The following is a 323882-nucleotide window of genomic DNA, read 5'->3' as shown; positions in this document are numbered from 1 at the left end:
TAGAAACTGTAAACGATGAACTCAAGAACATCTGTCAAGTCGAACATTCCAGACATAGGTCTTTCGAAAACTTCATCACCAACCTTATTTCAGGATTGATTGCCTACTCCTTCTTCCCCAAAAAGCCTGCAATCAAATATCAACCCGTCAAAACAAGCCAATTAGCCGCTTTTTAAAATCGAACTCAGGTTACTAGTGAAAAACCGGCTTCATCTGATGAAGCCGGTTTTCTTTTTATTAAATATCGCTGAACTATGACCTATTAACCAGAACAATAGTTATTTCCAGCTATTTGTCGGGAAATTATATCATTCAATAAATGGCTCTTAGATTTTGTTGGCTGGGAATTTGTCTGCTGATCGCCGCTACCGTTTCTGCTCAGAATAGTCAGTCGATAGCCCAACTTAAGCAAGCAGACAAAGTTCAGAATTCGAGAGAGAGGATAACCTTTCTATTGTCCGCAGAAGGTCTGCAAACCATTTCCAATGACTCTATCAAAGTAGCTTACCTTCAAAAACTGGGAAACGCCTACGCTCAGGCGTATTCAAACGATACTGCACTTTATCATTTGAATGAGGCACTACAGTTGGTTGACTCCAAGCCGTATAAGTTGCTCAAAGGAGAGATTTATAATAGCCTGGGTAATACGTCCCTCACCCTGAGTGCCACCGACGATGCGATGAAGTACTACAATGCAGGTTTAGAAGAAGTGGGTGATTTGCCCACAGTGGACGGCGCTTCTCTTAAATCACGGCTTCTAGGGAATATAGGAGGAATATACAACGAACTGGAGCAGTATTCGAAATCGCTTGAATATGCACAGGCAAGCTTTCAGGTCATTCAAGAATATAATTTAACAGACCGGTATTTTATGGGGCACCTTGTGCTTGCTTTTGCCCATAGTGCGCTGGGAAATCTTGACCAGTCGATGGATCATAATTTAAAAGTACTGGAAATAATTCTGGAGAATGGGGATTCTTCGTACCTGGCATACGCTTATAAAAATATTGCATCGATTTACCACCAGCAGAAGGATTGGGAGCTGGCAAAGAAGTATTATCTGAGTGCCAGGGATGTTGCCTGGGCAGTTCAGGAGTACGAGGTGTACGTGAGTTGTTTTTCCAATCTGGCGGAAGTTTCAGAGCAGCAGGGGCAGCTCAAAACAGGTATTAGGTATGCCGAGCAGGGCATTGAGGCAGCTAAAACGTATGGGTTGTTACCCAAACATATCGAAGCAATTAAATTTTACTATTCCCTTTTGAAGAAGTCAAACGAGACAGCATTGGCATTGTCGGTGCATGAAGAATACTTGTCGTTGAAAGATTCTTTGTTTAAGCTGGAAACGGTGGCTCAAATTGAGGAAATAGAATCGAAATATGAGAAAGCAGAGCAGCAAAAGGAGATAGCGCTGCTAACGGCACAGCAAGAATTGACAGAAAGTGAATTGTCACGTAAGCAGCAAGTGCAGGCTTTTTTAGTTGGCGCTTCTGTGCTGTCAATAATAATTCTTGTGTTGGTGATCTATAGCCAACGCCAGAAGGCACAATTAAGACATGAGATTCTGGAAGGGCAACTCAATGAATACCGGATACGGCTCAATGAAATGCTGGGGAAATACGAAGGAGATTTTAGTTTGTCGCTCGAAGAACTCAACGGGCGAGTGTCCAACCCAATTTCTGAGCGGGAATATGAAGTGCTGAAGATGATTTTCACCCAAAAGACCAATCAGGAGATTGCCGATGAGCTTTATTTGTCGATCAACACGGTGAAGAGCCATCTTAAAAACCTGTATGATAAGCTGGGTGTGAACAACCGGGCGGAAGTGGTGAAGTTTATTGCTTCGAGGAAATAGGCATTTTTACCAATAATTCCTTAGTTTCAATGGCGAAACAACCTTTCAAACACTATGATTCGTGCAACGCTTGTGGCAGGGTTGCTTCTTGTTGTTTCTGCAGTTTCAGGCTCGCCCTACGATAGCCTCCTCTCGGTGGTGGGTGTTGCCGGGCAGGTAGATAGAGAAGCCCTCACCCAACTCAGCGCCGCAATTCATGACAGCCATTTCCAGGAGGCTGAAGAAAAATACGATGAGGTAATGGCCTTGCTGGAAGCAGGAGGCGATGATGGCGCACTTGCTTTCTGGCTCTCCGATTACGGAGTGCTGCTATGGAGGAAAGGGCGGTTTGCTGGGGCTGAAAGACTTCAGAGCCGCTCCCTTGACCTCTATGCCTCACTGGCCGACTCGCTTGGCATGGCCAACTGCTTCAACCGGATCGGCCTTATTCACGAATCGAGAGGCGATTATCAGATAGCATTGGAGACGTATTTAAAAGCGGAGGAGATTGTGGGTGACGACCCCAGCTTCCTGATCAAGCTTTACAACAATATGGCCATCGTCTACGACCATCAAAACCTGCCAGCTGAAGGCATCAGGCATTATCAAAAAGTGATACAACTTGCTGAAGATGTCGGCCAGCCCGTCGGGGCTATGTTTGCCCTGGGCAACATCGGAGGCAGTTATGTGGAACTGAAAATGTACGACTCTGCTGAGTACTATTTGTCAAGGGCTCAGCATATCGCCCGTCAGGAAGGCGACAGGGGCATGGAGGCCAATATCATGCAAGCCAGGGGCACGATGAACCTCGACCAGGGTAAGCTACAGGCAGCCTACGATTATTATACCTCGGCAAAAAGCCTGAATGAAGAGCTTGGCGATCTCTATGAGCTTAGCTACAACTATCAGGGGCTGGCTGCCTACTACGACAGGCTTGGGCAACAGACCGGAAATACCGCCGATTTTTATAAGAGCCTGGAGTATGCTAAGAGCCTCGTGGAGCTTGCCCGCCAAATCGATTCTGACGAGCGCCTGCTATATGGCTACGAACGCCTGGCGGATATCTATGCTATGCTCGATGATTTTGAAAATGCATTGTACATCACGCAGAAACACAGCCAGGTGAAGGATAGCCTTTTTAATGAACGCCAGTCGGAGCAGATACTTGACATGAAGGAAAAATATGAGACTGAGCAAAAGGAGCAACAGATCAGACAGCTGCGGCTGGAGCAGGAGGTGGCGTCACTCACCCGCAACGGCTTGGTCGCTTTTTCGGTACTGGCTGTTGCCATCGGTGGTCTGGTCATCAGCCGACAGCGGCTCAGCATGCAAGCTAGAAAAAAGGAGAAGGAGTTGGCTGAGCTACAGCTGGCGAAAGCCCAAAGCGAAGTGTATCTCAAGGAGCAGGAGCTTCTTACCTATGCCATCACTATAGCGCAAAAGAATAACTTGCTGCATGAAGTGAAAGAGCTTTCGAGGCCTGTAAAGAACCTTGACGAGGCGAATAGCAAGCTAAAAAAAATCAGCCTGGATATTGAGAATGGTCGGGATCTCGCAAAACAGTGGGATGAATTCAGACTGCGGTTTGAAAAAATTCATCACCACTTTTTTGAAAAGCTGGCAGAAATGGCGCCTTCCCTCACCAATACCGATATGCGTATTTGCGCCTATCTGAAACTGGGCCTTACGTCCAAAGAAATCGCCGGGCTGCAAAATGTGGGCGTGGCTTCGGTGGAAGTGCAGAGGTCGAGAATACGAAAAAAACTCGGCCTTGAGCAAGATGAAAACCTGAGTAGCTTCCTAATGGGCGTATCGTAATCTATTGAAAATCATGTAATTAACTATTTTGTTAAGGTTTTGTAAAGGTGCTTTTTTTTACTATTTGATGTGAATGGCGGGTATTTGTCTGAAAAAAACCAGACATGAAAACATCAGCCATTTTATTCTTGCGTCCACTGTTGGCCAAATACTGGCTAGCCCTTTTTCTTTTTACTTTGTTCAACAATAGCTGCTACGCTTTCTATCAGGATACTGTTAAGCCGATTGGGACGCTTAGTACGTCCGAGCCGGTTCCTACTACCAATCAAACTTTTGAAGTAACTGCCTTCTTTTCCGAAGAGGTATATTTCGGCCTTTCTGGTCTCGACCTCACCAATTGCACGGCTAGCAACCTGCAGACCTCAGACAACCAGACATTCACCTTTGATGTTACTGCATTGACGCAGGGATTAGTCAGCATCACCATTCCGTTTTTTAGTGCAAGCGACTTTGCCGGGAATCAACTCAAGGCCAATGTCCTGTTCAACACAGAGTACAACGCTCCGCCAGTGCCATATTTGTTTTCCACCATTTTGGATACGAATGATAACCCTTTTTCTCTTGAAATGGATTTCAGTGAACCTCTCAGCGAACTTTTAACCACAGATTTCACGGTAACAAACGGTACAGTAGCCGACGTCACTTTAACTGCAGTGGCTACCGAGTCCGTTCTGGGAAGGGTTCCCACCCATGTGTCTGCTGTCACCGATATCCATTTTGATCGGGCTAATAAACGCATACTCATTGCCGAGGCATCCGGACATCGGGTCTGGGTATTCAACCGGGCTGGTCAGGCATTGTTTAATTTTGGAAGCCAGGGAAGCGGCGATGGACAATTTCAGCAGCCCTTTGGGGTTTCAACTGATTCAGATGGCAATATTTATGTGGCCGACAAGTATAATTCACGGATCCAGGTATTTGACGATGGAGGTACTTTTATCAGAAAATTTGGTAGCAATGGATCTGGTGATGGAAAGCTAAGTGCTCCCTGGGATCTAGCCCTTGACAGCGATGGCAATATCTACGTCAATGATCTCGGTAACTATCGGATTCAGGTATTCGACAATGCAGGAAATTTCATTCGGAAATTTGGTAGCAAAGGTACTGGCGATGGTCAGCTGTCGTCAGTTCGGCATATGGCTTTGGATAGCGACAACAACTTGTACCTGGCCGATTTAGCTACTCACAAGGTTCACGTATTCGACGATGACGGCAACTTTGTTCGCAAGTTTGGCACCTACGGGTCGGGGCAGGGGCAGTTGTTTAGTCCAAAAACGATCGCCATTAACGACGCTGGTGAAGTGTTGGTGGGAGATAGTTACAGTCGTGTGCAGGTTTTCGACAAAGAGGGAAACTACCGCCGGGTAATTGCAACCAATATGTTTAGTGGAGCGCAGGGGCTTACCATTGACCACAAAGGAAGGGTGTTGACCGGGCTAAATGGTTGGGTGTATTTTTACGACCTGCAGGAAGTGGATTACACAGTAAGCATCACTCCTGAGAATGAAGGAGCGGTCACACTAACCTTGCCGGCAGGTGCAGTGGAAGACAGGGATGGCACATCCAACGTAGTAATGGTTTCCACGACCGCCTACTACGACAGCACGCCACCTGAGGTCACCTTCAGCAACAACAACATTGTCACAAACGATGCTGATTTTTCTTTTAATATTATATTTTCGGAGCCTGTATCACTTTTTGGTATCAATGATCTGCTTGTTACCAATGGTCAGGTCATCGCCTTCTCAGTTGTTGACGAAAGAAGTTATAACCTGGAACTCAAAGCCATAGAGGAAGGCGAGCTGACAGTCACGGTTCCGGAAAATGGAGGGACAGATGACGCAGGCAATGGGAATTTGGAAGCGATTTGGAAGTCTACCTATGATGCCACTCCCCCATCGGCGGAGTTCTCTTCAGCTAATACCATATCGGGAGCCGAGCATGAGTTGGTTGATGTCGTTTTCTCTGAAGACGTGACCGGTTTTGATGTTTCTGACCTTGCGGTTTCCAATGGATTCGCAAGCGATTTGCAGGCACTTTCCGAGAGCGCTTACCGGTTTCTGCTGACTCCAGATAATGAAGGTGAGGTATCTGTATCCATTCCTGCGGGAGTTGCCAGCGACCAGGCCGGCAATGAAAATGATTCACAGAGTTACAGCATCAACTTTGACTTTACAGGCCCCGAATTATCGGCCGAGGCCCCCGTTATGGTAAATGGAGACTTTGAGCTCACAATCGAGTTTAGTGAGGAGGTAGTTGACTTTGAACTCACAGATGTCGTTGCTGTGAATGCCGAAATTACGGCGATCGCCAGTGCCGACAATCAGATATTCACGGTAACGGCAAGGCCACAAGATGCAGGCGAGGTAACTTTTTCTGTATCGTCAGCTATAGCAACAGATCGTGCGGGAAACGAAAATGCGCCTTTGGCTGAGGTAGTCACTGTGGTTTATGATAACGTGGCACCCACTCTCATGCTGAAAGAGGCAAGTCTTGTGCTGGATGAAGGCTCGGCCATACTTACAGTGCTGGATGTTGACGACGGATCGTCGGATAACATGGGGGCTGTTACGATCGTGCTTGGCAAAACTGAGTTTACATGTGCCGATGTGGGTGAAAATGAAGTGGACGTAACGGTCACAGATGAAGCAGGAAATGAGTCTGTTGGTTCGGTCGCCGTCAGTGTCACAGAGTCGAATCCTCCGGTTGCAGTCGCCCGGGATATTGAGCTTGTCTTTGGTGACGAAGTGGAACTGGTGGTGACAGTGGCCGACCTGGATGCTGGTTCTTCGGACGATTGCGGTATATCCTCAATAGGCGTTGACAAAACAAGATTTACAGTCGCTGATCTCGGGAAAAATAGTGTAGTCTTTACGGTTACCGATAAATCAGGGAATTCAGCCTCGACTGAAGTTACAATAGCTATAAAGAAAAGACTGAAAGCCAGCATAGAGCCGGTTTCGATTCGCTACGGAGATATGGTGCCTCCGATCGACATTCATTACGAGGGGTTTGTTGGTGAAGACACCGAAGCAGTACTGGATGAAGCTCCTTCAGTTTATACGGAGGCGGCGCAGGGGTCTGTGCCGAACACCTACCAAATTGAGCTTGAGGGCGGTAGTGACGATGAATACCTAATTGAGCTGAGCTCAGCTGATTTGACTGTGGAGAAGGCGCCGTTGACAATTCAGGCAAATGATGAGGAAAGAGTATACGGAGAGGAGAATCCTGTTTTTTTGTTGCATTACGATGGATTCGTCTTAAGCGAAGATGAGTCCGTTGTGGAGCCACCAACTGCATCTACCGAAGCCACCCCAGATAGTGACACTGGTATTTACTCAATAACATTAAGTGGAGGCAAAGCAGAAAACTACGAGATAACGCTCAAAGACGGTAGCCTGACAGTGAATAAGGCCAGGGCCGCCATCTTAATCACAGGTCTTGAGCAGGAGACCGACAATAAGCCGAAAGAAGTGACAGTTACAACAGATCCTGCCAACCTGCCATATGAAATTACCTACAATGGTGACGTGGACGTTCCGGTGCAAGCCGGTTCCTATCAGGTAATGGTGGTTGTCACAAGTACAAATTACGAAGGGGAAGCCGAAGCCGTCCTGATCCTCAATGATCCAGTTATGGCTGTGGCAGAAACTCTCCTCGCCGACGGAGTTAAAATATACCCGAATCCTGTGGCGGACTACGTAACAGTTGACCTGGGGAACACCGGATTGAACGCAGGAATGATAAGGCTTTTTGATTTGAAGGGGTATGAGATACTGAGGGATCGGTTCTATGGGCAACAGCATTTACTCAATCTACAACGACAAGTAAGCGGCCTCTACCTTCTCGTCGTGACAGACGAGGAGGGGAGACTGCTGAAAAGAGTCAAGGTGAGGAAAGAGTAGGTGAGAATCAGAGAGATTGCTACCACGGGAGATTTGCGAGCGACATTTCTCGGAAAACAATCCCAAGACCACTTTTGTCTTCTGCTAAGAAGAGGCAGTTGCCATATTGGTAACCATCAATTCCATGGAAAGCAGCCTCCTGATCATTAGCCTGTTCTCCCAAACTGGTGTGCCAACAATGCTGGTGTGACCTAATTTGGGTAGGAAAGCTTTCACTACAGATGCAGCTTCAACCACTGCCATTTGGCTTCCCAGGCAATGATGCATACCATAGCCAAATGAAAGGTGATCGTTTACCTTTCTGTCGATAATTAGCTGGTCTGGGTTTTCAAAATGACCGGGGTCACGATTGGCAGACCCAAGGCAAAGAGTGATGGTGCTATTAGCGGGAATTTCAACCCCAGATAGGACTATAGGCTCGGGGTTTGACCTGCCTGTTATCTGCACAGGTGAGTATAACCTTAATATCTCCCGGACAAAGTGCTCAATGCTGGCGTCGTCATCAAGTTTGGGTAGTAGTTCTTTGTCTTCAATTAATGTTTGCAGGCAAATGCTTATCAGGCTGGAGGTTGTTTCAAAGGCAGCAATGAAAAGAAAAATAATGAGCGATACGGGATCAGCATTAAATTCAGGGTTGTCTTCTGCAGCTTTTTTGACAGCAGCTGCCAATCCGGTCGACTCCTTATCAAGGCTGCTGTAGTAAAGATCAAAAGATGCCCGAAGGTTTGTTGAGGCTAACTGGATATTTTTTAAATCTTTAAAAGTCAAATAGGGATCAAGGAGTTGAACCAGCTTGAAGCCATCAGACTGAAGTTCTTCTCCTAAATTTCGCGGCATGCCCAGGACATCGCAAACCATCCATACCGGTAGCTTCTTGGCAATAAAAGAGACCAGGTCAAATGATGGTGGCATATCTGCCAGGATTTGATCACAAATCTCGGAAGACTTTGTCGAAAGAAAAGATTTTGAGGGCCAGTTTTTAGCCAAAACGGATCGAATAAGACTATGTATTGGCGGGTTTTGTTGTATAGGCATTCCTTCCACTGCCTGCCGAATCGAGCCAAAGTCTATGTTTCTGCCCGTGGCATATTGAGTCATTTTATAAATCCATTCCGCTCTGGCTCCTGTCCGAAAATTTTTAGCAAAAAGCACATGCTTCACGCCATCATAGCTCATTACTACGAAGTCCCCAGTGGGTGATTGGAATACAGGGGCATGCGCCAATATTTTGGAATATACTGGAAAGGGGTTAGTAATAAACCCCGGATTCGATGGTTGCCAAAGCTTAGTTACGTCCATTTATCAATTTGTAAACGTGCTCGGTAAAGGAAGAAACAGTTGGGTTGTTGTAGAGACTCAAAGGGTCAATGTCGATTTTATAATGCTCCTCAACATCTCCCAGTAAGAAAATTGAATTCACCGAATCCAGCCCCAGATCATTAAATGCCACAGCATCATCAATCGTGGTGACTTCTTTTCCAATTTCCTTCGCAATTAGTTTTTTGATGAAATCAGCTATTTCAGATTGGCTCGTCATACTAGGAAGTCATGAATAGGTGTAAGGTCAATAGTAAAAATTGTAACTGAGGAATTATTGAGCGTTTCATGACGCAAGTCGTCATAGAATATTTCAATTTATAAGTATTTATGGAGATTCAATAAAAGCGAAACTAAAATCCTGTTAATTTACCCCTCAAGCGTAGAAATATTTGCCAAAACTTGCTTTTCGCAAAGGGGAAAATTTAAGTTACTGTTGTTGATGTTACTTGTATTGAATGCTTTTTAATAGTAGCGGCTACGGGGTCTTTCTGATTCTGTTACTTGTGTTTTATTACTTTACTCCAAAATCCTGGAGGTGGATACTGCTTTTAGCCTCAAGCGTATACTTTTACACGACCTGGAATTCATTCTTTCTTATTGTAGTCGGCCTATCAATTCTAGTAGACTACATCTGTGGGCTTGCGATCTACAACTCAAAGCTACAGTGGCAAAGAAAAGCCTTATTTTGGTCAAGCATAGTTTCCAACATTGGCCTCCTTTTCTTTTTCAAATACCACAATTTCTTTGCTGAGAATATAAATACTGTATTCAGTGCATTGAACATAGCAATTTTGATTCCCAAAAATTCACTTCCTTTTCCCATAGGTATAAGCTTTTATACCTTTCAAACCCTCAGCCACACAATTGATGTTTACAAAGGCTTCAGAAAGCCGGAGCGAAATTTAGGAGTGTTTTCTCTCTACGTATTGTTTTTCCCACAGATTTTAGCGGGCCCAATCGAAAGATCTAAGAATCTTTTGCCACAATTGAATAACCTAAGTCTTTTAAGCTCTGAGAACGTCACCGCTGGCGCACGGCTTATCCTTTGGGGGCTATTTAAAAAAATGGTAGTTGGAGACCGGATCGGGGGGCTGGTGGATTTGGTTTATGGGAGCCCTGAAACGTACAAAGGGTTGCCGCTTATGATCGGCTCCTGTCTTTTTACCGTTCAGATTTTTTGCGACTTCTCTGGATATAGCGACATGGCAATTGGCTCGGCCAGGCTTTTTGGAGTTAAGCTTTCGAAGAACTTTGACAATCGAGTGTATTTCGCCAACTCTAAAGCAAATTTTTGGAAGGGGTGGCATATTACGCTTAGTGACTGGTTTCGGGATTACCTTTTCTTTGCCGTTTTGGGAAAGGGAAGAACGCAGGTTCGCTTTTACCTAAGTCTGCTATTCGTATTTTTTATCACCGGGTTGTGGCACGGAGCAAATTGGGGCTTCGTAATTTGGGGAACGCTGAACGGCGTATGGATAGCAACTGAACGCCTCACCTACAAATGGCGATTTAAACAATTTGATAAATTTGGATTGCTGCGGTTTCCTAGAGTATTCAACTTCTTCTGTATAGCTTTTATTTTTCTGACTACTTCCTTTACGGCAATGTGGTTTAAATCCGAATCGTGGGAGGCTGGTGCTATAATATTGGGACATAGTTTGGACTGGGGTAGTTTCGGAAAAAATCCTCTCACGCTAAAAGAGGTTCAGGAAATTGGCTTTTGTGTGATAGTATTTGTTTTAATGGACATTATTAATGTGACCATGAAGCTGAATGATTTTAGTGAATGGATTGCCAAAAAGTCTTTTCTACTTCGATGGACGATATATATTGTGCTTGTTGAGGCAATACTGAATTTTGGGATTGCCAGCAACGAATTTTACTATTTTAAATTTTAGAGTGAAAAAGGTCTTTCTAAAAGCACTTCTGTTTGTGCTACTTCTGGTTGTGATACGGCTAGTCATAAGTACCTTGTTCCCTTTGGAGGACCGGCAATCGGCACTCAATGGAAAAAGGACATTACTGAGTACAAACGAGAGCTTTAACACCGTCATTCTGGGCTCAAGCAGAGTTGAGAGAGGTGTTGACCCTTCTATAGTCGACTCCATGACAGCCCGCCATCATTTGAAATCTTTAAACCTTGGATTTCAAAGCCTTACTTTTCCTTATATCAATGTTATTTCAAATCAGATTGTGACAGAGAGAGGAGTCGATTATTTGCTGGTGGAGCTGACGGGCCCAGGCCCGGACTTTGGAAATATGGGCCCTTGGTTTGAGTTTATGAGCTCGAATACCGCGGAAAATTCATTTTCTGATATTGTATTCTTATCTCAGCAGATGGCAACAAGCTTGAAAGGGATGCTGAGTACTCGCCTGAATATAGTCAATTTTGCAGGCAGATATCATTCACATAAAGGTCTACGACAAAACGGATACTTACCATACCCCGATAACCTGAGGGACGAGGAGAAACTGCCAAATCTTATAAACTCCAGGTTGACATTAGATGTGCATTCGGGGAATTATCCGCAGCGGAAGTTGCAAAGTAAATACCATTTGGAAGAAACAATCGACAAGGCAAATGCCAACGGAATTAGAATTATTTATATTCTACCGCCATTAATCAAAGATGAAGACGAGGCGACTTTTATATATGAGACTTTCTATGAGCTTCCTGAGGAGTATAGATTGAATGTTTATTCAGCAGAGTTTGCCGAATTGGTAATGGACAGTACTAAAAGGAAAAACTATTTTCACCTTAACAATGAGGGAGCTGTTATTTTCTCTCAAATCCTGGGAGAAAAGCTGAATGAGCACCTCTCTAAATGGCCGGATACTAAAAAGCGGGACAATTAGCCAATACCCGTTAAGGTTAAAATTGGGACAGCTTGGCTGCCTTGGTTTCTTCTCTTCCAACCGCCTCACAAAAAACCCCCTTGAGATTCCAACTAATTAAAATAACTTATACCTGATTCCGTGCGGATGGGTAAGGAGGGTGTAAATTAAACCAGACTTAATGTACTCAATGTTTTATGAGAGCCTACCTACTACTATTCCTTTGTTTTCTTTTTGTCTCGTCCTGTCGGGAAAATAAAAAAGAAGAGCCTTACGATCCCGACTCCTTCATTGACCCAGAGCTTTTTAAGGACCACATTCGGGTGACTGATTTCCAAACCGCTGAGGAAGAAATGAAGGGCTTTCACCTGCCTCCCGGGTTTGAAATCAATCTCTATGCTTCTGAACCCGATATCACCAAACCTATCAACATGGAGTTTGACGACAGGGGCAGGCTGTGGGTTACGCATTCCATCGAATATCCTAATGAGGCTTCTACAGGTTCTGGGCAGGATAAGATCACTATTCTTGAAGATACCAACGGCGATGGGAAGGCAGATAAATTCACTGATTTCGCCAGTGATCTCAATATTCCTATTGGCATTATGCCGGTAAAAGGCGGCGCTATTGCTTATAGTATTCCTAATATCTACTATTTCGAAGACAAAGACGGAGATGATAAGTATGACGAGAAGAGAGTACTTGTAGGCCCATTTGATCATGTCGATACCCATGGCATGATCAATAATTTCCTTCGTGCACATGACGGCTGGATCCACTCCTCGCATGGTTTTCGAAATGCTTCAAAAGTATCTGGCGCTGACCACGATTCAATAAGCATGACGTCTGGCAATACTTTCCGCTTTCGTATCGATGGCAGCCGGGTGGAGCAGACTACTTTCGGCCGGGTCAACCCTTTTGGGTTTGCTGTGGACGATCTTGGCTACGTCTACTCTGCCGACTGCCACACCATGCCCATTTTCCAGATCATCAGCCAGGGTGATTATCCACACTTTGGGAAAAAGCCACCGGGCCTCGGCTTTGGACCGCAGATGATGAATTACCAGATTGGTTCCACTGCCCTTTCCGGACTAGACTACTACAACGGAGAGGCTTTTCCCGAAGAATACAGAAACAGCTTTTACTCCGGCGATGTGGTGGCCTGCAGGGTGAGTCGCAATACGATTACTTATATTGGGTCGACGCCAGTAGCAACGCTTCAAAAAGATTTTTTGGTGAGCGAAGACCCTTGGTTCCGCCCGGTGGATGTGAAAATTGGCCCTGATGGTGCTCTTTATATCGCAGACTTCTATAACCGCATCATTGGGCACTACGAGGTACCGTTAGATCACCCTGGTCGGGACAGGAAGAGCGGTCGTATCTGGAGAATTACTTACAAAGGGGAGACAACCGATCGGGTGGATTGGTCAAATGCAAGCCTCGACGAGCTGATCAAAGGTCTTGGCCAGAGTACTTTTTCGCAACGGATGATGGCGTCGAACCGACTGGTAGACTACAAGGCTGATGAGGCGGCGCAGCCGCTAAAAGCACTTTTGGCGGATGGTAAAGCTTCTTCCAAGCAGAAAGTGCATGCCATGTGGGCGCTAAAGACGCTTGAAGCTCTGTCGGACACAGAGTTAAAAAGTGCTGCTACAGAAAGCGATCAGGAGGTCAGGGTGCACGCCTATCGTCTCCTGACAGAATATGAATCGTTGAATGATGAGACGAGATCTCTGGCGCTGGATGGGTTAAAACATAGCGATCCTCACACGCAGAGAGCGGCGGCTGGTGTTTTCGTGAGGCATCATGATGCTGCCAGCATCAAACCACTTGTGACAGCGGCATTGGCGGTGCCGACGCAAGACACCCACCTTCGATACACTTTGATGATAGCTCTCCGTGATCATCTCAAAAATGCCGATATCCTTGCTGGTGCCGTAGGCCAAACCTGGAACGAAGCGGAAACAAAAGTCCTGATGGACGCCATGACCGACGTGCCTTCTGCCATCGCCTCTGGTTTCATCTACGACAACATAAAGAAGTACAATGCCCCACACGACCGCATGGTGGTGTACTTACAGCACGTAGGACGTTTCGTTCCGGAAGCACAGCTTACTTCGGCGATTGATTTTATCAAAGAGAAATTCAATGGCAATGCGGCCGGTCAATATACGCTGTACAACACGATCCAAACTGGTATCGGTCAGCGAGGAGGTTCTGCCAATGCCAAACAAATGACCAATTGGGCTACAAGCTTTGCTGGTGACTTCCTGAAAAATCTGGAGACAAAACCTCAGCTGGTGGCTGACCAGCCGTCAGCACATGCTGATGAGGAGTATGAGTACTTTGAGGAGATTTCTCAGCGTCAGGAATTTGCGGCGAACATTGCCAGCCAAAATAAACTGACAAGCTATGAACAAGGTCTCCGTGACCTGCTGAATGCTTCGTGGGCCAAAAGCAAACCCAGGGCGGCTGCAGCCAAAGCATTGCTGGACATTAACGGCAAAGGCAATATTAATATGGTAGAAGCCAAATTAATTAGCGCTGAGGAAGAGCCTGCCTTCCGGGAAGAGCTGGCCAGAACAATTGGCACATCATCTTATGCCGGTGTAACGCCGTTGCTGAATAAATCGCTGAAAGATGCGCCCAGCGGATTGCAGGTAGCCATCGCTTCGGTGTTTGTGAACTCAGCCGAAGGCCTAGCCAGCTTACTGAAAGCAGCGAAGGATGGCTTCATCCCGCCCCGGATACTCATGGACAGAAGAGTGAACGAGCAGCTACTATCAAAGCTGACTTCTACGCAGAAAAAAGAATATGATGCACTAACAACAGGTTTGGAGTCTGTGCTGGAGGAAAGGCAAAAACTGATTGATGCCAGATTGGCCAGGTTTGATCCTAAGCCTGACGTGGAGCTGGGTAAGGCTGTGTTTATGAATAACTGCAATGTTTGCCATCAAATCAACAACGATGGCGGCGTGATCGGGCCGCAGCTCGATGGCATTGGAAACTGGGGCAGGAGAGCATTGGCAGAAAAGATTCTGGATCCGAACAGGAACATTTCGCAGGCATTCAAAACGTACACAGTTACCTTGAATGACGGCAAAGTGGTGAGCGGCTTGTTCAGACGGGATGAAGGCGAGCTGGAAGTGTATGCTAATGCCGCCGGCCAGGAATTTACGCTAAGCAAAACCGATATCAAGGAGAAAAAAGCGTCCCAATACACCCTGATGCCCGACGCCTTCGGTGAGTCCATCAGCGAAACTGATTTTGATGCTTTGCTGGGCTATTTGCTTACACAGAAGTAAGACAATTGTGTCGAGGCCTGTCAGGGGACAGACCTCGGTTAAGTCACGAGATAGATCAACTATTGTGTAAAGAATTTTCAATTGTAGATGCGCCCATTCAGGAGGGTGGCCGAAGAATTGGCGGGCTGTTGAGGGCAAAGGCTTGAGCGTTTAATTCTTCAAAGACTTTTGCCTACTTTTTGTCCCGGCGGGGAACCGCTTTTAAAAAGTAGGAGCCTGCCCGGCTTGAGGGCGATGGTTATTTAGATGAAAATTGTTCACAGTATGAAGAAAATTGCCACTTCTGTAGTCATCGTATTCTTTTCAATACAATGCTACGCCCAACTCATGAAAAACCATATCGTCGCCGATGACATCCCCTTCAAAAAAACCATCCTCTTCGATAAGTTCGTCTCCGAAGGAGTAGCCGTCGGCGACGTCAACAACGACGGCCTCACCGACGTCATGGCAGGCCCCTTCTGGTTCGAAGCTCCTAACTGGACAAGACATGAAATCTACGAACCCAAACTCTACGTAGCTGAAAAAGAATGGAGCAACTCCATGCTCAATTTCTCCCTCGACGTGAACCAGGACGGATGGATTGATTTCATTCGGGTCGATTTCCCGGGCAAGGCGGTGTACTGGCATGAGAACCCTCAGGGTAAGGAAGGCTACTGGAAAGAATACATGATCCACGAAACTGTGGGCAACGAATCACCCGGGTTTTATGATGTGGATGGCGACGGCCGAAAGGACATCCTGTGCGGCGATGTGACCAACAAGCAAATGATCTGGCTGAAATCGCCCAGCAAAAAAGGTGATGTCACCTGGAAGAAACACACTATTAGTTTGCCCGGCACTCCCGGTTCTGAAAACTTCTCCCATGGTCTTGGCCATGCCGACGTGAACGGCGACGGTCGCAAAGACGTGGTGATCAGAGAGGGTTGGTGGGAAGCGCCGAGTGATGTGACACAGCCTGCCTGGTTCTGGCATCCATCCAACCTTGGCGAGCCATGCTCCCACATGTATACTTACGACTTTACGCAAGACGGACATCTGGATGTTTTCTCTGCTTCGGCCCACGAGAGAGGCATCTGGTGGTATGAAAACGAAGGAGACGGTAGTAACCAGAAGTTCACCCGCCACCTCATCACCGACGAAATGTCAGAAACCCATGCCGTGGCCTTTACCGACATCAACGGCGATGGCAAAAAAGATTTTGTCACTGGCAAGCGCTACTACGCCCACATGCGCCAGGGCACGGGTGCTTTGGAGCCTGCCTACCTCTACTGGTTTGAATACGTGCAAGGCAAAGAACCCAAGTGGATCGCTCACGAAATCGATAATGACTCAGGCGTAGGCCTCAATGTAGTAGCGGAAGACATCAATAAAGACGGCCTGACTGATGTGGTGATTGCCAACAAGAAAGGGATTTTTGTATTTGAGCAGGGGAGGTGATTCGGCGGAATCAGTTATGAAAGTCAAGGCTATAGCAGTATCGTGTCTTTTGATGGTGTTCGCAAGTTGCAATATGCTCTATCAAAATGAATTTCAGGAGGCGATCGATGTCGGCGAAGTGGGAGATAAAAAGGTTATTTGTTTACTGTATAAAACAGGGATTGATAATTATCGTTATGAGTTCAAGTTGGTTGAAAAAGCGGACACGATGGATATTTCAGAGTTGTTTCTTAACGATGCCACTTCACAGAACTCCGATTTTGAGTTGCAAGTAATTGATGACACAGTCAATATTTGTTTGAATAAGCCAGTTGGACAAGAGTTCCGTGAGCTCGGAAATCACAAGTTTCTTTTGAAAGGGTGCCTCAATTAATCTCTCATATAGTTACAGCTTCAATTACTTCAGAGCCTGTTTCTGAAGGCTTATCCCCTAAAGCCTTCTCACCCTCACCCTTGGTTTGTAATGAGCAGAACTTCACACAATTGAGAGAGTAGTTTGAAAATTGCAAGGAACCCAAAAGGGCCTAAATTCTACTTCCTCCAATCCCCTTGGCCTGTCCCCTGACAGACCATCTCTCAGCAAGTCCGACTCTTAAGCTAAAGCCTCTTCACCCTAATATTCTTATAATACACCCTTTGTCCATGATGCTGGAACATGATATGGCCTTCTTTGTCAGAATGATAATCTGGGTTGCTTGAGAATTTGCTGTCAGCTAGCAGCTTTGTCATTTCAAGGCTCCCGATTTCAAACTCCAACACTTTGACACCGTTGAGCCAATGCTCCACATGGCCGTTGTTGTGGATGAGTTTAGCTTGATTGAAATCACCGATTGGCTTAAGTTTTTTATTTGTGGGCTTGATCAGGTCGTAAAGCGACCCAGCCGATCTTACCGCTGCGGTATCGTTGAAATAGATGTCGTCCAATACCTGAATTTCAAAGTTGTCCAGCCAGTTGGGGCTATTGCCATTGCCAGCTTCCATGGTTAGGTTCTCCTGCATATGAAAAAATACGCCTGAATTGGCTGCAGTGTCCACCGCCCATTCGTATTCAAGCTCAAAGTTTCTGTAACGGCCCTTGGTCAGCAAATCCCTGTTGGCAGTGTCTGGATTGGTGACCAACATGCCGTTTTCAACCAGCCAGACACCCTCTGGAAATACATCTATTCCATATCCTCTCAACGAATCAGTAGATGTTCCATCAAACAGTACTACCCAGTCATTTTCTGAGACTTCTTTTTGTTCTGCTTTTTTGGTTTCAGAGCACGCTACCATTAGAATAGTGGCAAAAAGAAGAGGGAATAATCTGTTCATTGAATTTGAATTTTTATCAAGGTATCAATAGTGAGCGAGTTTTTTGCGACTTTTTCTGCAAAAAGCACCTGTTTGAAGTTTTTACTGGCTTTGGTGGTTACAATCTTCATAATCTCCTCAATGTCAATACTCCATCAGCTATGATTACAGGGTAATGTGCTGCTTGCAAAGACGTGAACGTTTGACGAACTTTAATGAATGGTTAGAAAGGTGTATATCGACACTTCAGTTGTTGGGGGGTATTTTGATGAAGAATTCGAGTTCTGGACAAAAATTTTCTTTGATGCGGTGAAGAAAGGGGAATTCAAAATTGTTATATCTGAGCTGCTGACAAAAGAGCTTAAATTTGCACCTGCCAAGATTGGCTCGTTTTTGGATGGGGTCTCTGAAGAGCATAAGCTTTATGTTGAGTTAGATCAAAAGACGGAGGAATTGGCGAGGAGTTACGTAAATAATGGAATCGTCGGCATAAAAAGCCTGGCGGACTGCCGCCATATTGCAACAGCCACGGTAAACCAAATTGAGATTCTGACGAGCTGGAATTTCAAACACATAGTTAACCTTAATAAGATTCATTTATATAATGGGATTAACCTTCAGAATGGTTACCGAACAATTGAAATCAGAACACCGAGAGAGATCGTGAATTATGAAAACTAAGGAAGTAACTGAAAAAAAATTCGACGCCGTCACAATGATGCGTGAGATTCGAGATAAAATTGACAAAGAAACGGAGGGCATGAACTTTGACCAACTGAAAAAGTACTATATGCAAAGTGCAGATGAAAATAAGAAGCGCTCTGCTAAGTGACGCCAATTCTGTGACAATCTTGGTATGGTATTGACAAGTCATTGACTCGACCCCATGGCCTGTCCCCCGACAGACCTTCAACTTACAGCCTCCTCAACGTCAACCCACCATCTGCCACAATCACTTGACCGGTAGCGTAAGGAATACCACCTGTGGCCAAGGACGCCACAATCTTCCCGATGTCTTCCGGCTGGCCCAGCCTCTTTTCCACAGTAAGGCCATTGGCTATCAGGTCTTCGTACTTGCCTTTCACTTTACTGATCATGTCGGTTTCGATCACGCCAGGGCGTACTTCATACACAGGAATGCCAGCTTCCCCTAGTCTGGTCGCTAGCAGTTTGGTCATCATGCCCAGCCCCGCCTTGGCCATACAGTATTCTCCACGGTTAATGGACGCCACTTCTGCCGAAATGGAGGAGATGGTAATGATGCTTCCTTCAAACTCGGGCACTGATGCTTTCTCTTTCAGCATTTGGTTAGCTACCAGCTGAGAAAGAAAAAAAGTGCCTTTGAGGTTGATGTCGAGCATGTAGTCGTAGTCGTCCTCATCAATCTCCAGCACATCTTTGCGAACCCTGGGAGCCACTCCAGCATTGTTCACCAGCAAATTCAGCCTTTTAAAATGAGCCAGGGTCTGAAATACCATTTTTTCCCTGTCTTCCTTCACGCCCAGGTTGCCTTGCACATAAGCCACTTTCGCTCCCAGCTTTTCCAGCACACCAATCACTTCTTTGATGTCCTCTGCCGGCCGCATGCCGTTCAGGGCCAGGTCATAGCCCGCCGTTGCAAGGGACTTCGCAATACCGAAGCCAATTCCTCGTGTTCCTCCGGTAATCAGCGCTACTTTTCTATCCGACATATCAGAGCTCTTTCTTGATTTCTTTGATCAGCTTGGCTTCTTCCATCTGCTTATAGTAAGGGTCAAGCGGGAAGCATCCTGAGATCATGCCGTTGCGTGGGCCTGTGGTGCAGTCGGAGAAAGTACGGCAAATTTTCGCCCTTTTCATCCCTTCGCCTGACAATATATCTGCCGGCATTTCTGGGTAGGAGATCACCATCCGGCCAATGCCCACAAAATCCACGTCACCATTCTTCAGTACGGCTTGCCCTACGTTGGGTAGCCACTCCTGCAGGTAGGAATACCCTGACCCAACAATAGCGAGATTAGGAAAATCCTTTTTGAGTGCCGCCACTACTTCCAGGTGACGGGCAACACCTACAAGTGGATCCTCTGGTGGCAGGTAGCCGTCGGAAGGAGGGAAAAGAGCAGGCCTGGTTACGTGCGGATTGTAATAAGGGCTGCCAGCAGTGATGCAAAGCAGTTCGATGTCGAGCTCCTCCAGCAAATGCAGAAACTTTTTTGTTTCGGTCAGGTCGTAGCTAAGGCCCGTTTTTTCACCACCGAAAGCATAGTTATAGTGGCCTGTTACTTCGTAAGGCTCACCTACTTTGTCTTCGGCTTGTGTAAACGGCAACAAATCAATTGCGCTCAATCTCACGCCAATTTCTAACCCGGGAGCTTCCTTTCTAATACCTTCTACGATCGAGGTAAGAAAGCGGGTCCTGTTTTCGAAGGAACCGCCGTATTTACCTCCCCTGTCAATGGCACTCAGAAACTCATGACCTAAATAGCCATGACAATGTTTAATGTCTACGAAATGGAAGCCCGCCTTTTGTGCCAGCACAGCCGCCCGGATAAAATCTTCAATGAGGCTATCGATGTCCTCGTCGCTCATTACCGGATAGTCGTCGCCAAGTCCAAATTTCTTGTTCAGGACAGGGTGGGCGTAGAGTATCTTTGGCTGTAGTTTTTTCTTGTCGAACGGTTTGCAAAACCTGCCAGAGTGGGTCAGCTGGAGGCCGATAACCAGATCGTCGGCGCTGCTAAATTGCTCCTGATGATCTTTGACCAACGACTCGTAAAGGCTGACGAATTCTGGAAAGGTATCCTCGTTGATCATCAGCTGATTGGGATTGGCCCTGCCTTCTGGGTGCACAGCCACCGCCTCACAGCCCCATAGCAGTTTAGCTCCACTGATGGCGAAATGATGCCAGCGTCTTTTGGTATGCTCCGAAGGCCTTCCGTCCGTGGTTCCATCCCAGCCTTCCATGGGCAGGATGCAAAAGCGGTTGCCGACGGTTCTGCCCGAATTCAGCGAATAGGGTTGACCGTATGGAGAATTGGTAGTGGCCAATTCAGCATCAAATGGAATGTCTGCCCCAATTTCTCCCAGGTAGCTGGTAAGGTCTTCCGCAGTTTTGAGCTGCGCTACTCTTTTAAATACCGGTCTGCTTTTCGTAGCCATTGATCTTAAGCCATTAATCCATTAAAAAACGTATAATATTCTTCACCTTTCAGCTGTTTGGTCAGGTACAGGGCCAATTCCCTGGCATGATAATCCCCCCACATGCTCGACTCGCCACAAGGTACCTTTTGTCCCGCAGGCACATGATCCCAATCATTAGGGCGGTGGTAAACAGAATGTAGAGTCAACCCTTGGTGTGCTGGGTCAGTCGAAAGATAAGGCTCACTGAAAAGCGCCTTTGCGGCCGTTAGCCCCGCTTGCGTATATTTTGGTTCGTTCAGGTACTTGCCAAGCCTCAGAAGCCCTTGTGCGCCAATGGCGGCTGCAGAGCTGTCTACCGGCTCGTGGGCATTAAAAGGATCGGAAGGTTGTGATAAATAGTCGCCCATGTGTACCAGGCCAGGAGCTCCTGTATCCCAGTAAGGGATGCCATCTGTACATGAATTTTCAATATAGAAATCGCAGGTAGCCTTGGCCGCCTTCAGCATCAAAGCCATCAAATCCTTTTTAGATATAACTCCTTCCAGTGCCGACTCAGGTACTTTTTCGAAGAACTCAAGCTCCTCTGGAAAACCGCACATAGCCCAGGCCAGTCCTCGAGTCCAGGTGCTCATGCCGGTGTAGCCTTGCTGTGTGCTCACGCTGCGAAAGTTACCGTCGTTGGTATTGAAAATGCTTTCATGGGCCGTGCGTCCCCAAAGATCATACAGGTCACGGCCTTCTCCGTAAAACACCGAATAGTTGGCGGTCGAGATCAGGTGCCGCACAGTCCTCTTTAGCAGGCTGATTTTCTCGTCGTTTTCACCCATCAGTGAGTGCCCCATTACATGGCTCATCATCAGGATGCGGCAGGAACGAACGGTGTCGACAAACAAGGAATGTGGGCCGTTGAAAGAATAAATATAGCCGCCATTTTTTGTAGTTGTCCAACGCATAGCTTGCACGGCACCACTTACCTTGATGGCCAGCTCATAGAAATTCTTTTCCCACTCGTTGTGTTCAGTTTTGCCTTCATGCATCAGTCTTAGCAAATTGCCGTAGGTGCTGATATTGTTAAAGCCATGGTCGTGAACCCCTTTGTGGGTGAGGTGGGGTGCCATTTTTTCGACCGTATTTTTTCTGCCTATTTGCAGAAATTCCTTTTCTCCGGTAGCATCATATTGCAACAGTGCCGACCCAAACTGGAAGCCCTGCGTCCATTCTGTCCACCCACGGGTAGTGTATTTGCCTTCTACGGTAAAGACAGGCGTTCCGGCTTGGCCATCGTATTGTTTTTCAATCGCCAGGATTTTCTGACCTGACAAATCCCAAAATTGGTTAAGGCTTTTTTCTAAGTGTTCAACCTTCAGTTGGTTGTCTATTTTCATTTCGTTCCTATATGTTTAAAAAGCAAGAGGATTACCTCTTCTCTCAAAGATCAGTAAAGTGGCTACGTCAAGCCATGTGAGCTTTCTTGCCTTACCCTGCCTATTTTTTGTGTAATACCATTATCAAGACGCTCAAACCGCCATGCACCATGTACAGCACGATGTCAAAATTAAATCCGCCGATTTGTGCAGGTATCACCGAAGCGATCGACAAGATGACACTGAGTAATGCCAGCCCGCAAGTGATCATCAGTACTTTGGGTGGGTTTTCAAAGATAACCGCAGCGAGCACTAGCGGTGCCATGACCGAGGTGCCTGTAAAGCTCAACCTGGCCAGCAACACCAGTTGGTCGCTCATGTAAATGGAAAAAATGAGCACTACTAATGAGAATACCAGTAGCGAGATTTTCGTATACCGCATCACTGTTTTGTCCTCGCCTGAAAGCAACGACCGGAGTTCGGAGCCAAGGGCAAAAATCTGCGCATTAGTGGTAGAAAGGCAGGCTGCGAAAAGACCGACAACGGCCAGTGCAGCTACCGGATTGGCCTGGTCAAATAGTAGCGCTGAGGATAGAAACTCTGACGTAGACACATCTGGATATTTCAGCGCACCATACAAGCCGATGAACGCAGTGGGGAGAATCACTAGTATTGCGAAGAGCCCCACGGCGTAGGTCATTTTATGCACCGAACTCAGGTCCTTCATCACGATTAGCCGGGTAGTGAGTTGCGGCTGTGTCACCGGAATCATCACAATAGCGATGGCGGATCCGATCAGGAATTGTGTGCTGAACAAGCCTTTTGGGCCAGGTAGCGTGAGTAGGTCTGGGTTTTGTGTGCCAATATTCGCCATCAACTGACCAAGTCCGCCCGACATTTCGAGGCAGGCAAGTCCAATGATCCAAATAACGACCAGCAGCAAAATGCCCTGGATGGCGTCGCTGTATACAATGGCTTTGAGGCCGCCAATTTCTGCATAAATCAACATAATCACCACCGTGCCTGCCGACCAGCCCCATGAGGGAATGGCATCAGGAAAAGCTGCGTTGAGGAAGATGGAGATGCCCCTGATCTGTATGGCGACATAAGGAATAAGAAACAAGAAGGCGGTTAAGAAGAATAGGTAGCCTGCCCAGGGAGAATGGTAGCACTTAACTAGCAAACCCGCTATCCCTTGAAAACCCTTGGCTTTGGCCAGCTTACGAAGCTTGTAGCCAAACCAGATGATAAAGAATACCATCAGTGCATCCGAAAAGGCCAGGAAGATCCAGGCACCTACCCCGTGGTTACGGAAGAAGTCGGGCATGCCCATGAATGTGAAGGCGCTGAACAATGCGGCAGCAAAGGTCATGAAGCCCAGGAAGGCACCTATGGCAGACCCGGCCAGCATGAATTCGTCCGAAGTTCTATTTTTTTGATAGGATTTAACAGAGGCCAGCACCAGCAGGCCAATGAAGATGATGAAGAAAATAATCAGCCAGGTGGTCATATCAATCTTCTTTATGCGGGAAAACCCGGGTTCCTATAAAAGTGAGTGCCACCAGCAGCGCAGTGATGAGGATGCTACTCCAGAATACGTAAGGCAGGGAAAGAAAAAGCGGCTCGGCATTGCCGGGTTTGAAGATTACGCCAAAGCTCAGAAGAACGAGCAAAATGGCTGCGGCGACAACGATTCGCCATGCAGTAAATGATTTCATCTTATAAGTAGGTTTAAAGCGGATTGAAGATTGGCAAATAAGAGGGCTTTTGCAATTTGTACCGGGACAAAATTTAATTAGCATTTCTTTTACAATTAATATAGAAATGCTTTTATTTGTTTTACAATCTATATACTAATGAGCAAATCATACATAGGTGAATTTGAAGAGCTGGTGCTGACCATTGTGGCCATCCTTCAGGAAGAGGCATACGGCAATGCCATCGTTGGTGAAATAAAAGCTAAGGTCGGCAGGGAGGTGAACCTCAGTGCTGTGCACGTGACCTTGTACCGACTAGAAGACAAAGGGTATGTAAAATCGGGCATGGGTGGAGCCACCAATGAAAGAGGTGGTCGCCGTAAACGAATTTTTACCATTACCAATGCCGGCCTGGCTATTCTCAAAGACATGAAAGAGTCACGAATGGATCTTTGGAAGCTAATTCCTCAGTTGAATTTTGGATAAAAGAATGCCAAACAAGCACTTACATAAAGGTTTAGCAACTCGGTGGCTTCGCTTCCTCCGCTGGTTTTGTCCTCCGAATCTCTACGAAGGGATAGAAGGCGATTTGCTGGAGCAGTTTGAGGTTGATGTAGAAACGCTTGGTGATATCAAAGCTCGTCGGAGATTCAAATGGAATGTGCTCCGGTTTTTCCGGCCGGGAATTTTGATGAGAAACAGTTTTAACCGCCATTTAATGAATACGGGGATGTTTGGAAATCACCTGAAGGTTTCTTATCGGCAGCTAACTAAGAATAGGGCATTTACCATTGTTAATGTTTTGGGGCTATCCCTCGGCATGTCGGCTGCTTTTCTGATTTATCAGTATGTCGGTTATGAGAAAAGCTACGAAAGCCTGCATGCTAATAAGGGCCAGATTTACCGGGTAACGACGGTTTGGAACAGGCAGACAGTTGCAGATGATGCACGGGCTACAACAGTGCCATGGTCGGGCCCTTCAGTAAAGGACGCCTTTCCGGAAGTGCTGGAATATACCCGCTTTGCTCCTCTCAGTGTATTTACCGGTGAGTATTGGGCTGTTTATAACGAGGTAAGCCTGGCTGACTTGGAAGTGTTTTTCGCTGACCCTGGCTTTCTGAAAATATTTTCTTTCAAGCTTCTTCAGGGAGACGCTGATCTGGCACTAAGTGACCCATTTTCGCTGGTCATTACTGCTTCCAGTGCTGCAAAGTTTTTTGGGAGCCAAAACCCTATGGGTAAACTCATAACGATTGACTCACATGGAAACCTGGGCCCGGCCACCTTTGGAGAAAGCAATTTTAAGGTGACAGGCGTCATTCAGGATCCTCCCGGTAACTCTCACATGAATTTCGACTTCCTGATTTCGTACAGCACAATTTTTCCCGGGCTGAGCAACGGGAGCACTTACTGGCACTGGGACTACACTTACACCTATCTGCTGATTAAGGAGGGAAGTAATATTGCTGAACTAGAAAACAGAATATCGAAGCTTAGGGTGGCTCAGCATGGAGACGAAATGACCTATTTCAGCGATGCTATTGACTTCAGGTTGCAGCCCATCAGTGACATCCATTTGCATTCTGCTTTGAAAAATGAGCTCAAAGTCAATGGTGACGGCAATGGGGTTTTTCTCCTGCAGCTGGTGATGATAGGCATCCTGCTAAGCGCTTATATCAACTATATTAACTTATCTACGGTAAAGGCTATCGAAAGGAGCCGTGAGATTGGCGTGAGGAAAATCATTGGTTCAACTCGTCGTCAATTGGTGGGCCAGCTGTTGGTAGAATCTGCGTTGCTGAAATTACTTTCTGTCATTGTGGCTTTTCTCATTTCCGCAAGCAGCATCCTTTTTATAGAAAATGCTTTTGAGCTGAAGTGGCCTGCCTGGCAGAATGGCATCGTTACAACTTCAATGATTGCGTCTGCAATAGCCATCGTAGTAGCAGGCATCTTGCTCTCGGTGGTATATCCTGTTTTGATCATTACCCGGATCAAGGTGATAGAAGCCCTGAAAGGGGGCAGACAAGGAGCGGCAGGGTTTGGGAGAAAAATTGAGTTGAGAAAAGTGCTTATTGTGGTGCAGTTTGTCTTCTGTGTCGCCTTTACTACTGGTACCTGGTCGCTTTACCAACAGCTTCGTTTCATGAAAGACTATGACCTGGGCATGAACATGGATCAGGTCATTGTAGTGAAAGGGTATGGCTCTCAGTCGCCTAAGGTTTATGAGAGCTTCAAATCCAAACTGAATGGGGTAAGCTTTGTGGAGTCGGTGGGCTTTTCGTCGGCTGCCCCTGGCGACGAGGTTAACTTGCTGGGCCTGAAAGCCAATGTAACTGTTGGCGATCAGACAGAGCCAAAGGAGCTAAAAATCGTCAGTATTGATGAGGATTTTTTTAACACCCTGGAGATTGCACTGCTGGCCGGCCGCTCATTTGATCCTGCGAATATTGCAGACCAAAAATCGGCCATTGTCAACGAATCAGCGGCCCGTTTACTGGGTTTTGAAGACCCGTTCGAAATCGTAGACGAGCCTATGCACAATCTGCAGGAAGTAGACAGCAGAATTGTGGGGGTGATCAAAAATTACAACCAGCTTTCTCTAAAAAACTCCTATGAGCCCATAGTGTATGTCCCCTATAAGGAATGGGACAGAAGCTGGAACAGCAGGTTTTTCTTTGTGAAAGTGACTGGTGGCACAACAGGCAATCGCTACCAGGAAGCTCTGGCCGAAATTGAAGCCGCATGGAAAGAAGCCGCACCAGAGCAACCCTTTCAATACTTCTTTCTCGACAGTCATTTTGAGAATAAGTACCAGGCCGAAACTGTATTCACCTCGCTGTTTCTTTTCTTCTCACTCTTTGCAATCATCATCGCATGCCTGGGGCTATTTGGTCTGGTGGCTTACAGCACTATCCAACGAACAAAAGAGATCGGGATCAGAAAGGTACTTGGAGCGACGGTGGAGAATATTCTTGCTCTGCTTTCCAAAGATTTCTTCCGGCTAATTTTGGTTGCTTCGTTATTGGCGGTTCCTATTGTTTGGCTGGCGCTTGAATCATGGCTCAATACCTATGCCTTTCGAATTGATGTTGACTTATGGCTTTTCATTGTTCCATTGCTGAGCGTTTTTGGGCTGGCCTTAGCGACAGTCATCCTTCGGTCGTGGAGAGTGGCAGTTAGCAATCCGGTAAACAGTCTGCGCTATGAATAAACCGTCTCCCACCTGGCTCCGCTTCCTCCGCTGGTTTTGCCCTTCCGGGCTTTATGAAGGCATTGAAGGCGACTTGCTGGAGCAGTTTGATGAGGATGTTGAAGCTTTTGGTGAAAGAAAGGCGGGACGGAAATTTAAATGGAATGTGCTCAGGTTTTTCAGGCCGGGGATATTGATGAGGGATACTTTTGAAAACAGACTAACAAATACTGGTATGCTAAGAAATTACGTGACTATCGCCTGGAGAAATATCATTCGGCACCCAGGCCACACAGTACTGAACGTCCTGGGCCTGGCCCTCGGACTGGCGAGCTGTTTTTTGATCGGTTTGTATGTTCGGTATGAGCTAAGCTTTGACGACTTTCACACAAAGGGGGAGCATATCTACAGGTATATACCGCAGTTTGCCAAAGATGGGCAAATGACACTTCAGGTACAGACAGCTGCAGGCATAGCTCCTCATCTGAAAGCCACCGTTCCCGAGGTTGAGCAAGCAGTTAGGTATACGGAATGGGAAGAACAACCTTTCTTGAAATGGAAGGGAAAAGAACTCCCCGCAGCAACTCTATCTCTTGCAGACAGCAACTTCTTCAACATGTTTTCATTCCGGCTGCAAGAGGGGAACTCAGCGGATGTGTTGACTCGTCCTCTCACCGTAGTTATCTCCAAAACTATTGCTGAAGCTGTTTTTGGAGACGAAACCCCCATAGGCCAGGTGATTACCTATGATAGTAACCTCGAATTGGAAGTTACGGGCGTTTTCGAAGATGTTCCTGCCAATAGCCATCTTCAGTTTTCTTATCTGGTATCTGTGGCATCACTGCCAAAATTTTATGGAGCTGACCAGACTGTGCTTACCAGCATGAACAATTGGAATTTCTCCACCTACTTGTATGCGCCGGATGTCGTAGATATGACTGATTTTCATCAAAAAGTGACGCAAGCTATGGTGGCCAAAATGAAGCAGTTAGGCACTTTTGGTGATGGTGAGGAGGCGGCCGCACATTGGCTTCAACCGCTTTCCGACATTCACTTCACTCAGGGAATTCGAGGAGACGGCCCTACATCAAATATCAGCCATGTCTATATTTTCTTAGCAGTAGCCATTTTCATCATTCTCATTGCGTGTTTCAACTTCATGAACCTTTCCACTGCCAGGGCGGTAGGCCGGGCTAAAGAAGTAGGAGTGAGAAAAGTGATGGGCGCTGTGAGGAGGCAGCTTATATTTCAGTTTTTGAGTGAGGCTTTTTTCATCGTCTTAATAGCAGGTGTCCTGAGCCTGCTTCTTTTCTGGCTGGCAGTTCCCTGGTTCAATGACGCCCTGGGCTTGCGACTTACTTTTGATATAGACAATGACTGGCAATTCGTTACTCAACTGTTGGGTATCATCATTGCGACAGCGTTCGTAGCAGGCAGCTATCCTGCTTTTTACTTATCGTCGTTCACTCCTTCTTCAACTCTTAGAGGAGGAAATGCAAAAGGTGGTAAGGTGGGCTTTCGAAATATATTGACTGTCATCCAATTCAGTATATCGGTATTTCTGCTCATCGGAACATTGGTCATCAGCAGCCAGCTTTCTTACATGAAAGAAGCTAAAATGGGTTACGAAAAAGACCTGGTAGTTCATTTTCAACTGACGAATGATTTGGAGGGAGAGAAATTTGAAAGCTTTAAAAACGCACTATTAAATCATCATGGAATTGCGGCCGTTAGCAGGGGAAGCGATGTGCCCGGAAATATCACCGGCCACAATATTTTTGAAGTTCAGGTGGGTGAAGAAAAACGGATCAAAGCATTTACCTACATCACCGCCGACTATGGTTACCTCGATGCGCTTGGAATCGAGTTAGCTGAAGGCAGGCAATTTTCCAGGGAGTTTCCGACAGATGAAACACAGGGCTATTTGGTCAACGAGACCCTGGTTGAGTTTTTAGGCCTCGACAAACAGCCTGGCCGAGTTGTTGGCACACCCATGCGCTGGTTGTATTCCGACTCCCAGGAGGCAATATAATCGGGGTCGTCAAAGACTTTCATGCCAGGTCACTCCAAAACAAGATTGAGCCCATGGTGATTTGGTTTAGCAATGAGGAGACTGTCGGGATAGTAAAGCTCAATGGCAACGATGTTTCAGGCGCTTTGACTACTTTGGAACGGGAGTGGAGCAGGTCGGCTTCGGGCTATCCGCTGAATTATACTTTTCTTGATGAATCGCTTGGCAGGATGTATTTGGCTGAAGAGAAATCCATGACACTTGCAGGGTCTTTCTCGATTTTGGCCATCTTTATTTCCTGCATGGGCCTTATTGGGTTAGTGTCGTATGTAGCCGAACAGCGGAAGAAAGAAATTGGCATCAGGAAGGTGCTTGGTGCATCAATGGCCGGCATTGTGACCCTTTTTTCGTGGCGGTTTATTCGACTTGTTGTGGTGGCGGCGGCTGTCACGGTGCCGCTGTCAGTACTGGCTGTGGACGAGTGGCTGGCCAATTTTGCTTATGCTGCACCGCTTCAGTGGTGGGTGTATGGTATTCCGGTGGTGATCGTGTTGCTTACCACTGTTGCCGTGGCCTCAGGTTTCACGATGAAGGCTGCCAAGGCTAATCCGGTTGATTGCCTGAGAAATGAGTAGTCGTTACTCCTGGAGTAGGCAATGGTGAGCCCCGTCCAAGTTGGTTTCGGAAAATTATATATTGATCAAGGTTGTTTGTGCTCGTTGGATTTTAATAAACGGCTATCGAAAGAAATGTTTAGTAAATTCAGGTGAAAATGAATGAGCAATGAAGATGCATCTGGTCGGAGGTTTTCTGGGAAGCGGTAAAACGACCGCAATTGCAGTCGCTTGTCAACAACTTACGCAGCAAGGCCTAAAAGTTGGCGTGATCACCAACGACCAGGGGCAATACCTTGTTGACAGCGAGTTCCTCAGTGCGGAAGGGATTTCGTCTGCACAGGTAGCCGGAGGTTGCTTTTGCTGCAACTACGACCAGCTCGATGAGCAGATTCAACGAATGACGGCTGGCATCTCACCTGATGTTATTTTCGCTGAGTCGGTGGGGTCATGCACCGACCTTGTCGCTACGGTGCTCAAGCCCCTTCGGAAGTTTCGTCAAGAAAAAATGGAAGCCGTGACCCTTTCCTGTTTCGTCGATGCCAGAATGCTGATGATGCATACGAACGATAGACGGCTGCCCTTTAGTGCCGACACCACCTACATTTGGGAGAAGCAAATCGAAGAAGCCAGATTAATTGTCGTCAACAAAATTGACCTTATTAGCCCTGCCGATCTTCCGGCTTTCAAGCAAGCACTGACCGCTAAATACCCTGGCAAAAAATTTCTTTTCCAAAACTCGCTTGACGAGGGCTCGGTTCGTGGATGGCTGAATGAGCTAGAGGCGAACGGGGATTCCAATAAGCTCACGCCACTTGATATCGACTATGCCAAATATGGCAAAGGCGAAGCGGAGCTTGCTTGGTTGGATGAGCAGATTACGATCAAAACATCCCACGGCACGGCAACAAAAGTAGCCATTGATTTCATCGAAGGGCTGACTAGTAGCATCAAACGTCAGCAGCTTACCATCGGGCACCTTAAGTTGATGATCACATCGAATGGTAGACAAAGAAAAATTAGCTTCACCACTGTGTCATCCCCCGCAGCCGAAACTAATGAACTCAGGACTTTTTTTGGGCAATCGAATGAAGTCCAACTTACAGTGAATGCCCGGGTTCAAACAGCTCCCGAAGTCCTTAGAGGTCTGTTGGAGGTTGAACTTGGCTTGCTGAGAACAGTCGATACCATTATCTCTGAGGAGAATATTGTTTTTTTTCAGCCAGGCTTTCCAACGCCTACTCATCGGATATTGAGCTGATAAGCTGATCGATTAACGGATGATCTGCAAGGTTTTGCCAATGCCTGCTTGTAGCACTTTTTCCACGCCAACCTGCTCAGCGTATTTACCCCAATGACTGACTACTTCTGCAATCTCCTGAATGATGCTTGCAGCTTTCTTCACATTCATTTGATTGGCCACAGCCAGTAAATCGTTTTTGGTAATAGCTGTTCTTTTGCCGTTTATACTCAGGGCGTGCTGGCTTACCCAGTCGCTGTCGGGCCTATAAGCATGGCAAACATCGAACGCCGGCGACAATGCCCATTGCCCGGTTTTGTCCATCATGAAAGCGAAGTTTTTGGTGTGATCATCACAGTTCCTCCCCATCACATTAAAAACCATTCTTCTGTACAGCTGCTCAGCTTGTGGGTAAGGCAATCCCAGGAACCTCATGGTTTCAAACAACTGCTCATAGCTGTACATCGTCACCTCATTAAAGTCGAAATGCCGCATCGCACAAAAGCTTTGCACATGCACTTTGCCCTGATCGGGAACCCGGTCAAACCGTTTGGTCATGAAATGAGCCCTGCCGTTTTCTTCCAGTAGTTTGCTGTCAGTCATTGTTATGCCAGCCTCCTTGGCCATGAGGTAGTAGGCCATTTCTACCCGGCCGTACCCACTGGATGAACCAAATTGAGTATCGGTCACACCGTCAAACTTGATGATCCAGTGCGTGAACCCTTTGGGAGCATTAGTTTGACCGCTCTTGATGTCGCCCGTCGATTTGTTGTAGGTGATCAGGGCTTTTGCCCTGGCTCCACCGGCTGATGAGCCAATTTTCAGTATGTCGATCAAAGCCTTTTCTTCGTCGCTGGCCACATTGGCGGCAAAGTCCTTCCTCCCGGAGAGAATTTGCTCGGCCACTTGTATCAGGCTTTCTATTTCTATTTCTGTGGCCTTGTCGTCTGCCTTCGGAAAAGCTGGTTCCACTTCCAAAGCGCCCATGCCACGGGAGCCAATAAAACAAAGGGTTTCTACAGGGTTCAGGCTATTGGTGGGGCGTCCCTGTCGGGTAAGCCAGGTGTTGATTAGCGCATTGCCATACTTGTCGGGCAAAATATCGGCTAACAGGCCAGGCAACCCTTTGAATGTGCTGGTAGTACGCAATTCAGGAAACGAAAAGACCCGGCCTCTTGCTTCTTGTTGTGGCATCTGGACGGGGGCCAGGTCCCAGTTGTTGGAGAGGAAGCCGGGCTCGTATTCAAACGCTCCTATCTCGTTGGTTGGATCCCAGGCGATGGCACCCACTCTTTCTCCCCAGATATTGATAAACGCCGTTGTTACCATTACCAGTCGGATGAGGTGCGCTCAGGAGCTTTCCTTTTTGATGCTCGCTGCCGTTGACTTTGCTCCAGCTTTGCCAGCTGAAGTGGGCTCAACTTTTTCTCTACCTTGAATGACTCCAGTACCTGCAACTGACTCAACGCTCTAAGCAATTGGATAAGCGTGAGGGTATTGGATCGCTTGCCTTGCTCAAATTCGACCAGTGTTGTGCGATTGATGCCCGCCTCTTCTGCAAGCTGACTTTGAGTCTTGTTCTGCTCCAGTCGATGATGCCTGACAAACTCTCCAATGGTGGACAGCAAAGCTGCGTCGCTCGTGAATTTTATTTTAATGTTGTTTTTATCCATCATTTTTGATTTAAATACCATATAATATCGGTTATATACAACAAATATGCTTATTATTAATCAAAATAACAACATGTCTTATGTTGTCTTTATCCATCATTAATGTTAAAAACTAAGTTAATGTTTATTATAACCAACAAAATGACTTTCGATATATGAACACGGAAAGCAGTCGTCGGGTTCTTTGCGACCTAAGATTTACCGCACAGAAGACTGCCAAGGCTTTGCGACAGCCTTTATTTTTACTCCACTAATTTCTCCTTTTCAACGCCGCCTCCTTTTCCTATCTTCAGCCCAAAATTTAGCTCCATGGATTTATCATATATCATCAACGAACTAGGCGAGGACAGAGAGAACTACTACCGCTCCGTGTCGCCTCCCATCATGATGTCGTCCAACTTTTGTTTCGACAACATCAAAGACATGCAGGAAAGCCTGGAGTTTGAACACGAAATTCCATTCTACACCCGTGGGGTAAATCCGACTACGGCTATTTTACAAAAGAAAATAGCGGCTTTAGAAAAGACGGAAGATGCACTCATCTTTGCCAGCGGAAGCGCTGCCATTGGAGCTGCTGTGATGGCTAACTTGAGTCAGGGCGACCATGTGGTGTGTGTCGAAAAGCCTTACAGTTGGACGAACAAACTGCTGAACCAGTTGCTTCCCAGATTTGGGGTGACGGCTACCATGGTAGACGGCACTGATCCCAAAAATTACGAGAGGGCTATCAGACCCTCCACGAAAATTCTTTATCTCGAAAGCCCCAACTCCTGGACATTCGAACTGCAAGACATTGAGGCGGTGGTGAAGATCGCCAAAAAGCATGGGTTGTTGACCATTATCGACAATAGCTATGCTTCTCCCATCAACATGAATCCCGCAGAGATGGGCGTTGATATTGTTACCCACTCAGCTTCCAAATACCTCAATGGCCACAGCGACCTGGTGGCTGGCGTGCTTTGTGCTACCAAGGAAATGACGACCAAGATATTCAAGTCAGAATTCATGACACTTGGAGGGATCATTTCGCCAATGAATGCATGGCTGATGCTGCGTGGGCTGCGCACTTTGCCGATACGTATGGAGAGGGCAGAAAAATCAACAGCGACCATCATCGACTTTCTTGCCAATCACGAAAAGGTAGGCAAAATCTACTATCCGTTCCACCCTAGCCACCCACAGTATGAGCTGGCTAAAAGGCAAATGAAGCAGGGGACTGGCCAATTTACTATTCAACTAAAAACTGAAAAGCCTGATGAGATCATTCGTTTTTGCGACTCTTTGAAGACTTTCTACCTTGCGTGTTCATGGGGAGGGCACGAATCATTGATCTTTCCGGCCGTTGCCATGGTCGAGTCAATGAATTACAAGAATGCCACAACACCGTTGAACATGATTCGTTTCTATGTCGGCCTGGAAGAAACTGATTATCTTATAGCTGACCTAAAACAAGCATTTGACAAAATTTAACGTTCTGGCGTTCCTAATTGCAGGAATCAATCTTCTGATTGGAGGGGCATCGTATGCCCAAAGCATCAAGGGAATTGTGATCGACGAGAAAGGTGAGCCACTGCCTTTTACTACCATTTATGTGGGAGGCACTTCTACAGGTGTTTCTACCAATCAGGACGGAGACTACGAGCTTTCTCTGGATCCTGGCCCCTACGATATCGTTTTTCAGTATGTTGGCTACAAGCGCCAGGTGCAGGAGGTCGTTGTCATTCCTGGTAAGACCTACATGTTGAATGTGCAGCTTCTTCCTGAAGCCTATCAACTGCGGGAGGTGGTGGTTAATTCTAAAGACAAGGATCCTGCTTATGCAGTGATAAGGGAGGCTATCAGAAAACGCAAGTACCATCTTACTGAAGTCAACGCATTTTCGTGCAGGGTCTATATCAAAGGCAATCAGCATCTTGATAATATCCCCAACAGTGTATTGGGTTACACCATCCCTCTCGACACAGGCATCGTGTATCTTTCTGAATCGGTGTCAGACTTGTCGTATATCTATCCCGACAAATACAGTGAGCGGATGATCTCTTCCCGGGTCAGTGGACAAAGCAAGGCCTTCAGCTTCAATATGGCCTCCGAGATGTATGTCAACTTCTACAACAACCTGCTTGGAATGGAGGGGCTTACCGAAAGGGGCTTTGTCTCTCCTATTGCCAACAATGCTTTTTTCTTTTATGACTATAAACTGAGAGGTGCCTTTCAGGAGGGAGATTATTTAATCAATAAGATTGAAGTGATCCCTAAAAGAGAGAATGACCCGGTTTTCAGCGGGTTTATTTATATCGTAGAAGACAGTTGGAGCATTCATAGCATTGATCTTGTGCTGCCGCAGAAGAAACAGATCGAATTTGTAGATAGCCTTCGCATCCGTCAGCAGTATGCACCTTTGGATCAGGGCATCTGGATGATGCTGTCTCAAAGATTTGACTTTAGAATTGGGGCATTCGGTTTTCATGGCAACGGATATTTTGTTGGTGTATACTCCAACTATAAGATAGAGCCAAGGTACAAGCTGGACGCAGTAAATAAATTGACCGGCCCAACAGTCGAACAGGTTGATACGCTTCCGAAAAATGATGTAAAGCTGTTCCCTAAGCCAAAAAAGAGTTTCGGCAAGGAGGTGCTCGTAATCGAAGAAGATGCTAACAAGAGAGAGGACGTGTATTGGGAGAAAATTCGGCCGATACCACTCAACGATTACGAAATACGTGACTATAAAATCAAAGATAGTCTGCTAGTGATAAAAGAGTCAAAGCCATTTAAAGACTCTATGGATGACAAAAGAAATAACTTCAACCTTGTGAAGCTTTTTGTTTCAGGTTACAGATACAATAGAAGCTACAAGAGAGATTTTCTTTCGTTTGATCCGTTAATCAAAGCTATTCAGTACAACACTGTGGAAGGGGTGGTGGCCAACCTGGATGTGAACTATACCCGACACTATGAGAACAACAAGTTTTACAGAATCACTCCCGCCCTTAGGTACGGATTTAGCTCAGGAAAGCTGTACGGAAGATTAAGAGCGACCTACTATTATGATCCCAAAAAGTTTTCCAGCGCACAAGTAGATTTCGGACAGTTTGTCTATCAATTTAATCAGGCCGATCCGATAGTTTCTTATGTAAATACCGCCGAGACATTGGTAGGTGGCCGGAATCTGATAAAGCTATTTGAAAAGACTTATGTAAGCACGAGATACCGTACAGAGTTGTGGAATGGCGTTTTGTTTACTGGCCGGTTTAGTTGGGAAAAGAGGGTGCAGTTGTACAACACCTCGTTCCTTTCCATTTTGAAAGAGGAGAACCGTATTTTTACCCCGAATGCTCCTAAAAATTTGGAACTGGCCGATACAAGTTTCCCTACGCATGAGGCAGCCATTGTCGATTTGTCCATCATTTATCACCCGGGTCAGCGATATATTTCACGACCCGACCAAAAAGTATTGCTGGTCAACAAATGGCCATCTTTTACTTTCAACTATGTGAAGGGTTTGAATGGATTACTGGGATCGGAAGTCGACTACGACAGGGTGTCAGCCAAAATCAGCGATGAGATTTCACAGGGCTTGTTTGGCATGGGGAGATTGACACTCGAATGGGGCTTTTTCCCCGGTAAAAAAGTAGCCTACTTCATGGACTACAGGCAATTCAACGGCAACGCAACACTCTATGCCAGGTTTGAACCCGGCAACTTCCAACTACTTGATTACTATCTCTACAGCTCGCTGAAGCCGTACTTTATGGGGCAGTATGAGCACCACTTTGATGGCTTCATTGTGAATAAATTACCTCTTCTTCGTAAAACGAAACTACAAGCCGTAGGTTCGGTCAATTACCTGCGTGCCGGCACTGTCGACAACTACACAGAAATCGGCATCGGGCTTGAGCATATTCTTAAAATTCTTAGGGTAGACTTCTACACTTCTTTTATTGGAAGGCAACACCAGGCCATCGGGTTCAAAGGGGGGATTGGTTTCTGATCAGCGTTCGATAGATAGCACACCATTGAAGGATCGCTGCGAATACTTGATCATGTAATAGTAGACGCCGCTGGGCAACTTGTCGCCGTTCCAGACAAAATCCCTTTGCCTGGTCATATACACGTTGATTCCTTCTCTGGTCATCACTTTAAAAAATTGAAACTGGTCATCGCAGTTGTCAACCGGTAAATCGGGGATAGAGTAGGTGTCGTTAATACCATCACCATTTGGGGTGAAGATATTGGCTGGGAGAAATTCGCTCGGACTTTCACGGTCAATCAGGTTTATAAAAATCGACAAAGTGTCAAATTTTGGGTTGGGGCACCGGGTATCCCAGGAGAGGAAGGAAACCTTGTAGGAAACCTCCCTGGCGTCATCAAAGAGAAAGCACTCCGGTGCCCAGCGGAGGAAGCCTTTAGCCTGACCCTGCCCTTCCACACGGTTGAATTCGAAAGTTTCTGAAGGTGGCAAAGGCACACCATCGAGTAGATAGAGGGAAAGAAAGTCATTGTCGGGGTCTGTGGAGGTCACCTCCAGTTCAATAGACTCCAGGCTGTTGATGGTGACTCTATCGTTTTCGACACCAGCGACTGTAATCACTGGCGATTCGTTGGTTGCCTGAAATACATTGATCTTGAGGCTAATGACATCAGTTTCAGTTTGCAGGCAAAAATCATTGTCGGCAGCAACAAAGTTTACTTCAAAGTAGTCCTGCACTTCCGTGTCGATCAGGTCGCAGCCCAGGTTCCAACTGAAGGTAGTATTCACCTCGCCTGGCCCGGACACCGGGGTGAAGTTGATCAGGTAGTCCTCGAAGCTGAAGTTCACAGGTACCGCTATCAGGTCGATCACATCCCCATCTGCGTCGGTGGCGGTCACTGGAAAGGATAAGTTGGTGCCAACAGGAACCTGTAAGTCGTAAGAGCCAAGCGTAGTTGAAAGCTCCGGAGGATTGTTGACAGGTAAATTAACAGTGAGTGACATGCGGATTTCATCCCGGGAGTTGTCCATGCAGAAGTCATTGTCCGACAGCCGAAGTGTGAAATCAAACTGATTTTGCACCCCGAAAGGAAAGCTTCCGCAGCCAGTTTCCCATGTAAATACAGCCTCAATCGACCCTGCTTCATCTTTACCAATAGCGACTTGCATGCCCCACTCTTCGGGGTCAAAATCACTTGCCAAAATGTCAAGCACCATCGTTTCGTCATCCAGGTCAATCCCCTCCACTGGCAGGCTGTAGCTAATGCCCTCATCAAGTGTCAGGTTGATGATTTTGCTGGTCTGGTTGACGTAGCGGGGTGCCTGGTTGGGCGGTGGCTCCACAATTACAGCCAGTCTCACGGTGTCCATTTGCGGCAGCGGACAGGCATCGTCGGCAGCAATCAGATCAATCAAGTATGGGCCGTCACTCACATAAGGACACTTTGAAAGGCATACTTGAAGATTGAGAATATCCTCGGAAGTAGCGAGGTAGCCTTCTTTAATGGTGAATATGCCCTCTACTTCGCCGTCAAAATTCACTCCTACGGCTCTCATTTTTATATTTTTATCTCCAACAGGGTCGGTCACCTGTATGTCAAAGCATTTGTTGTCGCCCGCCTGGAATAACAGCGTATCTCTAATCACGGAATTAAAACTCAAGGACCCAGGCACACGGACTTTAAGGTTTGGTGGGGGTTCTGGATTGCAGCCATCCACCACCAGCATCTGAAAATCCCTTCTTACCTCACCTATTTTCTCCCCTTTTCTAAACTCCTGACACAAGACGGAGAATACGTACAAGCCAATTTTCTCTGGCTTCACAGTGATGAATCCCTTGTTGGTAATTCTCAGCGATGGGCTGCCAGGTATCACATGCTCAATATCTATGTTCTGTGCCCATATGACCTCAGGGTGAGGCGTCGGTTGGGGGATCGGCAAAGCCTGTAAAGCAGAACTGTTCAACGGAGTCACAAGGGTGTAGGCCAATGAGTCCCCGTCCAGATCAACGCCGGCAAAATCCGTGTAATACAATTGGTTAACGCAAGCGTAATCGCTCAATGGCGGAAACAAAGATGGCGATGAATTGATAAAGGGGCGGCCATTTTTCACCACAGGTGGGAACTCGAGGTAGTAAGTTTGCCCAGCCCCAATGGAGTTGACGATGTTGACAATTCCGGCATTTCTGCAACACCTTTCCCACACAACATAATACCCTTCAGGATCGCTGAAGTTTTCCGGCAACAGCTCTATTTCTCTCGTGTAAAACGCACGAAGCGTTTTCAGTTCATCCAGCGAACACTCAATATTGGTGTAGGGCACAGTGGCTCGGTCAGTGAGGAAGAGTGTGTCTCTTCTCATGAAAGCGTTGTCCGACTTTCTATAAATATAAGCCAGTAGGCCCGGCTCGGGCCCTGGATTAGCACTTTGTGCCTGATCAAAGTACTGGATCAGATTGAGGTTGTACCTGAAGCCCTGCACGTGAACCAACTCCAACTCGCCGCCTACGATGTGGTTCGCTAAAGACGATCCGCCACATAGCCCCCAAAGAAGCATAAAAAGAACTGTTGCGAGTTTTACTGTGCGGTAACGTTTAATCATTAGTTGCTAAACAATCTACTCTTCGAATCCCCTGTACCTAAAATTAGATGAAAGACCACAAATAATGACCAATAGTTGAAGAAAGCTTTTTGCTCGCTCTGTGATGAGCAGTCACTATCGATCCTGAGCGTTCTCTTCCATTGCCTTCTTTTTGCTAAACAACCGCTTTCTGTTTTTGATACCAATAACGATTACTGCTAGCAAGGGGAAGACGAGAAAGTACTCATTTCTCCAGTTTCCGGACGAATACAGGTATGTGCCTGCACTGATGATGATTGTCCATTTGAGAACGACGTAGCCCACCATGAGAAGTACGGTGTTACGGGAAAGATTCTTCATTGCCTTCATTTTGTTTGCGTTATTTAAAGTATTTACGAGCTGGACATTATTTTGTTTAGTTATAGCTAATATTTAATTTAGATATACCTAAATTAAAATAATTGAATGCTATTGTTACATTATCGGCATTTGCTGTTGGTCGAATATTTATACTTTTGGAGCCATAAAATCGAATTGCCATGAAGAAGTTAGTTGGTGCACTTTTCCAGTCAATGCTCCTGATTATTGGGTTTGCTGCGAAAGCACAGGACGCTAAGACGCTCAGTCTAGAAAGGATATTTAGTTCTAATGAATTCAGAGGCGAGTGGTTTGGGCAGCTTGCGTGGTTTGAGGAAGGAAACGCTTATACCACATTGGAGCAGTCGGAAGCGGTTGCTGGGGGCTACGAGATCGTTCGAAACAATACGGCGACAGGCGAAAGGTCTGTACTCGTAAAGGCCTCCGACCTGGTGCCTACGGGAAGCCAGCAGGCGCTCGAAGTGGAGGACTACACCTGGTCTGACGACAAAAGCAAACTGCTTATTTATACCAACTCTGCCAGGGTATGGAGACTCAACACCAAAGGCGATTACTGGGTGCTTGACCTTGCTACCAAAAAATTGACGCAGTTGGGAGGAAACAATGCAAAGCCATCTACCCTGATGTTTGCCAAATTCTCTCCCGATGGCAGCAAAGTGGGCTATGTGAGAGAGCACAATGTGTATGTGGAATCGCTGGCGGATGGCAAAATTACGGCTCTTACTACCGATGGCACTGACCGCATCATCAATGGAACGTTTGACTGGGTGTACGAAGAGGAGTTTGGCTGCCGTGATGGCTTTCAGTGGAGCCCCGACGGAAGCAAAATAGCTTACTGGCGTATTGATGCCCGGTCTATTCGCAATTTCCTGATGATCAACAACACCGATTCGATTTATTCCTACACAATTCCTGTAGAATACCCGAAAGCAGGTGAGAAACCTTCGGAAGCAAAGATTGGTGTAGTGAGTGCAGCGGGCGGGCCAACCCAATGGATGAATATTGCCGGTGACCCCACCAATAACTATGTGCCTCGCATGATTTGGAACGCAGACTCAAAATCATTGCTGGTGCAGCAGCTAAACCGTCAGCAAAACCACAACCAGGTGCTTAAGTGCTTCGTGGCCGATGGCAGGGTAGAAAAAGTGTATGAGGAAAAAGACCCAGCCTGGCTCGATGCCGTTGATGACTTTCAATTAATGAACAACGGGAAGTCGTTTACCTGGGTAAGTGAAAAGAGCGGATGGCGTTCCGCTTATCTGATAACAGGGTCTGAGGAGAAGCTTATTTCTCCGGCAGGGTTTGACATGATCAATATAGAGCAAATTGACGAAAAAGGTGGCTGGCTCTATTTCATGGCTTCGCCCGACAATGCGACTCAAAATTATCTTTACAGAATAAGGCTCAATGGAAAGGGTAAGGCCGAAAGGTTGTCACCGGCAGACCAACCAGGCACTCATAGTTATGAGGTTGCTCCCAATGGCAAGTATGCCCAGCATTCGTATTCAAGGGAAGGTGTGCCGCCGACCATGGATTTGGTGTCGTTGCCCGATCATAAGGTCATCAAAACATTCGTGACCAATAAAGTACTGTCAGCCAAAGTGGAGGCGCTGAGCAAAAACAAAACTGAGTTCTTCCAGGTAACCGGCGACAATGGGGTTACCATGGATGCCTACATGATCAAGCCGGTGGGTTTTGATCCTTCTAAAAAGTACCCGGTGCTTTTTCATGTGTACGGTGAACCTGCTGGTCAAACCGTGCGTGACGCATGGGGTGGCAGTGGCTACTTGTGGCATTTGATGTTGGCCCAGCAGGGCTACATCATCATGAGTGTCGATAACAGGGGTACACCAGGGCCGAAGGGTAGGGAATGGCGCAAGTGCGTTTATGGACAGATAGGGGTGCTCTCTTCTGAAGACCAGGCGGCAGCGCTTCGCAAAATCAAGGAGGCATATTCGTTTGTAGATGGAGACAGAATAGGCATTTGGGGTTGGAGCGGCGGAGGCTCCATGACACTCAATATGATGTTCCGCTACCCAGACCTTTACCATACTGGCATGTCGGTGGCTCCGGTGGCAGATCAGCACTTATACGACAATATTTATCAGGAGCGTTACTCGGGCGTGCCGCAGTTGATGCCGGAGAGCTACGAGAAAGGTTCGCCGGTTAATTTTGCCAAAAACCTGAAAGGCAACCTGCTGGTGATGCATGGCACCGGCGATGACAACGTGCATTATCAAAACACCGAGGTGCTGGTGAATGAGCTGATCAAGTACAACAAGATTTTTTCTATGATGAGCTACCCCAACCGGTCACACGGGATTTACGAAGGGAGAAATACCAGCAGGCATGTCAGAGAAATCCTGACTAACTACCTGAAGAACAATCTTCCCGCCGGACCTCGGTGAAGCTGTCAATTTTTGTTACATCCTTAGTTTTCCTTTTGGGCAAAGCGTAATTTTGCGGCCCTATGGGCAGAGGCAAGAACATAATACTGGAAAACATCACGATTGAGGCAGTAGCTTCAGAAGGCAAATGCATTGCCAGGCATGAAGGGCAGGTAATATTTGTGGAGCAGGTAGTGCCCGGCGACATTGTCGATTTGCTCGTTTTCCGTAAGAAAAAGGGCTTTATGGAAGCCAGGACTATTAAGTTCCATAGGCTTTCTCCTAAAAGAGTTGAGCCTTTCTGCTCCCACTTTGGCACGTGCGGAGGCTGCAAATGGCAGAGCCTGCCCTATGACGAACAGCTCAAATTCAAATGGCAGCAGGTAAAGGACAATCTGGAAAGAATAGCCAAAGTACCTTTGCCCGAAATCAATCCTATTCTTGGCTCTCCCGACACGCAGTATTATCGCAACAAGCTGGAGTTTACCTTCTCCAACCACCGCTGGTTGACGGATGAAGAAATTCAATCAGGTGCCGATTTGGAGAAAAACGCCCTGGGCTTCCACGTGCCCAAGCGCTTCGATAGAATTGTGGATGTTGAAACGTGCTACCTGCAGGGAGATCCCAGCAACGCCATCAGGACATTTGTGAAGGAAGAAACCATGAAGGCGGGCTATCCTTTCTACGATATCCTTACCCACGAAGGCTGGCTGCGCAACCTGATCATTCGTACGGCCAGCACCGGGCAGCTAATGGTCATTCTGCAAGTGGCCTACAAGAACGAAGACCTGGATAACCTGCTCGGTAAGATCAAGGAGGCATTTCCGCAGATCACCTCCCTCATGTACGTGATCAATAGCAAGGGTAATGATACTTTCCAGGACCTGAAGGTGGAGCTTTTTCATGGGCAAGATCATATCATGGAAGAAATGGATGGCCTGCATTTTAAGGTGGGGCCAAAGTCATTTTATCAGACCAATAGCAAGCAGGCCGAACGGCTTTATAAAGTGGCTATTGATATGGCCAACATTAAGGAGCACGAGTTGGTGTATGATCTCTACACAGGTACAGGTACACTGGCGCAATTTGCCGCAAGAAGTGCCGCCAAAGTAGTAGGGCTGGAGTACGTGGAGCCTGCCATTGAGGATGCCTGGATCAATGCGAAATTGAATAACCTGGAGAACGTGCATTTTCAGGCTGGCGACATCAAAGACTTGCTGACCGAAGAATTTATGGAAAGACAGGGTCGCCCGCAGGTGATCATCACTGACCCACCAAGGGCTGGTATGCACACCGACGTCACTGATGCGTTGTACCACTCAGGAGCCGAAAGGATTGTGTATGTAAGCTGTAATCCTGCCACTCAGGCACGAGACATCCAGTTATTAGCCGAAAGGTATAAAGTTGTTGAAGTGCAGCCTGTAGACATGTTTCCGCATACGCATCATGTGGAGAATGTGGTACTGTTAGAGAAAATATAATTCCCTTTTTGGGAACTATTCCTTTTGTTTTATCTTTGATTCATGCGGATAATATCAGTCGCTGCGTTGCGTGAATTTTGGAGTAGAGAAGGGCGGCAAGATGCAGAGCAGCCGCTGCGGGCGTGGGTTCAGGCTATTAAAAAAACCGAATGGGCAAGCGCCAACCACTTAAAGGACAAATTTGGATCTGCCAGCATTATAGGGGACGGCAGGGTGGTCTTTAATATTGGAGGGAACAAATATCGGCTAATAGTAAAGTTCAAATTTGACTTTCAGATAGGTTATATCCGATTTGTAGGAACGCACGAAGAGTATGATAAGGTAGATGCAAAATCAATTTAGCATGGAAATTAACGCCATTAAAACGGATGCGGATTATAAGAGCTCTCTTAAAAGAGTAGATGAGCTGTGGGAAGCGTCGCCCAATACCAAAGAAGGTGATGAGCTTGAAGTATTGGTGACTTTGATCGAGGCTTATGAGGAAAAGCACCACCCAATTTATCCACCCGATCCGGTCGAGGCTATCAAATTTTACATGGATCAAATGGGGCTTAGAAAAGTAGACATTGCCAAATACCTGGGCGGAAAAAACAGGGTCACTGAAGTGTTGCAAAGAAAAAGGAAGCTATCCTTAAAAATGATCAAGGCGTTGCACAACGATCTTGGTATTCCCGCTGAATCATTACTTTCTTAACTATGCAAAACGATCCCGAACTAAGCGGCAAATACCTCGGCACTATCACCAAAGACTTTGTGGTGGTAGCTGATAGCATTAAAGAAGCCTCTTACCAGATACGCAAACAAGGGTTTTCAGAATTTCCCATTTTCCCCATTGCCAAAGTGGAAATCCCGATTGGTCAATTGCTCATCCCCAGAGAAGATTTAAACTTGTCATGGAATTATTATGCCACCTATATTGATGAGTTTGTCAATAGGAAGCTGATCGAGGATGTTGATCAATTCAAAGGTGCTTTTAAAGACCCTGATGAATTCTGCTGCTTATTTGTGGTGGACGAAAAGCTGACCAGCTTCGTTTTTGTACCTTATCCGGAAGACTAACTTTCTTCTTCCAGAAGCAACCTCATCAGTACCTCGGCGGCCACAGTGCCTTTCAACTTCAGAAACTCACGACTGGTGTTGTCGCCAAATTCGAAGACCAATCCATCTGTATTGAAGGTTCTGTAGAAGAAGTTCCTCGAGACGACGCCATTGTCCACTTTTGACGGGCGGTGATTGACGTAATAGCCTGGAATAGACGCCTCAATACCGGCCAACCAATTCGTAGTGAGACCTGGCGTGTTGGTAGGCATGCCGGGGTCGATGGTGTAATAGATATCATCCCAGGTGCTATGGAAGTCCATAAAAAATACCATGGTGCCCTTCCTTTTCTTCATGTACGTCTTGAAGTAGTCCGCCACCAGTTTAACTTCGGGTTGATTTTGAGCTTCCCAGTCCCGGTTCAAATCCACTCCGCCAGCATTGTGTCGCCAGTGGCCTTCATCCACGCCATCGGGGTTCATCAGCGGCACGTTAAGTACATCATAGCGCTTCCTAAAGGCGTTTGAGAGCGAGTCATCCTTGAGTATTCTTTCGATAAAGGCCTTCATAGCAAAGAAGCCCGTGACCTCCGGTGGATGCTGGCGACTTATCACAGCCACCACTTTTTTGTCTTTGCCCTTCGACACCCGCATCATCTTCAGGTCCCGGCCGAGCGTGGTTTTTCCTATTGTCTTTGGTTTTAGCTTGTATACTTCTCCCACGGAATCCATCCAGGCATATACCTCTTTTGAAGTCCACATTTCCTGCCCAGCCACCCACACGGTGTCGCCAGCAGTCAGGTCAAGCACCATGCTGGCTTCTTTCGGCAGCAGTCGATAATTATAAAAGGCGATGGTGGTGTCCGACTTGGCAATAAAACGAGCAGAGTCCAGATTGGCCCAGCTTTTACCGTCCATGCTTACCACAGGAAAATAGCGGTGTCTGCCTTGCGGGTAGTTGAACGACAGCGTGACTTGTTTGTCGGTGCTGCTCCATACTTTGAAGGCGTACCAGGGGCTCGGATTCACTGGGTAGTTTTCTGCCTCAATGGTCAGTTGGAAAGTTGAACCGTTAGTGGGCACTGCGTTATTCAGCCTTGCCCCTCTGAAGTCATTGCTGAAGCCAATCCCTTCCTCTTCAAATAGCCAGACTTTTCTTTCCTGAAGCTGGATAGCTTTGGAGGAAGTTTCGACGATTTGTGTTGGCCCCTGACCTTGAAAACGAAATTGTTTTTCTTGCGGGTAGGCAATCAGCGGAAGAGCCAGAAAGATGAGAAGGAGACGTATGTGCATGAGCCTTGCTTTGAATTTGCTAGGCTACGAAATAGAAGGGAGAAATAAAATCGAAATTATTTACTGGTGCACCAGGCGAACACCAGATTTTGGAATAACCTGCTGCGAAACTACCCAATCCAGGGCCTTGTTCACAGTGTTAAAGTACCGCACCCTTTCTGGCAAATGCCTTTCCATGCTGCCCTTAATGGCCTGAATGGTGTATTGTGCAAAGGGATCTTCCGGCAGAATGGTGGCTGAGTAGTGGATGCCTGCCCGTATCATTTTAACTGTAAACTCTCCTGCTATGTAGTTCCTTGATCTGTCGTCAAGCACTTCCATATCCCTGGTGTCGTACAGCACTTTTGTGGCATGCTCCATTTGAACTGCTGAAAGTGTTCTTTGACCTACCTCCAGAATCTCCTCGAAAGTCGCAAAGCCTTTCCAGTCATGAATGATTAAATTGAGTTGTGGATGCCACGCCACCTTGATGTAGGGTTTGTCAAGGTAGGTTTTAGATTCTTTAATGAGAGAAGCAATTGAAAGCATTCAAACGATAGTTAAGTAGGTGGTTACTAGTAAATTTGAATTAAATTTTAGTTGCAAGCAAACATTGAATCCCGGAAACGACGAAATGCTATTTTGAGCGGACGAATTAGTCAATAAAAATAAAAACTAAGTTATTAGTTGTTAAACTAAACTATTCGTTTTACATTTGAATATACGTATAGAACATTATGAAAGAACTGACCAAAGCCGAAGAACAAATCATGCAAATCCTATGGAAGCTTGACAAGGGGTTTGTGAACGAAGTGCTTGAAGAAATGCCCGAACCTAAACCTGCCTACAACACGGTGTCTACCATTATCAGGATACTGGTAAAGAAGGGTTTTGTTGGCTACAAAGCATTTGGCAAAACGCACCAGTATTTCCCCAAAGTGGGTAAGGATGAATACAAGAGCTTCTTCCTTCAAAACTTTATGGGCAATTATTTCAACGGATCGTTTCAGAAGCTTGTCTCCTTCTTTGCCAGCGAAAACAAGCTGGATGTAAAAGACATGGAGGAGCTAATGAAGTATGTAGAAAAAGACATTAAAGAAAAGGACGATGAATAACCTACTCATATTCTTATTCCAATCGGTAGCGTGCAGCATAGTTTTCTATGCCATTTACTACCTCGTGCTCCGCAATGAATCATGCTATGCATTCAATAGGTATTACCTGCTGCTGTCAGTCGCATTTTCAACCATTTTTCCTTTGATCAGAATCGATTCTCCATGGGCACTGAGTGAAGAAGTGACGTCCGTGATTACGCTGCCGGGACTGGTAGTAGATCCTTACGCCAACTACTACACGGACATTTCCTGGCTGGAAGTTGTCTATGCGCTAGGAATCATTTTTTTCACCGGAAAGCTCCTCATGAAGGTGTTGTCTATCGCTAAGATTGTAAGGAACGGAGAAAAGGAGCTTCGCCAGGACTATGTTCTGGTGCGTACCAATGGCAAGCTTCCGACCTTCAGCTTTCTGAATTATCTCTTTTGGGACAACTCACAGCAACTGAATGCAAAAGAGGAGAACCAGATACTCAACCACGAGCTGGCTCACATTCGCAGAAGGCATTCCAGAGATATTCTTTTTATCGAAATTGCCCATGCTGTCATGTGGTTCAACCCGCTGATGTATGCAATTAAAAGCTCCCTGGTGATGACTCATGAATTTGAAGCCGACGACAAGGCTACCGAGGGCAGAGACATAGAGGCTTATCAAAAACTTTTGGCTCAGCAGGTGCTCAATCAGTACGGATTGGCGCTTGGCAGCCATTTCAATCAATCGCAAACACTAAAACGATTACGTATGCTTACAAACAAAAACAACAATGTGTACTGGGGTAAATTTGCTTTCCCGGTACTGGCTATGGCCATGGTCTTCGGAGTGATCAGCTGCGAACTACCGGGTGCAGGAGAAGATGAACTTAATATCCAGGCCGCCGCTGTGTCCGAAACGGAAGGAGAAGAAGTTTTCACTGAAGTGGAAGAAATGCCAACACCTCCTGGCGGAATGTCGGCTTTCTATACTTATGTGGCAAGGACATTGAAATACCCTGTTCAAGCAAGAAGACTAGGGGTGGAGGGGAAGGTTTTTATCGAATTTGCCGTGGATAAAGATGGTTCCATAACTGACGTAAAGGCACTAAAAGGAATTGGTGCTGGCTGTGACATGGAAGCAATGAACGTAATTGCGCAGTCGCCTAAATGGCAAGCTGGTAGACAAAGAGGGAGAGCTGTTAAAACTAAAATAATCCTCCCCATTACTTTCAAGCTTGGCGATCCGGAAGGAGAAGATAGAGTGATCAATAATGTAAAGCTGACGATAGATCAAATTGAGACTCCTGCAGACGAAGTCTTTTAACCGAAGAGATAAAGATTTGTAGTAAATCCTCTTTAGAGAACCTGCTTTTTTAAAGCGGGTTTTCCGTGTTTGTAAGCATGAAAATCCTCTGCCAGTAATGACAGAGGATTTTTGTTACCGGGTAGCTCGTTACTAATTGTGCACTGGTTCAGGTAAATTGAAATACTCACCTTTTGTTTTGTCAAGAGTGGCTGAGATAAGGTTGAAGTTTTCAACTGATGCTTCAAAGCTGACAAACTTGGCCACTATTATTCGTTGCCTGTAAACTATGAATGTGTTGGTCACTTCGGGGTTTATTCGGTTGAGATTTACCTCACTCGTCTTGTCCGTCAGGGATGGAACGAATGTGACAGCGATATTCTTCAAATCAAGTTCTCTTCCAATATCCTCCAATTCCTTTTGCCTGGCTTCTTTGCTGTAGGCTGTTTCGTTGCCATAAACGAAATAGACCTTCAGGTACTTGCCTCTTTCTACGCTTTCTTGCTCCAGAAAGACCAGCCACTTCTTTATATCATCCCAATCTGGTTTGTTGCCCACAAAGTACAGAATGCCATGATAACGCCCATATTTACAAACAGGGCACGTCTTCGTTCCCTTGTCGGGCCCCCAGACGTGGAAAGGTGTAAAGGAGGGGCTGTCCTCACCAATCTCCAGTCCTGATATTTCGGCTGGCTGCCCATTGGTCGGGTAATTGGGAATATTGCGGCCAAGAATAATATTATGTTCAGCAACCTGCAGGTCTTTGTCCAGCAACACTCGGAGCACGCCGCTCCCGCCCCTGTTTTCCATTTCCTTTCTTTTTGCTCCAGTTAGTAATGGATCATCGTCGAAAACAAATGCGTCGATATAATATTCGTCGTCGACAGCAGGCTCTTTGATCGAGGTGTGGATGTGGGCTGGCTCGTCTCTCTCCGGATAGGGGGCAGGCCGTACTGTGTAGATCGAATACCTGCCCGCCTCGTCTGTCTTCACCCAGCCCCGGATATGCCCATGTCTCCTTGCTTCTGCGGGCATGCCCTCAACCGGAGCGTAAAAACCTTGATTGTCCGTTTGCCAATAGTAGATAACAACCCCGCTGGCAGGAGTAGTGCCATCCACTTTAAAGACTGTGCCAGTGACGAGCAGCTTTTGGCCTACTTCGAACCAGCCAGCGCTTGTGTCAGTTGCGTTAATGGATGCTGGCATGCCGACGAACATAAGCTCGCACCCGTCGCACCCACCGCCTACAATGACTTTCTTTGCAGTTTGTTTCTGCCCGCTAACGTTGGGCTGACCCTGGCAGCTGAACAACCCCATTGTGAGTGCCGTCGCTATGAGTACCTGGCAAAATGTTTTGTTTTTCATAGCCACAATTTCATGTGCCTTTTCCGGTAAACAAACCTGAATACGTTAACCTGATGACTTTTTGATCCAACCCGTGGACTATTTGAACTGGTTCTTGAACGATGTCGAATAATTTCGACTCATTCGCACAACTTCACCATTTTTCAGCGTGATGTCGTAGTCACCGTTCAGGCGTGATTGATAAGACTCAACTTCTTTTATATTGACAATGGTAGATTTATGAATTCGCACAAATTGCTGCCGGTTGAGCTGCTCACCAAGCGCTTTCAGGGTTTCAGAATGAAGAAACTTTCGTGTGGCTGTATGTAGGGCTATATAGGGGCTTGCGCTGCTGACATAAAATATATCATTCACACTTACCGCTGTTGTTTTTGCTCCACTGCCCACCATCACGGCGGTTAAGTAGTGTTGTTCCGATGATGTTTTTAGCTTCTCTGCATCCAGGCGACTGAACACCAGCGCTGAAATGCCATAGATGAGAAGGCACAGGTAGGTATCCTCAGAAAATGAATATCTGAGCAGGTTGATAAACGAATAAGAATGATTCAGGAAAATGGAGTATGCTGTTGATATGATGAATGCAAAAGACAAAAGATGCACCAGGGTGGCCAGGACGGTTAGCACGGTGAGGAAGGCAAATTTCATCTTTCCGGAAAATGTATTTGAAAATTTTCCGATTGCATAGCCCTGCAGAATGGAGACGGGAAAGAAAACAAACCAAAAGCCTTTATGAATAATGGACTCAGAGAAGTAAAAGTGGTAATCATTTATATAAGCATGAAGATAATCCTGTATGAGCCTGAGGAGCACCGCAAATACCATCAGCAGGCCTGCGACCTTTACTATTTTCCAGCGCTGTGAAGCCCAAAAATCACCCTCTGATGATGCCATATCAAAAATCACCGTTTTCAACATTCGGAGTAAGGTAAAAATAAAATGGCAGACGGTCGCCTAAATTGGAGAACTCAAGTGCCTCAGAGTGACCTTTCCTGTTCAAAAAAATGCTTTCGCTCTGCTGGCACTTTTATTTAGTAAGAAAGCGATCTATCTTATGTTTCAACACCTTTGGCAATGAACACCTACAAACTACTTCCAACCGTCCTTTCGGTCATTTTCTTTTCCTGCGTTGATACCAGAAAGGCCGAAGAACCTTATCATCCGCTCAAATTTGAAACACGTTTTGATGGACAGCTTTATCTGCCCGAAGGCTGGGAATCCACCTTGTGGGCAGAGTCCCCTCAATTGTATAACCCAACCAATATGGATGTGGACGTCAGAGGCCGGATATGGGTGACTGAGGCTGTCAATTACCGCAATTTCAACAACGACCCGGGAACACACCTGAATTTCGAGGAAGGAGACAGGGTAGTCATCCTGGAAGACACCGACGACGACGGGAAGGCTGATAAAACAAAGGTTTTTGTGCAGGACAAAGACCTGGTGGCGCCGCTGGGAATAGCTGTTATTGGCAACAAAGTGATTGTTTCCTGCGCACCAAACATCATTGTGTATACCGACGAGGATGGCGACGACCAACCCGATAAAAAAGAGATCTTTCTGACGGGCTTTGGCGGATTGGATCACGACCATAGCTTACATTCCGTTGTGGCAGGCCCGGATGGCAATTGGTATTTCAACACCGGAAATGCAGGGCCTCACCATGTGATAGATAAATCCGGTTGGGAGCTTCGGTCGGGCAGTATCTACACCGGAGGCACACCCTACAACAAAGAAAATAAGCCTGCCCAGGTAAGTGATGATGGCAAGGTGTGGGTCGGAGGTTTGGCGCTACGGATTGGCCCCGATGGTAAAGGACTGGAGGTGCTGGCTCACAACTTCAGAAACTCCTATGAGTTGGCGGTGGACTCCTATGGCAATATGTGGCAGAACGACAACGATGATGAGGTAGTGGCCTGTAGGGTAAGCTGGGTCATGGAGGGCAGCAATGCCGGCTACTTCAGCGCCGACGGCAGCCGCACCTGGAAGGCCGACCGCAGACCAGACCAGGAGATTTTCACTGCCCACTGGCATCAGGAAGATCCTGGTGTGCTGCCAGTGGGCGACCGCACCGGGGCAGGGGCTCCAACTGGCGTGGTGATGTACGAGGGCGATGCATTTGGCGATGCATTCCGCGGCATGTTTTTAAGCGCTGATGCCGGAAGAAACGAAGTTTTTACCTATCAGCCCAGGCCAAATGGTGCAGGCTACGCTTTCGATAGAAAAGATTTGATCTCTTCGATCGGCACATCTACCGAAGATTACGTGTGGAATGATGTGGGGCCTGATGAAGCAAAGCTATTCCGGCCCAGCGATGTGGCAGTAGGCACCGACGGAGCCATTTATGTGGCTGACTGGTACGATCGCATTGTAGGAGGTCATCAGATGACAGACCAAAAAGGCTATGGTAGAATTTACCGGATCACTCCCAAAGGAAAAAAACTGGAAAAGCCAACGTATGATCTCACCACCACAACTGGTCAAATTGAAGTATTGAAAAGCCCTGCCATTAATGTACGAAATCAGGGCTTTGTCAGGCTAGCGGTGCAAGGCGAATCGGTTTTGCCTGAAGTAAAGAAACTCCTGAACGATAGCAACCCATTTATTCGTGCAAGGGCGGTTTGGTTGATGGCTCAACTAGGGGAAGCGGGCCTGGACGAGGTCGAAGACGTTTTGGCTTCTCATCCGTCCCCATCGCTTCGTGTAGCAGCCTACCGGGCACTCAAAAAAGACGAAAGCAATGTCATAGCCTACGCAAAGGCTACTCTTGATGACCCTTCTGTCGCCGTTTTGAGAGAAGTGGCTATTTCTATGAGAGACATGCCCTGGGGAAAATCTCAGGAAGTGTTGGTGCCACTTGCAAGCCGGTATGACGGCGTTGATGCCTATTATTTGGAGGCATTGGGCATTGGAGCACTTGGCAAAGAAGCAGACCTGTACATGGCCCTGCTTGAGAAGCAAAACCCCGACGCTGTCAAATGGACGTCGGCCTTTACCAACATAGCCTGGAGGCTACATCCTGATGTGGCCGCAACTTCCTTTGCAGAAAGGGCGTTGGCACCTGGCCTGGCGGATAACGAAAGATCAAAGGCCCTGGTGGCTTTGAGTTACATCAACGATATTGAAGCTGTCAAGCTCATGGCTGATCTAGCCGGATCGGCAACGAAGGAAGTGGCTAACGAGGCAGCATGGCTGCTTAATTTCCGAAAGTCCAATAGCTGGTTTTTACTAGTGAATTGGGACGAGCTTGAGAAGGAAATGCTGCCTGCACAAAGCCAGGTAATGCTCGAACAGAAGGCGATAATTCTCAGTGAAGAAAAGACCGTGGATGAAAAAAAGGACGCTGTCCGCTTGCTTGCCCAAGATGCTGAAGGCGGCAAAATTCTCATTGCTCTTGCATCGTCGGGCCTGCTCGCTGCACCTTTGATGACGGAGGCTGGAAAAACCATCTTCAGCAATCCTGACCAGTCTGTGAGAACGATGGCAGCAGAGTATTTCAAAGAGTTAGCTCCTCCTGGAGTTTCATATGAGGGGATAATCGAATTAAAAGGAGTTGCTTCAAAAGGGAGAGAACTCTTTGTGCAAAAATGTAAAGCCTGCCACAAAGTAGGAAGTACTGGCATGGAGGTAGGCCCCGACTTGAGCAAGATAGGGTCAAAATTTGATCAAAGCGGCTTGCTCAATGCTATTTTGGAACCCAGCGCAGCCCTTGCTTTCGGCTATACGATGGTGGAAGTGAAAACCAAAGATGACAACTCGTACTTCGGGTTTTTGGTGTCAGAGGGGGAAACGACTGTACTGAGAGACGTGTCAGGCAGGCAAACAGTGATTGACTCGAAAGAAGTCGTCTCAAAAAAGCCCATGGCGACGAGTATTATGCCGGGTGGTTTGGCTTTGGGATTGAACGAACAAGATTTGGCTAACTTGACCAGCTATTTATTAACATTGAAGTGAAGTTTAGGCAGCCTTTGAGATTTGAGTGTTTGGTATTCTATCTCTCATCCTTTCTCTATTTTCACAATCTCTTCGATTTTTTTCTCCAGGTCAGGTACCAAATTTTCAACTACAGCCCAAACCGCCCTTAGATCTACTCCAATATAATCATGAATTAATTTATCCCGCATTCCGGCAATTTTCTTCCATTCAATATCAGGGTATTTCGCCCTTATGCCCAAATCAATTTGCTTGGTGGCCTCACCAATTACTTCAAAATTTCTGATCACGGCATCCTGGACCAAAGGGTTCTCTAAAAACAATCCTTCATTTAGATCCGTCGTATACGATTTAACCTTTGCAAGGGCATCTAAGATATGCTCAAGATAAACAAGTGTATTCTTGGCCATCACAGGATTCTTATCAAATCTTGTTGAATATATGGCTTTAGTTTCTCATTGAGAGATTTATAAGTAATGAGGTCGACTTTTACTCCGAGAACTTCAGACAATTCTTGCTCTAACCCAATTAACTGAAGCAAATCGACCGTTTTATCAAAGTCGATGAGGATATCTATATCGCTTTTAGGAATTTGTTCATTTCGTGCGTAAGAGCCGAAAATACCAAGCAGGGTAGGATTATACTTACCCGTTATTTCTTTAATAATTCGTTTTTGGTCGGCAGTTATCACTCCCCAATTTAAATAATTTTCTATCTCTATCAACGGATTACTTGGTATGCCGAATTTGTTTTGATGCTGACATTAATACTCAAACCAACTTTGTCACCCTTTTTTTACAGGATGCATGATTCTGATCTATTGTTTTTTCTATCATCCTTCACAACCGCCCTTCTTTGTTTGATTTCTTCTCTGCCATCAATAACTTCGACACGCTAAAGCTACAACTTCCTAAAACACCCTTTACCATGAGTACGCTATCCAAATTTACTTTATCGCTATTGAGCTTTATGCTTTTCGTAGTAACTGATGCTACCTACGCCCAGGAAGTCAATCCGCTTGAAGGAAGATGGAACTTGAAGATCACCAGGGATGGGTCGGAGCTTCCTTCCTGGTTGGAGATCCAGCATTCGGGCTATCACACGCTGGTGGGCAGGTTTTGTTATGCTTCCGGGAGTGCTCGACCGATTGCTGAGGTGAAGGCAAAGGATGGGAAGTTCAGCTTTGCTATTCCCGTGCAATGGGAGCCGGGAGAAGGAGACTTGGCCTTTGAGGGGCAATTGACAGGTGACCAATTGACCGGCACCATGCGGTTTACCGATGGGAAGAAGTATAGCTGGGTCGGGACAAGAGCGCCAAAACTGGCTTACGTGGACAATCCAGAGTGGGGTGAGCCCATTACTTTGTTCAATGGTCGTGATCTGAGTGGATGGCATGCCATGGGTGAAAATCAGTGGAAAGTGGATGCAGGTGTATTAATTAGCGAAAAATCGGGGGCCAATCTGGTGTCTGATCAAAAGTTCAACGACTTTAAACTGCATATTGAGTTTCGTTACCCAAAAGGAAGCAACAGCGGCGTTTATCTACGTGGCCGCTACGAGGTTCAGATAGTTGACAGCAAAGGAATGGAGCCGTCGAGTGGCTTATTGGGAGGCATCTACGGGCTTATCACTCCCAATGAAATGGTGGCAAAGGACGCAGGCGTGTGGCAGTCGTACGATATCACGTTAATAGGCAGGAGGGTGACAGTAGTGCTCAATGGCAAAACAATTATCAGCGACCAAACAATTGCCGGCATGACCGGTGGCGCTCTTGATAACAACGAGGCCGAGCCAGGCCCGCTAATGTTTCAGGGAGATCATGGCGCCATTGAATTCAGAAACATCATCATTACTCCCAGGGTGGAAGGAAAAAAATCAGAGTAAAATCTTAAAACTTAACGGGTAAAAAGGGCCGTTTCTCAGATCAGGGAAACGGCCTTTTAATTCTTGCTTCAGAATAAATCCTTCAGGTTAAAATTCAACTCCTTGAGTACAGATGAAGTAACTGTACCTTCCCCTGCCAGGTAAAGCGTAGGCTTTACCCAGTCTGTGGAATAATAAATTTCCAGTGTTTGGTTGGCTGGATCCAGAATCCAATATTCTGGTATGCCGAATTTTTGATAGGCATTTTTCTTCTCGTACCTGTCTGTGTAACCGTTAGATGGAGAGATAATTTCCACAACAAGTTCAGGGGGGCCTTCTATCCCTCTCTTAGTCAACAAGTGCCTTTTTTCCTTTGAAAGGAAGATTAAATCTGGCTGAAAGACATTTCTATTATCTATGTAGAGGTCAACAGGGGCATATAGTACTAGTGCCCCCACTTTTTTTGCCTCCAATTTCAAAATATCATTCAGGATGCTCGATATAATTTGATGTTGTGGGTTGGGTGCCGGGCCCATGATCAGTTCTCCATTGATTAATTGGCATGGAGTATTTGTCTCTCCTAAAAGGAGATAATCATCAACAGTCCAATCTTTCGTTTTATCGATCTTTAAAGTTTCCATATTTAAGAGTAACTAAGATACAAAACGATGCCAACATCTAAAAGTGCTTCCAGCCCTGCGCTTTTAGCTCAACTGCATTGCTGTTTTTGGTGATCAAATGCCTGCCCTCTTTGGCGTCGGTCATGTAGCCTATAAAGTGGATGTCCATATGATTTTTCAACTTTTCAAAATCCTCCTGGCCAATGGTGAACAAAAGCTCATAATCCTCGCCGCCATTGAGCGCACAGGTGATAGGGTCTAGCTGAAACTCAACAGCGGTGTTGTAGGTCAGGGTGTCGATGGGCAGCTTGTCTTCATAAATCTTCACACCAAGGCCAGATTGCTTGCAGAGATGAAAAAGCTCCGATGCCAGCCCATCTGAAATGTCGATCATGGAGGTAGGCACAATGTTTAACTCCCTCAGCTCATGGATAATGTCCATACGTGCTTCGGGCTTCAGCTGTCGCTTGACAATGTAATCGTAAGGCCCGAGGTTAGGCTGCATGTCCGGATTGGCCTTGAAAACCTGCTTCTCACGCTCCAGCACCTGCAAGCCAATATAAGCACCTGCCAGGTCGCCTGTGGCGCACACGATATCACCCTTTTTGGCACCGCTTCTGAGACTTACCTTTTCCGGGTCAGCTTCTCCAATAGCCGTAACGGAAATCACCAATCCCGATGCTGATGATGTGGTGTCGCCACCTACCAGGTCTACTTTGTAATTCTCGCACGCCATTCTGACGCCTTCGTAAAGTGCGTCTATGGCCTCAAGCGAAAACCGGTTGCTCAGCCCTATGTTGACGGTGATCTGCGTGGGAATACCATTCATAGCCGCAATGTCCGACACATTTACCGCCACTGCCTTATAGCCAAGGTGCTGCAAAGGCATGTAAGAAAGGTCAAAGTGGATGCCTTCCATCAGCATGTCAGTAGACACAAGCATCACTTTGTCGCCCGTTTTGATGATGGCGGCATCGTCGCCAATCCCCTTCAAGGTTGACGCATTATTATTTTTGAACCGATCGCTGATCCTGTCGATAAGGCCAAATTCGCCTAGCTCCCCTAGTTCTGTTCTTTTGGGTTGTTCACTCATGATTGTCTTATTTCCTGGCAAAGCTCCACCAACACACCGTTTGTTCCTTTTGGGTGTACAAAGCACACCAACTTGTTGTCAGCCCCTTTTTTTGGTTCTTCATTCAATAGCACAAATCCTTCTTTTCGAAGGCGCTCCATCTCGGTTTTTATGTCATTCACTTCAAAAGCTACATGGTGAATGCCTTCTCCTCGTTTTTCTATGAACTTTGAAATAGGGCTCAGGTCGTTAGTGCCTTCAAGCAGTTCTATTTTGGTGCTCCCTACCTTGAAGAACGAGGTCATTACACCTTCGGAGGCCACTTCTTCGCTCTTATACGGAGCAACACCCAAAAGCTTTTCGTAAACAGCATTCCCCTCACTGAGGTTTTTTACAGCAATTCCAATATGTTCTACGTTGGTCATTCAGGTGGAGGGTTGTTTGAAACCGATGGCCGATTGATTACTTTTGCAAAGTTGAAGAAACTTTTCTTCTTACGGAAAAGTTTCTAGTAATGCTGATTTATAGATCACTTGCTATAAAAATGCGTTAGGAGCTAGTATCAAACATTGTTGTTTGGATGGAAATAAGAACCGATGTGCATGCCGATGCTGCCAGGGTACAAAATGAAATAAAGACCTACCTTGGCCTCAAAAGCAGCGAGTTGATTTTTGAGTACACTACGTTGGAGGGAGGTAAGGCCAAACTGGATCTTATTACCGTCAACCCCCGACACAATCAGTCGTTTCTGTTTCGCACAGAGATTGGACTCGACAAAGTAGAGGCACTCATCAAAATGCTCGACTACGTGAAGAGCTATCGGGAAAAGGAGTACAGCTACACCATTCAGTGGGTTTCCAAGGAAATGCGGGAACTCCAAACTTCTTACTTCCGGGCCAAAAACATGTACGATGCGCTCGATAAATTGTATTACGGACGAGATGTGAACACGATGACAGTTTACAGTTGCGTTTTGAACCCAATGACTTAAAATTATGAACATAGGTATCACTGACATAGCCAAAAATAAGATCGTTGAATTCCGTGAAAAGGAAGGACACACCAACGACCACAACATCCGTGTGGCAGTGCAGGGTGGCGGCTGCTCTGGTTTGATGTACAACCTGGAGTTTGACTCAGAGTTGAAACCAACTGATGAAATCTTCGAGGACAAGGGAGTTAAGATTCTTGTCGACAAGCGCAGCCTGCTTTATTTGATAGGTACCACGCTTGACTTCAGCGACGGTTTAAATGGCAAGGGATTCCACTTTGTGAACCCCAATGCGACCCGCACCTGTGGTTGCGGGGAGAGTTTCGCTGTTTAGCCCCTTGATCATCGAATGTGAAAATATAAGGCCGTCAATTGACGGCTTTTTTATTCCTCCAGGTGCTCCTCTGCTAGCTTTATTTCTTTTTCCATTCTATTGAAAAACTTACTTCGCTCTTTCTCGGCACTACTGCTGATCAACGAGGACTTATTGATCAAATTGGCCAGGTGATCTTCAGTAGACCGACAGAAAGAAGGGTTGGATGTGGAGAGGATGTTGAAAGTGTTGTATGTCAGGAAAGCTACACGCTTGTCGCTCATTTTGAAAAATATAGAATTGTCGGCGATCAGAATTTCATTTTTGTAGAGGCTGAAGGCACCTCCCTGTTCGCCAGGCTTAGTCGATTTTGTTCCTGTCTCAGCAAAATGCCTGATGTTGCCTATCATATCATTGAGCTGGCCAAGAATGACTTTGTAAGACTTGTTGTCCTCGAACAGTCCGCACTCAAGATAGAACTGAAGCTGCTTGATCACCACAATGATAGTTTCATCGCTCCATATTTCGGTGCTGGGTATCCTGGAGTATAGCGACCAGATTTTATCACCTATTCCCTTGAGGACACCCGAAACATAGGAAGAAGAAAACTTCTTGTTTTCGAGCTCGGGGTAGCGAAGCACTGTTTTCATCCAGAAAAACATCTTAAATGCAGCCAGCTCAGGATAGGGGAAATAATAGAAGATGGGAATGTCTTTGGCGCAATACACTAACTCCTTGTCAGGGAAACTGTTGATCATTTCCAGGTTGCCCTTTATGCTTTCCAGATATTTTTCAAATGTGAAGCCCGTGGTTGATACCTGCCTTACGTGGAACATGACAGTTTCTGACGTCTGAGCCAGTAGGGCGTCCAGCGAAATGCCGAACTTATTGGAAAGCAGAGTGACTTCTTCAATGCTGAGCAGAGTCTCTCCCCGAATTCTCCTGTAAGCGCTGTCCCTGCTGATATTTAGCAAATCGGCCAGTTCTTCAGCAAAGGCGATATTGGCCGGGAGCTTCAGTCGGATTTGTCCAAGGAAAGACGCCTGTATGTTGGGTGTTTCACTCAAGGTTCGAAGGCTGATAAGTATTGAAATTGTCGTTTTCGACTCTCTAATATCTCCATTTGGATATGGATTTGCAAAAAATGCAAATCCTATCTCCTGCTGACTCCTGCTGTTGGATTTTTTGCAAATCATTCTTTTCCTGTCAGCGCACAACCGGATGACATTCATTTCGCTATTCCCTTACTTTGATATCATCAAACAAAAAAGGAAGCCGGTGGAGTGGTTATTTTTTAAACCCACACTTATTTTTTAAAACCGCCATCTAAGGTTATCAGCTATTCCGCCGGCACCTTTTGTTTCGGGCTACTAAACAAAAATATTATGGAAGCTAATTATGATATTTCGGTAGTGACGATCTTTTACTTCTTGGCTGCAATGGCTATGTTGCTTGTAGTTAAATTTCATTTTCCCCAGGGATTTTTTCTTCACCAGCTATCCAGATTGTTCAAAATTCACCGGCTGTTTTTCTAACAAGTATTGACCGGAGGACAAAGCTCTAATCCGCATAAATTCATTTATTATTGTATACGGGTTATTTTAACACCATCTGAATGGGAAAGAAACTGCTATGCGCCCTGTCTTTGCTTTTTTGTGTGACGTTTGCTGAAGCGCAGATTACACAAACTGTAACTGGGACAGTGATTGAGAAAGAAACCAAACTACCACTTCCTGGTGTCAATGTTTTGCTGGCGGATACGCTTGGAGCTGTAGGCGCCGTGACGGATCTGAATGGGGTGTTTATTTTGAGGAGTGTGCCGCTTGGCAGGCGTTCTTTCAGGTTTTCGTTTATCGGGTATAAAGAGACATCACTCAACAACATCCTGGTTACTTCCGGTAAAGAGCTTTCGCTTGCTGTTGAAATGGAGGAGTCGGTGGAAGCACTACAGGAAATTGTGATTCAGGCATCGGCAAGCAACGAGCCGATGAACGACATGGCGGTTGTCAGCGTCCGGGCTTTTACGGTAGAAGAAACCGACAGGTACGCCGGTAGCCGGGGCGACCCTGCCCGAATGGCGTCCAATTTTGCCGGCGTTCAGGGTGCCGACGACTCACGGAATGATATCGTTATCAGAGGCAATTCCCCGCAAGGTGTGCTCTGGCAGCTTGAGGGTATCAATATCCCGAACCCCAACCACTTTTCCATTCCGGGTACTGCCGGTGGGCCGGTGAGCATCATTAACAATAAGATCCTGGCCAACTCTGATTTCTACACCGGGGCTTTTCCGGCCGAATATGGTAATAGCATTGCGGGCGTTTTTGATCTGCGAATGAGGAATGGAAACAACCGGAGGCACGAGTTCAGCGGGCAGCTGGGCTTTTTGGGTACGGAGGTTTTCGGGGAAGGACCACTTTCGAAGAAGCATACTTCTTCTTACCTTTTTAATTACAGGTATTCCACCTTGTCGCTGTTCAGCAGCCTGGGAATTGATATAGGCACTTCTGCCGTTCCCAAATACCAGGACATGGCCTTTCGCCTTAACTTTCCCCTGGCTGGAGGCGGGAGTATTTCGGCTTTTGGTATTGGTGGGGACAGCGACATTGATATCCTGATCAGCGAGCAGAAAAAGCCTGAGCGCAATTTGTATGGCGAAAACGACCGGGATCAGTATTTCAGCACCAACATGGGGGTAACGGGACTCAGCTACACAAAGCCACTTGGCAGCAACACTTTAATGAAGGCAACGCTGGCCGCCTCTGCTGGTAGTCAGGATGCCCAGCATTATTATATCTACAGGCATGTGGATGCCGAAGGATTTTATGCTGTCGATTCCCTGCCTCAGATTCTTGGCTATCAGTTCAACCAGGCAAAATATTCAGCCATTCTCACCTTTTATCAAAAGCTGAACGCTAAAAACTCCCTTGTTTACGGCTTCAACAACGACCTGTACAGTTTCAACTTTCTTGACAGCGCAAGGGTGCTTCAGGACGATGGAGTTGACTTCAGTGAGTTTACGACAAGGTGGAACTCGCAGGAGCAGTCTCTCCTTCTTCAGCCCTATGTGCAGTGGAAGCACAAGTTCAACGACAGACTAAGTTTGGTGTCGGGGCTGCACAGCCAATACTTTAGCCTCAGCAAAAGCTTTTCACCCATTGAGCCAAGAGCAGGGTTGGCCTGGCAAATGGGCCGAGGCCAAAGCCTCAATGCAGGAGTGGGGCTTCACAGCCAGATTCAACCCACCTACCTCTACTTTTACTCCAAGCCAGGGGCTTCAGGTCTTTACAATCAGGAAATGGACTTTACGAAGAGTGTTCATTATGTGGCTTCGTATGCTAAGATGGTCACTGCCAATATCCGGTTCAAAACAGAAGTATATTACCAGTACTTGTATAATATTCCTGTTGAGAGAAACAGCTCCTCTTTTTCTCTGGTCAACACGGGGGCAGGCTTTTCCCGATTCTTCCCCGACTCCCTGGTAAACACAGGAAGGAGCAGAAATTATGGCATAGAATTTACGCTCGACAGGGCTTTCACAGGCGGTTATTTTTTCATGCTCACCACGTCCCTGTTTGAATCAAAATACAAAGGCAGTGATGGTGTGCTGAGAGACACTGACTTTAATGGGAATTATGCAGTCAACGCACTTTTTACCAAAGAGTGGACGACCAGAAAAGACAATCTGATTGGCCTGGGAACCAAAATCACCGCTGCTGGCGGCAGAAGGTATGGCCCGGCAGACCCTGTTGCTTCGGAGAGAGAAAAAGAGGTGATTTATGTTGACGAAACAAGGAATTCACTTCAATTTCCGCCTTATTTCCGAGCCGATATTCGCATCAACTACCGCATTAACAGACCAAAGCTAAGCCATGAGATTGCAGTGGATCTTGTCAATGTGTTGGGCATCAAAAATGTGCTGAAGCTGAGCTGGGCCCCCGATCAAACCGACCCTTCTGCTGACCCCATTCGCAGGGAATATCAACTCGGGTTTTTACCGCTGTTTTACTATCGGGTAGATTTTTCGCTATAACCGAAGCGACCGTGCTCGGCGGCTGATGGGTTTTGTCTAAGGCTGGCAAGAAATTGTTGAGTTGGTATAAACGGAAAAAATAGCTTTTGAACTGTAATATCCTTTATTTAAAGGCTACTAATTCAATATACTGAACCATTAATCAAACTAATTATGAAACGTTTATCCTATTTGGTCATCATTTTGGCCCTCACTTGCACCGGAATTTCAACCGCTCAGGCCCAGAAAGTCGACGATATACTGACCAGCTATTTCGAAATCACAGGTGGACTTAGCAACTGGAAAAACCTGAAGAGCATGAAAATGACGGGTAAAATGCTCCAGGGGGGGCTCGAATTCCCCGCTACCATGTCGCAGAAGTACCCCAACAAGTTTAGAATGGATATTGATATTCAGGGAAAGAAGATCATTCAGGCTTACGACGGAAAAGAAGGATGGATGATCAATCCGCTGGCCCAAATTACTGAACCCAAAGTGCTTACTGCGGAAGAGGTGAAAGAAATGGAAGACAACCAGATGGAAGATGAATTCATTGACTACAAAAGCAAAGGACACGCTGTAGCACTGGATGGAGAGGAGAACATTGAAGGAACTGATTGCTTTAAAGTGAAGCTCACGAAGAAAAGCGGTGATATTGAATATCATTTTTTCGACAAGGACAATAATGTGCCAATTATGGTCAGAACCTTTGCCAAAACAGGCCCAACAGAGGGGCAGCCTGTGGAAACTTTCATGAGTGACTACGATGCTGTTGGCGATTTTATGCTTCCGTTTTCGATGACGACTAAGTTTCAGGGTCAAACTGTGATGCAGATAGTTGTAGACAGCTACGACCTGAATGCCACATTGGACGATTCGGTGTTTGCACTTCCTAAATAATATCGGGAGGCCTGCGTTCCAGCAGGCCTCTTTATTTTTCGCACTTAGTTAACCCCATTTTTATGAAAAAACTTATATCTGTGTGGTTGCCTATTCTGGCGGCCATTGTCATATCTCCGTTTTCTCTATTCGCCCAGTCTTCCATAAAAACAAGTGACCTTTTTGGAGACATCAGGGCACGCCACATTGGCCCGGCGCTGATGAGTGGAAGAATTTCTGACATCGACGTTGTCAATAGCAAGCCCGAAGTAATTTACGTCGGAGCAGCCGGAGGGGGCGTATGGAAGTCGCAGAGTGCCGGGGCTTTGTTTACACCGGTTTTTGACGAACATACCCAATCAATAGGTAAAGTGACCATTGACCAAAATCACCCCGACACTGTGTGGGTTGGAACGGGTGAAACCTGGGTAAGAAATAGCGTGTCGGTGGGAGATGGCATCTACAAAACCACAGACGGAGGTTCTTCATGGAAAAACATGGGGCTGAAAGACTCCGAAAGGATCAGCGATATTATTGTTGACCCCACCAACTCAAATACTGTGTATGTGGGCGTGCTGGGCCACCTATGGAATGACCACGAAGAGCGTGGGGTTTATAAAACAACCGACGGCGGGGAAACATGGGAAAAGCTGCTTTATGTCAATCCTCAAACTGGCTGCGCTGACCTGACGATGGACCCGGAAGACCCGAATACACTGTATGCAGCCATGTGGGACTTCCGCCGTACGCCTTACTCATTCAGGTCGGGAGGATCGGGAAGTGGATTACATAAAACCACCGATGGCGGAAAGACATGGACCAAAGTAACCCAGGGTCTGCCTAAAGGCACACTTGGCAGGCTGGCAGTGGAAATTGCGCCGTCTAATCGCAATATAATCTACTTATCGGTGGAGGCAGACAAGGAAGAGGAAAAGGGGCTCTACCGGTCTGACAATGCGGGTGAATCATTTGCCCTTGTCAATGGCGATTTTAACAATAAAGTGAGGCCTTTCTACTTTGCGAGGCTCACAGTTTCTCCCTCCAACGAAAAAATTGTTTATAAGTGTGGTCTACAGTTGATCATGTCGGAAGACAGCGGTGCTACCTTTAAAATCATCGACAGCGGCATGCACTCTGACATCCATGCTGTGTGGATTCATCCCACCGATTCAAAGTTCAATTTGGCAGGAACTGATGGCGGGCTTTACAGAACGCTCGACAATGGGAATACATACACGATGTTCATGAACCTGCCGCTGGCACAATACTACCATGTCAGTGTTGATATGGAAGAGCCTTTCAATATTTATGGTGGGCTTCAGGACAATGGTTCATGGAGAGGGCCATCCAAAAGTCAGGGAGGTATAGCCAGCAAAGACTGGCAGTTTGTGCTTGGTGGGGATGGTTTTGCAGCCTATGTAGATTCGGAAGACAAAAATGTAGTGTATGCCGAAGCTCAGGGTGGTGAAATAAGCAGGGTGAACCTGCTCTCTGCTGACAGCAAGGATATCAAACCTTACCCAAGGGTTGGCGAAGCGGAGTTTCGTTTCAACTGGAATGCGCCGATTCACAAAAGCCCGTCAAATCCGAAACGACTTTACTTTGGCAGCCAGTTCTTGTTTATGTCGGAAGACAAAGGAGAATCATGGAAGCGGCTTTCTCCAGACCTGACCACTAACGACCCAGCCCGCCAACAACAAAAGCAGTCTGGCGGCCTTTCTACCGATAACTCAGCTGCTGAAAACAACACAACGATTTATGCCATTGCCGAATCGCCGCTCGATGAAAAACTGATTTGGGTAGGTACCGACGACGGCAATCTGCAGGTAACAACCGATGGAGGAACTACATGGACAAATGTTTCTCCCAACATCTCAGGATTGCCTGCTAAAAGCTGGTGTACGAGCGTGGAGCCCGGTCATTTTGATAAAAACACTATCTACGTCACCTTCGATCATCACCGGATGAGCGATATACAACCTTACTTGTTTAAGAGTACTGATCTTGGCAAAACATGGGTTTCACTTGCAACACCCGATATCTCTGGCTACGCCTTGTCGGTGCGGGAAGATTTAGTGAATGAGAATCTGGTATTTCTTGGGACTGAATTCGGGCTCTACATTTCAGTGGATGGCGGATCAAATTGGGGTAGGTTCTCCAACAACGTGCCGAAAGTTGGCGTCAGAGACATGGTTATTCACCCAAGGGACAATGCCTTAGTATTGGCAACCCATGGCCGGGGTGTTATCATTATCGATGATTTACCAGCGCTGAGGGCACTGACTCCTGAGGTCATGGACAAACCTTTTACTTTTTTTGATAGTCCTCAAGCCTATACTTCAGGCTTTGATTTCGGTGGTGGTTGGTTCGGTGGAGCAGGCGAATTTGTAGGGCAGAACCCCAATGAAGCTCCTCGCATCATCTACTTTCAGCAGAAGCGGCATGTGTTCGGTAAAATGTTCATTCAGGTGTTTGATGAGGCGGGTAATATGATAAAGGAACTTCCGGCTGGCAAGTCGGCCGGTGTCAATATTGTGGATATGCCCACCAGAATGGAAAAGCCAAAGGCAGCTCCTACCAACAACCGGATGTCGTTGATTGGTAATGTCTTTGGACCTGACCTGCCTGGCGGCACCTATAGGGCAGTGGTGACGAAGGGCAAGGAAACGTTTGAGACTACTTACACTGTTGGCTACGACCCCAAGTCGCCGCACTCTGTGGAAGACCGAAAGCTACAGGAGCAAACTGTGCGGAAACTTTATGACATGACAGAGCAGATGGCCTGGGTATACGATCTGTCTTCGAAGTTGCAGCAGCAAGCTGAAGATTTGGCCATGAGCCAGCCTAAGCTGGCAAAGAAGGCAACAGCCTACGCCAGGTCGGTTCAGGCATTTAAAGACAATCTGGTGTTCCTCGGAGGGGATTTCTATGTCAATGAGGACGAACGACTCAGTGAGAAGATAAGTCAAATTTATGGTACAATCACCCGCTATCCCGGCAGGCCTTCACAGTCTCACCTGGATAGAATAGCCACGCTGGAAGCTGATTTTAAAGTCGAACAGCTGAAGTTTGCTGCCTTGACTGGCGAAGAGCTGCAGAAATTAAATTCGGCTATTGAAAAAGCAGGAGCAGAGGCACTGAAAGTGCAGAGCTTTGAGGCATTCAAAGCGAGTGAATAAATGAAAAAACTGCCCTGTTTGCTCCAAAAGTGAAAACAGGGCAGTTTTTTATCACTTTTATGCTTTTCTCACTTTAAACTCAGCTCACTGGAGTATTTCCGCCACCAGTTCTTATCGGTTGGGTTGTCGAATAAATGCACCCATTCACCAGGAGCCGGGGTCACGGTTTTTATTTTGTGCGTGTCGGCCAATTCGTTTAGCCATTTAATTGGCTCATACCAGCTGTGCAAGGCCAGGTCAAAAGTGCCCCAATGGGTGGGGTAGAACTGCCCGCCCTGAAGCTGAAGAAATGCTTCAATTGCCTCTTCAGGGTTAAGGTGGATGTCGTGCCAGGCAGTGTCATAGGCGCCAATTGGCATAAGTGACATATCGAAGGGCCCGTATTTTTGCCCGATTTCAGCATAGCCGTCAAAATAGCCCGAGTCTCCGGCAAAGTAGATATTGCTTTCTCCGAACTTCAGCACCCATGAGCACCAAAGGGTATTGTCCCTGGTGAATAACCTTCCCGAAAAATGCCGGGCTGGTGCGGCAGTAAAGGTGTAGCCATCACCTTCGTAGCTTTCCCACCAGTCTTTTTCGATAATATTTTCTTTGGGCACGCCCCAATGCCCCAGGTGCGACGACACGCCAACTGGCACAATGAACTTTTTCACCTTGTTTTTCAGCGCTAGTATAGTGGGGTAGTCCAGATGATCATAGTGGTCGTGCGACAACACTACTGCCTCTATTGCAGGCAACTTTTTTGGGTCGATGGGCGATGGGGCATAGCGCTTCGGCCCCATCCATTGGAAGGGTGAAGCTCTTTCGCCCAGCATAGGGTCAAGCAGAAAGTATTTACCTCCGGCGTGAATGAGCACTGCGGCGTGGCCCAGCCAGTTGAGGTAAACGCCCGTCTTGTCCAGCACATTGATTATGTCACGATTAGCCTCTTGAAACTTGTAGGCACTAGAGGGCGCTTTCTCCGTTTTTCGCCTCATATACCGCCCCATCACCTGAGGCATGTCTTTGAGAGACGCTGCGGTGGTGCTTATCGGGTTTTGAAATCGTCCCTTTTGGTATTGATCTGATCGATTGATGACCTCTTTTTCGGGAGCCTTGCCGAAGCTTTTTATCATGCTAACAATGTTTTACTTATGAAGACGATCAAGGTTCGGTTTTACTTTATTTTCCTTTTATGATCACAGACTATTCTTCTCTTTGTATCACAGCTGAATCACAAATATAGGTAGGGATAATGCCTGTGGTTTTGATTCTCACATCTGCTTGCTCGGGCAATGTGTTGCCCGTGAGAACGAGCACGGTATCGAGCCCAAACTTATTGCCCCCAATAATATCGGTGATAAGCGTGTCCCCCACCATGAGTATGCTCTCTTTTCCAGGCTTCACACCATTGTTAAGGGAATGCTCATAGGCAAAATTGAACATTTGAGCATCGGGTTTCCCAAAGCGGATAAATTGTTTTCCCACAATGGTTTCTACCATGTCGGCCAGGCTTCCCACGGCAATCGCTACTTCGTGCTTTGCCACAGGGTAGGCATAGTCTGTATTAGCCACAATAGCTGGAATATTCTTCATTCTCAGCAAGTTCACCACCTTGTTGATATCGTGGTTCCAATCGAATCCTTCGTCATCCAGAAACACCAGTGCATTGATATCGTCGGTATTGTCTATGTCAAGCTTGGAAATTGGAACCGTTTTCAAATCATTGGTTTCGATGTAGTGAGCCGACTCTTCCGTGCCCAGAAAGGCAACAGCTCCCTTTTTAACTTTCAGGGTTAGGTACTCTTTGGCCAACATTCCTGACGACACTATTCTGTCTTCTGTAATATTGGGTATGCCAAGCTTTTGGTACTTTTCAGCCAGTTGCAGCGGGCTTCGGGAGGCATCGTTGGTAAGGATGAAATAATTAATACCCTGTTCTTCCAGATAGGTGAAGGTGTTTTCTATACCAGGGATGAGTCCTTTATAATTTTTCAACACCCCAAATGCATCGAAAAAGACCGTTTTGTATTTTGAAACGACTGACTTGAAACTTCTAATGCGCATGAACTACAGGTTTAAAGCCCGACAGATCTTATCAGAATCAAAGGTCTTGTCGAGGCTGGGAAAATAGATTTCGAAAGCTTCCTGTCGCAGGCGACTGGAATAAAGCTCATGAAAGAAATAGCGCCCGTCTTTTACCACATAATTGAGGATAAAAAAGCGGTAGGCTTCCTTCATGAATAAAACTTCATCTTTGGTTAATGGGTAAACTGCATGATAGGCCTTAAGGAAAATCAGGAAGCGATCTTCCATCAACGGATCAATCAGATAGCTAAAGATAGTACGATCTCCGATATCTGACGTCACCCGACTGAAAAAGTAGAAGTCCATGACCCTGCTACTCATCCTGAACCAGTCATAGTCCCACCGGGAATAGAACTTAAAATCTTTTGTCACAGAAAAATTTCCAATGTTCCAATCGATAAAGACGGGAATCGTGTCAAAGTTTTGTGCTTTTAGTTTGTCACTGTTTTCGTACAGCAATTCACACTGCTGAAGGATGGTGTCACGGTGACCACGGTACTCAAAGCGGCCCGGTGCAGTGTCCAGTATTTCTACTAGCTGATCAAGGTCGTCCTTCGCTTGCTTAAAATTGCGAGGAAGTGTATTCCTTACTTTTTTGCAAGCTTTGTGAAATTTGGCAAGTTCCTCACCCAAAATACCAATTTGAGTTTCATTCAACCTCTTGGGTGGTTTTCTGTCAATTTTGATAGGGTTGTAAAATACAACCCAGGCATCCAGAAGGCTATTTTGATACCGGTAGGTAAATAGCTGCCCGTGCTTGGTAAGCGACTTCGCTACAAAGTTTTCGAACGGATCGGGCAGGTTGTTGGCCAGGGCGTTGATAATAGTGTGATCCTCTACAAAGTATTGGTACCGGCCAAAATAGGAAAGCTTAGCGACTACCAGACTGTCGTCTTCAAGTTTTACACGGTAGACGTAATTGGTTGAAACCTTGGCGCTGATGTCCGTTATAGATTTGATGCACTGGCTGGGGTCGTATTCGTGCCAGGCCTCTCTTATTATTGTTGTGAAGTCGAAAAGTTTTTGCAATTGAATTAGGGGTTATGTGTTCTTATTATGGTATTCGATTGTCTAAAGGCCGTTGTAGGCCCTGCGTTTCATAAAGTAATAACGTTATTACGTCAGATAGTTTCGGCGAAGTCTATTTAATCAGCCACATTCCCAAAAGCACTGCCAATGCACCCAGAACAACACTACCAAGAAAATAAAAAGTAGCCATCAGATAGTGCCCGGTGGTGATAAAGTTGATGTTTTCAGCAGAAAAGGTTGAAAAGGTAGTGAAACCGCCACAAAATCCAGTGGCGAGCAGGAGAAACATATCCTTTGTCATCCACTCCGTCTTCATGCCTGCTCCCATGAGTAGGCCAATGATAAAGCAGCCCAGCACGTTGGCCGTGAACGTTCCCAAAGGAAACTCCATAGGAAGCCATTTGGTGCCCGCCAGGGCCAAAAGGTAGCGCCCTATGCTCCCGGCAAAACCACCTGCACCCACAAGCAATACCTCCTTCATGCCTTTACTTTGCTGAATTTTTGATGCATATATTTTAGTAGCTGTGCGTAGTCGGTATGCTCCTGCTGACTCACACTTATTTTTCTACCGTCATCAAAGATAAGCGTTACTTCCTTGTAAACCCCTCCGGCAGTTTTGATGGTTTCCTCTTTCCATTTCTGCAGGTTTTTGCCTGTGTAGGTCAATTTTTTTCGCCTGATGGGAAAAAACACCTCAAAACGTTCTTTGGCCACCTTTACATTTTTGAGCGACCAAATAACTTTGATAAGGATAGCCAGCATAATGCCAATAAGAATGGGAAGTAGCAAGCGACCCAGCCACTTCCACTGACCCATGTTAGGTAGTTGGTAGTAAATAAGCCCGAGGAGGCCGCCGGCGACTACTTCAAAAACAGCTATACTGAAATAGGTGTTGATTTTCGGTTTGCAAACAATCATGGGGTAAAGTTACAAGGAAAACCTGTTTTTGAGCTCTTCAAGGAATTGATTAGATGAGTGGATGAGATCAGGGAAAAAGATGTTAAATTCTTTTTCGAAAGCGGCGTAGTGCGCTTCGAGTGCTTTGTGGGCAAGCTCCATGTGCGAATTGAACGAGGTTCTTCTCGACATGCCGGTAAGTGTCCATTTAATTCCTTCAACGAATTGGTAGTTGTACAACCAATTATCGGCGCTCATGTAACTCAGCATTTTTGACGCTCTTGGCGGCAAGTCAGCCCCTCTCGATTTGGCCAACTTGTAAAAATCTTCAGTAAATGCCTTCAAATCTTGTGAGTGATGCTTTTGCCAGTCTCTTGCCAGAAAGTGGTCGTAGAAAACATCAACAATTACAGGAGCATAGTGCCCGAAGCCCTCCCTTAGTTTTAGCTTACTTTCTCTCACCACCTCGTGGGTATCTGTATAGGTGTCGATGTGCCGGTGAAGCATGATGCCAGCCTGAATGCGGTCAGGGAACTCTGTGAGTTGGTTGCCTTTCACAAAGTCACCAATAAAGTTACCCAGTTGAATGTCCCTTTCGGGGCCGGAAAGATATATATGGGCCAGAAAATTCATTTCATTGACAGATTTTACTCACTCCCCTGTTAGGTTTTTGTACTTAATGAATAAAGAAAAGCATTTTTAAAACAACTACGTGCTCCTGTTCGCTGATATCCTTTTAATTTCACATTATTTGTTATTTTTACTGGTTCACGACTCGGAAGCGAGTTAATTCGACCTAAGCAGTATTAGTCAATCCGCCATGGGAACCGTTACAAGTCAGTATATGTCCCGTTCACAGCTCCAGATTTTGGTGCAGCTAGCCAAAATAGATGGAGTCGTGTCGCAGGATGAAATCGACCTGATAAGGCAAGTTGGAAAAGCCAATGGACTTACTGAGGAAGATATTGCTACAGCCTTCGACGAGACCCATGAAGTAGGTAATCTGGCAGACCTCTCCGATGACGAAAAGTATGAATACATGTACCGTGTGGTACAGCTTATGAAGATCGACGGCCGACTTTACAAGGAAGAGATTACCTATTGTGCCAAGATGGCGTCAAAAATGGGCTACAACGAAGATGTGTTGTACCATCTCATCACCAAAATCTATTCCGACCCCCACGTATCGGCCGACAAAGATGCATTGAAAAAGAAAGTGCAGAAATACCTCATCAAAGACTAGTACTCCGTTTCACCTTTCTGGCGATACTCATAAAATAGCTGCAAGGCACTATTCTTCCCAGTCGTCGTCCTCCAGGGAGAATATATTGTCAACTTTCTCATTGAACACGTGGGCAATCTTGAGTGAAAGGAGCGTAGAAGGGATGAATTTCCCGGTCTCAATGGAGTTAATAGTTTGCCGTGAAACTCCCACCTTGTCAGCCAGATCAGCTTGAGTGAAATTGTTCCTGGCCCGCTCTACTTTTATTGAGTTTGTCATATAACTATTCCTTTACCCTTAAATATTGAAACCACCCAATAGCAATTATGAGAGTGATAGACAGATATTCAAAGGCCGAAATTGAATGCCAACTATCGGTTTCAATGGAATAACCCTCGTAGTTTTGAACATAATTAATCAGCATTGCTACCAGGGCGCCTAAAGGCACTGCTGCAGCCAATGACCTGAATTTGAGATAAGCTATCCTTTCATCATATACCTTCTCCCGTGAGAAAAAAATCATAATAAGGCCCATAGCAACAGGAAAGCTGAGTCCGGCAAAGTCCATTATTTGATACTCGGCAAGTCTGTGAAAAAAGACGATGAGCCCAAAAAGGATGGTGACCCCACCGAGGGCTTTTGTCCAATGCGGATATAGAAAACTTGGAACAATCGATTTTTGCATGATTCGCATGTTTAGTCGTTAAAAGAAGACTAAAAGTAAAGTTTACTTTACATAAAGACAAATGAATTTGATTTTTGTTTGTAACAAGCACGGGCGACCGCTGAAAGAGCGGGGTAGAGACTGTATGTCCGTTGTTTTTAATTTCTCCGGTTAAATGGCTAACTTAATGCATACTAAAAGTCAGACTATGGCATCTCTTACCCTTCGCATCAACAACAAAGACTACCCCATGGAGGTCGACCCACAAATGCCTCTTTTGTGGGCTATTCGGGACTTCGCTCTGTTGACCGGAACAAAATTCGGTTGCGGTATTTCACAATGCGGCGCTTGCACTGTCCATATCGATGGGGAGTCGGTTCGTTCATGCGTTACTCCAGTCTCCGGTGCTGTCGGGAAGTCTATCACGACTATTGAGGGCTTGTCGGCCGACAACGATCATCCCGTTCAGCAAGCGTGGCAGGAGGAGCAGGTGCCGCAGTGCGGCTACTGCCAGTCGGGTCAAATGATGACAGCTGCAGCGCTGTTGGAAAAGCACCCTCAGCCCAGCGAAGAGCAGGTCAATGCTTATATGTCTCCTATCATTTGTCGTTGCGGCACATACGTTCGAATTAAAAAGGCCATTGACAAGGCAGTTGAAATCAACCAGAAAGCTTGAACCTTATGAAAACGATAACTACTAAAAGTGCATCACTGGGGGGTAACCTTCCCAGAAGAGAGTTTCTTAGGTTGACAGCTGTTTCAGGGGCTTTTTTAGCGATCGGCTGCTCGCCTGGTATGGGAGGAGAAGGTAAGGTAACCACTATTGACCCTGCCGGGGGCACCGACATACCCCTCAACCAGTTTGTTGTTATCAACACAAACGGGCGGGTGCTGCTTTACAACCATCGGCCAGAGATGGGACAGGGTACGTTTCAGGCCATTCCCATGATACTGGCTGAGGAGCTGGAAGTCGATGTGGAGAAAATCGAAATTTTACCGTCGGCGGCAGATGATAAAAGATATGGTAGCCAAATGGTCGTGGGTAGCAGGAGCATTCAGACAGAATACGCCAACCTCCAGAACATGGGAGCTACTGCTCGTGAAATGCTGAAGGCAGCAGCTGCCAAAAGGTGGGAGATTGACATCAGTCAATGCAAGGCCAGCGGCGGAGAAATTATTCACCCCTCAGGCAAAAAGCTCACCTACGGGGAGCTCGTGGAAGAAGCCTCAAAGCTTACTCCGCCGGAAAACCCACCGCTGAAAGCACCCGGCGACTTCAAAGTCATTGGGCAGCCGATAGCCAGAAGGGACGTTCCGGCAAAGACCAACGGAGCTGCAATTTACGGACTGGATATCCAGGTGCCAGGGATGTTTTATGCCTCTGTGGAGAGGTCTCCCGTGTTTTTGGGTAAGGTAGTCAGCTTCAATGATGAAAAGGCTAAAGCGGTGCCGGGTGTAAAGGCAGTGGTAAAAACGCAAAGGAATGTGTGGGGCCACACGAGAGAGGGTGTAGCCGTGGTGGCCGACAACTATTGGGCGGCGAACCAGGGCAGGAAGGCGCTCGAAATCAAATGGGACACTGGTGGTCTTGAAAAAAACTCATCAGCTACTATCCTCAAGAAGTATAAAGCCGATGCTACTAAAGAAGGAGTTTCGTTGGCGGAAGCTGGAAATGTGAGCACTGTTGGTGGTGAAGGAAAAGTGGTGGAAGCGGCCTATGAAACCCCCTATCAGAGCCATGTTTGCATGGAGCCAATGAATGCCACGGTGAGTGTTAAAGACGGCAAAGCAGAGTTCTGGGGCTCAACACAAAACCCGAACGGCATACGCTCACAACTGGCAAGGCAACTCAACATCGACCCTGAAAATGTAGCCATTAACTACACCTTTATGGGCGGTGGATTTGGGCGCAGGTCGATGACCGATGTGGCTGAGGAGGCCGCTGATATTTCGCTGCAAGTAGGAGCGCCTGTTAAAGTGGTTTGGACAAGGGAGGATGACTTGACCCAGGGGCCTTTTAGAGCCGCATCGCTCAATGTTTGTCGTGGCTCTATAGCCGACGGAAAGGTGGAGACTCTTGAGCATAAAGTGGTGGCCCAGGAAATACAAAACCAGACGGGCGACAAAATGGAAGCCGGTCGGCAGCTCATGGGGGGCATCAATACGGAGTACGAGATCCCCAACTTCCGGATAAGTGGCGTGCTTCAGAAACATTATGTGCCGATTACCTATTGGAGGGCGGTGTATCACACCACCAACTGTTTTGCGCATGAATCGTTCATCGATGAGCTGGCAATAGCCGCTGGAAAGGATCCACTGGATTTCAGACTTGACATGCTTAAAAACCACACCCGATACACGAAGGTGTTGCAAACCCTGGCTGAAAAGGCCAACTGGTACGGGCCAAGGGAAGAAGGGATTGGTCGTGGCGTGTCTATTCTTGAGCGTTCGGGAGCATTTACCGGGATGGTCATTGAAGTGAAAAAAGAAAATGGAAAGGTGAAACCGGTGAAAATCACCACTGTGGTGGATGTTGGCATCTGCATCAATCCCGATACGGTGCGGGCCCAAACCGAGGGCTCCATTGTGATGGGGCTAACAGCCACCTACAAAAGCGGCATTAGGCTGGAGAACGGGGCCGTGGCGCAATCTAATTTCCACGATTACAACATGCTGACTTTCGAGGAATGCCCACCTTGTGAAACCTACATCATTCAAAATGAAGAAAAGCCCGAAGGCGCCGGCGAGTCCGGCCTGGCCAATGTGGCGCCTTCGCTGTGTAATGCGATTTTTGATCTGACAGGGGTGAGGGTGAGGAAATTGCCGTTGGATTTGGGGGCGATAGGGTAAAACTAATTCCTGGTTAGTTAAATTGATTTGGAGGTCATCTATTCCGTGAGGTGTGGGCAATTGCCCGACAAAAATTGTTGAAAAAGCCTGGCAGGGGAAACATTTCACTACTTTTGCCCCGTCAATACGCTTTCAATGACCGATACCAAATCTTACTTCACCCACCTCACTTCTCTCCTTAGAAAAGAATGGCAGGAGGACTTACAGCAGTACAAAGACAAAATCCTTTATACCGCTATTCCTGAGAAGAAGAAGTCCGGTGTCTGCTGGTACCCTGTGGTGGTGAATTCCCACCACATAGGCACAGGAGAGAAGATCGTGCTGGAGCTGGAGAAAACGACAGACCTTGATCAAGCCCATATGTTCCAGGGTGGTGGCACGGTGAGTTTTTATGCGAACACTGGCGAAAAGGACAAGGGCAGTAACGCCATCACGGGAGTGATTAAGTATGTGCGCAAAAGTAAGATGGGTATTGTGCTGAACGACGATGACCTGCCTGATTGGATCAATGACGGCAAGCTGGGCATTGACCTGATGTTCGATGAAGCCTCCTACAGGGAAATGGAACGAACGCTCAAAGTGCTGGGTAAACAAGAAGCCGGGAGATTATTTGAACTTACAGAGATTTTATTGGGTAAAAAGACCCCACAGCGGGAGCCAGCCTTTGCGCCAGTGCTGCCTTCATTAAACGCCGTTCAGAATAAGGCCCTTGAGGTAATAATAGAGGCCAGGGATTTGGCCATCGTTCACGGCCCTCCTGGAACAGGTAAAACCACCACGCTCATTCAGTCGGTGAAAGAAGTCGTGAAGTTGGAAAAGCAAGTGCTTGTGACGGCACCAAGCAATGCAGCGGTGGACGTGATGGTAGAAAAGCTGGCGGAGGAAGGCATCAATGTACTTCGACTTGGCCACCCAGCCAGGGTAACCAACAGAGTGATAGAAAATAGCCTTGATGCCCGCATAGCGGCGCACGATAGCTTCAAGGAATTGCGGACTGTCCGCAAGAAATACGAGGAGTACCGAAATGTGGCTTTTAAATACAAACGAAACTTTGGCCATGCGGAGCGTCAGCAAAGAAAGCTTTTGCTACAGGAAGCCGGCCGCTTCAGGGATGAGGCCGACATGCTTGAAAACTACATCACTAGCACTTTGCTCGACAATGCCCAGGTAATCGCCTGCACATTGGTAGGTAGCAATCATTACCTCCTTAAAGATCGGGTGTTTAAAACTGTCTTCATTGACGAAGCCGGCCAGGCGCTGGAACCCGCTTGCTGGATTCCTATTCTGAAAGCTAACAGGGTCATTATGACTGGTGACCACCAGCAACTGCCGCCTACGGTAAAGTCGTTTGAGGCTGCCAAGGAAGGACTGGAGAACACCCTTTTTCAAAAGAACGTAGGCTACCATTCGACTGATGTGATGCTGGAAGAACAGTATCGGATGAAGCCAGAGATCATGGCTTTTCCCAGTAAGTTCTTCTACAACGATAAGCTGCAAGCTGCACCTTCTGCCATTGAAAGAGAGGCTCTGCCCAATGTAGCCATCATAAAGTTTATCGATACCGCTGGTTGTGGCTACCAGGAGAAGGTAAATCCCGAATCGAGAAGTACCTATAATGAGGAGGAAGGCCGGCTGCTGATCGATCAGTTGCTTGCCAATATTGAAACCATAGGCGAAGAGCATGTGCTTTCAAACCAAATTACATTTGGCGTGATTGCACCTTACAAAGCCCAGATTGAACTACTGAGAGAGGTTTTGCTGGAGAAGGGGCTAAGTAAAGAGCTGATGGACTTGATTGATGTGAACACCGTTGACTCTTTCCAAGGGCAGGAAAGGGACAGTATTTTCATTGGCTTCACCCGCTCCAATGAAGATGGTGAAATGGGCTTTCTGAAAGATATTCGCCGTACTAACGTAGCTATGACCAGGGCCCGACGACAGCTTATAATGATCGGAGACTCTGCCACCCTTGGCTCTAACAATTTCTACAACCAGTTGGTGGAGCATTGTACGGCCACCGATGCGTACCAGAGTGCTTTTGAGTTGATTTACTCTTAAGCAACCTATCCCTTGATGTTTTTCAGCGCCGCCACCGTTTCTCTCACCGCATCTTCATTGCTGGTGGGCGTATAGTTAAAGAACTTTTCAAACTTGGCGCTGTCGAAGAAGTAGTCCGATGCAAACTGGTAGCTCATTTCATGAAGCTCTCTCATGATGGGCATGAAAATGCCCAACGCTTTTATGCCCCAGCCGGGAAGCACCTGATACTTGTCGGAAGTGCCCATGATAGTCGCAAATAGCTTCGCCCACTCTTCCCCCGTCAAAGCATTTTTGTCAGTGGGGAGGTTCCATATTTGATTAAACGCTGTTGGCGTGTTACCCAGCATAGCAGTACCTATCGCAGCATCGGGGCAGTAGGTCATTGAGTGTTTTGCTTTTGCGTTGCAAAACCACTGCGCTTTTTTGCCCTTAATCAGGTTGTCATACACCATGATCATCAGCATGCTGGTGCCTCGCATGGTGCTGAAGAAATCGCCGCTGCGAGCAATGATAGAGGGCACTTTTCCTTTGTCCATGGCATCGAGCACCAGCCTGTCAACCTCGGCCCTTACTTCTCCTTTTTTGCTACAGGGGCTTATGGGACAGTCCTCGGTGATGTGGTGGATATGTTCTTTCCCAATGGCGTATATATTATCGAAGAAAACCAGCTTGCTGCCATACTCTTCGCAGGCATCCAACACATTCTTCATCAGCGGCGGCCAAACTGCTTTCCACACTTTAATGTCGTAGTTGAAGCCGACGGTGAGGTACACTACTTCACTGTCTTTCACTGCTTTAAAAACATCGTCTCTTTTTGTCAGGTCAGCGGAATGGAGGATATCCTTTTCGTTGACCTTCTTTGGGTTACGGCTAACAAGCCTAATGTCTTTGGTATATGAAGTGAGACTTTTGGCGAGCTCCGTGCCTATGGCTCCGTTGGCTCCGAGTATGGTTTGCATGGGGAAATCGATTAGTGTCAAAAGCTAGTGCTTCGCTTTTTAGAAACCAAATGATCGTTTTGTTAACAGTCGTTATGCCGCTGAAACTTGATTAGCGCTAAATGGTCAAATGATGTTATTCATTGACGGTGCACTTTGTAGCTTTGAGAACCTAACATCATACGAAATGAAAAATTCTTTCCTTTTTCTGCTGGCAGTTGTTGCACTTGGGGCGTGCCAACCGACGGGGCCGGGTGTGTCCGACACGGCCATATTGATTCTCAATGCCAATGTGATTGATGCCACTTCAGGCAATGTACACAAGGAGAAAGCCATTTTGATCGACAGTGGAAGAATTGTAAGTATTGGAGATGGCAGTGAGTTGTCGGCTTTGGTAGGAAAGGAAGATGTTTTTGATGCCGGGGGCAGGTATGTCATCCCCGGCCTTTGGGATATGCATGTGCACATTGAAGGCGAAGACCTTGTGGAGGATAACAGAGCGTTATTGCCGTTGTATGTTGCTTATGGAATTACAACTGTGCGGGATTGCGCCAGCGACCTGGGAGAGCTGGTGCTTGCCTGGAGGGATTCCATCAACAATGATCAGCTTTTTGGGCCTCAGATCTTCACGGCCGGAAGCAAGCTGGAAGGGATCAATTCGATCTGGAAAGGCGACCTCGAAATAGCCAATGAAGAGGAGTTGGAGCAAATGCTCGACAAGCTTGATGAATACAACGTCGACTTTGTGAAAATAACTGAAAACACTCTGCCCGGTGATCTGTTTTTGACAAGTGTAAAGGAAGCCAGAAAGCGTGGCTACAAAGTCACGGGACATGTCCCTTATGACCTGTCAGTAGAGGAACTTGCGGCAGCCGGATTTTCTGCCATAGAGCACGCCAGCTACATGCTGAGGCTTGGTAGCGATGATAGTGCCATTGTGGACAGCATCAGGTCAGGGAAGCTGGCGAGGAGTGAGGCTGGGCAGGTGTACAATAGCTCTTTTGATCAGGATAGCGCCTTTGTCCGGTACAAAATGCTGGCCGAACGGGGTGTGGCAGTTACTCCGACACTTATTGGAGGAAAGCAACTTGCCTATCTTGATGAAAATAACCATCAAAGCGATGCCTATCTGAAGTATCTGACGGACAGGTTTACCTCGAAATATCAATGGAGAATCGACAGAATGGCTGACGAAACTCCTGAGCAGAAACAGGGAAGAAAAGACCGCTACCAGCTCATTTTGGAGCAATTGCCTTACCTGCACAAAGCTGGAGTCACTTTACTAGCAGGCAGCGATGCCGCCGCACTCAACACTTTCGTGTACCCGGCCCAGGCACTTCACGAAGAGTTGGTATTGTTTCAGGAAGCTGGACTTGACCCACTCACGATTTTGCAAACTGCCACCGTTAATGGAGCAAAGTTTTTCAGCGTCCAAGACAAACTGGCTGGCATTGTTCCTGGCATGGAGGCTGACCTGGTAATCCTTAACAGCAATCCCCTGGATGATATCAGTGCCACACAGGATATTTTTGCTGTGGTGAATGATGGTGAATACCTGAGCAGACAGAAGCTGGACGAACTGCTTCAGCGGGTGCAGGTAATCAAAGAGGAGCTCGACAAAGGGAGAAAAACAGAATAGACTTTGACTGTTTTAGCTATTTGCTCAATTTCCCTTTCGCTTCGTCCACCGAACCGACGAAGCTGATCCGTCCCTGCCTGTTGCTTTCAAGAATAAAGGCTTTCAACGCCTTGCTTTCGTATTTAGAGAAGTCACCCACAATGGCTAGCCTTGCCCTGTAGTTGGAAAATTTTTGCAGCACCTCACCGGCCATGCCTGTTTTCAGGTCAAAAAAGTCAGAAGCGATATTTTTCTCATGCCAAATAATACTGTCGGCTCCCTGGTAAGAACAGTTAGCCATTACGTCAAGAGCGTCTTGTGCATCCTTTATGGTCAGTTCATCGGAAATCACTTCCGCTATGTCGACCCCGTTGTGTTGGCTAATTACAATATCCATTCCTTCATTAAATATGAAGTTGCAATATAGCAATGTCCCTTATTTCCTCAGGCGCCCAATGCTTTCAGCGCTTCGTACACCAAAAAGCCGGGCCACACCATCGCTTTCAGAAATCCGACTACTCCCATCCAGAAGCCTGTAGCGTTGGAGATGTAGTAAATGACTGCACCGATAAATCCGAGACCGTAGACAGCTCCGTTGGGCGCATTTCGTTGCATTGATTCTTTCATAGTTTTTGTGTTTAACAGTAGCCAATTTCGGGAGATTAATTTCACCGCTCAATGATGAAAGTCAGTGAGTTAGGCCTGGAAGAGATGATTAAATGCATTAGTAAGCCAGTAATCTTCTGAGCGTTTTTGAGGAACACAAGAGTAATTAGTTAAACAAATATTAATTATATTCGTATTCGTTACTTAAACAAATATTAATCTAATGAACTTACAGCTCGGTGTGCTTGAAGAAATGATCCTTATTCTGCTCCTGATGAAGCAGGAAACTTACGGGGTCGACATTGCTCAGGAGTATGAAAAGCAATTGGGTCAATCTATCTCGCTTCCGGCTATTCATGTGGTGCTGAAGCGGCTGGAGAGCAAAGGGCTGGTGTCGTCGTATATGGGTGAGGCAACTGCGGAAAGGGGTGGCCGGAGCAAGCGAATGTACAAAGCGTCAAGCAGGGGCTTTCAGGTAGCCAAGTCGCTGCAGGACAACCGCACCCGCATGTGGGGGCTTGTTCCTAAACTTAACTTTTCGCCATTGTGAGAAAGCAGTTGTCACATCCACCACGCTGGGCTGAACGACTGCTGCAATGGGCCTGTCGGCCCGACTACGTTGATGAGGTGCTGGGCGACCTGAATGAGGCCTACTATTGGCGCATGGAGGAGAAGGGTCGTCGCAAGGCGGCTTTCAAGTTTGTCTTTGAAGCGCTGCTTTCCTTGCGCTTCACTCACCTCAAACCTTTTTATCACTTTAACTTCAATACCATGATGCTCGGTAGCTATCTCAAAATCGCCTTCAGAAACCTATACAAGCGAAAGGCTTATTCCGTCATTAATATCCTCGGCCTGTCCGTCGGTGTGGCAGCATCCCTCATGATTTTTATGTACGCATGGCAGGTTCTCACTTTTGACGATTTCCATACCAACGAGGACCGTATTTTTATGCTTTACAAAGAGCGCATTACTCCCAATGGAATTCAGCCAACCTACGACACCTGGGTACCTATGAAGTCGATGATCAAAGGGGAGTACCCTCAGGTGGTGGCCAGCACGAGAAGGTATGGAATGACTGGAAAAGTGAAAAAAGACGAGGCGTATATCGAGGAAGAAGTCACTTTTGCTGACCCTGAGTTTCTGCAAATGTTCTCGTTTGAAGTGGCGAGAGGAAATTCAACCAACCCTTTTTCGAGCCCCAATGCCCTTGTTATTTCCAATCAATATGCCGAAAAATACTTTGGCAGTCAGCAGGCAGTGGGGCGGGAGCTGAGTGTTTACTACCCAGGAGAAGACAGCACCATTCGCTACGAAGTAACGGCTGTTTTGAAGGACTGGCCCGATAACTCTTCGCTCGAACCTGATATGATTGTTGCGTTTGAAAGCCTTCCGTTTTACGAAGATGTAAAAAACTTATGGGGAGGAAGCTTTATCGATAACTATGTGATGCTGGACGACCCTGCCTCTCAATATGCGCTACTGGATGCCTTTCCAGCTTTCGTTGAAAAAATCTGGGACAAAGAAATTGCTGGCAGGACAAATTTCAAGCTCCTGCCTTTCAATGAGTATTATAACACGTTTTTGGGAAGCCAGCAGGATGCGAAAATACTTGTCTTCATTGCTCTTGGCATCCTGTTGATGGCAGCCATCAACTTCATGAATCTTTCTACAGCGCATTCGGTGCACCGGGCGAAGGAAATAGGATTAAGAAAGGTGCTGGGAGCTTTCAGTGGACAGCTGAGGGGGCAGTTTCTAGTGGAAGCTCTCGTTTTGAGCTTTTTTGCCACACTAGCGGGGATTGGTATTGTTGCCTTGTGCATGCCATTGATCAACGACTTTTTTGATATCGAAATCGCCTTTTCACAAATTGGGCCGCCAGTGTTGAGTGTTGGGTTTGTAGCGGCATTTATCCTTTTGCTGGGATTGATGAGTGGAAGTTACCCTGCCTTTTTTCTATCGAAAATCAATATCCTGGAGGTAATCAGGGGTGTTTTCAAGACGAAAGGCGGCAGACAGGTGAGAAACGGGCTGGTTGTTGTGCAATTTTCGCTGGCCGTATTTATGGTAACGGGCGCCCTTATTGTTCGCAACCAGCTGGTCTATATGCAGTCGGCCAAGATGGGATTTGAGAAGGACGCTGTGGTGATTATTAATGCCTCTCGCAGGGACTTCACCGATAGAGAAGAAGCCAGCCGACGCCTGAAGACGTTCAGAGATGAGGTGAAGGCGCAATCCTTTGTGAAATCCGCCAGTTTGTCCTATTCCATCCCCTCTAACTGGGTGGCTGGCTTCACCTTTGTGAGGCCCGAGGGATGGGAAGGAGACCCGCTGCGGATGGGGATGTCCTATGTGGATGCCAACTATCTTGAAACAATGGGCATAAAGCTCAAGAACGGCCGCAATTTCCTTCCAGACTCGGAAGGTGACCAGCGGGGATCCGTGATCCTCAATGAGGCAGCAGCAAAGGCTTTCGGCTTCGATAAGGCAGAGGGAAATGTTATCTTGATTGGTGAGAACCGACTGAATGTGGTAGGTGTTGTGGAGGACTTTCATTACGAATCGATGCGGGAAGAGATCAAACCGACGCTTATTTTTCACCGTACTGCTGAAAATCCGGTGCACCGATATATTGTCTGCAAAATGGAGATGGCAGACATCTCGAACCACTTGTCAGTGCTGGAAGAGCAATGGGGCACACTCGGCGCCACGAATTCATTTACCTATAATTTTCTCGACGACAGCATGGCTGAGCTCTATACTTCAGAACAGCGGTTTCTCAGGCTCGTCGGATTGTTCACCATTATCTCCATACTTATTGCCGTGCTTGGGCTTTACGGCCTGACCATTTTTGTGATAGAACGAAAACGTCGGGAGATCAGCATCCGCAAAGTAATTGGTGCAGAAATGTCCAATATCGTGCTGTTGATCGTACGGGATTTTTCTGCCTGGATTGCTGGCGGCCTTATGATCGGCTTGCCTTTGGCTTATATTTTCCTTCGTGACTGGCTCGATCTATTCCATTATAGAATTGATATTTCGTGGACTGTGTTTTTGCTTACAGCAGGGGTGATAACAACTTTGGTTTTACTGACGGTGAGTTACCAGGCCATCAGGGCTGCATCAGCTAATCCGGTTAAATATTTAAAGGAAGACTAGGGACAATTCTACATCTTACTTGTGGCTTGGCTGGATAAAAAGTGGCAGCAATACTCTATTCATAATCGCAAATGGAAACTTGTCCTCTTCTGAATTGTAGGCACCGCCAGTAAATACGGCAACCAAATTTGCTTCGGGGAACAACATGAGGTATTGCCCGCCATTTCCAGTTGCGACGGTTTCTTTTTTCAGCTCGTCGCCTATTTGGAACGGAATGCTCCACCACAGAAAACCGTAGTCTAAACCGGCAAGGTTGGTTTGCCTTTCTGTCGCTTGTTGTATCCAGTCGGCCGATACTATTTGCTCATTGCCCCAGGTACCATGGTTCATGACCAGCTGCCCGATTTTGGCAAAATCACGGGAAGTCATGTACAGCCGCTTGCCAGATGGAATAATATCCCGACCAGTGGTCGTGTGGCCCCACTGCACGTTTTCGATGCCCATAGGAGCAAACAAATACTTTTCAGCGAATGCGTCGATAGACATGCCCGAGGCCTGACTCACTACCTCCGCCGCCAATACAACACCCATGCTACAATAGAGAGCCGAATCACCGGGATCTCGCACCATAGGCAAATCAAGGGTGTATTGTAACCAGTCCTTTTGTTTGTACACCCTATCCTCCTGCCCTTTCGAGGCTTTGTCCCAATCGTTGCAGTCGAGACCAGTGCTCATGGTGAGGAGGTGGCGGATGGTAATTTGTTCTTTTCTGGGATCAATGTTTTTTCGTGGCTCCAGACTTTTCAGGTACTTGAAAATAGGATCGTCAACACTTTCGATGAAGCCTTTGTCGATGGCAATACCAACCAAAAGTGAGCGAATGCTTTTTGTAGCTGAGCGCAGGTCGTGCCTTTGATCTCTGCTATATTCTCCAAAGTATTCTTCCAGGGCCAGCTTTCCATCTTTCACCAGTAGTATGCTGTGCACCTGATGATCCTCGTTGATCATCTTATTAAAGAAACTGAACAGAAGTGTAGTGTCGCCAACCTCTGCCAATAGGTTTTTGGTTTCCCACCCGTCCGCCGACCCGGGCGGGACTGAATACTGATACACCTTTTGTCCAACCGCAAAATGAGCGATGAGCAGTAATCCGACGGAAATAAGCAGGTTTTTTCTCATTGGATAATAGTTAGTTGGCGAGGACAGGACTCCTTTCGAAGGCCTATCGTTATAAACTACTCTATGTCAATATTGTATTTACCGAGCAGGCCAGGTAAACCCGATACGGAAAATTTCGCCTTCTTGATCTTGTTAACTTCAGGATCCAAAGAAAAATTGAAAGCAGTCCTGAAGTCTGCTTTCTCAAGCATTGTGTTGCCAAATACAGCCCCAAGCAGGTCGCAGTTGTCGAACACGGCCAGTGACAGATCTGCACCGCTAAAATCAACTTCTTTCATGCCGCAATTGGCAAACCTTGTTTTCTTTAAATTCAGGTTAAAGAACGAAGAAAGGTTAAGCTGACAATCAGTAAAACTCAGCGCTAACAGAAAAGGATTCACGTCTTCGAAATGAAGGCCCAGAAGTTTACAGCCTTTGAATGTGGCATCTTTGAATGATGTATTACCTAGCTTTGCCATGCTCAGGTCGCAATTCTCAAATACGCATTCCATAAAATTGATGTGCGAGAGATTGACGCCAGCAAAAAGGCAGTTGGAAAAGCGGCAGCCCTCGTAGTCGCTACCTGTTAGCGGCTCTTCCGAAAAGTTGACTCCTTTGAAATGCTGGTCTTCGACAAACCCGTTCGACATAATTCTTTGCGCTTAAATCACCCGTAGCTTGCCCCATGTTGTGCTGGCTACTTTCACCCCACGAACTTAAAAAGGGCCGCCAGACTTTGCTCGAAAAAAAATCAATTTTTTGGCCCCTGCTGGGTCATTTTTTTTGAATACAGCGAAAGCTGCTCGCCATTCACCTCAATTTCATCGTCGAACACAAAGCCCAGCTTTTGGATGAGTTGAATTGATGGCCGATTGTGCTTCAAGATAATAGCATGAATTTTTTTGTCAGGTGAAGCGCTGATGAAGTCCTTCAGAAAGAGAGAGGCTGCCTCAAACGCATAGCCTTGCTTTTCGAACGCAGGAAGCAAGGCAAACCCAATGTCAGGAGATTTTAAGTAGTCACGCCGTATAAGCGTAACGACGCCGACAGGCTCTTTGGAAGCTTTCAGTTGAATAACCCAGTAGTCAACAGCAGGGTTGCTTTCAATCTTGCGGATGTAGGCGTATGCCTCTTCAAGGCTCCTGACGTTTCTCTCGCCAATAAATTCCAGCCAGCCGGGCGAGTTAACCAGTTCAATAACGAATGGTGCATGGGTTGCGTCTAAGGGAGAAAGTTGAATTCGTGGCATATCTTCCTGATTCAACTCTAAAGTTGTTTTCTGATCGAGCATTGCTTTGACTTTAGTGAATGGGTTCAGCATAGAGCAACTTCGCTCGTTGAAGGTCGACCTCGCCTCGCTCTGGGATATGAAGAAAAAACTTCAGTTGCCAGTCCTGCGTTTTCATTGCCTCCTTGCTCTCTGCCACTTCCCATGGAGGATAGACACGCATGCCGAGTTTTCCCCTTACCGAAGGCTGAGAGATAATCCGATGCTTTATTAGTGCTGCTTTCGGAAATACAAATTGCCCAAAGTGATCTCCTTTTCTTGAGTTGATCACAAAAAAGTCAAAGGGATCGGTCGCAGCAAATGGCTGCGTAGGGCCGCTGTCGACTCTCTTCCAAATGGTAACAAACTGGCCAGATTTTTTTGGTGTTTGCTTGCCATCTCTACCAATCACCAGAAAGGAATTGACTCTGAATGTGCAAGCGCCATACTCCCTGCTTTCTTCTCCCATTTGCAGGCTTGAAAAGTGCAGGGCACATTCGTCGTACACTCGCTTTTTGACGTATAAAAAAGAATTGGTGTCGTTCACTTGTCTGCGGTAATAGAGTAGTTTTTGTTTAATGGCCTAAGCGCTTTGATTGCTAATCACCAGCTTTCCCCTGACTTTGCCGTCACCAAGCCTTTGAAACGCTTCCGGAGCTTTCTCCAAAGGGTACACCTTGTCGATGACCGGTTTGACTTTCCCTTCCTCAAATAATGTGATGAAAGCACCCAGGGGCTTATTTGGTTGTTGTATAAGAAGACTTAATCGTTTTTCTTTTGTTGACACAAGGCCTCCCAGTAAGCCCACTTGCAAAATGCTGCCCAAGTGGCCTCCAATCATAGTATATACCCCGCCTGGTTTTAGTGCTCTTTTGTAATCCGATATTGACCGGGTAGCTATTACGTCGATGATCAAATCATATTGCTTTCCTTGTTTGGTGAAGTCTTCTTTGGTGTGATCGATCACTTGGCTTGCGCCCAGCGACTGCAGCATGGCGTGTTTTTCTGACAAATCAACTGCTGTGATGTTTGCACCCAGGCTTGCAGCAATTTGGATGGCAAAGGTGCCCACTCCACCACCGGCGCCATTGATGAGGACACTATCGCCAGCGTTTATTTTTCTTTTTTCCGTCAGGGCCTGGAGCGCCATGCCGCCGGCTTGAGGAATGGCAGCGGCTTCTTCAAATGTCATGGAAGTCGGCTTGATCGTCAGTTCTGTTTCTTTTGCGCAGATGTACTCAGCAAAGCCTCCCCATTTACCGGCCGACAAGTCGCCAAAGACCTCATCGCCAGGCTTGAACTTTGTGGCTTTGACCCCAGTTTCCACTACCACGCCCGCCGCATCAGCACCAAGGATGGGGAGTGTTGGCTTGCCCATGCCGCTTAGCAACCGGTAGATGCGTGGCTTGCCTGTGAGCCTGTCCCAGTCCCATGAATTGAGAGATGCCGCATGCACTTTTACGAGCACCTCGTCATCGGCAGGAACTGGCCGTTTTACCTCTGCCAGCCTGAGGACATCCGGAGAACCGTATTGGGTATAAATGATGGCTTTCATGCTGAGGGAAGTAAAATAACATTGCCTGTTTTCTGGCCAGTTTCCACGTATGCAAAAGCTTCAATTAGCTGTTCCAGTTTGTATTGTCTGTCAATGACAGGTTTCAATTTCCCTTCCTCCATCATTTGCCTGATAAATAGCAGACTCTTCTTTTTATCTAAAGGAATGGGAAACTTCACTTTCTTTTTGCCAAAGAGCGACGTGAGAATCGAATAGAAAATATTTTCACCGTTGCGGCCAAGTTCCGAAGACATATAGACGCCACCGGGTTTCAACAGGCGCTTGCATTTTCCAAAAGAGCTCTTGCCTACGGCGTCAAAAATGTAGTCAAACTGCTGATCGATTTTTGTAAAATCTACTCTGGTGTAGTCGATCAGCTCGTCAGCGCCAAGGTTCCTGACCAGGTCAAAGTCTTTGCCCTGGCAAACTGCCGTGACCACGGCTCCGTGGTATTTGCACAACTGCACCGTCGCCGACCCTATGGCTCCGGTGGCCCCATTCACCAGCACCTTCTGGCCGGCCTGCAAATTGACTTTGTCAAGAAAATAATAGGCATAATGGGCGCCTTCAATGCATGCTGCGGCATCTGCGAAGCTAAAGTTGTCAGGAATGGTGCAAATAGCCTTGTCTGCCGGAAAAGTTGTGTATTCGGCATGTGAGTTGAGCCCCATGTCTTCAAAGGCAAACACCCTGTCGCCTGGCTGGAATGATTCTACTGCCTTACCTACCGCTACCACTTCGCCCGCCAAATCGGTGCCCGTGCTCGGCTTGCCCGGCTTAAGTAAACCTGTGACAAACCTCATAATGAATGGCTTGGCCCTGAGCATGGCGCAGTCGGTTCGGTTAACCGTTGCTGCCATCACTTTTATCAGCACTTCGTTGTCTTTGGCAGTGGGCTTGTCACGTTCCGTCAACTTTAGTAGTTCAGGTGGGCCATAGTTGGTCCAGGCGACTGCTTTCATGTGGCTGTGGTTCAGTTGGTATAGTTATTTGAAATAGACTGCTACAAATTTGGCGAGCGGTGCCATTCTGGCTTTGTTTAACAGCAATGTATCGTTTCTAATCGAGTAATTATCCGCCTCCTCGAACACCGATAGAAAAGCATTTTCATTGTTGTCATTACGACAAGCCATTCTGGTGGCTGCCAAGGGAGAAAAGTTGATTCGTTCAATTTCCGAAAGGGTGTAGGAGCCGTTGAAGCTGTTGCATCCGCCATAGCCTGAAATCCTATCGTCGGCTGTATGTAAAACAAAGTGCTGTTCCTTTGGCTGATCCTTACTCATCGTTACCTTTTGTCCTCGCAGCTCGATGAGTTTCCAATACTTTTCTGCTATCTGCTGATCAAAATCGGATTTTTTTAAAATGTACCTGCTGGCCAGGTCTCCCTGGATCCATTTCCCATCTTTGTCAAGTTTGAATAATTGGTTCTCGCCTACCTGATATTTGCTCACCGTCGATTTGCCGCCTTGACTTGTCAATGTAACAGCGCTGCCGGTGTTGTTCCAGGCAAAGGATCCTTTCTCTGTAAAGACTTCTTCAGACTTGCCCTCATACATAGTCGATAGTTCGTAGCTCCCGCTTTCGTTTAGCGTCAGTGCGGTCTTGATTCCTTCACAATCTCCACAGGGGAGAATGCCCCGGTAGGTGCCCGGCCAGTCAAGTGATGTTTGACTATTGTCGGAGCTAGTCGGTAAAACGGTCTGGGTTGTTTTTTGTGCCTTCTGTTCTGTGACACACCCTGCAAGAGCCACACTCAGCATAATGCCGATCATACTTCTCTTAGTCATACGGCAATTGTTTGGTTGTTTCCTGTCATCAGTTCGCTCGAATGAATGATGCGAACCTCCGTGGCCGATTCACTCATTAGACGCTGATGCATGATAAATTTATTAAACCCACTACTGTTAGCCAACATTATGCCACAAACGAGATCACAACTCCGATACCGCAATGTACAGTTAATCAGTACTTTTCAATTGCTGATAATTACACCCTGAGCCGTTGAACGTATCTTTAAATAGAATAACTTAAAAATAAGTTGACAAACTTAATATTAAGTTGTAAGCTTGTCTTGCTGATTAACAAAACTCAAAGCAATGGTCACTTTAACTAAGGCAGAAGAGAAGATCATGATGATCCTCTGGGATATTGAAAAAGGTTTTATCAAGGATATCCTTGATCAGTATCCCGACCCTAAGCCTCCTTACAATTCGGTTTCTACGATTGTGAGAGTGCTGGTGCAAAAGGAGATTGTAGGCTTTACGGCTTACGGTAATTCGCACCAGTACCACCCTCTGATTTCTAAAGACATTTATAGTAAGGGGCAGCTGTCGAGGCTGGTGAAGGATTATTACGACAATTCCCTGAGCCAGGTGGTCAACTTTTTCTCCGAAAGCAAAAAGCTGGACGAAAAGGAGCTGGATGAAGCAATGAAAATGCTGAAAGACTTAAAAAAGAAGAAAAATGGCTAAGCTCATCATGTATCTATTGGAGTCGAGTGCTTTGTTGGCATTCTTCTACCTGCTGTATGTTTTGGTGTTGAGCAAAGAGACTTTTTTCAGTCTCAATCGCTTCTTTCTGTTAGGGATTTTAGCGTTTTCTCTGCTTTTCCCATTGGTGAGTTTTGATATCAGCCCGACGGAAGTGGCGGCACTTGAGCGGCCCATTGCTGAAATCAGCAAGGCCAGGATGTCGTACTACGAGACCATGGCAGCCTGGGAGTTTGAAGCAGGCAGCGCTGTGGGCTCAACGCAAACTGCAGCCGAGCCTGGCGTGGTGGCAGGCGCTGGCGTAGACTGGCTTCGCCTGGCGATTGGCGGAATCCTGCTCTTGTATGCCATAGGGGTGGTGGTCTGTTTGTCGAGAACGTTCTGGTCGCTTCGCTGGATCTGGAAAGTGATCGCACACCATCCACACGAGAACCTGGGTGGGATGAAGGTCGTCAAGCTTCCGCAGCCTATTTCGCCATTTTCGTTTCTCAATTATGTGTTTGTGCCCGACTCGCGGGTGGACTCATCGGAGTTTCATCAGATCCTGGCGCATGAAAAAACGCATATTGACCAACGGCATTCGGTCGACTTACTTATTGTTCAACTTTTGGCAGCCTTTCTCTGGTTCAATCCGGTGATTTGGCAGCTGATTAAATCCCTAAAAACTACACATGAATACATAGCAGATAAGAAAATAATTACTTCGGGTTATTCCTTGGTTGAGTACCAGACTTTGCTTCTGAAGCAGTTGATCAGCAACAACTCATTCGGGTTGGTACACAATTTCAACTTATCATTTATCAAAAAAAGAATAACCATGATGACAAATCAAAAATCTGGATGGTCAGGCAAGGTAAGAGTAGCCATGGCCTTGGTGGGCGCAGTAGTTTTCAGCGCCATAGTAGTGCAGTGCAATTCAAAAATGGATGAATCAGTGGCCGAGTCTGGCCTTTCAGCAGAAACTTCCGCAGACTTTACAGCGGGAATAAATTTACCGGTGCTGTTTGATAATGGATATACCTTCGATGGCAATAGGTCCGATGTGCTTAATTTCACCATTGCAGACAACAAACTGAGCATTGATGGTAAGGCTTCTACAGTGAGCGACATTGCGTCGGTCATCTCTGGAGCAAAGCTATCCGATCATGGGGCGATCATTATGAGGGTAGATAAGGATCAGCCCATGGGTTTCGTGAGAGACGTTCAAATGGAACTGAGAAAGGCCGATCGCAGGAAGATTGTTCACATGGGCCAAACAGTTTCCGGCAAGAGCTTCGAGATGCCACTTTTGCTGCCACCTGTAGAAGGGAGGCCAATGGCTGACGGGAAATACCCTCCAACCATCGACGAACAATACGCTGCTGAGCATGACATAGACATTCTAAAAATACAATTGGGTGACAATGCAGGGGCAGCCAATCAGCAACTGGTTTATGATTTCGTTATGGATCAAATGCGGAGGGGCAAGTCCAACTATGTTGTCAGTGCAAAGTGCAATGATGACGATACTTACAGCGACTACATGGTGAACCTGGCGTATATCCAGGGAGGATTCGATCAAATCTATCAGGAGAGGTCACACCAAATGTTTGGTAAAGATTTTTATGATCTTGAATACGGCAAAAACGAATACAAATCCGTTCGCCAAGGCATCCCAAAAGCGATTTCAGTAGCTGAACGTTAACTTCAAGGTTGGGTGATTTAGGTGAAGAAAAAGGGCTCTCAAAGGGCTCTTTTTTTAAATATAGACGGTTTGCAAAAAATCCTCCCGGATCGGTGAGAAGCCATCCACCAGCGTCACCTTTTCGGTCAGGGTTTGAATGCAGTGATTGAGATTCGAGGCCACTTTGAACACGTCGCCCTCATTCAGTAGGTATTCCCTGTCCTCAATGAATAGCTTCAAAGAGCCCGCAGCCACATACGAGATTTGCTCATGTGGGTGCTTGTGTGGCGGGTCGGGCACAGCCATGGGCCCGTTGGTGAATTCGATGACGGTCACCATCAGTTGGTCGAGATGAACCACCTTTCTATGTAACGAGGTATTTGATCCGACTTGCTCGAATCCTGTATTGTGTTTTACTACTTCCATTACGTTTTTTTGATGATAAAAACTGATACCGCAAGGTATGACCTGGTTTTACCTACTTCCACTGAAACGCAAAATATTCGCAGCTTCCGTCGGTCAGGTTCTTGAGTGCGTGAGGAACGTTTGAGCCTAGATAAACAAGAGAGCCCTGGGGTGCGTCGACCAACTGCCCGTCAATGTGCATTTGCGTATCGCCCTTCATGATCACAATGATCTCTTCCACAAAGTGGGTGTGTGGGGCATGGCTGTCCTCTCCTTTGTTCAGCGAGGTCACGTGCATCTCGAAATTCTCGGTAGCGCTCGTAGGTCGGTCGAAATAGTTACGGCGGGTTCCTTTTCCTGTAGGTTTGGCTTCGGTGTCGCTGTAGCTGATCAGCATTGTTCCGCCGTTGGTTTCCCCCCGGGCGATGTCGTGTGCCTCTTTGTCGTGATAGCGCATGATGTAGTAGGTGGCAGGCGTGGTGCCAGCGTTGGCCATGCCATGCTCTTCTCCGGCCTGTATCAGGGCGATGCTGCCCGGGCCCATCACTTTGCTCTGGCTGCCCACAGTCACATTTACCTGGCCTTCCTTAATGATCACCAGCTCCTCGTCGTCGTGAGTATGAGGAGCGTGAAAAGCCATGCCAGCACCCACCGACGTGGTGTGAAGCTCCAGGTACTTTAGGTGGTCAGTCGATCCTTCGGCAATTTGTCGACGTTCACCGTTTTTGCTGGTTTCTACTGGCAGCTCGTCCCAGGTGTAAACTTTGGAGACGAGTTTGATTTCTTGTGAGAAGGCAGGCGTAGTCAGGCTGGCAATGAAAACGCCTGCCGCTGCTGAATAGATTAGTGTTTTTATCAGGGGTTTCATCCTAAAAAGGTACGGATAAGAATTGAGAAATAAGCGTTTTGGATACTGTAGGCCTTCAATAAACCATCCTCGGTGTCTTTTTGTAAACGGTGAGGCTTAGGTTCAAGTAGAAGATATCTCCGCTCCGCTGTGATATGGCAGAGATTCCGTGCTCAGCGACGGATCTTTTCTTCTCTTCTTTCTATTTGGCTCCAGTGAGCGCACCGCCGTCAATAGGAATCACCGTTCCGGTCATCCATGAAGAAGCATCGGACGCAAGAAACAAAGCCAGGCTGGCGATGTCGCTGGGTTGACCTAGTCGCTGTAAAAGGGTTGCCTTGCCTGCATTTTCAACTGCGGAGGCCGGGTCGGGAAATGCTTTTGCTGAGTCGTGGATCAGAGGTGTGTCCACCGGGCCAGGGCACATGATATTTACTCGTACGTTGGGACTGTAGTCGACAGCCACCTGCCGGGCCAGTGCCACTAGCCCAGCTTTTGAAGCACAATAAGCGGGATGATTGGGGAAGAACTTAAATGCTGCAATGGAAGCATTCACTACCACGGAAGCGCCCGGCTGCTTCATCATTTCAGGAAGCGCATATTTCAGCAGGTAAAAGACTGAACTCAGGTTCACATCCAGCGTTCGCTGCCATGACTCGATGGGCAGCTCCGTCACCCTGCCGAGCCCCAGGTCGCCGGCGTTGGTGCAGATTATATCTAGTTGTCCAAATTCCGACAGGGTACTTTTTACCAGCACCTCATTGACTGCCAGGTCGGCCACGTCTCCTTTTACGAAAATCGCTTTGCCCGCATGGCCGTTAATTTCATCTACCAGCGCCCGGCCAGCCGTTTCGTTTCTGCCACTGGCTACCACATTTGCCCCTTCTTTTGCATAAGCTAGTGCTATGGCCCGGCCCATGCCGCTGGTGGCTCCCGTGACGATGGCTGTTTTTCCTTTGAGTTGCATAAGACCAAAAATAGGGAATAAATGAAAGCGGTACTTGTACCCTGCATCAGTCAAAGAAAACGAAAATATTTATGGCCATCGCTTGAAAATAATCGTTAACTAATTATCAATTTTGCTGTTGTCATTTGACAGTATGTACAGAAGCGTTGCAGCCTTGTTTTTGCTCATTGTCATGGCCTTTTCTCAAGGGGCCAGTGCCAACGTTTATGAGTCGAGCATAGCGTCGGGGCACGCACTTCTTGCCAGTGGCCACGCCGACTACCTTCAGCCTTATGTTTCAGTTTTCGAGTCAGGCACAGGTGTTGGTTTCGTAAAGCTCCCCATTTCAAAGTTCCCGGGTCTACAGGCAGGCCTGGCTGCCGACGAGGCAACAGTGCTCGGACTCCGGCTTGTAAGTTTTTCTCAAACCTCTGATCATAACAAAAGGTGGATCACCGAAGTGGCCGCTCTTTTGTACCCCGCCCACGAGTTTTCATAAAAGAACATTTAGTTGCCCACGGGCAATCATTCGAGAGCAATGCTTTCGAGACACTATTGTTCTACCCTTTATTAAAAAAAAATCATGGAAACTCAAGAAATAATCATGTATGCAGTCATCATCATTGCGTGCGTTGCACCAGTGGTGTGGTTTGCAAGAACAGCCTCAAGTAAAAGCAGGCTCATTTTAAAAAGCATTAAAGCAGTTACTGGAAAGCTTCCCGCTCAGTATGATGTATGGACAGACAGAGGGATGGCTTTTGATGCAGCCACCCATCGCCTGGTGTTTGTCAACAACAGTCAGCCTGAGGTAATTACTCAGGTCATTCAGGCCGACGAGATTATTGATGCACATGTGCTGGTTAATGGAAAAAAGGCAGCGGACAGCAAAAAGACGATTGATCCAGCGAATGTGAACACTATCGTGCTCCAGCTTATTTGCTCTTCCAAAGACAACGGGGAGATATTGCTCTCCTTTTTTGATGTAAACTCGGACGGACCTTTTCACGCCAACATTCACTATCAGCTGGCTCGCAAATGGAAGAAAACCATTTTAGAACGCCCTGTACTAAACCATGCTTAGTGCAGAGTAAATCAAGGTGTTGAAAGCCAATATACCACATGATGACCAGGAAATTTGCGCCTTGGTTGTCATGTGGTTTTTCTTTTAAGCGTTGTCTTCGCAGCACCGGGCATCCAAAATATGCCACCCACCCAAAGGTATTCCCACTGGCTACTTTTTAGCAGGCAATTCTTCTTCAATCGAGTACTTTTCCAGTCGAACTTAATTTCACTGATATGTTGAAGAGGATACTACTATTGACCATAGCGGCAGCCTTTGGGCTCCAGGTACAGGCGCAAAAAATACTGATCCAATGCGGCTCACTCATAGATGGCGTGAGTGATACCCCCAGGTCGCAGGTGACTGTTACCATAGAGAATGATATGATCGTCGCTGTGGAGAACGGTTACAAGACAGGCGGAAAAAATGACAAGGTGATTGACCTGAAAGGCTACACGGTATTGCCGGGCTTTATCGATATGCATGTGCACATGGAAAGCGAGGCCAGCCGGGCCGGTTATGTCAAACGATTCACTCAGAATGAGGCCGACAAAGCTTTTGAAAGCACTGTTTATGCTAAAAAGACATTGATGGCGGGTTTTACCACCGTGCGTGACTGCGGCGGCTCGGGTGTCAATATTTCCCTTCGCAATGCCATCAATGCGGGCACTGTAGACGGCCCCAGAATCTACACAGCTGGTAAAACCATTTCTATTACCGGTGGCCATGGTGATCCAACCAACGGGCTTCCCTTTGATAAAATGGGTGATCCGGGACCAAAGGAAGGTGTGGCGAACAGCCCCGAAGACGGCCGCAAAGCAGTGCGTCAGCGCTATAAGGACGGGTCCGATTTTATCAAAATAACCGCTACAGGTGGTGTGCTTTCTGTGGCTAAGGACGGCTCGGGTCCATCCTTTACGTTGGAGGAAATAACTACCATTGTAGAAACTGCCAACGACATGCAAATGCACGTGGCGGCGCATGCCCATGGCGTAGAAGGCATGCAGAGAGCCATCAAAGGCGGTGTGACCACCATTGAGCATGGCACCTACATGGACAAAGAGACGATGGATTTGATGAGGCAATATGGCACATGGTACATCCCGACCATCATTGCGGGTGTTTCTGCCGCTGAAAATGCGGAGATTCCGGGCTTCTATCCAGCCATTGTTGCCGAAAAAGCCAGAACTATTGGCCCACTGATTCAGGGCACTTTTGCTGAAGCTTACAAATCGGGCGTGAAGATTGGCTTTGGCACCGATGCAGGAGTTTTCCCTCACGGTAAAAATGCCCGTGAGTTTGAACTTATGGTAGGTGGTGGCATGAAGCCCATGGAAGCGATTAAGGCCGCTACTTCGACCAATGCAGGCATTCTTCAGAACGAAAAGCTGGGTGCTGTGCAAACAGGCGGCTATGCCGACATTGTCGCTGTGAAAGGCGATCCTTTGAAAGATATCAAAGTACTACAGGATGTAAAATTTGTGATGAAGGCTGGTGCTGTTTACAAAAGCGAGTAAATTTTAGCTTCAAAGGAAATCAAATGATGGGGAAAAGCGTTTATTGGATGTTATATTTGATAAACGCTTGCCCCTTACCGTTATGAAAAAGCATCACATTTTAGTTTTGGCCATTGGAATGCTTGCAATGGTTTCTTGTAAAGACGAGGAAGCTGACCCAGCGGCACTCACAGGTAAAAGTGTTACTTACTCGCTTTTTACAGGCTCGAATGATTGGGGCTACCAGGGTGAGGTGACATTCTCTGAGCGAAACGATGGCCTGGCGGTAATAGGCATCAAACTCGATGGCCCCACAGGCACATCAAAGTTTCCCGCACACCTTCACTTTGGGCAATACAGCATTGAAGCAGACATGGCGGCTATGCTAAATCCGGTGGATGCAGCAACTGGTGAAGGCAAAACACTACTCACTCAGTTGACCAATGGCGACGAGATTTCATACGCAGAGCTTATCAATTTTGATGGGCACATCAAAGTGCATTTGGGTGACGGCGACAACAAAAGCCTGATCCTGGTCTATGGAAACGTAGGCAGCAACCCTACCACTGCCAATGCGGCTAACGTAGCCAATTGTGCCAGCTGGTAAGCCTGGTAGTTATTTTCCACCTTGGTAATTAAAGAGGTCACCCTGTGCGTCAGCACAGAGTAACCTCTTTAATTTAAGATCTGCTTTTCACATTGTCGGACAGGATTTCGGCGGCCAGGTACCAGTATCCTTGCGGGTTTCGCCTCCAAATCCTTACGAAATAACCTTTTTCTTTCATCAGCGCATCTATTTCATAACTGCCGTAGCTGTAGCCAAGGTCTTGCGAAACTGCCGTCCCGGAGTCGATGGTGGAAAAAATAGCAGAGCCTTTCATGTAGGGCGATGCTTCTGAAGATATCCAGGATAAAAATGAGCGTTTGTTGTAGAAGGGGTGAAACCCATTGATGGTTGACAGGAGATTAGTGGAAGCCATTTTTTGGTAGGCCGCTTTGATGCCTTTGGTGGCCATCACATTGAACAGGTAGTCTGCTTCTTCCAGGCTCTCTGCTTTGCTTTTGCCGTTGTCGGCCTCTCGTTTTCTTACATCATATTCAGCGCCGAACACATGCTCAGGGCCCGCTGCAGGTGCCGTAGCGCCCAGATCAAGCAGTACTTTCCACTCTCCTGAAGGCTGCTTTTTCCACACGGAGAAGAAATAGCCGTATTGTGGAGGCTGCCCATTTGAAGTGTTTGATGTAATTCTCCACGGGCCAGTGTTGAAGCCGAGGTCTCCGCCAATGGACGTGGCGCCATGGTAGGGCTCCCAGTAAAGTGTGCTGGCGGTGGGTTTGGGAGAAGGGATTTTTGCCGAGTTGACTTCCTGAGCGTTTTTTGGGTGCGGTTGAAACACCAGGCCATCAGGTGCAAAAAACTTGACCCATGCCTCGGGCAGGCCATTGTCGCCACAAAAAGCTGCAAAGTCCCTTTCCACTTGAATGAGCCCCTCGACGGAATCTTGCGCTGCTGTTTTTTCGGGCAACACAAGCAAGGCAACAAAAAATATCAGGCTCGATACTGACGTTACTTTTACGTGCATATAGTTGAGTTTGAAACCAATAAACATCTATCCGCCAATTACCCTTAACCCTATTTATCGCAAACTGCTATTTTCCGCATTTTATCAGGCACACCATCTATTTGATTCGTCGGGGTTACATGTTGCCCCTGATCGCTTCATGTATGAATATAGCTAATTTTTCGTTGAGAGGTAGCTTTAAAACCCAAAATGAAACTAAGTTGACGAGCGGCAAAGAACCTAATCGCATGCCGTAACGTTATGGCTGAACGGTTACTTTTTTGGCCGGAAGTTTATAAATTGGCAAAGTAATTCACTTGGATATGAGTTTTAGGATAAAGACATCTGTAGTTCTTTTGGCTCTTTTTGCAGCATTTACCTCATTTAACGTGCCCGAAAAAAAGGCAGAGGAGGGTGGTATTAAATGGATGACCTTCGAAGAAGCCGTTGCTGCCAACAAAGTGGCACCTAAAAAGATATTCATTGATTTATACACTGACTGGTGTGGGTGGTGCAAGGTAATGGATAAGAAAACCTTTTCTGTTGAGGCTATTTCGTCCTATGTCAACGCCAACTATTACGCAGTGAAATTCAATGCAGAGCAAAAGGAAGATGTGATTTTTGATGGCCACACCTTTAAGTTTGTCGCCAGCGGTCGCAATGGCTATCACGAGCTCGCCGCCACACTTACTCAAGGCAAGCTGAGTTATCCAATGGGCGTTTTTATGGATGAGGAAATGAGAATACTCACCCTGTTGCCAGGCTTTCAGGAGGCCAAATTTTTCGACACGGTCATTAAGTATTTTGGTGAAAACGGCCATAAAAAAGTTTCCTGGGAAGAGTGGCAAAAGTCTTACCAGTCCAATTTGTAGGAACTTTCGGATCTTTCAACCTTTTTGTACCTGAACGGCTTGGTTCATCAATCGTTCGTCACCATGAAATACCCGGGTAGCCTTCCTTACGCCCCAACCCACGCTAAATTCACATCAGCGGTTCCCCGAGTTTATGGTATTGATTAATCCTATATCTGATGCGCATTGTGGTCAAATTCCGGATCAAGCAACATTTCCGGGGGATTGATTTTCTTGACAAGGGTATTTTGTCTTTACATAAAGAAGCAAAACTGGTTCAATGCGTCCCACCCGGCCGGGTTAGGTTTGGACCTTTTGCTTCTTTATGATCTCCAATCGCTGAATAGGATAGCTCTATTTTTGAGTTTTACTCCCCAGGTTTATTGCTTGATCCCAAATTCCCCTAGTTTTATGACTTACTAAGGGAGCGAGAAGATGATTGTAGCGGGCTATGTTGCGGCTGTTTTTATTGGACTTGTACTGGGCTTGATAGGGGCAGGAGGTGCTGTGCTTGCTGTGCCGGTGTTGGTGTACCTTTTCGGCATCGACCCAATGCTGGCGACAGCCTACTCGTTGTTTATCGTCGGTGTCACATCCTCTATAGGGGCGGCCATCCGGTACAAACTTATTATTATGCATTTGCGGATTGCCATGCTGTTTGCCGTGCCCTCGCTCACCACCATCTTCCTCACCCGCATGTATGTAATTCCGGCCATCCCTCCCGTGATTGTTGAAATTGGTGGATTTCAACTTACCAAGGGAGCATTGTTGCTGTCTATTTTTGCCATCGTGATGTTTTTCAGTGCGTTTTCCATGATAAGGAATGAGCAACCAGAGGAGGAAGCTGCGCCAACCGTGATCACCAATTACTTTATACTTGTTTTAAGGAATGCATCGATAGGTGTGCTCTTTGGTTTGGTAGGTGCTGGCGGAGGTTTTCTCATCGTGCCCGCATTAGTGATTGTCATGAAACTGCCGATGAAGCATGCCATTGGTACTTCACTTTTCATCGTCAGTATCAATACGCTGCTCGGCTTTCTTGGCGATGTGGCCAATCAAGTGATTGATTGGCAGTTTCTTGCCGGTTTTTGCGGTATTTCAATTGCCGGGATGCTATTTGGAAGCTTCCTCGGTAAGAAAATAGACGGCAAACATTTGAAAAAGGGTTTTGGCTGGTTCGTACTTACCATGGCTGTTCTCATCTTCGCAAAGGAACTCTTTCTCTTCTGATGCTATTTTAAACTAAAGATGTACCTACATGAACTATTTTGAAGTAGAACCGTTATTTTCGAATCTGCGAGAAGAATGGAATTCCCGACAATAACACCTTCTTGCAGCAACTTCAACACCTGAAAGAGTAACTTATGATGGAATGGTTAAAGTCGCCATGGCCGTGGTACGTGGCTGGCCCGCTGATTGGGCTCATTACCCCTGCTTTCCTTTTGCTAGGGAACAAGACTTTTGGTATATCGTCGTCCCTGAGGGATATCTGTGCCGCATGCTTCCCATCAGGGATTGAGCTGTTCAAATACAACTGGAGGGAACGCACCTGGAACCTCGTTTTTGTTGCTGGAATTGTCATTGGTGCATTTCTATCCAGTCAAATCCTTTCTGACGGATCACCTGTTGCTATTTCTGATTCTACAAAGAGTGAGTTGATGGCCCTAGGCATTTCCGATTTCCATGGCCTGGCACCTGTAGAGCTTTTCTCCTGGCCCAACTTATTGACAGCCAAGGGATTTATTTTTATTATCCTCGGTGGTTTTCTCGTGGGCTTTGGCACCAGGTATGCAGGGGGCTGCACCTCAGGCCACACCATGTTTGGCCTTTCTTATTTTCAGATGGCTTCCCTTGTGGCTTCTATTAGCTTCTTTGTTGGGGGGCTGATTATGACTCATTTCCTGTTTGACTTTCTTTTTTAAAACCACGCCATGAAAAATATCAGGTATTTGTTTTTAGGAATTGTGTTTGGTGTTATTCTGACGAAAGCTGAGGTTATTTCGTGGTTCAGGATTCAGGAGATGTTTCGGTTTCAGTCCATACATATGTATGGGATTATTGGCTCAGCAGTAGTGGTGGGCGCTGTACTCGTATTTATTATCCGGAGACTTTCCCTGAAAACAATTGATGGAGAAACCGTTACCCTTCCGGCCAAGCGGATGGACAAAGGAGTAGTGATTGGCGGCACAATTTTCGGCCTCGGCTGGGCATTGACCGGCGCTTGCCCTGGCCCGCTGTACGCCCTGGTTGGAAGTGGAACCACCGTTATGATAGTAGGGCTTGCCAGCGCCCTGCTAGGCACATGGACGTATGGAGCCCTCCAAAAGAAACTCCCCCATTAAAAGAATTGTATTGACATAGAACCTCACCTTTAGCCGAGCCCAAAGTGTTCTTTGGCTATAGTTCTAAGATTAGACTCAGACAATGGTTTAATGATGAATCCGGTTACTGATTTATACGACAGTGCTTTCTCTTTGTCCTTTACATCTACTGAGGAAGAAAGGATAAAAACCTTGCAGTTTTTAATGAAACTGGATCCTGCTTTTTCTATGCCCTCAATTATTTCCCATCCATCAAGCAAAGGCATGTTGATATCAACCATTAACATGGTTGGGTAACTTTCTTCAGTCAGTTGTTTGGTGAGGTAGTCAAGCCCTTTCTGGCTGTTCGTGAACTTTTTAATCTCTTTAGTGAGTCCGATGTTTTCCAATGCTTTGCTACAGAGAAACTGGAAAATTTCATCATCATCTATAATTACTACTCGCTTCATAGAGAACCAGAGAATGTGTATTCAATTAGTTTGTACTATTGATTTTAAAAGGAGTGATGGCCTGCAAATTGATACTTACTTATAACAACAGTTGTTTAACGACTGTTCTCTAATCTAGTTGAAAGACTGAATTATTTGTATGTATCTACTTTAAATTTTATCGAATGCTTTTAGAGAGTAGATTTTGACAGGGAAGAAGATTTTCACCTGCTTTTTTTTACTGATAGCGAGCCGAATAGGTCGAGCTTAAATGTATATTATCGACAAAATTATTGGTGATAATAACATTAAATATACCAATTTGTTCAGACAAAAACCAGATGGTGACCGCCGTTTGTTTCAGACAAGTTTAGATGTACCCGGCCACTTTGTAGCTAATGATTCCTACCCACTCTCTAATTAGAACTTCCCAAATGCGAAGGCTGTTGCTGGACGGAATTATTAAATCCAAAGGGCTCCATTCCCATGGGCCTGAGTAAAGATCAGTGCTGAAAGCATCAGGTTGGAGCTCAACCTTTCTAAAGCATGCCAGGGATCGCCGCATGTGAAAAGCGGAGGTGATTAACAGAAACGGTTTTCCGGGCCAGTTTTTTTTAATAAGCTCAGCACTGTAAAGGGCATTCTCTCTGGTGTTGCGGGAATCACCCTCAACGAAGAGGTGGCCGGGAGAAACGCCAGCCATTAGAGCGGTTTGTTTCAGTCCCTCAGATTCTGACACCTCCTGATGAAGCAGGGAACCGGAACCACCTGTAATCAAAATGTTGTCAATTTTGCCTTCATGGTAGAGCTGAATAGCGTGAATGATTCTATCGGCACCCTTGTTGAAGTGTACCCTGTCTTTTGGCTCTTGCATAGGGTTGGTTACACCTGTAAGAACAACTCCTACGGCAGCGTGGTCAGGAAGACTGCTGATCAAAACGGGGTTCACTTCCCATAGCTTCATGGCCAAATTAGAAATAGCAGGATTGGTGAAAAAGACCAGCAGAGAAAGTCCAGTAAGCCTCAGCCTTTTTTTCCATCCTTTTCTTTTAATGAAATAAGGCAGCAACATGCAGAGCATTATCCAACTGACGGGTGTAAGCAACCAGCTAAGAATTTTGGAGAGGATGAAAAACATAGTTTTACTTGTTGTCTTCGCTTAGTTCAAGACCATAATTGATGCCTTTTTCAACCGCTGGAACGCCCTCAGTCATCCATAGTGGGGCAGGGGCATCCATCAGGTAATAATCGAAATACTGTTGCATACGTATCGTCCAGTCTTTTCTGTTAGGATACCTCAACGGCCAGTGTGGCTGGTCGTTGTAGGAGATCATCCAGGTGGGCTTTCCAAGCCTTTTGAGAGCTGAGAATAGTTCTATACCCTGATACCAGGGAACATGGCCGTCGGCGTCGTTGTGCATGATCAGCAGCGGTGTATTGACCTTGTCGAGCCAGAACAGCGGAGAGTTCTCCAGAAACCTTAGTGGGTATTCCCAAAGAGATCCACCGATACGGCTTTGTGTATGTTCGTATTGGAACATTCTGCTTAGCCCTGTTTGCCAGCGAATGCCGCCATAGGCACTTGTCATGTTTGGCACAGGGGCACCTGCTTCGGCTGCTTTGAATAGCTGGGTTTTGGTAACCATATAGGCTATCTGATATCCACCCCAACTATGGCCCTGTACGCCTATTCTGTCCTTGTCGATAAAGCCCTGCGATATGAGCGATGTAACGCCGGGCATGACGCAATTGATGGCGCTTTCACCAGGGTAGCCAATTTTGTAAACGATGTCCGGCACAAACACCACATAACCCCTCGATGTGTAGAAGGTGAAGTTGATGATTGACCTCCCAAATTCAGGAGTGATATGATTGTGAAAGTTATCAGCATTTTGCTCGTAGAAATAGACCATCATAGGGTACTTTTTCTTTGGGTCAAAGTTGTCTGGTTTAAAGAGCATCCCTTCCAGCGGTATGCCGTCGAGTGACACCCAGTTGAACAATTCTTCCGTTCCCCAAAGGAAATTCTGCTGCTGCGGATTTACGTCGCTTATTTGTTCTACGTTCGAGAATTTGCTGTTGGTGAGCTGCAGGTTGGGGAACTCACGGTAGGTTTCCCGGGTAACGAGCCACGTGTCAGCATTTAAAGCTTTCTTTTCAAATTGAAGCTGGGCGTCTTCCATTATCAACTGTGAAGGAGGGGCGCTTCCTTTGAGCTTAAGCGCAAAAAAGCCGTGCTGCTTTTTCTCATTCTGGAAACCCTTCAGCACTATCTCGGCGTTGGCTTTAATCGATGTTTCTTCAGGATCCGTTTTTACGTAGCGATAAGTAATGGAAGTTTCCCGGCCGTTGCGGGTAATCCGCTCTTTGGTGGCAGGGTTCAAGGGGTCAATTTTCCATATATCAAACCGGTCGTAAACGAGGATGTGGCTGTCGTTCTCCAGCCAGCCAGCGATGCCATATGGAGAAGGGAAATTGGGAGAGTCGTTTTCCTCATCGGAAAAGAAGACTTTTGAGTTGTCAGTTAGCTTGCGAATGGTGCCGGATGCCATTTCCAGACTATGCCAGGCGCTATCGGCCACATCGTACCAGTAGCCGAACTTGCCGGCGGGTGAAATATTCTCCATCACCCGGGCCTTTCTTTTTGCCAGCTTAGCTGCGCCAGTGTTGATATTGATAATGTAAATGTCCTGATTGATGGGCGATCCTTCCCACTGAGAAACTACCCTGTACTCGGCTGATTCATAGCCGCCAAGGGCAAAGTTACCGACACCTTCCTTTGTGATTTTCACCTCCTGCAGCTGAAGGTTTCCCAGCTGTACGGGTTTGTTGCTGTCAAAATGGTATACGGCCAGATAGCCTCTTTTGAGTTGCTCGTCCGAGAGCACTTTCTGCCTTGGCTGCAGATAATCATCTTTGTAATGCCATACATCCACTTTGGCTTTTTCTTCATCCAGCAGCGTAGTGTCTCCCACAAGAGGCTTGGGTTGGGTGCCAAAAAAAAGCCGCTTATTGTCATCGCTGAACTTCAAGTCCTGAGGGGCCATTTGCCAGTCCTTCATCAGAAAGGCGTCGTCGGCTTGCACGATCACCCTGCCGCTGTCCTGACCAGGCGTCCATTCAAAAAGGCCATACGTTTGAAAGGGCTTTTTCAATGTGTCGCTATCAAAAAGAAAGGCCAGTCTGCTGCCATCGTTTGCCAGCCTGAGGCCATCGTATTTGCCCTTGCTGCGAAACACAGGCTTCATGACCAGGTCGTTCTTACTCACTGTATAAATGCCTGGCGAAAAGCCTTTGTCGTCACCAGTTGACTGAAATGCCAGCCTGCTGCCGTTTTCGCTGAACTCGTAGCTGGTTACGAATGGGTAAGTCTGGTGGGAGCCATCGGCCAGCTTGAGCACATGCAGTGTGTAGCCATTGTCGTCGCTTATTTTTTTAACTTTTTTTGACGTAGAATCTTTCTTATCTGGTTTTGCTGCTGACAAATAGGCCAGCCACTCTCCGTTCTTTTCTGGAAGTTTAAAGGATTTTACTTCTGCTATTTTTTCAAGGGAACCGTCGGCGAGTGTAAAAATAGCCAGGGAGTCTTTTGGTAGCTCGTCTTTCTTTTTCTTGAGCCGCTTCAGGGCTCTAACCGAGTCCAGCTGTGGCTCCACCAGGGCGATCAGGTGCTTTGCGTCGAAAGTGAACTTTGGCTTGCTGCCCCGGGGAATGATAAAGTCGGTTTTGGTTCTAAGGTTTTTAATAACGAGGGTGTTGTCACCTTCATCAGGGCCGAAAATGTATTCGGCCCATTTGCCATCGGACGAAAGGTCTTCGGTTTTAATTTTGTTCCAACCGGCCACGTCGTCGTGTGTCAGCACTCTTTTTTGAGCCAATAGATCAGAAGTGACAAAGGCTACTACCAGGCACAAGCAAATTTTGAAACTACGGTACATCATTTTTTTGGTTTTCGCATAGAGGGGACTCCGCTGAATCCCTTCATTACTTTTTTGGGTATATCAAAATAAAGAGTGGTGATAAGGATGATACTCATCACCCAGATAATGGCGGCGTTGAAGTACAGGGTGGGGTAGTACGTGCCGAGAAAGTGCTTTTCCGGCACAAAGAACCCAGTTCTGAAGTCGAGTGGGTGCAAAGGATGAGGCCTGCTATAAATAGGGTATATTTTTTGAATAAGGTGACCTCTTTTTTCGATGATTCTTTCCTGCACGGCAGTGTTTTTCACCATCTGCCCAATGCTTTCATTTTCATACTCATTTTTCAATGCAATGTACTCCTGCCTCTCCTCATCGGTTTTTGTAAGTGACTGAACGGTTTCGTCTTTTTCTTTGAAAGCCTTATTGTATCGATTATTGTAGAACTTTCTCATGGCTTTCATAAAGTCCATGCTTGCCTCAAAAGTGGCTTCATCAAAGTCCTTTATGTTCAGCCTTTCGTAGGAAGGTAGCTTGTCGTAGCCGATCACATCTAGTTCTTTGCCCAACTCGTTACGGAGTAGTGTAAATCTCTCTTCGAGCGAAGCGGCATATTTCTCCTTTTCAGTTACGTTATGGCAATACTCCAGTGCTGCTTCCAGCTTGGGAGCCCAATACACCGTTTTGTACTCCGACTGGGCCATGTCTTTATCAAACTGATAAAACTGGCTGGTGAAGGGGTTGTCCTTGTACTGGGTGACAGCCAGGGCCTCGAAGGCCCACCGTGAGGCCATTATTTCACCAATGATTGGCACTTTGGTGTTATTGGCAAACGTTGGGTTGAGCTTGTCGAAGTTTACCACCACGCCGCTTAAAATTAGCTGAGGAATGAGCAGGATGGGAATGATGATGTAGATCGTAATGGCAGAATTGAAAGCAGATGAAATATTTAGCCCCAGCACGTTGGCGAAGCAAGAAACTGAAAACAGCACTAACCAGTAAGACCACGTCATACCGTCAATCTCGAGAATCCAGTCGCCTATGAGCACATAGAACAGGGTTTGGATGGCAGAGAATGAAAAAAGAATCAGCAGCTTGGAAACCAGGTAGCTCATTCTGCTCAGATGAAGAAATGCCTCCCTTTTCAGGATTTTACTGTCTTTAATGATCTCTTCGGCGCTTACTGTTAGGCCCATGAACAATGCTACAATCACACTCATGAAGAAAAAGGCCACTATGTTGAGGTTCTCATAGAAGCTGTATGATTTGGCGGGGTCGTAGTACCTCACGATGTAGGCCAGGAGGGCTGCCAGCAGAGGCGCCTCCAGCAAGTTAATAGCCAGGTACTGCTGGTTGGAAAACTTGGACAAGAGGTCTCTTGTAGCGAAGATTCTTATCTGCTTAAGCTTGTTGGGTATGCTGAGCGTTTTTTCGGGCAGCGATGGTTCTGGCTCTACTTTAGGCAGGGTAATGTGCTTTTTGAAAAAACTGTACCAGTCGAGGGGTTGGAACTTTCGTTTGTCGGTGACGTGCCCGTACTCATTCACCACCTTGGTTTCGATGATGTTGAAGATTTGCTCCGGATTAACATTGCCGCATTCTACACATTCGCCTCGTTCCGCATCTACCAGGTTCACAATGTTTTTGAAGTAGATCACCGCATCCACAGGGTTGCCATAGTAGATCTGGTAGCCGCCCACGTCGAGGATTACCAGCTTGTCAAACATTTTGAAAATCTCCGACGATGGCTGGTGGATGACAACGAATACCATTTTCCCCTTAAGAGAGAGCTCCTTTAGCAGGTCCATGATGTTCTCAGAGTCTCTTGAAGATAGTCCACTGGTTGGTTCATCCACAAAGAGGACAGAAGGCTCCCGGAGTAGCTCCAGGCCAATATTCAGCCGCTTACGTTGTCCGCCGCTGATGGTTTTTTGAAGAGGAGAACCCACTTTCAAATCCCTGGTTTCGATAAGGCCCAGCGATTGGAGCGTTTTCATGACTAACTCGTCAATTTGCTCGTCGGTTTTGTCGGTAAAGCAAAGCTTGCCTGCATAAAAGAGGTTTTGATAAACTGACAACTCTTCTATCAGCAGATCATCCTGTGGCACGTAGCCAATAACGCCTTCTATCTTTTTTCCATCCTTGTGTACATCGATGCCATTGATCAGCACTGATCCCTCAGAAGGTTTTTCGGTACTGTTTAGCACGTTTAGCAGCGTGGATTTGCCAGCGCCGCTGCCGCCCATTAAGCCAATGAGTTTTCCACCATCTTCTGCTATATTGATATTTTGCAGGCCCAGCTTACCATTCCTGAACTTAAAGGACACGTTGTCTGCCTGAAAGCTGATTTTGGTCGAAGCCGTTTCGTTTCTGAATTTTGACACCACATCGCTGTAGTAAAGCGATTTCGATATCCTGCTCCGCACACTGCTTCCTGAAGAAAACGCTTGTATCCTGTTGCTCTTCAGGTGGATGCCGTTGAGATGCAGAGATGCCTTTCCTACATATTTGATGAAGTAGTTTTCAATGACAGGAATACGGAGGATGGCGATAAAGCCGGGGAGGCCGTCCAGTGTAATGTGATGAGATTTAGCAGGGCTAATCTCCATGCCATCATCTGCCACTAATATGTTGGTGTTGTCAAGCTTGGAGCGATCCGTATACATGACAAACTTTTTCATCAGATCAATAGCGGGGTCTTTAATATTGAACCGATCCCCAATGAAATAAACCAACTCCTTCTCCCGCTCACTGATTTCTCCGTCGGCAACAATTACCTCCAGGAGGTCAATCATTACTACTATTTTCTGCGACTGGGTAAGCTCTTTGTTGATGCCCTCGGTAAGCGATATGATTTCGGCCTTGTCGTCGAAATTTTCTTTCTGAAGCATTTCGGCTGTGAGGCTATCGAAAAAGTTCATGTACTTGTCCTGATCCTGCCTGCTTATGTTTTCCTCAAGAAACTGCAGGATGGATAGCCGTTCGTCGTCCGTCACGTCGTCTTCCTTGGCTACAATTGCCAGCAGGTGTATAATCGCTTTAAGTAGTTGTTCGCTCATGGCAAAATTGTCGGTTGTGGTCGGGGCGCCTCTAAATATAAAAAAAGCATTGAATGGAATGTTCAATGCTTTGATGAAGGGTCAAAACTTTAATATTTTTTTTCAATTAACCGGTAATGTCTTTTCTCACCCTTTCTATTTCAGTGGCAAGTTTTTGAAGGTCATGCTGATGCAGAACCACGCCTCCTTTGTTATTGTTTATTTTTTGCTCCAGTTCGGCCAACTCTTCATACTGAAACCTCAAGATATTCATTTCGGAGATCACGTTGGCAATGGTTTCGTCTTGCTCTACGTGCTTGAGAACGGAAATAAGATCTAGCAGCGCTATTTTTTGATTCAGCACTATCCTCATCAGCGGCTCAAGGATCAAGTCCCGGTTGCTCTCACTTAGCTGGTCGGCTGGGTACTGTTCAATTACCTGAGTAGAAATATACAGGCCTTCCACAAAGGAGCCCGCTAAAACAAGGGCTGCCATGGTAAGCCTGTCGCCGGCTTCCAGCTTCTCTTCAGCCACCTTAATGGCCTCATTGATAATGAGAGCCAGTGAGTCATTGTTTCCAATGCTCTTTTCAAACCGGGCAAGGAGCGACATATCAAACGCTGAAGCAATGCCGATTTTGTCGGCCATTTTTTGGCAGCCTTCCATGTAGTCCAGCGCCTCCTGGGCCTGGTTGTATGAGGAAAGATAGCCTATATCGGCGGCGTAGATGCCGAGGTTAAGGGCAGACTTGTCGTTGGAGGTAAGGTAGCTCTCTATTTTGCTCAGGTCGTTAACAAATTCTGCTCTGAAATCGGCACCAGTAGCCTCCAGAAGAAAGGGTACTTCTGACGGAGAAGGCAGGTCGTGTATGACTTTGTCGATTTCATTTTCGAGTTCCTGCTCTGCTGCATCAAACTCTGCGGCAGCCAGGTCTTCAGCATTGTCTTTCGATTTGTCGGAAGAACCACATGATGTTGAAAAAAGAAAAAATGAGACTATAATTGATAGAGCCCCTAGTTTGGTAAGGTTAGTTTTCATGGCTTGCATAGTGAACGGTTCGCTCGATAGGTAACATTGGTTATTCAATTTTAACACATTTTGACCTCTTATTAAAATATCACATTACTTTATGTATACCTGCGTTTGGCTAAATCTAATCGCAGTCCTAATCTTGTAATTTCTTACAAAACTTTTTTTCTTCTTCTATGGGCATTGCGTTCAACAGCTTAAGGGTAGGTAAAAAATACAGACTGGTGAATTATCGGGAGGTTTTTGACTTTGAACTAATGGAGATAGTGGACAGGCACGAGTTCAGGTTAAAAGATATCCACACCCTGGAAGAATATTTTATGTCGGATCTTCTGCGGTTCGGACGGGGTAACGACTTTTCCATCGTCGAAAGGTAGTGGCTGCCATTTTTTCCTGATTAGTATCGCTTGATACCTGTGATATGGCCTTTCTGGCAGCTTTATACCAAATGGATATTCTTTTGTGATAGCTGAACCAAACGAAAGGATATTTGAATGGACAATTTCTCGAAGCTCATATACAACGCCGTAAACAAGGCGAAAAATGCTGTAATAAAAATTGATGTCCAGAAAACGAAGGATGGGAAGCTACAGCCCGGCGGCTCAGGTTCCGGGTTCATCTTCTCATCCGATGGCCTGTTTCTTACCAACAGCCATGTGATCCATGGCGCCGATAAACTCACCGTGACATTACTGGACGGGACAAGGGAAGAAGGCTTTGTGGTCGGTGAAGATCCGGACGCTGACCTGGCGGTGGGGAAGATTTACGGAGGCAACTTTACGCCAGCCACACTCGGCGACTCTTCAAAGCTCAATATTGGGCAGTGGGTAATTGCTATTGGCAACCCACTGGGCTATCAGCATTCTGTAACAGCAGGGGTAGTGAGCGCTTTAGGTAGGTCGCTGCGGACTCAAAGCGGACGGCTGATCGACAGTGTGATACAAAGCGATGCAGCCCTCAACCCCGGCAACTCTGGCGGACCTATGATTGATACCAGTGGCGAAGTGGTGGGGGTAAATACTGCCATCATTGCGAGGGCGCAGGGGCTAAGCTTTTCGATTGATATTAACCTGGCCAAAGACATTGCCGGCCAGCTCATCCGGCATGGCAAGGTGGAAAAGGCTTTTCTGGGGGTGTTGATTCAGGAAATTGATTTACACCCACGATTGATCAATTTCTACAAACTGGAATCCACCAGGGGCTTGATGGTGACTAAAATTGAAAAGGATTCACCTGCTTTCCGTGCCGACCTGCTGGAAGGCGACATTATTCTTCAGCTCGATGGCGAAGACATCACCTCATCGACAGATCTTTTTAGGAAGCTTTCGCATGAGAAGGTAGACAAGCAAGTGAAGCTCACTATTGTGAGGAACTACCGGACTTTGAAGGAGGTGGCAGTAGTGCCTTTGAAGCGATAGCCTATAAATCCACCAAGCGAATGGTCTTGACTTCTATTTTGTCCCACACTTTTCCGGTGGTGTAGGGGTCGGAAGCGATATAGGCATCTGCCTCTTCTCTGTTATCGAACCGGAGGTAGAGTGTGGAGCCTATCATTTTGCCTGAAGCATCCAGCATAGCGCCGCCTGCTATCAGGTGGCCGGCTGCCTTCATCTTTTTGGCGTTGTCCAGATGTGCCTGGCGTACGGCCATGCGCCTGCTGATGGCGGCTGCATCAGTGAAATCGAAAGCGTTGATTTGAAAGTCCATTTCGAAAGGTAAGCCCGAAGCGTGCAATTGAGCAACTGGTTGTGCGTTTTCTTATCAAGTGGCTTGAAAAATGTTAACTTTAAAACCTGCAAGGCCGTCAAATTCCAGCTCATGGTTGTTTTCTCATTCCTCATAGCATTTTTCACTAACTGGATTTCCTATCCACCGGTTTATGATATCAGCACCATCGACGGAGAACGAATCCTGTTTATTCAGGAACTGGAATACATTGAGGACAGCACAAGGTCGCTGACCTTTGAAGAGGTAAGGGAGCAGCGCTTTCATACCAACGCCTCCTTCCAGCCCAGAGATTACAATCCCTCATCGGCCTACTGGGTCAAGGTGCGGCTCTACATCCCAAAAGACAATCAGGAGCAATGGCTCATTGAGTTTTATGATCAAACCATTGATAATCTGAGGGCTTACGTTCCCACGGTGCAAGGTGATTATCGCCTGCTACAGTTTGGAGACCAGTTTCCTTTTGAGCAGAAAACATTTGAGCACAAAAATTTTGAAGTCCTCATTAATGACCGGCTTGAAGGAGTGCAAACCTTTTACTTCAGAATTGAGTCGCACGCCTACGTTGATATACGCATCGTGCTTCGCACTATCAACCAGTTTGTGCACTATGCCCTCAACGAGTACTTCCTGTATGGCATTTTTTATGGAATGATCCTGATGATCATTTTGTACAACATCCTCATTTACATAGCCATTCGTGAAATCAAGAACCTCTACTACACCTTCTACATCCTGAGTGTGGGGGTGTTCGCCATGTGTGTGGATGGCATTGCTTACCAGTACCTGTGGCCCAACTGGCCCGAATGGAACCAGGTGGCCCATGGGGTGGCTCTTTTCTCAGTTATTTTCTGGTCTATTCTATTTTCAAGGAAGTTTCTCAACGTCACGGCCAGAGCTCCCAAGCTGACCAAAATTATTGACGCCGTACTCATCCTGAGAGCCTTGTGGTTTGTGTTTGCGCTGGTGTTTGATCATGAGCTTTTTCAGCTTCGAAATATTGAAATCATACCGCTTTCCATCATTTTCTATGCAAGCATATATGTTTGGGCAAGGGGCTACAAGCCGGCCAGGTTCTTCGTGGTGGCTTACGGGTTTTTGTTCTTAGGCTTCCTGGTCAAGGCCATGGTGATGCTGTCTGTTATCCCGATCAGCATTCCGTCGTACTACAGCCTGCATGTTTCTTTTGTCGTAGAAATGCTTTTTTTGTCTTTTGCACTCAGCGACCGGGTGAGGATTTTGAAAAGCATGAGGGACAGGGCGTTGTTCAGGATTATTAAGCAGCATGAGGAAAATATGAGCCTGAAAGACAAGGTCAACAAGGAGTTGGAGCAGCGGATAAGGTTGAGAACCATTGAGATGGAAGACAAAAACAACCTGTTGAGGGAGGTGAATGAGAAGCTGACTGCTCAAACCAAGGAGATTTCGCAAATCAACTCCATTCTCGATCTTGACAACTGGAAACTGAAAAACAACATCAAGGAGATATTGCAGAACAGGCTGGTGAACAAAAACCTTACACTGGACGAGTTTAATGGCATATTTCCTGACAAATTGAGCTGCTACAGGTTCCTGGAGAGGATCAAGTGGGAGGAGTCGTTCAAGTGCAACAAGTGTAACAATGACAAGTACATCACTGGCAAGGATCATTTTTCCCGACGCTGCAGCAGATGCGGCTATATTGAGTCTGTCACCAGCAATACCATTTTTCATGGCATCCGTTTTCCTATCGAAAAGGCGTTCTACATTTTGTACGTAACCAACAACCAAAGTGAGCGATTCACCCTGGACCAGCTTTCTGAAATGTTGGACCTGCGGCGCAATACCATATGGAGTTTTAAGAAGAAAATTGAGGAACTACTTAGTACTGTCGACAAGCCTGAGAAAGACTATCTGAGAAACTTTTTTATGGTGCATTCCAATTAAAACAAGCGAATTGATGAAGTTTGTTACCGAAACGTGATACGGAATCGTTTTCGGTGTCAGTAAATGCACTATACGTCATTTTTTAATGATATTGAAGCGATATAAATAAGGTGATAATACCTTATTGTAGCGTGCTCTTACAACTTCTTTTCATGTCAGAAATTAACAAGTGATTGCGGATGCTAGTATCTTTTCATCATCGTTCAAAAGCAACATTAAATATCTACTTATAAACTGCAAATGAAACACACCTTACGATTAGCATCTGTAGTGCTTTTCATCGTTATGTCGATGGGTAGCCAGGCAACTGCTGTGGCCCAGGCCAGCGTGGTCAAAGGCAAAGTTACCTCACAGGATGATGGGGAGGGGCTGCCAGGAGTGAGCATACAGGTGGAAGGAACCAGCCGGGGGACTGTAACAGATTTTGAGGGTACCTATTCGCTAGAGCTTCAAAGCGGAGACAACAAACTGATCTATTCTTTCATCGGATACAAAACCGTGACGGTGGACGTTGGCAGCCGGTCGGTGATCGACCTGGTGATGGAGCCCGACATAGAGCAGCTGGAAGAGATTGTGGTGGTGGGCTATGGTGTGCAGCGCAAAAGCGATGTTACCGGAGCCGTGGCCTCAGTTCGTGGTGCCGACCTCACCAAGATTCCGGCGGCTAACCCCATGCAAGCGCTTCAGGGCAAAGTGGCCGGTGTGCAGGTAAGCAGCGGCTCAGGCCAGCCTGGTGCGGCACCGGTTGTTCGAATAAGGGGCGTGGGCACGTTCAACGATTCCTCGCCTATATATGTAGTGGATGGTGTCATTCTCAGCGACATTTCATTCCTCAACTCTTCTGATATTCAATCAATGGAAGTGCTGAAGGATGCTTCGGCAACTGCCATTTATGGCTCCAGAGGTGCCAACGGTGTTGTGATTATCACGACTAAGCAAGGCAAGATAGGCGACGAGAAGACTACGTTTAGTGTCAATACTGAATACAGTGTACAAAAGCTATCCAAAAAAATCGACTTGCTGAATGGCAAAGAATTTGCCACAGTGGTGAATGACATCAGCCCTGGCTCCTATAACAACGTGGACGCTGTGCCCAACACCGATTGGCAGGACCTTATTTTTGATGTGGCGCCTATACAGAACCATCAGGTGTCGGCTACCGGAGCCACAAAGAAGACGCAATACTACGTGGGCCTCGGCTACTTCAACCAGCAGGGCATTATCGACAAGTCAAAGTATGAGCGACTTACGTTGAAGCTGAACAATACCTATAAGTTTTCCGACAATGTGCGGCTGGGCAACAATATTACCGTGGCTCCCTACTCTCAGCAGGTAGCGCCAGGCGTTGTGTACCAGGTGTACCGGGCGCAGCCTGTCGCCGTTCCACGATATGACGACGGCAGCTTTGGCGTGGTTCCCAATGTGGGCAATCCGCTTGCTGACCTGGAGAACTCCAACAACTTCAACAAGGGCCTGCGAACTGTGGGCAATGTGTTTACCGACATCAAGCTGTTCAAGGATTTCACCTTCCGGTCGAGCTTTGGGGTGGACATGGCCTACAACAAAAATAAGAGCTTTACGCCCGCCTACACAGTTTACAATGCTGACGGCACTGCCTCGCAACAGCAGAATTTGTACAGCGACCTGAGCAAAGAGAATAGAGAGAACTTTACCTGGTTGTGGGAAAATACCCTGACCTACAACAAAGAATTTGGCAAACACCGGGTAGAGGGCCTTGCTGGTTTCACCAGCCAGAAAACTACTTCCGAGTATCTGAGCATCAGGGGTGAAAACATCCTCAGAGACGGACAGGATTTCTGGTATCTCAGGCCCAGCTATATCGTGGACGAAAGCAATAACATCAATACGCTGAACAGCATTGCCAATGGCGTGGACGCCGGGCAGTACTACTCCATGGCCTCCGTTCTTTTCCGTGTCAACTACACGTACGACGAGCGCTTCCTGTTTACGGGAACGTTCCGGCGAGATGGCTCTTCAAAGTTTACTGACAGCAACAAGTATGCAAGCTTCCCGTCGCTGGCACTAGGCTGGAACGTGATAAATGAAAGCTTCATGCAAAACATCACCGCTTTAACCAACCTGAAGGTGAGAGCCAGCTGGGGAGCGATAGGCAACGAGAAAATACGGTATAACCGCCAGTTTTCATTGGTGCAGAATGAGCTGAATCCAGTGTTTGGAGTGGAAGAGGCCCTGAACCCTGGTGCAAGCTACGGCGTAACCGGCAACCCCGACCTGAAATGGGAAACTACGTACCAAACTGACCTGGGCCTTGAATTTGGCCTGCTCAACCAGCGGTTAACGGGTGAACTTGACTACTACCGTCGGGAGACACAGGATATTTTGGTAGACCTGCTCACTCCCGGGCACCTGGGCAACGGGCAGGGGCAAAGAGTTACCTATAATGCTGGTTCCGTTTTGAACAGTGGCTTTGAGTTTAACCTGGGCTGGTCCGACGAAATTCAGGGAGTAAAGTACCGCATTGGTGCCCTGGGGTCTACGGTGCACAACGAGGTGCTAAGTGTAGGTGGCAATAGCGGCGTCGACTCTACACTTGTGGGTGGTTACCTTGGCGACGGCCGTCCGGTGACATTGAGCAGAGAAGGGCTGCCTATCGGCGCTTTCTATGGCTATCAGATAGTCGGTGTTTTCCAAAACCAGGCTGAGTTAGATGCCTATCCGCACGATTCTCAGGCCCGGCCGGGTGACCTCATCATAAGAGATGTGAACGGAGACGGTAAAATTAGCCTCGCCGACCGCACCTATATGGGCTCACCCATCCCCACATTCATTTATGGGTTTAACCTGGAGGCTTCCTACAAGGGATTCGATATCAATGTCGATTTTCAGGGGCAGATGGGCAACAAAATCTTCAATGGTAAGGAGGTGGTGCGGCCCGATCCCTACAATTTCGAAAGGCATGTGATTAACCGCTGGACAGGAGAAGGCACGAGCACTACCGAGCCCCGAGCGAGCTTTGGAGGAATCAACTTCGCACCGTCTACCAGGTTTATCCAGGACGGCTCCTTCCTTCGCTTCCGTAACATGACCATTGGCTACACTATCCCTGACGCAGCGCTTGAGCGGATCAACATGAACCAGGTAAGGGTGTATGTGAGAGGTACCAACTTATTCACTGCTACCAAATTCACAGGCTATTCGCCCGAGTTTGGCAGTGAAGATGTGTTGAGCAGCAATATCGACAGAGGGGCTTATCCTGTGTCGGCCATTTATTCAGCCGGTTTAAACATTTCCTTTTAATGAGTTACAAAATGAATTTTGCACAACATATACGCCAAATAGTAAAAAAGGGGGCACTGGTGCTGCTTGTTCTGGTTCCTTTTGCTTGTCAGGACTTTCTTGATATTAGTCCCCAGGGCGATCTCACGCAGGCGTCTTTTCCACAGTCGGCCGCTGATGCACTGCTGGCTACCAATGCTGCCTACAGCACCCTTCGCAACTGGTCCTACCATTCAGGGGGCTATCCGATACTGGATATCATGTCGGACGATGCCCGCAAAGGCAGCAATCCCAACGATCAGCTCCCAACGCTCGGCCCCTTCGATACCTTTACTTTTAACACCACAGCCGATGGCCTGGATCGCTGGTGGGCTGCGCTTTACGAAGGAATAAAAAGAGCCAACGTGGTCATTGAAAAAGTACCTGAAATAGCGATGGATCAGGCTAAAATTGATTTATATGTGGCTGAAGCCCGCTTCCTGCGTGGGCTGTTCTACTTCGACCTTGTGCGTGCCTGGGGTGGTGTGCCTCTCATCACATCGGTAACCCCTCCGTTAAGAGCGCAAAGGGCGAATAAGGCGGATGTTTATTCGCTGATAGAAGGAGACCTTTCTTTTGCTGCGGGTATATTGCCTGAGAAAAGTGAAGTAGCCACCGAAGACCTCGGGAGGGCTACCAAAGGTGCCGCTAAAGCCCTGCTGGCAAGGGTTTACTTGTTTCAGGGTGATTTTGTCAAGGCTGAATCCTATGCACTTGAGGTAATCAACTCTGGCCAATATGACCTGGAACCTGATTTTAACGATGCCTTTGGCGAAGCGGGAGAACATGGCGTGGAATCAGTCTTCGAAATTGGTGCCCGTCGCAATGAGGGTACAAATAACGGCGGCAATCAGTACTCCAACGTGCAGGGCATCAGAGGGTCTCCCAATAGAGGCTGGGGCTTTAATCGCCCATCTATAGACCTGATGAATTCTTTCGAAAACAACGACCCACGCATGGATGCTACCATCATTTTTTTGGGTGATGTGCTCGGTGGCGTTGTAACGATTGGCGATGGCACCACACCCGACGAAACCCGTGATGCCAATGGAAACCTCATCGAAATGGAGACCTACAACCAAAAGGTGTGGACGGAGGGCAGCAACACCATCACCTCATGGGGGCACAACCGACGCATTGTGCGGTATGCCGATGTGCTGCTCATGGCTGCTGAAGCGCTGAACGAAAACAACAAGTCGGCACAAGCATTAACCTATCTGAACATGGTAAGAGCCCGGGCCAGGGGAGGCAATGCCTCTATTTTACCCGACATTACCGTTACAGACAAGAATCAACTCAGGGAGCTCATTATCGAAGAAAGAAGACATGAGCTGGCCATGGAAGGGCATCGGTTTTGGGACCTGGTAAGAACGGGCAAGGCACCTGAAGTGCTTGGTCCCCTGGGTTTTGTGGCTGGAAAACACGAGCTGCTCCCTATTCCTCAAACCGAAGTAGACCTGTCGGAAGGAACACTGGGGCAGAACCCTGAATACTAAAGAATTTAAATTTTAAACCTCAATAATTATTAACTACATCATTATGAAGAAGGCAAAATTAATTTTCAACTCGCTGTGGGCACTGGCTATGGTGGCTACGGTTTCTTTTCTGATAAGCTGCGGAGGCGATGAAGAAGCGGCTGTTGAGCTCACAATAGTGAGTCTGAACGCTGGAGATGATGACCTGAATGGTGCCACGAGCCCGGATGGCGTTTCGACTTCGGCAGTTATCACTGGTATTTTCTCAACAGACATTGATCCGGCAACGGCCTCTTCCAACGTGACATTGGTGAGTGATTTTGATGACGCAGAAGTAGCGGTAACAGTAGAGGCAAGTGGCAGGTCACTGAAAATCACCCCTAATGAAGAGCTGTTCGGAGGCTCTCTCTACATTTTGACCATTAAGGCGGGCCTGACCTCGACAAAAGGAAAAACACTCGGAACAGATCTCACCAGAAACTTTACGACCGTTGGTACTTTCACTCCTCAAAATGTTGTGGCACACTGGACGTTTGAGGGCAATGCAGAGGACCAGGTGGGTGACTTTGATGCCGATGCTGAAATTTCCATAACTTACACTGACTCAAGAAATGCAGCAGCTGGTAAAGCGGCCACATTTGATGGCGACGTGAGTATCATAGAAGTGCCTAATGGTGATAAGCTGATGGATGGCGCAGAATTTACTCTTGCGTATTGGGTTAAGACAAACTCCGAGGGGCATGTGAATGCTGATGGAAACCCAACTGGTCATTTTGTGATGGGACTTGGTGCTTTCAACGGTTTTCAAACTGAAATTGGCGGCGACTACAAGTTTATAAAAATGCCCGCAATGATGGAGTATGGAGACGGAACGCTTGGAACCGGTGGAGACCTCTTTTGGAATGGTGATGGAAAAACTAAGGACAATGAAGGATGGCAGGGCACAACTTTCAACAAGACGAATTCTGATTTGGCATCTACATTAAAGGATACCTGGATGCATTACACCTACATTTTTAGTGCTAGTGGCAAGTATAGAGAAATGTATATCAATGGCGCTTTGGTAGTCCGTCAGGAATTCGCATTGTGGCCAGCTGATTCAAAAGAGCCTACTGTAGTCGGTTTGAAATTCAATAGTGATGCGGCTGATGTGGAAAACGTGCTGGCATTCGGTTTTGTTCAATCAAGGGGCGGCACTTTGTGGCAAAACGAGCCATGGGGCGGCTACAACTTCCCAACGGCAAATCACTTCAAAGGCAAACTGGATGACGTAAGAATATTCTCCGCAGCCATCACAGCTGAAGAGGTTAAGCTTATGTACGATTCAGAGAAATAATAATTCGTAGTTAAGTAGATTGAATTGGTTTAGTAAATGAGGGTTCCTGTTTAGGAACCCTCTCATTTTCCCTAAAACTTTGATGCGCAATAAACTTACTCCCTTCTTTTTAGTACTCAGTTTACTCCTGACTTCCTGCGGAGGCGAGGACGATGGCGGAACAACTCCCGACCTCGTGCTACAGTTGTCTAAAGGTAATATAGGCATCTACTCGCTCAACCTGAATAATCCGGACGAAAACATCGATGCCCCAATTGATAAGCCCCTGGTTTTTACATTTACCTCTCCGCTTGACCAGACCACGGTGGCTTCGTCAGTGGAGCTCAAAGACAGTGAGGGTGTAGTTGTCACTCTCGATTTTTCCTTTCTTGATGAAGACAAAACTTTTTCTGCCTCTGCTGAAAATGGCCTTCAAGGCAATGAGAGTTATACCCTGGAGATAAGGAATACCCTGAGAGGCACCAGCAATGAAAAATTTGCCGGCTTGACTGTTTCTTTCCAAACCGTTCCCAAAGAAATTAACGTCACCCAGCTACTCATCGATGGGGTGGACTACTTCACGACAGAGCGGATTGTTGATATTAGCTTAACGCCCTCTTTTGAAATTACCTTCTCTTCTCCGGTAGATCCATCCACTATTACGGATGCCAATGTCCGCATTTTTTCCTCCAGCGGATTATTGCCGTCCACCATCACGCTTTCTGAAGATAAAACTACCTTAACCATTGTTCCCTCCACTGCATTGAAGGGCCTTCAGAAAACTCAGGTTTGGCTGTATGAAGCCATTAAAGGCGAGGAGGGGGAAATATTCAATTTCTATAAAAAAGACTTTTACACTACCTACGAACCCACACCGGTGTTTCCGGAAATAAGCGACGAAGCGCTGCTTACCCTTATCCAGCAGAAGACGTTCCGGTATTTCTACGACGATGCCCACCCGGCAAGTGGCATGGCCCGGGAAAGAAATTCGTCCGGCAGCACAGTAACGACTGGCGGCACTGGGTTTGGCCTGATGGCCATCATTGCAGGCATAGAGCGTGGCTTTATTACCAGGCAGCAAGGCATCGATCATTTTGCCAAGGTCATTGGCTTTCTTGAAACTGCCGACCGCTTCCATGGCGTTTGGCCCCACTGGCTCAACGGCGATACCGGTGCTGTGCAGCCTTTCAGCACCAAAGACAACGGTGGCGATCTGGTGGAAACCTCCTTTCTGGTGCAGGGTCTGCTCACGGTTCGCCAATACCTCAACGTCGACAATGCTGCCGAAGCTGACCTGGTTAGCAGAATCAACACTATGTGGGAGGAAGTAGAGTGGGACTGGCACACCAAGGGCGGAGAGAAGGTGCTGTACTGGCACTGGTCGCCCAACTTCGGATGGGAAATGAACCACCAGATCCGTGGCTACAACGAGGCGCTCATTACCTATTTCCTTGCTGCCGCCTCACCAACGCATGCCGTAAGTGCCGACGTTTATCATAACGGCTGGGCAGGCAATGGCTCAATCAAAAATGGTCGAAAGTTCTACGATATTGAGCTGCCTTTGGGCTTTGATTATGGCGGCCCGCTTTTCTTTGCGCACTATTCCTTCTTAGGGTTAGACCCTAATGGACTGAGCGACACTTATGGTGACTATTGGGAGCAGAATGTTGCACACAGCCGTATCAACCAGGCCTACTGCGTAGCCAATCCCAAAGCCTTTGTAGGCTATAGCGACCTTTGCTGGGGCCTGACTGCCAGCGACAACCACAATGGCTACTCGGCGCATTCTCCTACAAACGACCTGGGCGTGATCACACCCACTGCGGCCCTGTCGTCATTCCCTTACACCCCCGTGGAATCGATGAAGGCGCTTAAGTTCTTTTACTACACCCTGGGCGACAAGCTGCTGGGCGAAAATGGCTTCTACGACGCTTTCAATATCACTCAGGGCTGGACAGCCAACTCCTACCTGGCCATCGACCAGGGGCCAATTGTAGTGATGATAGAAAACCACAGAACTGGGCTGCTGTGGGATCTTTTCATGAGCGCCCCGGAAGTGCAGCCCGGGCTTGACAAACTTGGATTTACCTCCCAAAGATAAACGACTATGAAAAACAACCTTTCTATTCTTGTGGTGCTGGCAGCCTTAGGGTTAAGCGCCTGCTCCCCAAACAAACCTGCTGCAGATGCCGCTTCAGATCAGACCACCATCAGCGACGATTCCCTCATGACACTGGTTGAATACCGCACTTTCCAGTACTTCTGGGACGGCGCCGAGCCCAACTCGGGCATGGCCAGGGAACGATTCCATACCGATGGCAACTACCCTGACAACGACAAGCACATCGTTACCTCCGGCGGCAGCGGCTTTGGGGTGATGGCTATTCTGGTGGGGATCAAAAGGGGCTTCATCACCCGGGAGCAGGGCCTGGAGCGCATGACCAGAATTGTGGGTTTCCTGGAAACTGCCGACCGCTTTCACGGTGCCTGGTCGCACTGGATCAACGGTGAAACGGGCAAGGTAAAGCCCTTTGGTGAGAACGATAACGGGGGCGATCTTGTGGAAACGGCCTACCTGGTGCAGGGGCTTTTGGCAGTGCGTCAATTCTTCAACGAAGGCACCGACGAGGAGCGGGCCCTGGCCAACCGCATCGATACGCTTTGGAAGGAAGTGGAATGGGACTGGTACCGCAATGGTGACCAGGACGTGCTGTACTGGCACTGGTCGCCCGATAAGGGATGGAAAATGAACTTCCCAGTTGAAGGGTGGAACGAATGCCTGATCATGTATGTGCTGGCGGCATCGTCACCCACGCATGGTATCCCGGCGGAAGTTTATCATAATGGATGGGCCCGAAGTGGTGCCATTCTCAACGATTCTACCCATTCGCAATACGGTTACCACCTGAATCTGAAGCATAATTTTGCCCAGCAATATGGTGGCCCACTTTTCTGGGCTCATTATTCATTTGTCGGGTTAGATCCCCGCAATCTCAAAGACAGGTATGCTGACTATTGGCAGGAAAACAGGAACCATACGCTGATCAACCGGCAGTGGTGCGTCGAAAACCCGAAGGGGTATAAAGGGTACGGCGAAAACTGCTGGGGCCTTACCGCCAGCTATTCTACAGGATTTTATGCGGCTCACCGGCCTATGGATGAAGACCTCGGGGTTATTACTCCCACGGCGGCGCTTTCGTCATTCCCTTACACGCCCGAAGAAAGCATGAAGGTAATGAAGCACCTGTACTTCGACCTGGGCGACAAGGTGTGGGGGGAGTATGGTTTCTATGATGCTTTCAGCGAACAAAAGGACTGGTATGTGAAGTGGTACCTGGCCATCGATCAGGGCCCCGAAGTGGTAATGATCGAAAATCACAGATCGGGCCTTCTGTGGGACCTGTTTATGTCAGCGCCTGAAGTGCAGAATGGTTTGGATAAACTAGGATTCATTTATTAGTCTGTAACAAAACAGAAAGTCTCTTGCATTAAAACTAATTAATTAGTTTATTGACTAATAAATTAGTTTACTATGCGTCATCATCTTTTATTCTCGCTCCGCAGCCTTTGGAGGTTTCGCTCCACTGCGTTTCTGCAAATTCTTGGCTTTGTAGTTGGCCTGGGTGCCCTCATACCCGTGCTGATGGTATTGTACTACCACATGAGCTTTGACAAGTTTCACGACAAAGCCGACAGGATTGTCAGAGTAAGCACCAGGGTGAGCCTGCCAGAATCGACCTCGATCTATGCTGCCACTTCGAAGTCATTGGCGCCGCTGTTGAAAGAGCAATTGGCCAATGTTGAGGAGGTAGTCAGGTACCGGTACATGCCGGCATCCGTTACCCTTGGCGACCAAAACCTGGGGCAGAGTTATCCGCTTTTTGCTGATCCCGGCTTTTTCAACATGTTTTCTGCACAAGTTGTCGCCGGCAATATTGAAACTGCACTGCAAACGCCTGATGGTTTGGTGATCAACCAAACAACGGCCATAAGATTTTTTGGAGAGGACGACCCTATAGGGCAGACGGTATCTCTTGAAACACCGGCTGGTAGCTTTTCGGCACAGGTAAAAGCTGTTATCAGGGATTATCCTGAAAATGTTTCGTTTGCTTTTGACATGGCCACAAGCTATTCGCATGTAGAAAATGCGATGAGCGACAACCCGGGTGCTCTGGTACCAGGCAATTTCACCTACCTGCTGATGAACGCCACGGCTGATGAGGCCCAGCTTGCCGGAGAATTTGCTACCATTACAGAAGAACACTTTCCAGAAGGCCTGAGAGATGTATTGAGCTTACTTCCTGTGGCCTTTACTGGGGTTCATTATACCAGTGGCCATCAGTTTGACTCGGGGAGAAAAGGAAGCAAGCTCAACGACTTGGCTTTGGGAGTGCTGACCGCCTTTCTGTTGCTGGTGAGCATTGCCAACTATGTGAACCTGGCCACCGCCTTGCTGATGAGGCGGTCCAAAGAACTGGCCATTCGCAAAATCATGGGAGAGCCTGTTGGTCAGCAGTATGGTCAACTGCTTGTAGAATCTGTTTGCATGCTGTCGCTGGTCATTCTTTTGATCAATGTCCTTACGTTCTTTCTGGTGCCAGAAATTGAAGCCATGCTCAACATCACTCTGAGAACTGGGCTCTTCACAGGCGTCACGTATTACCTGTTTACTTTCTTTTTTGGCCTCGCCGTTTCTGGTATTTCGAGCATTGTTCCTTTTTGGTTAGTGTCCCGAACTATTTCTGTGACCAACCTGAAGGGTGTAGCTGCTGGCCATTCCAGATTGAGCCTTCGCTATGGTCTCCTGGGCCTTCAGTTGATTGTGTCCGTACTTTTTGCAGTGATCGCACTGGGTATGGATGAGCAGTTGCGTTTCATCAAAAACAAAGACCTTGGCTTTGGCAAAGAACATGTGGTAACGATGAGCATCACCGACCCTCAGGTAAATGCCAAGGCCGATGCCATCAAGCAGGCGTTTCTACAGCAGTCATTTGTAAAAGCAACCTCCATATCGCTCACCCCCATTACGGGCGACCATGTCCGTGCGCAGTTCCGGCTTGGAGCAGACAGCACCGGCACCACGCCGATGATGAATGCCAACTACGTTGATGCGGATTTTGATGAGGTGTATGAGGTGAAGCTCGTAGCCGGACGGTTTTTCTCGAAAGAGTTTTCATCTGACATAGGCCGGGCATTTGTGCTCAATAAAAAGGCGGTTGAGTTGTTCGGCTTCGATTCTCCCGAGGCTGCCATTGGTGAAACGTTCTCCAAGGTGGTTGCCGATTCGCTGAACACAGGCACCATCATAGGAGTAATGGAAGACTACCACTTTCAGTCGCTGTACCAGGAGTTGGAGCCCATGATTTGGCAAATTGTGCCCGCATCTTCCCGCAATCTGCTTGCCGTGAAACTGGAAGATGGCGACATGGAGGAGCAAAAGAAAAAGCTGGGTGCCTTGTTGAACAACCTTGGTGTTACGCAGGAGGTTGAATTTACCTCGCTCACTGATGCCCTCGACATGGCCTACAGAGAAGACGACCGACTCTCTTTTTTCATCCGGGTCTCTGCCGGTGTCATTGTGCTTATTTCTCTGCTGGGGGTTTTTGGGCTTGCAGCGTTTATTTTGGAAACGAGAAGAAAAGAGATGGGCATACGCAAACTGCTGGGGGCGGATTTGTGGCACATCATGACCCAAATGGGGCGTCCGTTTGCTGCGGTACTGGCTGTGGGCCTTGTGGTGGGTGGCCCGCTTTCTTACTACTTTCTGGGCAACTGGCTCAATTCGTTCGCTTTTCATGTAAGCGCCTCCTGGTGGTATATACCTGCAGCAGCGATATTAATCGGTATACTTATGGCAACGTCGGTATACCGGCAGGTCAACAAAGCCGCAGCTACCAATCCAGCTGAGGTGCTGCGGGAAGAATGAAAACCCTTAGTCGTCGTTGAACTGCTCTTTGATGGAATTCAATGCTTTGGTGAGTGAGTCTACCTGCTGAGGAAATTCGTTCCAGGCAAAGGAGATGGAATTTTCAATACCACCCGATTTGATCTCGAGCCAGTAGTCGCAGCCGTCCCAGCAACGGGCGCAGGATTCCAGATCCAGCTCGCTGAACTCCTGCAGAGGCACGAGCCCGATGAGGTTTTCCCAGCCCTTTTGGGTAAAGGCTTGTTCTATGATTTCTGTTTTTGGATCGCCCTCTTCCCAGGTGGTTCTCTTGTAAATGAGCTTGTTGGGCGTTACCGCCAGGGAGTCCAGACAAACGCCAGCGCAATAGCCACAAGAAATGCCGGTTTTAATGTACTCACTTTCTGACTTTAGCTTTACCGAAAGAAGTTCTTCGTCCTCACTACCGCAGGCTCCCAGAATAATAGCAGCTGTAACAAAAAGTAGAATGGCTCTCATAAGTTTGACTGTTTGGATAGAAGACCCCCGAACACCAGAGAAAGTTGCAACTCAGTGGTTGGGCTTTTTGCCGGAAACCAAATACATCAGCGCTCCACCCGCAGAATGGAAGTCGTTGTTTTTGAGGGCCTCGAAGATCCTTTCTGAATGGTCCTCGTATTTTTGATGGTACTCGTCGTAAAAGGAAAGGTATTTTTCCCCAAAGGCTTCAAAGTAAAAAAGATCGGAATTATTCATGGCATCGCCGGCGTTGCCTTTTTTCCAATGCTTCGCTGTGGCCATTTGCTCCTGTGTATCGTAAGGCGGCACCATCACAATGGCCTTGTCGGACAGGCGAACATCTATTTGCTCGAAACCCTGCTTCGACAGCATGCCGGGCAGCAGGTCGCCAAGGGAGTTGTCGCCAAAGCCCAGTCTTTTCTTTCCCTGCTCCACAATCAGGGCGTACTTCACATGGTCAATCATTTCGTCGATGGAGGTATTTTCCGACTCGGAGGTTCTCAGCAGGCTTTGGATTCGGTTATTAGGCTCCACGCAGAGAATAGTGCCTCCGGGCTTCAGTACCCGCTTCATTTCCTCTATCGCTTTGGTGGGGTTGCCAACGTGGATCAGCACCGTTTGACAGGTGACAATATCGAAAGATGCATCTTCAAACGGGAGGTTCATGGCATCGCCCTGATAGAGTTCGAACCAGGCGGCCTGGTCTTTAAAAAACCGCTTGAGCTCCGCCGATCCATTTGCCCAGGTGGGGTCTTTGTCCACACCCACCACATAGGCAGGCTTGCCGAGGTAAGGGGTAAGAATCTTGCTCCAGTGGCACTGCCCGCAGCCCACATCAAGCAAGGAGGTGTGCTTGCTTAGCTTGATCCTTTTGGCCATCAAATCGATAAAGCCCTTGTTCCACCAGAAATTCCGGTAGTCGGCGAATTGGTTTTCTGAATGAGGGGTTTTTATAGAGGACTCAGGCATTGTCAACGATAATCTTTAAAGACTGATAACCAGCAAGCAAGAAGGCGTGCCTAATTCGACAGCCACTCTTAACAACAGCCAATAAAAAAAGTGGTTCATTGTCTGAACCACTTTGTTAATTTCTTTTAGCGATTGAAAGCTCTCAGTAATCAGAGTCACGATTGCCACGGCCGTATCCACCGCCGCCACCGCCACGGTTGAAGCCTCCGCCACCACCGCCACCACGGTTGTAGCCTCCGCCACCACCGCCACCTCCACGATTGAATCCGCCGCCACCGCCGCTTCTTCTTTCGCCTTCTGGTTTCGGCTCTGACTTATTCACCACTATAGCTCTTCCTTTTACTTCGGCGCCATTTAATTCTTTGATCGCTTTCTGAGCAGCCTCGTCATCCGGCATCTCAACAAAACCAAACCCTTTGCTTCTACCCGTGAATTTGTCTGTGATGATCTTTACAGAAGAAACCTCACCGTAGTCTTCGAAATAACCTTTTAATTCAGCCTCTTCAATACTGTAAGGGAGACTGCCAACGAAAATATTCATGCCTTATTAGTTAAATAAATTTTTATAAATGTAGCGGATTTAAAACGAAATACTAGTTTTTTGAAAACTTAATCTAAGCGCCTGTATTTTAAAAAAATTCCCTTAAAGGAAAATAGGCAACAAAATTAACAATATGTTACGCTCCTGTTGCCGCCAACATGTGTTGATTCACCTTAGCTTTAAGGTCTCCCAAAAACCGGAAATCAGGGGTTTTTCAGGCTTCCTTTAGTTTTTTTAAAGCAACGGCATTCATGCAATACCTCAGGCCTGAAGGTGCGGGGCCGTCAGGAAACACATGGCCCAGGTGGGCGTCGCAGGTGTTGCAAACAGTTTCGATGCGGTACATCCCGTGACTCTTATCGGCGATATAGGCGATGCTGTTTTCTTTCACAGGCTGAGTAAAAGACGGCCAGCCAGTGCCTGACTCAAACTTCTCAGAGGCATCGAACAGCAACGTGCCACAGCAAACGCAGCCATATTGCCCGGGCTCAAAAAGGCTGCACATTTCCGAGCTGAAAGCCCGTTCTGTTCCTTTCAGCCTTGTTACTTGGTATTCTTCAGGGGTAAGCTTTGCCTTCCATTCGGCTTCCGTAAGCGTTACTTTTCTGTCGGGTGCGGGGTTGCCATTTTTGGCGAAGCTTGTTATATCAGTCCACTTAAGCATATGAGGGTTCTTTAGATGGCAAATTAACAGCAAATCAGAAGGAATAGTTTTAAAATTAAGGAATGGGATATGCCGCTTATTAGCCGAGTAGAGTAAATTGAACTCCTTATGTACAGAATCCTTCATCTTTTTTTACTCTTTCTTGTGTCATGCACGACACAACAATATTCTACTCGAAAGACTGCTGGCACTAAAAGTGTTGTTGCCGCCCCTTTTGTTGCTTTGAGTTGTGAGTCTTGCAGAAGGGCAGATGACTTTAAGTTGTCAAGTGGGGATATTCTGAGATGGAACGATTCTCTGATTATCGACTCGGGATACGCATTGCTCGCTCACTACTCAGGAGCACTTCTGGAAATGGAGGGTGATACAGTCGTTACGATAGCAGCACTGAGCAAGGCATCGAATCCTGCGGACGAAGCTACTTATGTTGATATGCGCTATCTGATCGATTCAACCAACAAGATCAAACGCCTGCTAAGCTTCAAATATTCAATGGGCGATCCAGCCTATATTCAATACACTTTCCCTTTCGACCATCGACCAGTGCTAGTTGCAGATGAACCAGTCTGTTTGCGATGGAAAAGCCAAAATCCTGATATGAAATCAATTTCTTACAGACTGAGGATTGAAGATATCTTTGACTCATTGATTTTGGAAAAGATTATTGTGGGAAATGAGGCTCAACTTTCTGAATTGGTTCCTGGTAAAAGGCAGTTTTCGAAACTACTGCTTATTGAATTGTCGGAACTCGAAGACGAACAAAAGACGTCAGTCCAAATAGGTATAGAATTTCGGGATCATGGCGGACTCCGTAGCCCCTGCTCAGCTGTGGCGGCGATTGATCACCTCCGCCTCGCTGTGGGTTATGAGCAACACAACCTGATGAAAGAGGCCAGCGAACATTATCAGTTGGCTTCACAGCCAGGTGCCAGAAAAGTGTATTTCGATATTCTGGAGACTTTTTTGGTGAGAAGTAAATCTCAACTATAAATGAACTCTTCTCCATGGGCTGTCCCCCGACAGCCCTTCTCAGATCGCTTCAGACCTGTTAGAGTATAGGCGGGGAGAAGGGAATAGTTTTTGAACGAATTTGATTTAAATTTATGAAGGATCAAGGTTTGAAATGAAGGAAGTGAGATGCTTGATATTTTTTTCTAGTTTTTTGTGGGCATGCTCACCCACGCTTACGTCGGTAGAAAGCCAGAAAATCGCTTCTTGCGTCTGTCCTTCTCTGACTACACAAGATTTTCAAATTGAAAGAGAATACTGGGAGTCTGTTGCTTCTCAAAGTTATCCACAGAAGTGGGAAATGTACTTCAACCAAATTGAGAAACAATGGAATTACTTGAATGTTGATCCAATTGATAGCGCCCCGGTGGACGGGTATCGACTAACAACCCACCCACCGTTTACTCCAGGCTGGTCGGAAAGCCTTTATGCAAAAGGCGACTCAGTGGCAGGAAGACTTCATTTCCCAGACAAAGAAGTCGTTGTAGTGGGAGACTTTACTATTTCGAGGCTTAGTTGGCCGGATTTGGAGAAAGCTATGGACTCACTGTTTTGGAATCAACCATTTGAGTCACTAAATCCACAGCCCGTAAGCGATGGAACGGCCTATTATATTGAAGGCTTCCGAAATGGGGAGTACAAAATGATTGGGCGTGGCAGCATAAACATGAGAGAAGAGCACGCAGCATTGTTTTCTTACTTCACGAACATTGGTGGATTTCCTGGTGAAAAGTGCTCACCTAAAAAAATGAGATGCCAATGAGCCCTAAAGCTCTTCTCCCTGGGCTGTCCCCTGACAGCCCTTCTCCGGTCGCTTTCAGGGGACAAGCCTGGGCTGCTAAATCAAGAATCTTACCCTTCTTCCCTTTTTTGCTGGCAAAGCATATCTCCAATCTTGTATCTTTACTTTTGAACCGTTGTCTGAAACGCTAAACAAAAATTTTCCCTGGTTATGAAAAAGACCCTTGCCTTTATAGTAACAGTTGCACTTTCAGCCACCTGCGCCCTGGCGCAAAGCTGGCAAAAAGTGACACCCGCCAATGAATGCACCAACCGCCACGAGAACTCACTGACCGCCATTGGCAATAAGCTGGTGCTGGTAGGGGGCAGGGGTGTGAAGGCTGTGGAATCTTTTGATATAAAAACCAACACGTGGACAAAGCATGTGGAGACGCCCCTGGAGATGAGCCATTTTCAGGCCATTAACTACAAAGGCGAGATGTGGGTCATCGGCGCTTTCACAGGAGGCTATCCTCATGAGGTGCCCATTCCTGATGTGTATATCTTCAATTTGGAAAAGAACGAGTGGCGCAAGGGCCCGTCGATCCCCGAAGATCGTCGGAGGGGTGCAGCAGGGGCTTTCGTGTACAAAAACAAGATTTACATCATTTGCGGAGAAACAGATGGCCACTGGGATGGCACCAACGCCTGGTTTGATGAGTATGACCCAAAGACCGACAGATGGAGGAGGCTGGCCGATGCGCCTCATATTCGTGACCACGTGGGCGCTTCCGTTGTAGGCGACAAACTGTATCTGGCAGGCGGCCGTCGCTCCACCGCCAAAATCCAGCAGGTGCTCAACCTGACAGAACCAGCAGTAGATGTGTATGACTTCAAAACAGGCCAGTGGTCGACGTTGGCCGAGGCGCAGAACTTGCCAACGAAAAGGGCAGGGGCTTCTTCGGTGGTGTTGGGCAAAAAGGTATTGATCATGGGCGGAGAAAGCGATGCCCAGGAAGAGTCGCATGCCAACGTGGAGGCCTTCAACACGCAAACCATGCAGTGGGAGATCCTGCCGATGCTCAACAAAGGCCGCCATGGCACTGGCGCCGTGAACGTAAAAGGCAAGATCTACACCGTGGCAGGCTCAGGCAACCGTGGTGGTGGCCCCGAGCTGAATAGTATCGAGGTATTCAATTAAAGAGGTTACTCTAGCCGCAAAGCAAGTGTAACCTCTTTAATCTTCAGGAAACAATTCATCCCATTCGTCCCGACTAAAGAGGTTACATCGGCAGGGACGCATAGAGTAGCCTCTTTAGTTCGAGCCGTTACCATTAAAGAGGTTACTCTGCCCCGCAGCAAGTTGTAACCTCTTTAATCTTCGAAGACGATTCACCCTGACTAAAGAGGTTACATCGGCAGGGACGTAGAGAGTAACCTCTTTAGTTCAAGGCGTTACCATTAAAGCCGTTACTCTGCCCTGTAGCAAGTCGTAACCTGCTTTCACTGAACGAGATGAGTACACTTTGAAAGCCTAAATGAGTTGATTTGTTGACCACAATCTTCGATACTAGAAAACAACCATTCCTGAAATACTAAGGCTTGAACTGCGGTCAGTCAATGTGAAAAGCTGATCATTGATGGCGTAGAAGGCAATTTCATTGTTGTTTTCGATTTCTATATGACCGGCAGTGATGACGTCGCCATTGATAACAGCAATGTCGGATAAATGGAAAGAGGAGGATCCGTCTGAGAGAACGTACTCTTTATCGTTGATCCAAACCTTGGCTACCTTATTAAGCTGGTTGTTATTCTCATAACCGGCCACCAATACGCTGCCATTATCAACAACAAACCCCCTGGGAACAGCCTGATGAGACCCATCGGTAAGCGGATGTTCAATACCATTTTTCCAGTATGAAATTGCGGGTTTACTGCCAGTAAGTCTTTGCCCCAGCAAGTAAACATCGCTACCCTCTACTTCCATCTGATTCAGGGAAACACCGTCAAAATCGCCCTCAAACTCCAATTTACTTCCGTTTTTCCAAAGCGTTCCTAAGGAAATTCCCTGGGAACTACCTGTCCCCGCCACGTATACATCCCCATCGCTCATTTTCACATCATACGCATAACTGTAGCCAGTACCTCTCGGTACCAGGTTAATACTCACTCCGTTTTTCCAGTAAGTAGCCACCTGCAAATTTCCAATTTGCTCAGAACCGGCTACATAAACATCGTCTCCGTAGACGGACAACCCGCCAACTGTTCCGTGCTTACCGCCGGTCAGAGGAAACGCCTGACCATTCTTCCAATAGGTTGGTAGGTTAATTCCAGTACCAACCGTTATTCCTGAAACATAGACGTCACTTCCTGACAAAGCGATGGCGGCTGCCCAACACGAAACGTTTTCATCAGATACACCTTCCGCTACACCATTTCTCCATAAAGTAATCACATCTTGTTTTGTGGTTTTTGAGCGTGCAGTGCCAAGGATATATATCTGATAGTATCTGAAATCAGGACCCGTTGCCGTTCCTCCTTTTGTTGACACCTCAATGGCTCCGGTTTCTCCTCCTTCTGGCACCACCACTACCAGCTCATCGGTGGACGCTTCTTTGACACTCGCCACCAACCCGTTGAATGTTACAGTATTACCCAGGGTGTCGGCGACGAAATTGCTGCCAGATATAGTTACCTCCATGCCGGCAACACCACCGGTAGGCAGTATTTCTATTACTTCTGGCACAGGAAGCGGCACCGACTCCTCTTTGTCACAGGAAGAAACGGATACTATAGAAATCAAAAGGAAGGCTAAAACTTGGGCCTTTTGTATTATTTTCATGGAGATCAAACTATTTATCTCGCACAATGAACGAGTATTGTGCCATTCAATCAAAAAGAAAGTAGAAAAAAGTTAAGATCACATTGCTCGCAATAAGTTTTCTCCGCACTTCGATGTGAAGTACCCGAGGAAGGAGAAGGTGGTGTTGGAGTGAGGGGGTAATTAAAGAGGTTACTCTAGCCCCAGAGAAAGTGCAACCTCTTTAATCTTCGAAGTCGATACGTTTCAGACTAAAGAGGTTACATTGGCAGGGGAGGAGAGAGTAACCTCTTTAGTTCAAGCCGTTACAATTAAAGAGGTTACTTTGCCCGGCAGAAAGTCGTAACCTCTTTAATCTTAGAAGACGATTTGTTGCTGAGTAAAGAGGTTACATCAGCAGGGACGCATAGAGTAACCTCTTTAGTCCAAGGGGTTACATCGGCGGGGAGGTAGAGAGTAACCTCTTTAGTTGTTTACCAAAAAGCTCTTAAACACAATCTTCTGGCGTTTCCAGGTGTAGGTAACAGCCACGGTGTCGCCGTACTGGATGATGGCGGGGTAGGAGAACTCCTCTTCTTCCGTGCCTTTGTCGATATCTACAATGGTGGGCCAGGTGAGGCCGTTGTCGGTGGAAACACCAAGAGAGAGCGGCGACCGTGAACCCCAGTTGCCCGAGGTGTTGTTGAAGGCTAGGGCCAAAGTGCCGCCTGGCAGCTTCACCACGTCGATGCCGCTGTTGGGGTTGGGGAGCTCAGTTTTGTACACCGCCGACCAGGTCACACCACCGTCTTCAGAGTCGCTGCGACAGATAGCACCGGCCGAGCTCCTTAATAGCATGTGCACCTTGCCCGGTGCAGACTCCCACAGCGTAGGCTGGATAATGCCTTCCCCTCCAATGGCTGTTCTGTCGAGGGGCAGGAAGTCAGATTTTGTCCATGTTTGTCCATTGTCGGTGCTGCGATCCACAAAGGCATCCCACACTTTGTTGGTTTCCTTAGACGAGCCCGAAAGCAGTGTGCCGTCCGCTAATGTGACGGGCTTGTTTCTTACCGGCCCCCGGCCGCCCTTGTCGCCTGCTACCAGCTCAGCAGGGGCTGACCAGGTTTCGCCGTTGTCGGTGGTGCGGATCCACCAGGTTTCCCAGTTGTCGATGGTTTTGCCTACTTTGAAATAGAGGATGATATCTCCGGAGGCTTCTTTGAACAGCACCGGGTTCCAATGGGCGTCTTCACGGATTTTGGCTACTTCTGTGGGTCTTGAGAAGTTGCCGGCGTTGCCCTTGGTGAGCCATATGCCTACGTCGTCGTGCTTTTCGTGGGTGCCGCCAAACCAGGCTACTAGGAAGTTACCGTCGTTGGTGCGGACGAGGGTGGAGGCGTGGGCCTGGGCGAAGTCACGGTCGTCGCCGAAAACGAAGTCGGAGGCGAGGGGAGTGACGGTGGGGGCTGCTGCTGCTTCCACTGTTTCTTTTTTCACCTCTTTACAGGAAGTGTTAAATAAGAGGCCCAGGACTACTATTGATTTTGCTGAGGTGTTGATAAGACCGGATGTTTGCATGCCTGTTTTTTTTTGACATCGATTGTGCTACAAACCGAGATGCCTGCTGATGCAGGCATGACGCTCCGTAGTGGTATTTGTGTTCAGTTACATCGGCTTTGAGCTCACCACTTTGTAGGCTTTGCCGTTCGATTTGGTGAAAATGTAGAGCTCACCGGCTGCATCGGTGCCTAGTCGTAAGTCTACTTTTTGTCCATCGTTCATTTCTTTGAAGCTGACTGGCTGGCCGTTCATGCTTACCTGTAACTTTTTGATGGTGGCTACCTGCCCCAGCTTCAAATCGCTGACGTTGACATAGGCCAGCCATCCGTGCACGATGTCGCCAAACACATACTTTCCCTTTAGCTCAGGTACATCCGATCCGGTGTATTCGTACCCGCCCAGGATAGCGTTGCCTTCATCGTGGTCATATTCTGCCACCGGGTAAGTGATGGGGTCGTTGGGATCCATTTGTCTGGCATACACCTTATTCATGTCGTCGTACGGATTGATGATGAAGGAGCCCTCCCGATACGGCCAGCCGTAGTTGTGTCCGGGTAAAATGATGTACAGCGCTTCGATCATATGGTGACCAATATTGGACGCCAGCATTTCACCCGACTGCAGCCAGGTGAGCCTGTGTGGGTTTCTAAAACCCTTGGCATAAATTTCTTTTACTGTATTGGGATCGCTTTCGTTCACGAAAGGATTGGAAGCAGGAATGCCGTACTGCCCGTTTTTGCTGTTGTTCCCTGCCGGGTCGATCCGGAAGATGGAGCCCCAGGCGGTTTCCAGGTTGTCGATCAGGAAAGGATAGCCATTTTCTGATGCCCCTCCGTCACCGAGGCCGATATAGAGGAGGCCATAATCGGCATCGCCTCTTTTAACGGTTGGGTTGAATCTGATGTCCTGCATGCCATGGATTTGGGTGACCATGTTGATCCGAAACAGTTCCTTGCTTTTACTGGCTTTAAAAGGAGCCTTTGCGGCGGGGTCGGTCGTCCATTCGGTTAATACCCACTGCAGCTTGACCCGTATTGAATCAGCATAGGCAAAATCTGCCGGTGCACTTCCTGCAGGTTCGGTGTGGGTGGTGTAGAGTAAGCCGTTGCTGGTAAATTCAGGGTGAAAAGCGAAGCTGCCAAACCCTGTGCCATGGCCCGGCGTGTTGATAAATTTAGGTTGCAGCGCTTCCATGTCCATGTACACCCTGGGTTCGCCGTTGACCAGTTCATAGAGTTTCCCCCGCAGGTCTACCACAAAAGACCTATCGGTGCCGGGGATTTGATCCATTTTAGTCTCCCTGTTAATGAGTGGTGCTTTTCCAGAAGGTGGAAGGCTGGTGATCTCCTTTATTTCCACAGTTATGTCGGACGTCTGGATTGTGTCGGGAATAGGGTTTTGCAAAGCCTCGCCTGCGTTGGTGCCGCTGAAGGCAGGTCCGTCTTTGGTATTGATATAGGCAATGACCTGGTCTATTTGTTCATCCGACAAATAGGAGAATGCAGGCATATAGGAATTATACTGTTTGAAAAGAGTGACAGCCCGCTCGTCACCGGCGTCGATCATTCCCTGCGGGTTCTTGATGAATTTTTTGATCCAGTCTGCGGACACTTCTTTGGTGAGTCCTCCCAGCTGAGGCCCAATGCCAGCCTGCATAAAGTTGTGGCAGGTGCCGCATGTTTGCTCGAAAGTGGCTTGACCGGCCGCTATTGCCGCTTCATCGGTGGAAATACCGTTGTTATCTTTTTTTGTTTCGCCGCCGCAGGAAGAGACTATCAGCAAGATTAAAAGCAGGTAGCTGAGGCTTAGAAGGGAGGTTGTTTTCATTCTCAAATTAGTTTGTGGCAAGTTTGTGCAGTGTCAAATAAATAACGAGGGTCTATATTAATCAAAGATCAGCAAAGGGGAAAAGGAATAATTGGCAATAGGAGATATGATTTCCTTACTACTAGGACGAAATTTTCTTCTCTGCCACCTACCAATTCGTAACTTTGTGTCAATATATCTCGAGCGACACCCCATGAGCAACAAAGGATCAAAATTTTATGCCATCACCAAAATGAAATGTCCCCGGTGCCATGAAGGTGATTTGTTTCCCGGGAGCAATCATTTCAGTTTTTCGAAGTTCACTCATATGTATAAGGTGTGCTCCATATGCAACCAGTCGTTTGAGCCGGAACCTGGCTACTACTACGGAGCGATGTTCGTTAGCTATGGCATCAACTCGGTTATTTTTGTGGCTGTTTGGGTGATCCTTGCTTTGATTGTTGACGAGGTGACACTCACCATGATGATGGTGGCCATAGTGACGATAGTTGTGGGACTGTTGCCGTTCAATTACCGCTTTTCCAGAAGCATCTGGATCAACATGATGATAAAGTACAAGGGGATAGCGGCGAAAAAAGAATAGGCAATCAGCCTTTTTTGAAAAGGTCGAACTTCAGGAGACCTGACCCGTTGTCCGACTCAGCTTTTTCCTCTCTGCGCTTCTGCCGTTCCTTTTTCCGCTTTCTCTTTTCCCTGGCTTTTTGCCTTTTCTTTTTGGTGTCTTTGGCAATGATGTAATGAGCGGAAAGGCCTGTCGAAAAAGTGAACCAGTCGGAGTGATTGACTTCAAAGGCTGGCTTGACGTCGGCCGAAATCACAATGGGTAGCCCGGGTAGCTTCATTTCAGCGCCGAGTATGGCGTCGTAGCCATAATAGTTTCCCTGTTCTTTTTGCTCTCCCAAATGCACGCCGGCTCCGGTGTATATATTGAAGCCTTTGCCAATCAAAGGAAAATGTTGTTCAATAAGGAGCGTACTGCTGTACTGGCTGGGGTAAGCTGCAAAAATGCCTTCGAGCGTCGTTCTGGAAAACAGCTTCTGCTTTGCCGTGATGCCATAGTGCTCATTGCCAAACCGGACGCCGAGGGCTGTGGAATATTTCTGTGCCTGGACTGAAACAGCCAGGAAAAGCAATGGGATAAATAGTTTGGACATGGCTAGCTAATACTTTTAACTGAACGAAGTATTGGTTCAGTTATTCTCTCACCGCCTGTCTGTGCTAATATCTTGCCAATTAGCGCAGTTGCCCGATTATTTCTCCTGAAAGCTGCTGTATTTCTTTTTGTGAAGCTTCGATTGTTTTGATAGTCTCCCCACTGGATCCACCCACTTCCATGTCTTTCACACTACCGAGGGCCTTCATGTACCAGTCGGTCCAGGCGCTGATGATTTGGGTTTGTTCTGAGGCAGGAGAACCCTGCTTAATGGCGTTCTTGCTCAGCTCGGCTTCGGCATTCAGCCTGTCGGTGGCTGCCTTTTTTATTTCGCCGATAATCCCCATAGCGGTTTGGTGGTCGGCGTTAACAAGTGTGAAAGCCGATGCCAGCGCAGCGGTGGCAACATTTCGCTCTGTCTCTTTCGATACTTTGTCGAGCCGGTCGTTGTCGGTGTGATAAAACTGGTCGGTGAAATGCCAAAGCAGCAAACCCGGAATGTTGGCTTCCAAAAAAGGCACATGGTCGCTGCCTCCTTCGAATGGGTTGTAGCTCACTGCCCAGTTGGCAGCTACTCCCTGTTCCAAAAAGCGGTTTAGTATAAAGTCGTTGAAGTAGTGAGGTTTCATGTCGGCCAGGGTTACATCGCCAGCTCCCCACTCGGTATGTTTGTCGTTGCCTCGTGTCCAGATAGCGCTGGGGTCCGGCATTTTTTCAATAAGGAAAGAACCGCCTGTTACCGCCGTGTTTTCGCCTACCATGTCGAGACTGATGCCCCATTTGATGTTCGAAGCCCTTAGTGAGTCTTCTTCAATGTAGCGCCTGGTCGAAACGATTTCGTCGCCCCACAGAAACGTAATGGTTCTTTTCGGGTCGAATTTGTTCTCGTTCACCAGTTTCGCCGTTACAGCTGCCATTTCTACCTGCGTGCCCGTACCTGAGGCGTTGTCGTTGGCGCCGGGCTCCTGCACATGGGCGCTAAATACCAGCCTTTCATCGGGCACTTGCGAACCTCTCACATTGGCCACCACTGTAAGCTCTTCGGAAGGATAAATCTTTGTTTCAATCTTCACGTTCAGCTCCACCTTTCCCTTAGCCATAGCATTCTTCAGCTTCTCTCTTGCTTCCCACGACAAAGCCACGCACCAGGCATCTTTGCCTTCCTGATAAGGAATACTTCGGAACTGAATGGACGTCACGTTTTTCTCAGGCTGGAGGTAATCCGGGTTGTTGTACGTAAGCAAAGCCAAGGCCCCACCTTTTTGAACGGCCTGCTCAAATGCCTGCCGGGGATTGGCATCTGCCAAGGCAATTTTTCCTTTTAAGCTTCCGCCTGCTATTCCCTCAATATCTTCAACAAAAACCACCTCACCGCTAATGCCAGCCTCAGTTGTGCTGGTGGAGTAGATAGGTAGCATGTTTCTGTTGGTGGCGAAGCTAAGCAGTGGGCTGTCGGCTCCTTTGATGGACACTTCCCCGTTCACTGGCTCCCAGGTGGGTTTGGCCAGTGCCCTTTTCTCGACACGGTAAACAAGCCTGTCCTCCTTTCTGGCATCTTCTTCCAACACATAGCCTGCTTTCTCCAATTCAGACACAACTCTATAGATACTGGAATCGAAGCCTGCATTGCCAGCCAGTCGCCAGAATTGTTCGACGTAGGCAGTAGTTTCGTAGGCCAGGTCGCCCGTTACTTCCGGCCTTACCATATCAAAATAGGTGCTAGAAGGGTTTGGGGTTTCAGTAGTCGGCTGAGCGCAGCTTAGTAAAACGAATGTGAGCGGGAGCAGGGCTATGTTTTTCATGATCAAAGGTAAAAAATGGGAGTAGATATTAAACAAATGTTAGTTGCCATTCCAGGCTCCGTCGAAATTTCAATCAATTTCATTAAATTTGATTTATGGAAATGAAAGTAAAAATACCCTTTCAGCAGCTTCTCAGAGCAGTGCGGACATTGACCCCGGCAGAAAAATCCAAGTTGAGGGATGAGCTCAAGGAGGATATGGTGGAAAAAGATGACAAGTCATCATTTGTCGAGATGTTAATTGATGGGCCTGTCTTTTCAAAAGAAGAAATCAAAGTGATTGAATCCAACAGAAAAAGCATTGCAGCATGGCGGACAAAAGGCTAATGCTGGATTCTACAATCCTGATAGACTATTTTCGCAAGACGAACAAGAGCAATTCTCGTCTTGTCAATCATTTCAAATTATACGATCGGCTTTACATCTCCAGTGTAACCGAGTTTGAAGTAATTAATGGCGCTTCACCGGATCATACAGCATTCTGGGATCGCATGCTAGAGCGAATCACGATCCTTGAATTTGACAGCAAAGCGGCCCGAATGGCGGCCGAAATCGTAAAACAACTGAAGCACCTGCGCAAAAGCATTGACAAGCCCGACCTGTTTATTGCAGCCACTGCAATTGTTCATCAACTCACTTTGGACACGTCAAACAAGAAGCATTTTGTTCACATCCCGAACCTTGACTTACTTTCAGATTGATTTTGGGCGTGTGGAATCGGACTTGAAAAACCGAAACACCACACCCGTATCAAAGCAAAGAGATTTGAAGAATTAGTCGCTTAGAAGTAACTCCTTCCACCACCAACCCGAGTCTTTCACTGTGCGTTGTTGCGTTTCGTAGTCGACATGCACAAGCCCGAAGCGGGGCTCGTATCCTTCACTCCATTCAAAATTGTCGGTGAGGGTCCACACAAAATAGCCGTCTACGTCAACGCCTTCTTTTTTGGCACGGAGCACTTGCAGCAGGTATTCCTCAAAGAATTTAATGCGGCGGTGGTCGTTCACTTTCCCATTGTTGACCTGGTCGGGCAGGCAAACACCATTTTCCGTCACCACTAGTTTTTTGATACCCTCGTAGCTACCAAAGCGCTTGAGCATGTGGTAAATGCCTTCCGGGAAAATTTCGAAATTCATCGAGTTCATTTCTACATTCCGCTTCGTGGCAGGCACTTCTTTGGCAAAGAGGCCAAGCGAAAACAGGGAGTATTTTGAAACGATACGGAAGTAATTCTGAATGCCGATAAAGTCGAATTCGAACGGGAGCTTTTCCTCATCACCGGCCTTCATGAATTTTTCTATCCGTTTGAGGATAGGAACAGCCTTTGTTGGGTAACCAAGTCCCAACCCTGGTTCCACATACAGTCTGTTGAACACGGCGTCCATCCGGTTGGCGGCTTCCACATTCCAGGGCAGTTTGTCTATGGAGTCAACGTGGGAGCATGAATACGTGGTGCCTATGTTGGCATGAGGTACATTGTAGCGAACGATTCGCCCGCCCTCAGCCTGGCACATCGTTGTGTGATGCGCCGCACTAAGGAACGAATCCAGCCCTTTTACACCAGGGGCATGATAGCCAGCCATGTATCCCAGCCCGGTGAAAGCCATGGGCTCGTTGAGTACCATCCAGTTGTGTACTTTATCGCCGTATTCCCGGGTAACGAGGTCGGTGTACTCTGTGAACCATCCAATAATATCCCGGTTGGTCCACCCACCCTTGTCTTGCAACACTTGTGGCAGGTCCCAGTGATAGAGGGTGATCCAGGGTGTGATGCCATTTTCGAGGCAGTAGTCAATCACCCGGTGGTAGAAGTCGATGCCTTTCCTATTGATGTGGCCAGTGCCGCTGGGAAGCAACCTTGGCCAGGCAATTGAAAACCTGAAGGAGTCGAACCCCATCAGTTTCACCAGGTCAATGTCTTGTTCGTAGCGATGGTAGAAGTCGGTGGCGACGTTGGCATGGTCGCCGGTTTTGATTTTGCCTTTGGTGTGGGTGAACCGATCCCATACCGACTCGCCTTTGCCATCCAGGTTCCAGGCACCTTCAGTTTGAAAAGCTGCCGTGGCCACCCCCCATGTGAAGTCATTGCCAAAATCTGCTTTGCTAAACAGGCGAATGTCTTCCAGAAGCTCATGATTACCAGAGGCCGATGGCCTGCCGGTTTGGTAAAATGTGTGATTGTGACTTGTTTTTGTTGTGCCCTTATTTAGCATGCTTGTGGATCGACTTGGCTATGCCTGATATTGTTCGTTTTTTCTGTAGCAAACGGCAAAGATAAGGAGGATTATGAAGCCCAAAAATATAGAGGTGGTAAACCTGTTGACCCAGCTAGAATAATCGACAACAGCAAGCGCCAAGAGAATGGCCGGGAGGAAAAGAATGAGTGAGAGCACTTTCGAAAGAGGGCCCTTTTGGATAAGAAGGGTGCCGAGCCATGCAAAGACGGCGGCCAGCAGCCCCCACTTTGCCCAGGTGAATAGAGGCAGGAAATTGGTGTAGGGGCTAAAGCTCATTCCACCATCCAGGTACCCGGAGGTGATGTTGAGCATCATGATGTTTTCTAACAGGTCGCTGGTGAATATCAGAAGGCCTGCCCAGGCCATGCTCTTTACCAGAGGCTGGTTAGAGATAGCGCCGAGTTTATAAATAAAAAGCGACAAGAAAGAACAGTAAACGGCCATGAAAACGAAGTCGAAATAATTTACTCTGTCCAGTCCCAGAATCTCTTCTCTGTCCAGCACCTCCAAAGTGTTAACCACATCAACAGCCGAATGGACAAATTCCAGGGCTATAATAAGGCTGTTGTAGGGCGGTATCGCCTTTTCGTTGGGCAGCGAAACACTCCTCATGAGTCCGAGGCAAACGACCAACGGTAAAATAAAAAGCCCAAGACTGCGAAGAGGATAGTTGGGATTATTGATCATTGAATTAATTTAGCGCACTTAAGATTTGAGGAACTTAAAGCTGATCTACAATATAAGCCATCTGTGGTTTAGTAGATGTAATTCAAACTAAACATTTAGATTTGTTCAAATAATCCGATAAATTCAAGCCTTCTAGATAAGACCAAAAACTAATAACTATGAAAAACCTGAAATCACTTCTTTTGCTTGCAGTAATTCCGTTCGTTGTTTCCTGTAGCTCAGGCGACAAAAAGGCTGCATCTGCTGAAGAAGCCACTAAGGAAACCGCCGTTGACAAAGTTGAAAAAGAATTTAACTACCCAATTCCTACCTCTTTCGAAGTGACAAAAATGCTTCAGGATGCGCAGGCAGGATTTGTGTTGGGAATAACCAATGATGCTGAAAATGCTGATCAGTATGTTACTGCATATAGCAAGGCAGTGAATCTGGGCGTTTATGGTGCCGATTTGAGCTACGCCAGTACTTACAACCGTCAGCAAGAGACAATGGACTTTCTTAATGCTTCCAGAAAACTGATCCAAAGCCTCAATATCTCCTCTGGCTTTAGCATGGACATGGCTCGTCGTGTGGAGAACAATCTTCAGAACAAGGACTCACTGATCAACATTATCACTGAGGCTTTCTACGACACCTACACTTTCCTTAACCGCAGCTCACAAGAAAGAACTTCTCTGCTCGTGCTTGCTGGTAGTGTGGTGGAGGGATTGTACATCTCATCAAACCTGGTTATCAGCAGCGGCTATGACCAAAAGCTATTGGACGTTATTGGCGGCCAAAAGTCACAAGTATCAAAGCTGGTTGACCTACTTGGCGAATTTTCTGACGACGAGAATGTGCAAAAGGTGCTTCCAGCTCTTCAGGGAATCAAAGAAGCGTATAGCAAGGTAGGCGATAAGCTCACAGCTGAGCAATTTGATGACCTGCAGGTAGCCATCGAATCAATCCGCACGCAGATAGTTACACCATAATTTAATTGCTTGAGTTAGTTCCTATTCCCCGGCTATGACCGAGTCGATTGTAAATGCTTTAATGCATCTGTTCGCCATCATTGAGAGTGTCAAAGAGGACGATCAGTTTGACTCGGTTCAATTAGTGATTAAGCCTTATCTTAACAGGAGCCTGAACAACGAGGAGCTAACTCAAGCATATCTTGACCTCTACAATAATTACCTCTCTTTTCACAGAAGCCAACCCCGAACAGGCGACGAGGAAGCACTTCTGGCCACTGACGTAGAGAGTATTTTGCAGGTTACCAAAATCTGCAATCAGCTCAATCAGGAGCTTCTTCAGCATGAACGTATCATCGTATTTCTCCAGCTTCTGGAGCTCATTTTTGCCGACGGCAAAGTAACCGACCGGGAGGAGCAGTTTGTTATGCTGGTGGGTATGAACTTCAGCATACCCAGCAAAGAAGTAAATGACATCAAGGCTTTTGTGCTTAACAAAGATGGCAAGGGCATGGACACCCAGCGGGGGCTGGTGATTGACAACCGTGCCACCGAATGGTCGGATGACATAGCCTGGATGATGAAAAAGAAGAAAGTGGCCGGGGCCACTGAGTTTCATCACATGCGGGTGGAAAACATGTTTGGTAAGATACTTGTCCTTCACATTGCGAGTATCCACACCTTCTTCTTTCGGTACGACGGACCCCTCAATCTTTATGTAGAGAGCAACAAAATTGTCAAAAGTAAGTCGTATCAGCTTAAGCCAGGGTCTATTATCAAAGGCAAGACGATCAAGCCGATTTACGAAACTGAAATCACCAAAAAGTTCCTTGAAGACCATAAGCGGGGACACATTGTCCTGACCGGGAGGAACCTTACCTTCCAATTTAAAAACAGCGACAATGGTATCCATCCCTTCAACTTTTCGGAGGAGTCGGGTACGCTGGTGGGCGTAATGGGTGGCAGTGGGGTAGGAAAGTCGACACTGCTGAACCTGCTGAATGGCAAAATTGAGCCGACTGAGGGGAGAGTGACTCTGAACGGCTTCAGCATGGAAAATGCCGCCCGTTATGGAATGATAGGCTTTGTGCCACAGGACGACCTGCTATTTGAGGAGCTCACGGTGTACCAAAACCTTTTCTTCAATGCGCAGATGTGCTTCAGCGAGTTTAGCAAAGAGCAACTTGAGGAAACCGTTGACAAAGTGCTTCACGAGCTCGACTTGTATGAGATCAGAGGCCTTCGGGTTGGTGATCCTTTGAACAAATCTATTTCAGGTGGGCAACGAAAGAGACTGAACATTGCCCTTGAGCTGCTGCGTGAGCCAGCGTTATTATATGTGGATGAGCCAACCTCCGGGCTTTCCTCTATGGACTCTGAAAAGGTGATGTGGCTGCTTAAAGACCTGACCCGCAAGGGAAAGCTCGTTATCGTGATTATTCACCAGCCTTCGTCGGATATTTACAAGCTTTTTGATAAGCTGTGGATGCTGGACAGGGGTGGTTTCCCCATCTACAATGGCAACCCCATTGATGCCGTCGTCTATTTCAAAAGTGAGAGCACTCAGGTAAACGCCACCGAAAGCGAGTGCCCGCATTGTGGCAATGTAATTCCCGAGCAGATTCTTCAGATCGTTGAAACTAAAACCATTGATGACGACGGTCGACCTACATCAGAAAGGAAAATCAAACCCAGCGATTGGTTTCATAAGTACAAAGAGAAGATTGAGCCGTTCGTTCCTCAGCTGCGTCACGACACGTCCATTCCCAAATCGAATTTCAGGCTGCCCAGCTCGCTCAAGCAGTTTTTGATTTACAGCAAGCGTAATGTCCTGTCGAAGGTTGCAAACAGGCAGTATATCCTTATCAACTTGCTGGAGGCTCCGGTGCTGGCGTTTATCCTCGGATATTTTTCTAAGTATTCAAGCGGACTTGAGTATAACCTGGCGGAGAACAAGAACCTGCCGGTGTATCTCTTTATGGCGGTGGTGGTTTCCTTGTTTATTGGGATGTCGGTGAGTGCAGAGGAGATTTTCAAAGACCGAAAGATTATTGAGCGGGAGTCGTTTCTGAACCTTAGTCGGTTCAGTTATATCAATTCAAAGGTGAGCTTTCTATTCACATTGTCGGCTTTTCAAATGCTGACATTTGTGGTCATAGGCAATTTTATCCTCGAAATCCATGGTCTTTCTCTTTACTACTGGCTGTTGCTTTTCTCTACCGCTTGCTTTGCCAACCTGGTGGGGCTTACTATTTCGTCCGCATTCAACTCGGTCATTACTATTTATATTTTGATTCCTTTCATCCTGGTGCCGCAGCTGCTGCTTGGCGGTGCCATGATCAAGTTCGACGACCTGCATAAGTCGCTGACAAACAGGGTGCACGTTCCGTTTATTGGAGATGTGATGGCGTCAAGGTGGGCGTATGAGGCCATTGCGGTAGCCCAGTTCAAGGAGAATGCTTATGAGAAGCATTTCTTTGAAGCGGAGAAAAAGATCAGTGCTGCTTCATTCAATATCTCATTTAAAATTCCGGAACTGGAAGTCATCACCAACTCTCTGATGCAGGATGAGAACAAGGAATCGGAAAGCTTTGAGGCCAGACTCGATATCCTCCGAAACGAACTGGACAGGCTGGGGAAAAAGGCAGAGATGCAGCCTTTTACGTTTGCTAATAACCTGACATCGAAGAGTTTTACGCAAAATATCGGGAAAAACGTATTGAGCTACCTCGAATCGCTGACGAGGGCATTCACCGTTAAAATGGAGGATGCCGCCAATGAGCAAGAGGGTATTTACAATGGATTGTCCCGCAAGATCGGAAAGGATGAAATTTTGGTTCTTAAAAAATCATCCTTCAACGAGGCACTGTCTGACATTTTATTGAACAGGAATGAAATTAAGGTGCTCTATTATGGGGCTGACCAGCTGATTCAAAAGAAGGATCCTGTGTTAATGGAGCCCGAGTCCAACCTGGGAAGAGCACATTTTTATGCTCCAGTAAAAATATTTTTGGGCTACCGCATCGACACCTTCTGGTTCAACCTGATGGTGCTCTGGTGCATGACCGGGCTGCTTTACGTGCTCCTGGTTAAAGATTTCTTTGGCAGGGCGATGAAGGGCGTTTGGCGCACAAGGCTGAGGAAGGAATAGCTAGCTGAGTTCTTCAATGAGGTGCGTTTGCCCCATAAAGGTGACCTTGTCTCCTTTCTTTTTTCCAAAAAATGCCTGACCCAGTGGTGAGCCTGGTGAAATCACAAAGTAGTCTTTTCCACCGAGTGATACTTTGCCCAGGCTGGCAGCAAAGTAGTAGTGCCCAAGCGATGTTTTAACCATGCTTCCCAACTGGACAGTGACAGGGATTTTGGATGGGTCAATAGATTTTAGCACCTGCAATAGCTTTTGGGCTTCACCTGCTTGTGTGGCATTTTTTTCTATTTCCTGCTGCATCATGGCTCGGCCGGTTTCGTATTTGTCACCGGCGCTGCTTTTCGTTTCCGAATTGGCAGCCTCCCTGGCCTCGGCAATAGCACTATTGGCCGTATCAATCCTTGACTTCACATGGTCAATGCACGTTTGCAAAAGCTGTTGTTTGACTTCCATAGGGTGAAGGAAAAGTATTGATTTCAGATATTTCTTAAGGGAGAACTCAAATGTAAATAGAATTAAACGTTTTTAAACTTTGGATTGCTCATTACCTTTGGTTTGGCATTTAGTATCAGACTATGAGTAAAATCCTTATAAGATTCACATTCACCGCTCTTATTTTTTTAGGGCTAAGCATAAAAACGTTTGGTCAGGGGTATGATATTAAAATAACTGTGGAAGGTATGCAGGACAGCGTGGCCTATCTGGGCTATGTGTTCGGCGATCAGCGGTTTCTGACTGACACTACCTGGGCAACTGCTCCAGGCGTGTATCGTTTTACCGGAGCGAAGGAACTGCCTACAGGCATCTACTTTCTTTACTCCCCCAATTATTTTCTGGAGCTGATAGTAAAGGAGCAGAAGTTCAGCCTGAAGACTACCAAAGAAGGTGCCTTCCGAACCATGGAGGTAACATCGTCGCCGGAGAACCTGGTGTTCAAAGAATTTCAATTAGGAATGGTGGAACTCCAAACCCAGAAGCAGGCCATAAGAAAGAAGCTGGAGCAGGCTTCAACAGCAGCTGACTCTACGGCTATTTTTGAAGAGGACAAGGAGGTGAGTGAAAAGCTCAATGATTTCAGACAGGGGCTGATTGCCAAATACCCCGATTCGTTTGTTGCCAAATTTGTGCGGCTAATGGCGCTCCCCGACGTGCCTGGCATACCTGAGTATACCGACGTGACCGACGATGTGGAAAGGGGCAGGTTGAAATACGAGTACTACAAAAGGAAGTATTTTGAAAGCATCGATTTTGATGATTCGGGACTCCTCAGGACGCCCGTGTTGAAGTCGCCGGTTATTCATTTCCTGGACAAGGTGGTGATCCAGCATCCAGACACTATCAATATATATGTTGACAAAATAATGACCAGGGTGCTAGATCAGCCCGATGCGTTCAGGTTTTGGCTGGTGACGCTGTTCAAAAAATACCAGGAGTCCAAAATCATGGGCATGGACGGTGTGATGGTGAACCTGGCAGAAAAGTATTACCTGACCGATAAGGCAGACTGGCTGAGCAATGAAGACAAAGAAAAGCTAGCTGAGGAAGTAGAGTTTGTGAGCCCCAACCTTGTTGGAAAGCAAGCCCCAACCCTTCAATTGTTGGATACCTTGCTATCACCCATCAACCTGAGTCAGGTAAAGGCCGAGTTTACTATTCTCTTTTTTTATGACCCCAACTGTGGGCACTGCAAGAAGTCGACGCCAGTGCTTTTGGAAGAATACCATCGCCTGAAAGACAGTGGAGTGGAAGTGATGGGGATTTGCATATCTACTGATATTGAGGAGTGGCGCCGGTTTGTGTATGAGTATGAGCTCGATTGGATCAATGCCGCTGACCCTTACTACAGAAGCAATATGCGCCGGGACTACAATGTAAGAACCACGCCGCAGGTTTACATCCTCGATAAAAATAAAAAGATCATTGCCAAGAAGCTGGAGGTAGAACAGCTGGCAGGGTTTATTGAGCAATACCGGGCTGTGCAGCGGCCTGCCGGGGAGGATTAAATAGTATTAGTTGTGCTTAGGTTTTTTTTGAGCTAAATTTTTGGCTGAAACCTACTGACAATGACAACTCCCCGTTCCTTTGTAAACTGTTTTGCTTCATTTATTCTTATTTCCTTTCTTTTTTCATCGTGTGAAAAAGCTTCCGGCGACTACAGTGGCTGGCCCGCCTACGCCGGATCCAAAATGGGTGAAAGGTATTCTTCGAATGATCAAATCAACAAGCAAAATGTAAGTAAGTTGCAAGAGGCCTGGCGCTACAGCACCGGTGATAAAGACCCTAAAAACCGGTCGCAAATCCAATGCAATCCAATCGTTGTGGGCGGGGTGCTGTATGGTACTTCAGCAGAGTCAAAGTTATTTGCCCTGGACGCCGCTACAGGTGCAGAAAAGTGGGTTTTTGATCCTTTCAAGGAGACCAGGGAGCAGCTAACCGAGGACAGGTTTTGGTTTGCGGTGAACCGGGGAGTGATGTACTGGGCGGATGAAGCTGGTAAGGGAAGGATATACTACAGCATTGCCGAGAACTTGTATGCGGTCGATGCAGAGACGGGCCAGTTGGTGGAAAGCTTTGGGCAAGGCGGGCATATTGACCTTAGAGAGCAGCTGGATACCGACCTGGATATTAGTAAGACATATGCCTCAGGCACCACACCCGGGATTATTTTCAACGACCTGATCATTATGGGCATGCGGTTGTCGGAAGGGCCTGATGCCCTACCCGGGCATATCAGGGCTTTTGATGTGCGGACCGGGGAGCGGAAATGGATCTTTCATACGATTCCTCACCCTGGCGAAAAAGGCTACGACACCTGGGAAGACCCCGACGCCTGGAAAAAAATAGGCGGAGCGAACGATTGGTCGGGGATGTCGCTCGACGCAGAGCGGGGTATCGTTTTCGTTTCGACTGGCACTGCCAACCCTGATTTTTACGGAGGCTTTCGCAAGGGCGAGAACCTGTTCGCCAACTGTGTTATAGCGCTGGAAGCCGGCACGGGAAAATATATCTGGCACTATCAGGTGGTGCATCACGACCTGTGGGACAGGGATTTGGCTACCAATCCTATCCTTACCACTGTCAATCACGATGGGAAGATGATTGACGCTGTGGCTCAAATCACAAAGCATGGCTATGTGTTTTTATTAGACAGAGAGACTGGGGAGCCAGTTTTCCCTATCGAGGAAGTTCCGGTTCCAACTTTTGCGCTTGATGGCGAAGCACCGTGGCCAACGCAGCCTGTTCCCACATTGCCGGAGCCATTTGCCAGACAATCGTTCACTGAAGCAGATGTGTATGGCACCACTCCGGAGGCTTATGCGTATCTGCTGGAGAAATTTAAGACAGTCAAATACAGTGAGGCGTTTACGCCTCCGAGCAAAGAGGGCTCCTGGATTTTCCCTGGCTATGATGGCGGCGGAGAATGGGGTGGTGCGTCTGTGGATCCCGAGTCAGGCATCCTGTATGTGAATTCCAGCGAAATGCCCTGGGCTTTACACATGGTGGAGGCCCCTGCCAACAACACCGGCGGCTCTTCTTTGAAGGGCATTGGTCAGGGTGTTTACAACAAGTATTGCATGTCGTGTCACGGGCCCGAGAGAAAGGGCAACGGTGCTGCCTATCCGTCGCTGGTTGATTTGAACCAACGATACAATAAGGCGCAGCTATCAACACTCATTGCCACCGGCAAGAATATGATGCCTGCCTTCAAACAAATTCCTGATGGGGAGCAGGAAGCCTTGATGGCGTTTGTGCTCGACTTGGAGGACAAGGAGGCGGTACCGGAAGTGGATGGCAATGAAATTCAGGCCCGGACACCCGAGATCCCCTTCAGGATGACTGGGTACAATCGCTTTATAGACGAAAACGGATATCCCGGCATTAAACCACCCTGGGGAACGCTGAACGCTGTTGACCTCAACACGGGCAAGCTGCTTTGGAAGAAGACGCTGGGAGAGTTGAAAGAATTGACTGAAAAGGGTATTCCGGCGACTGGCACTGAAAACTATGGAGGGCCCGTTTCCACCAAAGGCGGCCTAGTGTTTATTGCAGCCACCAAGGATGAAAAGATAAGGGCGTTCGACAAAGTAAGTGGCGAGGTGCTCTGGGAAGCTGACCTGCCAGCTTCAGGCTTTGCTACTCCGGCTGTATATATGGTGGATGGCAAGCAATACGTTGTGATCGCCTGTGGCGGCGGCAAAATAGGTGCAAAGTCTGGTGATGAGTATGTGGCGTTTGCGTTGCCGGAGTAAGACAGCAGAGTTTTTATTTTTCCATATTTTAATTATTAGTCCGTTGTAGGATAATCCTTAGCAATTTTTGTTGCTATTAGTTATTTGGGTACTATTTTTATCACAAGTATCCAATCTACGATGGAAATAATATGAAAAATAGATTAGCAATTGCCGCATTTTTGGTGAACCTTGCCTTTACGGCGTTTTCCCAGCCTGTTATTAAACCTGATCAAATATTGACCATTGACGAAAACTCCGCAGAAGGAGTTGAGGTTGGGTCAGTGAAGATAACCCACAGTTATATCAATCAAATCACTAGCACCAACCAAACCACTCATCTCCTGAAGACAGACGGATCCCTTTGGTCATGGGGTTACAATTTTGATGGAGTCTCTGGGATTGGGACGAATGTCGAAACACTGATGCCTACAAAAGTTGGTACTGAAAATAACTGGCAATCGGTGGACCAGGGCGTAGGTTTTGCGGTCGGGACAAAAACAAACGGAGAAGTATTTGCATGGGGAGTTGAGTATTATGGAGATGAAAACACAGAAACCGATTACGATCTGAATACATTCTTTACTGCAGTTAAAGTGACCGGTACCAGCGATTGGGACATGGTTGCTGCTGGATATATTTGTCAACTAGGAATTAAGCAGGATGGAACCATTTGGTTTTGGGGCGGATCCAACAGAGGAGAGTCGGGAATGGGATCGTCGAATTTTTCTAGCAAAACACCAGTCCAGATTGGCGCAGACACTGACTGGAAATTCGTAGACTCTGAAATTTGGGTGAATTATGCGTTGAAGTCCAACGGTACCCTTTGGTCTTGGGGTGCGGTTTATGGGTCGAACCTGGGGCTGGGAATCACAGATACTAACATTGATGTGACTGCGCCAACCCAAGTTGGTTCTGACGCTGACTGGAAAATTGTAGCAGGGGATGAATATACGGCCTATGGGATCAAAGATGACGGGACACTTTACAAATGGGGCAGCACTGTCAACCAGTTTGGTTCCGATGCCGATTGGGCTGATGTTGAGTACTACGGAGCGGGAAATGGCAATAGAGCCATTGGTCTAAAAACCAATGGAACTCTCTGGGCCTGGGGGAAAAACGACAAGGGGCAGGTAGGGGATGGCACCACTACTGACAGGGACTTGCCTGTGCAGATAGGAACTGACACCGACTGGGTTAAAATCGGAGAAAGTTTTGCCATCAAGGAAGATGGATCACTTTGGGCCTGGGGAATCAATGCCCATGGGCAGTTGGGAACAGAAACGACTACTAATCTGACGACTCCGACTTACATCCCGCCGGTAGGCATGCAGTTTGAAATTACGGCAGGGAATGAAAGTGGTGCATTTTCGATTACCGACCGTGGGGTGATAAAAGTGGCAGATGCTTCCAAATTGGACTTCGAAACCAGTGCTTCCTATGAGCTTACAATTACAGCCACCGACGACAATCAAACCAGTGCTGAAGAATCCGTCACCATTAATGTGAACAATATAAATGACGGGCCGGTGATTGATGCAGACCAGAGTGTGTCGTTAGACGAAAATACTGAGAATGGAACTGAAGTAATTGCAGTTGTGGCATCGGATCAGGATGGCGACACTGTATTTGAAAATTGGACGATCACCAGTGGCAACGACTCAGAAGCATTTGCAATTGATGCAGAAACAGGCATCATTACTGTCGCTGATCAGGCAAAGCTCAACTTTGAAGAAGTTTCGTCCTTCCTTATTGGGGTAACCGTGAGCGATGGGACGACGGTTGGTTCCGAGGGTTCTCTAAACATAACAATTGTAGATAAAAATGAGGCGCCTGTCGTGGCAGCCGAACAGACAGGCACTGTGGATGAGAACAGCCTGGCCGGGACTGAAGTTGCCTTGATAACTGCGACAGATGAAGACGCTGGAGCTGCCCTGAGCAACTGGCAGATCTCCAGTGGCAACGAAAATGGAGCGTTTTCTATAGACGCTGCAACCGGACAAATTTCTGTCGCTGATGGTAATCAGCTTGACTTTGAAACCACTCCGACAATGGAAATTGGAGTGACTGTTACCGATGGCACGCTAACAAGCGGCGAGGCAACAGTAGTTATCACTATCCTGGACGTGAATGATCCGCCCATCATCACTGTAGATCAGGAGGGTATTATTCCCGAAAACAGTGCCAATGGCACTGAAGTGATGCAGCTACAAGCTGCCGGGGGAAACGCAAATACCATATTAAAAAGCTGGACTATAAGCCAGGGTAATATTGATGGAGCGTTTGCTGTTGACCCTGAAAGCGGTTTGTTAACTGTGGCCGATGGCACAAAGCTCAACTACGAAGTACGGCCAACTTATGCGCTGGAGCTAACGGTTTCCGATGGAGTCAATGTGAGCGAACCAAGGCTGGTGGCCATCTCGTTGAGCAATGTCAATGAAGCTCCGACAGGTGTATCGTTGTCGACGTCGGCCATTGATGAAAACCTCCCCGTTGGTAGCCTTGTGGCCACGCTTGCTACTGCGGACGTTGATGCCAGCGACACGTTTGTGTATGCATTTGTTGAAGATGGCAACGCCAACGACAATGCTTCTTTTGTAATTGCATCAAATCAGTTATTGGCGAAAGAGAAATTTGATTATGAAGCCAAAAGCAATTACACAGTCCGTATCAAGTCGACCGATGCTGGTGGCTTGAGTACAGAAGCGCAACTTGCCATTGGGGTCAATAATATAAATGATGTGACATTGACAACAGCACTTTCGGGGCCACTTTGCGAAGAGAACAGTGACGGAGAGATTGATTTGGTGATTTCTGATGCGGCACCGCCATTGCAAATTATATGGTCTACTGGAAGTACTGACGAGGACCTGGTCGGACTTTCTGCCGGAAATTATGATGTAACCGTCACTGACTCAAATGGGCACTCAGCTTCAGCAACGATCGAGCTGGGTACCAAAGCGGTTTATCAACCAACCATTGGACTTGTAACTTCGGATGGGACTGGAATCATGAACAAAGTTGTTTGGGATGCCTCCGAATCCTACAATGTGAATAAGTTCTTGATTTACAGAGAGACAAGCACCGCAGGAGAGTATGAGCAAATTGGGTTTGTTGAAAGTGGGAGTGCGACAGAGTTTATTGACATTGAATCCGATGCAAGAACGCAGTCCTATAAGTATAAAGTAGGAGTTCTGGACAACTGCGGAACGGAGGGCGAGCTTGGTGACTTTCACAAAACGCTGCACCTCACAAGTAGTGTGGGGCTTGACAATAGCGTCAACCTTTTATGGAACCAGTACATCGGAGTTGACTATTCTACTATCAACCTTTATAAAGGAGAGGGAAGTGCTGAAAAAACGCTTTTGACTTCACTGTCTTCTTCAAATAATTCCTTTACTGATTTGGAGGTTGAGCCTGACAAAGTCTATCAGTACGTCCTGGAAATCGTGCTAAACATGCCTATTTCCAATAGAGCAATAGAGCAGGCTAATAGCTCAAGGAACAATACCACCTACACTTCTATAAGATCCAATAACCTGGTAATAAGAGGAGTAGCACTTGGTGTGCGTGATGAAACCCGCAGTCATTTATATCCAAACCCATCAACAGGCGTGATAAACGTTAATACTAACAGAGGTGGTAAAAAGAATCTGGTGATAAGGGACTTAAGCGGCAATACACTACGTACGATCTCTTCAATGGATCAAATGACAGAGCTCGACGTCTCGTTTCTTAAAGAGGGTCTTTATCTTATGCAAATTGATGGCGAGCAGTCTGAGTTTATCAGATTTTTCAAGAAGGATGAATAGGGCTTAATAGTACGTCATTAGTGATGAGTACGTGGCGTTTGCCCTGCCTGAGTAAGGCTAGCCGGGCATCAGGGCTTTGAGCGTTGCTTCTTTGTAGCTGGCGCCAATAGGAATGCCCTTTTTCTCAACCATCACCATATTACCCTCGATTACACGCACCCGGTTAATAGGCACAATGTATGACTTGTGCACCCGCATAAACATGTTGGGGGGGAGTATTTCTTCCAGTTTTTTTAGCGACTCCAGCGCTATGATTCTTTTGCCATCCGAAGTAAAGTACGATACATACTCTCTCAACCCTTCAATGTAAAGGATGTCGGCCAGTAGCAGCCTGTATATCTTGTGGTCAGCGTGTACTACAATAAAATCCGGTTGATTGGTTGTGCCTGAATTATCCGTTTTATTGTGGAGGATCTTTGTGGCTTTGTTCACGCCGTGCAGGAATCGTTCAATGCTTACAGGCTTCACCAGGTAGTCGACCACGTCGAGCTCATAGCCCTCAAGCGCATATTCCGGATAGGCGGTAGTAAATATCACTACCGGCTTTTTCTCAAGCGACTTGAGGAACTGAATGCCGGTAAGTTCTGGCATTTGAATATCCAGAAACATGAGATCAATCTGCTCAGCTCGTAGTACTCCCAAGGCTTCAAGCGGGTTTTTGTAAGTGCCTACTAGTTCCAGTGACGGGATTTTGGACACATATTCTTTGATGAGAGCCCTGGCCAGTTCTTCATCGTCCACTATGATACATCGGATTTTTGGCACAGTGCTCATGAAATCAGAATTTTCATGTCTACAACAAACTCACCATCTGTCTCCTGAGTTTTCAACTCGTGCCGACCTGGATAAATTAGCGCCAATCGCCGCTTTACATTGGTGATTCCTATTCCGCCTTCTTTGTCTTTAGATTTTTTATTCTGCGACAGGCTGTTTCTGCATTTAAAGGTGAGCAGCCCCGCTTGAACCTCGAGGTCTATTGAAATTCTCCCGTTGGCCGTATCTTCTATATTGCTGTGTTTAAAAGCATTTTCTACGAAGGGAAAAAGTAGCATGGGAGCTATGCTTACATCTTCTGGTGTTTCGTACTCAAAGCTGATGTTTTCTTTGATAGTGTTGTCTTTGAGTACATAAATGGCAATGTAGTTATTGATATACGCAATCTCCTTTGAAATGGGAACCCTGTCTTTGTTCTCACTTTCGTAGATATTGTACTTAAGCATATCAGAAAGCTTCATTACCACCTCGGGCGTCTTTTCCGATTTCAGTAGTGACAGTGTGTAGATATTGTTCATAGCGTTGAAAAGGAAGTGCGGATTGATCTGCGATTTGAGGAACTTTAGCTCAGAGTCAAGCTTCTCACTTCTCAGCATCAGGGTTTCTCTTTGCCTTTCGCTGGCAATTTGGGTCACTTTGTAAATGGTGGTTAGCAGGATGATGGTGCCTGTTTGGATGAACATCGGAAACCACATGATACGACGACTAAATCCAGGTTCCGCTCTATTTCGAAACGACCATTCACTTCCTTCTGATGGAGCCGGCATCCGCATATTTTCGTTGGGCATTCTATTGTTGAATGACTGCATTCTGTCAGAGAAGCCGTCCGGCCTGTAGGCTTCCAGCAAGTTGATCTCATGGAAAAGTGTAAGTATGGAGGCACCGACCATAATGATGAGGACAATCAAGGAAGCAGAGGTGACTTTTGACTGACTGCTTACATACCGGGGCGTGAGCACGATCATATTAAAATAAGCGAGCGGTATGATAATGCTCAGGTTGATAACACTTTGGATAAGTGCCTTTTCAAATGTGAAAGGGCCGTTGAGGACAAAAACGTAAAAGGCCAGGAATCCGAGCCAGAAAGCCAAATGAGAGAGATATGTTTTTACTGTGGCAGATTTTGGCATTTGCTTGTTTTGAATTTCATCGAAAGATACCGAGCCTTGTTTTGATTCTCAAACCTATTCAACCAATGCCACTTTTTCCTCAACCAGTTGGCAGTGAACCTCTTTGACGCTGCCGTGCCCTTCTACCAAAGTCGTTGAAAAAATGCCGGGGTTCGTTGAATAAATTATAGTCCCCCTCTGCAGTTTATTTTATTGCGGCCATTAATTCCCGACCCGCAGCAACATGGATGTTGTTGAGGCTGGCGGTCGGGGAGCCCAACAATCAACAAGAAATACATGGCCCTCTTCAAAAGAATAGTATGCTTTGCCATTGCGGTGCTTATACCGGCACTGGCCGTTGCGCAGGGTTTAGAGATATCAGGCAAAGTGGTAGACAAGAAGCTCGGCGCACCCATTTTCGGAGCCAATGTGGTTTTGAAGAGTTCGAAAAACGGAGGCAGATCAATCGCAGCAGTGACGAGTGATGAGGGCATATTCAGGTTCGACGGGGTAAGGCCGGGGAGCTATTCAGTGCAAATCTCATTTGTTAGTTATAAGCCAGTCACCTTATCTGTCGATCAACTGGAAAAGAGCTATGAATTTGGGACGATCGAGATGGAGGAAGACCTCAAAGTTTTGGAAGAGGTAAGGGTGATGGGGAAAGTTGAGAGGCTGGAAGTGAAAGGTGACACAGTAGAATACAACTCTGAGGCTTATAAAACGATGTCTGACGCATCGGTGGAGGATCTTGTGCAGAAGATGCCGGGAGTTTCGATGAACAATGGAAAGCTTGAGGCCCAGGGTGAGGAGGTGAAGCAAGTACTGGTTGACGGAAAGCGCTTTTTTGGTAACGATGTCAATCTTGCCATGCGCAATCTGCCATCGGAGGTCGTTGACAAAATTCAGGTGTTCGACCAATTGAGTGAGCAGGCACAGCTCACGGGATTTGACGACGGCGAGAGACAAAAAACTATCAATATCATTACCAAACCTGGTGCGAGAAATAGCCTGTTTGGGAAAGCTAGCGCAGGCGTGGGCAACGATAGCAGGTATATGGGAAGTGGTGTGCTGAATGCAATGAACGGAGACCAGAGGCTGTCCGTATTGGCTCAATCAAACAATATCAACATACAAAACTTTTCGTCCGAAGATTTACTTGGCGTTACCAGCACTGGCGGAGCGAGGGCCAGACCTGGAGGAGGAGGAAGGCGCCCTGATGGAGGGGGAGGTCCAGGAGGAGGAGGCTCATCATCGACGGATAACTTTCTAGTGGGTACCCAAAGTGGTATTTCATCGACAGATGCCATTGGCTTGAACTATCAGGATAGCTTTGGAGAAAAACTGGAGGTTACAGGCAGTTATTTCTACAATAAAACGGACAATAGCCAAAACCAGTCTACGAATCAAGTGTATAATGCCGAAGGCTCACCAACTTATTCTGAGCAACAGTTGAACACCACCGAAAACGGAAATCATCGGCTCAACCTGCGTTTGACTTACGATATCAATCAAAATAACTCACTCCTCTTTCTGCCATCGATAAGCACCCAGGCAAACAAGTCGGTTTCAGATATTCAGGGAATTTTGACAGATGGCACGCAAGCAGTGAGTGGTTCCAGTTCGGCGCAGACATCCGACATAGAAGGCTACTCAGGAAACGGCAACCTGATTTGGCGACACAAGTTTGACAAGCGGGGACGGACTTTTTCGTGGAATGTGGGCCTGAGCGCCAACAATAGAACCGGCAATACATCGCTTCTTGGTGTGACGAGTAATTATAGGCTCACCGATGAAACTGATAGCCTCGACCAGCGTGCCGATATTTCTTCGCCAGGTCACGAAGTCTCCTCAAGGCTCATTTACACAGAACCGGTAAGCGAAAACGGCATGGTGTCGCTTGAGTACAATATCAGCCGAAAAGTGACTGACTCCGAGAAATACACCTACAATGTTGTTGATGCCGGTTACGCCGCACTTGATACTGCACTCAGTAGCCTTTTGAGCAGCCAGTACTCGGCTCAAAGGTTTGGGGGTGGCTACCGTTATCGCAATGGCTCCATTTCTGTTCTTGGCAATGTGACTTACCAGTATGCCCAACTGAATAATCAGACCACCTTCCCTTATGAGTATTTTCTGAAGAGCGACTACAGGAATGTGCTTGGAATGTTCCATTTTAACTATCGCTCGGCCGGCAAGAACCTGATGGTGGTTTACAGAACCAGTACTTCTATTCCTTCTGTCAGCCAACTGCAAAATGTGGTGGACAACTCAAATCCTTTGCAATTAAGTGCGGGCAATGAACAGTTGAGTCAGCAATACCAACACAATTTCACCGCCCGATTTACTACTGGCATAAGGGAGAATACGGGGACTTTGATGGCATTTTTGGGAGGAACAATTGCCGACAATTACATCACTAACTCAACTTACATTGCTGATCGTGATACGTTAATTGGCGACGTGCTACTCGTTGCTGGCGGCCAGTTTATAAAGCCGGTCAACCTCGATGGTTATAAAAACATTCGCTCACTGATCACCTATGGAATTCCAGTATCATTTCTGAAAAGCAACCTTAATTTTAATATATCAGGCAGTGTAACCAAAACTCCGGGGCTGGTTAATAGTGCACTAAATATGGTCACCAGCAATGCACTGGGACTGGGCCTGGTTTTAAGCAGCAACATAAGCCGATCACTCGACTTTACCGTATCATCTACTTCCACATTCACCGGCGTGGAGAATCGGCTGCAGGTAGGGCAAAGCCAGGACTACTTTTTTCAATCGACACGACTGAACTTCAACTGGCTTTTGCCAGCTGATATCATTTTCCGGACGGACGTTACACATCAGCTCTACAGCGGCCTGTCCGAAGGGTACGATCAAAATTTTGCTCTTTGGAACCTGAGTATTGGTAAAAAGCTCTTTAAAGACAAAAGGGGTGAATTAAGCCTATTTGCCTACGACCTGCTAAAGCAGAATAACAGCATTAGCAGGAACGTGACCGACGCTTATGTGGAAGATGTGCAAACCGAGGTTTTGCAGCGATATTTCATGGCGAAGTTCACCTATAATTTTTGGAAGAAGCCTGGAGTTGGGAGCTGAAATGAAAGCGTTGATAGTCACCTTTTCTCTCCTGATTATCTTTCCGGTATTTCTTGCTTCGGCTCAAAATGATTTTCAGGCTGCCGAGCAGACAAAGAAGATGAAGAATAAGCTTCATTTGACCCCGTCACAGGAAATCGTGGTTGGGATAGCGAACGACAGGTATGCTGAGGGTCTGGAAGCTTTGGTACATAGAAATTTGTCCGATTCTGCGGCGATTGCGGCGAGGAGACGGTTGAAGAAAAAATGGGAGCAGTCCCTTGAAACTGTGTTATCGGAAAGTCAGTACGAAAGCTGGATGCGTTTTGTCTACCAAGCTCAACGGAAGAAGAGCTAAAGCTGATGTTGACCAGTAGAAGGGAGAGGAAATGACTTTTGGCTGCCTTCCAACCTTGGAAGCGGTGATTCGGCTAACCAACCAAAAGTATTTTTCCCGGGTCATTGAGCTACAATCAAACCCTGGCGACAGCACCTTCAACGCCAGATTATACCAAGTTAGAAAGTCCAGAAACCAACGACTGGAGGAACTGCTCACAGCATCGCAATATGAAAAGTGGGTGAGGTATTCGGACAGCGAACAGTAACGGAGCGGATTCTAAAATGGGTTAGCTGATACTGGTCGTTGAGATTTTCGGATGGTTGGTTGAAAAAATTTCGGCGCCCGGGCTTTCAGCATCAATTTTACGCAAGATTCAATTTTCCATTTACAGTAAGAGTAAGGAACGGGTATGGGTTTCAAGAAAATAGCTAGCAAGTTAAAAGTTGTGGTTCTGCTGCTCGGTATTGCTGTGGCAATCGCCAGTTGCGTAGAGAATGACCTTCTGCCTGTGTCGGTAGATTTGATCGATGATATTACCCCGGACTTTATAATTATTGATACGCTCACACTTGATGTGTCCACCGTTCGTCTCGATTCTTTTGTAACATCCGACACCGAACGCTTACTGGTGGGCCGCCATCAGGATGAATACATTGGGGAAATTACGTCGACCTCCTTTTTCGAAGTAGCCTACCAGGACTACTCGTTTTACCCGCCTGCTGCTTCCCGGTTCGATAGCCTGACACTGGTGCTCTATTACGACTACAACTATTTTGATACCCTTCAAACGCAAACCATCGATGTTTACAGGTTAGCTGAAAGTATGGAGTACAATACCTATGGGACTATTTACAATACGGCAGGCTTTGGTCTCGAAAAAACGCCACTTAGGTCATACTCCTTCAAACCAAGACCAAATGCGACTGATTCTTTAGAAATAAGGCTGCCCGATGCTTTGGGCAAGGAGCTGCTTGAGATGGGACTGACAAGTAACAGCGCCTTATTTAATCTTGCGCTATTCACCGACTTTCTGAAAGGATTTGCGTTGGTTCCGGGTGCTGACAGTGAGGGCTTTTTGGGATTTACGAAAGCTAATTCGAGCCTCAAACTCTATTATTCTGATTACACAGATATACCACCCACGCAATTGACCAATAAGTTCCCTGTAAGCCAGGGTACGGTTTGCTTCAATAAGACTACGTTCAATCCAAAATCGACAGCATTGAGTGGCCTGGAGAGCCAGTTGGATGAGCTGAGCTCGGAGTTAACTGATCACTATTCGTTTATTCAGGCTGGTGCCTACATAATGACAAAGGTGGAAATCCCATACATTCAGGAGCTTCTTATCCTGCCTGGTAGTGTGTACATACCCCATGCTGACCTGGTGATAAGACCGGTAGCAGGAACCTACCGAAGCGGGACCAATACCAATCTGCCAACTTCTATTGCGGGATATTATGGAAGTATCGACAATTATCCGCTCGGTGTATTTGATACCAGTAGTGAGTTTGTGCTTGACGACGAATTTGGGAAAGATACTTTCTACCGCCTTGAAGTGACCGATCTGGTGAACAACCTGCTCGACACTGATCAGTCAAACGACTATTCGATTCTATTGGGTCTTAGTGAGGATATTATGCTTTACGGCGCCGGCAGGGTGTACCTGAAGGACGGCTACTGGGCCAACGGAATGAAGCTCCAGCTATACTATATACCGCTAGATACAGATGATAATTAAACACACATAGACTAATAAGATGGAATAGCCATAAGGAAAGTCCATAACCAGCGGAATGAATAAAGTCGGAGAATAGTCGACTATCGCTTCCAAAAGGTTTTTGGCTATTCCATCTGGCCGCTAAAAAAATAAACTTTAAACAGATGAAATAGCCATAAGGAATACCATACCCAACGGAAATGAATAAGTGGATCGAAAAGCTAAATATTCATTCTCATTGGTAAAAGCTATTCCATGTGGCCGCTGAGAAATAAATTATATAAACATGAAAGGGATGAACTTAAAAATGAAATGGCTTCTTTTCCTGGGCCTGGGTGTTATATCCACGGGATGTCTCGATGATAGTGATGACGACGACTCACAGGGAAACTGGACCAAGGTGTCTGACTTTGAAGGAGTAACAAGAAGTGGTGCTGTTTCTTTCAGCATAGGAGAGAAGGCATATGTGGCTACCGGCTACACCGGCACAGAATACCTCAGCGATTTGTGGGAGTATGATCCGTCTTTGAACTTTTGGTTGAGAAAGGCAGATTTTCCTGGAGTGAAAAGAAGTGCCGCCGTCGCCTTTAGTGTAAACGGAAAAGGTTATGTGGGTACCGGCTACGATGGATTGAATAATTTAGGCGATTTCTGGGAGTACGACCCTGCTACGGACGCTTGGAGGCAAGTCGCTGACTTTGGCGGATCGGCGAGGTATGGCGCTGTTGCCTTTAATTCGAGCACCAATGGATACGTTGGCACTGGCTACGATGGCAATGACCTGAAGGACTTTTGGACCTACGACCCGGCTGCCAATGAGTGGACGCAGGTGATCAGCATAGGTGGATCCAAGCGGGTGGATGCAGTGGCATTCACTATCGACAACAAGGCATACGTAGGCACTGGCAGAAACAACGGTGTTTATCAGTACGACTTTTGGGCCTACGACATGTCGGCAGGTACATGGCAGCAGATGCTGGACCTCGACGACGATGACGACTACCTGGTGGTTAGGCACAATGCTGTTGCTTTTAGCAGAGATGGCAAGGGGTATATCACGACGGGCAACTTTAGCGGCTTGCTGGTAAGCACCTGGGAATATGACCCTATCACCGACCTTTGGTCAGAATATACAGGTATAGAAGGCCCAGCAAGGGAGGATGCAGTCGCATTTGTAGCAGGCAGCAGAATTTTTGTAACCACTGGCCGAAGCTCCACAGTAAGGTTGGATGACATTTGGGAGTTCAAACCTGAAGAAGTCTACGACGAAGATCTTTGATGATGAAAGGCGTCATCCTAACATTTGTCTTACTTCTTAGCACCCTGGCTGCCGTTACGGGGCAGGATATTTATGGCTCGCCCTATAGTTACTATGGCATTGGCCAGCTGGTAACACAGGGCTCAGGCATGAATACAGCCAAAGGAGGAATGGGTATTGGCAGCCGGCCGTGGTACGACTTAAATACCGCCAACCCGGCTGCCTATACAAGCCCGATTGTTCCATCAAACTATATTTTCCTGGCCGATTATGCTTTTTCATTTCATGACTTTACTTACAGCAGCAGCCATTATAATTCTGTAGAAAGCTCCATTACCAACCTAACGATGTGGTTCAAGCCAATGAACAATCTGGGACTGGTGGTGGGCATGTCGCCCTACTCAAAAATGGGCTACAATATCAACGAGGTAAAAAACCTGGCTGGCTATGGCAATTACGATGTGTTGAACAAAGGCACAGGAGGGGTGAATCGCTATTATGTTGGGGCTGGTTACACGATTTGGAAGCGACTTTCTTTCGGCTTCAATGCCAACTACCTTTTTGGATCGCTACAGCGGGAAACGAAGGTGCAGCTGGACGAGCTGGACGAAACTTATGCCAGAGACAGGCTGTCTCTTGCCAACTTTGCTTTTGACTTTGGCATGCAGTATCAGCAGAAATTCGGGAAGAATAGTTATATCAACGCTGGAGGCATATGGAAAAAAGGCACTCAGCTGAAAACTGTTCAAACCAACCAGCTGATCAACGCCGAAACGTCAAGTCTGCTCATCGGCTGGGATTCTTATCCTGATGATTATATAACCCCGGATGAATACGGGGTGGGACTGGAGGTATCTCTATTCGACAAGGTGGCTGTCAGTGGCGATTTCCTCTATAAGGATTATTCAAAGGCTTTTCTCGGTAACGAGGTGACAATGCTTGATACCCGGAGGTTCTCCGGAGGCGTCGACTGGATGCCCAATCCGGCAAGTCAATCCTATTTTGGCAGAGCAGTTGTACGGGCTGGCTTCTTCTATGAAACAAAACCCTGGAAGTTAACCGAGCAGCAGCTGGCTGGGTATGGAGTAACCGGCGGACTAAGCCTCCCTCTGAGCAATTATATGTCAAGAATTAATCTGGGCTTTGGCTGGGAACAAATGGGGACAAGTGCCACTGGAAGAGAGTCAGTTTACACAGTAAGTGTTGGCCTGAGCCTGCATGACAAATGGTTTCAGAAGCGGGCTTACGACTAGAAAATTTTGAGTTTGTAGACAGCGAGTAAAGAATTATTCAAACCCTTACTCAATTGCAAAGACCACTGTGACATGACGGTGGTTTTTCTTTTTTAAGCCTTTGCAATGTGGACGGCTTTCTTCGTCAAATCATTCCATAACCTGCTCAACCAACTCCAGTCGCTTCACGACTTCGTTTTTATCAAGTACAGTGCCGGGTGACAACACTGCATTGGCCCCTACCTTGCAATTGTCGCCTACCAGAGCACCGAATTTTGTACTGCCGGTTTCAACAACCCCGCCCTGATGCAGGACTCTTATTTGTTTGTCCTGTCTTTCATTATAATGATTGGCGATGACAGCGCCTGCTTCAAAGTTTACATTGCTTCCAACGATGCTATCGCCAACGAAATTGAAATGAGCCAGGCTGCTGTGATCGAAAACGATGCTCGATTTTACTTCACAGCCTGGTCCGATAGTCACTCCTTGCCCGAGGACGACGCCTCCACGCAGGTAGGCATGTGCCCCAATAAAGCATTTCGGCCCAATAATGGCCGGTGCTTTGATGATGGCCCCTTTTCAATTGTTACTGTTTTATGCAGTGCGATGCCCTCGTGTATAGAAAAATCACTATCGCAGGACTCAAGCAGCTCTGTTAGTACCTCCGTTAGCCTTGAGGTAATTTGCCAGGGCGAGAGATGGCTATACTTTTCAAAATGATTCTCAAAGGCTGTTATATAGTCGGATACTTTCATTTTTATCAAAAAAGGCAAGGAAACGTTCTATTGACTTAGATGAAGATATTAAATATCGCTATGACGCTGATGACTATCCAAATGATATTGAGAACTGTATTCGGATAGGCCTTCTTGATATAGGTGTAAATGGCCAACAAGCCACTTCCAAGCAGGTTCAACAACTGAAACTCGAAGGATACCCCCTCCAAAACACCGTAGCTAGTTAGCGCAAACCCGGCCAACAGCAGAACAGCACCTACCCAGCCCAGTCCTTCAATGAGTATATTTTTCACGAGTCTAAATTAAAAAGTAACCTTCTTTTCTTTTCGCCTGTAGGCGATTTCCTGCCCTTGTGGCGCCTGGAATTTTTCCGGAATATGCTTTTTGATCTCCTCCATAAATGCCGTTATCATTCTCTTTTTCACAAAGTCACGTCTTGTCATCAGACTAATGACCCTAAACGGCGCTGGGGCGGCAAAACGTTTGAGCTTTTTTGAATCACTGTCTCTCAACTGCAAAGTGCTCAATTCTGGAAGGATGGTGATGCCAAGGTTTTTGTCCGCCAGGTTTCTTAACGTTTCGAGGCTGCCTGAAGTGAATTCAAGCATGTTTTCTTTCTTATCTCTAAGCTCACAGAATTGAATGATTTGTGAACGGAAGCAGTGGCTCTCTTCAAGCAACAGCAACTCGTTGGGGTCAATATCCTCTGCCAGCAAGAGTTCCTTGTCAAAGGTTCTTGCCGAGTACACCACAAACGGCTCGTAGTAGAGTGGAAAGACGTTGAACAGCTTAGTGTCGTCGGGACTTACCAGTATGCCAGCGTCTAGCTTGCCTTCGTCCAGCTTTTCCAGTATTTCGTCCGTGACATGCTCTGAGATCTTCAGTTTTATGTTTGGGTACCTGACATTAAACTCATAGATAAAGAGCGGCAGCAGGTAGGGGGCGATTGTTGGAATGATGCCAATTTGTAAATCGCCGGCAATCGTGTTCTTTTTTTCCTGCACCAGTTCTTGAATTTTGTGCACTTCCTGCAAAATGAGCCTGGCCTGGCTAATCAAAATCTTACCAGTTTCAGTAGGTACCACAGGGTATTTGCTACGGTCAAAAATTTTTATGTCATATTCTGACTCCAGCTTTTGGATCATCATGCTCAACGTAGGCTGAGTGACGTGGCACTGATCTGACGCTTTTGAAAAGCTTCTCTCGTTATCGAGCGCTACTATGTACTCAAGTTGCTGTAGATTCATTAAATCATGCTTTCTGCAATATAGATTATATCTATTTAATTATAAAAAAAATCAGTTTGAATTATAACTGTATCAGCCGTACATTTGTGCTGTAGAAACATAGATGATATTAGTTACCCAGCTAATAAAGTAGGTGTTTGTAAGGAGCAATCAATCGATTGCTCCTTTTTTACTAAAATGATAAAAGGAATGGATTTTTTTCAGTCGATACGACAAGGTGATCTTGCTGGTGTGAAGGCGATGGCAACAGCCGAAAGTTCGCTGCTGACAAAGCCAGATGCCCGTGGATTTACGCCCCTTGTATTAGCGACCTATAGCGACCAGATCGAAATCGCAAGGTTTCTGCTTTCAAGTGGTGTCGATGTAAATGCTATTGACGCTGCTGGTAACACTGCATTGATGGGCGTTTGCTTTAAGGGCAATGTAGAAATAGTGGAGTTGCTTCTTGAGCATGGCGCTGATGTAAACATTCAGAACAAGCAAGGAGCCTCTGCCCTCATTTATGCCACCACCTTTGGTCAGATTGAAATTGCAAAGCTCCTGCTGGATGCCGGGGCAGACAAGCATTTGAAGGACAACAAAGGGAACACAGCCCTGATCCACGCACAGGCACACGGAGCGGAAGCGCTTGTGAAACTGCTCGCATAAAAAAAGCTCCCAGATTAACTCTGGAAGCCTTTATTTCCTTCATTCTGTTCTCCAGCCGCCTAGGGTCTTTCTTCTTGTAATGAAATGATCCAGTTGGCTATTTTCATCGCATCTTCGTCCGATACTTGTGGCATTGGAGGCATTTCCGTAGAGTAGCCTGGCCAATTTTCTGCCTTCGGATTGCGGATAAGATCAACGATTTGCTTCGCCGTATACCTTCTGGCCGCAATGTCTTTATAAGCTGGCCCAACTTGCCTTTTGTCCACCTGATGGCATGCAAGGCAAGTGTTTTTGGCCAGAATTGGTTTGATCTCCTCAGTCGTCAGCATAGCATTGGCTGAAGCCTTAGGGGCCGCTGGTTTTGCTGCGACTTTTTTAGGTGCCACCTTTTTAGAAGCCGATGACCGTTTGGTGCTCACCTCTGACATGTTCAATTTCGTGCCTGCAGGAATATTATTCAAGGTGTAGTAACCAGTTCCGTGGAGCACCGATGATCCATTTGTAGACTTTATTCCGGGCAGATTGATCTCATGCACATAGTATTGGCGCAGGTTGTCAACCACAAGTCTTACACTCATGCCATCATCAGCAACCTTCACTCCTTTAATGCCCAGTTTTTCTGTATTAATAGGAGGGCTTCCATAAACAGAGTGGTACTTGTAGATGAACGATTGACCAGCGTAAGAGTCGAGGTCTTCGGCTGAAGCTTTGTCGACAGGTTGAGTGAAACGAATCTCAAAGCCGTCGGGCATGGCCTTCACAGTTTGCATTTCGAAAGGAGTCTCGCCCGTCCACACCACACGTTCAAGACCAGATGTAGTGCTTCCTGCCGAACCCCAGCCTCTGTTGGTTTCCCCAACGAAGAGTGAGCCATCGTGGCCCCAGCTCATGCGAAGCACACCCGATTGGAAATCTTTAATAAAGTCGAAGGCCACACCCTGGTAGTCACCGTTTACTTTTTCAAGGCTTACCCTCATGATTTTGCTTTGACCCTGGTCGCCAATCAAAAGCTGATTTTTGAACGGGCCAAAGCTGGCGTCGTCACCTATCTCAAGAATTTCTGAATTCGAAATGCCCAGGATACCATGTGGCAACCATACCGCTGGCAGCGTAATCTCAGGTACCGCTTCTTTTGCATGATACAGCATCTCCGGATTTTTCTCATCGGCGTTGTTCTCGGGCTTGAGGTACCTGCCATCTACTTGTTCTCTTTCCTCATGTACTTTTGAAAAGAATTCTTTAGCGGAAACAGTTACGGGAGATTCCGCTCTGTCGGCCCATTTCAAACCTGCCGGATGCCCGGTGAAGCTTCCTTTTTTGATGTGCCATATACCTCCAGAGCCAATCCAGTCGCCCTGGTTGTCGGCATAGAATAGTTCTCCGTTGATCATTCCTAGTCCAGCGGGTGATCGCATGCCAGTAGCCCATGGCTCCATATCGCCTTCCGGTGAAATACGCATGATCCAGCCTCTCCACGGCACTCTGCTTTCACCTCTCCACCACTCCTGGTCGCCAAAGGCCACATTGCCTGATACGAACATGCTTCCGTCAGGGGCTATTTTGGGGCCATAAGAGTATTCATGGTAGTGACCTGATACGGGCCAGGCATAGATGGTTTCATACACATCGGCCCGCCCGTCGCCGTTGGTGTCCTGCAGCTTTGTGAGCTCACCTCGCTGTGCTGTCAATAGGGCATTCTCTTTGAAAGTCAGTCCTAGTGGTTCGTGAAGGCCGCTGGCGAAAAGGGTAAAGGAAGGCAAGTTGCTGTTCCTCATGTACGGATCTTCAACGATCCAAACATCACCTCTTCTGGTAGCGAGAGCCACTCTTCCGTCAGGAAGCGTTGTGATGCCACCTACTTCGAGGAGCATGGTCTCCGGTGTGGGGATGGTAATGATCTTGTAGAAGTTGCTTTCTTCAGCTTCCTGCGAGAAAGCGTTGAACCCAACAAGCAGGGCTATTAGTAAAATATATTTTTTCATGATTTCTTTCAGATTTTGTTACCAAACAATTTGATAAACAACCGAACCAGTTGTCGGCACCAGGAGCTCTTTGGTAGCTCCCTTATCAGCAATAGTGGCCTCTTGGGCTGATTTCAGCTCTATGTAGTAGTCAAAGCCGTCGATAGCATAGGCTCCATTGTCCAGTTTTCTAATCTGGCTGCCTTCAGCTATTCTGACCTGGCTGCCTGCTGGTGCATTTTCAACAGATACTTCTCTCTGAAACACTTTTCCTTCTTCCACCAGCTTGCTCTTATCTTTCACGCTCGCTCCGCTGTAAGTATAGAGAAAGGTTGGAAGACCATCGCCATCAAGGGTGTACCCACTGCTTCTGAAATCAGGGATGTTGTTGAGCTCAAAGTTGGCACTGCTTTGTCCCGGCAGTACCAGTGTTGGTTTGCTTGTCAGGTACTCTACTACCCCAATCGGCCTGAATGACCCATCGCCTCTGTCGTGCCACATCGGTGTTGCGTCAATGAAACCGCCTCTCCAAAGGCATACTACGCTGCCACTTTTCATGTCGTAGATGTAGTTAAGGCCGGCAGGATCACCCACGGCAATGGTATGAGTAAGCCTTTGGCTTCTGTCTCTCTTGAAATCAAGAAATGCTCTCAGCAGCCTTGGGCTATTCCCTGTTTCGACAATAATCGGTGAGGCTACGTTGCTGGCAGGAGGGAAAGAGCTAAAGGCGTGCAATGCCTGAGGGTAGCTGTTGGAGCTTTCCACCCACAGTCCCATGTTTGGACTCACCCAGCTCACATATTTAAAGTAGGTAATTTCAACCGAATGGGTACCTTTTGTAAGCTTTACGGGCTTTCCACCTCGCTCATAGTAGTTGGAAATCGTTTGCCCATCAATGACCAGCTTCATTGCATTGCCAGTATTGGCGCTGAACTTGTAAGTGTCGTCGGCTGGTATTTCCAGTGCGCCGTAATATCTTACAGCAAACTCATTGTCTTTCTTCGCTACTTCCCAGGTGAGTTGTTCTGTTGACCCTATCAAAGTTGGCTTAAGGTCTTTAAAATCCTTTTCACTTTCAAAATGCCCGTCAAAAACTTCGTAGTTGATACCAGATAGCGAAACATTGGCTGGCTTCAGCAACCTGTAACGGATGTTCCTGAACGCCACCGGACCATGGTCACCCTGGATCATGAGAGGGCCCTCGGCCACTTCCTTGTCATTAATCGGGCCGCCCGTAAGGCGTGGTACTTCAAGGTTGTCGTGAATGCGCACACCATTTAGCTCCACAAATACAAACCGGGCATTTTCTACCTTTTCGCCTGCGGTATTGAACCTTGGGGCCTGGAAGGAAATTTTAATTGTTTGCCAGAGACCGGGTGCTTTTGCAGCATTTGTCCTCGGAGCCTTCCCGGCATAAGCCTTTGCTGGTTCATTTTCCCAGTTGCGATAAATGCCGCCAATGTCACCGAAGCCTGGGTTTTTCACCCCCCAGCTATCGAGCAATTGCACCTCGTAGTTACCTTGAAGGTAAATGCCGGAGTTCGATCCTTTGGGAATCATCACCTCCAGCTCCAGCTCAATGTCGCCATGAGTCCAGTTTGTGACCAGGTTGTCTTTTTTCTGGTCGTCGTTGAAATTGAGGAGGATGCCCTGCCCGGAAGTATACTTTACTGGATGCTCCGGTTCTGGTGTGGCCTTACTCTTTTTCTTCTTTTTGCCTGTTTCAACAGGCGGTGCCTCATGGTGAATGGATAGGTTTCTGTCCATCGTTACATCGCCAACTATCATCCAGTTGCCGGCCTGAGCCTTGAACGATGACAGGTCATTTAGCGGGAGAGTTTTGTATCCTTCCTGAGCCCAGCCAGCATATGCAGCCAGCCAGAGAGTCAGTGAGAATGTGAGTCGTTTCATCATATGTATCAGTAGTTATAATTTCTGAGCAGTGCACGTGGGCTTCGCTAAGCCCAGAAAAAAGCAACCTCATTGACTATTCAATAGGCGGGGCTGAAATTAGGCTGAAATATGAATTTTGGCAAAGAATGGAGGGAAATGGTGGCTGAAATATCTAAAATTCATCTGGGCAGCGTGCCAAGGTGGCTGTGGTGTGAGGGTAAGTATTTGGAGGATTGCCTGCTAAGTTTCACGTGTTCACTCACCAGAATTTTATTCGAAATAAATAACCAACTGGCGAACGCTGAGGAAATAAAATCTCTCAAGTTTATGGTGATTCGCAGTGTTGACTTATTTTTATAAAGGGATAAGTGCCAGTTGCCTATGCTTATAAGCATCAAAAATATGGTTTGTAATCGGTGCATCTTGATGATCGGGCAGGAGCTTGAGAAGCAAGAACTGCAGGTACGAAGCATTGTGTTGGGCGAAGTCGAATTGGAAAATGAGACACTTTCAAAAGAGCAATTCGACAGGCTCGACGCTTCATTGAGTCTCATGGGGTTTGAGCGCATTGATGACAGGAAGGCGAAGCTTATTGAGTCTATGAAGTCATTGATTATTCAATTCATCCACAATAAGGAATCATCTGAAAGGAAATACAATTGGTCAACAGTGCTCTCTGAGAGCCTGCATTTTGATTACAATTACCTAAGCAACTTGTTTTCGTCTGTTGAGGGAGTCACATTGGAGCAATACATCATCAAGCAAAAAATTGAAAGAGTGAAGGAGTTGTTGTTTTATGATGAGCTCACCCTCAGCGAGATTGCGGACAAACTTGGCTATAGCAGTGTGGCTCACCTGTCGGCACAGTTTAAAAAGATGACTGGTTTCACCCCTTCCGCCCTAAAGAAATCCAGGGAGATTGATATGGAACGGAAATCCCTTGATCATATATCTGAGTAGGAGCTTCGATCCTGAAGAAAGGAATTCTACAACACATTCCGGTATTTGTGTAAAGACGCCCAGCATGCATAGCATGTACTTTGTTCCAAAAGCGTTTCGGTATGGAGCAAAAGTACCAAATTCAAATAAAGGGCATGGTCTGCGATCGTTGCATCCTCTTTGTGAAAACGAAACTTGAGCAAATGGGTTTTATAGTGCAGAAAATCAGCCTTGGGAGTGTAAGAATAAATAAAAGCCTTACGCCTGCTGAGCAGTCGCAGCTTGAGGAAATACTCTCTGAAGCAGACCTTCAGGTTATTTCCAGCAGACAACATAAGCTAATATCACAAGTCAAGTCTGTGATTCATCAAGCTTTGGAGTCAAATTATCATTACGGCGCACCAATGAAATTCTCAAAGCAAATTTCCGAGTCGCTGGGGCTAAATTACAGCTCCATCAGTAAGCTATTTTCTGAACACGAAGGCATAACCCTTGAGCAATATTTTATCTCGATAAGGATAGAAAAGGTAAAGAACCTGCTGACTTCTTCCACCTTGTCGGCAACGGAAATAGCTTACATGACGGGGTATAGCAGCGTGAATCATATGTCCCATCAATTTAAAGAGCACCAGGGCCATGCGCCTACTTTTTTCCGCAAGGCAATACCCGAAATGCTCAACGCCACCTGCTCCTGAAAGGCGAGTGATTTCCTGCACTCACATCAGGCAAGTCCAATCGCCGGTTGCTGACCGCCATGGAATTATATAAATCGAACCCATTTAAATGTAGAAGAAGGTCAGGCATTTCGAGAAACTTTGTCCCTGTATAAACAACTCAAAATATGTCTGATACAACAACAATCAAAACAAGTGAGCTCAAAGTCAATCGGTGGGCCGCTTTGGCTATTTTGTGCACAGCACAATTTATGGTAATAATGGATACGTCCATTATTGGTGTGGCATTACCGGCCATTCAGGAAGCATTGAATTACACGCCCTCTGAATTGTCGTGGATATTCAATGCCTACGTAATAATCTTTGGTGGTGTGCTTCTTTTGGGCGGAAAGCTTTCTGACCTTTATGGCCCCAAAAAAGTATTTCTTTGGGGGTTTGCTGTGCTTACTGCTGCCTCGCTTCTTACCGGGCTGGCCTGGTCCGAAACCTCGATGAATATTGGGAGAGCCCTGCAAGGTCTTGGAGCAGCTTTGATAGCACCTTCTGCTCTTTCTCTCCTAATGACCATTTTTACGGACCCGAAAGAACTGGCCAAAGCATTTGGGTTCTGGGGTGCATCGGCTGCTGCTGGCGGCTCGGCGGGTGTATTTTTGGGAGGAGTGCTCACCGACTACGCCTCGTGGAGATGGACCTTCTATATTAATATACCCATGGGCATTTTCGTCATGATTGCCGGAGCAATGCTTCTGGTGAGCGGAAATAGACGAAAGGGGAAAATAGATTATTTGGGGGCAGTATTGGTGACGCTGGCCACTATGGTACTGGTTTACTCGTTAGTTATGGTCGACAAGAATGGATTACTGACCACGCACACCATTGGCCTTTTTGCAACGTCATTAGCTTTGTTTATTGCTTTTGTGTTTGTACAAAAAAGGGTGCAGGCTCCATTGTTGCCACTTTCAATATTCAAAGCGCCAAATCTTTCAAGCGGCAATTTAATTATGGCCTTAATGGCTGGCGCATGGATACCTCTGTGGTTTTACCTTAATCTTTATTTACAGCAGTCGCTGGGCTACACTGCATTTTTTTCCGGTTTGGCTTTACTCCCAATGACTATAGTAATCATGGTGCTTATGGTGGGTGTCACTGGTAAGCTCATAGCAAAATTTGGCTTTAAAAAGCCATTGATTGCAGGGCTCGTGGCACTTACTTGGTCACTGCTGTGGTTTTCGCAAGTTCCAGTAAACGGGAATTTCCTCTCCGATGTGCTTGGGGCCTCCTTGCTGGGAGCCCTTGGTATGTCACTGGCCTATATTCCAGGCACCATCGCATCAATGTCGGGCGCAAAACCAGAGGAGTCGGGCCTGGCATCTGGCTTGGTTAACACTACTTATCAGGTGGGGTCAGCCATTGGGTTGGCGATAGCCGCTGCCATCGCCATCGGTACTACCAACAACTTCTCCGCCGAAGCGGGGGTGACTACAGCAGCGCTGAATGTTGGTTTTCAGGCTGCATTTAAAGCAGCAGCATGCATCAGTGGACTTAGCATTTTGATCGCTGTGTTTGGTATAAAGCAGCAACGGCCACAGTAAGGCACTTTCTAATTTTCTTATTTTTTAATGCAAAAAGTCTGGCCGAACGCCAGACTTTTTGCTTTCAGTAAACTATATAAATAGCTCCGGTTTAAATGCAAATCAGGGTGTGTTGGATTCCCGTTTTTTACATCCATAATCAAACTTCAAACAAATGAAAACAAATGAATTTTTTAGCTATTTGAGTTTCCTGATCATCGGTGCGATTGTTGTCGCCTGCACCTCAGGTACAGCCAATGACTCAAATCAAGGCAGTGCGCCTATTAGCCGACTGCCAGTGGATGTCAAGGTTGTGAAATCAACCGCTGTCACCCAGGAAGAAGTCGTTGCTGGCTCTGTCGTCGCTAGTCGTGAGGTAACGATCGCCAGCGAAGTATCCAGGAAAGTTGTTGCCGTATCTTTTACTGAAGGCAGCGTAGTACACAAAGGCCAGCTGCTGTACAAGCTGGAGGACGGCGAAATTGTTGCCAAACTGAAGCAAAATCAGGCCGAACTTGGCCTGGCAAAATTGAGCGAAGGTCGCTTGGCTGAGCTGCTGAAAAGTGAAGCGGTACGGCAGGAAGAATACGACGTTGCGCAATCGAGACTTGCGTTGCTCCAGGCAACGGAGGACTTACTGAAGAATGAGCTGGACAAGACCTCCATTCATGCCCCCTTCTCCGGGAAAATTGGAATCAGTAAAGTGGAAGTTGGTTCTTGGGTTTCACCAGGAATGCCTTTGGTTGCCCTGCAGGAACAAGGAAGCGTTAAAATTCAATTTTCAGTTCCTGAAAAATACATTGCATTTGTGACAAGTGGAAAGACAATACAATTCCAGGCACCCACCGGTGGTTCCAGCATAGCGGCTCGCATAATTGCGACGGAATCAGGAATAGACGCTTCCAGCAGAAGTATAACAGTGCAGGCGGTGGCCGACAATCGTGACAATCAGCTAGTGCCAGGGATGTCGGCAAGGGTTTACTTTTCTGTCGCTGACGAAAACACGAAGGGTCTTACTCTGCCCACTCAAGCCCTCATTCCCGGAGCCAATGGTTTTGGTGTTTTTGTGGTAAGGCATGGTGTGGCCAGGTTCAGCCCGGTGACCGTTTTCTCCAGAAATGAGTCCGATGCGCTGATTACGGCAGGTCTCGCCGATGGCGATTCAGTCTTGGTTTCCAACATTCTTCGCACCGGCGATGGTACGCCTGTACAAGTTGTCACTACTAAATAACTGGAGCCATGAGTCTACCATCATTAAGTATAAAAAAACCTGTTTTGTCAGGTGTGTTTTCCGCACTCATAGTGATTGCGGGAATGGTTGGGTGGCGATATCTTGGGATACGTGAGTTCCCTTTAACCGAGCCACCAGTTATTGCGGTTGTTACTTTTTACCCTGGGGCCAGCCCCGATGTAATAGCTTCTAAAATCACGAAGCCTTTAGAAGAATCTATTGCTGAAGCGAATGGAATTCGCACTATTTCGTCGGAGTCCAGAGAGCAGGTTAGCATCATTTCAATAGAATTCAACAGAGAGTTAGACCTTGAAGATGCCCTCAACGATGTGCGTGACAAAGTGGCGAAATCAAAAAGCCAGCTGCCCTCAGACGTCGACCCTCCAATTGTTGAAAAAGCGAGTTCCCCCGATAATTTGGTGGCATTCCTCGAAGTGGAGAGCGATTCAAGAGACATAAAGGAAGTAAGCCATTTGGCTTCAACAGTTATAAAGGAAAGAATGCAGTCTATCCCCGGCATACAAAGTGTAAGTATAGTTGGTGAGCATAAGTACGCCATGAGACTGAGGTTCGACCCGATCAAGCTGACAGCCTATAATTTAACTCCAGAGGACATTCGCCAGGCCTTGCACCGAGAGAATATAGACCTCCCCTCGGGAAGGATCGAGGGAGAGAAAAATGAGTTGAGTGTCCGAACCCTGGGACGTCTTACTACTTCCGACGAATTCAATGACATGATTATTAAGCAAACTGCTAATTCAGTCATAAAGTTGAAGGACGTTGGCTATGCAGAACTTGGGGAAGTGAATGAGCGCAATGCAATCATTAACGGCACCAACAAAGCAGACAGAGTGGGCGTTGGCGTGGCCATCCAAATTCAAAGAGGAGCCAATGCCATCGAAGTTGTGGATGAATTTTACCTGCGCCTCGATGAATTGCGCAAAGAGATACCCGCTGACTACAAATTGATTGTGGGGTTCGATTTCACCAAACCAGTTCGTGAGTCAATTACAGAAGTGGTGGAGACGCTCTTCATCGCTTTTGGTTTGGTTGTCATCATTATCTTTCTTTTTCTGCGTGATTGGCGATCTACCATCATTCCCGTGCTGGCCATTCCCGTGTCAATATTCTCGGCATTCTTCATCATGTACCTGGCAGGCTTTTCTATCAATGTCCTGACGCTTTTGGGCTTGGTGCTGGCTATAGGATTGGTTGTCGACGATGCCATTGTAGTACTTGAAAACATCTACAAAAAGATTGAAGATGGAGCCAATCCTATTCAGGCAGCATTCGCAGGATCCAGGGAAATATACTTTGCTATCATTTCTACCACGATCACCCTGGCGGCAGTTTTCTTGCCCATAGTATTTATGGGGGGCATAAGTGGCCAGCTTTTTAAGGAATTTGCGATCGTGGTATCGGGATCGGTGATCGTGTCGGCATTTGTGGCACTCACCCTGTCTCCTATGCTTAGCGCCTACCTGCTGAAGCAGCATGTGAAGCCTAACTGGCTCCATAGAGTTACCGAGCCATTTTTCCTCAGCCTTAATGGAGGTTATGCGTCGCTCTTGAAAGCTTTTATGAAGTTCAGGTGGCTGGCGTGGATTTTCCTGATCGCAGGTGGAGTAGTAATATATGTGCTGGGGCAGAGGCTGCCATCAGAATTGGCGCCTTTGGAAGACCGGTCTAATATGATGCTCATTGCCATTGCACCTGAAGGAGTTTCGTACGACTTCATGAAGGAGAATATGGAGGAAGTAGGTCATTATGTCAACGACAATACTGAAGGCCTCTATCAGACCTACTCTATGGTGGCTATCTCATTTATTCCCGCTCCGGCACCTATCAACGTGGCCGTGCAGAGTATTTATCTGAAAGATCCCAAGGAAAGAAGTGTTACTGCCCAGGAACTGTATTATCAGTATGGGGCGGCTTCAGGGCAATTTAGAAACATCCTTCTTTTCCCCTATATGCCGCCTACCATCGGTACCAGATACGGCGGAGGTCAGCCCGTGCAATATGTGCTGCAAACATCTAATTTGGACAGCGTCGCCAGTGTACTTCCTAAGTTTCTGGCAGCGGCAAGACAAAGCAGTAAGCTGATGTTCGTTGACAGCGACCTTAAGATAAATAAGCCTGAGCTCAAAATTAATATTGATCGACAGAAGGCCGCTATGATGGGTGTGTCTATCGAGGAGGTGGCAAGGGCCATGCAGCTTTCGTTTTCCGGTCAGCGCTACGGGTACTTTATGAAAAATGACCGACAGTACGAAGTAATTGGTCAGGTTGAGCGCATCAACCGCAACGACATAAGTGACCTTCGTGCAATCCACGTGAGGTCTGCTCATGGGCAAATGATCTCGCTGGACAACCTGGTGACTATTGAGGATGGAATAAGCCCCGCTACCATTTACCGGTACGATCAATACACCTCAGCCACCATTTCGGCTGGCCTGGCACCTGGCGTAAGTCTGGATGAAGGAATACAGGAAATGGAGCGGATTAAGTCCGAGGTTTTGGGCGATAATTTCAGAACGACGCTAGCCGGGCAATCTCGTGATTACGTGGAAAGTAAGGGAAGCCTCTCGTACACATTGATATTGGCCCTGGTGCTGATATACATGATACTGGCAGCGCAATTTGAAAGTCTTCGTGATCCCCTGATCATCATGCTGACAGTGCCAATGGCAATTACCGGGGCGCTTTTGAGCTTGGACTGGTTTAGCCAAAGCCTCAATGTATTTAGCCAAATCGGCATCATTACGCTTATTGGTCTCATAACAAAGAATGGCATATTGATAGTAGAGTTTGCCAATCACCTAAAGGACACTGGCCTGTCAAAGTTTGACGCTGCCATTCAGGCCGCAGAGCAGCGATTCAGGCCCATTCTGATGACTTCACTCGCAATGATTTTTGGTGCATTGCCCATTGCGATGACCCATAATAGCCGTCAATCGCTGGGGATTGTAGTAGTAGGCGGGCTGATATTCGCTGGCATACTCACCTTGTTTATCATCCCGGCGGTCTATTCTTATCTCGCCTCAGGTAAAAGGAGAAAGGAAGTAGTGGATGAGACGGAGGCAAATATGGTGATCTCAAAAAGTTGATTTTATGAAAAAGTATAATAGATCATTGATAGCGGCCATTGCGATGCTAGGCATCGTGCTGCCCGCTAAAGCTCAGGAGCTACAGCTCTCACTGAGTGAGGCACTTGTGCTCGCAAAGACGAATAACAAGGCCATGCAAGTTCAGTTGCTGGAGGAAAAGGTCTCCAAAATGGAAACGTCGGAATCCAGGGGCGAATTGTTGCCCACCCTGTCGGCACAGGGGAGTTACACACATTATTTCGACAGGCAGGTGATTTTTATGCCTGGGGCTCTCGTTGGCAAAGAGAACGAGCCAGTAGTAGATGTAGCGGTTGGAGGAAAAAACGCAGTGAATACCTACCTGGCTTTTCAGCAGCCTTTATTGTTGGAATCTGCCCGCAGGCAGGTGAGGACGGCAAAGCTTAGCGAAGCTTTTCAGGAGCAGGAAACCAGAGCCTTTAAGACCAGACTGGTTGCGGACGTAACGGCCAGCTACCTGCGGGCTTTGCTGATCAGCGAGTCGCTTAAGCTAAGTCATCAAAGCCTGGAGCGTAACATACTCTCATTGGAAGACAGTCGATCACTTTTCAGGCAAGGCAAGGGCTTGAAGGTAGATACCTTGCGAAGCTTTATTGCAGTCGAAAATTTGAAGTCCTCCATTTCTTACCTTCAAAGCCAGTATGAGACAACACTTCTACATCTGGCCAGAGTAGTTGGACTGGAGGTGGGACAGACCATCGTGCTGACCGACAAACTTGGGCTGGATGACGCTATCAGGTACCTTGACACAGCACCCCTTAGCGAAGCGGAAATGACGGCCAGCCGACCTGACCTGCTGCAGGCAAAGCTGAGTGTCGAAATAAGCAGAAGTTTAGTGAGTCAAACGAAGGCTCAAAAACTACCGACAGTTACGGTGATGGGTGCCTATCAACTACAGGCTCAGTCTTTTGACCTCAGCTTCAGCCGATGGCCGGGCACATCTTTTTTAGGTATTCAGGCCTATGTGCCCATTTTTTCCGGGAACAGAATAAATTCCAGATTGGGTAAATCAAATATCAGGCTCCAACAAGGCGAGCTAGCGCTGAAAGATTTATCGGAAAAAGCAGCGATTGAAGTGGCCACCCACGAAAATAGCTTGAAGGAGGGCTTGAGACGGTTGGAAATTCATGCGAAAACAGTTGAGGCCGCCAAAATTAACTTTGCAATGGTAAATGAACGCTTTCAATCCGGCCTCAGTTCAAGGCTGGAGTTGACTGATGCTGAGTTGGCCTTGACAGAATCGAGAATGAACCAGCTACAGGCATTTTACAAAGTGAGAATCGCTAAGCTTGAATACGATCAAGCACTGGGATTGCTGTCAGAATAATTGATGCCCAAACTGAAATATAGAAAGAGGCTGTCTCGTTTTCGGCAACTGAGACAGCCTTTAGCTATTTCTTAAGCAGCTTGAATCTTTGCGTTTGGTTTTTCGATTCGAGTACTAAAACGTAAATGCCTGCACTGAGATTTCCCGGCAGAAGTATAGCGCTGAAAAAGTCGCCACGTCTGTCGGCTAACCCTTCGCCTCGCAAGATCAAAGCTCCATTGAGGTCGGTCATATAATAGAGTACCGGCGAGTTTTTCTCAAGACCCCTGGCAGCGATATTGATATCAGACTGGATTGGGTTGGGGTATGCATTGATGGAAGGAGCTTCTTTCTGAATCCTGATAGAGGCAACCTTGCTGTAATCATACTGGCCATCAAAGTCAATTTGCCTGATTCTATAGTAGGACGTTCCCCAGAATGGCTGAAAGTCAGTGAACGCATAGTCCTGCCTGTCGGTCGTGGTACCAGCGCCGTTTACTTCGCCAATTTTTTGATAGACCATGCCATCCTCAGAGCGCTCGATTTCGAACAAATCGTTGTTGGTTTCTGAGCCTGTGGCCCAGTCAAGTATCGCAACACCATTTAGCTCAGTAGCGCTAAAGTTTAAAAATTCGACAGGAAGCGGCGTTGCGTCTTCATCGGTTGTTCCGAATGTTACAAACTTTGTGCTGTAGCTGAGTGGCCCGGCTGTCATAGAGCCAGTTGCCGGCGTGCCGCTAGGAGCGCTTGTGGTCGTTATCATGTCCCAAAGGGTTCCCGACCAAAACGCCATTCGAAGATTGCTAATGGTGCTTTGCACGTCTGACCCGCTGTTCCAGCTCAGCTTTACACTTGAGCTGGCCGGCGAAGGCACGCTAATCATCCAGTATTCATTCTCGCTCACTTTCACAATACCGTCGGCAGGGTCTACTGCTGTGACAGGCCCTATGGCGGAAGCACCTCCGCTGTAGTATTCGACTATCCAGTCTTTTGTGCCCACGTAGCCTGTCGGCGCTTTGATTTCCATTTGGCCACTTCTCGATCCCTTGCCAACCGGAAAGGTGTAAGACGAAACATTTGGTGGCAGCACTCTTACAAACGGTCCGTTCACATACCTGGCTGAGCTAAACCCAGACAAGGTTCCATTAAGTGTTAATCTCAGCGTATTGTCAGCATTGGTAGTAATGAGTCCATTTGTGAAGATAAGCTGCCCATCAACATCAACATCTGCATTGGCACTAATTCCCCTGGCGGCGTCTGTGTTGTTTACAATAGTGACTCCATTTGCGTTATTTATTTCGAGGTTGTTGAATGCGTTGGTTCCAGTGAAATTGCCTGACACACTTTGGGCAGCAGGGCCTCTCATAACTACTTTGCTTGCTCCACCACCATTGTCGAAGCTTGAGGCGTCGGACTTGTATATGTTTCCATATACTGATGTCGAATTATTGCCATCGGGGACTACTACATTCACTGTTCCTAAAATCTCCAGGTCTTCGCAGACTTTCAGCGTATTATTGTTAGGTACAGTTCTGTCACCGGCGCCAGAGAAAATCAGTCTTCTGACGTTTGGTATATCATTGAGTACGGCATAAGAACCGTTGCCAGCAAACTCAAGGCCACCACCACCGCTGCAGTTGGCATCTGGGAAGAATACTTCGTAGTCGCCGGTTGGGAACGCCACGGAGGTTCCGTCGGAGGTGAGCTTTAGGTTACCAGCTCCGGTCACGAAGCCAAGGTTGTGGTTGGAAAACCCGGAGGCGATTTCCAGTGTTGCTCCTGCTTCAATGGTCGTTTTCCTTATTCTGATATTATTGGAATTCAAAACCAGCGTGTAGCCAGACTTGACGACAATATCAGAAGAAGAACCAGGGGCTGGAGATGTTCCTTCCTGATAAGAGGCGTCGCTATAATAGGTGCCGGATGAAGCCAGTTCGTAAGTTGTAAAAGTCGGAACCATATCAGGTATAGCAGCTCCGCACAGCAGTGAGGAACCATTGTTCTGCAAGGTCACACCAGCCGTATATATCCCTTCAAGGGTGCCATCAGTGTTTGAATTGAGCGGATAGGCGATTCTTAAATTGTTTTCATCAAATTCAGACTCGGTAAATACTTTGTCCCAGAATGATCCCAGATTGTAAAGCCTCGCAGGCCCATAGTTAGCAACGGTGTAGGGAGCTGTTACTGCAAAGTCGGCTGCATCGTAGTACATTTCCAGCGTGCCATTTAGGCCTGTTACGCCGCTTGATTTGATGATCCAATAGTATTGCAGCACATTGTTGGAGTCGACTATTTCAGGGTCTGTGCACGCTCCTGCTGTTTCTGCGTCCTCGGCAATTGGTGGCAAATCTGCTACTGGCCTTAGCGTGATGTAGCTTGAGGAAATATCGTTTACATTTATCACCGCTGGCGTATATGATGTCAAACCTACAGGGAAGGTGAAAGTGGAGCTGCCACCAACGATCGTTGGAAAAATCTTCCTCAACCCAAAGTCTTTAATGGAGCTGTTGGTTTGAATCATCCTGTTCACATTGAAGTCTGTATAGGTTGTTCCACCGGTTCCGTTTTCAATGGTTGACGTTTCAGGAATGATAAGAAGGTTGCCCCCAATATCAAGTACCCCTGTTGTAAGGACAAGCTTTTGATCTACCTGAAAGTTTTCGTCTGTGTCCGTAATAATAAGCCCTGCTGAATTGTTAAGGTTCACAACTCCAAAATAGCTTAGTCCTGAGGAAGACCTGCCAAGGTTTTGCTTTTCAGTACCATTGAAAATGATCCCCGGACCAGCGGCTGCACTTGTGTGTGTAGCGTCATGCTGCAAGTCTTTTTTGATGTTGAAGGCATAGGTGGCGGTGTTCAGTGTGCCGGCCAAAATTGAGGCGTTATTGGCAACAGTCACTGACTTTGCAAGTATAAGCGAGCCAGATCCCGACTTTTCAAGGTTCCAAAAGGTGGTAGTTCCGGAGCCCGATATCGTTCCAGTGGAAGAGGTTGTGAAGAAGGTCGTTTGGTTGTTGGCAATCGTACCAGCCGAAACAAATGTACCATCGTTAACAACACTCTCGTTTACAGTTAAATCAAGACCATTGGCACTGAAACTGCTTCCAGTGGTAATCGACAAGTTGTCAACCGTAAGTGGCGCCGTGTATATTTTAGCAGTCACATTGGCGGATCCAATTCGCAATGTTTCCAGGGTGATGCTAGAATAGATGCCAAAGTTCGTTTGAGAGGCTGGCGTATCTGCATTTCCGAGGGTAATTGTTGATCCATCGGTTATACTACTTGAAGCCGGAGAAAGTCGAACAGTTGGTACTGATGTTGAGTTGAGGTGGCGAACGACGGTAAATGACTCGCCGGCACCTCCATCGATATCAAGATGGAATTCACTTCCGGGGTTGATCACTTCAAATACCCCTCTGATAGTTGTGGGTACAGCATTTTTGCCAAATACGGCAATGCCTCCTGTTTGCGTGTATTTGAGAATGCCTGAAGTTGAAGCGGTACTTCTTCGTACCTGAGAACCCACAGTCAGAGTGCCTGCAGAAAGCTCAATGGAAGCATTTCCAGAAGCCGAATACTCTATAAAGTTGTTGACCCCAACACCGCCATCCATGTTTAGCGAGCCACCACTGATCACGAGTGGCCCGTCAAGGATTATTCCGGTGTTGGCACCACTGACCCTGGCAACACCTTGCTGGATTGCTAAGCCACCAGACCCGGAGGTTGCCTCAGTATTGAGCGAATTTGGCAGAAGGAAGTTGCCACCACCGCTTGAAAGTGTTATGTCGATTGACGGATCGTTAAGTACCAAAGTGCCATTGACGATTTCGATGGCCTTGTCGGCGGTATTAGTTAGGCCAGTAAGTGTGAAACCGTCGTTGAATGTAAATTCTGCTGCGTTGTTCAGCTTTTTATTTAGCGTAATTCTGTACAGTTGTGGTACATCGCCACTAACTGTGTTGAATGTGCCAGAAAGACTCCCATTTAGCGTGAGCTTAATATTTGACTCAGCGTTTCCTCCAAAAATCAACCCATTGCCATTGGGTGCAATTGTTGTATTGCTGCCGGTAGTATTTATGACAATATCGCCGCCCACAAACAAGTTGTGATTAACCGAGCCTCCGCTTGCAACTCTGATCACGTTGCCGCCACTTGCCGCAGTCCCTGTGGGATTTCCAACGTAAACATCACCAATTACTGTAACGTTCCAGGGGATTCCCGTATTGGGCAGCCGAAGTTCTCCTCCGCCAGTGCCGTCAACCAATGGTCGTAAATATAGATTTGCATTGACCGTCGCATTTCCTCCGGAGGCACTACTTAATGCCAGATTGGAGTTGCCACTGATTTCCAGGTTTTGATTAGTTGTGAAGTTTTTAGCAATAGTTACAGTACGATTGTTTGCTCCCCATCCGTCGTTGGTGATAAAAAGGGTAGGTACTTCATCTGGAATATTGTTGATGGTGTAGTCGTTAAATGCCTCATACAACAGCGTAGACGAATCTTGAGCTGTGAAAAGGCCTAAATCAACCGCTGCAAAGCTGGGATCCCTTTGATTCTGATTGGTGCTGCCACCTCTGACACGGATGGTTCCTTCACCTTCGACCACATTGACAAGAATATTACCTGTAGAATTCCAGGTGAGCGTTGGTCTAAACTGAAAATCGTTAGGCCCACCAAGCTGAGATAATGGTTTTCTGACGACAGGTGCGTTGCCCAAATTATCGGTCATTTGGATAAATATCAGTCGGGCTGCAACCACGTCGCCCCCGTCGACCCTTGCAGAATGCGGGTAGCCTCGGTAGGTGGTTTTAGGGTCATCATACGGAAAGAAGCCAATCACAGCAATATCTCCTGCACCAGGTGTATCAGGCGAATCCGGATTTGTACTCAAGTGAGGATTGGCGGTGTTGAAGCCTGGCTGGTCATTTCTTGTCCACGTATTGGCAGTTGTCCAGAGGGGTTGGTTCCCTGTCAGGTCACGACCCTTCGTGTAATAGATCAATGGAGCATTGACAAACCTTGCTGCCTGGCCTGTTGTAAAATTGGCGTTCACCAGAGGGAATCCTACGAAACCAGCTTGAGAAAACTCTCCTCCAGTGCTTGTTCCATTAAAAGTGATGTACCGGGTAGCATTGTTTTGGTTTGTGTTTTGGTAGGCGGATGTAACGATGTCTGTCAGGTCACTTACAGGGTTAGACTCGTAGGCCCGTGTAAACGGAGTTTCATCAAGAACATACCCAGGCACATAGTTTTCCTCCAGACCTGCCGGTTCTAAGCTAGGCCTGTCGACACCAGCAATTACGCTGTTTGATGCCCTGTAATAAAAACGAAATGCTACGTTTGGCACCGTTGTAAAATCAGAGTGCCTCACTCGCCAGTAGTGCTGAAGCATTTGTCCGCCAGCAAGGTCTGTTAATTGCAGTTCGCCTGAGACTACGTTAATCTGGACATAGCCATCGTCGGAAAAGTCTTTCACCTTCATTTGAGCTGGTCTCGAGTAGAAAGTAGTGCCACCATCAAGCGTAAATCCAACCGGAAAAGTGATGGGGGCCGTGTTGTTGAGTCTCGACGTCACATCCTCCGTTACTGTGTTGCCTCTTACCTTGAGTTTGAGCCCTCCGTCGCTGGGGTTTCCGTCGGTAAATACGAGGATATTTCCTGTGATGCCTTCGTTGTTAACTCTAATGACGCTTGTGTTGGCTACGTCACTATTGAAAAAGTTTCCGCCACCATTATTGATGTTCCAGATCTCATCAATGGTCAGGGTGTGGTTTTTTACATAGATCCTGCCGTTGAGGTATTCTACTCTTTCCAGGAGAACATCACTATTCAATTCAATAGTAGTAGCCGCCCCTACGTTGAGTCTAATGTTTCCGAAGACCGCATCATCCGTCGTAGTCATGGTAACTGGGGGGTCTTCTCTGAAACGAATCTGTGCGACGTCTGGAGTACCTGTAGCAGTTGGGTACGGGCCTGCACTGAAATAAGTCCCCAGGCGGTCATTGTTTGTAATGCTACCCCAAATCCTCAGCGTATAGGCATTTTGATCCATCGTTCCGGATAGTACAGAAATGTCTCCGTTAACGTCTAGTCTGATTCCACCTGTGTTTCCGTTTCTGGCAACTAGTCTAAGCTCATTGCCGCCGGTTCTGTTGAGCACCACGCTACCTGCTTCAAGTTGCCCGATTCCGCTGGTGACTCCATAGTAGACAGTGTCGATGGCGGAAGTGCCAATGGTTTGATTGAAAAAAGTAGTGTTAAAATTTGTTGGAAGGTCTGCAATGCCATCATAAGGAGCAACGCCCCCAAATACGGCCTGGTAAGTAGAGTTTCTTCCAACATAGAAGGAGCCACCAACATATACGTCGTTATTATTGATGGCAGATGTGATAGGCGCAAATACAACCGGATAGTTTCCCAGCGGGTTGTTGTGATAGGTGTCGTTGTATCCATGGATAACAAGGTCGTTAAGCGCCACCAGAGGCTGCGCAGCGACGGATGGTTCATCTAAGCCTCCTCCGGTACCTGATGTAGTGCCGGTAAGTACAATATTGCCTACTGAAGCTGCTGTAGCTCTCATTTTTACATTGAAGAAAGGAGCTCTTGACGTGACCCTGTATTCGGTTGCCGTGCTTGATTGGAAAGTGACCGTGCCGCCAGTCACCACTTGATTACCGGGATCACAATTGATGAATATATTCCCTCTAAGGCTGGATGTGCCTAAATTGTTTCTGCCATTAACAATCAAATCGCCACCGGTCATTACAAATACGTTCCCCGTGTAGGTAAGGGAGAACAAGGCGTAGTCGGCATTGACTGAACCGCCTCCATTGATGGTGACGGTGCCGCCATTTTGCTCGTAGGTTCCCTGAGCAGAAAGACCATTTACCGATGTTCTGAACGCTGCCATATAAACCGTACCACCATCGACTTTTAACTTTCCGGCGTCTCTCAGAGTTAAGCCGCTTCCAACAGAAGCTATTAGCTTTCCTGATATGACTTCAACCGTACCATACGGCACTATGGCAGTTCCACCCGTTTTGGCGACAAAACCTCCATCAATCTGAAGCTTCGTAGTACTCGGGATCGAATAATTTCCGGTAGTGTTAATTACAGGCACTGCCACGTTAACTCCCAATTTTACGGTTCCTTTGATAAGAGCTAAGGCGTTCAGGTTGGACGTTGCCGCAGTTATATCCGAGTTGACATCGTAGTTGGCTCTTCCCAGCAATCGGAAATAGGCACTGTCTGGTGCTTGAATGGAAAGTGTGAAGGTTTCGTCTGTTCCTTTGTCGATAACAATTCTTGAGAAATAGGTAAGGTTGTTGCAGTCGACGGTCTGATCGTTGGTGGCGCTATTAAAAAAGGTGTTGACCCTGCCTGTTACATCGTCCGTAGTGTAGTAAGCCGTCGATGGGCTGTATCTGGCTGCCACGGAAGCAAAGTCCGTCCTGTTGGTGAAATATGCCTGACCACCGTTGGTGAAGTTACCTGAAATGGTGAAGGAGTGCACAGCGTTGGCATTGGCTGTAACTATGCTTCCTATCCTGGTGCTGCCGTTGTCTTCCACAATTACATCGCCGCCAACGGTGAGACTTCTGACTGTGGTAGTTCCGTCGCCAAACTGAAACTTTCCGTTTCTAATGGTGAGGGTTCCGTAGAGGCTGTAGTTGGAAGCGAGAATGACCTTGTCAGCGGCTGCTGTTTTGTCGATCCGCAGGTTCTTGAAGGTTCTGGAAACAGTCAGGGCCATATCTCCTGCGCCAGCCATGATCAAAGTTCCTCCGTTGTCGGGGTCAGAAAAGCCGATATTTCCTGTTGTGATACCTGCTGGAAAGTTGGCGGTGCCGCCGTTTCCCTGAAGTCTGATCTGACCGTTGCCGTTTATTGTCTTGAAGTTGTGACCAGTAGAAGTTGTAAGATACAGGTTGCCACGCACCTCCATAGAATTGACTGTTATGTTGTTCGTGGCCGGTTGAACAGTCACCGTTCTGCCCGATCTGATAATTACATCGTCTTCAGCTCCGGGTATGTCGTTGCCAGGGTTTTTAACGATAGGTGCAGTTGAAGCGTCTAATGTCCAGGTAGCTGAATTCGACCAGTCGCCGTCCTGAAACACATACCATGTTTTAGATGTGAGCTGAGTTCCTTTCCCTAGTGTATAATACCCCGATTTAAACCTTGAGGCTGGAATAGAAACCACCACTTTATCGCCACTTTCAAGAGAATATTTGTCCACATATATGCTCGTGAAATTAGCGGAGACGTCACTTCTGTAAAGCAGAACATATTCGTTGAGGTTGCCTGAATAGGTGAGTCCGGCATCGCTAAAGTCGAAGAGTAACTCTGCATTAATGCCGCCTCCGTTGACCACACCAGACTGGCTTACTTCTGTGTACCAGCTTCTTGCCCAGCGTGAAGTAACACCAGCTCCGATTTGAGTGGCAAGCCCATCGGCATGTGCTGTGCCATCGTGAGCAAAGGCAACAAACTCTCCGGCATCCAGCGAGCTGTTTACTTCTCTTATCTGCAATGCGTCGGAAGTAGCCGAAGTAACCTTGACCGTGCCGTCTACTGTTCCCAGTCCTCTGTATTGGGTGAAGTAAGAAGTATTGTAGGTGCCCAGATTGCCAAAAATATCGTTTGTGGTCAGGTTGATCCCATATTTGTGACCAAGCATGTTTTCAATGATGACCCTTTGCGGGGCGCTTACAGCCCCATTGTAGATGATGACTTCTGCAATGTCGCCTGGAAAGCTTCGGTTGTCGCTAAGGTTGAAGTTTCCAATATATAACGGCGACGCATTGTCTGGCAAAGGGGTGGTTACATTGGTACCACTGCTTGTTACAGAGTTTCTGTTGAGGAAGAATTTATTTCCTGAAAGCGTATGGTCGTAAGTGGTTGAGATAACATAATTGGTGTTATCAGTGACACTTACATTGGCAGTGCCGCCGTCGCTGATATCGGCACTGATGCTGCCGGAGTTTCTAAATAGCCGGTAAGACTGATTGGCTCCAACGCCAGTTCTTTTGTTTAAAATTCCCTGGACGCCGCTGCTTTCAGTTCTTATTACTAAAAAGAAGCTCATAGCCGACGACCAATCCAGCAGTGAATTGTCATTTACCGCCAAATTATAGTTGGTGGTGCCCGTTGGCCCGAAGTTAATGGAAGGCTTGTTATTCAGGTTGGCATTGCTTGCAGTATAGGTTGGTTGCCATGTGCCATTCGCCTGGGCAGCATTGAGGCCGTTGCCAGACTGATCAGCCCATGCGCTTACTTTACCGCTCGACTCGGTAACGCCTGCGTCTGCTTTTAACCATAACACATTTCGGGGAGAAATAGAACCATCGCCAGTACCAATGCCCGCAGGGCCGGTTTGGGCGTAACTATCGAAAAATGCACCAAAGAATGAAAGGAAGGTGGCAGCAACAAAAACATTTCTCATACAGGCTAGAATGACTTACTTAAATAGGAAAAGGAATCAAAAATGGATTAAGAGAGTAAGTTGATAATAGTACATTCAAAATTAGATAATTCTAATATAGTACAGGAGTGTTTGGTAGAATAATAGGCGGTATTCGTCGAATTTTATTCAAAAAAGTACATGGCAATGAGTTTTGATTGGCGAAAAAGTATGTCTTGATTTTTGGCGACGATAAGACTTTGAGCTTCGGCGAGATGCGCTAAGATTGTTATATTTTGAACACAAATACTGAATTTGGAAACGCTGAGCTGATTCTGAGCTCACCAAATTCGCCAATGGTTCCAGTAACACACTCATTTTTTTATAAAAACGGTAGAAATATTACATCAGCTAGGTGATGGTTTGTCATTGGTACGGAAATGGGACTATTTCCACCTGTTTTAGGGGAGGTTTATGCCAGTATCGCTGAGTTATTTTCGCAGGAGAATTTGAATCTGAGAAAAGACCTTGATTAGATTAATTACAGGCGAACTTGGCGAATTAACGATGTGTATGATTTTTGCAGGCCGGAAAGGTCTAAATTGTGAGAATCCGTGTGGGAGGTGGCGGAAGGTTGGCAAGCCTTCACAAAGTGGGGGTCTGACATACACCTTGGAATAATTTTGGAAACTGCAATTAGGTGCTCAGACGACCCAAAATTCCCCAATTGTTAGCACATTGTTAGCGACAATAAAAAAGCACTTACGATTTTCATCTGTAAGTGCTTGATTATCAGTGGTGGGCCCACCTGGGCTCGAACCAGGGACCACCTGATTATGAGTCAGGTGCTCTAACCAACTGAGCTATAGGCCCGCATTTTTTGAGGTATTCATCAATTATTAAAATTAACAATTAACTTCCCCTCAAAAAAGGACTGCAATATTAGATATTTGATTTTAATAACACAAACAGGAATCCAGTGAATCTTTCAGGAATTAAGCATCTCGTTTTTGATCTTGGTGGTGTCATTATCGACCTCGACATCCCGGCCACATTCAAAGCTTTTGAAGAACTTTCCGGCACGCCAATGAGTGAATGGGCGAAGGGGGTACATGAAAGCCGACTCTTTCTTGATTACGAGCAGGGCCTTCTTAATGACGTGGAGTTCCGAGACGGATTGCGGGAGCTCTGTGGAGTGGATGTAGCCGACAAGGTGCTTGACAATGCCTGGAATGCCATGCTGGGCGACATTCCGATGCACAGAATCAATAAGGTTGTGGAGCTTGCTGGCACGTACCAGACCTTTGTGCTAAGTAACACCAATGGCATTCACGAACGGGCTTTTAACCAAATTCTAAAAGATTCGTCCGGCAAGCCAACACTCGACCATTTTTTCAACAAAGTTTACTTTTCGCACGTGATGAAAATGCGAAAGCCGGAAACGGAAATCTACCAGAAGGTGTTAGAAGAAAATAATTTGAACCCCAGCGAGGTGCTCTTTCTGGATGACAAGCCAGAGAACCTTAGAGGCGCCGAGAAGCTTAAAATACAAACGTTTCTAGTACCTTCGCCGGATAGCTGGTTAGAACTGTTTTAGTGCATGGAAGAAATAGAGGGAGGCAGCCCGGAGCGGTCGCTTCAGGAGCAAATTAGAGAGCTGGAAATAGCAGAGAAAAAGAAGGAGCAGAAACGGCTTTTTATTCATATCGGTCTTTTTATTGCCACGTTTATTTGCACCACCCTGGCTGGTGCTGAGTGGAGTAGAAACAAGTTCCTGCTATTCAGCGAAGGATACACCTGGGCTGATTTCGTGGCTGGCATGGAGTTTTCCATTCCTTTTCTCACCATTCTTACCTTTCACGAATTCGGGCATTATCTCACCGCCAAATACTATAAAATCAAAGTTACCCTGCCTTATTACCTGCCGCTTTGGCTGGGGTTTCTGGAATCGCCCAGCATTGGCACCATGGGCGCTTTCATCAACATCAAAGGTAAAATTAAAACAAGGCAGCAATACTTCGATATTGGCATCGCAGGGCCGCTGGCAGGTTTCGTTGTGGCGCTATTTGTGCTTTGGTATGGGTTCACGCATTTGCCGCCACAAGAGGACATTTTTCAGATTCACCCTGAGTACGCCCAGTATGGCCTGGATTATCCTAATCATGTCTATAGCGACTCTACCGCATCTATTGGCCTGGGTAACACCATCTTGTTCGATTTCTTTAAGGAGCATGTGACCACCCAGCCCGAGCTGTTGCCTCACCCTAACGAGATCATTCACTATCCATGGATACTGGCTGGCTACCTGGCGCTGTTTTTCACAGCACTCAACCTGCTGCCCATTGGCCAGCTCGACGGAGGGCACATTGTTTACGGATTGCTTGGACTCAAAAATTCACGGCTGGTGTCAGCCGGCCTCTACATCGCCTTCATCTTCTATGCGGGACTGGGGATAGTTACGCCTTTTATGGATTGGACTGCAACAACCACTTTTTTCATGATGCCGGTTCCCAACCTCTTCGCCATTCCTGTGTATATCTATTTTCTGAAGTGGATCATGCAAAGCCTGACAGAAAATGATCTGAATCGGTGGATGGTGGCAGTAGGGATCTTTACGGCTCAGTTTGTAGTTTCACTCATCTTCCCAACAGTGGAGGGCTACAGTGGCTGGCTGCTTTACGGAATTATTCTGGGCCGGTTTATTGGCATCTATCACCCGCCGGTAGCCCAAGACCAGCCGCTCGACTTCAACCGCAAGGTACTCGGCTGGATTGCCCTTATTATTTTTGTGATTTGCTGGAGCCCCAACCCTTTTACGACCTAGTTGAGAACAGCCTTTGGGAAGGTTTCAATAAATGCCTGAACTCCTCCCTCAAGGTTTTTCACAACCAAAAACCCATGCTTCAACAGGTACTTTGTACCTGTTCGACCTCTGGTGCCTGCTTTGCAATGGATCACAATCATTTTGCTTTTCCATGACGCAATTTCCTGTAGCCTGAAAGGGAGGCTGTTCAGCGGGATATTGAGGCCGCCTATGTGATATTCTTCGTACTCCCATTCTTCTCTTACGTCCAACAGCAGAAAGTCGGCTTTGGAGTCAATTAAGGTCTTTAGCTCCTGAGGGAGGATTGTCATTGGTTGGGTCAGTTGGTCAGTATCAGTTTAAATGTACTATTCCTGTTTTGGAAAATGTACTGCACAAAATAAAGACCTTTTGGCAAGTGAGTCAAATCGATTGACCACGGACGCTGGGTGTCCGATAATTGTACTGGAATAGCTTTTCCTGAAACATCCGATATGAAAACAGCTTCCGGCTTTTCTGAGAAGTGGACAATGCCCTCACTCGGGTTGGGGTAAATGGTTAGCTCTTCGATGGGATTTTCATCAAGGCCAGTCACTGACCTGAAAGGCACATTTTCGAATACCGGCCTGATCATCAGGCTTCCATCTGTTCGGTCGTTTTGCACCCAGCCGTTGCCTACGTTGAAGTAAATTCTGTCGCCGGTATTGTTGTTTTTATCCAGCCCAACGCCCACAAAGTTGTCGGTGTACTGCCGGTAGCCAATATAGAAGGTGTCACTCACCGCCACAGGTATTTCAAACTTGTAGCGCACAAACTGGTCAAGCTCCTCTCTGAACTCTACGCTCACCCGCTGCAATGCCAGTAGGGTGGGGTTGATATTGGTGAGCGTCTTCCAGGCAATGATGTCCAGTGGCTGGCCATCGGCAAACGGTGCTATTCTGGGGAAGTGGATGTCAATCGCTGTGAGGGTGTCTTGCGCTAAGGCTACCACTTTGTACGCCAATTGCCCCCTGCTCTGGTTGATGCCGGCGGCATATTCTGCAGTGCCATCGTCCCAGGCGGTATAGTCTGAAAAAGAAAGACTAATACTTGTGGTGTCGTTGTTTCTATAGTTGATGTTTTCAAAGTAGGTGGTGTCGGCTGTAAGGGGATCAACCCTGCTTATAAGGTATTTGTCTCCTGTTTTGAGAAACAAATCCATATTTAGAACGACTGAGTCCTTGTCTTGCAAAAATGCTTTGATTGCTTCGGTGTCGACGGGCGAACTTGTTATTGTTCGCCTTTCAAGGCCCTGAGGTATTGGATCTACTACCTGGTTTTTATCAACTGAAGAAATCAATTGCCCGGTGCTGGCCTCCACAATCTGAATATTGTACTCCACAGGTTGCAGCAAAGCATCGAGGTTGAAAAACTCAAATGAGCTTGTGCCTGATAGCATGTCGGCAGCTGACTGAAATTGGCTTAGAGGTAAGGCGTAAATGCCCTTCAGTGGTGATAATGGGGCAGCAGAGAGGGCCCTGTCGAAGTAGGTGTTATTGGAAGGGCTTCGGTTCTGGTTGAGGTAAATGTAGTCGAGGTGCCAATGATCAAAAGGGCCTGTTTGCTTGTTAAAACTCTGGAACCTGAAACGAAAGCCCTCGTGGTAAAACTCAGGTTGCAAAATAGGTACAAACTGCTGCGTAAAGTCTTCCTTCAAATTTTCCTCACCACCTTTGAGTACCCATTTTGTTACCCAAACGCTGTCTCTGCTTAAAAACTGGAGGCGCAGTGAGTCTTCAGTGTTAGGGATTTCGCCCAGGCCCTTTATTTGCCAGAAGAAGCTGAGGTAAACTGTACTACGCAAATTGGCAGGAATAACCGAGAGGTCGATGGCTTTGGAGGTGAGGCTATCTGCAGGCCCCACAAAGTTAGAAGTAGGATTGTGGGGGATGCCATTACTGTTGAGCCCGTCAAATGTGGCTACGCCAAGGGTGGGCGGGTGCAGGCCAAGCGTTGCATTTACCCATACATCGTTGCTGCTCACCCACCACTCGCTACTCGGCTGACCGGTGTAGCTCGAAAAGTCGTCCCAAAAGGGGAGCTGAATGGTGTCGTTGGCGTCAAGCGTTCTTCCTGAAGCTGAATACTTGCTATTGGTGGGGAAGGCAATTGGTTTTTGGATGAGCTGGGCAATAGCACTCTGGCTTCCAGCCACAAATGCTGCCAGGAAGAGAATGCCTTGTAGCCATCGCCCTTTTTTTGTCATTAATTGAATCTTTCTGGCTCCGTGCCCACTATCCAGAGGTCTATGTAGTCGCCTATTTTGATCTTTTTGTCAGCCGAAGGAGATTGTTTAAAAACGGTGCCCAGCGGCATTGACTGTTTCTGGTAGGTAACTGTGCCGTCAGCACTTTTTACTTCTATCGTCGCTTTGCCATCTTCTTCGTAGTGAACGTCGCCTACCTTAAGGCCCTGTCCAATAACGGAAAATTCAGCATCTTCATATGTAAGGCCAATTAAAGTTGGGGCATTAAACACCTGGTTGCCGAGCCCGTCGCCTACAATTAGGTCAATTTTGGCTCCTTTTGGCACTGAGGCTCCTTCGCTGATAGGCTTGCCCTGATAGAGCTGCTTAAGCACCGCATTTAAGGCCATGTCTGATGCGTAGGTGATTTCTCCCAGCAGAAGGTCATAGCTTTTAAGTACTACCTGTGCATTTTTTACCGAGCCATCTACCAGCTGAGGCATCCTTACCTTGGGTGGCTCCTTGGCATTCAATGAAATATATATTTTTCTATTTTCCTTTACCTTCGAGTTAGGCAGTGGAAACTGCTTGAGTACGGCCAACGGCGGGTATTGCGACGAAAAGCCAGAGTCTTTATTGATCTCAAAACGCAAATTCCGGTCAGTCAGGAATTCATCCAGCTCATCCAAAGGAATCCCTTCCAGGTCAGGCACTGTGATGGTTTCGCCATGGTTGGTGGTGTTGGGCAGATAGACGTAAAAGAACCCGAGCAGGAACACGACGGCTATGGCCACCATCAGGGCTAGCTGGATCAGCACATCTTTCCATGAGTTGAATTGAAAAAGTGTCATTTGCTACTGTTTAGGTCAGGCTATAAGTTTTTGTCGCTGCATACCGTATGTCAAGATCGCATCAATGAACTCGTAGGGTTTGTAGCCATTGATGGCCGATTGGTGGAAAATACAGGTAGCGGGTGTCATTCCAGGTAATGAATTAATTTCAATAATAATAGTTTCTATCTTGCCATCCTCATAAATACGTACAAAGGCGTCGATTCTTGCGTAGCCCTCAATGTTTAAAATCTCTGCTACTTTTTGCAGGTCTTTTCTTACCTTTTCACTTACCCGCTTATTTTCATCAGGTGTTTTACCAAACCTCGCCGGGGTGATGTTCTGCCCCTCTCCGGCCAGAAACTTTTCTTCGAGTGAAAGCACGTCGCCAGTGGCCAGGGTTTCCGAAGGCTCGAACACTTCATATACTCTGTCGCCATTATCGTTGATGCTGGTGAGCATGCCGCCGGTGACTTCTAAAAAGTGTGTGGCACCATTCCTGTCTATCAAATCTTCAAGCAAAAAGTAGCTCTTCTGAGGAAACTCCTCATTGTCCTTCAGCTTGAGCACTTTCTGCTGAGCAGGCAAAAACTCCGGCGTGTCTCTAAACATCATTTCAGCAAAAGCGCAAAGCTCCTGCTGGTTTCTGATTTTCTTCACAGCAGAACTACACCCATCGTCAGCCGGCTTGGCAATCAGCGGATAGGTGAAGCTCTTCTCCAACTCAGCAATTGTTTTGGCAGGATGCGCCAGGTATTCCTCCTTGTAAACGAGTGTGTGATTGGCCACTGAAATGCCATGTTTCATCAGTAGCTCATTGGTCTCATATTTGTTGATGGTAATGCGGCTGCTGTCTACACCCGATCCGTTGTAAGGAATGCCCAGCTTCTCCAGCTCCACCTGCACGGCACCGTCTTCGCCAGGCCTGCCATGCAAGGCGATAAACACTGCATCCACCAAGCCTGATAAGTCCTCGTACTTGATTCGCTTGTACTTCAAAATAGTGCCCGGAGCATAGGTGCTGGTAATTGTGCCAGCTTCAGATTTTATTTGCCCAATTACCGGGTGCTCATTTTTGGAGGCTGCCGCATGAAGCTTTTCTCTGATATCATCAGCGTTGTCTTTGAGCATAATATTAACCGGAAGCAGGTAGAGCTCATGGTTTTCTTCGCTGCCAGTGAGAAAAATCGGCACAGGGTGATATTTTGTGGAGGAGGCTAACTTTTCAAAAATATTCCTTCCACTTTCCACGCTAATATGCCTCTCAGAAGAGAAGCCACCCATGATCACCCCTACATTGATTTTTTTGACTTCCGAAACTGCCAACAGCTGAATGTCGGTATCCAGCTTTTTGAGCAGTCCCTTCATCTGGTGGATCATTTTGCCGGTTTTTATCCTGGCTGCCAGTGAGGTACGAATGATGTAAGTAAGAAACTGCGACGGGTTGAGCCCTATTTCAGCAGCCTGGTGAAAGAAGAACGACGATGGAAGCATGCCCGACGTCGTATTCGGGTCGTTGAGGAAAATGCCCCCATCCTCGGTGTAGAACCCATCTATCCGGGCGTATACCTGGCAATGCAGGGCGGTGAAGAGTCTTTCACACTGTTCACGAATTCTCTGAATGTCGCCATCGGGTAATTCAATCGGCGTTATTTTCCGGCTAATGCCTGGCAAGTACTTCGATCGGTAATCGAAAAGGTCTTTGATTTTTCTGATCTCAGTAGGGGGCAATGCCATCGGCGCACCGTTTTCATTTTCAATAACGATGCATGAAAACTCCCGGCCTTTGATGAACGCTTCCACCAGCACTGTTTCCTCAGCGTGCTGACTGGTAAGCTGAATAGTATCTTTTCTTGTGGAAGCCAGCTGGTCGAGTGTCACCCAGAGTTTTTCAGGGTAGGCTATCCATTCACCTTCCATCATCACCGGAAGGCCAATGCCCTCTCTGATGTCTGTCAGTTTTATCAGCTCTTTTCTCTTTTCTTCATTGGGCAGTGTCGCCCACCAGCTCAAATCAATCTCTTCAATGAAAAAGGCCCTGTTCATGCCATCCACAAAGTCTTCCACGGAGTCTTTGTCGATAATGGCCACACCAATGGTCGATCCCTGATTGGGCGCTTTGATCACCAGCGGAAGCTTCAGTTTTGATTTCAGTAAATCAAAAACCGTTTTTTTATTGGCTTCCTTCAGCCAGGCATCTCTATTGAGTAGTTCGTAAGCAGGCGTAGAGAAGTCGTTCTTTTCTAAAAGGTCTTTTTGGACAACCTTATTTACCCCAATGGCCGAAGGCAAAATGCCGGAGCCGGAGTAAGGAATATTGTACCACTCTAAAAGCCCCTGGATGTTACCATCTTCTCCAAAAGGGCCATGAAGTGCCAGAAAGGCAAAGTCGATAAGTGTTGGCAATTCTTCGGGGCTAACTTTGCGGCCAACGTGCGAGGCAGCGCTCAGTGCAAGGTTATGGTCCTCGGCAGCCAGCGACTCGATATATACCTGAAAATGATGAGGGCTTGGCGGCAGCAGCGACACAGGAGGATAGAAATCCCGAATGGTGCCTTTGTACACGTATTGCCAATCGAGCTCTATGATTTGTCCGAGGCTGTCAACAAAGAAGAGCACTGGTTCAAACAATGATTTATTGAGGTTGTCGTAAACTGTACGTCCTCCTGCAAAGGATATTTCTCTTTCCCTGGATTGCCCTCCAAAGAATATTCCTACTCTCATCTTTTAAATTTAATAATTACAGCGGTCACCGGCTACTTGTAACAAAATTACTCAACCGAAACGATTTTCAATGCCTGACAATGACTCTTTGGGCGGTTACCTTGTCCTTTGTTATCGCTTGTATCAGGTACATGCCATTGGCTTCGTTTACGGTGGTTAGCTGATAAATCTGATTCAATGTGTTGGGGTATTCTTTTTCAAAGTATACCCGGCCTCTTACATCCTGCATGCGTAGCGTCACGGTTTGCCTCTCAGCCAGGCTAAAGGCCACGTTAATTACTTCTTTCGCCGGGTTAGGAAAGAGCCTGATCAAATCCTCGACAGGAAAAACGGGCGTAGGCTCACCCGACCGATAAAACTCTATGTCGTCCAAATACATATTGTTGCCATTGCCGTTGGTGCCTACAATGGCCACCACAACACTGCTGTTTCCAGCATAGGCTGACAAGTCGATTGTTTCTCTTTTCCAGTCCTCGGAAGTTGAGGGAGCCCAAAATTCTTCAGATTCGGTAATAGCCAGATCACTTCCCCGCTTGTCATATACGACATCCCTGAAATTGATGCCACAGTCCACGGATACCATCACTCTCAACCGCTCCGAACGGTTTTCCCTTTTGGCATAAGAAAGCTTGAAAGACATTGATGCTTCATCCACCTCGTCAAGATCCAGCACTTTCGTGGCCAGCCAGAACTCATCACCGAGCACAGTCAGGTCGTAGGAAGTCATACGGGCTACTTTGTTTCCCTGGCTGAGACTTTCATCACTTTGAATTTGCCAGGTGCGTCCGTCGGTGTTTGTAATTCTGTGCAAAAGATTTTCTTCCATGCCCCTGTTCGAAGCAAATGTTTCTCTGAAAGGGATAACGTCGGTGGTTGTTTTTACATGAAATAGTTGGGAGAAGTTGTTGTCGGAGATTCGCTGGTCAGTGTTGCCATTTGGTTGGTCGAGGGCCAATTCAAGCTTATATGTGCCATCTTCCAGGGCGTCAATCTCCAATGGTACGTTGATCGTTTGGCCGGTATTAATGAAGATATTGTTAACCTGTAATTCCTTTGAGCTGTTGTTAACCGTGTAGGAAAGCGAGAAGCTGGTGATGGGTTCCTTGCCAAAATTCTTGACCTCGACCGTTGGCACAGGCTGGCTGATACACGAAATGAAAGCAAGATCAGTTACTTCACTAATGCCGATATCATAGTCGGCCAGGTTATTACTCGATATTTTTATGTCGTCAAGAAACAGGTTGTTGCCCAGCCCGTTTTGCCCGATGAAGGCGAGTTGTATCCTGTCGGCCCCTTTGAAGTTGTTGAGTGCGATAAACGCCTTTTTCCATTCGGCTGGGCCGGAAGGAATAAATGCTTGTCCGGGTTCGATATAGGTGGTGGCAAGGTCTTCGCCAAATCTTTGAAACACAATGTCGTCGTACTCGAAAGTGGCACCGCAGTCAATCGACACCGCCACCAGCAGACCGTCCGAATTATTAATGCCGTCGTGCCCATAGGCGTAGTCGAAATCGATGGTAAGCGAAGGGTATTTTGTCAAATCAATGATGGGCGACAAAAGCATTTCCCAGTCGCCAAATTGTGTCGAGTCAGCACTGAAGTAGTCAAACTCCATGGCCAGGTTGGTGGCTAAAGCCTTCGGTGCCAGCGTGATGGCTGCAAAGGGCTGATCGGGATTGTCGGCCTTCATGACCAATTGAGAACCGTTCTCTTCAAAGGTTTCCAGCATGGGTAGCGAAATTAGTCGCTGGTAGCTGGCGTCTATTGAAATTTCGTTATTATTGAGATTGTTGTCTATTGTCTGGTTGACGCTGACGACTTCAAAGGAAGTGGTATATAAACCACCCTCTTCGAGTAGCACTTCATCGAACGTGACGGTGTAGGCAGCCAGCGGGGGCAGGGAAGTAGTGATTGCTCGTGAATCCCATTCCAAGCCATTGATCACGGCTTTGACTTCAAACTGCGTGATGGCGCTGGTGCCATAATTTCTTACTACTATTTCGGGCATAAACCTGGCGGAGCAGATGCCGCCTGCCGGACTAACGATTGTTTTTATGCCCAAATCATTGGCGACAAGCGTTGGTGCCACTAATGCTTCCGATCCTATAAGGCTCCTTCTTCTGGGGCTAAACTCCAGCACGGTTCTCATCCTCTCCTTTTGATCCTTTGTGAAAATATTCATGCACTTATCGGGGCTGTAGTCCATGTAATTTTCAATCATGTCGGTAGACCCACAGCTCGCCTTTGACAACTCGCAGCTGCCTGACGAACTGGCTCTGCCTGCCGCTGGAGTATCGGAACAGTAATCGTCTGATCCACAGCCGCCGTCACCCCAAATATGTCGCAGCCCAAGGTAATGCCCTATTTCGTGGGTTGCTGTTCGTCCAGTAGAAAACTCCTTTGCATTGAAGCCCTGGCCAAAGTACTCAAAGTCAATGGTTACGCCATCCGGCAGGAATTTATTAGCAATGTTGGGCTTAAGGCCGATTAGATCTGATACCGGGAATTGCGCAAATCCTAACAGGCCCGACTTAAGGTTGGTTACCCATATATTGAGGTATTTATCGGGCGGCCAATAGCTAACCTTCTGAAGCAAGTCTTCTTCTCCAATGGCGTAGGAGTCTTTGCCGGCACGAGCCCTTACAATGCCGCTTGTGGGCAGGCCCTCAGGGTCTCTTTTGGCTAACGCAAATTCAATAAGTGCGTCAGCTGCCACAGGCTTAAATATCTCTCGTGTGTCTGTCGTGTCTGAGTTTAATCTACGGAAGTCCTGGTTGAGCAAATCAATTTGAGACAGTACCTGCTCCAGCGGAATATTCGATTTTTCGCCATAAGCCTCTCCCTGATGCAATATATGTATCACCACTGGTATGGTGTAAACGGCTTCAGCAGTTCTTCCATTACTCAGCCGAAGCTTACGCTCTGCTTTTTTTGTTTGAACCCACGATTCAAACTCTTTGACAGATTCTCCAATGATTGGTCTGTATTTTTCTTCCAGCTGGACGGTGCCACACTTTTCCTGTGAAAAGGCTTGGTGGCTAACGCATAAAAAAATGCAAACAGCAAAGTCTAAAAAAAGGTATAACCTCCTGCTCATTGAGTATGTTAAAAAACGTGGATGAGAGGTAACGAGGTAATGCTAAAAATTATTTCGTCAAACCACAGCCACATTCACGGCTTCCACTTTGCTTATTTCCGGAACAGCTCTTTTAATAGCCTCTTCTACGCCGGCTTTCAGCGTCATGGCCGACATGGGGCACGATCCGCAGTTGCCGAGTAACTCAAGCTTTGCTACATTTCCTTCGTCAATGCTTAGTAGTTTGACATTTCCACCATCAGCCTCCAGATAAGGTCTGATTGAATCAAGCGCACTTTCTATGCGCCCCATCAAAGCTATATATTCAGGTGTGTCAGCAATCATTTCTTAAACATTAACTTCAACTACTTTCGTTTTTTCTTTGGCGGCATTTCTCATTGCCACCTGCTGAGCCACGGCCTGTGCAATTGCATTAAAAGCATCAGCCGTTACTCCGTCTTTCATTACTGCTGGGTATCCACTGTCGCCAGACTCTCTGATCGACTGCACCAGTGGCACCTCGCCAAGGAAAGGTGCATTATTTTTCTCGGCGAAAAGCTTGCCCCCGTTCTGGCCGAACAGATAGTATTTATTGTTCGGAAGTTCCTCAGGAGTAAAGTACGACATATTTTCAATGATTCCCAGCACAGGTACATTGATCTGAGGCTGCTTGAACATGGAATATGCCTTTTGAGCATCAGCCAGGGCTACTTTCTGAGGAGTGGTGACCACTACCGCACCAGTAACGGGCACCGTTTGCACAAGTGTCAGGTGTATATCACTTGTTCCCGGAGGAAGGTCAATTAGAAGGTAGTCAAGCTCTCCCCATTCCGTGTCGCCAATAAACTGCTTTAACGCTGAGCTGGCCATGGGTCCCCGCCACACCACGGCGTTGTCGGGAGGGGTAAGAAAACCTATCGATATCAGCTTGACGCCATACTGTTCTATTGGTAAAATTACGTTCTTTCCATTTTTCTCGATGATGCCGGGCTGCTCATGTTCGCAGTTAAACATAGTAGGGATGCTAGGCCCGAAAATGTCCGCATCAATAATGCCTACGCTGGCACCGCTTCTTGCAAGTGCTACGGCCAGATTGGACGTAACAGTGGATTTACCTACTCCACCTTTTCCCGATGAAATAGCAATGACGTTTTTTACACCTGGTAACAGGGGCGCATTGTCTCTGATTGAAGTAACATTGGAGGTCATCAAAATAGAAAGCTCCACAGCCTCTCCGAAATCAGCATAAATCACGTCCTCACACTGACTCCTGATGAGCTCCTTCAATGGACAGGCCGGCGTGGTAAGCTCCACGGCAAAACTGATCCTGGAGTCACCTACTTCCAGGTTTTTGATCATTCCAAGGGTCACCAGGTCTTTCTTCAAATCTGGGTCGTCCACCTTGCTCAACGACTTTAATACTTGTTCTTTACTGATTTGGGACATGTAGAAAATGGCTCTTCTGATGCAAAACTGTTGCAAATTAATGCTTATACCAGCATGTAACAATGAGAAGAAGGATAAAGTTGGGAAAGCTCAAAGTTTATTGAACGCATGAGGCTTTCAGAGGCCTTTCAACTAGCCTGAGGCGATTTCAAATCAAATTTCTGAAGGGCCACCAGAAAAAAACTCATGCCGGCAAGCATAATAAGATGAGCGAGATCGTCCCTGTTAAACCATGGGTGTATATTGATGTCGAACCCGTGAACAAAAGCGGCGGAGCTAAGAACAAGTATGCCAACAGGAAAATATACCAATTCTTTATATTTCCGGCTAAGTAAATAACCCCCTAGGCCCACAATAAGGGTAAGACCAATAATTGAGTTGTTTTTAGTCCAAGAAAAGTCAAAGGAGACGAAGGCCATGCCGGCCAGCATGATGATCATTTTCAAAAGGGAAAACAGCTGTAGTCTCTTTTTCCAAACCTCTTTTTCGGCGGGGATAAAGGCGTAAATGCCTCTTTCGGCAAAGTAGACTGACAAGATGCCGGTTGTCCAGGGAAGTATTTTTCCGGTGAGTCCCCAGTAGTGGAAAAGCCCGTGCCCAAGTCCTCCGAAAAATCCTGAAATGCCAAGGATGAGGAAGAACAAACTCCAGTTTTTGTATGGGGGAGAGGTGTTTTTACGCAGCTTAAAATACGCCATCACACCAAAAATGGTAATCAGCCAGTTCCACACAATCGCCATAGGCTCCATAATGATCAGGCCGCCCCATTCTACAGTAATCTTCTCCATCCGGGCAAAAGTAGTATCTTTTTCAAAATAGGTTTTCACCCTCTTTGATAAACGGAGCAATGCCTTTTACCTGAAAGTATCGCCAGACACGGATTGATCATCAACTTTGGGCCCGTCGGCTTTATCGGAGTCGGATTTACTTCGTAACTTCGAACCCCCATGCGCATCAGCGACCACATCATAACAGAAATACAATCCCGGATGGACATCCAGGAGGTGGTGTCCGACTATGTTTCGCTAAAGAAAAAGGGCCAGAACTTTTGGGCCTGCTGCCCCTTTCATGATGAGAAGTCGCCCAGCTTTTCAGTAGCTCCCAACAAGGGCATTTACAAGTGCTTTGGGTGCGGAAAAGGTGGCGACGCCATTTCTTTCATTATGGATATTGAGGGCCTCGGATATGTGGAGGCACTTAAGCACCTGGCCAACAAATATGGCATTGAGGTAGAAGAAGAGGAGGCCACACCCGACCAGATCAAGGAGTTCAATGAAAAGGAAAGCCTGCTGATCTTACTAGATCATGCCAAAGGGTATTATAAGCAGCTTTTGTGGGAAGATGATGAAGGGCAGGCCATTGGACTGAGCTATTTTAAAGAAAGGGGTTTCTCGGACGAAACCATCAAGGCCTTTGATCTGGGCTATAGCCACGACAAGTGGGACGGCTTCATGAAGTATGCCTCCAAGAATGGCTTCACTGAAGAGATGATGGAAAAGGCGGGCTTGGTTCTCGCCAAAGAAGACGGAAAAAAATATGACCGCTTCCGGGGAAGGGTCATGTTTCCAATTCATAACCCGTCGGGCAAGGTCATCGGATTTGGCGCCAGGATACTGAAAAAGGCAGAGAACCAGCCTAAATATATTAACTCCCCTGAGTCACCTGTTTACCATAAAAGCAATGTCCTTTTTGGGATGTTCCAGGCCAAGCAGGCTATTCGGAACGAGGACAATTGCTACCTGGTGGAAGGCTACACCGACGTTATTTCGATGCACCAGGCCGGTGTTAAGAATGTTGTGGCTTCTTCGGGTACCTCGCTCACACGTGAGCATATCAAACTCATCAGCCGCTTTACTCAGAATGTCACTACACTTTTTGACGGTGACGTTGCGGGAATCAAAGCGAGTATGCGAGGAATTGATATGCTGCTCGAAGAAGGGCTCAATGTGAGAGCGGTCGTTTTTCCGGAGGGAGAGGACCCCGACAGCTACTCTCAACAGCTGGGTGCTTCTGCGTTCAAAGCTTTCCTGGAAAAGAACAGCGAAGATTTTATTGCCTTCAAAACACATCTGTACCTTAAGGATGCCGGCAGCGACCCCATAAAAAAGGCGGGTACCATCAGGGAGATTGTGGGTAGCATTGCGAAGATACCTGACGCCATTAAGCGGCTTGTTTTTGCCAGGGAGTGCAGCCAGCTAATGGACATGGATGAGGCTGTGATTGTTGCTGAGATGAACAAAATGCTCATTGAGCAGGGGCAACAGCAGCAAAAGGAGAGGGAACGGCAGCAAACCAGGCAGCGGCTCGACCTCGACAGCTCCGGTTCAGCACCTGAGAGTTCACCTGATGCGGCTATTTCAACGCTCGCAAAGCCGGAGGTTGACCCAAAAATGATTCAGGAAAGGGAAAGCCTGAGGCTTTTGCTCAACTATGGTCAATTCGTGATAAAGGGAACCGAGGAAGTAGATCAGCTGCTCGCCGATTACTTTCTGCATGAAACAGACGAGGTGCATTTCAGTCACCCTGTGTATGCGCAAATCCTCGATATGTTTAAGAACAAGCTGGTAGATGGAGACGTGATAGATGCGGACTATGTGTTGAAGCATGGCACCGAACCAATGAAGAAAGAAGTGATCGATTTGATTACTGAGCGGCATGAGGTGAGCCATCATTGGACTGAGAAGTTCGACATCAAAGTAAACAGTGAAAGAAACGACCTGAAAGGTGCTACCTATGCCAATATCGTCAGGCTTAAGCTTCGGACAGTCAGGGCAGTGATCAAAGAGAATCTTGACAAATTGAAAACTGCGGAAACTGAGGCCGAGCAGGTGGAGATAATGGAGCACCATGAGGCACTCAAGAAGATAGAAATGGGTTTAGCTGGAATCCTTGGTGTTGTCACCGTCGGTTAAGGCCCGGCAGAGCTTCTGATTTGCCAGTATGCATATTAAAATGAACCTTTGCGGAATACTTTTGATTTTAAGAGTGTTAAAAAATTAGCAGACACCCCGAAGGGTGCAATTAGCCCGATGCAAGAAAATATAGAACTCGATAAAATAGAGGACGCCATTGAGGCGATAAAAAGAGGAGAGATCATCATCGTAGTTGACGACGAGGACAGAGAAAACGAAGGCGATTTTATATGTGCTGCGGAAACTGTCACTCCTGAAATCATCAATTTCATGGCTACCCACGGCAGAGGTCTTATTTGCGTGCCATTGGTGGAAGAGCGATGCGAAGAGCTGGGGCTGGAACTGATGGTTGGCAAAAACACAGCGCTTCACGAAACGCCATTTACTGTGTCGGTAGACCTGAGAGGCAGGGGAGTAACCACAGGCATTTCCGCCAAAGACAGGTCGGTGACTATTCAGGCGCTTGTTGACCCAAAGGCTCAGCCGGAAGAGTTTGGGAAGCCCGGTCACATTTTCCCCCTAAAAGCTAAGAAAGGTGGCGTTCTGCGGCGTTCAGGTCACACAGAAGCAGCGATTGATTTTGCCAGAATGGCGGGGCTTTACCCTGCTGGAGTGCTGGTTGAGATTATGAATGAGGATGGCTCTATGGCCCGCCTGCCAGACCTTAAAAAAGTAGCCGAAAGGTTCAATCTCAAACTTGTCTCTATCAAAGACCTGATCACTTATCGTCTTGAGAAGGAGTCTCTGATAGAAAAACTGGTGGATGTGAAGATGCCCACAGAATATGGTACCTTTCAGCTTCATGCGTATAAGCAGAAAAACACAGGCGAGCAGCATCTGGCACTCGTAAAGGGAGCCTGGGAGCCAGGTGAGCCAGTCCTGGTAAGGGTACACTCTTCCTGTGTTACGGGCGATATATTTGGCTCTCACAGGTGTGATTGCGGCGAACAGCTTCATAATGCCATGACAATGGTGGAAAAGGAAGGTAAAGGTGTCGTGTTATATATGAACCAGGAGGGCCGTGGTATAGGACTGGAGGCGAAACTGAGAGCCTACAAGCTACAGGAGGAGGGAATGGATACCGTGGAAGCTAACCTTCATTTGGGGTATAAAATGGATGAAAGAGATTATGGCGTTGGTGCACAGATACTACGAGATCTTGGCATCAGTAAATTACGTTTGATCACGAACAACCCCAAGAAAAGAGCAGGTTTGCTGGGATATGGCTTGGAAATTGTAGACAACCTGGCAATTGAGGTGGCTCCTAATGAGTTTAATGAAAAGTACCTCACAACCAAACGTGATAAAATGGGTCATTTGATTTTGAAAGAGAAATAGTGGTTCGTTTTGCTTTGGAAATGTAATATTGTAGTATGAGGAGGATGGGAAAGTACTCGTTTTTTTTATTTTTTTTATTTTCTCTTTTGATCAGTAGTTCAGCCTATGCTCAGTATTTTCCTTCAGAGTATTGGCACGACGGCTGGATAGTGAATGATGATGCTGACACCCTGAGAGGGGAGATCAAATACGACCTGCCGAACGACTTGGTGCAAGTAAGAAACCGGGATCGGATCAACACTTTCTCAAGCCGCAAAATTGTCTTCATAGAATTTTACGACAAGACAACCGAAAACTACAGGCAGTTTTATTCGCTGCCTTATGCAGTGAACTACGACTACAAGGTGCCGATGCTTTTCGAACTGTTGTACGAGGGCGAGCTGTCCTTGCTGACCAGAGAGGCAATAATTCAGGAAACTGTGCCGTCTGTTCAAAGCTATTCTTTTAGTGGCTACAACCAAACGAGGCAAAGGCTTGACTATAGTTTCTACTTTCTTGACAAAAAAGGCAATATAAGACTGTATAACGGGAAGAAGCCCGAGCTTCAGGATGCTATGCGTGACCGATGGTCGGAAGTAAAGCCTTTCATGAAAAAAAATCGTTTATCGCCAGATAAGATCAGAGACCTTGTGCGTATCGTGGCCTTTTACAACTCAGTGAAATAATTGACAATGGCAAAAAAGAAACCCCTCATCCTCGTTTCCAACGACGATGGAATAACCAGTCGTGGCATTAGGAAACTGGTGGAGCTGATGAAAACACTTGGTGAGGTAGTTGTGGTAGCACCCGACAGTCCGCAATCAGGCATGGGACATGCCATCACCATTGGCGACACCTTGAGGTTGGACACGGACGATATTTTTGGCGATGTAAAGGCTTATAAATGCAGCGGAACACCAGCCGACTGCGTGAAAATTGGTAAGCACTATATATTGAAAGACATCCGGCCCGACCTGGTCGTTAGTGGCATCAATCATGGAAGTAATACGTCGATCAGCGTATTATACTCAGGTACCATGTCGGCGGCCATAGAAGCCGCCATGGAGGGTTTGCCAGCTATCGGGTTCTCGCTATGTGATTATTCACAGGAAGCAGATTTCTCCCATGTGGACGAATTCATTCTGAAAATAGCAAAGCAGGCATTGGAAAAGGGTATCCCGAAGGGGGTAGCGCTCAATGTGAATATTCCACCAAAGAGGAACGAGGCCATCAAAGGCATTAAAATGTGCCGCCAGGCGAATGCCAAATGGCAAGAGGAATTCGATTTGCGCCACGACCCCTACGGTCGTCAGTATTTCTGGATGGCGGGAAACTTTGTGAACTTCGACAAGGGCGAGGACAACGACGAATGGGCCATTGCCAATAACTATATCTCCATCGTACCTTGCCAGTACGACCTGACTGCTCACCATGCATTGCCTATCCTTAACGACGAATGGGACTTCTAGTCTTCTGATTCAGGCACCACTACCACAGGAGGGTGGAAGAAGTTAAGCTTGTACTTCAAAAATAGATTAACAGCGGGTACTCCGCTGCCAACCGTTTTCCCATAGCCTGGAACAATAAGCACATCCGGATCGCCTGGGTTATCAATATTGATCAAATGGCGGTAAGACGCCCTGAATCCCAGCCAGAAATTGCCTCTGAAGTTTCCTTCTGACTGAATAGAAATCTCCAGCCAGCTTGCCTTAAGGCCACCTCGGGCGTAGGCCCTTTCGTAGGGTTCGAATAGACCCGAGCCACTTTCTATGGTGGTTACCCCGGAGTCTTCAAAAGACGCCATGCCGTACTGTGCACCAAGCAGTAATTTATTTTTAGGGTTAATGGCTAATTGGTAGAACATACCGGGCTTTATATACGTGCCGGTGGCGTTGTAGTCGGAGTTTTTGTAGGCTCCCGTTGGGTTGATGCTGCCGTAGCCATAACTGATGCTGCCGACATACCTATTTTCAAACACAGCCTGGATACCTCCCTCCGCCTTGCTTTCGAAAGGGGTGGGCAATGTAAGCAGCTTTCCATAGTCGAGAAGGAGGTGCAGCTCCGTCAGAAACGGATAGTCGGTGGTATCCTTTACCTTCGCAGGTTTCATTTCCGCCTCCTCATCGTTTTCTTCCTCAATGGCGGGAAGCTCCGGTTTGGCGGTCTTGGTTGTATCAGCCAGGCCATCTGGATTCACCCGTGTTCTTGGTGGTTTTGGCCTGCCAATATCCTGGCCGTAAGCCGACAGGCTGACCAGCGCAAATAACAACAATATGGCAGCCTTAGAAATAGACATTGATGGTAGTTTTTGTGCTCAGGCAAGGGTCAGGTAATGCTTTGCAGTATACTTTCACACTGTCAAATGAAAACTTGTCGTCGGTTCTTTCAATGTTGGTGCCAATAAGCCTGGTGTAGCTCTTGGCCGTAAGGTCTTCAATAAACGAATAAGTAAGCTCCATGCTATCCACCTTACCATTGATTTCGAAATAGTACACCTGACTAGTTGCATTCATGTTCAAAGGCAGACTGAAAGTGTTGGCGCTGTCTGAATACGAAACTTTATTGCCATTGGCGGTGATGCTACTGATCAAAACTGTGCCTTTGTTAATAGCTGCCGCTGTTTTGGTGAGCGGTGTCTTTGCTGCTGCAAGGGCGGCTTGTTCTGTGGTAATCTCCGTTTGCCTGGCCATGACTTCTGTGATCGCTGCCTGCACTGAATCTCTTTCGGGGATCAGATCATTGTTGCCTTCAGTAATTTGCTTGTTGAGGGAAGTTAGTGAGGTGTTGAGTGCCGAAAGCTGAGTAGTACGAGCTGTTTTTTCCGTAGTTAAATGTTTGACAGCAGTGTCGATCGCTGCAATGGCCGAATTAATTTTTTGCAGACTGTCAATGTTGAAAAACCTGACTTTTACCGCTGGCTCTTTTTCGTAAGGTTCTACCTCGCCAAGACAAGACCACAGCAAGGTGCCTGCCAATAGGAAAAGAAGAATTTGCAAATAGTTTATGTTTTTGCCCAGCTTCATAGTTACTGCGGATCGACATCAAAAATAACGGATGTCTGGCGGAATATTTTATCCTGTTGCAATTCTTCCACCTTTTGAGTCAGGAATTCTTTGGCCTTGGGGATAGAAATGCCACCTTTTTCCAACTTGATGGTAATTTCCTGATGGTATTGATTTCGTATTCTTGCTATTAACGGTTCCTGGGGGCCAAGTATTCTGTGGCCTCCCAGCGAACTTTGAATACTTTTCAAATAGTGGTTGGCGGTTTCCCAAACCAGTTGTTTATCCTGGTTTCGGAAAAGCACCCGGATCATTCGCACAAATGGCGGGTAGTGAAAGCTTTCCCGCTCCAAAATCTCCATCTGGTAGAATCGCTTGTAGTCGTTGGTTCGTACTAAATGAAAGACAGGCTGCTCGGGGTTGTTGGTCTGAATGATCACTTTGCCATTATTTGATCGCCGGCCAGCCCGGCCACTTACCTGTGTCATCATTTGAAAGGCCCGCTCATGCGAACGAAAGTCGGGGAAATGAATGATGCGGTCGATGTCCAAAATGCCCACCAGCTCTACATGGTCAAAATCGAGACCTTTGGTGATCATTTGTGTGCCTACCAGCACATCGATTTCACCATTTTCAAAGTTTTCGATGAGCTGTTCGTAAGTACTTCTCGTACGGGTCGTATCGTAGTCCATTCGGCTGATGCGGCCGGCGAGAAGCAACACCTTTAAATCATCTTCCAGCTTTTCCGTACCGAAACCAATCGTTTTTATTTTGGCTGAACCGCACGCCTCACAATGCGACGGAAGGGGTTCACGGAAACCACAGTAGTGGCAGAGCAGCTCCTGCCGGTACATGTGATACGTTAAGCTCACCGAGCAGTTGGCGCACTTGGGTATGTGGGCACAGTCTTCGCAGTGAAGATAGGGTGCATAGCCTCTCCTGTTCTGAAAAAGGATGACTTGTTTATTTTCTTCCAGGGTTTGCTCAATGGCTTGCAACAAGCCCGGCGACAGGTCGCCGTGCATTCGTTTTTTCTTTCGCTCATCTTTCAGGTCAATGAGGGCAGTTTCCGGCATTTGCACTTCACCAAACCGGGTTTCCAGTGTTACCAGTCCGTACTTTTCATACACGGCGTTGTAGTAGCTCTCAACAGACGGCGTAGCGGAACCTAACAATATTTTGGCATGGTGAATCTGCCCCAGCATAATGGCCGTGTCACGGGCGTGGTAGCGGGGCGCCGGGTCATATTGCTTGTACGACGACTCGTGCTCCTCATCGATAATGATAAGAGAAAGGTTGTTGAAGGGCAGGAAAACTGATGACCGCACACCTACGACTATTGGGAATCGGCCGGAAAGCACGCCGTTCCAAACTTCGACCCGCTCATTGTCGGAGTACTTGGAATGATAAATGCCGATTTTGTCGCCGAAGACTTTTTTCAGGCGGCGAAGAATCTGGGCTGTGAGTGCAATTTCCGGAAGCAAATAAAGCGCCTGAGCTCCTTCGTCCAGCACTTGCTGGAGCAGGCGAATGTAGATCTCCGTTTTACCGCTGCCGGTAACACCGTGCAGTAGCACCGTCGATTTTTTCTCGAAGAGGCCATGGATTTCGGATAGTTTCTCTTCCTGCAATGAGGTTAGCTCAGGGATAACCGCTTCCTTCTTTTTTGGCTCGCCAAATCTTGAAATTACCTTATCAAATTCTTCGAACACCCCATTTTTTACTAAAGTGCCAAGCGACGAAGTCGAAAGGCCCGATGCAAGGAATTCCCCTTTGGGAACTCCCAGCTGGTTTCTGTCTTTCAGCTCATTCACAGGCACTTCTCTAAGGTATTTCATTACCAGCTCAAGTTGTTTTTCTTTCTTTTCGAGCTTTTGAAAGAGCGCTTCCAGCGCCAGTAGATCATTCTCCAGGGATGCTTGCAGCCGCACCCGCCTTTCTTTTTTCGGCTTGTACTTTTCAATGAGCTGCTCAAAAATCAGGATCGCTCCTTTGGCTGATAGCGATTTGATAAGGTGGTAGATGTTTTTAACGCCGGTGATCTGCGAAATCTCGTCATAGCTCAGGTGTTCTTTTTCTTCCAGCGCTTCTACTACCTTCCACTCTGAGTCGGAATAGGTGTGGGCACCATCATCGGGGTCGAAGTCCGGGTGTTTCTGCACCATCGATTTGCTGCTGAGTTTTAGTCCGGACGGAAGGGCGGCGTTGAGTACTTCACCAGGCGTGCACATGTAGTAGCTGGCCATCCACTGAATAAGTTGGAGCTGCTGGTCAACAATTACCGGCTGGTCGTCCAGCACATCCAGAATTTCACGGGCTTCATAGTTCTCGGGTTTGGTGCTATGAAGTTGAACGATAACACCGGTTAGTACTTTCTTTTGCCCAAAAGGCACAATCACTCTTCTGCCAGATTCAGCTTTGTCGACATGCTCCGCCGGCACCTCGTAGGTAAACAACCTCGGGATAGGCACAGGAAGGAGGATGTCGGCGAAAGAAGTCATTAAATGCTTACGAATGGATTTACAATCGTGACTGTTTCCTCAATGACCTGACCGCTCTGTAAATCTTCTGAGTAAAGAATTTTACAATCAGATTCAATTGCTGAGGCAATAATAAGGCTGTCAAAGAAGGAGAATTTATATCTGAATGCTAGCTGGCAACTCTTTAAAATTATGGCGTCTGTGTTCGTAAATACTCTGTTGTTTTGACAACATTCAATGATGGCTTTTTGAGTGTCATCGAAGGTGAAATGAAATTTTCTTGTGATAATATTGGTAAGTTCCTGAAGGACTTGAGTGCTTATATATGAGTTAAACTTTGTAATTAGATTCCTTGAAACGGCTTGTTTCTCTATTTCATTTTTAGAGTAAGCATAGATGAGGATATTACTGTCGAAAAATATCTTATCGTTCATTGGCTTCATCACGGTCAAATCGGAAACCGGAAGTGTCAATAGAAATTGAAGAGAACGAGACTTTCTTGGGTATTGTCTTTTCTCTCTCTACTCCTTCATTTTTCCTGAAGGCAATTACTTCTATTTCTGTGCCAACATAATCGGCAGGTACTTCGATTGAAATCTGTTGTTTTTTAGGGATCAAGCTGGCTCTTATCATAGTTTTAGTTCATTTGCCTGCTTATCAAAGATAGCCAAAATACTCCATATAGTGAGTTGCTGACCTTATCTTCCGATTAAACAATCAACGACAAAGCTTCTTTAACAGTCCCCACCGGTCGCTGGCAGGCTCTGTCGTAACAAACATAAATTGTGGCCTTTTCATTCACCGTCTTTTTGCCGGTTAGTATCGGAAGGGCATCGGTCTCGGTTTCAGAAATGGCCACCACCTTGTTGGGTAAGTAGGTCTGTTGAAGCTCACTGGCAAGCTTGCCCGCACCGGACCCTACTATGGCTATTTCCGCCGTTGGCTTGGCCAGCTGTCCTGCCATCATTGCCCAGTTGGTGAGGTAGTCGGGCTCCGTCAGTATCAACGCCTTGAGCCTGGCAGTCATTTCCTCAGCGAGAGTAAGGTAGTGGTTGTTTTCAAAGTAAAGCCCCAGCTTGAGCAGGTTGTGTGCCATCATCGAATTGGTGGAAGGGATGACGTTGTCAAATACTTCCTTCTTTCGGGTGATCAATTTTTCTCCCTTGCCCGAGGTGTAGTAGAAAAGCCGCTCTTCCTTATCGAAGAACTCATTCATTACTTGTTCGGACAACAAATAGGCAAACTGTAGCCATTCCCGATCAAAGTTGGCTTCGTAGAGCTTCACAAATCCGTCAATGACAGCAGCATAGTCTTCCAGATAGCCATAAAGTTTGGCCTGACCATTTTTGTAGGTACGATGCAGTACGCCGTTGTTCCACGCCTTGCTTTTGATAAACGAAGCGCAGTTGGCAGCGAGCTTGCCAAATTTATCTTCTTTGAAAACAATTGCTGTATCCGCCAGGCCTTTGATCAAAAGCCCGTTCCATCCGGTGAGGATCTTGTCGTCAAGTCCAGGTCTTATTCTAGAAGCCCTTACTTGCATAGCCCGCTCGTTGAAGGCAGCCACAGCCTGCTTAGCCTGTGCCATTGGTAATTGATTTCGCTTGGCTACTACTTCGATGGGGTCGGTAACAAACAGGATATTCCTGCCGTGTTCCCAGTTGCCATTGTCAGAGATATTGTAGTAGTCTTTGATGAATTCCTTTTGGTCGCCTGCTATTGCCTCAAACTCCGGTTTGGTCCAGGTGTAAAACTTGCCTTCTACACCTTCGCTGTCGGCATCAAGGGCAGCGAAAAAGCCACCTTCTTCGTGCAGCATTTCCCGCTCCAACCATTCCACCGTTTGATACACTACCGTTTTGAACAGCGGATTCTCTGTTACCTGATATGCCTCCGAATACAAGCTGAGGAGCTGGGCGTTGTCGTACAGCATCTTTTCAAAGTGAGGAGCAAACCATTCGCCATCCACCGAATAGCGGGCGAAGCCACCGCCAGCCTGATCGTAGATGCCACCCTGTGCCATTTTGATTAGTGTGAAGTGCACATGATCAATCAATTGCTGGCTGTTGGTGGAATGTCCATGACGAAGCAGGAATAGCCAAATGCTGGGCATAGGGAACTTAGGAGCTTTTTGCAGCCCTCCCCAAACTGTGTCGAACTTTGGGATCAGTCTGCCAGCCGCAGAGCTGATTTCCGCCAATGAAAAGCTGCTTTTCGGCGAAGAAAGGCTGAACTGTTCCAGCACACTACCACCAAGGTGGTCAGCGAACTTCTCAGCTGAGTCTTCGAGTTCTTGCCTCTGTTTACTAAATGCCTCAGCTACATTCTCGAGCAGGCCAGCCCATTTTTTGGCAGGGAAGTAAGTGCCTCCATAGAAGGGTTTTTGCTCCGGCGTAAGAAACACATTGAGGGGCCAGCCGCCGCTCAGTCCCATCGCTTGCACGGCATCCATGTACACCTGATCCACATCGGGCCGTTCCTCCCGGTCGACTTTGATGCACACATAGTGGTCGTTCATGAGCTGGGCGATGGCTTCGTTTTCAAACGACTCATGTTCCATCACGTGACACCAATGGCAGGCAGAGTAACCGATACTGAGAATAATAGGCTTGTCTTCTTTCAGTGCCTTGTTCAGCGCTTCTTCTCCCCATGGATGCCAGTCGACGGGGTTGTAGGCGTGTTGTAGCAGGTAGGGGCTTGTTTCACTGATCAGCTTGTTGGGCTGCGGGCCTTTGGTCATAGAATTTCCTTTTTCAGGGCTTGTATCTCTTGTTCTAAATTCAATTGGCTACTCAATTGTTCCATTTCTTCCAGTGTCTTTTTCAAAAAAGCCTGATGGTGTGCCGAAGCCGGGTGAAAAGGCTTGTGTTCAAGGTTTTTTTTCAACTTCTGCCACTTAAGAATCAGCTGCCTGGTGGACTCCTCGAAGTAAGCCCCGGAGAACTTTTCCCAGATATAGTCGTGCGCTGTTTCGTTGGGGTGGATCATGTCCTTCTCGTAGAAGCGATAGTCCCGCAGGTCGTCCATCATGATCTCGTAGGAGGGAAAGTAGCTAACCTCAGGGAATGCGGTCATTTCAGCCACCGCCACCCGCAGGATGGACTTACTTTGGCTGTTGACGACCAGTGTGTCTTTGACATGCCGTACGGGGCTAACAGTGACTATCATTTGGATGCCGGAATTGACCTGAAAAAGCTGGTTCCGCACATTTTCGTAGGCTCTGATCACCTCTTTAACCGACAATATCCTTTTTGAAAATTGACTGGCAGGCACTTTGTGGCAATTCGCTACTATTTCTCCTGAGCGTTCGTATACTACGGCCGTGCCTAAAGTAATGATGAGCCATTTTGCATCAGCGAGCGCTTTGGTGTTTTTTTGCTCAAGCTGTTGCACCTCTGCCTGGAGTTCTTCTTTGGTTCTCTTCCCAAACTTTGAATGCAGGTCGAAGTGCTGGTAAATGCCCTGACTTTCAACGATTCCTTCTTTTGGAAAACTGGTGTTGCTTGCAGCTTGTGAAAGCAGCTTGAAAATGGAGACAGGGTTGTAAACGGTGCCAAATGGATTGATGTCGACTGAAAACTTGCTTTCAGCCATGCGATTGCCCATGACATCAGCAAAGCAGGAGCCTATGGTCAGGATCGAATCCTGATGGGTGATTAAATGCTGATGTGGCGTTATGCTAATTTCGGTGCGAAACATGTCGCAAAATAAGTAAATAACGTATGGAGAAGCATCGTTATTTAAGATGCATGAATTTTTGTAGATTTAATCTGTTAATACTTTAGTTATGACTGACTACAAACAAATTATTACAATTGAACCAGGGAAGAGAGGAGGCAAGCCGTGTATCCGTGGAATGCGTATTACTGTTAGTGATATTCTTGGTTGGTTGGCTTCAGGGATGACGGTTCAGGAAATATTGGCTGACTTCGACGAACTGACCGAAACGGATATATATGCAGCCTTAAGTTACGCAGCTGATAGGGAGAATAGGATTTATCAGGTGTCCCAATGAAAATCTTGTTCGATCAGAATATCTCTCATAGAATTCTGAAATACCTTCCGATCGAATTTTCCAACGCTACACATGTTAAAAAGGAAGGCCTGATCAATGTTCGGGACAATGCTATTTGGGAATTTGCTAAGGTTAATGGCTATACCATAGTAACACAAGACTCCGATTTCAATGATCTTAATTTACTTTATGGGTTTCCTCCAAAAATAATCTGGATACGCACTGGCAACCTCAAAACACAGATGATAGTAGAGATTTTAACAGAATATCAGCATGAGATTTATCAATTTCTTCAAGATGATAGTTTCGGGTGTTTTGAGATAGTAAGTTTCAGATCAAATAACTAACTAAGTTAACCTAATGCTGAGTGAAAGAGTTACTCAGTTATGAAGGTTTACGCACAAAAAAAGGCGCCTTGAGAGCGCCTTTTCTTTATGATCTTGTATTCGGATTACTCACCGACAACATTCACAGTGATCTCGTGCTTCACATTCTTGTGAAGATCAAGCAGTACCGTGTGTTCACCAACGTTCTTCACAGCCTCTTTGAAAGTGATTCTCTTACGATCTACTTCAAATCCTTTGTCTTTCAGAGCGTCAGAAATTTGAAGAGCTGTAACAGCACCAAATATTTTGCCGCTTTCGCCAGCTTTGGTGTTGATAGTTACAACCAACTCGCCGATAGATGCAGCAAGCGCCTGAGCGTCCTGAATGATCTTCTCTGCTTTGTGAGCAGCCTGGCGGATGTTTTCTTCAACTTGCTTCTTATTGGAGTTATTGGCGATAATAGCCAATCCCTGAGGAATCAGGTAGTTACGTCCAAACCCTGGCTTTACAGAAACTGTATCGTTTTTGTAGCCAACGCCTTTTACGTCTTCTTTTAGTATAATTTCCATGATCCTCGGTGGTTTACTTCAATGAATCAGTTACGTACGGTAGAATAGCAATGTGTCTTGCTCTTTTTACCGCCTGGGCTACTTTCTTCTGGAACTTAAGGCTGGTGCCTGTTAGTCTTCTTGGAAGAATTTTGCCTTGTTCGTTTACAAATTTCAACAGGAAGTTAGCATCCTTGTAGTCGATGTATTTGATTCCGTTTTTCTTGAAACGGCAATACTTCTTAATTTTCTGGATGTCCCTGTTGATGGGTTCGTTCATCAGTGTCATGCTGCGACCTCCTTTTCTTTTTTGTTGAATTCGCCTTTCCTACGCTTGTTGTTGTACTCGACTGCGTCTTTGTTCAACGCAACGGTAAGGAAACGCATAACTTTTTCGTCACGGCGGAACTCGGTTTCGAGTGCTGCCACAACCCCAGGAGCTGCTTTAAATTCAAAGTACTGATAGAAACCTGTGGTTTTGTGCTGGATCGGATACGCCAGCTTTTTCAAGCCCCAATTTTCCTCATTTACCATGTCTGCGCCATTGTCGACGGCCACGGTTTTGAATTTTTCAACAGCATCCTTCATCTGAACATCAGACAAAACGGGAGTTAAAATGAATACTGTCTCGTAATTGTTAAGCATTGTATAACTTATTAATTAAATGGGCTGCAAAGGTATGTAATCGAATCGTAATTGACAAGGAGCATTCAGGAGATGTTTGTTTTTAAATGACTGACTAGTATAGTACTTGGGTCGGATATAAATTTTTCTACAAAAATATGAACAAAGGAGAGTCTAGTGATCAGAATGATAAAGATTATGCCACGATGTACCAATCAAGCACACCAACTTTGGCAGCAAGAGGTAGGTCAACCTAATTCTCCATATTAATGGAGATTCATCTCAGAAATCGAAAATTGACAATCTGGCACTGGTAAATTGCTGAATTAGTAGCCAACACAGGCTACAACATAGCCCTCAAAAAACTAAACTGATGGTCGGGGGGAGAAAAATTATTATATTTTTATGTCAAGCAAGTCCCTTACAAGACTCGCAAGGAGTTATTTCATCAACAAGCCTATTTATCATGAGTAAAAAAAAGGAAAGGACTATTGTTTGGACAACCTTGGTTGTTTCTATAGTCGCTTGTATTCTTCTTGGAAACTTTATGGGGTGGGACTTAGTTTGGTGGCACATTCTTATAGTTGCCTTCGCTTCTCAGTTATTAGGGAAATTCATTTATGTCTTTTCTTTTGGGGTAAATGTAAATAGCGTTGATTTTCTTACTCTTCGAGGTGCAATGCAGCCATTTGTGTTGAGGTTCCAGCTTGGTGTGGCACAAAAAGTTCTTATGGGGGAGTTTGACAACTATTTGGGCATAACAGAAACTGATTTAAGGCACCTGATTTATAATCAAACTACAAAATCTATGTTAAGCGATCTTACATTAAGCGATAGGAGTACCAGAATAACATATCAACACCCAAATGGAAATTTGGAGGTTACTTTTTTTATGTCCATGTAAATCAAATAGGGGCTAATTTCACTAACTTATTAAAACTACAATGCTACTCCGACCCCTTCATAAAACCATAAAAGAATGTTAAGTGCTGCTGTGAATGGCTTTAAGCAGGGTTCCATTATTTTACCGTAAACGAGCCTGCGCCCATCAAATAGCCGTCTGTATACACTTCTACTTTGTGAATGCCCACTGCGTATTCGCTGCCCTTGTCGTACAGGAATGATAATTTTTGGCGGGTGTTATCGAACAAAATTTCCTGCTTGGCAGTGTAGTACATCTCCCGGTTGTCAAACAAAAAAGTGCCTGAACCTCTCGTAACGTCAAACAGCACATTGCCGTCAGGAGCCACAATGCGTACCAACACATCTTTGCCGTCTACGGGTGCCACTTTGTTTTCAGCTATGTTGAAAGTGACTTTGATCGATTCAACCTGGCGGTTTTTAAACTCGCCGATAGTTTCTTTCCCCCTGCTATTGACAGCGGCTATTACCATGTTTTCCACCTTCAGTTGAGAGGCAAGGGCCACTTTTTCTTCAAGCTTGTTTTTGGATTGATTGAGGTCTCTTATGGAAGCTGTCAGCTCATTTTTCTCTTCTTTCAGGCCTGTGTTCTCCGTTAAAAGCTTCTCATTGATGGCTCTTAGCTTGGTAATCTCTTCGTCCTGTGCCACCAGCAGCTCACGGTAACCTTCCACCCGGGCTTTTAGCTGCCCAATTTCTCTGTTGCTTCGGGTTCTTATGGCCTCTTTTTCTTTCTCCAGCTGCTCTTTCACTTTCAAAAGCGTGTCTATCTCACCACCCAGTTCGGTAATGGTTTGGATGCGTTTATCGAGCTCAGATGATACCGAATCAAGACTGAAATATGTTTCGGTCAGCTCCTCCTGCTTCGCCATATTGTCTGCCGTGAGCGATTTATTGGTGCTGTAGTCGATACCTATCTTCACTAAAGCCAGCAACAAAAGGATAGCCAGGGCTATGACGATTGATTGCTGCTTTTTATTATTACTTCCTCCTTCACTCATGGTATTGGTCTATTACTTGTGCAGAATGTCAAAACAGCCGCAAAATTAGGGAACTAATGTCTTAAAACAATGTTAATTGCCGTCATTACAGCTAGTTTATGAATTTGGACGCCAATTTTTGGACAAAAAGATACGGGGATGGGTCAACTGGTTGGGATGCCGGTGCCATTACCACACCCCTCAAGGCCTATTTTGATCAGCTCACCGACAAACAAACCAGAATTCTGATCCCTGGAGCTGGAAATGGCTACGAAGCCGAATACCTTTTCAAAAAGGGCTTCCAAAACGTTTTTGTCATCGATTTGAGTCGTGAACCGCTCAACAACCTTCGTCAAAGAGTACCTGATTTGACGCAAGAGCAGCTGATAGAAGGGGATTTTTTTGACCATAACGGCCAATATGATCTCATCGTCGAGCAGACTTTCTTTTGCGCAATCGATCCGTCGCTAAGGCAAAGCTATGCGGAGAAAATGCATGAATTGTTGAGCCCGGGAGGTAAGCTGGTGGGAGTATTGTTTAATGACCCACTCAACAATGACGGACCTCCTTTTGGAGGCAATGCAGCGGAGTACAAGACGTATTTCGAGCCACTGTTTGATTTTAAGGTATTTGAGACCTGTTACAATTCAATTCCACCCAGGGCCGGCCGGGAGCTATTTATCCATTTGACAAAAAAGGAAACCATTTCTTAGACGTCAGTTTAGCACCATAGTACCTCTGTCCCTTTCCTCAAATCAGGGTTGAAGAAAAGTATGCCAGCATGAAAAATATCAACCGACAGTGTCACCGATTCATGCTGGATTAGCTGCCGCCATGCCCGTTCCATTCCCGCCGACCAGTGAATGTCTCCGACTACGACGATGCTTTGCTGGTGCAGGCTCCCCCGCAAACTCTCAAAGAATGAAAGTGTGGCTTCTTCGCTGTGATGAGCATCTATGAAGACCAGATCCAGTTTTGGTGTGGTTTGAATAAAAGGCATGAGCGCTTCCTGTGCCCTTCCTTCTATAAGCTTTATGTTTTGGCAGGCCAGCCGATCAAAAGTCTCTCTAGCTATGGCGGCAATGGCAGGACTTCCTTCGATGGTTGTCAACGAACCAGAAGAAACTTTGTCCAGGTATGCAGCCGAAATGCCCAGAGAAGTGCCAATTTCCAGGCTGCGTTCGGGTTGCTGAAATCTTGTCAGTCGGTATAAAAAGGAACAAAAGACTGGCGACGACAGGCTGTGTTTCGCTATGCTGCCTACTGTTCGTTGTTGCGAGCGACTGACGAGTGAGCCCGCTCCTGGGTCTTGCAAGTCGATGAGCCTTTTGTCTCTTAATAAAGCCCTTCGGTGCTTTTCAATAGGCTCGAAAGCCGCAGATGGGCTTTTGGGTTTTAATACCTCATTATAAAACTTGAAAAGAAAGGGACTATGCAAAGACTGTTCGTCAACAGCATTGAGCCAGTAGGAAAAATATGCTTTTGCAGGATAAAGCCTTCTGGAAAGCGACAAGAATCAATTGAGTTTATAAGGCACCACCATGGTGAACTCGGGAATCTTCACCTGGAATTTCTTACCGTCGAGTACTTTTTCCATGAGGTAGGAGCCCAGCATTTTGCCAACGCCTGATCGGAGGTTGCATCCGCTTACGTACTGATGTGTTTCGCCGGGTTCCAGAATTGGCTGCTGGCCCACTACGCCTTCGCCTTCTACTTCCCTCACTTGCGTGTTGAGGTCGTGGATGTACCAGTGGCGGCGCAAAAGTTGTATGGTATTGTCTCCGCAGTTCTCTATGGTAATCTTGTAAGTAAACACAAAGTGCATCTGCTTCGGATTGGAGTATTCCGGCTGATATTCTGTGATGACGCTCACTTTTACCCCTTCTGTAATTTCAGTTACCATGAAATTGTAAGACTTAAATGCGGATGCCTATATTAGGGTTGGTTGTTGCCAGGAGGCTATTAAGATACAAAGAAAATCAAAAAAATGATTCATGGATGTAAAAATTGAAGAAAGCTGGAAGAAGAAATTGTTACCTGAATTTGACAAAAGCTATTTCGTCGACCTTACTTCTTTCGTAAAAGATGAATACTCAAAGCATATTGTTTACCCTCCAGGCAAAGAAATTTTCAATGCATTCGCCCATTGTCCCTTTGATCAGGTAAAGGTGGTGATCATTGGCCAGGATCCATATCACGGAGCAAATCAGGCCAATGGCTTGTGTTTTTCAGTAAAAGACGGTATTAAAATGCCGCCGTCGCTGGTCAATATTTTTAAAGAACTGGCCAACGATCTTGGAAAGGATATTCCTCCTTCAGGCAATCTGGAGCGCTGGGCCGATCAGGGAGTATTGTTGCTCAATGCTACTTTAACGGTAAGAGCCAGCCGCCCGGGATCGCATCAGAACCGGGGGTGGGAAACTTTTACTGACGAAGTGATAAAGACGGTTTCGGTTGAAAAGGAAAATTTGGTTTTTATTTTATGGGGAGCTTATGCGCAGCGCAAGGGGGCTGTTATTGACAAGTCGAAACATTATGTGATAGAATCACCGCATCCGTCACCCTTTTCTGCGCATAGTGGCTTTTTTGGTAGTAAGCCGTTTAGTAAAACGAATGCATACTTGAAAGCGAATGACCTTGGTGAGATCGACTGGTGAGAACTAGTTTATCACTGGTTTTGTATTCGCTATTATTCGTATATTGAGTAAAAGGAATAAAAATGATAACGAAAGATCAAGTAATTATAAGCCTTAAGGATATGCCAGATCAATTTTCTATTGACGAACTCATGGATAAATTGATCTTGCTACAAAAGATTGAAGCCGGTTTGGCCCAGTCCAAGAAGGGGGAAGTGCATTCTTCGAAAGAGGCGAAAGAAATGCTTAAGCAATGGTCAAAGTAAACTGGACCAGAGAAGCGATTGAAAATATCCATGAATTGAGGGAGCATTTTGAACCCAGGTCACTTAGATATGCGGAACAACTGACAGATCAAATATTTGAGAAGGCAGAAATTTTAATACAGTTTCCTCAGATTGGGAGAGTAGTTCCTGAGATAGACAACCCGGCAATCAGAGAGCTAATTTATAAATCCTATCGGATCATTTATACCATCCTCACAGAGGAGAAAATTGACATTCTTGCTGTTCATAATGGATTGAGGCCTTTGTCTGACATCTCTATTTTTGATTAGCTTTTTCGGAGTTCTGGCCCGCAAACCCAAGTTGATTGGTGACAATTTGAAAAAGAAAATTTTATAAATTGACTTCACCAGCCTAATACCTACAGAATGAAACTACATACCAAACTCAATCAGTTAGTCCTGCTCGGCGCAGTTGTTTGCTTTAGCGCTTGTGATCAAAAAACCACTTCCAATTCCTCCGAAACCGAAGCTGAAACGGATACAGACAGTCTTGGTGCCATTTCGCAGCCACTGGTGACCGACCTCTACACGGCCGATCCGTCGGCACATGTTTTCAATGGAAAGGTTTACATTTATCCCTCGCACGACTTTGATGCGGGCATTCCTGCTAATGACAACGGCGACCACTTTGGCATGGTGGACTATCATGTTTATTCGATGGACAAAATCGGAGGGCCAGTAACAGATCACGGTATAGCGCTCCATATCGACAATGTGCCGTGGGCAGGCCGGCAAATGTGGGCGTCGGATGCTGCTCTCAAGGATGGGAAGTACTTTTTTTACTTTCCTGCCAAAGACAAAGAAGACGTGTTTAGGATAGGAGTGGCAGTTGCCGCTAAACCCGAAGGGCCATTCACACCAATGGATCAGCCTATCGAGGGTAGCTACAGCATCGATCCGGCTGTTTTTACTGATACGGACGGTAGCTCCTATATGTATTTCGGGGGCATTTGGGGTGGCCAATTGCAACGATGGGAAACAGGGGAGTACGTACCGTCCGATTCCTACCCTGCCGAGGGCGAGCCTGCCATAAAACCACGTATTGCCAAAATGAGTGATGACATGCTGGGCTTCGCCGAAGAGGTGAGACAAGTGGATATTCTGGATGAAAATGGTGTTCCATTGCTTGCATCGGACAACGATCGCAGGTTTTTTGAAGCTGCCTGGGTGCATAAGTACAACGGCAAATACTACTTCTCATATTCCACTGGCGACACGCATTTTATTTGCTATGCCACAGGCGATAATCCTTATGGGCCTTTTACCTATCAGGGTGTTGTGCTTAATCCTGTCATTGGCTGGACCAACCACCATTCGATTGTAGAGATTGATGGTAAATGGTATCTGTTTTACCATGACAGCACCCTTTCTGGCGGGCAAACCCATTTAAGAAATATAAAAGTTACTGAGCTTACTCATCGGCCCGATGGAAGCATTATTACTATTGATCCCTACACCAAAAAATAGAAAGGAGCGAGCTCATAGGTGTAAGAGGAGCAACGGTATGAACCCATCAGGGTCCTCTGCGAGAGACCCCAATGGGTTGAATGGGAAGATGAGAAATCAACGTGGTGTCCACTTGATCACTTTCGGCTGAAGCCTGTGCCATTGCTTTTTTACCTCAAAAACTCGCCTGTGCCCGACAAAGAAACCCAGAAGTTTTCCAGAGAAATGCTGCCGGAGATCTATACGACAATGGCCGTGGTGTCGAATCCCGGTCTGTCGAGGTTCATTATGAACCTGCTGTTCAGCATGAGCAAACCGCCCATTTCGATGAAAAGCTTTACGGATGCGGAAAAGGCGAAAAAGTGGATGAGGAAGGTGAAAAACTGATTTTTCGTATACATCATTTCCGGAATGAATCTGGTTTCCAGGGAATCTGTAATCATTCATTTACCAAGGCTGTAACTTTTTTCAATCCCCGACTTTTACCCCACACTTATTTTTCTTTTGAGTTGAGAGTTTATTGATGTGCGCTGGCGCTTCTTAACTAAAGTCAATGAAATACATCATTGGGGTGACTTGTTTTGCCTCATCAAACTCAAAACAATAAGAACTATGAAAACAATCTTTACCGGAGCACTATGTCTCCTGCTAGCCCTGACCGCCTTTGGTCAGGCAAAGCAATTCACGATCAGTGGATACCTCAAAGATGAAAGCAATGGGGAGGCCCTTATCGGCGCCAATGTTTTTGTCAGAGAGATATCGGGCGGCACCACAGCCAACGTTTATGGCTTTTATTCCATTACACTGGCGGAGGGTAGTTACAACCTGGATGTCAGCTATGTTGGTTATGGCGACACACACAAGGCAATTGACCTGACCCAGGATATCAGACTGGATTTGGAACTGCGGTCGGCTGATGCAGAGCTGGAAACCGTGGTGATTACCAGCGAGGCCATTGATGAAAATGTGGCCAGTATTGAAATGAGTACGATTGAGCTGGAAATGAAGGCCATTGAAAAGCTGCCGGCATTTGCCGGGGAGGTGGACGTGCTCAAAAGTATACAGTTGCTGCCTGGTGTCAGTTCTGTAGGCGAAGGCACTGCTGGGTTCAATGTGCGTGGAGGAAGCGTCGGGCAAAACCTCGTATTGCTTGACGAGGCTCCGGTGTACCAGTCGTCACACCTGTTTGGCTTCTTTTCGGTGTTCAATCCCGACGCCGTGAAAGATGTGAAGCTGTACAAAGGCGGCATCCCCACCCGCTACGGTGGTCGCTTGTCCTCCATTCTCGATATCCGCATGAAAGAAGGCAACAACAAAGACTATGATGTAGCCGGAGGTGTGGGTACCGTGTTTAGCAGGCTGGCAGTGGAGGGGCCAATTAAGAAGGATAAGTCTTCCTTCATTATTGCGGGTCGCCGGTCGTATGCCGATGTGCTGGTGCGGCCTTTTACCAATATGCTGTCTGACGGCGCAGGCATGTATTTCTACGACCTCACTGCCAAAACCAATTTCAACATCAATGATAAAAACCGTGTGTACGTTTCCGGCTACCTGGGGCGTGACGTTTTTTCATTTGACGAATCGCAGGGTTTCGACTGGGGCAATCGCACCGCCACGGTACGCTGGAATCACCTGTATGGCAATAAGCTGTTTTCCAACGTCTCAGCTTTTTACAGCAACTACGACTATGGTTTCAGCTTTGGCACCAACAAACTGGATAAGTTCGACTGGGCCGCCGAAGTAAGCACGTGGAATTTCAAGCCGGAGTTCAACTGGTTTCTGAATGTGAACAATGAGCTAACCTTTGGAGGGGAAGCTATTTTGTACGGCTTCGAACCAGCCAATGCCTCGACAGTGAACAATGGCATCAGAACAGATATCAGCCTCGACCGGCGCAAAGCCCTGGAAACCGCTGTTTACCTGAGCAATGACCAGAAGCTGAGTGACAAACTGTTTGCTCAATACGGAGTGCGGTTCAGCTACTTCAACAACCTCGGTGGTAGCTTGATGACTTATGGCGACACCCTGGCAGGTGTGGAGAAACCGTTGCTATCAGTTACAGAGAAAGGCGACTGGGAGTCGATCGCTTCATATCAAAACGTTGAGCCGAGGGCTTCGCTGAGGTATCAGCTTTCGGAGTCGAGCTCCATAAAAGCCAGCTACAACCGCATGAGCCAGTATATCCACCAGATATCTAACACTACGGCCTCTACGCCAATTGATATCTGGCAGCCTTCGGACAACAACATTGCCCCGCAAATGGGTAATCAGGTGGCCATGGGCTACTTCAGGAACATTGGCGGAAAGCGTTTCGAGACCTCTGCCGAAGTATATTACAAGTGGAACAAGAACCAGGTCGACTACATCGACGGAGCTGAACTGTTCATCAACGAATTCATTGCTTCTCAGCTGCTTTCAGGCGTTGGCAGGGCTTATGGTCTGGAGCTTTATGTGAAGAAAAACGCCGGGAGACTGACCGGCTGGGTGAGCTACACACTGGGCAAGTCGGAGCTGAAAGTGGACGGGATCAATTTTGGAAACGACCGCAAGAACCATGAAGGCAACTGGTACGCTACCCGTTTCGATCAGCGCCACAACCTCAAGGTGGCTGGCTTCTACGACCTGACTAAGAGGGTTTCCCTTTCTGCCAACTTTAGCTTCATGTCAGGCACACCCACCACGTTTCCAACGGATCGTTACATGTCGGCAGGTTACGTCATTCCCTACGTGAGCGGAAGTGAGAGAAACAACTTCCGACTTCCAAACTACCACAGGCTGGATGCGTCACTTACAATTAACAATGTGTGGCGGGGCAAGAAGAACCGGTCAGGCAATGACCACATCGTTTTCTCCGTGTACAACCTGTACGCCAGAAAGAACCCTTTCAGCATCTACTTTTCTCAGGGCAGGGACAGACAAATGACAGATGCCCCTCAGCAAACGGCTGCCAAGCAGCTTTCTCTGATAGGCACACTGATTCCCGCCGTTACTTACAACTTCAAATTTTAACACTCAACAACAATGAAAAAGATCATATATATCGCATTAATAGTTTTTGGTTTTGGCTGCGAAACCGCCATTCAGCCGGAGCTCAAAGAAGCTGAGGAAATACTGGTGATAGATGCCTGGCTTACTCAGACAATGGAACGACAGAAGGTCATGGTGTCACGATCGCAACCATATTTTGATAACTCCTACCCAAGCCTGACACCTGGAGCGCAGGTAACGGTGGAAGACCTTAACACAGGAGTGGTTTACAACTTTCAGGAAGGTGCCGATGCCTACTACTGGGATCCTGCCGATGCGCCGCTGGGCGAAGTAGGCCATACATACAAACTGGCGGTTACCTATGCCGGTGAAACATTTGAGGCGCTGTCAACGCTCGGGCGTGTGCCTGAAGTGGATACCATATTGTACAAGTACAATTCCAAAGACTTCAATATACTGGAATCGTACTACTCAGCGGAGTTTGTGGCAACCGATCCGGTGGGGCCCGGCGATGCGTACTGGATCAAGGCGTGGAAAAATGGTAACTACCTGGGCAAAGCGTCAGAGATCAATATTGCTTTCGATGCGGGCTTGTCGCCAAGCCAGTCGGTGGATGGAGAAGTATTCCATCAGGTTATTCGCCGTGACTTTGTGAACCCGTTGGATCCGCTGCCTGACAGAAAAAACTACTATCACCCGCCCTACGAAATAGGCGACTCGCTGTATGTGGAGATTCACTCGATTGACCCTGTGACGTTTGAATATCTGTCAGGCGTCATTCTGCAGACCAACAGGCCTGGAGGTTTCTCTGAGCTGTTTGCTACTCCCCTGGCCAATGTGATAACCAACGTGAAAAGTACCGATGAAAATTCGAACACCAACGTCACAGGCTTCTTCAACGTGTCGGCTGTTAGCTCCGCTGGGAGTACAATTACACAGGCAATTGCCGATGAAGCAAGGACCAAAGCAGGTAAATAGTAGCAAGGGTGTGGCAGGGAAGTTTGACTGTTTTGCTGCCATACCCTTTTAAAAGTTTTTATATTTATACATGCGATTTACAATCCCCGGAACAATGTTCAAGGCGCTGACATTGGCAGCTATCAGTTTTCTATCAATTATTAAACTACAAGCGCAGGTCTCCACTACTGAAAATATCGTTGGAGCCAACCATTCCATTGCTTCGAAAATCCTTGGTGAGGAAAGGCAGATTCAGGTCTATCTGCCTGATGGATATGGTGAGGAGGAAAAGCGTTATCCCGTTATTTTCATACTGGATGGTCAGCGATTCTTCCTGCACACCGTAGGCCTTGCTGCCACTTTCAAGCAGTATCAGCTAGCACCGGAGTTCATTGTAGTGGGCATAACTAATAGCTATCCGCAACGCTTCAATCACTTTGCTGATGGCAAACAGCAGTTCGCTGAGTTTATAGAAAAAGAGCTGATACCTTATGTGGAAAGCAGTTATCGAACCAGTGGCGAACGACTGTTGTTTGGTTGGGAATACGCAGGAAGTTTTGCTTTCCACATCCTGACAAATCACCCGTCTTTGTTTGATGGCTATATGTTGGCAAGTCCTTTCCCCCTCCTGGACAAAGTGGACGTGCTGGATAAGTTGCCGGCACTCAACAAATCGCTCTACTTTTCAGTTAGCCCCAACGAATTTGAAGTGAACCGGGGAGTCGACAAGCTGGATTCCCTGCTTTCGGAAAAGGATTTGCCCGGGCTCAATTGGACTTGTTTCAGGCTGGAAAATGAGGAGCACCGCTCAACCGGTTACTCCACGCTGTATCATGGCCTTCGAAAATACTTCGGGTACTATCCGGAATTGCAGGTAGATGATCTGCAAGCGTTCGTCGAGGCAGGCGGCATGGCATACGCCCATAGTTATACCAAAGAAAGGGCTTCCCGGTATGGCTTTTCACCGGACATGTCTTTGTGGTCAAGATTTACTATTGTTCGAAGTGCCCTGCGAGCCCGGGATTACACCCGCTTCCGGGAACTTTATGAGGCGTTGGGTTCAGCTATGTTGATCAGCGACCTGATAGAAGGAGGAAGAAGCTATGGCGCTTTTTCAATCGCCGATTTTTTAATCGAAAATGGTAAGCATAGGCAGGCCATTGATATCTACCTGGCTCTTTTGAAACAGTCTCCCGACTCTGCTGATCTGTTGAGTAAGCTCGCAGGAGCTTATCAGGCTCTCGGCAATCAAGGTGAAGCGAAGAAATATCTTCAGAAGTTGAAGAAGCTACAGCAGCAAAAGTAAGCAGTCGCCTTTCAAAGGGCATTGGGCAATCTCTGTTATCGATGGAGGTTGCCCTTTATTTTTATGCCCCCTGGATAATCAAATTTCAATAAAAAGTTTGTCGGCTCTCTTCTTAACCAAAGTCAATGAAATCGGTTTTTCACCACTCTAATTTTGGGTATTCAAAAACGAAAAACAGTTAAATCAATTTCAAAAACTCAAAACAAAGAAGAAGATGAAAAAGTCAATTTCAACAATCGCAGTAATGATTATGATGGTGGTTATCAGCTCTTGTGGGGCTGGCAGGGCTATCATGCGCAACCAAAACCAAAGCTCCACTCAGGTGCACCTGAAGGAGAGTAATTTTAAAGTGATCAGCAGTGTCAGCGGTAGCGCTGAGGCAAAATACTGGATGCTCATTGGTGGAAGGAAAAGACAGCAGATGTACAACGAAGCGTACGCCGAAATGGTGAAGTCGGCAGGGTTGATCGACGGCCCCAGAGCGCTGGTGAATTTGCTTACAGAAGAGCATGTCGGCGGTGTGCCGCCATTCTTTTTGAAGCGAACCATTACCGTTAGCAGCCACGTGGTTGAATTCAACAGATAGTCAAAAGCAAAAAAGGGTAGGTGCTGTTTGATTCAGGCAGCCCGCCCATTTTTTTCAACAACAACAAAATTGAACCATGAACTCAAATAAAAAAATGGCAAGGATCGCCGGATTCCTTTATCTGATCATTTTCGTTACTGCCGGTTTCAGCGAAGGCTATGTGCGTGCTGGTGTAATGGTGCCGGGCGACGCTTCGGAGACCGCTCAAAACATTGTAGCTGCTGAAGGGCTGTTTCGTCTCGGCTTTGCAGCCGACCTGGTAGCCTTCCTGTGCGACCTGGTGGTGTCTGTGCTGCTGTATCAGCTGCTTAAACCAGTGAATAAAACCCTTTCACTCACAGCAGCGCTACTTCGGTTGCTGGCTCATCCGGCCATCGCCAGCGTGAACCTGCTCAACCACTACATGGCCCTGCAGCTACTCAATGGCTCCGGCTACCTGTCGGTATTCAGCCCTGATCAGCTCAATGCTTTGGCGCTGTTTTTTCTCAACATGCACACAGTTGGCTACCTGATCGCAGGAGCGTTCTTTGGGCTTCATTGCGTATTGCTTGGCTACCTGATCATCAAGTCCGATGGCTTCCCAGCCTGGTTGGGGACTATGATCATCATCGCCGCTTTGGGCTACTTAATCAACAGCTTCGGCAATTTTCTGGCTCCGGGACACGAAGAGCTCTTCGACAATATAGTGGTGGGGCCGGCAGTGCTGGCAGAAATGTCACTCTGTCTGTGGCTACTGATCAGGGGTGTGTCAGTCAGAAAGGTGACATCGAAGGCCGTCGTAGCCTGATTGTAGAAATAAGATCAAAAAACTCAAAAACATTAATTAAAATGAATGCAATTATATATCAACGATATGGTGCGCCGGATGTGTTGGAACTGAAGGACGTACAAAAGCCCACGCCGGGGCCCGGTGAGGTGCTGGTAAAAGTGCATGCAGCCTCCGTGAATGCGGCAGACAAGCACCTGTTGAGAGGGCAGCCGTTTCCAGTTCGAATGATGGCTGGTTTTTTCAAGCCGAAGAACAACATCCTTGGTGCCGATATGGCCGGGGAGGTTGAAACCGTTGGCAAAGGTGTGAGCTATTTCAAGCCTGGAGATAAAGTGTTTGGCGACCTGTCGGCTTACGGCTTCGGAGCATTTGCTGCATACGTAGCAGTTCCCGAGAAAGCGCTGGCGCACATGCCATCAAATGCCTTGTTCGGAGAAGCTGCCGCTTTGCCGATGGCGGCTGTAACCGCCCTGCAGGGGCTGCGGGACAAAGGGCAGATCAGTCCCGGAAAGAAGGTGCTGATCAACGGAGCTTCCGGCGGCGTGGGCACCTTTGCTGTGCAGATAGCCAAAGCCTTCGGCGCAGAAGTGACTGCTGTAGCCAGCACCGGCAAGACGGAGCTGGCGAAGATTTTGGGTGCCGACCACACCATTGACTACAAACTGGCTGACTTTACCAAGGGTGGTGAGCGCTACGACCTCATTTTTGACGTCGTGGGCAATCATTCGGTGTCAGCACTGAAGCGAGTGCTTAACAAGCATGGCAGGTACGTGACAACTGCCTTTTCGCCCGGAGCTATGTTTTTAGGGCCATGGGTTGCCATCACTGAAGGCAAGAAAGTGATCAATATGCTGGCCAGTGCCAACAGGAAAGACCTCGAGGCAGTCAGGCAGATGGTTGACGCTGGAGAAGTGAGACCGGTAGTCGAGCGAAGTTATCCGCTGGTGGATGTTCCAAAAGCCATTAGCTATATGGAAGAAGGGCACCCTTTTGGGAAGATTGTGATACAGGTGCAGTGAAAACAAGCTGGACGGAGAACTAACCCTTCTCCGCTACCCGCTTCCTGATCCTGCTCAGCGACTCCGGTTTCACACCCAGGTAGCTGGCCAGGTGATACTGAGGTACCCGGTTTAGCAGGCCTGGTCTGGTTTCGAGCAGATTGAGGTAGCGCTCTTCGGGACTCTGGATGATGTAGTTGGCCAGCATTTCCTGCTGCTTGCCAAAGTCATCCTCCATCGAAAGCCGACAAAGCGATTCAAATTTTGGATGCTTTCGGTACAGCTCCTTCTCCTTTTCGTAGCCGAACACAGCCAGGGTGGTGTCTTCTACGCACTCCAGATAGTGGTTGGCGGGCACCTTGTTGAGGTAGCTGTTCATGGAGGCAATGGACTGCTCTTCGGTATAAAACTGGGTGGTCTTCTCTTCACCATCAGAAAGGTAGTAGTGACGCACGCAGCCTTTGATGTTGAAATAGCACTCGGTGGCGATTTGGCCTTCCCTAAGCAGGATCGTGCCTTTTTTGTAGCTACGAATAGGGATACAGTCGTTGAGTACCTCGGTTTCTTCTTCGGTGAGGGTCATGTGCTGACCAATCATTTCGGAGATGTACTTTACCATGGCTTCTGGTTTGGTTAATAGCAGGCGGCCAGAGCATGCCTTTGTTAATGATATGTTAAAGATAAAAACTATCTCCAACTTGGGTAGGCTATACGTTAATATTGAGCGGTAGTTCCGACTTTTTTAAAAATGAACCCACAACTTATGGTTGTGGGTGAAATTTAGTTTCAGTTTAAAATTCAAGAATTTCAACAATGACAAAAACAGCAATCCACTTTTTTCTATCTCTTTTTATGACTTCAGTTGCTACTACAGCAAATGCTCAGGATGGCAAGCCGACCCACGAAGACTCTCTGAACATAGTGCTCGAAAAGTACTATGAACTCAATCTGAAAGTTTTTCAAGCCAAGTCTCAGCCAAGAGATATTGACAATATTTTTGATCTCTTTACGGACGACTTCGAGTACGTCCATCCCCATTATGGCGGTACTTATTCCCGTCAAGATCTTTATGATGGCTATGTCAGTAATCAGAAAAACGGTGGCTATGACGGAAGTGTAACCGACATCAAAATTCTCAATAAAATAGTGGGGCTGAATGCCATTGCCGTGAGCAAAAGCTTCGTCACCGCCAAGGATGGAGAAGTTACTATTGGTGAGGCGCAAATGACAATGTTCGAATTCAGGAATGGGAAGATTTCGAGGATCTATGAGTATTGGTAGTTATTCACTAGATCTCTCTGAATGTCGTGCCGGCAGCCAGCACCAGAAAGCCCACTAATAACAGCGTGTAGTTGTACTCGCTTAGAATCTGAACATGGGCGTAGTGGCCAATGATGCCAAGGATACCGCTGATCAAACCAATAATCCAGGTAATTTTCTTAGGAGCTGAAGGTGCTTTCATAGTGACTGTTTCTTTAAGGTGGATGGATGGCAAGAAAAAGGAGGTTGTCTCAAAAGCCCTAATCCTATGTCAGGTTGAGTCTGTCGAAACCTTATTGTTTAACGTGCTTAAGCATTTCGACGAGCTCAATGTGACATTCACTTCATTTTTAGGGGCTTTTGAGGCAACCTCTGATCTTATGATTTGTGCTGAAAGAGGTAGAATATACCGAATTGCAAGCCTCTGTTATAAGAGTTGGATGCATTATTCTCGCTGATGTCAGTCAGGCCATGAACGTATCGAAGGTCATACCCAAAACCTGTAGACGGCTTCACGTAACTCATGCCTACTACTAGTCCAATGTCGGTGCTTTTGTAGTTATTTTTTACGTCAGTACTGTTGTTGCCGATTTCCGATTTGGCACTGGCAAGGATTCCAAGCTGTGGGCCTGCTTCCAGCCTGAAGCCATTGTCGAACATGTATTGAAAGAGTAGCGGGATGTTCACATAGTTCAGGTTGAGCTTTACATCGTTGTCGCCACTTTTGTATTGCGTGCCTTGCACGGAATAGACGACTTCTGGCTGAAGAGCAAATTGATTGTCCATATGGATATGACCCAGCAGACCAATATTGAATCTGAGTTTCGGGTCGAAATTGCCGCTATTGTCGCCCTTAATGGTGTAAGCATTCAGGCCGCCTTTTATGCCAACATTTACGTGTTGCGCCTGGGTAGAAACAGTTACCAGCAGAATGGCAATAAGTGTGAATAAAAGAGATTTCATATTTTCTTGGGAGTGGAGTCCGCCATTACATTATGGTGGATCATCAAAGTGAATGCAAAGCTCACTGCAATGGCCGGTGGAGTTGTTGCACAAGTGCAGCTATTAGTTACATATATCACGGATGGGACACCCTGGGTTGAAAGAGGCGAGCTTGATGTTAAATGGTCGGCGCATTCCAGGGAATTTGGAGGAGAAGTATCACAACCTATTGAACGAGTTCGGAATTCTGCCATGTCCCATACGCAAGTGGAAATCACCAGCGGACTACATTGCCGTTGGCGATATCATGGATGACGGTTTTCATGGGACGCTGATCGACAAGGTCGTTTGGGGCGAAGGCGGTTTTGGTTTGGGCAGATAGCTTATAGTTGGGCAGCCAGTCATGTAGGATATCTTATCGGTTTGGGTTCTTTTCAGTATTATTATCATAAGTTCAATGGCTTGTCAGGATTTTTCGCTTTAAAATCGTCTATGTCATTGTAACCGATACCTGTTTAACTACAATCCCTACTACAACATGACACATCCTCAATCCAGCAGACGCAAATTCATTAAAAAGACAGCCTCTGCAGCTACCGGCGTTGCCCTCCTTTCTTCTTTTCCTAAAAGTGCCCTGGCGATGATGCAGGACAAGCCCAGGATCAGGTTTTCGGTCATAGGTATGAACCATGGCCATATTTATGGCATGACGGAAGCTGTGAAAAGAGGAGGAGGTGAGCTTGTTTCATTCTTTGCTCCGGAGCCAGAGTTGGTAGCAGCCTTCTCGAAAAGATACCCCGAAGCAAAGCTGGCTAAAAGCCAGAAAGAAATACTCGAAGACAAGTCGATACAGGTGGTGTTAAGCGCTGGCATTCCAGTTGACAGAGCGCCGCTGGGAGTGGAGGTAATGAAAGCCGGTAAAGACTACCTGGTCGATAAGCCGGGCATCACCACCCTTGCTCAGCTGGCCGAAGTACGCAAGGTGCAGAAGGCAACAGGCCGCATCTATGACATCATGTTCAGCGAAAGGCTGGAGAACAAGGCGACAGTGAAGGCTGGTGAGTTGGTGCAGTCCGGGGCCATTGGCAAGGTAATTCAAACCATAGGCATGGGGCCTCATCGGATCGGCCTGACAAACCGGCCAGAGTGGTTTTTTGATAAAAAATACTACGGCGGCATCATCACCGACATTGGATCGCACCAGTTCGATCAGTTCCTCTTCTTCACAGGGTCTACCACAGCCGAAGTTGTGGCCTCGCAAGTAGGCAACAACCACTATCCGCAGTACCCGCAGTTTGAAGATTTTGGTGATGCCATGGTAAAAGGCAACGGTGGCGCCGGTTATGTGCGCATAGACTGGTTCACACCCGATGGCCTGGGCTCCTGGGGCGATGGGCGCTTGACCATATTGGGAACGGAGGGCTATATCGAAATACGAAAAAATATTGACATCGCTTCTGGTCACGAAGGGGGCAACCACCTCTACTTGGTGACGCATAAAGAAACCAGGTACATCGACTGCAATGATGTGGAGCTACCTTTTGGTAAGCTGTTTGTGGATGATGTGCTCAACCGCACCGAAACGGCGTTGCCACAAGCCCACGTTTTCCTGGCCACCGAGCTGGCACTCAAAGCGCAGGACCAGGCGAAGAAGCTGGTGATTACGAAATAGCACTGGCGACTCGAATACCCTTAGCGATCAACCTATTTGTTTCCTAAAAACGGATACTTATGGAAATATCTTTACGCTTTTAGGAAACTTTCCGTACTTTTAATTTGTGGTAGTAATTGATACTGGAACAGGAGCGAGCCACAAGGTAGAGATTGAGCCTGTTGACGATCGTGACTTCGCAAGTCTGACGAAGGCGAGGTATTTCTTTGATTGGAAACAAGAAAAGGAATTCGAGATGTATAAGCTGAGAATAGCCAACATGAGAGACATACTTGGCCTTGTTTCTGTAGTGAGAATTCCAGAAGAGTGGAGGTTGCATATAAGGCTGCTGACCGTTTCAAAAGAAAATAAAGGGAGTAGCAAGAAATTTGAAAACATTGCTGGCAACCTACTGACGTTTGTTTCAAAAATTGCTGTAAGAGAATACGGTGAGCTTGCCTGCGTGTCGTTAAAGCCAAAGGGGTTAATAGCTCGCCATTACATAGATAAATTCGGCATGAATGTAACGGGTCTGACCCTAAGCATCGAAATACTGGAAATTTTCAATTTGATTGAGACATACGACCATGACTAGCAGAAAAAAGGAGATAAGGGAAGTTGAGGGGGGAGAGTATGGCGTTGATTCACGGTACTCTTCAAAGAAAGACAGACTGGATGACGGCAAGGCATTAATGGAGGCCAGGTTGCAGAGAATGAAAAATCTGTCAGCCGATCAAATCGTCAAGGCGAAGTTATTGCAGCTAAAGCTTAAAATGGACGAATACATTAAAGAGCCAGTCTATCACACGCATAGTGCTTTTACCGAATTTTTAACCTCATACATTGATGCGATCTATAGCAGAAGAAATAGTTTTGCGAAAGACATTGACGTCACTCCTGTTTTGCTGAGTCAGATTTTGAATAACCACCGGGAGCCAAACGAAGAGTTCCTGTTAAGGCTAATGATACATGCTGAAAAAACATACGAGCACGTATGTCAATTTCATAAAAGAACATGGCATCAGGTTTACTTTCAAGAGAAAATATGCGATGTGATAGCCAGCCAGGACAAATGGCGGCCTGACGTGGAGAAACATGTAAAGATCAGCAAACTGGCGAAAATGTTATAGCTGGTAGCTCCAGGTTTGTGGCAAGGCATCAAAACGGGATAAAAAGTGGATGCATCCGATAAACTCATACATCACCTGCAGGAAACCATTCCGCTCACAAAGAACGAGGCGGAATTGGTGAAGCAAAGTTTCAAGGAAGTGGCCTTAAAGAAGAAGGAGATGCTTCTCTTCAAAGGCGAAACTTCTTCGCACATGCGGTTCATAGCCGAAGGCTGCCTCCGAAGCTACTACATGGACGAGGAGACGAAGGAGCACATTATCCAGTTTGGTATCGAAGGCTGGTGGATCAACGACTTGTATAGCTACCTCACCCAAACGCCCGCCAGGCAGTTTATACAGGCCATCGACGACAGTGTGCTTCTTCAAATCCACAGAGACACCCTGAGCAGGCTTTATGATGAGGTGCCTGCGGTCGAACGATTTTTCAGAATGAAATTCGAAACTGCTTACGTGGCCCTGCAGGATCGCACCATCAACTCCATGAGTAAAACCGCCGAAGAACGGTACGTGGAGTTTCGCTCCAAATATCGGGACATCGAGCAGCGGGTTCCCCAGTACATGGTGGCCTCCTACCTGAAAATAACGCCCGAGTTTTTAAGTGCTATCAGGAAGAATTTGAGTTAATGGGTCGTTCTTAAGATACCTTAAGGCAACCGGCTTTCATGACGCCCAACTTTGTAAGAAAAAGTTAAAGTCATGAAAACAACAACTTTCATTTTGGTGACACTGCTCACCATTGCGACCGCAAAGGCACAGCAAAAAGAAGCAGTAGGTGAAAGTCCCTGGGGCCCGGACGATGAAATAGGCACCCTCAATATGATAACAGAGGCATCGCAGCTAAAGGTGCTTTCGCAGATTGTGTCGGGCAAGGTCTACGACCTCAGCGTCGATTATTTTGTTGGCATGCCGAGCTTCCATTCGCTGGGCGACCCCGGTTATCAGTACTGGCTCACGCATACACCCCACGGTACGGTTGTGGATAATCCTAATGGTTTGGGAGAGGCCATGAACAAAAAGGTAAGCTACACCGGCGATGCCATATCGATGTACACCCACATGGGTACGCACATTGATGCGCTGAACCATTTTGGGCTGAATGGCAAGATCTGGAATGGCTTCACCCCTGAAGAACACCTCGGCGACAAAGGCTGGAAAAAGACAGGTGCCGAAACCATACCGCCAATCATTGCCAGAGGGGTGTTGCTGGATGTGGCAGCTGCCAAAGGGCCACTTCCCAAAAACTACCGCATCACTGCCGTTGATTTACAGCTTACGTTGAAGAAGCAGAACGTCCGGTTGCAAAATGGCGACGTAGTGTTGATTCGCACCGGTCAGGCTCAGCACTACGAAAATTCGACAGACTATCTCGACAACTACCCTGGCATCAGCCTGGATGCCGTGAAGTGGCTGGTAGAAGAAATGGGCATCATGCTGCTGGGTGCCGACAACCTGAGCTTTGAGGCTTTTCCACCTGAGCGAACCGACAACTGGGTGCCGGTGCACACGTACCTGCTGGCTGAAAAAGGAGCCATGTTTATAGAACAGATGTTCCTGGAAGAGCTTTCGGCCAACGAAGTGTATGAGTTCGCCTTTATTGCTGCCTCGCTGAAGCTGAGGGGGGCAAGTGCTTCACCCATGCGTCCGGTGGCATTTCCTATTCAAACAAAGTAGTAAGGCCATGAACAATCCTTTATTACTCCTCCTTTCGTTTTCAGTAGGCGTTATGGTCGTGATCCAGGGCGGCATCAATTCCCGCCTCGGTGTCATGCTCAACAACTCACTTGTGGCCACTGGCATCGCCCTGGTAATGAGTGCAAGTGTTACGCTGCTGGTTGTAGTGGCCACGGTACGCCAGCTTCCGACAGCAGGCGAGCTGCGGCAAATTCCTGCCTACATGTGGTTTGCAGGTGGCGTTTTTAGCTTCATCGCCGTCTCGCTGTTTTACTATGTTATTCCCAGGGTGGGTATCTCTACCGCAGTCACCTTCAGCCTCACAGGCCAGGTTATTTTCGCTGCCGTCGCCAGTCATTTTGGTTGGTTTGGTATGCCACTGGAGCCCGTATCAATAAAAAAGATCGCTGGTATGCTTGTCATGATCGCCGGCGTAGTACTTGTAAAATCGTAAATAAGATGAACTTAATAGATAAACTTAACTGGCGCTATGCCACCAAAATATTTGACCCTCACAAAAAGGTAAGCGCTCACGACCTCGCATTCCTGAAGGAAGCGATCAGGCTTTCGGTGTCCTCCTATGGTTTGCAGCTCTACAAAGTGCTCATCATTGAAAATGATGACATCAGGGATGAGCTCAGGAAGGCTTCCTGGAACCAAAGCCAGATCACAGATGCCTCCCACCTTTTCGTTTTTTGCAACTACACCCGCAACTACGACCAGCATGTGGATAGCTATATTCGGCGGATCATTGAATTGCAGGGGAAAAGCGATGACGGCCTGAAGCAGTATGGTGAATTTATCAAGAAGACCATTGCTGGCATGCCCACGGAAGAGCGAAAGAGCTGGTCTGAGAAGCAGACCTACCTTGCTTTGAACAACTTGCTGACGGCCTGTGCAGAGCTGAAGATCGATGCTTGCCCGATGGAAGGGTTTGATAAGCAAGCCTACAATCGGCTCCTTGGCCTTGATGAACTGGGACTGAATGCCTCAGTCATTGCGCCCGTAGGTTATCGCTCTGATAAGGACGACACCCAGGAACTGCAGAAAGTAAGAAAGTCGATGGAGGAATTGTTCCAGATGGCTTGAAGTGTTGGGGTATAAATGATGTCGAAGTCCCTACCTGGAGGTTGGGACTTCTTTTTTTACGGCGATGGACGCTGGTTCCCTACTTCATGGAAGTGGCGCTTCTCTTTGTATGACAGCGAGCACTATTTGTCCTTTATTGAGTCTGTGGCTATTGCAGAGTTGCGAGTGAAATCTTTTCTTGTATTCAAATGGATGTCATAGTGCCCTCGGATAAACAAGTTGAAGTTTTCAGATCTCTTTTCAGAGTTAGAGAGGATGTGTTTGCTGTTCGTTGGATAAAAGGAGCAAAAAAAGGATACATGCCTGCGTATCAGTATGACCCCCACATGTATCGGTTGCATAAGATGAAGGGAGGTACGTTACACAATTATGCTGATAAGTTTCAATTGCCATTTTCAAAACATGAACTGGTCAAGCATTTCGCTGGTGAACAGCACATAGGTGGATACCCGCTCCTACAGGACAACACAAGTTGGTTTATTGCCGCTGATTTTGACGGGAAGAAGTGGGAAGCAGAAAGCCAGAAGCTGGTTGAGATTTGTTCCGATAAAAACATCCCTTCTTACTTGGAAAGGTCACAATCTGGTAACGGTGCGCATGTTTGGATTTTCTTTGATAAAGCCTATCCAGCTGCCAGAAGTCGCAAAGTGTTCAAGCAATTCATGGAAGGGAATGGAATACTTTCAATTTTTGATAAGAGCACGAGTTTTGATCGGCTGTTTCCAAATCAGGATTTCCATTCTGGAAGGGGGTTTGGCAATTTGATAGCGCTACCATTCCATGGAGAATCACTGATGAAAAATAATAGTTGTTTTCTTGATCCACAAACTCTGAATCCTTTCGAAGATCAGTGGCGATTCTTAAGCGAAATAAAAAGAGTCGAGACCACTCATTTAGACATGGTTTTTGAAGCCGTCTCTCAGGGAAATGTTCAAACAGCCAGCACTAAAAGAACATCTGGTAAGTTGGAAATAAGTCTTAACGGTCAACTCCATATTAGCAGGTCGGGATTGACTTCTGAAATCATCAACTACCTGAAAGATGAATTAAATATCACCAACTCTGACTACTTCATCAAAAAGAAAGCAGGCAAAAGCACTTGGGACACCAAAAGATACTTCAAGCTGATTGAGGACAAAGAATTAGAGGTTATTGTTCCGAGAGGGTTTGCAGGGAAGTTATTGAGATACCTGAAATCCCATAAAGTAGATTATGAGTTTCGTGACCTCAGGGTAAAACGGGAACCTGTGCTATTTCAGTTTCCAGTTAAGTTGCTTGCTCACCAAAAGACTGTTCTGGAGCGTGTGCAAAAGAAAGAGTTCGGCGTTATTGTGGCACCGCCTGGTTCAGGGAAAACGATCATAGGGTTACATATTATCGCAGAAAAACAACAACCGGCTCTCATCCTTGTTCATCGCAAACAAATAGCGGAGCAGTGGATCGAACGAATACAAGCTTTTTTGAAGGTTACTAAAGCAGAAATTGGATTCATTGGGGCGGGAAAAGCCAAAATTGGTTCAAGGATTACGGTGGGTACGATCCAGAGCCTTTCGAAAAAACTTAATTTCCAACCCGAGCTGGCGGAAGCTTTTGGCACGGTGATCATAGATGAATGTCACCATATCCCGGCTGACACCTACAGAGAGGCTATTTCGAAACTAAATCCTTATTACCAATATGGACTGACAGCCACTCCCTTTAGAAAATATTCTGACGGCAAGCTTGTCTTTATTCAGCTTGGCGAAATCATTGGTGAGATTGAACCTCACGAGATGGAGTCTTTTAAGAGAGCCAGAGTAATTATTAGGAATACCAATTTTGAATTTCCATTTGACCCCAAGACTGATCCTTTTGAAACGCTGTCTAAAGTTTTGGTACATGATACTAGCAGAAATAGATTGATCACGAATGATGTGGTCAACGAATTAAGAAATGGAGGGAAGTCTATCATTATTACTGAGAGGAAAGAGCATATAGAGGCGTTAAATCAACTTCTAAAGCAGTTTTGCGAAGCAATAACGCTTTCAGGAGAAGATTCAGAAAAGCAAAGACAGGAGAAATGGAAAATCCTGGAAAGTGGGAACTACCAGGTTTTGATTACAACTGGACAGTATTTTGGAGAAGGCTCGGACTTACAAAATGCTTCTCGGCTTTTTTTGGTATACCCTTTTTCATTTAAAGGCAAATTGATCCAATACATTGGCAGAGTTCAACGCTCGGAAGTTACACCAGTAATCTATGATTATCACGACCACAAGATTGGTTATCTGCATCGTCTATTTCTGAAAAGAAATGTGCTGTATAGGAACATGGATAAACAGGCTTCGCTATTTGACGAGCCAGACGGCATGATCAATGCTGACAAGGACTTGATTATAGATAAGGATGTGAAAGTGCAGATTGATATCCTTGACTTTCAATATGGTTTTATCGCCTTCAAACATCGTGTTCAGGAGATGAACAGGGAGCTGGATTTTCAAGTGGAGAATCTGGACATCAGGCCGGAGTTTGATGTCCTAAAATCGTATTTCTCAAAAGTTCTAAATACAAAGACTATTTCGATTCACATTTATGCCGAATTTCAAGATCATCAACTAGTAGCTCAGGAGGCGGCTTCTAGTGATTTGGAGAGGATTAACAGGGAGATTATTGACAGCGTAAAGTTCAAGTTTATTGAGAAGAGATTTTTAAAAAAGAATCAAATTGCAGATGGAGAAAGTGGTTTGCTTGACTTGACGAAGGTGAAACCTGACGTTCCTTTTTATACCTCAGAAGAAGACCTCTTCAATGACCTGCTAGAAAATCAAAAAGTAAAGCACTTCAAGCACCTTAAATATTTAGCATCCAGACATGAGAGAACAGTGTTGAAACTTCGGTTCGTGTTGTCTCCATTTTCATTTGTCTTTTTGTTATCCGGCAGGGAGCAATTTCATCTTGTTATGGAAACATTGGATACAGAAGAAGCCACCTACATATGGCATTTTGAAAAGGATATTCAAATGCTAAAATTAGGTATCAGGGAAGTTGATCAACATCTGGAGGTCATCAGAAATAAAGATAGGCAAGTGTTTCTTGAATATCAGCCTCACAACTTCAGTAGGGTGGTACATGATTATTCAGATGAAAGGAAAGGGTTTGTGGTGTGGAAAGACCAATTAGAAGAAAGGCTTTTGTAAAATGCTAAATCGAAAAAACTAAATATAATAGCATTTTGATTACTCTTGAATTTGAAAAAACTAATTAATTTAGTTAATTTGTTTCAAATATCACATACAAGGTACAAACCGCTGAGGTAGATAAAACGTAATTAGTATCATGAAGACAACTGATTGGTATTCTAAAAACGCTATTTTTGAAGATCAAACCGATCAAAGCTAAATGAATTCTGAGTTCCGTGATTTCCTTTTGAAATTGGGCTTTTCCGAGGAAGAGGTTCATAACGAACCAGTCAATGAATTCACACATTCAGTGGACAATGATTCATTATCCGTGAAATACATATTCACACCGAATGAATCAGATATTTTTGAGTCACATCAGCGCCTTTGGAATAAAAACACAGAGCATGTTTTTATTGCTGTTGCAGGTAATCAATCCCACCTAATTAATGTAAAAGAAAAACCGGACAAGGAAAGACCTCTAAAAAAGGCTATTTGTATCCAGAGCTTTGACTATGGGATTAATACGAAAGGATTTGAAAAGATAGATTCAGAACTAATCTCGAAAGCCTCAATTGACTCCGCCTATTTTTTCGATTTTGTCAGTAAAAACCAGCGAAATAAAAAGAAATCGACGGTAGACAAAGATTTGTTATTGAACCTGCTTGAACTAAAAAGCGATTTAATCAAAGGCGGTAATGATCAAATCGTTCATCTTTTGATTCTACGATGCTTGTTTATAAAGTACCTGGAGGATCGTGGAATTTTTCAAAAGGATTACCTTTTAACAATTCTTGATAGTGGAAGCCCGCAAAAACTAACTGCCGCATTTGATCAAGTAGCCAGGATCAATGGTGATATTTTCAAATACGATGATCAGTTCCATGCAGCTGATATTAAAAAAGAATACTTGAGCCAGCTAGCGCTTTTTTTTAAATGTGATTATAGATCTGGTCAACAATTTCTTTTCCCTTATCAGTTTGACAATATTCCTATCCAACTGATCAGTCACGTTTACGAGGCCTTTTTAAAAAACAGCACCAGGAAGGGTGACGGTGTTTACTACACTCCAGATTTTTTGGTCAATTTCATGCTGAAGCAATCTTTTGCAGAAAAGCTCGATCAAAACTCCAAAGCCACCATTTTGGATCCCGCAGTAGGATCAGGAGCTTTTTTGGTTCAGGCTTTCCAGATGATACAGCATGCGCATGGTAAGACACTGGGGTTTGAAGAAAAAAAGGAAATTCTTAAGACTCAACTCTATGGGGTTGACATCGACCAGAATGCTTTACAAATAACAGCCTTTAGCCTTTATCTGGCTCTATTGGAACATGAAGCTCCGGCCTTTATCAGAGAGAAAATAGAACAAGAAAGCCCCATTCTGCCAAGTCTTATTGGCAAGACGTTAATTGTAGGGAATGCCATTTTAGAAGACCTATTCCCTGACAAAGTTTTTGATTGCATCGCATCCAATCCGCCATGGGGTTCGGTACCTACAGATTCAAAAGACCCCAAGGTTCTGGAAGTATACCTTAAGGAAAGAGCAGCTATTGCCAATAAAAGCGGCGATTACCCCGAATATGAGTACGTGGCAGATTATGAAAGGTCACAAGCTTTTCTGACCAGGGTCGCTAAATGGGGAGATGAATCCACCTCATTCGTGATGGTAGTGAAGAATTCCATTTTTTTAAATGACAAAACCTTCGAGTTCCGGCAGGATGTATTGAGAAAATACCAGATCAATACTTTTTATGAGCTTTCTCATTACAACGATATTCTATTCAAAAAATCTGTGATTGGTGAAGTACATGGAGACAAAGTTGAATTGGGTGCCAGTGAGCCCTGTGCTGTCATAGTTTTTAAGATCAATTCCGGGCAAGAAACCGTACTTCACTACATCTCACCAAAGCTCACAGATTTTGCCAATCATTTCGAAATTATACATTGTTCAGGGTCTGATAGTTTCAACTTGGCTCAACCTGAGCTTGCAAAAAGAGACTCTCTTTGGAAGGTTTTGGTAAACGGAGACATAGAAGCTCATGATTTGATTTTCAGTAAGCTTCAAAGGCAAAAGAACCTTGAACTTGAAGTTAGAGCGGGATTTCAACCAAAGAAGGAAATGAAATCTCTTGGCGAACCCATTTGGAAGAGAATTATTGAACCTCGAGATTTTCAACAATATGTTGTCACGAATCCTGACTTAAGTGTTTTTAATTGGAATCAAGAACTTCATCGCCGTAGAGATGAAGAAATATTTAATGATAACAGAATAGTCGTTCCGGTAGGGCTGACTTTGCCAGACCGATTTCTCCTACGTGGCGTCCTTTTAAATGAAGAAATAGTCTTCAAGCACAATATGCTTTCGGTGAAAATAAGGAACCACGATGCCCAACTTAATAACTACTCTCCCTATCTAGGCATATTTAATTCCAAGCTGATTGGGTTCATTATTTATCAACTTTCCGTGCAATGGGGAAAGGGTAAAACTTGGGTAAACTTGAGAAATGAAGACATTGAGAACCTGCCATTCAAGGTGATATCCGATCCAGATACACTAAACGAAATGACAACGTTAGTTGAGACCGTCCAAAGTAAAAAATCTAGAGGAGAAGACTGCCAGTCCGAAATTGATCAACTCAACGAAAGGGTGTTTGACCTCTATGGCTTGGTGGATTATGAAAAAGAGATCATCCGGGAGTTTTACGATGTGCGGGTAAATAGGGCTGGTAAGAAAGAATCACTAGTCCGTTTCAATGACTTGCTGGCTTTTTTTGAGTCGTTCAAAGATGCTTACTCCCTGATGCTTGCTGATGACAGAACGCTAAATGCCAGTTATCATCTTTCTACGAATATGGGGGCGGTAATTTGTTTTTCGATTGTTGAAAGGTCTGAAGAACAAGCTCTTGAAAAAGACACAACATTGGATATCCTTCATTTGGTGAAGAATAAACAGCTTTCAAACACTGACTCACTGAAGGTGCTATTTGAGGAGAAGGTTAAAATCTATGATAAGGAACAAGGCAAGTTCTATATCATTAAGAGCAATCAGTTCAAAGATTGGACGGTACGGCAGGCAATGAAGGATGCAAAGGAGGAAATAGATGCATTCATTAGATATTTGCCAACCACATGAGTGCTTCACAAGCTGATTTTGTTCAGTCCATCATTAGTCAAATTGGATACAATTCCAAACAAGAGTTAATCGAAAAACTATTCATACAATCTTTGTCGGATAGTCATCACCGTATTGATAAGACTATTGGGAATGAAAATGAAATCAGGGATAGGTTTGTGAAAGACCTCTATCAGACCGATTCTAAGATCAAAAAATGGTTGCAGAAAAAATACATAGATGTTATATGGGAAAACTGGGTCTTCACTCCTGATTTCGAATTGGCAAGAACTGATATTGCTTTTAAATTGACTGGACTCCATTTTATCCTTGAATGCAAAAGACTAAAAAGTGCAGACAAAGCCTATATTGATGAGGGAGTTGAAAGGTTTATCACGTTAAAGTATGCTAAAGGTGATGAGTATGCCGGAATGATCGGTTTTGTTATATCTGGTGATAAGCATGCTATTAGTAAAGGGTTACAGTGGAAAATAAAAGCGCTAGCGCATACTCAATCAATAGAAAAGACGTCCAAACCATTTTTCAACAGTATTCATAATAGAAATGACACAAGCCAAATCGAATTGTATCATCTATTCTTTGACTTTGTTATTTCAAGCACTTAATAACAAGAAGTACCGTGGAGAATTTTAGTTTTTGAGAGTTATCGAGCCGCTTTTCACAAAGCTTTTTGTAGGCATCCAGCAATCCTTTAACTTATCTTTAATTCCTGGCAAGTGCCGGACATTATTGGGTTGACCCTATCTTAAACTATATAAAATGAAAAAATTCAATTGGATTGTTGCAGTAGTACTTCTGGCCACGGCATGCGTCCCGGCCAACAAGGAAGAACAGGCCAGCAACGAAGAAGCAGAAGCTTCAAAACTCAAAGTGCTGATCGTTGACGGTCAGAACAACCACTACATATGGCCTAAAACCACCATGATGATGAAGGACTACCTGGAGGAAACGGGCCTCTTTGAGGTAGACATCCACCGCATGGATTCTGTGTGGCTGGGCATTAAATACAACAAGTCACGCCCTGCTGCCTACGAGTACTATATCCAAACTTATCCATTGGATTCAACAGCATATGCTATTTCTAAAGATCCGGTGAAGACCTCCCGATTTTCCATCGACTTTGGCCAGTACGACCTGGTGGTTTCTAACCTCGGAGCGGCAAGTCCAAGGTGGCCAGAGGCTACCGAAAAAGCTTTTGAAAAATACATGAGCGAAGGCGGTGGGCTGATCGTGGTGCATGCCGCCGACAACGCCTGGGGCGATTGGGATGAATACAATAAAATGATTGGTGTGGGTGCCTGGGGCGGCCGTGATAGTATCACCGGCCCTTATGTATATTACAACGACGCCAACGAGCTCATCATCGATCCTTCCGCAGGCTTTTGCGGCTCGCATGGCGCAGAATATGAATTTTTAATGACCACACGGGCTCCTGAGCACCCTATTATGAAAGGATTGCCTGCTGCCTGGATGCACACCCAGGATGAGCTGTATGAGCGCATGAGAGGCCCATGGGAAAACGCCACGGTGTTGGCTACGGCTTATGCAGATGTAGAGGGCAATTCGCCCCCATGGAATCCTAAGGTAAAAGGCATGGGGCAACATGTGCCGCTGCTGATGGCCATGAACTACGGGCAAGGCCGGGTGTTCCACACAGCATTGGGCCACTTCGACTATTCTATGGAATGTGCAGGCTTCATTACTACCTTTCAAAGGGGTGCGGAGTGGGTAGCTACCGGTGCTGTGACCCAGGCTATTCCGACAGATTTCCCTTCTGCGGAACAGGTGGCCGTAAGAAAATGGGAGTAGGAAGAGGAATCGGGTAAATATAGCTTCGGACGAATGGTTACCTGGCTAAGGCCAAGTGGAGCCACCGGAAAGCAGGTCACTGCAAAGTATTTGAACTTCAGGTAAACCCATAGTGGGGAAATGCAAGGGCGCAAGGCTTTCGGCTTTGTGCCCTTATTCATTAGCTTTAGCCTTTGTGTGATTTTTCCTGTTGAGAAACTATTGTGTGCTGGCGGGTCGACATTCACACCACCATTTGTCTAATTCTACGTGATCAATACTTCACTTTTTGTTACATTCAACAATCAATCAAACCCAACCTATGAAAAAGTTTATACTCCACTTTATTGCCCTGCTCCTTAGCGCAGGATTTCTACAGGCTCAAAAGCTGTCTCTTAAAGTCGGCTCAGAGAATGTGTCGATGAAAATCGGCCAGTCGATGCAATTGGAAGCTGTGGTGGTAGATGCCGCCGGAAAAAAGGTAGCAGACCGGGATTTTATATTCTACTCAAGAAACCAGCGTGCTCTGTCTGTAGTAGACAGCACCGGAATGGCTACGGCCATCAGACACGGAGAATATGGTGTGGTAGTGATAAGCCCGGGAGAGCCCATGCTCAGGGCGAATATTACCGTCAATATAGCACCTGCACCCATAGCCAAAGTAGCTTTTGGCCCAATTCCTGACAAGATCTATGCTGGAGTGAACGTGCCACTTACGCTGATAGTGACGGATGAAGCCGGATTTGAACGCCCGGAAGTCGCTGTCTCGCTGAAATCGTCGGATGAAAGCAAGGTGGCTGTTGCGCCGTTCTATAAAATAATTCCCCGTGAAAAAGGTAAAGTGACCTTGACGGCTTCAGTTGGCGGTGTGCAGGGAAAGCTGGAAGTGAACGTGATGGAAAACCCCATTGCTAAAATTGATTTGAAAGCGGACATGACGGAAGGCCGGTCTGGCGACGTATTTACATTGACTGCCGTGGCGATGGACAAAGGTGGAAATGTCGTCAAAGACGCACCCATCAACTACTCATTTACCGGTGAGTCGTACGATGTGTCTGCCGCTCCATCGGGTTTAATGACAAAAGAAGGAAAGTTTGTGGCAGACCAGCCAGGGCTCTACGTGTTGAATGCTACCTGTGGCCCGGCTGCAGCTTCTGTCACTGTGAGCGCCAACAACCGCAATATCTCACGGAAAATCGACCTGGTAGGTCAGGGTTCAGTCAACAATAAACACACATCCGACTTCTGGATTTGGGAGGGTGTTGACGGAAAAGACTACGCCGTAACCGGTACCTGGGGTGCCGATGGCACAGCCTACTTCTGGGACGTAACCGATCCAGCCGGCATGATGCTGATTGATTCAGTAAAGGTAGATGCCCGTACCGTGAACGATGTGAAAATCTCGGAAGATGGGAAAATCTGTGTGATCTCCAGAGAAGGTGCTTCCAACAGGAAAAACGGCCTGGTGATCATTGACGTCACGAACCCAAGGGACGCTAAGGTCATTTCTGAGTTTTCTGAAAACCTAACGGGAGGTGTTCACAATGTCTTTATTTACAAAAAGCATGTTTATGCGCTGAGTGCAGGTAGAAAATACTACTCGATTAATATTGAAGACCCGACCAAGCCTAGAATTGTAGGTGAGTTTGAGCTGGACACCCCTGGCCACTCCATCCACGATGTGTGGGTGCATGATGGTATCGCCTATTCTTCTAACTGGGACGACGGCGTGCAACTGGTCGACGTGGGCAATGGCATTGCCGGTGGCTCTCCATCGAACCCGGTGCAGTTTGCCAGCTACGCTTACCCAAGTGGCTCGAACCACGCTGCCTTTCCTTACAAGGACGAAAAGACAGGCAAATTTTACGTGATTCTAGGCGATGAGGAATTTCCTTATGGCTTAGACCCCGACGGACGCAAGCCGGGCAGAGCAGCAGGGTTCCTTCATATCATCGATTTCACAGACCTCAAGAACCCTAAAGAAGTGGCCTGGTTTCAGGTGCCTTTTGCCGGATCGCACAATTTCTGGATAGAGGGTGATGTACTGTATGCAGCTTTCTACAACGGTGGTGTGCGGGTGGTTGACTTGAGCGGCGAGCTACTGGGCGACCTGAATCGTCAGGGCCGTGAGATTGCCTGGATAGTGCCTGAGGATCCAGATGGCTATATATCCAATGCACCATTTACCTGGGGGGCGCAGCCACACAAAGGCCATATTTTCTATTCCGACTGGAACAGTGGTTTGTGGTCGGCCAAGCTTAGACCAGTGGTGCCAGAGAATGCTAAGATACAAACTAAGTAGGCCGACACTTTGCATATGAACACTATGATCAAATCATTCCTGCTGTCAGCGGCCATCTTCTTTGGTTACACTGCTGGTGCACAGAATTACTATGTGTATGTCACTGCGGAGTCGGAGGATGAAGTAGCACTCATCAAATTTGACGGAACAAAGGCCACAGTAGAAGAAACTATTGCCGTGGGTATTTGGCCAGCAGAAATTGAGGGGCCGCATGGCATCAATGTAAGCCCGGATGGCAAGTTCTGGTACCTGTCGCTGGCGCATGGCAACCCCTATGGCACGCTCTATAAGTTCTCCACAGCAACGAATCAGGTAATTGACACCGTCAGGCTGGGGCTTTTCCCCGCCTCTTTGCAAGTATCGAAAGCGACAGGTCTTTTGTACTGCGTGAACTTCGATTTGCACGGCGACATGGTCCCCAGCACGGTGTCGGTGGTAGACCCGGAAGAAATGATCGAGATCGATCGCATAGAAACCGGAGTGATGCCTCATGGTTCGAGGATTTCAGCTGATGGACTGTACCACTATTCGGTGGGCATGATGTCGGGCGAGCTTTTTGAGATTTCTACAACTAAGCTGAAAGTAACCAGAAAGCTCAATCTCGATGGAAAGGAGGAGGAGCCGGCAATGGCCAGCATGGGAGGTATGGATCACAGTGCTATGGATCATAGTGCCATGGGTCATTCGATGATGGCTGGCGGTGGCAAAAAGATGTACCACAGCGCTGTAAAACCTACCTGGGCCATTCCTCATCCAACCGAGAGAAAAGTGTATGTGGCTGGCAATGGCTCCGATGAGATATTGGAGGTGGATCTCGATAAGTGGGAAATCACCAACCGTCTCAAAACGGGAAAGGCACCTTACAATGTGGATGTGTCGCCGGACGGCCGCTGGCTGGTCGCTACCTACAAAGGCAGCGCCGAAACAGGTGTGTGGGACTTGAAGAAAGCGAAGGAAACCGCCAGAATAAAGAACACCCGCAAAGTGTCGCATGGCGTGTCCATTTCATCCGATAGCAAGTACGCTTTTATCTCTGTGGAGGGAATTGGCGGAGAACCTGGCACCATGGATGTAATAGATATCAAAAAAGGGACAAAAGTAGCTTCTGTCGACATGGGCAAGCAGGCCGGTGGGATTATTTTTTGGAAGATGGAGTAACCCCGTGGTCGCAAGAATTTTAACAAAAAGGGTCAGTTGCTGACCCTTTTTGTTTTACCAGCTGCTACTTTTATTGATGGTGGGTTTCTGAGCAGGAGGGTGCAGTATGGATATGTCATTGGCAAGAATTTAATTGGCTTACCGAAGTGAATAAATATCAGATTGACATGAAATTCTACCCTTTCCTCTTACTACTCTTCACCTTTTGCACCTCAAAGCAGAACAACGAATTCATTGTTGCAGATGAGTCATCGGTAACGACGATCTATGTGGATGAAAGCACTGACGAGCTTGTCAAGTGGGCCGTAGCCGATCTTGCTAGCGACATTGAGCAAATGACTGGAAAGAACGTGCAAGTGGTTGCCGCCAACGGCTTTAGCGCAGACCTTGCCGGGATTTATGTTGGTGTGCTTAATGATCAGCTCATTGAAAGTTCGCCCGCTGGCTATCAGGCCCGGCTTTCCGGCCAATGGGAGAAATTCATCATCAGAAAGGAAAGTGGAAGCTTGTTTTTGGTAGGTAGCGACGTTAGAGGAACCGTGTATGCCGTGTTTGAGCTGGCAGAAAGGATAGGTGTCTCTCACTGGAAGTGGTGGGCCGACGTTACGCCAGGCAAATCGGCATCCATTAAACTGGCGTTGCCTGCCGAAGGAATTGAGGAGAGCCCATCGGTGCAGTACCGGGGCATCTTTTTGAATGACGAAGATTGGGGACTGCAGCCCTGGGCAGCCAAAACCTTTGAGCCAGAAACTGGAGATATAGGCCCTAAAACCTATGAAAAGATATTTCAGCTGCTACTCAGGCTGAAAGCCAATACGATATGGCCTGCCATGCACCCCTCCACGAAGGCATTTTTTCAGATTCCCGGCAATAAGGAGATGGCTGAGAAATACCACATATCCATTGGCACTTCCCATGCCGAACCTATGCTTAGAAACAATGTGGACGAGTGGGATGAGGATGTATATGGAGACTTCAACTATTTCACGAACAGTGAAAGGGTAAAACAATATTGGCAGGAGCGAATCACTGAAGCGAGGCATGGAAATAATATCTATTCACTTGGAATGCGGGGTGTTCACGATTCGGGAATGCAGGGAGACGCCACTACTGGCGAGAAAGTGGAGTTGCTGGAAACGATCATCGCCGATCAGCGGGAAATGTTGGTGAATAGCATGGACAAGCCGATTGAAGAGGTGCCGCAAGTATTTACGCTTTACAAAGAGGTGTTGGATCTTTACAATGAGGGGTTGAAAGTGCCCGACGATGTCACCCTGATGTGGACAGACGATAACTATGGCTACATTCGCAGGCTAAGCGATGAAGCGGAACGGAAACGCAAGGGAGGAAGCGGTGTCTACTACCATTTGAGCTACTGGGGGCGTCCCCACGACTACCTTTGGCTCTCCACCACCCAGCCCGGGTTGATTTGGTACGAAATGACGAAGGCCTACGAAAATGGCGCCCGAAAAATATGGATTGCCAATGTGGGCGATATCAAACCTGGCGAGTATGACATAGAGCTCTTTCTCGACCTGGCGTGGGACATCAATAGCGTTTCTGAGGCGACAATTGAGCAACATTTGATCGATTGGTGTGCAAGAGCGTTTGGAGACGAAGGTGCAAGCGAAATAGCCGACGTACTACAGGAGTACTATCGATTGGCCATGCTGCGGAAACCTGAGTATATGGGGTGGAGCCAAACGGAACCTATTACGCCTACAAGGATGAGTGAGTTTAGTACAAAGGGTAGCAACAACGAGGTGCAGCGGCGGGTGGACGCTTATGCTAAACTTGTTGGAAGGGTGGACAAGATAAAAACCGCTGTTTCCGAAGACAGGAGGGATGCCTACTTTCAGCTGGTGGAGTACCCGGTGAAGGGTGCCGCCTTAATGAATGATAAATTTTTGCTGGCGCAGCAATCCTTCGTTGCCACCGACCCTGCTGAGAAATTGCAACTGGCCGACAAGGCACAAAACGCCTACGAGCAAATTGCTACTCTTACTGAAAAGTACAACACAGGGGTAAGCAATGGCAAATGGGAGTGGATGATGTCGATGCATCCACGGGATCTTCCTGTGTACGCTATGCCGGACTATCATTTATCGCCTCCGTCAGATGGGAGTCAAAGTGCCGGAGAAAGCCCACAAGATTTTCAGATAGCCATACAGGCCAATGAGTTTGTAGCAAGCAAAGGCGCTGAAAACTATGAGTGGAAAGCCATTGAAGGACTTGGTTATAGCGCCGCAAGTGTGACACTCTTTCCGTTTGAAAGCCACATTTTCTCGAATGAGTTGCCTTATCTTGAATATCAGTTTAGCCTGGAAAAAGCAGGAAGCTATGAGCTGGAGGTAAGGTGTCTCCCTACGCATGCCAATCAATACGACTTTGAGGTGGGAATTGAAGTGAATCAGACGGGGCGCAGAGATTTCCCCATCAATACCCGGGGAAGGAGCGAGGAATGGAAGACCAATGTGCTGAGAAACTTTGTGTCGGTGATGTATCCATTTACCACTGAGAAAGCTGGCATCCAAACGGTGCGAATCTATGTCAATCAAACGGGAATAGTCATTGATCAGCTTGCCGTGGTACCGAAAGGTCAGTCGGATTACTACGAAATCGTTCGCTCAAAGTAGTTGGCCCGATCTCTGTCGATAAAGCATGAGTCGCAACCCGAAAGCTTTACTATATTTAACAACTGAATCTTAACCGAAAGGCTCGTCAATATTTGCGATAAAACAAACCTACTCCACCTACAATGAAACCTACCAAATATCTTTTTGCCATTCCCTTACTATGCTTTTTAGCCTGCAGCACGCCTAAAGAAGAAGCGGGCGTTGTTGCCAACAATGAAACTGTGAGGGCCAGACTTGACTCGACGCTCAACAGTATGGTAGAAAACGGCATGGTGGCGGGTGCTTCTGCATTGATTTTCGAGAAAGGCGAGGAGGCCTACTTTAATGCCTATGGCTATGCTGACCGGGATGCCAAAGTCCCGATGGACAGAAACACCATTGCCATCATTTACTCTATGACCAAGCCGGTGACAGGTGCGGCGCTGATGACGCTGTACGACAAGGGCGCCTTCCAGCTAGATGAGCCACTGTCGAAATACGCACCGGAGTTTGCGGACATGCAGGTGTTTGCAGGGATTGATTCTGTTTCCGGGGAAATGATACTGGAGCCGCTGGATCGTCCGATCACCATCAGAGACATTACCCGTCACACAGCAGGCTTTGCCAATAATCCCAATATGCCGGGACTGGGTGAGGTGTTGAGGGCAGCTGATCCTGCCAACAGAGAGAACACCCTCGTGCAGATGGCAGAAAAGATGGGTACCATCCCGCTGATGTTCCAACCAGGCACGCAGTGGGCCTACGGGCCTTCGGTAGACGTGCAGGCTTTTCTGGTCGAAAGATTGTCGGGAGTGCCCTATGGAGAGTATGTGAAGAAGAACGTGCTTGATCCTTTGAAGATGACCGAAACCCGCTATTTCGTGCCCGAGAGCGATCGCAGCCGGATATCAGCAATCTACCGAAGAAATGAGGATGGCTCGCTCATTCAGCTGCCCGATTCGTCCGCCCATTCTTTCAATATCAACCAATGGGCATTGACGCCAGGTGGTTATGGTCTTACCTCTACCGTAGACGACTATATGCGGTTGGCTCAGATGTATGTGAATGATGGCACGCTGGATGGCGCCACTATTCTAAAGCCAGAGACAGTAAAGCTCATGGCCACTAATCACCTCGATGAAAACATCAAAGAGCGCATGTGGCTGCCCAGCAAAGGACAAGTAGGCTTCGGTGTTGACTTTGCAGTGAGGTTACGTCCACCGGCATCAGCCGATGAGAACCATGGCATTGTGGGAGAGTTTTTCTGGGATGGCGCCGCTAGTACCCTGTTTTGGGTGGATCCTGTGAACGACCTGACGGCTGTATTATTCGTGCAGATCATGCCGTTTGCCGGACAGGTACACAAGAAGTTTAGGGATGCGGTGTATGGGCCTTATGTGCCAGGCGAGGTGAAGTAAGCGTTTCAACTTTTAGGTATAACTATTTGTCCCCCAGATCGACTGCCGTCAAAGTCGAACTGGGGGATTACTGTTTTTAAGGGCCACGTCGTCCGTTGGAATAAGTTTTCACTGCTCTACGTTTGTAGAATAGAAAAGTTTCTCTACATTTGTAGAGTAAGACAGATAACCAACATATATCGCAGATGAAGTTGTCACAAAAGGAAGAGGAATTGATGAATTACATATGGCAATCGGACGAGACCTATATGAAGGACTTGATCGATGCTTACCCGGAGCCAAAGCCGGCAGTAACTACCATCGCCACTTTGCTGAAGAGACTTACCAACAAAGGAGCCATAGGATTTCGGGCCACTGGCAATTCGAGGGCTTACTACCCACTGATCGGGAAGTCAGACTATTCTACGTCTTATGTCAAGAATATGATTGCCACCTTCTTTCAGGGGTCGTCCGGGAGGTTTGCCTCCTTTTTTACAAAGAACATTAAGTTAAGTAAGGAAGAACTGCTTGAGCTTCGGGATATGATTGATGACCAACTTAAAGAGTCGGAGAAATGATCATCTACGTTATGCGATTCAGCCTTTCCATGGCGATTGTCTATATTTTCTACAAAGCTTTTTTTGAGAACGAAAAGAACCATTTGTTTAAAAGGGTGATGTTGTTAGGTGGTCTGGTGACGTCTCTGGTAGTGCCACTTATCTCAATTGATACGTCGCAAAGTATTAAAAGCGCCATCACAGCTGTTGAACCCTATGTGCCAACCAATTATTTCTTTTGGGAGTGGCTGGCAGGTGCTGTCTATCTACTTGTCGTTGCCGTATTGCTGGTGCGCTTCTGCGTCGATATTTACAGGTTTCTCAGGAAAGCAGCCCGCCATGAACGGCGCCGGTACGGCCGGGCTATAGTTGTGCTCCTGACAGAAGAGACCTCACCTTATTCCTTCCTTCACTATATTTTCATCAACAAGGCTCAGTTTGAGGCCATCCCGCCGGAACTATTAAAGCACGAGTTGGCTCATGTGCAGCAGTGGCATACGCTCGATATCTTCCTGGTGGAATTGGTGAAAGTGCTCGTTTGGATCAACCCAATGGTGGGGAGGTACAAAAGGGCGATGCAGCTCAATCATGAGTTTCTGGCCGATGGCGATGTGCTCAGAACGCACGATCTCCGCCACTATCAGGCCATCCTGCTGAGCTATCTTGATGGCCAGCAACCGATGAACATGGTTAGTGGTTTCAATTTTTCTCCTACCAAACAACGATTCCAAATGATGACAAAGGGAAAGAGCAGCATGTACTCACTGAAGCAAGTACTCATTATTCCGATGCTGGCGGTTATTTTGATCTCTTGCTCCGATAACCCGGGTGTGTCGGGCAAGGAGATGCTGTACTACTGGCGTTATACCGCTGGTATGCAAGAAGTGTTGGAAACCGGCGAAATGAGCGAAAAGGACCTGAAGGAGGGGATTCTGTTGCCGATAGAAACAAAAGGGCAATACGACACGCTTATGGCCATCTATAAAAACATGAGCAGAGGGCAGCGGGGATCAGTGTATAAGCTACCGGCTTACCTTGAGCCACTCACCGACGAAGACTGGCAGCAAATGAAACAGAGCATGCAAGCTCAGTAAATCAAACCTCATTACTACATCTAATACTTCCATCATATGAACTATCATGGCGTGAACAACTATGCAAAAATTTTCCTGGCGCTGGCCTGCCTGGTCATCAGCGGCCACACCGCCAGCAGCCAGGCACAGCCGTCTTCTTACCTGCTTCAGCTAGGGATGAAAGACAGCGTCTATTCGAAAGTCTTGAAAGAGCAAAGAGACTTCTGGGTGCAGCTCCCTGAAGGCTTCAACCCGGAAAGCAAGACGACTTACCCGGTCATTTATCTACTGGACGGCGGCGCACAGTTGGGTGCACTGGCGGCAGTGTATAGCTACTACACGGGCCACCACCTGCCCGACATGATTCTGGTGGGTATTTCCAACCGCACCAACCGCACCCGGGACCTGACCACCTCTGAAGTCAAGTTTCGGAATGGGGGCGCAGTGAGAGAGGCTACCGGTGGTGCTGAAGCCTTCACCCGTTTCCTGGAAACCGAGCTGATCCCTTATGTGGACAGCAATTACCCAACCTCACCGTTCAGGACGCTGATCGGGCATTCTTACGGCGGTTTGTTCACCATCAACACGCTGGTCAATCACACCCATCTGTTCGACAATTACATCGCCATCGACCCGAGCCTCGATTGGGACGACCAAAAGCTCATGAAAGAAGCAAAGGAAGCGCTAAAGAGCCGGCAGTTCCAGAGAAAATCACTCTTTGTGGCATTAGGGGCTGGTCAGCTACACATGCTCGATGAATCAGTTACCCTTGATAATGTGATACAGGACACGTCGGAGTACAGCCTGTTCGGCCGTTCTATTATTGAGTTTTCCAGGTTCGCAGAAAGCCAGCCACAAAACGGCCTTTCCTTTTCGTGGAAGACGTACCCCGATGACTATCATTGGACTGTGCCGCTGCCCGCTTTGCGTGATGGGCTCATCAGGCAGTTTGAGTGGTACCAGCTTCAGTCGCCCACAAAATACAGCAGCCCCGAAACCCCTTTGGATGAGCTGCTCACATTAATCAAACAGCGGGAGAAAGTGCTGAAAGAACACTTCGGCTACCCTTTTCCGCCGATGGTAGAGGAGCTTTTTAACCAGGCAGGCTACATGTACCTCCAAATGGGGCAGGTAGCGAAATCAGAAGTGTTTTTCAAAATGGGGATTGAGTACTACCCTGAAAGCCCCAACGCTTATGACTCAATGGCGGATTACTACGAGTCACAAGGCGACAATGCCAATGCACTGGCTAACGTGACAAAAGCTTTTGAGCTTAGCGGGCAAGAGTACTATGCTGAGAGGATGAAAAAAATAGAGAAGAAGTAGCTAATCTGTTTCCAGATTTGCGTGGCGGGCACTCGTCTGGTTACCGCCTTTTCATGTTTTGCAGGCGGAATTATAAAATGGAGCACCGGAATGGGTTGCTTAGAATAAAGTCGGTTAGATAAAGGTAAAATATGTAACTTTCTATTGGATTAAATTTCTAGTTCGATAGCATGAAGCTTACCAAAGAACAGCAAGCGATAGTTAACTCTACTGGAAATATCAAGATAAATGCGGTGGCCGGATCGGGTAAAACAACCACAGTTATTGAGTATGCCAGGGCAAGACCAAAGCATAGTAAAATGCTTTACCTGGCTTTCAACAAGTCGGTAAGACTAGAGGCCAGTAAAAAATTTACGGAGAAGGGGTTGCACAATGTAAGAGTAGAAACAGCCCACTCGCTTGCCTACAAGCATATCGTTTTTGGTAGCAACTATAGCGTAAGATCGCAGGGGTACAAAACTCATGAAATTGCCGACTTACTTGGATTACAGGGAAATGGTGAAAGACATGCAGAATATATTGTCGCTAACCACATTAACAAATTCATTGCTTACTTCTGTAATAGCGACAAGTTGCGAGTGCAGGACTTGAACTACCTGGATGTGGTGTCGGATAGTAAAGCCAAAATCTTTGTAACCTCGTTTTACCCCTATATAGAAATGCAAACCCGATTGCTTCTGAGCAAAATGGACAAGGCAGAAATAGAGATTACGCACGACTTTTACCTCAAAAAGTTTCAATTATCCAACCCTACGTTATCCTACGAATACATTCTGTTTGACGAGGGGCAGGACGCTTCTCCAGCTATGCTGGATGTCTTTTTAAAACAAAAAGCCACAAAAGTGATTGTGGGAGATACACACCAGCAGATTTACGGATGGAGGTTTGCGGTGAACTCATTGGAAAAAGCAGACTTTAATAGCTTTAACCTTTCGACAAGCTTTCGATTTAGTCAAGACATCGCCAACTTGGCCATGGAAGAGTTGAAGCTGAAAACCCAACTTGGAGAGGATCATAAATGCTCAATAATTGGTAACGGTGCGGCAACGGAAGTTAAGTCTAAGGCGGTCATCGGGCGCACAAACCTTGGCCTGTTGCTCAAGGCAATCGAGTATGTTACTGAAAAGAAAAAAGTGGACAGCATCTACTTTGAAGGCAATATCAGCTCCTATACATATGCCGACGAAGGAGCCTCGCTTTACGATGTACTGAATCTCTATAATGGAAAGCGTAGGCTGATAAGAGATAAGTTGATCAGGCAGATGCGAGACCTTGGCGATCTTGAAGAGTATATTGAGAAAACTGAGGATGTTCAGCTTTCAATGATGGTTGAGGTTGTAAAACAGTATGGAAATGAAATCCCGAAGATCATAAAATCTATTAAGGAAAAGCACATTGAAAATGATGATAAAGAAATGGCAGAGATGATTTTCTCAACCGTGCACCGGTGCAAGGGGATGGAGTATGATGCAGTTCAGATTGTCGACGACTTTATCACTGAGGAGAAATTAGAGAAAGCTAATGTGGAGGGAAAAGAAGGAGAACAAAACAAGGCAAAGCTGGCCGAAGAAATTAATCTTCTGTACGTAGCTATCACCCGGGCTAAAAGCGTAATTCATATTCCCGAAGCCCTAATGCCTTTCAATTTCCCGAAGTCACCACAAATTCATGTGATAAGTACCCCGCCTGAAGAGGATAGGAAAGGTGAAGTTTCTGTGGGAGGGTTGAAGAGAGGGGGAGTATCCTTGGGAGACACTCATCAGAAATCCTATACCGTGGAAGAAGTTAGGGCGGGACACAAAGATGCGTACAAACCCTGGTCAGCAGAACTTGACGAAGAGCTTACTGTCATGTACTGCGAGGGAGTTAACGTTAAGAACCTTGCTGCCCATTTTGGGCGCACAAGGGGAGCGATAAGGTCAAGGATAAAAAAGTTGGAGTTGCAAGAGCTTTATGGGTAAGAAAACTCAAAATATGTCAGCGAAAATTAACAATAGATTCAAAGCGGTCGACTATATGAGACAAGTTCGTGCAGAACTGTCAGATCTTTATCAGGCGGATAAAGACCGTTTTCACAAGGAGTTAGATCAATCAATGGCTGATTTTTTGACTGCCGGTAAAAAAAGAAGTCTCCAGAGAAAGATAGCTGAATAGTGCAAAAAGGCTTTGTTAGGGGCTAGGAGAGAGTTTTTCGATCAAATCCCCAATCCACCCATCACCTCCCAAACAATGCCCTTCTCAGGCATCCCGTCCAGCAGCGGCATGGCCCTGGTAATGGCGGCTCTCACACTTTCCAGCTTCAACGAGTTAGCATGATCCTCTTTTGTTTCCCACACTTCAGATATGAGGATGAGATCCTCGTTGTCCGGGTCTTTGCCGATAAGATACTGTAGGCAGCCTGGCATGCGGATGTCTGTCCCTGCGCTTTCCATCAGGATGGCCATTAACTCATCACCTTTTCCAGGTTTGGCTTTTAGCTGACCGAAAAGGCCGTATTTGCTGTTGGTTTCTGTTGCCATGTTTATTCTTCGAGTTTTAATGCATAAATGGTGGGCCAATACTTCCCCGTTACCAGCAACGACTTGGTGCCCTCGTACCAGGCAATGCCATTGAGTACATCCACTTCAGGGTTTTTGATCCTGGCCTGCTCGGCCAGGGCGGAGAGGTCGAGAACGCCTACGACCTCACCATCGGCAGGGTCAATTTTTACGATGGAATTGGTTTGCCAGATGTTGGCGAAGATATATCCGTTTACATATTCCAACTCGTTGATCATGGTTACGGGCTGGCCCTGGTAGGTAACAGGAAGTGTTTTTGTGACTTTAAGGGTAGCGCTGTCAAGATAAAACAGGCTGCTTTTGCCGTCACTCATAATCAGGTCTTTGCCATCGTGGGTAAGTCCCCAGCCTTCGGTTTCATAGGTGAACTCATTCACTTTTTCGAACGTGTTCAGGTCGTAAACAAAGCCCTGCTTGTTCTTCCAGGTGAGCTGATACACTTTATTGTTCAGGATAGTAATCCCTTCGCCAAAGTACTCTTCAGCCAAATCCACCTTCTTTTCCGGCTTGCCTGTTTTGATATTAAGCACACCAAACCATGAGTGCCCTTCTTCGCCGGTGCTTTCATACAGCTTGCCATTGTGCACAACAAATCCTTCGGTGAAGGAGCCGGTATCATGAGGTAATTGGCTGTGGATTTTAAAGTCTATTATATCCGACGTAGCTTCTTCCTTTTTGTCGGTTGAAGTACAGGCCGCTGCCAACACGGTAATGATAAGCCAGGAAAAGCTTTTGTAAGTCATATAGTACAGTCTACTTTTCCTGGCAATTTAATTACTTTACTTTCTCTATAGGAGAAAAAAAGGCCCAACTTTTCCAGAAGAGCAGTTTCTTGAAGAAACGCTGGTCTCCATATTACTTTGCTGCAATCGGTGCTTTTTTTGACCTTCCCCAGCCCACAAAAAAGGCCAACGCCATAAAGACCAGATTAAAAGCAATGCCTGAGTATTCGCCTCTGCCGGCATGAAACAAGGCAGCCAGCAGCATGACGATGACCAGCCCCCAGCCAGCGTATGCTGTGAGTATAGGCTTGATACGAGTGAGGGCAGGAAGGATTAAACCCACCGCCGCTGCAAGCTCAGAAGCACCGATGAAACGGACAAGTGCGGCCGGTATGTCGCCGGGCCACACCATCTGGGCAGCCAGGTCGGAAATTGGTGTCGTAAGTTTCATAAAACCGGCCATGCCGAAAGAAAGGGCAAGGAGGACTTGTACTACCCATAGTGCGACATGAAGTACTTTTGAGGGTTTTTGTTCTGTAGCCATAGTATTTTGCAGATGTTTCTTTGATGAATGTACATACATTGATAAGAAAAAAACATCTTTATAATGACTTACTTACACTATACTTCAGGATAGTATGGCCTCAATTGTAAAAAAAACACAATTTATGCCTCCACAATGCCTTTTATCTGCTCGAGAATGCCTGCCCATCCTCCTTCATTCATTGTGTCATCATACCGTTTTTGTCCTTCGGCCACTGTTGAGTAGTCTCCCTGGGTGACTGTGAATTCGGTGCTTCCACCTTTCTCCACTAGCCTATAAGTAACGATAAGGTGATTTTCAGGCAAATCGGGGTAGGTGCCATTGGGATCGAACGTGGTGTAGGCAAGTGATTTTCCTTTGCCTATGCTGACCACCTTGCCGGTTACAGCTTCTATTTCTTTGCCATCAAACACCCCCACCCACCTGATGGAGCTTCCTGGCTGCCAGTTGGTGATGGGCTCGCAGCCAAACATGTATTTTTTGGTGTGCTCAGGGTTGACAAGGGCGTCCCACACTTTGGAGGCAGGCGCAGCAATAGTAACAGTGTTTTTGATGATCATTTCTTTGGGCATGAAGCAACAGCTTTAGATGAAACATACAACAAAGAAACATTAGCTACTGACAACCCTATGTCAGTGGCTCAGCTGAGCACCTCGGGGTTGATGATATAGGGAACCTTGCCAGTCTTGTAGAATTCGATAATATTGACGGCTGCCATCCTCGACATTTCGTTTCTGGCATTCACCGAAGCAGAGCCAATATGGGGCAGCACAGCCACGTTTTCCATTTCGAGCAGAGGGTTATCCGATTTCATCGGTTCGGGGTTGGTTACATCAAGCCCTGCTCCCCAGATCGTACCTGACCTCAGCGCTTCGATGAGGTCGATTTCGTTGTGAGTGCCACCACGGGAAGTATTGATAAAGATGGCTGTCGGCTTCATTTTGCTGAAGGCGGCTTTATTGAAAATACCTCTGGTTTCATCGCTGAGTACACTGTGCACAGAGATAACGTCGCTTTTCTCCAGCAGCTCATCGAAGCTCACTTTTTTGGCTCCAAAGCGTTTTTCTGCTTCTTCGTTCTGGCTGCGGTTGCAGTAAATGATCTCCATGTCGTAGGCACCGTGGCACCGTTTGGCCATTTCCATGCCGATAGCGCCCAAGCCAAAGACGCCCAGCGTTTTCCCTTTTTGCTCAAGCCCCAAATTGGCTTTTGGCTGAAAGGCACCCCATTCGCCTCTGCCAATGGTTTTATGCATGTGAAAGAACTTCCTGCTCACGGCCAGCATCAGCCCGAAGGCAATGTCGGCAGTCGCATCACTCATGGCTCCGGGCGTATTGCCAACCGGGATACCTGCCTTGATCGCAGCCGGTATGTCGATGTTGTCGTAGCCCGCCGCAAACTGCGATACAATGTCGAGATGGCTGCACTCCTGAAAGAAATTTGCGTTTAGTTTGTCGGCGCTGAGGGTAAGGATGGCGTGCATTTGGTTTGCCTTCTCAATCAGCTCTTGCTGCGTCATGGGTACTTTCCCTGGCCACACTGTTACCTGAAAGCCAGCCTCTTTTAGCATGTTGATACCGAGGTCTGGAATTTCTCTGGCTACAAGTACTTTGGTTTCGTGGGCCGGTCTTTTCATAACAACGTGATGGGGTTTGATGCAAAGATAACAGCCAAACCGGGTTTATTGGTTTTGAAGGCTGCTTACTGATGTAACAAATGACAGTGTCGTTTGTGTTCGCTTACAGCTACATAAAAAAGGGCCACCCTAAAAAAGGATGGCCCGTATTATCACGCCTGGGAAGTTTCTACAATATAGTTAATCAATCAGATTGAAGAACCTGCGCCACCGAATTTTATTCAGGAAGCTCTCCTGTGCATCGAGTGAAAGCCAGATGAAGGCAGCCTCACCCACTACATGGTCGGCAGGTACAAATCCCCAAAAACGGGAATCTTCAGAGTTGTGGCGGTTGTCACCCATCATAAAGTAGTAGTCCTGCCCAAAGGTGTAGTCTGTCACTTCTTGCCCGTCAATATACAGTCTGTAGTCTTTTACCTCAGCATTCTTATGGCCTTCGTAGTCAACAATGGTGCTGCCATACTTGGCAACGAGTGTGTCGTTCAGCTGAAGCTTCATGCCCTCATAGGGTATTTCAAGAGGCCCCCAGTTGTCGGCATTCCAGGGAAAATAGTTGGCATCGGGAAAAATGCGTGGGTTGGGCTGATCCGACGGCATCAGGGTGCTGATCACGTCTTCGATGAAGGGTTCAGCTTTCAATAGTTCGGCTGTGGCTGGCGTCGTATGGACCAGGTAGCCACCCTGAAGCTGGTTGTGTTCAGAAATCTCGTACTTGGCGAATACCCGATCATTGATCCTTTGATCAGTTTTTATAAAGTACCTGTATTGCATCAGCTCGGGGTTTTCACCCTTTTCGCCGTTCACGTACACTTGCCCTTCTCTTACTTCTACCACATCGCCGTGGATGCCAATACACCGCTTGATGTAGTGGGTTTTCAAATCGACAGGATGCTCGAACTCGGGTGGATAGTTAAAAACAACCACATCGTTTCTTTCCACCTCGCTAAAAGCAGGCAAACGGTACTGAGGTAGCTGTATCCAGTCGAGGTAAGATGGGACGTCGGTTCCCCAGATTTTAGCGTGCGTTAATGGTATTTGAAGAGGAGTAGCTGGGGTGCGGGCACCATACGACACTTTGCTGACAAAAAGGAAATCCCCAACGAGCAGAGATTTCTCCATGGAAGGAGTGGGGATGGTGAAGGCTTCCATAAAAATCCACCGGATGAGTGTAGCGGCTACCACTGCAAAAACAATGGCGTCTAACCACTCTCTCAGAGGAGATTTTTTCACTTGCTCCTTTTCTTCCTTTTTACCAAAAAACTTCAATTTCATGTGAGTCTCTATTTATTCGGGCTATTCGCTCGCAATAATAACTAAAATTTTTCACCTTCTTTTGACCCCATCAAATCATCCATGCCTCGCACTCCTTTTTTGTCAAGCAGCCACTCAGCGGCTACTACAGCCCCAAGGGCGAAGCCTTCACGACTGAAGGCCGTATGTTTGATTTCTATTTCGTCAATTGGTGAGGCGTAATGTATGCTGTGGGTGCCTGGTACATTTGTCATCCTGAAGGATTCGATACCCAGTACACCGGGGTTATTGCATTTGTCATTGATCAATTTGGTGAACTCAGGGCGCTCTTTTTGGATGCCCTCTGCCAGCGTGATGCCTGTGCCACTGGGAGCGTCCTTTTTCTCCGTGTGGTGAATCTCTTTTAGTCCTACTTTGTACTCAGGGTAGTCTTGCATTAGCCTGGCTAACGCTCTGTTCAGTCGGAAAAACAGATTGACACCAAGGCTATAATTGGAAGCATAGAAAAAAGCGCCATTGTTTTTTTCGCAACTGCTCACCACTTCATCCCATTTACCGAGCCAGCCTGTGGTGCCACACACTGTGGGGATATTTACCTCCATTAGAGAGAGGATGTTTTTTACGGCACCTTCTGGTTGGGTGAACTCTATGGCGATGTTGGCGCCGCTGTCCTTCACAAGCTTCCCAACATTCTCAACCTGATTTTCAAGTGTGCCTGCAATTTCGTGTCCACGTGAAATGGCTATTTTTTCGATGGTCTTACCCATTTTCCCATAGCCAACTAAAAATACTTTCATCCTTAAAAACTTATTTTAATGCCCAAACCTGCGTAGGCGTAGCCATTTATATTGCCAATAGTGGGTGTGTAATTGATGACAAGTTCGTCATTTATATCAAATTCGTCGAGGTGGGCAGCGATATGTGCGTCCACAATATTAAGCATATACACCACGCCGGAAATAACAATCATATAGTCCCTGTTTCTGCGAAAACTGTCAGTATTACGGCGCAACGCTGTTTCATTGAATCTTGGAAAAGGATTGACCGTGTTAGGGTCGAGGTCTTTTTCCGCAAAAAGAGACTGCCTGAAGATGTTGTAAAGGCGGTTGTTTGTGTAGATCATATGCCCTAAGACGATGAAGGCACCATAGTAAACTGGCACTTTCCATATTTGTCCAACATAGGCCTGTCCCATACCGGGAAATATGGCGGAAAGCATCGCAGCTTTTTGGGGATCAAGTGTGCTGAGCTCTTCTTCAAGCATGATGCCTTTAGGGAGGTTTGAAACGCTGTCTCCTCGTATGATCAGGGGCTCGCCAGTTATTACTTCAACCGAATCACCGGATATTTCCTGGGCTTGCACAAATTGACATAAAAAAAGCAGCAACGCCGCCAAAGATATACCTCTCCAGGCAGGTGCAGCCGCTATCAATTTTAAAGCTTCCTTTCGGAACATCAGATGTTCAGTATTTCCAAAATTCTGTTTAGGTCCTCGGTAGAAACAAAAGGAATTCTAATTTCTCCTTTGTTTTTTTCATCTGCCTTAAGCGAGATCCGGGTGCCAAAGTGCGAAGATAGTTTATTTTGGAGGTTTTTTACTTCGGGTGATAACGAAGGATTGGCCGTTTTATTGAGGCTGGGTGATTCTGGAGCTTTTTGAGTATATTCCCTCACCAGCGATTCCACTTTTCTAACGGAAAGATCTTCGCTGATAATTTTCTTGAAAATACTCAGCTGTGTGGCAGGATTGTCGATGCCAATAATGGCTCTCGCATGGCCCATAGAAAGTCTGCCATCACGCAGGGCTATCTGGATATCAGGAGGGAGTTTGAGCAGCCTGAGGTAGTTGGTGACAGTTGTTCTGTTTTTGCCAACCCTGTCACCCAGTTCTTCCTGCTTGAGGTTGCATTCTGAAATAAGCCGCTGGTAAGACAGCGCAATTTCAATGCTATTCAGGTTTTCCCGCTGGATATTTTCTATGAGTGCCATTTCCAGCATTTGCTGGTCGTCGGCTGTTCTGATATAGGCAGGGATGCTTTCCAGCCCGGCCAGCTTCGACGCCTGCAAACGGCGCTCACCGGAAATCAGCTGAAACTGGTTTTTACTCAGCTGCCTGACGGTAATGGGCTGAATGATGCCCTGCACCTTGATGGACTCAGAAAGCTCAGCTAATGCTTCTTTGTTGAACTCAGTTCGTGGCTGGAACGGATTGACCTCAATTTGTGTCACAGGAATCTCACCGATAGCGTTGGCCGTACCTGCTCCTGAACCGCTTAGCTTTTCAGAAGTGTTGGTATTGTCATCAAGCAAAGCCCCAAGGCCTCTTCCTAAAGCATTTCTCCTTTTAGGTAGTTTATTGTCCGTCATCAAGCGCTCACTTTTGGAATCCTCATTTCATTCCTTTTCAGGATTTCTTCGGCCAGGTTGAGGTAGCTGATAGCTCCTTTGCTTTCCGCATCGTGCGCTATAGCCGGCAGGCCGAAACTTGGGGATTCACTTAACTTAATATTTCTAGGTATGATTGTTTCAAACACGAGTGACTTGAAGTGTGTATTTACTTCTTCCACCACCTGGTTAGAAAGCCTCAGTCTCACGTCGTACATGGTGAGCAGAATACCTTCTATTTCCAGCTCTGGATTAAGCCTGGACTGAATGATCTTAATAGTATTCAGGAGTTTTCCCAAACCTTCAAGGGCGAAGTACTCGCACTGAACGGGCACCATTACCGAATCGCTGGCAACAAGGGCATTGATGGTGATCAAACCCAATGATGGAGAACAATCGATGATGATGAAGTCGTACTCATCCTTGACCAGCCCAAGAGCCGTTCTCATTTTTTCTTCTCTGCCACTGATACTCACCATTTCTACCTCGGCACCTACCAGGTCAATGTGGGAAGGCATCAGGTACAGGTACTCCAAATCCGTTTTTACGATGGCGTCGTGCGGATCATCTCCGTTCACCATACACTCGTAAATACTAACTTCCACCTCCTTGGGGTTCAAGCCTACACCTGAAGTAGAGTTGGCCTGAGGGTCAGCGTCTACAATGAGGGTCTTGTACTCCAAAGCGGCTAAGCTGGCAGCTAAATTGATGGCCGAGGTTGTTTTACCTACTCCGCCTTTCTGGTTCGCAATCGAAATGATTTTGCCCATGAGAAAATCCAAAAATTGGTTCAGGAAACTGGTTTAAACCTCCAAATAAGCGACTGATTTAACAAAGGTCTTCTTGGGGGAAGCACAAATATAGATGAATAAAGAAGAATTGTTAGTGAATGGCTTATTTGGTAATCCCCAAGTTATCCACGGGTAATTCACAATGGTAGGTAGTTGGTAAGTAGCAAGCGGTTAGTAGCAAATGAAGCACTGCTAACCGCTTACCCTTTACCCCTTACTTCTTTTTCCTCGAAGCATTGCCAGCCTTCATGGCCTCGTCCAGTCGCTGCTGGAACGATGATTTTTTCTTGTTGGCGTTCTTCTTTTTGTTCTCTTCCAGTTTCAGCTTGATTTTGTCTTCATCCACAAACCGCCTGATCAACATCTGCTGGCCAAATGACAGAATGTTAGAAACAAAGTAATAGTAAGTCAAGCCAGCTGCATAAGAGTTCAGAAAGAACAGGAACGTAATAGGCATGATGTACTGAAGCGTTTTCATAGGCCCCTGCACGGTGGTCATCTGGCTGTTGCTCCATGTATAAAGTATGGTAGAAGCCGTCATCAGCAAAGTGAACAAACTGACGTGGTCTCCATAAAATGGGATCACGAAAGGAAGGTTCAACACGCTGTCATAAGTAGACAAGTCATGCGCCCAAAGGAATGATACCTGCCTAAGCTCGATGGCATTTGGGAAGAAATAGAACATCGCAAACAAAATTGGCATTTGCAGTAGCATGGGAATACAACCGCTGAGAGGGTTAATGCCAACCTTCTGGTACAGGGCCATGGTTTCCGACTGCTGCTTCTGCATGTCGTCAGGGTACTGTGCTTTGATTTCATCTATCTCGGGCTTAAGCACCTTCATTTTCGCCATGCTCATGTACGACTTGTAGTTGAGCGGGAAAAGAATCATTCTCATCAGAATCACGATAATGATAATGATGATACCGTAGTTGGTCATGAAGCCTTCCAGAAAATGAAAAACCGGGATCGTAAATCCTTTATTGATCCAGCCCAGTATGCTCCAGCCCAGGTTGATATTACTGCTGAACTCTGGCGCTACGTCTTTAAGGGTATTGTATTCGTTCGGGCCAAAAAACAATTTACCAACCAGGCCACTGGTTTTCCATCTTTCGGCTGGGAGGGTAAGGCTTACCATGGCCTCTTTTACCTTGGTGGTGTCGGCTACGGCATATTTGGTGGCCACATAAGCACCGGAAAAACCATCATTGGCAATAATAGCCGCTGTAAAGAATTTCTGTTTGATGGCTACCCATTGAATGGATTCGCTGATTGTTTCTTCCTCCAGATCTTCCGATGTGGCGCTGAGTTCATCAGTTTCGCCTGCTATAGTGTAATAGTTGATGGTCGTCCGAATGCGGGAGTCTTTGAGATCACTCTCAACTCTTTTCACATCATTTTTCCACTGGAGCACAACAGGTTCCTGACTAAGGTAATTGTCCAGCCCTTTGGTAGTCAGTGAATAGCCAATCTCATAGCCTTTACCATAAATGGTGTAGGCCTGCTCGATATACTGGCCAGTGCTCAGGGATGCTCTAAGAGTAACTGTGACAGAATCTTTGCCCGATACTTTCTTTGATGTAACAGAAGGCTTGAAATAGAAATCATCGAGCTTCAGGTTCCTGTTTTGGCCGCCAAAGCTCAGGTTCATTTTAGAGCTTTGCTCATCCAGCAGGATAAGCGGTTTGCCATCGTACGTTTTGTAGTTCTTCAGCTCAACCGAGGAAACAAAACCGCCCTTGGTGCTGATAGCCACTTTGAAGTCATCATTCTCCAGTGCAACCTCATTGTTCTTACCAGAAGCAATGGCTGCAAATGCACCAAACTTTTCTTTGAGCTGGCTGTCCTTCACCGAATCAGCTAAAGGCATGAAGGCGGTGGTAGTAGTGTCGGCTGAAACCTGCGAAGGCTGCACTGCACTTTCGGTAGTGGCTACTATCGGCTCTTCAACTGGAGGATCGGGGGCAAAAAAAGTAAAATAAACGGTGAGCAAGATCAACATCATGACCATCCCAATTACTTGCTGTCTATCCATTATTTCTTATTCTGAGGTGATGTTTTATTTATATGTATCTTTTTTAAAGGCAAGAGCGGCCTTCACAAAACGGACAAAAAGAGGGTGAGGGTTCATCACGGTGCTTTTCAACTCCGGATGGAACTGACTACCAACAAACCATGGATGGTCTTTCAATTCCATTATTTCCACAAGCTTAGTGTCGGGGTTTATACCCGTAGCAAGAAATCCAGCTTCTTCAAATTGCTCCAGGTATTTACTATTAAACTCATAACGGTGTCTGTGGCGCTCCATAATTTTTGAGTGACCATAAGCCGAGAAAGCTTTGGAACCTTTCTTCAGCTCGCAAGCATAGGCTCCCAGCCTCATGGTACCACCCATTTTGGTTACTTTTTTCTGAGCTTCCATCATATCAATGACGGGTGCCTTTGTCTTCGGATCCATCTCAGTTGAGTTGGCCTTCGGTATATTTAGTACGTTTCTTGCGAATTCAATTACAGCGCACTGCAAACCAAGGCAAATTCCGAAGAAGGGAATCTTGTCTTCTCTTGCATATTTTACCGCCTGAAGCTTGCCTTCCCAGCCACGTTCGCCAAATCCTGGCGCTACTAAAATGCCGTGTTTGTCCTTCAAAAGGCGCACCACATTATCGCCGTCAAGTTCTTCAGAATTAATCCAGGACAGCTCCACACGGCACTCATTATGTGCTCCTGCATGCACGAATGCTTCTGCAATAGACTTGTAGGCATCTTTGAGTTGCACATATTTACCGACAAGGGCGATTCTTACCTCATCGGTCGGGTTCTTGAGTCGGCCTAAGAATTCTTTCCACTGGTCAATTTGAGGCTCCTTCTTGTGAGAAAGTTTCAGCTTGGTAAGTACTCGTTCATCCAGCTTTTCTTTCCTCATGAGTAACGGCACATCGTAGATGGTCTCAGCATCCTGTGCTTCTATGACGCAGTTGCTGGCCACGTTACAGAACAGTGCCAGCTTCTTGCGGATTTCGCTGGTGAGCGTATATTCAGTCCTGCAAACGAGAATGTCTGGTTGGATACCTGCTTCCAGTAGTTGTTTTACAGAGTGCTGCGTTGGCTTGGTTTTTTGTTCGCCTGCGGCCTTCAGATAGGGAATAAGTGTGAGATGGATAGAGACGAAATTATTCACCCCCAATTCAAACCTCGCCTGGCGAACCGCTTCTATAAATGGCAGTGACTCAATATCGCCCACACAACCTCCGATTTCAGTAATGACAATATCGTAGTCGCCTGTTTCTCCCAGCTTATAAAAGTTGTTTTTTATTTCATCAGTAATGTGCGGAACCACCTGCACGGTCTTTCCCAGAAAATCTCCCCGGCGTTCTTTGGTGATCACATTGTTATATATACGCCCGGTAGTGACATTATTATCCTGTGAGGTTTTTATGTCCAGAAATCTTTCGTAGTGGCCAAGGTCAAGATCGGTTTCTGCCCCATCATCAGTTACGTAACACTCACCGTGCTCGTAGGGATTTAATGTACCCGGGTCGATATTAATATAGGGGTCAAACTTTTGGATAGTTACCCGAAAACCCCTGGCCTGCAATAACTTGCCGAGAGATGCTGAGATAATACCTTTGCCTAGTGAAGACGTAACGCCGCCCGTTACGAAGATGTATTTTGCTTTGGACATAAGAGGTGAGTTCCGAAATATTCTTTCGGGACACAAAGGTAGGCCTAAAACTGAAATAATTAAACTTTAATGAAATTTGATTGGACGCTATAATCCAATCACTCTGAAAAAGTAAAAGGCAGGACTAGCCTGCCTTTCTATAATCAAATTAGGGTGATTCTCGGGTTATGTTAAAATGGAAACCTCCGCAAAGTTAATTAACTTTTCGGAGCATTCAACTCAACGTTACAAGTAATCTGTACTTCGTCGGCTACAACCAGTCCGCCGGCTTCAAGCGCAGCATCCCACTTCAGTCCGTAGTCGAACCTGTTGATTGCTCCGGTCACTTTGAAGCCAGCTTTCATGCCTCTTCCTGTATCGACCTTGCCATTATACTTAACATCGAATTTTACTGGCTTAGTCACATCACGCATGGTGAAGTTTCCTGCCAGGTAGTACTTACCACCTTCATTAACGATTTTACCACTGAACTTGATGGTAGGAAACTTCTCTGCGTTGAAGAAGTCATCAGATTTCAGGTGGGTATCCCTTCTTTCGCTGTCAGTATCTACTGAGGCAGCTTGGGCAGTGAATTCAACCGCTGCGCCAACAAATTTGTCATCACCACCGGTTACTGTTCCTGAGAAGTCACCAAAAGTGCCGTCAACTTCAGAAACCACCATGTGAGTGACGGTGAATTTGATGTTGGTGTGGGATTTGTCTAACTCCCAGCTTTGAGCATAAAGTTGTGCGCTGGCCACTGCAAAAATGAGTGTAAGAAGTTTTTTCATAGTACAATAAGTTTATGTGTTGGTACAGATAACGGATTACCTCAGCTATTGTTTTACTAATAGACCAACTATCCGTTTTTAATGAAGTTTGCCAGCACTTTCAGGACAGCTCCACCTTTAATGCCTCATTGAACAGATCGATTTCTTCAACTTTTAATGCCAGAGAGGGGAGAAGACGAATGGTATTGGGTTTTGCCTCGCCTGTAAATATGTGATGCTTCACCAGTAAGTCCTTTCTCACCGTTGTTTTCGTGTCAGGCAAGTCAAACCCTATAATAAGACCTCTGCCTCTCACATTTTGACCGCCAACAAGCTCCTGGATTTCTTTGATCCATTGGCTGCCGAGGGAGAGGGTATTGTCTAATAATTTTTCACTTTCCATCACCTCAAGCACAGCCAGGCAAGCTACTGCCGCCAGGTAGTTGCCACCGAATGTTGTGCCAAGCATGCCACTCCACGGTTTGATGTCAGGGTGAATGAGCACGCCTCCCACAGGAAAGCCGTTGCCCATCCCTTTGGCAGTGGTGATGATGTGAGGTTTGATGCCTGCGTACTGGTGAGCGAAGAATTTGCCGGTGCGGCCATAGCCACATTGAATTTCATCGAGAATCAAAATGCATCCTTTCTCTTTACATTTCTTATCGATGAATTGCAGGAAGGAGTCGTTGGGCATGCGGATGCCACCCACGCCCTGGATGCCTTCTATGATGACGGAAGCCACGTCGCTATCCAATGCTTCGGTGAAAGCCTGTTCGTCGTTGAGCGGGCAAAAGACGATTTCGTGACCAGCATTGAAGGGTGCCACGATCTTAGGATTGTCAGTGGCAGCCACAGCACCGGATGTGCGACCGTGGAAGGCCTTGTCAAACGCAATGACCTTCTTTTTGCCAGTAACGAAGGAGGCCAGCTTCAATGCATTCTCGTTGGCCTCAGCGCCTGAGTTGCAAAGGAAAAGCTGATAGTCAGGATAACCAGACATGTTGCCCAGCTTTTCTGCCAGCTCCTCCTGCTGGGGGTTCTTGATGCTATTGGAATAAAATGAAATTTTCGACAGCTGTTCACTTAACCTCTCCACATAGTGTGGATGGGAGTGGCCGATGGAAATGACCGCATGACCTCCGTAAAGGTCGAGGTACTTGTCTCCTTTGTTGTCCCAAAGCCAGGAACCCTGCGCTTTTACCGGCGTGATGTCGAAAAGAGGGTAAACGTCGAATAGTTTCATTTTGCTTGAGAATAAGGGGGCAAAGATGAAAAAAAACGTCAGATTAAGTGTTAAAAATGAGAATGCTTTTACGGATCAAGCCAGGCTTAAATGCAAGTGCTCAATCACCGCTTAGAGTTGTATGAGGGTGTTTCCGATAGACAATTCAGTGTTTGATAGCCAGTCTATTTTTTGATCGAACCACCCACCTCTTTCAAAACCAGTCAGCTGCCGGTAGCTTGTGTTTGAAAACTCGTAAACCCAAAGCTCCCTTTGACCGCTTCTCGTGCTGTAAAAAGCCAATTTTTGTCCATCCGGAGATAACGATGGAGAGAATGATGACCATTGATCATTTAATACGACTTCTGCTGTCCCGGACTTTTGGTTATACCTGTAGATTTTAGAAACCTCGTTTTGTGATCCAGAAAAGTAAATATCCTCTCCATTGGAGTGGATGCTGATTCTATCTATTTCAAAGCCAGTTGTTTTCTCGAGACCAGCAGTTTGTCTGCCAACAACCATCTCCTTTTGTTGTCCATCAGTTTTGATCCTCCAAATCAGGTTGTTCTCGCTGTCATCTACATAGTAAATCCATTTACTGTCCGCAGAAAACTCAATTGAAGCTAAAGATTCGGATTGTACAGACAAATCGTTGAATGAATTGGCTTTAATAGTATAGACCGAGAGTTTAAGGTTTTTATCAATCGAATTACCGTCATCCATTTTCTTTAGAACTGCTATCAATTCCCCGGATGGTGACCATTCGCATTCTGCAATGTTTTTGCCCACCTGCACGGATTCATTGTAGTAAGGGTAGATATATAAATCGGGCGTTTCGCTCCAACCACTGTAAGTTATTTGTGCAATAAAAGCCGCACTGTCGGTAGTAGGGGAGAAAGTGATTTTTTGTGCCTGGTCGTAGCGCCAGGAAATACTGCGTGTCTGCTTCAGCTTTGAAGCCACTACCATAATAGTGTCGTATTGCACTAACGAGAACCCTCTTTTGTTGGCTCTTACAGTAATGTAGTAGGGTATCCCGTTTTCAAGGTCATTAAGGGAAATTCTGTTTTCGTTTGTGAACTGAGTAGCAGTTCGTCTGAAATCGATGCCAGGTTCTTTAGAAATAAAAATATCGTAGGACTCTGGTCTGTTTACCTTCTGGGGGAGTTGGCTAAGAGCTCCTGGTAGCAATCCGTGACCGGGCCGGGTAAACCGTATGTCGACTCCAGACTCTTTTGGATAGCCAACAAGCTTATAAGGGAGCAGCGGTTCATCCGAAAAATCCTCTTTGCTGCATGAGAATGAAATGATCAGACCAGAAATAGACAGCAGTGCAACTAATTTTCTCATAGGGTATCCTTATTAAGATAAATATAAGAATATTAGAAGAACGAAATGGTTGGGGGCGGAATATAAATATTTAGTATTTTTTGCTAAAAATCAACCAATTTTTACTCCCCGCACCCTTGTCTCTTCTTCATGCCATTTCTGGAACTGTTTAGTCACAGGCCCAACTTTTCCATCCCCAATTTGCCTGCCATCCACTTCAACAGCTGCTGCTAATCCGCCCTCTGTGCCAGTGGTGAACATCTCATCCATGGTGTACATTTCGGCAATGGTCACGTTCTTCTCTTTCCACTTCACGCCATTTCTATCGGCTAGTTCGAGCATAAGTGCTCTGGTGATACCAGGCAGACAGAAATCTGCGAACGGTGTGATGAGCTCTCCCTTTTTCACAAAGAAAATATTGGTGGTGTTGGTCTCGCTCACATAGCCATTCAGGTCAAGCATCACAGCGCCGTCGCAATTAGCATGGTTAGCTTCTATCTTCGCCAGGATATTATTGATCAGGTTGTTGTGGTGGATTTTTGAATCCAGACACTGAGGAGAGTTGCGGCGAATGGAGGACGTAATCAACGTCAGACCCTGCTCCGTGGTGTAAATAGGTGCCTTCCATTCTGCCAGCACAATGAGCGTGGGGCCATATTGGTTCAATTTTGGATTCATGCCGGAGGTAATCTTTTTGCCTCTGGTAAGAGTCAGCCTGATATGGGCATCGTTCATCATGCCATTCACTTTCAGCGTTTCTACCACAGCCTTTTTCACTTCCTCTTTCGATGGAGTGCCCGAAAAAGCCATTGCTTTGGCTGAGTTGACTAATCTTTCGAGGTGTTCGTCCAGCATAAACACTTTCCCGTCATACACTCTCAAGCCTTCCCAAACGGAATCGCCGCCCTGCACCACGCTGTCAAACACAGACACCTTGGCATCTTCACGGGCATAAAACTCGCCGTTGATGTATACTTTGATATCGTTGTTTTTTGGGTTAGGTAGTTTTGGATCCATGGTTTGATTACATTTTGTGTTTAAAAATTGATTTCGAAGGGAGCTTGAGGTCAGACTTTGATGGCATTGGCATACAACTCCTCATACAAAACCACCGACTCCTCCATTAGCGGCTGTAGATCAGGTCTTATCTTTTCATTTTTCGGAGTGTACTGCGCAAAGCCAGTTGATTTATGTACGTTGTGGTACCAGTAGGGGGCCCATGCACCGTCTTCGGCTCTTGCTCCAGCTTCCCACTCCAACATTTGTTTGTAAAATGGAATACCGACAAAGCTACAAAACGCTCTGAGCATCCCTTCCGGATTAAGCAGAAGGTCTTTGGAGTCGAAAATGAATGTTTCTTTACCCGACGCCTTGAGTCTTTGGTACAACTCTAATTGCTTGTCAAGGCCGGTATCACGCAGGATGGGATGAGGCAGTTGATTGACAAGCGACGGAAGCATTTCTCTTGGGTCACGAATGAGAAAAAGGTTGACCAATTCATCAAGAAACGATTCATCAAGGCCTGTCAGGTGATGGCACATGTTCTTGATGAAGTAAACAGGCTTATCGTGGTAGCCGAGGATCGTTTCACTGATGATTTTCCCAGCATCCTTTTCCAACACATTCAGCAAGTGCTCTCTTCCAGGATGCTCTGATCCGGTGATTTTCAGGTAATGGCCATACAGTGGTTCGTCTACCACAGCCGTGTCTGGCCGTTGTGCAAAAGAATACATCAAAGCTGTAGAAATGTTACGTGGCCCGGACCAAACTGAAATGCGAAGCGTCATAAACTGAGAATGAAAGACGAATATATTTTGAAATGGGTGTAAATGGTACTAATACAATCGGTTTCGGTGATAAATACCCTTTGAAGCTTTCATGCGTGCATCGGTTTGATGATTTTTGCATGCTGATTCATGGATATGACCGACCAAACTTCCTCTGTAATTTTGAATAAAACAAGGCTTCGGATTGCTGTGGCCTCTATCTTTTTTGTGCACGGTCTTAACTTTTCCAGCTGGGCAGCACGAATACCTGATATTCAGCTTAAACTGGGACTTAGCGAAGCAGCGCTTGGCGGTGTGTTGTTGGTTTTGCCTTTAGGTTCTCTTGCTTCGTTACCGTTTTCGGGAGTCATTATCGACAAGCTGGGTAGCCGCCTGGTGGTGCTGGTAGCAACGCTTGGATACGCTCTTACTTTGCCATTTCTGGGCTTTTCTTCCAGTGTGGCTATGCTAAGCGTCGGGCTTTTCATTTATGGCTTTTTTGGCAACACCGTGAATATAGCTGTGAACACACAAGCCATCGGTGTTCAGACACATTACGGGCGAACCATTATGGCTTCGTTTCACGGGACCTGGAGCCTGGCGGGTTTTACCGGAGCGGGCATCGGTACTTTGATGGTGGCGCTTGGCGTTGAGCCTCAGATGCACTATCTGATCATGTTGGCACTGGTAGTAGTAATTCTATCAATTAACTACCCGCATACCCTGAAAGAAGATGTGAACAGGAACACCGGTAAGTTCAAATGGGTAAAACCCGACGGAACACTGGCCAAGATTGGCCTTATTGCGATGTGTGGTATGATGAGTGAAGGTTGTATGTTCGACTGGAGCGGTGTCTATTTCAAAAAGGTGGTGGAAGCTCCGGAGGCTTGGGTCCCGCTGGGTTTTAGTGCCTTCATGATGACCATGGCAGGGGGTAGGTTTATCTCCGACCGGCTCACGAATAGATTCGGCATAGGCACGGTGTTGAAAGCCAGTGGCATCCTCATTGCCGGCGGCCTGCTGTTCGCAGTGGCTTTGCCCTATTTTGCGACTGCGTTGATTGGGTTTCTACTGGTGGGCTTTGGCGTGTCTTCGGTAGTGCCCCTTGCTTATTCGGTGGCTGGCAAATCAAAGACAATGTCAGCTGGCATGGCGCTGACCATGGTAAGTTCTATCTCGTTTCTTGGATTTCTTTTGGGCCCGCCACTGATCGGGTTCATTGCCGAGGCCAGCAGCTTGCGTGCTTCTTTTCTATTCATCGCTGTTATTGGTAGCCTGGTGGCAGTTATTACTTCGATGAGCAAGACGATTCAGCGGGCCTGATTTTCTACGCCATCTTTAAAATCGATAAGTACCAGTGATGTATATCGTTTTGAAAGTTGGTTGCAGAACCGAAAAATTAAAGCCGCTACTCATTTCATAGTCGATGCCGAGGTAGATTTTTTTAATACCAACACCTGCTCCAGCGACTATTCCTCTCTCTATTTTTTTGTCAGGCGGCGGTGCAATGGTCTCTGTGTCAGATGTATAGAAATGCTTCTTAGTGAGCACTTTTTCTTTAACGAGAAGTCCGTTCAGCATCCCGCCTTGAAAGTATATTTCAGTTCCTGAGTTGAATTGATGAATATATCTAAACATCGTATGAAGCTTGATATAGCTAAACTGGTAGGTCGTTATCTCGTAGTTGTCAGCGTTTGCCGCAGTTCGATTGCTTGCTTCTTTGTTAAAAGAGGTAAACCGAAGGTTATTCTGAAGCGCCCAGCTCGTCCTGGGGATTTTTGCATACACTCCTACTCCCAAGCTAGGGCTGAACGACGATTGCACCTCTTTGTTGAAAGTGCCGTCTTTAACATTGACAATCGCTGCAACAGCACTAACCTCGGGTCGAAACTTGATCGTTTCATTTGCTGCCACGTAAGTAGACCTGTTGTTGTATTTATCAACGATAGTGATCAGGGCTTTCTGTTTGTACTCAAGTCTTTCAAAATCTTTGGCCACAAAAGTGCTATTGTCTTTCATTAAATTATAGAGCTCATTTTTATAGCCCTCATTGGTTCTTACCTGCGCAACACCAGTTGACGTCGTGATACTTGACACCGTGCCGTCTGGATTTGTTGAATAGTAGTATTTTCGGTAGGTAAGTTCTTTTGGAGAGGATGATTCTTTGGAGATGAAGTAGTGGGGCTTGTCATTGGCGTCGATTAAACCATAGAGATCAATAGTACCATTCACCAGGTTTCTAAGAAACACCGTCTTGTTTGTCAGTGTTGGTTCAGCCTTTGTGTCAAGTTTTTTTAAGTCCATTGACCCAAAATCAATATCAAGATTGAAAGACGTGAAAACTTCTTTCACATCGTCTTCCAAATAAATTATAATTGATTGAGTGTTATCTGCTGTGTAAGTGGTGGTAGTACCATTCTCGTGACGAAATTCGAAGGAGGTTGGAGTGCCCTTTCGTGCTTCATAATTGATTTCACCCTGTATTAATGTTCCGTCAGAAGTTACTAACTCGCCAGGCTGTATTTGCTTCTGTGAAAAGGCAGCTGAAATGGAAGATATAAAAATTTCCAGGAATAGATAGGTGTATTTTTTCATTGGTCAAATGGTGTTTTGTGAGCTTTAGCAAGGATATATAAAATTCTTAATCAAAGAAAAAAATATGAGAAATGACAGATGGAAATCCGATTTGTATTGGAATTGAAACTACTTTTTAATTTTTCGGCTGATACATCATCAACTCATCAATCAACTTGTTGACTTTGCTGATCTCCATTTTCTCCACCAGACGAGCATGGCCTTTACCGCTTGTGTCCCAGGTGTTGGTGCCAGTAGAGTCGACCGACATGTGACCTGTTTCAATGCTGTAGTAAGGGTCGTAGCCTTTTACAGCTACCAGCACGGCCGTCTGATCCCAGCTCATACGACCGGCTGAGTCTTGTGGGTCGAGAGGAATTGAAATGCGAAACGCATCTTCCACAGGGCTGTTTTTGATGGCAGCGTTATTGATCAGAGGAAGTCCCGTTTTTATTTTTTGCCCGATGTGAAACCCACTAAGAAGGATGGGAGTCGGCCACTCTTCCATTACCTGCATCGATGCGATAGGGTCTCTTTTTACATTGTATTCTGCCCCAGTTGGAAACCAACCAGCCATGCTTACCAGCTGCTTTACCTTTTTGGATACAAGCTGCTTGCCGGTGAGGTCGCTGAATTCGTCGGGAGCCGAGTTGAGGAGGTTGGCAAGATTGGTAAAGAAGCCCACCGTAACGACGGTCACGCTGCCGTCGGGTTGGGCTGCCAGTACCTTGCGGTAGACCTCCACTGCGTCTGGTGCCTCATCATTTGACTGTAGCCGGTGGGGGTAATTAGCAGTTACCGAATCGGTCCAGTGCTGCTTGTCGGTGTCGGCTACTGATGGGCCTTTAGGAACGCCGATGGGCAAGCCAGGCCTTCCAAAGTAAGTATTGAACACGTCAATGGCCGCAGCAGCATTGGGGTGGCTGCAGCTGGCAACGGTCGCCAGAATATTCACCTGACCACTGTCGGCCAATGCATGGAGGACTGTGATCGCTCCGACATCATCGTAGTCCGGTCCAAAGTCCGTGTCGAAGATCAATTGAACAGGCGCTGTCATAGTTCTGGCCTTGTCATCGCAAGCCGCACTGCCAAGGAGAACGACTACCGCAGTTAAGAGACTGAAATTCTTCATCTTTTTTTGCTACAATATACAGCTAACTGCCACTCTATAGTTTCTCCCCTTTTATCAAAGTCACCGACTTGATGGATTCTTCCTTCAGGTGTAGAAATTTCTTTCTTTCCTCGTCCTTCATATAGGCCTCGAAATCGGCTTGCGATTCGAAGCTCACATAGTGAATTTCGTAGGGCTGTTCTATGTCAAGATCAATGTACGACTCCCTTGTAGGCCGGAGTCTGAAAAGCAGCTTTCCGTTGTAGATCGGGATACGGGGAATGGCTACAGCTTCAAACTGATCGAAGATGTCTTCTTTGCCTTCTTTGAGGTAAATGAGTTGTATAAGATAAAGCATCCTTGGTGAGACTAATCAGGGTTTGTTTATTGCTGCATCCAACTTCTGAATTCCTGCGCTTTTTTCCTACTCACAGTTATCTCTTCAGGCGGGCTCGGCGATAGTTTTAACAGTACTTTACCTGTTGGGTCATTTTTCATAGAGAAGATGGCTCTCCGCTGAGCAATACACTGCCGGTTGATTCTGAAAAAATCAGTTTTTTCCAGCCATTGCTCCAACTGGTCGAGCGTATCATCTAAAGTGTACTCCTTACCTTCGAAAGTTTGGAGTGTGCTAAAGTCGCCTACTTTGTGTACGTAAGCAATAGTAGAGGCTGGTAGTGGCACCTTAGCTTTTCCAAAGTTGGCCAAAATCGTTTTTCTGGATACGTTATTTATTTCCGGGGTTCCGGCTTCTTGCTCAAGCCTGGCCTCGTAATGTGCTCTCATATAGAGCAGACCGTAGGCCATTTGAATGATGGTGACCATCAGGCAGGCAAAAGGCACATCGTAGGCAAAAACTATGGCAACATTGAACTCAGGTGGTCTGGTCATGAAGAATTCGTTGTAGAAAAAACTGACCAATACAGTAAGCACAATAGTGAATCCATACACAGCAAAGCCCTGAACGAGTGCCCTAAGGGTGGCTTGTTTTTCCCAGGCAACTCTCTTATCAAGGTACACGATCAATGTTCGGGTGACTGTGAAAATAATCCCAATCACCAAGATGCTGGTGATTATGTCGAGGTAGTAGATCGGGCTACTGAGCAGGTCTTTGAGCGACGCCGTCTCGCCGGTATGGCGGTAAAGCACCCCAAAGAAGGGAACAAGCAGCCAAAGCCACTTGTCCTGGTAGCGATGTGAACGATGCTCCATGTGTCACAAATATAGTTTTTCGTGAAATCTGTTTGTTGGGATTTTTCGGACTGTTCTTTCGGGTGCTTAAACGGTCATTTCGGGCGCTCAATTTGTTCTTTCATTCTTAAAAAGGCCGTAGCAAGCTAACGGATGCGCTTTTGTGACGTTCAACGCACTGTAAAAAAAAACTCAGCAGAATGAAAAGGAACTTAAAAAGAAAGATGCTCCTGAACAGTTACCTGTTGCTCGCCATTATGGGTTGCCAGCATGCAACAGAAGCTCAGCAACTGCCGTCACTAAAAGTTAGTGTGCTTTGCCAGGGGTTTGGTCATAGCCTGTCGGGCGTGCCCAACCCTTCATTGTCGTATGGCCTAAGGGTGGGCACCGAGTGGAGTTACTTTACCAAAGGTATTTTTAGCGTTGGTCAGGATGTCAACCTGGGTTGGTATGTGCACAAGCGCATGCAAAATTCCTGGATGGTGTCGACGGCACCCACAATCCGCCTCGCCACCAAAGGAGGCTTCGAAGCTTATTTCTCACTGGGGGCTGGCAAGGCAGTTAACCTGATGGCTCAAAACGGCTACAAAGACAATGGCGACGGAACCTTCACCAGAGAGCATCATGCATTTTATTCACCCTGGCTTCTCACAGGCTCTCTGGGCATTGGCTACAATCTGGGCAAACGTTCGAACCTGAATATGACTGTTTTTGCCGAAACGCAAACGATAGCCGAGCTGGTGCGAAATCAGTATACACCTGTTTTCCCCCACCATTTGTTCCACATAGGAGCAAGAATTCCTTTTTCCTCCAACTTTTAATGTACTACAATGAAACCCACCAATTTTTTTATTGTTTCCACTTGCCTGCTGTTTAGTTCCTGCGCCGGAGAAGTGGCTCCAGGCCCTGAGGTGTCGGATTGCAACACGAGTGCCTATGAAGTGCCGAATGCGACTTTTTATGAATCATTGCTTAAAGAATACTGGATTGAAACTGGTAGTCCGGGTGTGGTGGCCATGATCAGCCAACCCGGGAATACCTGGGCTGGGGCCGTTGGGCAAGCCGACCTGGAAAATGGTACTGCTATGCAGACTTGCCACCAGTTTCAGATCGGCAGTATTTCCAAGATGTTTACTGCCGCCACAGTGCTGTTGCTCCAGGAGGAAGGAAAAATTGACATCGACGAAAAGGTGAGCACCTATTTGCCGCAGCTGAAAGGCAACATTGAACATGTTGACAGAATGACGGTGAGGCAGCTATTGAATCATACGGCTGGTGTACCAGATTACTACTACATGCAAGCGTATACTTTTGACATGATGAACGACCCGTCGTCGATCAAGCGCTCGGCAAACGAGGCATTGCGGAAGTATAACTACGGCAAGAAGGCGGACTTTTTTCCGGGCGAGGGGTGGAACTACAGCAATTCGGGTTATGTGATGCTGGGTTGGATAATTGCGGAGGTAACCAAAAAGCCGTTTGAAGCTGTAGTAAAAGAGAAAGTGATTGACCCTGTCGGTTTGACGGATACTTACATGGTTGATTTTAGGAACCCCCGCCGGGCTAAGAACTATGTTGACCTGAGTGGCAAGGGAGTGCTGATTGAATCGTCGAAATATGATGATGGCGTGATAGGCACCCCGGAAGGCGGCGTGGTGAGCACCGTGCAAGACCTGACTGCGTTTGCCCGTGGGCTCTTCGCCGGAGGATTGCTGACAGCTGAGTCGCTCAGCGAGATGATGTTTGTTCCTTGCGGACCGGATGCTATTGACGAAGGGGTTTGCGGATACACCCTTGGGTTGAGCTACTGGAAGAATACTGCCTATGGCGACGCTTTTGGGCACAGCGGTGGCGAAGTGGGCATGGAATCGCTCTTGCTTTTTTTTGTTGAACACGACGCCGTTGGGGTGTTTTTCAGAAACCGAAATGGCCCTTCGAGAAAGCAGTTTCTTTTCGATATGTTGTTGAAAGAATAAAAAAGCTGGTCCTCAGAGTATCGGGGGCCAGCTTTTCATCGTATTCAGTCCCTATATGTAATTGTAGAGCAGATTTACCTTGAATGTGGAGTGTTCTACTTTCAATTCCTCAAAAAACCGCCTCGTAAACCCACCCAGGTCATAGCTTTCAATTTCTTCCAGTAGCACCCATTCAAACTCCTCCGCCTCGTCGTTCAAAACCACGTCCGAGGAGTCGGTTTTGCAAAGGAAGTCGATAAAGATGAAGTGCTTTTGAGCTTCAAATGTGTCGCTGTACGCTGCTTCCTGTAGGCTAATTAGTTGGATGTCAAAGACATCAAGGCCGGTTTCCTCCTTTACTTCTCTCACCAGCGCATCTTCCATTTTTTCTCCCAGCTCTATGTGGCCGCCAGGGAAAACATATTTGTTGCTCCATTTTTTCGACCTGCAAAGCAGCACCTTGTTGTCGGGGTTGAAAATGATAGCACCTACTGTTGGTTCAGGGTATTGTTTCATATCGAACTATTGATAACGAATTATGCCCACTCAAAATAGCGGGCACAAATCAAGGTATCCAAAAATAACTGTCTATCCTCTGTTGCCCAACGATATCAATTTGACAACATGGGAATAATCAAAAAGCGGTTTTACGAGTTTTAAACCCTACGAATGAAACGATCAGATCGCCACTTTCGGCTTCAGTTACGAGCTTAAATGTTCCGTCGAGGTCAGAGACAGTACCATTTGTTGTTCCGGCGAAGATGATGTTTGCGCCGGGTATGCCTTCACCATCATCCGTTTTTACGACTCCTGAGATCACGGTCTGCCCATCTTTATTTTTGGTTTTTTTAATTTCGACCTCCAATGGATCGCCAACCAGAGTGGGCACCGAAGGGATTTCCGCCGCCGCAGATGAACCGAGCGAAAAATATAGCGGAAGGATCAACCTTGTTCGTACCCTTTTCCCTCTCTGCATGGCGGGCGTCCACGTTGGAGAGGCATTAATGACTCGCAGCGCTTCCTCATCGCAGCCGTTTCCTATTCCTTCTATCACCTTTGCATTAGTTATAGTGCCGTCCTTGTCTACCACGAACTCAACCAGTACTTTCCCCTCCACACCTGCCTTTTTGGCCTCCTCTGGATAAGTTAAATTCTCGCTGAAAAACTTGTAGAGGCTTTCCATGCCACCAGGAAAGGCCGGAAGATTCTCAACTATTGTGAATATATCCTCTTTGGAAGCCTCGTTAGCAATTTCGATTTCATCGGCAGCTTCGGCGGCAGGCTGTTGGTCACACGAAACTACGATAAAGAATACCAGGGTGAAGGGAGCAATGGCTGCCAGTTTCCACCAACTTGTTTTTGTTTTATTTGACTTAATCATGGCTATTCTTTTTAGTGTCAAAGATTTATTGAAATGGTTAGCGATAGAGTAACCTGCACTGCTTAGTGCTAGCGTCGCAATAAGACTACAGTAAGCCTGCTTGTTACCTTTTTCCACAGACAATTGATCAGCTCTGTATTCGTGCGTTTCAATCAGCCTTTGTTTGAATAGGTAGACAGCCGGATTGAACCAGCAGAATATTTGCAGCAACTCAATTAACAGGATGTCCAGACTGTGCCATTCTTTGCAGTGTACCAACTCGTGATTGACGATTTTATTTCGGGCTGAATCGTCCAGGTCTGATAGGTGCCCGATGAAAATATGATTGAAAAACGAGAAAGCATATTCAATGCTGTCTGCCTCATGGATTTTTACCAAACCCATTTTTCCTGTGACAGGAGCAATGAAGGAGCGCCGCAGTAAGGCCGCCAGTCTGGACAAAAACAGGATAAAAAAGGCAGACGTTACAAGCCAGTATAGCCAGACGCAAACAGTTAGCATAGCTTCCGAATCAGAGGCGGTCGCTACTTCAGCTTTTTCGGCAGATAGTAAAAAGGCGGGCAAATAGTTCCCGTTGAGCTGAGTAGCCTTAGTGGCTAATGGCAGGGCGGTCTCGAAGGAGAGAAGAGGCAATAATGCTGCTGCCATGAGCAATAATAGAATCAAAAATCGCTTCAAAAGGAAAGCTTGTTCCTTTTGAAGAAAGACAATATAGGCCAGTCCAAATAGTAGCAGCCCAATGTTTACCTGTGCGAGGTACGATGCGTAGTCGTTCATTCTTGCTGGTTTTTAGCTTCCTCCATCAATTTTTCAATTTCCTCCTCAGATAAATTGTTTTCTTTAACAAAAAAGGAGACTAGCCCCTCAAAAGACCCATTGAAGTAACCCTTTAGGAAGTTGTTGAGGTAGAAGACGGTATATTTTTCTTTGCTTATAAGAGGGAAATATTCGTGGGTCTTTCCGTAAGCCTTGTGCGACAGGAACCCTTTTTTCTCCAGAATACGGACTGTCGTCAACACCGAATTGTAAGCAGGTTTTGGTTCGGGCATTTTCTCCAGCACATCTTTCACCAGGCCTTTTTTTAACGCCCAGAATATCTTCATTATCTGCTCTTCAACTCTCGCTAATTCCTTCATGCTAAATTTTAAAACTAACTAATTAAGAATAAAACTAATCTATTAGTTTTAAAATTCAAACAGCCGAGTAAAATATTTTTTTGGAGCCGTAAAAAACAAAAAAGGCACCCCAGTCGGGATGCCTTTAAACTTTCGGCAATTAACAGTTTCTAGCTGAACCGTTTCAGAATTACTGTGGCGTTGTGTCCACCAAAGCCGAAGGTATTGCTCATCACATAGTCTACCTTTCGTTCCTGAGCCGTTCCAACCGTTAGGTTCAACCCTTGCGGCAGCTCAGGATCCAGTGTTTGGATATTGATCGTAGGAGGCACCAGCTGTTTCTGGATAGCCATGAGCCCTGCCAGGGCCTCAATCGCCCCTGCCCCGCCTAGCAAGTGGCCAGTCATAGACTTGGTGGAGCTGATATTCAGCTTTTTGGCGTGGTCGCCAAATACTGACATGATTCCTTTCAATTCGCTGGGATCACCCACTGGTGTTGAGGTTCCGTGTGTGTTGATATAGTCAATGGACTCCGGGTTTATTTCAGCATCCTCCAGTGCTGCCCGCATGCCCAGAGCAGCTCCTTCGCCCTCCGGGTGAGTCGCCGTGAGGTGATACGCATCGGCCGACATGCCGCCGCCCACAACTTCGCCATAAATAGTGGCGCCACGCCTGGTCGCATGATCCAGGCTTTCCAGGATGAGTGCCCCAGCTCCTTCGCCGATCACGAAGCCATCACGGTCGATGTCGTAAGGGCGGCTAGCAGTTTCGGGACTGTCGTTTCTTGTCGAAAGGGCTTTCATAGCACCAAACCCACCCACACCGGTTTCATTTACCGCCGCTTCTGACCCTCCGGTGACAAATGCCACGGCTTTACCCCACTTGATATAGTTAAAGGCGTCGATGATGGCGGTGTTGGAGCTCGCACAGGCCGATACGGTCGTGTAGTTGGGTCCACGGAAGCCATGGCGCATGGAGATTAAACCAGCTGCAATGTCCACGATCATTTTGGGCACCAGGAAAGGGTTGAATCTCGGCGTGCCGTCGCCCAGAGCAAACTCCATAATGTTTTCCTGAAGGGTAAGCAGCCCGCCATTGCCCGATGCCCAGATGACACCTACTTTGTCTCTGTTAAGCCCCTCAAAATTCAGTATGCCTGAATCAGCGATGGCTTGCTCTGAAGCTGCAATGGCATATTGAGAAAACAAGTCATTGCGTCGAAGCTCACTTCTTTCGAGGTAAGGGCTGGGGTCAAAGTCTTTGACCTCGCAGGCAAAGCGGGTTTTGAACTTCTCTGCATTGAAATGTTTGATATTGGCAGCGCCAGACTTTCCAGCCGCCAGGTTGTCCCAAAACTCCTTTACTGAATTCCCAAGCGGGGTAATGGCACCAAGGCCAGTGATAACTACTCGTTGAGGATGTTGCATGGTTGTATGTAAGAGTTAATATTTATTTCAGATGGTTTTATTGGTTTACTCCCAGATCGATTTTGATGCCCTTAATCAAATCACTGAAAGTCTCATTCCCCATGAGCCTGGCTATTTGCACTCCCGCCGCAAGGTTGGTAATGATCATTGTTGCTTTCGTTTCGGGTTTCATGTCGAACGTAAACATACCTTCGGCTTTCCCAATTGCCAAAAGATTGGTGGCCCAGTCATGAATAAGGCGGGTAAGGCCCTTCATCACATTCGTCATATTCTCCGGTAACCCATAGAATTCAACACTGATGGCACCCACGAGGCAGACTTTGTCATTTTCTGAGTTTATTGAATAGGTTTGAATGAAGGCATCCAGTTGTTCCTCAAGCGACAATGAGGCGGTTTCTTCCTTGAAGTCTTTGAACCGTTGTATGGCACTCCTGATTACTTCAAGGCCCAGTACCTCTTTCGTTGGGAAGTGGTAGTGAACAGCTGCATTTTTCACACCCAGCGTATGAGATATCTCATGGTAGCTAAATGAGTTATAGCCCTTGCTTCGGATGAGGTTTTCGGCCAGATCCAATATCTGTTGACGTGTGTCGGGGCGTTTCATAAAACAAACCTACTTACTAATTAGTAAGTTTGCAAGCATCATGCTGTTGATGGGAGATAATTAGTTTTTTCTATTGGCGAGATTTAGATCTTCGGAGAGGAAAACAATTGTCAGATCAGATTTTTAAAGATTACCTTGGTCAAGTCGTTTTTTGATATCGCCTAACTCTTTTTTTATCACGCTTCAGTCATTCTCTAATGCGTCTTCCACTGCTATAAAGCCCACTTCTACTTTTTTTGAGAATCGTTCCATAGCCTCAATGGTCAGCTGTGAAGTTTCCTGAATCTTCTTTTGCAAGGAGTCATTATTCGATTGGAGTTGATTTTCTAGTTCGATAAACCCCACCTTCATCTCATTCCTTAGTTTTCCGATTTCATTCAGTGATTTATCCATGACTTTGTGATTTCTATTTCAAATATAACAGAAAACGATTTCCGAAAAGTTGACATTAACCTAAATTCAATCGGGAAAGCCCTTCCTGAGCACCCTTCCAGCCCCTGTTTTTATTGAACCATCTGGGCTAACAGAAATCACTCCATTCACAATCACATAACTAATGCCTTCAGGATACTGATGCGGGTTTTCAAAAGTTGCCTTGTCGGCAATGGTCTCTGGGTTGAAAATGACCAGGTCGGCGAAGTTGCCAACTGTGATGCTTCCCCGATCTGTCAGGCCCAGCCGGGCAGCTGGTAAGGATGTCATTTTTCTTATAGCTTCTTTCATGGGAATGACGCCGAGGTCTCTGCTATAATGGCCAAGTACCCGGGGAAAGGTGCCATAGCTCCTTGGGTGTGGGTGGCCATCTCCCGGTTCTACCAACGATCCGTCGCTGGCCACCATAGCCACAGGGTGTTGCATGATCCGTTGCACATCTTCTTCGCTGATAACGTGGAAAATACACGAGGCTCCCCCGTTTTCCTGTGCCTTCATTACCAGCTCAGCACCAGTGGAAACTGTCGGCTTGAGCCCTTCCATTTCAGCCCAGTCCTTTAAGGTTTTCCCTTCCAGCTCTGGCTTCCATTTGACTCTGCCGAATTGTACCCTGTTCAAATCCCCACCTCCTCTGTCGTTAAGGATATTGAATTCCACGCCGGCTTTTATGTCCGATCTTGTTTTTTTGTCGTTTAGCCGGGCCCTGTATTTTTCAATCCCGCCTTCCATTGCCCATGCGGGAATGAGCACCGAAATCCCTGTTTGGCTGGCAGTATATGGATACTGGTCCATCATCACGTCGAGACCAATAGCCCTGGCAGAATCGACCATGGCCAAGGTTTTTTTGCTGGCACCCCACATTGGAAGTCCGATGGCCTTATGATGAGTGAGCACAACAGGTATCGTTGCTTCCTGCGCAATTTGAATGGCCTCCTGCACCCCCTCAATCAGTCCAAGCCCTTCTTCTCTGAGATGCGAGGTATAGATTCCGCCGTACGATGCTGCAACTTTTGATAGCTCAATGACTTCGTCTACTGTTGAAAATGCTCCTGGCAGGTACTTAAGGCCCGTTGATATTCCGAAGGCACCCGCCTGCATGGCAGTATTAATTTGCGCTTTCATGGCGGTGAGTTCTGCTGGGGTAGGCTGCCTGTCTTCCAATCCCATGATGTTGCTTCTTACGGTGTTGTGTCCCACCAGATAGGCTACGTTGGGCCCGAGTTGGACTTGTGCCAGCGAATCAAGATAAGGTTGAAAGGGCCAGGGGCTTCGGCCATCGGGTCCACCCAGGGTGAGGGTGACCCCTTGCTTTAGATGGGAAGAGGCTGAAGGAATTTGCAAAAGCCGTTCAATATGTGTGTGAAGATCGATGAAGCCAGGAGACACTGCCAAACCAGAAGCGTCGATGGTGTCCTTGCCGCCATGTTCTAGCTTCCCAATGGCGGCAATGGTGTCGCCATTGACGGCAATGTCACTGAGGATGGGCTCATTGCCGAGGCCGTCGTACACCCTGGCGTTAAGAATGACCAGGTCGTAGGGCACTTTTTGCTGACAGCCAGCGAAAAGAACGAGGCAAGTGAATAGGCCGGATAAGAGATATTTCATAACGGGGTTGGCTTGTGATGATAGAAGTTGCAAAAAATTGGGATTGACTTTAACCGATTCTTATATGACTGGAAATTTACTGTCGGCTAATTTCCCGGAATGCCTTGCAGATGGCTATTTATCTAATTCTTTTACCTTATTTTGTCCAGAACTCGCCTTCATTGCGCATAACCCGTTTTTTTATTGGTTGGGTGCGGTTTTGTTAATTATGAGAATCCTTCTTAGTATCATTTTCACTGTTTTTCGCCTTAGCTACTTGTTGGCTGACGGATTTCAGGATGTGGCGCCTCTTAACGACGCAGATTATTCCCCATCTTTCTACAGAGATTATTTTCATGAGTTGAGAAAGAAAGCGAACAGGGATAGTGTGATTGTATGGCTGAAAGGCGAAATCGTCAAGCAGGAGCAGGTTAACCACACAGCCAATAGTATCAATTTGCAAATAATACTCGGCCAGCTAAGGCGGTCTGTGTCGAGAACAGATGCTTATTTAGACCTTGAGAACGCAGTGAAAACTGCTGAGAGATTGAATATGTATTATGAGGCCGCACTGGCTCACCTTGAAATAGGTAATGTATACAATTCTGTGGGCTCCAAAGAAGAAGCGCTGCAACATTTTTTATTAGCGGCAGAGCTTTCGGAACGAAACGATTATGCTGATCAGGCCTTCCGGGGGTACTACCATGTAGCTAATCTTCACTACTCGTCCGATAACTATCAAGAGGCTATTGAGGTGCTCAATAAGGGGCTTGGCTTTTTTTCTACTGAAGAATGGATGGGGCGGGACAAATTTACAACGATGGATGTGGTGAGTGCTTACAACACTATGGGGCTCTGCTATTTTGCACTTCAAAACTATTCGGAAGCTATTGCGGCCTACAATAAAGGATTGATGGCTGCGGAAAAACGAGGAAGTGACTTTTGGGTTGGTCTAATTCACGGCAATATGGGTAGCGTTTTCTTTGAGCAAGGCAAACTCGATTCAGCTGAAATGCTTGTCAGTATTGATCTCCTTGCAAGTAAAAAGCACAATGCCTTCCGCAGTGTTGCAGCCGACTATGTTTCGATTGGTAGAATATACCAGGGTCGCAACGATCTTTTAACCGCCCGAACATATTTTGACTCGGCTTATCAGGTTGTAACGGAAAACAAAATGCTATATGCCAGTTACTTCAAAAGGAGAGCGGAGTTGGCATATGCTATGCAGGATTATAAAATGGCCATCGATTTCAAAAATACCTACGATGTGCTGGCTGACTCATTAGAAAAGTTGAAGAAATCTAAGGAGCTTATTTTACTTCAGTCAAATAATGATTTCAAAACCAAGCTCGAGACTTTGCAGCTTCTGGAAAAAGAAAATGAGTTAAAGGACAAGGAGCTTGAATACAAGAATGTGCTCATATATGGAGGCACTTGTGTTACAGTGCTCACCATCGCATTGCTTATTGTCCTGATCAGAAGCAATCAACTGAAAATCAAACTTAATAAAGAGCTTGAAAGAGAAGTTGAAAAGAGAACCAGGCGACTGGCCAGCACGGTAAAAGAACTTGATACATTTATATATCGGTTGTCTCATGACTTCAGGCGCCCGCTTACAACTTTGATTGGGCTGGATTCATTAGGGCGAACATTAAGCAAAGACCCTGAAACAAGCGAGCTGTTCTTTAAAGTGGGAAAGACCGCTAAGCAAATGGATAGGATGCTGCTTAAGATGACATATATCCACGAAGTCAATACTTTGGAGCCAACTATTGTTCAGACAAACTTGATGGAAGTTGTGGAGGAAGTGATCACTGGATTTGATGATGACTTCTCGGTCCTAAAAATGCAATTGATTGTAGAAGTGCCTGGTGAAATGACCGTTGAAACCGACACACGATTTTTGCAATTGATACTGACTAACCTTTTGGAAAATGCATTCATTTTTTCAGATGAGGGTAAGGAGCGAAAGATGATCAAAATAAGTTCCAGATTAACTGAAAAGGGATGGAAGATCTTGATCAGCGATAATGGTGTAGGTATTTCACACGAAATAAGAAGTAGAATATACGAGCCTTTTTTCAGAGGCAGCCCAATTTCCCAGGGCAATGGCCTTGGCCTGTATTTGGTGAGGAAGGCCACAAAGAGGCTGAAGGGAAAGGTAGTTGACTATAGCGGCGACGAGGGAGAAAGTATATTCATGCTCGAGTTCTTTATCTCCTGATCGGGTTTTCTGCCTTCATTACTTTTTTCGAACCAGTTTAATGCTTAGTAGAGTTGGCGCCGACCGCCGGCTGTGAGTCGTCTTCAGAAACCTTATTACGAAATATTTCGTAGAGCTTCTTGTGAGTTCAAAATCAGTTCCTATATTTGAACTACGAAATTATTCGTACACACAGAAACCACAATGAGCAAGAGCACACCGACAGATGCTGAACTAGAGGTACTAAACGTCCTTTGGGCGAAAGGTCCCTCTACAGTTAGGGAAATCAATGAAATGCTGAGCCATGAGAAGGAAGTGGGCTACACCACCACACTGAAGATCATGCAAATTATGACGGCGAAGGGCTTGCTCGAAAGAGATGAGAGTAGCAGAACCCATGTGTACAAGCCCCTGATGAAGGAGAGCGATACGCAGCGGACGATGATGGATAAACTTCTCAATTCGGCTTTTGGGGGCTCAGCTTCCAAACTTGTGATGCAGGCACTTGGCAATAATAAAACAACAAAAGCTGAGCTGGATGAAATCCGCAAGTTTCTGGATGACCAGCTGGAAAACAAGAAAGGAGATAGAGAATGAACATGCTTCAACCTTACTTATCCGACACACTGGTGCAAGCCCTTGGGTGGACATTCCTTCACTCTTTGTGGATTGGGGCACTGTTAAGTGTCATATTTCTTGGAGTGAGATGGATCATGAAGTCTCACAGTGCGCAGTCGAAGTACGTGGCAGGACTGTCATTTCTTAGCTTGCTCCCCGCCATTATGCTGCTCGTTTTTGTTTACACTTTTAACGAACTGGCCCAGTTGAGCTCTTCCGATACGCCGGAGATGGAGCTGGGCACGACCCAGCTGGCTGAATTTACCACAGGAGCTGCTGATGTTGAATCACAATCGGCTGAAGTACCATTTTATGTAGGATGGCTCAACGAAATCAGGACTTATTATTTTTACAAATACCATTCGTTTCTGGTCACTGTTTGGCTTCTTGGAATAGCCTTGCTGTCAGCTCAAAATATTGGTGGCTACCTCTATTCAGGCAGGCTTCGCAAGCAGGGACTTTTAGAACCGGGCGATGAATTGATAAAGGCGTTTAATTCATTGCTCAAGACTTCCGGGGTGAGCAAAGGTGTCTGTCTCATGGAGTCTCTTCTTGTAAAGGCGCCTGTGCTTGTTGGCTATTTTAAACCAGTGATTTTGCTCCCAATAGGTCTGGCGTCCAGCTTGTCAACCAGCGAAGTGGAGGCTATCCTTGCCCACGAAATAGCCCATATTCGTCGCCATGATTTCCTTGTCAATATTCTGCAGTGCTGCGTGGAGGTACTTTTCTTTTATCACCCTGGTGTTTGGGTCATTGGTTCAGCCATCAGAAGCGAAAGGGAAAACTGCTGTGATGATATAGCCGTCCAGCTAAGTGGCAACAGCATGAGCCTGGCTTTGGCACTCACGCATGTGGAAGAGTGGAAACTGACCAGCAATGTGGCTTTAGGATTTTCAGGCAACAAAAACTCATTACTCAATAGAATAAAAAGGATAATCAACGACAAAACAATGAAAGCACAAAACAGAGACGGTAATTTACTGGCGGTAGCCATCATTGCCGGTCTTTGCCTGAGCACGCTCACGGCATTGAAGGGAATCGATTATGAAATAGTCCAGGAAATACCCGCCCAGGAGGAAGTGGCGCAGGAACCATTAGAGGTGGAGCCAGCGATAGAGATGACCGAGCCTGTTGAGTCCAAAGAGCCCCTGGCAATCGCAGAAGTTGAACCCGTGGAAGAACCTGAAGCCGTTGTGGCGGTGGTAAGCGCTGACACGTTGATTCAAGATGAAGCTCCATTGCCGGCGCTGGCCCCGGTGAGTGGTCGGGCTACTACGCTGCCTTTGGCAGAAACTCCTCCATTGCCACCGGTAGGCGCTGTTTTGAGCCCAGGCACTCCTGACATGTACTCTCTGGCGGCCCCAAGAGCCAGGTGGAGCTATTCATCGTCCGCCGACAGCAAATGGAATGTGGCAGTCTCACGCAGCGACACTGTCGTTTGGGATGCACCTGCACCGGCGGACACGCAGGAATTTGCGATGCACATGCAGGATATGGCCCGGGAAATGGCACATATGCAAGAGCACATGGCGAGGGAAATGGCTGAAAGAGCTGTTGAAATGAGTAAGGCCGCAGAGAACATGTCGCTTCACCATGAGGAAATGGCCTCTGAAATGGCCCGACATCAGCAGGAGATGGCCGAGGAGATGGCTGAACGGCACAGGGAAATGGCCGAAAAGCATGCGCTAATGGCGCAGGAATTTGGTGAAAAGCATCAGGAAGAAATGATGAAGCATCAGGAGGAAATGATGAAAGAGCAAAAAAAGATGCTTGCTATTCAGCAAACTGAAATGAAGAAGATGGAAGCCGAAATGAGAGTACACGAGGAGAAAATGAATATCTTCGAGAAGGAACTCAGATCAGAGCTGGTAAAGGATGGTATTATCTCCTTAAAGGACGACCATTTCAAACTAAGAATTAACGGGAAAGAGCTGACGGTCAACGGAGACAAGCAGTCTGCTGAGATGTACAAAAAGTACCGAAAACTTATTCAGGAGAAGTTTGGCGATGGCTACAGGTTTGATGAGGATAGCAATGAAGAAATGAACATGAGTTTTAGTTTTTAATTTCAAGTCCATATAAAGTTGAAAGGCTGGCCTCAGGGTTAGCCTTTTTTATTTGTAAGCGTGGAGCTTTTGAATGGTGGAAAATCCCCATTTTCGGGCAAGGAAAGGGCACCCGTTGCCGTTTGTATAGGTTGTGGCACCATAGCGTCACCTTCCTTTGGCTTGTGATAAAATATAATTCTAATTTTGATGCCGGAAGTTCAACTGGCCTAATCCTTTGATCTAAGTTTTCACGCATCTTTGTAAAAAGTGTTACTCATGCGCATAGCAACCACCGTAGTATTCTTCCTGTTTGTTAGTATTTCTTCAGCACTGGCCCAGGGTCAAAGCGACCCCAGGAGTTTGTCTTATTATTTTTCGGATATAGAAATGCACGTCGATACGATGGTGTATTCGTGGAAGAAAAACTCTCAAATCATTCAAAACAGACGCCAGCTGCCGTTTGCTTACGACGAGGAAAATGAGGTGGCTGAATTTTATTTGAAATTTAGTCAAATTGGCGACAGCAACAACCTTAGACTGGCACCTTCAAAAGACTATGAACTGATTGACTCTTTGTTGGTTTACCCCGGCTATGCTCGTTTCAAGGTGAGGTTTAGAGGCCTTACCGAGAGTAATTTCCTCAAGTTTACCTTTGAGGTGAGTACTGATACTTCATCCTATCAGCTAACAGAGCTTCCATTGTTCCCTTACACCCAGACCTACGTTGAAATTTACCCGTCTGCTGATGAGGTGTTCATTGGCGAGGAAGTTTCGTTCGACATCACAACCAATAATGCCGGTAATATTATTTACGATAATCGCTGGACTTCGGGGCTTCCTATTAACTATCGAATCGACAAACAAGGTAGCCAGCTTGTCATGTCGATCGTGCCAAGAAACCTTGGGTATCAGCAAGTATCTATACCTCTGCTTGTTCGAAAGCCAATTTTAACACCGGAGGGATTCTCTTACCATTTGCAGCCACTTGAGTATACATTTCAGGTGAAATCAGGTCGCCTCGTGTTTCTGCAAATGGATAAGCAGGAGATCACACCACCTGATGACAATACGGTGCCCATTGAAATTCTTATAGACAATAACCGAAACCTTGAGCTGGGCAAAACCTACCGGGTAGAAAATCAGGAGGCGCAAGGCGGTCCGCTGATTGCTGAACTCTACACCAAGAGCAGGCTTACCACCAATAAGATTCTCTGCCTGATGCGGGTGTACGGCAATCACCGAAAGTCGGCGGGCTATTTGTACATCAAAGATGGGGATGAGGCTAAATTTGTGACCAACGTGGATATTACGCCTAAGACTGATATTCAAACCATCTATGTTCAAAGAGAAGGTAAGGATTGGCAGGCGGGAAACACCGTTTACCCCGGAGAGACGGTTTCTATTAAGCTTGAAGGTCAGGGACTGCACAAGGGAAATTTCTTCTTTCAGGGAGCAGATAATTTATTGCTCGATTCGCTGATCAGAAATGAAAACATGGCCGTTTTCCGGATCAAAGTACCTGAGACGACATCATCGAGGAAGATCGAGATTTTTAACCACAGGGAAAATACGGGCAAATTTCTGACTGTGACTGAGTATCAGAGGGCCCGCAAGTTTGACTTCATGAAACTTGATTTCGGCAATGAGCAACTGCAATTGGACGAAATCAACAAGCCGATTTATTATGAAGGCACTATTACCGACCTGGTGTTGGCATTCGATCGTTCTAAAATCGACCGGCCCGGAGACCTCAACGGAAAACAATATCTTAAGATTGATGTAAAGGTTAGTAACAAACAAGGCAACCTGCTTGAGATTTATAAGTTCGATCAGGTGGCGGTGTGCCCTGGCGAAAACTCACCCCGATTCGGGAACTATAGTCAAACTGACTGTCAGTCAGAGAACATCAACTTCAATAATTACTTATCCAGAAAGACTTACGATCTGGACGAGTGGTCAAAAATAGAAATTGACATCAGTCATGTGAATGAAAAATATCCCGGGCAGCAGGTGTCCAAGAAAAGGATCACTATTTACCTGAAAAGAAATCACACATTCGATGTTGACGTGTCTTTCCCTGGGGGACTTTTGATCTTAAAAGCTGGTAGTGAGGATTTTGCGAATTTTGGTGGCATTAGCTTTGCCATGATTGCCCAATTTAGTTTTTATCAGGAAGGGAGGATTGCCAAAGTGAAACCATATAAGCTGGGAGCAGGCTTCATTGCCATAAATGCATTTAATTTCTCGGAGGCAGCACAGGCCAACAGAGACGTAGGGCTAGTCGTGATGGGATCCCTCTATCCGATTTCCAGTACCAACAAATTGACATTCCCATTGTATGTTGGGTTTGGCTACTTAATGAAGGAGGGTACATTATTCTCCCTGGTAGGGCCGGGAATCAGGGTGCAGTTTTAGTGCCTGGCTGTTATTTGCTTCAGGTGGTGGAGCATATGGGCGTGGTAGTCTTCGATAAGAAATTCAAGACTATGGAGTTCAACAGCTTCCTTGCCGGTGTTGCAGGTATTCTTTAGCGCTGAGGCGGGAATATTTCTGACTGTCCGCACAAGCTGCTTATTGATAAGCAGCCAAAGCTGTTGAAGCTCGTTGATATCGGCCGACTGGTAGTTTTGGTGCAACACCCATTCATCCTGGTGGTAAATTATCTTGTTGTCGGGCTCATGTTGACTGACAATGAACCGACGAAGGTTGTTTTGAGCGCTATCGATCAAGTGCCCAAGTATTTCTTTTTTGGACCACTTTTTGGCTGTAGGTTTTTGATTCCATTCGTTATCGCTGATGGACGCAAAGCTGGCATATCCGGCCGCAATTGCTTCTTCTATGTCGTCTACAATTGTCATACAATTTGTTTCTTTATGTGGCTCCGTCTTTTAGCTTCTTTTCAATACGTCGGTCGGGAATGAGCCACATTAAAGCCACCAGGCCATAAATGCCGCAGGCGATCCACTCATTGATAAATGAACATCCGATTGCAATTGTATAGAGCACGGGGGAGGCCTTGCCTTTGGCATCGCTGCCGAGTGCCTTGGCTAATACCGAGTCTTTTCCGTTGGCTTTGATAATTCTTATTTGCAAAATGAAGTAGGAGACTGCTGCCATTAGAAGCACAAAACCGTACAAGGCGACGGGCACAGGCGCAAAATGATTTTCGCCCATCCAGCCGGTAACAAAAGGTACAAGTGACAGCCAAAACAGCAGGTGAAGGTTGGCCCAAAGGACGCCACCGCTTACTACTCTGGCTGCGTGTAGCAGGTGGTGGTGATTGTTCCAGTAAATACCCAGATAGATAAAGCTCAGAATATAGCTTACGAAAACAGGGAACAATGGCTTGAGCGAAGCAAAACTGGTTCCATGTGGTACTTTCATTTCCAATACCATGATGGTGATGATGATGGCCAGCACGCCATCGCTAAATGCCTCAAGTCTGTTTTTGTTCATGCTTCAAAGAACGTGAAAATTGCTACACGTGAGTCCCCAGTAGCGGCGGTGCCTACTTTACTGGTTTCAGGTTTTTCAAATACCTTGTTAGCTGACTAATCTGTCCATCTCTTTCTTCACGAAACTGCAGCCTCAGTAACTTGTGAACTTTGCCTGACTTGGTACTCAAAAACAGTTTATAAATATAGTCGGTGTTGCCTTCCTTGAAGGCACTCACATCGGAAGAAAGCTCATTTTTCTCACCATAAAGGTCATAGATGTCGTGGATGGCAACTTCGTTTCCGAGGATAATCCCTTTTTTGATATAGACAGCCTCTTCATGGATATTAAAAGTTATCATCTTAGGGAACTTCCATCTGTCGTACAAAATTGGGACGAGCAGTAAAAGCAGGACTAAAAGAAGAATTGTGGGGTTTACACCAAATAAAAAAGCAAAAATGGCGATTGTAAGCGATACCTGGGATTCAAGCTGTTTGCCAGAGGACATCTTAATTGTGATGGAGCCAGTGTCGTAACTAACAACGTATTTGTTGTCGTTGAGCATCTGCACCAGGTGTTGATCCAATTTTAACATCTATTTCTTCAGTTGGCCACTAATATCTTCTCTTCGCTCTGGATATACCATGTGAGCTTCTTCGAGAACTAAAAATACCTCTTTTGGAGATTTGATTACATTATACGTAGAAAAAATGGAAGTATGAGGACAAACGCTATCGTTATATCCAAAAGAAAACCAGAAGGGCGCACCAACTTGCCTTTGGAGCGAAGGGCGAAAAATCAGGTTTAAAAGGAGTAGTAGATCTTTTTTCACGTAAAAAATGAATCTGGAACTCTAAAATAAGACAGAAATATAAGAATGCCTATAATGGAGGTGTTGCAGGTAGCCAACTAACTAAGTGAGACATTGTTCATATAATGGTCGAAATGCTTTGGCAGAAAGTGCCTATATTGGGTGTGTGCTTTATTAGCTTTTTTAGATTGAAAGCCAACCAGAGAATAACTATGATGAATAAAACCCTTTCCACAATTTGCCTGCTTTTGTGTGCTGCTTCGATGTTCGCTCAGGATTTGAAACCTTTCGAATTAACGGACGCCTGGCTTGCTAGCGTGGATGAAGTCGCACCATCTTCTACTACAGTCTCGGTAAGGAAAAAGAAGACCCTACTTATTTTCTCTCTGCATACAGGCTTTGAGCACTGGACGATTCCACATACAGAAGCTGTTGTAAAGCTGATTGCTGAGAAGAGTGGTGCGTTTAAAGTGGTAACCTCAAAAGACATAAGCGTTTTTGAAAAGGACAATCTAAAGAATTACGACGCTGTTGTACTCAATAATAACTGCTCAATAAGTGATGAACGAAATATATTCTGGGACGTGTTGAAAAAAGACAGCACGCTTACCGAGCAGGTGGCACGCATGAAAGCAAAGCAACTGGAAGACAACCTGCTTAGCTACGTGGATCGTGGTGGTGGATTGGTGGTGCTGCACGGGGCCATAACAATGGAAAATAAGTCAGACAACTTCAGCCAGATGGTAGGTGGGAGTTTTGACTACCACCCGAAACAACAAAGCATTGCCGTGAAACTGGTGGATCCAAAGCACCCAATGGTTCAGGCATTTGGGGGTGAAGGGTTTGAGCACGTAGATGAGGCCTATATCTTCAATAATGCCTATTCACAGTATAACTTCCATCCTTTGCTTTATATGGAAGCGGACAAAATATCAGGGCTAAAAGAGCCTATTGGCGACAATATCAAGTATATCTCGTGGATCAAGCGATATGGCAAGGGTCACGTTTTTTATTCTTCGCCCTCACACAATGCCCAGGCATTTGAAAACCCAAAACTACTGAGATTCTTCCTGGATGGAATTCAATATGCGGTGGGAGATTTAAAATGTGATGATTCGCCGATTAGGTAATTGCAACTATGTTGGATTGCCTTTTCCAGGTAAGTTTTTCAGAACTCTTTCGACGAAATCTTCCACACTTTCGCCAGGATTTCTAGGCATGTTTTTGAGGCCTTGCTCAACTACGTCAAGCAAAAGTGAGTAACGGGCAAAATTTGTCTCCAGCACGTTTTTATCACCAGTCTCCCAATACCCCCCTTCGTCAATTAAGGTGAATTCGTCCAGATATTTCTGTTCGAGGTATTTGAATAAATGGATGATCAGTTGGTGCGTTTGAGCCCCCGCAAACTGAGTTTTAGTAGAAAGCTGGTAGAGATACTCATTTTTTTGCTCGTCTATCTCGCCTCCCAGAAATTGAAGTGCTACCGGGCTGCTCATTTTCCCATTGGATAGAAAGGAAAGCCAGACAGGCTCGCAGTTTGGCGGGGAAAAAGCTAGCCCGTAAAGAGTGCCGTCGATCAATTCCTCATCGGTAATTTGAGCTGGAAGTTCCTCATTGAAAGTCGACAACTTCCATTTATTGATTCTGGCAATGTCCCTGACTTCCTCTATTATGGAAGGGAGAGATTTTGGGTTTCTTATACGTCCGCTATAGTGAATAGATAGCCCCATTGAGGTTCAATGTCAATTAAATCTATCAGCTTTCAAAGATTCAAATTCCCAAACACCCTACTCTTTACTTCTCCACTCGCTCTATAAACTTCCCGGTTGCTTTCTCCTTTAGGATAAGTTTTTTGGCTCCATAGTGAGTCATTTCCTCTTTCACCAGGTAGTGATCAGCGTCGTATTCTACCAGATGGCCGTCTCTAGTCACACCTGTCTTACCACGCCAAATGTCGAGCTGCACAGGTTCCCATTGCTTGGTTTTGGCTGACTTATAGCAAGCATCGAGGATACAGTTGACCACATAGCCATCATAAAACGTTTCTTTGGCTTGCCTGCCCTCTTCTATGGCATCGAACATGTCCATGAACATGTGGTTGTAGCCCAACTCATTCATTTCATCGCCAACCGGAAATAACCAGCCAGTGTTGCTTTCCGCTTTTTCAGCCACATAGTCTGCCCCCTTGCCGGTAGTAAACATTTCGAAGCCGGTACGCAGGAAACTGTTGATCCAGATGGTGCCTTCGGTGCCCATCACTTCGTCCCTTAAGTCCATGCCTCCCCGGAATGTCCAGCTGACCTCAAACTGACCAATAGCACCGTTTTCGTACTTCACCAGGGCTATGCCATGGTCTTCTGCATCAATAGGCTTTACCTGGGTATCGGCCCAGCACATCACTTCCACCGGCCTGATGTCTTTGCCGATGTAGCTGCGGGCAATTTCCACGCAATGACAGCCCAAGTCGAGCATACAGCCGCCACCGGCCTGCTCCATGTCCCAAAACCAGTTGCTGTGCGGCCCCGGGTGTGTTTCTCTCGATTTTGCCCAAAGGATACGGCCCAAAGCACCATTCATTACGCTTTCGTGAGCTTTGATGTGCTTGGGTGTATAAACCAGGTCTTCAAGATAGCCTGCAAAAATGCCTGCTTTTTCCACAGCTTCCAGCATGCGTTTGGCTTCAGCGGCATTTCGGGCCAATGGCTTTGTGCAAATGACTGCTTTTTTGTGTTTGCAGCAGAGCAACACCGCTTGCTCATGGAGGTTGTTAGGAAGTGCTACGCAGACCACATCCACTTCGGGGTGGGCAATGGCCTCTTCCATACCGGTAGTCCAGTGTTTTACGTCGTAGTCTTTGGCAAACTGAGTAGCGGTTTCCTCTCTGCGGGCATATATGCTTACCACCTTGTCTTTGTTGCGGTAGCCCTGAATGGAGTCAGTGTAGAAGCGGCCAATGAAACCGCCACCAAGCATAGCTAGTTTTCTCATCGTCGAAGTAGGTTAAATGTTCATTTCAAGTTTCGATGAGGGCCTGTCAGGGGACAGGCCCTGGATTTTGTTTCTATTGGAAGCACTCATAACACTAAGCCGCTACCTTTACCTCTTTTTTCTCTCGGAAGAAAAGGATGAAATAGATCATCACACCAATGGCAATAAAGGCTGGTACCCACCAAATACTTGTCCAGTCTTTCACGCCGTCAGTGGTATACATGTCCACTGCGTAGCCTGAGAACCAGGTGCCTATTGTCATGCCTACGCCGTAGGTAGCAAATGTGAATAGCCCCTGGGCTGCATTCTTGATTTTTGCCCCTGCCTTCTTCTCTGTGTACATATAGCCTGTGACGAAGAAGAAGTCGTAACAAATACCATGAAGGATGATCCCTGCGTAGAGCATCCACATGCCAGCGTCTACATTTCCGTAAGCAAAACACACGTAGCGGAGAATCCAGGCAGCCATGCCGAGTAGCAGCATTTTCTTTACCCCTATGCTGTTGAACAGGAAAGGAATGGCGAGAATAAATACTGCTTCAGACACCTGTCCCAGGGTCATTTTGGAAGCGGCGTTTTCCATCCCGACATCGTTAAGAAAGGGGTTGGCAAAGCCATAGTAAAACGACAACGGGATACACACCAAAATGGCAGCGACAAAGAAGATCAGGTAGGGCTTGTCTTTGAAGAGGACGAAAGCTTCTGTACCCAGTGCTGCTGAGGCATCTTCACCACCCTTCGGTGGCGTGTTGGGTAGCATAAAACTAAATACGCCAAGTACAGCAGAAACTACGGCCGCCATTACGAAGGTGGAAGGCGTTTTTTCAATGCCCAAAAAGCCAATCATCAAGCCAGCCACAATCCAGCCAAGGGTTCCGAACACTCTGATCCAGGGGAATTGCTTGCCAGGGTCGGTCATTTGCCCGAAGGCAATGCTGTTGGAGAGGGCGATGGTCGGCATGTAGAGCAATGAGTAGGCCATGATGATCCAATAAAAAGAAGAGTTATCAGCTACCTGGGTGGCAAGAAACAGCAATGCCGCTCCGAGTAGATGAAGTACTCCCATGATTTTTTGTGCGGCAAAGAACCTGTCGGCTACCATACCCACAAAAAACGGTGAAATCATGGTGGCAATGGCCAGGGCACTGTAGGCGGCTCCGATGTGGATGCCGGTTGACCCAAGGTGTTCTGACATATAAGTGCCCATGGTTACATACCAGGCGCCCCACACGAAGTATTCGAGGAGCATCATAATGGAAAGTGAAATACCGGTAGTTAGCTTCATTTGTAGCTGAGATGTTAGTTGTTAAAAGTCAATTATTTGATGCGTAGTTCTACTTCGTGACGACCTCTTTTTCCCAGCCTGTTTCTTTTAGTGCAGGGTCTTTTTCCTTTTTCAGGAAATCGGACTGAGAGGTAGCTCCGACGGCTGCGGCCTTCATCAGCGCATCATCGTTCACCATCGAAATTGGTTCACGCCATCCCAGAGAATCGTCGTTGTAAGCTGGGTTAGAAAGTGAGTTGTAGCAAGAAATAAGTGACCAGCGGGGGCTGTCAGATGTGTTGGCCTCCGACCGATGTAAGAGATTAGGATGGAAGAAGAGGGCGTCGCCAGGTTGTAGCTCCACATACATATGCTCCAGTGTCGCCAAAGCGTGATCCACCATCACCATGTCTGCTCCCACCTGCTCGCCTGTGAAGCCGTGGTTGACACGGCCCATTTTGTGTGACCCCCTGATGATCTGAAGACACCCGTTGGCTTTGTTGGCTTCGGTGAGGGCGATCATTACGCTGGTGAGTTGTTCCGGATATAGAAACTGGTTTTTGTACCAATAACCATAGTCCTGATGCCATTCCCAGGCACCACCAACCTTAGGCTCTTTTTGCATCAGCTTAGAATGGAAGTGGCAAACAGGGGAAGTGCTATCAAGAAGCTTCTCAACGGACTTCACCATTCGCTCACTTCGCACCAGCAAACTGTAGATGTCATCGCCGGGCTTGAACCAAAGTGTGAGCCTGGTTTTTTTACCCGTTTGGTCGTTCAGGTCAACGGCATTCTCTTTCATCACCTGGTCGCCCGTAGCTACCTTGTAAAGCTTGTCAATTTCGGGGGTACTAAAGAGTTTTTTGACGATAACGAAACCATCCTGTTGATAGGAGTGAACTTCTTTGTCTGACAAGACATGTGTCATGAGGTATAAATTTTGGGTGTTCAGTAGTAGCCAATTTACAAACAAAATGATGGATTGGAGTGCCAGCCAGATAAATTCTGTCACAGGTATTTTCGACTGGCCATGTGAATACATCAATGGTAACTGTGCGCTGGTTTGGTGGATTCCCCGGATAATTTTTGTTGGCACCAGCGAGTAATTCTGTTATCTTCCAATTTCAATTATAACTCACCTACTTTTAACCATGTCGATATTCATCATCCTGCTTTGCATCCTTGTGTTGGTTCTGCTGATCACCTGGGGCAAGGTCAATCCATTTCTGGCCTTCCTTGTAGTTTCCATTGGCACCGGTTTGGCGCTGGGCATCCCCCTTGAAAATGTGGCGGGTTCTGTGCAAAAGGGTATTGGTGGGCTCCTTGGGGATCTTGTCATCGTAATCGGCCTCGGTGCCATGTTGGGTAAGCTTGTCGCAGAAAGTGGTGCTGCGCAAAAAATCAGCCAGGTGCTGATGAGCTCCTTTGGAGAAAAAAACATACAGTGGGCATTGATGGCTACCGGCTTTGTGGTGGGTATTCCCCTGTTTTATAATGTAGGCTTCGTGCTGCTGGTGCCGCTTATTTTTTCGGTGACTTACCAGTACAAGCTGCCTGCCGTTTATATTGGAATTCCGATGCTCGCAGCGTTATCTGTGACTCATGGGTTTTTGCCACCCCACCCGTCACCCGCTGCGCTGGTTGGTCAGCTCAATGCAGATATGGGCCTAACGCTTTTGTATGGGTTTATCGTGGCGGTGCCAACCATCATTGTCGCCGGACCAATATTTGCCCGTACACTGAAGGGAATCGACTCCAAGCCGCTGGCCACTTTTCAGGCTAAGCCATTGCCTGACGATCAGCTTCCAAGTGGGTTCACCAGCTTTTTTTCTGCGCTGCTGCCGGTAGTTTTGCTGGCCGGTGCGGCACTGCTGAATAGATTTGGTGACTTTTCGGGAGGCACAGCTAAAGTGGTTTCCTTCTTTTCTGACGCCACCATTGTAATGATCATTTCGCTGGCTGTTGCTACCTACTCCATTGGGCTTGCTTACAAAAAGAAAATGAGCGAGGTGATGGGCTACTACACAGAGGCCATTAAAGACGTTGCTCCCATTCTGCTGATTGTTGGAGGTGCAGGCGCTTTGAAACAAGTATTTAGCGACAGCGGAGTGAGTGTTGAGATAGGGGCTTTACTTCAAAACATGGATATTCATCCTCTGATTCTGGGTTGGATGATAGCAGCTTTTATCAGAGTTTGCATTGGCTCTGCTACCGTGGCTGGACTAACCTCTGCGGGGATACTGGCGCCAATTATGCCGCAGCTCGGTGTTGACCCTAACCTCATGGTGCTGGCTGTCGGCGCTGGTAGCCTGATGTTTTCACACGTCAACGACTCTGGCTTCTGGATGTATAAAGAATACTTCAACGTGAGCATCAAAGACACCATTCTTTCATGGTCGCTGATGGAAACTGTTGTTTCTGTGGTGGGTATGGCTGTGGTGTTGCTGATCGACTTGTTTATATGATTCCCATTCAGCGTAGAACTGAGGATTTTGAAACTAACAATTGAAAATTGGATATCGAATGACTGCTGACGAAAGATTTGCCCAATTGGGCCTTGAATTGCCTCCACCTCCGGCACCCAAAGGGGTGTACAAGCCCTTCCTTATTGATGGTCGGCACTTGTACGTGTCTGGTCACGGGCCTGTAAAAACAGACGGCACCCTGATTTTTGGCAAGGTAGGAGGTGAGCTGGATGTTGAGCAGGGCAAATTGGCTGCTCAGCAGGTGGGTTTGACGATCCTTTCGACCATCAAGACCAACCTTGGCAGTCTTGAGAAAGTAAAACGGGTGATTAAAGTGCTGGGTATGGTAAACGGAGTGCCCGCTTTTGACCGCCACCCTTATGTAATCAATGGTTGCAGTGAACTGTTTGCAAAGGTGTGGGGGGAGGAAAATGGTATTGGCGTGAGGAGCGCAGTGGGGATGGGTATGCTGCCCGAGAACATCCCCGTGGAAATTGAGGCACTTTTTGAATTAAAATAACTGAGAGAGCAATGAGCAGTGAATGGTATACAATTGACAATATAGATGAGCTTGATTCGCCAGCCATGGTCGTGTACCCGGAAAGAGTGCGTGAGAACATCAAAGGGGTGAAGAGCATAATCGACGATGTAGACAGGCTGCGACCTCATGTAAAGACCAATAAGGCGAAGGAGGTGTGCAAAATGCTCATGGATGAAGGCATCAAGAAATTTAAATGCGCCACCATAGCCGAGGCAGAAATGCTGGGGATGGTCAGGGCGCAGGACGTGGTGCTGGCTTATCAGCCCACAGGACCTAAGCTGACACGGTTCCTGCAATTGATTAGAAAATATCCGACGACGACCTACTCCTGCCTTTACGACAACGCCCAATCGGCTCAGGACATATCTATTGCCTTTGCCGATCAGGGGCTTCGCATCAATGCCTATATGGACGTGAATAACGGCAACGACAGATCGGGTATTATACCAGGCCCGGAAGCTGTCGCCCTTTACGAAAAGGTAGCCACCATGAAGGGCATCGTTCCGGTAGGCTTCCATGTGTACGACGGCCAGCATAGACAAGTTGATATTGCGGAAAGAACCAAAGCTTGCAACGCAGCCTTTGCGGCAGTGGAGAAATTAAAAACTGATATTCAACAGCTCGGTTTTCCTGAGCCCGTCATCCTGGCTGGAGGCTCGCCAACATTCCCCATTCATGCACAGCGGAAGGATGTAATATGCTGCCCCGGTACTTTTGTTTATTGGGACAAGGGTTATAGCGATATTTGCACAGAGCAGCCCTTTGTGCCTGCTGCGTTGGTCGTTTCCCGTGTGATTTCCTTGCCTACAAAAACCAGAATCTGTACAGACCTTGGGCATAAATCCATTGCCTCCGAGAATATTCTCACTAACCGAGTTCACTTTCTCAATGCGCCTGACCTGAAGCCCGTTGGGCAAAGCGAAGAGCACCTGGTGCTCGAAGCTGGTGAAGGGCATGGCTACAAGGTGGGCGATGTATTGTACGGGCTGCCTTTTCATATTTGCCCAACCGTAGCACTTTATGAAAGAGTTAATACAGTGCAAAAAGGGAGAGTGACTGGCGAATGGAAGGTGATAGCCAGAGATAGGAAGATCGAGGTGTGATGTTGGAGTCGCTGGGATTCAGTTAACCATGCGCAAGGATACCCTGAAATGGTTATGCTTCTGGCAAACCGAAGCTGCAACCTCTAACTATTTTAATGTCACAATTTTCGGGGAGTTCATCAGTTCAGCTCCGTGCAAATTTCCAGTGACGTTGTAGAAGCCGGTGTCACTCCAAAAGACAAACCCTGCTAGCTCAGGGAAGGTGCTTTCCAACTTGTCGAGTACATCCAGGCAATCTCTCGGTGCATCTTTCTCGCCTCTGATGCCTAATTCTGCCCACCAGATTATTTTGCCTTTATTTTCCTTCTTTTCCACTGCCCAGTCGTATTCAGTAAATACCAGGCCTGTTCCATAGGCTGATTTTCCAATGACATCTACATAAGCATCGCCCGGGTAGTAGTCAATCAGAGCACCTTGTCTCTGTGTGGTATGGTAAGCCCAAATGATGTTTTTCAGCTTCTTGGTTTTGGTGAAGTAGTCGTGCACCAGTTGGTAGAGCTTAATGGCATGTTCAGCCCCTTCTTTGGCGTGCCACTTATTTTTATCGTCGCTTTCTACGAAAGGCGTGTAGACAACCGGGATTTTCTGGTTTTCCAGCCATTGGAGGTTGGCTGCCATGCGATCCATTTGTTTGTAAAAGTTTGATTTGGTCGGATTGTCACCCTCGGCGAAAATAGGGTCGATGTCAAGTGGGTCGTTCCATTTGCCTCCGGCAGGATTGGCGTACCAGCTATAAATGCCCACAATCATTCCCCTGTCCCACATTTTCCTGGCTGCGTTGTTCCATTCTTCATCGGTAAATGGATTGTCGTCAAAGTCGTAGGTGATGCAGCCGTACCGTGGCATTTTTCCTGTGTGGTCGTATACCTTTTTGACCCAGTTGCTTTCATCATCTATGTCAGGATTTTCATTGTGTACCCATGTGCCCACTTGCCCGAACAGGTAGGTGCCGTTACCCAGTCCTTTCATGTATTTTAGTACTTTTTTTGTTGGGTGGGAATGACCCTGATAAGCGCCGAACAAAAGCATTAATAGAAAGGAGAGGATGTGTGCTAATCTCATGATCTATTTTCGAAATGTAAATTAAACAAAAGTGTGGTTATGAAAGCACTTTAAAAAAAACGTAGGTACAGCCTATTCTGAATAATGAAAGCCCACAAACTTCACTGACTTCGAAGTTTGTGGGCACTGGATCAATTAACGTCTATTTTTCCTGTGCTATGTTCCAGTCAATATCGAACCTCTCTTTCAGGCAGGGCTTCAAAGGGCCTAAGCCGATTTTGGCTCTTCGTTGATCCACGTACCGTGGATTTTCAATGGGGTAGGGTGTTTTCACCAGGTCTTCAAATTTGATTTGGGTGCCGTACAACTGCTCCTGTCCCTCTTCCACCAGCAGGCGATCCTGCATTTTGGCAAACCGGAGAGGTTGGGCTTCACCTTTCTCAAAAGCCTCCTTCAGTAAAGGGAAATATTTTGACCGGAGCTCATAGGAGCTATGACTGATAATGAGCGCCGCACCAGCTGCGGCATATTCTGTTACGGCACTTGCAGTAGGCCAACCATATTCGTCGAGCAGTTGGAGCAGCGCCTCCTGGTTTTCCTTCATGTTCCTCTCCTCCATGGCCGATACCGGGAATATGGAGGGCGAACTGAAGTAGCCGTCGTTCTGAATGTACTTTCGTCGTTCGATGTTGCCGGCATACATAAAACCCTGGTCTTTGATGATCATTTTGAATAGCTCCCGGGCGAAGGGCTCGTTTTGGATTGACCCTTTTTTTGCTTCATACTTTTTGATTTGCCTGGTTTCTACCTCTTTCCATCTGGGGTCGTCGATCAGGCTTAGGAACTGAGGGTCATGCAATACTTTCAAAGTGTGATCCTCCGCCAGCGCACGATCCAAAAAGTAAAATGCTGTGTCTCTCATTTGGGTAGTCCACAAAAGAGCGCATGTGGAAGCAATTTCATATGACAGCTCAGGTACGGGGTTAGCGAAGTAGGCCTGTCTGTATTTTTCAAGGGCCGGCATTAACAAGCCGATTCTTTTCAGACTGTCGGCTTGCTCTGTTAACTGCTGGCCAATAAGTGCGTGTTGCACGCAAATACATAGTGATAAAATGATTGTTTTCTTCATGTTACTTTGAGGTTTGTACCGGAGCAAGGGTACAAACATTTACGGATCCGGGCTGGTGAAATCGATGGGTGGCGGGTCTGCGGCCGGATTTAACCAGTTTTCGGTAGTAAAAAAATGACTGGTTGCCGTCAAATGGTAATTGAACCTACTTGAAAAGCCTGGCAATCGGTAACCTCTGCGCTTTAGCTTCTTCCACAAACAGCCCTGCTACGATACCAGCTCCTGCCTCATTCAAATGAGTGGAGTCCTGCTTGCTGTCGGTGAAGAGAAAGATGTTTTTCGATTTTTCTGGCCCCATGTCTGACACCAGCTTGCGTGTCGACGCTTCCATGTTCACATAAGGTGTGTTGGTTTCTCTGGCGATTTGCGCTGCCCCCGTGATGTAGTCACCGTGCGTGTCTTTGAGGTTGCCTTCTGCATCAAAATGGCGCCTGACAATAGAGGAGCAAACGATGGGAATGGCCCCTTTCTTTCTGGCTTCATCAATGAATTTTTGGATGTTTTGTTTGAAGCTGCCAAACGGCTCAGTGTGTCGGGCTGTATCCGTTTTCTCATCGTTGTGACCAAATTGGATAATAACGTAATCTCCTTTTTGCAGGCTGTCGTACACCGCCTGCCAGCGGCCCTCATTGATAAAACTTAGGCTGCTTCGGCCATTGACGGCGTGGTTGTGGACTTTGGCTTCGTTAGTGACGTAGTCAGCCAGTCCTTCTCCCCAGCCAAGCTCAGGATAGGCTTTGGCAGACTTTGGTGCCATGGTAGAGTCGCCTATCAGCCAGATGTTTACTTCGCTTTCATAAATAAATGAAGTTGTCACAAGCATGACGAAAGGGACACCGAGAAGCAGAATTACCTTTTTTACCATGGTTCACTTTAGGATTTAATCATACCTTCCAATAGGTTGGTACTAAGTATTTCTATATCGCTAATTTCACGTTGGAGCTTTTTGTCACCTGTCCACAAGGCACACTTAAGCTCTAGAGCAAGGGCTACGAATGCAATGTCATCGCTGTCAACTGCAGCCGTAAGCTGGTCAGCGGTTATCCAGTTTTGACTTGAAACCTGTTCCTCTTCAATAAAATGGATTCTGTGAGTAACAAGATGTGTTAGTTCGAGGATTTCGCTTGTACTTAGTTTCAATGCCTTTTTAAGCTTTTGCCGATGCTCAACCAATTCAGACAATAGGTAGGTAGGGGCATGGAATATTAAACCAGAGTCAGGCTTTGTAAGGATATTGGCGATTCTGCTATTTGTATTCAGTATGGCGCTAAAAACGATATTGGTATCGACAACCAGATTCATTTGATGAACCTATCTCTGTTCTTTAACCACCAGGATTTGTTGATGTCGGAAGCCAGTTGGTCAACTTCCTCCTGAGCGACAGTACTCTTCGACGTTAGCTCACCATACCGGATTAAATCCAGCACACTTTGAAGCTTTTCAGAATCGAGGCCTATGGGTATCCGAACAATAATTTCTTTGTCTGACCTATCTACTTGCATACATTAAATGTAATGAATATTACTTATTTCATCTAACACCCAAAGTTCACGACAAGTTTGGTTTTAAAATCGGCACCAGGGTAGAACTGACAAACGGAGTTCGCCACTACTCCACCTTCATCACCTTCGCAGCCGTCAGATATGGATTATCAAAAGTCACTTTGTCGCCTGCTTTTTTGCCAGGGATAAGAAACAGCCGTGCCGACAATGCTTTGTTGGTGTATTTGAGTGAAAGGGAGGCAGTCGAGTCGGTGCTTAATTTTTTAGAAAAGAGTAGTTCTTGCTTTTGAGATAAACGGTTGATTATTTCGATTAGAGTAATAAATTTTGAACTCCTTTTGGAGGTTATAGGCTGCTAGGTGGATGTTAGACGATAATCACCTCAACCTGAACATCAATACGGAAGCCATAGGTTCGGAAGAAGTGGAGATTTAGTTCGTTATCTATTTCTTCGAAGTGCCGGTGCCTTTTGTTGCAAGCGAAGGCCTTTTTATGTCTGAATGCAGATATGTCGTGGTTAGCAATAAACAATTTGATAGTCGACTCTAGTTGCTCGAGTGCACCTGGAATCCATTTCTTTACCTGATCCTTAAGCTCGATTAGATAGAGGTGAGTATTTGAAGTCAGCATCCCATCACAACGGCCAACTCCCTTTAATTCATCGTCTTTTACTACACACTTGTCAATGGCTGCAAATGTCAGAAGTATGTTTTTGTCGTTTCTAACGGTAGCGATCCATTTGTCTGGATTGTCAAGATCTGTATACGCTTTGCCGCCTTCCTGGTCGTCGCATATTCCAAAAAGTGAATGATTGATTGGTAATTCCTGACAGTCGGGGTTGAAAAAATCCATAGTTAAAGGTCTTCTTCGATTTCCAAAAGCGCATCAAAAAGCCTGTTGCCTTCTCGGATACTGTCATTCAAGAAGTTTCTATCTGAAGGAATCCCTTCAGGTTGCGGAAGAGAAGTAATTGCCCCCAATTCTTCATTGAGCTGATATATAGCCACTTCATCGGATGTTACGGACGACTTGTTAGGAATGATGCTTTCCAACTTCGTGAGTAATTTTCTTTCGTTTGATGAATCCTTTATTTTCTCTTTCAAATAACCTGTCTGGATGGCAATGCTCAAAAAACTAATGATGTAAGGACTGTGGGTCGTAATAATAAGTTTGTTGCCTGGCTTGTCGTTATTAAACTCAAGCAAGCTATTTAATACTTGACGCTGAGAAGAAGGGAAAAGGTTTTGTTCAGGTTCTTCAACGATATTTATCAGGCAAGTATTTATGTATTTGGCTAATATCTCGTCTACCTTTTTTGTTTTCTCAGAAGCTGACAAGACCTTATTTTGCATAACTTCAGCCATCTCTTCATTTCTTCGAATACTTTGCTCGACAGTTAGCCGTTCTCTTGCTCTGTCATCTGTAATGTTTAGTTCATCTATAAGAAACTTGGTGACGAGATATAACGGCACTAATGACTGATAGCCGCTGGAAGATTCCAGTAAATTAAGGTTGAATCCCTCGCCTATGAGATAGGAGGCATCTGTCTCATTTTCATATTTAAACTTAACATTCCCTATCGGAAGTGGAAGCAACTCCTTATTTAGCGACTGCTGCCCTTTCTTCAGTTCTTCGGCAAAGGTGTATAGCGTATCAGGTAGGTTTTTCACCCCATAAGCATTTTTCACAACACTCAGGAAATTCCTTTCGGCAGGAATGTACATGATTTTCGGGACGCTGAAGTGTTGTGTTTCCTTATATTCGATTATTGGCCAATCATTGGCCCCTGAGTAATAAATGTCAACGGTTTCTCCTCTATACTCAATTATTGTATCGTCTCTGAAATAGTTTTGTATCCGCTGATACTTAAATAGCTCATAAAACTTGTAGTGAGGCAGATGATCTCCGTCAACATCTCCACGATGTAATGCTTTCTCTAGCCATGTGAGTGTTGATATTACTTTTGCAACCGTGCTCTTACCACTCCCCTGATTACCAATAAACACAGTGACTTTCTTCACATCAAGCCAACCACCATTCTCTTGATAGCCCTTTTTGATTGGTCCGAAGTTCTCAACTTTTACGCTGCTCATTTTATGTTTATAAGCTTCAAATTTACAATTATTACTTTAGTAGCCCAGCATCAATTTCCTGTAAACTTTGGCCATGTCAAAGTCTTTTCAACACATGTGAAAAAGATGTTTTGAGCAACTGAGGTAACTCTACTACTCCACCCTCATCACCTTCGCTGCTGTCAAATAAGGATTGTCGAAGGTCACTTTGTCGCCTACTTTTTTACCAGGGATGAGAAAGAGTCTAGCTGACAATGCCTTGTTGGTGTACTTGAGGGAAAGAGAAGCCACATCGGTAAAGATGCGTTCAACAGTAGCCTGCGAAGTGGCGCCTGCTAGTGGGATCACATCCAGCCCGGTGCCTGAGACCGAGGAGAATAACAAAAGCTCTTGCACGGTATACCTGTTTTCATTGGCTCGTTGCGCCAATACTTTGTCTTCAATGACGGGCAGCATGAGGCCCGAATAGCCGCAGGTTTTCAGATCGAGGCTTTTGATGACATCTGTGATCAGGGAGCAGGCACTCAGCGTAGAGGGCTCGCCGAAAGGCTGCTTGGTCAATGTTTCAATGGCGGTGCCAATGCTGGCGTCCAGCCCGGGGGCTGGAGAGGTGTCGATGCCGTCGTACTGCCAGCCGTAAGTCGCTGATATTTTGGTAGCGAGCGCCTGCACCGGCTGGAACTGCTTTTCCAGTTCGGCTTTTAAGTTTTGCCTGGCGTTGACCATGGTCGATTGAGAGAACACTTCGGTCAAAAGGTTCGGGTACTCAAGCCCGACGGCGAAACTATTTACTCCCGAATGAAAGGCGGCTGGAAAAAACGGAATCCCAGCTGGACAATTGGCTGAAGCAGTAAATCGGAAGTTACCTTCGCCGCCTTTGCCCACTTTAGCGACGGCTACCACTATTTCGGCGGCGGCTTTGATGCCGTTGCGATGGATACCTAGCTCGGTGGAGGAAACGGGTAGACTGAAGTTGATTAGATCAGTTTCTCCGATGAGTTTGGCGGCCCAGCTTGCGACTTCTGCACTATATTCGTTGGGCGGAAGCACTGCTCCGATGGCAAAAGATACATCATCTCTCTGTGCGATTTCATTAAATTTCTTCAGGTAGGGCAGGGCCTCGTTCAGTGTTTTTTCGCCGAGGTACTCATACAGGTTCTGCGTAGCAATTCGGATGGTTTGCACCTCATAGCCAGCATTGGTGTAGTCGGTTCGGGCCTGTTTCAGGAATTCGACCGCTTTGATCACCGAGGTAGTATCCGAGAGGCTTTCTACCGTAATGCCCGCTGTGATGGTTCTGACTCTGAAGAGGTGAGGATGCTGGCCGTAGGATACCAGTGCCAGGAAAGCAAAGCCAATAGAAAGTAGTAAGCGAAACATGGGATAGGGTTTGGTGGAGTTAAAGTTAACAAAGAAATGGATAGCCAAGGCGAATTTGGGATGCTATACACACTTACTCTATCAGTGTTGTTTGAAACAATTTGGCTGGGAGCCGTTGTTAATAAGTAGGTAAAGAAAATTCACCGCCTTAATTATTCAATGTAAACCAGCAAACACATGCAATACAACGAAAAAGTTAAAACCATCAATTGGTTAGCTCACAATGTCATACAACTTGAAGTACCCAAACCAGAAGGCTTTAAATTTAGCGTGGGGGATGCTGTGGAGATTAAGGTAGCTGGGCAAGATCCGGGGCCTTTTACTATCACGAACTTGCCAAACGGTGACAAGCTTGAGTTCGTTATTCGTATTTATCCCGAACATCATGGGAAAACAGAAGCCATCAGTAAGCTGAAGGTGGGTGAAGAAATTGGCTTCACCGAACCGTTCAATACCTTCCAGCCTCAGAAAAGAGCTATTTTTCTTACAGGAGGCACAGGCATTACGCCGTTCATTGCTATAATGAGACAAATGCAAAAGGAGGGCACGCTGGCTGATTGTCACTTATTCTTTTCCAACAAAACCAGAAAAGACCTCTTTTTGGAAGAAGAACTGAGCGACATGCTGGGCGACCACTTCCATAATATTATCGCCGAAGAAAGGGACGACCCGGATTACTATGGAAACATCGACGAAGCGTGGCTCAAAAACCACATCGACGACCTGTCGAGGCCTGTACTGGTGTGTGGCCCTCCGGCTTTCAATAAGGCCATGGCAAAAGCCCTAAAAAGTATTGGAGTGAAGGAGGGGCTGATTGATCTCGGGAGTTAGTAAGCACGACAAGTGAGCAGCCGCTTATGTGCTGAATTTCGGTTGCACCGCCTTGTGCCACACATTCATGTCTTCTAAGCCCGAGAAAATATAACAATTGTTGATCAACGTGCCCCCGTAGCAATATCCCAATTGATAAAAGGCCTTGTTCATGGCATACGATTCCGCCCTGGCAATAGTGTACAGGCACTGGATGTTGTCAACAGCCAAAACTTCTTCCAATTTTGACAAGAGCTTTTTTATGTGTCCTTTTCCCTGGGCTTCCGGTAAGGTGCCGCAGTCGGTCAGCTCGGCATTGCCATACTGTGCATTTATTTCAGCGGAAGCGGCACTTACGATTTTGTTTTGCTCCCGAATGACCACATACTTTGTGCCATCCTGCATGGTTTTCAGGATGTAGGCCGACTCATTGACGGGCGTTGGGTACACGTTAAAAATAGCGGCATACAGTTGCGCCAGTCCATCTGCATCTTCCACGGTAGCCACGGAAACGATTTGCGTATCAGTTTTTCTGGCAATAGCAGGCTGGCTCAGTATACTTTCAATCATTTGCTGCTCCTGGTAATGCCCGGGATTGCTACCTCTGGTTGGCTTTTGATACTTTGCCAGAAAATGCATATCTACTCCCTGGAAATACCCTTTTATCAGGGCTTCTTTTGAATAGCCATTTGATAAAAAAACCGGCAGTTCCTCTTCCCGTGCCTTGACGATGATTTTTTCTACCCAACTATATTCAGACTGGGCAATGAGTGCAAGCACTTCCTGAGCGTCGCCGGAATAGTCGTCGATCCTGATTCTTTTGTTGAAAGAATCGGAATACAAAGTGATGCTGGCTGAGCCATTTTTGATGATTGAATTCATGGACTAACCTTTTGGTTCCACTCCACACCACGAAGTAAGGGTAAGTGCGAAAAGCTTGGCCGCCTGTATCACTTCTTTTATTTCAATATACTCGTTGGGGTAGTGAGCCATTTTTGTTTCGCCCGGCCCCATCACCAGCGAAGGGATGTTACCCACCTTCCCCAGCAGCCCGGCATCTGTCCCCCAGGGTGAGGCTTCTATTTTTATTTTACGCTTATAGATCGCCTCAAAGTTCTCTTTCATCAGCTCAGCAAATGGGTGATCAGTTTCCACCGCATTGGGCACCCATTGCGCCCCAAAAAATTCCACCTTCACCGGATGGTCCTTCAGCCAGTCGTCAGCAGCGCAAAGGTTGGCCAGGTGGTCAATCAGTTCTTTTTTCACCTCCTGCATGTTTTCATGTGGCCCCACACCCATGCGGCCTTCCATTGTTACCAGGTCGGGTACGGAAGATGGCCATGAACCGCCTTTGATCGACCCCACATTGATAGGTAGCGGGATAGGAATATGACTGTACAAAGGGTCGTCGATGGAGGCATTGCGTTTTTTCTCCAGTGCCAAAATGCTCTGGTGGACTTTGATGGCCTGCTCAATGGCCGACACGCCCTCGTAGCGTGTGCCGCCGTGTGCAGACCGCCCTTCCACCGTAACCCGAAACCACATGGAGCCCTGCTGCTTGATAAAGAGCTTCATGTTGGTGGGCTCAGGAATAATGGCGGCATCGGCAGTATAACCACGAAGTACGGCGGCCAGCGTGCCCACGCCCCCGGATTCTTCTTCAATGACTGAATGAAAGATCACATCGCCTTTTAGCTTTGCGCCGCTTTTTATAACCGCTTCAATGGCCATGAGTAGCGCCACGTTTCCGCCCTTCATGTCGGTGGTGCCACGGCCATACATTTTGCCATTTTCGATCTTACCTGAAAATGGATCATCGGCCCATTTGCCTCGGTCTCCTTCAGGAACCACGTCAATGTGGCCATTGTAAATGATCGACTTGCCGCCGCCCTGTCCTTTCAGCACACCTACCACATTGGGGCTGCCCACGTAAGTGTCACGGGAAGCAACGAAGTAGGGACTTTTGGCCAGCTCCTCATAAACAGGGTCCCAAACGTCTACTTCAAGGCCTAGTCGGTTTAGTTTTTCGATCACTATTTCCTGCACGCCCTGCTCGTTGGTTTGCACGCTGGGCTGCTGAATCAATTGCTGTAGGTAGGAGATGGCTGCATCGGCGTGTTTATCGATATAGGCTTCCAACGTTTTTTGAAGGTCAGTCATGGGCTTTGAAGTTGGTGGAGAAGGAAAAGTCGGCTTCGGTATTGTTTTTCACGTCGGCTAAAGTGTAGCCCGGCATCAGTTCATCGAGATACAGCTGCTGATCGACGATGGAAAACACAGCCATTTCGGTGATGATTTTCTGTACGCAACGATAGGTCGTAACCGGAAGGGAGCACTGAGTCACAATCTTTGGCTGTCCGTCTTTGTCGCAGTGGTTCATCACGGCAATGAGGTTTTTGGCACCATAGGCAAGCTCCATGGCACCGCCAACACCGGGCACCCTTTTGCCCGGCACTATCCAGTTGGCCAGGTCACCAAGGGCGTTCACCTGCAGCGCCCCAAGAATGGACAGGTCAATGCAGCCTCTGCGGATCATGCCAAAGGCAATGGCACTGTCGAAGTAGCTGGCACCAGGCAGGATAGTCACCGGCAGCCCAGCGGCATTGCTCAGGTTGCCTTCAGCATTTTCCTTGGGGGTTGGCCCCATGCCGAGAATGCCGTTTTCCGCCTGAAAAAAGACCTTCATATTTTCGCCAAGAAAGTTGGGCACCATGGAGGGAATACCAATACCAAGGTTCACGACCATGCCATCCTTTACTTCCAGGGCCGCTCTTTTGGCTATTGTTTGTCTTGTGTCTCCCATACCCATTTCCAGTTATAACCTTTCGATTGCACGATGTATTTCACATAGATGCCCGGTACCACAATTTCCTCCGGATCAAGCGCTCCCATGGGCACAATTTCGTCTGCTTCCACAATGGTCACCTTGCTGGCCATGGCCACATAAGGGTTTGTGTTTCGGGCTGTTTTATCAAAGATCAAATTCCCAAAGGTGTCAGCTTTCTTAGCGTAAACAATCCCAACATCACCTGTAACAGGCGCTTCGTAAATGTATTCTTTGCCGCCAATGTTCACTTTTGGTTTGTCGTATTCCAGCTGAGTTCCTTTGCTGAGTTCCGTTAAAAAGCCGTTCAACCCCACGCCGCCAGAGCGTATCCGCTCCACCAAAATGCCCTGCGGCGAAAACTCTACATGTAGCTTGCCCTGGTTCATTAAATCACCAGCCGTAGGGTTGGAGCCAATATGTGACGCCAGCAGGTGTGTGGCCCGCTCCAGACAAACGAATTTGCCAATGCCGATCCATGGGAAGCCTGCATCGTTGCCGATCAGCTTCACATCTTTCACTCCTGAGTCGATGAGGCAGTCAATCAGGCCGGGCGGCGTTCCTACACCACCAAACCCACCAAAAAGCAGGGTCATCCCATCAAAAAAAGCTGATTTGGCGGTGGCATAGTCGGTAACTTTATCGAATAGGTGCATAGGTTAGCTGCATTCTTTTAGTGATTGCTCCAGCTTGCCGAGGAGTTCATCGGCTTCGCTTCTGTTGATGGTGAACGGTGGTGAAATCAACATACCGTTTTCATCCGTTCCTTCTTTTCCTCCCACCGCCGGGTAAATCAGCAGTCCGTTTTGGTAGCAACGCTCAATGAGTTTTGCCTGTATTCCTTTGATCGCTGGATCCAATTCGAAACCCATCATCAACCCCTTGCCCCGCACTATTTGTATGACAGGGTATTTCTTTTGCAGGTCATAAAGTGCCGATTTGATGTAAACGCCTTTCTTGTTTACGTTGTCCAGCAGGTCGTCTTCTTCTACGATATCCAGCACTTTAAGGGCCGTGGCGCAGGAGAGTGGATGCCCGCTATAGGTATGACCACTCATGATGATCCCGCTTCCTTTCTTTATCGGCGCAAGAACCTTGTCGGTCATCAAAGTGGCAGCTATGGGCGCATAGCCGGCTCCCAGACTTTTTCCAACGGCAACGATGTCGGCCTGAGTGCCCCAGTGTTCCATGCCAAACCATGTTCCGGTTCTTCCCAGACCTGTCATTACTTCATCGGCAATGAATAAAATGTCGTGTCTGTCGCAGACTGCTTTGAAGCAAGCGTAGTATTCGTTCACCGGAGCCAGGGCTGTGCCGGCCGCTCCCACCATAGGCTCGGCTACAAAAGCAGCAATCTTTGAAGCGCCGATAGTATCGATTGTTTTTTCAAATTCGGCTACCTGATCTTCCAGTGAATCGTTTTCCAGGTCAGCCGATAGCGATGGGTATTTCTCCAACATGCCTTCAAAGCGCTGCCTTCTCAGGGCATGGCCCGATAAAGAAAGGGCTCCCATGGTGATGCCGTGGTAACTTTTCTTCCGGGTAATGAAGTGTGTCTTTTCAGGCTTGCCTTTTTCCTGCCAATACTGAATGGCGATTTTCATGGCCGTTTCAATGGCTTCGGTACCACTGTTGACAAAAAAGCTGTGCGTCAATGACCTGTCAGGCGATAGTTCGTACAACTTAGTGGCCAGCTGTTCGGCTTCTTCAGAGGCAAACTGCGACCGATAAACAAACTGAAGCTTATCGAGCTGTTTTTTGATAAATGGCAGGAGCTTTTCGTGGGAATGGCCCAGCGAACAAGTCACCGCTCCGGAAGATCCATCGAGGTAGGCCTTGCCGTGTTCATCGTAAATGTAGACACCTTTGGCACTTGCCGCTTTCAGGTACGTCTTGTTCAGGTTGGGTTGTATGTTGTGCACTTGCTTGCTAGTAAATATCGTATGGCCTGTGATTTCTGTATGGAGTCTTTCGTTGGGTTATTTCGCTGAAATCCGACCATTTGACTAATACTGTTTTCTGCTGCGTTTGTGTTTTAATCGGAACAGCAATGGTTGTTGCTTTTTGCTTTTTCAAAACATTCTTTCCCTTCATTATAAGCAAAGTATGAAAGCCCCAATGTCCCAGCACTATCTATATAAGCAAGCCCAAAAAGCTCATAAATCCCGCTACTTAAAAGCAGAATAACGGACATATAAACACAGACCAAAGTACAATTGGCGTCTGCCAGAATAGGCGCTGAGTTCAATTTAGCTCCGACTTTTCTTTTCCAAACTACCAATCCCCACATGACAATGATTGAAATGACGGAAATCACAACTCCCCAAAAAGTTGTAATTGGTTTATGCCCCGTCCAAATATTATAGATACTCGTTACAATTAGACCAAAAACCAATGAGTAAAAAGCCATTCCTGTTATTTTTAAGGCGGTTCGCTCAAAACCATCCCTATGGCTATCTGGGTTATTTTGAATTCTTACAATCATATGAGCAATTCCAAGTCCTGATATTACTTCGATAAAACTATCAGAGCCGAATCCGAAAAGGGCTAAACTCTCGCCTTCAAATCCAAGAAAGGTTGAAACCAAACCTTCTAAAACATTGTAGATTATCGTAAATACGGCAAGCCCCAAAGCAACTTTATATAAAGGTTTTTTATCTGTCATTGTAGACATTTCCATTTAATTTTCTGGTTGAATACAAGGTAGAAATTTATCTAGTTTGATACTATTACCTGCGACTTTCGAACACCTTTCGAGCCTCTTTGATGTCGTTCATTGCCCTGCTTTTTTCAGCTTCCGTATTCCATGTAGTAACAGCCGCCGCTGCTTTTTCAATCCGATTAATCCAGGTGAGAAAGTAATCAGCGTCTTCAGCCGAATGTATGGGTTGCCCACCTACGTTTACAAACACCGCATTGGTAGTGGCATACGGATAGATATCGAGGACTTCGGGATTGGGTGCACTATAAGCACGGAGAAGCACCCAGGAACTGTTAGCAATATTCAAGGTTCCCGTGAAATCAGCTGTGGTGCGGTCGCCGCTTAACGCAATAGTTTTTACCACCTTCCCATTCTGAATGATTTCCAGCTTGTCGATAGGCACCGGGGAGCGAACAAAGCCTTTGTAGCTGAGCTTTCCTTTTTTTGCAAGGGCAATTTCTTCGCCCGGGCCATGGTCCTCCATCTCAAACCCGACAATGGGCCCGTTGCTGGCAAAGGTTTCCCCTTTTTTGATGCCATCAATAAACTTCTCATGCAGCGGGCGCTGGTCTCCGTCGGCCATTTTTACAAATACCCGTGTTAAACCAACCGGCCCACGGATAGAAGCGTAGTTGGCCATGGCGTCGGTGCCACCGACCGGAGCCAGCCTAAAACCACAGTTCATCAGCTTGTACCAGACCCCGGCTGAGATATGATGATCGCTATACCCTACCGCCTCATAATAGTCTACCTTGCCCAGGGCCACATCTACAGGCAAGGAAAAGCTCGTGGGTTGGGAGAGGTCAGGCTCTGTTTCAAAAGGATGGACATAGCCTACGATGCCGTTTTGTTCGTGGGTCATGTCGGCCACAACAGCATTGGAAGGGTAGGGGCTTTCAGCGCCAGTATGCGTGTAGGCTACGTAACCCGGAAGTAAATAATTCGACGTCATGCCCAATAAACCCGTATGTCCCCAAAAACTGGTGTGGTACTCCTGCCCGTGCATGATGAGGGTTTGTTCGTCTGAAGCATTGTCAGGGTTCACAGAAAAATACTCAATATCAGGAATGCGCTGTTCTTTGTTCACCACCAGGTTGTATACAATGTCCAGGTCTTCTGCTTTGGCCTGAAAAGCCAGGTGTTCGGGAGTGTTGCGGTAGTGGCCGCCGTAGTTCATATGTACATGCACATCGGCCGATTTCCAGGTGCCATGGTAGGATGGAATAGTGGGCGGCGACCATGAAAAAGCAACCTCTTTTTTCTCGCCTGCTTTCACCACGATAGTAGCATCCGTTGCTTTTTGAAACCCTTTCCATGCGGTAATTTTTACCTCACCGACAGGCACTGTCACTTTCACTTCTCCAGAAGAATGGAAATAGTAGGTCTCGAATTTTTGCTTACTTCTGTCAAACATTTCATTGCCATGCATCCATGCATTATCAGGTGCATAGCTTTTGTCGCCAACCCTTACCGTCAGGCGGGCCGGTGTTGGTTGCTTGCTATCGTTGTAAGTTTTTATGAAGATCGTTGCCGTTGGGTGGATGTACTTCTTCTCCCTGATCAGCAATGGCCACTTTTTACTTGTAAGCCAGTCCATCAGGTAGAGTGCCGTGTTACCATGTTCATTGCTGATGTAGGCTATCTTACTTCCGTCGGGAGACCAGCGGGCATGGGTGATGTCGAAATCGCCGTATCCCATGGCAATGGGGTAGCCTTTTTCATCGGCGGGAGTCATCCAGAGCTGGTGCCATTGCTGGCCCAGGTACGACGAGTAAATGATGCGCTTGCCGTCAGGCGACCAGTCGGGGCTGGCACGCCAGTTCGTTTCTTCCTCCCTCAGCAAAACCGGCTGGTAGTTGTCTATTTCGGTTCTGTAAATATTACCTGATCCATGCAGCACGTCGGGGTTGGTCACAAACACCAGTGATTTGCCATCGGGTGCCCAGGATGGGCTCAACTGATGATCCGGCTGACCGTAGTAGTAGCGTGGGATGGAGGTGGTGCGCTCCGGTGAAAGCGGTTTGGCTGCCAGCATGTTATTCGTCAACCTGCCAATCCATATGCGGAAGTTCCCCGTTTCCTTTGTGGAAACATAAGCAATGCTGTTGCCATCGGGTGAAAAACGAGGGTCGGTATTGACGGCGCCGCCTTCTGTTAGCTGGGTGGTTTTGCCAGTTGGCAGGTCGAGTAGGTGAAGCTCCATGGCATCGTTGTTGTAGCGGACAAATACTACCGAGGTTCCATCGGGCGACCAGTCGGGCTGGTAGTCGTAGCCAGGCCCGTCTGTGATTTGTGTGGCCGTGGTTTCATCTATTTTTTGCCGCCACAAGCTGCCGGCCATGGAGTAGATCAGGCTTCTGCCGTCGGGCGACCATGTGGCAGAAGAAGGGCCGGTGGTGAGCTGTGGCACATACATTTCCCGGTAGTAGTAGGGGTGGGGGATGTCGATTTGGCCCAACACCCAAGGCCTTTGAGCCAATAGAGGAGAGAATGCTAGACACACCAGAAACAGTAGTAGATTGATCTGCTTATTCATTTAGCTAGTTCGGAAAAAAGGGATGACAATCAAAACGTTTTACAGTGCAGCGGACAGGAATCACCCTCACAGAACTTTAGTGGATGTGAACCCCCTGCGTAGTAAAAGAAATGCCCTGCTGGCCAGAAGTAGAAATCATTACGGCTTCAAACAATGGCTCATGCGTTTCATCTTTTACCGCCCAGTCAAAGATAAAATTAGCCCCGGTGCCTCCTTCATTGTCTACTTCATCAATCACTATTTCTATCGTTTCCATGGGGCTGATGAATATCGGATTCTTAAAGTATGTTCTTAGCAACTCGCCATGGGTATTGTAGTAATCAGCTTTCAGCATATAGATAGAGTCAGTCAGGCTGGTATTTCTCATGCTGATGGTGGACGTAAGATCGTGAGTCCTGCTTTCCGACCGGCTGTAAATTTGAGAATAGACCGACAGATAAGTTGATCCTGCGACCAGCGAGTCCGACTCGTTCAGTTCAATGAACCTTTGTTTCCAATTTACCGGGTTTACCGAACTTATAGGTTCAGGCTCGTTGCAGGCAAAAAGTACAACACCTAAAGTCGCCGCCAAAAGTATGTGGCGTGCAAGTGTTTTAATTGACGAAGTTCCCCGTATTGAAATACCCATAAATTACCTGGTTTCGTTTGTGATTCAATTTACGGAACAATTGATGAAAGCCATGCGATGGATGCCTTATTGATCGATCAAAGGAAAAAGTATTGTCTCCCCCTGGAGGCTTCAGCTTTATTCCTTCCCTAAATTTCTCTAATTTCCGAGAACTATTCGGAGGCTCAATCGCAGATGTCGGAACTGAAGACCATCAATCATGTAAACAAGCAACTCAGGAATCTCATCATTTCGTTTTTCCTTTTCCTTTTCAGTTTGGGCGTGGGTTTGGCTGGATTCACGCTCATAGAAGACCTGGATTTTGTGAATGCTCTCTATATGACCATTATTACTGTGGGCACCGTTGGCTTTACAGAGGTAAAGGAGTTGAGCGCAGCAGGTAGGGTGTTTACCTCCATCTATATTTTATTGAATCTGGGTATTTTTGCCTATGTGGTCTCCGTGATATCCAGCTACATATTTGAAGGGAAACTGAAATCAATTGTCAAAAGCTATCGCTCGGGTATGGAAATAAACAAACTAAAGAACCACGTAATTGTCTGTGGGTATGGCAGAAATGGCGCCCGGTCGTGCCAGGAGCTCCAAAAGAGTGGCGAGCAATTTGTAGTAATAGAAAAGGATCCTGACATGGTGAATATTATTCCTGAGTCGATGAAGCTTTTTATTGGCGACGCCACCGAGGATGACAACCTTACCACCGTCGGCATAGACCGGGCCAGGGCTATTATCATCACCACTCCTTCCGATGCGTCGAATGTGTTCATAACCCTGACAGCCAGGGCAATGAATGAAAAGATCAGAATCATAGCCAGGGCTTCCAATATTGAAACGGAGAATAAACTCTACAGGGCTGGTGCCAACAACGTCATTCTACCAGACTTGCTGGGAGGCATGTTCATGGCGCAGCTGGTGACCAAACCTATCGTTATAGAGTTTCTAAATCTGCTCAATGGCGTGTCGGGCATGAGCTACCACCTGGAGGAAGTTGGCTACGACGACCTGAAGCCGGAGTTCAAGGACAAAACGCTTCGGGAACTGAATATTTCGGCATCTACGGGTGTCATTGTTGTGGGCGTAAAAGACAATGTCAAAGGACTTATCCCAGGCCCCTCCGCCGACACTTTTATAGGTGAAGACGACTACCTTATCGTTTTGGGCTCCAATATTATCCTGAAGAAATTCTTTGATCAGTATACGCAGTTGAAGTACGAGAAGATGTGAGGCTAATTGGCCCGTTTCATTTGAAAAGTCTCCGTTTCTATTTTATCGCCAGTCTTTAACCTGAGCCGTATTTCCATCTGGCTGTCCGATTTTTGTTCAAACACAAGGCCCTTTAGCTCGATTTTGTCTTTGGTGAACGACACCATTTCAAAAGTGATATAGTTTTCTTTTGTTTCCCAACCCACCAGTTCAGGCGTAAAGTGCTTGAGACGGAGGCCTGTTTTG

The 323882-nt window shown here is 46.8% G+C and carries 286 protein-coding genes and 1 tRNA gene; 139 read left to right on the top strand and 148 right to left on the bottom strand.

Annotated elements, in window-relative coordinates:
- The 4 genes from GC130_RS05690 to GC130_RS05675 form a co-directional block, all read left to right on the top strand.
- The coding region (locus tag GC130_RS05690) for a transposase (RefSeq protein WP_304599205.1) at window positions 1-176 on the top strand (176 nt) is incomplete at its 5' end.
- A gap of 143 nt (window positions 177-319) precedes the next feature.
- Window positions 320-1852: a LuxR C-terminal-related transcriptional regulator gene (locus tag GC130_RS05685; protein WP_151997306.1), complete on the top strand. Its 1533-nt coding sequence runs from the start codon at window positions 320-322 to the stop codon at window positions 1850-1852.
- Window positions 1853-1906: 54 nt separating this feature from the next.
- The gene (locus tag GC130_RS05680) at window positions 1907-3649 is read left to right on the top strand and encodes a tetratricopeptide repeat protein (RefSeq protein ID WP_151997305.1); all 1743 of its coding nucleotides are present in this window, start codon (window positions 1907-1909) and stop codon (window positions 3647-3649) included.
- Between the two features lie 104 nt (window positions 3650-3753).
- Window positions 3754-7554, top strand: coding sequence for an Ig-like domain-containing protein (locus tag GC130_RS05675; protein ID WP_151997304.1), 3801 nt, complete (start codon window positions 3754-3756; stop codon window positions 7552-7554).
- 84 nt (window positions 7555-7638) lie between these two features.
- Here GC130_RS05675 and GC130_RS05670 read toward each other — a convergent pair whose 3' ends face one another.
- Window positions 7639-8853: a cytochrome P450 gene (locus GC130_RS05670; protein ID WP_151997303.1), complete on the bottom strand. Its 1215-nt coding sequence runs from the start codon at window positions 8851-8853 to the stop codon at window positions 7639-7641.
- On the bottom strand, window positions 8840-9091 hold the full coding sequence (locus GC130_RS05665; protein ID WP_151997302.1) for an acyl carrier protein: 252 nt from the start codon (window positions 9089-9091) through the stop codon (window positions 8840-8842). Before GC130_RS05665 ends, GC130_RS05670 begins: the two co-directional genes overlap by 14 nt.
- A gap of 238 nt (window positions 9092-9329) precedes the next feature.
- Here GC130_RS05665 and GC130_RS05660 point away from each other — a divergent pair, with 238 nt between their 5' ends.
- From GC130_RS05660 to GC130_RS05640, 5 genes are all read left to right on the top strand, one after another.
- A complete protein-coding gene (locus GC130_RS05660) occupies window positions 9330-10772 on the top strand; it encodes an MBOAT family protein (RefSeq protein ID WP_151997301.1) in 1443 nt (480 codons plus the stop codon).
- A 208-nt stretch (window positions 10773-10980) separates the two neighbouring features.
- Window positions 10981-11730, top strand: a complete 750-nt coding sequence (locus GC130_RS05655; RefSeq protein WP_151997300.1) for a hypothetical protein — start codon at window positions 10981-10983, stop codon at window positions 11728-11730.
- A gap of 176 nt (window positions 11731-11906) precedes the next feature.
- Entirely contained in the window at window positions 11907-15014 is a 3108-nt protein-coding gene (locus GC130_RS05650; protein WP_151997299.1) for a PVC-type heme-binding CxxCH protein, read from the top strand.
- Window positions 15015-15278: 264 nt separating this feature from the next.
- Window positions 15279-16451 (top strand): VCBS repeat-containing protein, encoded by a 1173-nt coding sequence (locus GC130_RS05645; protein WP_151997298.1) that lies wholly within the window; start codon window positions 15279-15281, stop codon window positions 16449-16451.
- Window positions 16452-16467: 16 nt separating this feature from the next.
- Window positions 16468-16824, top strand: coding sequence for a hypothetical protein (locus tag GC130_RS05640; RefSeq protein ID WP_151997297.1), 357 nt, complete (start codon window positions 16468-16470; stop codon window positions 16822-16824).
- A 224-nt stretch (window positions 16825-17048) separates the two neighbouring features.
- Here GC130_RS05640 and GC130_RS05635 read toward each other — a convergent pair whose 3' ends face one another.
- Window positions 17049-17762, bottom strand: a complete 714-nt coding sequence (locus GC130_RS05635) for a DUF1080 domain-containing protein (protein ID WP_151997296.1) — start codon at window positions 17760-17762, stop codon at window positions 17049-17051.
- Window positions 17763-17960: 198 nt separating this feature from the next.
- Between GC130_RS05635 and GC130_RS05630 the strand changes: the two genes are divergently transcribed.
- Together GC130_RS05630 and GC130_RS28545 are read left to right on the top strand one after the other, a co-directional pair.
- On the top strand, window positions 17961-18422 hold the full coding sequence (locus tag GC130_RS05630; RefSeq protein ID WP_151997295.1) for a PIN domain protein: 462 nt from the start codon (window positions 17961-17963) through the stop codon (window positions 18420-18422).
- Window positions 18412-18573, top strand: a complete 162-nt coding sequence (locus tag GC130_RS28545; protein WP_193217775.1) for a hypothetical protein — start codon at window positions 18412-18414, stop codon at window positions 18571-18573. Before GC130_RS05630 ends, GC130_RS28545 begins: the two co-directional genes overlap by 11 nt.
- Before the next feature lie 82 nt (window positions 18574-18655).
- On the opposite strand, the gene GC130_RS05625 is transcribed toward GC130_RS28545, so the two are convergent.
- The 5 genes from GC130_RS05625 to GC130_RS05605 form a co-directional block, all read right to left on the bottom strand.
- Window positions 18656-19432, bottom strand: coding sequence for a 3-ketoacyl-ACP reductase (locus GC130_RS05625; RefSeq protein WP_151997294.1), 777 nt, complete (start codon window positions 19430-19432; stop codon window positions 18656-18658).
- 1 nt (window position 19433) lies between these two features.
- Window positions 19434-20879 (bottom strand): NADH:flavin oxidoreductase, encoded by a 1446-nt coding sequence (locus GC130_RS05620; RefSeq protein ID WP_151997293.1) that lies wholly within the window; start codon window positions 20877-20879, stop codon window positions 19434-19436.
- A 5-nt stretch (window positions 20880-20884) separates the two neighbouring features.
- A complete protein-coding gene (locus GC130_RS05615; protein WP_151997292.1) occupies window positions 20885-22246 on the bottom strand; it encodes a glycoside hydrolase family 88 protein in 1362 nt (453 codons plus the stop codon).
- 100 nt (window positions 22247-22346) lie between these two features.
- The gene (locus tag GC130_RS05610; RefSeq protein WP_151997291.1) at window positions 22347-23735 is read right to left on the bottom strand and encodes a sodium:solute symporter; all 1389 of its coding nucleotides are present in this window, start codon (window positions 23733-23735) and stop codon (window positions 22347-22349) included.
- A gap of 1 nt (window position 23736) precedes the next feature.
- A complete protein-coding gene (locus GC130_RS05605; protein ID WP_151997290.1) occupies window positions 23737-23943 on the bottom strand; it encodes a hypothetical protein in 207 nt (68 codons plus the stop codon).
- Window positions 23944-24081: 138 nt separating this feature from the next.
- On the opposite strand from GC130_RS05605, the gene GC130_RS05600 reads away from it, so the two are divergent.
- The 5 genes from GC130_RS05600 (at window position 24082) to GC130_RS05580 (ending at window position 31001) form a co-directional block, all read left to right on the top strand.
- The gene (locus GC130_RS05600) at window positions 24082-24408 is read left to right on the top strand and encodes a PadR family transcriptional regulator (protein WP_151997289.1); all 327 of its coding nucleotides are present in this window, start codon (window positions 24082-24084) and stop codon (window positions 24406-24408) included.
- 4 nt (window positions 24409-24412) lie between these two features.
- A complete protein-coding gene (locus GC130_RS05595) occupies window positions 24413-27136 on the top strand; it encodes an ABC transporter permease (RefSeq protein ID WP_151997288.1) in 2724 nt (907 codons plus the stop codon).
- Window positions 27129-29147 (top strand): ABC transporter permease, encoded by a 2019-nt coding sequence (locus GC130_RS05590; RefSeq protein WP_151997287.1) that lies wholly within the window; start codon window positions 27129-27131, stop codon window positions 29145-29147. Before GC130_RS05595 ends, GC130_RS05590 begins: the two co-directional genes overlap by 8 nt.
- Window positions 29148-29200: 53 nt before the next feature.
- Window positions 29201-29761 (top strand): ABC transporter permease, encoded by a 561-nt coding sequence (locus GC130_RS05585; RefSeq protein ID WP_151997286.1) that lies wholly within the window; start codon window positions 29201-29203, stop codon window positions 29759-29761.
- Window positions 29762-29909: 148 nt separating this feature from the next.
- Window positions 29910-31001 carry a GTP-binding protein gene (locus tag GC130_RS05580; protein WP_151997285.1) on the top strand — a complete coding sequence of 364 codons (1092 nt, stop codon included), beginning with the start codon at window positions 29910-29912 and terminating at the stop codon, window positions 30999-31001.
- A gap of 12 nt (window positions 31002-31013) precedes the next feature.
- On the opposite strand, the gene GC130_RS05575 is transcribed toward GC130_RS05580, so the two are convergent.
- Together GC130_RS05575 and GC130_RS05570 are read right to left on the bottom strand one after the other, a co-directional pair.
- Complete coding sequence (locus tag GC130_RS05575; RefSeq protein WP_151997284.1) at window positions 31014-32309, bottom strand: type II toxin-antitoxin system HipA family toxin; 1296 nt, start codon at window positions 32307-32309, stop codon at window positions 31014-31016.
- Window positions 32309-32674, bottom strand: coding sequence for a helix-turn-helix domain-containing protein (locus GC130_RS05570; protein ID WP_201568535.1), 366 nt, complete (start codon window positions 32672-32674; stop codon window positions 32309-32311). Before GC130_RS05570 ends, GC130_RS05575 begins: the two co-directional genes overlap by 1 nt.
- A gap of 288 nt (window positions 32675-32962) precedes the next feature.
- On the opposite strand from GC130_RS05570, the gene GC130_RS05565 reads away from it, so the two are divergent.
- Together GC130_RS05565 and GC130_RS05560 are read left to right on the top strand one after the other, a co-directional pair.
- The gene (locus tag GC130_RS05565) at window positions 32963-34123 is read left to right on the top strand and encodes a PLP-dependent aspartate aminotransferase family protein (protein WP_151997283.1); all 1161 of its coding nucleotides are present in this window, start codon (window positions 32963-32965) and stop codon (window positions 34121-34123) included.
- Window positions 34110-36644, top strand: a complete 2535-nt coding sequence (locus GC130_RS05560) for a DUF5686 and carboxypeptidase regulatory-like domain-containing protein (RefSeq protein WP_151997282.1) — start codon at window positions 34110-34112, stop codon at window positions 36642-36644. Before GC130_RS05565 ends, GC130_RS05560 begins: the two co-directional genes overlap by 14 nt.
- Here GC130_RS05560 and GC130_RS05555 read toward each other — a convergent pair whose 3' ends face one another.
- Window positions 36645-39224, bottom strand: a complete 2580-nt coding sequence (locus GC130_RS05555) for a gliding motility-associated C-terminal domain-containing protein (protein WP_151997281.1) — start codon at window positions 39222-39224, stop codon at window positions 36645-36647.
- Between the two features lie 114 nt (window positions 39225-39338).
- Window positions 39339-39563: a hypothetical protein gene (locus GC130_RS05550; protein WP_151997280.1), complete on the bottom strand. Its 225-nt coding sequence runs from the start codon at window positions 39561-39563 to the stop codon at window positions 39339-39341.
- A gap of 179 nt (window positions 39564-39742) precedes the next feature.
- Between GC130_RS05550 and GC130_RS05545 the strand changes: the two genes are divergently transcribed.
- The 5 genes from GC130_RS05545 to GC130_RS05525 all read left to right on the top strand — a co-directional run bounded on the left by GC130_RS05545 (window position 39743) and on the right by GC130_RS05525 (window position 44508).
- A complete protein-coding gene (locus GC130_RS05545; RefSeq protein WP_201568533.1) occupies window positions 39743-41989 on the top strand; it encodes a DPP IV N-terminal domain-containing protein in 2247 nt (748 codons plus the stop codon).
- A 62-nt stretch (window positions 41990-42051) separates the two neighbouring features.
- A complete protein-coding gene (gene rlmD, locus GC130_RS05540; protein ID WP_151997279.1) occupies window positions 42052-43449 on the top strand; it encodes a 23S rRNA (uracil(1939)-C(5))-methyltransferase RlmD in 1398 nt (465 codons plus the stop codon).
- A 42-nt stretch (window positions 43450-43491) separates the two neighbouring features.
- Complete coding sequence (locus GC130_RS05535; protein WP_151997278.1) at window positions 43492-43791, top strand: type II toxin-antitoxin system HigB family toxin; 300 nt, start codon at window positions 43492-43494, stop codon at window positions 43789-43791.
- Window position 43792: 1 nt separating this feature from the next.
- On the top strand, window positions 43793-44143 hold the full coding sequence (locus GC130_RS05530) for a type II toxin-antitoxin system HigA family antitoxin (RefSeq protein WP_151997277.1): 351 nt from the start codon (window positions 43793-43795) through the stop codon (window positions 44141-44143).
- 2 nt (window positions 44144-44145) lie between these two features.
- Window positions 44146-44508, top strand: a complete 363-nt coding sequence (locus GC130_RS05525) for a hypothetical protein (RefSeq protein WP_151997276.1) — start codon at window positions 44146-44148, stop codon at window positions 44506-44508.
- Here the strand turns inward: GC130_RS05525 and GC130_RS05520 are convergent.
- Together GC130_RS05520 and GC130_RS05515 are read right to left on the bottom strand one after the other, a co-directional pair.
- The gene (locus GC130_RS05520) at window positions 44505-45779 is read right to left on the bottom strand and encodes a M14 family metallopeptidase (RefSeq protein WP_151997275.1); all 1275 of its coding nucleotides are present in this window, start codon (window positions 45777-45779) and stop codon (window positions 44505-44507) included. The genes GC130_RS05525 and GC130_RS05520 overlap by 4 nt on opposite strands.
- Before the next feature lie 60 nt (window positions 45780-45839).
- Complete coding sequence (locus GC130_RS05515) at window positions 45840-46307, bottom strand: hypothetical protein (protein WP_151997274.1); 468 nt, start codon at window positions 46305-46307, stop codon at window positions 45840-45842.
- Window positions 46308-46495: 188 nt separating this feature from the next.
- Between GC130_RS05515 and GC130_RS05510 the strand changes: the two genes are divergently transcribed.
- Both GC130_RS05510 and GC130_RS05505 read left to right on the top strand, forming a co-directional pair.
- Entirely contained in the window at window positions 46496-46873 is a 378-nt protein-coding gene (locus tag GC130_RS05510; RefSeq protein ID WP_151997273.1) for a BlaI/MecI/CopY family transcriptional regulator, read from the top strand.
- The gene (locus GC130_RS05505; protein WP_151997272.1) at window positions 46866-48167 is read left to right on the top strand and encodes a M56 family metallopeptidase; all 1302 of its coding nucleotides are present in this window, start codon (window positions 46866-46868) and stop codon (window positions 48165-48167) included. The genes GC130_RS05510 and GC130_RS05505 overlap by 8 nt, the downstream gene beginning before the upstream one ends.
- 132 nt (window positions 48168-48299) lie before the next feature.
- Here GC130_RS05505 and GC130_RS05500 read toward each other — a convergent pair whose 3' ends face one another.
- Together GC130_RS05500 and GC130_RS05495 are read right to left on the bottom strand one after the other, a co-directional pair.
- Window positions 48300-49511 carry an intradiol ring-cleavage dioxygenase gene (locus tag GC130_RS05500; RefSeq protein ID WP_151997271.1) on the bottom strand — a complete coding sequence of 404 codons (1212 nt, stop codon included), beginning with the start codon at window positions 49509-49511 and terminating at the stop codon, window positions 48300-48302.
- A 78-nt stretch (window positions 49512-49589) separates the two neighbouring features.
- Entirely contained in the window at window positions 49590-50402 is an 813-nt protein-coding gene (locus GC130_RS05495; RefSeq protein ID WP_193217774.1) for a LytTR family DNA-binding domain-containing protein, read from the bottom strand.
- Window positions 50403-50582: 180 nt separating this feature from the next.
- Here GC130_RS05495 and GC130_RS05490 point away from each other — a divergent pair, with 180 nt between their 5' ends.
- Window positions 50583-53462: a PVC-type heme-binding CxxCH protein gene (locus GC130_RS05490; protein WP_151997269.1), complete on the top strand. Its 2880-nt coding sequence runs from the start codon at window positions 50583-50585 to the stop codon at window positions 53460-53462.
- 44 nt (window positions 53463-53506) lie between these two features.
- Here GC130_RS05490 and GC130_RS05485 read toward each other — a convergent pair whose 3' ends face one another.
- Together GC130_RS05485 and GC130_RS05480 are read right to left on the bottom strand one after the other, a co-directional pair.
- Window positions 53507-53851, bottom strand: coding sequence for a DUF86 domain-containing protein (locus tag GC130_RS05485; RefSeq protein WP_151997268.1), 345 nt, complete (start codon window positions 53849-53851; stop codon window positions 53507-53509).
- The gene (locus tag GC130_RS05480; RefSeq protein ID WP_201568525.1) at window positions 53851-54165 is read right to left on the bottom strand and encodes a nucleotidyltransferase family protein; all 315 of its coding nucleotides are present in this window, start codon (window positions 54163-54165) and stop codon (window positions 53851-53853) included. Before GC130_RS05480 ends, GC130_RS05485 begins: the two co-directional genes overlap by 1 nt.
- 203 nt (window positions 54166-54368) lie before the next feature.
- Here GC130_RS05480 and GC130_RS05475 point away from each other — a divergent pair, with 203 nt between their 5' ends.
- On the top strand, window positions 54369-55325 hold the full coding sequence (locus GC130_RS05475) for a DUF1080 domain-containing protein (RefSeq protein ID WP_151997267.1): 957 nt from the start codon (window positions 54369-54371) through the stop codon (window positions 55323-55325).
- 68 nt (window positions 55326-55393) lie between these two features.
- On the opposite strand, the gene GC130_RS05470 is transcribed toward GC130_RS05475, so the two are convergent.
- From GC130_RS05470 to mce, 3 genes are read right to left on the bottom strand one after another with little or no spacing between them, the layout of a single operon-like run.
- Window positions 55394-55945 carry a Uma2 family endonuclease gene (locus tag GC130_RS05470; protein WP_151997266.1) on the bottom strand — a complete coding sequence of 184 codons (552 nt, stop codon included), beginning with the start codon at window positions 55943-55945 and terminating at the stop codon, window positions 55394-55396.
- Between the two features lie 37 nt (window positions 55946-55982).
- On the bottom strand, window positions 55983-57017 hold the full coding sequence (thiL, locus tag GC130_RS05465; RefSeq protein ID WP_151997265.1) for a thiamine-phosphate kinase: 1035 nt from the start codon (window positions 57015-57017) through the stop codon (window positions 55983-55985).
- Window positions 57014-57421, bottom strand: a complete 408-nt coding sequence (gene mce / locus GC130_RS05460; RefSeq protein ID WP_151997264.1) for a methylmalonyl-CoA epimerase — start codon at window positions 57419-57421, stop codon at window positions 57014-57016. Before mce ends, thiL begins: the two co-directional genes overlap by 4 nt.
- Before the next feature lie 155 nt (window positions 57422-57576).
- Here mce and GC130_RS05455 point away from each other — a divergent pair, with 155 nt between their 5' ends.
- Entirely contained in the window at window positions 57577-57987 is a 411-nt protein-coding gene (locus GC130_RS05455; RefSeq protein ID WP_151997263.1) for a hypothetical protein, read from the top strand.
- A 4-nt stretch (window positions 57988-57991) separates the two neighbouring features.
- The gene (locus tag GC130_RS05450) at window positions 57992-58321 is read left to right on the top strand and encodes an iron-sulfur cluster assembly accessory protein (protein WP_151997262.1); all 330 of its coding nucleotides are present in this window, start codon (window positions 57992-57994) and stop codon (window positions 58319-58321) included.
- 50 nt (window positions 58322-58371) lie between these two features.
- Here the strand turns inward: GC130_RS05450 and GC130_RS05445 are convergent, their stop codons facing one another.
- Window positions 58372-59496, bottom strand: a complete 1125-nt coding sequence (locus tag GC130_RS05445) for a helix-turn-helix domain-containing protein (RefSeq protein WP_193217773.1) — start codon at window positions 59494-59496, stop codon at window positions 58372-58374.
- 419 nt (window positions 59497-59915) lie between these two features.
- Here GC130_RS05445 and GC130_RS05440 point away from each other — a divergent pair, with 419 nt between their 5' ends.
- The 3 genes from GC130_RS05440 (at window position 59916) to GC130_RS05430 (ending at window position 66367) form a co-directional block, all read left to right on the top strand.
- Window positions 59916-62330: a TonB-dependent receptor gene (locus tag GC130_RS05440; RefSeq protein WP_151997260.1), complete on the top strand. Its 2415-nt coding sequence runs from the start codon at window positions 59916-59918 to the stop codon at window positions 62328-62330.
- Window positions 62331-62483: 153 nt separating this feature from the next.
- Window positions 62484-63209 (top strand): hypothetical protein, encoded by a 726-nt coding sequence (locus GC130_RS05435; RefSeq protein WP_151997259.1) that lies wholly within the window; start codon window positions 62484-62486, stop codon window positions 63207-63209.
- A gap of 62 nt (window positions 63210-63271) precedes the next feature.
- Window positions 63272-66367, top strand: coding sequence for a hypothetical protein (locus GC130_RS05430; protein ID WP_151997258.1), 3096 nt, complete (start codon window positions 63272-63274; stop codon window positions 66365-66367).
- Window positions 66368-66435: 68 nt separating this feature from the next.
- On the opposite strand, the gene GC130_RS05425 is transcribed toward GC130_RS05430, so the two are convergent.
- From GC130_RS05425 to GC130_RS05400, 6 genes are all read right to left on the bottom strand, one after another.
- A complete protein-coding gene (locus GC130_RS05425; protein ID WP_151997257.1) occupies window positions 66436-67482 on the bottom strand; it encodes an MBL fold metallo-hydrolase in 1047 nt (348 codons plus the stop codon).
- Between the two features lie 70 nt (window positions 67483-67552).
- Window positions 67553-68413, bottom strand: coding sequence for an HAD-IIA family hydrolase (locus tag GC130_RS05420; RefSeq protein WP_151997256.1), 861 nt, complete (start codon window positions 68411-68413; stop codon window positions 67553-67555).
- Between the two features lie 3 nt (window positions 68414-68416).
- Complete coding sequence (locus GC130_RS05415; protein WP_151997255.1) at window positions 68417-69463, bottom strand: hypothetical protein; 1047 nt, start codon at window positions 69461-69463, stop codon at window positions 68417-68419.
- Between the two features lie 112 nt (window positions 69464-69575).
- Complete coding sequence (gene crcB / locus GC130_RS05410; protein ID WP_151997254.1) at window positions 69576-69944, bottom strand: fluoride efflux transporter CrcB; 369 nt, start codon at window positions 69942-69944, stop codon at window positions 69576-69578.
- Entirely contained in the window at window positions 69941-70381 is a 441-nt protein-coding gene (locus tag GC130_RS05405; RefSeq protein WP_151997253.1) for a hypothetical protein, read from the bottom strand. The genes crcB and GC130_RS05405 overlap by 4 nt, the downstream gene beginning before the upstream one ends.
- A 9-nt stretch (window positions 70382-70390) precedes the next feature.
- Window positions 70391-70993: an ACP phosphodiesterase gene (locus GC130_RS05400; protein WP_151997252.1), complete on the bottom strand. Its 603-nt coding sequence runs from the start codon at window positions 70991-70993 to the stop codon at window positions 70391-70393.
- Window positions 70994-71204: 211 nt separating this feature from the next.
- Here GC130_RS05400 and GC130_RS05395 point away from each other — a divergent pair, with 211 nt between their 5' ends.
- The gene (locus tag GC130_RS05395) at window positions 71205-71603 is read left to right on the top strand and encodes a TerB family tellurite resistance protein (protein ID WP_151997251.1); all 399 of its coding nucleotides are present in this window, start codon (window positions 71205-71207) and stop codon (window positions 71601-71603) included.
- 48 nt (window positions 71604-71651) lie between these two features.
- Here the strand turns inward: GC130_RS05395 and GC130_RS05390 are convergent, their stop codons facing one another.
- Together GC130_RS05390 and GC130_RS05385 are read right to left on the bottom strand one after the other, a co-directional pair.
- The gene (locus GC130_RS05390; RefSeq protein WP_151997250.1) at window positions 71652-71861 is read right to left on the bottom strand and encodes a helix-turn-helix transcriptional regulator; all 210 of its coding nucleotides are present in this window, start codon (window positions 71859-71861) and stop codon (window positions 71652-71654) included.
- A gap of 4 nt (window positions 71862-71865) precedes the next feature.
- Window positions 71866-72267: a hypothetical protein gene (locus tag GC130_RS05385; RefSeq protein ID WP_151997249.1), complete on the bottom strand. Its 402-nt coding sequence runs from the start codon at window positions 72265-72267 to the stop codon at window positions 71866-71868.
- A gap of 187 nt (window positions 72268-72454) precedes the next feature.
- On the opposite strand from GC130_RS05385, the gene GC130_RS05380 reads away from it, so the two are divergent.
- The 3 genes from GC130_RS05380 (at window position 72455) to GC130_RS05370 (ending at window position 77154) form a co-directional block, all read left to right on the top strand.
- Entirely contained in the window at window positions 72455-72922 is a 468-nt protein-coding gene (locus GC130_RS05380) for a (2Fe-2S)-binding protein (RefSeq protein ID WP_151997248.1), read from the top strand.
- Between the two features lie 5 nt (window positions 72923-72927).
- A complete protein-coding gene (locus GC130_RS05375) occupies window positions 72928-75096 on the top strand; it encodes a xanthine dehydrogenase family protein molybdopterin-binding subunit (protein WP_151997247.1) in 2169 nt (722 codons plus the stop codon).
- A gap of 135 nt (window positions 75097-75231) precedes the next feature.
- Window positions 75232-77154: an AAA domain-containing protein gene (locus GC130_RS05370; protein WP_151997246.1), complete on the top strand. Its 1923-nt coding sequence runs from the start codon at window positions 75232-75234 to the stop codon at window positions 77152-77154.
- A 5-nt stretch (window positions 77155-77159) separates the two neighbouring features.
- Here GC130_RS05370 and GC130_RS05365 read toward each other — a convergent pair whose 3' ends face one another.
- Window positions 77160-78095 (bottom strand): NAD-dependent epimerase/dehydratase family protein, encoded by a 936-nt coding sequence (locus GC130_RS05365; RefSeq protein WP_151997245.1) that lies wholly within the window; start codon window positions 78093-78095, stop codon window positions 77160-77162.
- A 166-nt stretch (window positions 78096-78261) separates the two neighbouring features.
- Between GC130_RS05365 and GC130_RS05360 the strand changes: the two genes are divergently transcribed.
- A complete protein-coding gene (locus GC130_RS05360; protein WP_193217772.1) occupies window positions 78262-79713 on the top strand; it encodes an amidohydrolase family protein in 1452 nt (483 codons plus the stop codon).
- Between the two features lie 16 nt (window positions 79714-79729).
- Here the strand turns inward: GC130_RS05360 and GC130_RS05355 are convergent, their stop codons facing one another.
- Together GC130_RS05355 and GC130_RS05350 are read right to left on the bottom strand one after the other, a co-directional pair.
- Window positions 79730-80089 carry a DUF4180 domain-containing protein gene (locus GC130_RS05355; protein WP_151997243.1) on the bottom strand — a complete coding sequence of 120 codons (360 nt, stop codon included), beginning with the start codon at window positions 80087-80089 and terminating at the stop codon, window positions 79730-79732.
- Window positions 80090-80136: 47 nt separating this feature from the next.
- Window positions 80137-80319, bottom strand: coding sequence for a hypothetical protein (locus tag GC130_RS05350; protein WP_151997242.1), 183 nt, complete (start codon window positions 80317-80319; stop codon window positions 80137-80139).
- A gap of 202 nt (window positions 80320-80521) precedes the next feature.
- Between GC130_RS05350 and GC130_RS05345 the strand changes: the two genes are divergently transcribed.
- Together GC130_RS05345 and GC130_RS05340 are read left to right on the top strand one after the other, a co-directional pair.
- Window positions 80522-80848: a PadR family transcriptional regulator gene (locus tag GC130_RS05345; RefSeq protein ID WP_151997241.1), complete on the top strand. Its 327-nt coding sequence runs from the start codon at window positions 80522-80524 to the stop codon at window positions 80846-80848.
- Window positions 80845-83454, top strand: coding sequence for an ABC transporter permease (locus tag GC130_RS05340; protein WP_151997240.1), 2610 nt, complete (start codon window positions 80845-80847; stop codon window positions 83452-83454). Before GC130_RS05345 ends, GC130_RS05340 begins: the two co-directional genes overlap by 4 nt.
- 15 nt (window positions 83455-83469) lie before the next feature.
- Here GC130_RS05340 and GC130_RS05335 read toward each other — a convergent pair whose 3' ends face one another.
- The 7 genes from GC130_RS05335 to GC130_RS05305 all read right to left on the bottom strand — a co-directional run bounded on the left by GC130_RS05335 (window position 83470) and on the right by GC130_RS05305 (window position 89161).
- Entirely contained in the window at window positions 83470-84573 is a 1104-nt protein-coding gene (locus GC130_RS05335) for a serine hydrolase (protein ID WP_151997239.1), read from the bottom strand.
- A gap of 56 nt (window positions 84574-84629) precedes the next feature.
- Window positions 84630-85202, bottom strand: coding sequence for a pentapeptide repeat-containing protein (locus GC130_RS05330; RefSeq protein WP_151997238.1), 573 nt, complete (start codon window positions 85200-85202; stop codon window positions 84630-84632).
- A gap of 101 nt (window positions 85203-85303) precedes the next feature.
- Window positions 85304-85801 carry a GNAT family N-acetyltransferase gene (locus tag GC130_RS05325; protein WP_193217771.1) on the bottom strand — a complete coding sequence of 166 codons (498 nt, stop codon included), beginning with the start codon at window positions 85799-85801 and terminating at the stop codon, window positions 85304-85306.
- A gap of 52 nt (window positions 85802-85853) precedes the next feature.
- Window positions 85854-86366 carry a MepB family protein gene (locus GC130_RS05320; RefSeq protein ID WP_151997236.1) on the bottom strand — a complete coding sequence of 171 codons (513 nt, stop codon included), beginning with the start codon at window positions 86364-86366 and terminating at the stop codon, window positions 85854-85856.
- Between the two features lie 36 nt (window positions 86367-86402).
- On the bottom strand, window positions 86403-87374 hold the full coding sequence (locus GC130_RS05315; RefSeq protein WP_151997235.1) for an NAD(P)-dependent alcohol dehydrogenase: 972 nt from the start codon (window positions 87372-87374) through the stop codon (window positions 86403-86405).
- On the bottom strand, window positions 87371-88336 hold the full coding sequence (locus tag GC130_RS05310) for an NAD(P)-dependent alcohol dehydrogenase (protein WP_151997234.1): 966 nt from the start codon (window positions 88334-88336) through the stop codon (window positions 87371-87373). Before GC130_RS05310 ends, GC130_RS05315 begins: the two co-directional genes overlap by 4 nt.
- 24 nt (window positions 88337-88360) lie before the next feature.
- Window positions 88361-89161, bottom strand: a complete 801-nt coding sequence (locus GC130_RS05305; RefSeq protein WP_151997233.1) for a copper resistance protein NlpE N-terminal domain-containing protein — start codon at window positions 89159-89161, stop codon at window positions 88361-88363.
- Window positions 89162-89470: 309 nt separating this feature from the next.
- On the opposite strand from GC130_RS05305, the gene GC130_RS05300 reads away from it, so the two are divergent.
- The gene (locus tag GC130_RS05300) at window positions 89471-89845 is read left to right on the top strand and encodes a BlaI/MecI/CopY family transcriptional regulator (protein WP_151997232.1); all 375 of its coding nucleotides are present in this window, start codon (window positions 89471-89473) and stop codon (window positions 89843-89845) included.
- Window positions 89838-91547, top strand: coding sequence for a M56 family metallopeptidase (locus GC130_RS05295; protein ID WP_151997231.1), 1710 nt, complete (start codon window positions 89838-89840; stop codon window positions 91545-91547). The genes GC130_RS05300 and GC130_RS05295 overlap by 8 nt, the downstream gene beginning before the upstream one ends.
- A gap of 54 nt (window positions 91548-91601) precedes the next feature.
- Here the strand turns inward: GC130_RS05295 and GC130_RS05290 are convergent, their stop codons facing one another.
- The 3 genes from GC130_RS05290 to GC130_RS05280 all read right to left on the bottom strand — a co-directional run bounded on the left by GC130_RS05290 (window position 91602) and on the right by GC130_RS05280 (window position 93745).
- Complete coding sequence (locus GC130_RS05290) at window positions 91602-91952, bottom strand: cupin domain-containing protein (RefSeq protein ID WP_151997230.1); 351 nt, start codon at window positions 91950-91952, stop codon at window positions 91602-91604.
- Window positions 91953-92004: 52 nt separating this feature from the next.
- Complete coding sequence (locus GC130_RS05285; protein ID WP_151997229.1) at window positions 92005-92799, bottom strand: cupin domain-containing protein; 795 nt, start codon at window positions 92797-92799, stop codon at window positions 92005-92007.
- A 181-nt stretch (window positions 92800-92980) separates the two neighbouring features.
- Window positions 92981-93745, bottom strand: coding sequence for an SDR family NAD(P)-dependent oxidoreductase (locus GC130_RS05280; protein WP_151997228.1), 765 nt, complete (start codon window positions 93743-93745; stop codon window positions 92981-92983).
- Between the two features lie 133 nt (window positions 93746-93878).
- On the opposite strand from GC130_RS05280, the gene GC130_RS05275 reads away from it, so the two are divergent.
- The 4 genes from GC130_RS05275 (at window position 93879) to GC130_RS05260 (ending at window position 96887) form a co-directional block, all read left to right on the top strand.
- Window positions 93879-94223: a hypothetical protein gene (locus GC130_RS05275; protein ID WP_151997227.1), complete on the top strand. Its 345-nt coding sequence runs from the start codon at window positions 93879-93881 to the stop codon at window positions 94221-94223.
- Window positions 94224-94307: 84 nt separating this feature from the next.
- Window positions 94308-94805 carry a hypothetical protein gene (locus tag GC130_RS05270; RefSeq protein ID WP_151997226.1) on the top strand — a complete coding sequence of 166 codons (498 nt, stop codon included), beginning with the start codon at window positions 94308-94310 and terminating at the stop codon, window positions 94803-94805.
- 215 nt (window positions 94806-95020) lie between these two features.
- Window positions 95021-96301 (top strand): amidohydrolase family protein, encoded by a 1281-nt coding sequence (locus GC130_RS05265; protein WP_151997225.1) that lies wholly within the window; start codon window positions 95021-95023, stop codon window positions 96299-96301.
- An 82-nt stretch (window positions 96302-96383) separates the two neighbouring features.
- Window positions 96384-96887, top strand: a complete 504-nt coding sequence (locus GC130_RS05260; RefSeq protein ID WP_151997224.1) for a hypothetical protein — start codon at window positions 96384-96386, stop codon at window positions 96885-96887.
- Window positions 96888-96960: 73 nt separating this feature from the next.
- On the opposite strand, the gene GC130_RS05255 is transcribed toward GC130_RS05260, so the two are convergent.
- A complete protein-coding gene (locus GC130_RS05255) occupies window positions 96961-97863 on the bottom strand; it encodes a nuclear transport factor 2 family protein (protein WP_151997223.1) in 903 nt (300 codons plus the stop codon).
- A 302-nt stretch (window positions 97864-98165) separates the two neighbouring features.
- Between GC130_RS05255 and GC130_RS05250 the strand changes: the two genes are divergently transcribed.
- The 4 genes from GC130_RS05250 (at window position 98166) to GC130_RS05235 (ending at window position 101035) form a co-directional block, all read left to right on the top strand.
- On the top strand, window positions 98166-98714 hold the full coding sequence (locus GC130_RS05250) for a DUF255 domain-containing protein (RefSeq protein WP_151997222.1): 549 nt from the start codon (window positions 98166-98168) through the stop codon (window positions 98712-98714).
- 414 nt (window positions 98715-99128) lie between these two features.
- The gene (locus GC130_RS05245) at window positions 99129-99923 is read left to right on the top strand and encodes a sulfite exporter TauE/SafE family protein (protein WP_151997221.1); all 795 of its coding nucleotides are present in this window, start codon (window positions 99129-99131) and stop codon (window positions 99921-99923) included.
- A 134-nt stretch (window positions 99924-100057) separates the two neighbouring features.
- Window positions 100058-100615: a YeeE/YedE family protein gene (locus GC130_RS05240; RefSeq protein WP_151997220.1), complete on the top strand. Its 558-nt coding sequence runs from the start codon at window positions 100058-100060 to the stop codon at window positions 100613-100615.
- Window positions 100616-100624: 9 nt separating this feature from the next.
- Complete coding sequence (locus tag GC130_RS05235) at window positions 100625-101035, top strand: DUF6691 family protein (RefSeq protein ID WP_151997219.1); 411 nt, start codon at window positions 100625-100627, stop codon at window positions 101033-101035.
- 29 nt (window positions 101036-101064) lie between these two features.
- On the opposite strand, the gene GC130_RS05230 is transcribed toward GC130_RS05235, so the two are convergent.
- The 5 genes from GC130_RS05230 to GC130_RS05210 all read right to left on the bottom strand — a co-directional run bounded on the left by GC130_RS05230 (window position 101065) and on the right by GC130_RS05210 (window position 109436).
- Entirely contained in the window at window positions 101065-101463 is a 399-nt protein-coding gene (locus GC130_RS05230; protein ID WP_151997218.1) for a response regulator, read from the bottom strand.
- A 349-nt stretch (window positions 101464-101812) separates the two neighbouring features.
- Window positions 101813-102580 (bottom strand): YdcF family protein, encoded by a 768-nt coding sequence (locus tag GC130_RS05225; protein WP_151997217.1) that lies wholly within the window; start codon window positions 102578-102580, stop codon window positions 101813-101815.
- Between the two features lie 4 nt (window positions 102581-102584).
- The gene (locus GC130_RS05220) at window positions 102585-105383 is read right to left on the bottom strand and encodes a prolyl oligopeptidase family serine peptidase (RefSeq protein ID WP_151997216.1); all 2799 of its coding nucleotides are present in this window, start codon (window positions 105381-105383) and stop codon (window positions 102585-102587) included.
- Window positions 105380-108418 carry an ATP-binding cassette domain-containing protein gene (locus GC130_RS05215; RefSeq protein ID WP_151997215.1) on the bottom strand — a complete coding sequence of 1013 codons (3039 nt, stop codon included), beginning with the start codon at window positions 108416-108418 and terminating at the stop codon, window positions 105380-105382. Before GC130_RS05215 ends, GC130_RS05220 begins: the two co-directional genes overlap by 4 nt.
- Before the next feature lie 106 nt (window positions 108419-108524).
- A complete protein-coding gene (locus GC130_RS05210; RefSeq protein WP_151997214.1) occupies window positions 108525-109436 on the bottom strand; it encodes a hypothetical protein in 912 nt (303 codons plus the stop codon).
- A 167-nt stretch (window positions 109437-109603) separates the two neighbouring features.
- On the opposite strand from GC130_RS05210, the gene GC130_RS05205 reads away from it, so the two are divergent.
- Complete coding sequence (locus GC130_RS05205; RefSeq protein WP_151997213.1) at window positions 109604-109804, top strand: hypothetical protein; 201 nt, start codon at window positions 109604-109606, stop codon at window positions 109802-109804.
- Between the two features lie 117 nt (window positions 109805-109921).
- Window positions 109922-110845 carry a S1C family serine protease gene (locus GC130_RS05200; RefSeq protein WP_151997212.1) on the top strand — a complete coding sequence of 308 codons (924 nt, stop codon included), beginning with the start codon at window positions 109922-109924 and terminating at the stop codon, window positions 110843-110845.
- 1 nt (window position 110846) lies between these two features.
- Here GC130_RS05200 and GC130_RS05195 read toward each other — a convergent pair whose 3' ends face one another.
- Window positions 110847-111134, bottom strand: coding sequence for a YciI family protein (locus GC130_RS05195; protein ID WP_151997211.1), 288 nt, complete (start codon window positions 111132-111134; stop codon window positions 110847-110849).
- Window positions 111135-111245: 111 nt separating this feature from the next.
- Between GC130_RS05195 and GC130_RS05190 the strand changes: the two genes are divergently transcribed.
- The 7 genes from GC130_RS05190 (at window position 111246) to GC130_RS05160 (ending at window position 125091) form a co-directional block, all read left to right on the top strand.
- Window positions 111246-113078 (top strand): 7TM diverse intracellular signaling domain-containing protein, encoded by a 1833-nt coding sequence (locus GC130_RS05190; RefSeq protein ID WP_151997210.1) that lies wholly within the window; start codon window positions 111246-111248, stop codon window positions 113076-113078.
- 240 nt (window positions 113079-113318) lie between these two features.
- Window positions 113319-116357 (top strand): TonB-dependent receptor, encoded by a 3039-nt coding sequence (locus GC130_RS05185; protein WP_151997209.1) that lies wholly within the window; start codon window positions 113319-113321, stop codon window positions 116355-116357.
- Complete coding sequence (locus GC130_RS05180; RefSeq protein ID WP_201568523.1) at window positions 116357-117871, top strand: RagB/SusD family nutrient uptake outer membrane protein; 1515 nt, start codon at window positions 116357-116359, stop codon at window positions 117869-117871. The genes GC130_RS05185 and GC130_RS05180 overlap by 1 nt, the downstream gene beginning before the upstream one ends.
- Window positions 117872-117914: 43 nt before the next feature.
- Window positions 117915-119186: an Ig-like domain-containing protein gene (locus GC130_RS05175; protein WP_151997208.1), complete on the top strand. Its 1272-nt coding sequence runs from the start codon at window positions 117915-117917 to the stop codon at window positions 119184-119186.
- 82 nt (window positions 119187-119268) lie between these two features.
- Window positions 119269-121266 (top strand): glucoamylase family protein, encoded by a 1998-nt coding sequence (locus GC130_RS05170; protein ID WP_151997207.1) that lies wholly within the window; start codon window positions 119269-119271, stop codon window positions 121264-121266.
- Between the two features lie 6 nt (window positions 121267-121272).
- Complete coding sequence (locus tag GC130_RS05165; protein ID WP_151997206.1) at window positions 121273-122625, top strand: glucoamylase family protein; 1353 nt, start codon at window positions 121273-121275, stop codon at window positions 122623-122625.
- Between the two features lie 72 nt (window positions 122626-122697).
- Entirely contained in the window at window positions 122698-125091 is a 2394-nt protein-coding gene (locus GC130_RS05160) for an ABC transporter permease (RefSeq protein WP_151997205.1), read from the top strand.
- Between the two features lie 6 nt (window positions 125092-125097).
- Here the strand turns inward: GC130_RS05160 and GC130_RS05155 are convergent, their stop codons facing one another.
- From GC130_RS05155 to msrB, 4 genes are all read right to left on the bottom strand, one after another.
- Complete coding sequence (locus GC130_RS05155) at window positions 125098-125568, bottom strand: hypothetical protein (protein WP_151997204.1); 471 nt, start codon at window positions 125566-125568, stop codon at window positions 125098-125100.
- Between the two features lie 51 nt (window positions 125569-125619).
- The gene (locus GC130_RS05150; protein WP_151997203.1) at window positions 125620-126537 is read right to left on the bottom strand and encodes a class I SAM-dependent methyltransferase; all 918 of its coding nucleotides are present in this window, start codon (window positions 126535-126537) and stop codon (window positions 125620-125622) included.
- Between the two features lie 142 nt (window positions 126538-126679).
- Complete coding sequence (locus GC130_RS29055) at window positions 126680-127078, bottom strand: RNA-binding protein (RefSeq protein WP_151997202.1); 399 nt, start codon at window positions 127076-127078, stop codon at window positions 126680-126682.
- 214 nt (window positions 127079-127292) lie between these two features.
- Entirely contained in the window at window positions 127293-127742 is a 450-nt protein-coding gene (gene msrB / locus GC130_RS05140; RefSeq protein WP_151997201.1) for a peptide-methionine (R)-S-oxide reductase MsrB, read from the bottom strand.
- Between the two features lie 108 nt (window positions 127743-127850).
- On the opposite strand from msrB, the gene GC130_RS05135 reads away from it, so the two are divergent.
- The 3 genes from GC130_RS05135 (at window position 127851) to GC130_RS05125 (ending at window position 130671) form a co-directional block, all read left to right on the top strand.
- Window positions 127851-128732, top strand: coding sequence for a hypothetical protein (locus GC130_RS05135; RefSeq protein ID WP_151997200.1), 882 nt, complete (start codon window positions 127851-127853; stop codon window positions 128730-128732).
- A 319-nt stretch (window positions 128733-129051) separates the two neighbouring features.
- Window positions 129052-129513, top strand: a complete 462-nt coding sequence (locus GC130_RS05130; RefSeq protein WP_151997199.1) for a hypothetical protein — start codon at window positions 129052-129054, stop codon at window positions 129511-129513.
- Window positions 129514-129702: 189 nt separating this feature from the next.
- A complete protein-coding gene (locus GC130_RS05125) occupies window positions 129703-130671 on the top strand; it encodes a kelch repeat-containing protein (RefSeq protein ID WP_151997198.1) in 969 nt (322 codons plus the stop codon).
- Window positions 130672-131040: 369 nt separating this feature from the next.
- Here the strand turns inward: GC130_RS05125 and GC130_RS05120 are convergent, their stop codons facing one another.
- The 3 genes from GC130_RS05120 to GC130_RS05110 all read right to left on the bottom strand — a co-directional run bounded on the left by GC130_RS05120 (window position 131041) and on the right by GC130_RS05110 (window position 135657).
- Entirely contained in the window at window positions 131041-132312 is a 1272-nt protein-coding gene (locus GC130_RS05120) for an IPT/TIG domain-containing protein (protein ID WP_151997197.1), read from the bottom strand.
- Between the two features lie 444 nt (window positions 132313-132756).
- Window positions 132757-133848, bottom strand: a complete 1092-nt coding sequence (locus GC130_RS05115) for an exo-alpha-sialidase (protein ID WP_151997196.1) — start codon at window positions 133846-133848, stop codon at window positions 132757-132759.
- 87 nt (window positions 133849-133935) lie between these two features.
- Window positions 133936-135657, bottom strand: coding sequence for a PQQ-dependent sugar dehydrogenase (locus tag GC130_RS05110; protein WP_226940385.1), 1722 nt, complete (start codon window positions 135655-135657; stop codon window positions 133936-133938).
- 166 nt (window positions 135658-135823) lie between these two features.
- Between GC130_RS05110 and GC130_RS05105 the strand changes: the two genes are divergently transcribed.
- Window positions 135824-136240 (top strand): DUF983 domain-containing protein, encoded by a 417-nt coding sequence (locus GC130_RS05105; protein ID WP_226940384.1) that lies wholly within the window; start codon window positions 135824-135826, stop codon window positions 136238-136240.
- A gap of 4 nt (window positions 136241-136244) precedes the next feature.
- Here the strand turns inward: GC130_RS05105 and GC130_RS05100 are convergent, their stop codons facing one another.
- Window positions 136245-136811, bottom strand: a complete 567-nt coding sequence (locus GC130_RS05100) for a hypothetical protein (RefSeq protein ID WP_151997194.1) — start codon at window positions 136809-136811, stop codon at window positions 136245-136247.
- Between the two features lie 79 nt (window positions 136812-136890).
- Window positions 136891-138612 carry a M28 family peptidase gene (locus GC130_RS05095; protein ID WP_151997193.1) on the bottom strand — a complete coding sequence of 574 codons (1722 nt, stop codon included), beginning with the start codon at window positions 138610-138612 and terminating at the stop codon, window positions 136891-136893.
- A 101-nt stretch (window positions 138613-138713) separates the two neighbouring features.
- Between GC130_RS05095 and GC130_RS05090 the strand changes: the two genes are divergently transcribed.
- Together GC130_RS05090 and GC130_RS05085 are read left to right on the top strand one after the other, a co-directional pair.
- Window positions 138714-138938, top strand: coding sequence for a hypothetical protein (locus tag GC130_RS05090; RefSeq protein ID WP_151997192.1), 225 nt, complete (start codon window positions 138714-138716; stop codon window positions 138936-138938).
- Window positions 138920-139312 (top strand): type II toxin-antitoxin system VapC family toxin, encoded by a 393-nt coding sequence (locus tag GC130_RS05085; protein ID WP_151997191.1) that lies wholly within the window; start codon window positions 138920-138922, stop codon window positions 139310-139312. Before GC130_RS05090 ends, GC130_RS05085 begins: the two co-directional genes overlap by 19 nt.
- 72 nt (window positions 139313-139384) lie before the next feature.
- On the opposite strand, the gene GC130_RS05080 is transcribed toward GC130_RS05085, so the two are convergent.
- Together GC130_RS05080 and GC130_RS05075 are read right to left on the bottom strand one after the other, a co-directional pair.
- Complete coding sequence (locus tag GC130_RS05080; RefSeq protein ID WP_151997190.1) at window positions 139385-140824, bottom strand: GH1 family beta-glucosidase; 1440 nt, start codon at window positions 140822-140824, stop codon at window positions 139385-139387.
- 18 nt (window positions 140825-140842) lie between these two features.
- Window positions 140843-141535 (bottom strand): hypothetical protein, encoded by a 693-nt coding sequence (locus GC130_RS05075; RefSeq protein WP_151997189.1) that lies wholly within the window; start codon window positions 141533-141535, stop codon window positions 140843-140845.
- A gap of 158 nt (window positions 141536-141693) precedes the next feature.
- Between GC130_RS05075 and GC130_RS05070 the strand changes: the two genes are divergently transcribed.
- Both GC130_RS05070 and GC130_RS05065 read left to right on the top strand, forming a co-directional pair.
- A complete protein-coding gene (locus GC130_RS05070; RefSeq protein ID WP_151997188.1) occupies window positions 141694-142503 on the top strand; it encodes a hypothetical protein in 810 nt (269 codons plus the stop codon).
- 34 nt (window positions 142504-142537) lie between these two features.
- Complete coding sequence (locus GC130_RS05065) at window positions 142538-145633, top strand: ATP-binding cassette domain-containing protein (RefSeq protein WP_151997187.1); 3096 nt, start codon at window positions 142538-142540, stop codon at window positions 145631-145633.
- Here GC130_RS05065 and GC130_RS05060 read toward each other — a convergent pair whose 3' ends face one another.
- Window positions 145634-146083 carry a GreA/GreB family elongation factor gene (locus GC130_RS05060; protein ID WP_151997186.1) on the bottom strand — a complete coding sequence of 150 codons (450 nt, stop codon included), beginning with the start codon at window positions 146081-146083 and terminating at the stop codon, window positions 145634-145636.
- A 122-nt stretch (window positions 146084-146205) separates the two neighbouring features.
- Between GC130_RS05060 and GC130_RS05055 the strand changes: the two genes are divergently transcribed.
- The 3 genes from GC130_RS05055 (at window position 146206) to GC130_RS05045 (ending at window position 153671) form a co-directional block, all read left to right on the top strand.
- Window positions 146206-147633 carry a redoxin domain-containing protein gene (locus GC130_RS05055; RefSeq protein WP_151997185.1) on the top strand — a complete coding sequence of 476 codons (1428 nt, stop codon included), beginning with the start codon at window positions 146206-146208 and terminating at the stop codon, window positions 147631-147633.
- 60 nt (window positions 147634-147693) lie between these two features.
- Window positions 147694-149880, top strand: a complete 2187-nt coding sequence (locus GC130_RS05050) for a PQQ-binding-like beta-propeller repeat protein (protein ID WP_151997184.1) — start codon at window positions 147694-147696, stop codon at window positions 149878-149880.
- 131 nt (window positions 149881-150011) lie between these two features.
- Entirely contained in the window at window positions 150012-153671 is a 3660-nt protein-coding gene (locus tag GC130_RS05045) for a cadherin domain-containing protein (RefSeq protein ID WP_151997183.1), read from the top strand.
- A gap of 57 nt (window positions 153672-153728) precedes the next feature.
- Here the strand turns inward: GC130_RS05045 and GC130_RS05040 are convergent, their stop codons facing one another.
- Both GC130_RS05040 and GC130_RS05035 read right to left on the bottom strand, forming a co-directional pair.
- Complete coding sequence (locus tag GC130_RS05040) at window positions 153729-154445, bottom strand: LytTR family DNA-binding domain-containing protein (protein WP_151997182.1); 717 nt, start codon at window positions 154443-154445, stop codon at window positions 153729-153731.
- Complete coding sequence (locus GC130_RS05035) at window positions 154442-155575, bottom strand: sensor histidine kinase (RefSeq protein WP_151997181.1); 1134 nt, start codon at window positions 155573-155575, stop codon at window positions 154442-154444. The genes GC130_RS05040 and GC130_RS05035 overlap by 4 nt, the downstream gene beginning before the upstream one ends.
- Before the next feature lie 276 nt (window positions 155576-155851).
- Between GC130_RS05035 and GC130_RS05030 the strand changes: the two genes are divergently transcribed.
- The 5 genes from GC130_RS05030 (at window position 155852) to GC130_RS05010 (ending at window position 163203) form a co-directional block, all read left to right on the top strand.
- Window positions 155852-158656 (top strand): TonB-dependent receptor, encoded by a 2805-nt coding sequence (locus GC130_RS05030; RefSeq protein WP_151997180.1) that lies wholly within the window; start codon window positions 155852-155854, stop codon window positions 158654-158656.
- 1 nt (window position 158657) lies between these two features.
- Window positions 158658-158993: a hypothetical protein gene (locus GC130_RS05025; RefSeq protein ID WP_151997179.1), complete on the top strand. Its 336-nt coding sequence runs from the start codon at window positions 158658-158660 to the stop codon at window positions 158991-158993.
- A gap of 391 nt (window positions 158994-159384) precedes the next feature.
- Complete coding sequence (locus GC130_RS05020; protein ID WP_151997178.1) at window positions 159385-160713, top strand: DUF4270 family protein; 1329 nt, start codon at window positions 159385-159387, stop codon at window positions 160711-160713.
- A 274-nt stretch (window positions 160714-160987) separates the two neighbouring features.
- Window positions 160988-161971 carry a kelch repeat-containing protein gene (locus tag GC130_RS05015; protein WP_226940383.1) on the top strand — a complete coding sequence of 328 codons (984 nt, stop codon included), beginning with the start codon at window positions 160988-160990 and terminating at the stop codon, window positions 161969-161971.
- Window positions 161971-163203: a hypothetical protein gene (locus tag GC130_RS05010; RefSeq protein ID WP_151997176.1), complete on the top strand. Its 1233-nt coding sequence runs from the start codon at window positions 161971-161973 to the stop codon at window positions 163201-163203. The genes GC130_RS05015 and GC130_RS05010 overlap by 1 nt, the downstream gene beginning before the upstream one ends.
- Window positions 163204-163332: 129 nt before the next feature.
- On the opposite strand, the gene GC130_RS05005 is transcribed toward GC130_RS05010, so the two are convergent.
- From GC130_RS05005 to GC130_RS04995, 4 genes are read right to left on the bottom strand one after another with little or no spacing between them, the layout of a single operon-like run.
- Window positions 163333-163713: a hypothetical protein gene (locus GC130_RS05005; RefSeq protein WP_370455742.1), complete on the bottom strand. Its 381-nt coding sequence runs from the start codon at window positions 163711-163713 to the stop codon at window positions 163333-163335.
- The gene (locus GC130_RS28835; RefSeq protein WP_201568519.1) at window positions 163662-163937 is read right to left on the bottom strand and encodes a hypothetical protein; all 276 of its coding nucleotides are present in this window, start codon (window positions 163935-163937) and stop codon (window positions 163662-163664) included. Before GC130_RS28835 ends, GC130_RS05005 begins: the two co-directional genes overlap by 52 nt.
- A gap of 35 nt (window positions 163938-163972) precedes the next feature.
- The gene (locus tag GC130_RS05000) at window positions 163973-164212 is read right to left on the bottom strand and encodes a hypothetical protein (protein ID WP_151997175.1); all 240 of its coding nucleotides are present in this window, start codon (window positions 164210-164212) and stop codon (window positions 163973-163975) included.
- Window positions 164213-164221: 9 nt separating this feature from the next.
- Window positions 164222-165166 (bottom strand): LysR substrate-binding domain-containing protein, encoded by a 945-nt coding sequence (locus tag GC130_RS04995; RefSeq protein ID WP_151997174.1) that lies wholly within the window; start codon window positions 165164-165166, stop codon window positions 164222-164224.
- Window positions 165167-165355: 189 nt separating this feature from the next.
- On the opposite strand from GC130_RS04995, the gene GC130_RS04990 reads away from it, so the two are divergent.
- Window positions 165356-165814, top strand: a complete 459-nt coding sequence (locus GC130_RS04990; RefSeq protein ID WP_151997173.1) for an ankyrin repeat domain-containing protein — start codon at window positions 165356-165358, stop codon at window positions 165812-165814.
- Window positions 165815-165873: 59 nt separating this feature from the next.
- Here GC130_RS04990 and GC130_RS04985 read toward each other — a convergent pair whose 3' ends face one another.
- Together GC130_RS04985 and GC130_RS04980 are read right to left on the bottom strand one after the other, a co-directional pair.
- Complete coding sequence (locus GC130_RS04985; RefSeq protein WP_151997172.1) at window positions 165874-167796, bottom strand: c-type cytochrome; 1923 nt, start codon at window positions 167794-167796, stop codon at window positions 165874-165876.
- 18 nt (window positions 167797-167814) lie between these two features.
- The gene (locus tag GC130_RS04980) at window positions 167815-169689 is read right to left on the bottom strand and encodes a family 16 glycoside hydrolase (RefSeq protein ID WP_151997171.1); all 1875 of its coding nucleotides are present in this window, start codon (window positions 169687-169689) and stop codon (window positions 167815-167817) included.
- A gap of 405 nt (window positions 169690-170094) precedes the next feature.
- Between GC130_RS04980 and GC130_RS04975 the strand changes: the two genes are divergently transcribed.
- The 6 genes from GC130_RS04975 (at window position 170095) to GC130_RS04950 (ending at window position 178535) form a co-directional block, all read left to right on the top strand.
- The gene (locus GC130_RS04975; protein ID WP_226940386.1) at window positions 170095-170628 is read left to right on the top strand and encodes an AraC family transcriptional regulator; all 534 of its coding nucleotides are present in this window, start codon (window positions 170095-170097) and stop codon (window positions 170626-170628) included.
- 101 nt (window positions 170629-170729) lie between these two features.
- Entirely contained in the window at window positions 170730-171302 is a 573-nt protein-coding gene (locus tag GC130_RS04970; protein WP_151997169.1) for an AraC family transcriptional regulator, read from the top strand.
- A 146-nt stretch (window positions 171303-171448) separates the two neighbouring features.
- The gene (locus GC130_RS04965; RefSeq protein ID WP_151997168.1) at window positions 171449-172873 is read left to right on the top strand and encodes an MFS transporter; all 1425 of its coding nucleotides are present in this window, start codon (window positions 171449-171451) and stop codon (window positions 172871-172873) included.
- 154 nt (window positions 172874-173027) lie between these two features.
- Window positions 173028-174083, top strand: a complete 1056-nt coding sequence (locus GC130_RS04960) for an efflux RND transporter periplasmic adaptor subunit (protein ID WP_151997167.1) — start codon at window positions 173028-173030, stop codon at window positions 174081-174083.
- 8 nt (window positions 174084-174091) lie between these two features.
- Complete coding sequence (locus tag GC130_RS04955; protein WP_151997166.1) at window positions 174092-177190, top strand: efflux RND transporter permease subunit; 3099 nt, start codon at window positions 174092-174094, stop codon at window positions 177188-177190.
- A gap of 4 nt (window positions 177191-177194) precedes the next feature.
- On the top strand, window positions 177195-178535 hold the full coding sequence (locus tag GC130_RS04950) for a TolC family protein (RefSeq protein ID WP_151997165.1): 1341 nt from the start codon (window positions 177195-177197) through the stop codon (window positions 178533-178535).
- 64 nt (window positions 178536-178599) lie between these two features.
- On the opposite strand, the gene GC130_RS04945 is transcribed toward GC130_RS04950, so the two are convergent.
- Window positions 178600-187959, bottom strand: coding sequence for a hypothetical protein (locus tag GC130_RS04945; protein ID WP_151997164.1), 9360 nt, complete (start codon window positions 187957-187959; stop codon window positions 178600-178602).
- Window positions 187960-188713: 754 nt separating this feature from the next.
- A tRNA-Ile gene (locus GC130_RS04940) sits at window positions 188714-188790 on the bottom strand.
- A gap of 106 nt (window positions 188791-188896) precedes the next feature.
- On the opposite strand from GC130_RS04940, the gene GC130_RS04935 reads away from it, so the two are divergent.
- The gene (locus tag GC130_RS04935; RefSeq protein ID WP_151997163.1) at window positions 188897-189514 is read left to right on the top strand and encodes an HAD family phosphatase; all 618 of its coding nucleotides are present in this window, start codon (window positions 188897-188899) and stop codon (window positions 189512-189514) included.
- 3 nt (window positions 189515-189517) lie between these two features.
- Window positions 189518-190741, top strand: a complete 1224-nt coding sequence (locus GC130_RS04930; protein ID WP_151997162.1) for a site-2 protease family protein — start codon at window positions 189518-189520, stop codon at window positions 190739-190741.
- On the opposite strand, the gene GC130_RS04925 is transcribed toward GC130_RS04930, so the two are convergent.
- The 8 genes from GC130_RS04925 to GC130_RS04890 form a co-directional block, all read right to left on the bottom strand.
- Window positions 190738-191052 (bottom strand): rhodanese-like domain-containing protein, encoded by a 315-nt coding sequence (locus GC130_RS04925; RefSeq protein WP_151997161.1) that lies wholly within the window; start codon window positions 191050-191052, stop codon window positions 190738-190740. The genes GC130_RS04930 and GC130_RS04925 overlap by 4 nt on opposite strands.
- A gap of 8 nt (window positions 191053-191060) precedes the next feature.
- A complete protein-coding gene (locus GC130_RS04920; RefSeq protein ID WP_151997160.1) occupies window positions 191061-192965 on the bottom strand; it encodes a T9SS type A sorting domain-containing protein in 1905 nt (634 codons plus the stop codon).
- Complete coding sequence (locus tag GC130_RS04915; protein WP_151997159.1) at window positions 192965-193795, bottom strand: PASTA domain-containing protein; 831 nt, start codon at window positions 193793-193795, stop codon at window positions 192965-192967. The genes GC130_RS04920 and GC130_RS04915 overlap by 1 nt, the downstream gene beginning before the upstream one ends.
- 15 nt (window positions 193796-193810) lie before the next feature.
- Complete coding sequence (locus GC130_RS04910; protein ID WP_151997158.1) at window positions 193811-196498, bottom strand: D-alanine--D-alanine ligase; 2688 nt, start codon at window positions 196496-196498, stop codon at window positions 193811-193813.
- Window positions 196499-196565: 67 nt separating this feature from the next.
- Window positions 196566-199595, bottom strand: coding sequence for a M43 family zinc metalloprotease (locus GC130_RS04905; RefSeq protein WP_151997157.1), 3030 nt, complete (start codon window positions 199593-199595; stop codon window positions 196566-196568).
- Between the two features lie 57 nt (window positions 199596-199652).
- Window positions 199653-199919, bottom strand: a complete 267-nt coding sequence (locus GC130_RS04900; protein ID WP_151997156.1) for a NifU family protein — start codon at window positions 199917-199919, stop codon at window positions 199653-199655.
- A gap of 3 nt (window positions 199920-199922) precedes the next feature.
- The gene (locus tag GC130_RS04895) at window positions 199923-201020 is read right to left on the bottom strand and encodes an Mrp/NBP35 family ATP-binding protein (RefSeq protein ID WP_151997155.1); all 1098 of its coding nucleotides are present in this window, start codon (window positions 201018-201020) and stop codon (window positions 199923-199925) included.
- Window positions 201021-201148: 128 nt separating this feature from the next.
- Window positions 201149-201808: a hypothetical protein gene (locus GC130_RS04890; RefSeq protein WP_151997154.1), complete on the bottom strand. Its 660-nt coding sequence runs from the start codon at window positions 201806-201808 to the stop codon at window positions 201149-201151.
- A 159-nt stretch (window positions 201809-201967) separates the two neighbouring features.
- Here GC130_RS04890 and dnaG point away from each other — a divergent pair, with 159 nt between their 5' ends.
- The 4 genes from dnaG to surE all read left to right on the top strand — a co-directional run bounded on the left by dnaG (window position 201968) and on the right by surE (window position 206718).
- The gene (dnaG, locus tag GC130_RS04885) at window positions 201968-203932 is read left to right on the top strand and encodes a DNA primase (protein WP_151997153.1); all 1965 of its coding nucleotides are present in this window, start codon (window positions 201968-201970) and stop codon (window positions 203930-203932) included.
- Window positions 203933-204049: 117 nt separating this feature from the next.
- Complete coding sequence (locus GC130_RS04880) at window positions 204050-205270, top strand: bifunctional 3,4-dihydroxy-2-butanone-4-phosphate synthase/GTP cyclohydrolase II (RefSeq protein ID WP_151997152.1); 1221 nt, start codon at window positions 204050-204052, stop codon at window positions 205268-205270.
- An 86-nt stretch (window positions 205271-205356) separates the two neighbouring features.
- Window positions 205357-205935 carry a hypothetical protein gene (locus GC130_RS04875; protein WP_151997151.1) on the top strand — a complete coding sequence of 193 codons (579 nt, stop codon included), beginning with the start codon at window positions 205357-205359 and terminating at the stop codon, window positions 205933-205935.
- 6 nt (window positions 205936-205941) lie between these two features.
- Window positions 205942-206718, top strand: coding sequence for a 5'/3'-nucleotidase SurE (gene surE, locus GC130_RS04870; RefSeq protein ID WP_151997150.1), 777 nt, complete (start codon window positions 205942-205944; stop codon window positions 206716-206718).
- On the opposite strand, the gene GC130_RS04865 is transcribed toward surE, so the two are convergent.
- From GC130_RS04865 to GC130_RS04835, 7 genes are all read right to left on the bottom strand, one after another.
- The gene (locus GC130_RS04865) at window positions 206715-207545 is read right to left on the bottom strand and encodes a DUF6048 family protein (RefSeq protein WP_151997149.1); all 831 of its coding nucleotides are present in this window, start codon (window positions 207543-207545) and stop codon (window positions 206715-206717) included. The two genes, surE and GC130_RS04865, sit on opposite strands and share 4 nt — an antisense overlap.
- The gene (locus tag GC130_RS04860) at window positions 207532-208245 is read right to left on the bottom strand and encodes a hypothetical protein (RefSeq protein ID WP_151997148.1); all 714 of its coding nucleotides are present in this window, start codon (window positions 208243-208245) and stop codon (window positions 207532-207534) included. Before GC130_RS04860 ends, GC130_RS04865 begins: the two co-directional genes overlap by 14 nt.
- 29 nt (window positions 208246-208274) lie before the next feature.
- Entirely contained in the window at window positions 208275-210752 is a 2478-nt protein-coding gene (priA, locus tag GC130_RS04855; RefSeq protein ID WP_151997147.1) for a primosomal protein N', read from the bottom strand.
- Window positions 210752-211165: a PIN domain-containing protein gene (locus GC130_RS29200; protein ID WP_193217770.1), complete on the bottom strand. Its 414-nt coding sequence runs from the start codon at window positions 211163-211165 to the stop codon at window positions 210752-210754. Before GC130_RS29200 ends, priA begins: the two co-directional genes overlap by 1 nt.
- Window positions 211155-211364, bottom strand: a complete 210-nt coding sequence (locus tag GC130_RS04845) for a hypothetical protein (RefSeq protein ID WP_151997145.1) — start codon at window positions 211362-211364, stop codon at window positions 211155-211157. Before GC130_RS04845 ends, GC130_RS29200 begins: the two co-directional genes overlap by 11 nt.
- A gap of 76 nt (window positions 211365-211440) precedes the next feature.
- Window positions 211441-213471 carry a thioredoxin domain-containing protein gene (locus tag GC130_RS04840; protein ID WP_151997144.1) on the bottom strand — a complete coding sequence of 677 codons (2031 nt, stop codon included), beginning with the start codon at window positions 213469-213471 and terminating at the stop codon, window positions 211441-211443.
- A complete protein-coding gene (locus GC130_RS04835; RefSeq protein WP_151997143.1) occupies window positions 213468-214430 on the bottom strand; it encodes a GSCFA domain-containing protein in 963 nt (320 codons plus the stop codon). The genes GC130_RS04840 and GC130_RS04835 overlap by 4 nt, the downstream gene beginning before the upstream one ends.
- Window positions 214431-214518: 88 nt before the next feature.
- Between GC130_RS04835 and GC130_RS04830 the strand changes: the two genes are divergently transcribed.
- Window positions 214519-214746, top strand: coding sequence for a DUF433 domain-containing protein (locus GC130_RS04830; RefSeq protein ID WP_151997142.1), 228 nt, complete (start codon window positions 214519-214521; stop codon window positions 214744-214746).
- A complete protein-coding gene (locus GC130_RS04825; protein WP_151997141.1) occupies window positions 214743-215093 on the top strand; it encodes a DUF5615 family PIN-like protein in 351 nt (116 codons plus the stop codon). The genes GC130_RS04830 and GC130_RS04825 overlap by 4 nt, the downstream gene beginning before the upstream one ends.
- A gap of 104 nt (window positions 215094-215197) precedes the next feature.
- Here GC130_RS04825 and rplI read toward each other — a convergent pair whose 3' ends face one another.
- The 3 genes from rplI to rpsF are packed head-to-tail and all read right to left on the bottom strand — an operon-like array spanning window position 215198 to window position 216265.
- A complete protein-coding gene (gene rplI / locus GC130_RS04820; RefSeq protein WP_151997140.1) occupies window positions 215198-215641 on the bottom strand; it encodes a 50S ribosomal protein L9 in 444 nt (147 codons plus the stop codon).
- 13 nt (window positions 215642-215654) lie between these two features.
- Window positions 215655-215909, bottom strand: a complete 255-nt coding sequence (gene rpsR / locus GC130_RS04815) for a 30S ribosomal protein S18 (protein WP_151997139.1) — start codon at window positions 215907-215909, stop codon at window positions 215655-215657.
- Entirely contained in the window at window positions 215906-216265 is a 360-nt protein-coding gene (gene rpsF, locus GC130_RS04810; RefSeq protein WP_151997138.1) for a 30S ribosomal protein S6, read from the bottom strand. Before rpsF ends, rpsR begins: the two co-directional genes overlap by 4 nt.
- A gap of 445 nt (window positions 216266-216710) precedes the next feature.
- Here rpsF and GC130_RS04805 point away from each other — a divergent pair, with 445 nt between their 5' ends.
- Complete coding sequence (locus tag GC130_RS04805; RefSeq protein WP_151997137.1) at window positions 216711-217148, top strand: hypothetical protein; 438 nt, start codon at window positions 216711-216713, stop codon at window positions 217146-217148.
- 115 nt (window positions 217149-217263) lie between these two features.
- On the opposite strand, the gene GC130_RS04800 is transcribed toward GC130_RS04805, so the two are convergent.
- Window positions 217264-218166 (bottom strand): chromosome segregation protein SMC, encoded by a 903-nt coding sequence (locus GC130_RS04800; protein WP_151997136.1) that lies wholly within the window; start codon window positions 218164-218166, stop codon window positions 217264-217266.
- Between the two features lie 98 nt (window positions 218167-218264).
- Here GC130_RS04800 and GC130_RS04795 point away from each other — a divergent pair, with 98 nt between their 5' ends.
- Window positions 218265-218858, top strand: coding sequence for a methyltransferase (locus tag GC130_RS04795; RefSeq protein ID WP_151997135.1), 594 nt, complete (start codon window positions 218265-218267; stop codon window positions 218856-218858).
- An 8-nt stretch (window positions 218859-218866) separates the two neighbouring features.
- Here GC130_RS04795 and GC130_RS04790 read toward each other — a convergent pair whose 3' ends face one another.
- Window positions 218867-219658: an O-methyltransferase gene (locus GC130_RS04790; protein ID WP_151997134.1), complete on the bottom strand. Its 792-nt coding sequence runs from the start codon at window positions 219656-219658 to the stop codon at window positions 218867-218869.
- A 3-nt stretch (window positions 219659-219661) separates the two neighbouring features.
- Window positions 219662-220048: a Co2+/Mg2+ efflux protein ApaG gene (gene apaG, locus GC130_RS04785; RefSeq protein WP_151997133.1), complete on the bottom strand. Its 387-nt coding sequence runs from the start codon at window positions 220046-220048 to the stop codon at window positions 219662-219664.
- 91 nt (window positions 220049-220139) lie between these two features.
- Between apaG and ung the strand changes: the two genes are divergently transcribed.
- The 11 genes from ung to GC130_RS04730 all read left to right on the top strand — a co-directional run bounded on the left by ung (window position 220140) and on the right by GC130_RS04730 (window position 230138).
- On the top strand, window positions 220140-220802 hold the full coding sequence (gene ung, locus GC130_RS04780; RefSeq protein ID WP_151997132.1) for a uracil-DNA glycosylase: 663 nt from the start codon (window positions 220140-220142) through the stop codon (window positions 220800-220802).
- A gap of 62 nt (window positions 220803-220864) precedes the next feature.
- Complete coding sequence (locus GC130_RS04775) at window positions 220865-221047, top strand: hypothetical protein (RefSeq protein WP_151997131.1); 183 nt, start codon at window positions 220865-220867, stop codon at window positions 221045-221047.
- Complete coding sequence (locus tag GC130_RS04770; RefSeq protein ID WP_151997130.1) at window positions 221035-221337, top strand: type II toxin-antitoxin system RelE/ParE family toxin; 303 nt, start codon at window positions 221035-221037, stop codon at window positions 221335-221337. Before GC130_RS04775 ends, GC130_RS04770 begins: the two co-directional genes overlap by 13 nt.
- A 96-nt stretch (window positions 221338-221433) precedes the next feature.
- On the top strand, window positions 221434-222534 hold the full coding sequence (locus tag GC130_RS04765; protein ID WP_151997129.1) for a glycoside hydrolase family 43 protein: 1101 nt from the start codon (window positions 221434-221436) through the stop codon (window positions 222532-222534).
- 168 nt (window positions 222535-222702) lie between these two features.
- Entirely contained in the window at window positions 222703-222900 is a 198-nt protein-coding gene (locus tag GC130_RS04760) for a hypothetical protein (protein ID WP_151997128.1), read from the top strand.
- A gap of 225 nt (window positions 222901-223125) precedes the next feature.
- Window positions 223126-225522 (top strand): TonB-dependent receptor, encoded by a 2397-nt coding sequence (locus tag GC130_RS04755; RefSeq protein WP_151997127.1) that lies wholly within the window; start codon window positions 223126-223128, stop codon window positions 225520-225522.
- 12 nt (window positions 225523-225534) lie between these two features.
- The gene (locus GC130_RS04750) at window positions 225535-226479 is read left to right on the top strand and encodes a DUF4249 domain-containing protein (RefSeq protein WP_151997126.1); all 945 of its coding nucleotides are present in this window, start codon (window positions 225535-225537) and stop codon (window positions 226477-226479) included.
- Between the two features lie 70 nt (window positions 226480-226549).
- On the top strand, window positions 226550-227764 hold the full coding sequence (locus GC130_RS04745) for an alpha/beta hydrolase-fold protein (protein WP_151997125.1): 1215 nt from the start codon (window positions 226550-226552) through the stop codon (window positions 227762-227764).
- A gap of 214 nt (window positions 227765-227978) precedes the next feature.
- Complete coding sequence (locus GC130_RS04740) at window positions 227979-228350, top strand: DUF6567 family protein (protein ID WP_151997124.1); 372 nt, start codon at window positions 227979-227981, stop codon at window positions 228348-228350.
- A gap of 76 nt (window positions 228351-228426) precedes the next feature.
- Window positions 228427-229137, top strand: a complete 711-nt coding sequence (locus GC130_RS04735; protein WP_151997123.1) for a DUF4386 domain-containing protein — start codon at window positions 228427-228429, stop codon at window positions 229135-229137.
- A gap of 41 nt (window positions 229138-229178) precedes the next feature.
- A complete protein-coding gene (locus GC130_RS04730; RefSeq protein ID WP_151997122.1) occupies window positions 229179-230138 on the top strand; it encodes an NAD(P)-dependent alcohol dehydrogenase in 960 nt (319 codons plus the stop codon).
- Window positions 230139-230157: 19 nt separating this feature from the next.
- Here GC130_RS04730 and GC130_RS04725 read toward each other — a convergent pair whose 3' ends face one another.
- Window positions 230158-230736: a Crp/Fnr family transcriptional regulator gene (locus GC130_RS04725; protein WP_193217768.1), complete on the bottom strand. Its 579-nt coding sequence runs from the start codon at window positions 230734-230736 to the stop codon at window positions 230158-230160.
- Window positions 230737-230930: 194 nt separating this feature from the next.
- Between GC130_RS04725 and GC130_RS04720 the strand changes: the two genes are divergently transcribed.
- Complete coding sequence (locus GC130_RS04720; RefSeq protein WP_151997121.1) at window positions 230931-231398, top strand: nuclear transport factor 2 family protein; 468 nt, start codon at window positions 230931-230933, stop codon at window positions 231396-231398.
- A gap of 7 nt (window positions 231399-231405) precedes the next feature.
- Here GC130_RS04720 and GC130_RS28540 read toward each other — a convergent pair whose 3' ends face one another.
- Window positions 231406-231579: a hypothetical protein gene (locus tag GC130_RS28540; RefSeq protein WP_193217767.1), complete on the bottom strand. Its 174-nt coding sequence runs from the start codon at window positions 231577-231579 to the stop codon at window positions 231406-231408.
- Window positions 231580-231755: 176 nt separating this feature from the next.
- Window positions 231756-232340, bottom strand: coding sequence for a porin family protein (locus GC130_RS04715; RefSeq protein WP_151997120.1), 585 nt, complete (start codon window positions 232338-232340; stop codon window positions 231756-231758).
- Window positions 232341-232461: 121 nt separating this feature from the next.
- On the opposite strand from GC130_RS04715, the gene GC130_RS04710 reads away from it, so the two are divergent.
- The 22 genes from GC130_RS04710 to GC130_RS04605 all read left to right on the top strand — a co-directional run bounded on the left by GC130_RS04710 (window position 232462) and on the right by GC130_RS04605 (window position 258521).
- Window positions 232462-232701: a hypothetical protein gene (locus tag GC130_RS04710; RefSeq protein ID WP_151997119.1), complete on the top strand. Its 240-nt coding sequence runs from the start codon at window positions 232462-232464 to the stop codon at window positions 232699-232701.
- A 156-nt stretch (window positions 232702-232857) separates the two neighbouring features.
- Window positions 232858-233991, top strand: coding sequence for a Gfo/Idh/MocA family protein (locus tag GC130_RS04705; protein WP_151997118.1), 1134 nt, complete (start codon window positions 232858-232860; stop codon window positions 233989-233991).
- 106 nt (window positions 233992-234097) lie between these two features.
- Complete coding sequence (locus GC130_RS04700) at window positions 234098-234565, top strand: N-acetyltransferase (protein ID WP_151997117.1); 468 nt, start codon at window positions 234098-234100, stop codon at window positions 234563-234565.
- A complete protein-coding gene (locus GC130_RS04695; protein WP_151997116.1) occupies window positions 234558-235100 on the top strand; it encodes a hypothetical protein in 543 nt (180 codons plus the stop codon). The genes GC130_RS04700 and GC130_RS04695 overlap by 8 nt, the downstream gene beginning before the upstream one ends.
- A gap of 45 nt (window positions 235101-235145) precedes the next feature.
- A complete protein-coding gene (locus GC130_RS04690) occupies window positions 235146-235724 on the top strand; it encodes a Crp/Fnr family transcriptional regulator (RefSeq protein ID WP_151997115.1) in 579 nt (192 codons plus the stop codon).
- A 72-nt stretch (window positions 235725-235796) separates the two neighbouring features.
- On the top strand, window positions 235797-236771 hold the full coding sequence (locus GC130_RS04685) for a cyclase family protein (protein ID WP_151997114.1): 975 nt from the start codon (window positions 235797-235799) through the stop codon (window positions 236769-236771).
- 7 nt (window positions 236772-236778) lie between these two features.
- Complete coding sequence (locus tag GC130_RS04680) at window positions 236779-237225, top strand: DMT family transporter (protein WP_151997113.1); 447 nt, start codon at window positions 236779-236781, stop codon at window positions 237223-237225.
- Between the two features lie 5 nt (window positions 237226-237230).
- Complete coding sequence (locus GC130_RS04675) at window positions 237231-237860, top strand: NAD(P)H-dependent oxidoreductase (RefSeq protein ID WP_151997112.1); 630 nt, start codon at window positions 237231-237233, stop codon at window positions 237858-237860.
- 15 nt (window positions 237861-237875) lie between these two features.
- Window positions 237876-238061, top strand: a complete 186-nt coding sequence (locus GC130_RS04670) for a hypothetical protein (RefSeq protein ID WP_151997111.1) — start codon at window positions 237876-237878, stop codon at window positions 238059-238061.
- Window positions 238062-238159: 98 nt separating this feature from the next.
- Complete coding sequence (locus tag GC130_RS04665; protein ID WP_151997110.1) at window positions 238160-241036, top strand: DEAD/DEAH box helicase; 2877 nt, start codon at window positions 238160-238162, stop codon at window positions 241034-241036.
- A 202-nt stretch (window positions 241037-241238) separates the two neighbouring features.
- Complete coding sequence (locus GC130_RS04660; protein ID WP_151997109.1) at window positions 241239-244151, top strand: class I SAM-dependent DNA methyltransferase; 2913 nt, start codon at window positions 241239-241241, stop codon at window positions 244149-244151.
- Window positions 244148-244756, top strand: a complete 609-nt coding sequence (locus GC130_RS04655) for a hypothetical protein (protein ID WP_151997108.1) — start codon at window positions 244148-244150, stop codon at window positions 244754-244756. The genes GC130_RS04660 and GC130_RS04655 overlap by 4 nt, the downstream gene beginning before the upstream one ends.
- Window positions 244757-244910: 154 nt before the next feature.
- Window positions 244911-245960, top strand: coding sequence for a ThuA domain-containing protein (locus GC130_RS04650; protein WP_151997107.1), 1050 nt, complete (start codon window positions 244911-244913; stop codon window positions 245958-245960).
- Between the two features lie 301 nt (window positions 245961-246261).
- Entirely contained in the window at window positions 246262-248241 is a 1980-nt protein-coding gene (locus GC130_RS04645; RefSeq protein ID WP_226940382.1) for a hypothetical protein, read from the top strand.
- 24 nt (window positions 248242-248265) lie between these two features.
- Complete coding sequence (locus GC130_RS04640) at window positions 248266-249399, top strand: YncE family protein (protein WP_193217766.1); 1134 nt, start codon at window positions 248266-248268, stop codon at window positions 249397-249399.
- 167 nt (window positions 249400-249566) lie between these two features.
- A complete protein-coding gene (locus GC130_RS04635; RefSeq protein WP_151997106.1) occupies window positions 249567-252035 on the top strand; it encodes a glycosyl hydrolase 115 family protein in 2469 nt (822 codons plus the stop codon).
- A 122-nt stretch (window positions 252036-252157) separates the two neighbouring features.
- Window positions 252158-253432: a serine hydrolase gene (locus GC130_RS04630; RefSeq protein ID WP_151997105.1), complete on the top strand. Its 1275-nt coding sequence runs from the start codon at window positions 252158-252160 to the stop codon at window positions 253430-253432.
- A 185-nt stretch (window positions 253433-253617) separates the two neighbouring features.
- Complete coding sequence (locus tag GC130_RS04625) at window positions 253618-253989, top strand: BlaI/MecI/CopY family transcriptional regulator (protein ID WP_151997104.1); 372 nt, start codon at window positions 253618-253620, stop codon at window positions 253987-253989.
- On the top strand, window positions 253986-255062 hold the full coding sequence (locus GC130_RS04620) for a M56 family metallopeptidase (RefSeq protein WP_151997103.1): 1077 nt from the start codon (window positions 253986-253988) through the stop codon (window positions 255060-255062). The genes GC130_RS04625 and GC130_RS04620 overlap by 4 nt, the downstream gene beginning before the upstream one ends.
- Window positions 255063-255098: 36 nt before the next feature.
- Entirely contained in the window at window positions 255099-256367 is a 1269-nt protein-coding gene (locus GC130_RS04615) for an alpha/beta hydrolase-fold protein (protein ID WP_151997102.1), read from the top strand.
- Window positions 256368-256537: 170 nt separating this feature from the next.
- Entirely contained in the window at window positions 256538-258328 is a 1791-nt protein-coding gene (locus tag GC130_RS04610) for a UvrD-helicase domain-containing protein (protein ID WP_151997101.1), read from the top strand.
- A 13-nt stretch (window positions 258329-258341) separates the two neighbouring features.
- Entirely contained in the window at window positions 258342-258521 is a 180-nt protein-coding gene (locus GC130_RS04605; protein ID WP_151997100.1) for a hypothetical protein, read from the top strand.
- 41 nt (window positions 258522-258562) lie between these two features.
- Here GC130_RS04605 and GC130_RS04600 read toward each other — a convergent pair whose 3' ends face one another.
- The 17 genes from GC130_RS04600 to GC130_RS04520 form a co-directional block, all read right to left on the bottom strand.
- A complete protein-coding gene (locus tag GC130_RS04600) occupies window positions 258563-258886 on the bottom strand; it encodes a putative quinol monooxygenase (protein WP_151997099.1) in 324 nt (107 codons plus the stop codon).
- A 2-nt stretch (window positions 258887-258888) separates the two neighbouring features.
- Window positions 258889-259668, bottom strand: a complete 780-nt coding sequence (locus GC130_RS04595; RefSeq protein WP_151997098.1) for a glutaminyl-peptide cyclotransferase — start codon at window positions 259666-259668, stop codon at window positions 258889-258891.
- Window positions 259669-259780: 112 nt separating this feature from the next.
- The gene (locus GC130_RS04590) at window positions 259781-260191 is read right to left on the bottom strand and encodes a DoxX family protein (RefSeq protein WP_151997097.1); all 411 of its coding nucleotides are present in this window, start codon (window positions 260189-260191) and stop codon (window positions 259781-259783) included.
- Between the two features lie 122 nt (window positions 260192-260313).
- Window positions 260314-260763 carry an SRPBCC domain-containing protein gene (locus GC130_RS04585; RefSeq protein WP_151997096.1) on the bottom strand — a complete coding sequence of 150 codons (450 nt, stop codon included), beginning with the start codon at window positions 260761-260763 and terminating at the stop codon, window positions 260314-260316.
- Between the two features lie 68 nt (window positions 260764-260831).
- Window positions 260832-261827 carry a D-glycerate dehydrogenase gene (locus tag GC130_RS04580; RefSeq protein ID WP_151997095.1) on the bottom strand — a complete coding sequence of 332 codons (996 nt, stop codon included), beginning with the start codon at window positions 261825-261827 and terminating at the stop codon, window positions 260832-260834.
- A 180-nt stretch (window positions 261828-262007) separates the two neighbouring features.
- Entirely contained in the window at window positions 262008-263099 is a 1092-nt protein-coding gene (lepB, locus tag GC130_RS04575) for a signal peptidase I (RefSeq protein WP_151997094.1), read from the bottom strand.
- Between the two features lie 41 nt (window positions 263100-263140).
- Complete coding sequence (gene dapB / locus GC130_RS04570; protein WP_151997093.1) at window positions 263141-263875, bottom strand: 4-hydroxy-tetrahydrodipicolinate reductase; 735 nt, start codon at window positions 263873-263875, stop codon at window positions 263141-263143.
- A 2-nt stretch (window positions 263876-263877) separates the two neighbouring features.
- Window positions 263878-264534: a DUF5683 domain-containing protein gene (locus GC130_RS04565; protein ID WP_151997092.1), complete on the bottom strand. Its 657-nt coding sequence runs from the start codon at window positions 264532-264534 to the stop codon at window positions 263878-263880.
- Window positions 264534-265445: a ParB/RepB/Spo0J family partition protein gene (locus GC130_RS04560; protein ID WP_151997091.1), complete on the bottom strand. Its 912-nt coding sequence runs from the start codon at window positions 265443-265445 to the stop codon at window positions 264534-264536. The genes GC130_RS04565 and GC130_RS04560 overlap by 1 nt, the downstream gene beginning before the upstream one ends.
- Window positions 265445-266233: a ParA family protein gene (locus GC130_RS04555; RefSeq protein WP_151997090.1), complete on the bottom strand. Its 789-nt coding sequence runs from the start codon at window positions 266231-266233 to the stop codon at window positions 265445-265447. Before GC130_RS04555 ends, GC130_RS04560 begins: the two co-directional genes overlap by 1 nt.
- A gap of 235 nt (window positions 266234-266468) precedes the next feature.
- Entirely contained in the window at window positions 266469-268289 is a 1821-nt protein-coding gene (gene yidC / locus GC130_RS04550) for a membrane protein insertase YidC (protein ID WP_151997089.1), read from the bottom strand.
- 24 nt (window positions 268290-268313) lie between these two features.
- A complete protein-coding gene (locus tag GC130_RS04545) occupies window positions 268314-269936 on the bottom strand; it encodes a CTP synthase (protein ID WP_151997088.1) in 1623 nt (540 codons plus the stop codon).
- A gap of 197 nt (window positions 269937-270133) precedes the next feature.
- Window positions 270134-270706: a YceI family protein gene (locus GC130_RS04540; RefSeq protein WP_151997087.1), complete on the bottom strand. Its 573-nt coding sequence runs from the start codon at window positions 270704-270706 to the stop codon at window positions 270134-270136.
- 100 nt (window positions 270707-270806) lie between these two features.
- A complete protein-coding gene (locus GC130_RS04535; protein ID WP_151997086.1) occupies window positions 270807-271928 on the bottom strand; it encodes an aspartate aminotransferase family protein in 1122 nt (373 codons plus the stop codon).
- Window positions 271929-272039: 111 nt separating this feature from the next.
- Window positions 272040-273257 carry a DUF5050 domain-containing protein gene (locus GC130_RS04530; protein ID WP_151997085.1) on the bottom strand — a complete coding sequence of 406 codons (1218 nt, stop codon included), beginning with the start codon at window positions 273255-273257 and terminating at the stop codon, window positions 272040-272042.
- A 90-nt stretch (window positions 273258-273347) separates the two neighbouring features.
- Complete coding sequence (locus GC130_RS04525) at window positions 273348-274253, bottom strand: aminotransferase class IV (RefSeq protein WP_151997084.1); 906 nt, start codon at window positions 274251-274253, stop codon at window positions 273348-273350.
- Between the two features lie 50 nt (window positions 274254-274303).
- On the bottom strand, window positions 274304-275023 hold the full coding sequence (locus GC130_RS04520) for a sulfotransferase family protein (protein ID WP_151997083.1): 720 nt from the start codon (window positions 275021-275023) through the stop codon (window positions 274304-274306).
- A gap of 162 nt (window positions 275024-275185) precedes the next feature.
- Here GC130_RS04520 and GC130_RS04515 point away from each other — a divergent pair, with 162 nt between their 5' ends.
- Window positions 275186-276325 (top strand): MFS transporter, encoded by a 1140-nt coding sequence (locus tag GC130_RS04515; protein WP_226940381.1) that lies wholly within the window; start codon window positions 275186-275188, stop codon window positions 276323-276325.
- 15 nt (window positions 276326-276340) lie between these two features.
- Here GC130_RS04515 and GC130_RS04510 read toward each other — a convergent pair whose 3' ends face one another.
- The 4 genes from GC130_RS04510 to GC130_RS04495 all read right to left on the bottom strand — a co-directional run bounded on the left by GC130_RS04510 (window position 276341) and on the right by GC130_RS04495 (window position 279899).
- A complete protein-coding gene (locus GC130_RS04510; protein ID WP_151997081.1) occupies window positions 276341-277597 on the bottom strand; it encodes an outer membrane beta-barrel protein in 1257 nt (418 codons plus the stop codon).
- A 115-nt stretch (window positions 277598-277712) separates the two neighbouring features.
- On the bottom strand, window positions 277713-278708 hold the full coding sequence (locus GC130_RS04505; protein WP_151997080.1) for a nucleoside hydrolase: 996 nt from the start codon (window positions 278706-278708) through the stop codon (window positions 277713-277715).
- Window positions 278709-278742: 34 nt separating this feature from the next.
- Window positions 278743-279045 carry a DUF1330 domain-containing protein gene (locus GC130_RS04500; RefSeq protein WP_151997079.1) on the bottom strand — a complete coding sequence of 101 codons (303 nt, stop codon included), beginning with the start codon at window positions 279043-279045 and terminating at the stop codon, window positions 278743-278745.
- Window positions 279046-279071: 26 nt separating this feature from the next.
- Window positions 279072-279899 (bottom strand): LytTR family DNA-binding domain-containing protein, encoded by an 828-nt coding sequence (locus GC130_RS04495; RefSeq protein ID WP_151997078.1) that lies wholly within the window; start codon window positions 279897-279899, stop codon window positions 279072-279074.
- 179 nt (window positions 279900-280078) lie between these two features.
- Here GC130_RS04495 and GC130_RS04490 point away from each other — a divergent pair, with 179 nt between their 5' ends.
- Complete coding sequence (locus tag GC130_RS04490) at window positions 280079-280699, top strand: hypothetical protein (protein ID WP_151997077.1); 621 nt, start codon at window positions 280079-280081, stop codon at window positions 280697-280699.
- Window positions 280700-280708: 9 nt separating this feature from the next.
- Window positions 280709-281854, top strand: a complete 1146-nt coding sequence (locus tag GC130_RS04485) for a serine hydrolase (RefSeq protein WP_151997076.1) — start codon at window positions 280709-280711, stop codon at window positions 281852-281854.
- A gap of 51 nt (window positions 281855-281905) precedes the next feature.
- On the opposite strand, the gene GC130_RS04480 is transcribed toward GC130_RS04485, so the two are convergent.
- The 7 genes from GC130_RS04480 to GC130_RS04450 all read right to left on the bottom strand — a co-directional run bounded on the left by GC130_RS04480 (window position 281906) and on the right by GC130_RS04450 (window position 288397).
- Window positions 281906-282349, bottom strand: coding sequence for an NUDIX domain-containing protein (locus GC130_RS04480; protein WP_151997075.1), 444 nt, complete (start codon window positions 282347-282349; stop codon window positions 281906-281908).
- A gap of 118 nt (window positions 282350-282467) precedes the next feature.
- The gene (locus GC130_RS04475; protein ID WP_151997074.1) at window positions 282468-283991 is read right to left on the bottom strand and encodes a M56 family metallopeptidase; all 1524 of its coding nucleotides are present in this window, start codon (window positions 283989-283991) and stop codon (window positions 282468-282470) included.
- Window positions 283988-284350 (bottom strand): BlaI/MecI/CopY family transcriptional regulator, encoded by a 363-nt coding sequence (locus GC130_RS04470; RefSeq protein WP_151997073.1) that lies wholly within the window; start codon window positions 284348-284350, stop codon window positions 283988-283990. Before GC130_RS04470 ends, GC130_RS04475 begins: the two co-directional genes overlap by 4 nt.
- A gap of 149 nt (window positions 284351-284499) precedes the next feature.
- The gene (gene fabF / locus GC130_RS04465; RefSeq protein ID WP_151997072.1) at window positions 284500-285756 is read right to left on the bottom strand and encodes a beta-ketoacyl-ACP synthase II; all 1257 of its coding nucleotides are present in this window, start codon (window positions 285754-285756) and stop codon (window positions 284500-284502) included.
- A gap of 37 nt (window positions 285757-285793) precedes the next feature.
- On the bottom strand, window positions 285794-286360 hold the full coding sequence (locus GC130_RS04460) for a TetR/AcrR family transcriptional regulator (RefSeq protein WP_151997071.1): 567 nt from the start codon (window positions 286358-286360) through the stop codon (window positions 285794-285796).
- Window positions 286361-286543: 183 nt separating this feature from the next.
- Window positions 286544-286753 (bottom strand): hypothetical protein, encoded by a 210-nt coding sequence (locus tag GC130_RS04455; RefSeq protein WP_151997070.1) that lies wholly within the window; start codon window positions 286751-286753, stop codon window positions 286544-286546.
- 66 nt (window positions 286754-286819) lie between these two features.
- Window positions 286820-288397 (bottom strand): amidohydrolase family protein, encoded by a 1578-nt coding sequence (locus tag GC130_RS04450; RefSeq protein WP_151997069.1) that lies wholly within the window; start codon window positions 288395-288397, stop codon window positions 286820-286822.
- Window positions 288398-288605: 208 nt separating this feature from the next.
- Here GC130_RS04450 and GC130_RS04445 point away from each other — a divergent pair, with 208 nt between their 5' ends.
- The 4 genes from GC130_RS04445 (at window position 288606) to GC130_RS04430 (ending at window position 295660) form a co-directional block, all read left to right on the top strand.
- Window positions 288606-290600 (top strand): tetratricopeptide repeat-containing sensor histidine kinase, encoded by a 1995-nt coding sequence (locus GC130_RS04445; protein ID WP_193217765.1) that lies wholly within the window; start codon window positions 288606-288608, stop codon window positions 290598-290600.
- Window positions 290601-290783: 183 nt separating this feature from the next.
- Complete coding sequence (locus GC130_RS04440; protein ID WP_151997067.1) at window positions 290784-291176, top strand: BlaI/MecI/CopY family transcriptional regulator; 393 nt, start codon at window positions 290784-290786, stop codon at window positions 291174-291176.
- Window positions 291173-293263, top strand: a complete 2091-nt coding sequence (locus GC130_RS04435; RefSeq protein WP_151997066.1) for a M56 family metallopeptidase — start codon at window positions 291173-291175, stop codon at window positions 293261-293263. Before GC130_RS04440 ends, GC130_RS04435 begins: the two co-directional genes overlap by 4 nt.
- A gap of 258 nt (window positions 293264-293521) precedes the next feature.
- Window positions 293522-295660 (top strand): hypothetical protein, encoded by a 2139-nt coding sequence (locus GC130_RS04430; RefSeq protein WP_151997065.1) that lies wholly within the window; start codon window positions 293522-293524, stop codon window positions 295658-295660.
- On the opposite strand, the gene GC130_RS04425 is transcribed toward GC130_RS04430, so the two are convergent.
- Genes GC130_RS04425 through GC130_RS04415 form a run of 3 tightly spaced genes read right to left on the bottom strand, consistent with a single transcriptional unit; the run spans window position 295657 to window position 297275 of the window.
- A complete protein-coding gene (locus tag GC130_RS04425; RefSeq protein ID WP_151997064.1) occupies window positions 295657-296103 on the bottom strand; it encodes a DinB family protein in 447 nt (148 codons plus the stop codon). The two genes, GC130_RS04430 and GC130_RS04425, sit on opposite strands and share 4 nt — an antisense overlap.
- Before the next feature lie 13 nt (window positions 296104-296116).
- Window positions 296117-296701: a TMEM175 family protein gene (locus GC130_RS04420; protein ID WP_151997063.1), complete on the bottom strand. Its 585-nt coding sequence runs from the start codon at window positions 296699-296701 to the stop codon at window positions 296117-296119.
- Window positions 296702-296753: 52 nt separating this feature from the next.
- The gene (locus GC130_RS04415) at window positions 296754-297275 is read right to left on the bottom strand and encodes a hypothetical protein (protein WP_151997062.1); all 522 of its coding nucleotides are present in this window, start codon (window positions 297273-297275) and stop codon (window positions 296754-296756) included.
- Between the two features lie 428 nt (window positions 297276-297703).
- Here GC130_RS04415 and GC130_RS04410 point away from each other — a divergent pair, with 428 nt between their 5' ends.
- Complete coding sequence (locus GC130_RS04410; protein ID WP_151997061.1) at window positions 297704-298621, top strand: ThuA domain-containing protein; 918 nt, start codon at window positions 297704-297706, stop codon at window positions 298619-298621.
- 6 nt (window positions 298622-298627) lie between these two features.
- Here the strand turns inward: GC130_RS04410 and GC130_RS04405 are convergent, their stop codons facing one another.
- The 4 genes from GC130_RS04405 to GC130_RS04390 form a co-directional block, all read right to left on the bottom strand.
- Window positions 298628-299221, bottom strand: coding sequence for a hypothetical protein (locus GC130_RS04405; RefSeq protein WP_151997060.1), 594 nt, complete (start codon window positions 299219-299221; stop codon window positions 298628-298630).
- A gap of 64 nt (window positions 299222-299285) precedes the next feature.
- Window positions 299286-300479: a Gfo/Idh/MocA family protein gene (locus GC130_RS04400; RefSeq protein WP_151997059.1), complete on the bottom strand. Its 1194-nt coding sequence runs from the start codon at window positions 300477-300479 to the stop codon at window positions 299286-299288.
- 94 nt (window positions 300480-300573) lie between these two features.
- Window positions 300574-301764 (bottom strand): nucleoside permease, encoded by a 1191-nt coding sequence (locus tag GC130_RS04395; protein WP_151997058.1) that lies wholly within the window; start codon window positions 301762-301764, stop codon window positions 300574-300576.
- Window positions 301765-301813: 49 nt separating this feature from the next.
- Window positions 301814-302671, bottom strand: coding sequence for a phytanoyl-CoA dioxygenase family protein (locus GC130_RS04390; protein ID WP_151997057.1), 858 nt, complete (start codon window positions 302669-302671; stop codon window positions 301814-301816).
- Here GC130_RS04390 and GC130_RS28830 point away from each other — a divergent pair.
- The 4 genes from GC130_RS28830 to GC130_RS04370 are packed head-to-tail and all read left to right on the top strand — an operon-like array spanning window position 302670 to window position 305852.
- Complete coding sequence (locus GC130_RS28830; protein ID WP_151997056.1) at window positions 302670-302849, top strand: hypothetical protein; 180 nt, start codon at window positions 302670-302672, stop codon at window positions 302847-302849. The genes GC130_RS04390 and GC130_RS28830 overlap by 2 nt on opposite strands.
- Window positions 302850-302894: 45 nt before the next feature.
- Window positions 302895-304208 (top strand): gluconate:H+ symporter, encoded by a 1314-nt coding sequence (locus GC130_RS04380; protein WP_151997055.1) that lies wholly within the window; start codon window positions 302895-302897, stop codon window positions 304206-304208.
- 58 nt (window positions 304209-304266) lie between these two features.
- The gene (locus GC130_RS04375; protein WP_151997054.1) at window positions 304267-304728 is read left to right on the top strand and encodes a RidA family protein; all 462 of its coding nucleotides are present in this window, start codon (window positions 304267-304269) and stop codon (window positions 304726-304728) included.
- Between the two features lie 11 nt (window positions 304729-304739).
- A complete protein-coding gene (locus tag GC130_RS04370; RefSeq protein WP_151997053.1) occupies window positions 304740-305852 on the top strand; it encodes a D-TA family PLP-dependent enzyme in 1113 nt (370 codons plus the stop codon).
- Window positions 305853-305939: 87 nt separating this feature from the next.
- Here GC130_RS04370 and GC130_RS04365 read toward each other — a convergent pair whose 3' ends face one another.
- From GC130_RS04365 to GC130_RS04330, 8 genes are all read right to left on the bottom strand, one after another.
- Window positions 305940-306914 (bottom strand): glycosyl hydrolase, encoded by a 975-nt coding sequence (locus GC130_RS04365; RefSeq protein ID WP_151997052.1) that lies wholly within the window; start codon window positions 306912-306914, stop codon window positions 305940-305942.
- A gap of 142 nt (window positions 306915-307056) precedes the next feature.
- Window positions 307057-307983, bottom strand: coding sequence for a DUF6624 domain-containing protein (locus GC130_RS04360; protein ID WP_151997051.1), 927 nt, complete (start codon window positions 307981-307983; stop codon window positions 307057-307059).
- A 145-nt stretch (window positions 307984-308128) separates the two neighbouring features.
- The gene (locus tag GC130_RS04355; protein WP_151997050.1) at window positions 308129-308848 is read right to left on the bottom strand and encodes a rhamnogalacturonan acetylesterase; all 720 of its coding nucleotides are present in this window, start codon (window positions 308846-308848) and stop codon (window positions 308129-308131) included.
- Window positions 308849-308856: 8 nt separating this feature from the next.
- A complete protein-coding gene (locus GC130_RS04350; protein WP_151997049.1) occupies window positions 308857-309285 on the bottom strand; it encodes a putative toxin-antitoxin system toxin component, PIN family in 429 nt (142 codons plus the stop codon).
- A complete protein-coding gene (locus GC130_RS04345; RefSeq protein WP_151997048.1) occupies window positions 309282-309485 on the bottom strand; it encodes a hypothetical protein in 204 nt (67 codons plus the stop codon). The genes GC130_RS04350 and GC130_RS04345 overlap by 4 nt, the downstream gene beginning before the upstream one ends.
- 366 nt (window positions 309486-309851) lie before the next feature.
- Entirely contained in the window at window positions 309852-310337 is a 486-nt protein-coding gene (locus GC130_RS04340) for a hypothetical protein (protein WP_151997047.1), read from the bottom strand.
- Between the two features lie 2 nt (window positions 310338-310339).
- Entirely contained in the window at window positions 310340-311578 is a 1239-nt protein-coding gene (locus GC130_RS04335; protein WP_151997046.1) for an AAA family ATPase, read from the bottom strand.
- A gap of 132 nt (window positions 311579-311710) precedes the next feature.
- Window positions 311711-312937, bottom strand: a complete 1227-nt coding sequence (locus GC130_RS04330; protein ID WP_151997045.1) for a DUF711 family protein — start codon at window positions 312935-312937, stop codon at window positions 311711-311713.
- Between the two features lie 177 nt (window positions 312938-313114).
- On the opposite strand from GC130_RS04330, the gene GC130_RS04325 reads away from it, so the two are divergent.
- Window positions 313115-313768: a flavodoxin reductase gene (locus GC130_RS04325; RefSeq protein WP_151997044.1), complete on the top strand. Its 654-nt coding sequence runs from the start codon at window positions 313115-313117 to the stop codon at window positions 313766-313768.
- Between the two features lie 24 nt (window positions 313769-313792).
- Here the strand turns inward: GC130_RS04325 and ablB are convergent, their stop codons facing one another.
- The 8 genes from ablB to GC130_RS04285 form a co-directional block, all read right to left on the bottom strand.
- A complete protein-coding gene (ablB, locus tag GC130_RS04320) occupies window positions 313793-314629 on the bottom strand; it encodes a putative beta-lysine N-acetyltransferase (RefSeq protein ID WP_151997043.1) in 837 nt (278 codons plus the stop codon).
- A 3-nt stretch (window positions 314630-314632) separates the two neighbouring features.
- A complete protein-coding gene (locus tag GC130_RS04315; protein ID WP_151997042.1) occupies window positions 314633-315907 on the bottom strand; it encodes a peptidase in 1275 nt (424 codons plus the stop codon).
- Window positions 315900-316550, bottom strand: a complete 651-nt coding sequence (locus tag GC130_RS04310) for a 3-oxoacid CoA-transferase subunit B (RefSeq protein WP_201568517.1) — start codon at window positions 316548-316550, stop codon at window positions 315900-315902. The genes GC130_RS04315 and GC130_RS04310 overlap by 8 nt, the downstream gene beginning before the upstream one ends.
- Entirely contained in the window at window positions 316526-317227 is a 702-nt protein-coding gene (locus tag GC130_RS04305) for a CoA transferase subunit A (RefSeq protein WP_151997040.1), read from the bottom strand. The genes GC130_RS04310 and GC130_RS04305 overlap by 25 nt, the downstream gene beginning before the upstream one ends.
- A 3-nt stretch (window positions 317228-317230) precedes the next feature.
- Window positions 317231-318493 (bottom strand): aspartate aminotransferase family protein, encoded by a 1263-nt coding sequence (locus tag GC130_RS04300; protein WP_151997039.1) that lies wholly within the window; start codon window positions 318491-318493, stop codon window positions 317231-317233.
- Between the two features lie 113 nt (window positions 318494-318606).
- Window positions 318607-319251, bottom strand: coding sequence for a cation transporter (locus GC130_RS04295; RefSeq protein ID WP_226940380.1), 645 nt, complete (start codon window positions 319249-319251; stop codon window positions 318607-318609).
- A 49-nt stretch (window positions 319252-319300) separates the two neighbouring features.
- Window positions 319301-321808: a CehA/McbA family metallohydrolase gene (locus GC130_RS04290; RefSeq protein WP_151997038.1), complete on the bottom strand. Its 2508-nt coding sequence runs from the start codon at window positions 321806-321808 to the stop codon at window positions 319301-319303.
- Between the two features lie 76 nt (window positions 321809-321884).
- Entirely contained in the window at window positions 321885-322436 is a 552-nt protein-coding gene (locus GC130_RS04285; RefSeq protein WP_151997037.1) for a DUF3124 domain-containing protein, read from the bottom strand.
- Between the two features lie 174 nt (window positions 322437-322610).
- Here GC130_RS04285 and GC130_RS04280 point away from each other — a divergent pair, with 174 nt between their 5' ends.
- A complete protein-coding gene (locus GC130_RS04280) occupies window positions 322611-323657 on the top strand; it encodes a TrkA family potassium uptake protein (protein ID WP_151997036.1) in 1047 nt (348 codons plus the stop codon).
- Window positions 323658-323659: 2 nt separating this feature from the next.
- On the opposite strand, the gene GC130_RS28535 is transcribed toward GC130_RS04280, so the two are convergent.
- The coding region (locus tag GC130_RS28535; protein ID WP_226940379.1) for a DUF6265 family protein at window positions 323660-323882 on the bottom strand (223 nt) is incomplete at its 5' end.

This window comes from Imperialibacter sp. EC-SDR9, from assembly GCF_902498805.1.
In the GTDB taxonomy this organism is placed as follows: Bacteria; Bacteroidota; Bacteroidia; order Cytophagales; family Cyclobacteriaceae; genus Imperialibacter.
Note: the sequence above shows the minus strand (reverse complement) of the source record. Positions and strands in the feature narration are given on the sequence as shown.

Coding starts and splice junctions, on each gene's coding strand:
- GC130_RS05685 (WP_151997306.1), top strand. CDS start 320: ATGGCTCTTAGATTTTGTTGGCTGGGAATTTGTCTGCTGATCGCCGCT.
- GC130_RS05680 (WP_151997305.1), top strand. CDS start 1,907: ATGATTCGTGCAACGCTTGTGGCAGGGTTGCTTCTTGTTGTTTCTGCA.
- GC130_RS05675 (WP_151997304.1), top strand. CDS start 3,754: ATGAAAACATCAGCCATTTTATTCTTGCGTCCACTGTTGGCCAAATAC.
- GC130_RS05670 (WP_151997303.1), bottom strand. CDS start 8,853: ATGGACGTAACTAAGCTTTGGCAACCATCGAATCCGGGGTTTATTACT.
- GC130_RS05665 (WP_151997302.1), bottom strand. CDS start 9,091: ATGACGAGCCAATCTGAAATAGCTGATTTCATCAAAAAACTAATTGCG.
- GC130_RS05660 (WP_151997301.1), top strand. CDS start 9,330: ATGCTTTTTAATAGTAGCGGCTACGGGGTCTTTCTGATTCTGTTACTT.
- GC130_RS05655 (WP_151997300.1), top strand. CDS start 10,981: ATGACAGCCCGCCATCATTTGAAATCTTTAAACCTTGGATTTCAAAGC.
- GC130_RS05650 (WP_151997299.1), top strand. CDS start 11,907: ATGAGAGCCTACCTACTACTATTCCTTTGTTTTCTTTTTGTCTCGTCC.
- GC130_RS05645 (WP_151997298.1), top strand. CDS start 15,279: ATGAAGAAAATTGCCACTTCTGTAGTCATCGTATTCTTTTCAATACAA.
- GC130_RS05640 (WP_151997297.1), top strand. CDS start 16,468: ATGAAAGTCAAGGCTATAGCAGTATCGTGTCTTTTGATGGTGTTCGCA.
- GC130_RS05635 (WP_151997296.1), bottom strand. CDS start 17,762: ATGAACAGATTATTCCCTCTTCTTTTTGCCACTATTCTAATGGTAGCG.
- GC130_RS05630 (WP_151997295.1), top strand. CDS start 17,961: ATGGTTAGAAAGGTGTATATCGACACTTCAGTTGTTGGGGGGTATTTT.
- GC130_RS28545 (WP_193217775.1), top strand. CDS start 18,412: ATGAAAACTAAGGAAGTAACTGAAAAAAAATTCGACGCCGTCACAATG.
- GC130_RS05625 (WP_151997294.1), bottom strand. CDS start 19,432: ATGTCGGATAGAAAAGTAGCGCTGATTACCGGAGGAACACGAGGAATT.
- GC130_RS05620 (WP_151997293.1), bottom strand. CDS start 20,879: ATGGCTACGAAAAGCAGACCGGTATTTAAAAGAGTAGCGCAGCTCAAA.
- GC130_RS05615 (WP_151997292.1), bottom strand. CDS start 22,246: ATGAAAATAGACAACCAACTGAAGGTTGAACACTTAGAAAAAAGCCTT.
- GC130_RS05610 (WP_151997291.1), bottom strand. CDS start 23,735: ATGACCACCTGGCTGATTATTTTCTTCATCATCTTCATTGGCCTGCTG.
- GC130_RS05605 (WP_151997290.1), bottom strand. CDS start 23,943: ATGAAATCATTTACTGCATGGCGAATCGTTGTCGCCGCAGCCATTTTG.
- GC130_RS05600 (WP_151997289.1), top strand. CDS start 24,082: ATGAGCAAATCATACATAGGTGAATTTGAAGAGCTGGTGCTGACCATT.
- GC130_RS05595 (WP_151997288.1), top strand. CDS start 24,413: ATGCCAAACAAGCACTTACATAAAGGTTTAGCAACTCGGTGGCTTCGC.
- GC130_RS05590 (WP_151997287.1), top strand. CDS start 27,129: ATGAATAAACCGTCTCCCACCTGGCTCCGCTTCCTCCGCTGGTTTTGC.
- GC130_RS05585 (WP_151997286.1), top strand. CDS start 29,201: ATGGTGATTTGGTTTAGCAATGAGGAGACTGTCGGGATAGTAAAGCTC.
- GC130_RS05580 (WP_151997285.1), top strand. CDS start 29,910: ATGAAGATGCATCTGGTCGGAGGTTTTCTGGGAAGCGGTAAAACGACC.
- GC130_RS05575 (WP_151997284.1), bottom strand. CDS start 32,309: ATGGTAACAACGGCGTTTATCAATATCTGGGGAGAAAGAGTGGGTGCC.
- GC130_RS05570 (WP_201568535.1), bottom strand. CDS start 32,674: ATGGTATTTAAATCAAAAATGATGGATAAAAACAACATTAAAATAAAA.
- GC130_RS05565 (WP_151997283.1), top strand. CDS start 32,963: ATGGATTTATCATATATCATCAACGAACTAGGCGAGGACAGAGAGAAC.
- GC130_RS05555 (WP_151997281.1), bottom strand. CDS start 39,224: ATGATTAAACGTTACCGCACAGTAAAACTCGCAACAGTTCTTTTTATG.
- GC130_RS05550 (WP_151997280.1), bottom strand. CDS start 39,563: ATGAAGAATCTTTCCCGTAACACCGTACTTCTCATGGTGGGCTACGTC.
- GC130_RS05545 (WP_201568533.1), top strand. CDS start 39,743: ATGAAGAAGTTAGTTGGTGCACTTTTCCAGTCAATGCTCCTGATTATT.
- rlmD (WP_151997279.1), top strand. CDS start 42,052: ATGGGCAGAGGCAAGAACATAATACTGGAAAACATCACGATTGAGGCA.
- GC130_RS05535 (WP_151997278.1), top strand. CDS start 43,492: ATGCGGATAATATCAGTCGCTGCGTTGCGTGAATTTTGGAGTAGAGAA.
- GC130_RS05530 (WP_151997277.1), top strand. CDS start 43,793: ATGGAAATTAACGCCATTAAAACGGATGCGGATTATAAGAGCTCTCTT.
- GC130_RS05525 (WP_151997276.1), top strand. CDS start 44,146: ATGCAAAACGATCCCGAACTAAGCGGCAAATACCTCGGCACTATCACC.
- GC130_RS05520 (WP_151997275.1), bottom strand. CDS start 45,779: ATGCACATACGTCTCCTTCTCATCTTTCTGGCTCTTCCGCTGATTGCC.
- GC130_RS05515 (WP_151997274.1), bottom strand. CDS start 46,307: ATGCTTTCAATTGCTTCTCTCATTAAAGAATCTAAAACCTACCTTGAC.
- GC130_RS05510 (WP_151997273.1), top strand. CDS start 46,496: ATGAAAGAACTGACCAAAGCCGAAGAACAAATCATGCAAATCCTATGG.
- GC130_RS05505 (WP_151997272.1), top strand. CDS start 46,866: ATGAATAACCTACTCATATTCTTATTCCAATCGGTAGCGTGCAGCATA.
- GC130_RS05500 (WP_151997271.1), bottom strand. CDS start 49,511: ATGAAAAACAAAACATTTTGCCAGGTACTCATAGCGACGGCACTCACA.
- GC130_RS05495 (WP_193217774.1), bottom strand. CDS start 50,402: ATGGCATCATCAGAGGGTGATTTTTGGGCTTCACAGCGCTGGAAAATA.
- GC130_RS05490 (WP_151997269.1), top strand. CDS start 50,583: ATGAACACCTACAAACTACTTCCAACCGTCCTTTCGGTCATTTTCTTT.
- GC130_RS05485 (WP_151997268.1), bottom strand. CDS start 53,851: ATGGCCAAGAATACACTTGTTTATCTTGAGCATATCTTAGATGCCCTT.
- GC130_RS05475 (WP_151997267.1), top strand. CDS start 54,369: ATGAGTACGCTATCCAAATTTACTTTATCGCTATTGAGCTTTATGCTT.
- GC130_RS05470 (WP_151997266.1), bottom strand. CDS start 55,945: ATGGAAACTTTAAAGATCGATAAAACGAAAGATTGGACTGTTGATGAT.
- thiL (WP_151997265.1), bottom strand. CDS start 57,017: ATGAGTGAACAACCCAAAAGAACAGAACTAGGGGAGCTAGGCGAATTT.
- mce (WP_151997264.1), bottom strand. CDS start 57,421: ATGACCAACGTAGAACATATTGGAATTGCTGTAAAAAACCTCAGTGAG.
- GC130_RS05455 (WP_151997263.1), top strand. CDS start 57,577: ATGGAAATAAGAACCGATGTGCATGCCGATGCTGCCAGGGTACAAAAT.
- GC130_RS05450 (WP_151997262.1), top strand. CDS start 57,992: ATGAACATAGGTATCACTGACATAGCCAAAAATAAGATCGTTGAATTC.
- GC130_RS05445 (WP_193217773.1), bottom strand. CDS start 59,496: ATGATTTGCAAAAAATCCAACAGCAGGAGTCAGCAGGAGATAGGATTT.
- GC130_RS05440 (WP_151997260.1), top strand. CDS start 59,916: ATGGGAAAGAAACTGCTATGCGCCCTGTCTTTGCTTTTTTGTGTGACG.
- GC130_RS05435 (WP_151997259.1), top strand. CDS start 62,484: ATGAAACGTTTATCCTATTTGGTCATCATTTTGGCCCTCACTTGCACC.
- GC130_RS05430 (WP_151997258.1), top strand. CDS start 63,272: ATGAAAAAACTTATATCTGTGTGGTTGCCTATTCTGGCGGCCATTGTC.
- GC130_RS05425 (WP_151997257.1), bottom strand. CDS start 67,482: ATGATAAAAAGCTTCGGCAAGGCTCCCGAAAAAGAGGTCATCAATCGA.
- GC130_RS05420 (WP_151997256.1), bottom strand. CDS start 68,413: ATGCGCATTAGAAGTTTCAAGTCAGTCGTTTCAAAATACAAAACGGTC.
- crcB (WP_151997254.1), bottom strand. CDS start 69,944: ATGAAGGAGGTATTGCTTGTGGGTGCAGGTGGTTTTGCCGGGAGCATA.
- GC130_RS05405 (WP_151997253.1), bottom strand. CDS start 70,381: ATGATTGTTTGCAAACCGAAAATCAACACCTATTTCAGTATAGCTGTT.
- GC130_RS05400 (WP_151997252.1), bottom strand. CDS start 70,993: ATGAATTTTCTGGCCCATATATATCTTTCCGGCCCCGAAAGGGACATT.
- GC130_RS05395 (WP_151997251.1), top strand. CDS start 71,205: ATGTCCCGTTCACAGCTCCAGATTTTGGTGCAGCTAGCCAAAATAGAT.
- GC130_RS05390 (WP_151997250.1), bottom strand. CDS start 71,861: ATGACAAACTCAATAAAAGTAGAGCGGGCCAGGAACAATTTCACTCAA.
- GC130_RS05385 (WP_151997249.1), bottom strand. CDS start 72,267: ATGCAAAAATCGATTGTTCCAAGTTTTCTATATCCGCATTGGACAAAA.
- GC130_RS05380 (WP_151997248.1), top strand. CDS start 72,455: ATGGCATCTCTTACCCTTCGCATCAACAACAAAGACTACCCCATGGAG.
- GC130_RS05375 (WP_151997247.1), top strand. CDS start 72,928: ATGAAAACGATAACTACTAAAAGTGCATCACTGGGGGGTAACCTTCCC.
- GC130_RS05370 (WP_151997246.1), top strand. CDS start 75,232: ATGACCGATACCAAATCTTACTTCACCCACCTCACTTCTCTCCTTAGA.
- GC130_RS05365 (WP_151997245.1), bottom strand. CDS start 78,095: ATGCAAACCATACTCGGAGCCAACGGAGCCATAGGCACGGAGCTCGCC.
- GC130_RS05360 (WP_193217772.1), top strand. CDS start 78,262: ATGAAAAATTCTTTCCTTTTTCTGCTGGCAGTTGTTGCACTTGGGGCG.
- GC130_RS05355 (WP_151997243.1), bottom strand. CDS start 80,089: ATGGATATTGTAATTAGCCAACACAACGGGGTCGACATAGCGGAAGTG.
- GC130_RS05350 (WP_151997242.1), bottom strand. CDS start 80,319: ATGAAAGAATCAATGCAACGAAATGCGCCCAACGGAGCTGTCTACGGT.
- GC130_RS05345 (WP_151997241.1), top strand. CDS start 80,522: ATGAACTTACAGCTCGGTGTGCTTGAAGAAATGATCCTTATTCTGCTC.
- GC130_RS05335 (WP_151997239.1), bottom strand. CDS start 84,573: ATGAGAAAAAACCTGCTTATTTCCGTCGGATTACTGCTCATCGCTCAT.
- GC130_RS05330 (WP_151997238.1), bottom strand. CDS start 85,202: ATGTCGAACGGGTTTGTCGAAGACCAGCATTTCAAAGGAGTCAACTTT.
- GC130_RS05325 (WP_193217771.1), bottom strand. CDS start 85,801: ATGCCACGAATTCAACTTTCTCCCTTAGACGCAACCCATGCACCATTC.
- GC130_RS05315 (WP_151997235.1), bottom strand. CDS start 87,374: ATGAAAGCCATCATTTATACCCAATACGGTTCTCCGGATGTCCTCAGG.
- GC130_RS05310 (WP_151997234.1), bottom strand. CDS start 88,336: ATGAAAGCAGTCGCCTGGACCAACTATGGCCCACCTGAACTACTAAAG.
- GC130_RS05305 (WP_151997233.1), bottom strand. CDS start 89,161: ATGACTAAGAGAAGTATGATCGGCATTATGCTGAGTGTGGCTCTTGCA.
- GC130_RS05300 (WP_151997232.1), top strand. CDS start 89,471: ATGGTCACTTTAACTAAGGCAGAAGAGAAGATCATGATGATCCTCTGG.
- GC130_RS05295 (WP_151997231.1), top strand. CDS start 89,838: ATGGCTAAGCTCATCATGTATCTATTGGAGTCGAGTGCTTTGTTGGCA.
- GC130_RS05290 (WP_151997230.1), bottom strand. CDS start 91,952: ATGGAAGTAGTAAAACACAATACAGGATTCGAGCAAGTCGGATCAAAT.
- GC130_RS05285 (WP_151997229.1), bottom strand. CDS start 92,799: ATGAAACCCCTGATAAAAACACTAATCTATTCAGCAGCGGCAGGCGTT.
- GC130_RS05280 (WP_151997228.1), bottom strand. CDS start 93,745: ATGCAACTCAAAGGAAAAACAGCCATCGTCACGGGAGCCACCAGCGGC.
- GC130_RS05275 (WP_151997227.1), top strand. CDS start 93,879: ATGTACAGAAGCGTTGCAGCCTTGTTTTTGCTCATTGTCATGGCCTTT.
- GC130_RS05270 (WP_151997226.1), top strand. CDS start 94,308: ATGGAAACTCAAGAAATAATCATGTATGCAGTCATCATCATTGCGTGC.
- GC130_RS05265 (WP_151997225.1), top strand. CDS start 95,021: ATGTTGAAGAGGATACTACTATTGACCATAGCGGCAGCCTTTGGGCTC.
- GC130_RS05260 (WP_151997224.1), top strand. CDS start 96,384: ATGAAAAAGCATCACATTTTAGTTTTGGCCATTGGAATGCTTGCAATG.
- GC130_RS05255 (WP_151997223.1), bottom strand. CDS start 97,863: ATGCACGTAAAAGTAACGTCAGTATCGAGCCTGATATTTTTTGTTGCC.
- GC130_RS05250 (WP_151997222.1), top strand. CDS start 98,166: ATGAGTTTTAGGATAAAGACATCTGTAGTTCTTTTGGCTCTTTTTGCA.
- GC130_RS05245 (WP_151997221.1), top strand. CDS start 99,129: ATGATTGTAGCGGGCTATGTTGCGGCTGTTTTTATTGGACTTGTACTG.
- GC130_RS05240 (WP_151997220.1), top strand. CDS start 100,058: ATGATGGAATGGTTAAAGTCGCCATGGCCGTGGTACGTGGCTGGCCCG.
- GC130_RS05235 (WP_151997219.1), top strand. CDS start 100,625: ATGAAAAATATCAGGTATTTGTTTTTAGGAATTGTGTTTGGTGTTATT.
- GC130_RS05230 (WP_151997218.1), bottom strand. CDS start 101,463: ATGAAGCGAGTAGTAATTATAGATGATGATGAAATTTTCCAGTTTCTC.
- GC130_RS05225 (WP_151997217.1), bottom strand. CDS start 102,580: ATGTTTTTCATCCTCTCCAAAATTCTTAGCTGGTTGCTTACACCCGTC.
- GC130_RS05220 (WP_151997216.1), bottom strand. CDS start 105,383: ATGATGTACCGTAGTTTCAAAATTTGCTTGTGCCTGGTAGTAGCCTTT.
- GC130_RS05215 (WP_151997215.1), bottom strand. CDS start 108,418: ATGAGCGAACAACTACTTAAAGCGATTATACACCTGCTGGCAATTGTA.
- GC130_RS05210 (WP_151997214.1), bottom strand. CDS start 109,436: ATGAAAACTAACCTTACCAAACTAGGGGCTCTATCAATTATAGTCTCA.
- GC130_RS05205 (WP_151997213.1), top strand. CDS start 109,604: ATGGGCATTGCGTTCAACAGCTTAAGGGTAGGTAAAAAATACAGACTG.
- GC130_RS05200 (WP_151997212.1), top strand. CDS start 109,922: ATGGACAATTTCTCGAAGCTCATATACAACGCCGTAAACAAGGCGAAA.
- GC130_RS05195 (WP_151997211.1), bottom strand. CDS start 111,134: ATGGACTTTCAAATCAACGCTTTCGATTTCACTGATGCAGCCGCCATC.
- GC130_RS05190 (WP_151997210.1), top strand. CDS start 111,246: ATGGTTGTTTTCTCATTCCTCATAGCATTTTTCACTAACTGGATTTCC.
- GC130_RS05185 (WP_151997209.1), top strand. CDS start 113,319: ATGAAACACACCTTACGATTAGCATCTGTAGTGCTTTTCATCGTTATG.
- GC130_RS05180 (WP_201568523.1), top strand. CDS start 116,357: ATGAGTTACAAAATGAATTTTGCACAACATATACGCCAAATAGTAAAA.
- GC130_RS05175 (WP_151997208.1), top strand. CDS start 117,915: ATGAAGAAGGCAAAATTAATTTTCAACTCGCTGTGGGCACTGGCTATG.
- GC130_RS05170 (WP_151997207.1), top strand. CDS start 119,269: ATGCGCAATAAACTTACTCCCTTCTTTTTAGTACTCAGTTTACTCCTG.
- GC130_RS05165 (WP_151997206.1), top strand. CDS start 121,273: ATGAAAAACAACCTTTCTATTCTTGTGGTGCTGGCAGCCTTAGGGTTA.
- GC130_RS05160 (WP_151997205.1), top strand. CDS start 122,698: ATGCGTCATCATCTTTTATTCTCGCTCCGCAGCCTTTGGAGGTTTCGC.
- GC130_RS05155 (WP_151997204.1), bottom strand. CDS start 125,568: ATGAGAGCCATTCTACTTTTTGTTACAGCTGCTATTATTCTGGGAGCC.
- GC130_RS05150 (WP_151997203.1), bottom strand. CDS start 126,537: ATGCCTGAGTCCTCTATAAAAACCCCTCATTCAGAAAACCAATTCGCC.
- GC130_RS29055 (WP_151997202.1), bottom strand. CDS start 127,078: ATGAATATTTTCGTTGGCAGTCTCCCTTACAGTATTGAAGAGGCTGAA.
- msrB (WP_151997201.1), bottom strand. CDS start 127,742: ATGCTTAAGTGGACTGATATAACAAGCTTCGCCAAAAATGGCAACCCC.
- GC130_RS05135 (WP_151997200.1), top strand. CDS start 127,851: ATGTACAGAATCCTTCATCTTTTTTTACTCTTTCTTGTGTCATGCACG.
- GC130_RS05130 (WP_151997199.1), top strand. CDS start 129,052: ATGTACTTCAACCAAATTGAGAAACAATGGAATTACTTGAATGTTGAT.
- GC130_RS05125 (WP_151997198.1), top strand. CDS start 129,703: ATGAAAAAGACCCTTGCCTTTATAGTAACAGTTGCACTTTCAGCCACC.
- GC130_RS05120 (WP_151997197.1), bottom strand. CDS start 132,312: ATGAAAATAATACAAAAGGCCCAAGTTTTAGCCTTCCTTTTGATTTCT.
- GC130_RS05115 (WP_151997196.1), bottom strand. CDS start 133,848: ATGCAAACATCCGGTCTTATCAACACCTCAGCAAAATCAATAGTAGTC.
- GC130_RS05110 (WP_226940385.1), bottom strand. CDS start 135,657: ATGAAAACAACCTCCCTTCTAAGCCTCAGCTACCTGCTTTTAATCTTG.
- GC130_RS05100 (WP_151997194.1), bottom strand. CDS start 136,811: ATGTCCAAACTATTTATCCCATTGCTTTTCCTGGCTGTTTCAGTCCAG.
- GC130_RS05095 (WP_151997193.1), bottom strand. CDS start 138,612: ATGAAAAACATAGCCCTGCTCCCGCTCACATTCGTTTTACTAAGCTGC.
- GC130_RS05090 (WP_151997192.1), top strand. CDS start 138,714: ATGAAAGTAAAAATACCCTTTCAGCAGCTTCTCAGAGCAGTGCGGACA.
- GC130_RS05085 (WP_151997191.1), top strand. CDS start 138,920: ATGGCGGACAAAAGGCTAATGCTGGATTCTACAATCCTGATAGACTAT.
- GC130_RS05080 (WP_151997190.1), bottom strand. CDS start 140,824: ATGCTAAATAAGGGCACAACAAAAACAAGTCACAATCACACATTTTAC.
- GC130_RS05075 (WP_151997189.1), bottom strand. CDS start 141,535: ATGATCAATAATCCCAACTATCCTCTTCGCAGTCTTGGGCTTTTTATT.
- GC130_RS05070 (WP_151997188.1), top strand. CDS start 141,694: ATGAAAAACCTGAAATCACTTCTTTTGCTTGCAGTAATTCCGTTCGTT.
- GC130_RS05065 (WP_151997187.1), top strand. CDS start 142,538: ATGACCGAGTCGATTGTAAATGCTTTAATGCATCTGTTCGCCATCATT.
- GC130_RS05060 (WP_151997186.1), bottom strand. CDS start 146,083: ATGGAAGTCAAACAACAGCTTTTGCAAACGTGCATTGACCATGTGAAG.
- GC130_RS05055 (WP_151997185.1), top strand. CDS start 146,206: ATGAGTAAAATCCTTATAAGATTCACATTCACCGCTCTTATTTTTTTA.
- GC130_RS05050 (WP_151997184.1), top strand. CDS start 147,694: ATGACAACTCCCCGTTCCTTTGTAAACTGTTTTGCTTCATTTATTCTT.
- GC130_RS05045 (WP_151997183.1), top strand. CDS start 150,012: ATGAAAAATAGATTAGCAATTGCCGCATTTTTGGTGAACCTTGCCTTT.
- GC130_RS05040 (WP_151997182.1), bottom strand. CDS start 154,445: ATGAGCACTGTGCCAAAAATCCGATGTATCATAGTGGACGATGAAGAA.
- GC130_RS05035 (WP_151997181.1), bottom strand. CDS start 155,575: ATGCCAAAATCTGCCACAGTAAAAACATATCTCTCTCATTTGGCTTTC.
- GC130_RS05030 (WP_151997180.1), top strand. CDS start 155,852: ATGGCCCTCTTCAAAAGAATAGTATGCTTTGCCATTGCGGTGCTTATA.
- GC130_RS05025 (WP_151997179.1), top strand. CDS start 158,658: ATGAAAGCGTTGATAGTCACCTTTTCTCTCCTGATTATCTTTCCGGTA.
- GC130_RS05020 (WP_151997178.1), top strand. CDS start 159,385: ATGGGTTTCAAGAAAATAGCTAGCAAGTTAAAAGTTGTGGTTCTGCTG.
- GC130_RS05015 (WP_226940383.1), top strand. CDS start 160,988: ATGAACTTAAAAATGAAATGGCTTCTTTTCCTGGGCCTGGGTGTTATA.
- GC130_RS05010 (WP_151997176.1), top strand. CDS start 161,971: ATGATGAAAGGCGTCATCCTAACATTTGTCTTACTTCTTAGCACCCTG.
- GC130_RS28835 (WP_201568519.1), bottom strand. CDS start 163,937: ATGAAAGTATCCGACTATATAACAGCCTTTGAGAATCATTTTGAAAAG.
- GC130_RS04995 (WP_151997174.1), bottom strand. CDS start 165,166: ATGAATCTACAGCAACTTGAGTACATAGTAGCGCTCGATAACGAGAGA.
- GC130_RS04990 (WP_151997173.1), top strand. CDS start 165,356: ATGGATTTTTTTCAGTCGATACGACAAGGTGATCTTGCTGGTGTGAAG.
- GC130_RS04985 (WP_151997172.1), bottom strand. CDS start 167,796: ATGAAAAAATATATTTTACTAATAGCCCTGCTTGTTGGGTTCAACGCT.
- GC130_RS04980 (WP_151997171.1), bottom strand. CDS start 169,689: ATGATGAAACGACTCACATTCTCACTGACTCTCTGGCTGGCTGCATAT.
- GC130_RS04975 (WP_226940386.1), top strand. CDS start 170,095: ATGATCGGGCAGGAGCTTGAGAAGCAAGAACTGCAGGTACGAAGCATT.
- GC130_RS04970 (WP_151997169.1), top strand. CDS start 170,730: ATGGAGCAAAAGTACCAAATTCAAATAAAGGGCATGGTCTGCGATCGT.
- GC130_RS04965 (WP_151997168.1), top strand. CDS start 171,449: ATGTCTGATACAACAACAATCAAAACAAGTGAGCTCAAAGTCAATCGG.
- GC130_RS04960 (WP_151997167.1), top strand. CDS start 173,028: ATGAAAACAAATGAATTTTTTAGCTATTTGAGTTTCCTGATCATCGGT.
- GC130_RS04955 (WP_151997166.1), top strand. CDS start 174,092: ATGAGTCTACCATCATTAAGTATAAAAAAACCTGTTTTGTCAGGTGTG.
- GC130_RS04950 (WP_151997165.1), top strand. CDS start 177,195: ATGAAAAAGTATAATAGATCATTGATAGCGGCCATTGCGATGCTAGGC.
- GC130_RS04945 (WP_151997164.1), bottom strand. CDS start 187,959: ATGAGAAATGTTTTTGTTGCTGCCACCTTCCTTTCATTCTTTGGTGCA.
- GC130_RS04930 (WP_151997162.1), top strand. CDS start 189,518: ATGGAAGAAATAGAGGGAGGCAGCCCGGAGCGGTCGCTTCAGGAGCAA.
- GC130_RS04925 (WP_151997161.1), bottom strand. CDS start 191,052: ATGACAATCCTCCCTCAGGAGCTAAAGACCTTAATTGACTCCAAAGCC.
- GC130_RS04920 (WP_151997160.1), bottom strand. CDS start 192,965: ATGACAAAAAAAGGGCGATGGCTACAAGGCATTCTCTTCCTGGCAGCA.
- GC130_RS04915 (WP_151997159.1), bottom strand. CDS start 193,795: ATGACACTTTTTCAATTCAACTCATGGAAAGATGTGCTGATCCAGCTA.
- GC130_RS04910 (WP_151997158.1), bottom strand. CDS start 196,498: ATGAGAGTAGGAATATTCTTTGGAGGGCAATCCAGGGAAAGAGAAATA.
- GC130_RS04905 (WP_151997157.1), bottom strand. CDS start 199,595: ATGAGCAGGAGGTTATACCTTTTTTTAGACTTTGCTGTTTGCATTTTT.
- GC130_RS04900 (WP_151997156.1), bottom strand. CDS start 199,919: ATGATTGCTGACACACCTGAATATATAGCTTTGATGGGGCGCATAGAA.
- GC130_RS04895 (WP_151997155.1), bottom strand. CDS start 201,020: ATGTCCCAAATCAGTAAAGAACAAGTATTAAAGTCGTTGAGCAAGGTG.
- GC130_RS04890 (WP_151997154.1), bottom strand. CDS start 201,808: ATGGAGAAGATTACTGTAGAATGGGGCGGCCTGATCATTATGGAGCCT.
- dnaG (WP_151997153.1), top strand. CDS start 201,968: ATGCGCATCAGCGACCACATCATAACAGAAATACAATCCCGGATGGAC.
- GC130_RS04880 (WP_151997152.1), top strand. CDS start 204,050: ATGCAAGAAAATATAGAACTCGATAAAATAGAGGACGCCATTGAGGCG.
- surE (WP_151997150.1), top strand. CDS start 205,942: ATGGCAAAAAAGAAACCCCTCATCCTCGTTTCCAACGACGATGGAATA.
- GC130_RS04865 (WP_151997149.1), bottom strand. CDS start 207,545: ATGTCTATTTCTAAGGCTGCCATATTGTTGTTATTTGCGCTGGTCAGC.
- priA (WP_151997147.1), bottom strand. CDS start 210,752: ATGACTTCTTTCGCCGACATCCTCCTTCCTGTGCCTATCCCGAGGTTG.
- GC130_RS29200 (WP_193217770.1), bottom strand. CDS start 211,165: ATGAACGATAAGATATTTTTCGACAGTAATATCCTCATCTATGCTTAC.
- GC130_RS04845 (WP_151997145.1), bottom strand. CDS start 211,364: ATGATAAGAGCCAGCTTGATCCCTAAAAAACAACAGATTTCAATCGAA.
- GC130_RS04840 (WP_151997144.1), bottom strand. CDS start 213,471: ATGACCAAAGGCCCGCAGCCCAACAAGCTGATCAGTGAAACAAGCCCC.
- GC130_RS04835 (WP_151997143.1), bottom strand. CDS start 214,430: ATGTTTCGCACCGAAATTAGCATAACGCCACATCAGCATTTAATCACC.
- GC130_RS04830 (WP_151997142.1), top strand. CDS start 214,519: ATGACTGACTACAAACAAATTATTACAATTGAACCAGGGAAGAGAGGA.
- GC130_RS04825 (WP_151997141.1), top strand. CDS start 214,743: ATGAAAATCTTGTTCGATCAGAATATCTCTCATAGAATTCTGAAATAC.
- rplI (WP_151997140.1), bottom strand. CDS start 215,641: ATGGAAATTATACTAAAAGAAGACGTAAAAGGCGTTGGCTACAAAAAC.
- rpsR (WP_151997139.1), bottom strand. CDS start 215,909: ATGACACTGATGAACGAACCCATCAACAGGGACATCCAGAAAATTAAG.
- rpsF (WP_151997138.1), bottom strand. CDS start 216,265: ATGCTTAACAATTACGAGACAGTATTCATTTTAACTCCCGTTTTGTCT.
- GC130_RS04805 (WP_151997137.1), top strand. CDS start 216,711: ATGAGTAAAAAAAAGGAAAGGACTATTGTTTGGACAACCTTGGTTGTT.
- GC130_RS04800 (WP_151997136.1), bottom strand. CDS start 218,166: ATGAGTGAAGGAGGAAGTAATAATAAAAAGCAGCAATCAATCGTCATA.
- GC130_RS04795 (WP_151997135.1), top strand. CDS start 218,265: ATGAATTTGGACGCCAATTTTTGGACAAAAAGATACGGGGATGGGTCA.
- apaG (WP_151997133.1), bottom strand. CDS start 220,048: ATGGTAACTGAAATTACAGAAGGGGTAAAAGTGAGCGTCATCACAGAA.
- ung (WP_151997132.1), top strand. CDS start 220,140: ATGGATGTAAAAATTGAAGAAAGCTGGAAGAAGAAATTGTTACCTGAA.
- GC130_RS04775 (WP_151997131.1), top strand. CDS start 220,865: ATGATAACGAAAGATCAAGTAATTATAAGCCTTAAGGATATGCCAGAT.
- GC130_RS04770 (WP_151997130.1), top strand. CDS start 221,035: ATGGTCAAAGTAAACTGGACCAGAGAAGCGATTGAAAATATCCATGAA.
- GC130_RS04765 (WP_151997129.1), top strand. CDS start 221,434: ATGAAACTACATACCAAACTCAATCAGTTAGTCCTGCTCGGCGCAGTT.
- GC130_RS04755 (WP_151997127.1), top strand. CDS start 223,126: ATGAAAACAATCTTTACCGGAGCACTATGTCTCCTGCTAGCCCTGACC.
- GC130_RS04750 (WP_151997126.1), top strand. CDS start 225,535: ATGAAAAAGATCATATATATCGCATTAATAGTTTTTGGTTTTGGCTGC.
- GC130_RS04745 (WP_151997125.1), top strand. CDS start 226,550: ATGCGATTTACAATCCCCGGAACAATGTTCAAGGCGCTGACATTGGCA.
- GC130_RS04740 (WP_151997124.1), top strand. CDS start 227,979: ATGAAAAAGTCAATTTCAACAATCGCAGTAATGATTATGATGGTGGTT.
- GC130_RS04735 (WP_151997123.1), top strand. CDS start 228,427: ATGAACTCAAATAAAAAAATGGCAAGGATCGCCGGATTCCTTTATCTG.
- GC130_RS04730 (WP_151997122.1), top strand. CDS start 229,179: ATGAATGCAATTATATATCAACGATATGGTGCGCCGGATGTGTTGGAA.
- GC130_RS04725 (WP_193217768.1), bottom strand. CDS start 230,736: ATGGTAAAGTACATCTCCGAAATGATTGGTCAGCACATGACCCTCACC.
- GC130_RS04720 (WP_151997121.1), top strand. CDS start 230,931: ATGACAAAAACAGCAATCCACTTTTTTCTATCTCTTTTTATGACTTCA.
- GC130_RS28540 (WP_193217767.1), bottom strand. CDS start 231,579: ATGAAAGCACCTTCAGCTCCTAAGAAAATTACCTGGATTATTGGTTTG.
- GC130_RS04715 (WP_151997120.1), bottom strand. CDS start 232,340: ATGAAATCTCTTTTATTCACACTTATTGCCATTCTGCTGGTAACTGTT.
- GC130_RS04710 (WP_151997119.1), top strand. CDS start 232,462: ATGGGACACCCTGGGTTGAAAGAGGCGAGCTTGATGTTAAATGGTCGG.
- GC130_RS04705 (WP_151997118.1), top strand. CDS start 232,858: ATGACACATCCTCAATCCAGCAGACGCAAATTCATTAAAAAGACAGCC.
- GC130_RS04695 (WP_151997116.1), top strand. CDS start 234,558: ATGACTAGCAGAAAAAAGGAGATAAGGGAAGTTGAGGGGGGAGAGTAT.
- GC130_RS04685 (WP_151997114.1), top strand. CDS start 235,797: ATGAAAACAACAACTTTCATTTTGGTGACACTGCTCACCATTGCGACC.
- GC130_RS04680 (WP_151997113.1), top strand. CDS start 236,779: ATGAACAATCCTTTATTACTCCTCCTTTCGTTTTCAGTAGGCGTTATG.
- GC130_RS04675 (WP_151997112.1), top strand. CDS start 237,231: ATGAACTTAATAGATAAACTTAACTGGCGCTATGCCACCAAAATATTT.
- GC130_RS04670 (WP_151997111.1), top strand. CDS start 237,876: ATGATGTCGAAGTCCCTACCTGGAGGTTGGGACTTCTTTTTTTACGGC.
- GC130_RS04665 (WP_151997110.1), top strand. CDS start 238,160: ATGCCTGCGTATCAGTATGACCCCCACATGTATCGGTTGCATAAGATG.
- GC130_RS04660 (WP_151997109.1), top strand. CDS start 241,239: ATGAATTCTGAGTTCCGTGATTTCCTTTTGAAATTGGGCTTTTCCGAG.
- GC130_RS04655 (WP_151997108.1), top strand. CDS start 244,148: ATGAGTGCTTCACAAGCTGATTTTGTTCAGTCCATCATTAGTCAAATT.
- GC130_RS04650 (WP_151997107.1), top strand. CDS start 244,911: ATGAAAAAATTCAATTGGATTGTTGCAGTAGTACTTCTGGCCACGGCA.
- GC130_RS04645 (WP_226940382.1), top strand. CDS start 246,262: ATGAAAAAGTTTATACTCCACTTTATTGCCCTGCTCCTTAGCGCAGGA.
- GC130_RS04640 (WP_193217766.1), top strand. CDS start 248,266: ATGATCAAATCATTCCTGCTGTCAGCGGCCATCTTCTTTGGTTACACT.
- GC130_RS04635 (WP_151997106.1), top strand. CDS start 249,567: ATGAAATTCTACCCTTTCCTCTTACTACTCTTCACCTTTTGCACCTCA.
- GC130_RS04630 (WP_151997105.1), top strand. CDS start 252,158: ATGAAACCTACCAAATATCTTTTTGCCATTCCCTTACTATGCTTTTTA.
- GC130_RS04625 (WP_151997104.1), top strand. CDS start 253,618: ATGAAGTTGTCACAAAAGGAAGAGGAATTGATGAATTACATATGGCAA.
- GC130_RS04620 (WP_151997103.1), top strand. CDS start 253,986: ATGATCATCTACGTTATGCGATTCAGCCTTTCCATGGCGATTGTCTAT.
- GC130_RS04615 (WP_151997102.1), top strand. CDS start 255,099: ATGAACTATCATGGCGTGAACAACTATGCAAAAATTTTCCTGGCGCTG.
- GC130_RS04610 (WP_151997101.1), top strand. CDS start 256,538: ATGAAGCTTACCAAAGAACAGCAAGCGATAGTTAACTCTACTGGAAAT.
- GC130_RS04605 (WP_151997100.1), top strand. CDS start 258,342: ATGTCAGCGAAAATTAACAATAGATTCAAAGCGGTCGACTATATGAGA.
- GC130_RS04600 (WP_151997099.1), bottom strand. CDS start 258,886: ATGGCAACAGAAACCAACAGCAAATACGGCCTTTTCGGTCAGCTAAAA.
- GC130_RS04595 (WP_151997098.1), bottom strand. CDS start 259,668: ATGACTTACAAAAGCTTTTCCTGGCTTATCATTACCGTGTTGGCAGCG.
- GC130_RS04590 (WP_151997097.1), bottom strand. CDS start 260,191: ATGGCTACAGAACAAAAACCCTCAAAAGTACTTCATGTCGCACTATGG.
- GC130_RS04585 (WP_151997096.1), bottom strand. CDS start 260,763: ATGCCCAAAGAAATGATCATCAAAAACACTGTTACTATTGCTGCGCCT.
- GC130_RS04580 (WP_151997095.1), bottom strand. CDS start 261,827: ATGAAAAGACCGGCCCACGAAACCAAAGTACTTGTAGCCAGAGAAATT.
- lepB (WP_151997094.1), bottom strand. CDS start 263,099: ATGAAATTGAAGTTTTTTGGTAAAAAGGAAGAAAAGGAGCAAGTGAAA.
- dapB (WP_151997093.1), bottom strand. CDS start 263,875: ATGAAAGTATTTTTAGTTGGCTATGGGAAAATGGGTAAGACCATCGAA.
- GC130_RS04565 (WP_151997092.1), bottom strand. CDS start 264,534: ATGTTCCGAAAGGAAGCTTTAAAATTGATAGCGGCTGCACCTGCCTGG.
- GC130_RS04560 (WP_151997091.1), bottom strand. CDS start 265,445: ATGACGGACAATAAACTACCTAAAAGGAGAAATGCTTTAGGAAGAGGC.
- GC130_RS04555 (WP_151997090.1), bottom strand. CDS start 266,233: ATGGGCAAAATCATTTCGATTGCGAACCAGAAAGGCGGAGTAGGTAAA.
- yidC (WP_151997089.1), bottom strand. CDS start 268,289: ATGGATAGACAGCAAGTAATTGGGATGGTCATGATGTTGATCTTGCTC.
- GC130_RS04545 (WP_151997088.1), bottom strand. CDS start 269,936: ATGTCCAAAGCAAAATACATCTTCGTAACGGGCGGCGTTACGTCTTCA.
- GC130_RS04540 (WP_151997087.1), bottom strand. CDS start 270,706: ATGAAAAAACTTCTTACACTCATTTTTGCAGTGGCCAGCGCACAACTT.
- GC130_RS04535 (WP_151997086.1), bottom strand. CDS start 271,928: ATGAAACTATTCGACGTTTACCCTCTTTTCGACATCACGCCGGTAAAA.
- GC130_RS04530 (WP_151997085.1), bottom strand. CDS start 273,257: ATGAGAAAATTAGTTGCACTGCTGTCTATTTCTGGTCTGATCATTTCA.
- GC130_RS04525 (WP_151997084.1), bottom strand. CDS start 274,253: ATGGATCCAAAACTACCTAACCCAAAAAACAACGATATCAAAGTATAC.
- GC130_RS04520 (WP_151997083.1), bottom strand. CDS start 275,023: ATGACGCTTCGCATTTCAGTTTGGTCCGGGCCACGTAACATTTCTACA.
- GC130_RS04510 (WP_151997081.1), bottom strand. CDS start 277,597: ATGAAAAAATACACCTATCTATTCCTGGAAATTTTTATATCTTCCATT.
- GC130_RS04505 (WP_151997080.1), bottom strand. CDS start 278,708: ATGAAGAATTTCAGTCTCTTAACTGCGGTAGTCGTTCTCCTTGGCAGT.
- GC130_RS04500 (WP_151997079.1), bottom strand. CDS start 279,045: ATGCTTTATCTTATACAACTCATTTACCTCAAAGAAGGCAAAGAAGAC.
- GC130_RS04495 (WP_151997078.1), bottom strand. CDS start 279,899: ATGGAGCATCGTTCACATCGCTACCAGGACAAGTGGCTTTGGCTGCTT.
- GC130_RS04490 (WP_151997077.1), top strand. CDS start 280,079: ATGAAAAGGAACTTAAAAAGAAAGATGCTCCTGAACAGTTACCTGTTG.
- GC130_RS04485 (WP_151997076.1), top strand. CDS start 280,709: ATGAAACCCACCAATTTTTTTATTGTTTCCACTTGCCTGCTGTTTAGT.
- GC130_RS04480 (WP_151997075.1), bottom strand. CDS start 282,349: ATGAAACAATACCCTGAACCAACAGTAGGTGCTATCATTTTCAACCCC.
- GC130_RS04475 (WP_151997074.1), bottom strand. CDS start 283,991: ATGAACGACTACGCATCGTACCTCGCACAGGTAAACATTGGGCTGCTA.
- GC130_RS04470 (WP_151997073.1), bottom strand. CDS start 284,350: ATGAAGGAATTAGCGAGAGTTGAAGAGCAGATAATGAAGATATTCTGG.
- fabF (WP_151997072.1), bottom strand. CDS start 285,756: ATGCAACATCCTCAACGAGTAGTTATCACTGGCCTTGGTGCCATTACC.
- GC130_RS04460 (WP_151997071.1), bottom strand. CDS start 286,360: ATGAAACGCCCCGACACACGTCAACAGATATTGGATCTGGCCGAAAAC.
- GC130_RS04455 (WP_151997070.1), bottom strand. CDS start 286,753: ATGGATAAATCACTGAATGAAATCGGAAAACTAAGGAATGAGATGAAG.
- GC130_RS04450 (WP_151997069.1), bottom strand. CDS start 288,397: ATGAAATATCTCTTATCCGGCCTATTCACTTGCCTCGTTCTTTTCGCT.
- GC130_RS04445 (WP_193217765.1), top strand. CDS start 288,606: ATGAGAATCCTTCTTAGTATCATTTTCACTGTTTTTCGCCTTAGCTAC.
- GC130_RS04440 (WP_151997067.1), top strand. CDS start 290,784: ATGAGCAAGAGCACACCGACAGATGCTGAACTAGAGGTACTAAACGTC.
- GC130_RS04435 (WP_151997066.1), top strand. CDS start 291,173: ATGAACATGCTTCAACCTTACTTATCCGACACACTGGTGCAAGCCCTT.
- GC130_RS04430 (WP_151997065.1), top strand. CDS start 293,522: ATGCGCATAGCAACCACCGTAGTATTCTTCCTGTTTGTTAGTATTTCT.
- GC130_RS04425 (WP_151997064.1), bottom strand. CDS start 296,103: ATGACAATTGTAGACGACATAGAAGAAGCAATTGCGGCCGGATATGCC.
- GC130_RS04420 (WP_151997063.1), bottom strand. CDS start 296,701: ATGAACAAAAACAGACTTGAGGCATTTAGCGATGGCGTGCTGGCCATC.
- GC130_RS04415 (WP_151997062.1), bottom strand. CDS start 297,275: ATGTTAAAATTGGATCAACACCTGGTGCAGATGCTCAACGACAACAAA.
- GC130_RS04410 (WP_151997061.1), top strand. CDS start 297,704: ATGATGAATAAAACCCTTTCCACAATTTGCCTGCTTTTGTGTGCTGCT.
- GC130_RS04405 (WP_151997060.1), bottom strand. CDS start 299,221: ATGGGGCTATCTATTCACTATAGCGGACGTATAAGAAACCCAAAATCT.
- GC130_RS04400 (WP_151997059.1), bottom strand. CDS start 300,479: ATGAGAAAACTAGCTATGCTTGGTGGCGGTTTCATTGGCCGCTTCTAC.
- GC130_RS04395 (WP_151997058.1), bottom strand. CDS start 301,764: ATGAAGCTAACTACCGGTATTTCACTTTCCATTATGATGCTCCTCGAA.
- GC130_RS28830 (WP_151997056.1), top strand. CDS start 302,670: ATGAGGTATAAATTTTGGGTGTTCAGTAGTAGCCAATTTACAAACAAA.
- GC130_RS04390 (WP_151997057.1), bottom strand. CDS start 302,671: ATGACACATGTCTTGTCAGACAAAGAAGTTCACTCCTATCAACAGGAT.
- GC130_RS04380 (WP_151997055.1), top strand. CDS start 302,895: ATGTCGATATTCATCATCCTGCTTTGCATCCTTGTGTTGGTTCTGCTG.
- GC130_RS04375 (WP_151997054.1), top strand. CDS start 304,267: ATGACTGCTGACGAAAGATTTGCCCAATTGGGCCTTGAATTGCCTCCA.
- GC130_RS04370 (WP_151997053.1), top strand. CDS start 304,740: ATGAGCAGTGAATGGTATACAATTGACAATATAGATGAGCTTGATTCG.
- GC130_RS04365 (WP_151997052.1), bottom strand. CDS start 306,914: ATGAGATTAGCACACATCCTCTCCTTTCTATTAATGCTTTTGTTCGGC.
- GC130_RS04360 (WP_151997051.1), bottom strand. CDS start 307,983: ATGAAGAAAACAATCATTTTATCACTATGTATTTGCGTGCAACACGCA.
- GC130_RS04355 (WP_151997050.1), bottom strand. CDS start 308,848: ATGGTAAAAAAGGTAATTCTGCTTCTCGGTGTCCCTTTCGTCATGCTT.
- GC130_RS04350 (WP_151997049.1), bottom strand. CDS start 309,285: ATGAATCTGGTTGTCGATACCAATATCGTTTTTAGCGCCATACTGAAT.
- GC130_RS04345 (WP_151997048.1), bottom strand. CDS start 309,485: ATGCAAGTAGATAGGTCAGACAAAGAAATTATTGTTCGGATACCCATA.
- GC130_RS04340 (WP_151997047.1), bottom strand. CDS start 310,337: ATGGATTTTTTCAACCCCGACTGTCAGGAATTACCAATCAATCATTCA.
- GC130_RS04335 (WP_151997046.1), bottom strand. CDS start 311,578: ATGAGCAGCGTAAAAGTTGAGAACTTCGGACCAATCAAAAAGGGCTAT.
- GC130_RS04330 (WP_151997045.1), bottom strand. CDS start 312,937: ATGTTTCGCTTACTACTTTCTATTGGCTTTGCTTTCCTGGCACTGGTA.
- GC130_RS04325 (WP_151997044.1), top strand. CDS start 313,115: ATGCAATACAACGAAAAAGTTAAAACCATCAATTGGTTAGCTCACAAT.
- ablB (WP_151997043.1), bottom strand. CDS start 314,629: ATGAATTCAATCATCAAAAATGGCTCAGCCAGCATCACTTTGTATTCC.
- GC130_RS04315 (WP_151997042.1), bottom strand. CDS start 315,907: ATGACTGACCTTCAAAAAACGTTGGAAGCCTATATCGATAAACACGCC.
- GC130_RS04310 (WP_201568517.1), bottom strand. CDS start 316,550: ATGGGAGACACAAGACAAACAATAGCCAAAAGAGCGGCCCTGGAAGTA.
- GC130_RS04305 (WP_151997040.1), bottom strand. CDS start 317,227: ATGCACCTATTCGATAAAGTTACCGACTATGCCACCGCCAAATCAGCT.
- GC130_RS04295 (WP_226940380.1), bottom strand. CDS start 319,251: ATGGAAATGTCTACAATGACAGATAAAAAACCTTTATATAAAGTTGCT.
- GC130_RS04290 (WP_151997038.1), bottom strand. CDS start 321,808: ATGAATAAGCAGATCAATCTACTACTGTTTCTGGTGTGTCTAGCATTC.
- GC130_RS04285 (WP_151997037.1), bottom strand. CDS start 322,436: ATGGGTATTTCAATACGGGGAACTTCGTCAATTAAAACACTTGCACGC.
- GC130_RS04280 (WP_151997036.1), top strand. CDS start 322,611: ATGTCGGAACTGAAGACCATCAATCATGTAAACAAGCAACTCAGGAAT.